The organism is Bacillus shivajii (assembly GCF_020519665.1).
In the GTDB taxonomy this organism is placed as follows: Bacteria; Bacillota; Bacilli; order Bacillales; family Salisediminibacteriaceae; genus Bacillus_CA; species Bacillus_CA shivajii.
In genome coordinates this window covers 1,845,491-2,306,863 of record NZ_CP084703.1, presented here as the reverse complement: position 1 = coordinate 2,306,863, position 461,373 = coordinate 1,845,491, and the positions used below count along the sequence as shown (strand labels likewise).

Sequence of the window (461,373 nt, the reverse complement as noted above, 5' to 3'; positions counted from 1 at the left end):
AGTTGACGCTTCATACAAACGTGGTTTACTCATCATTCACCTCCATCGTCTTTTGTCAAAAGAAGTTCATAATGAGATATTTATTCAAGATTTAGATAGTGAGTAAAACCAAAATAAATACTACTTACCGAACGATTTCTATGTCACTATTAAAAACTCCTACTTGAACTAGATGATCGAGGTATTTCATTATAAATATCCATTTCTGCTACCTATGAGAAATGGATATTAAATATAAAAAATATATTTGTGTGCGCTTTTGACCTATTTAAATGATAGGAAAATTATTTCTCTTGAGCGGTTTGAATATTTCGTTCCTCTCCTAATAGTTGCCTTATATGTTTTACTCTTGATTCCGCATCGATCAACCGGTTTGAACCAATTTGACAGACTGAAGATGCAGCTACACTTGTAATGTGAATAGAACGAACTTTTATAAATGGCGTTTCATTCTTTCTTTGAATGTTAATTGATTCTACTACAGAAGGTTGAGGGATCTCCATTTTAAATATAGGGAAAAGGTCAAAGTTTCCCTCAGCACCATAAAAAGTCTCTATTTCACGTTGAACAGCAATAGCTCTGGAAAAAGGTGTAATAAACTTAGCATCACCAATTTGTAAAATAGAGCTCGAAGTTACATCGATGACATTTAAGTTATGAACAATAGACATCCTTTTTTCCATGTCATTCACTCCTTATGACTCTGGAGCTAATGGTACAATTGGACCGATGATTAAAGACTCAGGGGGAGTATCAAATACAGATGATAAATGAATGGTATCAGTATCCCCAACTAAAAATATCGACGAGCTTGCAACTCCAGTAATTTTTATATTATCAACAGAAATATCTCGGTTAATGACCGTGTAATTCATTTTTGGTTAACCTCCTTGCCCTTTTGGTAAACTACGTATAAATGAATCTAATGTATTATTTATATCTTCTTTTACTTTAATCGTAATCTCTTTTACAATTTCCGTTTGTTCTTCGTTCGTTTCTGTATTTAAATTTACCTTGTTTAAATAGTATTCTATTCGCCTATCAATCTGTTTTTTCACATCATTAATGATAAAATCACGATACATCTGATCTAGTTCATATTTATGCTTTATTTCGAACTCATTTAAAATTTGATAACAGTCATTTTCTAAATAGTGGTAGATTGTTCTTTTTATGTTTTCGTATATATTTGAGTAATTTTCATCTGACCGCACGTGTAAGTCATTTTGGTTGACTGTAAAATCCTCGATTGATTGAGCTCCGTTTTGCGGGCTTAAGCCAATATTTAGCGTGCCTTCTAGTTTTTCAACCTTCAGTTGATCAAATTTATATTCAATATTAGCTGGTTGTTGATTTTCTTTTAGTTCAGAAACCTCTTTTTGGAGTTGGGAAATCGTCATTTCCATTTGTGAGATCGTGTGTTGAAGTTTATTTACATGATCATGTAATTTTTGATAATAAGCATACATATCCCAATTTTGATACATTTACTCCCCCCTCCTATCCAAGTCAGCTTATTAACAATGTGTCCGTTCATTTATCTAGGAGCAGCAAGCGGGACTAATGAAGTTCTAGGTCTAGCTTCGGGAGCCGGTTCAACAAACCCACCAGTATTATAGAGGTTAGATAATGCTCTAATCATACCTGCACTTCCTATTTGTAATACAGAAGAATTCGTGATGCCTTCAACTCTTAAATTATGAATCACGATACTTTGGTTAACAAAAAGGTTCATGGGTCACCCCTCCTTCACCTATATATTAGCAATTGAGTTTTGGTCAAAAACATCAGAGTCATTTACATTTGTAACACTGTAATCATTTCTTACATTTAAATAATCTCCAGTGTTAAAGGAGCCAGCTCCTGCAAACGTTTTTGCTGAACTAGATGGTGAAATCTTATAAACATCTCCTACGTTAAAAACACCGCTTCCTGATACAGTATTTACTTTTATTGCACCAACAATTGAAGGCATATACGCAACACCCTTTAAACTCATTCTAACTTATTATATGTTTTTTTACTGTTAGGTGTTCGCCTTGTCACTTCCATTTTTAAAAAAGAAAACACTTGAAGAAGGTCGGTTAAGAACATCTATATTCGACTGAAAGAAAACCTATGTATAATTCATAAATGATCTTATGCTTTAGGAGGGAAGGTCAGGCTCTGAAGTTATTTCTGTTCAATCTTATTTAAGGTTCGTTTAAATGGTTTGAGTTGTATGATAGTATGTTCCTTTTATGGGAAGGAACATATTTGAGAAAGGGGAACAATGTGAGGGCAATGCTTTAAAGGAAGGCAAGACTAAGAAAAGACCATAGATTCCTTAGTAAAATGCCGTACGCTTAAATGATAATAATTACAACATTTTTAAAGTTTTATACATTGCCCCCTTGATTTTGGTCGAAGCCATCCGGATCCAGCGTATTGTTAATATTAATACCGTTATTCGTTATTTGGAAGTCACCTGTATGACCTGCTCCAGAACCTGAAACAGATTTAGAAGCTTCTTTAGGCGATATATTAAGAGTGTCGCCGAAGTTAATGACACCACTATTTGAATTTATTTTTATTGGACCACCAACAATAGAAGGCATATTAACACCCTTTTCTAATCGTCATTCATACTAAGTATATTATGAATAATGTTAAGAAAAGTTCCTTTGTTCCCTACATTCGATTCAGTTAAAAAATTGAAAAATCGAGCAGGGACAAATGGGGTTAAGGTCCTACTCGATTTTAAAGAAGTATGAAAAATGATCAAATTTCCCCTTCGTTTTTTATCTGATCGATCGCTAATTCGAGAAGTTGTTCCTCTTTCATTATAGGATTTCCTCCACCCTGCGCGATCGATTCATTACCTCCACCTTTTCCATCTAGGCTTGTTAAGAGAGGTTTGATAAGTTCGTTCATTTTTACCTTAACTTTTTCGCCACTTGCACAAACAAATTGCAGTTTATCTTCATTATTACTGATAAACAACGTAATTGTCATTGGGTCTTCGTTTGTAACGACTTTTGCTAATGTTTGTAATTCCTTCATTGTTTTGTTCTGATAAAGTTTTGAAACAACATAATTTTCATTGATCATAACCTTTTGATCAAGTAAACTTTTTGCCTCATATACGAGTAATTGTTCACGGGTTTCTACAAGTACCTTTTCAGTTGCTTTTTCTTTTTCTTTAAGTTGTCTTACAGCATCAGGTAAATCAATCTCAGGTGAGTTAAGCTCTTTCATGAGTACTTTTGTAATGAGATGTTTTGTATGCAACTGTTTTAACACTCTGTTACCACACACGAATGAAAGGCGGATCTTTTTCTTTTGTCTCTCCCAATCTAATATCTTCATTGCACTTACTTCCCCTGTTGAATTTGGGTGAGTTCCACCACAACCGTTATAATCAAAATTAGGAATGATGACGAGTCGAATATCATCTTCAACTGTAGTTGTTTTTCTTAACGGATAGTTTGAAAGATCATCTTTTGTTATCCATTTCGTATCGATTGAACGGTTTTCTAATATGATATTGTTTGCCAATGTTTCGGCTTGCTCTATCATACCTTCATCAATGTTTTGGATATTTAAATCAATGGTACAAAGTTCTTCACCTAAATGAAATCCTACTGTTTCCGCTTCGAATAATTCTTGAAAAGCTGCAGACAAAATATGTTGGCCGCTATGTTGTTGCATGTGATCAAAACGTCTCGCCCAATTAAGTACTCCTGAGACTACTTCTCCTTCAGAAAAGCATGGCTCATTTATGTAATGGCGAACTTCTCCTTCAGTTTCTTCGATGTTAATAACATTTACATCATTTAATGTACCAGTATCGTGTGGTTGTCCGCCTCCTGTCGGATAAAATGCTGTCTTATCTAGGGTAACAAACCACTTTCCTTCATGATTACAATCTTGCTTAATTACTTTTGCTGAAAACTTTTGCGTGTATGCATCTAAATAATAAAGCTTTTTATTCAATCTTTTTTCGCTCCTTTTAAGCAGAATGGTCATTCATCGTTTTGTTGTTCATCTCTTCTTTTTTATTTGTACGTTGTTTTAATCTTTCCTCTATATAACCGGTCCCAAATAACACGCCAAGTACGATAAAAATAAATCCAATTATTTGTGTGAAAAAGATCGATTCCCCTAAAAAGAAAAACGCACCAATTAGAGCGAAAAATGGGACAAAGTTATTAAATATGGCTGTTTGACCGGCACCAATATTGTGAATGGCTGCATTATATAAAATATGACCTAATCCTGTTGCAAAGATAGCAGACAGGAAAAAGACACTCCATACGACTGATGAACGTGAATTCATTTGATTCATTCCATTAGGTTCGATGATGAAACTCACTCCTAATAAGAGTAACGATCCGATAAGTAACATGACAGCTGTCATTTGCCTTGAAGATAACGTCTTTGTTACCTTTTTAATCAGTATAAAACTGAATGCTTGTGCCAGCATCGAAGTGAAAACAAATAGGTCGCCTCGAGAAATCGTATCTACATGACCATTATTTAATACGACAACAGTAACGCCAATCATACCAAAACCAATACCAATCGCCCTTATCCACGTAAACGGGTCGTGAAAAAAGATCATTGCGAGAATCGCAGTTGTAAGTGGTATTAAACCTAGTATTAATGAAGCATTCGATGCGGATGTTTCTACTAGCCCAATTGCTAATAAAGAGTGATGGGCTAGTTGGCCTAACATTGCTGCGAGGATGGTGTAAAACCATTCTGTTTTTGATAGTTTTCGTAAGTCTTTAAGAAAATATAAAACGATGATTGCTACAATCCCTGCTATAAAAATACGAGAACCTTGCATAGCTACGGGTGGAAAATGCTCCACCAAAAACTTTACAGCAACGACATTCAGTCCCCATATCACCATAACAATCATCAGTAAGCTATAAGTGATTGAACGTGACAGAAATATCTCCTTCTTTCTAAACCTTTGGCTATCATAATATGGGTATCAGCCATTCTTTTCATTCATGTAGAATACAACAATTACTTTTAATGCGTTGAATAAAATATATAAGTAAGTACATTTTTTTTATAATTATACTCTGTATATTATACATCGAAAATAGTAACTTGGTAATATGAACGAACCAATAATAATTATGACTATTTATAACTTTTGTCACACATTCCTTCATTTCCACATCGCCCCCTTAACATATTCTCACTCATTAATTTAATCTATTATTTATTGATACGATAGTTTTATTGTTATCCACTAAGAATCGACAAATCCCAATCCTGTTATATGGAATTTATGCCAATTATCATCAAAGAGGACCATTATTTACTATCTATATTCAGAACTTGTTATCTACTTGTAACTATATTGTAATATACTTCGTGCTAGAATTGGATATTCACTAAAACTAAAAGGTTAGTAGAGACATCTTAGAAAGGATAGGATTTATGTATGGCTAAAAGGAACATTACAATCATTAGTTTTTCATTTATATTGTTATTCACATCACTATTCTTATCATCACAGCAGGCAGAAGCTAATAGTCTTAGACAAGATATTGTAAATATTTCAAAAAATTATATAGGAGTTCCTTACCTTTGGGGAGGTACATCAACTGCTGGATTTGATTGTTCCGGGTTTGTTAAATACGTATACCGTGAAGCGGGAATTACATTATCTCGAACGACTAGTACACAAATTAATGAAGGTAGAGCGGTTAATAGAAATGAGCTAAAACCAGGAGATATCGTTTTCTTTAACACAACTGGTGTGAGTCCATCACACAACGGTATTTACATTGGCAATAACCAATTTATTCATTCAGGATCATCAAGAGGCGTAGAGATTACATCACTTGGGAATTTGTATTGGAGTCCACGTTACATAGGAGCAAGAAGAATTATTGAAGATGCACCTTTACCACCTGAACCATTACCTGCAGGGCAGTTTCATGATGTAAGTAACTCATATTGGGCAAAACATGAAATTACGAATATTAGCAAGAACGGTTATATTGTAGGTTTTAAAAACAGTTTTTACCGACCAGAAGAACATATAAATCGTGCAAGTGTAGCAGCTGTAATTTCTAGAGTAAAAAGTTTAAATGATTCAAATAACAACAACTTCAGTGATGTTCCTTCAGACCATTGGGCAGTTAATGTGATTTCCGCAGTAAATGATGCGGGGTATTTTGGTGGATTTAATGATGGAACGTTTAGACCTGAACAACCAATGACCCGAGCAGAAGTATCAGCTGTATTTGAGCGTGTCTTTGAATGGTCATCTGAATATCAAGAACAAGATTTCACTGATATAACTTCTAACCACTGGGCATATGATCAAGTTCAGCAAATGGCATCAAATGGTATAACGGTTGGATACGTTGATGGAACATTCAGACCTGATGATCCTATTACACGAGCAGAATTTACGGTGTTTTTATATCGGGCATTAAATTAATGTTATTTAGTAAAGAAGCTGACTCATAAGTGGATGCACTTTTTTGAGTCAGCTTCTTTTAGTTTTTAATTAAAGTGTGTTAATTCACTCCAGCTGCGACCCTTACTTGAGTTTGCATGGAAGCTTGTACAAGTCCGTCATTGTGGCGTGTACTATTTAAGAAGTGAATGCAGAAATGACCTGGATAATTATTGTTTCTAATAATATGATCTCCATGTGGGAAAGAATGCATCGCAGCAGCCAGCCTTCTTCCATCAACTGTTATAATAACTGCTCTTGGTGTCCAACTGTATGTGCCCCCCCATAACTGTCTCATTGTTTCAGCATCTGTTGACGATAATGGCTCACAATCAGCATGATTTCCTCCCATCGTATGTCTGATTCTAAATGTACGACCAGATTGAAAGTCTGTTACAGTTGCTTCTTTTCCAATAGGGAATACATATCTTGCTTCTGTCCACCAGTCTAAAAATTCACCATGACGTGAACTTACAACTGGCTTAACAGGGATGTCATATACTGGAATCGTTAGTCTTTGCCCAATGAAAAGGGTACTGTTTAAGGATAAATTATTTACTTGTAATAACTCAAGCATTGGTATGCCATATTGAATACTTATATTCCAAGCATTATCTCCAGACTGAACAGTATGTGTGGTGTATGTCTTTGTGACACCTTGTTCAACTGTTCCAGGATCTTGGCCTACTGTAGTTGTAATTCGTAATACTTGATTAACAAGAATCTTATCAGAAGTTAAATTATTTTCAGTCATAATCGTTTCAACGGTTGTATTAAACCTGCTCGCAATTCGGCTTAATGTATCTCCAGAAACGACGGTATAATGCAATGTTTCCTCTTGGGGGGGTGTAGTATCTGGTTCGGCTATTTCTTGAGTAGAAACAATTAAAGTTTGCCCAACTTGTAAGACATCATTTTGTAAGTTATTAATGTTTCGTAAGTCATGAACTGAAATACCAAACTTGTTTGAAATACTCCATAAATTATCACCAGATACAACTGTATAAGTGTTTGGTGTGGATTCAATGAAAACTGACCATGTCTTTCCGTTCCATTCAACGTCGTAGCCAAATGTTTCAGAGATGAAACGAACTGGTACAAATGTAAATTTATTCACAATTCTAGATGGTGGTACATTAACTTGTCTTTCATTTACTTTTGCAGTAGTCTGCCCTACAACAAATGAGATATTTGTTTCCCCTTTGTTGATACTAACGGATCTATCTTCCCCATTCCATGATACACCTGCACCAAAATGAGTAGAGATTGCACGAATGGGAATAAAGGTTACTCCATTTTCGATGAATGGGCTCGGGTTTAAATTTAAGTTAACTCTATTAACAACGATATTCACCTCATTAGCCGTAAGGCCTGTTAGACTTTGTGTACCATGATCATTTTCGGAGTAAAGAGTGCCATGTTCTTTTCTAAGATCACGGATATAATCTTCACCAAAATCTATTGTGTAATCCTCTTCACTTTCAACTAAATGTTGTTTATTAATTTCATCATTTAAAGGGTGATTTTGACTATATTGTTCATCGTGTTGATGTATTGATTGCTGTTCATACTGATTGGATTTCTCATCCTGAATTTGTTGATTTGTACATCCTGAAATTAATAGACTGATGATGATTAAAAAAGTTATATAACGCGTAAATACTCCCCCTTTATATATTATGTGTTAAAGTTCGTTTATTCTTATGGATGTGTAATTCACGCGGCTCATATAACTGTTAAATGTATCTATTTATTAAAAATATACTCCTAAATTACTTTAATTAGGTTATTTGATCTGAAATCCTATTCATTAGTGCAGCCATTTGTGCACGAGTAACGACGGCTTCCCCACCAAAGGTATTATGTGTTAATCCGCGGAAGATTTTGTAGTAAGTAGCAGTAATCACATCATCAGCAGCCCAATGTCCCTCATTTACGTCTATAAATGGATTCTCCATTTCATCTGTTCTATTTAAATTTAATATCCTAACAAGAATCGCTGCCATTTGCTCTCTCGTAACTGTAGTATCAGGTGAAAAAGTGTTTTCTGCAATACCGCGAATATATCGATGCTGACTGATAATTTCCATCTCTTCCTGAGCCCAGTGTCCTTCTATATCATGAAAGGTCGGTAAATCTCCTTCAAGATAGTCCAAATCTAATGCCCTTACTAAAATAGCTGCCGCTTGCGCTCTCGTTAAATTAAGCTCAGGAGAAAAAGTTCCTTCTCTAGTACCTCTCATCCAACCAAAATGAAACACTTCTACTATATCTTTATATGCCCAATGATTAGATATATCTGTAAGAAAAACAGGTGATTGAACGAGGCCAAATCCATACCACGCATTTCTTCCTGTCTGTCCAAGGTCAATAGAAGTTTTATTTAAAATATTTCGCAGTTCATTAGCACTTAACCTTGGATTCGCTTGTTTTATTAAAGCAAGAACTCCAGCTGCAAAAGGCGTTGCCATACTTGTACCATTCATATTTGTATAAGTATTATTTAAATATGTACTGTATATCGCAACACCAGGAGCACTTTGTTCAATTAGACTTCCTGTGGCAGAAAAGTTAGCTCTCCTATTATGTGTATCCGTTGCAGCTATAGCAATCGTAGAGTTGTACCTGGCTGGGTAAGCAACATTATCACCAGTTCCATTCGGGTTTCCATCATTCCCCCCAGCTGCAACAAGGAGAATATTCGAATTATATGCGTTATCAACTGCTCGATTTAATGCAGTGGAATGATTATACAACCCTAAACTCAAGTTAATAATATCCATGTTATTTTTAACTGACCAATCAATGGCCGCAATAATGTCAGAAAGGTAGCCTAAGCCATTTTGATTTAGAACCTTAAGTGCATAGATTTCAGCTTCTGGTGCCACTCCTATAATCCCTCTATTGTTATCTAGGGCAGCAATAATGCCTGCAATATGTGTTCCATGACCGTTATCATCAGAATAAGAATTTGTATAGTCAACAAAAGATTGTCCGCCTGCAATTGACAAATCATAATGTGGAGCAATCCCAGTATCGATGATTGAGATTTTTATACCTTTCCCTCTTAATCCGGAGTTGTATGAACGCGGAGTTAAGATTTGTTCATATCCCCAAGTTGTATCTTGGTTTAGTGCTTGTACAACTTGATCTTTTTCTATTGAAATAATATTTGGGTGATTTTTAAGTTTATTAACTTCATCCTTTGGGAGATAGGCACTTGCCATTTTAATTATATCTGCTTCCTTTAAGACAACTCCATCAACCCCTTCAATTACATCTTCTTCAATATCATCACGAAATAAAATAATCGTTCGATCATAATCTTTACCTCTCTCTTGTTCTAACAATAATTCCATCTCGTCCTGGGCAAAGGGGGTTATCCCCTCTTCGTTTTGGAATTGACAAGATGTGAGCAGTAATAGAGATACAAGTAGGATTGAAATAAACCTGCTCATAGTAATCTCCCCTTATCCCTTGTTAGTTGTTGATTGCATCAAATTCACCTGACATTCTGTCCATTAATGCAGCCATTTGTGCTCTGTTTGATTTAGTTCTTGGTCTAAAAGTTCCGTCTTGAAAACCTGACAAATACCCATTCTGATAAATAGCTAATACAGACTCGTATGACCAATCTCCTTTTCTGATATCAGGAAACGGATTTCTGTCAACCGTTTCATAAGGGAATTCAAAGATGTTTTGTAAAATAGCTGCTAGTTGTTCCCTTGTTAATGGGTCATCAGGGCCATAACGATTATCTCCAATACCATTAACCATCCCAAGTTCGTGGGCAATCTCAATATCCTTTTTAGCCCAATGATTGTGTGTATCTCTAAACACATAATTAGTAGGAGTGGCATTAGCGTATCCTAATGCACGGACTAATATCACAGCGCCTTGGGCTCGAGTTAAATCAGATTCCGGAGAAAATTGGGCAGGTGCAGTTCCTGCCATCCAGCCTCTGCGAGCAACATTAAAAATGCTTTTCTCACCCCAGTACCCAGATGGAACATCATTAAAAGTGAGATCTGCGGTATCTTCTGTTCCTTCGTCAGGATCATCAACATCATCTTCAGGTTCGTCGTTTTCTTCAAAAGGATTATCTCGTAAAAAATGACCATTTAACCAAGATGTATAATATTCCCAAGTCTTTTCTTTTTCTAATGAAAGTGCCCAAGAACCAGTACCTTTTATATCATATTGTTGTGGTAATCTTAATTTTTCTTTCTTAGCTTCTTCATTATCAAACCAGATTACATATTCCCCTGCTGTTAACCGTCTCCCACCTTGAAATTCTTCTTCCCCTGATGGGATTGTAAAATATACAGAAGCCGACTTTCTATCAACATCATAGTTAATGTTCCCGTTATATTTCGACACAAAATCAGGAACTCTCCTGTGAGCTAATCCCATCCCCAAAATCTCATCACCATCAATAGTAGGACCATCTGTTTTCCACATCCGCCCATAAAATGGGAGACCTAAAACAATTTGGTCACTAGATACTCCTTCATTTAACACATACTGTATAGAGCGCTCTTGAAAGTTAAGACTAGCCACGGGGCCAATTGGACTATCTGGTCCTCCCCAGCTTTCATCATAAGCCATGATCATTAAATAATCACAGTATTCGGCTAATTCCTTCTCATCATAAATCCCATGCCAGCCTGTATTCCATCCATTTGGATTAGCTGCTATAGCGACTGATAATTCTTTTTCGTTCGGAATGTATTCTCTTAATAAGCGAATAAAGTCGTTATGCTCATCACGGTACTGGTGTCCCACACCTTCAATATCTACATTAACTCCGTCTAAATTGTACTGTTCAATGGCTGAGGCTATATCCCTTGCTAATTTCTCCCTATTTTTTAGTCCATTAATACCTGCTTGAATGTCCCAGTGGTTCGCAAGGAAAGGAACAACTTTAATCCCTCTTTTATGCATTTCAGATATAAAAGAAGTGCGAAGCATCCATGTTACATCTAAATTTCCTTCAGGAGAAACATCAAAATAGTTTGGTGAAACAACATGCAAACTTTCTTGAGTTGCATCCACTTGCTGTATATATGTATTTGGACCTCCAAAATAAACATATGTCATATTAAATAATTCATCTTCTTGTGCATTTGAATGCTTAAAAATTGGTATCGTGAACAAAATTAATGTAATGAGGCTGATCATAACAAATGAAAGTGTTCTCATAAATTCCCCTTCTTTGTAATTAAATTTACGGATAAATGACTTCAAATAAATAATTATTTCCATCATGTGATAATCGGTACTGTAATCCACTGTATTCAATTAACTGCTCTCCATCTGGAATAAATCCGTTTGGATCAATACCTAATTTGTCGAAGATTTGGTTTACATCGTAGTATTCAAAGTCAGTATTAATCATTAATATGACTTGACTCCAACCTGTTAACAAAGAATAGCGTTCATTTTCTGATACAGCGTTTCCTTGAAAACTAACCTTCTCTATATAACGATCGCTTGTAGTTGTAACGGATAACATATATGCATTCGAAAAAGTAGAAATATATATCAATTGATCCTTATTATCGTTTCTCTCAAAAGTGCTGATATATAATTCACTCATCTGTTCATCCGATATAGCATTCCATCTTCCGATAAAATCATCTATTTTAAATGGTGATTTTTCTATCTCCGCTTTACCTTCTGTTTTATGAATTTCTTCATTTGAAGGTAAATCGTTTTCAAATCCTTGGAATTGATCCTGATCTTCTATTCCATTGTTTACATTACACGCCATTAATTGATTAACGCTAACAACTAAGAAACAAGCTAAAACAATATACTTCATTATGTAACGCATGAACGATTCTCTCCCTTATGAGGATTTTTTAATTCTTCATATTTTTACTTTATGCTAATGACAATTTTTTAAATAAAAATTGTAAATAATAGAAAGGTTATGTAGTAAGACTTCATTATTCTGAAGATAGAGTTAAAGGAGGAGATAAAAATGATCCCGCTTCGAAACAATATACTTCTTTACGTAATAATACTTTTTATCATTAGTCAATTATTTATACCCTCTAGTTTGTATAAGGGGCATGTATTGGCGGAAGACGGATCAGCAAATAAGATTTCTGTTCAAAGTCTTAGCGAAGATTATCAAAACAATCACTTATATGAAAATGGGCCGACAGTCATGTTAGTTCCTTTAGATAATCGTCCTGTAAACCTGTTTGTACCTCAACATCTATCCACTATAGGGGGGATAAATCTCATTACCCCTCCTCTTTCAATCTTAGGTAACGAAAAAACATGTGGATTATCAGAGCAAATCATAGAGTGGATGATCGAGTATGGCGATCAAGCAGATGCCTTTATTATTTCATTAGACATGGTGGCCTATGGAGGATTAGTTGCTTCTAGGAATGATCATTCATTAAGTACCAATGATGCTATTAATCGGTTATTAATAATTAATGATCTAAAGAGAACATACCCTGAGAAACCAATATATGTGTTTGATACAATTCAACGTTTAACGAACACTGTGTTATCAAAGGAAGAGCTAGAGACCTACCATAAACTTAGGGAGTGGTCAAAGGAAGGTTATAAGTCAGAGCAGCAAACTGCACTTCCTAATGCGCTGGATAGTTACAAGAAAGCACGGGAACGAAATCATATAGTGACACTAGCTCTTCTTAATCTTGTACATAATGAAATTGTTGATTTTGCACTGATTGGACAAGACGATGCAAGCCAAATTGGTATACACACTCATGAGCAAGAGAGACTTATGAATGTTATCCAAAGCCTAGATATATCTGATAAAGCTGTCATTATTCCTGGTGCAGATCAATTAGATGTATTATTAATAAGCAGGTTTATGAATGTTCTAAATAACTTTGAACCTTCGTTTAATGTTCATTACACAACAAAAGACGGTTCTGACTGGATTCCTGATTATGAAGATATTCCTTTAAGCGAGAATGTAAAAAAGCACGTTGATGTTATAAATGGAACTATAACAACTGATGAAAATCATACAGATATTCATCTCGTTATACATACGTACCGCTTTGTTAATCCAGCGTTAAATTTTGATCGGAACGAAGTCATTAAGCTTATTCGCTCGAAATTAAACGGAAATCATTCTGTTATTTTTGCAGATGTTGCAAATTACAAAGCAGATTCCGATCTTTATAAATTGTTGCTTAACAATAATCTTTTACTATCAATGGAATCTTTCGCTTCATGGAATACTCCAGGAAATACCCTTGGTTTAACGATAAGTCACGGAAGCATTCGTCAGTCTTTTTATCAGCATGGGCCAAATATATTAAGTGAAAATGAACAAATCCTAGCCTATAAATATCATTATCAATATTTATTACATCGTTACTTAAAAGACAATATATATAAAAATAATATATTAACTGTGCTCCGTTCTTCCCATATGATTGATCAATTTGATGAATGGGATTTAGGTGAAAAGAAAAACGATATACTCTTATTTGTACAGGAAAAGCTTAATGTGGAAAGTAAGGACATTTTATCAGTTTTTGAGGGAAGTTCTCTAACTCTTCCATGCTGTGAAGAAGAACAATTTTTCATTTCTGAGATTCCTATAATAAATATAACTTTCCCATGGAACCGTTTATTTGAAATGGAAATAAGGCCTGAAATTGTTATAGAAGCAGATAAAAAAGAATAAAAAGAAACAAACTTGGGATTAATCACTCAAGTTTGTTTCTTTTAGTAGTGGTCGTATAAAGTTACCAAAATAAACCAATACTACTCAAGAAAATAAATTAGATAAATGAGTGGATTTTTGTGCAGAGGAAAAGTTTTATCCATAGTGCTCTTTTATTAACTGTAGCAACATTTATTTCTAAAATACTAGGAAGTTTTTTTCGGGTTCCTCTACAAAATATTGCAGGAAATGAAGTGTTAGGGATTTACACACTTGTTTATCCAGTTTATATGGCGGTACTTGCATTATCCGTTGCTGGAATTCCGTTAGCTCTATCTAAATTGATTTCAGATGCAAGACATAATGGACAAGAACATCAAATTCAAGAAATATTTAAAACTGCAAGCATACTTGCAATAGTTTTTGGCTTTTCCAGTTTCTTTTTTGTTGTGATAAACGCTAACTTCATTTCCGATTATATTGGTGGACAGCACACTCAGCTCCCCTTGGTTATCGTCTCTGCCTCACTTTTAATTGCACCATATATGGCAATTTATAGAGGTTTTTTTCAAGGGTTTGAAAATATGCAACCGACTGCGATATCACAAATTATAGAACAATTTGTTCGTGTTGGTGTAATTTTAATAGCTGCAATTTTTCTAGCGGGACAAGGTGCTAATTCAAATATTATAGCAAGTGGTGTCATGGCAGGATCATTCATCAGTGTTATTGCAGCGGTTATTTACTTACGTGTTTTATTTGCACGAACCAATTTCTTACCTAAAACGAATAGATACTCTTTTTCGCTTTTTGTTATTTGGTCAAAAAGAATAATTAAAATAGCAATCCCTTTTTGCGTTGGCACGCTTACATTAACATTAATATTTTTTATAGACTCAGTAACTGTTCCAAATCAATTATTAAGTTACGGATATAAAAGGGAACATATTACAGAGTTATATGGAATATACGGCAGAGGACTTATCCTTGTTCAAATTCCCGTCGTTTTTGCCCAGGCTTTAGTGCTGCCTTTAATACCTGCTATTTCAAGCGGAAAATCAAAAACAAACAATTTGATCGATAAGTCCATGAATTATATCCATTTAATCTCATGGCCCTTGAGTATAGGGTTATTTGCTCTTACAGTACCTTTAAATTATGCATTTTTTGGAGACTTTCAAGAGAGTCATGTTTTAGCGTTAACTCATATAAGTGCTTTATTAATGACATTTTCAGTTTTAACTACAGGAATTATGCAGGGTATTGATCGCTCGTATCATGCTGCACTCACTTTAATCGGGCTGACTCTACTTAAAGTATTTACAAATAGTTACTTCATTGAGCAATTTGGTTTGTTAGGATTGCCTGCTTCGACCATGGTTATATTTTCAGCGCTGACAGTTATAAATTTTTATTTCATCTACCGAACAACTAAGATCCAGATATGGAAGCGTAAGTATACTATTTTTGCTGCTTCATCTATTTTGATGGGATTATCTATTTCTGCCCCTCTACTCTTCTTTAAAATAAATGAATGGTCACGAATTGATGCTTTAGTTTATGTGTTTTGTACTTTTGTGATTGGAGTTATGATATACGGTTTGTTTCTTTTCTTATGGAAAGCTGTTTCAACCAAGGACTTAACAAAAATTCCTTTAATAAAAAAACACATCCCATTTTCTTAAAAATCAAGAATCACTTTGGTAGTAAAGAGAGGAAGATTTGTAATGCAGAAGGTTTTATGGGGAATCATTCTATTCACAATGATTCTAAATAGCCCTTTCATAATCGAAAGAATCCACGTAGAAAAATCAAATGATAACTATGAAATTGTTGTCCCATTTCAAGATATTGCAAAAATGAGTGAAGCTGGTATACCATTAGAAACAATTTTGCATGACTATAAAGGTGCGAATGTAACAACATTTAGTTTTACACCAGTATCATTAGAAGAATTACATGAAAAACAATTAATCCAATTTATTTCAAAAGGTGAGCTAATAAATATACAGGCAAATAAAACAAACCAAATACCACAAGAAAATGGGATACATATCGAATTGGTAGATATAAATAACCCTATTGTGCAAGCAATTCCCTCGAGTATTAATAGTAACTTTCAAGACATTGTACATACTAAAGAGTTTTTTATTGGTGAGAGGCATTTCCTTTTTGTACCTTTTGACCAAACGGTAGTAGAAATTATGCCAATTTCATTTGACATAGCTGCTATTGAATATGTAATTGAGAACGGTTTTTCAGTTGTAGCTCGTTTAAATAATAATTTTAACTTTGAAGACGACAAGCATCCTCTTATACAACAATTATATCAAAATAGCGATTATATAAATCATATCGTATTTATTGATAAAGATGTTCCAGGGTATGCTGAAACATCGAAAAATACAATAAATCGCATGGCTCACTACATGAAGCAAATGAGCTTGAATGCTACCTTAATTGAAGGAAATGCTCAAAGAGGATTAGCTGATCTCGTGCAGCAAATAGACAATAAGCTTATCCGATTACATAGTATGACTCTTGGAAAAGATGACACTAGTGATTTGTCACATGTTAATCGTGGATTACGGGCTATAAATGAACGTAACATTCAATTATTGTATGTAAACATTTTAAAAAAGGACCCAATGGAACATTTTCTCAACCCAGTCGAAGCAATAGAAACATTAAACGAATCACTATCCTTTTTTGATGAATTAAATAGCAATCTGTATAAAGAGTCAGGTACAGTTACCCCATTAAACGATATAACAAAGCCGAAATGGATAGAAATCACAAACTATCTAGTGGCGTCTTTGTTTATAGCTTTATGTTTTTCAGTATTGCATAAGCGGTTAATGGTTGCTGTTTTTCTTACTACATTCCTGATGTCAGCTTTAGCTTTACACTTGTCAATTGTAGAAAAAAGTATCGTTTTATTCGCTGCAGTTTTATCACCTATATATGCCGTTTTATCAATAGGTAATCCACAGACGATTAAGCAAGCTATTATAGCTTTCTTTAAAGTTATTGGCGTTACATTGACAGGGGCAAGTTTCGTCATAATTTTATTATATGAATGGGAGTACCTTGTTCATTTAGATGGCTTTAGAGGAGTAAAATTGTTAGCCGTCCTTCCTGCGCTTATTGTAACTCTAAAATTGAACGGATTTACTTGGTTAAAACGAAACATGAAATTATGGCATGTCTTTGTTGTTACTTTACTCATAGGAGTAACTCTCTTTTATATTGGCAGAACCGGAAATCACGGAATAACGATACCGTATGAATTATTATTTCGTCAGGAATTAGAAAACATCTTTGGAGTCAGACCACGAACAAAGGAGTTAATCGGATTTCCGTTACTAATTTTAGGCATCTATTTAATAAAGGAAGGCTATAAACACGGGAAACAGTTACTAATCTTGGGTGTCATTGCATGCGGTTCAGTAATTAGTACATTCACACATCTACATACGCCACTTTTAATCTCAATACAAAGAACCGGGCTAAGTTTATTATTAGGGGCAGGATTAGGTCTTATTTTAATCGTTATTTGGCACACCGCCGTGAAACGATTCAGTCCGTTATATAAAGGGAGGTTTTCAGCATGAACATCGTGATATCTGGTTATTATGGGTTTGATAATGTAGGTGATGAGGCGATACTTTACTCTATTATTCAAGAATTAAAACAAGACTTTCCATCCATCACAATTACTGTTTTATCAAATCAGCCAGAAAAAACAACCCAAATATATGGAGTAAATGCAGTGAACAGATGGAATTTCAAAGCTGTTTTTACTGCGATAAAAAAGTCTGATGGAATTATTAGCGGTGGTGGAGGTTTATTACAAGATAGTACTGGTATTAAAGGAATTAGTTATTATTGCGGTATTATGTGGATTGCTCACTTATGTAACAAACCATTTTTTGTATATGCACAAGGGATTGGCCCGATTAAATTCTATTTCAATAAAAAGATTGTATCACATACCCTAAGTAAGGCGTCTTTAATAACAGTCAGGGATGATCATTCAAAAAAAGTAATACAAGAACTTGGGGTAAAAAAAGACATAGATGTTGTAGCAGATCCCGTTCTTGGTATGAAGCTTGAAGAAAGATATTCTAAGTGGCTGCAATCGATGTTAAAAGATGACACCTTTATATCTATAGCAGTCCGATATTGGAGAAATAGTGAGACATTTTTAGGTCAAATAGCAAGCGGTTTATCTCCAATTGCCGAGAGTGGGATAAAATTAGTTTTTGTTCCTATGCATGGTAGTGAAGATTACTCATGTTCAAATGAAGTTGTTTCAAGACTATCAAAAACAGCACAAAAGAACTCTTTTATAGCGCCGCATGATTTATCTATACAGGAAAAGGCAAGTATTATAGGTTCTTCTCAAATGTTACTTGGAATGAGGCTACATTCTCTTATTTTTGCAGCGATTAATTCAGTTCCTTTTGCATCTATTTCGTATGACCCAAAAGTTGAGGTGTTTACAAAAGTATGTGGTCAAAAATTAATTGGTCAAGTAGACGACGATAAATGGGATTCTTCAGACATTACGAACGAAATAGAGAAATATCAAGAGTTATATCCTACTCTACAGGAAAACCTTCTTGCTTATACGAAAGAGGCTAAAAGTAGTACCGAAATGACAGCTATATCAGTACTCAAACAAATACTGATGAACAAGTCAATGTATCACTTCAGGTGATATGTAGACAAGCTGTTCTTCACTACATAATTCAACAGAAATAGTTCAAAGATATACAAGAGAGTATTTCGTATATATATAGGAGCTGAGGTTATTGATTTATGTAACGTTTGCTGTTTGTTTTTTGGTAAGTATATTAACAACACCATTCTTTAAGAGAATGGCTATAATGGTGGGAGCTATCGACCAACCTAACCAAAGGAAAGTCCATAAAAAAATCACTCCATTATTAGGCGGGATGGCGATCTTTGTCGGTTTTATGATTGGAATCATATTATTAATGCCGGTTAGCCCAGTAATTTTACCTATAATTTTAGGTGCATCTATTATTGCATTGACAGGGATGATTGATGATATTTTAGGTTTACCTGCTAAGTGGAAGTTTTTTGGACAAAGTATCGCTGCAGCCATTGTAATATACGGAGGAGTATATATTGAATTTATTACATTCCCTTTTGAATATATGCTTGATCTCGGAGGATTTGGTATCCCCTTAACCTTCTTATGGATTGTAGCTATTACGAATGCCATTAATTTTATTGATGGATTGGATGGGTTAGCAGCAGGGGTATCGTCTATTGTCTTAACGACAATAACGGGTATTGCAATTATGGAAGGAAATGCAGTTATTCTGGCCCTCACAATTATACTGTTAGCGAGTACTTTAGGTTTTTTACTACATAATTTTCATCCTGCTACAATCTTTATGGGAGACACAGGTTCACTGTTTTTAGGGTACATGATTGCTGTCATTTCAATCTTAGGATTTAAAAGCATCACATTTTTCACATTGATTGTTCCTGTTATCATTCTTGGAGTGCCCATTTTTGATTCACTATCTGCCATTATCAGGCGGCTAGTAAACAAGAAGCCTTTTTACTTACCAGATAAATCACATTTGCATCACTGCATTTTAAATTTGGGCTTTTCTCATCGAATGACAGTATTAATCATTTACGGCCTAAGTACCTTTTTTGCGATATGTGCAATGCTACTTACAAAATCAACATTATTTGGTGGTATTATCATAATTGCAGTTTTTATCTTTACTATAGAAATGGTTGTAGAAATCGTAGGGTTAATCAATAATCGGTACCGACCCATGTTAAATTTATTTAATAAAGTTATGATGATGAAGCCATCGTTTTTTAATACTTCCGATGCACATAAACAAGAAAAAGACTGGTAATCACCAGTCTTTTTCTTGTTTTTCATAATTTCTAGTATATAAGCTGCTATATAATACCCTTCTTTTCTCAAGACAATTCTATTTTCCTGAATTCTGTTATAAATATTTTCATTTATTAACCCTGATTCTTTTACTTCTTTCCAAGGATGTGGTGAAATTTTTTTATCAGAAAACGTTCTAAGTAAGTACAAAGCTAATTCATCTCGATAAAAAGCATCTTCAGTGTCAAGTTCTTCGTGCGTCAATGCAGATTGTAAATTATTTATCAAGGTTTCATTATTATAATTTATTCTTTGTAATCCGTTACTTAATAGGTTTGCAAAGTGTTTCTGGTTAAGTGGATGGTCAACATCTAAATCATTATCGTACCCAGCAATAATAAGGCCTAGATTTATCAATGTTTGTATAGAGTCATCATACCAAGTATCTTTATATGGATAGGATACATTGAAATGTTCAATTTTCGCACCTTGTTCTAGTAACCGGTTCCTCAATTGCTTGATGAGTGTTTTATCACGACTCATTTCTCTAAAAGATACACCGTTTTCGATAGATATTTGCGCAGCAAGACCTCCTGCTTCACCAACCGCCATTCCAGTAGGAATAATGCGAGCGCTTCCTGCACTTAAAGAAGAATAACCAGCAGCACGGCTTACGACAAGGATATTCTCAAGTTTTAAGGGTATAGTGGATCGAAATGGAATCGAGTATTGAACTGGTGAAGAAACGACATAACCATAGTCATTTTTAGAAGTAGCCTGAATATCGACAGGATAGCCGCCAAAAGCGATTCCATCCCAGTGATCCTTATTCATCCAAACATCAGACATTGGAAGCATATATTCAGATTTTACGTGGCGCGTTTCTCTTACATATAACTCCTCCGGGAAACTTGCAATAACTGCATGTTCAAATCCAGGGAATTCCTTTTTTAAAAATTGTAGAACATTCTCTGTTTCACGCTTTCCTTTCTTTATTGCTTTTTCAACTGAAGCATTATTTAATCCATTCACATTAAATAATTGCAGAGCATTAATAAAGAACTCTTCATTTCCATTTTCATCTTGAACCTTGACAAGATTTAATCCTCTTAAACGTGTATTATCTTCATTTGGTTTGTATTCATAGTGGAGCTCATTAAACCCCCAAGCTACTGTATCTGTGATCCACGCATCACCAAATGTTTTACTTTCAACAGCCCGTCTTATCCCCCTCCAATCTACCCCTTTTAAATGAATCATTAATGTAACTGCCATTTTACGATTTTCTTCGTTCAAATCTTCAGCGCCAATAAAATAAGAGGCACCAGCCATTTCTGCAAAATCAGCGTCTTGTGTTGCATCTATAAACCGTTTACCATAAACGTGATTCATACCTTCTTTATTCTCAAGCTCAACTCCTTTAATCGTAACTCCATCTTCATCAATTATAGGTCCCTTTATATCTGTTTCTAATAAAAGCGTTATATTTTTTTCATTCTTTATTAGAGAAGAAAAAGCATCCTTTCCTATGCTTATAGCAAAGGCGTCATCTCCTCCTACAAGTTCATGCCACTCCTGAAATATCCCGCCAATGGCATTCTCATTATTTACCCCATAGACCATATCAATAAAGTTCAACATTCCGAATATCATTAATCCGCCTAATCCATCCCTCTTCTCTACAAGAAGAGTCTTAGAGCCATTTCTTGCAGCAGATACTGCTGCGGTGATTCCTTCAGGTTCCCCTCCTATAACTATTACGTCATATTCTTCTGTCGATGAATTTGTGTGTGGGGATTGACTAGAATTAAATATAAAGAATGTACTAGGTATAAACATTATTAAAAATAAAGAAATTATTATATATTTATTTACCATAAGCTCCTCCTAAGTTTTTAATGTAACACTTTTCCTCCACACACAATATTATTACCAATTTTAGGAGCTATATAAAATGTTCTCTTTTCTTTCCATAATTTTGAACATTTCACTTACAGCAAAAAGCACCAATACGATGGTATTGATGCTGAAATTTCATTAAATTTATGTTTAATACAAGAGAAGGAATTTAAACACTTCTGCTTATAATTTCTTACCTCGTATTAAGACAATGCCTTATTTTTATCATATTTAATATCGGTTGTATTTTCAGCTTTTGCGATTTTAAAGCCCGTAAGGATATAGATAAGACCGAATACGAGTGCCAAATAAGTCATTGGAGCATAGATAATATATTCTAACGTTGGTACGCCTAATGTCCCTGCTATAAATGCACCTGTCACGCTCCAAGGGATAACGGGAGCAAACGATGTACCCGTATCCTCTAATGTACGAGACAAATTCTTTTTGTGTAATCCGTATTTGTCATACACGGATGTCATCATCGGTCCAATGACACTGTACGTGACATAATAGCTTCCTGTAATAGAAAACAGCACGCCGTGAATTGTAAACGTTGATACCATAACGCTTCTACCTTTTTGAGCAAGCTTTAAGATCATATTTAGCATTACTTGAATAACTCCAGCACTCTTAAGTGGTGCACCAAAGATCGCTGCGGCTATTAATAAAGCGGTTGTCCCAAGCATACTCGTTAACCCACCACGTAAAAGCATCTCGTCGACAATTTCTACACCTGTTGATTGAGAAAAGCCATCGTTTAATGCAATTGCGATTTCGAGTAAACCTCTTCCTTGAAAACCAATTGCTAGTATAACACCTAAAATGATACCGACTGCAAATACAGGTAACGTAGGTTTCTTCTTAAAAATCAAAAACAAAACGATAAAAGGCGGTAACAATAGTAGTGGATTTAAGTTAAAGTTCCCTTCAAGTGTAGTTAAGATCAACTGAAGCTCTTCTCCAGCAACAGATTGTCCTCTAAATTGTAATCCGATAATGAAAAATAAAACTAAAGAAATCAAAAATCCAGGTATCGTTGTCCAAAGCATATACTTAATATGATCAACAATGTTAACGTCTGACACTGCGGACGCCAGAACTGTCGTATCGGAAAGTGGTGACATTTTATCACCAAAGATTGCACCGACAACTACTGCACCTGCTGTGTAATGAAGTGGAATATCTAAGCCAATAGAAACGCCCATTAACGCAACACCGACTGTTCCAATCGTTCCCCATGAAGTACCTGCCATGATGGACATAATTGCACAAGCAAGAGCGGCAACCACTAAGAAAACAGAAGGACTTAATAGTTGGAGACCATAATAAACCATTAATGGAACGGTCCCAGAAGCAATCCATACCCCTATTAACATCCCTACAGATAATAAAATTAAGATAGCTGGAAACATTGTTTTAAGTGTATCCATCAAGTCATTCTCAATTTTTTCCCACTTAATGCCCCATAATAATGATAAGGCTATCACTACAATCCCTGCAGAAATAAGAACGATTGTCGTAGGAGCTTGTATAAATATTACTCCACCGAAAATGATGATCGCTGATAAAATTAGTAGCGACATCGCTTTTAATGACGAAACTGAACCTTGCAAATCAATACACCCTCTTTACATATATTTTAATTAACTTCTATAAATATAAAGTTCTAAATATTACGATTAAATTCCTTCTTAATTGAATCAATTTCATAACTCAAAATAAGGTGCGAAATTCCGAATGATGAGCGTGAACTCCACTTCAGACGGACGCTTTCCCGAGGGCTTGTCTTCAGCTAACTTAGGCTCGACAATTCTTCGCCTAAGTGGATCTTCAGCTCGTTGTTCCTGCGATTACTCGTCACAGATAAACAGTGCTCCTGCGGTTACTCGTCGCAGCTCGAAGCAGTTCGAAGAAGTATTGCTCGTCGCTGATCCTCTGGGAGTCGCCGCCTTTTGTTACGTTCACTTCCAAACGTACATTTAATGAAAAAAATTATCATATCATTCGTTTCATTGTGTAAAAAACGGAATTATGAAATTGATTCGATTAAATATATAAAAAAGAACAGAGGTGATCGTTTCTCTGTTCATTAATATAGGCTCTTTTCGTAACATTGTTGTTTTTCTTTGGTTCGGTAACGGCGGACGCTTACCAGGGGTGTCGCCGCCTATCTCTCACACATTCAATTTTTTTCTATTTATAAAAAAGCACCACTCTTTACCTACGACGAGCAAGCATAGTGGCGCAGGATCAACCTTTAAAAAAGTGCCATTAAAAAATCTATTTACTATGAAACTAGTTTGATGATGCTAAGCTGATGAGACTGCGAATGTAACGAAACGCAGTAATGTAGTCATCTGATTGAAAGCGGTGTGTATCACCGTTGATTCTTTCAACAATTGGCAGAACTTCCGCCGTATCAGCAAATCCAGAATGAAGATACGATAATTCAACATTGTAGGGACCCTCAATGTTAAAGGGTTTAATTTCACTTCGCTTTTCAAGTGCGGATATCACCTTTTGTTTAATTCGTGCTTGAGATTTTTCTGGTGTTAAATTGCGTGCAGTTACTCTGTTCACTGTTTCCTTTACAATTGCTGTTTCAATTGATGGAATCAACTCACTAGCTTCATTTGCTGCATGTTGACAACCTGTAACAAGTACTGTCGGTACATGAAAGTTTCCTGCGATTAAAGCATTCATTCCTATTTCACCATAGTCTGTTCCATTAATACGAATGTTTCGTACGACTCTACCACTATAAGAATGATTTAAAATACCTGGTTGCCCCATCCTTGCATGATGCCCCAATAATATAACTGCATCAAAGCTTTCATCGATTCCTTCCATCATCGCTAGCATTTTAGGAGATCCGATAATGTATTCTGCTTCTGAATGAAGCAGTTCAGGAATAATATTTCTCATCGTTCCATGCGAATCATTAACGAGTATTTCTGAAGCCCCCGCTTCGAGAGCTCCTTCTACTGCTGCATTTACTTCCTTAGTCATCAATTCTCTAGCTCGGTCATGCTCTCTACCGTCTCTTGCTGTATGCTCTTGATGAACAACACCAGCGACTCCTTCCATATCTGCAGAAATAAATACTTTCATCATACTTCCTCCCTCTGTTTTCAATGAAAATTAATCGTGTTCTCTTCTTAATATTCTAGATCCATTAAATAATGCCCAAGGCTTTTGTTGACCATCGAAATAAAATGTTAATGGTTTTTCATTTTTGAGTAAGACGAGCGTATCGGTCCCGCTCGGACGTACTTTAAACCTTTCATCGTCCATTACAGCAAATAAGTTGTCATCAATATATTGAATACTTATTTTTGTGCCTTCTTTAGATGTATACAAACCTTCGAAGCTTCTTAAACCATCAATAGACATATGATAATCCGGTTCTTCACTTACTTTGTAATCAAGTGGTAAACCAAGTGCTGCATTCAAAGCTGTAAACCAAATTTCTCCTGCGCTTACTCCTCCTACATTCGTTAATACCGTTACAACTACGTTTTCTTCTGGAACGAAACCGAAATTAGATGAAACACCAGGTTGTCCTCCACCATGCTGTACGACGGTATATTTTTCGTTGTAATTTGGTGTTACAAAAAATCCGTATCCGTAGTAAGTATCCCTTCCCGTTTTATAAACAGGTGTGTACATTTTTGACGAGTAAGCATGCTCACCATTCATATAAATTTGACCATATTTTAAAAGGTCGTTAACGTTTGAACGGATCCCGCCACCCGTTTCATACGTTCCTAATGTTGGCCAATCAGTAACGTCTAATGACTTTGTTGTGCGATTAAACTCATATGGAACAGAAACATTTGTCATTTTATATAACTCTTCAATACTAAATGTTGAACGGTTCATTCCTATAGAATCTAAAAATCTATTTGTCATATATCTACGAAAAAGGATACCGGTCTTCCGTTCGATAATGGCACCTAATAAAAGATATAGATCATTACAATAACTAAAATACTCCCCCGGTTTACCTAGTAGTTCGTATTCAGCTTCAGCTATGTATGTGAGATGTTCTTCGTATGTTTCTAAATCCTCTCTTCTTTCCATTGGTGGCATGCCACTTGTATGAGAAAGTAAGTGATGAATTCTAACCGACTCCATATCTTCTACACCTGAAATTTTAAATTCAGGTAAATGTTTAACAACTGGATCATCGACAGAGATGTACCCTTTTTCCTCCAAGTCAAGGATCGCTAATGCAGTAAACGATTTTGTAACAGAAGCGATTCCGAAAACCGTTTCGGGAGTAACACGTTGCTTTTCTTCTAAATTGCAGTATCCATAACCTTTTTGAAATACCGTCTCTCCATCCTTCGTTATTCCAATTGCTAAACCAGGGATATTCTCCTCGGTCATTTTCTTTTTTATATAATCTTCTAATTCATGTAATTTTTCTCCGTTCATAATAACCACTCCTCTTTCCTACACAATTCAACGAGTTCGTTAAAATTCCTTTAAAACCTTTGTTATAATAGAAAGAAATTTAGTGTTTCTAAATAATGGGTTTTTAGCAAAGGAGTGGAAGAGAATGAATTGGTATAAAGAAGTATTAAAAAGAAAAAATGATTTACTTGAAGATTTAACACAGTTATTAAAACTTGAAAGTACAAAAGATTCGACCTCGGAACTTAATAATCAACAACCTATGGGAGAAAACATCGCCAAAGCATTAGATTATATGCTTAATCTCTCATCTCAAACAGGCCTTAGTACAAAAAACGGTGATGGTTATTATGGATATGCAGAATTAATTGGATCTAATCAGGATGAGCATATTGCAGTTTTATGCCATGTAGATGTTGTACCAGCTACTGGTCAATGGACTTCTCCCCCATATGAGCCTACGATTCGTGATAGGAAACTTTATGCTCGCGGTGCGATTGATGATAAAGGCCCAACAATGGCTGCGTTTTATGCTATGAAAATGATAAAAGAGCTTCAATTACCGATGAAACGAAATGTACGAATCATCTTTGGAACAGACGAAGAAAGTGGTATGAGCTGTATAAAAAAATATCGAGATATTGAAAAGCCACCTGTTGCAGGCTTTGCCCCAGATGCGACCTTCCCTATCATTCATGCCGAAAAAGGACAAATACATGCGAAGTTTGCAATGAAAAAGGTGAGTACAAATACCGAAGCTAAATTAAAGGACGACATATTACTCTCATTTCACGCTGGTACAAGAGGGAATATGGTTCCTGAAAATGCAACCGCTACTTTGTCAGGAAATCTAAAACAAATTGAAAGCACGTTTCTAGATTATTTAAAAAAGCATCATCTTTATGGAGAAATTACTAAGGATAATGACAATAAAACAATAACCCTTACATTGAAAGGAATTTCCGCTCACAGTATGGAACCATTCAAAGGTTTAAATGCGGGTGTTTCCTTAGCGAAATTTCTAAGTTTCCTCCCTCTTGATATTAATGGAGAGAATTATATTTCATTTATCAAGCAAAAGTTTGCTGACGACCACTATGGGGAAAAATTAAACATTTATCATGAAGATGAGATTACAGGCTCTTTAACTGTAAATCCTGCAATATTCCGTTATGGCTTAGAAAATGAAGCATTTGTCCAAGCGAATATTAGGTACCCTGTCACTGCCAAATTTGAAACGATTGAAAGAAACATCATGGATACGATAAAGAGTTATAACTTTTATATAGATGAAATTCGTTATAAACAACCACATCATGTCGACAAAAATACATCGATGATTAAGGCTCTTCAATTAGCATATGAAAATGAAACTGGTGATGAACCGACCTTGCTTTCAAGCGGTGGAAATACATATGCTAGTCTATTACCTAATTGTGTAGCCTATGGCGCCGTGTTCCCTGGTAAAGAAATGACAGCTCATCAAAAGGATGAATATATAGAAATTGACGATCTTTTAAAAGCTACTTCCATCTATGCTCAAGCGATTTACAATTTAGCAAACATGGAAGATGAAATGTAAATACATGACGCTAACTCATCGTGCCTTTGCGCATCATTTGAGTTAGCGTTTTTTATTGCCCCTATCGTTGGAAAAATCATTTCTAGAAAATCGACACTAAATTGAAACAAAGCCAAATATTTTATCAATTCTTTTTGCTCTTGGTGATTCACCTCACCTCATCGATAAAGATTATCAATTAAGCTATAACTAAGAAATCTAAAGGAGGTTTGATGATCAATGGCAGTAGAAAGGAAAAAACAAGTTGAACAACAAGTCGATCAGCATAAAGCTTCAATAGGTACATGGTTTTCATTAGGCATTGTTGGAGCTGTCATTCTTGGCACTTATTTATTAATGTTTGGGATTTTTATGGCTAGAGTATAGGAGGGGATATTAATGAAGATGCATTTAGATGAAAAAATTTGGCTTACCTTAAGTTTCGGGTTAATTATGGGCTTTATGCTTATTACTGGTTATCAAACGTTTGTCCAAGGAATGGGTCCACCAAGTGGGATGGAAACGATTGATCCGCAAAAGGTTGATGAAACAGCTCCATTTGATGAACCAGGCGTCTATCAAATCGGTGAAGATGAATATGAAGTGATCATGACACTGGAAGTTTTCGCTTTTAATCCGAGTGATTTTGAAATTCCTGTTGGATCCACTGTTCATTTTACAATGACATCTAAAGACGTGATTCACGGTGTACAAATTGCAGGAACAAACATGAATGCGATGGTTACACCAGGACATATTCAAACTATTACACAAACGTTTAATGAGCCTGGTGAATACCTCATGTTATGTAATGAATATTGCGGAAGTGGTCACCAATTTATGGCGACAACAATCACCGTAAAATAAAGGAGGGAGAACATTGGAAACAGTTAGACAAACATCGTTTAAAGATAAAGCAAATCAAATACTTGGAATTAGCCAAGAGGATGCACTACTTTCAAAATCATATTTACTTGTCGCGTTTGCCTCATTATTTATCGGCGGAGTTTTAGGACTATTACAAGGGTTAAACAGAGCAGGACTATTAGAATTACCATCGTGGTTTACTTACTATCAAGTATTAACAGCACACGGGATCATTTTAGTACTTGTGCTAACAGCATTTTTTACAATCGGGTATTTTTACGCAACCCTATCTCATAATTTAGGCGGCTTACTCCCAAAAGTTAGAAAACTTGCGTGGGTTGGTTTCTGGGTAAAAATTGTTGGTTTTGTATTAGCGGTCATTCCAATCCTACAAAATGAAGCAACAGTCATGTTTACCTTTTATCCACCAATGGCAGCATCGCCTATCTTTTATTTTGGATTAGCTTTAATCGTTGTCGGAGTATGGTTATGCGCATTCGGGTGCTTCATACAAGTTGCGAATTGGCGTAAAAACAATAAAGGAAAACATCTTCCGATCTTGTCATACTTTGCAACAGGTGTATTCGTCTTATTATTCTTCGGTAGTGTCCCTGTTGCAATCGAAGTAATTGTCATGATTATCCCATGGTCTCTAGGATGGGTTGAAACGATTAATGTCATGGTTGCTCGAACGTTGTTCTGGGCTTTCGGTCATACATTAGTTAATATTTGGTATTTAACAGCTGTATCAGCTTGGTATGTTGTTGTACCGAAAGTTATTGGCGGTAGACGATTTAGTGATACGTTAACACGTGTAGTAATTATTCTATTAGTAATCATGAATATTCCGGGTGGATTCCACCATCAAATTATCGACCCTGGTATTACTGAATCAGTGAAATATGTTCACGTATTTATGAGTTTAGCAATTGGCTTTCCATCATTAATGACAGCTTATGCAATGTTTTCAGTGTTTGAGAAAACAGCGAAAAAGAAAGGCGGAAAAGGTGTCATTAGTTGGTTTAGTAAACTACCATGGGGAGATGTCCGTTTCCTAGCACCAATGATGGCAATGATCGCGTTTATCCCTGGTGGAGCTGGAGGTATTGTGCAAAGCACGAACCAGTTAAACCAAGTCGTGCATAATACGTTATGGGTTGTCGGTCACTTCCACATAACTGTTGGTATGTCAGTTGTTCTTACCTTCTTCGGGATTAGTTACTGGTTAGTTCCATTTTTATCAAAACGAGTGTTAACACCTGCAATAAACAAATTAGGTGTCATTACAACCATTGTTTGGACTGTAGGTATGGGACTAATGGCAATTGCCATGCACTGGGTTGGTCTTCTTGGATCTCCTCGAAGAACTTCTTATACAACGTATTTCGATAATGCAACGGCATTAAGCTGGGATCCGTACTTGTTTTTCCTTGCGATTGGAGGAACATTACTCATGGTCGGGGTTATCCTACAAGTTTATGCTGTTGTACATCTAATGTTCTTTGCTCCAAAAGGAGAAACAGAATTCCCAATTGCGGAAGAAGAAGACAATGCTTCTAAGACGCCTTATTGGACAGAACGTTGGGGTATGATCGTTGTTCTTCTCCTACTCTTAGTAGCGATGGCTTACGTGATTCCACTTGTTGAATTCATCTTCAACGCACCACCGGGATCACCACCATTTAAAACGTGGTAGTAAGAAAAGCGCAAGCGCCCTCTCTAACGAGCGACACTCTTTACCTGCGACGAGTAATCGCAGGAGCAAGCGCGCTGGAAGGCCGGCATGCGGAAGTCCGAACTTAGACTTCAAATGACGGCCTGAAGCGACCTCGAGCGAAGCTACGGCATTGAGTTTGCTTCCTTGCAGCTTTGCGACGAGTAAAACGAAGTGACGCAGGAGCACCAGCATGGCTTCGTCGAAAAAACAGCGAGCTGTGACGAGTAATCGCAGGAACAAGTAGGTTGTAGCTGTCTCTTCCTCTCTTGATCCGTCCACCGCGCAATACGCCACGTCCTGTGGCATGCGCGGCATTAGGACGTCCTGTCCGTCGAGACAACTCGAAGTACCTCTGAGAAGTAACGCTCGTCGCTGGAGCTAGACAACTATCAAAAGGTTGATATTTTATGAATTCTTATCTTTTAAGAAAAGCGAAACGCAATCTAAAAAAAGGGATAACTCGTTATTACGGTTATCTCTTTTTTTGAAAAGTACCTTGAAAATAATTCTCAATTAAGGTGTGTTCATTATGACAAATAAACGGTATACAACATTGTCATCAGTTCTCATTCTTTTATTTGGATTGGGTTTGTTCTACTTTGGCACAGATGGGTTTACTGCTTATACAGCAGAAACAGCACGAGTAAACGCATTAATAGATGAACAACCAGCATTCCCTTCTGTTACATTTGAAGACAGTAATGCACAAGAATTTTCGATTTCAGAATTAGATGGGAAAAATGTTTTTATCACTTTCTTTTATACCGCTTGTGATACCGTCTGCCCAATCTTAGAAATGAATATGGGGCAAGTTTACAATTTAATGCCAACTGAATATATCGGCGATGACATCATCTTTTTAAGTATTAGTTTCGATCCTGAACGTGATGATCCTGATACATTAGATATTTATAGGAATAACTTGAGTGCTGACGGTGAAACTTGGCGAATGGCGAGAATTAATGACCAAGAAGAATTAGATGCATTATTAGAAGCATTTGGTGTGATTGTCATACCAGTTAATAGTGGGCATTTTGCACATAATTCTGCGTTTTATTTCGTAAATCGAGAAGGCAATCTGATTGATGTGATGGATTTTACCGAAGTAGATGAAGCAGCAGAGAAAGTGATTAACCATCTTGAAAATGAAAAGGGGGAATAAATAATGAATCAGTTCATGTACGGCTTTTTACTTTTTATCATCATGGCCCTCCCCCCTGTTTCTAATTTATTGGAATCCATCATGATCCTTCATATGCATATGCAGATGCCGTTACTCGTGATTGCTGGAATTTTTATGGCACGATTCTTTCAAGTGAAATTTCCTAACTTCTTTAAAAAATGGAATGAAAATGGGATCCCTGGGATTTTGCTATTTATCATCATTATGTCGTACTGGATGCTTCCACGTGCAATGGATGAAGCACTAACAGTCCAAATGATCCAAGTATTTAAGTTTATTAGTTTACCATTTTTAGCAGGAGTCCCTTTACGAGATAGCTGGCCAAAGTTGAGTTCAGTGTGGAAAAATGGCGTCATTATCTTTTTTACAATCATGTTTTTTGTGATGGGTTGGCTGTATGTTAAATCACCTGATCCATTATGCAACAACTATTTATTAATTGAACAGATCACTCTTGGTTGGGGTTTTATCACAATGGCTATTTGTATGGTTATCTATTTAACGTATATTGCATTTATTAACCCATCTGATTATGAATGAAACTTCAATATTTGAAATTTAACTAAAAACCCGCACTCATTCGAGTACGGGTTTAAATTATGTTAAAACGACCTTTTTATATTCATGCATAACATTATTTACAATTTGCTTAACAGAGAGTATGTTATTGATTTCACTAACTCTTGAACCTGCAAAAACAATCCCATTATCTATGTCCCCATCAACTGTTTTTTCTAAAGAGTCTAGTGTACAAAATTGATAAGAACAGTTTTTTAGGCATGAATCACAGTGATCTATTTTTATTTTCTCATTTTTAATGATTTTATCTGTAAAAGGATTACGTATCGCCCTACCTTGCAAACCGACTGTTGTTTTTATTAGTAAAGTATCTCCTTCTCTACTTTCTATATACTTCTGTTTAAACGCATCAGAAGCATCACACTCGATACTCGCGACAAAGCGCGAACCCATTTGTACACCGGATGCACCTAAATCCTGAGCTTTTCTTATATCCTCACCCGATAAAATGCCACCAGCAGCAATTACAGGGATATTTACGACTTTACAAACTTCTGGCAATATGTCAAATAAAGGTCTGTCCGTCCCTAAATGTCCCCCCGCTTCACAACCTTCGACGACGACAGCCGATGCTCCTAACCTTTCAGAAAGCTTTGCAAGCTTAGCTGAAGATACAATAGAAATGACAGGAACATTATATTTCTTTCCCCACGTATACATATCTCTCGAAATACCAGCGCCAGAAATAATAAAATCTACTTTTTGTTCCATCGCAGCTTTTATTTTTTCAGCGAAATCGTTCATTGCATATAATACGTTAACGCCGATGTATCCTTTTCCCTTCGTTAACTCTCTTGCTTTTTTAATCTCGTTTTTCATTTGATCAATTGAAATACCAGTGCCTGAAATTGTCCCAATCCCTCCAGCATTTGCGACTGCCGAAGCTAAACCACTAAGTGAAACCCTAACACCCATTCCCCCTTGGATGATCGGAACTCTCGGTGTCATATTCGCAATTTGTAATTGTGGAAAATTCAATGATACTCCCCCTCATTTATTTCTCGAAAATTGCTTTCGTATGATGAACTTGCATAACATTATACACCTAACGTATAAAAATAAATGTGATTAGTGTCACATAATTAAGATTTAAATTTAAATTCTAATAAATTCCTTGTATATGAATCAATATCATAACTGAAAATATGGTGCCAAATTCCGAATGATGAGAGTGAACTTCACTACAGACGGACGCTTTCCGTTACTACCACTTCAAAATAAAACGTACATTTAATGATAAATTTATAATATCATTCGTTTCATTGCACAAAAAACGGAATGATGAAATTGATTCATTATAAGATATTCATTTTCAACTTTATATTTATCCAAAATAACCTTCGTCCCCTTACTAATGTGATTTAGTTAGCTTAGTTTAAAACATGATCAAACAAAATAATTTACCCTCTATTAATGAATTTCAATCACTTTTTCTATTTTTTTTTAAAATTTAATAAAAAAGTACTGTTTTCTTGAAAAGTACAGTTTATGCCGTGAGAACAACGTTGATTCACATCGAACAGTGTCGAATATTTTCAATTTGTTCGAATTCGTTTAAATTTCAGAGATATTTAAAAGCTCAACCGTCTCTTCTACTCGCATCTCTATTAAGCGATATATATACGAGTTAATACTACTTAAAGGCGTTTGATAATATATCAGTCTCTTTATATCCTTATAGATGTTCTGCGACAAAACTTTAAAGGAGAGGGTTTTTATTAATAGTGACAAAGCAGTTTCTGACAAATCCGGTAACGTTCAGAACAATGGATCTATTGCAACTTTAGAGAAAAACGACGAAATAGTACTTGAAAAACCTGCTGTAGACGACGGAGCAAAAATGTGGGAGTTAGTTAAAGACTCCACACTTGATTTAAATTCTCCGTATAAATACTTAATGATGTGCGAGTTTTTCTCAGAAACATGTATTGTTGCAAAACATAATGATGAATTGGCAGGATTTATTACTGCATTTATTCCTCCTGAGAGAAAAGATGTTATTTTTGTTTGGCAAGTAGGAGTAGATGCTTCTCAGCGCGGTAAAGGAATTGCATCAAGGATGCTTAATGATCTTTTAAAAAGAGAAGCATGCAACAATGTACGATACGTAGAAGCGACAGTAACCCCATCAAACAAAGCTTCACAATCTTTATTTAAGCGTTTGGCACGTGACCATAACGCAAGTTGTATCGTTACCCCTTGCTTCCCTGCGGATGTATTCCCTGGCAACGAGCATGAAAGTGAACTAACTTATCGAATTGGTCCACTTTAAAAGCCAAAACATTTAACATAAAAAAATCTTTGGAGGTACTATTAACATGACAAATAATAATTTAGATATTTTTAATGAATTAGAATCGAGTGTACGTAGTTATGTAAGAAGTTTCCCTGCGGTTTTTACAAAAGCTAAAGGCAGTAAAATGTGGGATGAAACTGGAAAAGAATATTTAGATTTCTTCTCTGGTGCTGGTGCTTTAAATTATGGTCACAATGATCCAAAAATGAAAGAAAAGCTTGTAGAGTATATTTTAAATGATGGGATTACTCATTCATTAGATAAAGCTACTACAGCAAAACGAGACTTTCTGAAAAAATTTAATGACGTGATTTTAAAGCCAAGAGATATGGATTATAAAGTAATGTTTCCTGGCCCAACTGGTACAAATACAGTTGAAAGCGCATTAAAAATTGCACGTAAAGTGACTGGAAGAACGGAAGTTATTAGTTTTACAAATGGCTTCCACGGTATGACGATTGGTTCCCTATCTGTAACAGGAAATGCGATGAAACGTAAAGGAGCGGGAATTCCGCTTTCAAACGCTGTTACAATGCCTTTTGATCGTTTTAATGAAGATGGTGAAGACTTTGCAAGTCTTGATTACCTTGAGAGCTTTTTAGAAAATAGCGGTAGTGGTGTTGATATCCCGGCTGCAATGATTCTAGAAACAGTTCAAGGTGAAGGTGGTATTAATGCTGCCAGGTTTGAATGGATAAAACGAGTCGATGAAATTTGTAAGAAATGGGATATTAAATTAATCATCGATGATGTTCAAGCAGGTGTTGGACGTACAGGTACATTCTTCTCATTTGAACCTGCCGGCATTAAGCCAGATATTATTTGTCTATCAAAATCTATTGGTGGATTTGGTTCACCATTAGCATTAACTTTAATTGATCCTGAAATGGATATTTGGAGTCCAGGTGAACATAACGGTACGTTTAGAGGAAACAATCATGCATTTATTACAGCAACAGAGTCCCTATCATATTGGGAAGATGATTCTTTTGAAGAAAGCATTCAACAGAAATCGAAGAAAATTTCCGATTTCTTAGAAGAGTTAGTCAATAAATACCCAGAAATGAAAGGTCATGTACGTGGCCGTGGTTTCATGGTAGGGATTGGTTCTGCAGTAGATGGATTATCATCAAAAGTTGCTGAAGAAGCATTTAATAGAGGGTTAATCATGGAGACTTCAGGAAGTAATGACGAAGTATTTAAACTGTTCCCTGCTTTAAATATTAAAGAAACAGAGCTTGAAAAAGGCTTAGATATTATTGAAGATAGCGTAAAAGCAGTATTAGCAGCAGAAAAAGAACTCGTAACAAACTAATAGTCTAAAACAATTTAGGAGGAAAACAACATGAAAGTAGTTAAACTAGAAGATGTCATTAATACAGACCAAGAAGTAAAAGGTGAAAACTGGACCAGCCGACGCTTAATTTTAAAAGATGTTGGAATGGGGTATTCTGTACATGATACCGTTATTAAAGCAGGAACAGAAACACATATTTGGTATCAAAACCATTTAGAAGCTGTTTATTGTATCGAAGGTAAAGGTGAAGTTGTTACACTTAAAGATGAAAAAGTTCATCCTATTGAAGCGAACACACTTTATGCCTTAGATGAGCACGATGAGCACCTGCTACGTGCTGAGACTGATATGCGTATGGTATGTGTATTCAACCCACCAATTACAGGACGTGAAACACACGATGAAAATGGTGTGTATCCGTTAGTAGATTAATATAATGAATATATATAAGGAAGAGGCTATGACGTCTCTTCCTTTTTTGTGATCTTACTCATACCATAAGTGTCTCTGATAGCGAAGTCACAAAATCAACAAATAGACTTTTACAATGCCTTTTAAAAAACATACTTCCTTACCTTCTATTATAGAAATGAGACTTAAAAAAACAAAGATGTGGATATATTCACAATTTTTTCACGAGATTGCAACGCTTTGTTCACAGCTTCACTGATGCCAAAACTTGTTTTCTTTATATACTATTAGTGAAGATCATACATTTTACTCACCACCAAGCTCCAAACCTCTAACACTCTGTACGATCTTCTAATAATATTAAAGGAGGCAAATATAATGTTTTTGGACTTCTTACGAAATAATACGATTGCCGCAGGGATTTTGACGATTTTACGCATCTATTTAGGTTGGAACTGGATGACAGCAGGTTGGGGAAAATTGACTGGTGATGGTGGGTTTAGTGCTCAAGGGTTTTTAACAGGTGCAGTGAATAACGAAGCGGTCATGGAAAATTATCCGACATATCATGCATTCATTGATAATATCGTTCTGCCTAATGTTGATTTATTTAGTTTCATGGTTTCCTGGGGACAATTCCTCGTTGGTCTAGGGCTATTATTGGGTGTCCTTACAACAGCAGCTGCCTTTTTCGGTATGACGATGAACTTCGCATTCATGTTTGCAGGGACTGTTTCATCAAACCCTTGGATGGTTCTATTAACATTCTTTGTGGTAGTAGCAGGATATAATGCTGGTAAGTTTGGTGGAGACCGTTGGGTGATTCCATACCTTCGTGAAACCCTCTTTAAAAAGATATTTAAAAAGCAAAAAAATACTGCTTAATTTAGTAAAAACCAAAGGGAGCAACTTTACATCGTTGCCCCCTTTTTTGGTTTCAATTAGACTGTTATTTTCACTGCACATGCTTTAAATTCAGCTGTTCCAGAGATCGGATCGAATTCATTTATTGTTAAGACATTTGTCGGTACTTCACTCCAATGGAAGCTCATAAAGACGAGTCCTGGTACAACTTGGTCTGTAACCTTAGCCTTAACTTTTACTTTCCCTCTTCGCGAACTTACTTCAACGAATTGGCCATTTTCAACTCCTAATGAATGAGCATCCTCTGGGTGAATATCTACTGTTTCTTCTGTTTGTTTTAACTTCACACCATCAGCATAATATTTTGTTTGGCTGTGAGTATTATAAACTTCATACCGCCTGCCTGTCGTTAACGTAAAAGGATACTCTTCGTCTGGCATCTCGATTGGTGAGGTGTAGTCAACTGGTAAAAATCGAGATTTATCGTCTTCTTCAATCATATTGTTATGAAATCTTTCATGAAGAACAAAAGTTCCAGGGTGTTCGATGTTTGGACAAGGGTAATGAAGCCCTCCGTGATCATCTAACCTTACATAAGACATTCCACCATACATCTCATGGGCAAGCTCTCTTACTTCATTCCAAATCGCTTCACTGTTGTCATATTGCATTGTAACCCCTAGTTTCTCCGATAATTCACATAATATCTCCCAGTCTTCCTTTACGTTCGGATGAGCATCAATCGCTTTTCTCACTCTTTGTACGCGGCGATCTGTGTTCGTATACGTCCCTTCAACTTCCCCCCAAGACTTTGCAGGAAGAACGACATCAGCAAGTTCCGCTGTCTCTGTTAAGAAGAGATCTTGAACAACTAATAGATCGAGTTTTTCAAGCAATTTTTTCGTATGGTTCATATGCACATCAGCCATTAATGGGTTTTCACCAATGACATACATTGCTTTTACTTCATCTTTTTCGATACGCTCAAATGTTCGTGTTTGTGTATCACCGACAGTTGGGTTAATCGGCGTATTCCATGCACCTTCGAATCGACTTCGATAATTAGCATTTTGAAGCATTTGTGCTCCAGGTAACTGATTCGGTAAACATCCCATGTCCCCTGCCCCTTGGACATTGTTCTGCCCTCTTAGCGGCATGATACCGGTTCCATTTTTTCCGATTTGTCCAGTCATTAGAGCAAGGTTTGCAATATCGAATACATTGTTTACACCAAAATGGTGTTCAGTTATCCCTAATGTATAAGCAATCATACTATTTGTATCTTTTGCATACTCTCTCGCTGTTTCGATAATGTCACTCTCGTTTAAACCTGTAATTGTTGCAGCGTATTGAGGAGTGTATTTTTCTACTTTTTTAGCTAAATCTTCAAAGTTCCCTGACACACTTTCAATAAACTTCTCATCATAAAGTTTTTCTTTAATAATGACATGAATCATTCCATTCATTAAAGCAATGTCTGATCCAACTTTTAACTGTAAATGACGATGAGAAAATTTAACCATATCAGTTTTTCTCGGATCGATGACGATTAATTTCAAACCATTCTTTACAGCCTTTTTAATTCGGTTCGCAATGATTGGATGAGCATCAGATGTATTAGAACCCATTAAGAGAAGTACGTTTGCTTGGTCAATATCTTCAATCGTATTCGTTGGGAAACCGCTTCCAAGAACAGTCGCCAGACCGGCGACACTCGCTGCGTGTCAAGTGCGGTTACACCCATCAATATTGTTATTGCCGATAACGGCTCTCATAAACTTTTGTGTAACATAATTTGATTCGTTTGTTGTTCTTGCACAAGCAAACATCGAGATGGCTTCAGGCCCAAATTCACCTTTTATAGCTTGAAGTTTCGTTGCTATAAATTGTAATGCTTCATTCCATGTTGTCTCAACTAGTTTACCTGCTTTCCGAATAAGTGGTGCTGTAATACGTTCAGGTGCGTGCACATATTTATATGCAAAAGCTCCTTTAATACATGTTTGGCCATTGTTGACGGTAGAGCTTTTATCCCCTCTTACTTTAACGATTTCATTATCTTTCACGTCAACAACTAAACCACAACCAGTTCCACAATAACCACAGACTGTGCGTACTTGTGTTACTTCAGTCATATTTCCCCCTCCAATATTTATAAAATAACTCCCCCCTTTATTTTATCAAAGATCAAGATTCATGATTGTCAATTTTGTGAATGATTTTAGAACTTATAATTATCAAATATTAAAAAAGCTACATCGTATTGAGATGTAGCCGTTTGTACATATGAATGTTTATCCAATAGACTGTTCGCGTAATATTGGCAGAGTACAGCAACGGAATGAGCCACCTGATTTAATAATTTCAGTAATGTCAACTTCAATCACTTCAAACCCTCGTTCCCGTAATTGTTGATTGACGTCTTTATTTACTGGAAGGCTAAGGATTTTGTTATTTCCTATTCCTAACACATTTGTACCAAGTGTGAATTGTTCTTCTTTGGATACCTCGATAAGCTCATACTTAGACGAAAATAATTCAATATCTTTTTGTGTTAATGCTTCAGGATAGATGAGTGCCAATTTTGGTGAAACAACATTAAATACACAATCTAAATGTAAGTAACGTTCTTTAAAAGGAATTGGGATGACGTCGAATTTACTTAACAATGATTGTAAGTGTTCGACAGCCTGTTGATTCGTACGGTTACTTAATCCTACGTAGATCGTGTCTCGATCTATAATAACGTCTCCGCCTTCAACTTCATCACCAATTAAATTATAATAAGAAATTTCCTCATCTTCTAACCATTGTTTTAGAACATCTTCTTCCCCTTTTCGTACCTCACTCATCATCTCTGCAACAAATATGGTTTGTCCGAGAGTGAATCCAATATCACGTGTGAAAACTTGCTCAGGATATTTCTTATGATATGGAAGTAATATGACTTCTACGTCGTGATTACGTAAAGTTTTCACTAATTCATTATGCTGTTCAACAGCTCGTTCTATATGAATGCCTTCATCTTTAAAATGTTCTTGCGTTTCATTAATCACTTCACGCATTGTCATATATTGAGGTTGGCATAATATAACTCTTTTAAGTAAATCAAATTCACTGTAGCAAAATGTTTGCTTTGTTTGTTGAGGATTGGTTGTCATTTTGGTCCTCCTATTACGTGTACAATTTATGAACGACAATTTCTTAAATGAATGCCCATCGTTTAACTTTTTGATTACCTAATGCAGTTCATTAGAAATTGGCGGGTAAACCTAAACAAAACAATTACAGACTTTATACTTTTTTAATTTATACTAACACGGCTCAATTATGTATTTTTAGACGAAGTGAAAAAAATATCGTAATTAATCGAACAAGTAATTGATTTTTTCATGCTTTTTCTTTGTACAATGTTTTTCACATAAACTCTACAGGAAACGTTAAAAATAAGGTTGTAATGTTACATTACCATTTAAGGAGTGGCTTAAACATATGAGTAAACGTTCAAAATCGAAGCGTAATCCTATCAGGTCAAAAGATGCTGTACAGCCTAGTAACGGAAAAGAAAGAACGACGATCTCAAAAGTAAACAGGGAATTAGAAGATAGAAAAGAGCATTAAAACTTGGGGTTTTTAAAGAAGTAAACAAATATAGCACAATTGAGAGCAATTCATGTAACACAAAAAGGCCACGGGTATCCTCCGTGGCTTTTTTTACCATCATTTTTAAGTAAGATTATACTTTACGTTACAAACATAAACATTGCATTAAGAGAAGTTTTGTATAAACAAACGAACAACGTCTGACCCACCAATAATTGTGCCGAGAGTACTTCCGATGTTTGCCAATACGACGACAAGTAAGATACGAGTGACTTTATTCCTCCAAAAACCTTTAACCGTTGTTACATCGTCTCCTAAGTTTTCGAAGTCATTAACATTTGGACGTTTGATCACAGCTTGAACAATTCCTGCAAACCAACCTGCTGCCATTAATGGATTTAAAGAGCTTAATGGTGCAGCTATAAACGTTGTTATAACAGTTAATGGATGACCTAGTGCAACTGCTGCCCCAATAGCTGCTAAAGATCCATTCCAGAGTATCCAACTTGTCGTTTGCTGAAGTCCTAAAGTTGGATTTGCATAAAAGGTGTAAGCGATCATACTTAATATGATTAAAGGAATCATCCATGCAATGACCTTTGGTGCTTTTGATTTTGGCGGGGTCTTTTTTAATGCATTTAAATCATGATCTCGGTGGATTTCTTCTTTTACACCAGGAACGTGAGCAGCACCTAATACCGCAACAACTTTATTACCTGGTGCTTCTTTAATTTTTTGTGATAAATATTGGTCCCGCTCATCGATTAATGGTTTCTTCAATTTCGGAAAGGCTTGAGTAAATTCCTTCAACATCGTATCAAGAGCATCTTGTGATTTCATTTTCTCTAAATCTTCTTCAGAGATATTATCATTGCTAAAAATCCCGTACATCATTTCCATTAGTAACTTAGCTTTACCGCGTAATCCAATTCCGTTCCAAATGCGAGAAAAAGTGATCTGGATATTCCGATCTGCTAATATAAGCGTCGCCCCGGTTTCATCTGCTGATTCAATCCCTTGGATCATTTCCTGCCCCGGTTTAATGCCAAATTTCTTGGCCAAACGCTTTTGGAATGAAGAGATAACGAGATTCATTAAAAGAAACGTTGCTTTTTTTTCTTTTATGACTTTAAAGATATCCATTTTCGCCCATTGGTCTTCATCAACGATTGTTTTGTACCTTTGTTCATCCAATTCAACACAAACGGAATCAGGCATTTCTGTTTCAATTACTTCTTTAACTTGTTCCGCGCTCCTTTTCGAAACATGAGCTGTACCGATCAAGATTAATTCTTTGTCGTCTATGTAAATTCTCGTAATATTTTCTTCCAATATAAACTACCATCCTTTTAAAGGTTTCTGTAATTTTCACTCTATCAATAAGTACATAAACGATTATACATAAAATCTTGAGAAAAGACCAAGCAAATATATAGATCTTCCTTTTAAAAATGTCCTCCCTCCAAGAATACCTTATTAAAACTCATCACTTATCTTCATATGTTTGTCCACTCGTCTTACAACTTACAACATATATTGTTTAGTAAAAGATAAGGAGGTGAAAATGTTGACAAAGAAAAAGTACTATCACAAAAGCAAGTCAGAAAAACCGTCTTCCCCATACTTTAATTACAAGCCACTGAAAGATAAAAATACAGTGGCTCCTAAAGCAAAAAGCAAACCAAAAAAACCAGATGTTTCTGTTGGCCAAAAAACGGTGAAAGTCCCAGTTGTATTAGCTGAAGAAGTCGTTCAAATTGATTTAAACCCAACAATTAAGTTTCCAGAGCCAGTTTTAGAAATAAAAGATATTAAAAAGAACTTAAAGATAACGCAATGTCGTCTGTTATTACCAACGAATAAGTTGTTTGTTAGTGGGTTTGTACGCAAAAATATTCAATATGCTACGCCAAAGTATGGAACGAAAGACTCTGTAATCTCTAATATTCGTTCTTTAACAATTGATGTACCATTTAAAACAGTAACTGAAGTTGAATATATTAACAAACCTAATTTCTCTATCGCACCACAATCTGAGGAATTTACTTTCTATACAGAGTCTCCATTACCAGATGGTTATTCTTCTAAAGAAAAACTACTCTCAGCAGACCTTTCACAGTTTGATCAAATTAGTGGAGAAGAATTTAATGAACTACCGTACTGTGAGATCCTCTCAAGCCACTTTATTGAATATGACGAAGCACTCGACCGAAACATGGGAGAAGTATTTAATAAACATGATAAACGTCTACCTGCACCGTTTGAAGAAGGAACGTTTACTTCAGTTGAAGAAAAAATGGTTGTTGAAGTGAAACTAAAAGTATTACAAAACCAGCAAGTAAACGTCGATTCAAAACACCACGATAAATATTATTAAACCATTCCGCCCCCTTTTTTAGGGGGCTTTTATATAATTTTAGGGATTCTACTAGATTAAAAATTCCATAGATGTCTAGATCAAAAAAGTACTAAATAGACATATAGATATACAGAGATCACAAAAGGAGGATCGTAAATGACATTTGTACTTTCAGGATTTATGCTCTATACATTTTGGGTAGTAATGGCCTTGATTGCGATTGACTATTTAGCAGGCATTTATAGAGCGTTAAGAAGAAATAACTTTTCTTTATCAAACTTAGCAGACATCTTAACAAGTGTCTTATATCATGTCTTTCCATTATTAATTTTAGCTAGTTTAGTATCCATTGACCCAACAGGATTGGTTGTTTTAATTGTTTATTATTTAGCGGCAATTGGTGTTATCTTTAAATATTTAATAGAAATTCAAAAGAAATTATAAGTTCCTAACCTTTCAGGTAAGTACCTTGCTCATTTATACCCATGAGAAGGTACTTTTTTTTACTCTCCGTTTATCACTATAATTGGGAATTACTGTTTAATACTGAGGTCAATGGAGACAATAACGAACAAATAACTTTATTGAGGGAGGAAAAAATGAAGCCTACTGATCAATATCGTACGGAAAAAGATACATTGGGTGAAATAATGGTCCCAAAAGAAGCTTATTATGGGTCGCAAACTCAGCGGGCTTTAGACAATTTTCAAATTAGCAAAAAAACATTCCCTAGATGCTTTATTAAAGCGCAAGGTACGATAAAAGCTGCTGCAGCTAGGACTAATATGAATTTAGGAAAGCTCCCACATGATATTGGTAAAGCAATTGTCGAAGCATCGGAAGAAGTAATTCAAGGCAAATGGGATCATCAATTTGTTATCGATGTTTATCAAGCTGGTGCTGGTACATCGCAAAACATGAATGCAAATGAGGTTATTGCAAATCGTGCAACTGAACTAATCAAGAAAACATCCAAGCAATTTCGAGTCCACCCGCATGATCATGTAAATATGTCACAATCAACAAATGACACCTTCCCATCAGCACTAAATATTGCTGCTGTAGAGGAAATGACTAAGAGGCTTCTACCGAGCATATTACAATTACACCAAACCCTTGAAAAGAAAGCAAATGAACTTATGCCTATACGAAAGTCCGGTAGAACACATTTACATGATGCAGTTCCAATGAGACTAGGTCAAGAGTTTCTAGGGTATGCCGGTACGATAAAAATGTTATATTCTCAAATTGAAGCAACGCTGACCCCACTATACGAGATTGGATTAGGTGGTAATGCAATTGGAACCGTAATCAACACACATCCAGAATACCCAAAAAAGGTAATCGAAGAAGTTTCTAAGCGCACGAAACTTCCATTCTGTCAACCAGAGAACTTATTCAGTTTTATGCAAAACCGTAACGCACCCATACATACAATGATGGCACTTAAAGAATTAGCATTTCATTTAATTAAAATCACGAGTGATCTTCGTTTACTGAGCTCAGGACCTAGAACTGGATTAGCCGAAATAACCTTACCTCCTGTTCAGCCTGGTTCAACGATTATGCCTGGAAAAGTAAATCCTGCTATTCTTGAAATGGTCCATATGGTTTGCTGTTCAGTGATTGGATATGAAAGTGCCATCGCAACAGCTGCCATGGCTGGTCAGTTAGAAATTAATGTGATGATGCCTATTATCGCTTATTCATTACTTGAAGCAATTGAGATTTTATCAAATGCAATACCCACCCTTGTTACAAAGTGTATAAATGGTATAGAAGCAAATGAACAAATATGTAATAATTTTATGAATGCTTCTCTTTCATTAGTTACTGGACTCAGTCCTCAATTGGGGTATGATTTAGCAGCTCAAATAGGTATGCAGGCAGATGAGCAAAATAAAACGATTAAAAAGGTGCTTCAAGAATTAGGTCTTCTAACTGATGAAACCAAACGTGCAATTGACCCTAATAACTTTTCGTAGAAATAGTCAGAGGCCAATATCTTTTACTGAAAAATTAACTTTATATAAAACTGTCATAAGTAGCTTTTTTACATTACATCTACTTATGACAGTCGATATTGGACGACGTATTATGCCGTTTCCCACAGGACGTGGGTTATTTTGAGTTGTAATTTGGCGCCTTGCGCTTTTGGTAATTAATACGTTTTTCCTAGCCACATCTGCAGTTTCTCCAAAAATTGTACTGGATCATCGAGCAATCCCATATGTGACGTTTCTGTTGTATATTTAATGACTTGAGGTGAAGAAGTATGAAACGGTTTTTCTAATAAATCTTTCGTGCCTTCTATAAATAAAAGCGGGATCGTTGCTTTGTTAATCATAGTAACTTGGTCGGGCCGTCCCTTCATCGCATAAGTTGCTGCAATTGCACCTTCTATCGTCGTTTGTTTAGCATGATTATAAGCTTCAACGATATCTTGCTCATTTCCGTTAAAAGCAAAATAAGCTGGAATTCGTTGTTTAATAAATGCTTCTAACCCTTCCGTTTTTATTGTTTCTACATGTTGATTTCGTTGCTCTTTTTCTTTTGTGCTATCAGCTGTAGGAGAAGAATAAACAAAGGCAGCTCTTTTAACATATTGAGGATACTTCTCAACAGCTGCCATCGTAATGTACCCTCCCATTGAGTGACCAATCCAAGTAGCATCATTTATATTTAAATAAGCCAACACTTGAATAACCTTTTCAGTATAGTCATACATCGTCTTTTCACCTTCATATGGTGATTGCCCATGACCTGGAAGATCTAGTAAGATACAATCGTATTTATTTAATAAGTTAGGTAAAATTTTATCAAATACTCGGTTTGTACTTAAAAATCCATGAATGAAAACGATCGTAGCACCATTACCTTTACGATAGTAATGTAACAAATATTTTCCTCCTCCTGATTTGTCTTTTATGATATAAAACGACCCCCGCACATACTAAAAATACGAGGGCCTAGATACGAATGCGTTTATCATTTAATTATTGAGTGTAATTGTATATGTAGCTTTTTCTGTGTTGATTGTAAGACCACCTGGATTTTCAGAAATTGTTATACTGTCATCTAAAGGTATTTCAAATACATTTTGAGGTAATTCTACTTCACCTTGATCACTATTGACGTCACCAATCCCTTGTAAAATCAACTCTTGATTTGATAAGTATCCATCTGCATCTGGACGGTTCAGTGAACGAACAGTAAGGTCTTGTAATTGCAAGTGGATATGGTCCTCATCTATACTCTCTTGTTTTCCTGTCCCTTTTTCTTGTTTATTTATAAGTAATGTTTCGTTCCTATGTTGTTCAAACCATTGTGTCAAATCATCAATCGATTGAATGGTACTCTACCTCCTTTTAAACTTTTACTCGTTTATACTATTTCCAGAATGGGATGATTCATTCAATATTTTGTTACGGACTTGGTAAGATATCATTGAATACATAAACATGGTTTATTATAAAAAAGCAACGATCTCAACAGAATAAATCTAATGAGAAAGTTGCTTCATTCTAATTAATCGTTTATACAGTTTGTGAATGCAGAACAGTACTTGCATCACGATAAGGTAGGTTATGTGCCGTAGCTACCCCATAATGAGTAATTTCACCACCAAAGACGTTTAACCCTTTTAATAAGGCTTGATTATCTGTACAGGCTTTCTTATAACCGTTATTTGCAATTTGAATGGCATATGGAACCGTTACATTCGTTAATGCAATTGTAGATGTACGTGGAACGGCACCTGGCATGTTTCCGACTGCATAATGGACAACCCCATGCTTTTTATACGTAGGATCTTGGTGTGTTGTGACATGATCGATCGTTTCAAATATACCACCTTGGTCAATTGCAACATCAACGATGACAGAGCCTTCTTCCATCCTTTTAACCGTTTCTTCATGAACTAATTTTGGTGCTTTTGCACCTGGAATTAGTACTGCTCCAATCACAAGATCTGATTCTTCACATGCCTGACTCACTGTATAAGGGTTGGACATTAACGTTTGTATTGATGTTCCAAAAATATCATCTAATTCTCTTAATCTTCTCGCATTGACATCAATGATTTGAACATCTGCACCTAACCCCATTGCGATCTTGGCAGCATTCGTTCCTACGATACCGCCGCCAATGACTGTAACTTTCCCTCTTTTTACACCTGGGACGCCACCTAATAAAACACCTTTTCCGCCTTTTGTTTTTTCTAACTGTTGAGCACCGACTTGAGTAGCTATTCTACCAGCAACTTCACTCATAGGAGTTAATAAAGGTAATGAGCCATCTTCTAATTGAACCGTTTCATAAGAGATAGCGATAACATTTTCGTTTATTAATGCTTTCGTAAGTTCAGCTTCTGCAGCAAGATGTAAATAAGTGAATAAAATTAATCCATTATAAAAGTATTGAAACTCTTCAGGCTGAGGTTCCTTTACTTTCATGACCATATCAGATGACCAAGCGTCAGCAGCCGAATGAACAATAATAGCACCTACATTTTTATACTGTTCATCTGTAAAACCAGAGTCAACTCCAGCATTTGTTTCTACAACAACTTGATGCCCTTCATTGATCAAGTTCATCGCTCCTGCCGGAGTTAAAGCAACTCGACTCTCACTATTTTTAATTTCCTTTGGCACACCAATTCTCATCATTATACCCCTTCCTTTAAAAAAGGACTGTCTATAAGTGTTAGCACACCACAATTCAGACAGTCCTTAGCTCAATTATTTAATTTCGTTTAATGCATTTGTTAACGTTTTAATAATAAAGGTTAAATCTTCTTCTTCTATATTTAATGGTGGAGCTAATGTTAAAACATTTGTAAACCCTGCAACTGTTGCTCCATTCTTACCAATAATTAACCCTTTTTTCTTACAAGCTGCTATTACTTTATTTACTTCACTTTCGTTGATTGGTTCTTTCGACTTTTTATCGGCAACCAATTCAATTCCAACTAATAGGCCTTTTCCTCGTACGTCACCTACGTATGGATGATCTGAAAGGGTAGCGCTTAGTTCATTTTTAACTTGCTCACCTAAAGTTCTCGAACGATCATACAAGTCTTCTTCTTCCATAATCTCCAAGTTCTTTAATGCGAGGCTACATGCAGCGGGGTTTCCTCCAAATGTGTTTATATGGCGTAAATAGTCATATTCTTCAGTGCCTTTAAAAGCTTCATAAACTTCTCGTCTTACTGCTGTTGCTGACAGTGGCAAATATGCACTTGTAATCCCTTTAGCCATCGTAATAATATCAGGTTTTACATCGTAATTCATAAACCCAAATGGTTTACCAGTTCGCCCAAAACCACAAATAACTTCATCGACAATTAAAAGTGCCCCATGTTTTTCACAAACTTTTTTCGCTTCTTTCATATAATTTTCAGGTGGCATCAATACGCCTCCACCCGTAATGATTGGCTCCATAATGAGTCCAGCAATAGTTTCACTTAATTCCCAAGTCATAACACGATCAACATCTTTAACGGATTCTAAATCTTCACCTTTTGTATCTACTTTGTCATTTGAACGATACAAATCAGGTGGTGCTACATGAATAAATCCAGGGGCTAATGGTTCATATTTATATTTTCGTTGTGCTTGCCCTGTTGCAGCTAGTGAACCCATTGAATTCCCATGATAGGCACGGTACCTAGAAATAAATTTATAACGGTTATGATCACCCTTTTGCTGGTGATATTGTCTTGCTATTTTGAAAGCGGTCTCATTTGCTTCCGAACCACTGTTAGAAAAGAAGATAACATACTCATCACCTAACATTTCATTCAGTTTTTCGCCGAGTTTTATCGCAGGTAAATGACTTTGAGTTAAAGGGAAATATGCTAAATCTTTTAATTGTTCATATGCTGCTTCAGCCAATTCAGTACGGCCATAGCCAACATTGACACACCATAAACCAGACATTGCATCCAAATATTTTTCACCATTAATATCTGTAACCCATGAACCTTTCGCCTCTTTTACAACCATTGTTGCTTCTGGGTTATAAGGTTTCATGTTATGCCAGATATATTTTTCATCCATATTTTTAGGCGAATCTTTAGGTGTGGTTCTATTCATTTAATCCCCTCCCTTACCATTTAAAAATCAAAACGTGACGTGATCATCTTCTTTTTCGTAAAGAAATTGACACCATCTTTACCGTTAACATGTAGGTCCCCATAGAAAGAATCTTTCCAACCTGAAAATGGGAAGAATGCCATCGTAGCTGGTACCCCGACATTAATTCCTAACATTCCTGCATCTGCTTCCTCTCTAAATTTACGTACTGCACCAGCATCTTTTGTGTAAATCGTTGCACCGTTACCAAACCGAGATTTACGTATATACTCTAGCCCCTCATCTAAATCTTTTGCACGAAGTAAACTTAGTACTGGTGCAAAAATTTCATCTTTAGCAATTGTCATATCAGGAGTTACGTTATCAAAAATGGTTGGACCTAGGAAGTTTCCTTCAGTCAAGTCTTCCATTTCTTTTCTACCATCGCGTAGTAGTGTAGCTCCTTCTTCAACACCTTTTTTAATGTAATCTAACGTTTTTTCACGATGAGATTTTCGAATGACCGGCGTTAATAAAACTTCATCATCAAGCCCATTACCAATCGTTAATTCATCTGCTTTTTCTTTAAGTGCTTTAATAAATTTCTCTCCATCACCAATGACTACAACTGCACTACACGCCATACAACGTTGACCGGCACTTCCATAAGTTGAACTAATGATATGCTGAACAGCTTTTTCCATATCACCATCAGGCATAACAACATGGTGATTTTTAGCACCAGCAAGTGCTTGCACTCGTTTTCCTTGTGCAGCAGCTCGTTCATACACGTATTTTGCAACGGGTTGTGAACCAACAAAAGAAATTGCTTTCACATCTTCATGATCTAATAATCCGTTTACAACATCATGTGCACCATGAACGATATTAAGAATACCTTGTGGTGCTCCAGCTTCAGTAAATAGTTCTACAAGCCTATTAGCGAGTAGTGGTGTTCTCTCTGACGGCTTTAAGACGAATGTATTTCCACAAGCAATCGCAAGCGGGAACATCCATAGTGGAACCATCATTGGAAAGTTAAACGGTGTAATCCCACCAACAACCCCTAATGGATAGCGGAACATTTCAGAGTCAATACCTTCAGCTATACCTGATAATGATTCTCCCATCATTAATGTTGGCGCTCCTGCAGCAAACTCAACGCATTCAATACCTCGTTGTACTTCACCATAAGCTTCTTTATATGCTTTACCGTTTTCTTGAACAATTAACTTAGCTAATTCTTCATGGTTTTCTGTTAATAAATAGTGATATTTATATAAAATTCTCGCTCGCTTCGGCACCGGAACGTTTTTCCACTTTGAAAAAGCCTTATCTGCAGCTTTTACAGCTTGATCGACATCTTCTTTCGATGAAATGGGTACTTGTGCTAAAATTTCTCCAGTTGCAGGATTCGGTACTTCAAACGATTCTTTCGTATTCGCTTCTATCCATTTACCGTTGATATAGTTCTTTAACAAATTAGTTTGACTTTTTGTAATTGCCATTGTAAACCTCCTGATTTTTGAATTTTCATAATTTTTATGATGTTACTATTAGTATGTATGATTTATGATCCCTTTTCATTAGACATAATGTAAAACACCGACAACCATCTGTTCCACATTTTGATTAAAACACTTACACTATTGGTGATGTAATATTTTTTACTAGGCTCTTTTCGCATCCGTGAACTTCACTTCAGACGGACGCTTTCCCGAGGGCTTGTCTTCAGCTAACTTAGGCTCGACAACTCTTCGCCTAAGTGGATCTTCAGACTGCGCTGACCCTCCGGGAGTCGCCGTCTTTAGTTACGTTCACTTCTAAACAAAACTTGGCTTTTCGGCAAGTCTTAATGGCGAAAGCCTTAGTTGCCACAAGCTCAACTCCTATGATTAAACGGCGAGTTGCGACGAGTAATCGTAGGAGCAACGAGTATCGGCTTCCTCGAAATCCCTTCGAGCTGCGACGAGCAAGCTTAGCGGCGCAGGAGCAATTATCTATCGACCATAAATTAATAAATTCTGATAGTACAAATCAAACGTACATTTAATAAAAAAATTCTAATATCATTCGTTTAATTGTGCAAAAAACGTAATTATGAAATTGATTCAAATGAAAAAGCTATCTCGGATAACTATGAGACAGCTTTTGTAACAAAACATATGAATAAAAATCATTTCTTACTAATGGTTGGGTTCAGTTTCTAAGGACTTTAAATAATCATAAGCAACTGTCATAAATTCTATCGTTAATCTTCTTTCGGGGCTCATGAAATTCTGACCTAATATTTTTTCTAATTTATCTATTCGATGGTATAACGTTTGGCGAACAACAAATAGCTTTTTAGCCGTTTCTTGTTTTGAACCGTTACAAGCTAAATATGTTTTTAACGTTTCCATTAATGATGCATGATGTTTTTTGTCATAGTCGATGACTGGCTTTAAATACTCCATGACAGTTTCTTGGAGGTCACCATGTTTATTAATCAAAGAGATGATTCGGTATAAATGTAAATCATCATAAAAATAACGTCTACTCTCATTAGACAACCTCTTTTGTAGTTGAAGAGTTTCTTTTGCTGCTTGATAACTTTTGTCTATGTCCCTTAATCTCGGTACAAACTTCCCTACTCCAAACGAAATATTGTAAGTATCTAATTTACCAGAATCATCATTCTCAATTCTAGTAAACCCTTTGGTCATCCTCTCTTTCCATGTTGGTTTTTCACGTTGGTTTACTAGTATAAATATCATTTTATGTCTTACTTCCGCTGTGTAAATATAAAAGCCATGTTGTTCAAAAATTGTCCGAAAGAAAAGTTTAAAATATGTGCGATCCATATTTTGTGTTTTTTCTTCTGAATGAAATTCACAAACACATACGATGCCGCCTTGATACTGAAGCTTTGGTTTATGATAAGATATGTATTCACGTATATCATGTTCACTATGATGACCTTCTAACCAATCGATCATCCATTCTGATTCTTCCATTCTTTTCTTTTCTTCTACGAATAAATTTCTAAGTAAATGTTGAGCTAACGCAGTAGCTGTTCGGTCAAGCAGTAAATAATCAAAATCATTTAACTCTCGTTGGTAAGAGAGGATCATTAATTCTGCATATTGATTCCCTAAAATTTGAACGGGTTGACGAGCAACTTGAGAACTATTTTCAAAGTCAATATTCTCTATTTCTATAAACTTATTCATATCATCCTCGTGCATGTGAGGAACAGCTTTTAACTCATTTTCATTAAAATGAGCAATCACTTGTACTTCTAACGTTTCTTGAAGTAATTTTAATATATCTTCAGCATCTTCAATATCTAATAGTTTTTTATTTAGTTGCTGTGAGTAATCTTCTAAGTTTGATATCATTTGATATTGTTTATTAATAAGTAAAGAGTGAATATCTTGAGTAATCTCTACAAATGGCACTTCTTTTTTAAATAATATAATAGGGAAATGATGTTCATTGGCTACGTCGATAATCTCTTGAGGAACTGTTGTTGTGTGAGTTCCCATCTCCAAACATAATCCGGCGGCATGACTTTCGATTAGTTGTTCAATTAATGATCGAAATAAGTGTCGATCAGTTTTCCATCCAAGACCTGTAGTAAGAATTAATTCATTCCCGTTTAATAGTTTTTTTATCTGGATCACTTCTACTACATGTACCCACTTCACTTGTCTTTCCAGTCCGTGAATACCTGCTACAATATCTATACTTTCAAAATGCTTTCTTTCTAATATTTCTCTAATGGTCAAATAAGAATTCATTTTAAAAGCACCTCTTTTACATGTGATTCATATTAAAAAATCTACTTCTTTTATTATAATATGAATCTAACTTAATGGTAAGAAAATTATGAAAATTCGACATCGTTTAACAAACAAAAACAAAAAAACAGGGAGATTCCCTGTTATAAATAATGTTTCCCTTATATATATAGTAGTTTATATTTAAAAAAATAAACGCTTATCTCATTTATGAATACTGTTTTTGTTTAATTAAAAGCGTAGAGAAATACTTTCTAGTCTCTGCATTCAAAATGTGCAACGTTTTTGTCTCTCTTCTCTCATTATCTTTTAACTCAAATTCAACAAATGCTCCACTCAAATTTTCAATTACAGATTTAATTTGATAGCCTTTATCAATTAAAAAATCAATTTTATCTCTTTCTTCAACAAATTCCTGATATGCTGACATGATATCAGCCTCCCTTATTTAATTTGTTTTTCTATAAAAACTTTTACGACCCTTTTTCCATAATTGTTTTCTCAGATTGTTGATTGCCGTCAACATCCCAGTCTCTTCCTACAGTAATTCCTAAATATTTTTCATCATCAGGATCTTCAATTTCTGCTTGTTGATACTTTCTAAACCACCAATATTTCGCTAATACGTAGTATGTTCCACCACCTACAACAAAACCAACGATAAACGAATAGTTTGTTAAAAAGTAAGCAGCTACCCCACCAACTATCCAAGCAATGAATCCAGCAACATTAAATCCGTTTAAATATTTATATTGGCCATTGTTTTTATAAAGGTCATAAACATTTACACGTCGTTTCCTAAGCAAGTAATAATCAGTAAATAAAATACCAACGATCGCTGATAAAATTCCACCTACAATCAGTAACACAGGTATTAAAATATCAAACAAATTCCATGGTTGAACGACCGAACCTGCTATACCAGCCATAAATACTCCTACCCAAAACGGAACTTTAGGTCCACCTACATTGGAGAAAATTGTTGCCGCTGGAACTAAGTTTGCAGCTATATTCGTCGACCATTGGGCGAATACAATCATGACAAGTAAAACGACTAATACTAAGCCACTCGCTGCTTCTTGTAGTGCAATAATTGGATCATAATTGGATACAGCTATGAATGAAACCGCCCCGATTACGACAATGAACGTTTGTGCTAAAGGCATTGCAACGACACTACCTAATAATGAAGCTTTATTACGCTTAAACCAATTTCGCTCATATTTAGGTGCTTTAATAAATCTTGAAATAGTTGGGATGTCAGCTGCTAACGTTGCCCAAAAGCCCATTATACTAAAGATGACAATGAAGAAAGCTGTAACTGCCGCCCCGCCAGATGCTGGATTTTCTACCCAAACCCAAACATTCCGTCCTTGTTCAGCTGCACTACCAGATAACGTACTAAAAATCCATATAGATATGAGGATAATAATTGGAGCTGCAAGATCTGCAAAACGTTCAATTGCTTTAATTCCTAATGCTGTATTTAGTAGTTGAACAAAAGCAAAGATCATAAAACAGAGAAACCAGTTGTCGAAGGAAAAGAGAACAAATAGGATCCCATTTATTGCGGTTGCTCCAAAAAATGTATTAATCCCAAACCAAAAGGAAGCAGCTAATCCTCGAACAACTGACGGAATATGCGTTCCTACTGTTCCAAAAGGAGCACGCATATAGACAGGAAAAGACAATCCATGTTCAATGCCGATATCTCCAATAATTGTAATGAAAAATCCGATTGCTATACATCCGATTAATGCCGCTAAAATGACCATTCCTAATGGTAAACTTTCTACCCCTGCTCCACCAATCGCAAATGCCGCGAGCACAACTGCCATTCCAACCCACATAATCATAAAACCTAATGATCCAATTTTCTTCCCAGCATAACTGACAGGTAATAAATCTGGTGACTTTAAATGATTATTCTCTTTGCTCATTGCTACACCCCTTATTTTTTCATAAACGAAACACTCATTCCTTATGACATGGACTTAGGGGAAAACAATGGGACTGCTTTTTTATACTATCAGAATTTATAAAATTTCGGTTGATAGTATAACCGCAACTAAGGCTTTCGCCATGAGGACTTGGCGATAAGCCAAGTTTTGTTTATAAACTCTCAATTAAAAACAGCCCCATTGTTATGATCAACGTTCACTTTTTCTATTTCTTACTAGCGTTAATTCATTTGTTTACTTTTTTCTTCTTGGTAAGAACCATACTTGTTTCGTTTAATATACTTTCCTTTACCTGGAGAACCGACAAATTGCTTGTCACGAATGACAAATTCACCACGAGAAAGTACAGTTACAGTTTCTCCTGTGACATTCATCCCTTCAAAAGCGTTATAATCAACCGCCATATGGTGTGTATCAGCAGAAATTGTTCTCTCTACAGTAGGGTCGAAGATGACAATATCAGCGTCAGCCCCGACAGAAATAGTTCCTTTATTTGGATACAATCCAAATAGTTTTGCTATTCGCGTTGAAGTAATATCAACAAATTGATTTAAAGTAATTCTTCCTTTTTTAACCCCTTCAGAAAATAAAATACTTACGCGATCTTCAATAATTGGTCCACCATTAGGAATTTTAGAAAAATCACCTCTTCCTAAATCTTTTTGACCATTAAAGTCGAAGGAGCATTGATCCGAACCTAACGTTTGTAGTTGGCCGTTCTTTAATGCATTCCATAAGACTTCTTGATTTTCTTTTTCTCGAAGTGGTGGTGACCATACATATTTCGCACCTTCAAAATTCGGTTTCTCTAAATAAGATTGATCTAATACTAAATACTGTGGACACGTTTCTCCCCAAACGTCATATCCCTTATTTCTTGCTTCTGCAATTCTTTGAACGGCTTCTTCACATGAAACGTGAACGACATATAGTTGTGAGTCAGCTAAACCAGTAAGCTGAGCAGCTCTTCCGGTAGCTTCACCTTCTGCTTCAGGTGGTCTCGTTAATGCATGGTAAATCGGGTCTGTCTTCCCTTCATCTAACGCCTTCTTCACTAAGTATTCAATGACATCGCCATTTTCAGCGTGGACCATGACAAGACCACCAAGCTCTTTTGCTGTAACTAATGTACGAAATAGTGTTTCATCATCGGCTTGGAATACGTTCTTATAAGCCATAAAAACTTTAAATGAAGTGATTCCTTCGTCTTCAATGACAGATGGAAGCTCTGCTAATACATCTTCATTTGTTTCACCAATCATAAGATGGAAGCTGTAATCAATTACTGCTTTATCTTTTGATTTATCATGCCATGTTTGAATCGCATTTTTTAAAGGTTCGCCTTTATTTGTCAAGCAGAAGTCGATGACAGTTGTCGTTCCTCCAAATGCTGCAGCAATCGTTCCTGTTTCAAAATCGTCTCTTGATACTGTCCCTCCAAAAGGCATTTCAAGGTGTGTATGTGGGTCTATCCCACCTGGAAAAACATAACAACCTTTTGCATCAACGACTTCTGCGCCATCTTCAGAAAAGTTACTTCCAATCGTAGAAATTTTCTCGTTTTCTATTAAAATGTCAGCCTGATATGTGTCTGCAGCTGTTACGATCGTTCCGTTTTTAATAATTTTCTTCATTGGGAATCCCCTTTCTATTTCACCGTATTTTGTGTTGTCTCACATGTAGGACTACTTATAGCTGCTTGGCGTTCATTCCAAGTCATTGGTTGTTCACTAGGAATATCAACCATATCGATTGCGCCATCGACAGGGCAGACGATTGAACATAAATTACAGCCTACACAATCATCTTCACGAACTCTTAAAATATCGTTTCCTTTAGAATCTTTTAACATATCAATACATTGATGTGATGCATCTTCACAAGCAATATGACACTTGTTACAGTTAATACAAACATCATTATTAATTCGAGCAACGACACGATGGTTTAAATCTAGGTTCCCCCAGTCAGAATATTTCGGAACAGACTTTCCGACTAACTCATTAACGGAGGAAAGACCTTTATCTTCTAAATAGTTATCTAATCCTTCAATCATATCTTCGACAATACTAAAGCCGTGGTGCATAACAGCAGTACATACTTGGACGCCAGTTGCCCCCATTAACATAAATTCAACAGCATTTTGCCAATTCGAGATTCCACCAATCCCCGAAATTGGAACATTAATATGAGGGCTTCTTGCGCATTCTGCAACCATATTTAAAGCAATTGGTTTTACAGCTGGACCACAATAGCCACCGTGAGCTCCTTTTCCAGCAACATTTGGAACCGTATTCCAAGAATCTAAATCCACAGCAGCTAGACTATTAATCGTATTAATCATACTTACAGCATCAGCGCCTCCTTGAACTGCTGATTCAGCAGTGGCAGTAATGTCAGTAATATTCGGTGTAAGCTTTACAATTACCGGAGTTTGTGCCACTTCTTTTGCCCAATATGTTTGTTTTTCAACTAGTTCAGGTACTTGGCCTGAAGCTGCCCCCATTCCTCGTTCAGCCATACCGTGTGGACAGCCGAAGTTTAATTCCAGTCCATCGACACCAACATCTTCGACTCGTTTTACTATTTCATGCCATTTGTCTTGTTGTGGTTCTACCATTAATGAAGCAATAATTGCGTGGTCAGGATACATTTTCTTGGTTTCGTATATTTCTTTTAAATTCACTTCAAGTGGACGGTCTGTAATAAGTTCAATATTGTTAAATCCAGCAACTCTTTGTCCGTTATAATCAACTGCTGCAAATCGTGAACTTACATTCAGAATAGGATCACCTAGTGTTTTCCATACAGCTCCACCCCAACCAGCTTCAAAAGCTCGTTGTACTTGATATCCTGAGTTTGTTGGAGGAGCAGATGCGAGCCAAAATGGGTTTGGGGATTTGATGCCTGCAAGATCGATTCGTAAATCAGCCATTAAATGACCTCCCTTATAATTGATAGTTATTTATGCTGTTTCTGTTGCTTGTTTCGTTAATTGCTTATGGATTGCATATGCTACTTCTTTTCCTTGTTGTGCTGCAGTAACAACCATTGCTTCACCTTGCCCTTTGCCAAAAATGACATCGCCACACGAGAAGACTCTAGAATTTGACGTTTGATACGTTGATTGATCTACTTTGACGACACCACCATCATGCTTCAACCCAAAGCTTTCAATTAATGATGTATATCGAGATTGGCCGATCGCTTTGATGACTGCATCTACTTGAAGAGTGAACTCTGAGCCTTCAACAGGAACAGGTCTACGTCTTCCATCTTCGCTAGGTTCACCTAATTTCATCTTTTGGCATTCAATAGCCTTTACATTACCATTTTCATCACCAATGATTCGTTTAGGTGCTGTCAACCAGCGAAATTCTACGCCGTCTTGCTTAGCGAATTCATATTCAAAGTCATAAGCCGTCATTTCCCTTTCTGTTCGACGGTATAAAATTTTTACATTTTCTGCTCCTAAGCGCATTGAACATGTTGCTCCATCAATGGCTGTATTACCAGCTCCAATTACAGCAACTTTACTTCCTACAAATTGATCAGAAAGAGATTCAGATTTAGTCGCTTTTACAAAATCTATTGCGTCATATACACCATCTAAGTCTTCCCCTTGAATACCAAGCATTGGGACATTAGCCATACCTACTGCTAAAACAACAGAATCATAGTTTTCTAACAATTCATCTGGCATAATGTCTATCCCTACTCTTGTATTCGTACGAATCTCAACATCTAAACTCTTTACTTGATTAACTTCCCAAAATGAAATAGATTGAGGCAATCTAAATGAAACAATTCCATACGTATTTAAGCCACCAGCTTCCTTCTCAGCTTCAAAAACAGTTACTTTATAACCTAGTAATGCTAGTTCTCTAGCTGCTGATAAACCAGCTGGTCCTCCGCCTACAACGGCAACTTTTTTTCCGTTTTTCTTACCTGACTTAAATAATACTTGTTCATTTTTGATGGCCCAGTCTGTAGCATAACGTTGTAAGTCTCCGATCATAATTGGCTTTGTAGAATGGTTTAAAACACATGCCCCTTCACACAATTCCTCAGTTGGGCAAACTCTTGCACAACTAGCTCCGACTGGATTTGAGCTCATAATCGTTTTAGCAGAGCCTTTTAAGTTTCCTGAAGCAATCTTTTTAATAAATTTTGGAATGTCAATATCTGTGGGACAAGCTTTAATACAGGGTGCATCGTAGCAATAAAGGCATCGGTTTGCCTCTTCAATGGCTTCTTGGTTCGTTAAACCATTATGCACTTCCTCAAAATTCTTCTCTAAATCTTGCAATAAAATATTCGTCAATAGTGTTACCTCCTTTATAAAGCTTTTTTGATTCTGTTTTTGATAACGTTTTCATTTGTTATGGTAAGAGAACTTTCATGCTTTAGATACTTTGTATAAATACCAGGTACTAAATTTACTTCGTATTAGGCCAAAGGTTCAGCTAGTTTTACTTTTATAGATTCATAAAAGTAAATTTACACCATATACAATTTTTAAGTACTTTAAGTAGCTTAGATAAAATAAATGTATTAGACTCTTAATCTATGGGATCATAACCTTCTAACTTTCCCCCTTTCATATTCAATCAAATCCTTATGAATTTACAGAATATTCGGAAGTCAACTTAATTGTACGTTTGTGCCTTGTTCAATACACTATACATAATGTCAAATCGTTTACGGCTTTAAATGTTCAATCTGTAAAATTAATAGTTTTTAGTTTGTGAAACTGCCTCGGTAAATAAGTAATAATCCAGCTGCCATTAAGGAAACACCAAGCACTCTTTCTATATTCATAGGGATTCGTTTCATACCAAATAATCCGAAATGGTCAATAATTAAACTTATAAGGATTTGTCCAAGTATAGCTGCAAAAATAGCAAGAGCTGCACCTGTGACTGGAACGGAGAAAATAATAGAAGCAACGAATAAAGCGCCTAATATTCCTCCAACTAGTTGCCATTTCGGTAGTGAAAAAACTTGTAAGACTTGTCCTCTGCCGAAAAAAATCATACACAATGTTAAAAAAACAGTTCCTATAAAGAAAGAAACAAACGCAGCTTCAAATCCTCCAATTCTTTTTCCTAGTTCCCCGTTTATTGAAGCTTGGCTTCCTGCTAGTATCCCACCAATAAGTGCAATGAATAAAAAAGATAGTTTTGTCACACTGTTTATCACCACCATTGAATGAAGTAGTTTTATTTATATCATAATTATTTTGCGAATTTTGTAATAATTTAGTTTGTTAATAAGAAAGTTTGTAAAAATTTTTATCATTTCTTACTCTACTGGCTACCTTGAAGAACATTTTGGTGAAAATTTCTATAAAAAAACTGCCCCAAGGTTTATGATTTGGGACAGTTCATTTCTTTGATTATCGTTCATTTACACCAGCTGAAATATTAACTTGTCGTTGCATAGAATCTTGTACTAACCCGTCAGAATGGCGGGTACTATTTAAAAAGTGAATACAAAAGTGACCGTTATAATTATTATTTCTAATAGCTTGGTCAGCGTGAGGGAAAGAGTGCATAGCTGCAGCTAACCTTCTGCCATCTACTGAGACTATAATTGCTCTTGGTGTCCAAGAGTAACTTCCCCCCCATATTTCTCTCATGATTTGAGCGTCATTAGAAGTCAATGGCTCGGCGTCGGCATGATTTCCACCCATAGTATGACGAACACGAAATGTTCTCCCTGTTTGGAAATCGGTAAATGTTGCGTCTTTCCCTATCGGAAATACGTAACGTGCTTCCGTCCACCAATCTAAATGCTCGCCATGGCGGTTACTTACAACCGATCTTACTGGTACATTGTATACTGGTATCTGAAGTTGTTGACCAATCGACAATGTACTATTTATTGATAAATTATTCTCCTTTAATAACTCAAGCATTGGAATCCCATATTGAACACTTAAATTCCATGCGTTATCACCTGACCGTACGGTATGGGTTGTGTAGGTCTTTGTCACTTCTTGACGAGATGGTGATTTTATTGGTTGATCATCTTCACCAGAGATTGTTAACGTTTGTCCAATTCTTAATAAATCTGTCGTTAAGTTATTGGCCGAACGTATCGCATCAACAGTCGTACCAAAACGTCTTGCGATTGTACTTAAGTTATCTCCGGATACGACCGTATACGTTGTCGGTTGTTGGGGTTCAACTTTTTTTTCTACGGTACCACCAGGAATTGTTAATGTTTGTCCAATTCTTAATAAATCCGTCGTTAAGTTATTGGCCGAACGGATCGCATCAACAGTCGTACCAAAACGTCTTGCGATGGTACTTAAATTATCTCCGGATACGACCGTATACGTAGTTGGTTGTAGAGGTTCAGTTCTTTCCTCTACGGTACCGCCAGGGATTGTTAATGTTTGTCCAATTCTTAACAAATCCGTTGTTAAGTTATTGGCCGAACGGATCGCATCAACAGTCGTACCAAAACGTCTTGCGATGGTACTTAAATTATCTCCGGATACGACCGTATACGTAGTTGGTTGTAGAGGTTCAGTTCTTTCCTCTACGGTACCACCAGGAATTGTTAATGTTTGTCCAATTCTTAATAAATCCGTTGTTAAGTTATTGGCCGAACGGATCGCATCAACAGTCGTACCAAATCGTCTTGCGATTGTACTTAAGTTATCTCCGGATACGACGGTATACGTTGTCGGTTGTTGGGGTTCAACTTTTTCTTCTACGGTACCACCAGGAATTGTTAATGTTTGTCCAATTCTTAATAAATCCGTTGTTAAGTTATTGGCCGAACGGATCGCATCAACAGTCGTACCAAAACGTCTTGCGATGGTACTTAAATTATCTCCGGATACGACCGTATACGTAGTTGGTTGTGGAAGTTGTGTTCTTTCTTCTTCTGCTCCTCCTGGAATTGTTAACGTTTGTCCAATTCTTAATAAATCCGTCGTTAAGTTATTGGCCGAACGGATCGCATCAACAGTCGTACCAAAACGTCTTGCGATTGTACTTAAGTTGTCTCCGGAGACAACGGTATACGTTGTTTGTGCTTGAGCTCTAAATTCTCCATCCTCACTACCTTCACTAAAATTTATAATACCTTCCTCTTTTGTTCCAGCAGAAGTATCAATCGTTGTATCTACTTTTAAGGTTTGACTTTTTTCATCAAAATTCGTTCGATAACCTAAACTGTCTGATATATAAGCTAGAGGTAAATAGACAGTATCATTTATATATTTACCACCGTAACTGTTGTTCTCATTTTGTCTCTTTTCATCACGTTCAACCTCTAAATAAACTTCGTTATCGCCGCGTGTTATTTTGACTTCATCCTTCTCTTCTATATAATCGACTGCTGCAAATATGTGATGCGATAAATCATGAATAGGAACATAAACTGTATCGTCTTCATAAATAGGGGGATGTTTAAAAAGGATTTCTACTCCATCAATTACAACCGGAATTTTCTCATCAGCATGTGTTGCTTCTTCATGATTTTTTTTCCCATTTTCATGTGCAAAATTTACATCTCCAATAAAGTCTTCATCTAATTCATCATCTTCATTACCATCAATATTTTGTACTTTTTTCTCATTAGTGTTAGATCCTTTACTATTTAATTGCTTTTGTAATTTGTTGTTCTTTTCTTTTTCACTTTCTACACCTCGGAATTCCCCCTCGTTATTGTCCATTTCATGTAATGCCCCTGATTCATTTTGTGGATTCTGGTCTAAACACGCTATTAGTGGTGATAGTAGCACGATAGTTATCATGGTTAAGCACAGTTTTTTCACATACTCACCTCACTTTAAAGGGGCTTCTATTGTTGTAGTGCTTCTTATTTTGAGTATGTGATGAAATGGAAAATGTATGTCTTCATTTAATTTCCACTTTTCATTAGTTCTTCAAAATACAAATAAGCCCATACAATCATGCATGGGCGATACAGCCTTGCATGATTGTATGGACACAAGCAGATGATAATAGTTAAATGATCAAATTATCTCATTTTGAAGGTTAAAACAAACAACTTTTGGATCTGTCATCGATTCAATGGCTGAGCGAACACCCTCTCTACCAAGTCCTGAACCTTTTACTCCACCAAATGGCATGGCATCGATTCGATAATCGCTACTATCATTTATCATGACGCCACCTACATCAAGGTTCTTAATCGTATAAAATGCATTTTCAATATTTGAAGTGAATATTCCAGCGTGTAGTCCATAATTAACAGCATTTGACTGCTCAACAGCTTCGTAAAGATCATCAACAGAATAAATTAAAACAACTGGGCCAAAAATTTCCTCTTTAGCAATCGTTACATGGCTTGGGACATCGGTTAAAACAGTGGGTTCATAATATGCGCCATATCGATTACCACCAATCTTCACATTCGCACCTGCTTCTTTCGCTTCATTGACCCATTTTTCAACTCGTTTTGCTTCTTTTTCGTTAATTAGTGGACCGACATCCGTCAGTTCTGACATCTTATCACCTACATGTAATTCAGATGTGCGTTCGACAAATGCTTTTACAAAATCGGAATATGTGTTTTTTTGTACGAATATTCTCTGAACGCCAATACAATTTTGCCCCGCTGCAGAAAAAGCACCTGAAACACATGATGGTACAGCATCTTCTAGTTTCGCATCATTTAATACAATCACTGGTGAGTTAGATCCTAGTTCCATACTTACTTTCTTTAACCCAGCTTCATGAGCAACTTCTTCACCTGAATGTAATCCACCTGTAAAGGAAATCATTTTTACAGACGGGTGGGTTACTAACGTATTTCCGATTTCTTTTCCTGATCCAGGAATGACAGATAAGAAACCTTCTGGTAAACCTGCATTTACGAACGCTTCTGCTAATAGGAGTGCGCTCAATGGAGTAGCCGATGCTGGTTTGACGACAATTGCATTGCCAGAAGCAATTGCTGGACCAATTTTATGAGCTACAAGGTTTAGTGGATCGTTAAATGGTGTAATTGCTCCTACAACCCCAATTGGAAACCGGTAATGATATCCAATTCGATTTTCACTACCTTCATTTTGATCAAAATTGATTGTCTCTCCATTTATCCTTCGGGATTCTTCTGCACTTATTTTTATAGTCTGAATCGTCCGCTTCACTTCACCTTTTGCCTCGGTGATCGTTTTACTTCCTTCTAGCGCGATTGTTTTAGCATATTTATCTTTATTGTCTTCAATATATTGGGCGGCTTTATTTAGGACACGAATTCTTTCATGAACTGGCCAAGATATATTGCTCTTAAATACTTCTTCTCCTTTTTCAATGGCTTCTATTATATTTTCCTTCGAAGCTTTTGGCACCTTTGCTATCAATTTATTATCTTGAGGATCAAAGACATCGAACGTCTTTTCGGCTGTTAACCATTTACCTGCAAGAAGCATTTTCTCATCTATCACTTTCGTTTTCATTCGCTTGCACCACCTTCCTTAATTGTTTTTTCACTTTGCAGATGGATTAGATCAATCAGAAGAGAATACCCGGTTTCAACTAATCCTGCTCCAGCTCCCGTAAGCATAATAGGGCCCGATAAGTCACAGTCATAAATGATTGCATTTGTTGCGCCAGTAACATTTGCTAATGGATGGATGACATCAAGTTTCTCTGGTCGTACACTGGCATAGACATTATTGCCATCCTTTTTCACTCTAGTTATGAGTCGCCAACGTTTATTTTCTGCCAAAGCCTCCGCTACCATATCCTTCGTTATGCTTCTCATTCCCTCACATTGGACATCTGAAGCTTTTATTTCCTTTTTCATCACGTAATTTGCCAGGATAACAGCTTTATATCTAGCGTCGTAACCTTCTACATCACTAGTAGGGTCTGCTTCTGCATAACCAAGCCGTTGTGCAGTTTCTAGAGCCTCATCATACGTTTTGCCGTTTTCCATTTCTGTGAACATGAAATTTGTCGTACCATTTAATATCCCCGTTATTTCACTTATCTCGTTTCCAGCTAAGCTTGTAATCGGCAAACGTAGAGCCGGTGTACCACTCATTACCGTTCCTTCAAATCCCCAAAATACGTTGTTCTCTTTTGCAAGTGCCGCTAAGTCTTTATATGCTAAAGCAACTGGGCCTTTATTTGTGGTAATAACACTCTTTTTACATTCAAAAGCAGTCCGACAATGATCAATCGCGGGTTGACCTGTATTGACATCGGTAAAAGTTACTTCAACAATTACGTCAGCATTTGTTTCTTTAATGGTTTCTAGGCTAGTTAGACCTATTTTCAACCCCTCTTTGTCTGAATAATTCTCGACACTTCCCGTTTCTTCTATAGAGGTTAATAATTTGTTTATATTTAAACCATCTGGATTATATACTGAACCTTTCATGACATCGGAAACAGCTACGACACAGGGTTCAATATCATATTGATCTATTAACTGATCCTTTTTCTCCTCTAGAAGTTTTGCTAAAGCCTGCCCAACTCCACCAAATCCAATAAAAGCGATTTTTAATGCCATTTCAAGCTCACCCCCCCTAATGGTTATTTATCCTCAAGTTTATTTAATGCCTGAGATAGGTCAGCAATGAGATCTTCAGCATCTTCTATACCTGCAGAATAACGTACAAGACCTTCAGGGATTCCCATTGCTTTTCGTTCTTCTGGTGTGTTTTCAACATGACTAGTTGTTCTAGGCGGTCCAACAGTGGTTTCAACTGCCCCTAAGTTTGCAGCTTTATGTGCAAATTTTAAAGCCGGCATAAATTTCTTTACTGCGTCGATGCCGCCGTCTACTGAAAAACTAAGCATTCCACCGTATCCAGTCATTTGTTTTTTCGCAATTTCATGTCCTTCATTACTTTCGAGACCAGGATAAAAAACATCTGTTACTTTTGGGTGGCTTTCTAAAAAATTTGCGACGGCCATAGCGTTTTCGTTTTGTTTTTTAATTCTAAGGTCGAGTGTCTTCATTCCTCTTATAAAAAGGTAAGCACTCATCGGATCAAGACATGCACCATTGATTTCACGGTAATGGAATACTTTTTCAACAAGGCTTTTATCTCCACAAACAATCCCACCTAATGCATCAGCGTGACCTCCAAGGAACTTTGTCGCACTGTGAATAACAAGGTCAGCACCGAGGGCGAGTGGATTTTGATTAATTGGTGTGGCAAACGTATTATCAACGACAACGAGAGCGCCAACCTCTTTCGCTTTTTTAATCATGCGATTTAAGTCAACCACTTTTAAAGTTGGGTTTGTCGGAGTTTCTAAATATAAGACATTACAACCTTTACCAACCTCTTTTTCAAGCATTTCGTGGTCTGTTGTATCGCACAAAGCCACATCGATGTTTAATTGAGGTAAAAATTCTAAGAATATTTTATTCGTACCGCCATAAGTGTCTTTGATTGTTACAACGCGATCACCAGGGCGAAGGAATGTATTCAGTGTATTACTGATCGCAGCCATCCCAGTCGAAAAACTTATGCAATCCTCAGCATTCTCTAATTCTTTTACTTTACCTTCAAAAGCTTGAACCGTAGGATTCGTCATTCTTCCATAAATATGACCATTCTCTTTCCCTAAAGCAACGTCCAGCCAATGATCGAGATCGTTATACGAATAGCCTACACTGAACACGGTCGGAACTTGTGTTGCACCAAATGCTAGATAATCTCTTTCTCCTGCCCATACAGAGTTAGTAGACATTTTTGAGTTTTTCACATTCATCATCCTCCTCAAAAAATTGTATACTGAGTCGCCTTCCTTAACTGATTTTTCCATCGTGAGAATTTATATTAAATGGTGATTGAACAATTAGCTCCCGCGGGTATGTTGTGAATGTTTCACACCCATCATCAGTCACTCTGAACGTTTCACTAATTTCAATCCCATAATTATCAAACCATAGGCCAGGAATAAGATGAAAAGCCATATTTGGTTGTAAAACTGTTTGATCCCCTTTTCGGATACTCGCTGTGTGCTCTCCCCAGTCAGGTGGATAATTTAACCCAACGGAATAACCTAATCGAGATTCTTTTTCAATACCATGTTTTTGAATTGTCTTTCTCCATACATGCTCTATATCATTGCACGTGATGCCAGGCTTTACCACCGCTAATACTTCATTGATTCCTTCGGTGACAATAGGAGCTAATTGTTGCAATTCATTAGATGGTGTACCAATTGATACGGTTCTTGCTAACGGGACGTGGTAACGTTTATAACAACCTGCTAATTCAACGATAACCGATTCTCCATCTTTAAACGTTTTCTCAGACCATGTAAGATGAGGAATTCCAGTATTTTCACCAGATGGTAGTAAAGGAACAATCGAAGGATAATCCCCACCATATTGATCTGTACCTGATACGATATTGTAATAAATATTAGCTGCTGTATCACATTCTCTATTCCCTGCTCGGATTGTTTCTACACCTTTATACATTGCTTGATCTGCAATTGCTGCAGCTCTTCTCATATACTCAATTTCTTGGTCAGACTTAATCATACGCACACGGTTGACAATTAAATCTCCATCTTTAAATGTTGCATTCGGAAGACCTTTCTGTAATCGGTCATACGCTTTAGCAGTAAAATAATAGCAATCTTTTTCAACACCGATGTGCCGGTTTCCTAGACCAATTTGCGTAATAATTTCTGCAATGAAATCCATAGGGTGATAAATATCTGAATGTACATAATAATCAGGGTAAGCAATGACATTTTCGTCATAAATCCATGTCGTAGATTTAGCACCTTTTGCATCTTGAAGTCGCCCAATCCAAAGTGGTTGCGATTCATCAATGATAATGACAAGCATTTGATGAACGTAAAATGACCATGCATCATACCCTGAAAGGTAATTCATATTCGCAGGGTCTGTTACTAATAAAACCTCAATCCCCTCTTTTTCCATCCACTTTTTCGTTTCCCGTAACCGATGTTGATATTCAACAATATCAAACGGAAGCATAATGTTTGACCTCCCCTCTAATATTCGGAATATTTGTACTTCTATTCTTACCCCTATCTTACGAAAGTAGACGGTTTTATGTAATGTTCAAAGTGTATGAACTTTATTCTCGCCTATCTATACAAGTTGCAAAAGAGGTGCCTCACACGCTTTCCATGCGCATAAGACACCTCTAAAAATTAGTCTATTTTTTTCAACATCCATAAACGGACACTTAATTCTAATAAAAACAAGTCATCTGAATCCACTAAAGATAATCCTGTTAAACTTTCAATATTTCTAAGCCTGTGTAGCAACGATTGTCTGTGTAAATTTAATGCTCGAGCAGTTTGGCTTACGTTCCCTTTATATTTATTATAGATCATAATCGTGTAAATGAGATCGGTTTGTCGCTTTTTATCATATTCAAGTAAAGGCTCTAATGTATCTTTTACAATCCGCGCAATCTCTTCTTCATGTGATAATGCCATGAGAAGCCTATTCATTTTCGTATCAGTAAAAAATGTACGTTCGCCTTTCCCTTTATGCTTTAAACCAATGTCTAATGCAGTTCTTGCTTCTTCGTAACTTTCGTAAAAAGAATAGTGACCATCTTTATGAGTAGCAATTCCCCAAGACATTTTTAATTTTGGTAATAATTCATTGATGCGTCGCTCAATCAAATCTAAAAATTGATTCGCAGTTTCCATATATGGATGTTGGTCTGCTTCAACATAAATAATTACTTCTCCATCATCAAATGTTGTCATCGTTCTTCTATGAAGAACTTTTCCCGCATTCGTAATTTCTTTTTGCAAATAGTAATTCATACTTTGCAATGATGACTCTGGTGGGTTATCTTTTACCTGTTGCTTAGATGATTTAAAACTTTGCTCACTAACGCGTATTTCACCCACCATGCATAAGTAGGGTCGTGTTAAATCGTAGCCAAGAAGCTGAGCTTTTGAAAGTAGCTGATTATTCACTTCTGTATGATGCTTTGCTAAATTTAAAATAAAGTTGTCCTTCAATCGAATCTCGGTCATTTCAATTGCATTCTCTTTTAAAAAGTACAGAGCACATGCAGTAAGTCCGTGCTCTAATACGTTCATTACATACCAAGTTAATTGCTGGCGATCTTTAGGGTTAATAAATAAATACCCTTGTTTATGGTGATTGTTTGTAATTGTAAGCTGGAAACACATGTTATTTTCAACCATAAACTCATCCATATGATGATATAAAGGGTGTTCCGTATTTAAAACTTCTGACTGTGGGATTAACTGTCTTTTACCTGGTTCATCTAAATTTAATATTTTTAATATGCGCTGATCGAATTTATAGTTAGCTCGAATCGAATTATTATGATCTGTAATTGCTACAGGAACTTTTATATGTTTATACAATGTATTAGCAATATCCTGTATCCCTTTATCTTGCAATACACAGTTAATTAATTGTTGGCGAACACCTTCAGCTTGTTGGCGTTCCTCCTGTCGATCTGCATGAATTTCGTGGAGAACATCTTCTAATATATCACCAAAACGTACTTCCCAAGGGATATCCATAATGATGAAGTTATGAAGGCTTGCAACTTGTATAACACGTTCAGGAATATCATAAATATAGCGCCCCGTTGCAAACGCTAATACAGAAGCTCCAGAGTCAATGACATCTTTCACAAACTGCTCTAGGAGGATCGGATCATCTTCACAACCAATTCCAGTACTTAATACAAACTCATTTTTTCGCACAAAGTTTTCTACGGGGACTTCAATAACAGAAATCCACTCAACCCGCTTTTCATCTAACATTTCATGACCAGATTTAATTTTTGCCGTTTCCATGACAGGTAAATGTAATATGTCCTTGACAGTTATCCCACTTAAACCACCAGCCTTTCTCAAGAATGAACGAGAACAAGCATATATGAAAAATCATATGGAGAATCTACAATTAATTAAGTATATGTTATATTTATAAATTTCTGTTAATTAAAATTATGTCATGAGACATTTATTTTTACAATGGAATCAATTTCATAATACGTTTTTTGCGCAATGAAACGAATGATATGATAAATTTATTCATTAAATGTACGTTTTATTTCGAAGTGAACGTAACAAAAGACGGCGACTCCCAGAGGATCAGTGCAGTCTGAAGATCCACTTAGGCGAAAAATTCTCGAGCCTAAGTTAGCTGAAGACAAGCCCTCGGGAAAGCGTCCGTCTTAAGTGGAGTTCACGCTCATCATTCGGAATTTCGCACCTTATTTTGAGTTATGAAATTGATTCAATGAACGAATTTTTAAACAATCGTTTAACTTTTAATAAAGAAAAGGATAAAAGCAGCAACTTTTATCCTTGGTTAATAACTGTGTGTTCTGTTTCTTCAATTTTAGTTAATCTATCTTGCACTTGTTCTTCAGATAATTCATGTTCTTTTACGTAACGGTTTCTTGAATGTATGCGACATTCATGAGAACATCCACGTAAATAGGAATGCTCACTTTCTTCGGAACAAATGATTTGTTTATTACATTCTGGATTTGCGCAATTTACGTAACGTTCACACGGTTCATTAGTAAAATAATCTCTTCCAACAACAACATGCTCAACACGGTTAACTGGCACACTAATTCTTTCATCAAAGACATAACATTTTCCGTCCCACAGTTGACCTTTTACTTCAGGGTCTTTTCCGTAGGTTACAATTCCGCCATGTAGTTGACTGACGTCTTCAAGTCCTTCTTCCTTTAACCATCCTGAGAATTTTTCACAACGAACTCCGCCAGTACAGTACGTTAACACTTTTTTATCTTGAAATTTTTCTTTATTTTCACGAATCCAATTTGGGAGTTCGCGGAAGGATTTAATATCAGGACGTATCGCACCTTTGAAATGACCAAGGTCATACTCGTAATCATTTCGAGCATCAATAATCACGGTTTCTGGTGACTGCATTTCATTATAAAACTCTTTGGGACTTAAATATTTGCCTGTTTGCTCATTCGGGTTTATATCATCTTCTAGTCTTAAAGTAACTAGTTCCTTTCGATAACGAACGTGCATTTTTTTGAATGCGTGTTGATCTGCTACATCAATTTTGAAAACCATATCAGAAAAACGAGGGTCTTCTTTCATTGCTTCCATGTAGCGATCTGTTTGTTCAATTGTACCTGATACCGTTCCATTAATTCCTTCATCGGCAATGAGGATACGGCCTTTTAATCCTAACTCTTTACAAAAATCCAAGTGTTCATTTGTATATTGTTCAGCATCAGCAACTTCAACATATTTATAGTAAAGTAAAACTCTATATGATTGACTCATAATATAAACCACCTTATAAAAAATTATGTTACCACTATAATCGCAGTAGAAAACATCAGTTTATTATAACAAAATAATTCATTGAATGACAAAAAACTTTCATAAACCTTTTCCACTTTTTAAAAGATAAAACGCTCTACATTTATATGTAGAACGTTTAATGAAAAAGGATAATATGGTTGTTAATGTGCAAAAACATGATTTCCTATGGTAGTTGATACAGTTCTTGATCTTACCCACTGATCATTCGTTTTATCTGGGTTATAAAAAAATAATGAACCATTCGTAGGGTCTTCACCTCTTAAGGCTCGATTGGCAGCTTCATAACTCGTATCATTGGGACTCGCTGCTTCTAATGCTCCATTTCCAGCTGGGCTGAACTGATAGTGACCATGACTATTTTCAAAAATGACTTCTTCTATACTGTTTGGAAATAGCTCACTATTTACCCTATTTAAAATGACTGCCCCAACGGCAACTTGTCCTTCTAATGACTCTCCTCTAGCTTCAGCGTATATCATTTTTGCAAGCCATTCTAAATCTTCTTGACTGTACGTTGCTTCCTCAACTTCTTTTATTGAGCGATCATTCGTTACTTGATTGGAAGTTGGGATCTGTAACGATTGACCAATTCGTAAAAAATCATTCGTTAGGTTATTAGCATTTTGAATCGCTTGAACTGTTGTGCCATACTTTGCAGCAATCCCTGATAATGTATCGCCTGAAACAACGATATATGTAGTTGTATTATTTTCATCTACTTTCGGTGCAGACGTTGTGCCACTTGGAATTGTTAACGATTGGCCAATTCTTAAAAAATCACTTGTTAAGTTATTAGCTGATTTTATTGCATGAACTGTCGTTCCATACTTTGCTGCAATGCCAGACAACGTATCACCTGAGACAACCGTATACGTCGTTGTCTCTCCTTCAGAGGGACTTTCTGTTGGAGTAGGCGCTGTAGTTGTTCCACTAGGGATCGATAACGTTTGACCAATACTTAAAAAGTCATTGGTTAAGTTATTTTCTGATTTAATTGCATGAACAGTTGTTCCATACTTTGCTGCAATCTGAGACAACGTATCACCTGAGACAACCGTATACGTCGTTGTCTCTACTTCAGAGGTACTTTCTGTTGGAGTAGGCACTGTAGTTGTTCCACTAGGGATTGATAATGTTTGACCAATACTTAAAAAGTCATTGGTTAAGTTATTTGCTGCTTTAATTGCATGAACTGTCGTACCATTCTTTGCTGCAATCTGAGATAACGTATCACCTGAGACGACTGTATACGTCGTTGTCTCCGTATCAGTAGCACTTCGAGTAGATGACGGTCCATTCGGCATCAATAACGGTTGTCCGATTTGAAGAGTATCTGATGTTAATTGATTGTGTTGTTTAATCGCATTGACTGTTGTATGAAATCGGTTTGCAATACTCCAAAGGGTGTCACCTTGCTTTACTGTATATACCTCCTGCTGTTCTTCTCCATTATCTGGAGTAGCTGCTTCAACTGATTTGGACTCTATTGGAGCAAAGGCAAGTGTCGTAACTAAAAGTGAACCACCCATTATTTTTACCATCTTAACTTTAAAGTTAGGGAATTTATCTCTAATGAAATGTTCTGCTTCTGTTTCTAGTGATTTTCGTTTTTTATCATCAGGTCTGTCACCTAATTCACTTGAAAATTCTTCTGTTTGATCCTCTAGATATAAAATCACTTCGTAACCGTCATCGAGCTTTTTAATTGTGTAATGTTTGAATTGCATTCGTTTCCTCCTTCATTTCACTATGTCCTACTCTTTTATTTTTTAGAAATAAGAGAAAGTTATGTATGTAATGTAGTAAATAAAAAAAGACTGCTCTGAATCCTTGAGCAGTCTAAAACGTGATATGTTAATCAATGATCCGTTTTGAAAATAGATAGTTGTCTCTCCAATAACTAATATCCATGAAATTCTCAGCAATATGAACCCCTCTAGATGAGGAAGCATGGATCATATCTCCATTCCCCATGTAAATCCCATTATGTCCGACTCGACCATCAGAATACATACTTGGAGTAGTAAAGAATAAAAGGTCTCCAGGCTGCAAGTTGTTAATATCAACTGCTTCACCTACACCAGCTTGTTCTCGTGATGTTCTCGGTAAGGCAATATCATGTTTACCAAATACATATTGAATATACAGAGAACAATCAAATACACTTGGAGCTTGTGCATATGTTGCTCCAAATTCATAACCAGCTCCTATATATTTTTTTGCTTCTTCAATAATTGCTGAGCGAACATCGCCTGGTGGAGCAGTGTTTCGATCATCAACAGGCTTTTTCTCTTTGATCGGTTCTATTTCTTTCGTTTCTTCTCTAGGTGGGATGTTTAACAACTGCCCTTTGTAAATGACATTCGACCCTAAATCATTTGCAGCTTTTAATGCATTCACAGTAGTATGGTGAGCTTGAGCAATTCTCCATAATGTGTCACCACTTTGTACTTCATATTTTGAAGCAGGTTTTTCTATTTGTATTGACCCATTCTCTGGCTTGAAGTAAATGTACGTATTAAACAATGCACTTGCTGCATCTAATGTGACGTAACCTGTTTCATCAATCCACCTTGGTGGATCAATGTTAATGAAGTCATCGCCTCTTCTCGCTCTACTACCTCCCATTGTTAACCTAACAGATGTTGAACCGTCCGTTAATTCGTACGTTTTTGTTGGGCTTTCAAATCGAATATCATTGTAGCTTAAAATCTTTGATAAGTAGATAATTGGTAAATACATTTCGCCCTCTAACTTGATTGGGTTAATACCATCAACCATTTCACCATTAATTGCAACCCCCGCTGTCGGCACTCGTTCAAAAGCACTTGCTTCGTGTAAAGGCGTAAATAGGAAAGTAAAAACAAAAGTTATGATCAGCGAAAATTTGATCAAATGTGTGAGTTGTTTTTTCATGATGTCCTCCTGAAATAAAATTCATTGTTTGTTTTCAATTTATAGGTTCTGTACGATAACAGATTTTATTCTCTTTATGAATAAATACCTTAGTGAATCAATTTCATAATTACGTTTTTTGCATAATGAAACGAATGAAATGATAAAAATCTTTGCATTAAATGTACGTTTAATTTGGAAGTGAACGTAACAAAAGGCGGCGACTCCCGGAGGATCAGCGCAGTCTGAAGATCCACTTAGGCGAAAGTTGTCGAGCCTAAGTTAGCTGAAGACAAGCCCTCGGGAAAGCGTCCGTCTGAAGTGAAGTTCACGCTCATCATTCGGAATTTCCCATCTTATTTTGAGTTATGAAATTGATTCTAGTAAATACGAATTCAAGGAGTTCATACTCAACAACAAAATTATTTATAATCATATCAGTAAAGGAATTTATGTATTTAAAAGGCGAAAGCTTTCTTTCTCTTTCTTTTTCTTTTGAAATGTTCCATACTTAAATAAATAAAAACAAAAAGGAGAGTAGACATTATGGGAAAATGTAATATTGATCATAGTTTAGAGGACGTAAAAAAGAAGTTAGCCGAACAATCATCTTTTCTGAGTGAGTCAATGAACAAAGAGTGGGATGAATTCTTAAAACGGGACTTATCACAAGAAACGTTAAATGAGGCTTTCCATTTACTTAAGAAATATGATCTAGCTACTTCTGAGGAACAAGAAGAAAGAAAAAATCAAATGAAACAATTATTTGCTTCTCTTTAATTAAAAGAACTCACCAAATTGGGAGAAGTCATGTTTAAAGGGGAAAAATCACAAATAACAATACCATTGGGGAGATATTTCACAGAAGAAATACCTTCCCTTTATTTTTGTTAATATAAAATGGGTTTTCCGATATTTTTAAAAGATTCTATTTAGTCCCTAGGAAGAAGCCTTAAGAATAAAATGATAACACCCCTTGATGAAACGTGGACATTTTCCTAATAAAAAGTGCAATAAAAAAGCAACACGTAAAACATAGGTTATACGTGTTGCCAGGTCTATTATGTTAATGAATTTTTCCTCGAAAGTGGAACTATCTACCAAAATGGCGCTTCTTTATTTTTGTTTATTGAACGACAAGATAAGCAATCATTGGTCCCTCATCTTCTATTGAAGCATGTGCAGTACAGATGAGACGATATACACCCGCATCTTTAAACTGAAGGTTTAATGTTGTCTCTTCCCCTTTTCGCACTGTACCTGAAACATCCGTTCCTTCAATGATAAACGGGTGTTCTTTTCCATTTACACCTAAGATACTTAATGTTACTTTTTCTCCTTTAGGAATAAAAACAGTACCAGGATCCCATCGATAAGATTCGAGAACTTCTCCATCTTCCGTTTCCGTCTTATATTCTCCTGTCACCAAATTAATTGTGTAGATGTCAGCCTCTGAAGATGCTTCTTGCACTGCTGTGTCTGTGAAAAAAGTAGCGAATACAAATATTCCGAATGCAAACATAAGAGCAGTCCCTATAAACATTAATGACTTTTTCTTTACTACAAGAAAATTCAAAACGATACCTCCTTCCTTCTTGTCCAATTCTTCATATTAAATGTATACGTACACGCCTTGAAAACTTGTCAAAAAATTTTCTTTTCCCAAAACTTGAATATAGAAAAAGACGTACCTATCAATATCGGCACGTCTTTTCAATGCGAAAGTTAAGACTGTTCTTCACTATCAATGTTTTCAACGATCCATTTGCCTTCATCAACTGTGAGTATATAAATCATTTCCACTTTTCCGATCATTTCGTTCTCTCTTATTTGATATACATGATAGGTTTCATCATTTTCCTTTACTTCATCATAAGGTTTACTATCATCAAACCATAGTGGTGTATCAGTTGGGATAACGAACACGTCTCCTTCTTCTTCTCTAAAATACGTTTCAACATGCCATTCAGCTAATTGAGGAGACATTATCTGAGTAAAGTGTTCTGAAAGGTCTTCTTTTGATTCATGATTTGTAACTTTACCATTCTCATCACTATTTTCAATGACATTCATAAACACTTCTTCAAATTCAGTGAGTACTCGTTCGACTTCTGGTTCTGGAGTTTCTTCCTCCGACGTATGATTATTTCCATCATCAATACTTCCTTCATCAATATCAGTTCCAATGTTTATCTCATCTCGTTCTCCATGTTGGCCGTTCGTTTCACCTGGTGAAGCATGATCGTCACCTGTAAAATCGATCTCACTAAAAAGAAAGAAAGTCAAGCCTGCAAAGAGTGCGACACTCACTAAAGCAACCACTGTTTTCTTCATAAAAATATGCCCTCCTTCACGATGATCTTCTAATGGTTCACTTTTTATCACATTGATCATTTTTTGTTTTGTCTTTTCATTTAATCTATTATTTTTAGGAAAGGAATTTAACTCTTCCTCTAACTTATTTCTTGTCATGCATCAGACCTCCTTAACTTTTTTTCTACAGCTTTTAATGCGCGATGATACGTAACTTTGACTTTATTTTCAGTCCAATTTAATATTTCCGCTGTCTCTTGAACTGTAAATTCTTTTATTCCACGGAGGATCAATACATCTCGGTAGTTTGATTTAAGCGTACGAATGATCTGGTATAATTCTTTTTTTGACTCGTTTAATTGATAAACTTCCTCTGGCGTTTTTAAACTGCTTTCCTTCTTTTGTTTCATTGATTTTTGTTGTTTCTTCGTTTCTTTCTTTCGCTTCCTCATTTCATCAACCGCAACGTTTCTCGCAATACTAAATAACCATGTTTTTGGATTCGAGTCACCTTTAAAAGAATGGTAATTTCTTAATGCTTTTATAAAAACCTCTTGCACGTAATCCTCAACGTCGGTAGAACCAGTGTAATAAATTAAAAAGTTATAAATGTCATCACTATACTTTTCAAACCAGTTCGTTATCGTTTCTGTTCGTGACAATTTATCCTCCTCCTGTTCTGGCTCTTACTTATTAGACGAAAGTTTTTCATGTAAATTACAGTAAATATTAATGAAACCTTACGTTAATTTATAAAGAAGCTACCCTTAAAATAATTTAATAATGAGTCATTCGCTTTTGTCCACTCGCTTTCACCTCACGGTACAAGTGCGACATCCGTTCATGATTCTTTTCGTTTGCATTCACGGTGACTTCTTTTCCACGGACATGGCGGGGGAAGGTAGCACAACAGAATTTAAGAATCATTAAAAAATCGCCTAAAAGAGTGGTACTCTCTTTAGACGATTTCTACTGTTTCAATTACCCGATTTAGTTATTCTTCAAAAAGTTTTTCTCCTTTAAATAATCTCATCGCGATCGTCGCTGTATGAGGGATTTCACGAGATGTAGGAGCGTGAGCGGCTAAATATCTTGTTACTGCGATAATCATCGATTGTTTTGCACGTTCAGCTAGTTCGCCACCTTCTTTTGACCAGTTCTCGTGCTCCACAATTGCTGCTTCATACATTTGGAAAGAATGAAATTCCGCATCTTCACGTAATAAAGCATGACCTAACGTATTAAATAATTCCTTTTTATCTCCTCCGCTAGCTAAATAATTGACAACCCACTTTGCTGCTTGATCAGTCTGTTGTTGCTGATTTAGTAACGTAAGGAGTTCATCCGATGAGATATTTTTGTTCAACTCATTATTAGGTTGCGGACGTCTTGCAGAAGGAGTATTTAAAAAACGATCAAGATAAACACTCATTGCCGCGTGATAAACAGCACGTGTAAGTTCTGGTGTTATTGAACGTTTTAGCGCTTCATGAACAGCATGTGCATGTGTAAAGGTGTGTAGAACTGTTATCCAATCTCTAAATTCATTTTGAACGTGGAACTTTGCAACGCGTTCAGCTGCTGCTAACGTCACTAATTGTGCGAGTTTAATTGGAGATACGTTTTGTTTAAGTGCATTCGTTAAGGAATCGATTGTTTCCAAAGGTCTATCACTCAATACTTGGTCAACTATCTTACTTTCGTCAAAACCACTACAATGATGATCCTCTTGTTCGTTAATTAGTTGAGTGAGCTCATCAAACGTATTTAACAACGGGTCAACAAGATTGATTGGTGCCTGCCAGCTATGTGATTCCTCGCTTCTAGATGCACTCGACAATTCAGGTAACAATGATGTTAACACTTGGTCACGACACTCATCATCAACGTGCTTTAGCACTTCAAACGCTTTATTGTGAAAATCTAACGTATGACCAATATTCATATAGAAATGATCTGTAATCGCTGTCATCATCATATCAGCAAGCTCTTCTTTCGTAGCACCTAACTCAATCGCCGTTAATAAAACGCGTTCTGCACCTTGTACATCTCTTACTTCCATATTATGACGATACCATTTTGCTAGTTTTTCCATTGAAGGTTGCTCTTCGTTTACTAACGGCAACGGTCCAAGTAGAAAACGCGTTCCCATTCGTTGACTTTCTCTAGCAACATGGACTAAACCTTGATAGAGTGCTAATATTTTTCCTTTATGATCTAAGTAAGGAAGAATATTAGTCATCGCAGTTAAGATTGTTAATCCAGACCGCCATCCTCTTTGTCGATGTTTCGTACCAAACTCTACACCAATTTGTACGATCCGTTGTTCTGATTCGCCACCTTCAATTAACCCAACGACAGCTTTAGCAATAACGAGACTTAAGTTTTGTTCTAATCCCTCTCGTAATCTTTCTTGTAAGCGCGTAATGGTTTGACGTGTATGTGGATTAGGATCAATATATACCTTTTCATCATTGATTTTCACTGGATAAGTTGGTACGTCATCGGCCCAAGGGTCTAATGTCCCACCACTTTTAATATCAAAACGTGCATGATGCCAATGACATGTTAACATACCATCACAAGTACTTCCCATATGTAATGGAAAACCTAAGTGTGGACAACGATTATCGATGGCATAAACTCTTCCTTCATCGTAAATGACAGCGATACCATGCTTACCTCCTTTAATCACTTTCGTTTTTGCTGACTTCACTTCTTCAAATGTACCAGCAAATATAAGTTGACTCACTTTATCATCTCCCCCATTAAATTTTATGAACAATTACGAATTTGAATATTTCAATTATATTGCCTTCTAAAAGTAGCCTTATTCTTCGTAATGTTCATCATTTTCATTTAAAGCATGAACATCATGTAAAGTGGATACGGTCTTACTTTTTTTTATCGATTTTTTTCGATGCCTTTTTGTTCTGGACCTTTTGCAATAGGTGTATCCTCATAAGTAATCCAATCACTCCAGCTCCCTGCATATAATTTTGATTTTTTCCCGATCTCCTCTAATGCAAGGACATTCACACAAGCAGTTACTCCTGATCCACAATAAACAATGACTTCTTTATTTGCTTGATTTAATGTGGCCAACTCTTGTATAAGTTCTTCATCCTGTTTCCATACACCTGTACTGGACAATCTATTTTGCCAATCTTCATTAACTGCACCTGGAATGTGTCCTGCAATTGGGTCAACTTCTTCCTTTTCACCTAAATAGCGCTCTTTTGAACGTGAATCGACCATGATGACATTCCTATCATAAATTTTTGCTTTTACGTCATCTTTTGTCACAAGCATATCTCTTTGCACGTCCGCATCAAAATTTACCAGATTTACTTTAGGTATATCTTTCGTTGTTTCATATCCTTTCTTTTTCCAACTTGAAAACCCTTCGTTTATTATCGCTACATTTTGATGCCCTAAAAATTTCAACATCCACCATAACCTTGATGCCATCGCTCCACCTTGATCATCATAAGCAATGACATGTTTAGTTGGATGAATACCCGATTGACTAAATGTTTCTATCATATTTTCAATGTCGGGTAATGGGTGTCTCCCACCGTGAGTACTTATTGGTGCTGATAAATCCTTTTCAAGATCAAGATATATAGCGCCAGGAATGTGCTCAATTTTATATTCTTCATATCCTCTGCTAGGATTTCCAAGGTGAAAACGGCAGTCAACAATAACTAAATCGTGATTGTTTAAGTTTTCATTCAACCAATCCGTAGATACAATGTTCGTTGACACAAATATCACTCCTATAATGTTTTAAACGATCTTTTTTCAAATCAATTCATCTATTTGAATGAATTTTATAACTCAAAATATGATGCCAAATTCCGAATAATTTGCGTGAACTTCACTTCAGACGGATGCTTTCCCAAGGGTTTGCTTTCAGCTAACTTAGGCTACTGAGCTATGAAATTGATTCATTTAATAATAATATGAGCACTTTTTAAAGTTTATTTTATTTTGATGTGTGAAAACGAATCTAACCTTTTTTAAAATTAGCTTTATCTACTACGTTTACTGTATTCGCCTAGATCATAGATCACTTGGCAAGTATTCTTTATACCTTTATAAAAAAGTTCAACTTCCATATTTTCATTCGGAGAATGGTTATTTTCATCAGCATTCGCATAAGGAACAACAATTGATGGCAGCCCTAAAATTTTTGTCCAAACATAGTCAGGAAGACTTCCACCTAAACTTGGCAACACAATTGGTTCTTGTTTATATGTACTTCGCACACTCTTTGTAATAACATCAACGAAGTCATGATCAACCGAAGTTCTTGATGGATACATAAAACCTAAATCCTTTACTTCAACTTCTGGGGCATGTTTTTTCACATGGTTTTTGAACTTCGTAAAGATATCTTTAGGATCTTGATTAACAACGAGGCGCATGTCCATTTTTAATGTTGCTTTTGATGGGATAATGGTCTTTGACCCTTCACCTCCATACCCACTCACAAAACCACATATATTAAATGTCGGTTCAAAAGCGAGTTTTCGATAATACGATTCAGCGTCATCGTCGTCTCCTTCATAACCATTTGTTTCATTGGTTTCTTCCTGATTAAATGGAAGTGACTTTATTAATTTTCGTTCTTTTTCTGTAGGTGAAACTATGTCATCATAAAAGCCTTCAATAAGTACTTTACCGTCTCCATCCCTCATTGTTTGTAATAAATCTACTAACTTCCATGCAGGGTTAGGTACGACACCACCTTTGTTTCCTGAATGGTTGTCCCATTTCGCTCCACAAGCATTGAGTTCAACATACTGGATGCCACGTACACCCAAAATAACAAAAGGAGCACCACTTGCGTGCATCGGTCCATCTGAAGTGTAAACAAGGTCTGCTTTTAATTTTTCTTGATGATCGTGAACAAATTGTTCTAAATGCACACTTGTCGATTCTTCTTCACCTTCAAAGACAAACTTCACGTTAATTGGAAGTTCCCCGTAACATTGTAAATACGATTTTACTGCAAGTACTTGAGCCATTAACTGGCCTTTATTATCTCCCACACCTCTAGCAAAAATTTTCCCATCGCGAATCGTTGGTTCGAACGGTTCTGAGTGCCATTCGCTGAGCGGTTCAGGCGGTTGAACGTCGTAATGACCGTAAATTAAGACAGTTAATGCATCAGGAGAAACGATTCGTTCTGCATAGACAATTGGCTGTCCCGGCGTATGAATGATTTCAGCATCCATCCCGATATCTTCGATCATATTTGCTAACATTGTTGCGCATTCTGTTACTCCTATATTTTGTGAACTAATGCTAGGCTGACGGAGCAACTTAAACAAGTCTTCTAAATACTCTTTTTGGTTACGATCGATATATGTAAAAACTTTTTCCATGGTGATCCCCTCCCTATCAATAAAACTAATTAAAATAAGTTTAAAGAAAATTTATCGAAAATTCAAACTTCATTACTTATTATTGTTATAATAGAAATATTCGCTTTAATTCTATTTTGGTATGAAGTGTTTAATTATTTAAACAAGAGAGGGTTAACGTTGTATCGTCAATCTATAAAATTCATCTCAGTTATACTGTCTATTATTTTTCTAATGGTAGTAACGATGTTTGGACTTTTTTACTTTTTTCAAGAAAGGATGTTATTTTACCCCCAGCCTCTTACAGAAGAAGAGGTAAATGTGATTAATGAACAATATGTACATATTGAAGAAACTGAAATTCAAGTGACAAATGATAAAACCATACACGGCTGGTTTATCAATCATGAACCTAAAAGCGCAACACCTTCCCCGGTCCTGATCTATTTTGGAGGGAATGCAGAGGAAGTCTCACACTTAATTACTGATACGAAAAAAATAGATGGATGGTCGATTATATTAATGAATTATCGTGGATATGGGTTAAGTGAAGGCTCACCGAGTGAAGAGGCAATGTTTCATGATGCACTAGCAATTTATGATCATGTAAAAAATAAAGGAAATGTTGATGAAACTCAAATTGCTGTGATGGGCAGAAGTATGGGGACTGGTCCAGCCGTTTATTTATCAAGTGAGCGAGATGTTACTGGAACAATTTTAGTTTCACCATACGATAGTTTGACAAATGTAGCAAAAGATCGTTATCCATTCATTCCAGTAAGTATCTTGTTAAAGCATCATTTTGATAACATCTCTAGAGCTCCGTTTATCGAAACACCATTACTTACATTAATTGCTTCAGACGACCAAATTATTCAGCCAAATCATTCTAAATCGCTAGTAGAAAAATGGTCAGGAGAATCAGAAAAGGTAGTTTTTGATGAAAAAAATCATAATAATATTCAATCAAGTGATAACTATTGGGCAGAAATTACAAACTTTTTAAAAACAGTTGAAAAATGAAGGTTTAAACGAGTCCTATCTTTTATTCCACTTCACCTTAAAGGCTTGCCATTCGGCGAGCCTTTAAATTCTTATCATAAAATGTAACTTTTTGCGCTTCCTTTGGGAATATAATGTTTACTTTATTTAAATTTGCTCGTAATAACTTTACTTATCCATGTCCATGGTAAAACTGCTTTTAAAAAAATTACAAAGCGAACACCTTTACCAACTTGGTACCGAAATTTCGGCGTTTTCGCTTTACATATTTTTAAAATCACATCAACCACATCTAAAGGGTTCCCTGCACTATCACTCGTTTTCTTTGCTTCTACAAACAGTGTTTCCATTAGTTGTTCATAGTCCTTTTCTTTTGTGGCTTTAACGTTTTGTATCCCTTTGTCCCATATGTTCGTTTTAAAAGAACCAGCTTCAATGAGACTAACGTGAACATGAAAAGGGGCCATTTCTAACGATAACGACTCGCTAAAACCTTCAAGCGCAAATTTTGAAGCGGCATATGGGCCCATACCTGGAAGTCCAATTCTTCCACTTATACTACCTACATTGATGATCTTCCCTTTTCTCCTTTTTCTCATATGTGGGAGAACGGCCTTGGTTAAGCGAACGACGCCAAGTAGGTTCGTATCAAATTGATGTACCCAATCATCGACACTTGTAACTTCAATAAGTCCTCCTTGACTAAACCCTGCATTATGTATTAACACGTCGATGTTTTCGTATTTACTTATTACTTGTTGAACAACACTTATTACTTGAGCTTCATTTGTAACATCTAAAATGAAAATATCGATGTTATGATCGATGCTTTCAGACCTCGCTTCTTCTAATAACGCATCTTTTTTACTTTCATCTCTAACTGTTCCGATTACGAAATAACCTTTTTTGGCAAGTTCAAACAATGCTAACTTACCAAAACCGCTATTTGTCCCTGTAATAAAAATAACTTTTTGTTCCACTTCTACTTCCCCTTTGCTTGTCGATATACTCATTTTATTATATTCGTTTATAAACGTAAAAAAGAGTTTGAAATGTCATTCAAACTCCCTTAGCTAAATTATTCACTGATAAACATTTGCGTCCAGTAATTACCATTTTCTTCATAACCTACACCAATATGAGTGAAGTCTCCATTTAAGATATTTTGACGGTGGCCTTCACTATTCATCCATGATTCAACAACTTGTTCTGGTGACTGCTGACCTTGAGCAATATTTTCAGCAGCTGCACTGTAATCCACATCAAAGTCTCGAATCATATCGAACGGAGAGCCGTATGTTGGACTTGTATGAGAGAAATAGTTGTCTTCTTGCATATCTTCGGATTTAACCCTTGCAACGTTACTAAGTTGGTTATGAGTTTCTAATTCAGGTAAGTTGTGATTTCTTCGTTCAGCATTTGTAAGTTCAATCACTCTACGTTCAGATTCGTTAAGTCCGTGTCCAGGGTCAGCTTCTTGTTCCTCTTCTTGTTGCGGCTCCTCATCTTGTTCTTGTTCAGGTGCAACAGGTTCAGCCTCCTCCGGTTCTGGCTGAGCTGGTTGTTGGTCAGGCTGTTGTTGGTCAGGCTGTTGTTGGTCAGGCTGTTGTTGGTCAGGTGCAGGTGCTGTACCTGGCTGCCTCTGCTCAGGTTGCTGTCGTTGACCTGGTTGTCCCTCTTGCCAACGATCTAATTGTGTGTTCAATTCATCTTCCACTAAATCATACAAATCATCTGGATGAAGTTGATCTGGGTCTACATCAAATTCATATTTCGCTTGTTGTACTTGAACTGCCTTTGTATGAGGGAATTCAGAACTTGGGATATTGGTACTTTCACTTGATATGTTATCCATCGGTCCATATTCACCCTGCATGTGTCCACCTTCTGGATATGGCTCTGAATAGTTTCTAAAATCAAGTGCATTATCTTCCTGACCATTACACCCTCCAATCGCAATAAGAATGAGACTTATACAAAGTAGACGATATAACATTTTCATCGATAATATCCTCCTATATTTTATTCATTGTTTAGTCTTCTTAAAATGGAATAAAATATAGTTGGTAAATTTAGTTATGAAGTAATAGCTCTGTTGTTTGTATTTTATATGCTACTTTTTAAAAGGAAACGATCGCACAATACGACCGTGTTTACCTGTTGTTGTTTCTGCTTGCGATAACGAATTTAGTATAGCCTCTTCTGTTGCTTCTGCAACTGCTGCAAACAGGTCATTCATAATAGACTTATCTTCTCTTAATTGAATGGTCTCTTCATAAGTACCCTCACTATTATGTAACGTTTTATTTAATGTAGAAAAGGCAATGACAATGTCTCCACTTCCATGACTATAGTGACTCCCTGTTCTTGCTAAGCCAACAGAGCAACGTTTTGAGATTCTTAATAATTGACGATCACTAAGTGGTGCGTCTGTTGCTACGACGATCATAATTGATCCATCAGACGTTTCATTAATTTCACCTTCATCCTCTTTAAGGAAATGATAGGAAAAATCTTCTTTTTTTCCGAAATTCGATAAAACAAGTGTGCCAATTGTATACTCTACATCACCATTTTCTACTTTTCTTGAAGATGTACCTATTCCCCCTTTATATCCAAAACAGACCATTCCTTTTCCAGCACCAATCGCACCTTCTAAAGCAGGATCATTTGATGCTTTTTCAATCGCTTCAAGTGCATGTGCAGGTTTCAGTTGCATTTGACGGATCGAATTTAAGTAGCTATCATTACATTCTCCTACGACGATATTTATGGTCCCAGTCGATTCACCGATATCTTTATTATCTTCCAACATATATTTTAATGTACCTTCCGTTACAGCTGGAACACTAAATGTATTTGTTAACATAATCGGGGACTCTAAATGACCAAGTTCATTTACCTGTACAAGTCCAGTTGTTTTTCCAAATCCGTTAATAACATAACTTGCTGCAGGAACTTTTTCTTTAAAAAAATTGCCTGAGTGGGGTAATATAGCCGTTACACCTGTGCAAGCATATTCTTTCTCTTCGTCTCCGATAGGATAATCAAGTGTAACATGCCCGACTGATACGTCTTGAACATCTGTTATACAGTTATTTTCTCCAGTTTGAAATTTTCCGATCGTTATGTTCCTATCTCTAATTTTCATAAAAAAACTCACCTCTTTATTTCTTGTGAATCAATTTCATAACTACTTTTTTTGCACAATGAAACGAATGATATCATATTTTTTTCATTAGATGTACGTTTTATTTGTACTATCAGAATTTATAAATTTATGGTCGATAATATAAGTGCTCCTGCGATTACTCGTCGCAGGTGAAGAGTACTAAGAATCTCTTTAACGAAAAGCCAAGTTTTGTTTAGAAGTGAACGTAACTAAAGACGGCGACTCCCGGAGGCTCAGCGCAGTCTGAAGATCCACTTAGGCGAAGAGTTGTCGAGCCTAAGTTAGCTGAAGACAAGCCCTCGGGAAAGCGTCCGTCTGAAGTGAAGTTCACGCTCATTATTCGGAATTTCCCATCTTATTTTGAATGATGAAATTGATTCCTTGTATTAACGGTTTAAAAAATTCCACTGAATTTCAGTACAAAAATAAAATAACCCTTTTCATCCGATGGAATCCGTTATAAGATTCATGTGAGAAAGGGGAAATTGAAAGTATGCAAAGGAAAGAAATAGAACAACAAATTATTGAAAATTATCAGCAAGACGAACATATGATGGTCCTAGTTTTTGCTCAGTGGTGTGTGAACAATGACCTCGATCCAAAAGAAGTCTATAAAAAGGCATATCCAAACCAAAAAAAGAACGACGCTTTAGAGCAAGCAATCAATTTAACTGTTTCAAAAGAAGAAGCTGGTGATATTCCTAACGAAACGCTCCTTGGTGTTTTATCTTTATTTGGCAACGATGATTTAGCTTTTGTTGTGACTGAAGAAATTTCTAGAAAGCCGAAATAACAAAAACAGGATGACTCAAAAGCAAAGTGTCAGGCGCCTCCATTACCAGATACCGGTTGAACTAGATAGTTATGACCAGTATCTTGCAAACGAAGGAAAGAGCCAGGAACTTATGAGTCATCCTCTCTTTTTTTATTAATCATTATCTCGAGGAAATGAAATCGTAAAGCATGTCTCTTTTCCTTGTACTGAACTTACCGAAATGTCTCCATTGTGTTGCTCTATAATATTAAAACAAACCATCAACCCAAGACCAGTGCCTGTTTCTTTCGTTGTATGAAAAGGTTGACCTAATTTTTCAACAAGTTCTTTCGGCATGCCTTTTCCTTCATCTGATATTTCAACAATTACTTCCTCTTCACTACATTTTGCTTTAGCAAGAATTGCTCCGCCATTATCCATTGCTTCTATCGCATTTTTTATAATATTGATAAATACTTGTTTCATTTGTCCTTCATTACAAAACACATAACAACCATCTTCGATATCATCGCAAATGATTTCGATTTTTTTCATAATTGCTTGTGATTGTAATAAAGTACATACATCTTTTAAAAACTTCCCAACATCTTGTTTTTTAACATCTTTAGATAAAGGTTTTCCTAAAGAGAGTAATTCGCTAGCTATCGTTTCAATTCGATTTAATTCCGAATCAATAATACTGTAATGATCAAAGTTAATAGCATCATGTTTTGCTAATTGGAGAAACCCTTTTATCGAGGTTAGTGGGTTTCTAATTTCATGGGCGATACTAGCTGCTAAATGCCCTGCCATACTTAACTTTTCTGCTCTTATCTTTAATTGTTGATTTTGTTTTCTGTCCGTTATATTTCTTACAATTGATATTGCTGTTTTATTAGTAAACCGTCCTAATACAAACGGAAAACTGACAATTTCAACATCAACAATGTCTCCGTTACTTGTAATAATCTCCATTTCAGTTAATGGAATTGATTTCCCAAGCTTTATCTTATTTAAATTATCTTTTAACAATTCATGATAATCACTATGAATTAAGTCTAATACGGATTTATGTACAACTTCATGAAAATCACTACTTACTAATTCAATCCCAGCTTTGTTTGCATAAAGGATCTCTGCTCCCGAAGAAATAAATACTGCATCCGGTAATTCTTCGATCAAATTTTTAAAGTGTGTATTGATATCTGTTATTTCTTTATTTAACAATGAGATCTTTTCTTCTAAGTCCTCTTCTTGATATACAGAAGGTACGTGAACCCCACTATATAAACTTGATGGATAAAGATGAGAATCTGTCATTAAATATTCATGACTCTTCATTAACTCTAATTGAATATTAGCAGATAGTTTGTTCCCATCATAGCAACAAACAGTCAGGGCTTTTTTCTCTTTAACAATTTCGTCGACCTTTTCTTCATATTGCTTTAAAACAGCTAAAAGCTCACCTTGACTCTCTTTCCATATTACGTTTCCCCATAGACGAGTGGGTTTTTTATCGTTAATAATAGGTTCAATAATTTCTTTATACTTTTTCATTATATTGTCAACGTCAAAAGTGTCATTAGTCCCATAATATTCTTCATTTAAATGGAAGAGAATCGATTCTAGTTCGGTCGGATGATGATTCTTTTCTGTTAACCGTTTTAATATGTATTGGTAAACGTCTTTGCTTTCTAATAAAATAACTCTTTGGCCTAACGATAACCCTTTGGAAATAAATGCAACGGCATTCTCAAGGTATAATTCTTTATCAGTATATGTATATAAAACATGCGCCCCATTGTATAGCTCAACATTGGTTGATAATGATACTTTAGATTGTGCTAGGTCGTTTGAAGACAACTATTTTCCCACCTTATACATATGTATATTTAATCATATAATCTATTATATAATATTTTTTCGTCTTATTGTGAGAAATCTTAATTGTCTTTATATCTTAACAATGAAACCTTTGAATGATACATAAAAACATCCGCAATCAATGAATAATTGCGGATGCTTTTTGCTTTTAATGAAAGTCATTTCGTTTGTTAGCGCTGCTGCTTGTTTTATGTTTTGGACTTGAATCTTTCTTGTTTTTATTTTTCACGTTATGGTTTTGTTTATTTTTGCTCATGTGAAATCACCAGCCCTTTCTAAAGTAGATCAGATATCTTTCAATTATAATTTGTCCAACATATAACTGTTCATTCGTTTTTGTGCCCCAACATTCTTGGATGTTGTTCCAAGTCATGGATTTTAGTATAAAAAAAGGAACACTTATGATTCAATAAGTGTTCCTTAAAGACTTACCAACCGAAGTCTTACCAACCATTTATTATATTCGATTCATACACTAATTTTATTGGGGGGGAGTAAAAAATTCGCCAATTTTTATTCCTCTAAGTAATCCGTTATGTTATTTCGTAAACTCTTTATAATTCAATATCGTTTTCTCAACTGTACCGTCATCTTGTTTTTTATTAAGTTCAACGGCTACAGAATTGGTATATACAGCAATAATTTTAACATTTTGTCCTTTATGTTCTCCTTTAGTCACCTTAACTACATCATCAACTTCTATACCATCTAATCTTCCTTCTTCTTTTTCTTCAGGCATGAAAATTCCTCCTTATAAATGCTTTAATAATCATCTTAATTATTTTGTACAAATTTATTTTAAGTGATTCTTACAAGTTTTGTTATGTTGACCATTAGATTATAAAGCTTGATCAAGAAAGCCTTTTTTTAAACTGAAATGCTCTCCTTTAATAACAATGACATATTTGCCATTTACTTTTCCATTTACTTTTGCAAATGTATACAATCACTAAAATTTGATAATAACTCTTTACTCGAATGTGGTCAAGATTTAATTTCAGTTCCATTTCTAGTTTATGTTTATAAGTGGAGCAATGCTTCAATGAACTTCTTTTCAGTCTTTTTTTTATGTACGTTCCTCTTTATATTCACACATTCGGCATATAGGGGAATGGAATCGACTTCAAGTGTTTCGTTGTAATAACAATTTCTATATGTCAAATGAATGAGTTGCTGTTAATTAAGACCCTTTACAAACTAACATTTTAATACAAATGCAAATGAATCATCAAGGCATTTATTTAACTTTGTACGTGAATGAATAAAGAAGTGCCTCTTCAACGATGCCATCTTTTTTAACCGTATGAAACTGGCAAGCAGCCGGTTAAATTGGCAATTGAACAAGGATGTAGTATCTTAAAAATGAAAAGTTCCGTAAATAAAAAACAAATGATGAAGCTGTCATTAACTTTAAAGAAGTGAATTTGAAATGTACTCACGTATAACTAGCAATGTTCCGCCCTTAATTGCGATAGCCTAATACAGACAGGTATCGACTTTTGTTGGTTGGGTCTTTAGCCGACTTTGTCTTTTATAACAAAAGAAGCTCAACCAAAAAGTTTGGTTGAGCAATTTTAACTATAGCTTATATATTTTATCGTGTCGATGATTTAATTACGTCTTTTGTTTCCGTATTTTTCCCATTCCTAATGATCGCCCTTCTTTATAAATTGCTTTCAAGAAGCTGATTGTCATTAGTCCCATAATGATTGAAAATGGTAGTGCAGCTATAATCATTGTATTTTCTAACGCTTGAAGACCACCAGTATATAATAATACAAGTGATGTTGCTGACAGCATGATTCCCCAAATCATTTTTATTCTCGTACTTGGAGCATGTGATCCATTCGTCGTCATCATACCTATTACATACGTCCCTGAATCGGCGGAAGTGATAAAGAAGGTACCAATCAAAATCATCGCTATTATTGAACCAATAATTCCTATCACTTGGTATTGACCGAACACAGCGAATAAAGCTTCTTCTGCTGCATATTGAGAAATATTTGCTACTCCTTCATGTTCGAGCATAATGGCTGATCCACCAAACGTTGAAAACCATAAAAACCCTACAATAGAAGGTATGAACAAGACTGCAAACACAAACTCACGAATGGAACGTCCTTTCGATACACGAGCAATAAATATTCCTACAAACGGTGACCAAGCAATCCACCATGCCCAATAAAAGATCGTCCAACCATCAATCCAGCCTCGTAAATCCGTATCTAAAGGGGCTATACGAAAGCTCATCGCTGGTAAATTTTGAATATATGTTCCAATTGAGTGTGTAAATATGTTTAATATAAAAAGTGTTGGTCCAATGATGAACATGATTAAAAACAATAAAACAGCTAACGTCATATTGACATTACTTAATATTTTAATCCCTCTTTTTAAGCCGGTATAGGCTGATAGTAAAAAGAGAACCGTTACGATCAGTACAATAATAAATTGGACAAAGATATTCGTTGGGACCCCAAATAAATAGCTGATCCCTCCATTGATTTGTACTGCACCAAACCCTAATGTTGTAGCAACACCTACGACGGTCGCTAATACTGCAAACGTATCGATAACTTTACCAAGTGTCCCTTCAACAGACTTTCCGAGCACAGGTTTTAATGTTGCACTAATTAAGCCTCTTTCACCATGACGGAACGTAAAATAGGCTAACACTAATGCAACAATTCCATAAATACCCCAAGCGTGAATTCCCCAATGGAAAAAAGTAAATCTCAACGCATCTAAAATTGCTTCATCTTCGCCAACAACGCCTGTTGGTGAACTCACTGCGTAGTGACTAATTGGTTCAGCAGTACCCCAGAATACAAGCCCAATACCCATACCAGCACTAAATAGCATCGCAATCCACGTCGGGCGTGAAAATTCTGGTTTATCATCTTCTTTTCCTAATTTTATCTTCCCTAATGGACTGATTAAGAAATAAAGACACACAATCGTTAATAGTGTGACGATAATTAAGTAGTACCAACCGAATGCACTAGAAATAAAACCTTGTATATTTGCTGTTAAATCCTCAAGAAAATTAGGGACTGCAACCCCTAAAATGACTAAGAACAGTAATATACCCATTGAAACATAAAAGACGATTGAAGCTTTTTTCATAATCTCTCTCCTCTTTTAAGTAATTGTTCAAATCTGTAATTATGAAAGCTGTATTAGTTTGAGCAGTGAGGAAAAGATTTATTAGTAAATGAACATAAAAGATAGGAAAATATAAGACTTCATTTTTCAGGTGGCAATTGTTGGCGCTTTTTCAACTTTTTCTCCGATATTATAAAATTTCGATTGATTATTACTACGGCTGAATTGTAACTTTTGTCCCTACCGGTACAATAGATGCTAGCTCTTCAACATCTCTGTTAAACATTCTTATACACCCACTCGAGACTGCCTTTCCAATAGAAGTCGGATCATCTGTTCCATGAATACCATAATGCTTTTTGGATAAAGACATCCACATCGTTCCAAATGGGCCGCCTGGGTTCGGAGCTTTATTTATAATGACAAACTCTCCAACTGGGGTCTCTTTTAATATCCTCCCTACTGCGATTGGATACGATTTAAAAAATTGACCATTTTCTATTACTGTTAACCTTTTTTGTGATAACGAAACATTGATCGTATAAGGTAAAGTGTTCGGATCTGGCAAACTTGGGATTAAAATTGGTTGGCCGACAAATATCAAATTCGGATTGGTAATTTGATTGACTTGAATGAGCGTCGAAATTGGCGTGCGGTAATCTTCAGAAATTGAAAATAATGTTTCACCCTGTTTTACAATATGAAAGTACATGTTTTCACTCCTTTTAATCCCTTTAATAAAAAGTATGAGAACATGGGTGAAAGGTCCATTAAAATTGAAAAAAGACCAACGATTATTCGTTGATCTTTAAGGGTAATGCGATTGGCTTTGTTATTTCTTGAACACCAGCTAATGCAATAAGCATTAAAAATATATGTTGAGGACCATTATATGATCCTTCAGGATTAAAATATTCTTCTAATGTATGCATTCCACCACAATCGCCACCGCCACCAAGTGTTACAGCTGGAACTCCTAGGCTGATTGGAACGTTCGAATCTGTACTAACTGGTGGTGCTAAGTTTGGCTCAATGTTGAGAGCATTGTTTGCATGTTCCGCACATTTTACAATACTTGCATTAGCAGACTGAGTACCTGCTGGTCGATTACCAACCATTTTAAACTCTACGGAAATCCCTTTATCTGCTGAAACACCCCATCGTTCATTTTCTAGGTTTGCAGCTTGCTGTGCAAATGCCAATCCTTTCTCTTCTAATGCTAATAACTCATTCTGATCCGTCGACCTTAAATCAATGACCATTTTAGCATTTGCGGCAATCGTATTCACTGTTGTTCCGCCTTCTACTGTTCCTACATTAAATGTCGTTTTAGGATTATCTGGAGTTTTCATATCTGAAAGCATAGCAACAGCACGGCCTAATGCATGTATAGCACTTGGTGTACCAAAATCTCCGAAGCTATGACCACCACTACCTTTATATTGAACGATATACCGTCTACTTCCTGTTCCTTCATAAATAATTCTTGAAGGGGAACCGGGCTCAATCGAAATAAAGGCGTCGATATGATCATGATTGTTAAAAAATGACTTGACCCCTCTTAAATCGCCTAACCCTTCTTCACCAACTGTCGCTAAAAATATAATGTCACCAACGGTCTTGATCTTCGTTTTGTTAAACGCTTTTAATAATGTTAATAGGACAGCTAGTCCTCTACCATCATCGGCAATTCCAGGGGCATAAACTTTCCCATCTTTAAACGTAGCGTCTACATTTGTTCCTGCAGGAAAAACAGTATCAAGGTGAGCAGATACGACAATCTTTGGTCCTTGTCCGCTCCCTTTTCTTATACCAAAGACATTACCTACGTCGCCTGTTTGAATATCTTCTAGGTGAAGCTCATTCAATTTTTGCTCGAAAAATGAACCACGCTCATTTTCGTCGAAAGTTGGTGCTGGAATTGCTGTTAATTCAATTTGATCTTTTAATGTCTTTTCATTTTCACTTTCAAAAAAATGTAATGCTTCTTGTACTTTGTCTTCTTGTAATAATTTAGTAAATAGATGTTCCATGCCTTCCCCTCCGATTTATCCCATTTTTTATAAAGTTGATTTTATCATAATGAGATGATGCCTGTTTTCTTCTACTTAGGAAAATGGAATTCAATTTTCTTTTTCTCATCGTTCCAAACTAATGCTGCCTGAAAGGTTTTATCATTTTTTTTAAAGTCTTTTATGACATCTGTCTTCCCTTTTGATAAAAGCTTGCGAATGTTCGTTTGTGATATAGACTTACCTAAAACTTTTTTTGATAACGTAAATGTACATTCGTTTGATTTGTAATTTGAACAACCATAGAAACTTCCTTTATCAACAATATCTCCATCACAGCTTTTGCATTTGCCTAATGGTTTTGTCTGTCTTGTAAACTTACCCTTTGTCTTTGTTTTCGACCATTTTGAAGGCTGTATTTGTGTTAAGTCATATTTGTCAAACGTCCATTCTGGTGATGCTTGTAAAGCGTCTTGTATGAGTTTGGCTGATAGCTTTTTTACTTGCTCGATAAACTGTTTATCAGAAGCTGCTCCTTTGCCGATATCGCTTAAACGATCCTCCCATTTCGCAGTCATTTCAGGAGATGCTAAAATACTATTACCGACTGCTTCGATCAAAACTTTCCCTTTCTCTGTTGGATAAACAGTATTTTTCTGTACCGTAATATAGTTGCGGTCTTTTAACACATTTATAATACCTGCTCTCGTTGCTTCTGTTCCTAACCCTTCAGTCTCTTTTAATACTTTAATGAGCTCTTCATCCTCGATATGTTTTCCAGCTGTTTTCATTAACGTAATTAATTCACCTTCTGTATATCTTTTTGGTGGTTGAGTTTTTCCTTCTTTCGTATAAGCATTTAACGCGATCCCTTCCTCTCCATTCTCAAGGTTAGGAAGTTGTTGTTCTTCTTTGTCTTGTTTGTTTTTATTTTCGTTCCCTAATATACGTCTCCATCCTAATTGGACTAATTCTTTCCCTTTAGAAATAAACGTCGCCCGCTCATCGACTAATGTATGGATTGTTGTATAATTAAATATTGATTTTTCATCATGTGCTGCAATTAACCGTTCCAATATAAGTCGATAAATCTTCTCTTCATCATTTGCTAGTTTTGAAGGATCCATCACTTGCTCAGTTGGAATAATGGCGTAGTGATCTGAAACCTTTTTTTCGTTCACGTACCGTTTATTATTGATTAAAGATGTTTCAGGTAAAGGGAAATAATTTTTGTAACTGTCTATCTCCTTGATTTTGTTTAAAATCGTAGGGAACATTTCCGCTTCATCTTTAGTGACAAAGTTCGAATCACTTCGCGGATAAGAGATGATTCCTTTTATGTATAGCTTTTGAGCAATGTCTAACGTTTTTTTAGGTGGAAACTTATATCGTTTGTTTGCCGTTGCTTGAAGAGATGATAAATTAAAGAAGTATGGCGGGAGGAAATCCTTTTTCGTGCGTTCAATATTTTGCACGATGGCATTTTTTCCTTCGCAAAACGTTGCTATACGAATTGCTAGGTCTTCTGAATCGATCCGGCTTTCATTTTCTTTATGCCATTTCCCTTCATAAGTCTTCCCATTCATATTAAATGTTGCGAACACTTGCCAAAAAGGCTCTGAAACAAACTTTTCAATTTCTAACTCTCTTTTTACGATGAGAGCTAAAGTTGGTGTTTGAACACGTCCCGTCGAAAAAACATCTGAAATTCCCTTTTGCTGGAGGAGAAGTGTATACGCTCTAGATGCATTCATTCCTACTAGCCAGTCTGCATACGCTCTACTTAATGCCTCAGCGTATAAATTTTCAGTATCTTTACCAGCTATTAAGTTTGCAAACCCTTTTTTCACGGCATTTGGCGTCAATGATGATATCCATAGTCGCTTTAAAGGCTTTCTATTTTTGCATTGGTTAAGAATAATCCGTACGATCGCTTCCCCTTCTCGCTCAGCATCACCTGCAATGATGATTTCTGAAATGGATGAATCCTGTACAAAATTTTTAATCACGTTAAATTGTTTCCACTTTGATTTAGAAACTTTGTATTGAAACGTAGAAGGAATGATTGGCAGAGTGTTTAGTGACCACTTTTTCCAACTAGCGTTATATTCTTCCGGCGGTATGAGCTCACATAAATGACCAACAGCCCAAGTTAAAATTGCACCGTTTGGAAACTGGTCATTTTTATCAATTTGAATATAACCTTGCTTTTTTTTATGGGGAAATGGGGCAGCAAGCTTTGCACCTTGATCTGGTTTTTCAGCAATAATTAAAAACATAAAATCACCTATCTTTTTTTGTTTTTCATGGTGATGTACATCCGTGTGAGAGATTATAGAGGAAATGAGGATGAGTTGAGATGGGGGGGGCGAATATCTGTTCTTATATTATCACAAGATATGTTAGTTGGACAATAAAAACGATTTTTTAAGTAGACAGCCATTATAACTTTTTCGCAACTACACTGATTAAGCTATGAGCTGCGCCGACGCATCGAGCTACGTAGCGTGGCTAGAAGAGGAAGAAGCAATTTAGCCGAAGAAATAGTGGACGAAAGAGAATGTATTTTTAAACTTATTTTCAGGGTAGACTGATTAAGTTTGAAATATCGGATGAGAAATAAAGAAAGGGGTTCTGACATGAATCAGGACCCCCTCAAACTTATTTCAAAATGGTTGTTCCATCTTTTTGCTCGATTTTACCTTCTTTCATTAACTTTCCAAGCGCTCGTTTAAACGCTGACTTACTTAAATGAAAGGTATCGCGAATTTCTTCTGGATCACTTTTATCGCCAAATGGCATTTGGCCTCCATGTTCCTCTAAGTATTGAATGATTCGGTCTGAGTCTTCATCCATTTCGGTTACTTTTTCTGAACGTAAAGAAACGTTGACCGTTCCATCATCTTTCACACCGATTATTCTCCCGCTCACAAGTTGACCTAAACGCGGCTCTTCTTTTCGTTCAGTATAATGGATAAATCCTCTGTAACCTTCTTCAGTGAATATAAAGGTCCCAACTTTCGTTGAACGATACACTCTTCCTGTTACATCTGTATGGATCAGTTTCTTCTCAGCAAATGTTGCTTCTTTTAAAATAACCTCTTCTGATGCAAGGACTGCTAAGAGTCTCCCTTTTTTATCTGTATCTAACTTAACGAATACTTGATCGCCTGGTTTTGGCCAAACACTTTGCTTCAATGGTAAATCATCTTTTGATACAAGCACTTCCTTAGCAGTTCCTATATCGGCAAAGACACCTAAGTGAGGAATACGATCAACAACCTCTACCCACCCGTATTTATCAAAATAAATAGATGGTACTTTCATTGTTGGAACTAAATTGCCTTCTTTATTTACATAGAAAAAGACTTCGACTTCGTCCCCTTTATTTACAGGGGTCGTTACTTCATAAAAAGGTAAAAGTGTGTCTTCTTGCCCGTTTGATAAATGGAATCCTGCTTTCGATTTATGTACGATTTTCAGTGTTTCAATTTTTCCTGCGTAAAATTGCTCTTTCATAATTACCTACCTTCTAAGCGATATTGTTTTTGAATATTCTCTTTCATTATATCTTATCTCTCTTATACGTGTAACATTCATTCTTCTCAGTATAATGGATTGTTTTAAATCACGAAATGTCACTTTATAAGTTTAAAGCGTAAACGCACAAACGCACACATACGTTTATGCATGTATTTGTAACGTTTGCTATATCATTCTATAATATATCACGTTGATCTAATATTACGTAATAGATTAATAGAAAAAAGTAAGTAGGTGTAGAAAATGTTACGAATTATATATATGGTTTTATCATGTGTGGTTGTTAGTTTTGGTGTTTTTATTCTTCAAAGTTCCCAAGTCATTACTGGAGGGACTGCTGGGTTAGCATTAAGTATTTCGTATTTATTAAGCAGTTCGTTTGCGATCGTTTTCTTTATGATTAATATTCCGTTTTACATATTGTCTGTGTTTAAAATGGGCTGGAAATTTACACTCTCGACCATTTTTGCAGTAACGACATTGTCATTAATGACTGAAGTGATTCAGTTTCTCCCAACAATAGAAATCAATGCAATCTTCGGTTCAATATTAGGGGGAATTATCTGTGGTTTTGGTTTATCCTTCTTATTTATGAATGGTTCCTCTCTTGGGGGAGCAAACATTTTGGCTCTTGTTTTACAAAGGAGGTTTCATATCGACCCTGGTAAGACAACCTTTGCATTTGATTTTGCCGTCATTTTAACTGGCTTAATGTCTGTAGGGCTTCTACGAGGAATTTACTCTGTACTTTCTATTATTATGATATCTATGATTATTAGTTATTTTAAAGGAAAAATCGCAAAGAAAAATGCTGATCCTGAACCAGTACAACAAGCTCAAAAAGCCTCATAATCGAGAGGGAGACCTACTTGCACAAATGGGTCTCCCTCTTTTTATTTTTGCTTTAATAGAAATTTGGGTGTTCTACTAAATATCTAAGTATTCTCTTCAACGTTTTTTCATATATTGAAGTACGAAATAGATAAAAAACTGAAAGGAGTACAAAGAAATGGCCTATTGTTCTTGTTGTAAAAATGATGATAAACGTTTAGCAAGATGTGGAGAATGTGGTGAAGATGTTTGTTCAAACTGCTTAATTTCTATTGCACAGTATAACTTTTTACGTTTAAAGGTTTGTAAGACGTGTGAAGAAAAGTCTAATGCATAAAAAAGACACACAAACAAATATATCTGCGTGTCTTTCATCATTTATTGGACCTTCTTTTTCCTTAATTCTTTTGGAACATATACACAGAATGGTTCACTTTCTAGATAGTCACCTGTCATTGCGTACGCTCTCGATCTAGATCCCCCACAAACATGACGGTATTCACAAACACCGCACTTTCCTTTATATAAATCAGGGTTTCTTAATGATTTAAAAATGTCAGATTCCCTATAAATCGTAGGTAAAGGTGTCTCACGGACATTACCTGCTTTTACAGGTAGTAGACCGCTAGGATATACATCCCCGGTATGTGAAATAAATACGAATCCATTTCCATCATTAACACCTTTAGGTGCTCTGCCTAATCCATCAATTTTTCCTGTCTCACCTTGAACAAGTGCATCTTTATATTGGATCTCTTTTTCATTTTCAGCTTTCTCACGCATTTTGTTTTGAATAACAACTCGGCGATAGTGCTGCGCTGCCGTTGTTTTGATATCAAATGAGACTCGTTTAGACAGGTCGTAAAGCCATTGGAATACTTTTTCATGTTCAACTGGAGAAATCATGTCATCTTCTTGCCCTCTTCCAGTTGGAACAAGGAAGAACACACTCCATAATACACAATCTAACTCTTCAACGAGCGCAGCCATTTCATCTAATTGATTGACATTATACGTTGAAATGACCGTATTAATTTGAATAGGCATATTTAACTCATGTAGGTATTTAATTGCATTCATTGTTAAATCAAACGAACCAGACGTTCCACGGAAGTGATCATGTATTTCAGCGTTTGGTCCATCTAGACTAAATGCCCACCTTGATAATCCGACCTCTTTCGCTTTTGACATTGCTTCTTTTGTTACATTAGGTGTTGCTGATGGTGTCATTGATACTCGTACACCTTTATCAATTGCATATTTTGCAATATCAAACACATCTTCTCTCATCAGCGGGTCTCCACCTGTAAAAACTAGCATAGGGTTGTTCATCGAATGTATATCATCAATTAACTTTTTCCCTTCTTCAAACGAAAGTTCCATAGGATGACGACGGTACTGAGCTTCTGCGCGACAATGCAGACACTTTAATTCACAAGCACGTGTTAACTCCCATATTACGATAAACGGATTTTCATTATAATCTTGAGGAAACATCTATAAGCCCTCCTTAACAAGCTACTTTTTCATACTTTTAGCTTATCGCGAATAAAAACCTCCTGATATGATGTAAATCACATATAAGACGATTAGATGGCAGAGTTCACAAATTGTTTACATAACAGATGACCGTTTTCACGAATTCGATGTCATATAAATGCTTTTATGCATAGAAAAAAGAGCTTGCTCTCAGGTAGAACAAGTTCATGTAAAAGTATTGATCTTTCATTATCTTCTATCTAGTAATTTTAGCCTGCCGTCTATATAAGTAATTAAAAGGGTATCAATTTGTTGGCTGAGCTCTTTGTTATAATAAAAAATTAACCCTTTAACCTTAAATAGTTGATCTCCATCTTTAAACTCATCCAGAGTTATTTTAAACTTTGATGCACCTCATGTACTCTTATCATCGAAGCTAATCCGATAGGTATGGCGGCCACTTCTATGAGATAATTCCTCCAAAAAATCTACCGCTTCTTTTGTCACTTCCATTGTTATTCCTGCCTCCCTCCCCTTTATTTAGGAGAACTTTATTCTAAACCAGCTCAGTTACGTAAAGGGGGTGATAACTTATGAGTCACGGATTCAAAAATTCCGTTAATGCTTTTTGTTCTTTCTCTATTGAAGCTTGAACGTTTTTATCCATTAGTGCTTCAGAACGAGATAATTCATTTTCAATGGCTGCAACCATTTCTTCTTTTAACTCTTTTTCTATGCGTTTTAATGAATCTTCTAATACATCCGTAAAAAGTTTAGACCATGTAGCTATAGAATCACTTGCTTTCTCAACACCAGTTTGCACTAATTGTTCTTTTAACACTTTAATTGTCCCTTGTTCAAAAAAGTCTTTCTTTGATTTGATATAAGATTTAAACGTTAATAGATCGACATTTAAATCCACCTCATGAAGATCTCCAGTTAATTCAATTCTTTGTAAATCAGGGTAATACGCATATGAAGTCAACTCTTTTTGAACCGCATGTGACTCTTCTTTTACCCAATCATATGCTCTTTCTTTTAATTTGGCTTCCATACGTACAATACTTGCTTCAAGCTCTTGTTTTAAGAAGTATTCTCCTAACCCTTTCCATTCCTTCATTGCTCCTAATAGTTGCTCTTGTAATTGTTTCTTTGAATTTCCATTTACTGTTGCAACATTAATCGCTGTCGGAAAGTAATCATTTAATACGAACTTCATTCTCTCGCGTAAATATAACGTCATTTGGTCATACTCTTGAATTAAGTCTCTTAATACATAAGAAAACGAGGAATTTTGAACAGCTAACATTTGTTCCTTCACGGTTTGTTGTAATATTTTATGTTGTCTCTTTTGTTCTGCTTCATCTTCTTTCATAAAACGAACACTGTCATCAAGCTTCTCGACAAATTGATTTAGTTGATGAACAATCATATCAAAACTTAATTTTTTCAGTTCTATAATCGTTTCATTATAAAAAGACGTTTCAAACCTTGAAAAGCTTGTGCTTGCGACATCTTTATTTTTTTTGGCAGCCAATCCTTGTTTACTTGATACATCATAGATGCGCGGTTTTTCTAAACCGTTACTTAATAGTTGATCATGGACATGTTTTTTTACACCATTTAATTCATTTTCATTATTAGCTAAGTCAGATGCATTAATAATAAAGTAAAGTTTATCATGTTCAAAGCTTTCATTTACCTTTCCAATTTGTTGAAGGAAGTATTGATCTGCTTTTGAAAACGCATGATTGTAATACGTCAAATAAAAAATGGCATCAGATTTTTTCATTTGCTGAAATGCAACATTTGTATGCCTCCCATGAATGGAATTCACTCCTGGCGTATCAACAAGAATAATCCCTTTTTTTGTTAGTTCACAATCATAATAAATATTTACTTCCTTAATTAAGCATGCATTCTCTTCTTGAGCGACATAAAATTCAAGATTTTTTAAATCTTTCACAATCCATGTCCCCAATTCGTTTAAGTTTTTCTTTATGCTTTCCTTTAAAGTAAGTAAATAGTCGGAATACGTTTTTTCCCAACTGGAATGGTAGTTCTTTGTATTCGGTGACCAACCTTTAAGTGTCTCAACAGATAATGATTCATCTAACTGATGACTAACCGCCTGAATCTCATCATTTAAATCTTCCACAGATTTTAACGAAATCTTAACTGTGCCGTGTTCATTATTGCCGTTTGATTGTTCAACGGTATTTACAGTAGCGGTTGTTGGATTCGGAGAAACAGGTAAAATACTTTCACCTAATAATGCATTGGCAAAACTTGATTTCCCTGCACTAAATGCACCAAATAAAGAAATAACAAAAGACTGATCTTGATATCTCTTTATCCTTTCAATGAGTTGATCACGCTCTGTCTTTAACACTTTTGATTGATGAAATGATTGTAACGAATCTTTAACATTTGTCACCCACTTAAGCGTGTCTTCTTCTGAAAAGTCAATGACACGTGAAGTATGATCGTTATCCCACGTCGTATCAATGACTCCTTCTTCAGGTAAAGTGATACCTGAAAGGGATTGCTCGTGATTAGAAGGAAATGATTTTTTCATAACTGAATGAAGTAAATTTACATATGCTCTTTCTGACGGGAAGGTAGATAATACTTTTTGAATACCTTCTGACTCCTTCGTATAAGTTTCCTTGACTTCTTCAAGCTTTTTTTCATACTCTTCAATTGCATGAAATTTTTCGAGTTGTTTATTCGTAGACTGGCGCTTTTCTTTTACATAGCCATCCATTTCTTCAATTTGAATGTCAACGATTCGTTTTGCTTTTTCTTTGATGTGTTGCACAATCAAGTTTGTCATTTCTTTTGTAAATGTGTATACGTAATCCCTACTCGTATAATCTGTTTTCACATGACTTTTCAAAAGTTCGTTAGAGACTTCATAATTCATTTCACTTACTGCTTCTTCAAACCGCTCAACATTAGATAATGTCGTACGGTCAACTTTTTGAAAGTACCCTTGCAAATGAAAGATTAATTGTGACTTCACTTTATCTTGAAGATTTTCAGTTAAACGTGTGAGTCTACGTGCTTGTTCATCAGCGGTTTTCTTTTTAGAAAACAAGATGCCAACTTTATAACCCGGTTTTAACGTTTCAATCCATTCACGAGCAAGGTCTGTCGTTTCATATGGAAAGAGTGTCACATTATTAAATAGTTTATCGTTTTCTTTCTTGAAGTTTTTCCAAATGTATTGATCATAATGATTTAAATATTCTAACTCATTAACGATTCGAGCTTTTTCTGAAAGTTGTTCAAGTGTGTATCCTTCGTTTTCCATTTCATCTTTAATATCTTCAATCGCTTCGTTCTTTTCAATTGACAAACGATGATTTACTGCATTGTATAATCCATACGTTAACATGTGCTGGGATGTCTCTATTAGCTCATCACTATTGTATAAAAGAGCTTTCATCTCTCGTTCAAAGACCGCAAATTCATTTAGTGGATGTTCCCAATTTTTCATCGATGTAAAATATATTGAAATATATTCTATTCCCCACTCTTGCAAAACATTTTTTAAAGAATTTCGGAAGATCGAAATTGGAATTTCGGTTTCATTATGTTTATCTATTTGGTTTACGACGAGATATATTGGTTTTTTTTCTAGTGATAGCTGTTTCAAGAAATATAAATTCGTTTCAGACTGGACGTGATTATAATCCATCACATAAACAACGGCATCTGTCGAATACAATTGTTCTACAGTAACAGATTCGTGTGAATCATCCGTTGAATCAACTCCAGGAGTATCTAAAATGGAACTAGCATTTCCTAAGAACGGTAAATTTGCTGTGATTGTAATATCTGATATTTTTAAGCCGTTCATGCCCCAGTTACGTACCTGATCCCATGGAATTTCGCCCGTCCAACACTTTTTGCCTTCATCTTTTGTATGTACAGATAAACCTAATTCACCATTTTTTATTTTAACGATATTTGCACTTGTCGGAATTGGACTAGTTGGTAAAACTTCTGCACCTAGTAATGAATTTAAGATCGTTGATTTTCCTGCTGAAAAATGCCCACAAAAAGCGACTTCAAACAGTCGTTCCTTTTGTTTATCTTTTAGCAATTGTAAGCGAGCTTTCTCTTCTTCCGTATAGGAAAGGTTCCCTCGCTCTAGTTTCTCTTTTACAATTGTCATCATAAATCCCCTTTCTTAACAACTATCACTATAACGAATTTTCAAAAAAAAGAGAAGGGAAAATCGTGAAAAGGTGTACCTCTATTTTTTAAGAGGTACACCTTTTCATAAGTAGCTCCATTTCCGATGTGAAAAACAATAGAACTGGTAATAAGTTTAACATTAAGTTTTACATGTTTCCTTTTTACTAAGTGCTCGAATCCGTTTACAGGTGGACGCTTTCACCTCTAGGCACAAGTGCGACATAAATCGTTGGAGCCTATGAATAAGTCATTATATCCGTTCAAAAATTCCTTCGCTTTCCGCGGGCAATGCCTCAGCTAAACAGGGCTAAAGCCCTGTTGGATCTTCGCCTATTGCTATTCCCGCTGGAGTCTTCGGATTTTTGACGGATATCCTATTTATCTAATGGGTTTCAGGGTTCTGCTCGCTTTAGGTGATTTTCAAAGTTAGCTGAAGACAAGCCCTCGGGAAAGCGTCCGTCTCAAGTGGAGTTCACGCTCATTATTCGCAATTTCGCACCTTATTTTGAGTTATGAAATTGATTCATTTTTAAAAATTAAACAAACAAATCATTATTTCAGGCGCGAATTACCTCCAAAGTGAGCTGTTATTTTCTATTTACCCAATGTAAATGGAACTACTAAACCTTATCGATTCTCATTTATTGATTTTGGTCTAATAAAGATTGCACCGTTAAAAAGCTATACCCTTCTTGTCGCAGACGGTCAATGATTTCTGGCAATGCTTCGACAGTACCATCTAATAAACCTGGATTTAAATCGATATTATGTTGTAATACAATCCCCCCAGGTGAAATGTCCCTCTCAACAATTTCTAAAATATGATCAGCAGATAATCCTGTATAATCGAGTGTATCCACAGACCATATAATAATGCGAAGTCCATACTCATGAAGTAATTGTTCATCCGCTCGTGTTAATAAACCAAATGGTGGTCGAAATAAATCCGGTCTTCGCCCAACTGACTCGGCAATTTTATCTTGCGTTAGTTGAATTTCTCTAGAAACTTCTGCAGTCGTTTCATTCGGAAGGCGTGGGTGAGAAAGAGTATGATTCCCTAATGAATGACCTTCATTAACGATTCTTTGCATCATTTCAGGATGTTTATCTATTTGCTTACCGACAACAAAAAACGTCGCTTTTACATTTTTCTCTTTCAATATATCAAGAATTTGTGGTGTGTATATTGGATCAGGGCCATCATCGAAAGTTAAAGATACATACTTTTGAGATGTATTTCCAGTACGAATTCTTTTCGCCTTTCTTTCAATATTCGTATTGATCACTGTCTTTTTTAAATCAGGGCGATAAGAAACATGAAAACCAAGTTCAAGAGCTATGTCTCGTAGCGGGACAAATGTTTGACCATTTACGCTAATTGGTTCAACAGATAGTTCTCCTCGTTCCCATTGTCTCGTGTTTGGATTAAAAATATCGGTGAACGTTTTTCCAACTGGCGCAGCTACCTTTTTATCACCAACTTGAAAAACAATCGATTGATACCTATCATTCCAATTCACTTTTGCTCCTGTATTTTTAAAAAATAATGCAGGTACCATTAGGTGACCTTCTCTTAATAAATATTCAGTATTCACATCAAGGTCATCAACGTTAATATCAGCTTCTGACACTTGTGATTCTCTTGCTAAAGCATTACCAGCAGAAGAGAAGAGGATGGCACATATAAAAATGAATAACATAAAATATTGACCTTTATTTTTCATCATTTACATACTCCTTTATCGATGGAAAGATTCAATCGTATCTTTCCCAAAAGGAGGGAGGATTACTAACGAACTTTTAATGAAGAAACGACTCACCAATCATAAAAAGAGCCATCCATAAGTTATTATACTTAAGTGACAGCTCTTAAAATAGGTCTAGAAGTGCTTTATGGTTTTACGATCATATTGATTTCACCGGCATCTGTTCCAGTTTTCATTACTGATAACACATGGCTTGCTACTGTTTCAGTAGTAAGGCCGTGTGTTTTTTTCTCAGCTGAAACACTTCCAAAATCAGTTTGGACCAATCCAGGAGAGACAGTTGAAACCCGGATACCATAGGGCTTACCTTCTTTTTGCATCGTTCCAGATAACCCGATTAACCCCCATTTACTAGCACAATAAGCACCACCACGTTCGATCGTTGAATAACCAAGGTCGGATGCAATGTTTATAATATGTCCACCAGTGTCTTTCATATTTTTGAAAACATATTGACTGCAATAAAATACGCCGGTTAAATTTGTTCCAATTTGAGTGTTCCACTCTTCTGGCGACATGTCATCAACATTTTTCCAAATACCTACTCCAGCGTTGTTGATTAAAATATCAATATGTTTAAACGTTTTATATATCTTATCAAACGTTTTCGTTACACATTCATGTGAAGAGACATCACATATGTATGTTGAAAGACCTTCATATGAGGAAAGCTCATTCATCACGTCCGTTCGTGATTCTTCTGTTTTTGAAAGGACGATCACCTTCATCCCTTCCTTTAAACACTCTCTTGAAATTTCTTTCCCGATTCCTCGTGACCCACCAGTAATAACAACCACTTTATCTTGAAGCATACAATCCCACCTCAATTCAAGAATTATAGAACTATTTCTTATCTTCTTTCATTTGAAACCGGAAATGACATACGCCTTCTTTTAAAATATATTCATCATGAATAACTTCAAAGTTTGGATTAAAACCCTTTGCTACAGCAGGGTCAATCATATGACAATATAAAATTCCATGTTCCTCCATACCATCTTCTTTCCATTGGTCAGCAAAAGCACATTTTGTAAAGGTTTGCTCAATTTCATTTTTGTGAAATAATGTTTCAAATTCAAACAATTCACTTCTACCCATATCATAGTTCGTTAAATAATGGTCTTTTTCATTTGGTTTGCCTGCTAGCTCTGCCCTTTTTGCAATATTTTTTCCACGTTCTTCTCCGAAAGTACGAACTCCTTCTATTATTGCATCTTGACCTGGCTCACCTAAATTATTTTTTGCATGTTTTGCAATGTGCGCAAACATTTTCGCCATCAATGAATACATATTAATTGGGTCTTGTTCGTTCTTTTTACAAATCTCCACATATTTTTTAAACGACTGTTTAACTTTCTCTGAATCTAATAAAGTGTCAGTTTGAAAATCTATTTTATTTTTATCTGTTTGAAGCAATGTTGACATCAAATCACTTTGAAAATCACATACCCCCTCCTCGATCACACTTTTCCCTTTTTGATGAAATGAAGACTCTAATGACAGACATAAATGGAAAAATAGCTTTGATGTAATTTCGTACATTGTTACATGTTTTAAAGCAGTTTTAGACTGTTCATCACTCATAATAATTTCACCTTCTTTTAGTCATTATCTTTCATTAATCTCTCAATATATGTTTTTAACACGTGAGTAGCTGTAACAATATCATTTAATTCTGTCCACTCTTTTGGGTTGTGACTAATTCCATTTTTACTACGTACGAAAAGCATTGATATAGGAACATGTTCGCCTAAAATCATCGCATCATGACCAGCACCACTTGGTAAAGTAAAAGACGTTTCTTGGTGCTCTTCTATTGAATCTACTAATATCTCTCTTAAATAATCATTCATCGGAACTGGTGTGATACGAAATTTTTCATTTAACTCAACTTTCAAGCCGTGCTCTTTTTCTACATCCATCCCTAGTTGTTTAATACGATTAACAACTTCATCTCTAGTGTCTTTATGAATATCTCTAATGTCTACAGTTAATGTGACATTCTTTGGAATAACGTTTACTCCATTAGGTTCAACATTAAGATGTCCTACTGTAGCGACTGCAGTTTCACTTATTTGTTTTGGTATACTTTCTATTGAATACACAAATTGACTAGCAGCGACAAGTGCATCTTTTCTATCAGTCATCGGTGTATTACCAGCATGTCCTGCTTCACCATGAAATACGACTTCAAGCCAGCATGGACCTGCAATTCCTGTAACTGCTCCAACAGAAAGGTTTTCCTTTTCTAGGATTTTTCCTTGCTCAATATGTACTTCGATAAATGAATGGATATTACTTAAGTCTCTCTTTGCGTTCAAGAATCCTTCGACTGATAGTCCAGCTTGATCCATCACTTCATCAAAGGATTGTCCATAAACATCAACAAGTTTCGTCATTTCTTTTAAACTTTCTTGACCGACAACTGCAGCACTGCCAGAAAAACCAGCTTTAAATCTTGAACCTTCTTCATCTGAAAAAATAACAACTTCGAATGGTTTTTCTGGTGTATAATTTGTTTCTTTCCATGCATGGGCTACTTCTAAAGCTGTAAGGACACCGACGGGTCCATCGAAATGACCGCCATTTGGTACACTATCTACATGAGAACCTGACAAAATAGCTGGAGCTTCTTCATTTCTTCCGCTTACACGTCCAAATACATTTCCAGCACCATCTTCGTAAACATTAAGTCCAGCTTCTTGAAACCAGCTTTTCACTAATGATTTCGCCTGTCTTTCTTCTTTTGAAAATCCCATTCGTTTTGAACCGTTATCAGCTGTTTGACCAATTTGAGATAATTGAGTTAAGCGCGAGGCTAACCTTTCCCCATTAACACCTGAATGTGTTAAGTTCTTATCATACGATTGAAGCAGGCGAGCATAAAACTGTTCAGTTAATATTTGTTTCTTTTCCATTTTGATAGTCTCCTTTTAGTTGAATCAATTTCATAACTCAAAATAAGGTGGGAAATTCCGAATGATGAGCGTGAACTTCACTTTAGACGGACGCATTCCCGAGGGCTTGTCTTCAGCTAACTTAGGCTCGATAACTCTTCGCCTAAGTGGATCTTCAGCTCGTCGCTCCTGCGGTTACTCGTCGCAGCTAGGAGCAGTTCGAAGAAGTATTGCTCGTCGCTGATCCTCCGGGAGTCGCCGTCTTTAGTTACGTTCACTTCTAAACAAAACTTGGCTTTTCGTTAAAGAGATTCTTCGTAAGCGAAGTGTGCTTACATAGAAGCTCTTATGCTTTAGTGCAAGTCATTAATTAGGAACTTCGACTACAATCGATCACGTCCTGTGATCAACGCCGAAGTCACCACCTCCTGTGGAAGTAAGCCTTAGTTGCCACAAGCTCAACTCCTATGATTAAACGTCGAGTTGCGACGAGCAAGCGTAGCGGCGCAGGAGCAGTTACTATCGACCATAAAATTATAAATTCTGATAGTACAAATAAAACGTACATTTAATGAAAAAGTTTATAATATCATTCGTTTCATTGCTAAAAAACGTCATTATGAAATTAATTCAGTTAGTAAACTAATTTTTATTCAAAACAAATGGATCATGATTGAATAAGTCACGTTAATTATTCAATTTCGATTGATTTCTAATTATAGCTCACTTGCGCAAACACATTTTATATTTCTGTACGCAGATCCCAAAGTTCAGGAAAGAAGCGATGATCTAAAACACTTTTTAAATAATTTACCCCTGAAGAACCACCTGTACCTTTTTTAAACCCTATAATTCGTTCTACTGTTTTCATATGTCTAAATCGCCATTGTTGGAGCCAATCTTCAATATCAACGAGCTTTTCTGCTAATTGATATAAGTCCCAATATTGATCTACATTTTTATATACTGTTAACCAAGCTTCTTTCACAGTATCATCACTTTCATATGTTTTCGTATAATCACGATTTACCAAGTCCGGATTCACAGGAAGACCGGCCTTTGCTAAAGCGTTGATGGCAACATCGTAAAGCCCTGGTTTTTCATAAGCTTCTTGTAAAACATTCAGCAATTCAGGATCTTTTTTATAAATCTTTAATACGTGATCGGTTTTGTAACCGAGTGAAAATTCAATCATCCGATATTGATATGATTGAAATCCAGATGCTTGACCGAGGTGGTCTCTAAATTCCATATACTCAGAAGGGGTTAATGTTGAAAGTACATCCCATGCATGAATAATTTGTGATTGAGTCTTTGATACACGAGCAAGTTGCTTAAATGATGTTTGGAAGTCTTCTTTCTTAATAGAATCTATAGCTGCATTTAATTCGTGTAAAATAAGCTTCATCCACAGTTCACTAACTTGGTGAATGATAATAAACAACATTTCATCATGATGGTCTGAGAGTCTCTTTTGACTTGATAAAATCTTATCAAGATTTAAATACTCTCCATACGTCATGTTATTTATAAAATCAGTATGTATATCTTTTTCATTGTTTTTATCCACTTTCGCCGCCTCCATTTCATATAGTGAATGATAAAAAAATCTCATACTAATAAACATAACAGAAAAATCTAAAAAATTAAACTTATTATAACAGGATAATAGTTTAATAGAAAACAGCGTATGAGACTTCACATACACTGTTTTCAGGGCATCTTTTAAATATAAATATTGAAGGGCATTTACTGAGCGAACGAGTCCATAACCAAAGTAATGATTATTTCCTAAATATTGAGCACTATTTCTTAACGTTTGTTAAGCTGTCGGATATTACATAAATATTCCTAACCCCCTTCCATTATCGTTTACTTTTTTCTCTAAACAGTAGCCAAAGTATAAGAAATAAAGTAATTGCAACAAATTGGAGAGATAGGATATACCATGGGTGTGGACCTAACCAGTCTAGCAAACTAACCCCTCTTGGTTTTTCTGTTAAAAACCAGTAGTTTCCCTCAACATACTTATTAATGAATAAAATGAGTGGTAACAAAATATTTAAAAACAACATCGCTTTTATGACAGAAAAAATTGTTGGCCGATACCCTTTCACCCATACAAAATATAAGCAAACCCATATGATGAAAATGTGTGTATAGAAAAAATGGACAAAGCGGAAGTGTGGGAACCCAAAGTTTAAAACAGGAGTAAATATAGCTTGTAATGCACCTGCAATGCCAATAAAAAAGACGATTTCAAAGGTTGTTCGATGTTTTGTTAATAGCAACAAAATAATGAGAAACAAACTAATATTACATAACTCCAATGGTAGTGCATGGCTCGACTGCCACATACCAATTTGAAATAACCAAACTTGATAACCAACCTCAAAGATTATTAATGTGAGTGCGATGATAAACTCATGACGGTCAGTCGTAACATCTTTTAGGAAGTTTCTAAAAAAATAGAGTATGAAAGCGCCTGTAATTAAGATCCCAATCACAAATATATGGTGAGTTGACAACATTTCAAACGGAAATTGTGTAGAGCTCCTATGAAACCAATTCATAAATATCCTCCAATGATTATTATGACCTCAATAACTTCGATAAACTTATAGAAAATCCTCCTCCGTTAAAATCCAAGATCATCGCAAATCTCTAAAGAATCCATGAAAATATGTAATTAGTTGTAAATGTACTCGGAGTAATTGAAATATCATTCATTGATTCATAAGATAGATTAAGTATCACCTTTTAACCTTTGGCATCTAAACAAATATAGATAAAGAATGTAAAAATAATTCATTGGTGGGGGAAAAATGATAAAAGAAGTATTTTTATTGAGGAGTATCGCTTGCCTATGTATTGTGTTTTTGCACGCAATTGGTACAGGGTTAAGTTCGATTCCAGATACTGCAATCAGTACATTTACTTACAACTTGTTTGATTCAGTAAATGTCTTGTTATACTTTGGAACTCCTCTGTTCATATTCATCTCAGAATTGATCATTGCTTATTCTTACCGAAATAAACAAATACCAAGTCACTTTTTAAATAAACGATTTAAATATATTTTTATTCCGTTTTTATTTATGGCGATGTTTTATGCTGTACCACATGTGCGTTCCATCCCTGACGTTGGGTATGAGTTCTTTTTAAATGCTTTAATCGGAGATTTTCACGGTTATTTCGTTTTAATTATCTTCCAATTTTATTTCGTGCACTTACTTTTTTACCGTTTCTTAAAGAAACAAAACCCTTTAAAAGTAATTCTCGCATCACTTGCAGTGAATATCGCTTACTTGTCACTGTTTAATTTCACAGCACCACCTAATTTACCGTATGCTGAATATATATGGACGAGATTTTACTGGGTACCGTTTTTAGGTTGGATTTTCTACTTTACATTAGGCTTCTATTGTGGTTACTATTACGAGGCATTTGTATCATTATTAAAAAGATATCGTAAACTTATCTTAACGGCACCTATTATTTCAAGTGCCCTACTACTGTCGTTATATCACACGGATTTGTTAGTTGTTCATAGTTCAAAACGAGTTGATATGATTTTTCATACAACAGCTGTTATTTTTTCTATGATGTATTTAACAATGAAACTACGCCATATCCCAGACTTTTTAATTAGAATTAGTCAGTATTCCTTTGGTATTTATTTACTGCATATGTTTTATATCTCAGTCATTGATTTTGTATATCAATATTACCCTGTTACGTTAGGGTTCAATTATATCTTGATTCTATTTGCATTTAGTACATTCTTCTCAATAACAACAATTTACTATTTGAATAAATGGAAGTACGGATATTTGATCGTCGGAAAATTAGGAGTAGCATATAAAAATAATAACTATGTAAAAGAATGGCAAGTTTCTGAAGAAAAAGGAGTTAATTATAGTTCTTAAGTTTTTTAAAAATGGGCTGCGTTTAGCAGCCCATCAGGCTGTTGAGAAAGTCCTCTCAACAGCCTGTTTTTTTATATTCATTAATCCGATTATTCAGATAGTTATAGTATAATAAAGATAGCTCTTCGAGCAGATAAAAAGTGAGTACAATCTGCATTCGCTATAGACGGACGCTTTCCGCGGGCAACGCTTCAGCTTCCTCGGGTAATGCGCCCTGCGGGATCTTCAGCTGTTGCTTTTCCCGCAGGAGTCGCCGTCTTTCGCTTCTTCGATTGTTAGTAAAAAGAGAAATTCGCTTAAAATTTTATCTATCTGAGGTGATCGAAATGTTACGTCCCATAAAAGAAAAACAAGTTGAACTTGAGATGGTTTCTATCGATCAATTAGTGCCTGAAGATCATTTACTACGAAAAATTGATGCGGCGATTAACTTTTCATTTATTTATGAAAAGGTGAAACCTTACTATAGTGAGGATAACGGACGACCTCCTATTGATCCTGTCATGTTATTTAAAATGATGTTTGTGGGATACCTTTACGGTATCCGGTCAGAAAGACAGCTTGAAAAGGATATCCAAACCAACGTTGCTTACCGTTGGTTCTTAGGATTAGGTTTAACAGAACCTGTTCCTCATCATTCAACGATCAGCTTTAATCGGCATAAACGCTTTAAAGACACAGATATTTTTCAAGAGGTTTTTGATGAGATTGTTCTTTTAGCTATGGAACATCGTATGGTTGGAGGACGTGCTTTATTTTCCGACTCTACCCATTTAAAGGCGAATGCCAATAAACGAAAGTTTGTTAAAAGGGACGTTCAAATAGAAACTCGTGAATATATTGAAGAGTTAAATGAAGCGATTGAGGAGGATCGAAAAGCTCATGGAAAAAAGCCGTTACCCAAAAGAAATGAAGTAATTGAAGAAAAGGAAATAAAGGTTAGCACAACTGACGAAGAAAGTGGCTATATGTATAGAGAAGGAAAACCCGAGGGATTTTTCTACTTAGATCACCGAACAACAGACCTAAAATATAATATTATTACTGATGTACATCTTACACCAGGCAATGTCCATGATTCACGCCCGTATTTAAACCGTCTTGACCGTCAGGTAGAACGTTTCGGATTCGAGGTTGAAGCTGTAGGATTAGACGCTGGATATTTAACCATCCCACTCTGTAAAGGGTTGGAGGATCGAAACATTATGGGAGTTATTGCGCACAGGCGTTTTAAGCCAAAGAAAGGCTATCTTCCGAAATGGAAATTCCACTATGACAAGGTATCGAATACATATGTTTGTCCAAATGGAAAGAGTTTGACCTATTCGACGACAAACCGCGAAGGTTACCGTCAATACCACTCGAACCCAGCTGATTGTGTTAACTGTCCACTACTTAGTCAATGTACCAATTCAAAAAATCATAAAAAGGTGATTACACGTCACGTCTGGGAAGACAGTAAGGAGAAGGTGAGAGAACACCGCCTTTCTCCCGAAGGGAAACTAATTTATAAGAAAAGGAAAGAAACGATTGAGCGAAGCTTCGCGGATGCCAAAGAGCTCCATGGGCTTCGCTACTGCCGGTTACGGAGTTTGAAGGGCGCAACAGAACAAGCGCTCATGACAGCCACCGTTCAGAATATCAAGAAGATAGCAAACCACCTCTCAGCTAGTTGAGAGGTGGTTCATCTTCTATTTTTAATTAAAATACAAAGGTTCAATATCATATTAAAAAAGAGAGAAACCCCAAGCATTGAAAAATGCATGGGGTTTCTCGACAATCTGATGGGCTGCGTTTAGCAGCCCATTTTCATATGTTGCCCTTATTTTTTTGCATCGATAACCTTCTCAAGAAGCGTTAACCTTTTTTCTTGGTCCACCCCTCTTCGAAATAAACCGAACGTCATAGCATTAGAATCAACACGATGCACAAATACTAAATCCATGTCAGGGATGATATCGATTGACTGCCCATACCTCCCTATTGCAGAGTACATATTTAAATCTGCAAAAGGTCCTTCTGTAGCAACCCACCACATATATCCATAATCATACACATCGTTATGGTCGACTTCTGCATGAGGCTGTGTACTAATTTTGATCCACTCTTCTGGAATAATTTGTTCTCCGTTCCATTTTCCATTTTGTAAATAGAGTTGACCAACTCGAGCCATGTCTCTTGCAGAAACTTGAAAAAGATAGGAAGGGTGAATGGATTTTCTCATTTCACTTTTATAATGAGTGAAATTTAATGCGAAATCCTCCATCTCTATAGGGGTCGCAATTTTATGATAAAACTCTTCAAATAAATCAGACTCTGTTTGGTTATTGAATATTGTTCCTAATACGTTAAAGTCCCAATTATTATAATAAAAATTTGTTCCAGGCTGATGGCTTCCACGGTGCGGCCTAGCGCGCTGCATTGTCCATGATTCTTCACCTGCAGGATGATAGACCCCTGAGCTAGAACGTAATAAATCAGATACTGTTGCCATCTTTTCAAAAGCCGTTAACGAATTCCGATCATCAATACCTAATTCAGTTAAATTTGCCTCAAGTGAAATATCGCCTTTTTCTTCATATATGCCATATAAACTGCTTAAAAAACTTTTTCGTACAGAATGTGCATTCGTATTTTTGGCAACATTCCCCCATGAAAAAAGTACTTTTCCGTCATATATAGCTATTGCAGCAGTGGAATTCAACGAGCGAAAATATTCTTGTGCTTCATTAAGTTTTTCTGTTGACCAACCTATATCTTCTGGTGAATCATGAAATTCCCAATTCGACAAAATGATACTTTGTGGAGATTTCATCATAAATGCAAACACTCCTGCAAATAGAAACCAACCTGTAAAAATTGAAAATACGATGCCTTTCTTACTCACGGAAAAACCCTTTCTTATCCTCTTTCCTTATATCTTTGTATGAAAGCAAATGTTTGATTTCAAGTCCATCAATGTTTCATGTTAACTTATCATATGTATGTATTATAGACAAGAGAATCGATCGTGTTTGAAAAAGAATCTATTTTAAATATTAAGCAAATCTTGGCTTATCGCTAAAGAGATACTTTGTACTCTTCACCTTCGACGAGCAAGCATAGCGGTGCAGGATCAGTTATAACGTTAATCCTTTAGCAAAGTTAAAAAATTCTTAAGATATAAAAAAAGACCCTTTCTAATTTAGAAAGGGTCTTTCTTGTTCAATTATTTTTGAACGTTTGCAGCTTGTGGTCCACGTTGACCTTGCTCAATGTCAAAACTAACTGCTTGGCCTTCTTCTAATGTTTTGAATCCTTCACCTTGAATAGCTGAGAAGTGTACGAATACATCGTCTTGACCTTCAACTTCGATAAATCCAAAACCTTTTTCTGCGTTAAACCATTTTACTGTACCTTGAGTCATAATCTTTTTTCCTCCTGTGTGGGTTTTTCCCACTTTGTATTACTTTTTTTGCTCTCATACTCATTCAAGATGAAACTCACTCGCAAAAGTTATTTCTTCCCTCACTCATACCCGAACATCAATAAGTTAAACTTAGTATAGCATAATCAAAAATAAAAAGCTACATTATTTTCTTTAAAATTTTTTTCATATGAAGGTTGCTTCAATTCATCATTACATTTACATACGACTCCTCTTCATCCTGCCTTTTATAGGCAATGGTTATGAACTTTTAGACGAATTAAAAAGCCTTTAGAAAACACCTCTTCCAAAGTGATGATGAATGAAGCAAACTATTTTATTAACGATCGTTAAATGGTTGTGCTTTATATTTTTGTTATGCTGACAATTATTATGTACTATTTATCATAAGTTATACATGATTTCTTAAAATATTTATTGATGAAGTTTAGAAATTATTTGTTTGAAACAAATTCAAAATTGATTTTATTGAATGAATTTCATAACTCAAAGTATGATGCGATATACCGAATGATGAGTGTGAACGTCAACTTCAGACGGACGCTTTCCCTAGGGCTTGTCTTCAGCTAACTTAGGCTCGACAACTCTTCGCCTAAGTGGATCTTCATTCTGCTCTGATCCTCCGGGAGTCGCCGTCTTTTGCCTTTTTCTCTGCCAGTAATAATAAGAATGAGTGAAACTTGCTCATAATATGAATATGATGATGCTTTTTAAAGACATTTATATAGTAAGAACCTGCTTTTTTTGCCTGATACTTAAAGAAGATAAAACAAATTGTGTCCATTTTCTTACTTTATGCTATAATTGACAAGTTGATGAAAAATTGGACGATTTAGATAGGAGAGATTAATACCGAATGAATAAAAGATCAGACTTAAGAAATATTGCAATCATTGCTCACGTTGACCACGGAAAAACTACGTTAGTTGACCAGCTTTTACAACAATCAGGTACTTTTCGTGAGAATGAACAAGTTGACGAACGTGCAATGGATAACAATGATATAGAAAAAGAACGCGGTATTACGATTTTAGCGAAAAATACTGCTGTAAATTACGGTGACAAGAGAATCAATATTATGGACACACCTGGACATGCTGATTTCGGCGGAGAAGTAGAACGTATTTTAAAAATGGTGGATGGTGTGTTACTTGTTGTGGATGCATATGAAGGTTGTATGCCGCAAACTCGTTTTGTATTAAAGAAAGCGTTAGAACAAAAGTTAACACCTGTCGTTGTTTTAAATAAAATTGACCGTGAAATGGCAAGACCAGAAGAAGTTGTTGATGAAGTATTAGATTTATTTATTGAGTTAGGTGCTGACGAAGATCAACTTGACTTCCCTGTTGTATATGCTTCTGCAATTAAAGGTACAGCAAGTAACGATGCAGAAAAGCAAGATGAAGATATGACAGTATTGTTCGATACGATTATTGAAAGTGTACCTGCACCCGTCGATAATAGTGAAGAACCGTACCAGTTCCAAGTAACAATGTTGGATTATAACGATTACCTTGGCCGAATTGGTGTAGGTCGTGTTTTCCGTGGTACGATTCGCACTGGTGACCAAGCTACACTTATTAAAAGTGATGGGACAGTGAAAAACTTCCGTGTAAATAAACTTTTTGGCTTCTTAGGTCTAAAGAAATTAGAAATTGAAGAAGCAAAAGCTGGTGACTTAATTGCAATCACTGGCGTTGAGGACATTATGGTTGGAGATACCATTTGCCCTGTCGACCATCAAGATCCGATGGAACCAGTTCGAATTGATGAACCGACATTACAAATGACATTCTTAGTGAATAACAGTCCTTTTGCAGGTCGTGAAGGAGATTATGTAACAAGCCGAAAAATTGAAGAACGCCTTAAAACACAGCTTGAAACTGACGTTAGTCTCCGTGTTGAAAATACAAGCTCTCCAGATGTATGGAAAGTATCTGGTCGTGGTGAGCTTCACTTATCGATTTTAATTGAAAACTTACGTCGTGAAGGTTATGAATTACAAGTGTCAAAACCTGAAGTTATTATTAAAGACGTTGATGGTGTTCTTTGTGAACCAGTTGAACGTGCACAAGTTGATGTTCCTGATGACTATACAGGTGCTGTCATGGAATCTTTAGGTGAGCGTAAAGGTGAAATGATGGATATGGTTAATAAAGGGGACGGTCAAGTACGTATGGAGTTTATCGTTCCTTCTCGAGGGCTAATTGGTTACTCCACTGAATTCATGGCTCAAACAAAAGGTTACGGTATTCTAAATCATTCGTTCGATGGATACCGTCCTGTTGCTGAAGGACATGTTGGTGGCAGACGCCAAGGTGTACTTGTCTCCATGGAAACAGGTAAAGCAACTCCATATGGGATGTTACAAGTTGAAGATCGTGGAACATTATTTCTTGAGCCTGGTACAGAAATTTACGAAGGTATGATCGTTGGCGAACATAACCGCGATAATGACTTAACGGTAAACATTACAAAAATGAAGCAACAAACAAATATTCGATCTGCTACAAAAGAAAGCACTGTAACGATGAAACGTCCAAGAATCTTAACATTAGAAGAAGCATTAGAATTCTTAAATGACGATGAATATTGTGAAGTAACACCTCAATCAATTCGTTTACGTAAAAAGATTCTTGAGAAGAGCTTCAGAGAGCGTGAAGAAAAGCGTAAAAAATTAGCAAAACAAAACCAATAGATCAAAAATGCTTCGCAGTTTATCGCTGCGAAGCATTTTTATTGGTTCTATACTGAATGTTGTGGTCACCCTTATCGGATCAATGTTTCTCTTTGATCTAAAAAAAGACAAAAAAATAGCACCCAATTCTCTCTTTTTGTTAACCTTGAGTTACCACACAAAAAGAAACAAGGAGAGAATTAAGGTGCAACTAGATTTTATCACAAAGTTATTAGGGATTAAAGACAAGCATGTATTCGTATTTGATTCAGGAGAAGAAGAACAGTGCTTTTGGTTTGAACTTCATAGCGAAGTCCGAAAACAAAAGTGCCCAAAATGTAAAGAGAAGACAAAGCGAATCCATGGATATAGAATGCAATCGATTCAAGGAGCTCAGATAGCAGAGAAAAAGGTTTACTTACAATTAAGGAAACGCAGATATCGTTGTATGAACTGTGGCCATGCATTTTTTGAGAAGTTATCTTTTCTAGATAAATACCAACGACATACATCAATGCTTGCTCAAGAAGCGTTATCCTTATGTTCTGAAATGAGTTTTACACACGCAGCTAGAATCTCAGGAATGAGTACGAATCGTTACCTCCGCCTATTTGACAAACGGAAGATAACTGTAAACAAAGTCCTTCCAAGAGCGATTGCGATTGATGAGTTTAAGGGAGATGCAGGTAAAGAAAAGTACCAAACTGTGATCGTTGATGTAGAAAATCGACATATCATTGATATATTACCGGATCGAAAAGTGAAAACGATTGAAAATTACTTTAAAGAATGCGACACCGGTAAGGTAGAGATCGTTGTTATAGACTTATCCAAAGCATTTAAAGAAGCAGTACGTAGACAATTAGGGAGTCCACTAATCATAGCTGATCGGTTTCATTTCATGCGTCACGGGTACTGGGCATTTGATGAAGTGCGACGTGAACTACAGAATGAGTTACAAAAAGACCCTCGTATTAAGCTTAAACGATGTAAAGAACTCTTATGGAAGTCACCTGAAAAGCTTGATGAGAAAGGCAAAGCGAAGGTAGAAAAGCTATTACAAGCACACCCACAGTTAAGACAGGCATATGAAGTGAAAAATGCGCTAGACCAATGGTTTAAACAGAGTACACCAGAGAATGCGAAAGTTGGTTTAGAAGCATGGTATACCTTTGTGGAAGAGTCCGGCATTCCTTCATTTCAAAGGGTAGTAAAAATGTTTAAGAGATGGCAAACAGAGATCCTCCAATCGTTTATGTATCCTTATAACAATGGCTACATTGAAGGTGTGAATAATACAACGAAAGTAACGAAGAGGATGTCATATGGAATTAAAAGCTTTGAGAGATTACGAATGAAGATTTTGTGGAGACAAATGGTTAGATCCCATGCGGTTTAAACCGCATGGGTAGAGAGAATTGGGAATTTCTGCACCACAACAATTGACAGAGAGCCATTTTTATTTACAATCTTAAGTATGCGATCCCATCTGGATGGATTCCAACATCAAAGCGCTCTTCTTCCTTTAATGTTGTCATATTAATAACAGATACGTCATTTGTTTTATTATTCGCCACATAAGCATACTTTCCTTCAGGATCTAATACAATTCCTCCTGCCCAAACACCTACTCTTAAACGTTTTACTTCCCATGGTCTTACCATTCCTTTTAATTCATGCTCTGTTTCAATAATCGATACGTCACCTGATTCGCGGTTTGCAACTAAGGCATACTTTCCGTCAGGAGTAAACAAAAGTCTTACTGGTGTTCCACCTACTCTTCGTTTATGTAATACCTCTAATGTTTCTGTATCGATCACATAAAGTGTGTCATCCCCTTGGTTTGCCACATATAATTCTTTCCCCTTTGGATGAACAGCAATTCCTTCCGGTCCTGGCCCTACAGGGAAGTGATTGATGACCTCCTCTGTTTTCGTGTCAATAACAGAAATATTATTACTACCGATATTCGGTACATAAACCTTCTCTCCATTTGGAGAAAAAGAGACCATATGTGATTTATCTTGGTATGTCGGTAATACTTTTTCAATTTCATCTGTGTCTGTATTAATAATAAACACCTTTTCACTATATGTAGATGCTAAATATAATTTCTTGCCGTCATTAGTAAGTCCAACACCATGCGGAAAGTTAAAGTCAGGATGTTCTATACGTTTAACAATTTCAAAGCTTTCATTATCCATTATATCGACTTTGTTCCCTAAAGAGCATGCAATATACGTTTTCTTTCCGTCCAAGGTGACAACAACCTCATGTGGGTTATAGCTTGTTTCAACCGTTTTAATGACTTCCTTCGTTTCCGTATCAACAATTGACACCGTATCCTCATCTTTGTTTAATACAATTAAGTAATCTTTCATAATTATTTACCTCCTCTGATTTTTCAGACTAATCATAACACAATTCACTTTATTTCGTATACCGAAACAAAAAAGACTCTCTCTTGTAAAATGATTACAAGCAAAGAGTCATTTTTGTTTCCACTATTAAGTGTCTTCAGTGTCGATGTTAGAAGATAGTTGGCTTTCTTCTAAATAATCTTCATATTTATTATGATCGACTGATACACCCGAATAATGACCGTAAATATCAGATGTAAGGATATTTTCCACTTCTTCGACATAGCCAATGTTTTCATTTGATTCATCAAACATTTGATTATAATCCTTTTCTGTATCAGCTAGGTCAGAAGGTGTATCTGACGATCCGTATTGGCTGACTTCTTGTATAGCATCCTCAGAATCATAAAATGTTTCTTCATCTTTACTATCGTCATACTTAAACTTCCCGGAAGGTGGTTTCAAAACTTCTTCTTCTACGGGGCGATCGTGTGAAACACGGTGTTCTGCGTGCTCAATACATCGCTTTGTCGCTGGAATGACCTCAAGTCTTTCGTAAGGGATGTCAGAACCACACACTTCACAAAGACCATATTCACCTTTTTCCATGGCTGTTAATGCATCATTTATTTGTTTTAAATATTGTTCAGCGTGTTCTTCTAACGATATATCTTTTTCTCGCTCGTATAACTCAGTACCTCCATCACCAGGATGGTTATCATAATTCGATAATTCTCCGACAGTCTCTTGACTGTGTGCTCGTTCTAAATCAAAATGATCGTCATTTATCCTTTGTTTTAACGCATCTCGTTCTTGTATTAATTCTTCTTTCATTTCGTTTAACTGTTCTTGGTTTAACAAAACAACACCTCCAGTTCAGTCTTAGTATATGGAGGTGCTTAATAAATTCCCTCAATACATGTTGCCAGCTTTACAAGTTAAACCCATTTAGAATGTTTAAGTATAAAACTTGAGTTATTAACGATTTCAATATCTTCTCTTTGTTTCAAGTTTTTCATGAGCTGAAAAAGAGCATGATCTTTTTGTTTTGCTTCAATCATACAATCGATTTGTGGAACACTTCCAGCGATTTCTTTTAAAAACGTCAAAAACATGTCCGTATCTATATGATCCGCATGGCTTCGAAAGCTCGATTCCGATTTAGGACTAGATATGTGCATTTTTACCGGAAGTGGTGATTCAGCCCACGTCTGAACTACCCGCTCCCACTCTTTCTCCCAATTTTCATCTTCATGATTTGCTAAATGATGGTGATAATCAAAGACGCATGGGATACCAAGTTTCTCACATAAATACAATGTGTCATTTAAATGAAACGTTTTATCATCATTTTCCAGCATGATGGTTTGTTGGATCATTTGCGGAACGTAAGACCAATTTTCAATAAACCGCTCTAATGCTGATTCTTTATCTTTGTAGCTACCACCAATGTGCATAACACAACGGTGAGTATGGTTAATAGACATTCCTCTTAATAATTGCAAATGCAATTTTAATGTTTTTAATGAGTCTGTTAAGACATTTTTTTTTGGTGAGTTTAAAAGCACAAAATGATCTGGGTGAAAGTCAACGCGCATGTCATGCTTATGAATAAACTCACCGATCTCAGCTAATTTTCCTTTTAATGGCTCTAAGTAATTCCATCCCTTTAATTCTTCATGTGTCGCAAGTGGAACTAGCTTTGAACTGAGTCGGAAAAATGTCACATCATGTGCAACACTATGTTTTAGTAATCGCAAACAATTATCAAGGTTTGATAATGCAATCCGTTCTAATTTCCGAACAGCCGCTTCATGATTATTATAATTTTCAAATTGTGTATATGTCATCGTTTGTGATGGCGAACTATTCTTCAGTTCGACACTCATTGCTACATACCCAAGTCTCACTAATGTCATATTAATTTCCTTCTCCCTTTGTCCATAGAGTTACACCGTTATTTTTTCTTCATACGTGTTTTCTATGTACAAAAAAAGAAATACAATAGAACTGTTAACACGTCTAACATTTAGTTTTACATGTTGCCTTTTTATTGTGATTTTAATGAAGATAATCACTCGAATTCGTTTACAGGCGGACGCTTTCTCCTCATGATACAAGTGCGCCATAAAACAAACCATGTTCTTTGACGGCATTGAATAAGGTATTATATCCGTTCAAAAATCCCTTCGCTTTCCGCGGGCAATGCCTCAGCTAAACAGGCCCAAAGCCCTGTTGGATCTTCGCCTATTGCTTTTCCCGCTGGAGTCTTCGGATTTTTGACGGATACAATTTATCAATCCCCGCCTATCACTTCTTCGAGTTATAAAGTCAATGTCAATAGAGCTTTGTATCATATATAAATCTCAGCGCTTGAGTTAGGGTTTTAAAGGAAAAGAGGAGTACCTCCCAAAATTTGGTTTTATATTTTGATTTGTGTCGCAGTAGAAATACACTTCGCTTTCCGCGGGCACGGCTTCAGCTAACTTTGGAAAGAAAAATTCATTTCTTTCCAAAGTGGATCTTCATCTCGCGCTGTTCCCGCCGGAGTCTACGTGTATTTCTACTGCTTCTAGATCTAATAACTTGTTCACTTGTATCCTAAGAAAACCTCTTTTATCATAGTTTTATTTTTAAGATAAGCTGTCATCAATTTTTAAGAGGTTAAGGATTTAAACGGAACTACTTTAATGGATCGTAACCTTCCTCATACTTTGGATAAATATGAGGGTGAAGGAGATGAGCGATCTTCATTAACCCGATTAACAACCGTGGTGAAGGCCGACAAAAAAATGGCTCTTCTAATACATAAATTTCATTATGAGAAATTGCCTTTACATCCCCTGATTGTTGGCGTTTTCGTACTATGTCAGTCTTAACTTTATCTTGTTGAACACCTACCCACACTAAACAAACAACATCCGGATTTTTTTCAATCACTTCTTCCCAATCTGTCTGGACACTTGCTTCTTTATAAGTAGCAAATACGTTTTGTCCACCTGCAAGATCAGACATTTCGGTTAGCCAATTTGCACGACCTGGAGTAAAAATCGGCTTCGGCCACCATTCCCAGTACAGCTGTTTTGGATGTTGTACGTTCTTACTTAATTCTTTGTATTGCTCGATGATGTTAAAATATTTTTCTTTGACTTTTATTGCTTGTTCACGAACATTCGTCCATTCCCCAACAAGCGTCAGAGAATACCCAATATCTGCAAACGTCTTTGGGTTAGGAACAATTTTATATGGAATTCCTCGCTTCTCAAGTTGATCAATGTTTTTTTCCATACCAGGAACCGTAAGTGACGCTAACACAAGATCTGGCTTTAAAGATTCTACGTGATCCATGTCGATATTTAAATCTGGCCCAACTCGCGGCAGTTGTTTTACTTCATTCGGCCAATCAGAATAATCATCGACGGCAATTAGCTGATCTGTTAAGCCTAAATAGTGAACGAGCTCAGTATTACTTGGACAAATTGATATTAATTTCATTTTATATCTCCTCAACATTCAATTTTATGTTTACAGTTTGAAAGTCGACTTCTATAATGGCAATAAGAAAGGAGTTCATGATGAAAAAATTCCATTGCTGTGCAACATGTATTCATTTTAGAGCCCAAAAAACAAAAGAACGTATGACTTACTATTGCAGCCGTCTAGGTTACGAGACAAAACCTACGTACGAATTCAACTGCTGGGAACCGAAAGAACAAGTGAAAAAACTCATGGAGAAAGAAGATTAAATGTCTATGCGTAATCGGTCAGACTTGGCACGTGACACACATGTCAACATTACATCATTCCGCCCTTTCTCCTCTTCAGTATAAAAGGCATCAAGGTGTTCAACTTCACCTTCTGTTACTTTCACTTCACACGTTCCACACCTACCAATTTTACATGAGCTTTGTACGTTATTCCCATTTTCTTGCAAAGTCTCTAATAATGACTTCGTTTTCGGAACATAAATTTGTTTATCTTTCACACAAACAGTAAACGCCTTCGCATCTGAAATGGTGTTCATTACAAACCGTTCATAATGAAGACTGCCTTTTGGATAGCCAAGCTTTACTGCAAAGGAAGCGAACGCATCAACCATTTGAGAAGGGCCGCAAAAGTATACGTGCGTTCCAATACGATGCTCTAGCAAATGTTCTACATGTAATCGTTCCTGTTTTTCTTTTGTAAAATAAAAGGTCGTCTCTCGTATGTATTTCTCATGAATTTCATCATAAAAAGGACAATCATCCTTTGACTTTGATGTGTAGTGTAATTCAAATGGGATGTTCTTCTCTTTCAAATACTCCATCATTGATAAAAAAGGAGTAATCCCTATTCCACCAGCATAAAAAATATGTTTTTTCGCTCGAAAGCTTAACGGAAAGTATTTTTTCGGATAACTAATCTTCAGTGTTTTCCCAACCTTTACTTGATCATGCCAATAGATAGACCCACCTGTACTTGAGGTGTTTTTCTGGATGACAATTTCGTAAACATTCCCTTGATGAGAATAGGTTGTAAGGGAATACCTCCGTTCAAATGTTTCGTTATGATCACCAACATAGGTAATGATATGCGAACCCGGACTAAAAGCTGGCAGCTCTTCTGAGACCCCTTCTAATAAAAATCTTTTTACACGGCTTGTCTCATCAATGATTCCTATCACTCTAACATCAATCGTAGGTTCTTGATGCACTCTCTTACCCCCTTACGCTAATTTCCACGAATGACTTCACCTAAATACGCATCATGAAACCGTGAAAATTGTTGGCTTATTTTTAACAGGTGCTGACAGTTCGTACACTGCAGGAGCTGACTATTTTTCATCTCGTTTATATCATGACAATGAGCACAAAAAATACGGTACTTATCCGTTTTATCACAAATATAATATTGAGACTCTTCATAAGAGTATCCAATGCTTGAGGCCAATTTCTTAAGCTCTTTAACAAACCTCTCACTACCTGCACCATATAGATACGTTCCAATTTTTTGATCGGCTAAATGCTCTTTTAAATCAGCATCCAAGCTCTCATTGGTGATCCTCTCATATGAATGATTGTCATTAATTAAATGCAAAGTTACATCTTTAAACACTTCTACACCTTGATCCGAACATAAAAGATAATGTCTTTTTCCACTTATATAAGTAAATGCTTCATGCACAATGGCCATCTCCCTAATACGTCATACACTCCTGTAAATAATGTAATACTTCCTTTTTATAAGATGAGATTCCCTTATAGTCCGTAATATCCTTAGGTAATGTTTGCACAATTTCAAAAAACTGTTTTGCTTTTTCTTTTGACTGCGAAAATGCTTTGAGTGGCATTAAGTACGTGTGAATCGTAAATAAAATCGTATTTGTTTTAGGAAGCCTTACGAGCACTTGATCTTCCACTCGCATATGAACGAACGAGGCGACATTTTCTGTTGTCACATTCGATCTCTCTTTCCCCCATTCATGAAACGTCTCTAAAGGGGTATCTAATTTGTCACCGGCCATTAACGACCAATTTTTACGTGTCCATCGCATACCTGGCTCCAAATGAAGGAGAAATCTTTTGATTTTTTGTTCTAAATGGTCCTTTTTAAACTGCGGAATAGGCTTATGAATGTCTTCAAAATTCATTCCTAAATTGAATGCCAATGACCAATTTGACGGAAAACATAAAAGCGCGGCATCTAAGAAAATATCACCATCTCTTTCTGACATAATGATCACATCTTCTTGGACATGTTTTCCGATTGTAAGTAGCGGGTTTTCTGTTGTGATAATCTTAAATTGTTCTTTTTCATTTAGAAGCTGATTGTTAAAAGTCCATTCACTCTCACTTTGACTAATAACAAAGTTGTTTGGATCATTTTCAACTAAATCATTCATGATGAATTGCGCTACTTCTAATTGAGCATCCGTTGTATGTGGAAGAGCTTGAAAACATCGCGCTTTATGATCATTAATTAACGTTCTTTTTAATTGTATTTCATTTTTATATTGACCCGTCACCGCAACGACTCGTTTATTATTTTTAGGTACTGTATTATTTGAATAGTTGTATCCGTTTGTTCGTTCGTCAAACGGATACGGAAAATTATGAATGTGATGAATCGTTGTCATCGTCTTCCCCCTTCATTCTTCCCATCCAATTTTAACATATCTTATTATTTTATCTTTTTATTTGGAATTTTCCCATAATAAAAACCCGCCGGTAAGCGAGTATTATAGCTACATGAATCAATTTCATCATTCAAAATAAGATGGGAAATTCCGAATGATGAGCATGACCTCCACTTCAGACGGACGCTTTTTAAAAACTCTACGAATGATGAATGCGCAACACTAAATAAGACCCCCATTTATTTTTTTAGCCCGAGCAAAATAAAACCAACACCAATCATAATAAGTAACATTTTCGTAAATGAAAGTTTATCCGTTAAATGTAAAACACCTAATGTCATGCTAGTAATGAAAATGATTGGTCCTGCAATAGCTAAAAAAGCGTTGACCATCATCGCTTTTTCTACACTATTAAACTTTAATATTAAAAATCCAGCGGTTAACTCTAACATCCCAGAAAATATACGCATCCCTGCTAAAATTAAGATGACTTTCTCTATGAGGTGAAACATTGATATTACCTCCCTTCCCGCTGATGCAACAATTAGCTTGTACATTGTATGCACGAGGAAGGAAAGCAATTCTAAAATTATTATAGAATGGTTAGTCATTTAGTAATCTCTTTGTTTAGGGAGACTAGTTTTGTCATGGTATGTGGGATTTTACCTGGTATTAATCTACCTGGTATTAATCCACCTGGTACAATTCTACCTGGTACATCATACTTGGCACATCTAACGTAGATTGCGCAATAAACAATAAAGGCTTAGCAAATGCTAAGCCTTTAGGAACATATTAATTATTTAACGACTTTACAGAGTCAAATTGGTCAGTCACATCTTTTGGTGGCTCTTTATCTAATAAGCTAACGACGATAATGGCTAAGACACCAAAGACAAAGCCAGGAACAATTTCGTATAGACTCCAGATTCCGCCTTCTAATCCAAGTAATGTGTCTAAATTCACCCATAAAATAACCGTTAAACCACCTAATAAAATCCCTGCAACTGCACCATTTCTTGTCATTCTACGCCAGAATAAAGACATAATGATTACTGGCCCAAATGTTGCACCAAAACCAGCCCAAGCATATGCTACTAATTCAAGGACTGTACTTTCAGGATTATATGCAAGAAAGATTGCTATGAGTGCGATCAGTAAAACACCAAATCTTCCGACCCAAACTAACTCCGTCTGAGTTGCACTTCTTCTGAAAATTGCTTTATAAAAATCCTCTGTTAATGCACTGGATGAAACAAGTAATTGGGAGTCAATCGTACTCATGATCGCAGATAAAATCGCCGCTAATAGAATCCCCGCTACAATTGGATGGAATAAAACTTGGGTAAACATAATAAAGACGACTTCTCCATCAGGTAAAGGAGATCCGGTAAAGTTTTCAAAATAGGCGATACCGACTAAGCCAACAAACATTGCTCCCGTTAAAGCAATAACTAGCCATATCATACCAATTAAACGTGCTTTTGGGATCTCTTTTGATGATTTTACGGCCATAAAACGCGTTAAAATATGAGGCTGACCAAAATAACCTAATCCCCAAGCCATTAACGAGATAATCCCAATCGTTGTGGCGCCAGCAAACGCATCCAAATGTGTAGGATCAATTTCCGCTATTAATCCTGCTGTTTCCGACCATCCCCCCATATTTTGAATGGCAACAATCGGCACAACGATAATCGCTAAAAACATCAGTGAACCTTGAATAAAGTCCGTCCAGCTGACGGCTAGAAATCCGCCTAAAAATGTATAAGAAATAATAACAATTGCACCAATCCATAATGCTTGTGTATAAGTTAATCCAAATGAGTTTTCAAATAATATAGCTCCGCCAACAAGTCCAGCTGAAGTATAGAAAGCAAAAAATAGAAGGATGAAAACCGCTGAAATTACTCTTAACATTTTTGAACGATCATGAAATCGATTCTCAAAAAAGTCTGGAAGTGTAATAGAGTCACCTGCAACTTCTGTATAAATTCGCAAACGTTTCGCAACGAATTGCCAATTTATGTATGCCCCTATCGCAAGACCGACACCGATCCACATTTCACTCATACCAGAAACATACAACGCACCTGGTAGGCCTAAAAGGACCCATCCACTTAAATCAGAGGCACCAGCACTTAACGCTGCCACTCCTCCTCCTAAACGCCTTCCTCCAAGTACATAATCTGATAAATTATTTGTCGTTCGATAAGCAATAAAACCAATCACTAATAACCCAACTAAATAAACTATAAACGTAACTAATGTAGCTGTATCCAAATTATTCTCTCCTTTCAGTAAAGAATGTTATGATTGATAAAATAACGAGTGTGATCATCGGACCAAAAAGCCAAAATGCTGTAGCTCCTGTTAAACCCGCTCCCATTCATACACCCCCTTCGAAAAAGTGATCTAATAAATCCAGCATCAAATATAGGCCTATTTACTTTGTTTCCTACCGTAACACACTTATCTTTATTTTTAAAATATATAGAATATTCTACATATAAAAGTGAGTGTCTGCTAAACTTTTGTTTTGAGACACTCACTTTTATCACTTATCTATTCCGTTATAAATAAATCAACTAAACAAATACCTTCCACACTTACAACCGAATCTTTAATTCAATTTCATTTAAGCCTTGTCGTACCTTATCTTCATTAAAGTGAAACGCTAACTCATCAAATAACAACTGTTCTATTTCATCGATTTCACAAATAATTTGTGCTAATTGTTTACTAATAAATGATGTTTCCTTACCATTAATGAGCTTTTTCTTATAACGGTTAAATTTTTGATCGAGTTCTTCAATTTGTTCATATAAATCTTCGACAGAGCCATATTGTTGGATTAATGGCAGTGCTGATTTTTCTCCGACACCAGGACACCCTGGAATGTTGTCACTTTTATCACCTAACAGTGCTTTAACGTCTACCCATTGATGTGCAGCAATGCCAAATTCATCTTCAAAATGATTAATTGTATAAACGGTCTCTTGTTTTTTTATCGAAAGGATTTGTGATACATGTTCATTTAATAGTTGATACAAATCTTTATCATTACTGTAAATATAACAAGGAGCTTCGTATTCATTACTCCACCTCGTTGCAAGAGCACCTATAACATCATCTGCTTCGTATGATGGGACAGTGATTTGGCTAATCCCCATTTGCTCAAGTACTTCCGTACACGTATGATATTGCTCGATCAACGGTTCTGGTAAATCATTACGTTGTGCTTTATAAAATTCATGCATTTGACTTCGCTTTGTTTCATCCCTTTTCACATCCCAAGCAACTGCTACATGCGAAATATCGTGCTCGGAAATTAAGTTGAAAAGCTTCTGAAAAAAGACTCTTAATCCATTCACATACTGCCCTTTGCTATTTTTTTGAAGTTCATCGTCACTTTTTCCAAATGAAGTTGCAAAATAGCCTCGACTTAATAAGTTAAAACCATCGATTAGTAATAGTGATTTTTGTTCCATCATTTAATCTCCTTTTATGTTCGTTCACATCAAATATTGTTATTTTACCACAAACGAGTCATTTTTCGTGTAGTATAAAGGTATTCCTTCAAAAGGAGTGTTTTACGTAATGAAAAACATCAAAGAACTAGATCTATTAAAATTGATTTCAGAAAAATTAAATAAAGAAACTGATCAAACGTCTCTACTTCAATCTGTCCTTGAACACTTGCTTTCATTAACAAATTTACAAACGGGTTGGATCTTTACTTTTAATGATGAAAGACAATTACAATTAGGAGCTTCGTCATCCTTACCGGAAGCCTTGAACGTTAATCAGAAACGCTTTATGTGTGAGGGTAATTGTTGGTGTGTTGAAAGGTACCAAGATGGTAGATTAAAAGAAGCGACAAACATAATAGAATGTAAAAGAATTGAAGATGCAATAACGTTTAAGCGTGGAGACAATGAAGGAATTACACACCACGCATCGATCCCATTACGAGCAGGAGATAACATGTATGGGATATTAAATGTAGCCTCACCTAACAAAAAGGAATTTACGAATGAGGAATTATCTATATTGGAATCAGTAGCATTTCAAATCGGAAGTGCACTTCACAGAATCGAACTGTTCGAAAATGAAAAAAAGCTAACTGTAATTGAAGAAAGAAACAGGTTAGCACGTGATTTACATGACCAAGTGAATCAGTTGCTATTTACAATCATGTATGTCGCAAACGGGACAAAATCTCTTACAAATGATAAAGAAATTTTGAATAGTTTAGAAAGTATTCAACATATGTCTGAAGACGCCTTAAGTGAAATGAAATCATTAATTTGGCAACTGAAAACCGATGTTTTATACGATCATTTACCAGCTTCTATTAAAAAATATGGGGTGAAAATTGGGCTTGATATTGATATCAATATTGAAAATATGCTTGAAATCCCGGAACATATGCAATGTGCGTTTTATACCATTGCCCAAGAAGCTTTAAATAACATAAAAAAACATACAAATTGTTTGAACCCCATCGTAACCATAAAAAAAACAAAGGAACAATGGATCATGAAAATACAAGATAATGGCAATGGTTTTACTGGTTCTAACAATCATGGCGTAGGGCTAATGAGTATGAGGGAAAGATCAAAGTTAATTGGTGGTACATGTCAAATATCGAGTAAAGAAGGGTTCGGAACAACTGTGGTCGTTACAATCCCACTTTAAAAAATATCATGTAAAGCAGGTGAAACGATTGAGCATTCATATTATTGTTGTCGATGATCATCACGTCGTAAGAAAAGGCCTTCTATTTTTCTTAGAAAAAAAGAAACAATTCTCCATCATTGGAGAAGCCGCAAATGGGAAAGAATTGCTAGAGCTTTTGAAAACAAACCAAAAAATGCCAGACATTATTTTGCTAGATTTGTCTATGCCTATTATGGATGGCGTATCAACAACAAAAGAACTGAAGAAGTTAGCACCTGAAGTGAAAATTCTTATTTTAACAAGTTTTGAAGACGAAGACCATGTCATTTCTGCGATAGAAGCAGGTGCTGATGGTTATTGTCTTAAAGATACTGCTCCCGATGACTTAGTAGCAGCAATTGAAAATGTTTATGAAGGCAAGAAAGATATCGATCCGAAAGTTGCTACTCATTTATTAAAGCGAGTACAAAAACCAACAGATGAAGAAACTTCTGCAATTGATAGCTTAACTAAACGCGAGCGTGAAGTATTAATCCAAATTGCTAACGGCAAAAATAACAAAGAAATTTCTGAAACACTCTTCATTACGGAAAAGACAGTTAAAACACACATTACAAATGTTTTCGCCAAACTCCCTGTTCAAGACCGTACGCAAGCCGCCCTCTTTGCAGTTAAACATGGCTTGAATAAATCTAACGAAATGTCCTAAATTTCTCGTCAATATAAACTGCCACCCTTGTTATAAAGCAAGGGTATTTTTATTTCTACGACTTTAGTTGTAATAAAAGTTCAGGTGCTTGGCTGAGTGAAAATACATTTCTAATCTGACGCCGTCATTTCTTGATTTGCTTATACTATAAACAAAGAGAACAAGAAAGGCGGAAGATCAATGAAAAACATGTTAATAATTAGTGGATCACCGAGAAAGAGCTCGATATCTAGTAAAGTTGGCCAATGGCTTTCAAACAAATACCATTTAAATCATTTTGACCTTAGTGAATATTTGCTACCACTTTTTGATGACTCAGTTCATACTGCTGATAATCCTATAGTTAACCAGTTTAAAGAGAAAGTATCAAAAGCAGATGCTTATATTGTTATAACACCAGAATATCATGGTGGTATGAGTGGATCTCTGAAAAATTCCTTAGATTTTTTAAACAAAAGTTTCTTTAAAGATAAACCTACTTTCTTGATATCCGTTGCTGGTGGAGGAAAAGGTGGTATTAATGCTTTGAACCAGCTTCGAATGATTATGAGAGCATTACAAGCTGATATTGAATCACGACAGTTGGTGATCGATGCACCAATATGGAATGAAGAAGCATGTATAAACGAATTATCATCGTTGATTGACACGTTTGTTAAGAAAAACTCATTGGACAAATCAGGTTATTCTGAAGATGTGATGGGATTATGATAAAGGGTATCTTTAAAACACACTTTCATACAAAATCGGTATCGAAAAAGTTTCTTAACGTTAATCAGAGAGTGTTATTATTTACTCGGGTGTATCCAAGCGAGGAACACGCTCACCTCTTTATTCGTAATTTATATAGACTTTAAGCACGCCCTCCTAAGATAAAAAACAACTATAAAGTGATGAGATAAAAGCAAAAAGACTAGTCTGTAATAGTTACAAACTAGTCTTTTCACTTATTTCGATGTTACTTCTTTTCCGTCTTCTGCGAGTGCAAAATGAATGGCATGTTTTAGCGTTGAAAAACAGTCAATTCCGGATAAATCGTAATCCGATTTTGTCATTTTAATGCCTAGTTCTGGTGAAATACCTACAATAATACTTTTTGTTCCTAGTAGTGAAGCTGCTTTTGTTAAGCTTTGGATTAATGAAACCGTAAAATCATCAACTTTGTTATCCATACCAGTCATATCTAATATTAAATAATAAGCTTGAAAACGAGGTAATTCATGGAGAGTCGTTTTCATCATGTCTTCAGCACGGCTCTGATCAAACTTCCCTAATAAAGGAATTACGACAATATTATCAAGAACTGGAATAATCGGAGATGAAATTTCCTTCACTAAATTTGTTAATTCTTTCGTTCTTTGTTCAACCATTGATTCTAATTTTTGAATTTCTTCCTGCTCTTGTTGCCTAGCATAATCATGAATGTTTTGGACAGGAGAAATTGATGAAGGTGCAAAATGAAACTCATCATATTCTGCCCCTTCTACTTCACTATGTATAATTTCATATCCGATGTTTTCTTCAAAAAGTCCTGTTAGTACACCGGCAAAGTGTCCTGGAATAAATGCACCGCAACCATCTTTCCCTTGGAGACGATTGACTTTAAATTCCCAGCTATTTTGCATACGTACTGATGCTGTCTTTTTTTCAACATCGATCGTTACAACTTCTAGTTTTCCCCATCCTGCAGTTGCATAAGTATCTGGGAGTGATAATAAAACTTTATCTGGATCTTCACCTTTAAAGAAATCACTTACAATTCTTCCTAACCGAAACCCTGCGGTATCCATAACAACTTTAGCAGCTGCATTCCCTGATACTTCTTCGATCGTGTCGATAAATGATTTCATAGCATTGTCAATCCAAAAGAGAATAGCATCCTCTCCATGGAACTTTAAAGTTCCTTCATCCTTTTCCCATCTCAATGGTGGGGAACATTGATTATCTACCTTCTCGCTCATGTGATTCTCCCCTCTCTATGTATATCGAAACCGTACTTCTCATGATGAATTCATAAGAAATTTATTGACTTCATTTAGTGTAACATCATACTGTTCAAAAATTCAAAAAATGGCAATCGGTAAATGTATGAGATATGTGTTCTACTTTTGCATATACATAGCGAATGAGAGAAAGGAGGGTTAAAGCGTTGAAATTACCTGGTACTCATATCCTGCACACTGTAGAACATGGTGACACCTTATATTCGTTAGCCAATCGTTATAATAGCAGTGTCGATGATATTGTTCGATCAAACGGCATATATCCTCCGTTTACAGACCCAGGACTCATCTATCCAGGTCAATTATTAGTCATATCGGATGCTTATTTAGGGAAAGATGAGGTCCTTTATGTTGTAAACCGAGGGGATACAATGTATCAAATCGCGACAAGATTTTTGTCGCACCCAGACATGATTGCTGGAATAACATCAGGTGTACAAAATCCTAATTTTATTTTTCCTTATCAGCCATTGAGATTGCCTGTGATGATTTACCTTGTTCAGACTGGGGATTCGATCGCATCTATTTCTGAGAGAACAGGTGTTCCAATCGATGGAATTTTAACAGCTAATCAAAATAGGCCTAGCATTTCACCTGATGTTCTTTATGAAGGACTGAAACTAATTATTCCGCTTCCAACATCACAAAATATAGCCGTGTTTGCTCCTTCACCCGGAGATATCATTGAAAGCGACGTTTTCATCTCGGGTTATGCTAGAGCTTTTGAAGCAAATGTCCTAATGCAAGTTATTGATGCACAAGGGAATAGTTTAACAGGCGAACAATTTACGACTGCACAATACGCTGCTCCAGTTTATGCTCCATTTGAAACGACACTTACTTTAGAGGAGCAACCTGCAACAGATGAAGGTTATTTACAAGTCTATACTCGAAGTGCGAAGGACGGTAGTATTCAAGACTTAACTCAAATAAAGGTGTATTTTAATGAATAAACAATCGTAAAAATTCATCGTAAAAGCCACCGAACGTTTATAACGACTACGGTGGCCTTTTTGATTTATTTCGTTTTTAAAGGGGTTAATTTCGCCTCAATTGTTTCTCTCTGATCTTCTAAATATGGTGGTAATGCTAAACTCTCGCCAAGTTTATCGATTGGCTCATCGACAGCAAAACCAGGTCCATCTGTTGCAAGTTCAAACAGGATTCCGTTTGATTCTCTAAAGTATAATGATTTAAAGTAGTAACGCTCTACAAACCCTGAGCTTTGAATGCCGCTCTCATCAAAATATTGAACCCATTTTTTTAATTCTTCTTCTGACTCAACGCGAAACGCAACGTGATGTACACTCCCTCTACCGGGCCTTTCTCTTTGCGCATCTTTCAACGTTTCAACATGGACTTCCGCTCCAGTTCCACCTTCTCCAGTTTCAAAAACGAGAACATCATTCCCTTCCTCATTTACAAAGGAAGCTACTTCTTTAAATGTTAAAATTTCTGTTAAAACTTTAGCCGTCCGCTCTGGACGAGACACAGTTAATGTAACTGGTCCAAGGCCGGTAATACCATTTTCGCCTGGTACTGGACTTTTCGCCCACGGTTGGCCAGCTGCTACTCCCCGGGTTTGTTCGTCAGAAACGAGTGTCATTCGTTGACCTTCAAAATCTTCAAAACGAAGGATTGCTCTTCCGTTTTCCGTAGTAATCTCTTTATGATTTACGCCTGATTTTTCGAATCGGTCTTTCCAATAGGTTAATGTTTGGTCATTTTTGACTCGTAATGACGTATTCGAAATACAGTTTGTCCCCTGATACGTTCGACCAGCTTGAGGAATTTCAAAAAACGTAAAATCTGTTCCAGGGTTTCCTCTTTCATCTGCATAAAACAAGTGGTACATCGATGTATCATCTTGATTGACCGTTTTCTTCACGAGTCTCATTCCTAGTGTTTCTGTATAGAATTCGTAATTTTTCACCGCATCTCCAGTGATCGCAGAAACGTGATGAATACCTTTTAACGGCTTCAATGTCATATGAATACTCTCCTTTTGATAATGAGCTGATTTCTAAATGATTGTTGTTTTTGATAAGAAAAAGGTATCTGGCACTTTGGTGCCTGGCACCGGGAAAACGTTACAGTCACCGATTTTCACTTACTCGGGTTACAAGTGATTAATAAAAAATGCTTTATATAATATGACAAAGACGAAGATCGTTTTTATACCATTTAAAATTCATTTACTTTATTTTCACATTTAGTCGTTTGTGCATATACTATCTTGATCTTACAAATAAGGTGATGCCTATATGTACAATAAGAAAGAACTACATGTGACTAACCCAGAATTATTCCATCAGCCTTTTCGAGCAACAAGGGATGATCCCGCCCCACTTTTTTCAGCACCTGCATTAATAAACAACGATATTTCATCTGTTGATTTATCAGAACAACGTGGGAAATGGGTCGTTTTATTTTTTTATGCAAGTGACTTTACGTTCGTTTGACCGACAGAACTAGCAGCAGTTGCTGCTATTTACCCACAATTAAGAGAGCGAAACACTGAAGTATTTGGGATTAGTACTGACAGTGTGTATGCTCACAAAGTTTTTAAAGAAACATCTCCCTCTGCTAGAACAGTTCAATACCCTTTAGTCAGTGATCGCAACCAACTTATTAGTCGTGCTTACCGTGTATTAGATGAGAAAACAGGTGCCACTTTTCGAGCAACCATTATTGTGAATCCAGAAGGGACAATTGTTTCTAAAATGATTTATCCAGCTGAAGTGGGCCGCAATGCATATGAAATATTACGAGTCATAGAAGGGGCGAATTTTGAAAGGGAAACTGGTCTCGGTGTCCCTGCAAATTGGACCCCTGGTATGCCAGGTATTTCAAGGGATCCCAACAAAATCGGAAGAATATAGGGCTGTCGATCTTTTGACAGCCCTCATTTCTTTTTACACCTTATTTAAAACAAATCGGACAAACCATTGAAAAGGTTTAATGCTTTCTTTTCTTTCAAAATCACTCGTAAATACAGTGACTAATTGCTTTTCTGGAACAATGAATATATACTGACCACCGTTTCCAGCTGCATAATAAAATGCTGGTTGATCATTTGATCCTGATGGACTGTACCACCAATGATAACAATATTGTTGATTCCCAACATTAGTATCTGTATAAGGTTTAGTGGATTCATCCACCCAATCTTTAGACACAATTTCTAATCCATTCCAAGTTCCTTTATTTAAATATAGTTGGCCAATTTTGAGTAAGTCTTCTGTTTTCAAATATAATCCAAAACCACCTGTAATAACCCCTTGTGGATCTTCGTCCCATTCATATTCTGTAATATTTAAAGGAGAAAATAAATGTTCTTCTGCGTAAATTGATGTTTTCATTCCTGTTTGTTTTTGTAAGATTGCACTTAGTAAATGTGAGTTTCCACAGGCGTATTTCATTACTTCACCAGGTGATTGTCTCATCGGACGATGTAAAATATACTCGATCCAATTATTACTACTTCTCATCCCTTCGTTTCCTGGCCAATCGATTCCAGAGCGCATTGTTAATAAATCATGAAGAGTAATCTTCTCTTTTTTCGGATCGATTTTTGAGACTTCTGGGAAATATGACACGATTGATGTTTGTAATGAATTGATATCCCCTCTTTTCAATGCAATGCCATATAAAATTGATAAAACACTTTTCGTAATTGAATTCACTCTTTGAACTTGCTTTCTCATTGAGTCGCTTTGTGAATATTCATATAGTCGTTCATTTTCATGTTCGACAATGCAAGTTTTTACTGGACTTTCCTTCAAGCGCGTTTCAAATTGTTGAAATCCCATCTTCACTACCTACTTTCTAAAAAGCTACTTCGACTTTAATTTATAAGTTTGTTTCTTAAATTGGTAATATAAAAAACATCCGACACAAAATCCCATCAGTGCGACTGATGCAGCAACTGTTACCATCGCTACTAATAGCCAAGTCACCCAATGACCTGTTAACAAATAAATAATTATTGCTACTGTGATTATGCTTGCAGCAATTGTTTGGTTAAACCTCGTAAGGACAGCTGATTCGGTATGGTCTGTAGATAAATCTTTCTTTGTGATGGACTTGGCAATGATAAAAGCGACGTTTGCCTTAGGACCAAAAATTAAAGAGGAGTATATGAAAATAGCGGTTAATATGAGTATCCATATGTTTTGAGTAACAATGGATGCTAAAGTGAGAATTACCATCATAATTTGATTCGCTCGCACTAAAGTTATAGGAATCTCCTTCATATAATGACCTCCTTCTAGATGCTTATTCTGTTATTTATTTATATCAAACTTCATTAAAAAGTTCTAATAATACGATGATATTCCGATCCATCTAGTTTGCTTTTCAATTGTACTTTAAAAGGCAACCCAAAGTGGATTGCCTCGATCTTTTACAGCTCTAAAACGTATGGAGAGTTTTCGTCCTCATTCATTAATCGTATGAAGGAGGGGGTAATTTGAAGGACAATATAATTCGGATCATCTGGACCGTTAAACCAATTTTCCATTCGTTTATGCCACAGCTTTTCTTTAGTTTTTTCATCATCGCGAATTTCAGCCTTGCCTTCAACTTCTAAAAACCGATCACCATAACCCTCGCCTTCGTAACCTAACAGTAGATGTACGTAAGGGTTTTCTTCAATATCTTCGACTTTGTGTGTATCTTTTCCAGTTGGCGTATACAACATTAACCCATCATGATAAAACGTCATGTATCTAGAGTGTGGTCGGTCATTTCTAACTGTTGCAAGTGTACCTACTTGATGGTTATCCAATACATTTAAAATCTTCTCTTTCACATCATGTTCGTTCAATTGATTCATCTCCTTTGCATTTTTTAGTATGACTGTTCTAGGAAGGTTCAATGTACGATTCATCACGTTTGAAGTTGTTTTTAACCTTAATTCCTCGCACCCTTGATCATAAAACATGATTTGTCAGTTATAAGCAAAAAGTCACTAGTATTGATTCACCGTCCAAGAATTAGGTGAATAAACTACTTTAAACGAAAAAGGAGCTGTATTAGATGACAACCTTTCAATTACCTGTGCAAATTGAAACGAGAAAATATTCATCTCAAGGAATTGATATTTTATATCCGCAAAAAAAGTATTCACATTACCCAATGATCCAAGAAAAAATAAACCGTAAGATTTATCAAGAAGTCGTCAATTTATACCATACTCAACAACCTTATCAAATAGGGACACAACTAGAGATGATTGGTCGCTATGAAATTAAAACAAATGAACGAGGTATTTTAAGTTTAATTCTTAGCAATTATGCGTACTCACGCCCAATGGCACACGGTATGACATTTGCAACACCCTTAACATTTAATTTAAAAACGGGTGAAAACGTGAAACTATCTGCGTTATTTAAAGATGATACTAATTATACGGAAGTCATATCTAAACTGATAAAAAGACAAATTAAAGAAAGAGATATACCATTAATTGAGGAGTTTGATCGTATTAATCCAGATCAAACGTTTTACTTAGCAGATAAATCGATTGTTATTTTCTTTTCTTTATACGAATATACACCATATTACGTAGGATTTCCGATGTTCCCAATCTCTTTATATCAATTAGAAACGTTAGCTCCAGAAGACGGCATCATCTCTAGATTGACGATTCCTCTCGTGTAATTTCATAAAGGTAATAGAATTGGTTCTGCTGTTCACGATATCGTTTAAGTTTTTATAAGTATATACATTTAAGATTTGTGACCTTACTAGGTTACTTTTTATTAGTTGTTGATTTGTGTCACTGCAGGTGGATGTTTGCACGCCGAGGTACAAGTGCGACATCCATTCAACCTTCATTTCGCTTGTATTCACGGTGTCTCCTTTGCACCTCTAGGCACGACATAAATTTCTCTAACCTCAATTATTTTTTCCGAAAATACCGTCTTTACGTATGCACATTTAACTCAACATCGATATTGCCTCTTGTCGCTTTTGAATAAGGACAAAATTCGTGAGCTTCTTTCACAAGGTGTTCGGCTACATCTTGACTCACACCGCTTATGTGCACATTTAAAATAACGCCAAGTTTAAACCCGCAGTCATCATTATCGTTTAAAAGGCCAACTTCTGCTTCAACCGAAGATTCAATCTCCTTTTTGGCTTCAGATGCCTTTAAGTTCAAGGCACCATCAAAACAAGCCGCGTATCCTCCTGCAAACAATTGCTCGGGATTCGTCTTATCTTCAGGAATGTCATCTCCCTTTGGCATAGCTAGTTCTAAATCAATCACTCCATTATCAGACTTGACCGAACCTTCACGACCACCTTTGGCGATTACCTTTGTTGAAAATACTTTATTATTCATTGCTTCTCACTCCTCGATGATTGTTCATAGTTATAGTATTTATTGACTTAACGTTATTCATGTAACGAAAATCAAAAACGATATTTTTCACTCAATGTGAAGAATTACGTGTCCCAAATGTAAAAAGGAAGCAGAATTGATCTGCTTCCTCCATGACCTTCATTCATTAAATCGCTAACCCATGTGGTGCATCTTTTACAACGACAATCACTTTTCCTTCGTCCAACTTCTCTTCAAGTTCTTGTGCCTTATCTTCTGTAAAGCCAATTTCATCAAACTTCGCTCTTAATTCATCACCTTTTTTACGGAAAACATTTTTCGTCGCTGTTCCAAAGCTTTGCTCGTCCATTCCAATCGTATTTGCATTGGCATTTTGCGCGACACGATTGGTGCGCTCATCATCATGTGACACCACATGAATGTTATTTTCTTCTACACCTTTTGTTTTTAGTGTATCAACGGTTTGAACTACCTCTTCATCATTATAAAATTCTTTGTAAAATGGTTGCATGTTGCAATCCTCCTTCACAAATTTTTAAGGTGATGTATTTGTCATATACCTTGATGAAAAGGATATTAAACGATAAATCTACAAATTGTGACGATCATCCTAGTTCATGCCATCGATGTTATCTTTACAAATCATCAAAGCCATTATCCTCTGATACTTTCGTATATTGTCTTGACTTTTGTTCAAAAAAATCGGTCTTTCCGCTGTTCATATCTTCATACACTTTTATCCACTTTAACGGATTTGATCGATACCCATCAAAAGGTCTTTCCACCCCTAGTTCATTTACTCGTTTATTTGCCATGAATTTAATATAATTCTCTAGTTCATTTATCGGTATTTCAGGAAACCTTTCCCCAATGATATAATTTGCCCACTTCATTTCAAGTTGAGCAGCTTTCTTAAATGTTTCTTGCACAAAACGGTCGACGTCATCACCTTGTAATTCAGGATATTCCCGTCTTAGTTCTTTGAAAATATTTGCAAATAAATAAACGTGTAGTTGTTCGTCACGATTAATATAATTAATCATAGTCGACGTAGAAACCATTTTCTGTTGTCTTGCTAATTGGTAGAAAAAACTAAAGCCAGAGTAAAAATTTAGCCCTTCTAAGATCACATCGTATACGATCGATTCTAAAAATGTTTTTGGTGTTGGATTTTGGATAAATGCTTCATAGCCCTCTACGATAAACTCATTTCTTTCTCTTAACACGTCATCGTGTTTCCAATACTCAAAAATTTCATCTTGCTCGCTTTTTTTCACTAAGCTAGATAATACATAGGAGTAACTTTGGTTATGGACGACCTCTTGAAACGACAATGTCGTCATTAGTGCAGAGAGGCTTGAATCCGTTAAGTACCTGGCAGCATGCATCGAATAATCCGTTTGAATGCTATCTAAAAAAGCGAGTAGTCCAATAATTTTCTTAAACGAATCTTGTTCGTCTGTTGTTAATGTCGCAAACTGCTTCGCATCAGCTGACATATTAATTTCAAATGGTGTCCAGAAATTAGCCAACATATTTTTATATAACGGATATGCCCAAGAAAAGCGGACATCATCCCAATTAAGGACATTCGAACTTCTGCCGTTAATAATTTTTGTTGATGCGTTCGGGGCATTGATATCATATAATTTTCTTTCAGTTAATGTCTCCATTTCCATCCTCCCTTTTTTTTTAGCTAGAGCAACTTTCGCAATCTTCGAGATCACTAGAAGTAGAGCGAACATAGTAAGTCGTTTTTAGACCTTCTTGCCATGCTGTTAAGTGTAAGTTCAATAAATCTTTTGCTTTGATTGTATGTTCAACGTAGAGGTTAAACGATACAGCCTGGTCGATATGCTTTTGTCTAGCTGCATTTTGTTTTATACTCCATAATTGATCGATCAAGTGTGCAGGCTTATAATACCAAGTTGTTTCAGAAGACAAATCTGGTGCAGTTACAGGGATCTTATAATTCTTCTTTTCTTCGGCATACTCTTTATTAAAAATCGGATCGATCGATGCTGTTGACCCTGCAATAATCGATGTGCTCGCATTGGGAGCAACCGCCATTAAATACCCGTTTCTAAGACCTGCCTGTTTAACGTATTCTTTTAACTCCTGCCACCTTGATGTGTCATACCGTTCACCTTGAAAATACGTTCCTTTATGCCAATCAGATCCTTCAAATACAGAGTACGCTCCTTTTTCTTTTGCTAATTTGGCACTCGCTTTAACCGTGTAATATGCAATATCTTCATAAAGCTTGTCTGCATAGCTAATCGCTTCATTTGACTCCCACTTTATTTGTTTCAATGCTAATAAATGGTGCCAACCAAATGTCCCTAAACCAATTCCTCGATATTTTTTGTTTGTTGCTTCGGCTTGATGAACCTCTATTTCATTCACATCAATGACATTATCTAACATTCTTACTTGAATTGTTATAAGCCTCTCTAGTACATCATCCGTCACGGCCCTTGCTAGAGAAATTGAACTCAAATTACAAACGACATAATCTCCAGCTTTTTTACGTGTTGTAATTTCTCCTCCAGTAAACGTTTCTTCAATCACCGTAGTCGGACTCATGTTTTGCATAATTTCCGTACATAAATTTGAAGCATAAATCATCCCTTCGTGTTTGTTAGGATTTTCTCGATTCACAGTATCGCGATAAAACATGTATGGCGTTCCTGTTTCTAGTTGTGAAATCATCATTCGCTTCATGATTTCAATTGCTGGAACACTTTCCTTTGTTAAGTGCTGACAGTTAACGCAAGCCTCATACTTTTCTCTGAAACTACCATATCCCTGTTCTTCATCGTAAAAATCCTCTAAAGAAAACCCCATGACTTCTCTAACCTCGTGAGGATCAAATAAGAACCAATCTTCTCTGTTTTTTACTTTTTCCATAAAAAGATCAGGAAGACAGACACCAGTAAATAAATCATGCGTTCTTTGACGTTCGTCACCGTTATTTAACTTTGCATCCAAAAACGAAAAGATATCTTTATGCCAAACATCAAGATAAACTGCAATCGCTCCTTGTCGTTGCCCTAATTGATCAACACTTACTGCAGTATTGTTAAGTTGCTTCATCCACGGAATTACACCGGAAGAATTACCTTTAAAGCCTTTAATTGTACTGCCTTTCGCTCTTATTTTTCCTAAATATACGCCTAATCCTCCACCATTTTTACTTACAGTAGCTGCATCCGTATTACTATCAAAGATCCCTCTTAAACTGTCATCTACGGTATCTATAAAACAGCTAGATAGTTGTCCGTGTGTTTTTCCTGCGTTCGCCAAAGTCGGTGTCGCAACCGTCATATATAAATTTGAAAGAGCCCAATAAGCTTCTTTGACTAGTTGCAAACGATGTTGTTTATCTTCATTCATCATTAATGTCATCGCAATGATTAAAAATCGTTCTTGCGGAAGTTCAACAATCTTTCCTTCAATACTTTTACACAAATAACGATCAGTTAACGTTTTAACGCCAATATATGTAAATAAGCTATCGCGTTCTTTCTTAATAAACGTTCCGATTGAGCGAACTTCCTCGTCACTGTATGCGTTCAATAGTTTTTCGTCATACAAATGATCTTCAGTTAAAGCTCTTAATAAAGTTGGAAAGTCTTCATATGCATTGATTCCTCGGTTGTTTGACACTTCGTTATATAACTGATTTAGGAAATACCTTGCTCCGATATACGTCCAGTCCGCTTCATCCGCACATTGCATATCTATGGCCGCAAGTATTACCTGGTCTGTTGCCTCTTGCATCATTGTTAAGTCTATCTTTTTTAATCGAAGATACTCGTGAAAATTCCCCCATGATAAGTTTGGATACTGGTTAGTCAAATTCTTTGTAAGCTCTGATATAACAGTTGTTGTTTGAGTCACTGAAAAACACCCTCCCTTAAATGTAAAGCTAAAAACAAATAACATAAAACAATCCTAGAAAAATAAAAAAACTCCTCCATCTTTGGAAGAGTTGTGTAAACGGTAAATACCGCTACCTTAAACATAAACGTAGCGTAAATCTATATTTTACCGTCTCTTGATCTCACCCCCCGAAGATTAGAAACTTCGGAAGACAGGTAGGTCTCCTGACTTATGCTTCTTCCTACTTTGAGCCTTCCCGTATAAATTGCTAACACATTTTTATACAGTGGGTATCTCATTTCGTCCACATTTACAGTTGCGGGGACAGTTCCGGACTTTCACCGGATTCCCTTTTAAGCCGTTTAAGGCACCTGAACTTCCTGATTATTCAATTTCATCATGCAAACAATATATAGCTATTTCAATTATGTAGGCGCTATATATTGTATACACCACATCATACATGTTCTGTTATGTATTTACAACAGGTATTCTATCGATTTTTTTATTATACATTTTACCCGTTTGCATCACAGTTTCTTTTCTAGTAAAATACGATACTTGTGAGTGTTTTTAACGTAAAGAAACAAAATGCTGAAAGGAGAATTCCATTGTTTTTAGCACCTTCCGCATTTGAAAGAAAAGAAGATAAGAAGAAAGAAACATTGATTGCAGAATTTGAAGATCTTGAATTTCAGGTTTTTCGAATGCAAGAAAACATGAAGAAAATCGCAAAGAATTGGAACATTCTTGGTATAGATCAAACGAAAGAAGAAAAATGGGTCATCGTATATGCATCAGATGACGGAAACGTATGTAAAATTATGCTTCACGATTGTGAAACACCGTTTGATGGTTCATGGGACTTTTCCATCCATGCACAATACGATGAGCACCATCAAATTCATATAGACGACATTCGTGGTGATGAAAATCGCGGCTTTGGCTCTATTTGCATGAATTTTTTAAAAGAACATGCCCTTGAGCAAAATATTTCCTGTATTAAGGGCGATATTGTGAAAAGGGATTGGGGTCACATTGATCGGTTAATTCACTTTTATGAAAAACATCATTTTCACGTTTCAATCGAGCAAGAAAAGCAACACGGCATGATTTATTGGCAACCATCTGCTTAAACCACTTTTATGTGCCATAGTCTTGATTTGCTTTTTCATTGTTTTTATTTTTATTAAAGACAACTTCATAAATGATTTTACTGGCAAACACAACGATTGCTGAAACTGAAAATACAGCTCCGCTAATAAGCGTCACTAAACTGAACCAACGTTCTGTAAAAAGGCTAATGATTATGTACCCAATTCCGATGAAAAAAAAGATCCCCGGTATCCAATTCGTAGAAAAATGTTTACCTAGTGATCGCTTTACGTATAATGTAAGTAAAATTTGGACCGATGTAATGATAAACATAAGATTGAATATAAACATTTGCACGCCCACCTTTCTTCAACAGTATGAACGTACAATTTAATCGTTAAACCTAAAAAGAGTGCCAATAAATTTTGACACTCTTTTTTCATTTACAAAATGTATGAACTTTTATCTCTATTCCTTAGTGTAGTTAAATTTATATTGTTTTAAAGGGGGTGTCTTTTCCTTACAGGTTCGCCAATCGGCTAGTTTTCTTTATTATTCCGCTGGTACTTTTTCAACTTCCCAAGGGAATGGATCCTTCATTAAGCCCCAATCAGATTCATATTCATCGTCTGTTAATAGACATTTGTCTAGCTGTTCGATAATCTTTTCCTTATTTAAACCTTCACCTATAAATACTAGCTCTGTTTTACGATCGCCATGGGTTTCATCCCATTCTTTAACCATATCCGGATTTTCATTTAAAAACTCTTCCTGTTTTTCAGCGGACATTGAGCCAACCCAATAAGAAACGGGTTCTAGAGAAATTGATGGTCCAGCTTGTGATAATAATAGAGCTAAATCATTACGTGTTGCACACCATACGATCCCTTTTGCTCGGATTACCTCTTCTGGAAAGTCATCTCCCCATTCTCGAAATCGCTCGGAATGAAAAGGTCGCTCCCTACGATAAACAAATGAGGTGATGCCGTACTCTTCCGTTTCCGGTGTATGTTCTTCTGCCTCAAGTTCTTTTAACCAACCAGCAGACATACTCGCTTTTTCAAAATCAAACAAATTCGTATTTAAAATGTCTGATGGGTTGACTTCACCACCCGATGTTTTGATTAGCTTAGCATCTGGTTGTAACTTTCTTAATACACGCTCCAGCTTTTCGATCTCTTTTTCTTCAAGCATGTCGCATTTATTTAAAATCAAAACATCACAAAACTCCACTTGATCAATTAATAAATCAGAGATTTCTCGAATGTCATCATCACCAGCAGCTTGCTTTCTGTCTAATAATGTTTCTCCAGAAGAAAAATCGTGCCAAAAGCGATTACCATCAACGACTGTAACCATCGTGTCAAGTCGGCAAAATTCAGTTAAATCAATCCCTAACTCTTCATCAATATAGGAGAATGTCTGAGCAACAGGAACTGGTTCTGATATACCTGTCGATTCAATAACGATATAATCAATGTCTCCTTTTTTTGCTAAACGTTCTACTTCAACGAGTAAATCTTCTCGCAATGTACAGCATATACAGCCATTTGACATTTCAACGAGCTTTTCTTCTGTTCGTTTAAATCCACCTTGATCGATTAAATCAGCATCAATGTTTATTTCACTCATGTCGTTTACAATAACAGCTACTTTTAGTCCTTCACGGTTTTGAAGGATATGATTAAGTAATGTTGTTTTTCCTGCCCCTAAGTATCCACTTAGCACAGTAACTGGGATCTTTTTATTCATGTTATGTAAGCCTCCTATTTATCCGGTGCAAATCGTAATAATTACTATTTACAGCTTTAATCATACATAACCGCTTCTTTTTTGTAAAGAGAGTAAAACATATTTAATCGTAATAATTTCGTTTTGAGACGATAAAAGAGCTGTTCGCTCTTGAACAGCTCCCTTACATACAACTTATATTTGCTTTAATAATTGATCAACGTCTACACCGAGATCTGACATTTGTTTTTTCATTTTTTCAAAGTATTCATCGGAAACTCGGCCTTGTGCTCCTCTTAAAATTTCTAGTGCATAGTGATCTGGCGGCCTCGTATCTTCTTGTTTATCTACAACCGTAAACGATAATACATCTTTTAATTGCTTTTCACCGACTTGGAGATCGACGAAGATAGGTCGGTACAGTCCTGCATAAACTCCTTCTCTACGATACAAATACTCCAAAGCTTCGAATGGAAGGTGGTAGACAATGCCTTCTACATAATCTTCCTCCTCATTTATATCAGCACGACTTCCATCCGGACGTTCAATACTGTAAGAAAGTTCATACCCATCAAGCTTCCCTACACCAGTGACCTCTTCAAATAAATGCGCCACCCCACCAGTTTCAAAACGTTCCGTATCCATACAAGAACCGAAAGCAAAATATTCAAAGTATGCTGGTTCATTTTTTTCAAACAAATAACGTTTCCAGTCGCCGCATTCAATCTCAGTAAACGAATGATGGTTCTTTTCATTCATATAATAAACAATGGCCTCGTATTCTCCCATATCAGTAAAAACGGTTTGTTTACACCGTTCATATAAATTTCCATCTCGCAATTCATCATAACCTTCAAGAACATCTAACGTCTGAAGAATCGAATGATCGATCTCGTAAAGCTCACCATATACCATCCCGTCTGTATCTAATAGTAAAGCAGGATATCCTGCCCCTGTGTCTACTAACTGCCCTTGGACCCTTGTTTGTTCTGAAACAAGCTTTGCACCTTGCAAGCAATTATGATTCCTGCAATGTTTTCGAAGTGTCCCATAAACGAAAACGTATTGCCTCTCCCCCATTGTTGATCCTCCCCTTTACGAGCTTATAGCGCCCACTTTCGATTTGTTGTAAAACTAACTACTAACATCGGGTCTCTATGAATTCTTCTCAAATCATTCATCAGATCTTCTCGAATTACATCTTGACTTTTGACATGGCATGCTTTTGACTGCTCGTTTACGATAAAATCAATATCAATATACATACCACTTCCAGCTTTCGTTACTTTAATGATAGAATCTTTGATTTTGTATTTTCTTTCACTATTTTTTACAATCATCTGTACTTCTCGTAAAACCTCTGTAGGTGGCGCCATACCGATCATTTCTCTGATACTTTGAATGATATGAAAGAGTGGCACCTTTAGAAACAGAATAGATGCGATAAGCACCATAAATGGATCAATATACGGCACGATAAATGAATACTGAGTATCAGTAAGAAATACGGCTGTCAAAAAACCAATAAACACACCTAGACTTAAATATCCATCCATTAACCATTGATTCATCTCTGCCTTTACAAAACCGTTCATTTGTTTTTTATTCTTTATTTTAATATAGAAAACAAATAGAAAACAACTTAATGTTGAGAATATTGAATAAATAATCGCGGAATTTAATGCAACTATTCGACCGCCATTTACGATATCCATTACCGCAAGAGCCCCTGCTACCATAACAATTAACGCAATCATGACATATTTAATTAAGATGACAAAAGGCTCAATCATCACCTTACCATACGGAAATTTCTTTTGGTCTTTTTTCCGTATATATTTCGCGGCTGAAAATGTCATAAAAGAAAGTATGACACTAAAGACTGAATAAATCCCATCAAATAAGATCATTTGTGAATTAGCGATTATTCCCCATATTAAGCCAATGATTGAAAAGATCACCGCTCCTATTACAGATAGAAGAAGGAATTTATCATCGTTTGTATGGTTTTTTTTCATATTTATCCCCCTTAGTGACTGACTATCAGTCATTTTTATTAGAATAGAAAAACCTAGATTTTACTCTTCTCGAGTTAAAATGTAGGTCTGTCATTCTCAGTCTTACCTTGTAATTGTTCTCGTTAAAAATTGATATACATTCTCTTTTAATTGTTTGATCGAACGTTCGTCATGTTCGGAGTTCGAGAAAAAATAAGTTTCCGCCGTATTTTCAATGGTATTTATCATCATTTTTACTTGAGAAGTGATCGGAATAGTACTCGAAACTGCATGATTTTCAATCGATTGCTTAAAGCGTTCTTCTACCCAATCATAATACGGTTTATAAATTTCTTCCCAACGTTTAAAGGAATGATAAAACGCAATGCCTGAATAACAGAAAATAATAACCTCTTTATACTTTGCTGTAATGTCAAATGTTACGTCAATGACTATTTTTAACGTATCATAAAAGTCAGAGCTTGACTCGTCCAGTTGTTGTATTTCATCCATTTGCTCATTAAAAATTCGTTCAGCAATGGCGGGGATGATTTCACTTTTTGACGAAAAATAGAGATAAAATGTCCCTTGCGCAACACCAGCTCTTTTAACAATTTGAGATACCGCAGCTTTTTCAAAGCCTTGTTCGGTCATTACTTCGATCGCTGCATCAAGTATTAAGTCATATTTACCTTCCTTTTTCATGGTAAGATCACCTTTTCTGATTACTTTATTTGAGTAGATAATTAATTGATTGAGTGACTGACTATCAGTCATTTTGGCATAGTAAATTTAAAATGTCAACTTTTACTGTTTACTTGGATGTTACCTGATAAACTTTTTGCCGTTATTCTTCTTTTCTATGTTTTTGACCTTAGTTTTACTCGTTTACTTGTGAGTCTCTTATTTGTTCACCACTTCCATGATTTGTTCATCACTTTCCTTAATTTCTTCAGACATTTCTTATGCGCGTTCCCTTTTATCTTTGAAAAACAGAAAAGCTAGGGGCTTCCCCCCTAGCTTCCAACCATTCTTATTCAGTTTCAGCGATAACCTTGTCGAGAATAGACGTATCGACAAAGCCGTCTAGATCGGGCTCATTATCCATAAATTGTAGTTCATAAGAAGCGGTTGCCCATGCTTGTAGTGCATCTGGGTGTGTTTCTGTTGTAACAGCCATACGTTGCCATGCTTTTTCTAATACGTGTTCTGGAAGTCGAGTTTGTGTTAAACCGTAAATAAGGTCATTTACAGTCTCTAACGTATCTGCTTCATTGTTTTGTGCAAACTCAACAGAACGTTGGTGTGCTCTTAGTGCTTGCTCAACAATATCAGGATTATCTTCTAAATACTCTCCTGTTGTAACGAACACAACACTTGCTAACTCTTTGCCAAGGAATACGTCATTCCACTCTGTAACGACATGTGCGTTATGCTCTTCAACAAGCAGTGTTCCCCAAGGTTCTGGAGCAGGTGCTGCATCAATTTGTCCTTGCTCGAACATCGCAACCATACTTGCAGGGTTTATTCGAGATTGGTGTTCAACAGTACCACCAAGACGGTTTGATTCTAGACCAAGCTCTTTTAACATAATTTCAAGTTGAACGTTATGAGTACATCCGTTCCCTGGTGTGCAAAATGACTTTCCATCAAAGTCTTCTAAACTATGAATCCCTGAATCTTCACGGGCAACGATTAATGTTGCTCCGTTTGCCGCAGCACCAAGAACGACGACATCTCCTCCTGATAAGAAATAGTTAATCGCTGGCCCTGGACCGACATAACCCATATCAATAACACCTGTATCTAATGCATCGATAAAGTCATTACCATTTGGAAAGTTTAAAAAATCAATATCGTGATTTTCAATTTCTTCTGCAAAATAACCTTTTTCTTTACCAATAATTCCTGCAGCATGGTCTAGGTTAGGGAAATATCCGACGTTCACTTCACCTTGTGAAGCGCCAGCGCCTGTATCTCCGCCTCCATTCGTATCTCCTTCACCACATGCTGCAGCAATTATCATTGTTCCTGCTAGCATAAGAGTACCTAAAAGTTTTTTCATCTGCTCTCCTCCTCGTATTTAAGCTGATTTGGCTAATCCCCAGCGTGATAACACGCGCTTTTCAATTTTGCTGAAAATAAAGTATTCGACGATTAAGCCAATCACTGAAATGATAATCATAATCGCAACGACGAGATCCATATTAAAGAAGTCTCGTGCATCCATGAGTGTACGTCCTAGTCCACCGCGGCCAATAAGTTCAGCGGCCATTAATGCACGCCAACCAAATGCCCAAGCAAGTCGTGCACCAGTTAATGCTGACGGTATGGATGCTGGAATCATCACTTTCCAAATTAATTCGGTTCTTTTGTAACCCATTGTTCTGGCTGCGCGTATTAAGATCGGCTGGACATTCTTAATCCCCATTCTCATATTTAACGTCATTGCCCACGTACCACCTAAAATGACAACGAAATAAATCGCTGCTGGGCCACCCTGGAACATAACGAGTGCAAGTGGTAACCAAACGATACTAGGTACAGATTGTAAGGCAATAACGAGTGAGCCTAACGTTTCATCAGCAATTTTTGAAACACCTAATAAAACTCCGAGAAACCCACCAATAAGGACTGCTAATGTAAAACCAATTGCGATTCGCTGTAAACTTTCTGTTAACGCAACTGCTAAAATTCCTGTATCGAATAACCCGATATATAATTGCTCTACTGCACCAAATGGTGATGGAAATAAAGTCGTTTCTTGCGAATAAAACCTATATACGACCTCCCATATCCCCACTAGTCCTATAAAGAAGATGACCCTTCTAAGAATTGATGCCATCACCGATTTCCTCCCTCATCACTTTCTCGATTTCGCCGCCAAGTATGGACATGATTTCTTCTTCAAGAGCGATAAATTCTGGTGAAGAAGGAACACGCGGTCTTGGTAGGTCAACAGGGAAGATTTTTCGAATGCCACCGGGACGAGTCCCCATTAAAACAATTCGGTCTGATAGCATAATTGACTCGCGAATGTTATGTGTAACAAAAACAATTGTTTTTTTCGTTTCTTCCCAAATAAACTGTACTTCTTTGTGTAGCATCGTTCTTGTTTGTTCATCAAGCGCCCCGAACGGTTCATCCATTAATAATACTTCTGGGTCCATCGCTAACGCTCGTGCGATTGCAACCCTTTGTTTCATTCCACCAGATAATTCGTGAGGATATGAATGCATGAACTTACTTAAATGAACGAGTTTCAAATATTTTTTTGCATGCTCAATAGCTTCTTGCTTTTTCATTTTTTTACGTAATGCAAACGTCACGTTTTCCAATACGTTTAACCATGGCATTAATGCTGCTTCTTGGAAAACGACACCTCTATCTGCTCCAGGACCTATTACCTTTTTTCCTCCTACAGTTACTTCACCATTCGTTGCGTCATCTAATCCTGCAACAATATTTAACAATGTAGATTTTCCACATCCTGAAGGGCCTAATAGTGAGACAAACTCTCCAGATGAAACGGATAGTGATATATCTTCAAAAACTGTAAAAGTATGTTTTTTCTCTTTATTAGGGAACGTTTTTTCTACTTGTTGAATTTTTACGTTTTCCACGATATTCCCTCCCTATCCCCTTATATTCACGATAATTCATATCACTCTTATCGGAATTGATATAAATAGTATATGATGGTTTATTTAGGAGTGTCAATATATCTTTCATGTTTTTACGATGTAGCAAGTTTTTTATCATGTTTTTAACAAGTTTTGTAAATTAGACTTTTAAAATTTGCTAACTGTCACAAACTATATAAAAATATATGTAAAAATACGTTTACCTTCTCTTTTAATTCAGTTAATATATATCTTTGTGAACAAATATACAGCATAAGGAGTTTGAACATTTAAATGACTGACCAACTTGCTAATTTACAATTTTTAAATCAGTTTTGGATCATTTTGTTATTCCTCATTCCGATGGTTCTCATTTCAAGAACTGTCGTTGCAGGAACCCGTTATTCACCCATATTAATTATCGTAATTTTTGGGTTATCAATGGGTTATGTTTTAGAAGTAAGTGGTGTGGCTTCTCCAGGTTTACCTGAGTTTCCATTCGTAGACCTTATCGCAGCTACTACGATTATTGCATTAACGGTCTCCTTCTTCGTAGGTGGACAAGAACTACGAAAAATTTTAGGAAACAAAAAACTCGAAGTAGATGACGTTGTCGTACCATCAGATGAAGAAACCATTCTCGGTACTTCAAGAACACAGCTTGTCTTTATTATTCGCGCATTCTTTCTATTATTTGGTATTGAAGGGGTTGCCCGTATTTTATTACCAGGCGGCGATGGATCCATCTTTAGCAACTATTATCCATTAATTGCGTACATAGGAATTATTGGTGCCGTCATCTTCATTGATAATAAAGCACAGATTAAGAACAAGCATTCCTATATTCGTAAAGGGATTATTGAAATCTTGTTTATTATCTTTGTTTTATATGCATCATTCCAAGTTGCAAGTATCGTGCAACCGTTAATTGCTCTTCCGCAAATTTTCTTTGCAATGATGATTGCAGCAGGGTTAGGGGCTATTTTCTATCAATGGTCATTTGGACCAACGATCCGTTCACTATTATTTGCCGGTATTCCCGTCGTCTTAGCGGCAAACTTTATGATTGGTGGTTCACGAATTGGTGAAGCCTTCACAATTGATGGAATGAATGCCGTGTTAGTGTACGGCTTTTTCGGCCAGCTGTTCTGGATGTTCGGAGGAATCGCCCTCATTATGTTCTTTTCAAGAACAGCAAATGTTCGAAATTTAGCACCAGGTATGGCAGGAGCTCTTTCACACTCTGGTTTAACAGGGGCTTGTACTGCTGGTGACTTTGGAAAAACAGCTGCGCAACGTGCACCTATAATGATTAACATTCCGTTCTTCGGACATATCTTTGTATTCTCTGTGCTAGCAATTAGTGCTGAACAAGGTTCTTTATGGCTTATCCCATCATTAATCTTAATTACAATCGGTGTACTATTAACGGTATACGCACTACGTAACTTAAGAAAAGCAAATTCCGATGACCGAAAAGAAGTGAACGCATTAATGCAGTTCTCATTCGGTTGGCAAATTTGTGCCGTTTTCGGTGGATTAGGATTACTGAGCATTAGTGCAATGAGCATGGAATATGCAGCAATGGCACAAACGAGTGCAATTTCTCACTTTGGGTTGTTCGCAGCGATTCAAGGTGAAATGTTTGGTAGTGATGCTGCAGCATTAATTCCATTTATCTTCTCTATGCCATTTTTAGTTCATCCACTTGTCTTCTTTATGTTTGGTAAAGCGATGGAAAACAATGGTGAAATGCCAATTAAGACCGTTTATATTTTATCTGCCCTTGGTGTCGTTGGAGTATTCGGTGCGATCCTATTCCTATAAACAGTTAATAAGTCATTTTCTCAAATAACACGTAAAAAACACCTGAGTACATATCTCAGGTGTTTTGCTTTTATTAAGGTTCTTTTCTAAAAGATTATTGCTTTTTTATGAATTGAGAGCCTTTGAGTCTGTCCGTCGTTAGCGAACACAAGTGAAACAACAACCATGTTTACAAAGACAGCCTTTATTAAAAACGTTTAACCATTTCTATCACGATTGATGATGACTGTTTTCCTGCAGTTTTTTCAAAGTTCTCATATGAATTCGTTGCATCATCATCTGCATGATCTGAAATACATCTAATAATAAGAAAAGGTATCTTATTAATAAAAGATACGTGTGCAATTGAAGCCCCTTCCATTTCTACACACGCTGGCTTAAAAGTATTTATTAAAAGTTCTTTTTGATGACGATCCTCTACAAAACATTCACCACTTATCACCCTTCCACAATGATAATTCGAATGTAAACGAACGGATTCACATGCTTTTATTGCTAGCTCGATGAGTTCTTTACTAGCAATAAACCTTTCTTGAAATGGAAATAGATTTTTCATTTGAGCTTGTCGAACATCATGATGTGTTACATCTGTTGAAATGACGATATCACAAACATGAATATCCTTTCTTAAACTCCCGGCAATGCCAGTATTTATCATATAGTTCAAATCAAATCTGTCTATCATAATTTGCGTACAAGAAGCAGCATTGACTTTGCCCACACCACAACGCGCTAAGACGATCTCTTTTCCATAAAGCACTCCAGAGTAAAAAGAAAAGCCCGCATAACTATACTCTTTTTGAACATCCATCTTGTCTAATATTAAATCAATCTCTACTTGCATCGCACCAATAACCCCTATTTTTCCCATATGTAGCTCTCCTATCTATGTGTAGTGCTATAAAATTCGCTTCAAAGCCTTTGTTTTCCTCCAAAATTAACAGCAATTCAAAAAACATGGTAAAACTCAAGAAAAAATTAGATCCCAGTGACTTATTTTTACAATATAAGTGAATCAATTTCATCATTCCGTTTTTTGTGCAATGAAACGAATGGTATTATAAATGTTTCATTAAATGTACGTTTTATTTGTAAGTGAACGTAACAAAAGACGGCGACTCCCGAAGGATCAGCGACGAGCAATACTCCTTCGAACTGCTCCGAGCTGCGACGAGTAATCGCAGGAGCAACGAGCATTCGCTTCTCCGAATATTCTTCGAGCTGCCTCGACGCATCATCTTCCAAGAAGTGTTTGAAGAGGAAGAGGCACGTAGTCTGCGACGAGTAACCGCAGGAGCAACGAGCATTCGCTTCTCCGAATATACTTCGAGCTGCCTCGACGCATCATCTTCAAAGAAGCACTTGAAGAGGAAGAGGCACGTAGTCTGCGACGAGTAACCGCAGGAGCAACGAGCATTCGCTTCTCCGAATATTCTTCGAGCTGCCTCGACGCATCATCTTCAAAGAAGCACTTGAAGAGGAAGAGGTACGTAGTCTGCGACGAGTAATCGCAGGAGCACTGTTTATCTGCGACGAGTAACCGCAGGAGCAACGAGCTGAACATCCACTTAGGCGAAGAGCTGTCGAGCCTAAGTTAGCTGAAGACAAGCCCTCGAGAAACCGTCCGTCTGAAGTGAAGTTCACACTCACCATTCGGAAACTCGCATATTATTTTGAGTGATGAAATTGATTCAGGTACATATAATTTCTGAAAAATCATATTTTTCTTTTTAATTTTATTGTACAATACTATTAATTCGTCCAACGAAATAAAAAGGAGATGAAAAAATGGGGAAAGAATTAACGAAAAGACATGAAGTACATACGGAAGAAACGTGGAAAATTGAAGACTTATTTGCAACGGAACAAGCGTGGCTCGATGAACTTGGTTCAATTGAAAGTTTTTTACCAACAGTGACAGCTTTTAAAGGAAAACTAGGTGAAGATGCTTCTACATTACTTTCTTGTTTACAAACAAAAGAACAGCTCCATGAAAAACTAATATTAGCTGCTTCCTATGCAAATTTAAAGCTAGCTGAAGACGGTACAAACCCAACATCACAAACGAACTTCGCAAAAATGAGTGCACTGAATACGAAAATACAGGCAGAAACTTCATTTATAGAGTCAGAAATTTTGCAATTGCCTGATGATGAAATCGAAGCATTTTTTAAAGATGAAGAGGAACTGGAAAACTTTCGACTGCAAATTGAAAATATTTTAGAAAAGAAACCGTACGCCCTTTCACCTGAGACAGAAGAAATTTTGGCATCTCTAGGTGAAGTTCATTCTGCACCTTATAAAATTTATTCGACGAGTAAATCATCAGATATGACATTCTCCTCATTTAAAGATGCAAATGGCGAAGAACAACCGTTATCGTTTGCTTTATTCGAAGACCAGTACGAGCTATCACCAAATACAGAAGAACGACGAAATGCATATGACTCTTTTGTGAAAACATTAAACCAATATAAAAACACATACGGAGCAACATATGCAACGGAAGTAAACAAACAAGTATCATTAGCTAAAGCAAGAAATTACGATTCTGTCACAGAAATGCTCTTGCACCCACAAAAAGTGACGAAAGAAATGTACAACAATCAGCTAGACATTATTTATAATGAGCTTGCGCCTCACATGCAACGCTTGGCGAAATTGAAAAAACGTGTATTAGGTCTAGATACGATGAAGTTTTGTGATTTAAAAGCACCGTTAGATCCTGACTTCCAACCTGAAACATCTTATGAGAAAGTATCAGACTTAATTTTACAATCATTAGAAGTCATGGGACCTGAATATCAGGAAATTATGAAAAAAGGACTGAATGAGCGCTGGGTCGACCGAGCAGATAACGTCGGAAAAATGACAGGAGCGTTTTGTGCAAGCCCGTATGGTTCGCACCCATATATTCTCATGACGTGGAAAGGCACTATGCGTGGCGCATTTATTTTAGCGCATGAATTAGGCCATGCCGGACACTTCTACTTAGCGAATAAACATCAACGTATCGGTGATACGAGACCTTCAACATACTTTGTTGAAGCCCCATCAACGATGAATGAAATGTTACTAAGTAATCACCTTCTAAAAGAAACAAACGATCCACGTATGGAACGTTGGGTGATTTTACAGCTGCTAGGTACGTATTATCATAATTTCGTCACGCACCTATTAGAAGGTGAATTCCAGCGTAGAGTATATGAACACGCTGAGCAAGGTAAGCCACATACAGCAAACACACTTACTTCAATTAAACAAGATGTGTTATCTGGATTCTGGCAAGACGCCGTAGAATTAGATGAAGATGCTGGGCTAACTTGGATGCGCCAGCCTCACTACTACATGGGTCTGTATCCATATACGTATTCTGCTGGACTTACAGCATCTACCGTCGTATCGAAGAAAATTTTTGAAGAAGGTCAACCTGTCGTTGATCGCTGGTTAGAAGTATTAAAGGCTGGTGGAACGAAGAGTCCTCAAGACTTACTGAATCATGCTGGAGTTGACATGGAAAATAAAGAAACGATCCGTGAAGCAGTCGCTTACGTAGGCTCATTAATCGATAAACTTGAAGCTAGTTATGAATAATAAAGATAAACAGGTGCCGATACGTTGTCGGCACCTGTTTTCATTCTGATTGTGATGAATGAGAAACACCATATTTAATTAGAATCATTTTAAGTTACGGAGAAATGAAATTTCTCACGGATAAAATAAAAATTTCACGGATAAACATGATTTTTCGCGGATAACATAGCAATCTCGCGGATAACATGATATTTTCACGGATAAATTAAATTTTCACGATGAAACTCAATTTTTTCACAGAGTTTCACTCCTTTAATGTCCCCATGAACACTTCATGAGGACATTTCTTTTCTGTAACTAATTCCCATTCAATACTTCGGACCTTATTTTGCCTCATAAGATCCATATTCCAGTTGCCTTTTTGGTGACTTCTTTTTCTTTTTAATCAGTTTACGATTGAATTTACCTAGTGCTGCTTGTTTTAATAAAGCGATACTTACGATCACTTTCATAAACGTTTGTAACTGTTCTGGACTTAAATCTTCAACCTTTAAAGGGAAGTAGTCTGGAATGCCCCAACGTTCTAAAATAATCATTATTTTTTCTTTCTCTCGATCTGAAAGTGACAGGATATTTAATAACTCTCTTGTTACAAGTTGATCAGAACATCGTTGAATAAATGTGTTTAATGGTAAGGTTAGAGCGATCGAGTCCTCTAATGATTGGTTATCTGCCATATTTATTGTACTCCAAATGTATACGATCATCATACATGACCTGTGCAGTCCTTCCTCTTCTCTACCAATTACAATTTTCCCTTCATAAACGAGTTGGTCATTATGGTATAACTGAAATTCTCGTTCCTTGCCACTTAGTTGTGTTGTGCGTTTGGCTTTCGTTGAAACTAGTAGCGAATATGGACCCCATGAAGCGTTTAAATCTGCACTTAATAACCATTGTGAAAATGCTTCACTTTCATTTTCAATGGCTTGACGTTTTTCAACGACACTAGCTTTACTTTTATTAACATCTTCTTGTTGCAACCTTTGTTGTAAATGTTCATAACGATCATAAAGACTTAAATCGTGAACGTGAAGATATTGAAGCACCTGGGCATACGATAGTTCACAAGTTTTAACTCCAAACAATTGAAGTCCGCGTAAATAGTCTGAATGAAAATCAGTCGCGCAAACAATGATGTTACTTAACTGATCCGAATGAAAAGAACGACCGATAAAGCTAATGAATGCCCCTATTGATCCGTCGTTTACTTCTGGTTCATAAAATATATAAACATTTTCACTCGAATGGTTGGAAAAGCAAATCATATCAAAGTGAGAGTTACACTGCTCTTTTTGTAAATACTTAAATGTTAAACCAGACCTTATCAGACTAGGATGCTTCTTGATGATGTTAACCATTTCAATTCTGTTAATCATGTTTGTACATGGCCTCTCTTGTTATAAAATTATCCCCTACATATATAACCAATATTTGAATGTCCAAAACTCCCCCACCCTTCATTGTTCACAAAATTGTGCGGGACCTGGTCCAGTACAATTTGCCAAACGATATATTGTATTTTGCAACACTCGTCTTTTTTCTTGGAAAATGTTATAATTTCGTAGACTTTAATTATGAAGAGGATGAATGAAATGATAACAGTATCGAATGTCAGCTTACGATTTGGAGATCAAAAGCTGTTTGAGGATGTAAATCTTAAATTTACACCGGGGAATTGCTACGGGTTAATTGGAGCAAACGGAGCAGGAAAATCGACGTTTTTGAAAATTTTATCTGGAGAAATTGAGTCTCAAACTGGTGACGTCGCTTTAGGCCCTGACCAACGTATGACTGTCTTAAAGCAGAACCACTTCGAATATGAACAAGATCAGGTGCTTGATGTTGTGATGATGGGTTATGAGCGTTTATACGATGTCATGAAAGAAAAAGACGCGATTTATATGAAACCTGATTTCAGCGATGAAGACGGTATGAAAGCTGCAGAGCTTGAAGGAGAATTCGCTGAAATGAACGGTTATGAAGCAGAATCTGATGCAGCAGTTCTTTTAAAAGGCCTTGGAATTGGCGATGAACACCACTATAAGAAAATGGAAGAGCTTACTGGTGGGGAAAAAGTGAAAGTTCTTTTAGCACAAGCTCTTTTCGGTAATCCTGATGTTCTTCTACTAGATGAGCCGACAAACCACTTAGATATCGAAGCGATTCAATGGCTAGAAGAGTTCTTAATAAACTTTGAAAACACGGTCATCGTTGTTTCCCACGACCGTTATTTCTTAAATAAAGTGTGTACACACATCGCTGACTTAGACTTTGGAAAAATCCAAATCTACGTTGGTAACTATGATTTTTGGTATGAATCAAGCCAATTAGCGTTAAAAATGGCGCAAGATCAAAACAAGAAAAAAGAAGAAAAAATTAAAGAATTACAAAACTTCGTCGCAAGGTTTAGTGCCAATGCATCGAAATCAAAACAGGCAACGTCTCGTAAGAAAATGCTTGATAAAATTGAATTAGATGACATCAAGCCTTCTTCACGTCGTTATCCGTTCGTACAATTTAAGCCGAACCGTGAAATCGGTAATGATTTATTAACGGTTGATGGTTTAACGAAGACAGTTGACGGTGTAAAAGTATTAAACAACGTGAGCTTTACGTTAAATAAAGATGATAAAGTCGCTCTTGTAGGTGTCAATGAGATTGCAAAAACGACATTACTGAAGATCTTAATGGGCGAAATGGAGCCAGACAGCGGCACATATAAATGGGGCGTCACAACTTCACAATCGTATTTTCCAAAGGACAACTCAAAGTACTTTGAAAATGGCAATTTAGACTTAGTTGATTGGTTACGCCAATACTCCCCTGAAGACCAAACGGAAACATTCATCCGAGGATTCCTTGGTCGTATGTTGTTCTCTGGAGAAGAAGCAAAGAAAAAGGCGAACGTATTATCCGGTGGAGAAAAAGTTCGTTGCATGCTTTCTAAGATGATGTTAAGTGGGGCTAATGTATTATTATTAGATGAGCCAACAAACCACTTAGACTTAGAATCAATTACTTCGTTAAACAACGGATTAATTAACTTCAAAGGGTCGATCATCTTCAGTTCACATGACCACCAGTTTAACCAGTCGATCGCAAACCGTATTATTGAAATTCAAGAAGAAGGCGTCTTCGATAAAGAAATCACGTACGATGAGTATGTTGAATTAAAGAAAACTGCGAAATAAACGTTTATTGTAAAATGGGCAAGGAAAATATTCTCCTTGCCCTTTTTCTTATATTATCTTATTGAACAATTTCCAATTTTCATCTGTAACTCAAATTTGATATATATGCTCAGTTTAAATTGTCTCTACGCCAAATTACCGTTCTTTTCTAGGACCTACAAATAATTTAATAGCTGTTTTATTTTCATTATTGATCATCACATTTTCAAATGCAGGAACCAGAACTAGATCCACACCACTAGGAGCTACATACCCTCTTGCAATCGCAATGGCTTTAATTGCTTGATTTATAGCACCAGCTCCAATCGCTTGAATTTCAGTACTACCTCTTTCTCTTAATGTACCAGCAATTGCACCTGCAACTGAATTCGGATTAGATTTTGATGATACCTTTAATACATGATCTATTTGAATCCCCCCCTAAAATTTACTCACTACATATGATCAATGGCAAGAATATAATTAAACGTATCTTTAATAATATTCAACTTCCAGTTAAGCAGAACTATTAACATTATTTCTTTAATACTTTTCTGTTAATAAAGTGAAATAAAAAGGCATGAGATTTCAGTTGAAACCCATGCGCTTTTTGTTACCAATACTGATTTCTTCTGACATAAATCCGGTAAGGATATTTGCTGACTTATTTTGTGACATCTATTTATTCAATGCATACTTAATCCCTTTAATTAATCTAATATGCATACAATCATGTGCGACTAAAAATTGAAGAAGCTCCTCACCTGTTTTCATCCCACGAAATTCTTTCGTTAACTGTTGTCTTGAAAAAATCTCGTAATTTTCTGTAACCATTTTTTCTTGTTCTTTCAACTTTTGTAGCACTTCTTTAAAAGAAGGGACTTCTTCATTTTCCCATTGTTTCGGAGAGGTGCCATTTAAAAATAGATCATAGTAACGTTGATCAAGACCTTTATTTTCCCATGCATATAAATGTAGTTTCTCATCTAAATTTGCTAAAATATGACCTGCATTCCAGTGAATATTATTTTTAAAGCCTTTAGGAATCATTGACGCTTGATCAACACTTGTGGATTCGATACTTTTAAGTGCTGCATTTCTCCAAAATTGAAATAATTTTATTCCCGTTGTCATGTCATTCCCCCTATGATACATTTTCAGTTCAACCATCTATGTTCCATTTCAATCATACTCGTTAAAGCTATGAGTTATTTAAGAATTCAATAAATGTCTGAGTTTTTTCTAACGCCTCTTCATCAGCATAATGTGATGGTAAAAACCGCAATAAATAATGCCCATCTGCAACATCGATCCTCACATGGTAATACCTTGCAGCTTCATTAAAATACGTTAATACCGGTGCCCCTTCAAGTTCAATTTCTTCCCAATTACGAAGGTCATCATCTGTTGGAAAATTCCCTTTCCTGAAGCTGAGCATAAACAATTCCTCGTCTCCATATGGACCATATAGAAGGTTCGTGTGCATCGTTTCTTCCCAGTCTTTTATTTCATCTTTATTTTCAAAATAAACGTTCCGATCATCTTTTTCTAAGCCGTAGTAAACGTCTACCATGCTAGGCTTACCAGTGGAATAAGAAATAAAAGAGGTATGTATTTCCAAGTCATGAAAAGTAGTTGGGACATAAACCTCAGTCCCTAATTCTTCGTTAATGGTCGTGCTCAAACCTTGCTCACCGTTATTTTCTCCGTCTGATGAGCACCCTATCACAACTGCAAGTAACGAAAAACACGCCAAAAATAAAAGTCATTTCATTACTAATCCTACCTTTCTATTTAAACAAACTTTTTCCTTCACTGTCGTTTTCATACGTATGTTATTAAATTAGACGTAATCATAAACAAAAAAATTTCACTTTCATAGTAAATTTTCATAGAAAAAGAGTTGCATAGCAACTCTAGATCAAATCATTCCACTAATCACACTCGTTTGATGATCTTTTCAATAACAATCTCCAATTAGCGATTAGGGATGTAACAAATGAGATGATCGTTGATAAAATGATGGCAAACACTACGTTTAGAAAAGAAAAGTATAAATATGGTAAAAGAAAGATTAGCGTAATACCAAACCACTTGGATTTAAATACTCCTTGCCAACCTATTTCCTCAGTACTGTTCTTATTTTTCTTTGAAAATAAGAGTGGAGAGAAAATAATTAAAAATAATAGTAAGGTTGAAAACAGACTAAACCAATCAAATTCCATTTTGAACTCCTTTCAGTTATCTTCCGTATACTTTTCTTCCCTAATACTCTAACACCTTTTACCATTCCATACATATAAAATAACCCTTGATGTTTCCTTATTTTTCACAAGCAAGCTCGACATCCAAATGATATATACGATAAGTTTAAACATGTCGTATCATCCATTAACCACCTTTTCTCTCCCCTCTTCAGTAGCTTCCTTTCCTTCTTTAATGATAAATGATAAACAGACACCAATGAACGAAAGAACGGCCATAACGATAAAGGCGTACCTTGTGCCCCAAAACGCTGCCACTTCATAGGGAGCATTCATTTGATCTGTCGTCACACTAATAATTGTCGTAAGTATAATCACACCAATAGCCATGCCAAATTGTCGTACTGTATTTACGATCGCCGTACCATGGGGAATTTCTGATGTAGTTAAACTGTTGACGCCTACTGAAACTAACGGCATGATCGTAAAGCCAGTCCCTACCATAAATAAACTAAAGCAACCCATAATCATGTACGGAGAGCTTTCCATCCCGACCGTGCCAAACAAAATCGAAGATACAAGGATGAACGAGAAACCGATAATCGATAACCGCCTCCCTCCATAACGATCAAATAGATTACCCGAAACTAGTGAGACGATTGAAAGCAAGATCGTTCCTGGAACTAATAAAAAGCCCGAAAGAAACGCAGTCGTACCTAGTACATCTTGTGAGAACATCGGCAATATCGTTTCATATGACAATAAAAGCAAAATGTTAATAAATATAAGGATGGTTGATAAAAGAAACACAACCTTTTTGAAGATCCGTAAGTTAAGCACGGGTAATTCTAAATGTAATTGCCTTTTAACAAATAACGTTAACATCACAATTCCGAAAAGAACAGTTGAGATGACGCTCCAATGAGTAAAACCTAGAACACTAATATTGCTGATTCCATATATGAAACTAGCAAAACCAATTCCTGATAAAAATAACGACGTCATATCTAGCTGAGACGGGTACTGTTTCGTTACATTTTTCATAAACAAATATGCAAATAAAAGCGCACTAAGTGAAAGCGGAAGCATAATCCAAAACAGTGCCTTCCAATGATAAACATCAATGACAATTCCTGATATTGAAGGTGCTGAAGCAGGCGCAACATTAATGACGCAACCTAAAAGCCCCATAGCGAACCCCCTTTTTTCATAAGGAAATACAGCGAGTAAAATCGTTTGTACAAGCGGAAGCATAATTCCTGCCCCAATTGCTTGAATCACTCTAGAAATAATTAATAAAGAAAAGTTCGTTGCTAGAATCCCTACAACGGTACCTAGAAATAAGAAACTAAGCGAAAAAATCACTAATGTTCTTGATGAATAAGTATTCGTTAAATATCCAGTCATAGGTATGAACACGATCGTAGTTAACAAAAATGATGTCGTTAACCATTGCACTTGTGTCGCATTAAGTGAAAACTCTTGCATGATCGTAGGATAAGCTGTAATTAATAAAAACTGATTGAATGTAAAAAGAAAAGCAGAAATTAAAATAATCGATACAATTACCTTATGTGAAATTTTAGGTTGTTTATTTTCCATATTTTTCATACCCCTTCAACAATGAAGTGGGATAATGAACGTTACGTCGTATATCCCTAGAAAAAATCCCTGTCGCTTAAATAACCCTTAAAAATGGGACCTAATACTGCGGTGACTAAATGATTTTTGAACACCAACTACCATACTAACAAAGATTGTTGTTAATCTACCAAGAAAAATGAACCAATTCTTGATTTAGCCACAAATTTTTACCACCCTTACCATCTTTTTTACCAATGTCCGCCAAGAGATTTTCCACAAATCTCTAATATATTAACTAATTGAATCAATTTCATAACTCAAAATAAGATGGGAAATTCCAAATGATGAGCGTGAACTTCACTTCCAAATCAAACGTAAATTTAATGAAAAAAATTATAATATCATTCGTTTCATTGCGCAAAAAACGTAATGATGAAATTGATTCAATTAAAAAAGCTCTACAAAATAAAAAACCAACGTATGCATTCAACTCACTACATAACGTTTGTACGGGGCCACCGATTGAGCGCTTGATCACAACTGTATCCATTTCAGTAAATTCAATTATCTTCCTTTTATACTTTTCATGAGCGTGCAATCATCCTATTGTGGAATGCCTGCTAAAAAACTACCAAGTATATAACTACCTGGTAGTTTCAATGTTAGAATGAGAGACAATGTTGAAGAGCTTGCCGAAGAAGGTTGGCAAAGAGTAAGAGATATTGAAGAGCCCAAGAATGAACTTGCAGAAGTAGTTAACCACTATTTTCATCATTATGGACTAGAAAGCCGAGAAAGCCTAACCCTTCTTTATATCGATATAGTATCTTGAGTTTTAATTACATCGTTCAATAACTGTAGTTAACATAATATAATTATAGCAAACCCTATTTGTAATCACTTTAATAAGTACCTCAATCAATAGATCTTACCAAGTACATTAACTACGTGCAAAAAAAAATACATAACTACTTGGTACATATCCACCTTCTACCACCAAACATACCTAATTATCTCCCCCTATAACCACCGATCGTCAACTTGCTTTTTTTACCGTAACATTTTTGCGAAAAATGTGAGGATTCGATGTGACCATGACCCCTGATATAATAAAACCACCACCGATGAATTGAGTCCATGTGACCTTTTCCCCTCCAAAAATGACAGCTAAAATCGCTGTGAAAAACACGATCAAATACAAATAATTGGATGCTTTTCCCGCCCCCACTTGCATGACGCCTTCATTCCAACATATAAACGAAATAATGCTAGGGAAAATCCCTAAATAAATAATCGCAAGGATTGTATCAACAGGTAACGCGGTAATTGTCACAGCATGATACGTCCTTTCAAATAAAGCAAATGGGATTAAAGAAAGAATACCGATGTACATCGTTATAATAAATGTCGACTTCTTCGGTAAGTTCACACCAAATTTTTTCATTAAAACAGAATAGATCGCCCAAACGATGACGGCTGCAAAAACGACTACATCACCTGGGTTAAATGTTAACGTCCAAAGGGTTTCGAGACGTCCTCCTGTAATAATGATAAACACACCGATAAAGGAAACGATGACTCCTATGTATTGAATTGTAAATAACTTTTCTTTTAAAAAGACCACCGAAAGCAACACGATTAACAGTGGCGCTGTTGCATTAACGATTGAAGCATTAATTGACGTCGTATATTGGATCGCAATATATAATAATGTGTTGAACCCAGCAATACCTGTTAACGCTAACAACAATAACGCTTTCCAGTTCTTTTTGATCATGAGTTTATTTTGCTTTAGTTCGTTATACACGAACGGTAAAAAGACGAGACTTGCAATGACCCATCTCATGAGTGATAGCTGAACCGGTGGAACTTCCTCAACAACGATGCGACTAATGACAAAGTTTGTTCCCCAGAAAAACGTCGCAAAAATCAATAATAAATATGGAAGACTTTGAAACTTTAAAATAATCGTCTTCACTTTCTCGCCTTCTTCCTTTATATTCGTTTAGTCAAATTGAATATTCATAAGATTAGCATAACATAACCGAAAGGAAATCCTTACAGAAATATTCTCCACATAAGAATAAATTGCAGTCTAAAATATGCAAAAAGAACGCACCAGTCACATAAAAAAACCGGTGCGTTACAATGAATCTCATTACACGATCTCTACAACCTTACTACATCTCTTCTAGGTGAATACAGCTGCCCTTCCCTCCTGGTTCAGAAGGTGTGACGATGAGTTTTCTCGGCAGCCGCTCACGAAGCTCTGGAACGTGACTAATAACACCAACAGATAACTGCTCTGAATGCAGTTTTTCTAGCGCAGAAATGACCGTTTCTAACAATTCCTGGTCGAGTGTTCCGAACCCTTCGTCTAAGAAGAAAAATTCAAGTGGATGCTCTCCTTTAAGCTGAATCGATGTTGATAAAGATAACGCAAGCGCAAGTGAAGTTAAGAATGTTTCCCCACCTGACAGTGTTGAAACAGGTCGTTTCACCCCACCATTTGCATCATCACGAATGATAAAACCACCATTTGCATCAACTTCGATCGCATAGCGCCCTCTCGTTAAATGATGAAGACGTTCAGATGCTAAGCGACTGACTTGAACCAATTGTTCTTCAGCGATAAATTCAACGAATGCTTTTCCGCGAAAAACTCCGTCTAATTTCACTAGCTTTGAGTGATCTTCACTTAGTTTGGCGCGCTGTTCCTCTAACTCCGCATACCTTTCTGCACGCTTTTTCATCTCAGTGACATTCGATTCATATCCACCTTTTTTCGAATGTAAGTCATCAAGCTCTTTTTTAAAACTCGTTAACTCATTTTCTGTTTGACGGAATGCTTCTTCAGAGACGTCATCCCCATTCAACCATTCCGTTTTTCGCTTGATTTCATATTCTAGCTCTTGTTTTTTCTGTTCAAATGCTTTAATTTCTCGTTCCATTGCTGCGATTTGTTCGTCTGTTTTTACAAACATTTTCGCTTCGTCGACCGATGATAACGATGCTTTCTTAACTTGAGCTTCCCATTGTTCCTTCGCTCGTTCAAGTCTTTGTTTTGCTTCGATCATCGATTGCTTCGTAACGGTTTCTTCATGTTCAGCTTCTTTTAATTGTTGTTCTGCTGACGTCGCTTCTTTTTCTGCCTTTTCAAATGCTTCGTTTAATTGCTTTAGTCTCTCTTTGACTTTTTGGATACTGTTATGAACATCCTCACCTTTTAATGATTCATGAACTTGTTCTTTTTTCTCCGTGCACCATTTACGCTTTTCTTCAATTTGTGCAGATAAAGAGGAATGTTTCAATGCGTATTGTTGAGCAGATTCTTGATAATCTTCAATTTCTTTTTTCTTATCGTTAATATGAGGGGTACTCTTTTCAATCCGTTCACGTAACGTTTCCGCTTGTTGCTCTTTTCGTTTCACCTCTTGTAACGTTGCGTCAACTTCAGCAACCGCTAAATCAGAATACGTCTCTTTCCACTTTTGAAGGAGTGCCTCATACTCGTTACTCCGTTCTTCATAATGAGTGGACTCTTCTTTCAGGCGTTTTTCTTGTGACGATAGATCACGTTCTACCCCTGCAAGCTGTTCACGCTGCTTTTCCATCTCATGTTTCTCCGTTTGTACATTGCCGTAAAGCTTTTGAACCGTTTCAATCTCTTTCGATAACTTCATACTAAACGCTTCCCATTCGGATAACCAATTTTCACCCTTGAGCGAAAAAGAAGGTGTTGACTCTTCTTCATTTGGTTTTTCCTCTACAAAAGTTCCGATGAAATCACTTAACGATGATGCTTGTTGTTCTAACGTCCATTTTTCTTTATCGAGCATACGCTCTTTTTCATCAATATCACGTAAGACTTGTTCCATTTGCTGCTCGATACCACTTTTTTCACTCTCTTCATGGAGATGTTCAATATTATTTAAATCATGCTCTGTTGAGCCACAAACGAGACAAGGTGCATTTTCTTGAAGCTCTTCTCGTAAAACGATCGCTAATTCATGAAACTTCTTTTTCTCTTCCTCAACTTTTACACCTTGTAAAAACTTTTTAAACGCTTCAAGATCGCGAAGCTTATTTGAAAACTCGTCGTACCAATAATAAATTTGTGAAAAACGTTTATGAAGTGCTTCTTTATTTTTCTCGATCGCCTCGTTCCCAGCCTCTTTTTGCCGAATAAACGCTTCAACTTGTTTTCGAATCGACTCAACCGTTTCCTTCTTTTCATTCATCACTTGTGACGCATAATCAATCTTTTGTTTCGCTTCATAAGCTTCATAGACGTAGTTTTTCCATTTCGAAGAGATTTGCACATTAGCAAGGTCCGTTTCAAGACGTTGTTTTCCGTCTTCATACTTTTTCAAGTCTTGCTTTGCTTTTTCTTGTTTATCGTTTACTTCCTTCAACGTTTTGTCTAGCTCTTCTAACTCTTTGTTTAGAGCTTCAATTCGTTTTTCTTCTTCTTCGATCTCACGAAGCTCTTCTTTGATTCGGTTTAAATCATTTAGTTTAATTTGTAACGGAGATTCTTCTTCATTTTTTTCTCTTTTCGCACGCTCTAAATTTTCCACTGCCTTTGTTGCAATTTCTTTCAACTCAAACACTCGCTTAGTGACCTTTTCAATCGCAAGTGTCCATTCTTTGTAGGAGCGTTCACTTTCTTCAAGTTCTTTAATATAAGGAGCTAATAATGCCGCCTCTTTTGCAAAAACCATGTCTTTTTCAAGTTTCTCGACGTCTGACTGTTTCTGCAGATGGTTCTTTAATTCTGTTTCGAGCTCCGCTTTCTCAACCATCCATTTTCGAATGTTTTTCTCTCTTTCGTACTTTTGTTGTGTCTTTTCAATTCGCCCAGAAACATTTTCGATTTGCGAAATCGTCTCTTGAAGTTGTTTTTCCGCTTCTTCTACCGCTTCTTTTGAACAATCACCAAGCCCTAATTGCTCTTTTTCAATGAGTTCGATTTCATGCTTCGTTTTACCGATCCGATCTTTCAATTTCTTGTTGAGTTCGTCACCGTATTTTTCAAGGTGAAACAGTCGTTGCAGCATTTGTCTTCGTTCAGTCCCTTTGAGTGACAAAAACTCCGAAAACTTCCCTTGTGGTAAAACAACCGCTCGTGTGAAATCATCGATTGAGAGACCTAATAAATTTTCAACACCATGGTTGACTTCCCCAGTTTTATCAGCAAGCACGACAGGCTCACTTGTCAAATCGATTAACCTTGACGTTGCTGAACGAATGTTAACATCGCCCGTTCGTTTAAATGTACGCTCGATTTTGTACGTTTTGCCGCTCTTCTCTCCGCCTAAGCGAAACTGAAAGGAGACGCTCAACGAATCTTCGGCATGATTAATAATCCCTTGCGTGTTGTTCGTCGCTCGTTCCACTTTTCCGTACAACGCTAACGTCATCGCATCTAACAGGGACGACTTCCCGCTACCGGTCGGGCCGAAAATCCCGAACACACCACCTTGACATAACGAATCAAAGTCTACGGTTTGTTTTTCGCGAAAACTATGTAACCCTTGTACCGTTAATGAAATTGGCTTCAAGACTGATCACCCCCATTTTCATTGACGAGTTCTAAAAACAATTGCACGAGCTCTTCATCTGGCGTTGCGCCGCCAGTCTGACGCTGGTAAAAACGATTGAACATTTCATCGATCGGGACGTGTTTTTTCTCTTCTTCATGGTCCATTTCTTGTGTATCAGGAAAAATCGGACGAATCGTCACAATCCCGGGATAATTCTTTTTTATATGATGAATGTCTTCCATCGTCGGCGTGTCTTCCATATACACTTCAAGCTCAATCCATGCGTTGTGATCACGCTTTTCTTCCATCCATTTAAACACTTCAGACACACCATTTTTCGCTTTCCACCTGACGAGCGGCCTCCCGGATGATAAATAAATATCTTCTGTAACAGGCTCTTTTCCCGGTTCCACATCAACGAGCGTCACCGACTTTGCGTAACCTGCTTCAGAAAAACTAAACGCAAGTGGCGAACCAGAATATCGCGCTAAGGTTGGTGCCCGCTTAATGTTCTGCGGTCGGTGTAAATGTCCAAGTGCCGTGTATTGCACGTCGGCTGGGAGATTTGTTGCCCTCACCGTATAAGCGCCCCCAACTTCAATTGGTCGCTCCGATTCAGAAGCACTTCCACCAGCAACAAAAATATGACTCATCGCAACATTCACATCGTTTGGTGAAAAATCTTTGGTAAGCTCGGAAAAAATAAATTGAATCCGCTCATCATACGCTTCACGAATTTCAAGCTCATCTGCATTTTCAGTAAAACGATCTTTTAATCTTGATTCCGATGGATAAGGAAGTGCAGCGATATTTAGAAGCTGGTCACTGCCATTAGGTCTAATTTGAACAGCTTGTTCAGTCGGATAGCCGAGAATATGGACACCTTGATTTTTCACGAGTGACCTCGCTGCTTGTAAGCGATCCGGGTGATCGTGATTACCCGCAATAACCATGATCGGACGTTTCCCGTGATCAGTGAGCCTTGCAACACTTTCGTAAAATAGTTCTTCAGCTTTTGCGGGCGGGTTCACCGAGTCAAATACGTCTCCTGCCATAAGAATCGCATCAACTTTTTCTTTTTCCACAATCTCTTGTAGCTCATCAAAAAATTGTTCATGTTCGAAAAGGCGATCCCTCCCTTCGAGGGTTCGCCCAATATGCCAATCAGCTGTATGCAGTAGTCTCATTTTTACACACCTTCTTCCAAATTCAAGACATGGCCACCATCAAAGAAATAAAGAATCGATTCATCGATATCACGCTTCCAAATTTCTTCAAGCGCCCCGGAATAAATCGATAGTTGGAGTTCATATCTGCCGAGAAGTGCTTCCTTCGCATCTTCAAAACTTTTATACTTCCCAGTAATCTTGTCTGTTTTGTAATCAACTAAGATGATCTTGCCATTTTCATCTTCAAAAATACAGTCAATGACCCCTTGGATGAGAACTTTCTCCCCATCAGTATGCTCGTCTTCTTCCCACGTTTGGTAAGCTTCAACAGCCGGAAGTCCGTAACTAAATGGAATTTCACGCTCCACCCATTTCGCATTTAACATTCTCTCGCCGATATCTGTATTGAAAAACTCAATGACATGGTTCACATCAACAGCTTCGACTTGATCTCTCGTTAACAATTCTTTTTCATACATCCCAACTAATAAGCGATCGATTTTTTCCGTGGTCGGTGGCTCAGTTAATGGGACATGCTGCATAACAGTATGCATGACGGTTCCAATTTCTGTTGAACTTAAACCTTTTTCTTGTAAAAACTGAGGTCTGTCCGCATACGCAGATTGAAACGATTTCGAAACGCCGAACATGACATCACTATACTCATCTTCTAACTCACGCTTCATTTCACTAACCGTTTGTTTTGAACGGTGAATCGACGCTTGAATACGGTCATATTGCCAATTTAGCTTTTCATCAACCCAGCTTTCATTTGCTGCACCTTCAACAGGTTCTAGATAATATAACTTATGAAGCTTATCTTCTTGTATTTCTACTTCTGTTTTTTCTTCGACTTGTAACGTGTCTCGTTCAATAATATCCATCGACCATTTTGACGCGTCTTCAGCCACCTCATTTTCACAGATGACACCACCTGGGCCGTGATAACAGCTTGATGAGCCGTGCCTTAAAACAGCAGGTCCAACCCAGTCCATAAATGTTTTACCACGCTGCCTGTCCATTGCAGGTAAAAGCCAGTCATCTTCCCCGAGTAAGTCTTGCCAGTTCTCTAATGACTTTTCAGCATTTTGAACCGTTCCGACTAAATAGAGCTTCTCTTTCGCACGAGTGAGCGCTACATATAAGACACGCATTTCTTCTGCTAAGCTTTCTAAATGCATACGCTTTTTAATCGCAAGTTGCGGAATGCTTGGGTAAGCGACACGTAACTTTGGATCGATGAACTTTGTGCCGAAACCTAACTCTTTATGAAGTAAATAAGACGCACTCATGTCTTGTAAATTAAACTTTTTGTTCATTCCCGCAACAAACACGACGGGGAATTCCAGACCTTTACTTTTATGAATCGTCATAATGCGCACGACATCTTCTTGTTCCCCTAATGCTCGTGCCGTACCTAAATCATCACCACGCTCTTGCATTCGCTCAATAAAACGAAGGAAACGGAACAAACCGCGGAACGACGTCGATTCATAGGATCGAGCACGGTCATATAACGCACGGAGGTTCGCTTGACGCTGCTTACCTCCAGGCATCCCACCGACATAGTCAAAGTAACCTGTTTCACGGTAAATTTGCCAAATGAGTTCAAACAGTGCACCTGATCTAGCATTCGTTCGCCAGTTCGTTAATTTTTCTAAGAAGTCCGCTGCCTTTTCTTTGATCTCGTCTTCTGGCGATTCTTCCGCTGTCGTTTTTAACGCATCATAATAGGATACTTCTTTCTTCATCATACGAATGTGCGCAAGCTCTTGCTCATTAAAGCCGACAATTGGTGAGCGTAATACAGATGCGAGCGGAATATCTTGATACGGATTATCAATGATTTTTAAAAGCGACATGACAATTTGCACTTCAATCGCACTAAAGTAACCTGTTGATAGATCCGCGTATACAGGAATGCCTTCTTTTTTACACTCTTCCATCATGGTCGAGGCCCATGGCATTGAACGCATTAAAATAACGATGTCACGGTACGTGATTGGGCGCTGCCCTTTTATACTTTTGTCATAAACAAGATGTTGTTCTTTCACGAGCTTTTTCACTTGTTGAATGATGTATCTCGTTTCAAGCTGGGATGTTTCTAAATCTTCTTCTAATGATTGTGACTCATCTTGTGGGTCTTTTACTTCTAACGGATCCCCTTTATTAATGACGGCAAGCTCTGCTTCAAGCCCTTCTTGCTCTGGATAATCTAAGTTCCCTAAATGAAGCTCAGCATCGGTATCATATGGGATTTCTCCTACAGATTCATCCATGATTTGGCGAAAAATAAAGTTTGTTGCATCTAATATTTCGCTACGGCTTCGAAAGTTTTTCGATAAGTCAATACGCCAGCCATCTCCATCACCAGACTTTACGTACGTTTTGTACTTATCTAGGAATAACGATGGTTCTGCTAAACGGAAACGATAAATACTTTGCTTTACGTCCCCAACCATAAAGCGGTTATTTTCTTTTGCTAATAAATAAAGAATCGTTTCTTGGACGAGGTTCGTATCTTGATACTCGTCAATCAACACTTCAACAAAGTGATCTTTAAATTCTAACGCGGCTTTTGACGGTTTTAATTCATTACCATCAGCGTCGAGCAACACTTGTAAACAAAGGTGCTCAAGGTCGTTAAAATCGAGGACAGCTTTCTCTTTTTTCGCGTCCATATACCTTTTAGCGAACTCTTTCACTAACCGAACAGTCGTTTCAACGGTTGGTGCCATTTCTTTTAATTCATGCATGAACGCTTCAGGTTCTTTTGAAAAGTAATCTTTTTGAATCGCTTCAACGACCTTTTTCGTCGTATCGCGATATTTTTTCGCACGTTCCTTTAGGTTCTCATCAACATGGTCTTTTTTCGGAATCGATTTTAAGCGGCCAAACTTCGCTTGTTGGAACGCTTCATACATTTCGCTCCACGTTTTACATTGGCGGAGCGTATAAAGAACTTTTAAATCTTCTTCAAAGTTTTCCGCGTACTTATACGGTCCAGCTGGCTCTTTCGTCAGTTCCATCCCTTTTTGAATCCATGCTTCCGCACCTTCTAATTGCTGATGGATGTCAAAAAATAGCTCTTTTGTCCAAATTAACTCTTCCATGCTTCCTACATCATCTAAGTTGTATGCATGAACGAGCTCATCTAACCATTGATTTGGATTCGGGTTGGAGCGAGAGAAGTTATATAGCTTTCGAATTAAATTTCGAAGCGCATCATCACTTCGGTCTCCACTATACCGATCAACAACAGCATAAAACTCGTGATTATTTTCCTTTCCGTACTCCTCTTCAAAAAGGTCGTCGATCACTTCTTCACGGATGAGTTCCCCTTCTGTTTCATCTAGGAGACGAAAGTTCGGATCAATTTCAACTTCAAAGTAATACTTCTTCAACACTTTCATACAAAACGAATGAAGGGTTGAGATGTTCGCACGGTTTAATAACGTTAATTGTCTACGCAGGTGTAGGGAACCGGGATCTTTTTTTAATTCTTTTTCAATCGCTTCACCAATTCTTGTCCTCATTTCAGCCGCTGCTGCGTTTGTGAACGTCACGATTAGTAAGCGGTCGACATCAGCTTGATGATCCACGATCGTACGGATAATTCTTTCTACTAAAACGGCTGTCTTCCCGCTTCCCGCTGCGGCTGCAACTAAAATGTTGTTTCCTCTTGCATCGATTGCTTTCCATTGATCATCGGTCCATGTCACATCAAGAGGTTTAGGATTAACGTTCATCCGAATCTCCCCCTTCTTCTCTCATCTTTTGTAATATATCGTCTGGCTCTAGTTTATTTAACGTATTGTACTCATTCGTTTCAATCGTCGGATCAAATTGACAGAACGATCCGTACGGACAGAAGGTACAAGCGACTTGCTGTTTATTTTTCACAGGGGTAATGTCAATTTTCCCTTCTGTGAGAGCCGTTCCGACTTGTTCGACTTGTTTTCGTAAATAATTGCGAACGACTTCGTAATCCGCTTCAGAGATCACAGACGATCTTGAATGGAGACTTCCGTCTTTTTTCAGTCCTGCTGGAATTATATTTGAAACGCCTTGCTCGAGTGTCGTATCCATTTCTCGTATGATTTCAGGGTCTGCTGGCAGTAACCCTTTCATTTTAAACTGTTTAAAAATTTCTTCTTCAAGTTGTTCAATCGATAACGGCTTATTCGACTGAATAAGCGGATTATGCACATGGAAGTAGAGAACACCGGCTGGAGACGCTTTTTGCCCTAGCCATTCATCGGAATGGGATAAAACAACGTCTAAATAAATCAACATTTGAATCGCCAGTCCGTAATACACGTCCATAAGCTTAATGTCTTTTTTACTTGATTTATAATCAATAATGCGCAGCATAAGGCCATGATCCGTTTGAGACTTATCGACACGGTCAATTCGGCCGATTAATTCCATTTTCACACCGTTATCTAACGTAAACGTCAGTGGTGGAAGGTCTTCTTTCGGTCCGAAACCGACTTCAAGACCAACGGGTGAAAAACCGGATGCTTTTGATTGCTCCGCTAAAATCGATGACGCACGAGCGACGACTTCTTCGAGTTTTTGTTTAATGTACGAATATCTGTTCGAACTCAGTAAGATTTCACGCTGAATTTTTGGTGCGAGTTGATCGACAATTTGTTTTGAAAGTGTCGTACACTCGTTTTTCGTTAATTGCGCAAAGTCTCTTCCCTCATTTTTCAAGTGCTCAGCCATTTCTTTCAATGCTGCATGGAAGAGTGTCCCGATATCAGGTGCTTCTAATTTATACGATTCACGCTCTTGAAGCTTTAAGCCGTGGCTTGCAAATTGCGAAAACGGACAACCTTGGAACTTCTCAATACGAGAGACACTCGTTTTAATTTCATCCCCGTAAATCGCACGGCTCGTCTCTTTCGGTAGTGGTTTTGCTTTGTTTTCATAAAACAAGCTTTTTAACACGTACTCTGTTTCTTTTCGCCACGTTGGATGCTCGACAAACCAGTTATAAACGCCCCACCAAAAGTCGGGGATCTCGTAGCCTTTTTTCCACGACTGAAGCTGATACGTTAAATACGATAACGTCACTGCAGGGTTTTGTACAAAGTTTGATTGCTCTTCAAACGGAACTTCGACAGGCTCATTAAACCAAAGTTTTTCCTCTAAGTTCGGGAAAAGATCTTTGATTCGTTTTAATAAGATCGACGGCTGCATACTACGCCCTTCTTCATCCGCTAACGGATACGTAAAGTATAAGAGGTCTGACGGCGTAGATTGCGCTAAATAAATGATAAATGATTCATTAAGTAGTTGGCGCGTACTGCCTGGCGCTAGTTGGAGACCTTCGCTTCCTAATAGCTCTCGTTCTTCTTCAGAAACAATTCCACCTTCTTCAGGTTTCGCTGGGAGAACCCCTTCATTGACGCCTAAAATAAACGCTACTTTTACATCACTTAAACGTGAATGCTCCATGTCTGCGACGATCACTTGGTCTAAGGCTGGCGGAATAATTGAAAACTTCATGCTTTCAACACCTGTTTCTACAAGCTTTCTAAAAAGTGAGAACGATACTTGCTCTTCACCCGTCAGCTCAACCATTTGATCGAGTAGTTCAATGACCGCGTTCCACACTTGATCGTGCTCTCTAGCGCGTTCTAAGTCATGCGTTTTAATCGCTTGATCACGAAGCCACTCAAGCTTTTTCGGTACGTCACAATCTTCTAGAAATTGATAAATAACTGTACAGCGATCACGTGACGTTTTCGCCGTTTTCATTCGTTTTGCTAATTGTATGAGCGGAGCAGTTAACATCGTTTTTAGGTCATTAATCTCTCTTTCAAATGCTTCCTCATATTTGCTTCGTTTTCGTTCCCCTTCAGCTGTTGTGCGAACCCGCTGGTACGTCCACGGTTCTTTTTGGTACCATCTCGCACCTTGAATGCCATATGAAAGCACGTAGTTTTCAAGTTGGTCGACGCGCTCTCTCATTTCATAAATTTCTTCATTTAACGGGAAGAGCAAGTCCGTTTTAAAACAACGGAACACATCTTCATAACGCCAGTTTCGGTCGATAATATCGAGCGCTGAACGGATGAGCTCGATCACCGGATGATTTAACATTGATCGTTTTTTATCCATAAAAATTGGGATCGAATAGTCACGACAAACCGTTTCAATTAAATCTCCGTAGCTTTCCATGTTCCGAAGTAAGACTGCCACGTCTTTAAATTGATACCCTTCATTTCGAACGAGGTTTAAAATTTCACGTGCGACGCCTTCAACTTCTGCTCGCTTATGAACGGCAGCGATCATTTCAATGCCGTCGTTTTCTTCACAAGGAACTGGTGGACGGACTTCCCCGTATTTTTCTAAATGTTTTAGGCCTTCAGTTTTGAATCGTTTTGTTTCTGAGAAGCTGACAGGCTCGTTCATTTGAACGCCTTGTTCTTTTGCGATAAACGAAAGTTGCTGATATGTGTTGCCCGTTTCGTGAAAAAGGTCAAGCTCGTGAACGAGTTCATCTGTATCATAATGTTTATCGAGCGTTAAAACGACGTTTACTTCTGCCGTATGAGCAAGGAGCTCTTGAAGCACGTTTAATTCGAGCGGTGTAAAGCTGTAAAAGCCATCGATATATACTTCGGCATTTTGTAAGTACGTTGATTTTGGAATTTGTTCAGCAAGTAGCGCTAAATAATCCTCCGTGCCGACGTATTGATCGGCCAACTCATATTCAAGATTTTCGAACACGATTTTTACGTCGTGAAGTTTATCAAGAAGAACCGCTTCTTGAGGGGAGCGTTCTTCTTTTTCACGAAGGGTCTTCTCGTAGTGATCGAGCGTCTCAGTTTTTACATCGTAACGTTTAAATTCAGTCACGATTTGCTCTAACTCATCGATAAAACCATTTGTTTCTGTTGATCGTTTGAAAACAGAGAACTTGTCCTTTTCTTTTTCCACGATTTTTCGAATGAGCATATGTAAGCCGGTGCGTTGCAAGTGGTGTCTCGAGATCCCGCCAGTTTCTTGAAGAACTCTGAGAGCAAGCCTTGAAAAACTAAACACTTGAGCACGTGTCATCCCTTGTATGTCTGATTGAATAAAGTTCATTTCCGTTTGGAACGTCATTTGGTCTGGGACTAAATAAATAATTGGGTTTCCAGTCGGTTGCGATTTTAATTTATTGATCATGTCTTGTTGTATATGCGTTGATTTACCGGTACCGGACCGGCCAATATAAAATGTGATTGCCATACGTTTCACCTCAATTTATATGATCATTGCAATCATATGTTCGTACTTTCTATTTTAAAGGAAAATGACTATTTTAGGAAGTGGAAGCTTTGGGACGATTCTTTTACTGGTGAGATTTTCGGTTTACTTGCGAGTTTTGTTCAAATACAGGCAAGTTTTTTTGGAATACAGGCAAGTTGCTTTGAATACAGGCAACCTAGCACCAAATACGAGCAACTTTCTTTGTGATACTGGCAACTTACCTTCTAATACTGGCAACCCATCTTCAAATACAAGCAAATCTTCTTCTAATACGAGCAACTCTTAAAAATACAGGTAACTTTCTTTTAAATACTGGCAACTTCTCTTTAAATACAAGCAACTCCTCTTCTAATACGAGCAACTCCCTAAAATACAAGTAGCTTTCTTTTAAATACTGGCAACTTCCCTTCTAATACGAGCAACTTCTCTTTTAATACGAGCAACTCCCTAAAATACAAGTAGCTTTCTTTTAAATACTGGCAACTTATCTTTTAATACTGGCAGCCCCTCTTCAAATACAAGCAACTTCTCTCCAAATACGAGCAACTTCTCTTCTAATACGAGCAACTTCCCTGATCTACTTGTGATTTTCTCCATTTACAAGGAACTGTAAATACATTCGTAATTTTATTTACTTTCGTTCTTTATCGGTCTAAAATGTGAGAAGAGATATTTTGAATGGAAAGGGGAAGCCCCATGAACGAAAATCAAGAGTCAGCTATGAAATGGGGAATAATATCAGGGGTCTCTGCTTATTTGTTATGGGGACTACTTCCGTTATATTGGAAGCTTATTGATCATATTCCATCAGAAGAAGTACTTGCACACCGCATTATTTGGTCGTTTATTTTTATGAGTTCGATCATTTTGATACTTAGAAAACATGGATCATTTGTCGCTGAAGTTCGTGCGATGTTTAAAAACAAAAAACTATTTGCTGCAATTATCTTTGCTTCATTATTTATTGCAACAAATTGGTATGTGTACATATGGGCCGTTGCCAACGATCAAGTCGTGCAAGCAAGTTTAGGGTATTATATTAATCCGCTCGTTAGTGTTTTATTAGGCGTCGTCTTTTTAAAGGAAAAGTTATCGAAGATGCAAACGATCGCTGTCATTCTAGCATTTGCAGCTGTCCTATTACTAACATTTTCTGCTGGAGTTTTTCCGGTCGTCGCTTTAGGATTAGCACTTAGTTTTGGACTATATGGGTTAATGAAAAAAATTGCCGTGATTGGAACGATGACTGGGGTTGCGTTAGAGTCACTCCTTGTTTTACCATTTGCAGCGATCTTTTTATTTTCACAACATGGAGCAAGTGCATCGGCCCTTTATGTACACGATCCATTATCCGTCATTTTATTATTAGGTGCTGGTGCAGTGACTGCCGTCCCATTATTACTCTTTACAGCAGGAGCTAGAAGAATACCACTCTCTCTCATTGGGTTTTTACAATATATCGCACCGACAATCATGCTTTTCCTTGGTGTGTTCTTATTTCAAGAGCCATTTACTGTTACTCATATTGTTGCCTTTTCAATGATTTGGGTCGGACTTATGATGTTTACGTACAGCCGTTATCGTCAATTAAAGAAACCGAAAGTCGTTGAGCAAGAAATCACGCTTACAGAGAGGAAGGCAAATTAAAGATGAAGGATTACCTCGTTATTTTCGCACTATTTCTATTAGCGATCAGCATCTTGTTTGTTTTTACAGACCATATATACGAGTATCCATATTTCATCGCATCGACGCTTCTTTTCATGATTAATCTAGGCGTATTTTTTACGTTTCTCTCTTCACTTACGTGGGCATGGTTCGTTCCAATGACGATCGTAAACTTTGTTGCAGTCACCCTCATTCCGGTTATTGAAGGGATGGAGTGGGCATGGATAACGGTTTTGTATTACATCATGATCGCGTTTATGTTTATCGGTTTTCATACGTATCAGCAAAAATAAGCTATTTTCTCGAATCACGTAAGGCTGTCTCATTACGAGACAGCCTTCTTTCATTACAGTTCTTCGTCTGGTAGTAAATCAACGCGAATGTTTTTCTTTTCAAGTCGCTTGCGGATAATGATAGGTACAGAAAATGCAATCACAAATAGGAGACTAGTGATAAATACCATCGTAAAATTCATTTCAACAAATGTCGCACCTAAAAAGTTGAAAGCAAGCGTCCCTGGAATAATCCCAAGCATCGTTGCACCGATATATTTCCGAAATTCAATCCTTGATAAACCTGATAAGTAACTAACAAAGTCAAAGTTAATGACCGGAATGATACGTAATGCTAACACGTAAAAGAAACCATTTTCTTCGATCCGCTTTTGAAGGTGCTTCCCCTTCCCTTGCCACTCTTTTTGTGTAAAAGAATGTCCAAGTTTACGGACGAACATAAACGACAAAGCCGCTCCAGACAATGACCCAATGTATGTTACGATTGGTCCGATCAACGGGCCAAATGATAAACCGCCAGCGATCGCGAGTATTGATGCTGGGAACAATACAAACGGACGAATCGCAAACATGAGGATAAAAATGAGCGGTGCCCATATCCCAAATGAAAGTACCGTTTTTTGGATTTGTTCAGGATGTAAATTTAAAAATGAATGATTCAACCAAAAAAGAAAAAGGATGATAAGTGAAAATAGTCCGATTTTTATTAACAGCTTCGTTGGCATAGATGAACGTGACTCCTTTTGAACTGACGATTAAAAATATGTATTAATTATATAACCTAACATTTAAACGTTTAAGCTTCAAATTATTTAACTCACTTCTTTATTCTCGTATATGATGAGCTCGGCTCACGTGCGGTAATTCTGTCTCACGTGCGATTATCTCGCCTCGTGTGCGATTATCTCGGCTCACGTGCGATCATCTCGCCTCGCGTGCGATTAACCCGGCTCACGTGCGGTAAGTCTGTCTCACGTGCGATTATCTCGCCTCGCGTGCGGTAATTCTGTCTCATGTGCGATTACCTCGCCTCACGTGCGATCAGACTCGACTCACGTGCGATTATCTCGTCTCACGTGGGGTAATTCTGTCTCACGTGCGATCGACTTTCCCACCTGCAATAATTTTCATTTCCTAAAATCTCACTAAAAAAAACAAAGCCTCGTATTAAGGCTTTGTACCGTATGATTCTTTATACTGTTTAATCATTTTACGATAATGAGAGACTCCATAAATCACCACGACAACGGGTATGAACATCATGATAATAATCTGGACATTATAAGAAAAACTATTTACAAACACATCAATCGGTGAAACTAATACTCCGATGAATTCCCCAAACGACATTGCACAATCCCCCCTTTGTAATATATACACCCACAAAGAGTGAGAATATTACAACATTATAAAGGTCTTTGTTTATGATGTTTGGATAGGGATAGTAGACTATTCAAGAAAAACAGCTATATCTTTTAAATTTTTTCTTAAAACAGACCTGATGTTTTTTACCCAAATATAATGACTGAAAAAAAGTTCCCGGCAATCAAGAAGCCGAGAACTTGGACGTGATTTATTGTTCAGTAATTTTTCTTGTGATGGTTTTTTCGATTTCAACGACAATAAACACGGTTATACCTAACAAGATTGGGTATAACCAATCGTTGATTAATAAAGGACTCGTATCAAAAATATTGTTCATAAATGGTAAATACGTTATCGCTAACTGCAGCAAAATGAGAATACCTGAAACTTTAAATACAGCTTTGTTAGAGAAAAATTCATCCTTTCGTAAAGCAAAACCCGTCTCTTTTCGACAGTTAAACAAATAAAAAAGTTGGGCAATTACGATCGTGTTTAATGTAATTGTAAACAAATATTCTTGGTTATAAGTACCTGTACCAGCCATATTCATATTAACCAAAAGCGTTCCTCCACCTATGAGTAATGATACGAACAGAATTCGGAAAATGTAATAATTACTCAACAGTCGAGCATTTGGATTTCTTGGAGGCTTATCCATCGTTTCTTTTTCTAACCTCTCAAAGGCAATCGCTAATGACAGTGTTACGGCAACGACCATATTTACCCATAAAATTTGTACTGGCGTTAAAGGCATCGCTAATCCCAACAAAATACTTGCAATAAACACGAATGCTTGTGCCCCGTTTGTTGGTAATATAAAAAGGATCGTTTTCTTCAGGTTATCATATACTTTTCTTCCTTCTTTAACAGCATTAAATATCGTATTAAAGTTGTCATCAACTAGCACCATTTCCGATGATTCTTTCGCTACTTCAGTCCCTTTTATCCCCATTGCAACCCCGATATCTGCTTGCTTTAACGCTGGAGCATCGTTTACTCCATCACCGGTCATCGAGCAAATAAAGTCATTTTTTTGGAGAGCTTGAACGAGCTTCAATTTATTCTCTGGACTTGTTCTCGCAAATATATCGTACTTCTGTACAGCTTCGGCTAATTCTTCGTCAGATAATTGATCGATTTCTCTACCTTCAAGAGCCGAATCTCTATCAGTGATCCCCATATCTTTTCCGATCGCTAGTGCAGTGTCTTTATGGTCACCGGTGATCATTTTTACGCCAATTCCCGCTCTTTTGCACTCTTTAATCGCGGTGATTGCTTCTTCTCGAGGTGGATCAATGATTCCAACCACTCCTAAAAATACAACATCTTCTTTTACATCCTCATGATCAATTGATTCCGTATTTGCTGACACCTTTTTATATCCTGCCGCAATCACTCTTTTACCTTCATTAGCTAGTCCTTTAACTTTTTCTTGCCAAAAATCCGGTTGATCGATTGTACTCATACTTAATAACCTGTCTGGAGCCCCTTTAATATAAATCATTTTTTCCCCGTTTTCTTCAACTAAAGTCGCCATATATTTATAAGAGGAATCAAATGGTATTTTTGAAAGGACTTCTTTTCGCTCAATATCGACCTTTGCTTTTTCAGCAAGTGTTAATAGACAGCCTTCTGTCGGTTCGCCGTTAATGATCCAATGTCCATCATCATCTTTGTCTAACGCAGCATCATTACATGTTTTTACAACTGTTAAAAGTTCTGCCACCCCTTCTTGCTCCGTAACATCAACGGCTTTATCGTCTGAGAGGATCTCACCTTCTGGCGCATACCCTCTCCCTGAAACTTCATACGTCCCTTTTTCTACAATGACATCTGTGGACGTCATTTCATTTTTTGTTAATGTCCCTGTTTTATCAGAACAAATAACTGAGACAGCTCCGAGTGTTTCAACGGATGGTAAATTTCGAACTATGGCATTTTGATCTGCCATCGCTCGGACACCAATCGCTAATATGATCGTTACAATCGCTGGCAGCCCTTCTGGGATCGCGGCAACAGCTAACCCAATAACAGAAAGAAGAAGGTCTCCAGCAGCATACTCTCTTAAGAAGTATCCAAAAATATACATTAATACAGCTAAGATTAAAATGACAATGGTTACCGTCTTACCAAATTTCGATGTTTGCCTAATTAGTGGCGTTTCGAGTTCTTCCACTTCAGAGATCGACTTATTAATTTTCCCAATCTCCGTATCTTCTCCCGTTGCAACCGTTACACCAATCCCTGTACCTGAAGTAACCGCTGTACCTGAAAATGCCATGTTGATTTGATCTCCAAGTACTGTCCCTTCATCAAGGACTTCATTCTTCTTTTCAACCGACGTAGATTCTCCAGTTAAGGCTGCCTCTTCGATTGTTAAATTTTCAGCCTTAATGATTCTTAAGTCTGCCGGAATTTTATCTCCAGGATTTAAATAAACGATATCACCTACAACAAGTTCAGCAGAATCTACATCAACTTTTTTACCACCTCTTAAAACTGTCGCTTCAAGAGACAACATATTTTTTATCCCTTCTAATGCTTTTTCTGCTCGGTTTTCTTGAATAAAGCCGACAATCGCAATAATTAAAACAACTAATACAATCACGATCGTATCAATGTAATGACCGAGGAGCCCAGTAATAATCGCAGCAACGATCAGAACATAGATAAGGACTTCATTAAATTGCTTTAAAAATTTAATGAAAGCTGGTTCTTTTTCACCTTCGGGCAATTCGTTTCTGCCATTTTCCTCTAACCTTTTATGTGCTTCTTCCTTACTTAAACCTTTAGTGGGTTCAACCTTTAACTCCTCTAATACACCTTCTATTTTTAATGCGTACCAATTTTTTGCCATTGTTAATACCCCTTCATTTTCTTAAGTCTTGACTATTTTCACCTTGAATTTAAAAAATATTTCTTCCTAATAACAATAGCAAGATTTTACTAAGAGATAACAGTTATTTACACTGACCTTTAAAATTTACGTTATTCGGCCGAGGAAATATTTTTCTTTAAAAAAAGGCTCTGTTAAAGTTAGTTGTTGAGTTTCGTCATTATAGGTGGATGCTTGCACATCTGGGCACAAGTGTGACATCCGTTCAAGCTGCACTTTGCTTGCATTCACGGTGTCCTCTTTGCACCTCTAGGCACAAGCGCGACATCCGTTCAAGCTGCACTTTGCTTGCATTCACGGTGTCCTCTTTGCACCTCTAGGCACAAGCGCGACATCCGTTCAAGCTGCACTTTGCTTGCATTCACGGTGTCCTCTTTGCACCTCTAGGCACAAGCGCGACATCCGTTCAAGCTGCACTTCGTTTGCTTTCACGGTGTCTTCTTTGCCGTGGGCACGACCTCAACTTCTCTGAACTCGTAAATACTCGTTCAGAGTGCGGTTCGTGGCTCCTGCGTTTACTCGTCGCAGCTCGAAGTCGTTCGAAGAAGTGATGCTCGTTGCTGTTCCCGCATGCGTCACCACCTGCCATTCCTCAAATCCCAAGATATCAACATTGAGGTTTAACACATCCAAAATAAAAAAGCAGGGATTAACCCTGCTTTTCTAATAATTACTCATCTGGCTTATCGATATGGAGCGGTGGTGCTATTATGTATTAATGGGGCTTATTTTAAGTCCGAAAGAACGCAAAAGTCTCCTGAACATACAAAAAGATAGCCATCCTAAGGATGACGATCTTTTTGTCTCTGCGCGAGCACTTTATATAGTGCATTTCTCTTCTCGATTTATAAGTTGTTTCTGAATACAACTTCATAACATTTAAGAAAGTATGACAGAGGTCATCATTATGTTCTATTTCATTTAATAGCCACTTTTTATTAACGACATTACCGAGCATCACATGTAGAATAGACATTATCTTCCTGGTGGGCAATCATTTAAAATTTTCTTTTTTAAAAACGTAGGAAGACTTTTAAAGTTTTACTATAATATCAACTGTCCTTCTGTATTTGCTTAAGGTTGCCATTCGGCGAATTCTCTCTATTTTTAAAGTCCTGTCCAAAGAAATAATACGATCCTCCATCCATCAGGATCCTCAAACGTCACTCCACCTTCTTGCCAATAAGGGTTTTCTGCTTGGACTTCCATGTAACCCATTTTAACAAGTCGACTCTTAATTTCGTTTACCTTTTGTTGATTTGGCATATAAAAGACAAGGAGATTGTCTTTTGTGGGAGCTGGACAAGGTGTCCCATCAACATGACATGTAAATTCTAGGTGGTAATTTAGACTAGGAAGTCCGTAAATCACACCCTTATATCCTCGGTGACCTTGAAATTCACCAACTCTTCTTAAGCCTAATCCTATTTCATAAAATCTTTTTATCTCTTCCATTTTGTCAGTCGGTCGTGCAATCCTCATTTGTACAGCAGGGAAGTCAGTACTCCAAGTATTCTTTACTTTGATTGTGTATGGTAGGTGACAGTGCTGTAAGATTTGATAATGATCTCCTTCCACTTCAATAGTGACAGGGTGAATCTCTGCTGGTTGCTCTGTTGGATACCAATGACGTCCTTTTTTAACTAAAACAAAGTTCCCCCTAATATCTCCAAAGAAACGAAATGTATCTGATGTCGATTTGTTTTCATTTGGAACCATCTTTAAGAATTCACTGAGTTCCTGAACATTTTCAGATGGAAGCCCCATTTCACACACGTCATACCAACTTGTTGCAACATCTGAATAAGGGTTTCTTCTTTCTAATACCTCTAGTATATTTCCATCTGGATCCTTAAAATAAAGCTGTTTACCTTCCCAATACATCCTTGTCTTACCTTCTTCATTTGGAAGAAGTAAGCCTTTTTCACTTAGTTTGTCATACATATAGTCATAAAAATTAAAACCTGCCCGAAAGGCAAAATGATAAAATGGTTTATCATTCGCTTGTAAAAATGCAATTTGTGTTTTGCCAGCTTGTATTGTAAAAAAATGATCTTTTTCTCTAATAATCTCCATTTCTAATGTTTCTGAATAGAATTTCCTCATTTCTTCAATATGAAGTACATTTAATTTTAAATGAAGAATTTTCATTATCATCACCTCTATTGAGAGTTTACAGAGGTTTTCAATATAGGTATATGTACTATAGTTTGAAATCATCTAAGACTGTAGCTGTAGATACACCAATTGAGCATGTTAATAAAAATAATAATAATTACTTTATATCTTTTAGTTATTACTTCTCATAGAGTGTTAATGGCACTATCCATAAATACTTGCTGCCTTATTGAAGTACACTCATGGTCTGGATAATCCTCTATTATAGTGCCATCTCTGTCAAAAAATGCAACCTTCATAATATCCATTCCCCATTTATTCTTAACTTTGCTACTTGCCAATTAGACCAACTTAGAATACACTTTTTCACAAATCATATTGCCCTTACACAATGTTTAACATGAATTTACCATTATCCTTCAAAAAAATTAACGAACTCGATAGCGAGTTTTTTATACTTATATATCTTGGTAATTTACTACAAATGAATGACATACATTTTTGAGAAACTAGATTAACGGTTTTATCGTATTTAAGCAAAGCTATTCTTAGGTCTTTTTTTCTTTGTCTTACTATCCCAATTTTCAAAAAACACATTGTGTAAGGAAAAGCAATCCTAGAATCAATAGAACAATTGTTAATATGTTATTTAGGCAACCTCCTCTAGCTAATTCTCCGATATTCCCCATTTGAGATTGGTTTACCCCGTCAGCAAATTTTCCCATAGGATTCCTTTTAATTTCCTCTCTATTAAATTTATCTTGCTTATCATCACTCACATAACCCCTCCAATTATTTTTTGTGTAGAGACAAACAAAGTATTTTCAGCATCTTTCTTGAAATTGACAATCTCTCGAATACTGTGGATAAGAGGGTATAAGTCCTCTTTATCACTTGTATGTAATAATTATATGTAGCTATCGTTATCAATTTGGCATGTCAACAATTTGCTGTCACGTTTTATGAATGATATCACTGTTATTTACTAGAGTCGCAGCTCCAATGTTCACAACTTGTTTTTTTGTTGCCGTTGAAACTCCATCAGACGGAAGTTGTAACAATAATTCAAAAATTCGGATGAATAAAAAGAGGCAGTTTAATTTTTAGAAGTAATGAAATGTATGATTCAGCAGCCAAAACATAAATTACGGCTGCTGAATTCATTGATTGATGAAAATAGCGGTTCATATTTCATGCAATTGCAACTCTATATTTTATTCAGCAGGTCTGTTTGGTCCTTCTCTCTTCTGATCACCATAGCCTGCTTTTGCTGTTTTTCTTCCATAATGATCATTCATTTGTTTTTGTTGGCTACGTGAACGTTCATTTTTCTTAACCAAAGGAAACACCTCCAATCATAATTATCGTTTCCTAATGTAAGAAAAGGATACACGGGTATGAATCAAAGCTGATAAGCACTTTCTAAAACTATGTTTGTCAATAGTTAAGGAGTCAAAGAAGGAATGAAAAATTTATAACCAAACACAATGAAAGCGGAGCGGCTGAGGCCACACTTGAAGTAATTTCTTTCTCAGCAGAAGTTATTGTTGCGCAGTAATAATTTTGATGCCCTGCAACAAAATAAAAATATGATGTTCTTTTACATGAATAAAAGTCCAGACTTAACGACTGAACGATTATATCGCCCTTAAGGGAGGGGAAAGCGTTTTGCCTAATTTCAGAAGTAAACTCACGATTTCCCCCTATTAAAACCCTCCCAACTAATAAAACAGCGGGCCGTATGCGTAAACAGCTGGTGTCCCTCCTGAATGAACGAACAAAATGTTATCGTCCTGCTTAAAGAATCCTTTTTTAATGAGGTCCACCACACCAGCCATCGTTTTTCCTGTATAAACTGGGTCTAACAAAATGGCCTCCGTTCCTGCTAGTAGCTTTACCGCTTCCACCATTTCGTCTGTAGGGAGCGCGTATCCTGGGCCCACATATTCATCAAAGCAAGTGACGGTGTCTCGCGCTGGCGCCACATCTAACCCAATATGCTTTGCCGTCTCCTTTACAAGACGATACACATTTTCCTCCTGCTCGTGTTTCTCGCGGCTCACATTGATACCAATCACCTTCGTGCTACTCTCAAGTCCGAGAAATCCAGTCACTAAGCCAGCGTGCATGCCGCCGCTTCCGCTCGTACATACCACGTAGTCGAAGTGCAACCCTTCTTCCTCTGCTTGCCTTTCAATCTCTTCTGCACAAGCGGCATAACCCGTTATTCCTGTGACGTTGGATCCGCCCACGGGAATCACATATGGCGTTCCCCCGTCCTTCTTCACATTCTTTGCGATCATTTCCATTTCCTCATAAACATCCGTGCCGTTCGAGACAATCTTTATAGATTCGGTGCCTAATAGCTGATAAAGCAGGAAATTTCCATTTGTCTTTGTGAGAAATTGATTCACCTCGTTTTCCTCTAAAACGAGAATACATTTCAATCCTTCCTTTATACATGCAGCCAAGGTTAACCGGCAATGGTTCGATTGAATTCCCCCTGCGGTAATGATCGTGTCCGCCCCTTTTTGCAGTGCATCACCCATGAGAAATTCCAGTTTTCTCGTCTTGTTACCACCCTCCGTTAAACCAAGCATATCATCTCGTTTTATGTATATGTTCGGCCCTTTTAATGTTTCAGAAAAACGTACTGCCTTCTCTATTGGTGTAGGTGTCATACTATAATGGCGCCTAGGAAACGATGTAATGTTCATGAACCTCTCTCCTTTTTTGAAAAATATAGCCTGAAGCCCGGTACCCTTTTTTCTATCATACATGAATAAACACGGTTTTCATAATAAACTGAAAATAAGGAACGTTACAAGGGAGTTTCGGTTGTTAATAAAATGGTTATTAAGATAAAATAGCTCAGCCCTCTCCTGCTGAATACATTTTAACGCTTAAGTTTTGCACAGGAATAGTAATAGTAGCTACTACAAATGGTACACGTAATAAAGGGATAGATCTGTGATTGGTGACGACATGTATGATCGTCAAACGGTTTTGACAAACTATGATAAATGATGTTTGTTTATACTATGTTTATCATTTTTGGTGATCTTTTTGAAAGGGGTTTTATGAAGAATGGTGATTGATTGGTTAGAATGGTTAGGTTATTTAGCTTCGTTTATTGTCCTCATTTCTTTATTAATGAGTTCAATCATTAAGTTAAGATGGATCAATTTATTAGGGTCTAGCTTATTTTCACTATATGGATTTTTACTAGGTGCTTTACCAGTTGGGCTTATGAACTTAGGGATCGCGATCATTAACATATATTATCTTGTGAAAATATATAGTGCTAGTGCTAAAAAAGAATACTTTAACATTCTCTCTATTGAAAAGGATTCGGAGTACTTCGACCATTTCCTAAACTTCTATAAAGAAGGAATCAAAAAGTATGCAGACCCTTCTGAATTAAAAGCAAACACATACGAAATTAGCTTTTATATTTTACGAAATATGGTTCCAGCAGGTGTGTTTTTAGGATCTAAGCACGATGAAAGCACATTGAAGATAGAGCTCGATTTTGTTACTCCAGAATATAGAGATTTTAAAACCGGAACCTTTGTTTATGAAGATCGTAAAGATCACTTTTTAGAAAAAGGCTATAACAGGTTAATTAGTTATTCATCAAATGATGATCATATCGATTATTTAAGAAAAATGGGCTTTAAGGAAAAAGAAGAAAACGGAAGTAAATATTTCGAAAAACTTTTAACGAAATAGTCCACTAAAACAACAAGAAGCTGTTATTCAAGGCTTTTTGTTGTTTTTTGTTTGCGGTGAGTGACCTTACTTCCACGGTCTCGTTATTAAAAGTACAACCCAACGTGACGTGTTAAGACTTGACTCACTTCCATTTAGGAAGTTAGCCATTAAACATATGTTTTATTGTTAAGAAAAGGCATATTCATCCATTAGGACGCTGGTATCTTTACTTTGGCCACTATGATGCAAAATGAGTGGTTAGAATGACAAATATTTGGTACAAGAAAAAGAAAGCACAAGCTAGGTAAACGAGCCAGCGTATCCTTTTTTGTTTATAATTGTTAATCATGCTGGCTAAAAACCACATTCCAAGATATAAGAATATGGCAGAACTAATAACCTCGATACCATCTAATCCAATTTGATACATGGAAATGATAAAGATGACGAAGATTATACCACCGATCCCGAGCACTTTTAATGTCTTTGTATTCATTTTATCGATTGTTTCTGACCTTTTTTGTACACCTGTTCTCAAGTCAACTCACTCCTAGCAGTTACAGTCCATACCTCGCTAAATACTATTTACGGTTAAAAGCTACGAACGTTTCAAAATACAGAATCTCAACGAAATATCAATCTACTTAATATACTACCGTTAAAACGTATGAACAGAAAACTACAAAGATACAAGATACTAATGATTCCGTAAATGGACGGAATATCTGGCATAGTAATCATGAAAAAACTCATAGGTAAAGACCATAAAAAAGCAACAAACATCCATTTCTGATTTCTTTTTAAAGATGAAAGGATAGCTAAACACGCTGGTAAAAACAATAGTAAAAACGGATATGGAAGTGTGCCTGCTATTGTAGAATTATTATAAGGGTTTAAATAGGTAAGATTAATCCAAATAATAATGGCTACTATTCCTCCCATCAAGCCTAATATAGATATTCTGTTGATGATGATAGTAAAACTCCTTTCTCCTCTTGTTCTCTCCAACTTTCCTTATTACTTTTCAATTGTTTGGCTTTCGTATTCGCCTTCAAGGTCAGAGCAAGAACAATCGTCAAAATAAGAACAACCCGATAGCGTAAATAGAAATAATGTTAATAAAATAATGAAACTGATTATTTTCACCTTTTGTCCCACCCTTATCTTACTTATTAAAACGCTATTTCTTCAAAAACTTTAAGTATACCTCTTGCTAGACTACTTCCATATTTCGTCTAATTTATCCGAATAGAAATGGATTGCTTTTTTATAACTAAAAATTTCAGCATCGTTTGTCGTATCTATTAAACATTTTAGTAACAATTCCATCGCTTTACTATGATCGTTTAGATTATATAAGGTCATTGAATAAAATACTTGAATTGCTTTATTGTTCGGAAACAATTCGATTCCTTTTAGAAATGTATTTCTTGACTTATCATATTCTCCTAACGTCCTATATGTACTGCCTAACCCCAATAAGGCACCTTCCAAATCTTTTGGAGGTAAGCCTAACTTAATCGCACTTTCGTAATAAGGTACTGCTTTCGCTTCTTCTCCTAATATGTCGAAGCTCCATGCACATTGATAGTTAATCGAAGCATCATTTGGAAACTCACTTACCAATTTCATAAGTAATTCGTTAGATCCTTTGTGGTTTCCGCTTTTCCGTAAATCAATCGCTCTATCTAATTCATTGATCATTACTTCCCTCTCCAATACAATTTCTATTTATTCCTCTAAAACCGCCACGATCCTTGATCATGAATAAGTCACGAATGACATTTTCATATTAACATAAATTTCCTTTAACGTTCAGGTGCCAGTCACTTGTCGAATTCGACAAGTGACTGGCACCTAATCCTTCTCAACTAATTTATCTCGATTTGCTGCTAACGGCGGCTGTTCCATCCAACCTTTTTTTATCATCAATTTAGCTCCTTCAGTTGCATACTCAGTAGCTTCAGCCAAAATGCGAGCATACATAAGGCCGATGTCTTTTCTTTGAGTTTTAGCAATTGCCATCCCATAGTTCCCTATACCAGCTTTAGCTAATAAACTTACATGAAACATCAGCAGTCGATCAGAAAATGGTGAAACAGTGATTTCTGTTACCTCACTATCATACGTTTTAACGGTTGGGATATCTTCATTTAACAATACATCATTAAACAACTGAATATACCTGTGAGCGATGTCTTTTCCTTTTAATATATACTCTTGAATTTGTTTATCTTGTGATACTTGTGAAAATGCCATGCTCGTTGCTTTTCCGAGTGCATTCCCCTCTGCGATCGTAAAAAGTTGCGATATTTCATGAACGGTTAACGGACGATTCGATTCGAAAAAGCTTCCCAAAAATTTCTTACTTTCGACAACGTCAATACTTTCAGGAATGGGAACCAAAGGAGGTCGAGTGTATAATCCTTTAGAAAGCATTAGATCTGTGGCTTTGATCTCGATATCTTTTAAGTTATCGATGAAACCACTGAACAATGTTGTCACATCATCCCTTGTCACTTCCGTAAAAGCATTAACATGCATTAACAAAGCAAACTTAGCCATGTTTTTAATGTAATTAATATAGTAAATATCCGAAAATAACCTTGGGGCATTTACATTAATGTCTTCGATTTGAATTCCGTTAGGTATAGGGAAATTATCTTTATGAAAGATAGAACGATATTGATCCATTTGTTTTTTTGATAAAGTGTGACAAGTTTCTACTAGTTCTTTAATATCAGGATCATCAATGTTTTGTAAAAAGTATTTAAACATGTGGTGAACGAGCGATTCGACTAAATAACCATTCCAAAGACTTGACACCTCTACTGAGGTTAATGGTTGACTATTATGGGTTGTGGCTGCATTACGTGTCATACCTATCTCCTTTTACAATAATTCATTTTATTTATAGTTTAGGGTTTGATTATTCGTTACACTTCATACAAAAAAATTAAGTGCCAGGCACTTGTCGAATTAAAAGAGGTAAATGAATTTAGGTGTGCCCTCAAACTTTACAAGTAGAGCGCCGAAGGCCTTATTCAGGATCCCCCTCATAAAGGGAAGCTTTAAGCTCTTTTTTATCTACAGTTATAAAAAGACAATTTCAAAAACATGAATAAAAACTAGGAAACATATTCATGGAGTAAAGGGGGAATTCGTTATTAAACAACTAAAATACTTAACAAAAGAAGAAAAGTACCTTTACGAGACATTACAAAGAGAGCGGAAGCATTGCAAAAACAACGCTGATTTAAACGAATTAGAAAGAAAATTAGATGCCTTATTACAACGAGCCAATGAGAGATATTACAAAGAACATGGTTCAAAATAGTACAGGTGCCAGTCACTTGTCGAATTCGACAAGTGACTGGCACCTAAATCTTCAAATGTTTTATAAAAAATTCTTTCGTATCTTGGTGGGTAAGTATATCTACGACCTTATTTTTTTCAATAAGCGTTACGTCACTTATTTCATGATCATTAGGAATAAGTGCGTGAACATCCCCAAAAAACTCTACGAGAAACATTGTCGTTTCCTGTTTGTCGTAACCTATTTTCACTTTAACATCCTTTGGAAAATCAAAGGAAATTTTCTCATCAAACACTTTTACAATTTCATACTTTGTTGAACCTGTCTCTTCATGTAATTCACGTACAATCGCATCGGACAGATCTTTATCACTTTTTTCCACGCCACCTTTTACGAAGTCCCACTCACCTTTAACAGTTCGTTTCCCTTCCAGTGTATTGACCTTCGTTTTATGTACTAGTAAGAATTTATTTTTTTGAAAAACAATTGCACCGACTGCTTTTCGAATCATCGTTAACACTCTCTTTTCGGCTCTTCATTTAATTAAAAACGTCAAATGGTACGTTCCAAAGAACATAATCACTCGTATATAACCTAGAAGTTACAACGACGTCCTCTTCATCTTTTTCAAAAATATAACCAGAACCTAACTGATCTTTAAACACCCATTCTTTTTGTTCCATAAAATCGATCATCACCTTTTTTTGAGAATTGGCGATGTTCTTTGAAACAAACCTTTTCTCTTGTTCGGTCTTACCAACGTAAATATAATCATCTTCCGAAAACTCAAGTTTCGTAATAGCTATTAAAATATCAAACGTGTTTTCTTCTTGAGTTAGTGCACTTCCAAACTTCATACCTAGTAAACTAACAACGATTAGTAATATAAATACAATAGCTATTAGTACTTTTTTCATTTCCTTCACTCCACAATTTTGTATCTTTCTAACGTAAGAAAGCATATGGGATATTTGTTTAAAACCTAGGTACCTTGGTGCTTACAAAAGAATGTATCACAATTCAACACCTATCTTGTTACTCCCACCTCTTTAGTTTAACATCATTTTCCATTTAGTGAAAAATAAAAAGCCGTAGTTGTGCTTATACACGCATTAAAATGTTCACTATGTTGCGCACACTTCTTAGCTAAAATTGATATGATAAAAAGTCGAGTATGAAACCATTACGGTTTCATACTCGACTTTCAATGCCAACTATTGGTTATCAGAAAGACTTTATACATTATTGATCATTTAATTGTTGTTGATTTTTAGGATTTAATGGTTCTGCTTTTCGTTCTTTTTTTGCTTTTTCTTTATGTGCGCGATTTGCTGCTGCACTGCCTAATTCTTTTGAGAACTCAGTGTCTGATTTACTTGGGTCAAATCCCTTTTTATTTTTTTGAGCAGCGTTCGTTTTACCACTTCTTTTTGCCATACGTATCACTCCTTCTCTTTTATTATGAAGTTAAAGGAATGGAATATACATGGAAAGGTGCCAGTCACTTGTCGAATTCGACAAGTGACTGGCACCTTGCATTAAAAGCTTTCTTCCAATTCATCGACAATACGGCCGACGTTGGCGATCGCTTCACTTATGACTTTCGTTGAAGACATATCAAGTCCCGCCATTTTAAATAAATCGAGGCCGTCTTTCGTGCCGCCTTGTTTGAGTACGTCTGTCCATTGTTCACCAACCGCTACACCTTCTTTTTTAATGCGTTCTGCAATAACGGTAGATGCAGAGATCCCAACAGAGTACGTATATGGATAAAGGCCCATATAGTAGTGAGGCTGCCTCATCCACGTTAGCTTTGCACCTTCATCAATCTCAACGGTATCTCCCCAGAATTCAGAGAGGATCTCCCCTTTAGTCTCACTAATTGTTGCCGTAGTTAAAGGTTGCTTTTCCTCTGCCATCTTGTACAACCTTCTTAATAATTCTGCTTCCAAAACGTGCGTAACACAGTTATGGTGATAGCTCATCATTAAGTACATATTTAACCAACGGTGTAGCCGTGTGTCGTCCCTTGTTTTTCGTAAATAATCAACGATTAAATGTTCAATTAACGTTGAAGGTGACTCGACGAAAAAGAGAGCCATCGAATTATTTATTAAGCGTTGGTTTTTATGAGCAAGTGTAAAATGAATGGCATGGCCAAGCTCATGACCTAATAGTAAAACGTCAAATAAGTTTCCACCCCATGGATAGAACGAATACCCATGCACACCGTGAACACCGCCACCAAAAGCAATCATTCTTCGTCCAACATTATCTGCACGGTACACCCAACGTTCTGAAAAAACACGGCTCATAAGCTCTTTATATTCTGTACCGAGGACACCAACTGCTTCTGTAATGATTTCCCCCGCTTCTTCGTAACTAATTTCCGGATCAAAATCAGGATCTAACGGTGCCTTAACATCAGCAAAACTTAAGTGATCAAGTCCTAATTGGCGTTTTCTTAATCTCGCATATCGCTGCATGTGTGGAGATAGTTCCTTCTTAAACGTATCGAGAATTTCCTCAAAAAACTTAGAAGAAATGTTATCACTGTCAAAAGATGCATTCGCTGGAGAGGCGTATTGCAAGTGCATATCAATTGCAGAAGAAAACCCTCTCAACTTCGCTAATGACACATTCTTTTGAATTTCTGCTGATAAGGTACTCGCTAGACTATGCTGATATTTCTCTAACCCTTTTGACAATGATTCATAAGCATTCCGACGCAAAACGGTATCTGGCGACGTTTCAACTTGAGTCATGTACATAAACAAAGAAATCGGCACTTCTTTTCCATCTTTATTTCTCACCGGATCAAATGTCATATCTGATGCAGTTACTGTTTGATAAAGATTGCTTGGCGTTTGTAACGTATGCCCAAGTGACGTTAATACGTCTTCCATATCAGAAGGTAACGAATGTTGACGTGTTTTTTCGATCCGCTCGAGAAATCTATCAAACGTATGTAATTCTTTCTCTTCATTTTTAAATTGTTCCATTTTTTCTTGAGGTACCTGGATGAACGCATTCACATAATTTGTTTTTACTTGGTTTGCCTTCTCATGTAAAAGTTGCGCTCTTCCCATCATCATTTGGTTCTGTGAATTTGTACTATCCTCGGTGTATTTATACATTGCATAGCTATTCACTTTTCCTAAGTTAACGAGTAACTGATCAAACGTCTCAAGCGCCTCTAGTACATCACTAGCGCTTGATAAAACAACGTTTTTTTGTAAAAGAACATCCACTTCTTTTTCTAGTTCATCATACGATCTTTCCCACATGGCATCATCTTTAAAAATCGGCGTAAGATCCCACGTCTCCTCGATTGGTACTTGGTCACGCGTGATTTGATTCATCATCAAACATCCTCTCTAACGAAAATATAAATATTTCGAAATATGAAATAACTTCTAATCTAACTATTCGATTTTTTAACTGAAATTCCTCCATCATTTAGAGAGCGATTAATAGACGTAATGACAACATCAATCTTCCAATAGGGCGATACCATTTCGTTTCTTAAAAAGTTTATAAAACAAATAAAACATGACTGCAATAAGTCAATACAGCTGAACCGAGCATGATTAATAATGAAAAAAGCCAATACACTGCCTTGTAATGTGAGAGCATAATGTAATTGAACACAATAAATATGAGAAGCACGAAACCTGGATACCATGGAACTAAATGAGGATTAGTCCAAAAAACTCCGAACAAAATATATAGAAAAAATACGATCGCTCCCACACCAATAAACATATTACCAACGATCCAAATTTTATTCCTCACCTAAACACCCCAATCGTTATGGTTACTATCATATTAACAAAGTTCTAACGATTTTTTTATTAAAAAGCGCCCTCTCCGGCATTTGACTGCGGTTTCATATTATTCAACATCAACTTCCTTTAATAAATCAATTTCATAATTACGTTTTTGGCGCAGTGAAACGAATGAAAATGTACGTTTTATTTGCACTATCAGAATTTATAAATTTATGGTCGATAGATAAGTGCCTCTTCCTCTTCAAGCACTTCTTGGAAGATGATGCGTCGAGGCAGCTCGATGAATATTCGGAGAAGCAAATGCTCGTTGCTCCTGCGCCGCTACGCTTGCTCGTCGCAGCTCGAAGGGATTTCGAAGAAGCCGTTGCTCGGTGCTCCTGCGGTTACTCGTCGCAGGTGAAGAGTACTAAGAATCTCTTTAACGAAAAGCCAAGTTTTGTTTAGAAGTGAACGTAACAAAAGACGGCGACTCCCGGAGGATCAGCGCAGTCTGAAGATCCACTTAGCGAAGAGTTGTTGAGCCTAAGTTAGCTGAAGACAAGCCCTCGGGAAAGCGTCCGTCAGAAGTGAAGTTCACACTCATCATTCGGAATTTCGCATCATATTTTGAGTTATGAAATTGATTCAATATGTAAAAAAATGACTATCACATTAGATAGTCATTTTAGGCAACATGTTTAAAATAATTGTTTTTTAAAAGGCTGTACAAAGGCGTTCACAGAAGTAAGCCTATGTTTATCTTACACCCCACCTAAAAACACGTAAATGATGATATTTGTCTAAGGTCTATACCGAAATACACCCACGAAAATCCAGTCCACCTGTAGCCTGCTACAGATCTTCGTCCAACAAAGACTGGATAGAACCAAAATTGTTGTCTATTCGTTAACCATACATACGTATAGCGGAACATACATCTACGAATAGCTCCTGGATCAACTGCAAACAAGCCAACGTCTGCTGTCGGAGCCGGTGTAAATGCTGGCGGTGGAGTAGTTGGTGGCCCAAATGGTGGTCTTCCTGGCGGAGGTCCTGGTGGGCCAAAGTCCGGTTGCCCTGGTGGTCCGAATGGCGGTCTTCCTGGTGGCGGTCCTGGTGGGCCAAATGGAAAGCCAAACTGGCCTCCTATCCCGCCGATAAACGGTATACCAATTTGAAACAGCCTTTGTAGATCATCACCTTCACTCAGATGCTGTTCCTCCATTGGTTGGAAGTCATTTCGTGAAAAATCACCACAACAACTTCCATCAAATGATTGTTGGTTAAAATTATATGGGTACAAGTGAATTCCTCCCTATATAGGTGATTAACATGTAGGTCAATATCATCCTATGACAGAGCTAGAACAAAACATCTTGTACCTACATAAATAGGCAATAGTTTATAGAAGTGTGTAATGAAGTTCTGTTGAATGAAGAGAGTCATTTTTTTGTTTTACCGTATGATATTCAAACGGTACTAATAATAATATACGTCTAATTACTAAAACCCTTATGTTATCTGACTTCGATCTCTGAATACTGATGTCACTTAGGTTGAAATTAGTTAGATAAAGTAAAATAAAATTTCTATATTGAAGCATTCTAAACTCATGGAGGGTGAATGTTTTATAAAAGGGAAATTATTCGGGCAGGGATTTTTGAGTTTATAATTAGCCGTTGTATTAGTGCTTTTGCCCATCATACTTAGGAGACAATCGATAGAAGATTGGTTAATTGTTTATTTATTCAATGCTTTTACAAACGGAGTCGTTGATAATATTCTCACATCCCTTTAAGTTAGCTGAAGACAAGCCCTCGGGCAAAGTAGACACCATGAGTGCAAGCTTCGTGCAGCAGGAATGGATGTCGCACTTGTACTCGGAGTGGTGAAAGCGTCCGTCTGAAGTGGAGTTCACGCACATCATTCGGAATTTCCCATCTTATTTTGAGTTATGAAATTGATTCAATTGATAATTAGAGAAAAGACTCGTAAAAAACTGAAAGGAATTTTATGGATAACTTTAAACCAACAAATCGCCAACGTCGTTTTAAAGCTCATGTTAGTGCCATTGGTACAACACAGCTACATTTACGAAATCCATATATCATCGCTTGGTGGTCTGCAGCCTTTCCTGGTTTCGGTCATCTTCTTTTATCGAAGTACATTAGAGGTTATGCTTTGTTTATTTGGGAAATTCTAGTTAATAATATGGCTAATATCAACCTGGCTATTGTATATTCTTTTACAGGTAAATTGGAATTAGCGAAAGAAGTGTTAGAACCTAGGTGGATGCTGCTATATCTTCCTGTTTACTTTTTTGGAATATGGGATGCCTATCGGACCTCCGTTGATATGAATAAAGTATTTATATTATCAGAACGTGAAAATGCAGATTTTAATTCCTATACAATTGGTGCTTTAGAAATTAACTACTTAGATAAAAGAAGACCGCTCATGGCAATATTATGGTCCCTATTTACTCCAGGATTAGGACAATTATATATCCATCGCGTACTTACTGCCATTTTCACGATGGCATTTATGATCATTTTTGTCTATTTTTCGAATGTTCTTGTTGCAATACACTTGCTTTTTTTGGGGGATACTCATAAAGCAACACAAGTGATAGATCCTCAATGGTTCTTGTTCATACCATCACACTTTGGATTTTCAGTATACGATTCTTATGTGAACACAGTTGAGAATAATAAGTTATTTGAAAGCGAACAAAGGAAGTACCTAAAAGATCATTACCAGAAACATCGTGTGAAAATCCCTTAAAAGTTGCTGAGGTGAAATGAAGTGCAAATCTTTTCAACCTTTGAACACTCATCATATCTCGAATTAGCCATTACATCTTTAGAAAAAGTCGGAATAAAAAAAGAACACATTCTAGCGGTTCCTCTCAATAACCGCGTAGAAGAAAGGAGATTGTTTGATACACTTCATAGAGCAGATGGCATTAGTTTATTTGATAAGGGTGCAGCTATAGGGACAGCTTTTTCTGTCATTGGTGCAAGCATTGGTTTTGCGTTAGAATGGGGACCTATTTATTGGGGGTTAATTGGAGCAGCTGTAGGTTTCACTTTAGGCTTTATCATCGATTACATCATTTTTAAAATCGTACATAAAAGAAAAAGAAAAATAAAAGGGAAAAAGTCAGAAGTTGTTTTAGTTGTAGAGTGTCCAAATGAGTTAGTAGAAAAAGTAGAAGAGGTATTATGGGAACACCTTGCATTGGGAGTTGCTAAGGTAGAGAGTTAGTTTAGAGCGAGCATTCCAACAAACAGGTTACGTATTTCCTACATCGTAAATTGTCAAATACAATTGCTGTTACTTGATTAACATTAGACCGTTAACAAAAGTCATGGAATTGAATAATCATATAAAGACATGGAAACGATATGGACAAGAAGGAGGAACAAAAGTGAGTCATTCAGCACAATTAGCAGATAAAGTGGTCTCAGATATGAAGGATCGCAACGATAAAGCAAGAGAACAAGCGAAAGAATCGTTGAAAAAATAAAGGCAAGTGTATGGAAAGGTTTCTTTTAACCGAAGTGTGGAGTTTTCTTCATGCTTTTTTGAGTACATATAATATTTTTAACGGAAAAGCTTGTCCTACTTTACCATCCTCCTCCCTCTTTTCGTATTTTTCATTTTTTTAACGAAAATTTATTTAAGAGTTCACAGCAAATCCAAAGAACTTCTTGTGTGATGGTGACATTTAATTTGCCCATATCCGTATCTACACTTAACTTGTCTCGGTTCGAGGCATCTAAATGCAAAGACATAATCCATTCTGAGCCATCTTGCAACATTCGTTTCCAAGATATAAAGTCCTTTAAAACATAGGGATCATCTTGTGAGCTAGTCATGGACTGAATATATTTATTTTGCCCTACTTGAAAAGGAATAAACTCATCAACCTCCGCTTTATTGATCCCATACCCTCCAATAAAACGCAAACCTTTTGTCGCAACTCTGTACAGTGTGTAGTTCACCCCAAAATTGATGTTTTCCAAATGAAACTGTTCGTTAACAAGTAGGTTTAATTTCGTTTTTAATTGATATAAAACATCAATCAGCAGATCAGACTTTTCTTTAAAAAACAAAGCGATTTCTTCTGATTCGTCTAATCGTTCTAGTAATGTATATATTGCTTCATTTTTCTCTTCAATGGCATGACTTTTTTCATCTACCAGCTTTTTATACGTCGCAAGTTCACTCTCTAGCTTTTCTTTATCACCGCTTAAATCCCGTTCCAATTGTTCCTTTAAGGTAAAAAGAAAGTCCTTTTCTTTCGCCATGGAAACAAGCGATTGAAATTCTGTCTTTTTCCTTTTTTCATACACACCAAGATGAAATAGGTCACTGCCGACCGTACTCATTTCAGTTAATACTAATTGTCGAATGTAAGATCCGGCTAAAAACGTCATGATGCTGGACAGGACAACGAACGAACTCATTGGCAAATCCATCAGATGTTGAAAAACTTCAGTGATATATCCCGTGATTCCGGCAACAGAGATCCCGAAAGCGGTCATCATTCCTCTTATTGAACGGAGTTTTCTCCATAGAAAAATACATGTATTACGTAAAATAAGTCTAGGTGTTGCTTTTTCAGTCGTTTTCGACGATTCATAAAGGGCGTTAAGCAGCTCATTTAACTCTTTCGAGAGCACATTCAGCTGATGTTTTGTTTCAGGTTTCATAACCCTCCTCCTGTAGGTTCATCGTGATGTATGATTCGAAACATTCGCTTCAACAGCTATAAAACGACAACAACTTACATATAGGGATGGGTTATCAAATTTATTCAAAAAAACGACAAGTATACCTATACTGCACAAATGGGTACGTTTCTCCTAGAAGGGACGAGGATCGGACGTGAACCCACTTCACCGCACGTGAGAACATATCACCGCACACAAGATCAATTCACCGCACGCAAGATCAATTCATCGCACACAAGATCAATTCATCGCACGTGATACGAAAACACCGCACGCGAGACAACATCATAGCACCCGAGACTTTATCTCCGCACGAATAACGCATGCAACACACGTAAGATCCATAATTAGTATGGGAACAGAATTTGATCTAAATACTAGCAATAAAATCAAGAAAGTTTATTAATAAAAGCAGGATTTTGTAGTTTTCTATCGAATTAAAACACTTTGAAAATAATCTAAAAGGACGTGATTAACCTTGATTTTAAAGAATCGCTCTTTTCCCTCTATTATTTTAAAGTTGGAATCTTTAATTCGGAGGGCTAAGCTCTCTAAAGTTGAGTATGACGAAATAAATGAAGAACTTGGTCGATGGCGATCCGGTTACATAGGTGAAGAATCACTAAACTATTACTTCAACCAACTCCCTCATAATGAGTATTTCATTCTGAATGACCTTCGACTACCAATAAATAACTATCATACACAATTCGATAACTTAATTCTGACCCCCTCATTTTTCGTTAATTTAGAAGTAAAAAATCTTAAGGGAAAACTAAAGTTTGAACACGAATTCAACCAGTTAATTCGTATTAATGATGAAGGAAAAAATAATGTGTTTGAGTGTCCAATCAGCCAATCTAAAGCCCAAAAAGCTAAATTCATTCAATGGCTAAAGAAAAACAATGTACCTTCGATCCCTATAAAGTCACAAGTTGTTCTTACCAATAAAAATGTAAGTATAATTAATGAGCTTGATGACAAAGTAGTAAGAGAAAATGTAATCCGAGCATCACAACTCCTTTATTATCTCCAAGAACTTAATTTTAAGTACAAAGAAACAAAGCTCTCGCTGAATGAGACCAAAAGAATTGCAGTACAACTAATGAGAGCGCATGAACCACTATTATTAAAATCGGCTGAGCATAACATCCCCATCAAAGACATTACTACTGGTGTCCATTGCCCCAATTGTTCACACATCTCGATGATTAAACATTATAAAAGTGGCTGGTCTTGTCCAAAGTGCCTCTATTTTTCTAAAGATGCTTACATCCCTACGTTAATTGATTATTATTTTCTTATATCCCCGACAATTACAAACTCTGAATTTAGAAACTTTCTTCATATAGAATCTAGGTTTGTAGCACATAGATATTTATCTTCTTTGAACTTACCATTATTGAGTGGTGGAAAGTATACAAAATACGACTTACGACCACTAGTACATCAATTTATAAAAATTTATAAGGATCACGAAAAACGAATGCGGGAGTGGGCTAAGTTACAACTTAATAATCATTAAGTTAGAACACACGCGAGGCAACATCAGCGCACGTGAGAACATTTCACCGCACGCGAGATCAATTCATCGCACGTGAGGCATCATCACCGCACGCGAGATCAATTCACCGCACGTGAGGCAACATCACCGCACGCGAGATCAATTCACCGCACGCGAGATCAATTCACCGCACATGAGAACATTTCACCGCACGTGAGAACGATTCACCGCACGTGAGGCATAATCACCGCACGCGAGATCAATTCACCGCACATGAGAACATTTCACCGCACGCGAGATCAATTCACCGCACGCGAGACGAAACCATCGCACATGACAAAAATTCCCCTTTGAAAAACATGATTACAGCAAAATGCGAATACGATTAGTATGACACTAGATGAAATTGGAGGATTGTATGATACAAATATCAGGAGTCCCTTTTCAACCTAATGAAAAAATGGAGCTTGATAGCATTGAACAGTCAATCATTCAATCTATGCAGCATGCTCCCACAAATTATTCTTATCAATCCGAGAATGAACTTTTGTTTGAACTCAACGTACGAAAGAACATGATTAAAAGTTCGAACGTGATGAGCGACGGTGAATCAGAATTTACAACGTTTGAATATGCCTACTGTAATCCAGAGTACTGGCAATTAACAATGCAAGGTGGGTTTCTGTTAAGGCCAGGTGTGCAACCTGCTGATGCGATTAATGACATTTTCAGAAACAGTTCACTCTATGGATTTGAATGTGCAACAGCTGCTGTTATTATTTTTTACCATGCCGCTTTAAAAAGTATTGGCAGAAATTTGTTCAATTCTTTGTTTCAAAATCTTTACCTTTATAGTTGGCATACCGATTCAGACCTTGGGATCGTCACTTTTTATACGGATTATTTTATACCCGGTGATGTCGTTTATATTAATAATCCTGATTTTCATGCTAGTACACCTTGGTTTCGAGGCTTAAATGCAGTCCTTTTAGAAGATGGTCGTTTTTTTGGACACGGATTTTATATACGGTCAAAAGAAGACATTATTGAGTTTCTTAATGATTATAGGAGTCCTGGTAGCCAACAATCCGCTTACTTGTCTAGGTTAGTGACAAGACCTTCATTTAACCATTTATTCAACTTGACGAATCAACAAACACACTTTAGATCATACAAATCTCAGCAACCGATTGTACATCATAACCAATGTTCCATATCATGTGTACGATATCTATATTATCTTTCTAATGGTAGTTAATAAAAAAATTAGAAACAGACTTTCCATATAACGTTATAGGTGAGTACCTAGTAAAAAAACTGAATGTAATCTCGCAAAACCCATTACACTCACCCATTTTTCATATAGACGGGCTCACATTTCATCTTTCCGAGTAGTATGTAGGTATAAGCATAATATGCATACTAACACAACGAAGGGAAGTGTGAGAATGTATTCAAACGTAAATGCAGCGCCGACTCTCGGAGCAAATGTTCCACCTAATGTATCTCCTATGCCAACTGAAGTAGCACCTGCTTTTGGTTATGGTTATGACCATGGCTATGTTGCCCCAACTTATAAGCCGAATTTCACGTTAATTGTCGTGTTGTTTATCTTATTAGTGATTATCGGTGCATGTTGTTATTACTATAAAGATTATAAAGATTGCTAATCGTTATGAATTAGTCCCTGAACGGGTTCTTCACCCGTGCAGGGACTAATGACATTTATCAGAGTTTTATTACTTGCGAATTTCATCATTTACTTGCGACTTTTCACATTTACTTGTTTTTTTAAAATAATGGCTCTGTTAAAGTTCAGTGTTGATATGCAGTATTATTTTACAATTGTTTCATTTGTGAGAAGCGAAGGTGGCGACTCCAGCGGGAAAAGCACGAGCTGAAGATCCACTTAGGAAAGAAAAAATCATTTTCTTTTCTAAGTTAGCTGAAGCCGTGCCCGCGGAAAGCGTCCACCGAGAGCGGATCACAAAATCAACAACCAACTTTAACAAAGCCAAAATAATAATAAAAAAAGAGAACTTCCCCATTTGGAAAGTCCTCATCATTAACAATTATTCTTTTATTAATAACGCGACGCATTCTACGTGAATTGTATTAGGGAAAAGGTCAACGGGTTGAACCATTTTTAACGTATAACCGAATGGCTCAAGTTCTTTAATATCTGTCGCAAATGATTCTGGATTACAAGATACATAAACAATGCGATCTGGACCGGAACGACCAATTTTTCTCATCACTTTCCCACCCGCACCAGAGCGTGGCGGATCCAGTAACAATAGCTCTGGATTACCAAAGCTCTCTAACACTTGATCAATTCCATTCTTTGCATCTTTTGCTAGAAAATACGTGTTTGAGACCCCGTTATCTTCTGCATTCCGTTTCGCAGATTCGATCGAACTCTCTACGATTTCAATACCAGCAAGCTTTTCAACACGGCTCGCAAATGGTAGAGAAAAAGTTCCTACTCCACAGAAGAGGTCTATCATTTTTTCTGTTTCCTTTGGTGCCCCTATTTCGAGTGCGAGCTCCACTAACTTTTCTGCTTGCGTTGGGTTTGTTTGGAAAAATGTATCAAACCATAGCCGGAAACGATAGCCTGCCATTTCATCATAAATATAATCACGACCTGCAAGGACATGAGTTTCTTCTGTTTGCACACGGTCTGCCCAATCTGTATTTACCATCCACATCAAGCTTTTCACTTGTGGGAACTTTTCACCGATTCGTTCTACTAAATCATCAATCGCTTTTTGCAAGTTTCCTGAAGGAGGTTCTGTCGCAAAAAATGCTAGCATCATTTCTCCAGTCGCAAATGATTGTCTCACCATTAAGTGACGAAGTAATCCTTCATGAAGGTCTTTGTTATAGCCTTTTAATTCATGCTGTTTCACCCATGCAGCAACTTCCATCGTTGCTTCAACCATTTCTTTGCCGGCAATTAAACATGTCTCAAGTGAAATCACTTTACGCCAATTCCCTTGCTCGTGTAAACCAAGTTCACCATCTGGCGAGAACGTAAACTCCATTTTATTACGATAATGCCACGGATCATCCATGCCAATTGTATCTTGAACAAGACTTGGGTCAAAATCTTCAGAAGAAACTGCCTCTTTCACATGTTCTGTCTTCTGCTTCAGTTGTCCTTCGTAACTCCAATGCTGCCATACACAGCCACCACATTTTTCAAAGTGCGGGCATTCAGGAACGACTCTTTCTGGGTGTGCTTCTAGAATACTATCAGGCATCGCTTTTCTTTTTCTACGTTCAGGTTGATCGACAGTCACACGCACCGTTTCTCCAGGTAGCGTTTGTGGAATGATTAGCTTTAACTTCTTTGGATTATATCCATTATTTTCACGCCAGACCGCAGCTAAGCCTGATCCTTTTCGGTCTAATTTATCTATTTTTGCATCAAACGTTGGTCCGATTTGTTCAGTCATGATGGTCCCTCCTTTAAATCCTTAATCTATGAAAGAAGCGTGGGGACGGTTCTCCTGCTTCATTAATCATGTAATAACGTTTAAAGATACGTAATAACAGTTCGTAAATGGAAATTCCAGGTTACGATTTAACTTATAAGCATCGTTATATAATATCGTGAAATAAAAATAAAACGTAACTGAAAAATAATAACATAATTTTTGTCGTTGGAAAATCTTTTTCTCTAGATATAGGTTTTGTTCATCAATTTTTTGGTTTTGTTCATCACTTTTGAGATTTGTTCACCACTTTTGTGGTTTGTTCATCAATTATTTGGTTTTGTTCATCACTTTTCGGGTTTATCCCTTAAAAAAAGAAGCGTGAACGATATGCTCCCGCTTCCTATAGATATGTAACATTAACTAATATAACCTTGTATGATATAATGCTAGACCTACTTCTTTATGTAAAAAACTAAATTGAAACAGGAATGAGTCAAATATCTAAGGAAAATAGATTTCAGTCGTCTTCTCATTAATAGATAACAAAAAGAAATTTGGAAAAGTTGCATCAACAACGAGATGTTCGTTTTGATCGATCGAAAGAGAATAAATGATTTCGTTATTTTTTGAAAAATGAATGCCGTCATCGTCAGCATCGATTTTATGAAAAACAAAGGATTCGCATCGACTAATTCCCCGTCGTTGTAAAAATTTAAAACCACTTGTTTGTTTTTATACATTAACAATTCTGATACATCTATATTACTTTGCACAACAAACACCCTTTATCTAGGAATCTTCTAAAACGACTTGCGGGGACCCGTTCACTTGTCACATACAAAGCGAATAAATGTATATTAACTTAAATATCTTTCCCTCTTACTTATTGAGAGAATCGAGAATAGGTAACAACTCTTCAAGGTGTTTAATTTCAAAATTAGGCACGATGTCCGTTCTGTCTTTGTTCTCACGATTAATCCATACCGACTTCATCCCCACTCGGGAGGCACCAAGAATATCCGTCATCAAATTATCCCCAACCATAATAGCCTCGTCTTTATCGATGCCCATTCTTTCTAATGCGTGCTCAAAAATCGATGGATCCGGCTTACCTATCCCAAATGCTCCAGAAATAATAATATGATCAAAATATGGAACAAGCTTAGGAGTGATATCTAGCTTTGTATTTTGTAAATCCGGAGAGCCGTTTGTTAAAAGCAAAAGCTTATAGTTCTCCTTAAGCATATCAAGAATCTTAAAGGACTCTTCATAAACAAAAGGATTCTTTTTTCGTTCGATTGGAAATCGTTCTGCAAGTTCATAACCTAAATCTTCATCTTCAATACCTAATTGTATTAACCCTTGTGTCCACGCCGCTTTTCTGTATGTAGGCACAATTTGTTTCATTTTACGAAAATCATTATGGTCATCTAAGAAGTTCCCCCATAGCCCTTCAAATGGGTTAATCCCGATTTTTTTTGTGAAATCATAGGTTTCATATGATGCATATAAATCAGAAGCTGCTTTTCGTACTGCAACTTCTAATTGATCAGGGTCAATTCTGTACCTTTTTTGAGCAATTAGACATGTAGCTTTAAAAGCTTCTTTTACACTTTTTTGATCCCACAATAATGTATCATCCAGATCGAAAAATACGGCTTTGATCATCTATTTCCTCTCCTTTTTTCAACAGTGACGAAAACGGTGTATCATGAGAACTTATTTTTGAATGAGCTACCTTGAAAATAAGTTTATAAAATTATGGTTTGGAAGCACATGTTACTTCGCTTTCCACGGGCACGGCTTCAGCTAACTTCGGCTCGTTGTTCCTGCGATTACTCGTCACAGATAAACAGTGCTCCTGCGGTTACTCGTCGCAGCTCGAAGCAGTTCGAAGAAGTAATGCTCGTCGCTGTTCCCGTAGGAGTCTCGCCACGTGCTTCCAAACTAAACATTAAATATAAATTGAACTAATTTTCATGCTTCATGGTGCGAAAATCACTTCGCATGAATGTCTACCAATAAAATAACACTTACAATAACTGAATCCCAGACCTTTTACACTCATCGATTATTTCTTTAGACCAGACAGATGCTTGAACTTCTCCTATATGAGCTTTTCTTAAGAGGAACATACACACTCTTGATTGACCAATCCCTCCACCAATCGTATAAGGGAGTTCGTCTTCTAAAATCATCTTGTGATACTCCAACTCCAAGCGTTCTTCACAATGAGCTGCTTTTATCTGTCTCAGTAATGAATCTCGATCGACTCGTATTCCCATAGAAGAAACTTCAAACGCTTTATCTAAAACAGGGTACCAAAAAATAATATCACCATTTAGCTGCCAATCATCATAATCAGGTGATCTTCCATCATGTTTAATACCTGATTGCAATTGATCACCGATCTTAGAGATAAATACAGCTTTTCTCTCTTTCGCAATCGCGTTTTCACGTTCTTTTGGTGTTAAGTGAGGATATTTATTTTCTAATTCTTGTGTCGTGATAAAGCTAATCTCGTCAGGCAAAATAGGTTCGATATAAGAATACTTTTCAGATAAATAGCACTCAATTTCCTTAAAAACTTTATAAATCTGTCTAACTACATCATGAAGCTTTTTTTCCGTTCTTTCTTCTTTAGCGATAATTTTTTCCCAATCCCATTGATCGACATAGATCGAGTGAAGGTTACTTAGCTCTTCCTCTGCTCTAATCGCATTCATGTTTGTATAGATTCCTTCTCCTTGGTTGAATCCATAATTGTTTAACGCCATTCTTTTCCACTTCGCTAATGAATGGACAATTTCTACTTTTGAATTTTCAGCACCCTTTACATTAAAGGAAACAGCCTGCTCAATACCATTCAGGTTATCATTTAAACCTGTTTCAGGCTTTAGAAATAACGGTGAAGATACGCGAGATAAATTTAACTCTTCCGAAAATGCCTTCTTAAAATAATCCCTTGTAAGTTTAATCGCTTCCTCTGTTTCTTTTACATTTAATGTTGCATGATACCCTTTAGGTTTAATTACAGTTGTCATCATTTTTCCTCCCTTTAGCTTTGCTTGAAATTGTAAATACGCTATGTTTATTTGATGAATCGCTTCAGGCGCTCGATTGCACCTCTTGGCACAAGTGCGATATCCGCTTATGCTTCACTTCGTTTGCATTCACGGTGTCTTCTTTGCCGCGGTCAACGTTTCAGCTTCCTCTGGAAACCAACCCTGCCGGATAAATCTTGTTGATATTCCCGCAGGAGTCGACGTCTTCCGCTACAATTTAAAATAATATTCGTCTTTTTCATCTAAAATACGATTTATGAAATTAGCTCCAATAAAAAAACCTTCCCTCCCCATAGATTATTAGGGGCGAAAGGTTTTCGCGGTACCACCCTGATTTTGCTAAATTATTAGCCTTCATTCGTTAGTGAATGCGTAACGTGCATTTACGTTCAGACCTACTTAGTTTCAGCCTGACTACTCCAAAGTGTTTTTCATCATGCGGAAATACTAGTTCTCAGCAACCACTAGCTCTCTGTAAATTCTCGTACACAATGAACATGTCTTCTTCATCGTATTTGAATATGATGTGCAATAAATTCATTTATCTGAAAACATTTTTTAACACTTTACACGATTAAACTATAAAAGTCAAGTGCTTATATATTGTAAAAATTCATTTGTTTTAGAGAAATATTATTGAACTAAATCATCACAGCGAAAACCCCACACACAGAAAGTATATATGAAAAAACTTCATTTTATGTCTTCTGCAATTTGATTTGTCACATCCCTTGTAATTCAATGCTTTTGTTTAAGGTCAGTGTTGGTTTGATGAATCAAAGTAATGCAATTCCTATTCTATCAGTTTCCTATACTTTTTGTTTTTCTCCTCAAAGTAGTATTAATCAACTAAATTTTCAGTTATTATAACAATATTATGAAATTTAAAGGTGGAAAATCTAACCATGAATAAACAACGAATAATCAGCTTATTTCTCGTTATAATCGGAGCTACTTTTTGGGGGATTGGCGGAACTGTTTCACAAAAACTCTTCCAGGACTTCGCGATCGAAGTGAATTGGCTAGTGACGACACGATTACTCATCGCCGGGTTATTACTCTTAACTGTTCAATATGTTTTCAAAGATCGTTCTCAAATACTAGGCGTCTGGAAAAACCGTAAGACCGCCGTCTCATTAATCATCTTCGGCTTACTCGGTATGCTAGGGGTTCAATATACATATATGGCCTCAATTCATCACGGTAACGCTGCAGTTGCCACGTTACTACAATATTTAGCTCCTGCAATGATCATTATTTATTTACTTTTACGTAAACTAACGGTGTTAACAAAACGGGATGGAATCACCGTTTGTCTTGCTCTAATCGGTTGTTTTTTCTTACTCACAAATGGCTCACTTTCACAATTATCTGTCCCCCCGCTTGCAATCGTGTGGGGAGTTTTATCTGGGGTAGCATTAGCTTTTTATACGTTATATGCCGTTCCCCTATTAAAACAGTATGATTCCCTTGTCATTGTCGGCTGGGCAATGACAATCGGAAGTGTTGCATTAAGCTTTATCCACCCTCCTTGGAAAATGGACTTTACAAGCATATCGATTGAAGCCTATTTTTACCTCATATTCGTGATTATATTTGGAACGATGATCGCTTTTTGGTTTTATATCGAAAGTTTACAAAGTCTTTCAGCACAAGAAACAAGCCTTTTAGGCAGTTTAGAGCCACTCGCAGCTGTTTTAACAACAGTCTTTTGGTTAAGGGAACCATTCGGCCATTTCCAATGGCTGGGGACTGCTTGTATCATTGGAATGATTATCATGCTAGCTTTATATAAAAACTCGTCTTCAAAGACTAGCCAACGCCTTAATCATAAAAAGTCTTTAAGAGTCAGTTAATCGTGACTGACTCTTAACTCTTCTCTGATAGTATCACAACGGGAGCGACAGATTTTTAAACTATCACTACAGTTTTCCAATTATTAAGCCCTGCTTAACTGCAGGAAATATCAGTAACTCTGATGAGGTAAAACAACGAATCGTTGAGTTGCAAAAACAAGACAATGCGTATGAAGCCATCATTAATACGCACACTTTACTAGTGAGTTACGTCTTCAATCGTATGAGATTATAGTTAAAGCAAGCATATTCATTGATGGGGATAAAGATATTCAAATATAATATTGATGGTTCACCATATTATATTAGTCGTCACACCACACATAAAAAGGAGATATCATATCAATGGCAAACGAAACGAACACAAGCAAAAATGAAGAAATTTTAAAGGCATTTCATTTTAGACACGCTACGAAAAAATTTGATGCGAATAAAAAAATTTCAGATGAAAATTTTCATCTCATTTTAGAAGCAGGTAGATTATCTCCGAGTTCGATCGGATTGGAGCCATGGAAATTTGTCGTTGTACAAAATGAAGATTTAAGAAAGAAGTTAAAAGAAGTTGCATGGGGTGCAAGTGGGCAATTACCTACTGCAAGTCATTTCGTTGTCATTTTGTCACGCAACGACGTCCGATACGACTCTGAATACGTAAAGGATCACTTACGCAACGTAAAACAAATGCCGGAAGATATGATTGAACAAGTGCATGATCGATACAAGTCCTTTCAAGAGAAATTTCACTTGCTCGAAAGCGATCAATCTTTAACTGCTTGGGCCTCTAAGCAAACATATATCGCTTTAGGCAATATGATGACAACGGCTGCTCTCATTGGCATCGATTCTTGTCCAATTGAAGGGTTTCATATTGATGCCGTCAATCAAGTACTAGATGAGGAAGGTTTACTTGAGGATGGAAAATTAAGCGTCTCTGTCATGGCTGCTTTCGGTTATCGTGCGGAGGAGCCACGTCCTAAAACGAGAAAAGAGATGGATCAAGTCGTAGAGTGGAAATAAAGTAAGTGTCTAGTTCTATATTCTATAAAAACACAGTTTACGCCATTGGGTGCAGGTCCTCGTTTTCCAACGCGGGGGCAGTCACCCTAACCAGTCTCATCTCCCCCCTTTTAACTTATTCATATCTCAGTTTCATAGGTTTACATAATATTATTATAGTAAATACAATAAACCAGATGCTCGTATAAAAAGAAAGAGAAAACTCTCCTTATCGTGAAAAGTATACTACTTAAGTTAGCTGCTTGAATTCGTCCAAATCTACTTTTTCATTATTAAGCTTTCCCTAGTACTAAAGTGAACAATACGTGACCTTCTTTTGTCGCTCATTCATAAAATCCAGATTATTTATCATGATTATAGACTTGTTCTTTATAACGTATTAGAACTGAACAGCAGACTGCCCAATACCGTCATGAAGGACAATTTTCTTATATATTGGATGGCTTTCTAATTTCCATTCCAAATTACATGTGCCAATCACGAATCCACTGTTTAGGTAACTCTAACCTTGACTGTTTAAGTGCCACGTAGTATTGACCTTGATGAATACCTTCATGTTGTATTACTGTCCCTAATAATTCGATGATTGTGAGTGACTCTTCCCCCATTTTTATGGATTCAATTTTTGTTTGTTTGAATTCTACTATGAGCTCTTCCATACTCCGCTCTAATTCATAAATCAACGTGTTTTCTTCGGCTGGCATTTTACCAGGAAAATAAATTATTCCTGTTTTCAGCCCGTCACGATAAACATCTCTAACTCGAACCATATGTCTAAAGAGTTTTCTCAATGTCCCCAACTCTGATACTAATTGAAGGTCCCAATAACTTTCTGGAATTTCCTTAGCTAACGCGTTAGTCATTTTTGCAGCATATAATAATCCATTTGTATCCATATTATCTACTCCGTGACTTAATAAGATTAAATGTCTGTCTAGAAAAACTAATATGTACTCTTCCTAGTAATCATCTCAGTTACATAAGTAATCCATGGATGCCCCTTTGGGAACTGCTCAGCTAATGAATCCTTTAACCATGTTAAATCTGCATTTGTTAGTTTTGGTAGCACGTTTTTTAAATCAATATGATCTTTTTCTCTTAAAACGGAACTCCCACCTTTATAGAGGAGTTGAATTTCTGGTCTTAAATAAGGAACTCCACCAGAAGATTTATGTCCAATATTTTTTAAGGCTTTTCTCACCGTATTTTTTCGTTTATAGATCCACTCTTCCCCAACTGTATCTAAAATCATTACTTGAAATGCCCAAGTTGAACTACCTCTTTGCTTAACCCAAATATTATCGTATTGAATGTCCAATTCATCATTTTTTTCCCACTCGATGAACTGTCCTTTCGTTGCTTTATACATTATCCAGTCATCATATAAATACTTTTTTAAAGGTAAGTGATCACGCCTTAAAATAACAATATCAATATCTTCATGTCCTCTTGTTTCTTCTCCTAAATAAATGTCTAACGCCCAGCCTCCAGCAATCCACCAATGAATAGGTATCTTATTAAATGTTTCTGTCACTTCACTCACAGAAAGTGGTTTCCAAATATCCGACATCTCCCCCATAAATTCACCTCTCGCTACTTATTTTTATAAATTTTGAGATAAACGAATCAATCCCGATACTGTATGCCATTTTCAAAAATATCTTCATCGTAATGTTTAATGAAAAAGTTTATATCAATACTAGTTATCCTAAAACTACATTTTTGATAAAGCGGATGTTGTCCAATGCTTGAATTATTTTTTGAGAAGGGTCTGCTAATAACAACAAATCAATAGGCAAGCAATCTCCGATGGTTACAGAAGCGAATTCTATTAGCTATTAACTTATTTATACTTTTCTTTATTTATTTCCTCTTTTAAATGGAAGCACTTCTCTAAATCAATATCATAAACATTTGCTAAGCTGATAACATAATACAGAACATCATATAGTTCTTCTTCAATGGTTCCTTTAATTGTCCCTTGTTGTTCCAATCGTTTATCCTTACGCAATACCTCGGAAAGTTCCCCAACTTCTTCAATTAACTTCTGAAAATAAGCGTTCTTTAATTCTGGTTTGTAATCCTTATCCTTAATGTAATGTTGCAATTCTTTCATCGTAATATTCTTTTCCATTTTATCTCCCTCTTTTAGCGTACGAACAAAACCATTTTCTGGTGAACGAGACTTAGTTAAAGATCTTTTAGCGGCATAAAGTCAGACGGATTTAATTCTTCTGATTCAATGACGATTGCCGTAAGTCCAGAATTGGTGGATGTTTCGTGCCCTTCACCTTGTTTCCAATAAATCGCATCACCTGTTTTTACTCTTATTTTGGGAGAATCATCACTTTGTACCCAACCTTCTCCAGCAACAACAAGAAGTAATTGAGGAACAACGGCATGATGATACCCAATGATTCCGTTAGCTTCTAAATGCATACAACCAATTTGAACATCTTTTTCCGTTTTTACAATACGTGACATGACAAAATTAGATTGAAAATGAGTCACTTTTTTTCCAACTTCTTTATCAAATCTAAAAAGTTCCATATCGTTCTCCTTGTATTAGCATTGTTTTTATGGGATTAATTTGCTCCATGATCATCGATCAAGCTGTTAAGATATTTTAATATTAACATTTTTTCCTTTATTTTGATAAAAAAGACTTTAGTAACTTCTAATTCAATCTTTCTAGTAGTCTACTTGTAAACAATCGTACAAAAGCTTGGATAGCAATATAAACGAATGCTGAAAGTACTATAACCATTACTGGCGTCAATGGTGAAAACCAATAAGCATGTTCCTCTGAAATGAACATTACTGATAAAAAGCCGTGGGTTACGACAACACAAGCATTAACAATGATGAACCAATGGAGTGGGATTTTACTAGCTAATACTCCTATAATGACAGCAAAAGCAACATAAAAAATAAAAAAATGATTCCCGTATGTAACGAAAGGTATATCACCGTAAAACCTTTCAGAATATTCCAAATAAGTGATAACAAAAGGAATATGTAATAGTGAAAAAATAACAAATAATATTCGCATAAACCCTCCATTTTTTGAGTCTTCAGTAAGTTACTCGTATAATTGTTTTACCTAACAAATATCTCTTCTATAATGGAAGCTTTCCTTTCTAGTTATGGATAGCATAAATTGTTTCATTCACCATATCTCGTAAGTCATCAAATGATTAACCATAACCATTTGAATATACTATTAGCCTTTATCATATAATTCTTTCTTAATATCAAAATTCATTCTCCCATCGCGATATTTAGAGAATGGATCGTCTACTTCAATCACCCATACTTTTCCCTGCCAGAGGTCGACTATTTCAGACCGTTCAACCCTCTCCCCATCTTGCTCAACGTTAAGTAAAATTTCGAGAACAAATGAATGTCCATCTTCATACCTAATATTTTCAATTTCATAATCTAAAACTTTATAATTACGTTCGTTTAAATACTCAACTTTCTCCATAAAAAACGCTTTCGCTTTTTCGTCGCTCAAGGATGTGCCTTCAGTTGGATGTTTTTCTTCTATATAATCATACAAATACAGTTGTTCAAATGCCTGATCATAATCTTCTTGTATAAGAGCATAATAGTAATCTCGAGCAGCACTCTTTGCTTTATATTCTTCAATGAAATTACATCCGATGAGAATAAGAACTAATGTGAAAAATGCCATAATTAAAATAATTTTCTTCATACTACTCCCCCCACATCCTTTATAATATTTCTTTATGATATGTATTTCAAAGAATTGTTCCTAAAAAATGTACGAGAGCTTTTTTTCTGTGTCACTCGCTCCCGTAATATTAAGAAATTCAGCCTATATGTTAAGACTGAATTCACTTCTCAAGCCTATTTATTTTTGAATCAGGTTAAGTTGTATAATCGACAAATTAAAGCGGTCTATCCATTGTTTGAACGAGAATGGAGACCCTTGTAACGCTTTGCTCACCTTGCCTCCTGAAAAACGACCGTTCGTTCCCTTGCTAAATTGAACAAGAATTGAGAGAAAGGGCAAATACCTTTAACAGAGCCTACTTTTAACCCCTCCTAGCCCTCTTGCTTTTCCTTAACCAAAATAACGCCAATCAAGCCAATCGTGGCGAAGATCACAGGAGTGATGAAACCATAATAATATCCATCACTTATACTTCCAGAAACGATTTGGAAAAGATCCAACACTTTTCCAAAAATACTTGGCAGCAATACGGCACTTAGAAACCCTCCCGTATTCGCAAAGCCTGAAACTAAGCCTGATTCCTTTATAGGAAACGATTGACGAACGGCAGCAAACGTTAAAGCATTTGCTCCATATGCGAGGCCTATAATAAAGAAAAGAATTGTTAACAATGAACTTGGCGGATTCCCATGAAAAATAAGAAAGATCGACCAACTGAGTAGAAGAATAATATGAACGACAATATACGGTCGTTTAATCATTCCTAGCCGACTAGAAATCCAGCTTGCTAGCGGCGCACCGATCAGAGCACCAACTAGACCGATCATGACAAGTTGACTTGCCTCTGTTCTTGTCATGCCGTAAATAGTCATTCCATAAGGTACGCCCCATGAACTAATAAATCCTATATACGTTCCGACAATCCCAAAGTGACATAAAAATAACGCCCATGCTTGCCGGTTCGAAAATATTCTTCGTAATATCACCCATGTTTTTTCACGCTGCCTGTCATTTTTTATAAAAAACGATTGTTTTGGCTTTTTTAAAAGGACAACATAAAGGAGTATGCTACACAAACATAAAAGTAGCCCTATCGAAAAAAAGGCTGGTCTCCAACCGAGAAAGTCAATCAATAAAGCAAATGGAACGGTTGCGACAAGAAAACCAAGGCTTCCTGTCATGGCGACGATCCCAATTAATCGCGTAAACTCCTTTGCATGGAACCATTGACTTAAAATGATCACCATATTGACCCAGATCGTCGCATCGCCAACACCAATCAACATTCTCGCCAAAAATAAGACATATTCATGTGTACCAATACTATAAAAAATGGTCCCTACTCCTGTAAGAAGTGCGCCACTTATTAGAAAGAAGTTTGGCCCAAAACGATCAGCCATTAATCCCATCGGAATTTGCAAACCTGTGTATACAAAAAATTGAATACTAACGAGTAATCCAATTGTTGTTGCCGTGACCTGAAAATCCAACATAAGTTGGTCAGTAATCAAACCCGGAGCCGTTCGTTGGCTCGACATAATTAAATACGTAAACAATACAGAAGCAAATACAACCCACCTAAACCGGCTATTTTGTTTATCCATTAATACCTACTCCTGAAGCGCGGGGACGGTTCTTCCGCTTCCTTTCCTGCTTAAACGTTGATATGGCTATGAGATTGACATGAATAAATAAGTAAACAATATAGAAACAAATTCAAACCATCTATACCCGCTATTTTTTTGAAATGATCTTTCCTCTGTTAGGCTTTTAGTCTATATGTATGTTTTTTCAGTTACGGTAGGAACCGTTTTTTTATAAGTACTTGTATGGATTGAATATGGATTGAATTTGTATCTTTTATTGTCTCGCGTGCGATCATTTCTTCTCACGTGCGATGATTTCTTCTCGCGTTCGATCATTCCTTCTCACGTGCGATAATCTCTTCTCGCGTGCGATGATTTCTTCTCGCGTGCGATCATTCCTTCTCGCGTGCGATCATTCCTTCTCACGTGCGATAATCTCTTCTCGCGTGCGATGATTTTCTTCTCGCGTGCGTTCATTTGTTCTCGCGTGCGTTCATTTGTTCTCGCGTGCGATCATTTGTTCTCGCGTGCGATCATTAATCTGGGTGCAATCTTTAAAAAAAGAAAAAACAGCCTTAGAAAAGGCTGCTTCAGTTTAGCCGGCGTATTTGATTCCAGCAGTTTTAATATTATTTATATCCCCTGAACTGCAAGGTGTTACCGCATAGGTCATTTCACAGTTTGGACAATTCATAATTACTTTCGTAAAAGAAAACGTCTCTCCACACTCACAATTAATCTTATGTTCTACTTTTGGAGCGAACTGATCCTTCCCTTTACTCTTTACGTGATCAACGACTTCTTGTCCACTTTTTAAACTACTGCAACCACCACTCATATGATCTCTCCTTTATATTTTGGACTTGGATAAAGGATAGCATAGAGAATTGAAGATTTATGTGTCCAAGATCACAATTTTCCAAATCTATACCAGACGCTTTTTTCATTTTTATGCTCCAGGTAAGGTAATCTCACGTGCGATAAAATCCTTCTCACGTGCGAAAAATCCTTCTCACGTGCCATCATTCCTTCTCGCGTGTGATAAATTCGTCTTGCGTGCAATTCCGCCACCCGTCTTGCATGCCAACACATTCCACGCCTTCTCCTCATATTTTATGCTCAGATTCACATGTATTTTATAGCCTTGGTAAAGATAAAAAGGAAATAATCGAATCAAAGAAGGAGGTTTCGTTTTGGGAAAATGGAATGAAGAAGGGGTTCCAAATTTAAATTTATCATCAGCAGATCTTAAAAAATCAAAATTAGTTTCAAAATCGGAGAAGAATGTGAACAAGGGTAAGACAAAAGATGAATTAATGGATAATTTACAAGGTGGGGTCCTAAGAGGAGACAATGAATTTCATGTAAGTAAAGACATATCCCCTCGTTCCTAAAATGAAACGGGGGGTCTTTTATGTACCTTTACAGACTACAAGCATGTGAATCTTATTAACATTCACATGCTTAGTCAGGAACCGACTTCATAGCTAAAACCTAAATAACAACATGTATAACACAAGCAGCCCTACTGTTGCTACCGAAGAAAGTGTGATCATCTGGCGATTTTGTTTTTTAAAGCCAACGACAACCATAATGATCGCCATAACGATAAGAAGTGTGATGAAGATCTTCATTAACATCCCTCCACTTGATTATTACCAATAGTCTAACATGATCTGTATTAGCTTAGACAAGATATATGCCTACTCAAATGCTTCTCGTTAAACCGTATGACCCTTTTTAAAAAATACTTAAGTCCCATTCATCTGCTAATGTTTTCAATAGCTTTACTCCTGCTACACTGTTGCCATAATCATCAATTGCCGGCCCATAAATACCGATCCCACAACCGTTTTGGAATGGTTGTCCCATTGATCTTGGCCGAGGAATGACAGAGGTCATAATACCTCCAGACACACCGCTTTTGGCTGGTACTCCAACAAAAGCCGCAAATTTTCCAGAAGCATTATACATGCCACAAGTAAGCATTAGAGCCTTTGCCAACTTAGCAATTTTTTTCGGTATCACTTGCTCTTTTAAAAAAGGGTGATATCCATCTAGCGAGATCACGAGTCCAATCAGAGCTAAATCCTCTGAATCGACTTCAATTGAACACTGTTTCAAATAAACTTCTAACGCTTCATCTACTTCTAATTCTAAATAGCCTGTTTCTTTTAAATAATAAGCTAAAGCACGATTTCGATTTGCTGTATTCCATTCTGATTGAAACACTTCAAGGTTCATACTCGGAGTTTTCCCCGTTATTTGTTGTATAAATGAAAATAAATAATCAATTTTATTTTGTGGTGTATCACCAGGAAGAATGGATGATACCGTGATAGCCCCTGCATTGATCATCGGATTAAAAGGTCTGCCGGAATTATGCATCTCAAGGCGAACGATCGAGTTGAAAGCATCACCAGTTGGTTCTACATCGACCCGGTCCAATACATAGTTCGTTCCTCTCCCTATGCATGTCGCCATAAAACTAATCACTTTCGATACACTTTGTAACGAAAAAGGAACGTCACAATTTCCAGCCTTGATCGTTGTTTGATCAGGTTCAATAATACATATTCCTAAATCTGAGGGATTTGCTTTACCTAGAGCTGGAATATAAGTCGCACATTGTCCTTCGATAGGTTGACTTTTATATTCCTCCACTAGTTCATTTACGTAACTAGCTAAATGATGGTTATTACCAAGTTTAATTACTGGTTCAAACTGACTGCGAGTTTTTAATGCTTCCACTCCACTCACCTACTCTCCCTGTTGATCATTGTTGATGAAATCAAAGTCAAAAAATAAAGGGACACCCTATTGAAATCGTAGACCGCCCTTTACTATGTACTTTTTTGTTATATTCTAATTTTTTCGATAAGCTAAAAACAGTAAATAGAGCCACTGTTTTATCATTGGCAAGCATCTATGACCCTTAGAAAATGGCCCCTAATGGAGGAAATATTAACAAAGTACATAAATACCAGCTTTATTTTCCCCCCATCGCTTGAAAAGGTCCTAAATAGACCTATATGACACCTGAAAGCGGTTACAGAAGTTAATATAACAGCTATTCGCCTTTTTAACAAGTGTTTTTCAAGGAAAAATCACTAAAAAAATGAGCCGGTTTGTTTTTCGTAAAACCACAACGAACTTGAATAAATTCACTTCAAAAGCCAAGCATATAAAAAACGGGTAAGGAGTGTTTGGTAATGGAACATCATGTTATTGATGAATTAAATTCTTTTCTAGAAGGAAACTTTATGGCCATTCATGCTTATGAAAATTACATTGAACACATCGATGACGCTAACTTAAAAGCCCATCTGCAAGAACTACAAGAAGACCATAAACAACATGCAGAAATGATTGCTAAAAGAATACAAACTCTAGGTGGTGTTCCTGTTGACGATGTAGGTCTTAAAGGGACGATCGCAGAATTTGTCGTTCATTTAAAAGGGGTTACGAAAGAAAATTCCTCGATTTTAAAGGATGCACTTGTTGGGGAAAAGCGAGGCATTAAAAAATCAAAACAAATCCTTTCAGGAGATTTAGATCATGAAAGCTTAGAGCTAGTTAAAGACATTTTAAACGAAGACGAAAAACATATTGATTTACTATCTGAAATGATTGATAACCGAGAATAGGATTTCTACTTTGCCTCCCTTGAATGATGATTTTTGCATAAATGAATAGTAGTTTTTCGGTTTTGTGGGTTCCGTTTCTTTGTGTCACTGCTCACAACATGAAACAAACGTTTCCCCTCCGAGAAGCGCTATGAATGATCAACTCTATTTCCTTTTTTCTTTTTATACCCTATGAAAATAATAGTTGCAAGCAAAGTAGCGCCCAATAAAAGTAAGAATGAAGGATGCAATACGAAGAAGGTACTGTCTTGATATTGATAACTTGAAGATGCTGCTCCCCTCTTTTTGACACGAGAATGCAACCTAAATTATGAAAAAATCTTTATTTGTTCTAATTTCACATGCTATTGACTCTGTTTTTCATATCCTTTAATGATTGACAAACCGTCTTTGTGACTTAACAAATACTCCCAATGAAGTCGATAATAAATATGATATAGCACTGATTTTGGGAGTTCTTTTTTCTCCCTATTCCCATCCAAAAAATAGATGTTGTTTTTCTTTGCCACAAGTTCTGTGGAAGAAATCGTACGTAACTCAGCATTGCTTCTCTCGATAATCACAGAGAAACCATTTTCCAATTTTTCTGATATGTAAGATCCTAGATAAACCGGAACTTTTAAAGCATATTCCTCATTATTTTCATCCAAGGTGTAAGCAATATTTAATGGAAAATGGTGATGCTGGATTTCTTCTATTGCTATCACTTTCGTTGCTGCGATGTGATGATTTACCTCTTTCCTTTGATGGCTTAAAATCGTCTCGATAAGTTCTAAGTGGTTTTTACAGTTCTCCCTGATGTCTTCCCAATAATGCTTATACTTCTTTTTCCTATTGTAATGTTGAACGCTAGTGATGATATACTTGCAAATCATATAAAGAAAGTATGCTACAAATATTAATATAGGAAAGACAAACCAATGAAGAGTGTCTACGATCGGTTCTACGTATATGAGGAAAAATAAAGTTGGTAGAGCAACGACCATTGAAATCATTAAATAGAATTGTAACCGGTTCATAAAAAATTCATATTTTTGACTATCTTTCTCCTTTGGGAGAACCTTATCTAATATCTCTTCCTCATATGCATCATAATAAATGAGCTTATCATCGAAGTTTTCCCGAAACCTGCATATTAATGAGTTGATTGTACTTAGTGCACTTTCTACTCGTTCATCGAAATGGTTCATCGAACAACTCCTCTTTACACTTTAGTTAACATAATATAATTACAGTTAATTGACCATTGGTTTTACTCCCCCCACTTAAAGCGGGCATCATCCCAACATTCATTTTAACATAAACTACCAAATTCTAGTTGTTTATGAAAACTTTTAATAATACTTCACTTCAACAAACAAACAAGACAGACCCATGCAAGTGGTCTGCCTTGTTTGTTTATTCACTATTTGCTCCAATACCTCATCCTAAATTTTTACTGACGCAGCTTGTTAGTAAAATAAAAGTCCGAAGACGATTTATTTTTTAAATGACAGCCCTTCTTCTTCTAATGAAGTTCTCATAGTAGGTAAGGAAGCGGGTCCAATACCATGAATTTTTAATATTTCTTTTTCCGTATACTTCGATAGTTCATCCAACGTCTCAATTCCTTCGTGAATCAATGCATTTCTTGCAGGCGAACTTAATTTCGCCAGGAAGCCGCTATTTGGTTCACTCTCTTTATCACAGATAGGGCAAGTTGGACACTCACTACTTTTGTAATACTTATGTCCCTTTTCACAAACCCTTACACTTTTTTCTACTGTCAATATCATCCCTCCGAAAAAAATCTGTATAAACCTTAGCATACTATATTTTACGTATTAAGATGAATCGTTTAAATTCTATTGGTTCTCCAATAATCGTATCAAAATCCAAGTCATGAAATAATGTTGCAAACATATTCGCTGAACTATATGTAGCATTCCCTATTAAAATATAAACATCACCATTAAACTTTGGCGTGTTAACTCGCTTTTCTGAAAGTGCAAGTAAGCAAAGGGGTTATGAACGATTTGTATCTTCACTGCTAATCCTGGTATTTCAATTTCCTTAACATAATACTATTTGCAATGACTCCAATTAATCCTGTAAACGCAAGAAGGTATGCAACAAACAAAGGTGTTGAAGAAAGTGAATCAGTAAGTATTCTAAACATACCAACAGTAAAAATAAGTAAACTAGCAACAAGTGTAATCAATGTTCGCGTTTTATTCATCAGTTTGCAATCCCCCCATTATCACTCCGCTTCGTACGGTAAATAAATATCATTTAACACCCATTTCCATTCGTTATTTTCATATATTAAGAATTCTGTCCGATCACTATCTACCTTTTTTATTGAATAAACATTAAAAGTTTTACCACTAAATTTGTTTTGTACCTTAAACAACATTTTATTTTGTTCAATAAGTCCCTTTTGTCTTGCGTTAATAGAAATACTGACAAAAACTAATATAATAACACCAATCATTGTTATAAATTCCATAAATGTTCCTCCATTATTGTCTTAAAATCCATCCTCTTATATTAACATCATTTTCCATTATAGAGGTTAGAAAAACAAGTTGTATAAATTACAGCCAGTGATTTTACTAACACTCCCAACTGTTGAAGCAGGAATTTTTTAACCCGTTTAATATCCAAGAGTCAATTGTAAATGGTCATCATATTCAGTTACTTTTTTTCGGCTATTACTACTTCATAAGCATTTTCTTCACTACAAGCAACTAGTAGCCCGCTAATTATAAGAATAAATAAACATAATAGATATTTTCCTATTTTCAATATAATTCTCTCACAAAAGTGTTAGACCCTGCTTTCGGTTGGAACTTCTGATTTTTCCTACTGTATCTTAGCATCCCGTTCGTTTAGTATCTAATAACATTCGAAACTCTATAGAATCACTGACAGTTTTAATTTTTCTTATTTTTTTAGGGAAAATGGTATATGACAAGCTATAAATGGTGTCAATAATAAAAATTAGACTCCATAATGTACTGACCTGTGCTACAAATTCATTATTAAGTAAAGTTATATTCGAAAAATCAAATAAAGCCGTTAAAAATTCAATATAATCCATGGAATTAATACCATAAACAAACCAAAATAGTGATTGAACACCAATATATATCATTAAATGTATATACCACCAACGTCTATTAGTTATAGCGACGTATTTAGGGTCATTACTTTTCTCAATTGCGATCAAATCTTTCTCCGTTAATAGCTGAACTCCCCTCCAGTTCCCTACTAACTTTTTAACTTTACGGTCTAACCTCTTAAAATCATGAATGCCAAACGTAAATGCATATATGATAAAAATAATAATGACGATTTGAATGGTCGATATCTCGCCAGTCTCTTGATACACCAACCAAACCAAGAATGCTTCAAATATCGTAGCTAATATAATGAAAGATAAGAACAAAAAACTAAGTGTTTGTTTCTTTGTTGCATATCGTAAAAACAAAAATAAGAGTATAGAGATAACTGTGACTATTTCTGCTATAACAAAAGCTTCCAATTGGAATTTGATTAACAAATCAAACATAAAATATCCTCCAAAATAAGATTCAAGCCTTTCTAACTCAATTTTTTTTACAAGTGTTCAGTATTATTACGTTTGGAAGTTAAAAAAGTTTCATCGACTCGCCATCACTATTCTATGCAATTTGTCTTCTCCAATCTAAACTCCAAACTCCCGCGATTCGTATACGTAACTTATATCAATTATTATGGTCGAGTACGATGTTGTAACCGTCAAGTAAAATTGAACACTTTTTGCTAATTAATTTTGAACACTTTCATTTCCAAATATGGTTTTTCGATATTTCATTCGATGGCTATCCTCGTTCATATGAATAACCTCTGCACGATGAATTAAGCGATCAAGAATAGCTGCGGTTATACTTGGGTCCCCCATTAATTCACCCCAATCACTTGGGGCTTTATTTGAAGTGATAATAATTGATGCACTGTTATATAGATCATTTATTAAATGGAAGAACAAGTTTGCTTCTCTTTGATCCATCGCCATAAACATCATGTCGTCAATAATGACTAAATCTGAATTTCTTATACGTTTCATTCTTGTTTGTGATTTCTTCGTTACTTCTTCTGTTTTTAACGTGTGTATCATTTCTCCCATTGAAATAAAACTCACTTTATACCCCTGATGAATGGCTTCAATACCTAACCCTACCGCAAGGTGAGTTTTACCCGCACCTTGCGGTCCTAATAAGATTAAATTAAATAATTGCTCTATCCAAGTTAGTTCTTTCAATTGATGATATTGCTTTTTACTTAACGATGCTTGTTCATCTAAGTTAAATTCATTTAATGTCTTGTGGAAGGGGAATGTCGCCCATTTCATATGTTTTTCTATCAACTTTTCCTCTCGACACTTTTTTTCATAAGATAGAACGTCTAATAAAAAGGTTGTATAAGATGCATCGTTTACTTCTGCTTCTTTGATTAAGTCAGTAATGTTCTTTGACGTTTCAGAGAACCGCAGAGATTTTAATAATTCTTCTGCTTGCTTTATTGGTTTCATAGGTCATCACCTGCCAAAACCGAAACATACTCCTTAATATCTCTTGTAGCTGGCTTTACACTCATGAGTGATTCACTTTCTTCATAAAGTGGTTTAATCCTGTTTGTCTGCTGAGGGAGTGTAATGTTCAACGGTCGTTGTCGGTCAAGGTACTGAACCATATCGCTAAAATCTGTTGCACAAAAGAGCTTCTGCTTTACACATTCCATCAGTGCACAATTGACGATCTTTCGATCATTTTTCTTTAATACCTTTGAAATGATTTGAAGCTGGTCTCTAATGTAACGAGGATATGCTGTCCGTACACCTTGAAGAAAGGAAAAGGCAAGTTCATTGTCGTCAAATTGTTCCACAATGGACTCAATAAAACTATCGATTCCTTTCGTACGATCCCGTGTATGTTGGCGATCTTGAATGAGCTTGCCTTTTTCAGAGGAGAGTGGATGTTTAGCTAACACTTCTCCTGTGGCAATATCACAGATGACGATTTGATTATTCTCAAGTATCGAAACCGTTACGGTTGGATTTTTCTCAAATGTCCCTAGTGGCACAGAATAACGGTTTGACTGATAATAAATCGTATTGTCCTTTCGTACTTTCCTTGATATACTTGAACTACATTGGTTATCAATAGGAAAACTATTGATAGGTGAAGAGATCGGTCGTAAGTGTTGCTTTTCCAGGAGAAACACTTCGATTGGTCTCTTTTTTGTTGTGTTATGAACCTTATAATTTCCTGTTCGTTCCAGCCAAGCTAAGCCATCCTCATTCCATTTATCTATACCGTGAAACACCCGATGTTTAGCGAAATTTGATTTAATATAACCTACTACATTTTCGATTTTACCTTTGCTCTCTGGATCGGCCTTTCGACAAACCCACATGTTTAGCTTCCTTTCTTCCTTATACGCTTGAAATTCCTTTGTTAAAATCACATCTCCACCATTTTCACTGACAACCAACAAAGCATCTTGGTCATAAACAATCTCTCTCGTAATACCTTCAAAGTATTGAAAGGCATTTTCGTGAGCGCGAATGACATCTCTTGTTGTAAAAGGACGATCCAGCCATTCTTTATACTTGTATCTAGAATTGGACATCACGAAGGCAATAAAACGAAGTTTTACACTGTTTCCATTACTAGACTGTTGATTGGTCTGTCCAAAGTCCACTTGCATTTGATCACCCAATGGTGGGTCAGGAATGGCTTCATATGTTCGAGGGACTGATTCCTTAGGAATGTTGTATTCATTTCGTAATTCCCTAACATAACTTCTAACTGTACTCTCGGCAACGTCTTCAACCCCATGTTGTTCTTGCAGCCAATCTAATACTTGAGAGGCAGACATATCTCGATGTTTCTCCAACCAAGAAAGGATAACATCTTTATAAGGATCTAACTTCTTCGCTCTTCCTTTTTGTTGAAGCATCCACTCATGCATATCACTAGGTGACTTTTTCAAATAACTATATACCGTAGTTCTTGAAACTCCTAGTTTTTGCGCAACCTTTACTTTACTGAAACCTTGCTTTAATAACTGCTGAATTTCCATGTACATTTCCCACTTATCCACCTTTTTTACCTCCATCACAATATATCTCAAAGGATAATCATACTGCGATATGAGGCTTTATTTTCAATCCTTCTTTTGGTAAATAAATGTTCAATTTTATCAAGCGGAAACTGTCCACTTTAGTTTATCAGTCACAGATGTTCTCTCTTTTCAACAAATATAAAACATTTCGATTATCTTTTAAAATTTTTATGTACATATTCACTCATCTCACCTGAATCGTACGATCAATGTAAGGTGACTACTTTAATCATATTGTTGATTTTCTTCACAAGATTTTACTAGACTTTCACTCGCTATAAAGGTTCATAAAGTGTATTGTTAAGACCTTAACTTAATTCGATTCATTCCAAAAAAGTTGATGAACCGTTAAATCATATAGAAGAAGTTGAAACATAGAAAAGGTAATAATGGGTAAAATGAAATAAATAACCGTAACATACATACCTTCCAATGTACCAGAGGCTTCTAAACCATGTGCTGTTGCCTCCATAACTAGTGACAACATGATTGCTGAAGCGATACTAAAAGATAGTTTTAAACCGTTTCTCTCTGTTCTTGCGTCCCCCGAGCAACCAACACTTACAATGATTAAAATTACCATTAAAATAAATACCATCTTATCCCCCCTTAATGGAACCTCAACTATTTTCTTTTGATATTATATTAATCTTGATTAAATACACCATTTAAAGTTTACAAACTTTAAAGTTTGCCCATTCATTTTAAATTCTTCTTCACTTGTTTTTATATGCTTAAAACCGTTTTTCAATAATACTTTTTGGCTCGCGATGTTATTCGTTGTCGTTTGAGCGAAAATCTTTTTTATCCCTAGATTACTCGCTTTTTCTAATAACAGCTGCAATGCTTTGTACGCAATTCCTTTACCAGTATAAGCTTCTCCTACTCTATAACCGATATGACCTGAATTCTCTGATTTATCAATATCTATTACGTTCATTCTCCCAATTATTAACCCATCTTTATCTTTAATTAAATAAAAATAGGATAACCCTTGTTCTTGTTCCTCTAATAAGGCTTGATGACGTTCTTTAAAACTTTCAAAAAGATAATAATCATTACCACGGCTAGGTACCATTTTTTCGAAATAATCTCTGTTTTCTCTTTCAAATTCAAATAATTGTTCAGCGTCTGCCCATTTTAATTTTTCAATTGTAATCTCCATGAGACACCCCTTCTATGTAAAACCTTTCTCAACATTTTTTAAATATCTCGCCAACTTTTCTTGAACAACTCAGACTAGAAAAAATATTCGGGTTATTCATCACCGTTTTTCCACCAAATATCTTTATCAGACCGAATCAATTTCATAAATGAAAATAATATGTAAAATTCCGAATGATGAGCGTGAACTCCACTTCATACGGGCGCTTTCCCGAGGGCTTGTCTTCAGCTGTGAAACAAAAGTAGCGAATGCTTTTGACGCGATCGCATGTTAGTAAACTGCGTCATCCTTGAGAAACTATAATTCACGTTTATTCACAAACTCCCAATACGATTAATTAAAGTGCTTTGAAGTGATGTTAAGAAGATTAGTTGTTTTTCTTCATTTTTAGAATGTTTTTTGAGTTCTTTAGCATACCAAGTAACCCAAGCCCTTTTTTCGCATCTCTATTTAATTTCTTATCTGCAACCTTCAAAACTTCCTTATCAGCGGAAGAATAATTACCGGAATTAAACATAGGTTGAGGATCATATTCTATGGTAAGTTGGATAGCCTTGGCTTCTAAATCACCCACAATTTTATTTGATAAATATAAAGCCATATCAATACCTGCTGAAACTCCAGCAGCAGTTATATATTTCCCTTGCTCAACAACTCTCTCTCTTGTAGGTATGGCACCAAAATCGCTTAATAAATTTATGGGTTTCCAATGCGATGTTGCTTTTAATCCTGACAACAATCCAGTTGATGCTAATATAATAGAACCTGTGCATACAGATGTTGTCCATTTTGTTCGTTTGTCTAATTCTGTAATCCAATTTAACACGTTTTCTTTTTTCATTTCCTTCATAAACCCTACAGGAGAACCTGGTATGACTAAAATATCCGCATAATTAATATCATTAATACTATATTTGGCATTAATATCTATAAACCCTGAATCTGCCTTAATTTCACCTTTTTCTTCTGCCACAAATAAGATTTCAGTATCGCTGATATTCCTTAAAACTTCATACGGTCCAATAGCATCAAGCATAGTCATACCGTCATATACATAAATAATTACCTTCATCGCTTCCCCCTTTTTAATAAATGTTCTTATTTATTCTAATTTTCACCTTCAAAATTATCCCAGTAAGCACGACAACTTGTTCTACTACTTCTTTCGCTAAGTACTCCGCTAGTTCAATAATAATGTTTCTTCCTCTTTCTCCCCATTTCCAATCCATATAACAGTCAACTCACATGTGCTGTCATTATCTGAATATGGTATTCCACCTTCAAATAGAAATGTAAGCTTTGAATCGTCTTAATATAAAACTTCTTTCCCTTCTGAATTAAACCTACTTAAAAAATATTCAACTTCTATATCTTCGTCATATTTAAAGTTGGGAGTTAAATTAATTTCGCCATTTGAGTCTAATGGTTTCATAATTATAGAACCACATTCGGAAGATACAGACACTTTAGTCGTAATTAAAGCTTCCGCTTCCCAATTTTCACTCGTCCCAATAAGGTTTAGTTCAGCTTCTTCTATCTTTTGGTTAGATGATCTATTTTCACTACAAGCAGTCATAAAAAGGAATATAAGCATAGCGGATGTTATGACAATTCCTTTAGTCATTCGGTTAATCACCCATTTATGATTTCAATATACAGGAATGCTTCCTGTTAGTTGAAGATAAATTATTAATAACCAGTCATCATATTTCGAGTTTTGTCATATGTGAAGATTTCAGTTTGAATCCTCGTACTCTTGTTATTTATCCTCAATATTAGTTGTTCTTCATTTTCACCTCGAGTTATTGTAACGAGATAACTACTTCGTCCTAAATAATCTACATCCGTAATTTCATTTGTTCTTGCATAATACAAATCATCAAGACTACCCTCTTCTGGTTGAAACAATCCAGACTCTTTTACTATTTTTTCAGCATTTATATAATGGTATAAATTAAAAGGTCCTGTGGTTAGAAAAACAATGCTGGTCACGACTAATAATGAAGCTAAAATAATGAATAGTTTCTTCATTACATTCTTTAACCTCCCCCGTACGCATTATTAACTTATATCAATTATTATGATCGAGTACGATGTTCTCTTTTTTCAACAAATAACAAAATAAGTGTTGCTAATGGACCTAAAACTAGAGAAAGCAAAAACCAGTTTAACCCGGTCCTATTCTTCCCTTGTGCAAGTGCAGCATTTATCAACGCCAGTGTACCCCAACCAACAAAATATTGCTCACCCATTCATGATCCTCCCATCTTTTCTTTCGATAGATTCATAGCTCCCACTTCCCGCTTGTTAAATGACTATCTCCTAATCTATACAATCTCACTAATCCAACAAACAGGATCTCTGTGGGAAAGCCATTTTCCTCTTATTGTACAAAACTCAATAACCATCGATCATTTTAGCGTCTACCTCATAAACATATGCTAGTATCCAGTCATAATTTAGAGAACTAGTTTCATCTTATCAGTCTTTCAATTTCACCAATTGCCTTATGACGTTTATTAACATAAATCTAACACCTTTTCTTTCATAGGAAAAATCATTAAAAGTACCAATTACATAAGTATCCATCTTAGGATGGTAAAACAAATAAGCTCCTGTTGCACCTGCATGTCCCCAGACATTAAATGCTTTTGGCATAAGTAGTGGCACTGTTTTAAACTGCATAATGCCATAGCCATACTCAATTCCTAAACCATATTTCGCTTTATCATTCATCATCTTCACAAGTGTTTTCTTTTCGATTAACTGACAAGTGACTAATGCTTGCATAAATTTCAACATATCTTCTCTAGTTGATACGATTCCGCCACCTGCATAATCGAGACCGGCATACCCTTTGTAATTTAAGATGTTCTTTTTACCGAAATAAAAATCTGCTAAAGGTTGCGTATTTTTATCTAACGGTTCAGAGTAGTTCAGAATAGATGAATTCATCATACCGATGGGGTGAAAAATGTATTGTTCTATCGCTTCATGAAAAGGCATGGCTGTTATTTTTTCTATAATTAATCCCAATAGATGATAGTTTGTATCAGTATATTTGAAGCCGTTACCTGGTGGAAAATGAGGTTTTTGATATGTTTTTGCCCAAGTGATTGCCTCTTCTGGGCTTATCGTAAAGCTTGGATTATCCAAAAGCTGTTTTAATAATGGTCGGAAATGATCATACAAACCTGATGTTTGATTAAGAAGATGTTTGATTTGGATGTCATTTGAATAATCTTTTCCTTTATAAACGTGAAGTTTATTGACTAATTCTTGATCTAAATAATTTGTAATTCTGTCTTCAAACGTTAATTGATTGTTTTCGTATAAGATACTAATCAAAACGGACGTAAATATTTTCCCCACACTTGCCATATATGCTGGCTGGTTTAGTTCCATTGCGCCTTCTGCGATATTTAAATGGATGCCTTTCTTTTCTGAATGAACAAGTAAACATGCACTTTTTAAGTTTTTGTCTTTTTGTACTTGTTTTCTGAATGAATGTTCAATTGAACGAATGATTTTTTCATTTTGTTGCACGAACATCCCCTCCTTTATTCTATTCGATTAACCTGTCGCCTTAACGATAGATTAAATTTTCTTTACTACACTTCTTTAAATTTTTACTGCCTTATGACTGTCTAAAGTTCACTTGAGGGGTAATAATAGTATTAGAAAAAAGTTACATTTTTTCCCACAACGCCGGTTCGCTTTTGTCAGGAGGAGACCACATGAGTTCACAAAGAGAAAAGTTCGCTACAAGTTATTTAATATTTGGATTAATTAGAGGGCTGAATTTCGAAATTGAAAATGATATCCGACAAGTTTTAAAAAATAATGAATTAACTTTTCCAGGTTTTCGTGTTTTATGGATTCTCTATTTTGATCCAAATATAAGCATGAAAGAACTTACATTCCTTGCGCAAACAAATATTTCAAATGTGTTTCGACAACTAATGAAATTAAAAGAAGACGAATTGGTTATTATTGAGAATGACGATGATGCTCGAATCAAGAAACTATCTTTAACAGAAGAAGGAAAAAATATCGTCCAACATTTTATTACCATAAATACTACTGACTCTATTTTACAAATTATGCATGTCATCGATAAAATTCCTAAACAAGACCTGCAAACATTTGTTGAAGTTTCTTCTTTCTTAAGTGATGAATTAATTGGAAAAAAGTTCGGTGAATTCATAACTAAGTCTTCATCCGACATCATCAGTGAACCAACATCAAAAACTTAATGGTTATAGTGATAAAAGCCGATTTTTACAAGGGTTAATAAGAAAGCCCCTTGTGATGTCGGCTTAATTTAGTTCTTATAAATATCGTTTTTTCTCATCTTTTGCGTTCGCAAATAATTTTGTTTTTTTGGATCATACTATTCTTATTACATTAAGGGTGAAGTAATAAAAAAGGGTGATAACTATCCAAAGAAATATATTGAGAATATCATTAGTAATAGGAGTCCTTTTATTACCCTTTGCTTTTAAAAGGGAAAATTTAAAAGAATGGCTGTTAGTGTTTTTTATGAAAGGATACATCTCAAGCTTTATTGCATCGTTTGTCGTGAAAAACAAAAACATTACGTTTCCAATCCGATTTTTACCGAAGTATTTTGATATAAGTATATTATTCGATTACTTAATTTTTCCATTGTTATGTGTGTTTTTTAACCGTACAACTTTAAAAATGAACCCTACAAAGTCCATTTTCCTTTCGTTATGTTTTAGCTTCCCAATGACACTTCTAGAGATCATATTAGAAAGACATACTGACCTCATCAAGTACAAGCGTAACTGGAATTGGATTATTACTTACTCATCTTTAGCCATGACATTTTTATTTATTCGACTGTTAATGTCGATCATAAGAAAACTAAATATAGAAAAAGAAGGTCAGAGTGATCATGCCGCAAATTTATCGAAGGCATAATAATCGTTACATGTTCGGAGTTAGAATTTCCATATTGAAATCACGGAACGAAAGATTTATCATGGATAACTGCAACGATTAACCTTTATTAAACGATGACCAATATGTATAAGTGATCCCCGCAAGTAACGCTGGATCAATGAGTGAGTCTATCGGTTCTGTATCTATCAAAACTTTTGAATTTTTGACAAAACCACTCGTTGTCGTATCACCTATTTCCTTGTTATTCATTGAGATGATCCCATTCCCCTTAAATCCCCAAGTAGTAACAATGTTAAAATGGGGATAAGACTCACTTACGAGTTCAATCTGATGTCTCTTAAATAACCCTTTTGCACCAACTACTTCCCCTACTTTATTGGTATTTTCCTCTAATATCCAAGAATGACCTTCGCGTAAAGTAAAGGATTGTTGTGTAATTTTGTATGTCGCTTGTCTAGATTCAACGATTATATTTACATCATAGATTGGACTATTTGCAGGTCTTTCGTTTTGTGGGCGAAACCATCGTCTCATTTCTCCAATGTTGACTCCATCTTGTTCAATTACTAATGCTTTTGTTCCATCAATCACTGGACGATTAAATGTGATTTTCATTTTAATCCTCCTTAAGGACTCTTTAAAAACATATATGATCATTTTTTACGTTTACATAAAAAATAAGTTTCGTTTTTTAACATTCCTTTAATTTTTTTAAAGACAATGCCAATTCCATTGTGCTTTAGTGAGCTTGCTCCCCATTCTTCTTTATTCGTATGTTAAAATAATTCAAGTGTGGAGAGCAGAAGAAACGGATTGTCGAGTAGATGGTGCAATTAGAAGCATGCGAACCGTCCCTATGCTTCGGAAGCACAAGAACCGTCCCCAAGGAGTGGAATTTGGAATGAACAAAAAAGATATCGCCCATATTCGTAAGCAATTTAAAGCAAATAATGACTTACTAAAACTTCATGATATATTTACGGTTTATGTGATGAAAGAATCAAGTGAGATTTATCATCATCAAAGTCAGCCGTTTGAAATGCTTGACCAAGATCAACAAGAGTTATTCTTCCAGAATTTCAAAAAAACACTGACTGGCCAATTAGATGAAAAATTATTTGAGCTGAAGTTTCAGCGCAATGCAGCAGACAGTAGTCAGCTCACTTTACATCAAGGTTTATTAAGTGATGATGTCGAAGATTGGAAGGCACATATGCTTCGTATCGTCCAGAAAATGCTGACAGCGCGGCAGTACGAAATGGATACGGTCATCACCTTTATACGTGGTGAATATTTTAAACCGACGAAAAAAAGAAATGATGAGACAGAAGAAAGTGGTCGTGATTCTGTTTATACTCACCCGTTTATTTTATGTTCGATTAATACGACCCAAGATCCAAAGAAAGAATTACTTTTTGACTATGTCGGAAAAGAATTTAAATACAATATTGTCGTTGATCCAATTATTAACTTAAAAGCTCCGATTGGCGGGTTTCTCTTCCCTTGTTTTAATGATCACGCGGCTGATGTAAACCACATTTTGTATTCATCTGGGAAAGCAAATGAGCCGGACTATTTGTTCATTGAAGACGTGTTAAATGCGGAAGAAATGATGACCGCAGCGGAAGACAAAATTGTGTTTGAAGAAATCGTCAAAAACGTGACAGGAGATCAGCTGAATACGGGTACTTTGTCAAATGTATATGAAGAAATTCACCGAGTCATTGAAGAAAACGAAGAGGAAGATGCTCCGAAATTAGATTACAAAGACGTCGGAAATGTTTTAAAGCAAAGTGGTGTAAAAGATGTTGAGCCGGAACAAGTAGAAACGGCTTTCAAAAAAGTGATCAATGACGATAAATATGAAATCAAGGCAAGCAACATCATGCCAAAGTATACGTCGAAATCAATTAAAATCGAAACAAAGGTCGCAAACGTGTCAATCAGTCCTCAAGATTTAAGCTACGTCAGACAGATCAATTTTGAAGGCAAGCGCTATCTCATGATCGAAGTTGAGGAAGATACTGTCATTGACGGGTTTACGATGATAACAGAGGCTTTTGGGGAGAAAAAAGAATAATAATGTAACTTAAACGCGCCTACCCCCAGGACGATAAAGGTTTATCGTACCGGGTGTCAGGTACCGTATAGTGAGTTTGCTGTATGGGTCAAAGGTGTGAACAACAGACCTAACCGTACAAATCTCACATTATTAACATTAAGTAAGGTCATGGAGACCAATCTACTCCATGCCCTTTTTTCATATTTGCTTGTTGAACGAATGCACATTCACTCTTCGACCTTTTCAAACTTAGCAGTTAAAACCCTGTCTTTACGCACTATAAATGGATAATTCCAGCTAGTAGTTAATTGTTCGCCCTCTTCTTCCCATCTAACAAACTGATAACCTTCATGAGGTTCAGCTTTTACAGCTATATCAGTCCCTTTTACATACACACCTTCACCACTTACTTCACCCGCATTTTCAGGTTCAACATTTAATTTAACCTCATACTTTTGTGTACAGGCAGTGGTTAAAACAGCTATGATCATAATACTCATACATAAAAGGAATAAGCTTAACCTACTATTAATCATTAAAACAGCTCCCCATTCATTGCACCAAATATATCGCTTACTTTATTAATAGATACCTCTAGTATCCAACAAAAATGACCTTCTCGTAAAGTAAACAAATCCTCTTTAGATCCTCCCATTACTTCAACAAAGAAAGCTCTACTCCCATCTTGAAGTAAAGCTTCCCTAATTTCCTATCTGTGAAAGAACTAAATTTTGCATACTACTATTGGTGTATCATTTTTATCATACAATTATTGTTATTTATTCTTTTTTTCCTCCCACAACTGTAAACGCTCTTCATGGCTAACCTCTTTATGTACTTCATGCAGCATCCATACATAACCAAAAGGGTCCATGAAAATGGCGTTTGATACTCCGTAGTCAGTAAGTTCAGTGACTGGTTGCACCTCTGTACAATCTAAATCCATCGCCTTTGCATAGGTCTCCTTAATATTTGGGACCGTAACATTCACCCAACTCGTTTTTGGGTCGTCAGGAGTTGGTGCGATCAAATGGAATTCTGGGTTTTCATCTAAAAAGTGAAAGCGAACGCCGTAGAGGGTGAAAACGACCTCATTTTCACCACGAGGAAAGTTAGATACCTCTACTCGTTCGATATCAAAGATCTTTTCATAAAGTTCCAATGCTTTTAAGCTATCTTTCACAACCATATCTAGTTCTACTCCAACCATCTCGAACACACTCCTTTTAGAAGTTCAAAAATATCTTCACCTTACCATTTTCCAGTTTATCTATTTCAGTATAGCAAATTCAATATCGCTAACACGGTCTAACGCCCCCCCTGTTTTCTACAAAGATTTATTTCATTTCATTCTCTGGCCTCAAAAATAAAGATTTATCTATAACTGAGGATAAATCGATTTGAGGATGTTCTCTTTGAATGAGTTCATAAATGTCTTGAATCATTACTTCTAATTCTCTTATGGAATTTGAAGGGTCTGCTAGAAAAATAGATTCTAAGCGATTTACAATATTTTTTGGCGTAATCACCATTGATTGTAGCGTTTGTTTTTGCCATTTAAAAGCAGGGTGATGAACGTATTGTCGGTTTAAACCAAACAGCATGCCCATGATATTTGTTTGAACATCGACCATTACTTTATAAAGCATGAACCAATCTTTACGATTGAGTAAAGCCTCACGATTATTCCATCTGTTACCTAAATGAATATTCTCTTTTATCATTGCTATACTTAACTCATTCGGATAATTATTTACTTTTTCTTTTAAACGATTAATAAGCAAATCACCACTAAGTGCCACTCCATCATGAACCGAAGCTACTAGACATTGTTTATTTAAATCTGTTTCAAAAGAAAGTATCACGTCATTTATGATGTTTTTAATTGTATCGGTTAGAAAATTGCTTATTTCTATTTTTACACCTTCAGTAATATATGTTTCTGACCATTCTTCATCTTCATAAGGGTAGAAATCGATGATATCCGCTTTCAAGTTTTCGATTGGAGTTGTCCTATCCTCATCTGTTGGGGACTCCTTCCAAAATACAAAGATCTCAATATCTGAATATTGATCATACCAGTCCCTTGCTACAGAACCACCTAATAAGACCGCTTCAACTTTTGGATTTCGTTCATAAATTTTTGCTATATTTGATGCTACAATTTTTAAATCCACTCAACTTCTCCCTTACCTATAATGATTTTTAATTAATACACGATGCTCCCCCTTTAGCACGATAACACCTTAAGCTTTTCGTTGATTTTGGGCCATATGTATAATTTGCTCAATCACTGAGTCAACTTTCGTGTTGTCTTTAATTACATATAAGTAATCAGCTTCACCTTCAACTGGATCTGTTACATTTTCAGCCTGTTGTCTAACAAGCACTTCCTCAAAAGTAGCAGCACTCCGAAATATATTCGTACTACGTTGACTTTGAGAAACTCGAGCTTGAAGAACATCATTTGGAATATCAAAATGAACTAGGATGCGGATAAACTCTTCTTTATTAAATAACTCCTCAAGAAGGTACAATCGTCCTTTTCGGCTTCGATTTGAGTTGCAAATAATAAGGTGACAGTCAGTTTGTTCTTTAGCATAATCGACAATTAGCTTTGAGATGGCGTGCTTAAGAGTGTTAGGCCCTTTTTTCGGTTGTAAGTTCTGATAATACGTGTTGATAAATTCAGCATGGTTGTCTTGATCCATGACTAATGAGTTGTTTAACTCTCGTTCTAGAGCTCTAGCGAATGTTGTCTTTCCGCTATGTGTCTTACCAACTGTAATGATCGCTAACCTTTTCATAACTGTAATTCCTTTCTTTAATTAGAAAAAATGATAGGAAATCGACACTTTCAAAGCCCCAAATTTCGTGTTATTGTCCGACTCAAACAACCATACTTATAGAAGCTTGCTTAAATATCGCTCCCGTTGTTATTATAATAAACATGACGAATTAATTATTGCTGCCTTAATGAAATCACTTTCATAGTGATTCTGTCTGCAAAGACAATGAACTGTTTATCAGAAGTTTTACAAGGATATTTAATTTCCAGCACGGTATTACCTAGATAACCTTCATTACTTACGTTTGTATCTTCAGTGACTTTTAAGTAATGGACCCTGCCATTCTTCCAGGAGACAGTTTCACTTTTCTCCGAAGGGTCTAGTTGGTTCCAAATCTTTGAAAGTATTCTTTTTTCTGCAAGGATGTAAGCAATAACAGTTATTGTTACTGCGATTATCGCAGCACTAAAAACCACCCAATTTAAAAAATCCCCTCTAAAGATTTGAATAATAAGATAGATGAAAATCCCTAATGAACACCCAATAACCATTCGACCTCTAAATGATGTAAAAATAGCTCTTCCCCCCTATAATATTGTTTATTTCCACTTCACTGAGGGAACAACAGCACATTTTTCCCCACAAGATGAACCTCAAGTGAAATTATGTCATGCTCAAGTTTTATGCATTATTCAGTTCTTTATCTTGTGAAAAACTTAATATAAATTTACTAACGAATCTAAGAATCAAATAAATGATGAAATAATTAAATAAAAAACCGATGATATTTAAATTTACATACCCAGACGGCGTGTAATAATGAAATCATTGTGAAGGAAAGCCATAAGAACGAGTACCACCTTCAATATAAACGCCTATAACTGGCACAAACGCAAATCCTACCGTCATTACGTAACTGATGAAATGTAAGTTGTTATATAGCTTCATATCACTTCCGAATAAATAAACTCCAATTACCCCAATTCCTAAAGCCATGATCAAAACAGGTACGATAAAACTTAATCCATCGATGTTGTTGTATGATCTTGTAGAAAAAAGCACAAGGAATAGAACAACACAAATCACATAAAAAACTTTAAGTTTCGTTTTATTCAAACGTTTCCCTCCCCCGATGATGAACGGCTCTTTTTGCCGATTTCACCACGTATAACCATTTATTTTTTTTTTAAGAAAGGTGCTTTGCCTTTTGAAGGAACGTTAAATAATTACTTTTTTAAATTTGATCTCATTAAAGAAGAGATCTGTTGCTCATTTCTATTTGAAATTTGTTCTAGATGATTAATCACTAGCTCCTGTCTCTCTATGGAATGGTTTTGACTTAACTTGGCTGTTCCTTCTATTTTATTGATTTTTATTTTAAAACCTTGAACTCCTTTAGTTAGACCAGCGAGATACTCAGCATCTACATTCTGTAAATTGTAAGAACTGTCTGGAGTTTCATATTTCATGACCATTTCATGTAAGGATTCCATTAACTCATTTTCGCCCTCTAAAAGTTCGACTTTTCCGTAAACATGAACGCTCACGTAATTCCATGTCGGTACAGCTTTATTTGTCTCATACCAAGATGGTGAGATATAACAATGAGGACCATGGAAAACAGCTAGCACAGTTTGATTTTCTACATCTTGCCACTGAGGATTAGGTCGAGCAAAGTGTCCATATAAGTATGTATTCTCCTTGTTTAAAATTAACGGTAAATGGGTCGCAAATGGCCTTCCATTATGCTCGGAAAAAAGAGTCGCAAAACTATGTTCGTTTATCACGCTATACATCATTGTTTCATCTGTGATGTTAAAGTGAGAAGGAATATACATCATCATCCGCCTTTCATGTTTATAATCATATGAATATGTACCAAGTCTTTTTCTATCTTTTTATTACTCTTTGCAGCATATGAAAATCGTTTCTACTACTTCTTCGGAACAAACTTCTAATGCGCCATAATTTGGAACTAGAGCAAAGTCAGCTTATTGTGCTAAAGCAACTCCTTCTATATAAATGTCTGTTTGATTTCATCGTATTCCCTAGACAAAATACTCATAAGAACATCGGTTTCATATTTTCCTTCAATAAGTGCTCCTTCTCTTTCTACACCTTCTTGAATAAAACCACATTTTTCATAGCATTTAATAGCACGCTTGTTGTACTGAAGGACACGTAAATCAACACGATGAAGGTTAAGTTCCTCAAAACCATAACGAAGAACCAACTGTGTTATTTCTGTACCTAAGCCTCTCCCCCAAACAGAAGGGGCAAACAAACCAACAGCATAACGAGCTCGATTATCAACTTTATTTACAGTCAGTCTTGCTTGGCCAACCATTTTACCTTCATACTCTACGCACCATTCGAGCTCATGATCTTGAATCGATTGAATAAATTGCTGAGCCTTTTCTATTGTTTTTGGTCCTATTTTATTCCTATCTCCTCCATACATTCTAACGAGTTCCTCACTAGCTTCGACATTCATATAATCCCAAACATCACTTTCTTTAGGCCTCCTTAATATGACGTGTTTTCCTTTCATTGTTGGTGATACATTATTCATATAGAGCACCCCCATTTCTTAGCCAACCGGTATTTTAATAAATGAAGGATATCCATTTTCCAAATTCCGTCTTCCTTTTTTACCTTGTATTAAAGAAGCCGTGAAATACCCATAACTAACTCTCATATCAACCCTAAGTTCATCACTATTTTCACTATCGCCCTTATAAATATCAATTGAGTCATAATACCTGAATTCTAAAGCCTTCTCAGAGTTAAATTTCATAACGTTTTCGTAATATTTCGATTTGAACGTCGAGAAGTCGTCAGGTAATAGTCCCCCGTCATACGTTAAAGCATAGGTTGCTTCGATATCATCGATCACTGCAGAATGAAAATAGACGAGTGTGATTTTTTCTGGTGAAAAATCTTTCAAATGTTCAATGTCCTTATCATTGGCAAAAGATTCATATTTTCTTAACTCTTCTTCTGATAGTTCACCAATATAAGAGAACTTTTTACCATTTTCATTATTGTTTGTTTGATCAGCTTCACCTGTGTTATAAAACAACGCGCCTGACCCCCAGCACGTTAAAGCTTTATCGCACTGGGGGTCAGGAACCATTTCTTACATCGTTACTTATTTTAATCAAAACACCAATTTCTTTTTATTTGGGTAATAACCATTAAACTAGAAGTTCTCCTCTTTAGTGACCCAAACGTCAACGACATCCTTTTCAACTAGCTCTCTTTATTTTTTATTGGTAAATTGGAATAACATCAAGCGAATCAAAGGGTTCTTCGTACATAGTATAGAAAAGCCGTGAATTTTTAGAAATATTAAGTTCTTTTTCAATTCCACCTTCTAACACTATTATTTTTTGTATATCTTCATCATTAGCCTTGCCCGCAAGTATAGGTATTTTTACTCCTGATTTTGTTTCAAATTCAAATCCAATTATATAATGAGCATTCTCTTCTCCAAACCTAACATAAGAAGTATTTTTGAAGAAATTAAAACCTTCTTCGCTTTTAGTAATACTTGAAACACCTAATGAATCGTCTAATTCATAAAAAACAAGAGTTTCCCCTTTATACTCTTCAACGGATAACAAAGCGTTTTTGTCACTTCCTTCTTTTTCTAAACCAAAAGTAACTGCTTCTTCCATTGTTTCGAACAACTCCAAATTTTGTGAATTACACCCTACTAACCAAAGTGTAAAAATTAATAACGATACAAACCATAAACTTTTTTTCATAACTCTTCTCCTCAAAAACTCTTAAACGAAACTCCGCGTTTATTCAATAAGATCAACGTAACTTCTTTCGCTATCGCTATACGTTAGTTAAATAAGAGAAATATTAATCCTCATTAACAGTAGCTTCAAAAGTAATTATTTGACTTGAATCAGTTGGATATTGTCCGTACTTGTAATCTGCTGAAATTATTATGTCTTTAAAACCAATCTCTTCAAGAATCAATTTAAACTCTTCAACTCCATACCAACGAAGTGGAAATCGTTCTAATTCTGTTTGTATTAGTTCTCCGTTATCCCATTTTTCGTAGCGATTATGAGATATTGTGTATTGGTTGATATAATCAACTTCAACTACTTTACTTTCTAATGTTAAAATTTTACCATTTTTAGATTCCCATGCTTTTGTTGATGTATTGTCATTTGATAAATCTGTTTGTAAAAAAGTATCTAGAATTAGCTTGCCACCATTAGAGAGATGATTATAGAAATTTTTTAATGCTTTAATAGAATCTTCTCTTCTATGTAATAGCAAGAATGTTCCAGTTGGCACGATAATAGCTTCATACTCTGTATCTAATGAAAATGACTCCATATGTCCTTTAAATAACTTCGAATTTAGTCCTCTTTTTTCACAATTGTTACGACAAATTTTTAACATTTCTGGTGAAACATCGAAGCCATCCACTTTCAAGCCACTTTCTAAAAGTGGGATTAGGATGCGACCAGTTCCGACCCCCGGTTCAAGAATGTCACCCGTACAAGAAGCTAATCTATCACTATAAAATTCTACATCTCCAAATGAAAGACCAATATATTTGTCCAACTCATATACTTCTGATGAAAGTTTACTGTAATAACCTAACAATTTAATTCCTCCTCTTTACTTTATTAAGCCGTGTTAGCTTTTGTTTCAGCTGAATTTAAACGTTTCAATGAAGGTAACCTTGAAAAAATAATGATTATACCTACAATTATTAATCCTACTAATATGTACAATGTACCAAGCGGATTAACTAAAACACCCCCTAAATATAGTGCTAGTTGATCTGCAAATACTCCTGCTAAAACTTGAGCAAGGGGCAGGGAAATCCAAGCCATCATTCTAGCAATAGAAAAAACTCTTCCTAGCATATTAGGCTTTGATTGCTGTTGAAAAATAGTGACTACAACCGTATTTACGATTGGAATAAATAAACCAATACAAAACCATGCAGTACCTATAAACCATAGATATGATGATAGACCTACAAAAGAAAAAGCTAAACCAATGATAACCATTGACACGAATATAATATTCAATTTCCTATCACCAATTTTTTTAATAATTGTACTTAATCCCCAATAACCATTCCTAAACCAAACAAAGAACTTAGCATCCCATAATCCTGGACAGTTCCAATACTTAAAATATAAGGCTGCCCTAAAACACTATGAAATCCCATCGCCATATTAAGACATGTAAACAACAAAACAAGGTGGAACAATGGTTTATTATTAGTAAGATAAGAAAAACCGTCTTTAAAATCTCTGCTCCATGTATTGTTTATTACGTTATCTTGATCTCTTGATTGTTCATTCAATGACACAGATAATTTCGTCCATAACATTAAAATAGTTATTAAAACGATTATATACGTTAATAAATCAATAAATATAATTAGAGTTAATCCACTAAATGCGATCAAGATACCTCCTGTTACTGGACCAAGTACATCACTTGCAGATGTTACTGTCGATAGTATGCCATTAGCCCTTGACATCGAACCTTCAGGAATTAGCATTGGTACAAGGGTATGTAAAGCAGGGCTTTGTAAAGCTGAAACACAAGATAATGCAGACGTAATAATCATTATTTGCCACATATTTAGATTGGTTGTAATGATTAACATACTAGCACTGAATATCGCTACTGTACCTATCATATTACCTACTAACAATAGTAATCGTGGTCCCTTCCGATCAATCCATACACCCGCTAAAGGACTTAATATAATACCTGGCAAAAAACCAAACACTAATACTAGAGCAAAATTAAAAACTTGCCCTGTTTCTTGGAAAGCAAATACTCCAAGTCCAAATCGAGTCATCGCTGAACCTAATAGTGAAATAAAGTGCGAAATTGATAAAAATATAAATACTTTAAACTTTGATGTCATCTAGTTCTCCTCCCTGAAACAACTTTAAACTTTAAAAATATGAATAAAAAGTGTAAAGTGATTGAAAAGCATTTCATATTTTTCAGGGGTTTCCCAGGAGGAAGTAAATCATGAACGCATTGGAGCATTATTTAAAATTAAAAAAACACTACCTTCATGTAAAAGAAGGAAAAGAAACTCAATCCTCTATTTCAGAAGTATCACAAATACTTTGTTGTACAATGAGAAATGCCAATATTATTTTAAATAAACTAAAAGAAAATGATTTGATTACCTGGATTTCACAACGAGGTAGAGGGAAAAAATCTAGACTTACCTTCAAAAAATCGTTAACTAATGCCGCAAACGAACATTTGCTTACACTAATTAACGAAAAAGGGTTAGAAAGCGGTTATGAATTTATCTCTTCAGCAGATTTTCCGAATGAAACAATGATATCTTTGTACAATCTCTTTGAAAGTCAGTTTGGTTTCCGCTCTATAACAAAAGAAAAAGGTCAAAAAGATATTTTAACAATCTCACACCCTTCTGAGATAAATACGTTAGATCCTGCTAAAGTCTCTATAGTAAATGAAGCGCATTTAGTAACCCAAATTTTTGATCGCCTCGTTTTATATGATGAAAAAGCAAAAAGTGTAGTGCCCCACCTCGTCCATTACTGGGAAAACAAAGACGGATTGAAATGGACTTTTTATTTACGTAAAGGAGTAATGTTTCATCATCAAAAGGAATTAACTTCTGAAGATGTTGTTTATACGTTCAATCGATTAATAAAAGAAGATAGCCCTGTTTTGAAATCATTATTTGAGGATATACAGTATGTGGAAGCAAAAGGTCTTTATACAGTAAACTTTTATTTGTATAAACATAATTATGTTTTTCCATACCTATTAAGTTCTATTTATGCATCAATTCTACCAGGAGACGTTCCCTTTGAGGCCACTATGCCAATTGGTTCTGGTCCATTTCAAGTTACAAAGCATACTAATGAAAAATTAACTTTAAATGTTTTTCAAAAATACTTTAAGGAACGAGCATTTTTAGATCAGGTTGACATTTTATTTACACCTCGTATAAAAGAAAAAATGACATTTATTGAGGAAAACAAAAAATCAGAAAAAACTTTTAATCAAAATCGTATAGAAAACGGGAGCTATTGTTTTTTCTTTAATTTTAGAAAAAAGGGTATACATAATGAGTATTACTTCAGGAAGGCACTAAATACGCTTTTAGACAAGAAACAATTGATCACTGATTTGAAAGGGGAAAGAGCGTTCCCCTCATCTAGTTTTACTCCTTTTAACAGTGCAAGTGTAAATAAAATAGAACATTCATCAATAGAAGAAGCGAAAAAATACCTAAATATGAGTAATTACCAAGGAGAGGGTCTTTTTCTAACTGTATTTGATTACAAACCATTCTTAGAGGATGTTCAATGGTTTAAGGTGCAATGTGAGAAGGTCGGTGTTAACATTAATATTCGAAAATCATCTATTTCTCAATTACAAAACAAGGAAACACTAATAAACACCGACATATTATATGGAGGTGTCATTATGGATGAAAATTATGACATCGCAATGTTTAATTTATATCATCGCAACCCTATTGTAAGACAATTTTTTAATGATGAATATTTAAACAGAGTTGATTTATCACTTGAGTTAGCAAAAAAAGAAAAAAACTTTAAAGCCAGAAAGCAGATTTATGACCGGATAGAGCATTTTATAACAAACCAGCTTTTAATTTTATATAGTTACCATACGTTTGATGAACCTCAGTTTTCCGAATTAATGAAGGGGTTAGAGGTTAACAACTATGGGTGGATTGACTTTCGTAAAACTTGGATTAAAGTTGATTCAAGTGGAAATCTTCAACCTCATATGATTATTTTTTAGCCAAATACGAAAGAAGAATCTGGAGATCCATAATTGCGATTAAAAATGCAGAGTGATTTCTAACTGTATTTGCAACTCGATTAATTTGTGGAATCAATATGATAATAGCTCGGTTTACACATCTAGTGAACCGAGCCATTTTTATGTTGATCTAATTTTTACTCTTCCACTAAGGGAAGTGTTTGTTTAATAAGAACAACCTACTATTTTACAATTAAACTTCTGATTTATTACTAAAAAGGTACTTCTCTAATGCATGGTAAACACCGTCCTCGTCATTTGAGGAAGTCACTGCATCTGCTTTTTCTTTAAAGTCATCTGGGGCATTTCCCATTGCAATACCTAAACCTGCATATTCTATCATTTCTAAATCGTTGTAATAATCACCAATAGCTATCATTTCTAATTTACCCACCCCAAGTTTCCTAAGTACTTGCTCTAGAGCACTCGCTTTATGAGCTTGTGGGTGAACGATATCTTGGAAGAATCCATCACTTGACTTACGTAAATTTTCAATATTAATCTCTCTCCATCCATCTACTCTTTGCTGGTCATCTACTGTAAACTTTGCCACTTTTTCATTAATACTTAATACGTTATCATGCATTGTATGGACCAAGTTATATTTTTTAAATAACTTTGTTTGATAATCGTCCATTCTTTCTACATATAAATTATGGGCAGTGCATACATAAAAATGAATATCCTTTCTTCTGCAATACTCAATGATTTCAGTCAATTCTTTAATGTCATAGGAAAATTCATGAATAATTTCTTTTGTATCAGTTTTCAATGTAGTTGCACCATTGTGGGATACAATTATCCCCTCTATTCCCAATTCATCTAATATAGGACGTGTCTGGTCTAAACTTCTTCCAGTGGAAATAACAACATGTATTCCAGAATCATATGCCTTCTTAACAGCTTCAATCGTTTTCGTTGTTAATTTACCACTTTGATTTAATAGCGTCCCGTCTACATCTAAAGCTAATAATTTGTAACTCAAATACCCACCTCGTTTAAAATGTCATAAAAAATGGATGATTTTCTTTATCCAATACTTTTATTATCTCTTCTTTAAATTCTACTTTTGAAATGGTTTTTTAATGATTCTTCCTTACTAAATCTTCTTTAACTATCACAGCTTACATATCTTCTTGTCTTTTACTTGTTCAACTAATGCTCCTTTTAGTTTGAGTGTATTTATTCACAATTTACTGCATTCAACGATAAATTTCCCGCCATTTTTCCGATAAGTTAGGGTTTAAACAGAAAACGCATACCTCCCAAAAAGAATCCTACTAACACTAATCCTAAACCAATAAAATGTCCAAACATTCCATGCTGGTCAATGTAATAAAAAACAAAGCCAGTAAAGACCATGAGAATTGAAAAAGCAATGATTTCTGTTCCCGATTTCTCTTCATTATAAATATAAAGTAAGACAAAACTAATAAACAGGGATAATATTAATAAAATCACTATAAAAATACCCATTTGCTAACCTAAACCTCCCTTATAATTTCAAATCTGTCTTTGAAACCTCTTTACTTTTTGTTCAAAAGTCACGTATTTCGGAACAAGAACCAGCGACAGATTCTTGTGTTATGCTCTCCGTTAGTAGAATAACACCTTAGCTTTTAAACTCCATAAAGTGGCTTGAATTTGGATAATGATTTTCCTTTGAAAATCCTAAAGAAGTATAAAATTTATCAGCCTGTTCCGTATCTGTATTTAGCACCAAAATTTTATAATAACCTTTTGCTTCGTCAATGATCTTTTTTACCAAAAGACTCCCTACACCGTTTCTCCTATGCTCCTTACTAACATAAAACCTTCTCAACCTACCAATAGATTGATCATTTGAAAATGGGTCTATATTTAATCCACCAATAGCAACAAGGATACCTTCTTCACTAAACACGCCAAATAAGCCTTCTCCAGAATTATTAAAAGTATTACTGCCATTTTTATAATCATTTACTAATCTTTCTACAAAACGAAAACCATCTTCTTTGCTTTCCTTTACTAAATGACCCAGATCAAAATTCAACAGATTATATATTTGCTTTACATCATATTTTCCCATATGTATCCCCCCTCCAAATTTGTTGATATATGCTTAAACCCACTATTTTACAAGACATTTTGTGAAGCTATATTGTTAGTCGTTGTCTTCGCATTTTAGTATCAGCTGCCTGTAATTTTTCCAATCTAATTTCCATAATTATTACCTCCCCATGTTATTTCTTAGATGACCGTATAACCTATTATCCTTATCACGTTAAAGCCCCTTTTATTTTAATATCATTTTCCATTTTGCGAAGTGCAAAAAACGGGCTGCATCAATTACATCCCGTCATTAGAACTTTCTTTATATTTAACCATATATGGCAAAAACAAAGAAAAGAATATAGAAATTGAAATCGCAATAATTATAGTTACAAAGATGTTTAAATGGAAATAATTTGCTAAAATCAAACTTGAAGATATTATCGGAAAAACGGTTAAAAAAGCTACTAAAGACCTGGAAGAGAAAGTTATTTCGTGTTTTGTATTACATTTCTCGCAATTAATAGGTTTGTATCCTAACCACAATGATTTAATGATTTTTTTCCATTTCATTTGCACACCACATTTGTTACATATTGGTAAACTCATAATCTCCCCCCTAATAGAAACTTAAAATAAATTTATTTGCTATCTTATCTTTTTTCAGAAACATGCTCGTTAACACAATAAGCGATAACCTTTATTAAGTTATCGCTCTCCGTCCGTTGAAGATGAATTTATAAGAATGTTTTCCAAAAAATAACTCTTGATCTGAGTAGTTTATCGGCAATTATTACAAATAGTAAGGGTTTTTTCTCCACGATATGTTTCATTCATTTTTTTTCCGCACGATGAGCACATTTTTGTGTTCCCCTTCGTTCCTGAATATGAACCGTAATTTTCATAATGAATATCTGATGCTTTACGTAAAAAATAAAAAAACACGAAAGTGATTATTGCAATAATAAAAATTTCAATTAGAATTTGTAAAACCCCCCCATTACTTTAACAAGGAAAGCTACACTTCCTTCTCTGAAATAAGCTTACCCGTTCTGGTTGAATAACTAATAAAAGATAATTGTTATCATTCACTTCTGCTTCGGTTATTTAAAATGAATTCCAAACTACACTCCATCACAAAAAAATAACCATTAATATTATCTACGAATTTATTTGCAATAGGTTTCGCCCTCTTAAACAAACCTTTACATTAAAGCTCATTATTTTCCTTTTATTTGGACGAAAAAAAGAGCGTCTCTTATTAAAGAAACTCTCTCCGTTAATGGAATAAGAAATTCTATTTATTAAGTGTTTTTACCATAGTATATTAACTGCTACCAGGAGGGTAATCTTTAATTTCACCTACAACTTGATATCCTTTGATTTCATAAAAAGAACGAGCTTGAAATTCAAAAGTGGTTAAAAGTGCTTTTTTTTGCAGCCTTCTCTTTGGCGTTTTTTTCTGCTGTATCAAGAAGTTGGCGACCTATACCTTTACCTCTGTATTCTTCAACGCGCCTGACCCCCAGCACGTTAAAGCTTTATCGCACTGGGGGTCAGGAACCATTTTTTATCCTTCATGATCACTTCTATTCCTCTTCCATTTACTTTTATTTCTTAAACTCATGACTCTCTTTCTTGGTTTTGTTTTCTTCGTTTTTTCCGAATCGATAAATTCTTGTCTCATTTCACTAAAAATCTCTTGTTTATCCCGCTCCTTTTCCTGCGTTCTTATGACATTCATATCCCAATTCAACGATTTAAATAAGGCGACCATCATAAAACAGATAATGAACGTAAATGGTAGAGCCGCAATGATCGATGCATTTTGCAACCCTTCTAATCCCCCGCTTACTAAAAGGACGCTTGCAATACTTGCAATCAAAATCCCCCATATGAGTCTTGCAAATATATTCGGTTCTAAGCTTCCTTTCGATGTCAAAACACCTAGTACATAGGAAGCAGAGTCAGCTGACGTAATAAAGAAAATGATAATTAGGAGAACAGCGAGAAAACTCGTGATTGCTCCGATTGGAAATTCAGCTAATGTTGTAAATAAAACGAGTTCCACTTCGTTCATCACAACATTACCTATACTAATTCCTTGAAAAATTTCTAAATAAAAGCCAGAGCCACCAAACGTACTAAACCATATGATTGCAATCAATGACGGTACGATCAGCACACCTAAAATAAATTCCCTTACAGTTCTTCCCCTTGAAATGCGTGCAATGAAAATCCCCATAAATGGTGCCCACGATATGTGCCAAGCCCAGTAAAAAATTGTCGCTCCCCCGAGCCAATTGCTTTCAGCATATGGGTACATTGATAAGCTCATAGGGATGATATGTTGTAAATAGCCACCGAGCGTGGACATAAATTTTTCTAAAATAAACAGCGTCGGTCCAGCAAATAACATAAAAATAAGTAGTAAGCCCGCTAATGATAAATTAATTATACTTAAAATACGGATCCCTTTATTTAAACCAGACGCTGCTGAAATCATAAATAACCCAGAGACTATCAAAATAATCAATAATTGTGAGTAAATATTATTAGGAACGTCTAATATGTGTGACAATCCACCGCTAATTTGTAAGGCGCTTAGACCGAATGTGGTTGCAACACCCATTGCGGTAGCAATCACAGCTAAAATATCAATTACTTTCCCTAGCTTACCTTTAATACGTTCACCTATTAATGGGTAAAATGCAGAGCTAATAAGCGCAGGTTGATTTTGCCGATATTGGACGTCTGCTAACACTAATCCAACAAAACCAAAAATTGCCCATGCATGCAGCGCCCAATGATAAACAGAGTATTGCATGCCTATTTGTGCAGCTTCTGCTGTTTCTGGTGTGGTACCTGGTGGTGGATCCATATAATAGAGAAGAGGTTCTGCTACTCCCCAAAAGACAAAGCCAACACCGACCCCTGCGGAAAATAACATCCCTAACCATGTATAAAACGTGTATTCCGGTTCGTCGTCTTCCTTTCCTAATTTTATTTTTCCATAATTACTAAACGCCAAGAATATACAAATAAAAACTAGAAAAGTAACTGTTATCATATAGAACCAACCGAACGTATCCAATGTAAATGCAAGTACATTTGTAGCTATGTAATCGAGATGATCAGCATTAAATCCTCCCCACGCGACAAATAACAAAATGAGGACTGTGGCGACAGCAAAAACAATGCCCGGTTTTTTCGTGTCATAATGATATCTCATATATACCACTCACTTTTCTAATCTATTTACACGGTTTTTGGTCTGTATCCTCAACAATGGAGAAGAATTGTCACAGCGTTTTACGGCTAGTAAAGTTTATGCCGTCATTAAGCCACACATGTGTATAATTTCACATGTGTGGCCTCACTTATATAAGATATTAAGGGAATCCTACAATAGAAATTCATTTAACAAACGAACGACTTTTCCAAAGTGGCACTATTCTTCAGAATCATTTTTGACAACTAAAACATCACAATCTGCTTTTTGAACGACTTGAAAACTGACACTTCCGAGAAAGAATCTTTGTATTCCACCTAACCCTCGATTTCCGATAATGATCAAATCTATTTTATTTTCTTTAGCAAATCTTAAAATTGAATTTGCAGCATGGCCTCTTAATACTTGAACGTCCACTTTATTACTTAAGTCTTCAAGTAACTGTTCAACTTCTTTTTTTCTTTCAAAGCCACTCTCTTTATATTTTTCTAGTAAGTCATGGTAAGTAAAGCTATCATAAGGCGTATTAGGAAGGTCCCAAGCAGTGACAACGATAACTTCAATACTTTCATCGTTTCTTGCAATGATTTTCGCTCGTTCAACCGCTTTTTTACTCGTTTGAGATCCGTCAAAAGCTACTAATATTTTCGTACAATTCATATTAACCCCCTCCTTAACTGAAAGATACCACACGGCAATGTTCTAAAATATGGTAAAAGGGCGATTTCACTAAAAGGTCATTACTTTTTGAATTTTTCGTGAAATCAAACAAAAGGAAAGATTAAGAGTTACACTACATAGGCTATGAGGTGTAAAAAATTTGAAAGGCCTTAAGCATCGATGACGTGTCAACAAGTACAGTACTTTGTCCTTCAATTAGGATTTCTACCGATTCACCAAGTTGTCATAAAGTTATGACGCTTTAATGAAAGCTCTTTGTTTCATTACTTTCTAAAGTCCATTTAAGGTTATAGTAAAAATATTGAAAAGGTGATTTTCGAAGAGTGAGGAGTTAAAAATGTCTTTTGAAATAATCATGATCGGCTTATTTTATGCAATCATTTATTTGTTTGCTTATCGATTCATACCATCGGATAAATTGAAACGGAAAATGTGGATTTCATTTGTCGGCGGGATGGCCGCTGCCTATGTTTTCGTGTATGTTTTGCCTAATTTTCATGACCATCAACACGCTATTAAAGAAGAGTATGGTAGATTGGCGACACAAACTGAACTTTATTTTGTTGGTTTAATAGGTTTACTTCTTTTCTACGGTGTTCAAAAGTATGCAGAAGAAGGGATACAAAGTAAAAAAGCGAGTCGTGAACCTCGTTTTTGGGTACAAGTGATTTTCTTTGCCATCTATAACATGCTTATTTCTTACAGCATTGTTTCCACAGATATTAGTGGCGTTCAGGCAATTTTTTATGCAACCGCAATCGGTCTTCATTTCTTAGTCGTTGCCCACGACTTATGGCGTTACAACCCTTATCTTTATATTAAAATCGGACGTTTCATCATGGCTTCAGGTGTGCTAATTGGATGGATGGTCGGGATGTGGCTTGCAATGTCTTATTTAATTGAAGCCATCATTTTTGCTTTTATCTCTGGAGCAATGATCCTCAACGTTCTTAGCAACGAATTACCTAGACACCGCGAAGCTCATTTCCCTACCTTCGCTTTTGGAGTTATTTTGTATACAAGTGCGACGATGGTGTTAAAATTCTTTTTTGAATGGTAAATGGAAACCTTTTAAGCAAGCTAAAAAATAGAAATAATAAAAAGCTAGTCTTTATTTCTAATAGAGACCAGCTTTTTTGATATAGGGAGATTATTTATGACAAGTAACTTTCTCTCATTCCTTAGTCATCTCCAGGAAGTTCTGGCTTTGAGAACATCGGTGGCTCGCCACCCAATACTTCTAAAAATGCCAATAAATCTTCTTTTTCTTGATCGGTTAGATTCAACTCAAAGATGAGCGAATCCGTATTTGGATGTCCATCCCCACCACGATTGTAAAACTCTATCACTTCTTCTAATGTTCGAATACTGCCATCACTCATGTACGGGCCAGTATGAGTAATACCGTATAAGCCAGGAGTTCGGATTGCTCCCTTATCGGCTTCATCTCCTGTTACAGCATATCGACCTTCATCATCTGTGTCTAAACCAACATTGTAAAATTGATTATCCGATAAATTTTCCCCATTGTGGCAATTTATACAACCGGCTTCTCCTGCAAAAAGGTCTAAGCCACGAATTTCTTGATTTGTAAGGGCATCTGTTTCACCTTTTAGGAAACGGTCATACGATGTATCTTTTACAACAATCTGTCGTTGAAACGCAGCAAGTGCTTTCCCAATCGCTTCAGGTGTAATTTCATCAAATCCTGCTTCTATAAATAACTCTTCGTACCCTTCAATACCTTGTAATTTTGGAATAAGATCATCTAGCAACATGTTCATTTCATTTGGATCTTCAATCGGTCCTAATGCCTGCTCTTCAAGAGAACTAGCACGACCATCCCAAAAATTAGAGGTATAATAGCCTGAATTAATAATCGTTGGTGAGTTTCTCGGCCCATCCCCGCCATCAAATGTTTCAAATGTTGCTCTGCCATCTCCATACCCCAATTCTGGAATGTGGCAGCTCATACAACTCACTTGATCATTTCCGGAAAGACGCTTATCAAAATATAACACTTCACCTAAATGCAGCACCTCTGAAATCATTGGGTTATCCTCTGGTATTGGAATGTCTCCAAGTGGTACTAATTGGTCGTTACTTAATAGTTCTTCTACAAGATCTGTAAGATCTTCATCCATGTCACCTGACGATAATTCATCAGAGCAAGCGACAAAAATCCCACTCAAAGTAATTGCTAACATGGATAAAATAAACTTTTTCATCATAATTAAGTTCCCCCTCCATTAAAATATTTATTTTTATATTGTTTCTCCTCCTTTCTTATCATAATTATAATTTAGTTATTATTAAAATTAAGTAGATATATTTGAATAATTTATGACAGTTGGTAAATTATGTTATTTTACAGATTATAAACTGTATAAATAGTGTAAAGGTGAGGTATTTTTCACATAAAAAAAGTGTGAAGAGCCCTCATAGACTTCACACACAAGTGTTAAATGGATATTACATTCACAATTTTTCATTAAAAAATGATCTTAGAATTATCAGTTACAATGTAATGAATTCACTTTTTTTCTATAATAATTGAAAGATATGACTCACATTAAACCATCTTAACTATGCAACACATTTTTCTTATATACGACATACGTTTTCGCCAGTTTATCATGGAGCCCTGTTTTCCTTTCAGTAAAAGCCACCATTAAATAACCAATAAAAAATATGAGTGAAAGAAATTCACTTAAATATCTTCCAGCGGACTTAGCTATAGTTAATTTATCCCCTTCTTGGTCGACCAATTTCAAACCGAAAAGCGCTTTACCAACTGTACCTTGAAGCTTTGTTACGGGCAAAACGATTCTATACAAAGACCAGATGACGAAAATGGGAATGTTAAACCAGATCGTCTCCTGCCTCTCCCCCAAGCCGAATACAAGGTGGTTAAATAAATTAAGTGGATACAGAATGAGCACCATATCGATAAAAAAGGCAAAGAACCTTCTCAAGAACCCTGCATAAACTTCATTTGCCATACAATCACTCCACTTCCAAATGAACGTTTAAATGTTGCCTATTCACATCAATCATTAACATACTTTCTAATTATCATACCCTGATTGACCTAAGAATACGCCTGACCCCCACCACGTTAACACTCTATCGTACTGGGGGTCAGGAATTCACAATTAGAATAAAAATAACATCATAGCCATTTTCTCAAGCCATGATGTTTATTGGTTTATATCTTTAAAATTCCTAGCATTGTAAATGATTCGAACAACTTCTATTGAATCCTTGTTAATTCGATAAATGATTCTATAGTTCGTTAAGACTTTCTCTCTAATCATTTCATTTTTCATCTCGGGAACTATTCCACCAGAGTATGGGAAGTCAGCCGTAGTTTCAATGGAATCAATTATACTCCTTGCGAACATTCTTGCATATTCTTCCGAGTCTTCAGCTATATAATTACATTATGTTTTAGCCATTTCCCTAATTTCTCCTTAACTTCATCATGAGAAACAACTTTTCCCGCGTTTAATTCTTGAATTCCTTTATCAATCTTTGATCTCACATAAAGCTATCTCATAATATCTTCAAGGGTTGCATTCTCCGGTAAATCCTTTATTAACTTTATTACTTCTTCTTTTGTACTTAATTAATCATACCTCTCTTTCAAGTTATCATTATTATAGTACAATTACCATTTTGTTACATATATTTCATCACTATAAACATAGAATGATAAATACACGGGTTCACATTTACAAAGCTGCCCCTCTTGTTCTAATTATGATCTCATTTATTCTTAATGTTATTTTCAAACCAAGTTTTAATCTCTGGAAATTTGTCTATACCATCTTTGTAGTATGAAATAAACGTACCAGCCTTAACTAATACATACTCATCATTAATTTTCACAAGACAATATTCGTGTTTTGGAGTGGGTATGATTTCTTGGATTTTTTCTCCCTTTTTTTCAAAGAATTTATGTAACTGTTCTCGATCATCATCATGAAGTACCCAATTTTCCCCACCAAAATTAGTAACTTTATTATCTTCAGTTTCTTCAGTATTAATGGAATCTACCTGGATGTTTTGAGCCTTGAGATATGTTTTAAATAAGGTGTTATTTTCTGTCTGCTTCTCGATTAATTCTCCAAAACCTATAAACAGCATACCGATAATAAATCCACCTATACTATAATAAAAAACAACACTCCACGAACCTATAGCTATCCCAAAAAACAAACCGAATATGGCACCTGCAAAGATTATAATCAAACCTATTAAAAATAAAACATTTGCCACTCTGTTTTGGTAATTCACAAAATCCCTCCTATACTTTCGATTATAACAATACCATTTTACCATTTTATCCCTTTGTATAACTAGTACTCTTACTTAATAACGCACCTGACCCCCAACACGTTAAAGCTTTATCGTACTAGGGGTCAGGAACTGTTCTTACGTTAACGATTGAGCATATAGCCCTATTTACTGGAATCATTTATCCAATTTAAAATAAAATCCTATTTATAATTGCAATAAGATCAATGGCTTGTTCGTTTACAATCTCTAATTAAAAAGTTAAGACATTAAACCAAAAACACAAAACAATAAATGTGTTTAATACTAACTCCTCTCATTAACATATCACCATAAAAACACAGATCTCTTATGAAAGATTATGCTCCTTAACAAATTAAGGAGTTGCCTTATCGACCCACTCCTTTAAGGCTTTCAGTAATATTAAACTTCACTTTTTTACTTCTATGCCCTAACAGTAAGGCTTCATATATTTTTTTAGACGATACCGTCCTTTCATATTACTTACTAGCTAATTTAGGTTTAGGTATGAGAAATTAAAGGAATTTCAGTTTATACCTTTTTTAAAATACATATGTTTGATTAGGAACGTAATGAGGAGTGTTTTGTCCTTGCATTTACGTTATTAAGGTCACGTTAGGTTTCTAATACCGTGATCAAAAAATCGTACGATTACTTATTTTTAGGAGGCACGCGATGAGACTTTCAGGTGTAGGTTTAGTTATGCTAGCTGCAATATGCTGGGGCATTAGTGGGGGAATTGCTGCTATTTTAATGAACAAGGGCTGGGATCCTATTGTGATTTCCTTTTACCGCGGGGCTGTTGGATTTATATGTTTTTTCGCGTGGTTCCTCTTTCGCTTTAAAAAAAATTTTATCTTCTCTACTCGTTTATACATTTGGTCCCTTTTGGCGGGTGTTGGTGTAGCTGGAAATTTCACATTTTATGCTGTCAGTATCCAAGCCTCAAGCATTGCTGTTGCCGTTACTTTAATGTACACCGCACCTCTATTCGTCCTATTAATCTCCTTTTTATTACGTATAGAACGTTCGACTTGGTTTAAATGGGGCTGCATTTTTGGTGTACTTATGGGAATTATTCTGCTTACAGGTGCCTACAATACCGAATCGATTTCAGTGAGTTTTCTAGGAATTGCAGCAGGGCTTGCTGCCGGCCTTTCCTACGCATTGTTTATATTCGGGTTTAAAAATGCCTCTTCTATCGGAAAGCCGCAGACGATCTTAACCATCGCCTTTTTGTCATTTTGTCTCATCCTTCTTCTTTTTGCTGACAATGGCGAAACAGCTAGTGTGGTGACGTCAAGCGACATAGGATGGTTTCTTCTATTAGGACTCGTAGGGGCTGGAGTATCATTTATATTTTATGTGATTGGCCTTCGGTTGACTGTCCCTTCAACTGCTTCGATGGTCGCTATGATAGAGCCTGTGACAGCTTCATTATTTGGGGTTCTGCTTCTCGGAGATCATTTGACCACCATACAACTTCTTGGAATGGTGCTCATTCTGGTTACGGTCACCGTACTTCGTGTGAAGCAGTCCGAGAAAAAGACTATGCCCAGTAACTAATAGCATTTTCTCAGTGATAAACAATTAGTCACCAAAGGAAAAAGAAAGGCTGTGTAACAGACAATTCCTTCCACTCCTTCATTGGAGTCTCGGTGTCTACGTTGACGATCTTCTTGTACTAGACTTATTCAAAAAAACTGCTTCGCGTGAACTATAATAATAATCTTCCTTCAATAATTCGGTAAAAACACAATGTTGTGCTTACAATTCCACCTTGTGTGTGATTAACTATTGTCGCTCGACATGAGCATATCCCTCTCGTTTTCTGAAGTTGGTTTGGCGGCCACTTCTATTATATAAACGAGAGGGGATTTTTTCCTATTACACCCCTTAATGGTTTATTTTCACACAGGCAGAGCCTGTGGTTTAAAAAGACTGTAATTACCTGTCCCCAGTACGTTTAAGTTTTATCGTCTGGCGGGGCAGGAACCGTTATAAAGGAAGCAAGAGAACCGTCCCTCCGCTTCTCTTAATTTAAATCATCAGGATTAGGGAAAGCATGTTTTTTCTTTTTGACTTCATAAAAGAGGCTTCCATCAATATCTGGTGTTTGATTTTGTTGCAATATCATTCCACCCATCAATTTTTTAAACTCTCCTACCGTTAGCGGTCTTGCATCTGGCACAAGTTCATATCCTAACTGACCATTAGGCTCAATCGTAGCATTCTTAATATCGGTTAAATTAGAAATACCATTTTGGCGGACCTGCATTTCTAATTTATCGACGGTTAAACGCATTTTTTTTAAGTTCTGAATATTTACTTGACCATTTTCGATTACAGGGATTGCCTTACCTGTAAATATTTTCTCAAGAGAGTTAAATTTGACTTGTAGATACTCAATGAATATAAGTATTCCAATAAACATGGCAATCGTCAGAATTGTTCGTATAATACTATCTTCTATAATTGGTTTAACAATGATTGCACCAATTGAAATCATCACAACTGTAGTTGTAATAGTCATTTGTGCAATTGATTTTCTACCTGATATCCTAAGGAGTAGAAATCCCGTAAAGACTAAGATAATGGATTCCCAAATGAAATCGAAAAACATGCAAACACTCCTCTGAAAAAATTGGTTTGAAAAGAAGCCCTCACTTGAGAGCTTCTTTACCATAATGGGGTGAGATTACGAAAAGGAAGTCTTCATAAATTATTTCCAACTTTCTCGAAGTTATTTACCTCTAAAAATCGAATGGAGTACCAAAAAGTAACAATCTGCAAATACCTACTAAAGAGAATTAAAACCTCCCCTCCCTGACAAAATAACCTTGTGTTAAGGAGGTGAAAAGGTCATGGCTAACAACAACAACCGTAACAACCGTAATAACCGTCGTAACGACCAAAACAACAATGATTTAAATAACAACAATGATTTAAATAACAACAATGATTTAAATAACAACAATGTAGAGTTTGCTAATGAAAATGATGCTCAAGATTTAAACAATCGTAATAACAGAAACAATCGTAACAACCGTAATAACTAATAATAAGTAAATGAAGAGCCTAAGTATTCCACTCTAAATAAGGAGTCCTCCAACATGGATGAGTAATTTGCTTATCCTATGGAGTGATTCCTTATGATCTGAGTCCAAAGTATGTATGAGAATAGAAATACATAACATCCTTTAATTGTTTATCCCCATTACAGCCAAGAAGAAACTTAGTTTGATAGTATTATTGGTTACTAAAGATTTGATATTAGCTCTGTGTTAGAAGCAATGAACACGATAATTTCCCCAAAATACTATAAAACATATACATCACCTAAAGAATTAGATTCACCTCTTTTATTATGCCAACTCCTAAAGAAAATTCTCTTGAAAGTTTTACTACCAGTCAGAAAATGTTGGAGGATCTAATATCCCTAGATATGTTGGGAATAACATAATATGACATCGTTTTAGAATCGCTTCATAAGGAGGTGCGTAAAGTAATGCCGTATGCGAAACAAAAGCGCCAACCAGCTATTTACTATGAAACCATAGGAAAGGGAACACCCGTTATCCTTATTCCACCTCCTGGAGTTGGGCATCTGGCCTTTCGTTATCAAATTCCTTTAATGGATGTATGCATGCTCATCATGTTTGATATAAGAGGTGATTGTCGCAGTGATCGAAGCTCTGAACCAATTACGATGTCACAACTTACTTACGACGTGAAACGAGTCTTAGATGCCAATAATGTGGACAATGCTATTGTTTGTGGTTATTCAAACGGGGCACTGATCGCCCAAGAATTTGCGCTCACGTATCCTGAAAAAACATTAGGGCTTATCCTCATTGGCGGTTACCCTGAAGTAAAAACCTTTTTACTAGAGAAGGAATATCAAATAGGTATATGGGCTGCCAAAAATGAGTTAATGACACTACTTGCAACAGCACTTGCCAAAAATCATTTTACTGATAAACAACATGCTGATGAGTTGTATCAAGAAATTAAACGAACAGATCCACAAATGTTAGCAAGCCAATACCATCTTGGTTTACATCACAGCTGCTTAAACCGGTTACATCAATTGAATGTCCCATTATTAAAAATTTACGGTGCTGACGATCATTACATTCAAGTTTATCAATATTTGTTTCGGCATTTAGTCCGGGATGTTGAGGTTGTATATGTAGACAAAACAAAACATCAAGTTCCTACAAAATCTCCCCATGCATGTAATGCTTTAATAAAAGAATGGATGACAAGGAAAAACTTGATTCACTTAAATTAAAGAAAACATTTAAAAGGTAGCAAAAATAGTCAACATCAAGTTGGTATGCACTCAATAACTTTAAGAGTACCTTTTAATACCTTCCTGTTGAGTTTTCTCCATTCGATCAAGTCTATTTAACACTTCTTTAAACTGTAGGTCAACGTCACAAAATCGTTCTAAGATGATTTTAAGTAACTGTCCATTATCCATTTAATCACCTGTTATTTAAATTTTATTAGGTTTTTTGTCGAAAACATGGTATGCTCTATCTAACCATTTTAATACCTGTATCATGTTGTCTCTTTGGCTGGCTAAAATGTCTAATCCATTCATTACGAAAATATAGACTTTCTTTAACATTTGTCTATATCTAAGTTTTAATTAGGATACGGCGTTAATTAGTCAGCTTTTTTTATACATATTCTTTAATTAAGGATTCAGCTTACAGTGAACAGTACAAAAAATAAGAAAGACTTTCAATCAAACCTTTAAGGGTTTGATTGAAAGTCTTTTGTTAAGGCTGTTTTCTAAAAGATTGCTCCTGCGATTACTCGTCGCAGGTAAAGAGTGTTGCTTTTAGTAAAAAATTAATTTTTTTGAATCCGTTACAGGCGGACGCTTTCACTCCAGAGCACAAGTGCGACATCTGTTCACTCTTCACTTCGTTCCAGTTCACAGTGTCTTCTTTGCCGAGGGCACGGCTTCAGCTAACTTTGGAAAGAAATGCATTTTCTTTCCGAAGTGGATCTTCAGCTCGTTGCTCCTGCGGTTACTCGTCGCAGCTCCAAGCAGTTCAAAGAAGTAATGCTCGTTGCTCCTGCGGTTACTCGTCGCAGCTCCAAGCAGTTCGAAGAAGTAATGCTCGTTGCTGTTCCCGCTGGAGTCGCCACCTTTCACTTCTTTAAGTTATTAAAAAGCAACAATTTATACGAAAAGAGCCGTTAAATACAGCGTTAGCTTCCCCACAGTCTTTTTAATGTCTCAAGGGCGTTTTTCCTTTGAGACGTGCGGCATGAAGGTAGATGTCATTTTATAAATTCCTACCTATTAAAAAAAGGACTCTATAAAAGAGTCCTTAAATAATTATGCTTTGTTTACGTTAGTAGCTTGAGGTCCACGTTGACCTTGCTCAACGTCAAAAGTAACTGTTTGACCTTCTTCTAAAGTTTTAAACCCTTCGCCTTGAATAGCTGAGAAATGTACGAATACGTCGTCTCCACCTTCTACCTCGATGAATCCGAATCCTTTTTCTGCGTTAAACCATTTTACTGTACCTTGTTGCATGTTTGTTTCCTCCTGTGTGGATCTGTTCCACGATTTAATACTATTATTGCTCAATTATCAAAGGGGAAAAGTTTAAATACTTAATCTTTCCTTAAAGACACGAACAAAAATAATTCTTCCTTATAGTAACAAAGAAAATTCATAAAGTCAAATCAGATCTACTAATTAAGTACGCTGTACTTTCTGATCCTCCCCCCGTCTGTAACTTCAGCATGGTACAATGCTTTAACGGCATAAATCTCTCCAAGTTGTGCTCATTCATTAGTGCCTTTAACCTTTGTTGCCATTCTTTATTATTTTGAATCAGTTCGTGCATTAATACCTCATAGGTTTGCCGCTCCTTTTTTTCAATAACGCACCTGACCCCCAGCACATTAATGCTTTATCGTTCTGGGGGGCAGGAAACTTTATTACAAGGCTATTTGTTTTTGTGTCATGTTTTCTCACTTAAATAATCAACGTCATAAAATAACTCCATCAACCTTCTTAGATAATAAATGAAGAGGACCTTTTAATACCTTCCTGTTGACCTTTCTCAATTCGATCAAATTGTCTATTTAACACTTCTTTAAACTGCAGGTCAACTTTATCTAATCGTTCTAAGATGATTTTAAGTAACTGTCCATTATCCATTTAATCCCCTCTTATTTAAATTTTATTAGGTTTTTTGTCGAAAACATGGTATGCTCTATCTAACCATTTTAATACCTGTATCATGTTGTCTCTTTGGCTGGCTAAAATGTCTAATCCATTCATTACGAAAATATAGACTTTCTTTAACATTTGTCTATATCTAAGTTTTAATTAGGATACGGCGTTAATTAGTCAGCTTTTTTTATACATATTCTTTAATTAAAGTTTCAGCTTGCAGCGAACAGTACAAAAAATAAGAAAGACTTTCAATCAAACCTTTATGGGTTTGATTGAAAGTCTTTTGTTAAATACAGCGTTAGCTTCCGCCACACTCTTTTTTAATGTCTCAAGGGCGTTTTCCCTTTGAGACGTGCGGCATGAAGGTATTAAAGAAAAGCGCAAGCGCCCTCGCTTATCGACGATGAAAACTGGACTGAGCCGAGCGAGATAAAGGAGAGTTGAAAGACGCGAGTCTTTCATTCTCGACTTATCGTAGACGAGGTGAGGGAAGTTTCTCAAGTCGATAGGGCGCTGAGCTAGACAGCTACCCAGGGCCAAAAAATATATACTTTCCTACCTATTAAAAAAAGGACTCTATAAAAGAGTCCTTAAATAATTATGCTTTGTTTACGTTAGTAGCTTGAGGTCCACGTTGACCTTGCTCAACGTCAAAATTAACTGTTTGACCTTCATCTAAAGTTTTAAACCCTTCGCCTTGAATAGCTGAGAAATGTACGAATACATCGTCTCCACCTTCTACCTCGATGAATCCGAATCCTTTTTCTGCGTTAAACCATTTTACTGTACCTTGTTGCATGTTTGTTTCCTCCTGTGTGGATCTGTTCCACGATTTAATACTATTATTGCTCAATTATCAAAGGGGAAAAGTTTAAATACTTATTCTTTCCTTAAAGACACGAACAAAAATAATTCTTTCTTAGAATAACAAAGAAAATTCATAAAGTCAAATCAGACCCAATAATTAAATACGCGGTACTTTTTAATCCTCCCCCATCTGTAACTTCAGCATGGTACAATGCTTTAACGGCATAAATCTCTCCAAGTTGTGCTCATTCATTAGTGCCTTTAACCTTTGTTGCCATTCTTTATTATTTTGAATCAGTTCGTGCATTAATATCTCATAGGTTTGCCGCTCCTTTTTTGAGCGCCTTATACTAGTTCAACTATTTAATGGCTAAGCTAACCTTCAGTTTTTTTCCTTTAATCGTTGTATGTTCCATTGCTTCTAACACTAACGATCCTTTTCCATTATGAATATCAACGTAGGTTAACGTATCTTGGATAGTAATTATCCCAATATCCTCTGCCGTCACCCCAGGAATATTAGCAATCGTTCCAACAAAATCTACTGGTCGAAGCTTCTTCTTTTTCCCACCATTAAAATGGAGCTTCATAATATCTTTATTTATCCGTTGCGTTTTATTATTTCTAACAACTCGACGGCCACTAATTTTTTCATCAAAAGCAGCTTTCCCTCTAGAAACTTCCTCCTCGCTAGGTGCCTCCATGACCGGTATGGGAAAACCAATGTACTTCTCGATCCCTTTAAGGTACTTCCCATCGTTTGGTGTGGCAAACGTAATAGCTTTTCCTTTGTTACCGGAACGGCCAGTTCTTCCTGTTCGGTGAACATAACCTTCTTTTTCCATGGGGACGTCATAGTTAATGACTAACGTTACATTGTCAACATCAATTCCCCTAGCAGCAACATCCGTCGCCACCAGATAACGGAAATTCCCCCTCTTAAATCCATCCATGACGGAGAATCGGTTTTCTTGCTCTAATCCACCATGAAGTTTTTCACAGGAATAATTTGCACGTTCTAATTCGGAAAACACCGTATCCACATGCTCTTTCGTATTGCAGAAAATAATACAACTGTCTGGATTCTCCACTACGGTTATATCTTTAAGGAGCGTTAACTTCCCTTTTGGGTTAACCTTAATTAAATGGTGTTCAATCGAAGCAGTAGTAATCCCTGAAGACGCTACCTCAATATGCTGGGGATTTTCCATATATTTATGACAAAGATTTTCCACATCTTTAGGCAACGTTGCAGAAAACACCATCGTCACTCTGTTGGCAGGAAGTGCCTTAATAATCGCTTCCACATCGTTGATGAAACCCATATTTAGCATCTCATCTGCTTCATCAATAACGAGATACTCAATTTCATCCAATGCTAAGGTTTCTCTTTCCATATGGTCCAATACCCGTCCAGGTGTCCCAACAACAACATGATTCCTTTGTTTCAATTCCTCTTTTTGTTTCGAGAAGGGCTCTTTTCCATAAACAGCCATGGCTTTGATCCGCTTAAATCTACCAATATTTGCAATATCCTCTCGAACTTGAACAGCAAGCTCCCTTGTTGGTGTGAGAATTAATGCTTGGGGATTTCTTTCCTCCCAATTCATCATTTCACAAATAGGGATTCCAAAGGCCGCAGTTTTTCCGCTACCCGTTTGAGATTTAACTACTAGATCTTCCATTTTCATGGCTAGTGGAATGACTTCCCTTTGAACCTCTGTTGGCATTTCATATTTCATTAATGAAAGTGCCCGATTTATTTCCTCACTTAATTGATACTCAGCAAAATTTCGTTCACTCATACCCTGACCCCATTTTTTTATAATTTCTATTCATGCTTTGTTCATTGGTAATGTTGATTTTCGCTTCAGAAACTCGCTTTCCAGGTGGAGTCCATGCAGTTTGGACTTCACTAAAGCAGAGCTTATTGAACTGACTTTTACATTATCTCGTCCGTAATTCAGACCACAACTGCTCAAGCCACTTATCAAAATCCGCACCCTTCTCTCCTTCATATGTATCATACACATCAATTCTCATCTTTTTCAGTTTTTCTTTAAAATCTTCATAGGAGTGATCCTTAGGCAGGCTCTTTTTTATGCGAACAAGAATTTTTTTCGTACCTTTAATGGCGTCGCCTTCTTTCCTTTCAGGCATCGTCACCTTTTCCCCTAAGTCTAGAAGTTGCCGGTAAGCAGCTTCTCGAACTTTATAGACCGAATCACCTGCCATACTATGCTTTAATAATTCAATCGTCTCTCTCGATTTCCACTTCGCTAACTCTTCTACCGCATCCAACCGTTCCCGCCAATTCGCTTTTCTATTGATGGACTTTTTTAATTCATCAAAATTCGCAGGTAAATCTGTTCTTTCTTCATAATTACTCAAATCATTTTCCCTCTCTTCTCTTTATATATTCGACCAAACCATTAACAGATAGTTTACCTTTAATTGCATTTCAACATACACGTTTCATCCGTATAGGGAGCACGTGATGGTTCCTGGCCAATGATAAGGAATTTTAGAACGCACACCTCTTTTCATCGAATTATTTATCTGAATCAATTTCATAACTGAATGAATGTCATAACTCAAAATAAGGTGTGAAATTTCGAATGGTGAGCGTGAACTTCACTTCAGACGGACGCTTTCCCGAGGGCTTGTCTTCAGCTAACTTAGGTTCGATTACTCTTCGCCTAAGTGGATCTTCAGCTCGTTGCTCCTGCGATTACTCGTCACAGATAAACAGTGCTCCTGCGGTTACTCGTCGCAGCTCGAAGCAGTTCGAAGAAGTATTGCTCGTCGCTGATCCTCTGGGAGTCGCCGCCATTGTTTTAACAAATATGTTGTTTTTTAGGTAGACAGGGTCTCATTTCTCCCTAAAATACGTTTGTTTTACAGCATAAAACTGCCAGTCACCTGTAAGTTATGACTGGTAACTTATTATTATCCAAGTTGAGCTTCAGCGTATCAGGAATATTACCTAATGGCAACGTAAGTTTTTCAGCATATAACAATCGTTGTTTTGTAGGATTGTCCATACTACACTGTTTCTAAGTTGTAGAAAACTCAGCCGTTTATCTCAAAACGTAAAAAATTTTAAAATAACCCTCCCCTTTTTTGAAGTTTGGATGTATCTATTCTTATGAAGGGGGAGATCAATATGATGGAAAATGGACAAGTAACGATTTTTGCGGAGTATTCAACGTTTGAGGATGTATCATCTTTTAATGAAGCGATCAATCAATGGATGAATCAATATGACCGCTATTTTACGAAAGGAGAAAAGTTGGCGCTTACTTTTTTAACTCGTTATAGTGTGAAAGTTGTCGGTGTGTCCAATGTGAAGATTGCAACAATCCTTAAAGTCATTCATGAAGAATATGGTGGCAATGGTATTTCACGCTCTACATTTAAGAGAATGGTATCGAAAGCGAAGAAGATCGGTATGATCAAGACATACACGCTGAAACGAACTAGCGGCGGCCAGTCAAGTAACTTATATGTGTTCCAGCCATATCCGAATGATGGTGGTTCATCTTCTCGAAAAAAACAATCTGGACTAGCTCAGTCCTATGTCCCTAAACGTCGCTTACATTCAAATGAACCACCGTACCAGCAAAAATTGAACCACCTAATAAAAACTAAAGAGTATAAAACTAATAAATTATTAAATAAACGTAAAGAGTCGTTGGACCACTCGTATACAAGTGACTATGTCCCTTACTCTTTTCAAAACCTCGCAAAAAATTTCTTTGACTGTGCTGACACGATTGAAAGTTATTGGCGAATGGTACGTATTTGTGCGTATAAAAATAACTACGAAACTGAACAGAACCTCATGATCGACACCGCTATCAAAGCCTTTAAACAAACTGTTCGTACCATGAAAAAGAAGACCATTCATCGTCCGATCGCCTATTTTTACGGGGTACTAAATAACAAGTTTGAAGACATTTATATGTTTGAAGTGAATGAGCTGATAGAACAGCAATAACGCACCTGCCCCCAACACGATAAAGCTCTCACGCACTTGCGGTCAGGACCGTTATTCAATAACCAATAACTACTATTCCACATCACTTGTATATTTTTCTGGTAACAACTCCATTGCATTACATTTAACTAAATCTCCATTGTACATAATGATTACATCCGCACCTTTACCATAGTCACTAATTAACTCACGACACATACCACAAGGGGCTACAACCCAACATTTCTCTATATCTTCGTGAGGATGAGGGTGAGCTACGGCTACAATTGTCTCAAATTCATGTTCCCCTTCAGATATAGACTTACCAATAGCCATTGCCTCACCACAAACTGTAATTCTTCCAACGTTTGCTTCTACATGAACCGATGAAAAGATATTACCTGACGTGGTTCGTACGGCTGCACCAATATGATGTCGCCCATAACTATAATTATTTTCAATTACTTTTTCTGCTTCCCTAATTAATTCAAAGTCTTTATTTTCTAGTGGTCTTACGTTAAGCATTATTTTCTCCTCCCGAAAAATCTATCTACATTTATACTTTTCTCCCTAATAAAATAATAGTGAAAAAAATTGCGACAGATTCTATCGCTATTCTTTCAGTAAGTTTTTTTAAAACTCCTATACTATTTGCTATATGTGAGTACACACCACCATAAATATAACCAATAACATATGCCAAACAAGCTATTAATAAAACGAAATAAAATAAAAACTCTTTATAACCAATTTTAAAACGAGGACCTATTTCCAATTTGCCATACAGTTTATTAAACACCACTTGGACCTCCAATTTTAAACAAATAAAAATTATGTCTTGTTATTTGTTAATGATTAGGTATAACCATTCACCAGTTCTTTTCCCAAATGAATAAAATTCGTTATAAAGAACAACGATTACCAACAAAATTAACGTAAAAACCATTAAAGACATTACAGGGTTTTGTAGGATCAATGTAAACTGACTTCGGAATTTCTTCACATTACCTCCTCCAAGTTCAAAATTTACGAAATCATTAAAACCTCACCGATTCTTACCAACCTTCTTTAACTTCCATGCATTATGAATAGCCAATATCATTCCCAATATTCCGAATTTTTTTAATGGGTGTATATAAAATTTAACCAACTTCCCAAAGTTGCTTACAACTGTATAAACAGTACACTTGCTACCTTTTTTGTAGAACCTCTCTTTAGGGTATAAAAAAATGAGCTGAAACATTGCAACTCACAAATTTTTACCAACACAACCCGTTCGTGATACAACAAAACTTTCGAAAATTGTTCACGTCGGAAGCTTCTACTTCTCTAGTAAATTGATTAACTAAACTAGAAAAACATAGGGAGCATATAAAGTAATAATGTTGCAACCAAAACTGAAACAAATATCAAAATACAATTAATGACAATATTCATAGGTGGTACATATTTAGGATTATCTAACTTATCAAGTTTCTCATTTATTTTTTTTAACTCTTTTACTATCTCTTTATTTATCTCGTCTGACATAACTATCCCCCTAATTTATGTAATTATCTAATCCTAAGTAGCAACACTAACGGTTAGACTTACTTATTCCATTTATGATTCCGTTCGCTGAATACGAACAGCGATAGCTTATTCAACAAGCTTGTTAGTACAATAACAGTAGCGAGAACTTCTTCAACTCTCACTCTTAGTTTGTTACAGTTGCAAAATGTGTAATTTAAGATTAATTAATAGCCCTTAAATATCCCCGCGTAACTGCCTTTCTAACGCTTCTATGATTTCATTAATTGTCTTTTTTTCTATTTCTGATAATTCGTTTGTTTCATATAATGCTTGGGTTGTACTAATTACTTCTTCAAGGTCGTGGTACCATGCATAATGGGCTAGTAAATTACTAGTACTTTTTACAACCTTTTTGTCTAATGCACTTAATTTTTGTATATACCATGTAGGTTCCTCTTCAAAGAGGTCATACATGACAGCACCATATGCCGCACTTGCTGCCCCATCAAGTTTATTATGTAATGAAAAAATATCGTCTATATATTCCATTTTTATGGACGTTTCTAGCTGACGGATCCAACCAATGACTTCATCGAAATATGCACCTTCTATACTATTGTAAGAAGCAGGATCAAGTTTTTCTAAGGAAGTTAAAACTTTATTTATATCTTCTTTACTGTTTTTGTCAGCCTTTATTAACGAATGAACATCCAACTCAATATCCTTTGCCGTATTATTTTTATCTTCTATTTCTATTGATTTATTTTTATCGGGTCCGTCTTGTTCATTTATACTTTCTTGTTCGGTAAAGTCTGTGGATGTTTCCTCATTAGTGTTGAAACATGCAACTAATAAAGTTAATGACAAAATAAGCCCGATTATAAACATGAAGTTCTTCACCTTATCATCTCCTATAATAATTGTACATTTTGTTTATTCAACAAACCCCTAAATTCTATGATTAAAATGCCCTTGATTAAAATAAAGATTGATATTCCTTATAGAAGGATTGCTATTCATATATTACTAAATCAACTTCATCACCATAATAAGATAATGCAACGAAATCTCCTCGTTCAAACGGAGTTTCTGTAAATGCAACCCAAAAAGAAATGGCACCATTTACCCTTATATATTTATCTTCCTGCCCCATGAACTAACACATCTTTTACATCTTGATTATTACTTGTAAAGTAAGCAATAGAAAAGGGAATATCAGAACTATTCGATCCTGAAAAACCTCCCTTTTTTATATCTGTATATCCGCCACCACCTACAACTTGCTGGGAATAATTATCTCACTCTGCTTGTAAGAATCGCTTTGTTAAAAGTTCAATTAAATCATCTGTTAAGTCTAAATAAGTCATATTATGTTTTAATACATACTTATCCCCTTGCCATTGTTGTCTTACTCTTAATAAAACTGCGCCATCTCCACGTCTAACGATTACCTCTCTTACATCTGACGTATATTCAAATTCAGAGCTGTAAGTCACTGGACTCATTTTCAACTCATTAAAGAAAAATCGAACTTCTCTAGCATCATCAACATATTTAACCTTCCAAACGTCATCTTTTAAAACAAGATATTCTAGAGTTAAAGGTTTTTTATACCAGCTCCAATCTAAATAAGTAACCTCATCTTTTTTGAAAGTGATTGGGTTAAAAAAGTATGTTGTATTTATGAAAACTAGTGTACCTATTAAAAAGATACTAATAAAAATTAGGGTGAATAACTTCTTCAATTTAAACTGCCCTCCTTAAGGCTATTTCACTAAAATGCTTGTTATTTAAAAAGGATTGATGTGTACTTATTAAATGTAACTCCCCCATTACTTGAATAAGCTTTATCATTTTAAGCTTAACATTATTTTCCTTTTATTCAGGCAAAAAATAGCGTCTCTTATTAAAGAAACGCACTTCGTTAACGAAATAAGGATTAATAACGAAATTAAAACACTCTAATCCAAATCTTATAATTACTATCATTCAATTCAATTATTTTCATTTCTTTGTTCAATACTGACTTTTCATCTATGTACCCTGCTTCGAATTTTCCAGTACCTGAGCCTTGGTTAAGTTTTTCAGCAGAAGGCATACCAATATTTATAGCATCAGTCACTAACCATTTACCATCGATTTTTTCAATATTTGCTACGAATTTTTCGTCAAGATTATTCATAGTTCCTTTATAGACACTAATCACTCTACCTTCGTCAATTTCAATTGTTTCATAAATTTCCTTTACTTCAGCGTAATTTTCATCTAAATGGATTCTTTCTAATGTTTCTACTGGAGTGTTTGATGAATGATCATTATTTGCCTGACAACCTACTGTTAAAATTAGTGTAAAAATAAATAATATTCGATACATATAACCCTCTCCTTTATATAGGATACGTTTAATTTGTCTTTAAAGTTTCATTTTTCGTTACGATTCAGCTTAAGTAAAACCCTTCACAAATTAGGCAAAGTATAACCTTGTTTTAATTTAATGGATTGTTTTCTGCGCATCAAGTCAAATACGAAAAGACGATCACATAGGATGCAATCGTCTCTTAGAAGGTTAATCCATTACCAGTATGGTTGTACAGTGTAGCAAAAGATGAGCGATCTTATTCAACCGGCCCAGTGAGCACTATTATAAGTTATTTTTATTAAATAAAATCTTTTTTCAAATTGACATCTTTTTACCATTGGGAAGGATTTCTAATAAACCTTTTTTCATATGATTTAGTGCGGTTTCTCCCATCTTGTTTCGCTTGATATAAAGCCGTATCAGCATTATTAATTAAGGTATTCATATTACAATGATCAGACGGTACTAACGTTGCTGTACCTAAACTTATCGTAATGTGATCGCTGACTTTAGAACCTGAATGTGGAATATTTAACCTTCCAATGGCTACTCTAATTTTTTCTGCAACAACATATGCTCCTTCTTCATCAGACTCAGGGAGGACCACACTAAATTCTTCGCCTCCATACCGGAAAACTAAGTCCCCTAATCTCCTAAGGGTGCCTTCTATTGCATTAGCAACTACCTTCAGACATTCATCTCCTGCTTGATGTCCATATATATCGTTATAAGCTTTGAAGTGGTCAAGGTCTATCATAATCAAGGATAAAGGTTTGGAGTTTCTTCTAGCTCGATTCCATTCTGCTTCTATACATGCATCGAAACTTCTACGATTCTTCACTCCGGTTAGTCCGTCTATCGTCGAGAGCTGCTTTAAAATTTCATTCGCTTCTTTAAGCTTTTGCTCAGTCAACTTCCGCTCTGTAATATTACGAGATACCGCAATCAGCTTATGATCTTTAGAGTTTACTCCCTGTAACAACCTTATAGATGATTCAAACCATATATATTCACCATCACTCCTAAGCATTCGATATGAAGAAGTGCAGTAACCAGTTTCTAATAATGTTTGATGTTTCTTTCTGGTGATTTCATGGTCATGAGGATGAATAAACAAATAAGCCTCTTTACCAATCATTTCTTCTTCATCATATTGCAAAATTCGTTTACAAGCTGGTGATGTATATAAGTATTTCCCATCAACATCATGTAAAGTGATCATATCACTTGAATATTCTGCCAATAAACGAAAACGTTCTTCACTTTTTCTTACGGTTTCTTCTAATTTATTTCTTTCTGTAACATTAGAAATGATGACTTGAAGCGCCTTTTTCCCTTTGTAATCGATTGGTACAGAGGAAAATCTACCATCAATTACGTTCCCATGAACATCAATAATTTTACTATCATAGGGTTCAAGATGCTTATTTAAAGCAATCGTTTTTTTGATCCGCTTGAAAACATCTTCTCGATGATCAGGATGAATAAAGTCGCTAATGTTTCTGCCTAAAATGCTTTTATAGCTATTTGCGCCAATCGTTTTTACCCCTGCTTCATTTATATAATCAATTTTCCCTTCAGAATGAATAACCATTGACTCTGGTGAATACTCGATGAGTTTCCTATATTGTGCTTCATTTTTCTCTACCTGTTCTATTAATCTTTTTTGTTCCGTAATATCTTGCATGTGTGAAATAAAATATAATGGGCGGTCTTGTTCGTCTTTCACCAATGAAACACTTAATAACACCCATATTAAATTCCCTTTTCTATGAATGTAACGCTTTTCCATTTCATAATATTTGATGTCATCATCATTTAACATTTTTTTGACATTGTTTAAGTCTACATCTAAATCATCAGGAAAACTTACATCTTGAAATGTGATGTGTTCAAGTTCCTTTTCAGAGTATCCGAGAATTCTACATAAAGATTGATTGACTTTTAGAAACTTCCCCTCTAGGGATACGACCGCCATTCCAATAGAAGCAAAATGAAACGCATTCAAAAAAAGGTTATCATTCTGGATTTGTCTCATAAATAACCACTCCTAATTACCCATTACTTATTACTTGGGTTAATTAAAGTATAAATTATTTGAAATATTAAAACTATAAAATTTCAAATAGTTACTTATTTTGACATAAACAACCTCTTCCTTACGTTCATTCTTTCACATAGTCACCCGAAACCGGGGGCATTTTGTTGATCGGTATTGGTCAGTTAGACATTATAAAACATGAGTAACTTTGTTATACAAATGCTTTCCTCGCATTTTAAAGCAATAATGCTTTTATAAGAAAAATAATGATATTTTTTGCCCTCAACCGCATCTTTTTGTCTATAATTACGTCTGCAATAATGAGCAAATTGAGTAAAATTTGAGTGAAGAAGTTCCAACGCTCTCGAATCGCATTACAACCATACCATACGAATTGAAAGAAAAAAGGGGAATTTATTGTAGTATATCGAGCAACTCCAAGGTCTTTTGGATTAGAGTCGTTTGTCTTGGAGATGAAATTCTTGTGGTTGAGTGAAAAAGTAACCTCAGATATTCTTGAGCGCATATTTTTCATATTTTCAAATATGAAAGTAAATGATTACTAATTAGATGAGGAGTTGGTAACATGCCGGAGCTACACGAAACTAGAAGAGGTAGAGATTCTTATGACCAAGATTTCCCACAAATACTTAAGAATGTAGGAACGATTGCAAAAGCATTGGAAAGCATTAACAACCTTAACGATCAAAACTACGATGATTTAGTAAGTCAAATTATTGAAATCGCTAAGGAAAAATATCATCAAGAGCAACTTAAGAAAATTGCGGATGAAATGGCTGAATATGATTACAAAGTTGCTCAAATATTGGATATGTATAAAAAATGATAAGCAATAATCACAATTTCGTAATTTCATCTGCGCTTGTATTAGTATTTTTAATTGGCTCTCTCTTGTTTTTATATTCGCAACTTTCTCAATTCGAATTTAACCAACAAGCGCAAAATAATTATCTTTATTCAGAAGTTGATAAACCTCCTTCAGTTGAAGTTTTTCATTATGGATCTGATGAACAAGAAAGCATGTTTGATGAAAATTGGAACCCCGAAACTTCTGAAACTGGCTTTAAGTTATACGACCATTTTCATGATGATATTAGAAAATCTCAAGACATAGATGATAAAACTTTAGAAGAAGCGTTCCCTATGGCAATGAGTGAAAGGCGCATGAAAGAAACGTTGATCTTTATGCTCAATTCAAAAGTGGTTGCCGAATGGAAATTTAATGTATTTGAAATAACGGAAGAACGAACAGAACGATTATTGAAAGTCGTCCGAGAGCGAGGGGAACTTGAAGCAGATTTTGAACATGGGGAAATATATTTGAATATTTTGTTAGAATGGCAAAATAACAATTTTTCCAATTCTGTTGATCATCATGAAATATTGTGGGGATTACGTAATGGAAAAACAGATGGAGAAGCGATAAGATTATTTACTCCAGAAGAAGAACAAGAATTTAAAGAAAAAGGTTATCCGTTGCCTCAAGCGGAGCATTTCAAATTACGAGATGGGAACTGACCGTTTAACTAAATACGACTTAATCGAACATGAGTATGCACGTGTAAGGAATTCCCATGAGTTGATAGAACATACAGTTATTCGTTCATAGGCATAATAAATATACAATCTTAAAATTCATAAAGAAGGAGGAGCGAAAATGCCCCTCCTTCTTTATTTTATTTAGCTGAATTACTTAAAAACTTCATATTCTTTACGAATTTAGCATCATGAATATTGATTTTTAGGCTTACTATCACCAAAAATGATTTCCCATAATAGTACTCCGTGGCTATTTAACGGGCAAGCATGACGCAAGAAAGGCATGGAATCTCCATGCCTTTTTTGTGTTTACGATTTACTTAGTGGATTTTAAGAGAGTCGATGAACATTTGTAACCTTTGAATGTACACGCCACCATTATAATCTTCTCGATCTGCGTGCTTATGTTTGTAGAACCATTCACCAGAAATTTCGAAGAGCTGGATATATCCATCGATAAACTCTCCTTCCATTCCACTGTAATAAGAATAGTGATGAGGAATTCCACCACCTAAATCTTCATGATAAGCAACATCAATGTTAAAGGCATTAAACATGATTTCCTTTCCTTCATCTAGAGGAAATCCATCCATTAGTTTACCGAACGAGTAAAAACTTTTTTCCGAAACAAATGGCTCAGTAAAGCGCCATTCCGTAAAATACTCATGCTCAATCCGTTCAACTTCTGTGTCACTTGGCAAATAGCTTGTGATGCCTAACTCCTCAATCTCATATAGCTCAACATCAACTTCCTCAAATCTAGATGCCCCTACTGGAAGGATGACGTTTTTTTCCTTTGGTCGATCGTACTCAGGGTGCTGTTCTCCCTCAGAACCGTGAATCGTGTAAGGGGTATCCACTACCCTCATATATGAAAAAAAGATCCAAGGTAAAGTCCAGCTTTCCAAGTGATCAAGGGGAAGATCTGCAATGAAAACCATTGGTTGCCCAAATAATTCGGAAACATATAACTCCTTAAAACGACCATTTTCTTCATCAATAATGGCGGACACTTCGGTGTTTTCTATATTAAAAGGAAACACATTGTCAAAAGGAAATAATATTGCAATCTTCATTCTTACTTCGTCAATGATGGTTTCGACAGGAATCGTCACACTCTCTTTTTCGCTAAACTCCGTTGTGATTTCACGTATTTTTTCTTCTAGTTGTGCTTCACTGATCCCTTCGTTTAATAGTATGAATTCCATACGCTCTGTTTCAGGTCCATTCATGTATACCGAATGAGCAACCTCACCCTCTTCTTCCTCTACAGACCATGTTGTCGGAAGACGGACAGATAATTTATCATTATAAATGTTATATGATCCCATTGCATTAAAGTCATCATGGTCAAAAGATGGTCGATCAAGCACTCTTTCTATTAAAACCTCATTTTCTTCAGCATAGGGTAATTCGCCGTTCTCTCCTCCACCAACACCAGTGTTTGCATCATTTACTAATGAGTCACCTTGTAAGAAAGTACTATTTAAGATTAAAAGTCCTGCGATTCCTGCAGCTGCAACTGTAGCGACACTACCGATTAAGCGTTGGCGAAGTTTTTTCCTCTTCTGTTCTTTTTGTTGTGATTCTATGACGTCTTTAAGTCCTTCTTCGAATGCATGAAGGCTTTTATCACGTGCTTCTTTGGAGCTTTTCATTGTCTGTTGTTTCAATATGTTACGAAGTTCATCGTTAGGCTGTTTACCGTCTTTCATTAGCTACTCACCTCCAGCTTAACTTGTTCTGACAAAGCTTGTCTTGCTCTTCGCTGCATTGATTTTACAGAAAGAGTAGTTTTACCCATGATTTCTGCTGTTTCTTTAATTGAAAAGTCCTCGATAAACCTCAAATGGAGTACCGTTTGATAATGGACTGGAAGTTTATCTATCGTTTTAAGGACTTCATCAACTTGTATATGACGAAGGACCGTGTTCTCTGCTGATTCATCCTTTCCTCCCATGTTTTCAATTACATCTTGGTCCATTGAAATTGAGAGGCGCTCCTTATTCTGCTTCCGGTAATAATCGATAACGACATTTCGAGCAATTTTAAAAATCCACGTTTTAAAGGATGACTTCCCTTCAAATCGACTAAGTTGTCTTGCAGCTTTAAAGAATACATCTTGCAGCAACTCTTCTGTATCGTGATAACTATTCGTCTGTATGTATATGTAATGAAAAATTCGATCCACATAGCGCTCATGTAATTGCTGGATCGCTTGTTGATCACCTGTAAGTATCTCACGTATAAGTTCGTGATCGTTCATTTCCTCATCCTCCTATTCTTCTTTCGTCATTATAGACGATGCAATGGTATAAAAGGTGCTCGGAAAATAGTTTTTTTAGTATTTTTTTCAAATTACTAGGTGGATTATAGTAGTAAACAGTCTGTCATCCTTTCGTACACTTTTTGTCACTTGGTGGTGAGACTATGTCAGAGGTGGTACATGTTAGGACTGTAATCAGAGTCGTTCATAATTTCTAGGGTTATTTTTTATAGCCTACTTTGTATTATTTAACTACATCCTTTTGAATCTATATCCGTAATATTAGCAATAACTCGTAATGTTTCGTTGTTTACAGTACGGGTGTATGAATAAAAAAATATAGAGGATGACTCATCCGTGCCTGGCACTGATAAGTCATCCTCTATATACGTATAAGAAACTGAAGATTTTATTGATTGCCATTGGCCAATGGAAGCACAAGAACCGTCCCCATGCATCCTTTGGAAGCACGAGAACCGTCCCCACGCTTCTACAATTCTTTAACCAATCCTTCTACTGCAACGACTTGGCCCTTTTCATTAAAAACGGGTAATTCCGCTATTTCTGCCTTACATTTTGACCCATCTTTTCGGATAAGTTCTACTGGATATTTAGGCTGTTGAATTCCTTTCAATGACAAATCTGTATATTCAACTGCAGCTTCATTGATCGGACTGTCGGTTAAAATTCGCTCGAAATTTTCCATCACTTCATTAGGATGATAGCCTAAAATGGTTGTAACAGATTCTGAGACTTGTTCAAAAACACCATTTTCATCATGTCTGTATGAGAAGAATCCAACATCACCATTTTTTCCTGAATCTAACAAAAGTTTTCTTCCTTTACTATTAACCTTTGAATACAATTCATCCATATTTTTCAGCACTTGAGTATTATTATCAAATACTTTATTCGTCATTTCCTTTACATGTTCTGAAGTGGCAAAGATCTCTTCCGATGTTGCTAATTGTTCCTGAGTTACGCTAGCAATTTCTTGTGAAAAAGAACTTGCATTTTCCATATCTACAACAATACTATCCATTTCTTCTCTCACATCATTAGATACTGTATGTATCTTTCCGAATATTTCATCTGTGCTTTGAACGGATTCATAAACACCAAAAATACTTTCTTTATTTTTATATGTTTGCTGAACAGCTTCATTCACGATATTTTCAACATTAGTAATTAATCCTTCAATTGTATTCGTTGCTTCAGCAACACTTTCTGATAGCTTTCTAATTTCTTGAGCCACAACGGAAAAACCTTTACCATGTTCGCCAGCCCGTGCTGCTTCAATTGAAGCATTAAGTGCTAATAAATTCGTTTGAGAAGCAATATCATCAATTACTTGAATAATACTCTTAATTTCAGAAGTAGAATCACCAGCTTTAGAAACTGTACTAGATAATTGGTTAATAGATTCTGTCACACCCGTTACATCATCTAAAGTTGCTTTCATTGCGTCTTTCCCTTGTGAAGAAACTTCTCCCATTTCAACTGTTTTTCTTTGGACATGCTTACTTTTCGTTGAAGACTCAGAAACAACATCAGACAATTGATTAATATGATTCGCTACTTCTTCCGTGTGTTGTGCAGATAATTTTGTACTATGTGTAAGTTCATCAATGGATTCTAATTGTTCCTTAGAACTTTGTTCAGTTTTTGATAAAACCTGTCTAACCGAATAATTCATTTGGTTTGTTTCGATCACTTTATTTGCAATATCATCTATTAATTCCTGAATCAACTGATTCTTTTTTTCTAATGATTCTACATTTTTCCCTGGACCATTTTTCTGTTTAAACTTAAACAAAACATTCACACCTTTTCCTATCACTTTATTGTGAGATACCATTTTTTAGAGGATCTTGGTACCTGTTGTACTTATTAGATACCCATTCTAACCGTTCTATGACTTTTGTAATTTGATCTGTAGTTGTGAAAGGAGATATACAGACAAACTTCGCGGAATAAATAGGCATTTCTTCTGAATCATTGATTACGGATACAGTACATATTTTCTTTGTATCACCTAAAAATATGTCATCGTTGTTCTTACCTAACTCTTCGTAAATTAAACTGTTAAAGAGATTAATTTCCTGAATCTCTTCCTTTGTTGCTTCTCCATTACGTTCTTTTTCCCAGATTACTTCTTCGGGATAAAATCTAAACGTAGTAATTAAACCATGATTCTCCGAATTTGTTATTGCGATATTTGGTATCTTCGATAACTCTTTTCGAAATTGTTCGTTTACTCTTATATAGTTAGCAAGGACTTTCTGATAGCCTTCTACTCCGAGAGTTAACAAGGAAGCATAAATAGGAATAGAGCTAGCCATTCTTGAACATTCGAATGTATAACCTGTATGATAACTACCATAGCCGCGATTTCCAACATATGGTGTTTCTGAACTTTCAATATCAAGTAAATAGAGGTCTTTTTCTTTTTTCGTTAAAAAAAGACTTGTTGTATACGGAGTCTGACCTAATTTATGAAAATCAAAACAAACGCTGTCTGCTAGTTTCATATATTGCATTTTTTCTTGAATGTTCATCAGCGCATTTAAAACTTCAGGCTCAAATGCCAATTGATTATGTTCAAAATCATAGTCGTTAAAAAAAGCATAAAATCCTCCTAAAGCTGAATCAGCGTGAATATATGGAGGTGACAGTTCAAAGTTATTACAAACTTCCGCACTTACTTCTTTTATTTCTCTAATATGATCAATTCCAAATGTATCAGTCGTGCCAACTGTTCCAACGATAAAAAGCGGAACGCCTCCTTGCTTAATAACGTCTGTTATTTTCAACTTCAAATCATCCATGCACATTGAAAAATCATCTTTAACCTTAACTTTAATTAACTGATCTGTTCCTATCCCAGTAGCTTCAACTGACTTCCATGTACTATAATGAGCTACTTCAGAACAGAAGCAATATAAATTTTGTTTTATACCCGTTTTCTTCATGTTGGGGTCATATTTAGCAAGGGCTAAACGCAATGCTGTAAAAACAGCCCCTTGTCCACCCCATGTAGTATACCCTCCTGCATCTGAGTATTCACTACCTAGTAACTTCCTCATCATTGTTATAATTCTTACTTCGGCTTCTGCTCCAGCTGGTCCATTTACATCCCAAATATTGTTTCCATTAACTAAAGTCATAAGGAAATTCCCTAATAAACTAGCTGTATTTGGGTTAGGTACAAAATTATTGTGATAGTTACGATTACTATACGGATGACCTTCAATTAAATCTATTAACTTAGAAACAGTTTTCGTTTCATCCCCCATATGTAATGGCAATGTTTCTTTACGCTTAATATCACTATAAAATGTATCACTTTTTTGTTTTGGTGTCCCTAAAGTTACACGATTTATATCTTTTCGTTTATCAACATTCTCTACAATTTCTTTAATTAGATTTAAAAAATATTCTCTATCGACTTTATTTCCATCTTCACTAGGATAAAGTCTTTGAAAGTCCAACATTCCTCGTCCTCCTTGGTTTTTTCTAACAGTCGTCTACAATGTTATACCTTAATATTATATTGGGATAATAGATTGTCAAACGAATGTTAAAAGTATGAGTAAAAGCCCTACTTTACGTCTTTTTTTATATGATTGGCATTTCCCTCTGCGCGAATGTAGAAGGCCAACTTCATATTATCGATGTCGTCCGTTGCCGTTATTTTAGTAAACATCCTACCAGCGGCTCTTTGACGGAGCCATTTGTTTGTTGTTCCCAAGACCATTGCTGTTTCCGGTGTTCTCTGTTGTGTTTGTCACCTCTTCTTTTCTTTCTTAATAGGCTCTTGAATTCATTGAATCATCCTCTATAAACATACAAGAGACTGAAGATTTTATTGATACACATTGGCCATTAGAAGCAGGAGAACCGTCCCCTAGCTTCCCCTAGCTTTTATATACCCACTTTCTATAAGAAGTAGAACATAGAATCGTCACTACATAAATAATTGGCAGTATGAACATATTTTTTATGCTTAACAGTCGTTTTTTTATGAGAACCTGGTCCATCACTGACATAAGTAGAAATGAATGAATTTTAGAAATGAAAGTTCCGCCTTTCATAAACGACGCTAATAAAGCAGATACGAGCAGACCAAAGGCTGGACCGACTTTGAAATGCTCTTTCCAAGAATAAAACGAACCAAACCCATAGCGGATCTTTCTAAGGAGTACAAACAAAAACACTGTGTTCATCCACGTTACTTGTATCGTATTAAAATAAGAGAGAAACAAAATGACTCGATTTCTTTTTGTTAATTGTTCATACCATTTGTCATTAAAAATGAACGAAAAAAATATGCACGCAAATGTATACTTCGTTTTCCACCAATGATTCTTATAAATACCTAAACGTATAAAAGTTTTTTCAATGAGTACAAAGAATATAGCAAATAATAACTTTGCCCTCCACTTCAACTGAAAAACAGTAATGAAAAGTGCAATGACTGGCACATAGGAGAATTGAGACCAAAGTGCACCAACAAAACTATCGATGTTTTTTTGTTTTATAAACTTCGGTTTATAAACATATCCATCAAAAAGTGCGACAACAACATATTCAAAAAGGTAAGCAAATCCTGCGTAATTCATTAATAAGACAAAGTGCCTTTTACGATCTTTACTTTTATAAAATGTATAAATCAGGATGATGAAATGAATGATCCCTAAGAGAATGTACGGATATTTATTCACTTTACGTTTTGATTTCATAAAACCACTTCCGGTTCATTTTCGGTTAGTATTTGCCACTTTTATATTCATTAGTCAGAGATACATTTTAGAATTTTATACAAATGATCTGTTTAAAACAAAAAAATGTTTCTTCAAAAAGAAACATTTCTCTAAAAAACTTTTTATATTCTTTTTATTTTACCTTTTGTCTTCTCATCCATCGTGTTGCAGCCCACTTATCTCCGGTAATTACTGGTGCTCCACCATGGAGTGTTAATTCATTTAATTCCTGGTCATTATAAAAGTATTCGAAATAAACGGCCATCCCTTTTTGTGGTGATACTGAAAAATTTAATTTAGGAAAATACGTTTCCCCACCTTGCTCTACGTCGTTTAAGTACATTACGAGTGTACTGATTCTCGGATTAGTTGCTGATTTAAAATAATCCAAGTGTGCTTTATACTCTTGACCAATGTTATAATTTAGAATTTGCAGCCCTTCTCCGTGTTCATAAGGAACATTCATGATTTGTGAAACTCTTTTTTCTACTTTTGTCACGATATCACTTTCTGACTCTTGTAGAAACGTACTGCTGCTTGTTCTAAGCACATCGATTTCACGCGTATTCCCCACTTTCGAACGATGCACTTTGTCTTTTGATAACTTGATCAGCTCGTCACACTCTTCATCACTTAATACGTTTCCTAAAATGGCGATAAAAGGTTCTTCTACTCTAGCAATAATATTAATTTCTCTATCGTCTGTTATTATTTTATTCCCAACGTGATCAAAAATGGTTTGTTCTTTCATTGTTAACTCTTTTGTACTTGTCATCCCCCTTCATCCACCTTTCAATACTTTTTCTGAATAGTAAGAATTTTAAATGTAAAAAAATCTTCCCCCTTAAATCCCTTTCTGTAAATCTATTGAACAACGGTTTTGGTTCCTGCATTTCAATTTTGCATGTACGTTGATTAATATCATATTACACCTTACATTATAGGATTGGCTACTATTTTTTTAGAAGAGTTGAAGCTGGAGTTGATTAGCACCTAATCATTGAACGTAAAGAAGGAAGGAAGAACGAACTTTCGACCTTCCTTAATCATGCCTGCCCCCCAGCACGTTAAAGCTTTATCTTGCTGGGGGGCAGGAACCGTTATTGGAGGATGTTGGAAGCACGAGAACCGTCCCCATGCTTTAGGTTGGCTTAATTGACTTCCTTAAATATCATCCAATCAATTGATAAACCAGGCTTAGTAAATTCTAATTTCAACTCATAAAAGCCTTCTTCCAAGTTTACTTTATTCAGCTTCTGTTTTATCCACTTTCCATCTGTACCGCTTGTTTGTACTGTTGTTATAACCTGATCGTTTAAGGTAATGTTACAAGCACTTTGAGATACATTTGTATCCGGTGACATCAATTTTACAAACAATCGATAAGTACCCGTTTTTGTTAGTTTAATATTTACGGTCTCTGTTTCAGAAGGAGTGACTTGTGATTGATCTATTACCGTTTGGTAGTCTTTCGGGCTAAGTGAAGAATTAGCTTGAAAGGAAGCTACATTTTCTTCTTTCACTTGTTTTCTGAAAAATACAGGGGCTTGCATTAAAAAGGCACATATATTCATTGCAGACCGTTGTAATTCCCCTCTCGTTAACATACCATTTTCTAATGAATCCAACGTATTATCTTTATAGGAGTTAATTTCAGCACCATAATTATTAACTACCATAAATAGATCATTTTGAGCCCGCACCATCCAATTCGTATTAGTGATAGCTGCAGGTCCCCCTTCAACGACATCATTCATTTTTGCCCACCAATCGGTCATGACAATCCCGTTAAATCCCCATTCTTTACGGAGAACCGTTGTATTCAAATCATAATTGGAAGCTGCCCAGTGGCCATTTATCGGGTTATAAGAAGTCATGACTGAATTTGCACTACCCTCTTTTACGGTCATTTCGAATCCTTTTAAATAAATTTCACGTAGCGCTCGCTGAGAGACAACTGCATCCACCTGCGTTCGATATTTCTCCTGACTATTACAAGCAAAGTGCTTTAATGTCGCATTTGCTCCACCTTTTACCACGCCTCGAGTATTTGCTATTGCAAACATGCCTGTAATAAAAGGATCCTCTGAGAAGTACTCGAAGTTTCGTCCATTTAAAGGACTTCTTCTAATATTCATTCCTGGTCCAAGCAGAACATCAATGTTATTACTTAACAACTCCTGCCCTTCCATAACGTATAATTCTTCTACCAAGTTCGTATCCCACGTTGATGCAAGTAACGTTCCAATTGGGATTTGCGTTGCCTGATGACCACTATCCATTCTGATACCTGATGGTCCATCTGCGGCACAACCCACTGGAATCCCGTAGTGGAATAGTTTATCACCTACTCCACCGAAAGCAGATGCTGTCCCTGGAGTTACTAGAGGACTACTCATACCTTCTCCCCTAATAATCGTAGCCAAGTCATGATCATCTAGTTGTGCAATGAATTCCTCCATACTTACTTTTCCTTCATGGACATCTTTTAATTTAAAGCCTTTATCACCAGTTTGCTCTAACGTTTGCGGTAGATTTTTTTCAATTCGATCTGCTAATGAAACTGTGCGTTTCGGAACGTCAACATATGTAAGTTCATATGATCCATCCTCTTTTCTCTTACCTGGCATCATTCGCTTAAACGCTTGTGTCGGAGCTAACGCTTCCTCTAGCTGTTCAATAACGATTAATTCTTCTATATCAAAACTCGAATGTCCATCTATATTAATTTTGTTTAAGCTTCTAACACTATTTCCAACAAACAATTTGTAGCTTCCATCCTCTACTACATAAGAAGAAGGATATCCTGTTGCCCCCGTATCATCAAAGGACGCTATCGCTTTTAGTGGAAAACGAAGTGTTAATTGTTCTGATTCCCCGATTCCGAGGTCTTTTGTTTTACCAAATGCAACAAGTACTTTTGCTGGCTTCCCTAACTTCCCTTGGGGTGCCTCCACATATAATTGAACAACTTCTTTTCCCGAAAATTGACTCCCTGTATTCTCTACGGTTACACATGTCTCAAAAATTGTTTCCCCATTTTTTTCAATCACTTTAGTCTCTTCAGCCTCGATTGAAAATGTCGTATACGATAGGCCAAACCCAAAGGGATATTGCACTTTCTCTGGATGAAAAGTTTCGAAATAACGATAGCCTACATAAATATCTTCTTCATGAAAGTTTTGAAATTCATGACCATAATTAGCTGTTGATGGGTAATCATCGATCGAAAATGCAATCGTATCTGTAACCTTTCCACTCGGTGTCACTTCTCCAACTAAGACATCAGCAATCGCATTTCCACCTTCCATTCCTCCATGCCAAGCATAAATGACACTTTGGATAGGATATTCATTCATCCAACTCATATCAATAATATTGGACACATTTAAGACAACGATTGTTTTGTCAAAATAGCTAGTCACTTTCTGTAACATCGTTTTTTCTTCTGCAGTTAGCTGATAGCTTCCTGGTTCGTTTGCATTGTCTTGATCCTCTCCTGCTGTTCTTCCAATAACAACTATCGCCTTACTGGAAGCTTTCCTTGCGAGAGATACGACTTCGTCTGTTAAAGGCATTTCCTTTTGATGCCAATGCTCTGCAGCCCAGCCCCCACCTCCGTTATCAAAGGGGTTCTCCTTAATCCATTCTTCATAAACCTTCGCTAAATCTTCATTAATCATAATCTCAGCTTTGCTACGAAGACCATCTATTAAATTCGTTGTATAGGGAACGTGTACACTACCACCTGAACCTGTTCCACTTCGATAATAATTTACTTGTGTTCTACCAAATACAGAAACCTTATCTCCCTCTTTTAACGGAAGAGCATGTCCTTCGTTCTTTAATAGCACCGCACCATCAGCGGCTACTTTCCTACTAAATTCCGCAAAGCCTTTTAATGGTATGCCTATCTGTTGTTCCATCCGATCATCTCTCCTTTTTTTAGTGAAGCCTATAGAGTTTGCTTCTTCTTTTCTATCCGATTACAAGTGAAATAAAGTAAAGTATACCACATGAAGAATGTAGCGATTACGCTTCCAAAAAGAACAATGCAAACCCTAGTATAAAGTCAAATACACAGAAAGCTCCTACCTTCTCCTGTTACTAAATCTATAACGAACTTACCTGCAATCTTGGATCTTCTTTCATATTAGCCCCATTTATATTATTCTATCTTGTTGTCTTACTTCAGAAGTTACTCCGCATAGCTCTGAATGTTAACGTTGTTAGCAAAACATATCAATAATGTTATCCTTATTTTCCAGCGAAGCAGCAGGGATAGGCCGCCTTACGCTTTCCTTTCGGCAGCGTAATGTCCGTCCCTCAGCTTCCTCTTCGGGTTTTGACGGACATCCTTTTATCAACAGTTTTTCAGTAATCTTGAACCGTCCGCATGCTTTGAATATCTCTTTCACTTATTGAAATAGCGCACCTGCCCCCCAGCACGTTAAAGCTTTATCGTACTGGGGGGCAGGAACCATTATTGGAGGATATTAGAAGCACAAGAACCGTCCCAGTGCTTCATTGGAGGGTTTTGGAAGCACGAGAACCGTCCCCATGCTTTACCTCTACGTGCGTTACATTCGATATTTCTTCGGTATCAACAGATAAAATAAACGTTCTAGGTGTGAAATCACTTGTACAAGCACCATTTGATTGCTCTAGATGTATGATCATTTTTGTTTTATCATCGTTAATTTCTACAAATTGAAATTCCAATGGACATGTTCCAGATTCTCCTGTGCCTAGAAAAATAGCGACGTTATTTTTCCAATCAAGTTCTAATGGTTGGTCGCTTAGTCCGAACTCTCCCCACTCACTTTTAAAATCATCTTGATCTGTCACTTTACGAACCATAACCCCTTGTTCTGATATGTCATAGAAGTTGTTTGGGAAGGTTTTTTCCGTCATTAGTAATTCACTTTGTACGAGGAGAGCCTTATCGTCATTTGATTGTCCACACCCAACTAAAACGAGACCGGAGAGAAAAAAGAATACTACTGTCATATATACTTTCCAATTCATTTATTAATCCACCTCAATTGTCGTTGCCATTTATTAATTAGACGTCAAACAGCTTCAGATGTCGCATCTATAAGTGAAAATAAAAGAAAGTATTAATGATATGTAAGGATTTTTTTATATTTCTATCCAAATTAGTGAAATATACTTTATGAGGTGATTTCATGGATAAAGTCGATTTAAAGCTCACGTCTGCTGAAATAGGAACGTTGTGGGGAGAATATGTTAATGGTACAGCCGTTGATATGATAAACAAGTATATGCTATCCATTATAGAAGATGAACAAATCAGAGCACTATTTGAGGATGCAATAAGTGCATTTGCAAAACAGAAGCAACAGATCACTACATTTATGGAAAACGAAGGATTTCCTGTCCCCATTGGGTTTAATGATGCAGACCTAAATAAAGGAACAAAGAGATTGTTTTCGGACATGTTTTGTTTGCATTATTTACATGTTATGACGTTACATGGTTTATTGGGACACATGACATCACTTAGTGCCTCTGTAAAAAAGGATTTAAGATCTTTTTATGATTCGTGCGATAATGACGGAAAAAAATTGTATCACCAAACAATAGAATTACTGTTAGAAAAGGGACACTTTCAAAGAGACCCTTACTTTTATCCTGAAGCAACTCCTGAATTTATTTCAGGTCAGCAATTTTTAGATGGCTACTTTGGGGACAAACGACCTTTAGCTGCAACTGAAATTATTAGTCTTTCGTTTAACTTAAAGAAAAAGATACTGGAAAAAACGCTTTCGATTGCATTTAGTCAAGTTACCCAATCGAAAGAAGTGAGGAAATTTTTAGAGGCATCAGAAAAAAACTCAGATAACCAAATACAAGCACTTAGTAGCATATTAAAAAAAGATAATTTACCTGTACCAATGTCTTGGGAGTCAGAAGTCACGACCTCTCAGGAATCTCCTTTTTCAGATAAGTTAATGTTGTATCATATTGGTTTTCTTCTACAGACCGCACAAGCATATCATGGGACCGGACTTGCGTTCGCAATGCGAACCGACCTTGTCGTTACTTATGAGAAGATTATCATGAAAAACTTGGTGGTAACAAAAGAATGGTTTAATATTATGACAAAAAATAAGTGGTTAGAAGAGCCCCCACTTGCTCCAAATCGAAAAAATCTTGCAAAAGACAAATAATTTAACTAATTCGCACCTCTCATTAATGGGAGGTGTTTTTAAATTGCTGAAGTTTTATTAGATTCCACATCGCAGGGTCTTCTTGATACAAAGCCCAACTTCCTGTACTTTTGAAGCACGAGAACCGTCCCCATGCATCCCATTGGCCAAGGGGATTGGAAGCACGAGAACCGTCCCCTAGCTTCCTTCTAGATTTCTCACCTCAACTGGGACATGAACAGGGACATCAAACCACCATAATATTGCTATTACGACCAATGCCGATAACAAATAGGAAGATAACGGACGTGTTTGGTGTAACCTTAAAAGTGGAAACATGACACAAAGAAAAGCGATTGACCACCATAATGACCAACCGTAATGGTATTCAATCCTCCCTGTTAGGACAAAAAAGTATTCCCAAATGCCATAAATAGCAATCCATTTTATATTACGAAATACCTTTTCGAACCAATGAGTGGGAAAGTCCTTTAAAAAAATTAAAATGGTTGCTGGAAAAACAATAAAGGTGTATAACATCTCTGTTAAAGTATGATTTGGGATGAAATCAGCATCTAAACGCCATAAAAAATAATTTGCTGTTAAAAAGTTATAAACTAAATTACCGAGTGCAATAAAAAGTAAAGTAGTGTGGTACTCCTCCCAGTTCCTCCAATCTCCCCGAGTCAAAACAGCTATGATAGCAACAATAGCAGTAGCAACATGCATATCACTTTTTCCCTTCCAATTATGGTTAAATTTATTATTTCCAAATTTTAGATGGTTATGTATATGTGGCACGTTTCTTTCTCTTGTTCTTTCATTTACTTAATCATTAGTTGAAGAACGTGAATAACGCACCGACCCCCAGCACGTTAAAGCTTTAGCGCACTGGGGGGCAGGAAGCGTTATTTAAAATCATACCTTAGATAAAATATTGACCACTTTAAACATGAGCATGAAAGATTTTCTATTATAGCGAAACTGATTTAACCCGCCGATCAAATAAGTGTCTAATCCAGGATGATAAAACATAAACGTTCCGGTAATTCCGGCGTTTCCCCACATGTTCTCCATCTTCTTCGGCATCATTAATGGAACAGATTTAAATTTCATCATTCCATACCCATAATCGATTCCTAACCTAAATTTTTCCCAAGTTTTCATTTGCTGCAACGTCGTTTCATTTATTAGCTCGTATTTCACTAAAGCTTTCATAAACTTTAACAAATCTTCCCCAGGAGCGACGATTCCTCCACCTGCATAATCGATACTATAGCTCCGATAGTCTTTCATGTTTTTATTTCTTATAAAAAAGTCGGCCATTGGGAACTCACATTTTTCGATTGGTTCTGAAAATTGCAGTAAATAAGAGTGATTCATCCCAAGTGGTGCAAAAATAAATTCCTTAAGTACATCTTGAAATGGTTTTCCTGTTATTTTTTCTATCGTTAAACCTAGAAGAGCATAATTTGAATCTGAATAATGAAACCCTTTGCCTGGTGGAAAATGAGGAGTCAAATGTGCATTTGCCCATTGAATAACTTCTTCAGGCTTCCAAAAACGTGACGGTTCCTCAAAAACAAAGTCCATTAGTGCTTTCCCTTGCTTTGGTTTATCATCGTAAAAGTCATGTAAACCAGACTTATGGTTAAGTAAATGCTTAATTCTAATTTTATTTGTATAATCAGTACCTTTATAAACATGTAAATTATCTAGTAGATCAGCATCTAAATAAGCACAAATTTTATCTTCAAAACTCAGTTCCCCTCTTTCAACTAGCATTGCAATCAAAACGGAAGTAAACAATTTACCGACACTCGCAATATAGTACGGCTGTGCTGGATGAGCTGATATATTACCTGTTTTTCCTTCTGCTAAATTTAAATGGATGTCTAGCTTTTCTGAATGAACTAATAAATGAGCGTTTTTAACTTTAATATCTTTTTGTACCATTTGCTTAAACTGCTCTTCAATACGTTTTATTCGTTCTTCCATCTGCATTGCTCATCACCCCATTATTTTTTCAGCTTGTATATTTTTCTGTCCACCTATCGCAAAAATCCCACACTTTCTCTTTGGTGATTTTATCATCTGCGTAAGCTGGATATACACTTGTGCCAACTACTTGTTTTATTTCCCCTATAAATCCCAGTGTTTCACCTGTAGCTGTTTCCATCATTTCTAATTTATCGTTAAATAGCTTTCCAGTTGTTTCTTTAAATTTATCTGATGTACAAATGTCGTAGTAATTATTTGCCATATACTCTGTAGGACGTAAAAAGATGCTTTGTATCCTTCCAATGATTCGCCAGCGAAGTGTAAACTTGTTTAGTGTTTCCTTTGAAAGTTTCGCACCGTTAATCTGTAATGCATTTACTTTAATCCCTTCGTTTTTAAACTCATCTGCCATTTTAAATGTAAGCATCATAAAAGCAATTTTTGATTGACGGTACATGTTATAAACACTAAACTTCGGATCTTTATTTTCCCCTTGCAAAGTCTCAAACTCAATTTTTTTCTTTGGGTCAAAAAAATGTTTAATAATGTTACTTCCAGCATGAAAGATTCTAGCATCGTCTGATTTTTTTAGATGATTCAATAACAAATGCGTCATTAAATAAGGACCTACGACGTTTGTCGCAAATGTTAATTCAATTCCATCAATACTCAAGCGGTGTTTTGCACCATGTTCAACGTAAGCTGCGTTATGAATTAAAATATCTAATTTTTCATAACGCTTTTTGAATTTGTCGCAAAAATGATCGATTGATTTGAATGAGGATACATCAAGCTCCATAAGATCCACGTTTTCATTTTTTGAGGTAGCAATAATTTCATCTTGAACCTTCTTACTAACTTCCATGTTTCTACAGGCCATAACAACCGTATATCCTTCAGTCGCAAACCGCAAAGCTGCTGCCTTTCCAATTCCTGACCTTGCCCCTGTAATGATAACTACTCTATCATGCATTTACCTTCACCCCTTTTATTTTCCGCTCATTTCCTTTCTTACAGGGCCTTTTAGTAACAATGACAACTTTGGCCACACTGTCTAAAATCTCCACCATCCTTTTCTGATTAATACCTTCTGTGATCAATTTATTGGCTACCATTTACAAAGAGACCAGTTTGAACTTCCTTTTCACCAAAATGTCATTTCATTCTCCATCACTGAATCCTTTGTTATAAATAAAAATTCACAATAAAACCGGCTTTTACATTCTACTTATAGCTATAGGAAAGGCATCTCTACATGTTCGTAGAGATGCCACCATTTTCCAAAGACTTAATCTGTAATCGCTCCTTTTGAAGCTGAGGAAACTAAACGTGCGTATTTCGCTAACGTTCCGCGTAATTGTTGTTTAGGAGCTGTCCAATTCTTCGTTCTTTCTGCAAACTGTTCTTCCGATACGTCAACTGCCAGCTCTTGTGCGATGCTGTCGATCGTAATCATGTCACCTTCATTAATTAACGCAATCGGTCCACCGACTTGTGCCTCAGGAGAAACGTGTCCTACGACTAATCCGTGAGTACCACCTGAAAAGCGTCCATCTGTAATGAGTCCAACTTTTTCTCCAAGTCCTTTTCCGACAACGATCGCTGTGATCGATAACATTTCCGCCATACCTGGTCCGCCTTTTGGACCTACATACCGGATAACTATAACATCACCTGGGTTTATCTCGTTATTTAATACAGCATCTGTCGCTTCTTTTTCCGTATCAAATACGCGAGCAGGGCCCGTAATTTTTTTCACTTTTAAGCCTGACATTTTTGCTACTGCACCTTCTGGGGCTAAATTTCCTCTTAGCGTAACTAAAGGTCCTGTTTCACGTTTCGGATTTTCAAACGAAATGATTTCTTGACCTTCGCTTAAGTGATCGACTTCTGACAAGTTCTCTGCTATCGTCTTACCCGTTACCGTTATACAATCTCCATGAAGCAATCCTTTTTCAAGAAGCAGCTTCATAACTGCAGGAACCCCGCCTACTTTCGACAAGTCTTCCATTACATAGCGGCCGCTCGGTTTTAAATCTGCAATATGAGGGACTTGTTCGCGAATTCGCTCAAAATCGTCTAAATCAAGGTCAACGTCCACTGTTTTTGCAATGGCAAGTAAATGTAGAACAGCATTTGTAGATCCGCCTAGTGCCATGACAACTGTGATCGCATTTTCAAATGCCTCTTTCGTCATAATATCTCTTGGCGTAATGCCTTGATTTGTTAGATTCATTACCGCTTCTCCTGCAGCTGTACAATCTTCCAACTTTTCAGACGATTCAGCAGGGTTCGAGGAACTACCTGGTAAACTCATACCCATCGCTTCGATTGCAGAAGACATGGTATTCGCTGTATACATACCGCCACAAGATCCTGCACCTGGACAAGCATGACATTCAATTTGATTTAGTTGATCACTATCAATATCTTCATTGTTATATTTCCCTACTGCTTCAAAGGCAGACACGATGTCGATATCCTTCCCGTCGTGTTTACCTGGACGAATTGTTCCACCGTAAACGAAAACAGATGGTAAATTTAAGCGCCCTAAGGCAATCATACATCCTGGCATATTTTTATCACAGCCACCGATTGCAACGACACCGTCGTAGTTTTGTGCACCAACAACCGTTTCAATAGAATCGGCAATCACTTCTCGGCTCGGTAATGAATACCGCATGCCATCTGTTCCCATTGAAATGCCGTCAGAAACGGTAATCGTATTAAAAATGAACGGTGTCCCTCCACCTTCAAGCGCACCTTGTTTTGCACTTCTTGCAAGTTCATCAATGTGCATATTACACGGAGTCACCTCACTCCATGTACTAGCAACTCCGATAAAAGGTTTATTAAAATCTTCGTCTTCAACTCCTGTAGCCCGTATCATTGCACGGTTTGGAGCACGATTAATGTCATTAAATACTTTACTGCGTGTTTTTGACTGATTTCCCATCATTGCATTCTCCTATTTTATGTATTGTTATTTTGTTAGTTTCATAGTATAACATCAAATTATCAAAATTCATATTCTATTCGAAAAAATTGAAGCGCAGGGACGGTTCTCGTGCTTCCAGACCTGGCATTTTACTTTTTATTCTAGCTCAAACCTATTTTCTTTCAGGCAGCTGATACCCACTTTTAAGATCGTCTTCTATTTAAGATTTCACTACGCCGAGTATCTTCATTTTTATTGATTCTTTCCAATAACGCACCTGACCCCCAGCACGTTAAAGCTTTAGCGCACTGGGGGTCAGGAACACTGGCCATTAATGATCTGTCTTCTGTACTTTGGGGCAAATACTATGTGGTACTTACAGTTCCATGTTGTGTGTGCTAAACTATTCATGTCCTTCACAGGGCATACCTCCTTCTATGGTGAGATGAAGTGGTCGGGAAACCAACTTTATCCTACCATGAAGTGAGGTTTTTTTTACCACGCTATAAGCTCTTTTGAACCCCCGGCATAGCCAGGGGTTTTCAATACCATTAAGTAAACCCACCACAAAATAAATGTGATGGGTTAGTTACTAACTCGGAGAATAACTAATATCAATTTATACAGCCTGAACTCTATATTTCATATACTTTTTTATTTCTTTATATTTTCGTGCTACCTCTTTACTACGATCATATATTACATCAATTTCTCCATTTATATTACCAATCAATGTAAGTAATCGCTTTTCTCTATCAAATTGATATTTATACTCAGCCTCTTCATCATTATCCAAAATACATATTGTTGTAACTATTAGACCAGTTTGATTAGATTTGAAATTTACTGAAGTGTAATTCGGCAATGAAGCATTGTTAATCAATTCTTCAGGATTCACTTTAGGAGAATATAGTTCATCATAGAGCCGTTCAATCAATTCATTCATTTGTTTTCCTCCTTATTACTATCGATTATTTCACGTATATATTTATCAAGAGACTTTGCTAATTCAATCGCTTCTTCATATTGATCTAGTGTCCATTGATCTCGTGGAACTTTCAATTCATTCTTTAAGTATGCATTAAAATAAGTTCCTAATAAAGCCCCATTTGTCTTAACATTGCCGTAAATCCAGCCAAAATCTTTTCTCGGTAAAATATACCTACCTTTTACCAACTCATCACCATCTAAATCAAGATTATAGTCAGCCACCAACTCAGGTATCAGCTCTTCTCGAATTAGCGTATCAAAATCTTTTCTTCTTTGTATATAGAATTTATCTGGACGAAGCAATCTTTCTGTCTCAGTGCTCTTTTTAGATTGCCTAATAAAATCTTTGGCTTTGTTTTCATCAATTCCTAATAGCTCTTGAAGTTCCCGAATTTTTTTATTTTCTTCTTCTAATTTCCCTTTTCGCTTCCTTATTAATTCGGTTTCCACAAAGGTGTCCTTTTCAACCCTAAAATCATCTGATTCATTTGCTTCACCCTTTGTTAAATCTTTTGAACCGGATCCACCTAAATCTAAATTTTTATCTTCCTTAATCTTTTTTATGGCATCTTGCTTAACTTTTTCTTTTTTATAATACTCCCATAATGTTTCTAAGCCTAACTCTTTGTGATGTATAAGTACAGCTGTATTATCCTCTTCTGTGAATGTTCCATCCTCGGATTCAATGGCCCTTAAAGTACGACCAATAAATTGAGCATAAGGAAGTAAAGTTTTAAATGGGCGGAAAATAGCTGCTATTGATAAAAATTTGTGGTCATATCCTTCGCCTAGCATGGCAACGTTAATAACTACATCAACTTTATCATCATTGATCTTTTTAAGCTCCTTTTCCTGCTCTAACTTTTCTAGCTTACTATGGACGATTGATGACTCATAACCTTTTTCCCTATAAATTTTTTGAATTTCCTCAGCATGATCGATACTACATGCAACGGCTATAATTTTATGTGGATTGTTTGTTAATTCTTTCTTTTCTTTCAAATGTTTTATGGAAAGGTCAACAACCTTTTCATTACTCTCTCTTGATAAAGCTACAGATCGTTGAATCCAGTTTTCTTCCCTTATATTACCTTCCCTAAGTTCATCAAGTGTATATGTCTTACTTGGGTCGTTATCAAGCGTAAAAAACATTTGATCAGGGATATGATCAATTTTTTCTAAACTCTTTACATATCCTTTTGCCATTGCTTGAGCTAAACTATATTTGTAAATTTCCTTTCCTCCAAGGGCTCTACCGTCACTTCTAAATGGTGTCCCGGTAACCTTAAGTACTTTACTTCCGTCAAAATATTCAATTGCTCTTTTCCAGGTTTTGGCTTCAGCATGATGTGCCTCATCAATTATTATCATGTCGAAAAAGTCAGTATTAACTCTTTTTATCAATGATGAATCCAAGCGTTCTTGTAATTTGTGAACATTCAACACTACTATATCGGCTTGATAAATTATTTCATCTGTCAATGTTTTCTCGTATTCTACTAAAGTAGGTAAGTGATGAACTTCATCAAATACCCTTGAGAACATCCAGAAATTCTTCGGATGAGTAGGGTCTAAAGATCCTAACACAGAATCTCTTATTACCGTTTGTGGAGTAATAATTAGTACTCTCCCTCCAGAAACTTTAAAAGGAGCTATCCCCATCAAACCAGTCTTTCCGGTTCCAGTTGGAAGTGTAACTAATGCATGTTCTTCACTTTTTTTATTTATAAAATGGTCATATATTGCTCTGTATGCATCCTCTTGAGGTTCCCTCAAGAAACTATTACCTACAATGTTAGCTGGTGCATCTAGAAAGTAGCTCATTTTGCATACCGCCTCTCATTTATATATTAATTCTATTATCCAACAAACTTGAATATTTTTCCACGAATTCGACGAATTTCACCTAAAATTTTCCACACAATATCTAATGACACATTATTACTAGAGTTGTTGTAATCTTGACTATAATTTAACCCACCAAGTAGCTGTATAAATTCTTATATCTTATACTCTAACTTGATGGGTTATTTTATTTAATAGCTTATTGAGTTTTCCTTCCTGTTCATCAAACGACCTATTTCTAAAATGGCTGCAAACCTCTAGTGAACAGGGAACTCTCTCAAATAGCAGTTACCGGTCGTATTACTTCTTCTTTCTTTAAATTTCTCGAGTAATTTAACTTTACAATATCGCACCTTACCCCCAAAAGTTAAATTTTTAGCTTACTAGGAGGAAGGAACCTTTATTAGATAACAAAACCCTCTACACGAATGTAGAGGGCCGATTTTACATTATCGATTTCGTCCGTTACCGCTGCCATTTCCTCTTGGAGAAGACTCTTCTTCCTCAGACTCTTCGGTGGAGTCAGTTGATTGTTTGTTGTTTCCGCGACCATTGGCGTTTCCGTTGTTCCCTGTTGTGTTTGTAACTTCTTCCTTGGAATAACGCACCTGACCCCCAACACGTTAAAGCTTTAGCGCACTGGGGGTCAGGAACCGTTATTCACGGAGAAGAAATAAACATCGAAGCGATACCAGCTGACGATTTTGCTTTTGAAAACTGGCACGATGGAGAAAAAATAAGGTTTGAATGGTTCCATCCTCATGTTGAATTAAATGTGACAAGTGATAAAAACATCGTTGCAAACTTTAGTAAAAAAGTCGATATTAGCGACGGTGCGTTAAAATCTATCCTTTTAGATCAATTAGGTATTGAAAGAGATGACCTTACCTATTCTGATTTAGAGAGGTTGGTTTCCTTAACCATAATGGATGATAATGTAAAGGAATTAGATGGATTAAAGAATGCAACGAATTTACGAGAATTACATTTAAATACCCCAATAAACGATGTAACAGCATTGAAGGAGTTAACCGCATTAGAAGCCCTTTCCTTACGCAATATTGAATTAGATGATCCGACCGTGTTAAATCGTTTAACAAGTCTTAAAGAGTTGTCTATTCAAAACAGTAATATAACGTCATTAGAAGGATTAGAAAATCTCGAAAAGTTATCTATCCAAAGCAGCTCTGTAACGTCATTAAAAGGAGTAGAAAACCTTGAAGAGCTTACGGTTCATGGGAATAGCATCAATGAGGTAAATTCACTAAATGAATTATCTAACCTAAAAAAACTTACCTTATTTCAGACAAATATAATCTCATTAGAAGAGTTAACGAATTTAGAGGCTCTTACCGTCTACGAAAATGATTCATTTGATTTTCACTCATTAGAAAATATGAAACATTTAAAAGATCTTGAAATCCTTTCTAGTTCAGTAAATGACATCTCTTCCCTTTCAAAACTAACGAATTTGAAAAAAGTGAATCTTAGTTTTAATAATATACGTGATCTTAGTCCACTAAAAAGTCATCAGAGCATTGAATTTCTTTCTTTAAGAGATAACAAAATCGATGATTTAAGCGCATTAGAAAACTTAAATAACATTGAAGAGCTTAATTTGTCTCAGAATAAAATTAATGATGTTCGTTCACTAGCAGCATTCAGTAACTCAAATTTACAACGCCTTTATTTAAGCAGTAATGAAATACACGATATTGCTCCATTAGTAGGGTTAACAAATGTCCAAATGATTGACTTATGGTTTAACCCAATCGATTATTCTGAAGGATCAAAAAACAAGGAAACGATCGATACGCTGACTTCAGAAGGAGTTGAAGTGAGTGTTGACATTGACTGATCATGAAACATACTTGAAATCAATGAGTTCACCGTCGTTGATCACTTTTACTATTGGAGTTGCTTGTATTTCAATGCAAGTTGCTCGTATTTCAATGCAAGTTGCTCGTATTTCAATGCAAGTTGCTTGTATTTCAATGTAGGTTGCTCGTATTCCTTCGGGAGTTGCTTGTATCATCATGAAACTTGCTCGTATTCCAACTTAAAATGAACTGGATTCAAAGCTGATTTAATTCAAAAAGTCCCTTTTGAGGGACTTTTTTGTCTTAATAGCCCGCCTGCCCCTAGCACGTTATAGCTTTATCGTCCTAGGGACAGGAACCAACAATAGTCCATTCATAACAAAACCCTCTACACGATTGTAGAGGGCCTTTACAAATCATCTATTTCGTCCGTTTCCGTTGCCATTTCCGTTATTTCCTCTTGTGGATGACTCTTCTTCCACAGGCTCTTCGACGGTGTCAACTCATTGTTTGTTGTTTCAACTACCATTACCGTTTCCGTTGTTTCCGAATAACGCACCTGCCCCCCCTGCACATTAAAGCTTTATCGCAGTGGGGGTCAGGAACCGTTATTATCAGATAACTTCAGTAGTTCGTGTGGTAATAGATTAAGCTTTAATGTACGAAGTGCAGCTTTTCCTTCCCAGTCTTTAAAAGCAGTAAAGAATTCAGGAAAATAGCGATCAAGCCAGTTGTGAATTTTACCTTGGACGGAGCGAAGGTCTGTAGATAGTAGCTCGCGTACTCTCATCGCCCCTCGAAGTTCGGCATAAACTCCTTCAGGGATAATTGGTTCAGCGTAACGACCATCTTTAACTAACTGCGCAATGACTTTGGCATCTTTCACATCATTTTTGGTAGGTGAATTATCGTCTAATTCTTTACTTTTCTTGGTATGCAATGGATTGACCACAACACACTTGATATTTAACTCTTTTAAATAATGTGCAAGGTTAAGCCAGTAATGTCCTGTTGGCTCCATACCAACGATGATCTTGTTCATTTGGTTATCAGCTTGAAGTTGTTTGATCCAACCCATTAAGCCATCAAACCCTGATTGCGTATTTTCAAAAGTAATAGATTTCCCTAAATCCATTCCTCTGAAATCCTGTGCTCTTGCGACGTGGTTAAACTTCGCAATATCAACACCTACGATCAGTGTTTCAGCTGTGATTTGAGCTATTTTGTGATTTTGGTTATAATTCATTAGTGAGTCCTCCTTGGTTGTCAATTAAGGGTCCTTTTGCGCGCAAAGCTTTGGACACCTCGTATCATACCAAGAGGGCTCTTTTTCTATCAAACTTCAAATTCTTTAATTATAGGAATGCTCCCCATTAGTTTAACATCATTTTCCAGTTTACAGGTACAAAAAAAGAGCTGCAACATTGCAACTCGTGATTTTACTATCGCTCCCCGTTACTTGAATAGTATTATTTTTTAATTATCTACTAACTTTAGCTCCCATTTCTCTTCGATAAGTTCTTTATTGGAAAGTATTTGAGTTTGAGTTTCCTTTAATTCAAACCCTGCTCTTTCGTAGATTTGCCTTGCTGATTTTAGTTCGCTATTAGTCCAGAGAATAATGGTCTTAAATCCACTATCTTTGCTAAAGGTAATAGCTTGTTCTACTAACTTCTGTCCATACCCAGTGCCTCGAACATTAGGTTCAACAAGAAATAAACCCAATTGTGCAGTAGTGTCACTAACTTTTTTAATACTTACGGAACCACTTTGTTTTTCACCAATCTCTAAAATGAAAATGTTTTCTTTTGAGTCTGCTCGCTCAATAAACCCACTAACACTTTCTTCAATAAAATCTCTAAAAGATAAATCGTATCTAAATTCTTTATTGTATAAATCATAGTGAGAATTTACTATGTAATCTTTATCTTCCAATCTATATGTCCGTATCATTTAATCACCTTTTTCATGTTTTTCTTCTTCAATTATTCTCTCCTTTAGTTTAAGTGAATAGTTTCACAAACTGTTGCATTTACTATTACCACATTAGCATAAATTTTCCAATTAACACTTAATCCGTATTAACTTTCTAATTGACGGGGCCTGTCCCCCGGCATACTAACGCTTTAATACACTGTGGGTCAGACGCTTTCACGTTTAACAAAAGAAATTATTTTTAATCAAAAAACCACTGTCATTAGCAACAACAGTGGTCTTCTAAAATGATGCATTACGTTGTCTGTCCAATTATCATTAATAATACCAGGAAGCTGACATCGTATCTCATTCACTTAATTTCACCATAAAAAAATGCTAAGAAATATCTCTCAGCTACTTACATTATCTATATTGTTTATGGCATTTAAAACGCCTGGCAAGCTATACGCTTGCCGTGTTGCCTGATTTCATGACCATAGAGGCTCCGTGTCAAGCTAACAACGTATGGATGAAAATGCAGGTGTTTGTATTTCCTTGATTGCCATTTCATACAAAAATTAATTGCCAAATACATCTATATAACCTTAACAAAAACTTTCTATTTGGTCTTCCGTAATCCCTTTTATTAATCTCAGTTCACTAATCAAAAATTGTTGTGCGTCATCAAACAATTTTTTCTCACTTGAATTAAGTGCTTTCTCATTCTGCATACGCTTTAGGTCACGTACCACTTCCGCACCTTCTTGTATTTTACCCGTTTTAATTTTGTCCGAGTTCACCTTATACCTTTGTTTCCACGGAAGTAATTTATCTGTCTCGCCATGATGGAAAATGTGTATGATGTTTTTTAATGCAACAATGTCAGTAACTGGGCGTATATTTGAACTCAATATCTTACCTTTAGGAATCATAACTTGCATATTACTGTTCAGCATTTTAATTACAAAATACTGTTGCTTTTTCCCTGAAATTTCCTTTTCTTCTATGTCTATAATAGTACCTGCCCCGTGCATTGGATAAACAATGTTATCGCCAATTTGAAACAAAGAACCCACCTCCATATGTGGTAACCTTATTAAGCATAACACAGGTACAGTTTTTTATCAAATTTTTAATAATATCACAAAGATACATGAGTAGTCAACTACTTTTTTTTTACACAGAATTCTTAATACTAAAACTAATAAAAACCTCCCTGCATTCGGGGCTTGAGGACGGTTACTTTTTTCTTATTTCATTGATGTAACCAAACTTAACATAACTAAGTATGAGAGTTCCGTATTTTTGTATTTTTTCTTAAGAAAAATAAATATAAGTTTAAGAGCTTTCTTTCACAAAGGCACCTGGAATGAGGACTCATGTTGCACAGTATCAGTCTACAACGTAATACAAGAGTTAATCTGTAAATAGACGCCTGAACACTAGCACGTATAGCTTTATCGTACAGGGGGCAGGAAGTTCTCTCCATAACAAAACCCTCTACACAAATGTAGAGGGTAATTTCAATTTATCTATTTCGTCCGTTGCCATTGCCCGTTATTTCCTCTTGGAGATGACTCTTCTTCCTCAGCTCTTCGGTGGAGTCAGTTGATTGTTTGTTGTTTCCACGGCCATTGCCGTTTCCATTGTTCCCTGTTGTGTTTGTAACTTCTTCCGTTGTTTCATCCACAACAGGCTCTTGGGTTGGTTCTTCAATGGTCTTTTCTTCACCTTCTGAGATGAGTAATATTTGACCAACAAAAATCGTGTCGGATTCCAAGTTGTTTAATGTTTTGATTTCATCGACAGTTACACCGTATTGTTGAGAGATGAGCCAAAGGGTTTCACCTGACTGAACCGTATGGTAAACCGCATCTGTTTCTTCTTTTGGCTCTTCAACGATCGGTCCTTCAATGACTGCGCTGCCATTGAGGTAATCATTGTAGTAATTCCACATCGCAGGGTCTTCTTGGTACAATGCCCAACTTCCTGTACCTTTGATGTCATATTTGCCAACTAACCCTAATTTACGCTTAATCGATTCTTTATTATCAAACCAAATCACATATTCACCCGGTGTTAACCTTGCCCCACCTACTGTCATGATCGGGTCATCATTTTTTACCGTAAATACAGCTTTTGGTGTTTGTGTGTTTTCATCAAAGATCACTTCTCCGTTGTACCGATCAATAACAGGTTGTATATCTTTGTGAGAAATACCGCGGCCGTTGATTACATGTCCGTCAGCATTTGTTTCCCCGTCTGTCTTCCACATACGTCCGTAAAATGACATGCCAACGACGATTTTTTCTTTCGGAACGCCTTGATTTAGGGCGTATTGAATGGAACGCTCAACAAAAGAGTAACTTGCGACCGGCCCAGGAGTGCTTCCTTGTTCAATCATTTCCGCTATTTCTGTTGCTAGAGCTTCACGTTTTTAAACGCATTTTGTCCCGCTTCAATGTCCCAATGATTTGCTAAAAACGGAACGACTTTCATTCCTCTACTGTGCATTTCATCAACAAAAGCCTTGCGATACGTGCCTGTCCAAACAAGATTTCCGTTACGATCAACGTCAAAGTAGTTCGGTGAAACCATTTTTAAAGAATCATTCGTACGATTGACTAAGTTAATATAGTTATCTGGACTTCCAAAATAAAGGTAAGACATGTTAAATCTATCATCATTTGCTGAAGCACTTGCCGTTTTATATGAAAAATCAGTAACAACCAATGAAACTACCAAAATCAACATTGTAAGTTTAGCCCAAAGACTCTTTTTCATGGATGTCATTTCTCCTCTCAATGTGAAGGGCGTGTGTTACAAATTGATTATATTCTGTAATACTCTCGTAATCTAGTAGATAATTACTGGAAAATCTATGTGTATTTTGGTAATTTGGTTGGTTGTCGACGTTCCGATAGGCAAATCTGAAAAAAACAACAAGAAAAAAGCATAGAAGGACGGTCCTTCTATGCTTGAAACTTTATGGATAAATTAAAATATTAATATAAAAACTTTTAACAACTTCGCATTTTCTCATACTGAAATATTTACTCTTACATTCCTAACAAAATTAAGGTCTTACTGTTTCAGTTAATGTTACTATCCACAGCCAATAATTCTGATAGTTTCTCTCTAAGCTTCTTTTCCTCCCCACTCCCTGTTGTTTTCATTCTAATAATCGGAATGTCATATTTCTTTAAGATCGTATCTTTCATTTCATCTCTTTTACGCTGGACAGGATTGTTTGCATGGTAGGCATGTCCGTCGACTTCAACCACTAAGACTGGCATTTTATCTATTTTGTTATAAATAACAAAGTCTGTATGAGTTAATATATTCATCGCGTATTTTCGTTCTTCGTCAGTAAGCTTAACTGGGTCCTTGATGAGCATCCTTAAAGGTTGATGTAGTACATGGTCAAGACTTTGAAATTTTGGTAAACTTAACACCTTTTCTATAACATTATTCATCAGGTTTTCTGAGTCAAACTTAGACACTTTTTTACTACGTTTCCTCACTTCCATCAATTTATCAGAATAACTACTGTAAAGCAGGTCAAATACTGAGTAGATTTGGCTCTCAATAACTTCAAAATTATTGTATTTTATATACCTTACCAAATCACCAATGTTTGTTCCTTTCCAATTCTCACTACCATCCGCAACAACAACAATTAATTGATCTACAGCTCTGGAAACAGCTACATTTATAAGGTTAGGGTCATCGACAAAATAATTAGCATTAACTTCATTGGCAACAGTCGTAAGAATAATGATATCCCTTTCCCGGCCTTGGTACTTATGAACTGTGTCTGCCTCTATATTGCGGGTTCCAATAACCTTCTGTAGTTCATTAGCCTGTAACCGGTACGGTGTAATAGCCCCTAATGATTGTTTTTCGAGATCAAATTTTTGCTTCGGAATGATCTCTTCAAAAACAATATCAATCTGTCGTTGATTGAACTTTCCTCGTGCATGATTACCTTTTACCGTCTTATAAAGAACAAGTGGTTTATCACTCTCATTATCGTCAGTTAAGACAATGAGTTCGTTATTGTAAAACTTCTGGTTACAATATCCGATTATTTGAGGGTGACAACGATAATGCTCCTTTAACAGCGTTTTAGGAATATCTTTATATAAATTTTGAAATGAGGATAATAAACTGTTATTTGCATAATTGTAGGCCTCGTTTAAGTCGTAAGATTCAAATATTCCTGTAGTTACTTTTCTTGTATCAGGAGGAACAACATTTGGGAGTTGCTTTTGATCACCTACAATGACGGCATTCTTGGCACATGACAAAGCTAGAGCACCTGTAACAATATCAACCTGTGATGCTTCATCAATTAAGACATAATCAAATAAATAGTTCTTTGCTGCACAGTTACGAAGCGAATGAGTGGTACTCAAGATAACTGGGTATTCATTTATAAAACCATTAAAATTTCTCCAAAGGACATCAGAAGTAAAGACATTCCTGCTTCGCTTCTTACCATATGTTCCAGCTAATTGAGCTTTAAACAGCTTCATCGAATCACTGCTGTATTGTTTCATTGCATTCTCAAAATCGTAATCTGCTAACTTTGTTTCTAACTGGTTAATTTGGTTTTGTATCTCATTTATTTTCGCTTCGTAGTAAGTTTTTTGCAGGTATGAAATAACAACTTCTTTCGGGATCTTATAAAACTTAAAATTATATATTCGATAGGCTACCATGTTATATAATTTATTCTTTACAGTAAACGTGCCTTCGTCAGCCATTTGCTTATATTCGACCAATAACTTTAATAGCTTATTTGATCTAAAACGAGAAAAGGATTTTATATGGAGAGCTTTAAAGTTAGACTCCGTATAATATTTATTAAAATATTCATATTCTGTGTTTAGTGATGCAAGCTCTTGTTTTAAAACAGCTTGTTTATTTTTATAAGCAAGCATTTCATTTAACTTTTTCTGTTCGACTTTTAAACTTTTCTTTATCGATCGAAAATCCTCTTTAGACAACTGCCAATTACTCATATTTGGGTATGTATTCTTTTGATTTCCAAAAAACTTCTCCTTGTTTTCCTTACTTCCTAGGTAAGCAGCGATAAAATCGAGGCCATATTTTTCTAGCTTCTCAACAACATTTGCGGTTGCTGAGTTATTATTAGAGACAACCGCTACTGTTTTTCCGTTCACAACAGCATTGGCAATGATATTTAAAATCGTTTGCGTTTTCCCAGTTCCAGGTGGCCCTTCAATAATACTAGCCTGTTCTGTTATCGCATTTTCTGTTGCTGCTTTTTGACTTAAGTTAAAACCGAATGGAAAAATAAGTTGTGGTATCTCATCTTCACTACTTAAGGGTTTTGCTTCTAAATATGAAGATAGGACACTTCGAGGACTGACAGTGGTAAGTTCGCTATACTGTTTGCTTAATAAGCTCATTCTCCCATCAACTTTTACACTGACATGATCAGCCAGTGTTTTCAAATACACGAAACAGTTATTTGCATTTTGGTTATTTAAGCACGTTTCTTCAATATAAAGTTGAAAGCTTCGATATACTTTTTTATAACCTGTTTTAAAAACAAGACGAATATATGATCCAAAATCTAGTATTTTAACAATCCCTGAAATCGGTTGATTGTTTTCATACACAATATTCGTTGACGGCTCAATATATTTTGGGTTGCGATACCACTCTATATTGTTAGCGTTGTATTTAAAAACCTTATGATTATTTAGGAACTTAATGCTGTATTTGCCACTTTCATATTTACAAAAGTCAATTTTTTCTGTCTTATCCTCGCCCTTTACAAGAATTAAATGTCTCTGTATATCCAACGTTTTGGCACCTCTAACTTTTATATTTACTAGTATGGATAGATTATCAAATAACGTGCCTGACCCCAATCACCTTAAAGCTTAATCGTACCGTAGGTCAGGAATCGTTATTAAATTTATTTTTGCTCTTGCTTTTTAAATACGTAACCACTTCTTGGACATGGTTTATAAATTCTTGCGGTGACAATTTGCTATGACGCCCATCATATGTGCTAGTGTTTTATTATATAATGACGCTTTCGAGAAAGTCGCAAGAGAACCTTGTAAATACCTTCCAACTAGACGCGCTTAGTCTGGCAAACTTTCACCGTTGTATTCCCCTGCATCCCAATAACCTCTTTCAATATATTCTCCCTTAGAAGTTTCGACTAACTCTTCTTCGTTAAAAGCTAAACTTTCATAAACTCCCGACGGCCCTAATGTTTCTGTTTCAAGAAGGAAATATGCCCATTCGTATTCAGCATTTGGAAACCACTGAAAAGTTAGTTTTTTAGGTTTCAGTATATGAGCAATCGAACCTAAATTTAATTCTATACAACCTGCTTCGCTTGAGACTGTACAACCGTGCAAGCCTAGTCCACCGCCATTTGGTAAGAATGTATGATTTGCGGCAGTACTTCTACCGACATAATCCATTACTTTAACAATGTCATAAAGGTTATTCCACTCTTTTTCTAATGGAACTTCACCATTGAATAACGCTTTAATCATTTCCTCCCACTTTGGCAGGTGTTTAATTCCAAATTCGTCTCTCAATCATCACCCTCCTAAAATATCCCATTCGACAAAAAGGTATTTATTCCTGCTTATTTCTATTTATTTACAAAAATAGACGACCCGTCATGAGTCGTCCTTGTAAATTCTTTTGATTTAAATTTGCCCTGATCATTTAATTTTGGTAAATAACTTTACAGCTATTGATTAGATCCTTTGTTATTGAAATATTCCAAGCTCTCATTCTTTTATGCCACCTCTTAAGTTTTATAAATCCACCCCACTCTAATTCATAAATTGAATTTAAGGTGAAGTCCTTATTAAAAATAACTATTATCACATATTCAAATTTCTGTTTATCTTCAACTTCACTTTCAGGGTCATTAAGGCCATAAAAAACTCCAGTAACACTCCCAGTAGTTGCTTTTATACTGTATCTATCACCATTTATACTTATAGCATCTATATTCTGAGTACCTGTTGGAGCAGCTTGAAGTTTGGGTAAACCAGATGTGTCTTGATAATATTTGATAGCTAGGTATTCTCCTAACTCTCCAACAACATTATTAGTTCTGATCATTCCTCTTATTTTTAATTCACTTAACCATTCCCCATAAACTTCTACTAAATCATAATCATTCATTTGTTTAAATATCTCTTTAACTTCCATACTCATACCTTCCTGCCGCCTCCTAAAAAATATGTCCAAAATTTGTTATTTAAACACAAATATGTTTAGGTATAAATTTAATATATCAATTTACACACTATTAACATAGTTTTATAATATAAGTTTACCAATATTACTCAAGACAACAATTTATTTTTGAGTTATATAACATATTTATTGACTTATTTTGTACAAGCCTTCATAATAACCCTATAAAAGTTAAATATTTTTTTAACTCCAATGGAGGGTTATGAAATGTACAATATTAGTAAAGACAAAGTAAGATTACATATGAAAAGAAAAGGAATCTCTACTCAAAAAGAATTAGCTGAATACTTAGGGCTTAGTAAAAACCAACTCTCTATGTTGCTTTCCCCCAACTTTAACCCTATTAAATCTAATGCATTAAAGCTATGTGAAGTTTTAGATGTGAACTTTGAAGAAATACTAGATTCAGAGCAACTAACACTTGGTTTTGAAGAGCCTGAATTAGATAACCCCCAGGAAGAAGGTTTCAATGTAAAGGACTTTATAAAGGACTTTGAAGGGTATAATTTTGTAGATGTAAGAGGTATGAAAGCTAAAAGTAACTTTTCTGTTGTTGAACTTTTTGCAGGTGCAGGTGGGTTAGCTTTAGGATTAGAACAATCTGGATTCAATTCTAAAGGGCTAGTAGAAATTGATAAGCATGCATGCCAAACTCTCAGAAAAAACAGACCAAATTGGAATGTCATTCAAGAAGATATTATTGAAGTAGTTGAACAGGGTATTAGAAATTATGTGGATATGCCAATAGGTGAGCTTGATCTTTTATCAGGAGGTTATCCTTGTCAGGCTTTTAGCTATGCAGGAAAAAAGATGGGACTTTCTGATGCAAGGGGTACAATGTTTTATTACTATGCACAAGTTTTAAAGCAACTACTTCCTAAAATGTTTTTAGCTGAAAATGTAAAGGGATTAGTAAACCATGATAATGGTAGAACCTTAGCATTAATGTTAAAAGTATTCTCTGAAATTGGATATACTGTTAAATGGAAAATATTAAGAGCATTAGATTATGATGTAGCTCAAAAAAGAGAAAGAATAGTGCTAGTTGGAATTAGAAATGACTTAGTTAAAGAATATGATATTGAATACTTTTTCCCAGAACCTTATGGATATGAACTTACTCTTAAAGATATTTTAAAAGATGTGCCACAATCTGATGGTGCAAAATATCCTGAATCTAAAAGCAAAGTCCTAGACCTAGTACCTCCGGGGGGATATTGGAGAGATCTTCCTGATGAAATAGCAAAGGATTATATGGGTAAAAGTTATTACTCAGGTGGGGGGAGAACAGGAATGGCAAGAAGATTATCATGGGATGAACCTTCCCTTACCTTGACCTGTTCTCCAGCTCAAAAACAAACAGAAAGATGCCATCCAGATGAAACAAGACCATTTACTGTTAGAGAGTATTCAAGAATACAGAGCTTCCCTGATGACTGGAAATTTGATTGTTCTACAAACAATGCATATAAACAAATAGGAAATGCTGTACCTGTCAATATGGCTAAAGCTATTGGTTTATCAATTGTAAATATATTAAACCAAATAAAACACCCTTATAATAGTGTTAATGGAAAAGGTGATCAAGAAGTTAGAAGAAATGAAAAACACTATGTCACAAGTTAGTGAAGAATAGGAAACTTTCTGAGGAAGAACAAAACCAATTAGCAACCAATTATTCCTTTAAAAAGTTTTAATGAGGTTGATATTGATCTTGATGAATAAATATAAATAGAGAGGGGAACTCCCCCTCTTTTTTATTTATTTTTATAAGGAGTGGATGGTTCTGCTACTTTTAGTGCCTCCTCCTCTTTGAATAATGTTAATTCAATGTCCTCTGCTAATTCCTTAATTACTCTTTCTACAAGTTCAGAGGAATCATACTCTTCTGCTACTTCTCCCATAGCATCACTAATTATTTGATAAAAATTAGAATGCCCAGTTAACCTATGCCAAAATTCTTCACCTACAATAACAGGATAGTCTTTATTTACCCTTTTGTAGTGTTGACTTAATTGCTTTGGCTGCCCATAGAAAACCCCAACTATTAAATCATTTAATCCAATATTTAAGTTATTTGTTCTTGCTAAATTCTTTACTCCAGCAAAATGGTTTTTTATTGTTTCAACATCGTCACTATTGATTGTATTTGGGCCAGCTTTTACTTGACAATATTTTCTTTTACCATCTATCTTATCGATGAATTCAATATCAATTCCAGAGGTAGTTGATGCAAACCCTTCCAAAATTTCACTACAATACTTTTGTAATTGAGTACCAAAGCTGGTATTAATAGAAGTACCTAGAATTCTTGGATAAACTAATGCTTTAGCAATACTTATTGAATCAACCTTCCCTGTCAAAAACCTCGCCTTATACATGTCTAGGAATGGGTTCAGATTAAAATTTTTTAACTTTACTAATTTTGAGGTATTCTTCACATGGTTTTTAGCAATTTCATTCCTGAAAAAGGTTTTAAATTTTAAAATGATATTATCCAGGGTTTGTTGATCTAACTTTTGTTGTGACACTTTATCCCTCCCTTAAAGTTTACACATAAATCCATGCCAATTTTACCATTACTTTCCTAATGTTTAAAGTTTAATTATTTTATCATAATGAAAATCAGGTTAGGTTAAAAGAAGGTTGTGTTCGCCTTCATCTAGCCATGGTGTTACAATGAAACACTTGCTCTACTACTTTCTCTCCTGTCTGGCGTGCGAGAATGCCGTCTCGGTATTTATGTATCTCGCCTAATGCATTCGACATGTTTGCAGCTCCCCGATACTTTGGGTCAAAGATATACATAAAACCGTTACCTTCAAATGATGATTTTTGGGATCCTACGGTGCGCATATGTATGAAATATAGGTGAATTCACTTGATATACTAGCTGGAAAAAGTTTCCCCGTTTTTTAAGTGAACCTTACTTTCTTGGTAGACTGATAAACTGTCGAAATACCCATCCTTTATCATTTTAAACAGCCTGGACATATCATTAATGGAGTCAATCCTCCTAAATACTTCAAATTACTTACGTAACACTTTACTTCTCTTATATCATTTAAAGACGCATGGGGAGGGTACTCGTGCTTCCTTAATAGCATTTTTAGCTATATATTCTTAGACTCCATTCTTAAAGTAACAAAATACATTGCCCCTATACAAAATGATGTTCACTTTTTTTTAGCTTTTTTCTCAAAATATCTCTCCAATCTATACTCACAGATCTCCTGTGTCCATTTGTAAACGCACTCATTAGTTTCATCACTGAAAAATAAGTTTAAAGTGAAACTTTTCCCATCAAAAGAAGAAATGTCACTAAATCGAGACATTGGCATTCTGGCAATAAGTTTTGCTACCTCATCGATATCATTCGCAGTCAAATTTTGCTTGTCCTTATCATTGAAGTCAATTTTTCTCCGGTATTCATTTTCAGTATAATAGTCAAAAAAATACGGTGCTACTTCCTTTGGAGTCACTGGTTCTAACCATTCGTTTTGGCCTCGATTTAACATATATTGTAGTACGACCATCTTGTAGCTTTTACTTACCTTACTAAAAAACACTCTTTCAACTTCCTTAATCCAAGCTTCTCCTTCTAAATAGGCCTTTTGTTCATTATCTGTTAATTCTTCCGCCCAATTAAGAAAGCCCACATAAGATTTAAATTCTTTATATATAGCATCCGAATTTTCATATCCATGTCGGTGGAACTCTAAGTATGTAGGGCGATAGCCAATCTCTTCTTTTAATCGATCATATGCATTTAATATCTTTTGCTTTCTAGGATTAAACTTTTTCTTAAACTCTTCTAGTAAATCAACAGCCTTAAGATCCATATCTATCAAACAAGATTCAGGAACAGTAGGGACAACTTTGCTACGGGGCTTCTCCCGCTCTTCTTCTGAACGAGTATCCAAAAGACCGAGTTTTAAGTCCGCATTACGGTAGTTACCGATGAGGTCAATCACAACACAATGCTCTTTGCCTTGATGGAGACGCAGTCCACGTCCTATTTGTTGTGTGAAAATCGTCAATGATTCAGTCGGTCTAACAAATAACAAGGTGTCGAGCGCTGGAATATCTGTTCCTTCATTAAATAAATCAACGGTAAAGATGATGTCTATCTTCCCTGCCGTGATTTGTTCAATCGCTTCTTTTCGTGTAATTCCTTCTGCCGCAGAATGCAAGCCGACAGCGGTTACTCCTTGTTTTTTAAAGTAACCTACTAAAAAGTTTACTTGCTTGATCGATGAACAAAAGGCAAGAGTCCGGGTCTGCTTATGTTTTTCCCACGCATTGAACACTTTTTCTGCATAGTCTTCCCGCAATTGTTTTTTCAGAAGTTCGTCTTGATCATACCTTGTGCCAAGCCACTTCACTTCGGAGTAATCGGTATCATCATAAATGCCGTAATAATGAAACGGAGAAAGCCAGCCAATTTGAATCGCTTCAAGAAAGTGCATTTGAAAAGCAACGTTCCCTTCGCAAAGAGAGAAAACATCCTTTCCATCCATCCGATCTGGTGTTGCTGTTAACCCTAATAAAAACCGAGGCTCAAAGTAGTCCAATGCTCTCATATAAGAATTTGCCGCGGCATGATGAAATTCATCAATAATGATTAAATCAAATTCGTCCGGATCCAATGCTTTCAGTTGCTTGTCACTCGATAGTGTAAAAATCGATGCAAAAACATGATCAGCATTTGTTTCTTTCACATTCGCTTTTAAAATACCAGTCGTATTTTCTGGCATTACATGTTGAAACGATTTTTGTGCCTGGTATAAAATTTCTTCTCGGTGAGCAATGAATAAGACTTTGGAATATTGTCTCGCGAAAAAGGCGGCTAAATATGTTTTTCCAAGGCCCGTCGCCATGACCACCATTGCTTTGTTATATCCTTCTTCTACGGTGTCCTTTAAAGATTGTAACGCATCCACTTGAGGTCCGCGCGGTTCAATCTTTGTCACATATTCCTCTTTTGTTTCTGCAATCGCACTCTCTTCTCGTCTATCGCTTGCGAGCATTAAGCTCTTTTCGTCTTCCTCAGTCCACCAGCGTGCAAACTCTGGAAGTTCACGCCTTTTCTCATTATAAAGTTGTCCGTAATTTTTTAGCGTCTCTTCATTTAAAGGGACCGTTTGCTCATGATAAAAAAGCCTTAAAAATTCTTCACGGGCTTCATTAATTGCTTCTTCTGCCAGTTCGTTGGATACAGCGAGGTTCCATTCCACACCATTTGTTAAGGCTGAAGAAGATAGATTCGACGAACCAACATATAACGTGCCATCATGACTGTTTTCTATTAGGTAAGCTTTTGGATGAAACGACTTCCCTTCACTGCGCCACATTCGAATTTCGACGTTTGGATCGATATGTAATAGTTTTTCAAGTGCCTCTGGCTGAGTGACAAACATATAATCACCCGTACAAATTTTTATATCAGCACCTCGCTCGGCCGCTCGTTTTAACGCAGGAGTCAGCAATTCAACTCCAGTTTTCATAGAAAAAGAAACGAGGATATAAACGGTTGAAGCTTGATCGATTTTTGCTGTGATTTCTTTGATTAATTGATTTGTTATGAGTTTTACTTCGCTCATTTTTATCCTCCTTCCGTCCTTAATACTTCTGTTTTTCTGGAATCACTCCACGTACACCGCCACGCGGGTCCTCCATATCTCCTTCGTATCTTGGAATCACGTGCATATGCACATGGAAGACGGTCTGCCCCGCTACTTGTCCGCAATTGATTCCGACATTGAAGCCGTCTGGAGACAGCTCTTCTATTTGAATATCCCGAATTTGTTCCGCAAGCTCTTGCATCGCGTCTTTCTCTTCTTTTGTCGTATCAAAATAATCCGCCACATGCCGCTTCGGAATCACAAGAGCATGTCCTTTCGCAACAGGGTATTTATCATAAATTACGAATGCATAGTCGTTTTCTAGTATGTAATCGTTCAGTTCGCAGAATAGGCAAGTCAAAATGTACACCTCACTTTTTGGAAGCGTGGGGACGGTTCGGGACCAGTGAAAAAGTGAGAACTAAAAGTCCCGATCGCTATATATAGGGTGGTAAACATAGTTTTGGTTCTGTATATCGTATGGTTTGATCACTACTTTAACTTTTCAGCGACTTTTTCACCAGTCTTGGACGGTTCGCATGCTTCCAAATTTGTAATATATAAGGAATATTTTACTATGTATATTTATTAATTGGAAGTATAAGGAGGCGTGGTTCTGTTTCATTGTTCTCTTAAAAAAGTGCCAGTTTCATTAATGCAACTGGCACTTTTTTAAAACAGAAAAGGCTTTTATACAATCTATTTTTTACTACAATTCCATTTTCTCTTCTATTTGTAACTCATTCATAGTCGTAACCATTGGTAGAAATAAAGGAGCAATGATTTTTGTGATTTCGTAAATCTTTTCAGTTACATCAATTTCTTCATTTTCATCTTCGTTTTGTTTTGTTTCCTTATGCGTGTAATGTTGTAATATCGCTAATGCAATTAGAGACATACCATATTTATACTGAGATTTTATTACATTCATTTTTTCATTGTCTTTATGCTTTAATAACTCTGACTGAAGGTAGACATTATCCATATTTACAAAAAAATCATATACTCCGTCATCTTCCTTTGCTCTAAGAACTGCTTCTTCGTTCATTTGATGTTTTGACCACTCTTGTTTTTTTACTTCGATAAGCTCAGGAGGAGCAAGGTTTGGTTTATTTTTTTTCATCCCTTTACTCGGAGTTGCTTTCATAACATAAATGATAAACTTTTCAATAAAGGGCTCTTTTCTTGAACCATCTGTAACTTCTATCTTATATTCTAATTGATCCCCTACTCTACATTTCGTTGGAAGAGTAATATTTAATGAAGCTCGACCTGAAACAAGGTTCATAGAATATGTCGGTACATTTACACCATTAACAGTCAATTTAATCTGTCCCGGTTTATCTTTTCTACCAAAATACCCGTTTTCAGCATCGGTCTCAAAAATCACTCTCGCCTTTCTATTTTTTGGGACCGATTTTAATAAACGCGATACTTTTCCTTTAAGGTGAAAGTATGTTGGAAAGAATTCACCTTTAAAGTCACTATTAGGATGTTGGTTTTCGCCACCGTTATCACCTTTATCTTCTCCATCTTCATCACCTATATCAAATGGGTTTATTACTTTACTTCCATAGCTCAAAAAATCTTTCAAGGATGGTGACTGCTTCATTATTTTGTTCAATACTTCTGATAAAGGCTTTGAATCACCTATTTTATCTTCTATAGCTTTTTTCCTTCTCTCCTTTTGGAGTTCTTTAAGTAATACATTGTTTTTAAAGGTATCTTCTAAACAATCTTCAATTGTTTTTTTCAAATCACCGTCCCTTAACTTATCCCTACTATTCATAAATAAATCTTCTCTTGAGCGTAAATCTAAATCCGAGCAGTCTAGAACGGCTAACAGAGAATCTTTGATGTACCCTAAACCGACTTTCTTTCTTCCAAACAAACTTTTTGGAAGAAAACCATGCGCTTGACCATTAATTACAAAAATAACCCCTTCTTGTTTTCTATAATTGTCATCATTTCCCTCTTTAAACGCATAAAGAGAGTATTTTATCTTCTGATTGTTAACGGTTATTTCACTTCGGTAAGGAAAATTCTCTTCTAAATTTTTATTACGATCTTCTTCCAACCTAACCCTCAACCCATTAATCGTTGTTTCTAAAGTGTTACCTTTATAATCACGTGTTTCTATAATTCTAATAGGTAGCGCAACGTTTGGCATTAAAAGCGATAGCCTATAGTATAAATCAAACGTTGAAACCGAGGTACAACCCGGAATTTTATATTCATACAATTTAATAAAAGTCCCCCATTTGAACTTACTTTCAGGTAAAACGTTAAATTCATCAGCTTTAAATTTCAATATATTACCACCCGGGGCCAAATACTCGTAAGAAGAACTTTTAGCTCCCTTTTTTGGTGGGCTTCTCCGGACAATTGACACACCCCAATAATCTTTTGTATGATCTATTTTTTTATCAAATTCATTAAATCGATCGGGTATTCTCGGACATCTTTTTGAAATAATCAGTTGAAAGTTATTCTCCCCGCAAAATTGAAGGACTCCAGTACCTCCCATATTAAACTTCCCTTGAACAAAAGGAATTCTTAGTTTATTAGATTTACTTAAAGATAGAATTGTTTCCGGTAACCGACTTGGAGATTGACCTTCACCAAGGTCGACTACACAATAATTTGGTTTACTTTTGCTGCCTGTTGTATATAGTCTTATATTTTGAGCCAACATATTTCTCTCATTTTTATTTAAATGAATTAAATTTCCTTCTGAAACTTGATAGAACTTTTCTAGAGCATCTCTAATTGATGGTGGAGCTTCAACACCGGTCGGGTCTATCGCTTCTTCCATACACTTTCGAATTAACACAGCATCAACACTATTGATTAACTTTTCAACTAAAGCAGCATCTGCTGAACTTTGTTGGGCTCCAATGACCGAAAAATTATTTTCATTATTACCAAATGGCTTCCAACATAATTCATCATTAAAATAACCATATTCTTTTAATACTTTTATAACTTCTCCTTCGCTTTCAGTATTAGCTAAGTTTATGGCGAATTCTTTCACATCATTATTTGTTAGCATTCTACTCCCCCGATCAAAAAGTTGTATATTTCTAGATAACTAATTCAAAATAATTTTCTTGATCGCATCGTAAGCCGCTTCTTTTTTTAAAATACCTTGTTCTTGGAAAGCAATAATTGTATTAATTTCATTTTTATTTAATTCTACCTGAGTGTTTACCTCACGATCAGTAATATCTAATGTTTTTGTTAAGTCTACACAAAAGTCCGTTTCTTGATAGCTTTTTGCATAAGCAACAATTTCCGACTTTTTCACTTGATACATATTTGTCTTGTATTCTTTACCACTAAACTTCCCTTGTTTCGCCCCCTCTAGAAAGAACTCATAATACTCTCTATATTCGTTTTCTGTTTTTCCTACAATGTCTAAAAATAATCTAGCAGCATCCGGACACGTCATATAACCTGGGTCAACTTTATAACTTTTCCTTTTTCTCATGACGTCCTCCTTTGTTCATGTACTAATTCTTATGTATTGTGAAAATTGTCCTATTCCAAAATGTTCCAAAACATTACAAATCAAATCCAAAGGAAAGGAAACAAAACGAGACAAATGAAAAACCCCACACCGAACAAACAGTATGGGAAAATATGTTTAACTTAATTTTGTTTTGATTTTAGGTACTGTAATATTTAACTTAACATCCTTACTAAACAAAGAATGAACTTTAACGTGTTCACTCGTTGATTCTTTCACGTCTATGCCTTCGACAAATAACCTACCTTCAACCATACTCTCATTTTTTTCCCTCAAATAAACACCATGTTTATCTTTGATCAATTCCATATAATCAATGAGCTCACGTAATCCTGTAATAGCATATTCCGTTCGTTTTGTATCTTTCACTTCACCAATCACGACTTTTACTAATTCATCGGTTTCTTTCGTATACATCTCAATAATAATATCTGGTCTGCCACGCCAATAAGTCGTCTGATCAAAACCGCCTTGAAAACTCGCTTCAGCTACTTGATGAGCAAAATCCATAGCAGATATTTTTTTCTTAATAAAAGGGTGCTCCACTTCAGCGACTTCTTCGGTAGAAACATGAAATAAAATGTTTGGCGACCCTTTTGAGTCGTGATATATATGGTAAGAGTGTTCCTCATCTTCCCAGCTTGCAACGAGATTATTTTTTCCGTTGATCAACTGTAACTGTGCATTCTCTGTACTGCATTTGATTAATTGGATCGTCCAGTACAACTCAAACAACACTTCTTCTTTATCAGGAAAGATAAACGTTTCGACTAATAAAGCTTGCAAAACATCTTCATCATACTTCCCTTTCATCAGTTCGCGGTAATCAAGCAATAGTTTAGCGGCTTTTCGATACAATGGATTACGGTGTGTGAGTGTTTTTTGAATCATTCGGTTCGTGACTTTACTTTCTTCTGATTGAACCTTTGATAGATAAACATTTTTTCGGATCATATCCTCAACTATGCCCTTTAATTCCTTCCACTCCTTAAAGTAATCATATTTTTCAAGACGGCTCGTATCAATTTTTAAAAATAGGATCTGATATAACGTACTAAGACATTCTTTAAGGACAAGATTTTCAGCAATGTCATAATTACGGATGGATTCATTACAAGAAAAGATCGTACGATCATTATGATTTCTTTTTATCCGCTCTTTTAATGTATTTGACCAATTGATTTGACCGCGAACTTCGCCAGAGTAAACTTTATTGGTGGACCTTGTCGACGTTTTAAACCGTCGTATCTCAACAGGTAATTCTCGTACAAATTGTTTCACGTCATCACGTATCAAAAAATGAATCATTAATAAATGATCAAGTTGAGATATATTTAAATTCGCCTTTTTTATAAAAGAGTTCATCCCTACCTTTCCCGCTTTCAAGTAAACAATGAGAAAGTCACTTACCTCTTTCATGATTTCAGTTCGTTTCATGAGTTACTCCTTTATTTGGAAAAAATCAACGGCAAAGTTGTGTAAACGTTCTTTGTCAATTTCAGTTAGTTCACCCATTTTGTTTACAAATTCGATGATTTCATGATCCATCAGCCCTTCAAACTGAGGCATAACATATAAAATAATTGCTGAAGTAAAGTCTCCATCTTCTACCGTATACTTAGCAATGTCTTCAACAATTGCAGGACCGATTTGTCTTTTTTCGTTAATCAATTTCCACGTTTGAGTGAGCGGCCGAATATAACTATGTTGCTCTATTCCCCATTGAGTAAGGTACGATTCTACAAGTTCATCTGATATAACCTTTGGAACACCAACAGGAATAAAGGCAAAACGTCTCATAAACGCATAGCTCATTTCATATAAAGATGCTTTATCAAAAGTGTTCATCGTTCCAATTAAGCGCCAATCATTCGGGATGATATATTCGTAATCATTTTTTGGAAAAGTCATATTATCCTTTTGCGGTCGAACGATGACCTGTTTTCCACTTTCTGCTGTAAAAGGTAATGAAATTGAATCACCCGTTAACGCTGAAAATAAAGATCCAAAGGCTTTATCAATGTCGGCACGATTCATTTCATCAATGATCAACCATTCATTTTGCTGTTTATACGTATTTGAGTTTTTAAAGCATGACAAAAATAAACCTGGTTTAAATGACAGTGTTCCATCTGCCTCTGGACGATAGCCACCAATCGTTTCATACGTTGACCAATCTGAGGTGGCTGTTGTCATTTGATAATCGACTTCAAAACTTCGGCAAATTTCTTTCGCTAATTTTGACTTCCCAGTTCCTGGAGGTCCTGTTAAAATGATATTCTTCCCGTTTTTAAGAGCAGTTTGGGCTTGGTTCATGATTAATTGTTTATCTTCAAAGTGTAGACCTCTTATCTCAATTGGGGTATTAAAATCAATTTTCTTTAGTCCTTCATCCCTTGTACTAATTTCTTGTTCTTCTGGCTCCTCTAGTGCAAGAATCGTCTCGTATTCTTCTTTTGTCAGTTCAAATAAACTGCCTTGTGCACCGTTTTTTATTGGGTTCGCGTTCTTTAATTCGTCGACTTCAATAACTTGTGACCAAGAGATTGGTTTAACATCACGAATGTATCGAAAAGAAACTCCGTCAACTAGCTCTGGAAAACCTTCATGTTCTTCTTTATGAAGGCCTTCAACGACTTCACCTATTGCTACGATTTCTCTTCGAGGAGTAGACTCATAAAAAATGATTTTATCTTTCGGTTGAGCAGATTCAAACGCATGAAAGATCCTTCTTTTATTTCCTTTTTCATTATAAGCTGTATAAAAAACTGCTTCCCCATTCTTTATTTTGCTTACATCCCAAATCGAAGGATTAGCCGTTAACCAAAAATACTGCACGTCTTCATCCTCTTCAACTGCATCCCCTATCTCAAACCCGTTCATAAAGATTTCCTTCCTCATTTCATTATTAAATATTGCTTCCTCTAATTGATCATGATTATGATGTCGGTACGGCGAACGCTTTTGATTTTCAAATAGTTCTACGATATATTGAAGCGTTTCTTTATAATTTTCTTCAAGTGTTTTTGATAGGGATTGTACATCTGATAATGGGAGTACATAGCAATTTACTTTTTTGGTCATCCCCATCTTTTTAAAGTTATAATCGATCTCATAACCGTCCAGTTCACTGGTTTCAGTAAAAGGAAGGCGGACTTCGGTTCCTTGTTTATTATGGGAAAACCCTAAAACTAACCAGCTACAAAAATTGATATGTATAGATTTTCGACCCTTACGATAAGTGACCGAAAGCCGTTCATCACCAGGCCCTTCAATACCAAGTTCAGTAACCAAATTATATGTAAAATCAAAGGCCCAATCAGCTTCATTTCTTGAATGAAAAATGTTCCCTCGGCCAATCATTAGTTCGCGATTGACGCTTTTATTCTTCGTATAATTCTTTCCAATGATTTGGTCGGTGTCTTTTAAAACGATGGTAAATTCTCTATCAATTAAAAAATTATTGGATTCGTCTCCACCACTGAAGTTATTTAATTCATTTCCATTAGCTATTTCATTTGCAAACCTTAATACTTCCTTTGGTGGATATCGCTTATCATTATGCAGTACCTCAAATTTAGTCGCTGGCCTTACATTTTCAATACCGATTTCATCAATCTTCTCTAACGCTTGTTCGATATGTTCTTTTGTTATGTTGCTTGGTATTGTCATTGTACTTCCCCCCTATTTTTGATAGGTTATTTTAAAGCGAATCACTTTATCTCTTGTCCTTCGCTTATCTTTGCAGATAAAATGCCCCGTTATAAGTCTCTTCACCGTTTTTCCCATTCAGATAAAAATGTATAACAGCACAATAAGGATTAATCTATTCGTTTACCTTCGTACTTATTAGATCCATTTTATAAAATTCCGTATTACATTTCCCCTCATTCTTTTAGCGCATAATACTCCATGATGAAAATTTATCTAGTTACCTTCAAAGGAATCAACATATTTTCCATACGAACAAAAAATGTTTCGAAATCCATTGTTCCATCATTTTTTAATCGAAGGACTTCATTCTGCATCCACTTCCATTCCTCTTTTAACTTAGGAGATAACCGTTCTTCTTTTTCCCGTATTTGTTTTAATATATCAAGGTTCTCATTAATGAAGGACTCGTATGTATATTGAAAGGTTTCTTTTTTACGATCAATTTCTTTAACATATTCTATTTGCGAATATTGTTTTTCATTTATTTTACCCAGCTTGTTATTCGTTTCAAGCCATTCTTGACGCTCTATTTCTTTTAGTGAATCTTCTAGATCCTTTATTTGATCGTCCAATAAAGGGATACCCATCTCAAGTTGCTGCGTAATCGATTCTGGTAATTCAATACCTTTATTTAGATATCGCTCTACATTCGTATACTGTTTCTCATGAATTTTAAGTAATATCTCATCCCGTTTCGAATTGATCTGTAAAATCCCTTTTTCGATGTCTTTCACAACATCTACTGACAAACCCGTATAATGTTCAATACAAGTTGAACCTAGTTTATACGTTTTGTTTTTAGAAGCATGAAAAACAATATATTGAAAACGTAAAGCTTTTCCGCATTCACATTTGTATGGTTTGTTCCCTTTACCACCATCTAATATTTCTACAAGTTCCCAATCATCAATTACATTTCTTTTTTCTTCCTCGGTTATTTGATCATCTATTACAATCCCCTTTTTTTGGGCTAGTGCTTCAAACCATTTGTCTCTTCTTCTTTGATTTGTGTACTCATTTGTCCAGTCTTGTTGCTCTAAAGTGAGTGTATTCCAAATACTATCAATTTGTTTTTGACTTAACGGTGAATGCATAACTAAGCCCTCCCTTTTAAAAGATAAGTATTTATTTAGTAAAACTCTTTACCCTTGTATTTTTAATAGTTCTTTCAATTCTTCTATAGATAACACATGATCTTTTTTACGATGTATCATACGATGACAATTAGCACAAACGGGAACTATATCCTTTTTAGGATCGACCTCTATTGCTTCGTCTAATGTACTTAGTGGTTTCATATGATGTACTTCGATAAAATCTTTACCATGTTCCCCGTATACTTTCTCGAAATCAAATCCACATGCAATACAAGTTGTGCCGTGAACTTCTATTGCCCGCAATCTGTTTTTACCTTTCCTTTCATAGCGATTTCTAAAATACGGTTTAACTTCTCCATCCTTATAAAAAGACGAGTATTGTGATTTTTCTGCTAGAATGTCTTGTTTTACAACTTCTATTAATCTCTTTTTATCTAATTTATTAAAGAGCTTCTGTAAACTTTGTTTCGGTTCCTTTTCCCAAGGATCATTCTTTGCACGATCTTCTTTATAATGCACCATCGTTACATCTTGGATATTCACCATAGGGTTATAAGAAAACAACAGTTCAAATCCCTTTTGTTTTGCATATGTTAATAACTGTTTAGAATAACGATCTTCACTTTTCGTTCTACTAACGATTTCGTGCTGGTTTAATAATAACGTCTCATATATAAATGGCCTTCATTATTCTTATCTAAGAACCGTTTTATAGTTATAATGTAATACATTGTGTCTTTACCCTTTATATATGTTTTACTTGTTAGTTTTTGGTTGAATTTTTCATTATCAAAACGTAAACCCTTACTCACCTTAAAACCTCGCTTATTAATCTTCTGTTATGACGATCATTTATTTATACTCCTCTAAGCTTGAAAACCTTTCTGTCAATCTAATTCATAAAATTTCACCATTTTAATTTCGACAAGATATAATATTTCCCTTTAATCTATAATACGACTAACAGAAAATTGCCACTTCCAATACTAGTAGACAACAAATATACACTTTGAATTTCAAAACCATAAAACTTATCATTACATAGAAGACACCCCCGACCTGTTACAGATCGGAGGATCAAATGTCATTCTGTAATTATTACTTTTGGTTATATACATTAGTTATTAATACTAACTATCTCTAATAACCAATAACTCCTTTAATTTATCCAATATCATCTTTTCTCTCTTTTCCATAAATATATGAAAGTTTCCGATACAAAGGTCAACTTCAGGAATGTAATGCTTCGTTTTATAACTTTCTTTCTCCATATCGGTTTTATAATTTTCATTGAACCATTCTTCAAATTGCTTATCTGACTTTTCTTGGTTTGGTACACCCTCAAGTAATTGTAGGTTCCCTAGAGAATTATGGTTTTCAACACAATAAGCTATTGCTTCATCTGATAACCCAAATTTACGTAACTTTGCACGAGATTTCATGAGACTCTTTGGGAAAATATGATCTTGATGAAATAAATTATTATAATCGAGAGTAGGATAAAGTAGTGACAAAACTGAAAATGTGTACTTTTTTCCATATTGATAATTGAGTAAATCCTCTACCTCTTCGTCTGTAAACTTCATCGATTTATTTGTTATTTTTAGGTTATTTCTAATTTCATGATATGGAAATGAGTCATTGTTATTTTTAATAATTTCTCTTAATGGCTTAATTACGTTATCCGGTTGGCCTCCGAAAACTCTTTTTAGTAGAGCCACTGTAATAAAGTTTTTGATCCTTTTTCTATCTTCTTTGTAATCCTTTGATTCAACAAAATTCTTTGGGTTTCCTTTTTTATATAAGTAATAAGCAATTGGTATAATCACGTAGTTTGCAGTTAGCGTTTTGTAATTAAACCCTAAGCTTGAAATAAGCTCGACCGTCAATCGAATAGATTGAGATATATCCTCCCATTCTGATTCAATCTTTTTCATATTCGTAGTGTTAAAATTATCAACTTTAAATGCAATATCATTTAAATCAATTAGTACGAGACAAGTTTTCAAAACGATATCTTTGTTAAAATCAAATGTATCTCCAATGTTATTAATTTCATCAACAAATAAAGTGATCGTTTCTCTGGCATCTTCTTCTGTCCATTGCGCTGTCGCGATTGATAACAATAAATCTGAATAACTTAGCTGTGTTCCGCCACTGTTCACTCGGATAAAAATATTTAAAACCTTATCAAGTTCCTGCCCTTCCTCCAAGTAATAGTTCACTGTTCCTTTTCTCATAATCTGCTCATAAAGTAAACTTAGGCACTCCGAAGCATAATTACTATCTATGTTGTTTTCTCTTACATATTTGAAAATGTCATTCATACCTTTAAACTTAAGTATATCGGAAACTTTAAACCACTTGTTGCTGTCCTCTTGCTGGGATAAGTCTTTCTTACTTAAGAACTTAAAATCATATGTATAATCTATATTCTTTGATTCTTCTAATAGATTTAAATATAGCTCTTTTTTTACAAATGATTTTTCGTATTTCCACTTCTTATAAGGTAATTTTTCAGCGTATGTTCCTTTTAAACCAATATATAAAGAAGTTAATCTTTGCTGTCCATCTAATATTGCAGTAATAGGTTTTCCGTCAATGAGGTTTGCTTTCACATTATGGCGATTATTCTTCTCATGAAAATCTCGAATAAATTCATAAAACTGATATTTTTCAATATTATTTTCTTCTACATGCCAAAACAAAAAAGAACCAATAGGATAATCTTTCATAATAGAATCAAATAACCTTTCAATCTGTTCAGGTTTCCACACAAATTCACGCTGTATAGAAGGTAAGTAATATTTTCGCTGGTCAATATTTTCGATTGCTTTTTGTATCGTAATCGCAGTTTGAAATGCCATAAACGTTCCTCCCTCATACTCTTTTTAGTAAATTATACCATATAAATGTTTGTTCGGAAGTCTTCACGAAATAGGACCTAGGAACAATACAAGCTTTCCACACTATTTCGAAATTCCTCAAACAAAAAAACATCCACCCTCGTGGAGTGCATGTAAAATGAATGAGATTTATCTGTCTAAACCAAACTCTCTTCCGTTTCGTATCCATAATATTTCGCTAAATAGCTATCTATCATTTCCTCTACTTCATCGGTAGAAAGCATATCTAACACCATTGCCCCACCAACGACGTTCAAATATTTCGTTGATTGGACGAAATGGTCACGTTTAATGGTAATGCCCTTTTCTTTTAACTTAATCAGCGACTTTAAGATCCCTTTTGTAATATTTCGGTTCGATGTAAAGTTAGAAGAAAAGAAGACGACACATCTTGCGGAAAAGTCTTTTTCGGTGAAGAAGTCTGTTAACCAATAAGGATTTTCTTTGTTACTTTCATCATAAGTCATATAGCCAACCCTTAACAATAATTAGAGGTTTAAAACGATTAAGTCCTCGTTGTATCCCCTTCCATTCAAAAGCAATGATTGCTATAACTACATGTATGTCTTCCGCTATGTCCTTTGTCTTTAACATGCTCCTTTATCAGTCATTGATTCACCACAAGGCAATGCGGTTTCTGGAATTTCTGATATGCCAAATGAACATGCTCCAGGTTTCTTTGATCTTAATAATTAAATTATAAATTGAGTCAATTACATAATTACGTTTTTTTGTGCAATAAAACGAATGATATGATATTTTTTCACTAGATGTACGTTTATTAGAAAGTGAACGTAACAAAAGGCGGCGACTCCCGGAGGATAAGCGCAGTCTGAAGATCCACTTAGGCGAGGAGCCTTCGAGCCTAAGTTAGCTGAAGACAAGCCCTCGGGAAAGCGTCCGTCTGAAGTGAAGTTTACGCTCATTATTCGGAATTTCTCATCTTATTTTGAGTTATGAAATTGATTCAATTACTAAAAAATTTACAAAAAAAGACTGAAATCAACTCTCAGTCTTTAGGTTAACTTTAATATCTAATTTAGATAAAGCATCCAACATTGCTTTCTTCGCCTCTTCCTCATCAACACCATGTATTTCTAATTCGGATTCTTTTAATTCCAATAATGAAACAGTTAGCCCTAAAAAACTTTTCACATCAACAGTACGATTATTCGTGTGCATGACAATACTAGATTTATATTTATTAGCTTCTTGAACGACTTCAACCATTTTTTGAGTTGGAACCGAACCATGCATACCAGCTTGAGAAACTTTTAGTACTTCAGTTACTTTTTTAAAATCCATATACAAAATCTCCTTTTAATATTAAATCTATCCATTGATTATAACATATCAACTCTGGCGACAGGTGCTTGTTATTACTAACGTACAACCAATTTATTTGTATTAGTTAAATGATAAGCCAAACTGGTTCGAACTTAGTATGGATCACCATAACAGTACATGCAAAGTCCTTGATCAGAGGTTACTGGAAAACCGAGTCTTGTGTCATAAAGAACTCCATGCGTCCAGTACTGTCAGCTAGACACGTTGCCTCACTTAATAAAGCACCATTCCGCTCATCCTTACGTAATGTTCCATATACAATAACGTTGAACGTTTCATTCATACAACCAACTACTTCTTTTTTCATATTTTTAAAGTGACACAACGTGGTAACTGAACCCTTCATTTTCTAAATCAAGTAAAAAGGTGCCAGACCCTCAGCTAAGTAATACTTTACTGCATAGGGCACCTCAACTACGTAATCACCATGGAAAGTCTCAAATGCTGGACCGATAAAATAATGAGTTCCCGCCTCTCTTTACAATTTATCTTGTTCCTTCTTATCTGCATTTCGGTTACGATTAAAGAGGAAAATCAAATTATTTTTCAAGGTGGGAATATAAAATGGATCCAATACAGAAGTGGAACGAAAAACATAAAACGAAACTGGAAGAAAAAAAGCCCCAGGAACCAAATTCGTTACTGACCCAGCTCATCCCCGCCGTAATGGACGGTACAGCTGTCGACCTTGCATGCGGACTGGGAGCCAACAGTCTTCATCTAGCTGAAAAAGGCTATGATGTTAAAGCTTTTGATATTTCAGACGTAGCCGTCGATCGTGTGAATAAGCAGGCAGCAGAAAGTAAGCTGTCTGTGGAAGCGAAAGTTGCCGATTTAGCAACTGACGACGGCATAAAGCTAGTGGCAGATACGGTGGACCGAATTAAAAGCGCTGAACCAGGCGAGACCTCCTCGGCAGATGCTGTTATCATGACCTACTACTTAGAGAGGAAACTGTTTCCATTTATAAAGGACCTTGTAAAAACGGAAGGCTATATCTTTATCGAAACATATGTCTCAGTACCGGGAATGACAGACAAACCTGTCTCCGAAAAATACAAACTCCGGCCTGACGAGCTCGTAAATGAATTCGGTGACTGGGGTATTGTTTATTTCGATTTCAACGAAGAAGCAGGCATTCAGACAATAATGGCAAGAAAAAAATAAGAAGCTTAGGGACGGTTCTTGTGCTTCCTTAACCATATATCGAGTATAAATTAGTGGTGGTGACACAGCTGTCACATGAGTTGAGCGAAAAAAAAGCTTCTGGATTCATCCAGAAGCAAGTTTTAGTTTGTATCACTTATTTGTGTTTTCTCGCCGGTTACCCAACCAAAATAGATATTAACACCCTTTAGAAGAACAGGCCCTACAATATTATTTTTCTTTGGCGACAAGTGAAACAGTTCAACGAACGCGGCATAATCTTCAAACCCCTCGCCTTTCTCACTAAAAGAATGCACGAGCATTACCGCATTTTTAGCTATTACGTTATGTGCTTCGATAAGCGCCGAAGCCGTACGGAGTAGTAATTGATACCTTTTGTTTAAAACAGTTTCTTCTTGTAGGTTTAATAAATTTAACAAGTAATCTAATCTCTTTCTTTTTCCATTACTAGGATTAACTCCCTTCCAAGTTTCTACCGTTTCTCCAAAAGGTTCTGAAACTTTACCTTCAACCATCATCGTTACTAGCTCATCACCTGATTTCGCTAAAACATATAGATCATTTTGTGAGCTTGCGGAGCCCCCTGGTAAAGAAACTTTGTATTCAGGGAATCCGAATAAGATATCAACTTCCTGAAAAAGTGGAGTTACTCTTCTTAAATACTCGCTCAACACAAGATGGTAGTTTCTTAGCATTCTCCCAAGAATGAGCTAACTCATAAGCTGAATAGTCTTCCTTCCATTGTTTCTTCGGATCTGCCAAGAGATCTTTCCATGCATTTACACCATTTGTCGGAACATAATACCTTCCCATTTTTATCACTCCCTTTGAAGCGCTGGGGACGGTTCTCCCGCTTCCAAATATTCTTAACATAAGGGTTCAACAAATTAACGGAGTATCCTCCCAAAATACTCCTGAAGTGTTGGAGTGAGGAAACGTAGAGGCGTTTTTTCTTAACCACCTCTGACATCGTATTTATTGAAAATACCAACTATATTAGTAAACCCACATTTTTTTTGCTATTTTTTCGCGCAAGTCCTCTTTTAAATGTTTCGAGTTGATTTAGTGATGCATTTCTTAATTGTTGAAAACATTAACTAGGCGATTTGCATAGGATATTGTGAAAATTATAAAGGAAGTGAAAATATGTATTATGGACCATATAGGTTTCAAAATCCTTACTATGTAGCGCCAATGCCTGATTATCGAAACCAGTTGTTATATCAGAATTATCAACAAGGGGGAGGGAATTTAAATCCTTATTATTCATCACAAATTCCTAATACGCAAGGAGTTGTGCCTTTATCTAATCATAGAAAACAACCTATTAATATTGAAGATGCTTCTATTCGGGAAAACAGTCCTTTAAGCTCGTACAGAGAGAATTATGCATACAGTTTAGGCATACAGGCTTATATATATGGATATCCCCTTGTCACCACGGAAAGAACTAGGCAGCTGTCATCGTTAGTACAAGAGTCCTTTGGCCCAGCATTTACTGTGTCAAATGAGTTTATTTATTATGATGAACTTCTTACGCCTGATTACAAAGATGTCGTATCACCCAATGTTGATACCCTTTATTTCGTTGGCTGGCTGGATCTCACCCGGAACCCTGTCGTTCTAAATGTTCCGGATACAAATGACAGGTACTATGTCATCCAATTATTAGATGCCTGGACAAATACCTTTTCCAATATAGGGCGCCGCACAACAGGTACGGATGCTGGAAAATTTGCCATCGTGGGTCCCGATTGGAAAGGCATTCTGCCTGTAGATGTTAAAGAGGTCAAATCCCCTACAAGCACTGTATGGATCATAGGCCGTATCCTCGTAAAAGGTGAAGATGATTTAGAGAATGCTCAAGCTATACAAAAGCAATTTACAATGACAACACTGGATGGAAAAAAGGCCCCATCCGTCATAAAACCTGCAAATACATTACTTTTAGAGAATAAAGTGGAAGATCTTAGTGCCCTGGATTTCTTTAAAACGATGACAGACTTAATGATTCTAAATCCTACTATTAATAATGAGGCCCTTGAAAAACAATTTGAGCATATCGGTATTGATCTAACGTACGGCTTTGATGCTAATAAATTAGATCCAGAATCCATTGCGGGGCTAAATCGCGCTGCCAAAGACGCATTTCAAATAATTGCAAATAGTGAAGAAGAATTAAACGCCCGGATTGTTAATGGGTGGTTGGTAGTTGACGGTTTGGGCACATATGGGGATGAGTTCCTTCAGAGGGCATATATTGCTTTTAGCGGACTTGGTGCAAATGTGAATGAAGAGGCTAGTGCTCCTAGAGCTTTTACTGATGATCAAGGGAATCAGCTCAATGGGAAAAATAAATACATTTTACATTTTAATGAAGACCAGCTGCCCCCGGTAGAAGCTTTCTGGTCAGTAACAATGTATGGCTCGGATTTCTACCTGGTGCCCAATGAAATTAACCGTTATGCCATTGGAGACCACACCCAGGGCCTTGAGTACAATGATGATGGCTCACTTGATATCTATATCCAAAAAGACCGCCCAATAAATAATGAATCAAATTGGCTACCTGCACCGGAAGGAGATTTTAATTTGTTGTTAAGGCTGTATCAACCCGAAGCAAAAATATTAACTGGCAGTTACGAAATACCAGGGGTAAAACGTGTTCGGTAGAAGCGTGGGGACGGTTCTTGTGCTTCCAAGTATTCTTAACATAAGGGTTCAACAATGAAACGGGTATCCTTCAAAAATATATTCAAACCTGAAACGCTTCTATTACCTTTATCCGAGCTTCAAATATGTAAAAAACCAGTCACTCATTTACCTCTAAGTGAATGACTGGTTTATTATGTCAATGCTTTTGTTATAACACACGATCCATACTTTCCTCTGTCTCTAATCTATCCATTTGCATATCGATATAACTCAACATATGTTTCATATTTTTTTCTTGGTCTTTTTCTAGCCTTTTTAATCTACTTTTTATCTCATTTACTTCATTGAACAAAAAATGGAATTGTTCTTCTTCTTTCGTTTTACTTCTAACCTTCTTGTTCTGTACTTTCTTGACTGGTTTTTGCTGTTGTTTTCCGTTAATTTTGATCTTACGTTTAATCATTTCAGCTTCAAGTTTACTACTAAAAACTAATGCATAAATATCTGATTCAGCTACTTCCTTATATTCGTATCCATTTTTAGTTAGACCCTCTTTTATTCCATCTTGAAAGGACAAACCAACTAACATGAATCGAGCTTCTGGATTATGGACTAATCCGGCGTAACGAATTAATTGGCCAACAGCACTGTCTGTTACTTTCAATTTCACTTCAACATATACATCCCTGCCGTCCTTATCTTCAAAAAGAAGGTCACATCTCTTTCCTTCCAAATAAACTTCCCGCTCCTTAAACACAAGACCCTCTTCGATTAAATGTGGATATAGTATAAGTGCATATTGTAAATCCTGTTCTTTCATCTTGTTCTTACTCCTTCCCCATTTTTTCTCTTCTACTTAATAGATACGCCGAACTTTGAAAAAAGGGGGTAGTGAATTTAAAAAAAGTACCTATTTCTAAATGATTAGAGACAGGTACTTCTACGTTTATATTGATATGTATTTGATGGTCTACGCAATACACTGCGACTTACTTTATTTCTTCACCATTTTTTATGGAGCGATTTAACTTCTGCAGCATAAAACCGATGCCTTTACAACCATTTAACGGGTACGTTAATTTTTCATTTGGAAACAACTTTTCAACGACTCTTCTATATTTTTTCCCGCCAAGGACAATCACTTCATCATAATCATTTAATCCTTTATCCCCCATCTGTTCTTTCAACTGATCAATTGAGATGATCTCAGAACTTTTCGAAGTAAACGAAACATCATAATTGTGTTCAACGGTATCAGTTGGGTGTAGAAAACCATGCTTTGCTGATAGTATGACCCAGTCACCAATAAATTCGATTGCGTACCGTTGACACGCTCTACTAAAGGTACCTATATAAACGTCTTTCGCCTTCGTTGGCGCAGCATCTGGCTCTTTGTCCCACACTTTTTTTGCCCCACAAGGGATAATACATAATCGACTCATTCTTAACCCTCACTTATTGATCTTCTTTTATGTTTTTCTTGTTTTCTCATCTGTAAAGTAATAAACCCAGCCTTCTTCCTTCACTCTTTCCTTTAAATGCTTTGGAGGATGAGCGAGATTTGGCAGCAAGGCACCGTTTGTTCCGAAGGCGATCGCATAGAGTGCGCAAATGCAGGCGTCATAAGCATCTGTCCCCACTTCGGTTCCGGCTGGCATGAACTCTCTATACGGCTCGAAAACCTCTTCAAAACGTTTCGCTTTCAGTAAAGCTGGATATACTTCGATCATGATTCGATTGTCGTCAACATTTTGATCACTTATCGGATAAACTTTAAATCCATGATCTTTTTCCCACAATCTTGCATGAAGCATCGCTACTGTAGCGTTATTACCGATCCGGTCAAACGTCGCTGATAATGGTTTCTTTCCAAAAACCCTGTGAATCTCTTGATCAGTGGCGCGATACGCTAACGTGTTGTCGATTTCCCTTTTCGGCTTTGTAACTGACGGCATTTCGCCTTGAAGAAGTTGCGTAAACTCCCTCGGATATCCTAAAGGAGCATCTATTCCAATAGCAATGAGCGTATCCTCATGATCCTTGTTAACATTCATTTCATGGTCGCACACTTGGACCATTTTTTCTAAAGACGTTAAACTGTTCTCAGCAAGAGAAGTTGCAGCAGGTTTTCCCCGCCATTGAATGGTATTCGTCCGACAATTCCACTCACAAACAGCAACGCCGTGGTTCTTCCCCATCCAGCCGCCCACGTCCCAGCCAATGCCAATGACTTTGTTGTATGACAATTTGATTTACTCCCTTTTTTAATTCTTTCGAGGAAAGTGACATTCCTCGTTTCCATTCTACCATGAAGCGTGGGGACGGTTCTTGTGCTTCCAAATTTAAAATATTGCTGTAATGAAATAGGTGAAAGGAGATTTTTTCGTATAAATGAATTTGTGCTTTATCTGCCATCCATTTAGCTGGCCATAACAAAGTTAGAAGGAAAATTTACGGAAAAGAACGTGATGAACATATGTCTATGTTTTGATCTAAACGCTGAGGAGGAAAATGCTAGAAAGGGTATTAGGGGTGAAAATTTTATACATAAAAACAGAAAGATTAACACTTTGTTACGGATAATCAATACAACTCTCTGTATTATCAGGTCTACATCTAAGCAATCGGTCGATTGTTTTTCTGGTACCTTTAATTGCACCATACTTTTTTATCGATTCAATAGCATAATTCGAACATGTTGGGTGGAAACGACACTTGATTCTTTTCGGTTTTATTGGTGAAACAAACGTTTGATAACATTTCACGAGTAGGATTAATATGATCTTAAACATCATGTACCACCGTTTCTTTTTTCACAGCTTTCGAACCACAGTTTGGGCATTGATCTAAATCCTTGACGTTTTCTTTTATTTTTTTATTTGGTATAAATAATGCCGGCAAACAACCTGTACAACACATCATATCCTTACCAGTATTGCTCATTTCACTTCCAAAGTTTTGGATTTTATCCCCTGTATTTTGAATCACATCTTGCTTTCCATAGTACCAAACATGTTGACAAGCTTTACACGTGCATTTTGTTTCCTTTATTTTTTTACCCATAAACATCCCTTCTCTTCAATGATGATATTACTTTCTGCATGTCTGTATCTTTTCATTCATAGATGAAGCGTGGGGACGGTTCGCATGCTTCCAGCGAACATTCAACAAAGAATGTACCTCCTAAAATTGTTACCAATATAAAGTTTTATCAGTGTATGATAACTTCTAAATAATCACACCTTAATATTCGAGGTGAGATTATGTTTAATAAAGCTGAAAATAAAATAATAAAACTTGCGATCGTTCTCATTATCATTATTTTCCCTTTTTCTTTCATCGGCAAGCATTATAGAAAATGGATCATTGCGTTTTTATTAAATTCTTACTCAAATACTTTTATTGCGCCAGTTTTAGCTGCAAAAGACATTTTAAAATATCCGGTTAGACTTTTGCCATCCATCTACCAAAGCAGCATTATTTATGATTACTTTCTTTGTTCCTTATTTACTGTTTGGTACTGCAGGGCCTCGCTTAAAGATCATTGGAAAGTTGCATTAGTGAAAGTTATTTTCTTTGCATTACCTCAGGTTCTCTTGGAAGTTGGCTTAGAAAAAAACACCAAGCTCATTAAATATAGTAAAGGGTGGACAGGTTACCACTCTTTCGTCACAATCGCTTTAGCCAAATACACGATAAGAATGATTTTGCTAATTATGGATCGTGTTGATAAAAGATTGGGAAACGAAGCGTAGGGACGGTTCTCTTGCTTCCGAACATTCTTAATATAATGAATGATGGCACGTGAAGCGAAATAATCGCACGTGAGTCAAGATCATCGCACGTGAGCAGAGATTATCGCACGCGAGGCGTAATGATCGCACGTGAGTCGGAATAATCGCACGTGAGAAGGTATGATCGCACGTGAGCAGGGATAATCGCACACGAGATATTGCGGTTCCACCAAATGCGTGGTGCTGTCCTTATGGAGTAATCATTTAAATGACGAAAAAAAACAGCAACTCATTATTTCTAATGAATCACTGGTTAAATTAATTAATGGAATTACGTGATCTCTTCTCCGTTTTTTATAGAACGATTTAACTTTTGCAGCATAAAACCGATTCCTTTACAATCACTTCCATCATTTGTTCTTTCAACTGATCAATTGAAATGATCTCAGAACTTTTTGAAGTAAACGAAACGTCATAATTTCGATCAACGATATCCGTTGGATGGAGAAAACCGTGCTTCGCAGATAGTATGACCCAGTCACCAATAAACATGGCAGCATACCTTTGACACGCTTTACTAAAGGTTCCTATATAAACCTCTTTCGACTTCGTTGGCCCAGCATTTTGGGTTTTATCCCACACTTTTTTTACAAGGGATAATACATAATCGACGCATTTTCAAACCTCGCTTAGTTTATTTTCTGTATGCTTGAACGGCCATCATGTCTTTGTTGCTAAAAAGTTCAACTTAACATTTGGAAGCACAAGAACCGTCCCTTTGCTTTCTGTTCCCCCCCAGTACGTTAAAATTTTAAGGTCCTGAGGTCAGGGACTTTATTTTCAACTAACAAAATTCATTTATAACATTTCTTCAACTTCATTTATTAATTCTTTTAAACTTCTATCGGACATTGAACCGAGTTTAATATCATGGTTTTCAAAAGGCAATTTAGCTGTCACTTTATTTGGAACAACGACGCAAGATGCTCCTGATGCTTTTGCTGCCTTCAGACCGTTTAAGGAGTCTTCAAAAATAATAGCCTCGTTTGCATTGATACCTAGAGAACTTAATGTTTTATTATAAAGCTCAGGATCTGGCTTCACTTTCTCTACATCGTCTCTTGTGTGAATAATATCAAAGTACTTAATAATATCAAATTTTTCAAGATGTCCTAATACCCACTCTCTACTTGAACTAGACGCTAAGCCTATTTTTAACCCTTTTTGCTTTGCAGACTCTAAGTATTCTCGAACGCCACTTCGTAAATCTTCATTTTCCATTACTTCCGTTATCTTTACTGCTAATGCTTCTTGCATGTCTTCAAGATCAACGTGTTTACTAGATTTTTCTTTCAGGTGGTTGAAAGGATCAAAATCAGCAAACGAACTGCCAACACACTGAACGTATAATTCTAACGGTAAATCAAGCCCATGTGTTTCATAAATTTCACAGAATGCATGATATTGTACGGTCTCTGTGTCTATTAATAGGCCATCACAATCAAAAATAAGTGCCTTAATCATTTTATAACTCTCCCATCACATCACCTTAAACATTAGATGATTTCCTTTTATCATTTTATACCGTCCTATTTTATGAACGTCTTTTCCCCAAACGCCATTTGCCAATCCGAGCTGAATTGATCCACACTCCATTCAGTTAGTAAATGTTCCTGCATTGCGTCAATCATATCTGGACTTGCTGTTATTGCATGACTTCCCTTTAATGCCACTTGTTTTATTTGGTCTACATTTTTAAAGCTGGCACCTAATACTTTCGTGGAGAGCTTATAAGTGTTAAATAAGTTGACAATTTCCTCCACCACTTGTGTTCCATCTACAGAGAGGTTACTCACTCTATTGACATAAGGTGCTACGTAATGAGCTCCTGCCTTTGCAGCCATTAATGCTTGTAATGGGGTTATGACAGCCGTTGCAGTCAACTTCACTTCCTCTTGATGAAGCATTCTCATTGCTTTAATCCCCTCAGGTATTACAGGAATTTTCACGTAGACATTTCCATCTAATTGATTCGTTAAATGTAGTGCTTCATTAACAATATCATTTGCTGTAGTAGACAGCGTTTGAACATGGAGCATTTTTTCATTTCCAATATGACGCTGAATATCTTGAACGAGAGGCAAAAAAGGTTCTTTTTCTTTCGAAATAATGGTTGGGTTCGTCGTGACACCATCGATCGGATAGAGATCAGACAGTCTGATTATCTCTTTAATATTCGCACTGTCTATGAGTATTTCCATTGTAAGCTCCCTTCTTTTTTCGTAAGTGGATGAAAATAAACATGTAAGAATAAGCAGTGAAGGAAACCTCCACTGCTTCATTTGTCATACCAATAATACGGCAAACATATTATTTTCTAATAACTGAAATCGTTGTTCCTTCAGTAATAGTATCGATTGGTTCATCTTCTAAAACTAATGTTCCGGGTAAGTCAGCACTATTTTCACCATTAAACTTTAATGTGATATGTCCTAAATCGTTAAGGTTTTTATTAACTGCATCACCGACAGCTGTCACCTTATACTCTTTATTGTTAAGATATAAGCTGTCTCCAACCTTAATGTCTTCATCCAACTGGTTTGTTTCATGGAGAACACAATATTCCTGTAACTCCTCAGGAGCGCCCTCTTTAAACAAAATTACCATTTTTTCACCATAAAATTGTTCAACTAAAGGACCAACTTTCGATACATTTGTTTTGTAAATCGTATTCATAGAAATAACTCCTTACTTTATTAATCTGTTTTATTTAGAAATAAGATATAACCAGCATTTATACAGGTTATATCTATATCTTTTAATAATCTGTAAATAACATGAAGCTTGCAAGCCAAGCGACAAAGACAGTAGGTGCACCTGTGAGGAACCTCGAGTACAGAACGGATGGCACCCCGACCTCTACTGTTTCAGATTCTGCTTCCGCTAAACCTAGACCAACAGGGATAAAGTCCGCCGCAGCTTGTGAGTTAATTGCAAATAATGCAGGTAATGCTAATTGTGGTGGGATATTACCTTGTCCAATTTGAACACCAATTAATGTTCCAACAACTTGTGCGATAACTGCACCAGGTCCTAAGAACGGGGATAATAATGGGAATGAACATACTAACGATATGAGTAATAACCCTGGTAAAGAACCAGCTAACGGTGATAAGTAAGCTGCAAATAGGTCACCGATTCCTGAATATAGGATAACCCCAATTAACATCGCAACAAAGGCCATAAATGGTAGGATCGTCTTTATAACCGTATCAATTGTTTCTCGTCCTGCTTGGAAAAGGGTATTAATAAAGTTCCCCATGAACATACCGACTTTCACCATTAACCCTTTTGGTTCTTGTTGTTCACTTATTTTTTTGTTTGTGCTATACTTTTGCGTAGATTCAGTTTCAGATTCTGTTAAAGATTCTGATTCAGTTTTATTTTCTTCGTTATGTTGCACAGGTGTTGCCGCACCGTCGTGCAACATAATATTTTCTTCTTTAACCCCAGAAGCATAAATATCTTCCGTGATAAACTTCGCTAAAGGTCCACTTTGCCCTGTTTGCATGATATTGATCGTCTTAATACGCTTTTGTGGGTAAATCCCGCAACGTAATGTTCCTCCACAATCAATGATCACACAAGCGGTCTCTTCTTCTGGTACCTTTGTTTTAAACCCGTCTACTAACTCTGCGCCTGTTAACTCTGCAAGCTTTGTTGCAATACTAGGCTTATTTCCTCCAGTTATATAAACGATTTTATTTTGTTTTTCATTTGGACTGATGACGAGTGGTCCGCCAAATCCGCCAGCACCTGCGTGAACAACTGCTGATTGAAACGTTTGTACTGCTGTTGTCATTTTGTTCCCCTCCTTAAAGTTCAACTTTATCCTTCAATATAACTCCTTGTTGTTTTGCAACATAGGCAGTTGTGAAATCAGTAACCCATCCTCGGAAAAAGTTCGTTACAATACCTACCAAGAAATAAAATAATGCAAGTTCAGCTACTGGTAGTCCTAATGTTGTAATCCCTGCTGCAACTCCTAGAAATACGAATAATTCTCCTGGATTTACGTGCGGGAAAAGTCCATTATGCGTGTGACAAGAAAAAGATGCTGATGCATAATAGCTTGGCTTATATTTTTCCGGTAAAAATCTACCTAATGATAATGTCATTGGATTTGCAAAGAAAAACGTACCAACGACTGGTAAAACAAAATATCTTGTAAAAGGGTTTTTCCCAGATTTTTTTGCTAGTTTCTCTACTCTGTTTGTACCTACTAATTTAACAACTGCGTTCATTGCTACTAATAAACAGATTAATAATGGCACTATCCCTGTTACTAAATCAACGAATACTTCTCCACCCTGCTCAAACATTCCCATAAAGCCGGATGCTAAATCTGTTAAAAAGTTCACTTTTGTTCCTCCTCTTTACCTTAATTTTTAAACTTTGATATAACTTTTTCGAACAATGTTTTCTTAGGCTTTAATTCACCTCCTTTTGAAATTATGTCATAACTCGCTACCGCATCTTGAATGGCAGCAGCGGTTAATCGGTGAAACTGATTTAAGTCTTGTTGTTTCAATTTAAGTAAATGCTTATTTTCTAAGCCTTTCATCGGTTTTACGCGAGCTAAAACTGTAAGGCCTTCCATTTTTCTAGCATCAATTATTTCATTTTTCTTATTGATCGCTAGCATAACTACCGTACCAGCAGTTAACATCCCTTTCCTTCTCCCAATCGCTACTCTTCCTTTTGATCTCATTTCAATATAATTGAGGTTGAAGTTTTTTATTTGAAAGAATCCAAACACACTTTGCACCAGCCATGCAAATGCCATTAATCCACCTAGAAGCAAAATGACTTCCATATTTAACACCCTTTTCTCATTCCAAGTCATTCAAAAGAACATATAGAACTGTGTGATTAGTCATTATTTTTTTCATAATGTTCGATAAAGTCCTCATAACCAGTGCTCTTTGTTAACTTACTCAATAATGACTGGTCGTTTGCAATTCGAATGATCTCATCATAAATCTTTACTAATAAATGTTCAGTATTTACTGACTCCTGTTCTGGCACCCCTAATAGAAAAACGAGTCTTACTTTTTTGTTTTCTGCAGTGACTGCTGTAGGAAAGACTCCGATCGCTAGCTCTATTTTATCTGACAACGTGTTGTAAGTATGTGGGAATGCGATATAATTTTCGAAAACCATCGAACCCTTTTTCGCACGTTCATTTAATCTTTTATGGAAACCGCTATCAAAATACCCTTTGTCAATTAAAGCATGAACCATATCATGAACATTCTCGTTATAACTTTTCTCACTGTTTAAAAGAAAAAACTTATCCTGATCAACTAATTGTTTCATAAATGATGCATGAATACCATTATCCAACGGAAGGTGGTGTACGTACATCACTTCTTCTATTTTCTTTGCTACACTTCGTTCATCGAAAATCTCATTGATCATAACTGTTGGAGTTTCTGTTTTAACTTCTAATTTGACAGTTGAAAAGATAATGTCATAGTCATTTAGTAGCTCCTTTGATACATCCACATCTGAATATATATCTATATCGGTGTTTTGCTTTAGTACTCTTTCAAGTTGAATAGATACTAATTTGGCTGTTCCCCTTCCAGTGCCACAAATGACCGCTGCCTTATTTATCTTTTTCACTTCGCCCTCACTTTTCGCGATGAAAACCCCAAAATAAAACGCGATATAACCGAGTTCATGTTCAGAAACTTTAACATCATACTCTCTTTCAATAACGTCACCAGCTAGTTCCGCCAATTTAAAAGCAAGTGGATATTTCTCTTTAACATCGTCTAATAATGGATTTTTCAAACGCAATCCATATATGAGTCGATTAATCATAAAAGTTAGATGATATTGAAAATCTTTAAAAATTGTTTCGTTCTCTTGAATTACTTGTTTATTAAAACCTAATTGCTCTACAATGTTATTTAACAACTGTGTTACATCTTCCGGGATGATAATGTCAGCCATCGTACGATTATTTGTAGGTGTTCGTCGACCAGCAATAGGTATAGTTATAAACAAGATTTCATACTCTGGTATTTTTATTGGCAATTTCGCCTCAATCATTTCAGCAATATTTTTAGCGATTTTATAATCATTCGAATTTATTAATTCTTCATGCTTGTTATTTACCTCAATAAGTGGATGATTCTTAAGTAAACGATCCAACATCACAATAATAAATTGTAATAATGCTTTCTGCGTTGTTGATTCGATATCATGCTCATTAGAAATCGTCACAATTTCGTTTTTTACATCTTCGTCTAATGGAAAATCATCGTATAAAAAATCGTAAATATTATCTAAAATAAAGAAGCGTAAATTGATTTCTTTACCATCTAGAAAAATACCATGACTTTGTTTTCCTACGATCGATAAGTTATATGCTTCCAAAGATACCTTAGCTTTTTTCAATTCGTTAACTAGTGTACTCCTGCCAATATTCATTTCGTAGGCGAGATCATCCATTGGTAACGTCTCTTCTTGATTCAATAAGCGGTCAAAGATATATGCGATTCTGCCTGTCGGTGAATCATAAGATTTGCTCTCTGCTTCGATGTTCTCCATCAAGCTTGCAAACTCTTTCTCATCTTCTACTTTTAAATAAAACCCTTTACCTTTTTCATTAACAAACACTGCTATACCGTTTAATTCACTATTTAACTGCTTTATATCATTTCGAATAGATCTCGTGCTGACACCTAATGTCGAGGCAAGGTAATCAATTGAACTATGTTGTTTTTTTCGTGAAATATTGATTATTTGAACGATTCGATCGTCCAACGAATAATTAAACACATTACCACCCTCTAACAAACCTTGGCTTAGCGCCAAGTCCTCATGACGAATACTTTCGTTGCCGTTATACAATTCAAAAGAAGTTTCTTTTAGTATAAAAGTAAATCACGTGCCTCATCATACATATAAAGCAAACGAATGTAAAGGTTTAATACTATTGAATAAATTGCTAGTTTATCGTATCAAAAAGTTTTACCGAGGTTTGTAAATTTCTTTTTATATTTTAGCCTCTTGATTTACCACCAGATATATTTAAAGTCGTTCCTGTAATATAGTTTGAGCGGTCTGAAGATAGGTAGGCTACTAAATCACCAACTTCATTTAATCTTCCTTCTCTTCCAAGCGGAATTGACTTACTATAGTCTGTTGTTAACCCTTCAACAGTAACACCTCTTGTATACGCTAATGCTTCATTGTAACTATCAGTTCTTAATCCAGTCTCTTCTAAAATTCCAGGAGCAATACCAACGACACGAATATTGTGCTTACCTAACTCTTTTGCCCATGCACGAGTAAATGATATTACAGCTCCTTTTGTTGCTGAATAACAACTTTGTCCTGCAGAACCTTCTTGTCCAGCCTCAGAAGAAACATTTATAATTACACCTTTATCTTGTTTTAACATTTGTTTTGCTGCAGCTTGTGCAAACAAATAAGGACCTTTTTGATTGACCGCCACCATAAAGTCAAAGTCTTTTTCATTTAGTTCATATTCTGGACGTTCGCCTTTGTCATCAACTAATAATCTAGGCAAATTCACACCTGCATTATTAACGAGAATATCTACTGTCCCAAACAATTCAACGGCTTTAGCAACTGTTTCATCAACACTTTCCTTGCTTGTTACATTACATTTTATCGTGTATGTACCGTCCTCTTGTTCACCATTTTCTACATTTAAATCTGCTACAACAACCGTGGCACCATTATTATGTAGTTCTTTAACGATACTTAAACCAATTCCTGATGCTCCGCCAGTTACGATTGCTACTTTTCCTTCTAAACCAAGCCATGTAGTACTATTCATTTCTCTTTCCTCACCTTCTATGTAATCACTTTCATTTGGTACTTTTAGTATAAAAGTTGTAAGCGCAAACATTAATACACCCTTTTGCAATCGAAATTGCAAAAGGGTGTATTAATAGAAAAATATTTGATTGTAATACTTGCCTCAAGTCGAGTGGTTTATACCATTATATTAATCCCACAAGAGATGTTCCTCTACTTTTAATGAAGCTTCCTTACATTTCGGACAAGGCATCCTTTCGATTTTTTCTAAATTCTCGACTTCTTCCCCTTTCCCTTTGCACGAACAATTGATATTTGTTTCCGCCACTTCGTTTTCGCCATACATCACTTTCATGTAAGGCCGACTGTAAACCTTTTTGCATTTTAAACAGTTGAAAAGCTTGTACTCGAACTCGTAGTCATTGATCTTCGAGTTTCCTATCTGCTTTTGTAACTTTGTTTTCGTCTTCGGATGTAAGCTGTCAATACAATGCTCAAAACATGAGTGGTGCATCCCGATACCTAATAGAAAATCTTTCATATATAAACAGTTCTCACAGAAAATTTTTATGCCAACGCCCATCGAATCCCTCCATCTCAAGTATCAATGCTTCTCTAATTATAACCTGTGTGATTTTTTGATGTTCATTTATAGATGTAGATAATAGCATTTTTGCAAAAAGGAGAATGAACATGGTGAAAAATATTGAACGCGTGAATATTAGTGAAGCTACGTTAAATGAAGACTTTGTTGTTATTTCGAAGTTTGTGATGACAGACGATTGCACGTTTTTGCCTTATGAAGAAGGGATGGAGGTTTCAGACGGCTCACACGTTTGGGAAACGGTTTATCCAACAAAACTCGTGCAGTTCGTTTATGACGTTGGCAACAATATTGATATGAGCTTAGCCGTCACGTTAGGCTTGGGAGTCATTCAATCATTATCTGATGGAACGCTGTACTTATACCATGCAGATATGATCGATGACGAAGACAGAATGAAGCATGAAATGTTAAGGCTAGGGATGTATTATCAATTGATGAACCCAAAATACGATGACCGACGCCTCGATTATTTATTCAACTCAAGTGGTGGCACCTTCTATCTCAGTACATTATTATTTACAGACTGTATAGAACCGATCGAAAAGTTAAAAGCGATTTTTTCGAGTAAAAAAGGGAAAGGAAATAATGTGGTAGCATTTAAAGCGTAGGGTTAGAAAGATAAAGGGAAGCGTGAGAACTATATAATATTGTCCTCATGCTCCCATCAATCCATTGGGATTTACAGCGCCCACCTATGAATGGCCTTAGCCACTCCGTCTTCCTCATTTGTTGTTGTCACCCAATCTGCTGATTCTTTCACAAATTCTTGTGCATTTCCCATAGCAACACCTACGCCGGCCTCTTTAATCATCGCCAAGTCATTTAAGCTGTCACCCATGGCAAGAACATGATCAAGGGTAATGCCAATTCGTTCACAAACTTTTTCTAACGCTCTTGCTTTGTTGACACCAGCTGCATTAATTTCAAGGTTTTTCGGATGAGAGTTACTAATCTCTAATGCTTTATTTTGAGAGAGCTCATCCAAGATCGTTTCCCTTACCACATCATCTTTAATATCAAAACCAAACTTCATCCACTCATGTGAGGAAAAATCTTCAGGAAACTCCTCCCGCCATACGCTGTCTACAGTTGCTGCCCAACAAGTCGTATTATATTTTTGCTTTAATTCCCACATACGCTTTATGTATTTTGTATCAAGTAGTTGTCTCTCTAGTAAGGATCCATCTTTATCCCAGATTTCACTCCCATTAACCGTAATAAGATAAGAACTAAGAGAAAGAGAATTGACTAATTCACCACACGTCATTCGAGTTCGACCTGTACTTATCACAACATAAATGCCTTTTTCTTGTGCTTTCTTAATCGCTTGACGATTTACATCTGAAATCTCATGTTCATTATTTAAAAGTGTCCCATCCATATCGATCGCAATCAATTTAATTGGTTTTCGGTCTTGTTTTACCTGTTCCATATGATCCTCTCCTTATAATGGAAGCGTGGGGACGGTTCTTGTGCTTCCAAATTTGAAATATTGGGCTCTCTGTCAATTGTTGTGGTGCAGAAATTCCCAATTCTCTCTACCCATGCGGTTTAAACCGCATGGGATCTAACCATTTGTCTCCACAAAATCTTCATTCGTAATCTCTCAAAGCTTTTAATTCCATATGACATCCTCTTCGTTACTTTCGTTGTATTATTCACACCTTCAATGTAGCCATTGTTATAAGGATACATAAACGATTGGAGGATCTCTGTTTGCCATCTCTTAAACATTTTTACTACCCTTTGAAATGAAGGAATGCCGGACTCTTCCACAAAGGTATACCATGCTTCTAAACCAACTTTCGCATTCTCTGGTGTACTCTGTTTAAACCATTGGTCTAGCGCATTTTTCACTTCATATGCCTGTCTTAACTGTGGGTGTGCTTGTAATAGCTTTTCTACCTTCGCTTTGCCTTTCTCATCAAGCTTTTCAGGTGACTTCCATAAGAGTTCTTTACATCGTTTAAGCTTAATACGAGGGTCTTTTTGTAACTCATTCTGTAGTTCACGTCGCACTTCATCAAATGCCCAGTACCCGTGACGCATGAAATGAAACCGATCAGCTATGATTAGTGGACTCCCTAATTGTCTACGTACTGCTTCTTTAAATGCTTTGGATAAGTCTATAACAACGATCTCTACCTTACCGGTGTCGCATTCTTTAAAGTAATTTTCAATCGTTTTCACTTTTCGATCCGGTAATATATCAATGATATGTCGATTTTCTACATCAACGATCACAGTTTGGTACTTTTCTTTACCTGCATCTCCCTTAAACTCATCAATCGCAATCGCTCTTGGAAGGACTTTGTTTACAGTTATCTTCCGTTTGTCAAATAGGCGGAGGTAACGATTCGTACTCATTCCTGAGATTCTAGCTGCGTGTGTAAAACTCATTTCAGAACATAAGGATAACGCTTCTTGAGCAAGCATTGATGTATGTCGTTGGTATTTATCTAGAAAAGATAACTTCTCAAAAAATGCATGGCCACAGTTCATACAACGATATCTGCGTTTCCTTAATTGTAAGTAAACCTTTTTCTCTGCTATCTGAGCTCCTTGAATCGATTGCATTCTATATCCATGGATTCGCTTTGTCTTCTCTTTACATTTTGGGCACTTTTGTTTTCGGACTTCGCTATGAAGTTCAAACCAAAAGCACTGTTCTTCTTCTCCTGAATCAAATACGAATACATGCTTGTCTTTAATCCCTAATAACTTTGTGATAAAATCTAGTTGCACCTTAATTCTCTCCTTGTTTCTTTTTGTGTGGTAACTCAAGGTTAACAAAAAGAGAGAATTGGGTGCTATTTTTTTGTCTTTTTTTAGATCAAAGAGAAACATTGATCCGATAAGGGTGACCACAACATTCAGTATAGAACCAAATATTGTTGTCCATTAATCATAAGGGCGACCACAACATTCAGTATAGAGCCCAACATTATTAATTATAAATCCCTTTTTAGCTGTGCGAAAGACAATAAAAAAAGTTCCTTGCTATTTGCAAGAAACTTGATGGTATCAATATGTAATGGTGCGGGTGGAGGGAGTCGAACCCCCACGCCCGAAGGCACTAGATCCTAAGTCTAGCGCGTCTGCCAATTCCGCCACACCCGCATAAAAATGGTGAGCCATGAAGGACTCGAACCTTCGACCCTCTGATTAAAAGTCAGATGCTCTACCAACTGAGCTAATGGCTCGCAGTATTTGCGATGATGATATCTCATGAAGCTTACGGACGATGTAACGCTTCGTCTTCGTACCTGTTTCTTCCTCTGCTAGCTTATCCTCGATGCCTAATGCGTCGAAACAACTCGCAGCGGTTTCGTGATGAAAATGCTCGTAACTGAGCTAATGGCTCGCAGTATTTGCGATGATGATGTTTCATGAAGCTTACGGACGATGTAACGCTTCGTGTCAAAATAAATGGTGCTGGCCAGAGGACTTGAACCCCCAACCTACTGATTACAAGTCAGTTGCTCTACCAATTGAGCTAGGCCAGCAAAAAAATGGTGGCTCGGGACGGAATCGAACCGCCGACACACGGATTTTCAGTCCGTTGCTCTACCGACTGAGCTACCGAGCCAAATGGCGGTCCCGACGGGAATCGAACCCGCGATCTCCTGCGTGACAGGCAGGCATGTTAACCGCTACACCACGGGACCACTACATCTTTTCATACTTTATTTAGATTGATAATAATATTGGTTGCGGGGGGCGGATTTGAACCACCGACCTTCGGGTTATGAGCCCGACGAGCTACCAGACTGCTCCACCCCGCGACGTTATGAAAACTTACGGATGATGTTGTGCTCCGTAGCGTTTTTGACTGTCTCTTCCTCTTCTACCACCACTCTGTAGTTTATGCGTCGAGACAACTTGCTGTATTACAGCGAAATAATTGATCATTGTTCCATCGACTAAGCGACCGAGCCAAATGGCGGTCCTGCCGGAAACCAGAATCCACGATCTCCTGCATGATATGCATGGATGTTAAATACTACACAACGAAATCAAATCATCTTTTCATAGTCTTTATTTAGGTTGATAATAATATTGGTTGCGGGGGGCGGATTTGAACCACCGACCTTCGGATTATGAGCCCGACGAGCTACCAGACTGCTCCACCCCGCGGCGTTATGAAAGCTTACGGATGATGTTTTGCTCCGTAGCATTTTAGACTGTCTCTTCCTCTTCTACCACCGCTTTGTAGTTTATGCGTCGAGACAACTCGTAGATCATTCGACGATGTTGCGCTCGTTGCTCCACCCCGCGGCGTTATGAAAGCTTACGGATGATGTTTTGCTCCGTATCATATTAGACTGTCTCTTCCTCTTCTAGCACCGCTTTGTAGTTTGTGCGTCGAGACAACTCGCTGTATTACAGCGAAATAATTGATCATTGTTCCATCGACTAAGCGACCGAGCCAAATGGCGGTCCTGCCGGAAACCAGAATCCACGATCTCCTGCATGATATGCATGGATGTTAAATACTACACAACGAAATCAAATCATCTTTTCATAGTCTTTATTTAGGTTGATAATAATATTGGTTGCGGGGGGCGGATTTGAACCACCGACCTTCGGATTATGAGCCCGACGAGCTACCAGACTGCTCCACCCCGCGGCGTTATGAAAGCTTACGGATGATGTTTTGCTCCGTAGCATTTTAGACTGTCTCTTCCTCTTCTACCACCGCTTTGTAGTTTATGCGTCGAGACAACTCGTAGATCATTCGACGATGTTGCGCTCGTTGCTCCACCCCGCGGCGTTATGAAAGCTTACGGATGATGTTTTGCTCCGTATCATATTAGACTGTCTCTTCCTCTTCTAGCACCGCTTTGTAGTTTGTGCGTCGAGACAACTCGCTGTATTACAGCGAAATAATTGATCATTGTTCCATCGACTGAGCTACCGAGCCAAATGGCGGTCCTGCCGGAAACTAGAATCCACGATCTCCTGCATGATATGCATGGATGTTAAATACTACACAACGAAATCAAATCATCTTTTCATAGTCTTTATTTAGGTTGATAATAATATTGGTTGCGGGGGGCGGATTTGAACCACCGACCTTCGGATTATGAGCCCGACGAGCTACCAGACTGCTCCACCCCGCGGCGTTATGAATGCTTACGGATGATGTTTTGCTCCGTAGCGTTTTTGACTGTCTCTTCCTCTTCTAGCAACGCTTTGTAGTTTTTGCGTCGAGACAACTCGTAGATCATTCGACGATGTCGCGCTCGTTGCTCCACCCCGCGGCGTTAATAATAATTTTTTTATGAACACGATTATGAGTCGTGTGTAATTGTAAATGGTGGAGGATGGCGGGCTCGAACCACCGACCCCTTGCTTGTAAGGCAAGTGCTCTCCCAACTGAGCTAATCCTCCAGATGGTGACCCATAGGGGATTCGAACCCCTGTTACCGCCGTGAAAGGGCGGTGTCTTAACCACTTGACCAATGGGCCTATCTATAATTCCACAAGAATCAGTTTAACCTTCAACAAAGTTATTGTAGTATGGTGGGCCTGAGTGGACTCGAACCACCGACCTCACGCTTATCAGGCGTGCGCTCTAACCAGCTGAGCTACAGGCCCATTTTTTTAAAAATGGAGCGGGTGATGAGAATCGAACTCACGACATCAGCTTGGAAGGCTGAGGTTTTACCACTAAACTACACCCGCATATTAATTTATTAAGGTGAATACTTTTATCCTAGTACATATCTTGCATGGTCGGGAAGACAGGATTTGAACCTGCGACCCCTTGGTCCCAAACCAAGTGCTCTGCCAAGCTGAGCTACTTCCCGTTCTATGGCGCGCCCGAGAGGAGTCGAACCCCTAACCTTTTGATCCGTAGTCAAACGCTCTATCCAATTGAGCTATGGGCGCAAATAACTTTTATTGAAAAATATAACTTACAAATATATATGGTGCACTTCCACAACTGCTGATTTTACTTCGCTATGAAGTATTTCAACGTAGTATCGTAACAAATTGCTGGTACCGAGGGCCGGACTTGAACCGGCACGGTAGTCACCTACCGCAGGATTTTAAGTCCTGTGTGTCTGCCAATTCCACCACCCCGGCAGGACTTGTGAATCATTATTTATTTAAAAAATAATGGAGCGGAAGACGAGATTCGAACTCGCGACCCCCACCTTGGCAAGGTGGTGTTCTACCACTGAACTACTCCCGCATATATGGCAGGGCTAGCAGGATTCGAACCTGCGAATCACGGAATCAAAATCCGATGCCTTACCGCTTGGCTATAGCCCTTTAATTTAAAATATAGGGGCGTTGATGGAAATAAAATGCGCGGTCTCTTGCGTGACTAGGATTTTAACCGCTATATCACGGGAACAGATTAATATGGCGGAGGAGGAGGGATTCGAACCCCCGCGGGCCATGAAGCCCCTGTCGGTTTTCAAGACCGATCCCTTCAGCCGGACTTGGGTACTCCTCCGTATTCATATGGCCTAGGCGGTGTCAATCCAGCCCACGACCTCATTCGTATCAAACATGCGCTATAGTCAACTGAACTATATAGCTACAATATTTGTCCTTAAAAATATAATGGTGGAGCCTAGCGGGATCGAACCGCTGACCTCCTGCGTGCAAAGCAGGCGCTCTCCCATCTGAGCTAAGGCCCCACAAAAAAGCCCAGCAACGTCCTACTCTCACAGGGGGAGAGCCCCCAACTACCATCGGCGCTGGAGAGCTTAACTTCCGTGTTCGGCATGGGAACGGGTGTGACCTCTCCGCTATCGTCACTGGACTTATGAAATTGAGAAGTATTGTACTCTCAAAACTAGATAACATTTGACTGATGACCTTCGGTCTGAAGGTTAATGTAATACTTTGGTTAAGCCCTCGATCGATTAGTATCTCTCAGCTCCACGTGTTGCCACGCTTCCACATGAGACCTATCAACCTCATCTTCTCTGAGGGATCTTACTCACTTGACGTGATGGGAAATCTCATCTTGAGGGGGGCTTCATGCTTAGATGCTTTCAGCACTTATCCCGTCCACACGTAGCTACCCAGCTATGCTCTTGGCAGAACAACTGGTACACCAGCGGTGTGTCCATCCCGGTCCTCTCGTACTAAGGACAGCTCCTCTCAAATTTCCTACGCCCGCGACGGATAGGGACCGAACTGTCTCACGACGTTCTGAACCCAGCTCGCGTACCGCTTTAATGGGCGAACAGCCCAACCCTTGGGACCTACTTCAGCCCCAGGATGCGATGAGCCGACATCGAGGTGCCAAACCTCCCCGTCGATGTGGACTCTTGGGAGAGATTAGCCTGTTATCCCCAGGGTAGCTTTTATCCGTTGAGCGACGGCCCTTCCATACGGTGCCGCCGGATCACTAAGCCCGACTTTCGTCCCTGCTCGACCTGTATGTCTCGCAGTCAAGCTCCCTTATGCCTTTGCACTCTGCGAATGATTTCCAACCATTCTGAGGGAACCTTTGGGCGCCTCCGTTACTTTTTAGGAGGCGACCGCCCCAGTCAAACTGCCCACCTGACACTGTCCCTGAACCGGATCACGGTCCGAGGTTAGAATTCCAGTACAGCCAGGGTAGTATCCCACCGACGCCTCCACCGAAGCTAGCGCTCCGGCTTCCAAGGCTCCTACCTATCCTGTACAAGCTGTACCAAAATCCAATATCAAGCTACAGTAAAGCTCCATGGGGTCTTTCCGTCCTGTCGCGGGTAACCTGCATCTTCACAGGTAATATAATTTCACCGGGTCTCTCGTTGAGACAGTGCCCAAATCGTTGCACCTTTCGTGCGGGTCGGAACTTACCCGACAAGGAATTTCGCTACCTTAGGACCGTTATAGTTACGGCCGCCGTTTACTGGGGCTTCAATTCAGAGCTTCTCCCTAATGGGATAACCCCTCCTCTTAACCTTCCAGCACCGGGCAGGTGTCAGCCCCTATACTTCGCCTTGCGGCTTGGCAGAGACCTGTGTTTTTGATAAACAGTCGTTTGGGCCTATTCACTGCGGCTCTCTCGGGCGTAAACCCTAATAGAGCACCCCTTCTCCCGAAGTTACGGGGTCATTTTGCCGAGTTCCTTAACGAGAGTTCTCCCGCGCGTCTTAGAATTCTCTTCCCGCCTACCTGTGTCGGTTTGCGGTACGGGCACCAGTCACCTCGCTAGAGGCTTTTCTAGGCAGTGTAGGATCAGGAACTTCGCTACTAAAATTTCGCTCGCCATCACAGCTCAGCCTTACGGTAAGCGGATTTACCTACTTACCAGCCTAACTGCTTGGACACGGACATCCAATGCCGTGCTTACCCTACCTTCCTGCGTCCCCCCATTGCTCAAATGGTGACGTGGTGGTACAGGAATTTCAACCTGTTTTCCATCGCCTACGCCTTTCGGCCTCGGCTTAGGTCCCGACTAACCCTGAGCGGACGAGCCTTCCTCAGGAAACCTTAGGCTTTCGACGGAGGGGATTCTCACCCCTCTTTTCGCTACTCATACCGGCATTCTCACTTCCAAGCGCTCCACCCATCCTCTCGGTTGAGCTTCAACGCCCTTGGAACGCTCCCCTACCACTGTCCGTAAGGACAATCCATAGCTTCGGTGATACGTTTAGCCCCGGTACATTTTCGGCGCAGAGTCACTCGACCAGTGAGCTATTACGCACTCTTTCAATGGTGGCTGCTTCTAAGCCAACATCCTGGTTGTCTAAGCAACTCCACATCCTTTTCCACTTAACGTATACTTGGGGACCTTAGCTGATGGTCTGGGCTGTTTCCCTCTTGACTACGGATCTTAGCACTCGCAGTCTGACTCCCGAGGATAAGTATTTGGCATTCGGAGTTTGACTGAATTCGGTAATCCTGTGGGGACCCCTAGTCCAATCAGTGCTCTACCTCCAATACTCTTCCCTCGAGGCTAGCCCTAAAGCTATTTCGGGGAGAACCAGCTATTTCCGAGTTCGATTGGCATTTCACCCCTACCCACACCTCATCCCCTCACTTTTCAACGTGAGTGGGTTCGGGCCTCCATCCAGTGTTACCTGGACTTCACCCTGGACATGGGTAGATCACACGGTTTCGGGTCTACAACCACGTACTCATTCGCCCTATTCAGACTCGCTTTCGCTGCGGCTCCGTCTCTTCAACTTAACCTTGCACGTAATCGTAACTCGCCGGTTCATTCTACAAAAGGCACGCCGTCACCCATTAACGGGCTCCGACTACTTGTAGGCACACGGTTTCAAGATCTCTTTCACTCCCCTCCCGGGGTGCTTTTCACCTTTCCCTCACGGTACTGGTTCACTATCGGTCACTAGGGAGTATTTAGCCTTGGGAGATGGTCCTCCCAGATTCCGACGGGGTTTCACGTGTCCCGCCGTACTCAGGATCCACTCCGGAGGAAACGAAGTTTCGACTACAGGGCTTTTACCTTGTCCCGCGGACCTTTCCAGGTCGCTTCATCTACTCCGTTTCTTTGTAACTCCGTATGGAGTGTCCTACAACCCCAAGAGGCAAGCCTCTTGGTTTGGGCTAGTTCCGTTTCGCTCGCCGCTACTCAGGAAATCGCATTTGCTTTCTCTTCCTCTGGGTACTAAGATGTTTCAGTTCCCCAGGTCTGCCTTCTCATACCCTATGTATTCAGGTATGGATACCACCTCATTACAGGTGGTGGGTTCCCCCATTCGGAAATCTCCGGATCAAAGCTTACTTACAGCTCCCCGGAGCATATCGGTGTTCGTCCCGTCCTTCTTCGGCTCCTAGTGCCAAGGCATTCGCCGTGCGCCCTTTCTAGCTTAACCACTTTGCTGCAGATGGCCTTCGTTCTTCTTCGTCAGCGTCGTCTGTCGCTCCTGTCACGTATCCTTTAAACATACGCTCAGTCGCTCCATTCCTTGCTTCCTCGAATAACTTGACCCTCTTTGCAAACTCAATTTCAAATCGAGTTTTACAAAAGCTTGTGGCGTCATATTAACCTTCTAAGACACTCGGTTGTACTCTGTCGAATCCATTACTGAATTCGTTTCAAACAACCGGTGAAGATCAATCAGTCTATATCTGTTATCTAGTTTTCAAAGAACAACGACGCACAGGATGTGCTAGCTTCGGCGTTATCACAGGACGTGATGTCTTTAGCCGAAGTTCGTTAAAATCCTTACGTCTTGAGAGATAAAAAATAAACCTCTCAAAACTAAACAAAAAGCGCAAACGATCGATAAAGTAATGAGCTAATAGCTCCTTAGAAAGGAGGTGATCCATCCCCACCTTCCGGTAGGGATACCTTGTTACGACTTCACCCCAATCACCTGTCCCACCTTCGGCGGCTGGCTCCAAAAGGTTACCGCACCGACTTCGGGTGTTACAAGCTCTCGTGGTGTGACGGGCGGTGTGTACAAGGCCCGGGAACGTATTCACCGCGGCATGCTGATCCGCGATTACTAGCAATTCCGGCTTCATGCAGGCGAGTTGCAGCCTGCAATCCGAACTGAGAATGGCTTTATGGGATTCGCTCAACCTCGCGGTCTCGCTGCCCTTTGTACCATCCATTGTAGCACGTGTGTAGCCCAGGTCATAAGGGGCATGATGATTTGACGTCATCCCCACCTTCCTCCGGTTTGTCACCGGCAGTCACCTTAGAGTGCCCAACTAAATGCTGGCAACTAAGGTCAAGGGTTGCGCTCGTTGCGGGACTTAACCCAACATCTCACGACACGAGCTGACGACAACCATGCACCACCTGTCACTCTGTCCCCCGAAGGGGAAAGCCCTATCTCTAGGGTTGTCAGAGGATGTCAAGACCTGGTAAGGTTCTTCGCGTTGCTTCGAATTAAACCACATGCTCCACTGCTTGTGCGGGCCCCCGTCAATTCCTTTGAGTTTCAGCCTTGCGGCCGTACTCCCCAGGCGGAGTGCTTAATGTGTTAACTTCGGCACTAAGGGCATCGAAACCCCTAACACCTAGCACTCAACGTTTACGGCGTGGACTACCAGGGTATCTAATCCTGTTTGCTCCCCACGCTTTCGCGCCTCAGCGTCAGTTGTAGGCCAGAAAGTCGCCTTCGCCACTGGTGTTCCTCCACATATCTACGCATTTCACCGCTACACGTGGAATTCCACTTTCCTCTCCTACACTCAAGTCCCCCAGTTTCCAATGACCCTCCACGGTTGAGCCGTGGGCTTTCACATCAGACTTAAGAGACCGCCTGCGCGCGCTTTACGCCCAATAATTCCGGACAACGCTTGCCCCCTACGTATTACCGCGGCTGCTGGCACGTAGTTAGCCGGGGCTTTCTGGTTAGGTACCGTCAAGGTGCCGCCCTATTCGAACGGCACTTGTTCTTCCCTAACAACAGAGCTTTACAATCCGAAGACCGTCATCACTCACGCGGCGTTGCACCGTCAGGCTTTCGCCCATTGCGGATGATTCCCTACTGCTGCCTCCCGTAGGAGTCTGGACCGTGTCTCAGTTCCAGTGTGGCCGATCACCCTCTCAGGTCGGCTACGCATCGTCGCCTTGGTAAGCTCTTACCTCACCAACTAGCTAATGCGCCGCGGGCCCATCTTACAGTGTTAGGATAAATCCCAACTTTTACAATAGAGTCATGCGACTCTATTGGTCATCTGGTATTAGCCCCGGTTTCCCGGAGTTATCCCAGTCTGTAAGGCAGGTTGCCCACGTGTTACTCACCCGTCCGCCGCTGACCTCATAAAAGTAAACTTTTAATTGGTCCGCTCGACTTGCATGTATTAGGCACGCCGCCAGCGTTCGTCCTGAGCCAGGATCAAACTCTCCAATAAAGTGAGTTTGATGTCTCTGACATCATTAAAAAATTTCATTGACGGGATATTTTTAAAGTAAACTTGGCTTTTCGCAAAATAGCGAAAGCCTTAGTTGCACTTATAGTTTCGTCTATAAAAATATAGTTGAAACTGCATATCCCGTTTCGCTTGGCTTTTTGTTTAGTTTTCAAAGGTCAATACGTCGTTTCTGCGACAAAATCTATTGTACCACAACACGAAATTCTGCGCAACACCTTTTTTTAAAAAGAAGAGAAGATGTTTTTTGGCAAGTTATGTGTTTTTTGACGACAAGATTTATCTTAACACGTTTATTGATTCCGCGCAACAGTTTTCCCAAAAGAAATTCTGTCGTTCTATCGTGAAACGGTATTGTTTCAGCGACAAATATCATCTTAACACATTATAAAGTTCTGCGTAACGTTTGTTTCTTTCCTTTGTTTTCGCGCAGATATATGAATTTATCATAAAAAAAGTAAAACAGCAAGGAGCTGTCACAAACTTTTTTTATGATTAAGAAGTAAATCGGATTAGATTTAAATAAACATAATATTCATTTCGTGTTCTTTCTATTATATACTTACCTCTTTACACGACCTTCATACACAACATAAAAAAACTAATTGCACGCGTAAGTATGTTTAAGCTTTAACCATTTGAGAATTGATCGATATCATTTATCACACTTTTCAACACATCAATAGATTCCACTGCTTTTTCATCATATTCTAAACTATGATTAACACCTGGAATTAATTTTGTGGTGATGTTTCGGTTTTCCAAGACGTTAGCGAATCGTTCTTCTGTGTAACAGTGGTCTTCACTTCCAATAATACATAATCCTTTATTTTTACTATTTATGATTGCCTGTAAAACTTCCTCTCTCTGAATTAACGGAGTCATCCAAATGGCTTTTGCGCCCTTTAAGTTTTCTCTATTTAATTCAGAACTCATTGCAATTGTACCGAGTGATTTCCCAATTAGAATAAGATTCTCGTATGATTTATTCATTAAAACATCATCAATGACAGTTTTTACATCTAATTTAATTGCCTGACTTATTTCTTCGATAGTATAGTCTTCATAGACTTTGCTATTGTATTGATAATTAACTTGTAAAACATCATACGATTTATTTACGAATACTCCTGTTGAGTAATGAAGAAGAGGTGCCTGTGCCGTATATCCTGCCCCTGGAAGAATAATTGCTAATTTGGTAGAACCCCCTCCCTTGCTCAATAACGTATAAGGAACATCTATTTCTTTGTACCCTTTAACAATTTTTGTTTCAACATTATACATGTCAATCCCCTCCGCCTAAATTATGTGTTTAGAAGGTAATAGGAGCGTGAGAACCGCCTTTAATATACTCACGCTATCAAATGACCGTTAAGATGAGTGCCCTTACTCCCATTTTAAAATTTCCTCTCGAACTCGTGGGGCAACTTCTGTTCCTAATAATTCTATGGAGCGCATGACATCTTCATGTGGCATCGTTCCTAGTGGACAGTGCAACATAAACCGTGTGATACCTACGTTTTTACGTAAATGAATTATTTTTTCAGCGACTGTATCTGGATCACCGACATACAGCGCACCTTCAAAACTTCTTGCTGCGTCAAAGCTTGACCTGTCGTAATGGCTCCAGCCCCTCTCGCGTCCAATTACATTCATAACATGTTGTGTAGAAGGGAAAAATTTGTCCGCCGCCTTTTCTGTACTTTCTGCGATAAAACCGTGCGAATGCGAAGCAATAGGTAAATTTAAAGGGTCATGGCCAGCTTGAGCGGCTGCTTTTTTATAAAGTTCAACGAGTGGGGCAAACTGTGTTGGACGTCCACCGATAATTGCTAACACAAGTGGGAGTCCGAGTTGTCCAGCACGAACAACAGATTCTGGATTTCCGCCACTGCCGATCCAAACTGGTAATGGATTTTGTACTGGACGCGGGTATACACCACGATGTTGAATAGCAGGTCTATGCTTTCCTTTCCAGGATACGATCTCGTTTTCTCGTAATTTCAACAATAACTCGAGTTTTTCATTAAATAGCTCATCATAATCGTGTAAATCATACCCAAACAGCGGAAACGATTCGATAAACGATCCGCGTCCTGCCATGATTTCAGCTCGTCCATTTGATATTCCATCAACCGTTGCGAAATCTTGAAAAACACGTACCGGATCATCAGATGAAAGGACTGTTACAGCACTTGTCAGTCGAATTCGCTCTGTCTGTGACGCGGCAGCAGCGAGTATCACTGCAGGAGACGATGCGGCAAAATCTTCACGATGGTGCTCACCTACTCCAAAAACATCTAATCCGACTTGATCGGCCAGTTTAATTTCCTCAACAACTTCGCGAATTCGTTGTGCGTGACTAATGACCTCGCCAGTTTGAGCATCTGGTGTTGCTTCAACAAATGTACTAATCCCTAGTTCCAAAAAGCATCCTCCTTCATATCTTCAGCTAACATGTAAGCAGATTTCTTTATATGTAATAATCTTATTTTGCTCCTTAGGGTGAGTGATTTCAAGTGAGAAGCATCGGGGCGGTTCTTGTGCTTCTTCTCGTGTGTGTTGATTCCATCTCACGTGCGATATTTCTGTCTTGCGTGCGATGATTCCTTCTCAAGTGCGATGAATTGATCTTACGTGCGGTGAAATGTTATCACGTGCGGTGATTCGCTCTCAAAAAGGTGCCTGCTCCCAGTGAGTTAAAGTTTTAACGCATTGGGGGCCGGCACCCTTCAAAGGTACTTTTTTTATTTTTTTTCCTTTATCGCCTTAAAAACGCTACTTGTTTCATTCTTGTTGTTTAGTTTTTCGGCCAGTCCATGGATTTCTGCCGTCTTATTCTTTTTCTTATTCGGTCTTATCATTAATAGTGCAGCTAGTGCTGCTAAGACACCTAAACATGCTAATACGATATAAATAACGTTTGGGATGTTTTTCATCATTAGCGCAATAAGTGGGGGGCCTGCTGCTACTCCTATATATCTCATACTTGTATAAACAGAAGTAATCGTTCCCCTTTCTTCCTTTTCAATACCTGCAGTAATTAAAGAATCTAAACAAGGAAGTGACATCCCAATCCCAATACTTGCGATTGTCATCATCGTTAAAATAAAGAATAATTTTTGTTCAGGTTGAATAAAGACCAGTGAACCAAAAACGAACATATACCCTGCAAAAATTAGCCATTTCATTAAGGTTTTACTACTACCAATTTTCTTTCCAGTGAAAAATGCGGCGGTACATAAAAACAGAAGAGGCACAGCTAATATGAGGCCTCTATTTAATCCATTAATTTGATACTGATTTTCTAAAAGGTTGGATAAATGAAATTGAAACCCAAACAGGACAAACATACTAATAAAACCGATGAGGAAAACACCAACTAACCACCCGGCATTAACTTTAAAAATATAGGTTAATTTCTTAAAGAACAGCCCAAATTGTTTTTTCTCCTCTGGCTCTTTTGGAGGCTTTACAAGAAACCCAACTAATAAAATGGAAATAAGCGTAATTGCAGGAATGACAACAAACGGAAAAAACCAGACAATCAACGCAAATAAGGATCCTAAAATAGGACTTAGCACTTTCCCCAATGTATTAGATGTTTCAATGATTCCTAAACCTTTGCTTACTTCTTTTTCGTCATCAAACATATCACCAACGGTTGGGATGACAACAGGAAATGCTCCTGAAGCACCTATCCCTTGAATAAATCTGCCAATTAAAATATAGATATAAGGATTGGTTAGTTGCCATGCTGCAAACGCAGCAATTGCTCCGCCAATTGCCGTTAAGATTAAACTGGGAATGATTATTCTTTTACGTCCGTATTTATCTGATAAATATCCTGAAAAAGGGATAAGAACAATAGCAACAACGGAATACACCGTAATAATGAGGCTCGATTGAAATGGTGTAATATCAAGTTCTCTTTCCATTGTAGGTAATACCGGTATAAACATTGCATTCCCTAACGTGACGATCAATGGTATTGATGCGAGTGCGATGAGATCTATTTTCTTCTTCACTTTTCAAATCTCCTTTACGTACTACCTACACCATAAACAACGTTCCCATATATTTTGATAATCGTTATTCAAAATTATTCAATGTAAAGGGTTTACCTAGAAATTGGTGAATTTTCGATGATTTCATCTTTCAGAGGTGAACGAGAACCCGAGTTAGGCGAAAAAAATACAGCCCAATTTTTATACATTGGGCTTCTAAAAAGACGATTATTTCATGTTTTGTCATTGCTAAAGGACACCTCATATTTACGTTTATCCACTATCTTGTCATACCATGTTCCATTTAACCCGAATGGTGTCAGTCGCGGTTCATTTTTTTACCGTTCTGAAGGCAAGTGACCGTTTATGGGTGAATGAATAGCTATCCTTACAAATGAAAAAAGCCCGCCATATTTGCGCTTTCACCCAAATTGGGGCTGGCATCTTAACTGAGGCTTTTCTTACTGGTAAGGTTGTTTATTTTTCTCCTTTTTTTGCATCCATAAAAATAAGTTCGTAATCAGTTTAGATACAATGAAGAACAACATATAAAATAGAAAAAGATGAAAATAATTGATCCCTTTGTACATATGGAAAAAATGGAAATTCACCATAATCGGTTTCATGATAAAAGCAAAAAAGGCAGACAATAACAAAGAGTATAGATAAATATTTTTATTTGTTTTCAACGTCCATTGATATAGAAACATAAAACTTATTGGAACGAGCGAAGCGTCTAAGACAAAGCTAGGTAAAAACGGGACAAGCTGATAAGGGTATTCCCATAAGCCTAGTTTAATCCCAACGGAATTTACGTATTGAAACCAGACGTGATAATTAAATCCGAAGAAGCCAAGTAATAATATATTTTTTCGATCAATTGACGTGAAAAATACAATGAGTGGAACAATCAACATTAAAACGACTCCCCAGAACTGCCAAGTACTTAAGTTAGAAAATGACTGCCAATATTCGATTTGTGTATTGCTTAATTCTTCAACCATCGTTTTAATTTGCTTCAAAGCTTCAAATTGTTTTTTCATCATTTACCCACCCTGATGATTCATATTATTATCAGGTAATTTAACCTTATTTTTCATATGCTATTCCCCCTCTCGCTACGAAGTGTGAACACGATTGTGGTCAACCTCTTGCCTTTTAAACGAACAATTGAAAGTGAAACTGCCTGACCCCTAGTACGTTAAAACTTTAACGCATTGGGATCAGGCACTATAAAAAAACGCGAGAAATATCATGTATATAATCGGCGACATCGCATTGGAAAAACCGTGAGCAAACCATGCCGCTAAAAAGCCATATTTTAGAAAAAGGTAACTGTATAGTAGCCCACCTACAAAATAAATCGGAAATGCTACCATATCAGGGCCGTGCAAATACGAAAAGAAGCAGGAAACCGCAATAACCCATGTCATGATGATGAGTCGGTTTTCTTCTAGGAATATTTTATTATATAAATGGCTTGCATTTGAATGGATGGTCAGCGCAACGCCTGATAATTGACTACCGTCTTCATTGGTCATAGCGTGTAAAAAAACATACGGGATAAAAAACAGAAGAAAGAACCGAAAAAGAAATTCTTCATTAAATGGGGCCAGGACACTTGATAATGTAAGCATTCCAATAATACTCAACTCATCACCTGCAACATATTGGTTACTTCCGATGCCAACTTTTTCACCTTGAAAAAACAACGGCAAAAACATGTATGCGTATGTAACAAATAATTTAGTAAGAACGAATAATATCGGCAGTCCGATTATTAGGTGCAATTCCTTCGTTTTTACAAAGACTTCAAAAAAATGTTTTCGAAGTGTCGGGAATACAATGAGGAAAAAGATGATTGTAATAAACGGTAACGTAAACATATCGATATCACTTGCTGTCATACCGAGCTTTAAATGTCCATTTAATAAATACATGGTTGTTATAACGACAATGGCCACAACTGTACCTGCAATGACTCGTAAAACAAACAGCGCGTCCCCCTCCTTTTGACTTTTTACCATCATACTTGTACAAACATACAATTATGACAAAACTAAAGTGCCAGTCACTTGTCGAATTCGACGTAAGTCGACAAGTGACTGGCACCTTTTTTATTTTGCTGTATACTTTTTGATCGCTGGTAAGATTTCTGTTCCAATGATCTCTAGATTTTTTTCAAGTCTCTCAAATGGGACGCCACCGAAATCGATTTGTGCGATATAACGTTGGTGACCATAAACTTCATGTTGATAAAGGATTTTCTCAATGATTTGTTGCGGACTGCCGATATTCATGACATTATGCGGATCGACACCTTGTGCATACGCTTCTTTTGGGAAACCACGGCCATTTGTTTTTTTCATTCCTTCATTAATATGTGGGTATGTATCTTCAATTGCTTGCTGAGATGTTTCAGCAGCATAGAAGAATCCTGCCGTTGCAACGGGTAACTCCGCTGGGTCGAAGCCACCTTGTTTTGCCGCTTCACGATACGCATCAATCGAGCGTTTGAAGCTCATCACATGTCCTCCTAAATGAGCAAGGAACATCGGTACTCCCGCGTAACCAGCTTTGATCGCACTTCCAGGAGAACCACCTACTGCACGCCAAATCGGCATGGATCCATTTTGTGGACGTGGTAAAACTTTCGCGTTTTTTAACGGAGCCCGGAATTCTCCTTGCCAATTGACCACTTCATTTTCATTTATTTGACGTAACAGATCAAACTTCTCTTCAAACAATTCTTCATAATGGTTAATGTCATAACCTAGTAGCTCAAAAAGACCGACACGGGAAGCGCGACCACAAACGATTTCTGCCCGGCCTTTTGAGATTAAATCGATCGTTGCGAAATCTTCGTAAACGCGCACAGGATCTGACGTACTAATAATCGTTGAGGAACTTGCAATTTTTATTTTACTCGTCGCTTGCGCAATCGCTGATAAAACAGCCGTATGAGCTTGGGTTGCAAAATATTCTTGATGACTCTCACCGACACTGAAAAAATCAACACCAGCTTGATCAGCGAGCTTTGCATAGTTAATAATTTCGTGAATACGATCCTCCGCTGAGATTCTTTCTCCTGTTGAAGGATTTGGTAAATGGTCACCTAACGTGTATATGCCAAATTCGAGTCCTTTACTTTGATCTATCCGATACTTTTCCAAAACAGTCACCTTTCCTTTTTGGAAGCGGGGGGACGGTTCTTCTGCTTCCTTTTTGTAAGATATATTCTTTTTATAAGCACATTATAAATTGTAAGTAGAATGATTGATATTATTTTGCTTGAAAACCCAAGACATTTTTTTATGGCCTAATTCTCCTTAAACCGGGACATATAACTATACCTTGCCTTTAGAAAGTCATAGTATGTAGTATCACGAATAAAGGAGGTATTATTGTGAGTCACGGTTACCACGGTTTTCCACTTGTGTTAGTTCTGTTTATCTTGTTAGTGATTGTTGGGTGCTTCTGCACATTTTAAGAATCACTAATGAATAAGGTTGTAAGTGACAAGACTTTAATCCCTTTTCCCAAAAATATTATCATTAGAAAATAACATGGCAGGTGCCTCCACCTGCCATGTTTTCATTTAAACAATTAAACCGAAAATTTTTCCATCAGAGTTTGTAATGAAACAAGTAAAGCTTGGGATGATAATAAGGTACATATTAAATGGAGGTGTCAATAAATGACAAAGCGTAACAATCAAGGCAGCGAAAATCAAAGCTCACCAAAAAGAGGTGGACAGTTAGATACTGAATTTGGACAAGAAGTAGCGACTGGTGATAACAGTAAAGGAAACCATAGAAACGCCAAACGTAATAGCAAAGCTGACTTAAAGAACCCAAATAAGAAAAAATAACCGTTAAAGGAACCGCCCTCCGGTTCCTTTTCTTCATTCATTTACTTCAACAATCATTCCTTTTTCCTTCATTATTTTTAAACATCCCTAAACAAGCTTTCACTAGTAAATCAGTACCCCAGTTTTTATTTCTATATTGAAAACAATATTAGCAAGTCTCGTCAATTTTCATTTTATAGTCTTATAGACGGAAATGACGATCAGTTCCGCTTATTCTTCTGTTGTTATAGTATAATAGACTCTTAAATTGTTACATAAATATAATATATCTATTACGAAGTTGTCACACTTGGCTGTTATTATTGGAAATAACTATTTTTCTAAAATATCTGTTACATAGATAGAGAAACGATTTTCACTAGGGGGAAAGCTGTGTGTTAAAAAAACTCACCATTATATTTTTGTTCAGTGGATTGGTACATTTATTTATCACTGGCGGAGTTTTTGCTACAGGAACATTTGAAAATGAGGAGATACAGATTCAAAATGAACGTCAAGCGATTCAATCGGAGCTTGATGATGCTGAAAGTTTACTTACTGAACGAATATTAGAGCGTGAACAACTAAATAGTGAGGTTTCTTATCTCGACGAAACGATTAAAGCGAAAGAAGAAAAAATTGATGGGATCGAAAGCAAAATTGAGGACAATGAAAATGAAATCAACCATTTAGAGTCTGAAATTAACATACTTAAAGAAGATATTTATCAACGTGTCGAATTATTAAAAGACCGAGCGAGATCTTATCAAAGAAATGGAACGAGTACCGCTTCGTATATAGAGGTTATTTTAGGAGCACAGAGTTTTGGTGACTTTGTTAGTCGAGTATTTAGTATCGTGCAAATCGCCGAGGCGGATAATCATTTCATCGAACAACTTGAACAAAGACAGCAAGAGCTTGCAGATGTACAAAGTGATTATGAAGAAACATTACATAAGCTAGTCAACCAAGCCATTGAACTAGAAGATATGTATGAAGAAATTGAAAAACAGCGAGAACAAACGATTCAGTTAAGAGATAAAATGAAAGAAAATGAGGAAGAACAAGAAAGACTTGTTCAAAAATTAATAAAAGAGGATAAAGATTTAGCTTCTCAAGAAGAGAGCGTCCGTAATCAAATCGAGGAATTACGTCTTAAGGAAGAAGCACGTTTAGAAGCTGAAAGGCAAGCTAAGTTAGAAGCTGAAAGAGAAAAAGAAGAACGCAGTAACCGTTCTGATTCAGTTAGTAGATCAAACGATGGGCAAAATTCTGATTCCAATGGTGGTAACTGGAGATCGTTCACAGCTACAGCATACACTGCATATTGTGAAGGCTGTTCCGGTGTAACGAGAACCGGAATTGACTTACGAGCAAACCCTAATGCAAAAGTCATTGCCACCGATCCAAGCGTTATTCCACTAGGATCACGTGTCGAAATTAAAGGGCTTGGAACATTTTTAGCTGCAGACACTGGTGGTGCAATTGTCGGAAATAAAATCGATATCTTTATGAATGACCGCTCTGACGCATTATCATTCGGAAGGCAGACCGTGCAAATACGCGTGTTAGACTAATTGAAATGAATGGAACGCTTCAACTAAAATTAGTTAGTTGAAGCGTTTTTTATTTGGGTAAATAACCCGACTCACGTGCGGTTATCGCATCTCGTGTGCGATCATCCTGTCTCACGTGCGGTAAGCTCGGCTCACGTGCGATTATTCCGTCTCACGTGCGATTATTCCGGCTCACGTGCGATTATCCTGTCTCACGTGCGGTAATTCTGTCTCACGTGCGGTAATTCTGTCTCACGTGGAATTATCACCATTAATTCTAAAAACTATTAATGAATACCTATTTTTTTATCATTTTGCTCATATTGTACCAAACAACTCCACCATGAGTAGAATCGGAAACTCCTTCATTTACATACCCGTGTTTTTCATAAAAAGAAATTAAGTTGCCTTTGCAAGTTAACGTGATCGTTTCGCGAGATTTTGCACTTGCTTCTTTATCGAGATGTTGCAGTAACGCCCTTGCCACCCCTTCTCGTTGGAACTTTGGGGAAACAGCCAAACCAAGAATGCTTTGATGATGTCCGTGTGTGGGGTTTTTGATGATGTTGGTGAACAGATCATCTGTGATGTATCGTGTTTGAATGACAGGGCCATTTATATACCCTGCCACTTCGCTATTTTTTTCAGCGACAAAAAAACTGTCCGGGATCTGTTGAATCCGTTGTTTAAATGCCTCTTCCGTTGCGGCTTCTTCTTCAGTAAAACATTGGTTTTCGATATGTATTAAAACAGGTAGATCTTCGTCATTGACGTTTCTTATTGTTAACATCGTCCTTCCCCCCTTAAGTATGAGACGGTTTTCGTGCTTAATCCGCACTTTTTTAAATTCATCTCCGCATAAATTTTAACATATGAAATCCCCCTGACCATTATCGTCCAGGGGGAGTTATGTGCCTTCTTGAGATGTAAAGCGTGCATTCATTATCATTTAATTCCTTCCTTCAACCGTTTGACTTGATGCTCTGTTAGTCTTGTAACTTCTACGATTTCTTCGACTGGCATTCCTTTTGACAACAACTTTTTTGCTACTTTTACCTTCGCAAGTTCTTTCCCTATACGAAAACCTTTTTCCATGCCTTTTCCCTCGTATGAAGTCATGATCTCCATCATTTTGTCTCCTTAATCCTCTATTATATTTCTTTTTTCAATTGCTCAACTTGTTCCTTTGATAGGCCTGTTACTTCAACGACTTCTTCCACTGGCATTTCTTTTGACAACAATTTTTTTGCTACTTCTACCTTCGCAAGTTTTTTCCCTTTACGATATCCTTTTTCCATACCTTTTTCCATACCTTTTCGCTCATATGAAGTCATGATCTCCATCATTTTATCTCCTTAATCCTCGATTTATATTTCTTCTTTCAATTGCTCGACTTGTTCCTTTGATAGGCCTGTCACTTCTACGATTTCTTCCACTGGCATTCCTTTTGACAACAACTTTTTTGCTACTGCTGATATGCCTTTTTCCATGCCTTTTCGCTCGTATGAAGTCATGATCTCCATCATTTTATCTCCTTAATCCTCGATTTATATTTCTTCTTTCAATTGCTCGACTTGTTCCTTTGATAGGCCTGTCACTTCTATGATTTCTTCCACTGGCATTCCTTTTGACAAAAGCTTTTTTGCTACTGCTGATATGCCTTTTTCCATGCCTTTCTCCATACCTTTTCGCTCATATGAAGTCATTATCTCCATAATTTTATCTCCTTCCTTAGGACTCATTGCTTTCACCTCTTCTTGAAATTGACGTTCTTCTTGTTCGTTCAACTTTAAGTATGTCTCAAAAAAACCAGCGATCATAGTTTCTCGTGCTTTATCTAATTGTAACCGTAAAAGCATCCGAAAAAACTCTTTCTTCACTTCTACTTTCTCACTATTATTATATCCCATTTTACTTAGTAATGCTGCAGCGACAGGATTATCAGAAATAATATACCTTCTCCAAGGTTGCTTTTTCAGTTCAACGGTCAAGTAGTGGAAATCTAATGGTTGGAAAAATGGAAAGTTTATTTGGAAGGTGTTTGGTTCATCTCGTTGATGGTTATAACTAAAGATTGCTATAGGTAGAATTTTGCGCCGATATTTTTGATAGAGACGGCTAAAATAAATAAACATACGTTCGTTGAAAGCTTCTTGCTCATAAGATTGCGGTTCAACGTGGACAATGATAAGTCCCGGCTCCCCTTTTAACTTCACTTCAACGACTAAATCAAGACGGAATTTGTCCCCTTCTGTGACATCAGTAAATAATTCTTCGGAGAGGAATCGGACTTCACTAAAATCTAAATGTTCATAAACATCCTGGAAAAACAAGAGTATGAATTCTTCAAAAAACGTTTCGATCAACTCTTTGAATAGCCTGTCGTGATCTAAGCGGTCTTTCGTCATATCACCATCTCCTATAAGAACGTTCGTTTGTATATAAAATACAACGAACGTACGTTCTTGTCAATAAAAAATGTAAGAGTTAAGGAAATTTTATTTTCTTACATTAAAATGTTCACCCAAGTACGTTGGCGGAACGTAAAAAACGCATGAGGTTTGTTCATTGAACCCCCCATGCGTTAGTTGATCTACTATTTTTTTGACTTTACTAGCTCAATATTTTTCACTCTACTACCCGTAAAAGTAAATCCAGTTACCACACCGTTTTTTTTCTTAAATTCAACCTTATAAGGAAAGAAAATATTTGTAACAAATGTATCTTCCTCAATTTCGTATAACGGTTGGTCGCCATTTCGTGAGTGTGACAAGTGCAAAACTCCATCTTTTTCAACAACTTCATAAGTTGTATCAAGCTCACTACTTTCATACCTACCTTGATATATGGAGCTTTCTGGTGATTGAAAGGCATTCAGTTTTTTCAAAGGAACCAGCTTGTCTTTTGTCTTAAGGACACTATTTTCACCTAAATATAAGTCGAAATTTAGGTGCTCAATGTTAAAATGGTTGCCTGAAATGTGCTTTAATGGTGCCTCCCCATAAGGGTTTCTCAAATGAAGTTGACCATCTTTTAGCGTGATATCAAAAGTCATGAACATTGCATCAGATTGAGGGAAGTAGAAACCCGCGAGATCTTCTAAATTCACTTCTTCCGTATACTCTTTCGGGCATTCGTCACTTTGTTTTTCCTTGTCGTGTTCAAAGACGACGTCAGCGACAGCTAACGAGGCATCTTTCATTAACATGTTTTGCGTATTGGAAAAAATAACAATATCAACATCATCTTCTGTAAAGTGCATGACAGCACTTCTGTACGCTGCATCTGCTCCTCCGTGCTCGATGTATTTGTGACCATTATATTTACCAACAAATAGACCGCCTGCGTAACTACACTCTTTCCCATCCGTTAACGTAGGGTTTTCAGCCATCAACGTAAGCGTCTCATCACTGCAAATTTTCGGCGAATGATAATTTTCTAGCCACTTTAAAAAATCAGACGCCGTTGTGTTCAAGCTCGTCGCGCCGTATGTGCCATAGTTTAAGACGCTGTAGACAAAGTTGCTAGTTCCGTCATCATGATATGACTTCGCCTTATGCGGGATAACTTTCCAATAGTTATCTTTAAAAAATGTGCTCTCCATCCCTAACGGTTGAAAAATCCTCTCTGTTGCGAATTCATTCAACGTTTTCCCTGATAGACGTTCCACAATTTCTGCGAGCAGCGTAAAGTTTGAGTTACTGTAAAGAAATTGTGACTGTGGCTCGAAATTAAGATGTGTTTGCTTGCCGATCAAAGATAGTGCATCTCGTTGCGTGATCGTATCAACGATTCTTACACCACTTAACCCTAACAACTCCCATTGGTCTCGAATACCACTCACGTTATTCATCATCTGGCGGATCGTGACCGGCTCTTCGAAGTTTATGTACTCACCGACATACTTTCTTACGTCATCATCAATGTTCAACTTCTCGTCCTCTTGTAGTAAGAGTACACACATGACTGTCACTTGCTTCGAAACGGATGCGACATGGAAAACCGTTTCATCTTTCACTGGAATTTCATGCTCAATGTTTGCATAACCAAAGTTTTTCTTATAAATGAGCTCTCCTTTTTGTCTCACAGCGACTTGGCCACCAGGACATACTCCCTCTTGCCACTTCGAAAAAATAGCATCAATTCTCTCTTCAATTTTGTTCATCATCAGCACCTCCGCGGAAGCATAGGGACGGTTCTCCCGCTTCCATGAAATATTCTTATTAATGATATATTTCGCGATTCGAAGGAAATGTCCTCTTTTTTTATAGACAGGTACCAGGGACTTGTCGAAATCCGACAAGTCCCTGGTACTTTTTCATTCGTAGCAAAAAACAATTAGCGTATGTATGGTGCTGTTAAGACATTTTTCAAGGAGTGATTGGACGATGAATTGCAGTTATTGCGATGGCAAAACCAATGAAATGTACAAAGTGAATCAATTAGGTAAAGCCTTTTGTGGCAACGATTGTTATGACGAGTATATGAGTGAATGCGATGAGGCACCAGATGACATGAATCACCCTTATATTGACGACTATGAATTAATGCGGTTGAACTATATTGATTGGCTGGAGAACTGGGAAGCTGACTTACTAGCCGTACGTGGAATACAGGTCATCCTAAAAGCTGACGAAATGCTTGATACAATCGATGAAGTGTTTGAGGAGTATTCGGACTACTACCGTGCTGAAGGTGACGACGGGATTTTCGCACATGAGATTTATTTATATATGTTGAAGTTTAAAGAACTGCAGAAAAAAATCATTGAGTGGCGTCCGAAACGGCAACCACCTAATCAAAACGTATGTGCTGTTTGTCAGTCGATATTTTCAGTTAAAGTCCACAGTAAAAGTATGAAGAACGATGATGCTTTGTTTTGCGAAAAATGTAAACAAGCCTACTATCCTGGCATCTTTTCTGAAGGAGAACTAAAAAGGGAGATGGAACAATACAATAATTTAAAGGGGCTTCAAGCCCACTCTAGAAAAAAAGATTGGCCATATTTTTTACGGAAAATTAAAAGGTCATGCCGTTATCATGACATTCCTTTCCCTGACTGGATTGACTTAAACTATGAATTTTAACCATTTTTTATGAGAGGAGCTGGTTTCTTGATCTATGAAAAGCTGAAATGTGATTATAAGCCGTCTTATGCTGCGAATCTCGAAAGTCGCTTACATGACACTGGATTTTTACAACAGTACGGAAATATTATACAAATGATTCTTGACTCAAATGAATATTGGAATAAGCTTAGACAGCGTGTCGATTTTCTTGTCTATTCTTATGTATTACATTATAATGAAGCAGCTTTTTGTCCAAAAGAAGGCTACTCTCTCTATGCCGATTGGCTGTTCGAATCAATTGAAGAGGAAATTAAAGGGCTTCGTTTAAATATCGAAGAAATCTTGATCGATGAGTTGTTTCGAGAGTTTACGAGAAGAATTAAAGGAAAGTTTATTTATAGTGATGATAGCTATGAGTATTTCACGGCTCCTTACTTTAATGACCAAATTTATTACGAAGGGATCGACCAAGGAACCCTCTACTTAGACCAGCTAACCGAAGATTTGTTTGATGAAGCACTTGAGGAGTTAATTTGTAAGATCCAAGTGAGAATGTCGGGTTAGGTAAGAGTACCAGGGACTTGTCGAATTCGACAAGTCCCTGGTACTTAGCAAAAGTTTTCTAAGTCCTTATACATTTCCTTGTACGGGTAAATATAATCCCCTTTGCCGTCCCCACGTAACAATTGGCTCGTAAAGACACTTAAAGGAGTTTGAATGATTGTATTTAAATCAAGTCGATCTATAAAAAACTCGATTTCTTTACAAATCTGATTTACCCTCGCAACAGTTGTTCGATTTTTTGTTTTCCCATAAAAAAACTGCTTTGAATGCTGGACATATTTGTCGATCATTTCAGCTTTTATGCCTTCTTCTTTAAACGCTTGTTTAACACCTTCAATAAATAGCTCTTCTAGATTTTTATAATCTTTTGCTTTTAGACCATATAACACAATGGTATAACGATTTTTGTCATTGACCAATACAATCGTTTTTTTCCTATTAAGCTTGATGAGATTCGCGTGCCATGAAAATAATGGGTCTCTCCGCCTCAAAAATCTGTTTTATTTTCATCTCATCAAGAAGTTTCTTCGTACATTGTATATACATTTAATCAGTCTCCCTATCGTTTTATAACCCCTCTATTCCTATCATCACAGCTGAAGTTAGTTTACCATCTATAAAAAAACGAAACATGAATCAACGTAATATATTTTTATGGTGAATTCATTTACTCCCCTATATGTAACTACCCCCACATTTAAGAATAACCAATTAACGAAATGCGTATTTTAAGAAGTGACATGTTTTACGATGCAGATAAAAGGAAAGAGCATTTGTGTGGAAGCAGAAGAACCGTCCCTTCGCTTCAAAATCCATGGAAGCAGTGGAACCGTCCCCTCGCTTCTGAAAAGGTGATACGATGACTGATATGCAACTTGTTTTTCTCATTTTAATAGCGACGACGATTTGTTTTTTGATCCCTCGTTTTCGAGCGGATTTAGTCGCCATCAATGCTTTGCTCGCTTTATTGTTAACAGGGCTTATTACCGTTCCTGAAGCGTTTGCTGGTTTTTCCAATAGCGTTGTCATTATGATCGCTGCGTTATTTATTGTGGGCGCAGGCGTTTTTCAAAGTGGCTTAGCACAAAAGGCTGGAGACTTGCTCGTTAACAAGACCGGCAACAGTGAGTGGAAATTAACGATGTTTATGTTCGTTCTAGTGGCTGTGTTAAGTGGTTTTATTAGCAATACAGGGACCGTGGCGATCCTGCTACCAATTGTCGTTAGTTTGAGTCGCCAAATGAATCTTCACCCTGGCAAACTTTTAATCCCATTAGCCTTTGCTAGCAGTATGGGTGGCGCATTAACGTTAATCGGTACAGCACCAAACTTAGTCGCAAGCCAAAGTCTACAAGATGCGGGATATGGCTCTCTTTCATTTTTCGCATTTACACCCGTCGGTATCATTATGTTATTAGCTGGAATTGCGTATTTATGGTTTGTTGGTCGTAAAATGCTTGATAAGCCAGTCGATAAGAAAAAAGGTTCAAAAGAAACGTTTGATGCTGATCAATTAGTTGAGCAATACGGGGTAGCCGATCATATTTTTGCGGTAAAAACACCGAACGACAGTGCGCTCATCGGAAAAACAATTAAAGAGCTTCAGTTACCGAGTACATACCATATTACGGTTTTGGAAGTGATTAAAGCAGAATCGTCATCATTGAAGCGCTTTACTTCGTGGAACCAACCGCAGAGGATTACAGTCGATAAAGGTTATGAAGTGGAAGCTGGCGATGTTTTTATTATTTATGGTGAAAAAGAAGCACTCGATAAGTTTATCGGAAAAACTGGCGTCGTGCTACAAAACGATGAAGCTTATCAACCTGAAGAATCTCACTTAGCCGAAGTCATTCTAACACCACAATCAAGGTTACTCAACCAAACGATTAGACAAGTAAACTTTCGTGAAAAATACGGTTTAACCGTTTTGGCATTAAAGCACCAGTACAGTGAGCCGAAAAATTTTAAAGAAGATGAAACGCTCCTTTATGGTGACTCGATCCTTGTTCATGGTAAATGGAAAGATATTAACCTTTTGTCTGCTGAAAAAAATGATACGGTCGTTTTAAAGTCAGCTGCTGAAGATACAGATTTAGTGAATGAGACAAAACAAAGCTGGATAGCTGGAATCATTCTACTCGGTATGCTGTTAGCCATGGTGTTTGAATGGGCACCTGCAGTGGTTGCGATTGTTGTTGCTGCAGTACTGATGATTTTAACAGGATGTATTAGACAAACTGACCAAGCATACCAAGCGATTGATTGGCAAACAGTTGTCTTAATCGCCTGTATGCTTCCGATGGCAACCGCTTTAGAAAATACCGGTGGCGTCACATTTTTATCTGAAGGCCTTATTCAAAGTTTAGGTGGAGTTGGTCCCCTAGCCGTACTTGCAGGTCTTTATGTGATTACCTCTTTATTCAGTCAATTTATTAGTAATACCGCAACAGCTGTATTGTTGTTCCCGGTTGCGATATTAACCGCTGAACAGATGGGTGTAAGTCCAGTGCCAATGGTCATGGCGGTTGCATTTTCATCAAGCATGGCATTTGCTACACCTGTCGCAACACCGCCGAACGCGATGGTAATGGCCGCTGGAAAATACACGTTTTTAGATTTTATTCGAGTCGGTGTGCCGTTACAAGTGCTAATTGCGATTATAGCGGTACTATTATTACCATTGTTTTTCCCTTTTTAATGGAAGCGTGGGGACGGTTCTCGCGCTTCTTTTTCCGTTTTAAGCACTTCATGTGCATGCGGTTGTTTGCTTGAGCGTTATTTTGTTTATATTTGGATGGACGTTTACTTGTGGCTTTCTTGATTTACTTGCGTCTTCACTCGTTTACTTGCGACTTTCCTCCTTTACTTGCGACTTCCAATCTTTACTTGCGACTTTACTCGTTTACTTGCGACTTTACTCATTTACTTGTGACTTTATCGAATTACTTGCGACTTTCTTGATTTACTTGCGACTTCACTCGTTTACTTGCGACTTCACTCGTTTACTTGCGACTTTACTCATTTACTTGCGACTTTCTTGATTTGTTCATCACTTTCTTGATTTGTTCATCACTTTCTTGATTTCTTCATCACTTTCTTGATTTGTTCATCACTTTCTCAATTTCTTCACCACACCACTAATTTTTGTACGCCTCACTTTCTTTCACGACTCCCCTTTTTTCTTCACATCTAAGAAAATTTTCTATAAAAATACGGGTTAACGTGTGTTTAATCACATCTTCATATTAGTTATGGTGTTATCTTAAAGATAGAAGTATATTCTGATAATGGTCTTTGACACCATCCACTCAACATGGAGGATTTTGAATATGAAGCAGACAAAATTACAATTACCTTTACAAACTCTGAGTTTAGTAGCTGGGTTTATGGTGTGGGTGATGTTATCTCCACTTATGCCTTATATTACAGAGGATATCCCACTTACGAATAATGAAATTGCACTCATTACAGCTTTCCCGATCATACTTGGTTCACTATTACGGATTCCGCTCGGGTATTGGGCTAACCGTTTCGGTGCGAGAAAACTCTTCTTCCTTTGCTTCGTCGCATTATTGTTACCGGTTTACTATCTGAGTCAGGCAACAACTTTTATTGATTTACTCATTGGAGGATTGTTTTTAGGGGTAGCTGGAGCCACATTTTCTATCGGAGTGACGTCATTACCTAAGTATTATCCGAAAGAAAAACACGGAACGGTTAACGCGATTTATGCGTTAGGAAACCTTGGTACGGCGATTACTTCTTTTTCAGCACCCGTTTTAGCCGGGTATATCGGGTGGAGTTCGACAGTACAACTTAGTTTACTATTAATCGCTTCGTTTGCATTGTTAAACTTTATTTTTGGCGATAAAAAAGAAGTGAAAGTCTCGACACCTTTAGTCGCTCAAGTAAAAAGTGTATACAAAAGCAGCAAACTATGGCTTTTATGTCTCTTTTACTTTATTACATTTGGAGCCTTTGTTGCTTTTACCGTTTACTTACCGAACTTTTTAGTTGACCATTTTGGACTTACTGCCATTGATGCTGGGGTGAGAACCGCTGGATTTATTCTGTTAGCGACATTAATTCGGCCGCTTGGTGGTTATTTATCCGATAAATATAATGCACTCGGTATCTTAATTGTTGTTTTTGCGGGACTCACTTTCGCAGGAGGACTGTTAGCTTTTATGCCAAACATTGTTCTCTATACAATTGGCTGCTTGGCTGTTGCATTTTTTGCCGGGATTGGAAATGGTGCGATCTTTAAGCTCGTTCCACTTTATTTTTCAAAGCAAGCCGGTGTTGTTAATGGACTAGTTGGTGCGATGGGTGGACTTGGAGGGTTCTTCCCACCAATTATGTTAACTTTCCTTTACAGCTTGACAGGCCACTATGCGATTGGTTTTATGGCGTTGTCACAAGTTGCACTAGCAAGTTTAATTCTAGTCATTTGGATGTTATACCAAGAAAAGCTCAGCCTGTCTCACCAAGCGATTGAATCTACGGTAGAGTCAGTGATGGTAACTGATACAAAAGGCTATATCAAAATGGTAAACCCCGCTTTTAGTAAAACCACAGGATTTGAGGTAGATGAAGTTGTTGGAAAAACACCGAGCATCATGAAATCTGGTGAACATGATGAAGAGTTTTACAAAAAAATGTGGGATCAAATTGATCACATTGGTTACTGGCAAGGTGAAATTTGTAATCGTAGAAAAAGCGGTGAAAAATTCAATGTGTGGCTAACGATTACACCGATTACAGATGAACAAGAGAATACGATTGGTTATGTTGGGATGTTTACCGATACCCAAAAGAAATTACCGGAATACAACCGAGAAGCAGTTGCTTTTTCACCATAATCAACTGAGAGTGGAAGTGCCGCCAATGGCCCTCCACTCTTTACTTTGTCTCAGGGTAATCATCGTATTTAATAATTGTACCTTCCGTATCGGCATGATTAAGGTAAATGAAACGTCTAGCGTCTTTATTAATTCTAAATGTTAGTGGTGGGAACCCTAACCCATTTTTAGAATCAAGACCCAAGACATTACATTGGTTGCCCATACGCGATCCGTGGTCTTGTTGCACGATACCATTGATGACAAAGGATGAAAATCAAGATCATATCAATTGCATCACCGCCGTAATACATGAGCATACCGCCAGCTTCCGCCTGTGCAGCAGGAACTCCTGCTGGTGGATAGGCGTAAATAAACTTCGATAAGATCCCGTGTCCTGCCAAGGCAAAAACAAAAGTAACCGCTCTATACATATAATTTGGTCGGCTTGATTTAGGATCGATATCAACCATCGCTACGGTAAAAGCATATCCTGCTAAAAATACATGTAAATGCACAAAAATATGGAGCAACATGTAATCGTGCATCGCCTCATATAGCCCCGTCGTATATAGTAACCACAACCCTCCGATATTTAGAACCGAAGCTACAACAGGATCGGTTACAAAACGAATGTATGAACTCTTTAACACTTTTGCGAGTCTTCTCGCATTTGTAACAGAAAGCGTTCGTAAAGCTAGAGTCATTGGTGCTGCGAGTACCATAAGAAGAGGAGCAAGCATTCCAAGCAGCAAATGACCAAGCATATGGACAGAAAAATCGTGATGAGCCTCTACTGCTAATGGACCTGTAACGGCAGCTATCGCACAAAGTGAACCAACGCCCCAAAAAAGTGTTCGGTAAAACGGCCATCTTGTTTTATCACGATTTGACGAAACAACGGCAATGATATAAAGAATGATGCCGATCAGAAAAGGTAAGCCAAGTACGATTTGCGGGATCGGTCCAGCGACATCATGGAGGAAGCCACTTTCAATATGATGTTCATGACTCATGACTGATTCCCTCATTTGCTAACTTTTCGCGTCTCGTTTTTAAAAGGAAATAAATACCGATAACGAGAATCGCAATCGCGCTAAGATTCCAAATGAAATCATAAATAATCACATTGTCAACATAACGGATTTGGTGAATTCTCATGACTTTGTGCTGGACAATACCATCATATAATTGAAAAGCACCTGCACCAAAGAATACTCCGCCCCACCACCTCGTTGGCCAAAGAGCTTGTCTTCTTCTTAAGTCTGCAAACATAAATAAACCGCCGATCGTTGCAAACCAGCTAAATGCATGAAATAAACCGTCTGAAATAAGTCCGAGGCTTCTTGTTGACCTATCGTAAAAATGGTGCCAATGGAGCAGTTGATGAAAGACAACTTCATCAAAAAAAGCAATTAATCCGAGGCCAAATAATATCCCCGACCATAAATTACGAGATGAATAAAGGTAACGTTGTTTATTGTTGTTGTGATCCATGAAGGTCCCTCTCTTTTGTAGATGATCATAACTTCATGGTTTCCTTTTTATGACAAATTATTCGGAGGGCCTGATCTCCCTATGCATTGAACAAGCCCTTTATACTTCACACATCAAAACTTTCACTACGTCTACCAGCTACTTCGCTAAATTTTTTTCACGTAAAAAAGTGGAGTTGCCCGTCATAGGCCCTCCACTCTTAATTTGTATTCGGATAATCACAGTATTCAATAATTGTTCCTTCCGTATCGGCAGGATTAAGGTAAATAAGACGTCGACCGTGTTTATTGATTCTTAACGTATCTTCTAACGTACGGATGCCTTGCTTCTCGAGTTCAACGAGGGCTTCATCGAGATTTGCCACACGATAAGCAATGTGGTGCACCCCTTTACCTTTTTGCTTTATAAACCTAGCAATTGGTGATGTCGAATTGTTCGTCGGCATTAATAGTTCAGTTCGATCACCATTCACTTCGATAATCGCGATTTCACTTTCAACGCCTGGCGCCTCACTACGATATCGATCAATGAGTGTACCACCGAGAACATTGGTATAAAAATTGATACTTTCCTCGATATTTCTTACTGCAACACCTATATGGTCTAGTTTTTTCTCCATCGAAACTCTCCTTATGTCATACATGCCTTCATTTTATCATAAACATATCATTTCCAGCTTTTTCAACCTACTTCAGCTTCGATTTTATTATAAAATGGTTGTTTACTAAGAAAATCGTGATTCGAAGAAGGAGTAGCCATGAACAACGTACGAGAAATGAACGATCAACAAATAAAGAACCATTATTATGCACTCATTCATACATCACGCAAAACTTTTAATGAACAACAAAAGATTGAAAGGGTTTTAGAAAGTCCAATACTCATGTCCTGTTACATGGTGCTTTGGTTATCAATGGGTTTTATCTTTTTCTTTTTTATTTGGATTGCTCCAAAGGAAGGCTTCCAGCTCTTTTTATTTTTTGGCCTTCCATTAATCATTCTCCTTATTACTACACGTTATTTAAAAAGACAGTGGCGACTCAAAGAACAAAACGTCAAACAAATTCATTATCAGCTTGATGTTTTTCGAGCAAAATTAAAAAAATCAGGTAAAGAAATCCCAGCATATACTTTTACGCATTCTATTTATTCGCTAAATGACGACGTACTAAATTCTCCGTTTGATGAATACCCTTACGATAGGTTTGAAGATTAATAGGTGAATGATTTCGTATCGCTCAGCTCACTTCCTGTTAATCAAATTGTAAAAAGTTTGCCTATATTTCAGGCTCTCCCTATTCTTTTCACATGTTAAACTTATCGTATTCAGGAAATATTTTGTAAAGGGGTTGGGGGAGTATGGATAAAACAGAAGTGATTGCTCGTAGAGTTTTAGGTTGGAAATTGAATCGAACGAACAAATGGTACAATCCAGAAGAAGGAAACATCATTGAAAATTTTCAACCTGATAAAAAATTAGATCATGCGATGTTAATCGTCGACCGATTTGAAAAGTTCGGGTTTACATATTCTAAAAAAAGCGACAACGAGGTTTGCTTTAACAAGTATTGCGCAACCGGTGATACGCTACAAGAAGCGATTACAAATGCTGCATATTCGATTGCCGAAAACAATCCGATTCATAATGATTGGTTTTAGAAACAAAGGGACGGTTCTTTTGCTTCAAGAAGCAGAAGAACCGTCCCTCTCTTTTAGCCATAGGTTGAGGAAGTCTGGTAATTCACCTTTTATTGCAAGCGATACATGGCCTCCTTTTATGTGCTGATGCGTTTTATTTTCACTAGAAACCTGAGACATAATCGGTTTGACGAGTTCTTTTGGAACGATTTCGTCATCTGTTGTTGAAACGACTAATAAATCACTCGTAATCGCATCTAAATGAATCGGCGTGCCATTAATCTTTAACTCATTTTTTATTAACTTATTGTCCATTGCGATATCGTTAATTAATTGTTTTAGCGTGGCACCTGCAAAAGGAATATGCCCTTTTAACCAGTGATTGAAAAGATGCCATTTTTGTACATATTCTTTATCATGAGACTTTTGTAAAAGACCAAGATAAGATCTATACGTAATTGGAGAAACAGCTAATCGTAAGATCCATTCCATATATTTTGCTGGGATCACTCCGTATATATCAATTAATTCATCAAGATGAACTCGGCCGTTTTTAATTGCGTCTTCCCATTCTTCAGGAATAGGAGAATGTTCAAAATCTAGTGGTGGTGCAAATAGCACAAGGTTTTTTATCGTTTCATTTCTAAACGCTGCATAGATGGTAGCTAATGTCCCGCCTAAACAATAACCGATCATTGTCACCTCTTTAGCGCCGGAATGGAATAAACTGCGCTTCACAGCTTTATGAATATATGTTGTTATATAGTCATCCAAAGTTATTTCTTTATCTTCATATCCTGGTACGCCAAAGTCTAGTAAATAAACGTCGTAACCCTCATTAACGAATGCTTCAATCATACTCATTCCAGGGGATAAATCGAGAATAAAAGGTCGGTTAATTAATGAATAGATGAGAAACAATGGTGTCTCATACCGTTTATTTTTTGCAGGATAATACCAAAGAGTCGTTTTGTTTATTTTCCAAACTTCTGTTTTTGACGTCTGACCAACACGGCTTTCTATATCTTTTGGAGGAAAAATGTGACTGATTTTTTTGCGCCCATTAGTATGTTTTCTCACCTTATCTCCTCCTATGAGTGTGATTCTCTAATGTTTCCTGTAAAGCTTGAGGATCAAATGCATTCTTTATGAGCTGTTCACGAATCAACTTTTTCATCGATTCTTTTTCTACAGAACGATCTTTTCGTTTTTCAACATCCTCTTTCTCTTTTACATCGTCTTTTTGTTCTTCATAATATTTCCGGCTTTCTTCCCCTTTTGTTAAACATAGCAACCTTTCTTCTAGTTCATCTACTTTCTCTTCGATTTGTATAACTATTTTCGCGACATTGGCGACATCTTCTTTCGTTGGGAGATTTAATTGTTGTGCTAAAACTTCGGTATAATTACGTACTCTCTTTAATAGTTCAGCATGATTTTCTAGTCCAACTCCTGTTTTCTCAACATTCTCAATGTTACTTAATAAGCTTTTAATGGTTTTATTCAAATAGTCCTCTAAGTTGAGACTAATCGATGTCATAAGTTCTGTTAATTCTTGTTTACTCCTTTTGGTCATCGTTATCTTCCTTTCATTCGTCGTTTTCGTACGAATAACGTATATTCTATTTATATACAAATGAAAAGGACATGTTCCAAAACTGTATTCTTTCATTAATAGTAGATCCCCATTATTCGTGTCTTTCCACGCATGTACAAGCAAGTATATGACTCCCTCATAAACTAAGTTGAGTTAAGAGCTTTCGTTAGGAGGGAACTATTAATGGGAAAACATCTTCCCCCAGGCCCAGAAGGAAAGTTTTTTACGGGGTCATTGAATGAATTTCAGAGAAATCCATTACGATTTTTACAAAATCTAGCCGAGGAGTACGGTGAGGTCGCTCGCTTCAAGTTTGGACCAATGCAGAACGTATACCTTATTTCAGATCCAAATTTAATTAAACAAGTACTAGTGACAAAGCAACGTCAATTCGTTAAATCTAGAGACTTGACGATGTTAAAGCCAATTATCGGGGAAGGTCTTTTAACTAGTGAAAAGGACCATCATTTAAAGCAGCGCAGGCTCATTCAACCTAGTTTTAGAAGAGATCATATTAATCAATACGCACAAGATATGATACAGACGACGAACCGCTATATAGATCGTTGGGAACACGGGGAAGAAAGAGTCATTACAGAGGATATGATGACGATCACTTTAGGGATTATCTCGAAAACGATGTTTAGTATGGCGTTTACTGAAGGACATAGGATGATCGGAAGTCCAATGGAAAACGTGATGACATTAGCTGTTAAACGGATGAGGTCAATTCTTCCACTGCCCCTCTGGGTCCCGACAAAAACAAACCGCAAATATAAACGTGCAATAAAAGAGCTTGATCAAGTGCTTTACAATTTGATCGAAAGCCGCCGAGGCGTAAATGAGGCTTCAGACGATCTACTTGGTGTGTTAATGGAAGCGAAAGATGAGGAAAATGGGGGTGGGATGCCCGACAAACAACTTCGTGATGAATTGATGACGATTTTTTTAGCTGGGCATGAAACGACCGCGAATGCGTTATCTTGGACGCTCTATCTCCTTTCCCAAAATCGTAATGTTGAAGAGAAATTACACGAAGAAATCGATCAAGTCGTTGGGCTTGAGGAAGTAAAACCTGAACATTTTCCGCAATTACAATACACACAACAAATCATCCATGAATCCCTTCGCCTTTATCCACCGGCATATGTGATCGGTCGTCAAGTTGACGAAGATGTGAAAATTGGACGCTATTTATTTAAAAAAGGAGATATGATTTTAATTAGCCAATATGTCATGCAACGAAAAGAGCAATATTTTTGCCAGCCAGATCAGTTTGTGCCTGAAAGGTTTCAAGATCACTTCATAGAGTCGCTTCCTTCTTTTGTATACTTTCCTTTTGGTGGCGGACCAAGAGTATGTGTTGGTAATCATTTTGCGCTCATGGAAGCCGCTCTTGTTTTAGCATGTATTGCAAAAAAATACCGTATGAAGCTCACTAAAGACCACCCGATCGTTCGTCCTCAACCACTCATCACATTAAGGCCAAAAGGTGGAATCCAAATGGAGCTTGAAAGAAGGTAACAGGAAGTAATCCTGAAGGGATGTGGACGGTTTACTCTTTGTGGATTCGATTAGAAGCACAAGAACCGTCCCCCCTTCCATCTTTTAGAAAAGATAATCCGTGAAATCATATTTGTAAACTGATACCCTTATAATATAATGAAATCTGTTTTATGAAAGGAGAAATTATGAGGATTAGGCAAGCAACAACAGATGATTGGAAAGGCATTGCCCGTGTTCACGTTGATTGTATGCGCACGGCATATCAAGACATATTACCTTCAAAGGTTATCGAAAAATTTACATATACAGATCGTGAAGAGCGTTGGCAAAAGGATCTTCCAAAGTCGACAAGTGGTGGTACGATGACGTTTGTCGTCGTAGATACACAAGACAACGTCGTAGGATTTGCTTTAGGCGGAACGATGCGAGATCCTCGCCTTCGAATCAAATACACAGGTGAGCTCTATGGAATTTATATTCACCCTGATGTACAAGGCCAAGGTTTAGGGAAAAAATTATTTGAAAGCATTGCAGAGTTTTTATCGTCCCTACACCATTCAAGAATGGCATTATGGACGTTCGAGGATCATCCGTCATGTGATTTTTTCAAGAGTCTTCATGGTAATGAAGTGTACAATAAAAAAACGACAATCGCTGGCAATGAACTAAATGAACATGCATATGGTTGGGATGACATAGAGACGTTTTCATTTAATAAAAAAGAGATGAATTAAAAAAAGTACCAGTGACTTGTCGAATTCGACAAGTCACTGGTACTTTTCTTCTATTTTTTCCTGCAATAATTTACTTAGCAGCGGTTCATGCCTCATCGTCATACTCACACCCGTTAGTCCTGATAGACTAAAGATTACAATGGAGAAAAATACGTAATCAATATAAACATGTAAACTGACAAAATTTAACGTACTTACAACAGCTATTATTCCGCTTGTAACGATCCCTATTAAACTAGGCACATATTTTAAATAGGATTTTGATGGAAATCTCCAAAGAAGTAATTCACTTAAAACATACAGACCAACAACGATCAATAATCCAGAAAGAAACGGACTGCTCATGGAGATCCTCCTCTATGATTTTGACTATGTTACATGCCTATGCTTGAATCTACTATTTTATGAAGAGAGAAGCATGACAAATCTACTTTAACGTTTGCCATAAGAGGATCATCGTCCCCCTGGAGTACGAAACGAGCTCTCTCTGTTGATCTCATTCCTACTCCTATTAAAAAGGACACTTCACGTTTATTAGGAAGTGCCTATCTTTCAAAAAGATTATTTACATTCATATATGTTACTTTAGCACGAAAAATGTCACGCGTTCAGGACGGCTTTTATTTTGTTATTTCACGCATTTGGTATGTGGCGGGCAGTCCTTCATCATATTACGCATGGGTTAAAAACCGCCAGAACCTCCACCACCACCACCTGCTCCAGAACCGCCGCCACCGATAGAACCTTCTGAATGACTATCAGCTATGGATGCCTCTTTTTGGGCTGACTTGAAAGATGATGTGGCTACTCCAGCAATGACCATCCATGATGGATCGAAACTGTAAGCTGTCCCCAATTGATGACCATTTGTACTGGCTGTATTTTTAAATGCGCTTTTTAATGATTCATTTTTCTTTTTCAGACTTTTATCATTTGTCCCTAAACCGAAAATAAACGCTCGCATTTGATCGTCTTCAGATAACTTCTGCCAATCCTCATCTGTCATTTTAGGAAATTGTGCTTTAAACCTTTGCCATACATACGCCATCTTTGCACCTTCCCACTTTTTCGGACGATAACTAATCGCAAAAATAGCCATTCCTAAGAAGAGGATCACTGAAGAAAAAAACAAACCGATCAAACCATTCATCACAAATAAAATGGAAAACGGAACGAAACCAAGACTAAATAAGCCTACTATTAAGCGCATTTTATTTTTATTTTCATACAAGCCTGCTTCTTTGACTTCGTTTCGAACAGCTTTCTGCCATTTTGAATGGTGCAGCTGATAGTTTTCATGGTTCTTTTTATTTTTTGTATAGGTCGTTAAATCTTCAAAGCTAAATTCAGTCCCATTTCCTATTTCTTCAAATAACCAATTAAATAATTCTTCTTCGTGACGAAGTAAACTTTGGCGATTTATCAAGAGAAAGCGATCATCTTCTAATTTTTTAACATGACCTTTACGAACCAAGTCTAATAGAGATGCTGCGATCGTTTCTGGTAAAAGTTGATGGTAATTTGTCAAATAAATTGTAGCTGGTAACGATAAGACCTGTTCTGGTAATCCACGCTGATTCCCTAATTCCTTCATGATCGCCTTTTTCCTGCGGTTAGCTTCTAGCCATGAACGAAACACAAGAAGAAGCAAGAGTAAACCAAATAGAGGAACGATTATATAGCCGATGGATGATAGTGCTTCCTTCTTTTCAGCGCTAGTAACCTCTTCATTAATTAATTCTTGTTTTGCCGCTTCTATTTCATCCCCCATACGTTTATCCGAACTAATCGTGGCGTCTCCAAATAAGTTGGCGTCATAAGCAACCCGAATATCGCCATTTCGTTTACTAGGAACCTCACCAAACTCAAATTGAACCTTGCCATCTTGCAAAACCTTCTCTTTCTCAAAGGCCTCATCATAACCAAAAGCAATAACATTGGTTGTGGCTTCTGGTGGAAAAATGTTTATGATTAAGTTTTCATACGTCGATTCGTTACTTCGATCAAAAAATGGCCAGTAAAATTCAGCCACATCTGCATACACATCTACCCCGCTTTTTATTTCATAAAAGAGGTCAACCGTAATCGTCTCATCAATACCTGCTCGATGAATACGATGTTCATATTGATTTGACTCCACTTCCAAAGGACGGTCTCCTTCAAAGGCCTCTAGATGAACAATATCAGTTCCTTCTTTTGGGATTAGTTCACGAATCATACCCCCAAATTCACCTTTAAATTGATATGTATGCCGCTCTTGGATGGACACATTGCCATCTGGTTGTAGATAAGCATCTATCTCAACATCGGTAATGTTGAAATCGACCGCTAAAACTTGTGTAGGTATAATAAGAAATATGAATAATATAACGGAAATGATGATTTTTTTATACATTGTTCAGCCCCTTCCTCTTCGCTTATTATTTACGATAAACGATCGAAAAGGTTTCACCATGCATTCATCGACATGTACCACAGGTTCCAGGAAGTTGATCGTATTCTCTACATAGTTGGTCGTATTTCTAAGTAAGTTGACCGTATCTCCCCAAAAGTTATTCGTATACTCTTGCTGTTACAAAAAAAGACACTCCCCTTTGATAAAGAAGTGCCTACCTTACTAACATTTTTATTTTCACAAATATGACTGAAGTAAAAAACTGTCCATCACATCACGTACCACAATACGTTCGATATGGGCCACATGATGGATCCGGCGGTGTTGTGTAATCGTCTTGATCGGATGTGTAAGCATACGGTTTTGAAAGCACATCAATGAGTTGTTTCATTACATTGTAGTCTTCTCTTTCCACTGCAGCTTCTAATGCTTCTTCTACCCGATGGTTACGTGGGATGATAGCTGGATTACTATTACGCATCAACTCATGTGAGGACTCCTTCGACTTCTCTTGCCTATTTAATCTTTCTTGCCACAAATCATTCCATTTTTTGAAATCGTCACTATTAAACATAGCTGAGTCTTTACGTTCTCCTAATGTTAGAGCGCGAAACGTATTCGTATAGTCGGCACTGTGTTTTTCCATCAAATGAAGCAAGTTTCCGATTAAAGATTCATCGTCTTTCTCCTCATTGAAAAGTCCTAATTTCGCTCTCATTCCGTCAAGCCAATGATGATGATACAAATCTTTAAAGGTAGATAGCTCTCCCTCAGCAATCTTTATCGCTTCATCTTGATCTTCATGAAGAAGTGGTAATAAACATTCCGCAAGTCTTGCAAGATTCCATACAGCGATCGGTGGTTGATTTCGATAAGCATAGCGTCCTTGTCGATCAATCGAACTAAATACGGTTGCTGGATTATACGTATCCATAAACGCACACGGTCCGTAATCAATCGTTTCACCGCTAATTGTCATGTTGTCCGTATTCATTACACCATGAATAAATCCGACAAGTTGCCATTTACTAATTAACTCCGCTTGTCGCTTAATAACTTCCTGAAGAAGGGACAAGTAGCGGTTTTCATCCGCTTTCACGTTTGGATAGTGTCGTTCGATTGTATAGTCAGCGAGCGTACGGACGTCATCCTCTTCCCCTAATCTTCTCGCGTATTCAAATGTGCCAACACGAAGGTGACTGGAAGCAACTCGTGTCAAAATCGCACCTGGAAGTTCTGTCTCACGAAAGACTGGCTCACCTGTTTTAACTACTGCTAAACTTCGGTTTGTTGGAATTCCTAGCGCATGCATCGCTTCACTAATAATGTACTCACGTAACATCGGTCCAAGTGACGCTCGACCATCACCCCCACGAGAGAATGGCGTTCTTCCTGAACCTTTAAGTTGAATATCTAGACGCTCTCCATTAGGAACGATCTGCTCACCTAATAATAACGCACGCCCATCTCCGAGCATCGTAAAGTTACCAAATTGGTGACCTGCATAAGCTTGAGCAAGTGGAAAGGCTCCATTCGGCACTTTGTTTCCTGCAAGTATATTGACACCATCTTCACTTTGTAATTCTCCAGCATCCAATCCTAAAGAGGTTGCTAGTTCTTCATTAAAAATAATCAATTCTGGTGAACTCACTGCTGTTGGTTGAAGGTGTGAAAAAAATGAATCCGGCAGCTTAGCATAACTATTGTCAAAATTCCATCCTATTTCTTTTGTCATTATATCCCCTTTTCCTTTATACTTTGACGTTTATCCTATTTGAATCAATTTCATAACTCAAAATATGATGCGAAATTCCGAATGATGAGTGTGAACTTCACTTCAGACGGACGCTTTCCCGAGGGCTTGTCTTCAGCTAACTTAGGCTCAACAACTCTTCGCCTAAGTGGATCTTCAGCTCGTTGCTCCTGCGGTTACTCGTCGCAGCTCGAAGCAGTTCGAAGAAGTATTGCTCGTCGCTGTTCTCCGGGAGTCGCCGTCTTTTGTTACGTTCACTTCCAGATAAAACGTACATTTAATGAAATATTTATAATATCCCGTTTCATTACGCAAAAAACGTAATTATGAAATTGATTCATTTACATATTATCACTAGTGTTGCATTAATTTAGGCTAACTATTAAAAATACTCAAAATGTTCAATAAAGTTATTTTGTGCAAAGAAAAAGTCCTTTATAATGGATAAGTCAGGTGGTAATCCCGTCCAAATCCAATAATAAAGGACCAACTCATGGATAAGATTACACGAAAAACTTCATTTGGACAATGGTTTTCACCAATAAATCTTCGATTATTTAATGAACAGGTGAAAACATTGAAATTAGATTTTTATACAAAGAAACTTACGACAGAATCATTCTTGAAATTATTACTATACGCACAGCTAGAAGAGGTAGAAAGTCTCCATGCACTGAGTGATTGTCTCTTTGATGATCAACTACAAAAAGGGATTGATCTTGATTCCATCAGTATTTCTCAGCTTTCACGACGATTGAACGGCATGAATCCAGATTTATTTCAACAGCTATTTTTGGATTTAGTTGGGCAAATACATGCCAAAACACATTACACGAAACTCATTATGCCATTAAAGATCGTTGATTCAAGCACCATGCCGTTGAATTTAACGAATCATAGATGGGCAAAATTCCGCAAAACAAAAGCTGGTGTGAAGTTACATTTGCGACTAGTTTTTATGGAAAAAGGAGTTTCATACCCTGAAAAAGCCTTGATTACAACAGCGAAGGAACACGATCGTAATCAGCTGGAAGTCATGGTTGATGACAAAGAGTGCATGTACGTGTTTGACCGTGGTTATCTCGACTATGAACGCTTCGATCGTATGACTGACGATGGCTACTTTTTCCTGTCAAGGCTAAGGAAGAACGCTGTGATACGGGTAGTTGACGACTTTATACTACCTAAAGAATCATCTGTTTTATCCGATCAAATGGTCTTGATTGGAACAACGCAAAATCGTGCTGAAAATTACTTTCGTCTTTTAAAAGTGATTGATTCTAAAGGGAATGAACTGCAACTGATCACCAATCGATTTGATTTAAGCGCCGAAGAAATTTCAGAGATGTATAAATCACGCTGGGCAATCGAATTGTTTTTCAAGTGGATAAAGCAACATCTCAGAGTCAAGAAGTTCTATGGGCAAAGCGAATGGGCAATCCAAAACCAAATATTTATTGCACTGATTGTTTATTGTCTGCATGTACTCGCTCAAATTGAGACAAATAGTAGGATAAAAACCTTGCAAATTAGCCGTTATTTAAGGGCTGCATTGTGGAAATCAGCGCATATTTGGCTTCGAAAGATTGAAGGGAAAGCCATCCCTTAACAGAGTTTTGTCATTGTCGCACTAGTCTAATTGTAAATTAATTTCCAAATGGATGGAGCCACCTTTAATTGGGTATTTACCTTTTTGGCTCTGAGAAGGTTATACAATTAAACTGAAAATTACGACACTATTTATGCAACACTAGTGACATATTATTTATTATTTTAAGTGATGAAGGACTTAATATAAACTGAAACGATTCTTTACTTAGTTTTTGCGTGAAAACTTCAATTATCCTTTCATAATAAAATAAAAGTTGACCGTTTCACACCTTCTCCTTTCGGAACTTTTATGTAAAGTACAATTTCTCTTCTCACCCTAAATTTTTAATTTTTAGACAATGAATATCTTGTATGTTAGTATTTAGGGGAATTATGGCATAATTGGAGAAAAATAACTGTAACCTTGATATCTATGAGAGGGTGCAAAACAAAAGAAGTGAGGGGATTTTTATGAAAAGCGAGGAATTGCGTGAAATTCAAGCTCCTTTAAAGGAGACATATCGTAATAACCCTGAAGAAGCAATTGTTACATTACAATCCGAAGGAACAATTGGTGAAGAAGGAGTTACTTGTCGTGTTGATACTGGAAAAGCACTTGTTGAAGCAGGACTACACCCAGCAACAGGCGGGAATGGCTTTGCTGCTTGTTCTGGTGATATGCTTCTTGAAGCATTAGTAGCATGTGCTGGAGTAACGCTAAAAGCTGTCGCTACGTCACTAGGCATCAAGCTACGAGGCGGGACCATTCGTGCAGAAGGAGATTTAGACTTCCGTGGAACGTTAGGGGTTTCTAAAGAAGCTCCCGTTGGCTTTTCAAACATCCGCCTACATTTTGACTTAGATACAGATGCTACTGACGATCAAATTGCTACATTGCTGCGTCTCACTGACAGATACTGTGTCATAAAGCAAACGATTACAAATGCAACGGATATCGATATTTTACATACTGTCAAAAACTAAAACAAATATTTGATGCGTTATACCTTTTTTTTAAGTGATGGCTGTTATATATTCACTAATACGCATCTCTAAATAGTTTTTGCTTGAAAAGATTAATTATCCTAATACGATTAAAATGGCTCAGTTCATACAGAACCGAGCCACTCGTCATATATTATTCACTAATTAACGGAAGTTAGAAAAGGGCTGAACCCTTTTCGTGTTCAACTACAGCGTCAAATATCCTTTAAGGAATAATTCTATCTTGTTGAGGGGGCTGTTCTAACCAATGATGATCAATCATTAACCTCTCAGCTTTTTTGGCTATTTTCGAAGTATCGTTTATTAAATCCATGTATTGCCTTTTTAAATCATTTCTCATGCTCGTTGCTAATGATGTAGCATAATCAGAAAGCCCAGCCGCTGATAAGACAGTGATTTCATACATCATAAGCCGATCTGAAAATGGGGCGTGAGAAGAACTAAAGACTTGTGTTTCAGATGCCATTGGCGCAGGTAATTGACTTCCTATTAAGAACTGAGTTAAGGAATTGACTATTTCTTCAGATAACTGACCTGCATTTTCCATGAATGCTCTAACTTCTTTTATATCTGCCGTTTGAGCAAACCCTTTCGTTAGTGTATGACCAATGACATTCGCTTCAATATTAGCGAATATATGTGATATTTCAATTGTATTTAGAAAACGTTGGTCACTAAATAAATCAATACCATTTAAATATTCCTTGTCCTCTATGAAGTCAGACCTTTTTTTAGGGTCAATGAATGGTGGCCTTGTATAAAGACCTTTTTCTAACAACAAGTCACTAACTTCGTCAAATAAATTCGTTGCATTAGACAAAAATTCTTTAAAGTGTTCTCTTACATCTTTACGAGTAGACATCGTAAACATTAACCCGCTAGAAGCTACCATCGCTCTTGATAAGTTTTTTACATACATTAATGAAAAAGTATCGGAAAAAAGTCGAGGTGCATTTACATCTACGTCTTGGCTACTAAAAGCTATTGGGATCGGCACTTGTTCCGCCTGCAATAACTGTTTACAAGCTCCTTTCATACGTTCTATCATCTGGTATGCACTTTTTAGAACTTGTAATACTTCAACATCTTCTGCTTTTGCTATAAAATAATCCAAGATACAAATACTATGTGTGTGATTCATATAATCATTCCACAATGATGCCATTTCAGACGAGGTAAGTTTTATATTTTCGTGAGAACACATTTAAAAAAACCTCCAACTTATTCTTTATATATAACTTTCCATCACAGAATAAAGCTATACACTTTTTATTCGCCCAAAAATTTTCCTATTTGTTAGTTGAACTAGAGTTGCAACACTTTTTAAGATTTGCTTTCGTTAGTGACGTAAAAGCTTATATTTTTCATGAAATTTCCTATTATGGGTAAAGTAAAATTGATGAAAACCATTAAAGGGGATTTTTCCTATGTTAGATATCATTGCTTGGTACACACCTGTAGTCTTAACATTAACACTTTTATTATTGACATGGCGGCTTGGCAATTATAAAAATTGGAAGACACACTATTCAACCATACTGTTCATTATCGCAGTTAGCTTTTTTGCCTGCGTTTTAACTCATGATTATCCTTTATGGGTATACCATGAAACATTTTTGGTTTCTACTCGTACAATGCACGAACTACGTTTAGCATTGGTTTTACTTCCTACTATAACCTTACTGTATTTAACTAATTATCCATATAAATCCAAATTATTAAGACAGTTAACTTATACTGGTATATGGGCAGCTGTCTGGTCAATGGTCGAAGTTGGCTATGTGCTTTTAGGTATCATTACATTCCATAATGGATGGAATATTTGGTGGTCAGTGTTAGTATGGCTCATCATGTTTCTTGTGATGACGATCCATCATCGAAAACCACCGTGGGCATGGTTCATTTGTGTGATATTTAGTGTAATTGTTATTATTTATTTCAATATTCCTTTCGGATAAGCTTGAAGATAATTTGCTTCGTTTGTTAAAGATTACTTTTAACAATCTAAATTAGAAAACGAAAAAGTACCAGCCAAAAACAAGCTATTGACTGATACCTATCTAGAGATATAACCTATCCTATCTAATACTAGTATTGTTCAACAATTATACTTTTTGTTTGTTCTAACACTTCATCTACCCATTCGTCGATCGTGACAATCTCTACCTCTAATTGTCCGTAATCATGATTAGGAATGGATGCAGACAACAGTTCTGGGCTGATAAATTGTGTATCGACCTCATCCCCATTAATAAACACTTTGCTTGCAGGAACAAAATGATCACCTTTTACGATCAATTGTGAATCGATAATACTTCCCTCTTTCAAAGTCATTTTCCCTCGACCAAGGTGGTAATCTTCTTGCTCAACCGTAAACTCATCGCCGTAAGCAAACTGTTCTCCAGATAACGTATCCGTTTGAAGCAATTCATATGGCTTTAACCGATCCGATGTGAGCCCTTCATTTTCCTGAAACTGTGGCGGGGGAATAACGGTTAACCCTTTTTTCATCAGATCTTGAAGGTAGTTTGTTAAAGCATTTCCTTCCTTTTGGATCATGTCTAAAACATACGGTGTTAAAAAGTTTGAACTCATCCGTAACTCTTCTTTTTCCACCCCAAAATTATTCCAAATTATAAATGGTGTCGTGTGTATTCTCATATAATCTTCGTAGTTTTCTAACGTCTCATTTTCAATAAATCCTAACTGTTTATAAGCATCGAATTGACCTAAATAAGGCAAATGATCTCCAAAGAATACAACAACTGTTGGTTCATTTATCCGTTTTAATTCACTGATTAAATATTCAAGAGCCGCGTCAGCGCCGATCAATCCTTGTACATAGTCTTGCGTATATTTTTTGTTTTCAGCGGAGATGGGGCCATCAACAGAGATTGTATGCTCTTTAAATTTCTTTCCATCATAAGGACCGTGGTTTTCCATTGTTACAGCATGAACAAATACTGGCTTATCGGCGTTTTCAACTTTATCTACGACTTGTTCGATGAACACCTCATCACTAACATACTTCCCTCTTCGTTCTCGATTGTACATATATTCAGGTGGAATAAAATTTTGAAACCCTAACTCATTATACGTTTCGATTCGATTGTAATAGCCCATATTAAAAGGATGCATCGCTGTAGCGACATACCCTTGTCTTGTTAACATACTTGCGATTGAGTCGACCGGTTGTTCAATTCCTTCGTTAAAAGGGATGACGTGTGAACCACCTAAAAAGGATATACTCATTCCTGTTAAAGCTTCAAATTCCGTATTTCCAGTGTTTCCACCAAAAACAGGAACGACTAATTCACCATGGGTGGACTCTTCTTTTAATTGTCGAAAAAATGGAATTGGATCTTTTTCTAATTGTAAAGTGTCTATAATCGTAGGATCCCAAAATGATTCACTCATGATATATAAAACATTAGGACTGAAACCGGAAGACGGCTTATCCGTATGAAAGAGATTTCTTACTTCTAACACATTTTCTTCAGAATATACGAGTGATGTATTTTCATCGTCTTTATACGTCGATAGCAATAAAAACCCGAGCGAAAATCCATTTATATCATAATGTTTAGATTGTGCGTATGAAAAAGTCGAAAGGCTCCCCCATTTTTCCAGTGGAATTGGTTTATCACTAAAAAATGAAAAAAGAATAATGAAGCATATACCTACCATTACAAAACTCATTTTTCGTGTAATCATACGATCTGCCTTCATCTTTTTCACAAATAACGTCACCAAAACAACAACGAGAAATAACAATCCAATGAGCCATAAATTAAGGGAAGCATAAAAATAATCGATGACAGTGAAGGCTTCTTTTATTAACTTGAAATCACTAGGATGAAGTGGCACACTCCTATACATCACTTTGACGTAACTTATAAAAGCCAAAATCGAAATTGCTAAAATAAAACCATAACTAAACCAAACATAATGCTTTTGTTTACCCAAGTAAAATACATTAAACAATGAGAAATATAAAAGATAATTGATGAAAGCTACTCTCGGTTCATTTAGTAACCAACCACCTAGTTCAAGAATGCTTGAACGATGGATTGTTTCAATTACTAGTAAGGATAGTAAAGGGATAAGGAAAATCAACCAATGTTTAATGAGAAATTTCATAACAACCTCTCCAATTGCCTATCATTTATGGATCCATTTTTTGGACTTTGTAACATTTCTATGCTTGTTTACTATCATTTAGTATCAGTCTCGTTTAAGCAGTATAATCGTAAAAAAGTGAACTTATCCTCTATAAAGCTCTAACGAAAATTACTTAAATACAAAACACGTAAACCCATATAGGCTCACGTGTTTTTATCAATGAATTCATGACAATTACTTCGTATTATTTTTCTTCGCTGCTTGTGCTCCTGAACTTAACACTTCTCCTGCATGCTTATCATCGGGCGAATTCCCCAATGGATTAGCACTGCGAGCTCCTGGTACTTTCGGATTTTGACTTCGTGATGCTTTTTGTTTTCCCAAGTTAATCACCTCCTAAGCTAACTCTAATATTTGCAAGTTAAGTGATTTTATGAGCATTTATGATGTGAACCAATTTCATAACTCTAAATAAGATGGGGAATTCAAAATGTGAGCGTGAACTTCACTTCAGACGGTTGCTTTCACCACTCCGAGTACAAGTGCGACATCCATTCCTGCTGCACGAAGCTTGCACTCATGGTGTCTACTTTGCCCGAGGGCTTGTCTTCAGCTAACTTAGGCTCGACAACTCTTCGCCTAAGTGGATCCTCAGCTCGTTGTTCCTGCGATTACTCGTCACAGATAAACAGTGCTCCTGCGATTACTCGTCGCAGATAAACAGTGTTCCTGCGGTTACTCGTCGCAGCTCGAAGCAGTTCGAAGAAGTATTGCTCGTCGCTGATCCTCCGGGAGTCGCCGTCTTTTGTTACGTTCACTTCCAATAAAATGTACATTTAATGAAAATTTATAGTGTATGTTCAAAAAGGAGGATAAAAAGGACCGAGTCGGTTAAGTTCGCCACGTCCCTGTGGAGCATTGCTACGTGGGGTTAATCCGTCGAGACAACTCGAAGGAAAACACTCGTAGGTGACTTCGACATTCGACACAGGACGTGTCGGTACTTAGTCGAAGATCTCCTTATCGATGTGTCATTTTTATCGGACTTTTGGAACATCCTCTTATAATATCATTCCTTTCATTGCGCAAAAAACGTAATTATGAAATTGATTCTAGTGTAAATGGTTTATAATTTATATAGAATTCAATGAGGTAAAAACAGCAGAGCCCATTCATACATAAGATGAATGTATTGTTGTATGAAGGAGGAACATATATTGTTATGGCAAATCTTGATCTTAGTTGTTGCATCTAACCTTGATGACTTAGGTGTTGGTTTTTCATTAGGAATGAAGTATCGGCTTTCTTGGCAAGTTATTTGGATTATTTCTATCCTATCAGGTCTCACAATGGCTTTTGGATTGTTTATAGGTAATCAATTCTCCTTATTTTTTTCGGGTGATTTCCCTATGTATTTAGCTGCATTTGTTTTCGCTGCTATTGGTTTTTGGTTTATTTGGCAAGGACAAAAAGGTAGTGAACATGAAGAGACCATCGCTAATAAAAAGTATTTAAATCTAGGATGGAAAGGAGCAATTTTACTCGGTATCGTATTAGGAATCGATTCCGTTGCTGCTGGAGTATCCGGTGGTTTAACAAATTTACCGATTCTTTTAACGAGCGTATTAGCATGGTTCACAAGCTTTCTTTTCATTTGGTTTGGATCTAGGTTCGGTCGTTTCCTCGCTGCGAAAGTGATAAGAGATTATGCCGATTACTTCGCCGGTGTCTTGTTCATCTTACTAGCAGCGTATATTATTATTTTTTGAAGCAAGAGCATGAGGAGAACTAGGCCCGTTCTCTTGTTTCATTCTCCCCCTGTAACTTTCTCCTTCAGCTTGCGAGTTTTCCTTGGTTTATTTGCTACTTCGCTTTTGCGTTCCATAACGACTTATGACCACACTAAAACTGTCCCTTCCACCACTATTTCTAAATATTCACTCAATTTATGCAGGATTTATTAATTATTTATCGAAATGTACAAAAAATGAGTCGTAAGTCGTATCGTTGAGGGGGAGGTTGTATGAGGCGAGTGAAAGGGATTGGGGGAATCTTCTTTAAATCGAAAAATCCGAAGGCTTTATCAGACTGGTATAGAAACCATTTTTACATTCACCAAATGCATGATGGTACTGCAATTTTTGAATGGCGAAATTATGATGAACCTGAGAAAACAGGTCATACAATGTGGGCGACTTTTCCTGAGTCTTCGAAGTACTTTATTAATAGTGATGCTCCTTTTATGATTAATTATAGAGTTGAAGATTTATACCAGCTCCTACAAGACCTTAAATCTGAAGGAATTGAAGTCCTATCCGGACCTGTTAACACGGAACATGGGTCGTTTGCTTGGCTACTTGATCCTGAAGGTAACCCAGTCGAATTATGGGAGCCACCTGAAAATGAGCATGAAGACGAAGCAAATAAAATGAACTAAGAATCTTTCCCATTCTAATTAATAGATTATTATAAAGTGAGAATGTTACAATCGTACTAATATGGAGGTTCTTATGGGGAATGTATATTTTTACACCGGTTTTCCAGGCTTTCTCGCACGGTCTTTAATACGCAAGATGATTGATCGCATTGAAAATGTCGAACACATCTACCTTTTAATTTTACCTGAAATGAAAAAAACCGCAGAGCTTGAAATCAACCAGATTTGTACGAATAAAAACATTTCAGCAAATAAATTCACGCTAGTTTCTGGTGATATTACGGCTACAGATTTAAAAATCGAGTCGAATTTAAACGATCGTTTAAAAAATTCCGTGACTCATGTCTTTCACCTTGCTGCCGTTTATGATTTAGCAGTTAAAGAAGAAGTTGCCGAAGCCGTGAATGTTACTGGTACGTATAACGTGAATGAGTGGGTTAAAACGTTAAAACAATTAAAACGTTACAATTACTTTAGTACGGCATATGTTTCAGGTAAACGAGAAGGAAAGATTTATGAGAATGAATTATCGATGGGACAGTCTTTTAAAAACCATTATGAACGGACAAAATATAAAGCAGAAATTCTTGTCGATGAGTTAAAAAGTGAGGTTCCACTAACCATTTTCCGACCTGGAATCGTACGTGGCCACTCTGTTACTGGAGAAACGATCAAATTCGACGGACCTTATTTTATGTTGCACATTTTACACAAGTTCCGCCACTCCCCTTTCGTGCCTCAACTAAGTGGTGGTCATGTCGAAGGGAACTTTGTTCCTGTTGACTATGTCATTGATGCCACGACATATTTAAGTCATCAAGATAAGGGTGAAGGAAAAACGTATCATTTAACGGATCCAAATCCATATAAAATGAGCGAAGTGTATACGATGCTCATGCAAGAGTATTTAGGTAAAACACCAAAAGGGAAATTCCCGCTTCAGCTAGCTCACACCGCACTCTCATCGAGCGTCATTAGGAAATGGATCAATGTCGAAAAAGAAGCTCTTGACTATTTTCGATGTAATGCCTCCTATGATACAGCCGAGACAGAGCGAGACCTTAAAGGAAGTGGAATCAACTGCCCAACTTTTGACGAAACCTTACAATCAATGGTCCAATATTACAGAGAAAACCAGCAAAACAAACAATTATATATCGCTATTTCTTAACAAAGGAGATCACAATGAACCTAGAAAACATCCACCATGCTGTTGTTTTTGCCACGAAAGCTCACGAAGGACAAGTGAGAAAAACGGAAAAAATTCCATACATCACTCACCCATACACGGCTGCGTTGTATGCGATTCCTTATTTAGAAGCAGAATCATTCACTGAAAAGGAAAAAACTGATATTGTCTCTGCCATCTTGCTTCATGACGTATGGGAAGATACAGATATAAGTATAGAAACGATCGAAAAAGAGTTTGGTAATGATGTTACTCAGTTAGTCAAAATCGCATCTGAATCAGACAAAACAATGCCTTGGCTAGAGCGCAAAAAAGAAACAATCAAAAAATTAGAAACGGCAACTTTAGGTGAAAAATATGTCATTTGTGCTGACAAAGTGCATAACTTAACCTCATTGAAAGAGTCTGTTGATCGGTCGGATGAAGATATTTGGATCCACTTCAAGTCTGATAAAGACAGTCAACAATGGTATTATACAAGTATTTATGAGGGATTAATTCATGGGGGAAAATCCGATCACCCGTTTTTTGCTAAATTGAAAAAGCTTATTGATGAGGTTTTTGCTTAAGATAAAAGAGCTAGAGACAAGTAGATATTCTTGTTACTAGCTTTTTTTGTTACCTTACTTCACACTTCTTCATGAGTAACATCACCATTACGGGGTAACTTATGAGGTGCAAAACGATCAGAAAAACATTCATAACCAAAATTCCAATATCATTGACATTGAAAAAAGGACGAATAGTTTTTTCGACCCCTTTATTATCATATTCGCTTGTCAAACTAACGCGTCCCCGTTAGTTATACTTTTTGAACTTTTATTTCTTTTCATTTTCCTCTAGTTTTAATTTAATTTGTTCTAATAACTCGTTCTGTTTATCCTGTTTTTCTATGATTTTATCAGTCATCTTTTCAATCGTCTTTGTGATAGACCATAACGATAGAAAAATAACAATTACTACTCCAAACATTCATTCACCACTTTCTCTTTTAATCTCTCGATAATTTAACCAAAGGTTTTTTTATCTCCTCTTTTTCAATAACTCTTATTTCTAACAATTCAACTTCCCTCTTCTTTAATAAAATATCAACCTTGTTGAGCTTTACTCTCCCTAAACCTTCTCATTAGCTTAACACCATTTCCCAATTTATGGACGTAAAAATGAGCTGCCAATCGCAACTCCTTTTTTTCAAACGCTTCGGTTACTTTAGGTACACTATTTCACAATTAATTTGTTAACCCTAGACCTTTTAATATTGAATAAAGAATAAAATGTGTTCCAATAAATATAATGGCAAATCGAATTACCCAAGGTAAATTTGGTGGATTTGATATAAATGCTGTGTAATACCTACCAATAAAAACATTATTCCTATAACTAAGCTAAATATAGCTTGCAAATCTCTCACCGCCTTAATCTAGCATGTGAGCGAGCTCTTGAATGAAAAGCTTTCCATTACTTCAATCACTCTTATTAAGAGCTCTTTCTAAGTTAACACTTAAAGAAATAAAATCTTCTTTTGAAACTTTAATGTCAGGTTCTATCCAAGAAAATCCATCATTTTTAAAACGAGGAATAATATGCATATGGTAATGTTCAACATCCTTAAACATTCCATTGTTCTGCATAATGGTAATCCCATCTGTGTTTAATAACTTTTCAAGAGCAGTTGCTACTTGTTGAGATGCGAGGATCACTTTACTCAAGCTTTCTTGGTCAACATCTTTAAATTCTCGGTAATGTTTCTTAGGAACAACGAGAATGTGCCCATTATTAATAGGATATTTGTCTAAAAAACAACAAACATATTCATTCTCATGTATGATGTAAGCATCTTCAGTTTTAGAGATTATTTTACAAAAGATACAATTATCCACTTAGATCATTCCCCTAAATTTAGTTGAAATTATATTTTTTCTTATTGAAGTGATCTTTCCGTTTGTTGTAGAACCCCTTACCCAATAGTATAGATATTATTTTTTTACTAATCATAATTATCCGACAATTTATTTTATAATGAGCGTGAACTTCACTTCAGACGGACGCTTTCCCGAGGGCTTGTCTTCAGCTAACTTAGGCTCTACAAGTCTTCGCCTAAGTGGATCTTCAGACTTCACTGATCCTCCGGGAGTCGCCGTCTTTAGTTGCGTTCACTCCCAAATAAAACGTACATTTAATAAAAAAATTATAATATCATTCGTTTCATTATGCAAAAAAAGGTAATTATGAAATTGATCAGCTAATAAATAATTGTAAAAAACTCCTTTCGGCAGGAATTGTGATTATTTGAGTTATTAAATAGATTGCTAAATTCATATTCCACCTTCATTTCTTTCACTTGGAATTCTGGGGAGGCCTGCTCCTCAATTCTCTTTGGAGTTCTATGAGCTTCATGAGCAATCGCTAGGCGTTAGCTAAAGTGAAATTATTCACAATTGTGTTGTTGTAATATTAGTGATTAAAGATATCGATTATTTTATCTGATAAAATTTGGAGAGGTACATCACTAGTATTACATAATATAACAAGTCCAAATTGTTTCGCTGGTATCATAGATGCAAAACTACTGACTCCTGGGTACCCTCCTGCATGTTCAATTACCTTTGACTCACGGACTTTTTTAACTTTCCAACCAAGACCATAGCTTAACCCTGGCTCTCTTTGTGCAATCCGAGAAAACATTTTACTTCTACTCGATTGACTAATGACTTTCTGTTCAGTTCCCATTATTGCAATTAAATATTTTGCCATATCATTTGCAGTAGAATAGATAAATCCAACAGGTGCCCCTAACGAATTATTGGGAGTCGGTAATTTTATATAGTCGCTTTGACGATATAAATAATAATTATTCATAGTTTGAAGAGAAGTTGAGGGGTTAATGTATGTGTTATCCATATTCAAAGGTTTTATAATATTTTCTGTTACATATTCTTCCCATGTTAAACCACTTATTTTTTCTAATATATCTGCTAAAATTACATATGAATCTGTACAATACAGCCAACCTTGGCCAGGCTCATATGTTAAGTCACTATTTGAAAAATACTTTGTGATGTCTTCTCTACTTTTTAAATTAGTCAAAGTTTCTTCAAGGTTCGGGAATTGTTTATAAATGAATTGGTATTCTGGAAGTTTTTTTGCAAATTCATATAAACCATAGTCCAGTAACGTCACAAGCCATATGTTATCTGGGAAACCCGCAGTATGACTAAGTATGTGCTTAGAAGTAATCTTGTTATACCTTCCGCTCATTGTTTTAAAATAAGGTAAATATTCAATAATAGGTGTATCTAAGTTAAAATCAGAATTTTCCTCTAAATGTAACATTGCCAGCGCAGTAATACTTTTTGATATGCTCATTATTGAACTGACTGTATCTTGTTGCATAGGTTTCTTTAATTCGATGTTTGAATAACCATAATCGAAGGTGAAAATGCTGTCTCCATCAGAAACTATATGTAAACTAAGGCCAGGAAACTTCTGATCATTTACAAAGTTTCCAATAATCTCGTCAACTTTATGTAATCTATCATGCATGCTCTAACCTCCTTCATTTGTTTCTCTTCATAAACAATACTGCCTTGTTCGTTAAAGACATTGTACGTCTTTTCAAACAAACCTTCTCTTTAATGCATCACCTTCCGTAATTTCTTTCACATTTAGTCTTTCAGTCTCTAGAACTAGAAACACGCTTTCAGTTAATTCTCAATAACTAAATTAGCTTGTTGCTTTGGCTTTACTTTCTTTAGATAATACTCTTCTGCTTTCCAGTACCTATTCTGAAATTTTTCAATGTTTCTTTGAGTGTCCGCACTTTCACGATTAAACCTTTTATCTCTGGAGCAATCTAAAAAAATCATATAATCGAAGAAGTCTCTCCATTCACTTCGTTGAATAAATACTCCTTCAATTATAATTAAACAGCTTTTAGGTACATTAACTACCTTTAATTCCTGTACATCGGTGCTACAATCATATTTTTGCAAAGTTAACTCACTGAATGTTTTTAGTTTCCTAAAAAAATTTTCTTTTAAATATTCCACATCCCATTGTAAATGATAATACTCATACCACTGTTCATAATCAGTGTTGTAACGCCTTTTCTTCTCCACAATATAATCATCGATATGAAAAATGCAGATTGGAATATCGAATTCTTTAAGATGTTTTTTAATTTTTTTAACAAATGTACTCTTTCCTGAACGGCTTAATCCGTCAATACCAAGAACGAACCTCTGCCCTTTTTCTATGGTCGATATCTTTTCATAGAAATCTTCCAAACATGGCCCCTCCCATTTTCTAAGACTTACCTTACTAAACTTTCCAATAGTACAATCGAATACAGTTTTTTTGCTATCGGCACCCTTTTGTTGGATAATTTATTTAGTTGTTAACCTTATAATGGAGTTCTACAAACTGATTAAATGTTCTCGTCCCTTTTAAGATTAGATCTAATTGAAAATTGCCTTCTTTAAATAATGGTATTCCATTTCCAATTACAGTTGGAGCAATTGTTAAAATCATTTCATCAACTAATTTTTCTTTTATAAAAAATTGTAGTAACTCTCCGCCACCAATAATCCAAATACTTTTTCCCTCTTGGTTTTTAAGTTTGTTTGTAAAACTGGTTATATGTTCATTTATAAAACTTACATTTTCGGTATCTTCAATAGGAGACCTTGTAAAAACATAGCACTCTTTGTTTAGATATGGGAATTCTCCTGTTTCATGTTTCATAATCCAATCATAAGTTTTTTTGCCCATTAAAACAGTATCAACAGTTTCATAAAATTCTGAATAACCATTATCACCTTCTCCTTCAACCTTAAATAACCAATCTAAAGACTCATCTTTTGTTGCTATGTACCCGTCTAAACTCGTTGCAATAAACAATACTAACTTTCTCATAATATCTCCCCACTAAGAAAAATAATTGTTCGTTTGTAAGAAAAATCTGTTATTCTACTATTCTCACCGTTCATTCAAAAACTATTTAGGAGCTATGTTTTGCTTCCTTTAACTGCATCAAGTTGTGCTTTTTTATCAAAAGAATTTCCTGAACTTCCGTATTCTAAAAAATCATCTGCAAGAAGCTCGTCAAGAACTTTATAATCATAGTTCATTAATCGCTTTTCAAGTTTAAGAATATGTTCTACCAATAATGATTGTTCCAACTAATCCTCTCCTCGCTTAATGTATTGACCTTGGTTATTCTTTATGAGGAAGCCGTTTTTTTCCAACCTACATTAGTTTAACATCATTTTCCATATTATTGGCACAAAAAATGAGCTGCAACATTGCAACTCGTAATTCACTAACGCTCGCCATTCGCTCAAGATACTTTATTGAACACTTATGATTTTTTTAAGCTTATTTGTATGCTCTGCAGTAGTAGAAAAGCCGTATTGTTCATGTCCAATATACATAACCAGACTTTCTTCCCCTTGATTTCCAAGTATAAGATGTAATCCATTAGTTTCACCATTTTTAGAACGTACTAATATATCGTAGTCTGGTTTCTCATTAGTCACATCAACATTACTATTTATTCCTTTTGCATTTTTTAGAATTTCCTCAAAGTCCGATATGACTTCTGCTTGATTAATTGAAACAAAAAAACTTTCATTATTAAACCACTCCTTTAAGTATTTTCCCATAAGTAACCAATACCTTCATACACTCTTCTCACCATTACTGGAACAAAACAGCGACAGTTTGCTACCGTTAACACAATAGCGATTGCTCTTATCGAACAACAGTCCGCTCACCTTTTACTTGCTCTCCCATATGTAACACAGCATCTACTATATATTGGGGCTGATCATACATTACAGCATGGCTGCTATTCGGCACAAAAATTAATTTACTGTTCGTTGAGAGTCCCATTAGTTTTTCCTGAGATTCTATCCACTCTGAAGATAATACCAATCATATGACCAATTTCCAGTTCCTGTTTCAATGACCACAGGAGGAATATCAGATTTTTCCCCTTTAATATTGACATGAATATCTCTATCTCCAACGTTAACCATTATCCCTTCTGGCGGATAATTATCTTTAACATTTTTGTAGCTTACGGTTTCATAAATGCCCCCATATAAAGCTAACAAAATGAAAACTAATATTAAAATTAAGCTAATCAATTTTAACTTTTTCTTCATATAGCTCGCCCCCTCTACTAATTTATATATGTTATCAATCAACTGCTTTAATTACTCGATAACAACAGACAAAATCCAATAATAGCATAAATTACCAATAAATGTTATTTAAAACCGGATTTTTAAACTTAAATCCAAAGGGAAAATCGGTAGCAATGTCGATCACTTATCATATATTTTCTTCTTTAACATAAGCTCGCCGTTACTTTAAGAACATTTCTCCACAATAAACCTTAGAGTTTAATACAAAAAACAAGAAATGATTATTACATTACTCTATCCTATTGTAAAATAAATACAGATAAATGGGGATATGAATATGATTGCATCTACCGCTTTATTAGTTATTGAGGTGATAAAACTTATATAAAAAGGAGAACTTAAATGGAGTTACAAACACAAAGACTAAAAATTGTCGCTTGCACAGAAACGTTATTATCAACTATTCCAGTAGAAGAATATGAAATTGGTCCTCATATAAATATGTATTTAGAGAACCTAAAAAAAGACTCTACTTTGTTAGGCTGGGGTGTATGGCTGGTCATTAATAAAAAGACAATAATATTATTGGAGATATTGGATTTAAAGGTAAACCCAATTCTTCAAATACCATTGAAGTAGGATATGGAATTATACCTTCAGTCCAAAACAAAGGTTATGCAACAGAAGCAGTAAAAGAAATTATAAATTGGGCATTCTCATTTAGCAATGTAAAAAAAGTAGTCGCTGAATGTGAGTATGATAATATTGCATCAATTAAAGTGTTAGAAAAATTGCATATGACCAGGACAGAATCAGTAAATAATATGTTGAAATGGGAATTGAAAAGGTAATATTAATTTTGTAAATTCAAAAAAGACGTGCTCATTGCACGTCTTTTTAGTTGTAGTTATGTTTCGACTTAGTTATTACTCAATCCCGATCGTTAGTTCTATAACAATAAATACCTCTTATTAAAGGTAAGTAGTTCCGATATTGTGGAGAAAATATTAAATAACAGTTAAAATATCAAGTTAAATCGCACTCACTTTAGCACCATAAATAACAGTACAAAAAGCATACAAAAGACGCTTGGGATTATATGCCCAAGCGTTCTGTTTTTTATATCGTCTTCTTCAACTAAAGCTCTCCTATAGTTGAAGAATATTTACTAATATTTTTATTACATTCTTCCTTCTCCCATTAAATTTGTCCCATCTGGATTAGGAGAAATCTGATTTATTTTATAAATAAATTCACCATCACTATCTTGTTTATACGAAGCAATATCCATGAAATATTCTTCTCCCTCTTCGATGAGGTTGAAAATCCTTGAATCTTTTATCATAACTTTATATCTTTCAGTATTTTCATTAGAATCATAAGCATTATAGACAACTATCCACATTTCTGTGTATCCCCCTGGTTCCACATGGTATTCTTTTTCTTCGATGATTACTCCGCCAAATCCATGAGTCTGATAAGCGATATCATCTTTAATAAAATTAAAATAAATAAAGAAAAGTAAAATAATAGTAGAGATTGAAACTACTATGATCCACTTTTTATTATTACGTAACATTTAAATTCCCCCATTGCATTGTTTAACAAGTCTCCCTGTTAGTTTAAGTACGTTTCTTCACAAACAATACATTTATTTTAACATAAAATTACAATCACCTACTTAGTTAATGAAAATCAACATAGAAAATGGCATACCAAATAACATAGTAATTAGTACGTTGACAATAGCTATTGTCACTATGTTATTTATTGTGCGATTTAGTATGCGAATTAAAGTGTTAATATCCAATAAACACTGATATATAAGGAAAAACACCAGACCAAATCATATGCGATTTGGTCTGGTAATTAGTGTGCTATTTTAAATGTTTCTCCACCGAAACGGAACTACTTATATTAAAGGGTCCTCCTCCTTTTCTTTTAGTACATTACTTCACAACGTGTGTATATTACAGTTAACCTTTTGAGATAAATATCCAAATACTAATTCACATAGGAATTAACACAGTTATTCACACTAGAATCTCAAAAAGAAAATATTTATTTCTATCTATGCAAATGACTTTGTGATTCGTTAATTTGCACTTCTGAAGTGATCCATCATATATTGCAAAATCGATATTTTATATTAATGAGGATTCGGATCCGATACAATTAAGTTTATTTGTATTATGTGAGTTATCATTCGACCATCGTTTCTTTCGGTTTGTTCATCACTTTGAAGATTTCCTCATTTACTTGCGACTTGACTCCTTTTACTTGCGACTTTTTATTTCCTCTATAGAAAAAAGCACTGCGGCATTTCCCGCAGTGCTTACCTTTTAACCTTCTAATAACAAAGACTCTGGGTCTTCGATTAGTTCTTTCACTTTTACTAAGAAGCCTACCGCATCTTTTCCGTCGATAATACGGTGGTCATAAGATAGTGCGATGTACATCATTGGGCGGTTTTCAAAGTTGTCTTTGTCGAGAGCAACAGGACGCCATTGAATGGAGTGCATTCCTAAAATACCAACTTGTGGTGAATTTAAAATTGGTGTAGACCAAAGTGATCCGAAGACACCACCGTTTGTAATTGTGAATGTACCGCCTTGTAAATCATTAAGGCCTAATTTTTTCGCGTGTGCTTTTTCAGCTAAGTTTCCAATTTCTTTTTCGATTCCTGCAAAGTCTAAACGGTCTGCATCACGAACTACTGGAACAACAAGTCCGTCTTCAGTAGAAACGGCGACACCGACATCGTAGAACTTCTTCAAGACGATTTCGTCACCTTGAATTTCTGCGTTGACGTACGGGTACTTTTTCAGCGCACCGATTACTGCTTTTGTAAAGAAAGACATAAAACCTAGCTTTACACCGTTATCATCTAAGAACTTATCTTTTCGACGTTTACGAAGGTCCATTAAGTTTGTCATGTCGACTTCGTTAAATGTTGTCAGCATTGCTGCTGTTTGTTGTGCTTCAACAAGACGCTTAGCAATTGTTTGACGACGGCGAGACATGCGAATTCGTTCAACTGGTTTTGCTGGATCATCCTTTGGTGCTTCTTTCTTCTCTTCTTTAGGTTGTGCTTTTGGTGCATTTTGTTTTTGTTCGTGTTCAAGGATATCTTCTTGACGAATACGCCCTAGCGGGTCTCTTGCAGAAATCTCGTTTAAATCAATTCCTTTTTCACGAGCTAATTTTCTAGCTGCTGGAGATGCGATTGGTCGAGATGGTTGTCCACCATTTGTTTCCTCTTCTGCCGGTTCAGCTTGTTTTGTTTCTTGCTTTGGCTCTTCTTTCGTTTCTTCAGCAGCTGGTGCTTCAGTCGTTTCTGCAGTTTCGCCAGCTTCACCGTTTGCATCAATTTTGGCTATCGTGTCGCCAACTTTTACTGTATCACCTGGTTCTGCTAACGTTTCTTTTAAAACCCCTGACTCTTCTGCAGAAATTTCAACATTCACTTTGTCAGTTTCGAGTTCAACGATATCATCGCCTTTTTCTACGTAATCACCAGGTTGTTTTAACCATTCTGCTACTGTTCCTTCTGTAACTGATTCTGCTAATTCAGGCACTTTTACTTCGATCATTCGTTTGTCTCTCCCTTCAAGTTACGCGTTAAAGCCTCTGTTACGATGCGTTGTTGTTCTTTTTTATGTGCTTGCGGATCACCTTCGGCAGTACTTGACCTACGGCGTCTACCAATGTATTTCACTTCTGCATCACTAGCTAATTGTTCGAAATGAGGGAGGATATAATGCCAAGCTCCCATGTTTTGTGGCTCTTCTTGCACCCACACAATTTCTTTTACGTTTGAATATTTTTCAAGTAAGCTTACAACATGCTTTTTCGGGAATGGGTATAACTCTTCCACTCTAGCAATATGAAGCCAGTCTGTGTCTTCTATGTCTTGTAAAGATTGTTCAAGGTCAACAGCAATTTTTCCAGAACAGAAAATTAATCGTTCAACCTTTTTCTTTTTGTTTCCAAGCCCAGACTGTTCGACGACTGGATGGAACTTTCCTTCTGAAAGTTCTTCTGGAAGTGATGCGACATTCTCATTTCGAAGCAAGCTCTTTGGCGTCATAATGACGAGTGGACGTACTTCGTCTTTTTCTAATAATTTCGCTTGTCTTCTTAAAATATGGAAATATTGGCTTGCTTTCGTTAAGTTCGCTACATGCCAATTATTTTCAGCTGCGAGTTGTAAAAACCTTTCTACTCGTCCGCTTGAATGCTCCGGTCCTTGTCCTTCGTAACCATGTGGTAAAAGTAAGACGAGACCTGATTTTTGTCCCCATTTCGCGTTACCTGCTGAAATAAACTGGTCAAACATAACTTGTGCTCCGTTTGAGAAATCACCGAATTGCGCTTCCCAAATTGTCAATGTTTCAGGTGCGTGCACATTGTACCCGTATTCAAATCCAACACATGCCATTTCAGATAAAGGACTATTGTAAATGGCAAATGATGCTTTTGCTGATTTCATTTCATGAATTGGTGAATATGTTTTATCGTTTTCGTAATCATGTAAGACGATGTGACGATGTGCGAATGTTCCTCGTTCCGTATCTTGACCTGTTAGACGGATTGGTGTTCCTTCACTAATCGTACTTGCTAATGCAAGTGTTTCAGCTAACGCCCAATCTACTTTTCCGTCTTTATCTAGGGATTGGTTACGACGTTTTAAAATCTTTTCTAGTTTCGGAAATACATTAAAGTTTTTCGGAAAGTCTAGTAATTCTTCGTTAAGCTTTTTCAATAAGTCGATATCGACTTTTGTATCCACATTTTCTAATGTATCTGCCACGTATGTTGGCGGTTCCATCACTTCATCAATTGTCTCTCTTTTGTTACCTTTAATACGTTCAAATTGATTTGCTAACTTTTCGTTGAACGTTTCCTTCATCGTTGGTAAATCATTCTCTTGAACAATTCCTTCTTTTACTAGCTTTTGACCATAAAGCTCGAATGCTGTTTTATGATCTCTAATTTTTTTATAACGACTTGGTTGTGTCGCCAATGGCTCGTCCATTTCGTTATGACCGAAGCGACGGTAACCGATTAAGTCAATTAAAATATCTTTATTAAAGTTTCGACGGTATAGGTATGCGAGGTGCATCGCTGAAATACATGCTTCTGGGTCATCCGCATTTACGTGAATGATAGGAATTTCAAAGCCTTTTGCAAGATCACTTGCATATTCTGTAGAACGTGAGTCTCCACTTACCGTTGTAAAACCAATCATGTTATTTGCAATAAGATGAACGGTTCCACCGGTAGAATATCCTTTAATTTTTCCTAAGTTTAACGTTTCAGCAACTACCCCTTGTCCAGGAAAAGCTGCATCGCCATGGATTAAAATTGGCATCGCTTTTTTCTTCTCTTGCGTTGGATATCCTGGACTAGAACGGTCATCTTGTGCAGCTCTTGCAAATCCTTCTACGACTGGATTAACAAATTCTAAGTGACTTGGGTTATTTGCTAAAGTTACTGTAGCTTCAACTGTACTTTCTTTAATTTCGCGGTCAGCACCTAAGTGATATTTCACATCTCCAGTCCAACCATAGTTGATTCCTGTTGACCCTTCTGATGGGACGAGATCTTTGTTAGGTGCATCGTGGAATTCTGAGAAAATAATTTCATATGGCTTACCTAACACATGAGCCAACACATTTAATCGACCTCTATGTGCCATTCCGATCATAATGTTTCTTGTTCCATCTTCTACTGATTCTCGTACGATTTCGTCAAGCATAGGGACCATAGAGTCTAAACCTTCAATTGAGAAACGCTTTTGACCTTTAAATGTTTTATGAATAAAGCCTTCGAATCCTTCAACCTTGTTCAAGCGCTCTAACAATTGTTTTTTCTTATCCGTTGAAAAAGATGGGCGATACTTTCCGGACTCTACCATTTCGTATAGCCATTTGCGCTCTTCGATATCATGTACTTGATTAAATTCAAATGCAAGTGTACTTGTATACACTTCCTTTAGATGGTTAATTGCATCTAATCCATTTTTCACATGGCTTGGAGCCTGTGGGCATAGTAGCTCAGCCGGAACAGCTTTTAGCAAATCTTCTGTTAATTGAAAGCTTTCTAGATGAAAGAGCTCTTTTTCTTGTCGAGGTTCGATTGGAGAAATGTTTGCTAATAAATGTCCATTCCGTCTAATTGATTCTGAAAGTTTAATTGCATTTGCGATGGAATGTACTTGTTCTGCTGAAGGAACAAATTGTCCTTTGTCTTGTACCGTGGTTTGCTGAGGCAAATCCTTTTCTTCAGGAGCACCCCATTTGTTGAAAAATTGCTGAAGATCCTCATCTACAGAATTAGGATCATTTAAAAAGTCTTCATACACTTCAAGCATGTACCCAAAGTTTGGACCGTAAAATTGGCTCCAACCTTCGTCTAAGCGAACACCATTATTTGCCATGACCTGAAACCTCCATTGTTCTCGTTGAAAACTTGTCTATTTATTTTGCACTATGTAAATAGTAAAAACGCTTACAGAGTTATTTTATCACTATAAGAATTATTACTCAAAAGAAATTCTATATTTTTTAAATTTTCTACTAAACTTTTTTTAAAAACAGGGTCATCATCCATTAATTACCACTTACTTAGGTCTAAAATGGATAAACAGTCGATAAAAACCCTCGACTGCCGTCAGTAAAAATCTACTTTTGTCTAAAAGGTGTGAAATTATAAGATTCGTTCTGTGCATTCTTTTTCGTTGTGTGATGGTTTATTTACTTTCGTTGATACCGGAAAATAAGATAATGATATATCATCCTTATAAAATTTTTTCATAAATTCATCGAACGAATATTCAGACGGAGTAAGCCATGTTTTCCAATTGTCATCATTTAACATGACAGGCATACGATGGTGAAGTGGTTCCATCGTTTCATTGGCTCCTTTAGTTAAGATCGTACAAGTAACGATGGAATTCCCGTCTTTTTCATATCGATCCCACAACCCTGCAAATTTAAGAAGCTTATTGTTGTTTGTTTGAATATAGTATGGCTGTTTTGTTCCGTTTTCTTTTTTCCACTCATAAAACCCGCTTGCAAGAACGATGCAGTGACGTTTGTTAACTAGATGTTTGTACGATGGCTTTTCTTCGATCGTCTCTGACCTTGCGTTGATCATTTTATAGCCAATGGATGCCTCTTTTGCCCAAAATGGAACAAGCCCCCATTTCATGAACCCTGCACGATATTTTTGCTTTCCTTGAACGACGGTTAAAACCTTTTGAGTGGGAGCAACATTATAGCTTGATTCATATTCAGATATCCACTCGTCATTTTCAATTTGAAATTCATCTTGAATGAAATCGGGTTGTGCATAAAGTGTAAATCTTCCACACATGAATTCCGCACTCCTTTTACGGTCTATTGACTTGGATTATGGCTGCGTTCCTTTGCCCTCAAGAGCATGACGTTAATCACTCGTGGAGTCTCACTTGTGTTTTTCCCTCAAACTCCTCACCTTTTTGATATTAACTTTTATTCCGTATTACTATGGTTAATTTTTTACCCTTGAATCAATTTCATAAATCAAAATAAGATGCGAAAATTCGAATGATGAGCGTGAACTTCACTTCCTAATAGAACGTACATTTTATGAAAAAATTATCATATCATTCGTTTCATTGCGCCAAAAACGTAATTATGAAATTGGTTCCCTGATCAAAACAAATAATACCTTCATCAAATATCGACCAGTTACACCTATGTTGCGACAATCTACAGTGAGCAAATTTTGCATGTAACAACACACGTTTTACTCATTCATTATAAGACACCGCCACCGGATATTTTAATTTGCTCTCCAACAATATTCTCTGCGGCATCTGAGCATAGGAAGACACATGTATTTGCAACTTCTTCTGGCTTCGTAATCCTTCCTGATGGCAGTGCCAAATTCGCTTCGTCATAAGCTTCTTGAAAAGATTTCTGTTCGAAGTCTGCTTTCTTTTGTATCGCTTTTTCTCCCATTTTAGTCTCTACATAACCTGGACAAATTGAATTGACACGAATGTTTTGCTTAATCGCTTCTAATGCGAAACATTGCATAAATCCATTTAGTGCAAATTTCGATGCTGCATAGGCACCATTGCCATATGTCCCTCGTAGGCCTGATAAAGATGAAATATTGACGATAACGCCTCGCTTTTTATCGTTAACTAGGCGGTTATAAAATTGTTGGGTTAAGAGCACTGTAGCTGTGTAATTCACTTCCATTACAGAGCGAATGTCCTCTTCTGTTAATTGATCAATTGTTGTACCTCCAAGAACACCCGCATTATTAATGAGACCATCATAAAATGTATTCTCGGTTGTACATAACTGCTCGCGATCTTCTTTTTTCGTTAAGTCCGCACATACAAACTTGTAAGATTCATGTATACGAAGTACCTTTAATCTCGACAATAACGCTTCATTTTTCTCATAACTTCTTCCTACACCCGTTACTTTCGCTCCCGCTTGACATAAAGCAATAACTATTGCCTGCCCGATCCCTCCAGTTGCTCCAGTAACGAGATAATGTTTTTCTGCTAAAGCAGCCGGTGAATACAACACATGATCAACACCTTTTTTGAAAAATTTATGTCGTCATCTTCTTCCAAAACTTCTCGAAACGATTCATGGCTTCTTCTAATTGTTCCATTGAGTACGCATAAGATAAGCGGACATAGCCTTCACCGTATTGAGAAAAAGCATCACCTGGTACAACGGCAAGCTGTTCTTCTTCTAATAAACGAAGGGCAAAGTCAAAAGATGATAAGTTTGCTTTCTCGATGTTCGGAAAAACATAAAATGCGCCTGTTGGATTTACTGTCTCCACACCGATTTCGAGAAGTCGATTTACAAGAAAATCACGTCTTTTTGCATACACTTCTTTCATTTCATCGGCGTCATCTTTACCAACTGTAAGTGCCTGTACGGCTGCGGCTTGTGAAATGGAAGAAGCACAACTTACATTGTATTGATGAACTTTTATCATCTCTTTCATGATCGGTTCAGGACCAAAAGCAAACCCTATACGCCACCCCGTCATACTGTGTGATTTTGACACACCATTAATCACGATCGTTTTTTCTCTCATTCCATCAAATTGCGCTATGGATACGTGCTCTTGACCATAGTTCAACTCTGAATAAATTTCATCAGAGACGATCAATAATTCTTCTTTTTTTAAGTAGTTGGCGAGTTTTTGCCCGATTTCTTTCGTTAATACTGCACCTGTTGGATTTGATGGATAGGGTAAAAATACTGCTCTCGTATTTTCTGTTTTATGCTCTTCTATTTTTTCAGGTGTAATAATAAAGTCTGTATCTCTCGTATCTACAAATACGGGTGTCGCTCCACATAACTTGACAATTGGTGCATATGCCGGATACACAGGGGCAGGAATGATCACTTCACTACCTGGTTCTAAAATGGTTCTCATCGTAATATCAATGGCTTGTGACGCTCCGATTGTCGTAATAACTTCACTTTGTGGATGATACGATAAGTTGTATTTTTCCTTTAAAAATTGAGCAGCTGCCTCTCTTACTTCATCTGATCCTGCATTTTTTGTATACGTTGTTGCGTTTGCATCAATGGCCGTTTTAGCCGCATCTTTTATATGTTTAGGCGTCTTAAAGTCAGGTTGGCCTAATGTTAATTGCAGGGCGTTTGGGTATTCAGAGACGCGATTGAAAAATTGTCTAATCCCTGATATTTCAATACTTTTCACTTGTTGGTTGATTAAATGATTCATTATAAATTCCATCCTTTACTTCAAATAAGTCGTGTATTTTAGTTACAAAATGATATGATTATTTATCTCATCTACCATCCACAACCCCTTTATAAGAGCCATGAAATCATAAGGAGCATAACGATAAAATAAATAAAGTATAAAATAATCGCTCCTAAGCCGCTAAAAAAGATGATTCGTGAAGCACTCGTTTGTATGTCGAATGTATTTCGAAACATAGGTAACGATAGGAACGTAATAATTGCTATAAAGAGGATAAGTATCAGAAAGTCACCAATAAATAATTCAAATCGCAATGGCTCAGCAACCATGCCTGTCATAATATTGACAATTTCTGCGATCATAGAAAGAAACTTAGCAATAAATAGTTTAATAAAAACAATCATACTCATCCACCATGACCACTTCTTTTTTAATAAAAAGCCGATGGCAGTAATAATGAATAAAATATAAGCACTATCTGAAATGAATACGAGCGTAATTCTTTCACCAAAGCCCCAAGCAATCCCGACATATAGTAAAAAACTAAAGTAGCCGATCACAAAAATGATTTTTAATAACGCAAACACTTTGATGATCGTTGGTACGCGTTTGTTATCGTCCATGATTTTCGCTCCTTTATGTCGAATAAGTTTTTTAAAACAAAGGTTGCATATCGTAAGAACAATGGAGCTATCGTGTCCATTTATAAATCTCGGAAGTCATTACGTCTTATAAAAAGAGAATCTTTATTTCCTTTTAATACTCGTCATTTAAACGAGCAAAAAGCGGCCATGCCGCCTTTTGCTTATTGATTTAGAAGATCTAGCCCTGTTCTTCCGAGTAAGTATGCAGCAATTGCAAATGCTTCTGTTTGGTCTCGAACCCGATCAAACCCTTGTGGGGGCTGCCTTATTTGAAGTTGATATGGCGATGCGATTTGCAAATTATCTTCATTGGCCTGTCTTAAAAAACTTGACATCTCTTGCAAACCATAACTCCCACTCTGCATAATTTCATAAAAAGAAATAAAACCATGCATGACGCCACGATATCTTGTACCCCTTACAGGTACGTCAAATTCAGCAAGCCTTTCTGCATACATTTCTCCTTCATCTCTTAACGGGTCAAACTCAGCCGTAATAACTAAGGCCGGTGGTAAATCACTTAAATCTGCATTAAGTGGCGATGTGTAAGGGTGTGACCACATCAATTCATCCGGAGCATAGACATCCCTCGCTAAATACATGACTTGGCGAGATAATAAGTAATAGCCACTATCATATATATCCCTAGATTCTAAGGGAATATCTTCAAACGTTGTTAACGGATATAATAAAACTTGTGAGGTTAACGGTGGACCACCGCGATCTCGGGCCATCAGTGTCATGACCGTAGCTATATTTCCACCTGCACTATCTCCAGCAACACTGATTCGTTCAATATCCCCATTAAAAGTATCTGCATTGTTTACAGCCCATAATATGGCTGTATAGCTATCTTCAACAGCTGCCGGAAAAATATTCTCTGGAGCGAGTCGGTATCCAACGGCGATGACTACACTATTCGTTCGCGCTGATAAGGAACGAATAATATTGTCATGAGTATTAATACTTCCATACCCTTCCATAAACGCACCACCATGATAATACATTGTGATTGGGAAGGGGCCTTCTCCTTGTGGGCGATAAATTCGAACCGGGATTTGCACATCTCCTTGTACAGGGATATATAAATCTTCACGTAAAAGCGGATTTCCCCCTCCACCTCTTCCTCCGGTTACAATTTGGGGTGGTCGAATATTAATATCTAGTGCAACAAGATTATTGTTAATCGCATGCAAAATAACCGCAGTCTTAGCAGGTAAACGTCCTTCATCTGTTGTTTGCCAAACATAGACTGAAACAGCAATTAAAATGAGAAGAGATGCGATTAAGATTGAGCCGAGTGCAAAAAGATTTTTAAATATCATTTTGGCCCACTTCATACAAGCTCTCCTCCCTTACTATTAATATGAAACGACAGATTCCCGTAGATTTTCGTTACGGGTTATGTAAGAATCATTTTGTTTATTTTTATGTGAGTCAATTTCATAATTACCTTTTTTGCGAAATGAAACGATAATATATAATTTTTCATTAAATGTACGTTTCATTTGTCACCTAAGGCTTACTTCCACATGGCCTGGCTCTTCCTCTCATAGCATTGCTTCGTGGTATGATCCGTCGAGACAACTCGAAGAATACTCGTGGGGGAAACGCTCGTTGGTGACTTCGGCGTTGATCACATGACGTGATCGAAATTAGCCGAAGTTCATTATAAGGGCTTGCACTAAAGCATAAGAGCTTCTATGTAAGCACACTTCGCTTGCTCGTCGCAGCTCGTAGTTGATTCAAGATGTATTAGCTTGTGCAACTACGCCTTTGTCTTCGCCTTAAAGGCTCGCCAATCGGCGAGTTTTCTTTAGGAGTGGACGTAACTAAAGACGGCGACTCCCGGAGGATCTGCGCAGTCTGAAGATCCACTTAGGCGAAGAGTTGTTTAGCCTAAGTTAGCTGAAGACAAGCCCTCGGGAAAGCGTCCGTCTGAAGTGAAGTTCACGCTCATCATTCGGAATTTCCCATTTTATTTTGAGTATGAAATTGATTCAAGTCAACTATACGTATTTGTAGTGATTTTATCATTTAATTTCCCCTAATCAAATGTATTAAATCCATTTATTTAAAAAATATGATTTAAACTCTAGAATCCCTCGAGTCTTGGAAAGGGCTTCGTACCTATTTTCAACAACAAAAAACTGCCCTCTTTTATAGGACAGTTAATCATTAACGTTATTTAGCAAATAAAATCCAGTAATTAATAACCACTCTAACCAATGTGGATCTTTATAATGGTGGTGATGCTCAAATGTTGAAACCTTTGCTTGTAAATCTATATTCGTACGAAAACGCGGCAACTCGATCGGCTCTCGTTCGTCGAGCACGAGTTTAGAAATAAGACGATCGTCTTTACCGAAGAACTGAATCATTCCATCTGTTGAAATTTCAGCATTCACTTTCTCACCGATTTTCGTCGTCACTGGTACTTTTTCTGGTAAGACATAGTCAATTAATGGGTCTTCTTCTTCAAAAGATACCCATTGCGTTTCATAATGTTCAAACCCATATTCTAATAACTCTAATGTATCTTGTTGCGCCATATTCCTTGAAGGAGCATTAAGTGTTACCGCTATTAATTCTGTGTCGTCAACATACGCAGCGGTAGAAAGTGTGTAACCTGACTTTCGGACAAAACCATTTTTAATCCCAATAATTTCTTCATTTTGTCGTAAAAGTGGGTGGTGATTATATAACCTTGTTTCCCAGCCTTCTCCTACCCAATCAACATATTCAGTCCCAACTAACTCTCTAAACGTCTCATTTTTCATTGCATATGAACTAATTAACGCCATATCTTTTGCTGTTGTATAATGATCGGCCTCAAATAATCCATGTGGATTCTCAAAGTTCGATTGTTCGACCCCAATTCGATATTTTGCAAATCGGGTCATTCTTTCCGCAAACTTTTCCACTGACCCATCGATATGCTCAGCGATTGCAATCGCAGCGTCGTTCCCGGAACTAACCATTAAACCATGCAGTAATTGTTCGACTGTAACTTCTTCATCCTCTAATAAGTATACTCGAGTACCAATCGCACGGACTGCTTTATCGCTTACTGTTACTTTTTCTTGTAAATCAAGCGTTTCAATCGCGATAACCGCTGTTAAAATCTTTGTGATACTTGCTGGATACATTCGCTTTTTCGCATTTCTCTCATAAAGGATTTCATTTGTTTCTGCATCAATCAATATAAATGCTTCACTATTTAAATCTAAATTTCCGCTTGCTTCACTATTTAATGGTGATACGGACATAACAATTGCTAGAATAAAGAGAGAGATTATATGCTTTTTATGAAAACGTAATAATTTATCGCTCATTTTATCACCTAAAAAGAGATTTACTTTTATCATAAACGTTTTTTCGTTTTCAAAACAAGCAATATCAGATAACAATTTGATTACAATTATGTGTAGTTACATTTCACAATTCACTATAAACCCTCTTTTACATCATGGCTATGATTGATATGAAGAATCATTCCTTTCTTTCGATATCTTTCGTCAAAATGATATCTAGAGCAGGCTCTCCATTTAAAATACCGACAACAAAGCCACTATAATTGCTTCCTTCATCTAATGAAACATTTGGAATTTCAAAAACAGAAGATTTTTCACCAGACGGCATAATAGAGAAGTGATAGGTCCCTGCATCCTCTTCTACGTATTGACTATCTTCATCAGGGGCTACCTCAGATATAAATACTTCTTCATTCGCCCATATATCTAGTGTTGGAGCACCATCTGATAAATGAACGACACGAAATTTTGACTTGTCAGTCAATGTAAGATCGTCTTTATAAACTCGAAGTTGTAAATCTTCTACTTTTTTACTTATTGCTAACGTGTATGCCTCTTTTGATGTGAACTTAACCTGTTCCTCTAAAATTGGGTCTTCTTCATCAATATTTGCTTCTTCATGATACACTTGTAGGTCAAATTCCCCTGCACGCATCGATTGATAATCGCTTATTTCTTTAAAATTGAGCCCATTTAAGATACGATCATTATTAACATAAATATCAAATGCTGGTGCATCTGTAGAAGCATGGATCATACGAACCTTTACACCACTATCATTGGCTAGAACTCCGTTTGAAGCAACCAAAAATATGGCAAAAATAGAAACAAACAGGATCAACGTTTTTTTCATCATTGCAACACTCCTTGATAGACATATTTCACGGATAGCCTTACCAATCTTTTCGGAACTATGCGAAAACAGATAGAAACCAGTATATAATTGTAAGCTTGCAAAGACGTTTAGGAGGTTTTAACCATGAAAAAACTAGAACAAACATTAAAGCAGCTAGATGGCAAAGGATATAAAGCATTAAAATCCATTCAAGGAACGTATCAAGGAGCTTTTTACGACATGCACATTGATTACGTCCAAGGGGACCCGTTTGCAAGCCCTTCAAGACTTCGTATATTCGTGCCTATTGAAAAAACAGACTTTCAGCAGGAATCTTTCAATACGAAACAACGAAATATCGCTTTTTCTCATTTTTTTGCAAAAGAAGTGAACAAACATATTTATAAGACAAACAACCGCGTACATGGTACCGGAAAAAGTGGCCTCATTTATATCGATGCTCCAGGCCAAGAAATGCTAGAGCGTTCTGCAGTAAAGCTAACAAACAAAGGTATTGAATTTCGCTTGTCTACTGGTTTACCAGCACAAGGTAGAAAAATATTAGGGCAAAAATGTGTTCAACTCCTCTGTTCGATGATTCCAAAAATTATTGAAAACACGTTAGCTTCCTATCATAAAAACGAGTTACAAAAATACCTTCAGTTAGCAGATGACCAAGAAGCAGTGCGACAATATATAAAAGAAAATGATTATGTTACGTTTATTGCAAATGGCTCCATTTTACCTAGACAAAGTGGCATTAATAATAAACCGTTACAAGGTGAAGGCGTCATTCCTTTCAAATCCCCTAAAAAATATGAAGTAGCTATCACGCTACCATCGAAACGTACCATTACTGGGATGGCTATAAAAAAAGGGATTACGATGATTGTCGGTGGTGGATATCACGGAAAAAGTACTTTGTTACAAGCCATTGAGCGCGGAGTCTACAATCATGAATTACATGATGGACGTGAATTCGTCGTAACTGATGATTCTGCGGTGAAAATCCGTTCAGAGGATGGACGAGCAATCAACAAGGTTGATATTTCACCGTTTATTAATAACTTGCCGTTCGGAAAAACAACATCAAAGTTTACTTCAGAAAATGCGAGTGGTAGTACATCTCAAGCTGCCAATATTATGGAGTCAATCGAAATCGGGGCTAACCTTCTTTTAATAGATGAAGATACGAGTGCAACGAACTTTATGATTCGAGATGCAAGAATGCAGCAACTTGTCTCTAAAGAAAAAGAGCCGATTACACCATTTATCGACCGAGTTGAACAACTATATGAAGAAAAAGACATCTCAACAATTTTAGTCATAGGTGGTTCTGGGGACTATTTCGATGTGGCACATCACGTCATTATGATGGACGAGTATCAGCCATTTGATCGTACAGAAGAAGCGAAAAATATCGAACAATCATACGAAAATCAAAGACAGAAGGAACAAGCAAGCTCTTTTCATGACTTACAGCTACGCCGATTTGAAAAAGAAAACATCGAAAAGCTCTTCGATCGAAAAGAAAAAGTAACGAGTAAAAGCTTACACTCGATCTCGATTGGAAAAACAACCTTAAACCTTCAATATGTCGAACAATTAACAGATCCAAGTCAGACAAGAGCGCTTGCTAATATGATCAAAAAGATGGTGAAAGACAAGCCATTTCAAGGTTCAATGAAAGAAGTAATTCATACCCTTTACAACGAGTTAGAAAAAGACGGAGTCGATTATTTATCACCATATAAAGACCAGCATCCAGGTGATCTTGCCATGCCGCGAAAACAAGAGCTTGCTGCGGCTTTAAATCGAATTCGTACGAAATAATCAAACATTTTGAAGCACAGAAAAAAGTTGACTTAATGCTTGCAACCGAAAAGCAATAAGTCAACTTCTTTTGATTCAGGAAAAAATACGGTTCGTACTTCTAACCGTCTTATGTTTTTAATTTTCTTCAAAAAGCTTTTTGTATTGTCCGTACCCTTCTTTTTCTAAGTCGGCTTTTGGAATAAATCGAAGAGATGCAGAATTAATACAATAACGAAGTCCCGTTGGCGCTGGTCCATCGTTAAAAACGTGCCCTAGGTGAGAGTCTCCTTCTTTACTTCTTACTTCTGTTCGAACCATAAAGTGTGTAAAATCGGATTTTTCCACAATACTTTCTTCGTGAATGGGCTTTGAAAAGCTCGGCCAACCACAACTAGAATCAAATTTGTCAATCGAACTAAACAGCGGTTCACCTGAGACGATATCAACATAAATCCCTTCTTCAAAATGCTTCCAAAATGCATTATCAAACGGTTTCTCCGTTCCATCTTCTTGTGTTACTTCATACTGAATCGGTGTTAGTTTCTTTTTTAACTCTTTTTTATCCATTCATGTCACCCCAATGTCTATTGATGAAATCTTCTCTCCCGCTTCCTTTTCGGTACATCTTATAATGAAAAGCGTTTTTCTTATAATAATCTTGATGATACTCTTCTGCAGGATAAAATCGCTTCGCTTCTCTTATTTCTGTAGCGATCGGTTTTGAAAACTTCCCGCTCTTCTCAATCTCCAGTTTCGATTGCATCGCTTTTTCTTGCTGCTCTTCATCATGATAAAAAATAACCGTTTGATAGGATTCTCCTCGGTCATGAAACTGCCCACCTGGATCTGTCGGATCAATTTGTGACCAAAATATTTGTAACAGTTTTTCATATGGAAACACATCGGGATCATACGTAATCTCAACAGCTTCAACATGACCGGTTGCATTCGTACATACTTGTTCGTACGTTGGATTTTCAATTTCCCCGCCGGTATAGCCAGAAATGACTTTATGGATCCCTGGTTGTTCATCAAAGGGTGAAACCATACACCAAAAACACCCTCCTGCAAAGGTAGCCTTTTTCAAGTTTTCTCCCATTTCTATCACCCTTTCATTCATTTAATGAAACGATTTTATTCATGTTCACTTAACCGTGTGTCCAGCCACTCGAGGATTTCTTTAGCACTTCCTTCGAGATGGTAATCAAACGCTGAATGCCAATCGTCAATTTCTTTATTGATCATGACCGTTTTTCCAGACGTAATCGCTGGAAGTTGATTTACAGGTGAAACACGTAAACTAGACCCAATAACAAGAATTAGTGAAGCTTGCTCAATCGCTTGAACGGTTTTCTCCCACTCGTGAACCGGCAACTGTTCGTTAAAAAGGATCACATTTGGCCTTAATTTCCCACCACAATTTTGACATTGTTCTTTTAACATAAACGAATGTTCATCGACTTGCCACGCACAATTGTGACATGAGAATGTCCGAATGCTTCCGTGCAGTTCAGTGATTTGTTCCGATCCAGCCAGTTGGTGGAGACCATCAACATTTTGTGTTGCAACGAGTTGAATGTGGTTTTCTTTTTCCCATTTAGCTAATATTTGATGTCCTTTATGAGGTTCTGTTTGTTTTAACAAGTCGACTCTCGTTTTATAAAACTCCCAGAAAAAATCATAATTATTGTCAATGGCTTCAGGAGTGGCAATTGTCGTCGGGTCTACGTTTTTCCACCAGCCGGTTTTTGAACGAAAGTCTGGTAGCCCGCTCTCGGTTGACATCCCAGCCCCTGTTAAAACCACAGTGAAGGTTGATTTCTCAATTTCTTTTAAAACGGCTTGTAAGTATTCTTCCACCTTTGAGAGCCTCCTTCTTGCGCTAGTCACTGATCGACAATACGTCATCAACGTGTGAGCCGTACATCTCTCCAAACGTATTTAAATGGACGAGCAAATAAAACATTTGATAGATCGGTTTACGATTTTCGTAATCTGTATCAATTGGCTTTACCGTTTTATAGGCTTCATAAAATCGATGACTAAACCCGCCGAACAATTCCGTAAAAGCTAAATCTACTTCATGATGCCCATAATAGACGGACGGGTCAATAAAATAAGGATTCCCATTCGTATCGCATAAAACATTACCAGACCATAAGTCACCGTGGAGTAATGATGCTTGAGGATTAGAAGGTAACGCCTCTTCGGCTAAATCGATAAATTGTTCCATTTTTCTGTGTCTCTCGTTGTTCATGTAACCACGTTTTATTGCGAGATTCATTTGTTGTTTTAACCGACATTCGATAAAATAATCACGCCAGTTTTCCCAAAGACCATTCGGTTGATGAAGCTCCCCTATGTATGTATGATCTTTGAATCCGTATTTTTCACACGTGAATTGATGAAGTTGAGCTGTTGCCTCTCCTAGTCGTTCGTTGAAATGAGGCGATTGCCCTCTTTCAATCCATTCTAACATTAAGCCTGACACAGTAGTTTCTTCACAAGCATACACTCCATAAACTTCAGGTGTGTGAATGGCTTCAACCTTTTTCATCTCTTGTAACCCTGCAAACTCCGCTTCAAAAAAATCACGCGGTACGCCCCTATTTATTTTGATAAAATATGGTTTTCTTGTCGTTTCTACAAAAAATGCTTCATTAATCTCTCCGCCAGAGACGTTTTTTATCTTTTTTATATTAGAGTGATCATTGATTTCTCGTAAGGCATTTTTTATATGATCAATCATTTCATCACCTCACGTTTATGATTATAATAAGGACAAAAAGGAGGTTTTATTACTATGAATAAAACATGCCCTAACTGTGGCGCCCTCTTAATTAAAGATGCATGGGAAACAGTTGAAACGAATGATAACGGTTCGTATGTATTCAAGTCATATTTAGCATTAAAATGTCTCCAGAGATGCGGATATTATGAGCGTGCTGACCAAAATGATCAAGAGTAATCGGTCGTGCCAGGTCCTCTTTTCATGCATGAAAACTTGAGAGCCCTGGCACTTACCACTTTCTTTTAACGTGGAATAAAACGAAGGAAATTGTTATAGGCAAAGCCTTTCACTTCATCTTCTTTATATCGCTTCAGTAAGGCGTCTACAAAGTTCCCATACTTGCCGGCATGTTCTAAGTCTCTCACGAAATAACTAATTCCATCAAAATCGGAGCCAAACGCGATATGATCTTTCCCACCTAGTTCACAGAAATGTTCAACATGTTTTAACAGATCGTCGATTGTCGACGTTTCTTCCCCTGTAATAAAGGGTGGATTAAATACAACGCCTATTAGCCCGTTTTTCTTAAACAAGGCTTGGGCTTGTTCATCTGTTAAATTACGAGGGTGCTCACAAAGCGTCATCGAATTCGAATGGGTTGCAAGTGGGTATTCCGCTGCATTGATCACATCCCAAAAAGCATTTTGAGACAAGTGCGACACGTCCGTTAAAACTTTTCGTTCATTGTTTAATTTCACCACTTCAAATCCTAACTCCGTTAAGCCACCACCTCTTGGCTCACCCGCACCATCTGCACATAAGTTCGCATTATTCCATGTAAGTCCGATTGATTTAATACCTAGTTCGTAAAACGTACGAAGTTTTGCTAAATCATTTCCAAAAGCGTCCGCCCCTTCAAGCGTGAGCATCGCACCAATTTCTCCATCTTTTAAGTTTCGGACATCATCCCAGTCGACGATCTTTTTAACGTTAGGGTTCTTTGCAATAACTTCTGTATGAAACAAATCAATTTGTTCGAGTGCAGCTTGGAACTTTTGATCCGATGGAATGTCTGGTTCAATAAAAACAGCAAATAGCTGTAGCTTTACATTCCCTGATTGTAACCGTGCAAGACTTGCATTGAGTTCTTGTGAATTCTTAAAGTTTCTCTCTCGGTTTTCCGATAATCTTAATAAAACATCGCAATGTAAATCGAAAACATTCATGACGTAACCCCCGATTTTGGTTTTTCTTTAGGCTCTTTTCGCATATTGTTGCTTCACAAAACCGTTAAAGGCTGACGCTTTCCGCGGGCACGGCTTCAGCTAAGTTTGAAAAGTAAGTATACTTCCTTTCCAAACAGGATCTTCATCTCGTGCTGTTCCCGCTGGAAGCGCAGCCTTTCACTTCTTGGAGTTTATATATTAACCCAACATTTCAAAAGCATCATTCTTTACCTGCGACGAGTAATCGCAAGAGCAATCATTTAGAAAACAGCCTTTCTTTATCATTAATCATTTATTATAAAGCATTTTTTGATATAATTCTAAATTTTCTGGTTCATTACTTTAATTAGGGTCATTGTCCGCGAAAATTTTGATTTGTCCGCGAAAAATTCGTTTTGTCCGCAAGAACGGCGGTTTGTCCGTAAGAATGGTTATTTATCCGCGAAAATCTTGATTTATCCGCGAAAATCCCAATTTATCCGTATCTTAAAATGATTTTAATTTAGCACTACACTATTTAAAAATCAACAAAAAAATCCCGACATCGCTGCCGAGATTTCATTTATTATAAAGCAATTTTTCGATATAATTCTAAATTTTCTGGTTCATTACTTTAATTAGGGTCATTGTCCGCGAAAATTTTAATTTGTCCGCGAAAAATTCGGTTTGTCCGTAAGAATGTTGATTTATCCGTAAAAATCTTAATTTATCCGCAAAAATACCGATTTATCCGTATCTTAAAATGATTTTAATTTAGCACTACACTATTTAAAAATCCATAAAAAAACCCCGACAACACCTGCTGCCGAGGTTACCGTTTATTCTGTTGGTTTTACCATATTTTCGGGTTTGACGTATTGTTCAAACTCTTCTTCTGTTAAATATCCTAAGTCGACCGCAGCTTCTTTCAAGGTTGTATCTTCGTTAAATGCTATCTTTGCAATTTCTGCTGCTTTTTCGTAACCGATATGTGGATTTAATGCAGTAACGAGCATTAATGAGTTTTTCACATGGTCTTCAATAATGCCTTCATTTGCTTCGATGCCTTTCATACACTTGTCATTGAATGAATCCATGCCATCACTTAATAAGCGGACAGATTGCAGGAAGTTGTAGATGATAACTGGTTTAAATACGTTGAGCTCAAAGTTTCCTTGGCTTGCGGCAAAACCGATCGTTGCGTCATTGCCGAATACTTGTGAGACAGCCATTGTCAACGCTTCACTTTGTGTCGGATTGACTTTCCCTGGCATGATCGAGCTACCTGGTTCATTAGCAGGAAGGGTTAATTCCCCGATACCAGAACGTGGTCCGCTTCCGAGCCAGCGAACGTCATTTGCTATCTTCATTAAATCAGCAGCTAATGCTTTTATTGCTCCATGAGCATAAGTGATCTCGTCGTGACTAGTTAGTGCATGGAACTTGTTTTCAGAAGATGAAAATGATATTCCAGTAATCCGGCTAATTTCTTCTGCTGTGTAATCGCCAAATTTCACGTGGGCATTAATGCCTGTTCCAACGGCCGTTCCGCCGATCGCTAAATATTTGAGATGTTCAGCAGACTCTTTAATCATCTTTTCACTACGCTCTAACATGTATTCCCAACCGCTTAACTCTTGACCTAGTGTGAGTGGTGTTGCGTCTTGCAAGTGGGTCCGACCGATTTTTATGATATGATCAAATTCTTTTCGTTTCATCGCAACCGTTTCTTTTAAACGCTCAAGAGACGGTAGCAAGCGTTCATGAACGTCCTTTAATGCTGCAATATGCATCGCTGTTGGAAACGTATCGTTTGAGCTTTGCGACCTGTTCACATCGTCATTTGGGTGAATCCTTGTTTCCTTGCCTTGTTCTTGAAACAATTCATTTGCTCGATATGCGACAACTTCGTTCATGTTCATGTTTGACTGAGTGCCGCTCCCTGTTTGCCAGACGACTAATGGGAAATGTTCAAACGTACCGTCTTTTCTAAGTTCCTGACAGACGTGTTCAATCATCTTCCCTTTTTCTTCTTCGATGTTTTCTAGACGTCTGTTTGCCGCAGCACATGCTTCTTTTAAAACCGTAAAGGCCTCAACAACTTCTACTGGCATTTTTTCTTTGCCGATTTTAAAATTTTGTAAACTTCGTTGTGTTTGTGCGCCCCACCATTTATCGGCAGGTACTTTCACTTCCCCTAATGTATCTTTTTCAGTACGATAATCCATGATTATTCCTCCTTGTAAACAAAACTTGGCTTATCGCAAGTCCTTATGGCGAAAGCCTTAGTTGCAAAAAGCATAACTCCATTGATTAAACTACAAGTTGCGACGAGCAAGCATAGCGGCACAGGAGCCCCAAACAACAGCCTCCTCGATATTACCGATCTGCGACGAGTAACCGCAGGAGCAACGAGCATTCGCTTCTCCGAATATTCTTCGAGCTGCCTCGACGCATCTTCTTCCATGAAGTGCTTGAAGAGGAAGAGGCACGGAGCCTGCGACGAGTAAACTCAGGAGCCACGAATCGAAAATCACTCTGAACGAGTATTTACGATTTCAGAGAAGTTGAGGTCGTGCCCGCGGCAAAGAAGACACCGTGAAAGCAAACGAAGTGCAGCTTGAACGGATGTCGCGCTTGTGCCTAGAGGTGCAAAGAAGACACCGTGAAAGCAAACGATGTGCAGCTTGAACGGATGTCGCACTTGTGCCCAGAGGTTCAAGTATCCACCTATAATGACGAAAATCAACAACTAACTTTAACAGAGCCAAAATGTAAAAAAGGTCTATCATTAACGTACCCTTGTTATGACATTCATAAAACGATGTTTAAATAAGACGTGGCATCCGTAAAGAAAGACGACACAACATACAAAATGAAAAGAAGTAGTCCGATGCCAATAAAAAACTTCAAAAGTTTGCCGACGATTTTTATTAAAATCAATCCTACGATAATTACAACAATCCAAGTTAAAATATCCATATTCATTACCCCTTTTATGTTCACTACTTTTATTTTAACGGTTCCGTTTTAAACTGTCATGAATGAAGTTTTGCTCAAAAAATCATCCTCTTTTAATTTGAAATTTCTGAATATTACATATATGATAAACGTAATCTAGTTATGAATGTATCTTATTTCGGAGGTGTCAACATGGACGTTTTAAAACCGAAACAAGGAAATTATAACTTATCAGATTATGAAAACACGCGTAAACAGTTTCGTTGGGATGAAGTAAAAAAGAATTTCTCATGGTTTAAAACAGGAAAAGTAAATATGGCATACGAAGCTATTGATCGACATGTCGACGAAGGAAAAGGTCAAAAACCTGCCCTGCTCTACTCCGATGCTACCCGCGAAGAAGCTCTTACTTTTCATGATTTAAAAGAACAATCAAATCGAGCAGCTCACCTATTTAAAAGCTTACATGTGCAAAAAGGAGACCGAGTTTTTGTTTTCATGCCAAGAAGCCCTGAGCTATACATCACTATATTAGGGGCGATAAAAAGCGGTGCGGTCGTCGGTCCATTATTTGAAGCATTTATGAAAGATGCTGTAAAGGCCCGACTAGAGGACAGTGAAGCAAAGGTTTTAGTGACAACTCCTGAACTACTCTCGCGTGTCCCTTATGATGAACTACCTGCGTTAAAATCCATTGTTCTCATTGGTGACGATGTCCCTAATGATGACAGGTTCGTGTCATATCATGATGAAATGAAAAAAGCACCAGCTGATGATTCGGCAACTGAATGGGTAGACCTGGAAGATGGAATGATTCTCCATTATACGTCAGGTTCGACTGGAAAACCAAAAGGCGTTTACCACGTTCACAATGCGATGCTTCAGCATTATCAGTCTGCAAAATGGGTGTTAGATTTAAAAGAAGATGATGTTTATTGGTGCACGGCTGATCCTGGCTGGGTTACAGGTACGTCTTATGGTATATTTGGGCCTTGGTTAAACGGAGTTACCAATGTTGTACGTGGTGGCCGCTTCTCTCCAGATGACTGGTATTCGACGATTGAAAAAAATAAAGTAACCGTTTGGTATAGTGCGCCAACAGCTTTTCGCATGTTAATGGCCGCGCCAAAGGAATCGATTGAAAAACATGATCTTAGCTCTCTACGTCACATTTTAAGTGTCGGGGAGCCGTTAAATCCTGAAGTTGTAAGATGGGGAGTAGATGTATTCAACCACCGGATTCATGATACGTGGTGGATGACCGAAACGGGTGCCCTTCTTATTTGTAACTATTTATGTGAATCGATAAAACCAGGATCAATGGGAAAACCGTTACCTGGTATTGAAGCTGCGATTATTAATGATAACGGGGAAGAACTTCCTCCTTATGAGATGGGTCATTTAGCAATTAAAAAAGGCTGGCCTTCGATGATGAGAAAAATCTGGAATAACGAAAAGAAATACAATGAGTACTTCTCTATTCCAGGTTGGTACGTATCAGGCGATACCGCCTACCGTGATGAAGATGGCTATTTTTGGTTCCAAGGACGAAATGATGATGTCATTATGACGAGCGGAGAGCGTGTCGGTCCATTTGAAATTGAAAGTAAACTCGTTGAACACCCTGCTGTGGCAGAGGCTGGCGTTATCGGAAAACCAGATGAGATTCGCGGTCAAATTATCAAAGCCTTCATTTCATTGCGCGCAGGTTATAAATATAGTGATGAATTAAAAGAAGAAATAAAAACGTTTATTAAAAAAGAACTGTCTGCGCATGCTGTACCACGTGAAATCGAGTATAAAGAGAAACTACCGAAAACGCGTAGTGGAAAAATCATGCGTCGTGTCTTAAAAGCTTGGGAATTAAACGAACCAGCTGGTGATCTATCAACGATGGAAGATTAACATCACCATATGTATTCTTTAAACCGATCACGATGAGTCCTCTCATGTGGTCGGTTTTCTTCTTCACGAACTGGTTACGTATCATCATGGTGATCCTTCTTTACTTCTTCTCACAATTCATTCGCCCCCCAAACACAAGCTATAAAAAAAGAGAGGGACATCACCCTCTCTCTAATTATGCTTTTTCAATTAATGTGCAAATGCGTGGTTACCGATTGTCATCGTAATTGTTCTTGTATGAATCCAGCTTGATGTCGCTGTTTCTGGGTTGAAAAAGTAAATCGCTCCATTTGTCGGATCATAACCGTTAATTGCTTCTTCTACAGCGCGAACCGCATCTGCGTCTGCTGCTCGGTTAATGTGACCGTTCTGTACAGGTTCAAATGCAAAGATTGTCCCATTTTCATACGTCTCATAAATAACACCATTTACAGATGAAGGAAAGTCCGCGTGATCCATACGGTTTAGTACAACAGCCGCTACTGCAACTTTCCCTTTATAAGGCTCACCTTCTGCTTCAGCATGTACAAGACGAGCTAATAATTCTCTCTCTTCGGCTGAAAACTGAGAAGTCGTTTCAACCGCTTGGCTAGATGTTGATGATGAAATTTGTAATGTTTGACCAGGGTAAATAACATTCGACTGTAAGCCATTTTGTGATTTAATCTGATCTACAGAAACACCATACCATCCAGCAATTCTCCATAGTGTTTCGCCAGAACTTACGACATGTTGTTGTCCATTTTGTGAAATTGTTAACCTTTGGTTCGGGTAAATGACATCACCTGAAAGTCCGTTCGCATCTTTTAATTGTTGAACGGTTGTTCCGTATTGTTGACTAATGAGCCATAAACTTTCGCCTGATTGCACGACATGTGCATTGTTATTTGCATAAACGGTTACGCCAGAAAGTAATAATGCCACTGACAAGAAACCAGCAATGAATAACCTTTTCATGAAATATCCCTCCTATTCATACACACCATGGTAACGGCATACAAATTTTATGTCTTTAGTAGATCACTAGAAACATAACTATAATTATCCAATTTTTTTGCCAGTTTTCATAAAATTTTGTATGATAATAATAGAATTGCCGAATTTTCAGCACCTTTGATGATTTTTCGGCACTTCAAATGTTAGGGGGTTAACATGTTTGCTTCTGATAAAGATACAAAAGAAATGTTAAAAGCCATTCTTGATTCAATTGATGAAGGAATTCACGCTGTAGACCAAGGTGGAACAACGATTTACTACAACGAAATTGCGGCTGATCACGACGGACTGAAACGAAATGACGTTATCGGTAGACCGTTATTAGACATTTTTCCATCACTTTCACGTGATACGAGTACATTATTAAAAGTTGTCCGTACCGGTGTCCCAATTTATAACCAGCCACAAACATACCGTAATATTAAAGGAAAACTCATTGATACGGTGAATACAACGATTCCAATTGTTGTTGACGATAAAATTTTAGGTGCGGTAGAAATTGCGAAAGATTATTCTAGAATTAAAGATTTATCGAAGAAATTAATTGATTTACAAGCGGAAATAAAGGTACGAAAAAAAAAGCCGCTAATTGTTGAGCCGAATGAATCGCATTATCAGTTTTCACATTTTCTTACAGTGAACAAAAAAATGAATGCCCTTAAAGAAAAAGGAAAAAAGGTCGCGAAAACGACTTCTCCGATCCTTGTTTATGGAGAAACTGGGACGGGAAAAGAGCTATTTGTACAAAGTATTCATAATGCTTCAATGAGAGGAAATGGGCCATTTATCTCGCAAAACTGTGCCGCTATTCCAGCTAGTCTTTTAGAAAGTATGTTATTTGGTACGACAAAAGGAAGTTTTACTGGTGCAGAAAATAAAGAAGGGTTATTTGAGCTAGCTCATGGAGGTACATTGTTTTTAGATGAAATACATACTCTCCCTTACGATTTACAAGCAAAATTGCTCCGCGTCCTAGAAGATGGGATGATTCGTCGAGTTGGATCAAACCAAGTCATTCAAACAGATGTTAGAGTCATTACAGCGACAAACGAACCGCCAGAAACATTAATCGAAAAGGAAACATTGCGAAAAGATTTGTTTTATCGTTTAAATGTTGTCTCATTCTCCCTTCCCCCTCTTCGTGAACGACTTGATGATTTACCTGAGCTTATCTCTTTTTTTATTAATAAATACAATTTACAATTTCAAAAAAACGTTCAAAGTGTATCGGACGAAGCAATGCAATTATTAATGAATTATAAATGGCCTGGGAATGTACGAGAATTACAACATTGTATAGAATCGGCGATGAACTTAACAGACGATCCAGTTATTACTCCCGACATATTACCGGATTATTTCGTTCAAAAAAACCGCTCCTTATCTTCCATTGAAATTGAACATGAAAAAGGATTAAAGGAAACATTGTCGGAAATTGAGAAGACATTAATAGAATCGGTGCTTACAGAAATGAACAACAACGTAAATCAAGCGGCCAAACGATTAAAACTACCAAGACAGACACTTCAATACAAAATCACGAAATATAAACTAGATTCATAAACGCCGAATTTTCGGCGTTTTTTCTTGCTTCTTTTTTTTATTTTTTCAAAAAATCCCACAATGAAAGCATTTTCCCGTCATATCTCACTTGGCATTGTTCTTGCATAAATTAACATACCGAGAAAATTTCCACAGGGAGGACTTAAAATGAAAATGGACTTATACAAACCAGAGCGTCATTGGAAAGAGTTTGAATTATGGAAAGATGTTACGGATGAACAATGGAATGACTGGATTTGGCAGCTAACGAACACGATCCGTACGTTAGATGATTTAAAGAAAATCGTAAACCTTACTCCAGAAGAAGAAGAAGGAGTTAAAATATCGACGAAAACAATTCCCTTAAATATTACACCTTACTATGCTTCTTTAATGAATCCGGACGATCCGAGGTGTCCGATTCGAATGCAGTCTGTACCGGTCTCTCAAGAGATCCAAAAGACAAAATATGATCTTGAAGACCCATTAGCAGAAGATGAGGATTCACCGGTTCCAGGACTAACGCACCGTTATCCAGATCGTGTTCTTTTCCTCGTTACGAATCAATGCTCGATGTATTGCCGTTATTGTACGCGTCGTCGCTTTTCAGGGCAAATTGGGATGGGCGTTCCGAAGAAACAATTGGACGGTGCCATTCAATATATTGCAGAGCATCCAGAAATTCGTGATGTTCTCATTTCTGGCGGAGACGGCTTACTCATTAATGACCAAATTTTAGAGTATGTATTGAAAAACTTACGAGCGATTGATCACGTTGAAATTATTCGAATCGGAACGAGAGCACCTGTCGTTTTCCCACAACGAATTACAGAAAACTTGTGTAACATTTTAAAGAAATACCATCCGGTATGGTTAAATACTCACTTCAATACATCTCTTGAAATAACAGAAGAATCGAAAAAAGCGTGTGAAATGCTTGCTGACGCAGGTGTTCCTTTAGGAAACCAGGCCGTTATTTTAGCAGGGATCAATGATAGCGTAGAAATTATGAAAAAACTCATGCACGACCTTGTAAAAATAAGAGTTCGCCCTTATTACATTTACCAGTGTGACCTATCAGAAGGAATCGGTCACTTTAGAACACCAGTATCAAAAGGCCTAGAAATTATCGAAGGATTACGTGGTCATACGTCCGGTTACGCTGTGCCAGCCTTTGTTGTTGATGCACCTGGTGGCGGCGGAAAAATCACGTTACAGCCAAATTATTTGATCTCACAAAGTCACGACAAAGTGATTTTACGAAACTTTGAAGGGGTTATAACATCTTATCCTGAGCCAAAAGAGTACACACCAGGAACCGCTGAAGATTACTTCTATAATTATTATGAGAAAAAAGAAGAAAAACGTGCAGGTGTCGCTGCGTTAATGAATGATGATAAACCAAACCTTGTCCCTGAAGGGTTAAACCGAATTGATCGAAGAAAAACATATGAGACCGATGAATCACACCAATCGCTAAAGGACCAACGTGGAAAACGAGATAAAATGAAAGAACGTAAGTGGAAAAAAGAAATGGAGCAATATTCGGCGAAAGACGGAGATGAAAAAGAGCAAGCATAATTTTAAAAAGGAGGAATGCACCAATGAAATGTAAGTGGTGTGAATCTGATACAGCCATTCACTCCTTAGAATCTGCGTATTGGGAGCTACCTGATGGCACGAGAGCGGTAGAAATAACTGAGGTTCCTTCAGTGAAATGTGATGATTGTAATATGGTTTATATTGAAGAATCATTGATCGATGAAATTGAAGATCAGTTTATGCTTATCGAAACGAAAAAATTAGGAAAAACCTTTTCTTACAAAGAACTAATGGAGCAACCAACACTGTTAAAGAAAAACTACTTCAAGTTTTAGACGAAAAGAATGCTGACTCATTAATCATGAGTCAGCATTTTTACTATCTTTGAGTTTCTTCTATCTTCTGGCTTCTTTTATTATAAGTTTCCTTATTTATTCCGTATAAAAACCATGGTGAAGGGAGTTCAAATGGATGGTCCTCAGGTAGCAATTGTGCTTCTTCCTTCGTAAAATCCTTCCATATATACGTCTCTTCATCCGTTTTTTCTACTAGTTTACGATATTCATTTGTAACTGTTTCCCACAATCCGCTTTGAGATAAGAAATCATCCCACGGATAAACTGTGTGTAAATAATGATGCTTCTTTTGGTCGTACTTTGTAATGAGCACTCTCGTTTGTTCTTTGTTTTCAAAGAACGACCATTTCTCTAAATTTTCTTCGTTAAATAACGCTTCAGAAGCTGGGAATGGATAATAACATTCATAAGGAAAAATTCTCGAGCGTTTAATAAAAGCTTCTTCGGCCCAAGACTTTTTCTCTTCTATTGATTGTACTTCTCTCCAAGGCTCCGTTCCAGTTTCAAATTGAGACACATCACTCGTTATCGCCCCATGTAGTTGCACATAGTTCGTTAAATCTAATTTTTCAAGGACACGACGTGCTGGTTTATTATGTTTTTGCGTATTTGCACCAACCCATTGAATGTTGCTAAGCTTGAACGCTTCCTTCATTATATATGCAGAAAGTTCTGTGGCAAGATCCTTTCCTCTAAAATTGATGTCACTTCTAATTCTACCTAACATTGCATAACGATTGGCAAAAATCGTGTAACCTGCCATACACGCTAGTTGATCGTCCATAAAGACACCGAACAATCGGTGATTCCCCGTTGTCAACCTGTCAAATATTCGCTTTACGTAATCATCTTCTATCCCTGTATCCATGGCATCGACATAAGGAAAGTCTTCACTATGTAGTACTCTAATCGTTTTGTTCATTTAACAGCCCTCCCCCATTTTTTCATAACATATATATTCTTAACTTTCATTATAAACACGAATGGCAACAATTTGCATTTAATTTGCTAAGAATGTTTTCTTTTTTCTGAATTTACACCTTTATAGGATTCTCTCCATAATAACGTACGATTTACCTCCCCTTTCAAATTTATCGTTCGTTACTTCTAAACCAAATTTATGATAGAATGCAGCTTTTTCCTCTCGAGCATTACACCAAATTTTCTTCACACCTTGTTTATATGCTTCTCTTATAACGTAGTCCAACAACATACTCCCATATCCTTTTCCCTGTTCGTGCTGTAGCGTTGCAAATTTACGAAACTGTGCTTCATTGTTATGAATAAATAGTGAGATGACGGATATGAGCGTCTCATTTTTGTAAAGTCCGAAATGACTCCCTTTGTCGTCCTCTTTTAGCTTAATATAGTCTATATCTCTATCTGGCCACATAACAATATGACGTACTTGCCATGCTTTTTCTTTACCTATTTCTTTAATTCGTATTGTCATCATCAAAACACCTCTAGTCGCAATCTACCTCCCATTTTACATTTTGGTGATGATCAGTCAATTTTAAAATTGTAACGTGTGGATTCCGATTCACTCGGGTTGTTCATCATTTTTTTGAATTATTCACGAGTTTTACGAGTTGTTCATCAATTTTTTAATTTCTTCGCTACTGTCTTTCCCTACTTACTTGCGCATTTTACTCGCTTACTTGCGAGTTTCTCTTTTTACTTGCGACTTTCTCCTTTTATGAGTTGCAAAAGAGTAAATCACAAAAAACTTAAGTTAATTCGTAGTACAATTCGCAAGGAATTCACAATACTTTTACGAACTCAAAGGAGCTTGGATATCCAAGCTCCTCAAATTCGATCATATTCCAACTCATAATGACATGAACTAGTGATTCCTCATCTAATAAATGTGCAAGAAAAATAAATTTCATTTTCGGACGGGAATCCCACCCGTTTTATGAAAACCTAAGCTCGGTTGCATACGCTTCCAGTTAGTTCGATAACAATCAAGATCAAGTGGTCAATAATTATGTTGTCTCTTCTTTATTAATTCATAGTAAAGGCCTGTAACTGTTTGAACCACTAGGAAAACAATCACAGAGTAATACTGATTATAACCATTTTGATAAGTGATTACATCCATCCATATTGATATCCTCTCCATGACTAGTCCAATGATCGTCCATCCTAGTACATAAAATAAAAATTTCTTTTTATCGATGTTCAGTCTTTCATAAAAATAAATAAAAAAATAACTGAACGTAGCAAATAAAAAATAAGTTAAAAGGTCAAATAACTCGTACTTGTTTGAATCATTTACTTTATAGAAATTAAGTAAACCTCCACCAATCGTGAAGTCAAAGAAAGTTGAATAGGCAAATCCCCACACTAAAAACATAGATGTAACATCACGAGGTAGTTTTTTAGGAAAAAGAAAAAAGGCTCCGTATGCAATAATTAACATTGATAAGATATATATCTCATTTTTATCGAAATTCTCATATAACATCATGTGTTCTTCACCTCACTATAGGCTATTTTCCTAAACGCTTTGAGTACATAATATCCAATGAGGTGAAGTGTTAAAAAGTATATAACTTCGTACCCAAAGTTCCATTTTTCATGTGTTGTTATATTGAGTTGTGTAGAAAGAAAACTTAGCCCCAACATGATTGCCACAGTAGAAATGACGATGACAACCGACTTAGCAACACTATTGCTTTTTTGAATTAAATTCAACTGCATGATTATTAACATGGGAAGTATTACACTGCGGTTGAGAATATGCGCAGTATAATCAAGACCATCTTCCGTAAGCGTTATGAATTTAAATTCTTCAATAATTATCCATGAAAAATTAATACTTACGATTAATATGATTAAGTAAACAAATGTATTTTCTACAAGCGAAAGTTTTTTTGGCATAACAGCAAAAGCCACACAGACTAGCCAAGAAGCGAAGAAAAAAATCGTAATCCCCATAAAACCCTCCTATAAGACTTATATTCTGAATCTTATTATTGGTCCTAAGTACATAATTATTCCTATTCTTTCCTAAAAACGTTAAACAGAGATTACTAAGTTATCCTGCTCGTAGGTGCACTCTTATTCCATTAACCTGCACGCCTAGTCCTAATGGCGAAAGCCTTAGTTGCCACAAGCATAACTCCATTGATAAAACTAAGAGTTGCGACGAGTAATCAAAAAAACACATGTGACTCCTTTTGCGGAATCGCATGTGTTTTTCTTGTGAATGCTTGCCTGTACCTCTAAACGTAATCCGTTAGTTCTTATTCTCAAAGTGCCTCTTATAGTTTTTTCGTCCAGACGTTCATGTCTTCAAAGCCAGTTGAAATAATGCAATTGTTCGTTAGTGTTCCTTCGTATTTGTATCCAAGTCGCTTTACTGTCATGTTCATGCCGACTGACTTTGCCCTTGTAATCGAAAAAACATGATGGATCCCTTTCTTAGGAAGTTCTTTTTCCAACGCTTGGACAATAATATGTAAAATATGTTTTCCTCGATAATGAGGATTTACAGCGCAGTCAGTAATTTCTGCACTATGATAGCCGGTGTCCATTGCAGAAGCGGCACCGACAATTTTCCCTTTATCTTTAGCGACGATAAATAAGTATTCGTTTTCTTTTGCTTTTTTTAAATACTCCACGTCAAAAATATTGGTTGGATACTTTTCAAAGACTGTCGAAAACAACTTCGCTAATTCAGGTAGTTCATTGTCGGTTACTACACTTACTTCAAAGGAAGGAGGAGTGCTCTTTAACCCTTCATCACGGTTGACAATTGACAAGACGTCTCGATTTTCTTTTGCGGTACTTGAGATTTTTCGGTCTTCCTTTAAATATTTTGTAAATATTAAAGCCTTTTGTCCGCTAAAAAAACCAGACATTTCTGCTTCTAGTTCAAAGCCATGATGATTTAGTTTATTGATTTGTCCTACTGTTGTATAAACAATGAACTTTCCTGGATTTCGTTCGCGAATCGTTGCATCTATTTTTTCTATTTCCTTTTCACTTAATTGAGGTAAATACGCAACAACCCGATCATTTTTTGAATCCATATCCCAATGTTGAATGTTCATTTATGTAGTCCCCTTTCTTCGCCACCTATCATTCGTGATGAAAAAGGAGGGATTAGCTCCCTCCTCATTATTTTTTAAAAGATACGAGCTTTAATTCTGTCATTTCTTCAATTGCATATTTAATTCCTTCACGACCGGTGCCGCTCTTTTTCACGCCACCGTAAGGCATATGGTCGACGCGAAAGGTCGGAATATCGTTTATCATAACGCCACCGACTTCTAATTCTTCAGATGCATAGAATGCTTTTTTCAGGTCATTTGTATAAACACCTGCTTGGAGACCAAAGTCTGAATCATTCACTAATTCGATCGCTTCTTCCCACGTTTGAAAGCTGTTTATAGTTACAATTGGCCCGAATACTTCTTCACATGATACTTTTACATGCGTCGGAACATTCGCAAGGATTGTTGGTTCGACAATATTTTGATGAACGTTTCCTCCTGTTATTAATTGTGCTCCGTCCTTCTCTGCTTCGTCAACCCACGAAAGCACTCGATCTTTATCGCTTGGGGTAATTAAGGCAGAAACATCAGTGGCTTCATCTAACGGATCGCCTTTTACAAGATCGTTCGTAGCCGTTTTCATTTTTTCAATGAGTTCAGCTTTCTTCTTTTCATGCACAAAAATGCGTTGTAAAGAAATACATACTTGACCTTGGTAAGCAAATGCACCTGTAACGAGGCGCTCAACAAGCTCATCGACATCAACACCGTCATCTATAATAACTGCTGAATTTGAGCCTAATTCTAACGTGACTTTCTTTAACCCAGCCTTATTTTTTAGGTGTATTCCGACTTCAGGACTACCTGTAAAAGTAATGACATTTGTTCTGTCGTCACTGACTAATGCTTCTCCAATGACACTGCCTTTACCCGTGATGACACTTAACGCCCCTTTTGGAAGGCCTGCCTTTTCAAAAAAATCGGCGATTAAAAAGGCTGACAGTGGCGTTTGGGATGCGGGCTTTAAAACGACTGGATTTCCTGCAGCAATTGCTGGCCCAAGTTTATGAGCGACTAGATTCATTGGAAAATTAAACGGTGTAATTGCCGCTACGACGCCTGCTGGTTCTCGGACAGCATAAGCGACTCGATTTTCTCCACCTGGGGCTGCATCCATATTAATGTATTCATTTGATAGTCTTCTAGCTTCTTCACTTGCGAATTTATATGTCATGATTGTCCTAGCGATTTCACCTCGAGCAGCTTGAATTGGTTTCGCTGCCTCCTGTACAATCGTCCTTGCACACAGTTCTCGGTTCTCTTCTATGAGCTTAACGACATTTTCTAAAATTTCCGCTCGTTTATATGCGGGCATTTTTTTTAGTTCTTTCTTTACTTTGACAGCAGCACCAAGCGCTGTATCAACATCTGCCTTTGATGCTAATGGTATTTGGGCAATTTCTTCTTCACTATAAGGAGAATATAAGTTTTGGTACTGTTCTGTTTCTACCCACTCTCCTGCTAGAAACAACTTCTTTCTCATGATAAAGCCCCCTCTACATTGCAAACTGTAACCTTTTGTTCTATATAATATAATTCCATACCGTTTAGCATTATCCTTCACGTAATTTACGGTTCATTATGGTCCGACAAGGATGTTTGGTTTTGTGCCTGTCACTTCAGTGTCTGGCATTCAAGTGACAGGCACCAACCACAACAATTTTTCACAGCTTCTTTTCTTTGTTACACCAGTCGATAATCGTATTGGCTAGTATTTCGGAAAAATGTAAAGCCTTGTCGACCTCGATATACTCATTTGGATAGTGGGCCATACTCGTTACTCCTGGGCCGAAGACGACCGAAGGCGTATTTCCGACATAAGTTAATAATCCACCATCAGTTCCCCATGGAGAAGCTTCGACGGTTGGAGGGGCTCCTGAAATTTTTTCATAAGAGTTTGTTAATATATTCATAAGTGGGTGCTTGGTATCAATGGAACCTGGCAACCACCTTGCCCCAAACCATTCAACTTCAATCGGATGCTTCTCAAACCAAATATCTTTTTCAGCTAACTTTTTCATCCATTGTTTAAATTCAGCCTTTGCTTCTTCGATGGTTTCTGAAGGGGAGACACCGTATCGTCCTTCAACCTTTACTAAATCAGCGACAGAAGATGGCCAATCTCCACCTTGAATAATCCCAATATTGATCGGGATTGGGATAGGAATTTCTGAAAACAACGGATCATCAATGCGATCATTTCGAACTTGTTCTAACTCTTTTATATGATCAAGGACAATTTGTGTTTTTTCGATGGCACTGACACCTTCGTATCTCGTACCTCCATGAGCTGAAACACCTTTAACATATAAACGGAACCATAGTGATCCTTGTTGTTTCGGAAAGATTTTCATTTGTGTTGGTTCTGGGATGATCGCAGCATCAGCTGTATAGCCTTTTAAAATGGCTTCAAGTGTGCCCGCTCCTCCACTTTCTTCTTCTATTACACTATGAAAAACGATATCGCCTTTTAAGGGGACTCCACACTCTTTGATCGCTTTTAAGGCAAAAAGCATGGCTGCATTTGCCCCTTTCATGTCTGTTGAACCACGGCCATAAACTTTCCCGTCTTTGTATACTCCTGAGTATGGATCATCAACCCAATTTTTTCGATCTCCTTCAGGAACGACATCGACGTGACCATTTAAAACTAACGAGTGACCGTTACCTACTCCTTTTTTTACCCCTACGACGTTGGGACTTCCTTGAAACGAGTCTCTTGTAGAAATGAAAGCCTGATGTTTTTTTAAGGACGCAACTTCAGGTTCCCACATATCTACTTGAAATTGAAGCTCATTTAGTATTTCTGAAACTTGTCTTTGAATGCCTAATTCATTTCTTTGTGTTGATGGTTGCTGGATCATTCGCTGAATCATGTCAATTAGTTCCTCTTTATTGTTTCTAATCCATTCACGTATGTCTGATCTCATTTGGATCAACTCCTTCCTTCTGAAATCGTTGTTGGAGGCTGTTTTATGAGTAATGGTGCTCCTGTTTTTTCTTGTACTTCTTCTAACGTATATGGTTCAAATACTTCATCCAATTGTAGACCATCATTTGTAATACTCATGACTGCCATCTCGGTGATAATCATGTCGACGCATTTTCGTGCAGTTAATGGTAATGAACACGCTTTAACGATTTTTGGATTTCCATATTTATCTGTGTGATTCATCACTGTAATGACTTTTTTGGCTTTTTGAGCTAATTCAATCGCTCCACCCATGCCTGGCACTCTCTTTCCTGGAACGATCCAATTAGCAAGATCTCCTTCATCACTAACTTCAAGTGCCCCGAGAATCGTCATATCTAGTAACCCTTTTCTAATTAATGCAAACGCCATCGCACTGTCAAAATATGATGCACCTTTTGCAGCAGTGATCGGTATTCCTCCGGCGTTACATAAATTCGGATTTTCTTCTCCTGGTACAGGACTTGGGCCAGTTCCTAAAACACCATTTTCGGCATGGAACATCACAGAAGAATCATTGACATAATTGGCAACTAACGTTGGAATGCCGATTCCTAGATTGACAATCATTCCTGATTTAATTTCTTTAGCAGCTCTTTTTGCAATCGCCTCTCTTACTTCTTTTCCCAAGCCCATGCCCAGTTCACCCCTTCACTTTGTACGACATAGTCTACAAATGCCCCTGGTGTAATTACTTCTTCTGGATCAAGCTCCCCTGTTTCAACGATTTCATCCGCTTCTGCAATGGTTATGTCTCCAGCCATTGCAACGAGTGGGTTCGTGTTACGGGAACTCGTATCAAACACAAGGTTACCGAAGTGATCTGCTTTTTTCGCGTAAACAATCGATACTTTTGCAGTTAGAGCAGGCTCCACTAAATACTTTTTTCCGTTAAGCTCATATCGTTCGCTCCCTTTTTCTACAATCGGATTATCAATACCGATATCAACAAGAACCCCGCCTAAGCCTACACCACCTGCACGAATTTTTTCTGCTAACGTACCTTGGGGGAAAAACTGAACGTCTAATGTACCATCGGTCATTTGCTGTCCTGCCTTTGGATTTGAACCAATGTGACTAGCAATTAATTTTTTTATCCGACAGTTTGTGACGAGTTGGCCAACACCGATATGGGGAAAGCCGGCATCGTTACAAATTAACGTTAAGTCTTGAATGTTGTTCTTTAGCATTTCATTAATCATCGTTGGTGGATTTCCAACCCCACCGAAACCACCGATCATCACTGTCATCCCATTTTTTATATATGAACTTGCTTCTTCAATGGAAATGACTTTCGAATCTTTTTCTATTTTACTTTCCATTTTGCTCCCCCTCTCACCCTGCAGAATGAATGAACCCTTCAATTTGAAGCTCCTCTTGAACGTCGCGAACGACCTCTTCAAAAATATGAAGGAGTTTGTCAATTTCTTCTCGATTAATCGTTAATGGTGGTGCTAATAAAACGGCATCCCCAGAACTTCCTTCCACTCCAGCTGAAGATGGGTAAATAAGAAGTCCTTTTTCCATCGCTTTGTGAATCATTCGTTTTGTTACATTCACTTCCGTTCGAAACGGTAGTTTATTAAAAATATTTGAAACAAATTCAACACCTAATAGTAAACCTTTCCCACGTATATCTCCGATAATCGAATACTTTTGTTGGAGTTTCTTTAGTTCATCTAAGAAATAATTGCCTTGTTTCTCTGAGTTTTTGATGAGGTGGTGTTTTTCGATATATTCGAGTACCGCTAAGCCAATGGCAGTCGATTGCGGATTAGCACTGTACGTATGGCCACTCATAATCTGTTTCGATCCTTGTAAAATCGGCTCCATTACTTTATCCGTAACCATCGTTGCTGCAAGGGGTGTATATCCTGCACTCAATCCCTTACCTAGTGCCATAATATCTGGTACTGTATTCCAATGGTCGATTGCAAAGTTTTTTCCGCACCTTCCTACACCTGTCATTACTTCATCTGCAATAAACAAAATATCATGGTGATCGCAAATCTTTCTTATTTCTTCGTAATAACCATCTGGAGGTACAATTGCTCCTCCAGAAGCTCCAATAATTGGCTCTGCAATAAAGGCTGCAATATGTTCGGCGCCTACTCTTCTTATTGCACGATCTAATTCCTTTGCACACATGAGCTGACAGTTTGGATACGTTTCGTTGAACGGACAGCGATAACAATACGGCGGATCAACTGTTGGAAAGTCCTCTAATAAAGGAGCGAACCTAGCTCTTCTCCCCACATGACCTGACATTGATAATGCCCCTAATGTGATACCGTGATAACTCATCCACCTTGATAACACTTTATTTTTTGTTGGACGCCCCTTTTCTTGCCAATATTGCAATGCCACCTTTAACGCTGTTTCCGTTGCCTCTGACCCACTATTAACAAAAAATGACCAATTCAAGTCTCCTGGCGCTAACTCTTTTAATTTGTATGCTAACTTTTCTGCTGGTGTACTAGTAAATTGTGACCGATAAACAAATGAAACCCGCTCCGCTTGCTCCTTCATGACATTAGCAATCTCGTTCACCCCATGACCAATGCTTGCTGTTACTGCTCCTGATGACCCGTCTATATATTCTTTTCCCTCTGTATCATATAAATAAATCCCTTTCCCATATTTTGTGCAGGGATATGTTTCATCTAATTGGGGCTTTATTAAATAACTATCTTTCACACTACAACCCTCCTTTATTATTTTTTGCTTTCCTGAAAATATCGTTTAATAATGAACCATTCGTTTTGGTCCTCTCGCTTTCACCTTAGGGCACAAGTGCAACATCCTTATCGGATATATCACCCTGCTGTTTCTTCCCCGGTGCTTTTTTCGCTGGAGTCACCGCCATCTGCTTGTCAAAGCTCCCCAAACAATGCAACAAAATTTGTGAAAACAGTTATTTATTAAGAGCATGAATTGAAGTATGAATCGAATGAAGAGCATATATTTAGTACTAAAGTTTTTTTCCAACATCTTAAACAATGTAGTAAAAGGATGTCCTTTTAGTTGAAAAGAGAAATAGTCTTGCTTACTATTATCTTATTCCACACTGAATTTTCTGACTATTCTCCTTGTTAACAAAAGTTTTTTCATTATTTTTATACACGATGGATAAATGAATATAGGGAGGTGGCTTACATGTTGACAATACGAGAGGCTTTAAAATTACCTGTATTAAAAGGGACGAAGCTAATTGCTGGCAATGATGGGGTAAACAGGTCGATCAAGTGGGTAACAACGATTGAAATCATTGAAGATATTAGCCGATTTCAAGCTGGAGAATTCATTGTTACAACAGGATTTGGGTTAGAAAAAGATGATCATCTAAAAAACTGTTTTTTACAATTAATTAGAGAAAATTCATTAGCTGGAATAGCCATTTATAAAGGATTTTACCTTGATAACGTTCCCGCTTCCTTTATTTCTGAAGCAAACAAACAACAGTTACCACTTATTGAGATCCCACCTTCGATTAATTTTTCAACGATTACAAAAGGGATTGTTGAGCAAATTGGTAATCAGCAAATGCGACTACTTGAAGAGTCACTCTCCGTTCATAAAGAGATGACCAAGCTTGCATTAAACAATGATGGTTTAGATGAAATATTAAATAAACTAAGTCCATTAACAGATTCAAGTTTGTTTGTGTTTGATGACTTAGGACAATTGATTTCTAGCAAGAATTTGCACTCGGCCTCTTTACTTGTAAATGATAAAGAAATTGTGGTTGATAATGATTCACGAAAAATTAATGATCTCTTCCATGACTCAGAAAACCGAAAGAATGTTTATACGTTTAAATGGAACTCATTTTATTGTTTTCGCTCTCCCATTCATGCTGAGTCATTTACGTATGGATATCTTGTTGCCTTCCACCATCAACACAAATGGTCAGAAATGGATGAAATCATTATGGATCACGTGTCTACCTTGATTGGTATAGAACTAGTCAAACAATATGCTATTGAAGAAACAAAGGTAAGACTCCGCGGAGAATTAGTAGAAGAAATATTAATGAAGGATAACCTAAATACAAGTGCGGCGATTAAGCGTGGAAAAAAGTTAGGTTATAATTTAACGATCCCACATCAAGCGATCTTTATTAAAGTTAGTCATGATCAACAAGCATACACCGATAAAAAAGATTGGAGTAATCACCTCCATTATATTGTTTTGCAATCATTTGCTAATGCGAATAGACAGCACATCTTACTTCCGAAGCTAGACTCACTTTTTGCCTTAATTGAAGCAGAAGACAGTTCAGATAAAACAAATGACATGTACGATTGTTTATTAAACATTCAAGAAAGGTGGCACAACCACTTTGATGAACCATTAAAGATCGGGGTTGGCAGACTTTATCACTCCGTTCAACAACTATCGTTAAGTGCAAAAGAAGCAGAATATGCAGTTCAATACTCTCCCCTTCTTTTAAAAGAATCACTAATTACACATTATGATGAGTTAGGTTTTTACCAAATGTTAATTCAAATGCAAGAGTCTGGTATTTCCTTACAACAGTTTTATGAAACACATCTTAAAGGCTTGATTGACCAAAAAAACGACCGACCTGATTTAATACAAACACTCGAAACATATTTAATGTACAATTGTCACATTCAAAAAACCGCCTCTCATTTATACATCCATCGTCATACTTTAAAATATCGTTTAGCACAAATTGAAAAAAAAGCTGGTGTAAATCTTCAATCACCTCGTGACCGTATGAATTTACATTTAGCGATCTTTGCATATAAATTTGTTCAGCTTCATCAGCGTATCAGTTAGGCTTCGCATCTTAAATATATAAATCATGGCTTTTTTATAAAAAGAAATCATTTATAATTCTCCATGCACTGGTCAAAATATAAATGAATCAACGATTTATAAAATCTGTTGTGCTTTCCTCTAACAACTTATTCTAAAAATGACTTTCCATTGGGAGCTCAACGCCACGTCCTGTGGCATGCTCGGCACTCCGCTGGGGATGTTCGCTTAATATCAGCTTACTTTGGATAAAAGTTCTGAATAAAGAAGGGAGAATACTGTCATGAAGTATAGGTTAGCGAAAATAAAGTCGAACAAACAATCGAAAAAACAACAAGCAAGAAAAATACATTACCAAGTTTATATTCCAGAGGAAAGAGAAGCTCAACCGAAAGATTACGAAGATATCGATTATTGAAAAATATTGTTGTCGATTTTTGTATTATTATAAAATCTTTTGACTAGTTTTAAGGAAGCTATTCCACTAATCGAAAGTTTGTCTGATAATATAGGAAAGGATGTTCCTATCATCATGCAAACACTGCAACCGATTGCATCATTTACTACATGTTCATGGAATGATTCTTTAGCATCTCTTATAATGTGGGACAATTCCCCACATACACCAACTCACGCAATGGAGTGTTAAATATGGAACTTAAAGTAGAAATTGAGAAAAAAAGAGACGAGCTCTTAACCTTAGCCAAAAATAACGGGTTAAATTGCAGTGAAACCATTAAATGTTCAAAAGAATTAGATAAGCTAATTATAAATTACAAAAACGCTACCCTTGATAAAAAAAAGAGCTGCCCAATGTGAGTCACTGGGCTAGCTCTTTTTTTCCTCTTTAATGGATTTCGCGTAAAGCTCTTTCCACATTTATTTTCCCATGACCAAAATATGGGTCTACTCCTTCTTCTCCTAAATCATCACACGTTCTTCGAATTAAATCATATACTTCTTCATTTGATAAATCAGGATCTACCGAGCGAATAAGCCCAGCTAAACCAGCTACATGTGGTGCAGCCATCGATGTACCGCTCATCATGACAAATTCGTTCCCTAGATACGTACTTGGGATATGTTCACCAGGTGCACTTACATCGATATGGTGACCATAGTTTGAAAAAAACGCTCTCTCTTCATGTGGATCGGTCGCTGCTACTGTCAAGACCTCTTCATATGCAGCAGGATACATAGGTGTTTCTACATTATCATTCCCTGAAGCTGCAATCATGACGACATCGTTGTTATAAGCGTAACGCACTGCTTCATGCATCATTTCTGAATCATGACTATCACCTAAACTTAAATTGAGCACTTTCGCGCCATTGTCAACAGCCCAGCGGATTCCTTTCGCGATTGACATCGAGTTCCCTTCCGCACGATCATCTAATACTTTTACAGCTAGGATTGGATTATTCCAAGAAACACCGGCAACGCCATCTTCATTATTAGTAACAGCTGCTGCAACACCAGCGACATGTGTACCATGGCCATGCTCATCATAATAAGCACCATTGCCTTCAAATGCATTAAATCCATCTTGAATTTTCTCACTTAAATCAATATGTTCTGGGTCCACACCACTGTCTATAATTGCTATTGGAACTTGCTCTTCGCCAACAGAAATAGCCCATCCTTCTTCAGCAAAAATTTGCGAGAAATTCCATTGATAAGGTTCATAAAATTCATCATTTGGTGACTCATTTTCATCGAACACATGAACTTGTCTTGTTCTCCTTTGTCGAGGTCTTGTTTGATGAGCCATCGTTTGCTTAGAATACTTATAGTTTGGCTCCATATATACAACAGCTGGGTCATCTGCCCACTCTTCCATTAATAATTCAGTGGAATCTCGTTTATCTCGAACAACTAATGAATCGTTAAATGCGTCTACGATCTTCACTTGATGATCTGCTGCCCATTCTTTTTTGTCGATGCCTTCTCTTAATTTAACGATGATCTCGCCTTCTTTATAATGTTCCTCTTCCACTTCTTTGTCATCTTCACTTTGCACATATAAACTCCAGCCTAAGTCTTCTACGTCTTTTTTTACGTAATCTTCATCAACTTCACTTTCGGTTGTCCCAACATTCATTCCGTCATCGCCGATGAAAAATTGACCATTTGCATCCGTTAATGCTGCTAAGTCTTTTACGAAATGCTCAATAAAAGATAGGTCTAGTTCAGTAAAGTAAAGGTGATCATTTTTTTCTTTACCCATGTACATTTTTTTCGTCCCTTTTTCAATAAACGGGTCAGAAAGTTTCACCCCGTTTCCTTTGTTTCGAGTGAGTTTTTCTTTTGGATTCGTTGGTACATCTTTTAAGTGAACATCGTATTTTAACTCATTATTCTCATATAGCGCGAACCCTTCAATGTGTGGGTGCTCATCAACAAATTGATCAAGTTCTTCTATTGTTTTTTGATCGTTTATATCCATATCCGTCCAGTCATCTAGTTCATCCTCAATTTTGTAAATAAACATTTCAATCGAACCTGTTAAATCTTCAGCCATCACTTCTGACATCGCAAGCTCAAAGCTTCGGTCTTCTGATTCATCACCATCTAACGTAAGATCCCGATTTTGGTGATCTGATAAGTACCATATTCCTAAGACAGAAAATAAGACAACACTAAAAGCGATCGTTAAACGTATAATACTTCTCATTTTTTAAACTCCCCTCTATATATCACCTTGTCCGTTAGGTTACCCAACGTTTATACGACATATGAAAGAAAAATCGATACGCGGAGTTTTGAAGTATACAAAATGCCTAGTATCTCTATGCGAAACGAAGAGAAACCTTAACAATCGGTTTATTTAATCTTCGCTAGCGCTGATACTAGGCTGTTTAAATTACGATACACTTACTAATACGTGTAATATGGAGAGATTAGGATATAAACGAGTACTCCCGTTAAACTAACATAAAGCCAAAGGGGCATCGTCCAACGTACCCATTTTTTGTGTGTTTGTCTTAGATCTTTATATCCTGTAAAAAAGCTCATTAAAGCTAAAGGTACAATAATTGCTGCTAAAATAATATGAGTAATTAAAATAAAGTAATAAACACCTGCGATTAGTCCAGTGCCGCCAAATGTTGTTGATTCGGCTAAAAAGTGGTACGTAACATAAGAAAAAAGGAAAATACCGGTCGTTACAAACGCACTGTAGATAAAACGCTGATGTAATGTAACATTTCCTTTTAGAATTGCAACTAATGCACAAACTAGAAATATAAAGGTGAAACTATTTAATGTTGCATTCAGTAACGGCAATTGCGTCACCCAATACGGAAGCTGGCCATCATATCCTGGAAGATAAGATAGTAAAACAATAAGTGCATTGACAATGACAGTAATAACGATCACTGTTCTTATATGATGCTTAACAAGTTTGTTCCAAAGATTCATGTTTCATACTCCTATCACGTTATCATTCTGTAAAATTTTGACGAATCAATCAAAGTATACTACGTTCTATTTGTGAAATAAAGACTTTCTGTGTCCTCTAACTATTTCAGCGTCGTAACAAAAATTCTTACCGTCAAAAAATTAAGTAGTTCCGTTTTCGAGGTGAAAAACAATAAAAACAAAAGAACTGGCAACATGTTTTACATAAAGTTTTATATGTGTCCTTTTAATTGTGTATTTTTTATTTAGATAAGCACTCGAATCCGTTTAGTTGGAGCACATAAATATCCGTTCAAAAATTCCTTCGCTTTCCGCGGGCAATGCCTCAGCTAAACAGGGCTATAGCCCTGTTGGATCTTCGCCTATTGCTTGTCCCGCTGGAGTCTTCGGATTTTTGACGGATATCCTTAATTCACCGCCTGTCACTTTTTCGAGTTATAAAATCAATGCGAATATAGCCTAGTTCATTAATAATTATCTCTTGATAAAATGTTAAAGTTAGATCTAAAAATATCACTTCAAATAATAACTTACTAATTCATATTAATTACTCTTTAAAAAGGGTGCTAATTAATACGTTATTTTGTTGAAAACAACCGAGAACACATTTATATGAAGAATTTGTTCAAAGCAGTTCGAAGATGTAATGCTCGTTGCTGTTCCAGCTAGAGTCTACGTTTATTTCAACTGCTTCTTGCATCTAATATCTTGTTCATTTGTAACTAAAAAAAACATCTTTTATAACATATGCTACTGCCCGCGGCAAAGAAGACACCGTGAAAGCAAACGAAGTGCAGCTTGAACGGATGTCACACTTGTGCCCAGAGGTGCAAGCATCCGTTCAAAAATTCCTTCGCTTTCACCCCAGGGCGCAAGCGAAGTGTATTTCAACTGCGAGGAAAATCAAAATTTTAAAATCAAATGCTGAACCTGTCAATCAATTTTAAAGAAGTGTTTAATGAAGTTGGTTCAATAACAACAAAGTAAAGGAGATAATTCAGGCGCGAATTACCTCCAAAAATGAGCTGTTATTTTCTATTTCTCCCTTTAAATCGAACTCCTTAGATAACTTAGGACAACGTAATAAAAAACATTATAATTTTGACGGATTCACTTCATTGACTTTTGTATTTCGCTTATTTTGTTCGAGCTTTTCTAAGAGTTGCTGAACATCTTTTTTATTTTCTTTTATGCCAAAAGCTTTTCTCTTTTCTTTTTTTAATAGCCGAATCAATAACAACTTTTCTTTATCGGTTAATACCATAGGCAACATACACCCCCAATTAAGTCATGCGGTCCTACTATTCTATCATGACAGTTGCTTGGCAGTGTATAAAAACGATGTCTTCGTTCGTGTTTGTTTCGATTTGTTCAGCTTACTTGCGAGTTTCAAAGATTACTTGGATTGTATTTCTTCGCAACTTCCATAATACCCCGTCGTTCACTTATTGTGCTTTTGAAAAGACGCTAACCCTTTCTTCTTTCTGCTTTTGATTTTTCACATAAACAGCAAGCAGTAATAGCGCTGCAATGATAAATAACGATGATGAAAAGTAAAATACAGCAGCAATGGAGAAATACCCTGAGATCAAACCACCCGTGACAGGCCCTAAGACATTACCAAGGAATCGAAAGCTTTGGTTATAACCTAACACCTCTCCTTGGATAGAAAGGGGCGCTTTACGACGAATATACGCCGTAGCACATGGAATAATTCCACCAATTTGTATACCAAATAAGAACCGCAAAATAACGAGTTGCCAAATATTCGTGACAAACGCTTGGGGTAAAAACAGTACTCCTCCCATCAACACGCAAAGGATGAGCACTTTTTCATGGCCTATTTTATCACCTAAAATCCCCCATGCCCTCGTTGCTACTAAGTTTCCTAAACCAGTCACTGAAAATGCAAGTCCAGCTAAAAAGGCAATATTTTCCGCAGTCATTAATTGTCCGACGTATAACGCTAGCTGAGGCTGAATACTAAAATTCGCCATCTGCACAATTAACGATAAAAGCATGACCATGACAAGCATCGGACTTTTAAATATAAAGCTGATCACTTCTTTCATACTTTTCTTCTCTTTATCTGCACCTTCATTTTTGACTAGCTTTTCTTTAATCCCAAATAACACAAGTGTTGTCGCCATGACAATGACTATTGCAGTAAGGATGAATGTGTATGTGAAACCAAATGCATCAGCTAATGCCCCTCCTATTAGCGGTCCAAAAAGTGCTCCAGATACTGTTCCCATTTGTAATGTTCCAAGAACCCTACCCGCTATCTCTTTACTCGTTTGTGTTGAGATCAATGCCATTGACATCGGAATAAACCCAGTAACAATTCCCATGAAGAAACGTAAAAAGAATAATTCCCAAACCGTATCAACATAACCCATAAGAAAAATCGATAAGGCAATTCCATAGCCTGTAATAATTAAAATCTTTTTTCTACCAAACCGATCGCCAAATCTCCCCCAAAGTGGTGAGACAATGAACGCAACTAAAAAGGTAATTCCGAAAACGAAACCCGACCATCTTTGCACGTATGCATCAGTAAAGTTACCGAATGTTTCAATATACAAGGACAAAAACGGCATTACCATGGTTGCACTTGCTGCAACAAAAAAATTTGCTATCCACATGATCAGCAAATTGCGTCTTTCAACAGAAATGATAAACACCTTCTCTTTTTTATTTCGTTACTCTAATTATTAGTATACCGAATTATTTAAAAATTGAAAAGAGATTGATGAATATCAATCCCTTAAATATTCATCAGCTCAGCCACTTCTTTATCATAACTGTCATTCCTGTCATCATTAAAAAGAAACCAACTGCACTGAAAAAAATCAAGATGAACCATTCATCTACCATCACACCAAATTGATCGTAGATTGTTTCAATGTTTAAATATCCTGTCACTCCATAGCTAAACATGATGAAGCCAAGGAAAAAAAGTGAGCTAAATAATATGGTTGAATTTGGTGTTGAAACCTTGTTACTTTCTGAGTTCTGTGGATGATCCTGTACTCGTTTTCTTGCTTGTTTGTCTTTTTTAAGAAGAAAGAAAATAATGACGGCAATAACGAGGGCAATAAAAAAATATAGAAATGATCGTGCAATGAAGCTAATAAACATGAGAAATAATAAAATCGCTAACATTCGATAACTTTTCCGACGGTCCATACTACACCTGCTTTATATTCTAAATTCCATTTATTATTTTACCATTAATCCTTTTTTAAAACATAATAAAAGAGCCTGAATAAATGAGATCACTCCTCATTTTGTTCAGACCCTCCAAACCCCAATTACTACTTACGGTACTTCTCTAGAAACTGTAAAATTGTCTTATATACTTCAATTTCATTTTCTTTTTTAGAGAAACCATGTCCTTCATCGTCTAACACTAAATAATCTATTTCTGTTCCTTGCTTTTTCAATGCATCAACTATTTGATCCGATTCTTCTTTTACGACTCGCGGATCATTTGCACCTTGAATCACAAGCATTGGCTTGGTCATTGTTTCAAGGTAGGTAATCGGTGAATCTTTCGTTAACCTTTCTTTGTCCCGCTCAGGATCTCCTAGCCAACGTTCCATAATTGGCTTCCAATGGTCAGGAACTGAATGAATAAAAGTAAATAGGTTCGACACACCGAAAATATCAATAACTGCACGGAAATATTCTGAGTGTCTACCTGCTAGTAACAACGTCATATATCCACCATAACTTCCACCTAGGACAAATAGTTTATCGCGATCACATTTGCCAGTTTCAAAAAGCCATTCAATTCCTGCTACACAATCAAGTCGTGGCCCTTCTCCCCAATCTTGTTCAACAAGCTTTTTAAACGTTGCTCCATACCCCGTACTCCCTCTAAAGTTTGGTGCAAAGATCGAGTATCCTCTATTTAAAAAACATTGGAACATCGCTCGAAAACTTTTACGCTCAGCTGCTTGCGGACCTCCGTGCGGCCAGAAGATTACATGACCGTTATCATTTTCAGGTTTCGCCTCAAACCAAAGCGCTTCAATTTCTTTATCGTCAAAGGAAGGATATGTGATAACTTCTGGCTCTACCATCTGAGCTTCGTCAATGCCCAATACTTTGTTCTCTGTGAGTTTTTCCCACTTTTGGCCATCACTTAAACGATATAAATTAAATGGCTCTGTTGCACTTCTCCCTAGTACATATACGTTGCCACTTTTTGCAACTTTTACTTGATCGAACGTCGTTAAAGGACAATCGATTCGTTTCGGGGACTGATCATCTTCACTTACTGTATAAAGGGAATCAACCACCCCTTTTTCCGTGTTTAGATACAATGTTTTTGATTCTTTATTCCACTCGATGCCTTCAATACTTTGGTCGTCAAATGAAGCGTATTTTGTTCGATCCCCCGATGAAATCTCATATTTCATCACATATGTAAACTCTGCTTCGTCATTCGTCAAATAAAGAATTTCATCATCTGATATAAATAAGCCTTGGTTGAATTCATGAACGCTCTCAGGGTTTTCACTAATCGGTTTCACTTCACCCGTTTCTAGATCATGTAAATATCCAACTTTATAGGTGTTCGCCATCATCTTAATCGTCACAAGGTACCTTTCGTTCGGTGAAACAGCACTAATAAATGTAGGGGCACCTTCACCGGTGTATAATTGTTTGTGTTCATCTTTTTCAAGGTCATAAACATATCCTTTTAGAAATTGTGGATTGCCTTGACTTGTAACATAAAACATTCGTTTTCCATCTTCACTTAAATGCGAGAAATAAAACTTATCCTCTTTTGTCCCTTCTACGATCTTCTTTTTATTCCCACCGCCGTAAGGAAATGCATACATGTGATAGTTTTCATCACCATCTTGATCAAAACCACCTAATACATATTGCTTGTTCGGATCTTCTTTTAAAAAGTTACAAGATTGTTCTGTATGAGCAAATAAATATGGAAATCCATTTGGTAGATCCATCGCCCACACGTTCATTTTGCCATTTAAGTTCGTGGAAAATAGTATTCTTGATTCGTCACTTGAAACCGTAAAATTTGTAATTGCATACGTTCTGAAAAATTGTTCTACCGTTGGTTTATTAAAATTAATCATATTAACATCCCTTTCTTCGAACTTTTCTGAATTTTGATGCCATGATTATTGTACAAAAAAAAGAGGGAGAGAAAAACCCCCGTTAGTTGGTTTTTCTCTCCTTCTCAAGGCTGACTGCTGATTCTTCTAAAAATGATATTAGTTCGTCAAACCGTTTTTTTGCTTGCTCGTAACCGTGATCATAGAGCGCTTGAAGACGTTCTTTTCTACGTTCAATTCTCGTTACCTCACGCAAATCATCCGGTCTAAAAACGAACGCTTTCCCTTCTTTCTCTAACTGTCGTACTTTTTCAAGGGAATCATTGTACGTTTTTGAGCGGTTTTCTACGACGTCAATTAAACCTGGATAATCTCTATACTTTCGTTTAAACCACCATTTACCACGTTTTACTGGCTTTTTTACATAGCCATCACATTGCGTTAAAATAACGACATGCTTATCATTGCCATCTATAATCGATCGATTTATAGGGATCGGATCACTCGTTCCACCATCCAATAATGGCCTTTTATCATGTTCAATAATTGGTGCTGCCATTGGTAGAGAACATGATGCTCGTAATATTTTATTTAAATCTTCGCCAAGCTCATGTTTTTCATAATAAATTGTTTCACCCGTCAAACAATCCGTTGCACCAATATAAAACTTTTGTTTGGAATTAAAAAATTTATCGTAATCAAATAGATTTTCTTTATTTGGAATTTGATCAAATATTAAATCCATATTAAAAAGTTCACCATTTTTAATCAGTCTTTTAATCGATAAGTAATCAGGGTGACCCGCATAACCGACTGTTACCGCTTTATTACGCCCCTTCTGTTTTGAAATATACGAAGAAGCATTACATGCACCCGCGGAAACTCCAACGATGTACGGGAAGTGAAGGTTATTTTCTAAAAAGTATTCAAGAATTCCTCCTGTATAAACACCGCGCATACCTCCACCTTCTAAAACAAGTCCAGCTTTCACCAATTCTTCACCCTCCTAGTTGACTGTCCATTTTTTATTGTACCGAATTGGCGAATATTCATCAATTGGTTAAATCATCGTTTCTACTTTTATCGAGTTACTTTCATCATTGTCTTTCATTTTGGTTATACACTCAAAATAAATTTCTATTTTTGACAGCTTATGTGCTCGCATTCCGCGGGCACGGCACGGGCTTCCCAAAACTCAGCACATTCGTTTTGGGTGATTTTCGTCTCGTGCTATTCCCGCTGGAGTCTCGCACAAGCTGTCAAATATATTTCAAAATAAAAAATCGATGAGAGAATTTCTGAAGTTAAGATGTTTGTTAAACGTTGAATGAATGACATGAATTTTATTAAACTGGACTCTAGATTCCCATGTTATTGATGTTTAAAGGTATTCTTTAAATTAAACAATTGAGACACAACCGGGACTGTAAAATATAATTACTTGAATCAATTTCATAATTACGTTTTTTGCACAATGAAACGAATGATATCATAATTTTTTTCATTACATGTACGTTTTATTTGGAAGTGAACGTAACAAAAGACGGCGACTCCCGGAGGATCAGCGACGAGCAATACTTCTTCGAACTGCTTCGAGCTGCGACGAGTAACCGCAGGAGCACTGTTTATCTGTGACGAGTAATCGCAGGAACAACGAGCTGAAGATCCACTTAGGCGAAGAGTTGTCGAGCCTAAGTTAGCTGAAGACAAGCCCTCGGGAAAGCGTCCGTCTCAAGTGAAGTTCACGCTCATCATTCGGAATTTCCCATCTTATTTTGAATTATGAAATTAATTCACTCTTGATGAAAATTAAAAATCAATTTATACAAATTCTGAGAGTGTATTGCTTTAAATAAGATAAATGAAGAAATTGGTTCGCATAGATGTGAGTGAATGATCATTGTTTATTTTCTTATGAATGTAAATCTTTTCAAGTTAATATGATAAAGGAGGACTATTTTAAGAAGGGTGGCTTTTATCGTGCAAGAAAAAATGGTTTTGCTTCTCACTGACTCATTAGGTGACGGAAATCGTGCATTAGGTGAATCTTTATTAAATACGTATTTTTCGTTATTAAAGCAAGAAGAAGCCTTACCTTCTGTGATCTTCTGTATGAACCGCGGTGTTATATCATTAACTGAACAATCTTTAGCAGCGTTACATTTAAAAGAGTTAGAAGAGCGTGGTGTATTAATTTTAGCATGTAAAACGTGTACAGAAGAATATGGTGTGACAGATCACTTACATGTTGGCCGCCTTTCAAGTATGCATGAGTGGATCAAACTCTCTAAAGAGTTCGAAGTCATGACGATAACTTAATGATGAAATCATCTGTTTTATAATGCCGACCCTTATAACAATGAATAATAAAAAGAGGCGAATCCATTGTGCTCTGAGCACTTATAAGTCGCCTCTTTTTATGCGTTATTTTTCATCTGTGTAATACATTAATGCCATTGCCCCAGGTCCAGTATGTGTACTAATGACCGGTGTTGTTTCAATAATGGAGATTTCATTATCTGTTAATTCATTCAATTGATCTCTTAATTCAGATGCTAATTCTTTTGCTCCAACTTGAGCAATCCCAATTCCTCGTACAAGCTTTCCTGCTGTTTCCTCTTCAAACTTCTTCTTATATAGTTTAATCATTTGCATATGAGACCGAACTTTTGAAACTGGTGTAAATACACCTTCTTGCAGTGAAGCAATTGGTTTAATTTTTAACAAAGATCCAACAAGTGCCTTTGCTCGACCAATTCGCCCACCTTTAACTAAATAATCTAACGTATCAACCATGATATAAATCGATGTGTTTTTACGTACTTCCTCTAATCGGCTGACAATCTCTTCTACAGTGGCACCGTTAGATGCTAATGAAACCGCTTCTTTTACTTGAAAGCTCAATGCTACTGAAATAAAAGAAGAATCCACCACAGTTACATCACTATCTGTCATCTCAGAAGCTGTTTTTGCTGACTGATAAGTCCCACTCATTCCAGAAGTCATATGTATGGATATGATCTGGCTCCCATCTTCACCTAAATTATTGTATGCCTCCAAAAATGAGCCTACGGATGGCTGTGAAGTTTGTGGGAGATCTTTTGATTGAGTAAGTTTACTCGTATACTCCTCTGGTGTAATATCAACACCATCAATGTATGATTCACCATCGATCGTGACGGAAAGAGGGACAATCGTCACACCTAACCTCTCTACTTCTTCTTTTGGTAAATCTAATGTCGAATCTGTTACAATTTTTACCTGTTTACTCACATGAGCACCCCTTTATAAAAAGACCTTACTTTATGTCAATCATACTATATTCCGTTTTCCTTGTTAAGAAAAATCCTTTAGCTCCCTCCGAAATTTGTCAGTTTATTTTATCTTCTGCCGAAAAATGAAGGATTATTTGTTGAAATGTGTTAAAATATAATTTGTTTTTTATCATACATGTGAAAGGAGGATGAAAATATATGAGCAACCAATTTCATGCTCCATTTATTGCCGTCGAAGGTCCAATCGGAGTAGGAAAAACATCTTTAGCAACAAAACTGTCTGCACATTATAACTTTCATTTATTAAAAGAAATCGTCGATGAAAATCCATTTTTAAGCAAATTTTATGAAGACAATGATGAATGGAGTTTCCAAACGGAAATGTTCTTTTTATGTAATAGGTATAAACAATTAGAAGATACATATGATTCTTATTTGTCAAAAGGTCAAGCAGTTGTCAGTGATTATCATATCTTTAAAAATTTCTTATTTGCTAAACAAACTCTAAAAGAAGATCACCTTCATAAATATGAGCGTATTTATCAAATCTTGACTTCCGACTTACCTAGACCAAATTTAATTATTCATTTACATGCTAGTTTACCGACATTGATGAAACGAATTGAAAAACGCGGCAGAGCGATGGAACAAGCAATGGACCCAGATTATTTGGAACGTCTTTCAACAGACTATCATCAATATATAAAGGATCATCGTCTAGTAAATCCTCATGTTCCTGTCCTTTCCTTTAACGGTGATGAAATAGACTTCGTAAATAATGAAGCTGATTTTCAAATGATTTTAGATCATGTCGATTTATTCTTAAAACAAAAAAGAGCACTTTTTTAGAAAATGACTGCACCTAGCATTTAAATGATGCTAACTTTTGTCTTAAAGTGTGATAAAGGTGGATTGAAAAAATTATGTTAAAACAACCGCATCAGTTAAACGACCATTCGCTAATCACTTTAGCTGGTACAGTTGGTGTTGGTAAGTCTACGTTAACAAACACGCTAGCCGAAGCATTAGACTATAAAGCTTCTTTTGAAAAAGTAGACGGCAACCCATATTTAGAAGATTATTATGCTGATTTTAAAACTTGGTCGTTTCATTTACAAATCTATTTTTTAGCCGAACGTTTTAAACAACAAAAAATGATGCACGAAGAAAAAGTCGGCTACATTCAAGACCGAAGCATTTATGAAGACGTAGGGATTTTTGCAAGGATGCAATATGAAAATGGAAATATGACAAGCCGTGATTACGAAACGTATAAATCACTTTTTGAAGCCATGGTCCTCTCCCCGTACTTCCCTAAACCTGATGTGCTTATTTATATTGACGGTAAGTTAGAACGAATCTTAGACCGAATTAACAGTCGAGGTCGCGATATGGAAATTCAAACGCCTCATGAGTTTTGGGAAGGGCTATACAACCGTTATCAAAATTGGATTGCTAATTTTGACGTTTGTCCCATTTTACATTTAGACATCGACTCCTACGACTGTAATGACCCTGAGTCTGTTCAAGAGATCATTCGCGGTTTGGAACGCCTGCAGCATGAAGATATCAATTATTTAAAACTGTAAAACTCGATTGCTATACAATTGCTCTCATATTATTTATTTTAAGCTGATGATATCAATGGTTACTAAGGTTCTTTTCTTAGTGACCATTTTTTATAGATTAGCTCTGTAAACCTTATTACCTCTTCCTCTACAAACTATTACATTGATGTTTATCGGTTTATACCTTTAACATTCCTAGAATTGTGACTGGTCGAACCACTCTCTCTCTAATCATTTTCATAAATCTCTATTTTTAAAAGCTTCTAAGAAGAATAGTTGTGAAATAAATTAATTATTCTTTAGTAATTCTATATACAGTTCAGTACCCTCTTTAAGAATATTATTAAACTCATCTATCGTTAAATTAGGGTCTTCTTGTCCTATTTTTTCTGAATATAACCCATTTTCAACTACTGTTAAAACTTTATTCATCCCTTCAATGAAATCTTCTTCTATCGTTGTTAATGTATCATTTTCAGCAAAATTTGAAACTGTATTAGAGTATTGAAGAAATGTATCCTGCTTTCTTATTCCTCGATTAACGGTTGCATTTCCCAAATCTAATATCGCGTATAATTCATTTAATTTGCTTTCTACAACAATCAAACTTCTTTTAAGGTGCTCACCTTCTATGTCGTCTGTTAAAATGACATCTAATTCTGCTTTGGCATCACTTAAATTAAAGTAAAAACGATTTAAAAAGCTTTCATATTGAGATTCATACTCTTTTTTATTTTCTAACTTCTCATGATATAACATAAATACGCTAATAATTAGTGCAATCGATAAACCGATTATAAAAATGTTTTTAGCCTTGTTAACGTTTGTTTTCAATTTAATCTTCCTTGTCTTATATAAGTAGAATGACGTTTCAAGAAACTTGGTTCTTTCAATCCTCCGTTGTAAAGTTGGAGTTACTAACCTAGTAAACTTCCTGTTTTTCACTCTTTGAAGTGCTTATAACAGAACTTGTTACACCATTTGTTAAACAAAATAGAATACTACCTAATTGTTTTATTATCAACCTTTCTATTTCTCATTAGTCGAAAAATAACCAGACCCATTAGAAAAATAAATGAAAGTGTAAATAATATACCATACCCAGTTTCATTAACGTGCAATTTGGCACAATCTAATCTTAAATCTTATTTATCAAAGTTTTTATTGCACTAGTTACCACTTTTGGTTCATCATTCTGTATATAATGGCCACTATTTTCAGCAATGATGAATTCGCTTTTTTGTGATATTTTAGAAATCTCTTTTTGCATTTCATTCCATAACGTTTGTGATTCCTCTGAATAATGAGCTTTTTCTCCTGCTGACAAAACAATTAATGGTACATCTACATTTCTTTTTGATTGTTTTAGTTGTTTTAAACTTTCCATAAATTCATCGTAATTACACTCGGAAACAAATTGTTTGTTATAAGCTTGTTGAAATTCTTTTGGCATCGTTGGGAGAAATCTTTCTCTATAATCTTCAGGCGTAGAATCAAGTAAGATAAGTCCACATACTTCATTAGGATATTCAGTTGTATATAATCGTAAATTAACTCCTCCAAATGAATGACCGACTAATATGTACGGCGGTTCTACCTTCGCTTCAGTAAGAAGTTCTTTTAACTCTTTTATGATCGCACGGCTTGTTCTTGAGTTAGAACTAGATTCACTCTTCCCAAGACCTGCTCTATCATAAATTAGAACATTCGATAGCATTGAAACATCTGATATAACTGAATCCCACCCCTTCGAATCATCCCCATATCCAGCATCCATGACAATCGTTGGTTTCCCTTTATTTTCACCAACTAATTTGGCATATAGTTTACAATTGCTTATTTGTATCAACATCTCTTTTGTCATATAATTCGTCCCTTTGTTTTCTTTAATCATTAATGAGAAAAATATATAATTCAGCTCCTACAAAACTAGTTCGTTAGCACAACAAGGAGCGTCTCAACGACAGATTGATTAACGTTTCCGTTAGCTTATATTTTTATCATTAACCCACCTCAACATTATTTTTTTCAAAATAAACAATGCTGCCCTCCACTTTAACATCATTTTCCATTCCACAGATACAAAAAAGATTTGCAACATTTCATTTCACTAACGCTCTCCGTTCCTTGAATTAGTAAGGGTTATTTTTTTTAATGATTTATTCTTTCTATATTTGCTTATAAGAATTGTTATGTAGAAAACAAAAATCATTAAAACAAATGTAATGGTAAAGATATATTTATAATCGAGTTCTCGATTTAATAACATATCATTTAATACTACAAAAAATGCATAAGAAAGAAAAAGTGTATTGGACGAATTACGATATGCTTTTAGCTTTATGTTATTTGAATGGTTGCTATTAGTTTCCAAACTTACTACCTCCACAAGTAAACGATCTACTTTTTTTATGGCATATATTTTTTCATCTTTTTCTCATCATCACATCCCGAAATAATAAAAAGATGACGATTGAAAATAATAATAGTAATTGCCTTTCTAACGCTTCAATGATTTCATCAATTGTATTTTTTTCTATATCTGAAATTTGTTTGTTTCATATAATGTTTGGGTTGTATGAATTACTTCTTCAAGGTCGTCCTTGCGTCAACTTATACTGTTTGTATTTTTGAAATATTGTGTTGCACTAATTACTGCAATTAATCCTACAAATAGAGGTGTAAAATATGCAAATGAATAAAGAACAAAAACGTTCAATTGTGTATTGCTACCAATATGATTTCCCATCAACAAACTTGACACAGAAATCGCTAAAACCAAAATCGGAAAAAGGTAGCGATTTACTTGTTTAATTTTTATAAACACAGATGAAAATCCAATGACTAGGAATAAAACTGAACCAAGAAGAGTAACGTTCCACATAATAATCCAAAAACGTTCTGAAACCCATCCAGCAATTAAACTATACCAGATAGCTTTGAAAACCCGACCATAATGAACTCCTCCATTTCTTGCTATTCCTTCTTAACGCAATATCCCTATTACTTGAATAAGCTTACTATTTCAAGTTTAACATTATTTCCCTTTTATTCGGACAAAAAAAGCGTCTCTTATTAAGTAAACTTATCCCGTTGGTTTTATAAAAAATTTTAGGATACCTTTATACTACAAGAAAGAAATCCAAGTAGGGTACTTTTATAAATCATTTCTCTATCCTATCCCTTGCTGTATCTGTGGTAGAGGATACTGGCATATGAGTGAAAACATTGGCAAGCCCGAATTTTGGCATATTATTATATATAGCTTCTGATGCATTTTTTTGGACTTTATAAGTCTCGTGATATATTCCAACACTACCATCATTCTTTATTTTATTATTGAAATTTCTCCAAGCAGTAGAATGTGTTTCTCCACGAGCATATGCCTCCAAATCTTCAAAGCTCCTCCAATACTGAATAAGGGTTATGCCTCGCCAACTTAATAGATATTCAGTGTGATAGAAACCTAATTCTGGACTTTGATATAATTCTTTTATCATCGGTCCCATTGCTTTAAATATTGGTATCCATTTTGTGAACGAAAAGAGATTGTTTATACGCATCCCAATTATAAATAAGACGAAGCTCTCTTCAGAATTGGCAATAAACCTACCATTATAAATTTTCTTGCTCATATAACTTCCTCCCTATAATCAAAGACCTCATTATTCAACTTTTCTCCCCATGACTTTAATAAGTTTTATCATTTTAATTCTAACATTATTTTCCTTTTTTGAGCGAAAAAATAGCATCCCTTATTAAAGAGACGCTTTTAATCAGATATCTCCCTCACATCAATGAATCAGTTGCTTACATGATTAGATCTTTCTTATGATGAGTTTTTGTTTATACATTATGATTATTCGAACCAGACAATTGATTCATTTTTTAGTCGTGTTAATCAAGCGTATATGGAACAGGACATAGTAAAGTTGGAACAATTGATGGAAGTTGAAGAAAATAAAAATCACCTGATTTTACTTGAACTTTACACTAATATTCTGAAAAACCGAAAACAGTGATGATCTATAGCTTAATCCGGAATCATTATTTGATTACCTCTTCTCAGTCGAAGTTTGGGATTACTATGAATGAAAGCTTTATAGCTGAACAATGTTACTAATGAATCCTGAAATGGTATTGAATTTATCTCACACCGCTTTTAAAAAAGTAAGCGATAACAATTAATAAAAGGCATACATATTGAATAAATTAGAAGCCCAAATGTGCATCTATCTCTACCCGTTGTTAAAGTAGGTTTTATATTTAT

423 protein-coding genes, 20 tRNA genes, 3 rRNA genes, 11 pseudogenes, 1 riboswitch and 1 other annotated feature (2 of these 459 only partly in view) are annotated in these 461,373 nt (G+C 36.6%); of the genes and pseudogenes, 106 read left to right on the top strand and 351 right to left on the bottom strand.

What is annotated here, in order from left to right; all coding sequences use genetic code 11:
- A protein-coding gene (locus tag LGQ02_RS11265; protein WP_226514475.1) for an Hsp20/alpha crystallin family protein crosses the window boundary here: on the top strand, positions 1 to 106 show its end. Its footprint begins 353 nt before the window's first position; the window shows 106 of its 459 coding nt (coding positions 354-459); the start codon falls outside the window, past its left edge; the stop codon is at positions 104 to 106.
- Between the two features lie 178 nt (positions 107 to 284).
- Here LGQ02_RS11265 and LGQ02_RS11260 read toward each other — a convergent pair whose 3' ends face one another.
- The 8 genes from LGQ02_RS11260 to LGQ02_RS11225 form a co-directional block, all read right to left on the bottom strand.
- Positions 285 to 683, bottom strand: a complete 399-nt coding sequence (locus tag LGQ02_RS11260) for a spore germination protein GerPE (RefSeq protein ID WP_226514474.1) — start codon at positions 681 to 683, stop codon at positions 285 to 287.
- Between the two features lie 12 nt (positions 684 to 695).
- Positions 696 to 875, bottom strand: coding sequence for a spore gernimation protein GerPD (locus tag LGQ02_RS11255; RefSeq protein WP_226514473.1), 180 nt, complete (start codon positions 873 to 875; stop codon positions 696 to 698).
- Between the two features lie 6 nt (positions 876 to 881).
- Positions 882 to 1,487, bottom strand: a complete 606-nt coding sequence (gene gerPC, locus LGQ02_RS11250; RefSeq protein WP_226514472.1) for a spore germination protein GerPC — start codon at positions 1,485 to 1,487, stop codon at positions 882 to 884.
- 50 nt (positions 1,488 to 1,537) lie between these two features.
- Positions 1,538 to 1,735, bottom strand: a complete 198-nt coding sequence (locus LGQ02_RS11245) for a spore germination protein GerPB (RefSeq protein WP_226514471.1) — start codon at positions 1,733 to 1,735, stop codon at positions 1,538 to 1,540.
- A gap of 18 nt (positions 1,736 to 1,753) precedes the next feature.
- Positions 1,754 to 1,975: a spore germination protein gene (locus LGQ02_RS11240; protein ID WP_226514470.1), complete on the bottom strand. Its 222-nt coding sequence runs from the start codon at positions 1,973 to 1,975 to the stop codon at positions 1,754 to 1,756.
- 403 nt (positions 1,976 to 2,378) lie between these two features.
- Positions 2,379 to 2,597 carry a spore germination protein gene (locus LGQ02_RS11235; protein WP_226514469.1) on the bottom strand — a complete coding sequence of 73 codons (219 nt, stop codon included), beginning with the start codon at positions 2,595 to 2,597 and terminating at the stop codon, positions 2,379 to 2,381.
- Between the two features lie 163 nt (positions 2,598 to 2,760).
- Positions 2,761 to 3,975 (bottom strand): alanyl-tRNA editing protein, encoded by a 1,215-nt coding sequence (locus tag LGQ02_RS11230; protein WP_226514468.1) that lies wholly within the window; start codon positions 3,973 to 3,975, stop codon positions 2,761 to 2,763.
- A 16-nt stretch (positions 3,976 to 3,991) separates the two neighbouring features.
- On the bottom strand, positions 3,992 to 4,897 hold the full coding sequence (locus LGQ02_RS11225; RefSeq protein WP_264183976.1) for a DMT family transporter: 906 nt from the start codon (positions 4,895 to 4,897) through the stop codon (positions 3,992 to 3,994).
- 546 nt (positions 4,898 to 5,443) lie between these two features.
- Between LGQ02_RS11225 and LGQ02_RS11220 the strand changes: the two genes are divergently transcribed.
- The gene (locus LGQ02_RS11220; RefSeq protein ID WP_226514466.1) at positions 5,444 to 6,451 is read left to right on the top strand and encodes a C40 family peptidase; all 1,008 of its coding nucleotides are present in this window, start codon (positions 5,444 to 5,446) and stop codon (positions 6,449 to 6,451) included.
- Between the two features lie 79 nt (positions 6,452 to 6,530).
- Here the strand turns inward: LGQ02_RS11220 and LGQ02_RS11215 are convergent, their stop codons facing one another.
- The 4 genes from LGQ02_RS11215 to LGQ02_RS11200 form a co-directional block, all read right to left on the bottom strand.
- Positions 6,531 to 7,823 (bottom strand): LysM peptidoglycan-binding domain-containing protein, encoded by a 1,293-nt coding sequence (locus LGQ02_RS11215; RefSeq protein ID WP_226514465.1) that lies wholly within the window; start codon positions 7,821 to 7,823, stop codon positions 6,531 to 6,533.
- A gap of 427 nt (positions 7,824 to 8,250) precedes the next feature.
- Positions 8,251 to 9,927 (bottom strand): S8 family peptidase, encoded by a 1,677-nt coding sequence (locus tag LGQ02_RS11210; protein WP_226514464.1) that lies wholly within the window; start codon positions 9,925 to 9,927, stop codon positions 8,251 to 8,253.
- 22 nt (positions 9,928 to 9,949) lie between these two features.
- Positions 9,950 to 11,761, bottom strand: coding sequence for a glycosyl hydrolase family 18 protein (locus tag LGQ02_RS11205; RefSeq protein WP_226518295.1), 1,812 nt, complete (start codon positions 11,759 to 11,761; stop codon positions 9,950 to 9,952).
- Complete coding sequence (locus LGQ02_RS11200; RefSeq protein WP_226514463.1) at positions 11,697 to 12,305, bottom strand: hypothetical protein; 609 nt, start codon at positions 12,303 to 12,305, stop codon at positions 11,697 to 11,699. Before LGQ02_RS11200 ends, LGQ02_RS11205 begins: the two co-directional genes overlap by 65 nt.
- Before the next feature lie 150 nt (positions 12,306 to 12,455).
- Here LGQ02_RS11200 and LGQ02_RS11195 point away from each other — a divergent pair, with 150 nt between their 5' ends.
- From LGQ02_RS11195 to LGQ02_RS11175, 5 genes are all read left to right on the top strand, one after another.
- A complete protein-coding gene (locus LGQ02_RS11195) occupies positions 12,456 to 14,159 on the top strand; it encodes a DUF4127 family protein (RefSeq protein ID WP_226514462.1) in 1,704 nt (567 codons plus the stop codon).
- Between the two features lie 119 nt (positions 14,160 to 14,278).
- Positions 14,279 to 15,823 (top strand): putative polysaccharide biosynthesis protein, encoded by a 1,545-nt coding sequence (locus tag LGQ02_RS11190; RefSeq protein WP_226514461.1) that lies wholly within the window; start codon positions 14,279 to 14,281, stop codon positions 15,821 to 15,823.
- A 42-nt stretch (positions 15,824 to 15,865) separates the two neighbouring features.
- Positions 15,866 to 17,752 carry a DUF5693 family protein gene (locus LGQ02_RS11185; protein ID WP_226514460.1) on the top strand — a complete coding sequence of 629 codons (1,887 nt, stop codon included), beginning with the start codon at positions 15,866 to 15,868 and terminating at the stop codon, positions 17,750 to 17,752.
- Complete coding sequence (gene csaB / locus LGQ02_RS11180) at positions 17,749 to 18,861, top strand: polysaccharide pyruvyl transferase CsaB (protein ID WP_226514459.1); 1,113 nt, start codon at positions 17,749 to 17,751, stop codon at positions 18,859 to 18,861. Before LGQ02_RS11185 ends, csaB begins: the two co-directional genes overlap by 4 nt.
- A gap of 94 nt (positions 18,862 to 18,955) precedes the next feature.
- Positions 18,956 to 20,050, top strand: coding sequence for a glycosyltransferase family 4 protein (locus LGQ02_RS11175; protein WP_226514458.1), 1,095 nt, complete (start codon positions 18,956 to 18,958; stop codon positions 20,048 to 20,050).
- Positions 20,051 to 20,589: 539 nt separating this feature from the next.
- Here the strand turns inward: LGQ02_RS11175 and LGQ02_RS11170 are convergent.
- The 4 genes and pseudogenes from LGQ02_RS11170 to LGQ02_RS11155 form a co-directional block, all read right to left on the bottom strand.
- A pseudogene (locus LGQ02_RS11170) lies at positions 20,590 to 21,870 on the bottom strand (FAD-dependent oxidoreductase); the annotation flags it as partial.
- Between the two features lie 263 nt (positions 21,871 to 22,133).
- Positions 22,134 to 23,546, bottom strand: a complete 1,413-nt coding sequence (nhaC, locus tag LGQ02_RS11165; protein ID WP_226514457.1) for a Na+/H+ antiporter NhaC — start codon at positions 23,544 to 23,546, stop codon at positions 22,134 to 22,136.
- A gap of 682 nt (positions 23,547 to 24,228) precedes the next feature.
- Positions 24,229 to 25,047, bottom strand: coding sequence for a M55 family metallopeptidase (locus LGQ02_RS11160; RefSeq protein WP_226514456.1), 819 nt, complete (start codon positions 25,045 to 25,047; stop codon positions 24,229 to 24,231).
- 27 nt (positions 25,048 to 25,074) lie between these two features.
- Positions 25,075 to 26,373, bottom strand: coding sequence for a serine hydrolase domain-containing protein (locus LGQ02_RS11155; protein ID WP_226514455.1), 1,299 nt, complete (start codon positions 26,371 to 26,373; stop codon positions 25,075 to 25,077).
- A 124-nt stretch (positions 26,374 to 26,497) separates the two neighbouring features.
- Between LGQ02_RS11155 and pepV the strand changes: the two genes are divergently transcribed.
- The 6 genes from pepV (at position 26,498) to LGQ02_RS11125 (ending at position 32,220) form a co-directional block, all read left to right on the top strand.
- The gene (pepV, locus tag LGQ02_RS11150) at positions 26,498 to 27,934 is read left to right on the top strand and encodes a dipeptidase PepV (RefSeq protein WP_226514454.1); all 1,437 of its coding nucleotides are present in this window, start codon (positions 26,498 to 26,500) and stop codon (positions 27,932 to 27,934) included.
- Positions 27,935 to 28,153: 219 nt separating this feature from the next.
- Positions 28,154 to 28,300 (top strand): hypothetical protein, encoded by a 147-nt coding sequence (locus LGQ02_RS11145; RefSeq protein WP_226514453.1) that lies wholly within the window; start codon positions 28,154 to 28,156, stop codon positions 28,298 to 28,300.
- Between the two features lie 12 nt (positions 28,301 to 28,312).
- On the top strand, positions 28,313 to 28,780 hold the full coding sequence (locus LGQ02_RS11140; protein ID WP_226514452.1) for a cytochrome c oxidase subunit II: 468 nt from the start codon (positions 28,313 to 28,315) through the stop codon (positions 28,778 to 28,780).
- A gap of 13 nt (positions 28,781 to 28,793) precedes the next feature.
- Positions 28,794 to 30,476 carry a cbb3-type cytochrome c oxidase subunit I gene (locus tag LGQ02_RS11135; protein ID WP_226514451.1) on the top strand — a complete coding sequence of 561 codons (1,683 nt, stop codon included), beginning with the start codon at positions 28,794 to 28,796 and terminating at the stop codon, positions 30,474 to 30,476.
- A gap of 550 nt (positions 30,477 to 31,026) precedes the next feature.
- Positions 31,027 to 31,659, top strand: coding sequence for an SCO family protein (locus LGQ02_RS11130; RefSeq protein WP_226514450.1), 633 nt, complete (start codon positions 31,027 to 31,029; stop codon positions 31,657 to 31,659).
- A gap of 3 nt (positions 31,660 to 31,662) precedes the next feature.
- Positions 31,663 to 32,220 carry a hypothetical protein gene (locus tag LGQ02_RS11125; protein ID WP_226514449.1) on the top strand — a complete coding sequence of 186 codons (558 nt, stop codon included), beginning with the start codon at positions 31,663 to 31,665 and terminating at the stop codon, positions 32,218 to 32,220.
- Between the two features lie 57 nt (positions 32,221 to 32,277).
- On the opposite strand, the gene LGQ02_RS11120 is transcribed toward LGQ02_RS11125, so the two are convergent.
- Positions 32,278 to 33,207: an NAD(P)H-dependent flavin oxidoreductase gene (locus LGQ02_RS11120; protein ID WP_226518294.1), complete on the bottom strand. Its 930-nt coding sequence runs from the start codon at positions 33,205 to 33,207 to the stop codon at positions 32,278 to 32,280.
- A gap of 892 nt (positions 33,208 to 34,099) precedes the next feature.
- Here LGQ02_RS11120 and ectA point away from each other — a divergent pair.
- From ectA to LGQ02_RS11100, 4 genes are all read left to right on the top strand, one after another.
- Entirely contained in the window at positions 34,100 to 34,531 is a 432-nt protein-coding gene (gene ectA / locus LGQ02_RS11115) for a diaminobutyrate acetyltransferase (RefSeq protein ID WP_264183975.1), read from the top strand.
- Positions 34,532 to 34,577: 46 nt separating this feature from the next.
- The gene (ectB, locus tag LGQ02_RS11110) at positions 34,578 to 35,870 is read left to right on the top strand and encodes a diaminobutyrate--2-oxoglutarate transaminase (RefSeq protein ID WP_226514448.1); all 1,293 of its coding nucleotides are present in this window, start codon (positions 34,578 to 34,580) and stop codon (positions 35,868 to 35,870) included.
- A gap of 30 nt (positions 35,871 to 35,900) precedes the next feature.
- Positions 35,901 to 36,284 carry an ectoine synthase gene (locus LGQ02_RS11105; protein ID WP_226514447.1) on the top strand — a complete coding sequence of 128 codons (384 nt, stop codon included), beginning with the start codon at positions 35,901 to 35,903 and terminating at the stop codon, positions 36,282 to 36,284.
- A 357-nt stretch (positions 36,285 to 36,641) separates the two neighbouring features.
- The gene (locus LGQ02_RS11100) at positions 36,642 to 37,148 is read left to right on the top strand and encodes a DoxX family membrane protein (protein ID WP_226514446.1); all 507 of its coding nucleotides are present in this window, start codon (positions 36,642 to 36,644) and stop codon (positions 37,146 to 37,148) included.
- 56 nt (positions 37,149 to 37,204) lie between these two features.
- Here LGQ02_RS11100 and fdhF read toward each other — a convergent pair whose 3' ends face one another.
- The 3 genes and pseudogenes from fdhF to LGQ02_RS11085 all read right to left on the bottom strand — a co-directional run bounded on the left by fdhF (position 37,205) and on the right by LGQ02_RS11085 (position 40,288).
- Positions 37,205 to 39,097, bottom strand: a complete 1,893-nt coding sequence (gene fdhF, locus LGQ02_RS21505; RefSeq protein ID WP_404802424.1) for a formate dehydrogenase subunit alpha — start codon at positions 39,095 to 39,097, stop codon at positions 37,205 to 37,207.
- Between the two features lie 54 nt (positions 39,098 to 39,151).
- Positions 39,152 to 39,262: pseudogene (locus LGQ02_RS21500) on the bottom strand (hypothetical protein); the annotation flags it as partial.
- 159 nt (positions 39,263 to 39,421) lie between these two features.
- Positions 39,422 to 40,288, bottom strand: a complete 867-nt coding sequence (locus LGQ02_RS11085; protein ID WP_226514445.1) for a dimethylarginine dimethylaminohydrolase family protein — start codon at positions 40,286 to 40,288, stop codon at positions 39,422 to 39,424.
- Between the two features lie 331 nt (positions 40,289 to 40,619).
- Here LGQ02_RS11085 and LGQ02_RS21295 point away from each other — a divergent pair, with 331 nt between their 5' ends.
- Positions 40,620 to 40,748, top strand: a complete 129-nt coding sequence (locus LGQ02_RS21295; RefSeq protein ID WP_264183974.1) for a hypothetical protein — start codon at positions 40,620 to 40,622, stop codon at positions 40,746 to 40,748.
- Positions 40,749 to 40,895: 147 nt separating this feature from the next.
- Here LGQ02_RS21295 and LGQ02_RS11080 read toward each other — a convergent pair whose 3' ends face one another.
- A complete protein-coding gene (locus LGQ02_RS11080) occupies positions 40,896 to 42,065 on the bottom strand; it encodes a TraB/GumN family protein (protein ID WP_226518291.1) in 1,170 nt (389 codons plus the stop codon).
- 229 nt (positions 42,066 to 42,294) lie between these two features.
- Between LGQ02_RS11080 and LGQ02_RS11075 the strand changes: the two genes are divergently transcribed.
- From LGQ02_RS11075 to LGQ02_RS11065, 3 genes are all read left to right on the top strand, one after another.
- Positions 42,295 to 43,107, top strand: coding sequence for a CsxC family protein (locus LGQ02_RS11075; protein WP_226514444.1), 813 nt, complete (start codon positions 42,295 to 42,297; stop codon positions 43,105 to 43,107).
- A gap of 138 nt (positions 43,108 to 43,245) precedes the next feature.
- Positions 43,246 to 43,533 carry a hypothetical protein gene (locus LGQ02_RS11070; RefSeq protein WP_226514443.1) on the top strand — a complete coding sequence of 96 codons (288 nt, stop codon included), beginning with the start codon at positions 43,246 to 43,248 and terminating at the stop codon, positions 43,531 to 43,533.
- 155 nt (positions 43,534 to 43,688) lie between these two features.
- A complete protein-coding gene (locus tag LGQ02_RS11065; protein ID WP_226514442.1) occupies positions 43,689 to 45,074 on the top strand; it encodes a class II fumarate hydratase in 1,386 nt (461 codons plus the stop codon).
- A gap of 176 nt (positions 45,075 to 45,250) precedes the next feature.
- Here the strand turns inward: LGQ02_RS11065 and LGQ02_RS11060 are convergent, their stop codons facing one another.
- The 21 genes from LGQ02_RS11060 to LGQ02_RS10960 form a co-directional block, all read right to left on the bottom strand.
- Complete coding sequence (locus LGQ02_RS11060; RefSeq protein WP_226514441.1) at positions 45,251 to 45,988, bottom strand: alpha/beta fold hydrolase; 738 nt, start codon at positions 45,986 to 45,988, stop codon at positions 45,251 to 45,253.
- 93 nt (positions 45,989 to 46,081) lie between these two features.
- Positions 46,082 to 46,423 (bottom strand): protein YmzB, encoded by a 342-nt coding sequence (locus LGQ02_RS11055; RefSeq protein WP_226514440.1) that lies wholly within the window; start codon positions 46,421 to 46,423, stop codon positions 46,082 to 46,084.
- Positions 46,424 to 46,625: 202 nt separating this feature from the next.
- Positions 46,626 to 47,753 carry an alanine dehydrogenase gene (gene ald / locus LGQ02_RS11050; protein ID WP_226518290.1) on the bottom strand — a complete coding sequence of 376 codons (1,128 nt, stop codon included), beginning with the start codon at positions 47,751 to 47,753 and terminating at the stop codon, positions 46,626 to 46,628.
- A gap of 75 nt (positions 47,754 to 47,828) precedes the next feature.
- On the bottom strand, positions 47,829 to 49,184 hold the full coding sequence (locus LGQ02_RS11045; RefSeq protein ID WP_226514439.1) for an aspartate aminotransferase family protein: 1,356 nt from the start codon (positions 49,182 to 49,184) through the stop codon (positions 47,829 to 47,831).
- A 20-nt stretch (positions 49,185 to 49,204) separates the two neighbouring features.
- Positions 49,205 to 50,671: a CoA-acylating methylmalonate-semialdehyde dehydrogenase gene (locus LGQ02_RS11040; RefSeq protein ID WP_226514438.1), complete on the bottom strand. Its 1,467-nt coding sequence runs from the start codon at positions 50,669 to 50,671 to the stop codon at positions 49,205 to 49,207.
- A gap of 678 nt (positions 50,672 to 51,349) precedes the next feature.
- Complete coding sequence (locus tag LGQ02_RS11035) at positions 51,350 to 52,945, bottom strand: PucR family transcriptional regulator (protein ID WP_226514437.1); 1,596 nt, start codon at positions 52,943 to 52,945, stop codon at positions 51,350 to 51,352.
- A gap of 208 nt (positions 52,946 to 53,153) precedes the next feature.
- Positions 53,154 to 53,375: a hypothetical protein gene (locus tag LGQ02_RS11030; RefSeq protein WP_226514436.1), complete on the bottom strand. Its 222-nt coding sequence runs from the start codon at positions 53,373 to 53,375 to the stop codon at positions 53,154 to 53,156.
- A gap of 43 nt (positions 53,376 to 53,418) precedes the next feature.
- Positions 53,419 to 54,885: an NCS1 family transporter gene (locus tag LGQ02_RS11025; protein ID WP_226514435.1), complete on the bottom strand. Its 1,467-nt coding sequence runs from the start codon at positions 54,883 to 54,885 to the stop codon at positions 53,419 to 53,421.
- Positions 54,886 to 55,127: 242 nt separating this feature from the next.
- Positions 55,128 to 56,540, bottom strand: coding sequence for a dihydropyrimidinase (hydA, locus tag LGQ02_RS11020; protein ID WP_226514434.1), 1,413 nt, complete (start codon positions 56,538 to 56,540; stop codon positions 55,128 to 55,130).
- A gap of 14 nt (positions 56,541 to 56,554) precedes the next feature.
- Positions 56,555 to 57,841 carry an NAD-dependent dihydropyrimidine dehydrogenase subunit PreA gene (preA, locus tag LGQ02_RS11015; protein ID WP_226514433.1) on the bottom strand — a complete coding sequence of 429 codons (1,287 nt, stop codon included), beginning with the start codon at positions 57,839 to 57,841 and terminating at the stop codon, positions 56,555 to 56,557.
- A gap of 30 nt (positions 57,842 to 57,871) precedes the next feature.
- A complete protein-coding gene (locus LGQ02_RS11010) occupies positions 57,872 to 59,230 on the bottom strand; it encodes an NAD(P)-dependent oxidoreductase (RefSeq protein ID WP_226514432.1) in 1,359 nt (452 codons plus the stop codon).
- 416 nt (positions 59,231 to 59,646) lie between these two features.
- Positions 59,647 to 60,096 carry a DMT family transporter gene (locus LGQ02_RS11005; protein WP_226514431.1) on the bottom strand — a complete coding sequence of 150 codons (450 nt, stop codon included), beginning with the start codon at positions 60,094 to 60,096 and terminating at the stop codon, positions 59,647 to 59,649.
- 208 nt (positions 60,097 to 60,304) lie between these two features.
- A complete protein-coding gene (locus LGQ02_RS11000) occupies positions 60,305 to 62,599 on the bottom strand; it encodes a LysM peptidoglycan-binding domain-containing protein (protein WP_226514430.1) in 2,295 nt (764 codons plus the stop codon).
- 303 nt (positions 62,600 to 62,902) lie between these two features.
- The gene (locus LGQ02_RS10995; protein ID WP_226514429.1) at positions 62,903 to 64,351 is read right to left on the bottom strand and encodes an aldehyde dehydrogenase family protein; all 1,449 of its coding nucleotides are present in this window, start codon (positions 64,349 to 64,351) and stop codon (positions 62,903 to 62,905) included.
- Positions 64,348 to 65,412 (bottom strand): homoserine dehydrogenase, encoded by a 1,065-nt coding sequence (locus tag LGQ02_RS10990; protein WP_226514428.1) that lies wholly within the window; start codon positions 65,410 to 65,412, stop codon positions 64,348 to 64,350. The genes LGQ02_RS10995 and LGQ02_RS10990 overlap by 4 nt, the downstream gene beginning before the upstream one ends.
- A gap of 23 nt (positions 65,413 to 65,435) precedes the next feature.
- Positions 65,436 to 66,626: a cystathionine gamma-synthase family protein gene (locus tag LGQ02_RS10985; RefSeq protein ID WP_404802423.1), complete on the bottom strand. Its 1,191-nt coding sequence runs from the start codon at positions 66,624 to 66,626 to the stop codon at positions 65,436 to 65,438.
- Positions 66,627 to 66,663: 37 nt separating this feature from the next.
- A complete protein-coding gene (locus tag LGQ02_RS10980) occupies positions 66,664 to 67,872 on the bottom strand; it encodes a M24 family metallopeptidase (protein WP_226514426.1) in 1,209 nt (402 codons plus the stop codon).
- A 179-nt stretch (positions 67,873 to 68,051) separates the two neighbouring features.
- The gene (locus tag LGQ02_RS10975) at positions 68,052 to 69,698 is read right to left on the bottom strand and encodes a PucR family transcriptional regulator (protein ID WP_264183973.1); all 1,647 of its coding nucleotides are present in this window, start codon (positions 69,696 to 69,698) and stop codon (positions 68,052 to 68,054) included.
- 510 nt (positions 69,699 to 70,208) lie between these two features.
- Complete coding sequence (gene trhO / locus LGQ02_RS10970; protein WP_226514424.1) at positions 70,209 to 71,183, bottom strand: oxygen-dependent tRNA uridine(34) hydroxylase TrhO; 975 nt, start codon at positions 71,181 to 71,183, stop codon at positions 70,209 to 70,211.
- A 182-nt stretch (positions 71,184 to 71,365) separates the two neighbouring features.
- Entirely contained in the window at positions 71,366 to 72,952 is a 1,587-nt protein-coding gene (locus tag LGQ02_RS10965) for a LysM peptidoglycan-binding domain-containing protein (protein WP_226514423.1), read from the bottom strand.
- A gap of 127 nt (positions 72,953 to 73,079) precedes the next feature.
- On the bottom strand, positions 73,080 to 74,141 hold the full coding sequence (locus LGQ02_RS10960; protein ID WP_226514422.1) for a C40 family peptidase: 1,062 nt from the start codon (positions 74,139 to 74,141) through the stop codon (positions 73,080 to 73,082).
- Positions 74,142 to 74,666: 525 nt separating this feature from the next.
- On the opposite strand from LGQ02_RS10960, the gene LGQ02_RS10955 reads away from it, so the two are divergent.
- Positions 74,667 to 74,900, top strand: a complete 234-nt coding sequence (locus LGQ02_RS10955) for a group-specific protein (protein WP_226514421.1) — start codon at positions 74,667 to 74,669, stop codon at positions 74,898 to 74,900.
- A gap of 346 nt (positions 74,901 to 75,246) precedes the next feature.
- Here LGQ02_RS10955 and LGQ02_RS10950 read toward each other — a convergent pair whose 3' ends face one another.
- The 6 genes from LGQ02_RS10950 to LGQ02_RS10925 all read right to left on the bottom strand — a co-directional run bounded on the left by LGQ02_RS10950 (position 75,247) and on the right by LGQ02_RS10925 (position 81,826).
- A complete protein-coding gene (locus LGQ02_RS10950) occupies positions 75,247 to 75,696 on the bottom strand; it encodes a cupredoxin domain-containing protein (protein WP_226514420.1) in 450 nt (149 codons plus the stop codon).
- Between the two features lie 149 nt (positions 75,697 to 75,845).
- Positions 75,846 to 76,592, bottom strand: a complete 747-nt coding sequence (locus LGQ02_RS10945) for a hypothetical protein (RefSeq protein ID WP_226514419.1) — start codon at positions 76,590 to 76,592, stop codon at positions 75,846 to 75,848.
- Positions 76,589 to 77,095: an RNA polymerase sigma factor gene (locus LGQ02_RS10940; RefSeq protein WP_226514418.1), complete on the bottom strand. Its 507-nt coding sequence runs from the start codon at positions 77,093 to 77,095 to the stop codon at positions 76,589 to 76,591. Before LGQ02_RS10940 ends, LGQ02_RS10945 begins: the two co-directional genes overlap by 4 nt.
- A 332-nt stretch (positions 77,096 to 77,427) precedes the next feature.
- Positions 77,428 to 79,185: a Rieske (2Fe-2S) protein gene (locus tag LGQ02_RS10935; RefSeq protein ID WP_226514417.1), complete on the bottom strand. Its 1,758-nt coding sequence runs from the start codon at positions 79,183 to 79,185 to the stop codon at positions 77,428 to 77,430.
- A gap of 152 nt (positions 79,186 to 79,337) precedes the next feature.
- On the bottom strand, positions 79,338 to 80,201 hold the full coding sequence (locus tag LGQ02_RS10930) for a sulfurtransferase (protein ID WP_226514416.1): 864 nt from the start codon (positions 80,199 to 80,201) through the stop codon (positions 79,338 to 79,340).
- A 266-nt stretch (positions 80,202 to 80,467) separates the two neighbouring features.
- Entirely contained in the window at positions 80,468 to 81,826 is a 1,359-nt protein-coding gene (locus LGQ02_RS10925; RefSeq protein WP_226514415.1) for a M20/M25/M40 family metallo-hydrolase, read from the bottom strand.
- Between the two features lie 159 nt (positions 81,827 to 81,985).
- Between LGQ02_RS10925 and LGQ02_RS10920 the strand changes: the two genes are divergently transcribed.
- Positions 81,986 to 82,828, top strand: coding sequence for an alpha/beta hydrolase (locus LGQ02_RS10920; RefSeq protein ID WP_226514414.1), 843 nt, complete (start codon positions 81,986 to 81,988; stop codon positions 82,826 to 82,828).
- Positions 82,829 to 82,950: 122 nt separating this feature from the next.
- Here LGQ02_RS10920 and LGQ02_RS10915 read toward each other — a convergent pair whose 3' ends face one another.
- The 3 genes from LGQ02_RS10915 to LGQ02_RS10905 all read right to left on the bottom strand — a co-directional run bounded on the left by LGQ02_RS10915 (position 82,951) and on the right by LGQ02_RS10905 (position 85,958).
- The gene (locus LGQ02_RS10915; RefSeq protein WP_226514413.1) at positions 82,951 to 83,787 is read right to left on the bottom strand and encodes an SDR family oxidoreductase; all 837 of its coding nucleotides are present in this window, start codon (positions 83,785 to 83,787) and stop codon (positions 82,951 to 82,953) included.
- A 98-nt stretch (positions 83,788 to 83,885) separates the two neighbouring features.
- Positions 83,886 to 84,809 carry a CAP domain-containing protein gene (locus tag LGQ02_RS10910; RefSeq protein WP_226514412.1) on the bottom strand — a complete coding sequence of 308 codons (924 nt, stop codon included), beginning with the start codon at positions 84,807 to 84,809 and terminating at the stop codon, positions 83,886 to 83,888.
- A gap of 111 nt (positions 84,810 to 84,920) precedes the next feature.
- On the bottom strand, positions 84,921 to 85,958 hold the full coding sequence (locus LGQ02_RS10905) for a P1 family peptidase (RefSeq protein ID WP_226514411.1): 1,038 nt from the start codon (positions 85,956 to 85,958) through the stop codon (positions 84,921 to 84,923).
- 514 nt (positions 85,959 to 86,472) lie between these two features.
- Here LGQ02_RS10905 and LGQ02_RS10900 point away from each other — a divergent pair.
- A complete protein-coding gene (locus LGQ02_RS10900; RefSeq protein ID WP_226514410.1) occupies positions 86,473 to 86,772 on the top strand; it encodes a hypothetical protein in 300 nt (99 codons plus the stop codon).
- 135 nt (positions 86,773 to 86,907) lie between these two features.
- On the opposite strand, the gene LGQ02_RS10895 is transcribed toward LGQ02_RS10900, so the two are convergent.
- From LGQ02_RS10895 to LGQ02_RS10865, 7 genes are all read right to left on the bottom strand, one after another.
- Positions 86,908 to 88,596: an MEDS domain-containing protein gene (locus tag LGQ02_RS10895; protein ID WP_226518167.1), complete on the bottom strand. Its 1,689-nt coding sequence runs from the start codon at positions 88,594 to 88,596 to the stop codon at positions 86,908 to 86,910.
- A gap of 559 nt (positions 88,597 to 89,155) precedes the next feature.
- Positions 89,156 to 89,356 (bottom strand): KOW motif-containing protein, encoded by a 201-nt coding sequence (locus tag LGQ02_RS10890; protein WP_226518166.1) that lies wholly within the window; start codon positions 89,354 to 89,356, stop codon positions 89,156 to 89,158.
- A gap of 875 nt (positions 89,357 to 90,231) precedes the next feature.
- Entirely contained in the window at positions 90,232 to 91,746 is a 1,515-nt protein-coding gene (locus LGQ02_RS10885; protein ID WP_226518165.1) for a BCCT family transporter, read from the bottom strand.
- A 193-nt stretch (positions 91,747 to 91,939) separates the two neighbouring features.
- A complete protein-coding gene (locus LGQ02_RS10880) occupies positions 91,940 to 92,437 on the bottom strand; it encodes a L,D-transpeptidase family protein (RefSeq protein WP_226518164.1) in 498 nt (165 codons plus the stop codon).
- An 82-nt stretch (positions 92,438 to 92,519) separates the two neighbouring features.
- Complete coding sequence (locus LGQ02_RS10875; RefSeq protein WP_226518163.1) at positions 92,520 to 93,758, bottom strand: M20/M25/M40 family metallo-hydrolase; 1,239 nt, start codon at positions 93,756 to 93,758, stop codon at positions 92,520 to 92,522.
- 71 nt (positions 93,759 to 93,829) lie between these two features.
- Complete coding sequence (locus tag LGQ02_RS10870) at positions 93,830 to 96,016, bottom strand: DNA topoisomerase III (protein ID WP_226518162.1); 2,187 nt, start codon at positions 96,014 to 96,016, stop codon at positions 93,830 to 93,832.
- 382 nt (positions 96,017 to 96,398) lie between these two features.
- Entirely contained in the window at positions 96,399 to 97,256 is an 858-nt protein-coding gene (locus tag LGQ02_RS10865) for a CvfB family protein (protein WP_226518161.1), read from the bottom strand.
- 267 nt (positions 97,257 to 97,523) lie between these two features.
- On the opposite strand from LGQ02_RS10865, the gene LGQ02_RS10860 reads away from it, so the two are divergent.
- The gene (locus tag LGQ02_RS10860) at positions 97,524 to 98,132 is read left to right on the top strand and encodes a YitT family protein (RefSeq protein WP_226518160.1); all 609 of its coding nucleotides are present in this window, start codon (positions 97,524 to 97,526) and stop codon (positions 98,130 to 98,132) included.
- Positions 98,133 to 98,294: 162 nt separating this feature from the next.
- On the opposite strand, the gene LGQ02_RS10855 is transcribed toward LGQ02_RS10860, so the two are convergent.
- The 9 genes from LGQ02_RS10855 to LGQ02_RS10815 all read right to left on the bottom strand — a co-directional run bounded on the left by LGQ02_RS10855 (position 98,295) and on the right by LGQ02_RS10815 (position 111,032).
- Positions 98,295 to 98,489 carry a hypothetical protein gene (locus LGQ02_RS10855; protein WP_226518159.1) on the bottom strand — a complete coding sequence of 65 codons (195 nt, stop codon included), beginning with the start codon at positions 98,487 to 98,489 and terminating at the stop codon, positions 98,295 to 98,297.
- Entirely contained in the window at positions 98,490 to 99,608 is a 1,119-nt protein-coding gene (locus LGQ02_RS10850; protein WP_226518158.1) for a TIGR04053 family radical SAM/SPASM domain-containing protein, read from the bottom strand.
- 580 nt (positions 99,609 to 100,188) lie between these two features.
- Entirely contained in the window at positions 100,189 to 103,776 is a 3,588-nt protein-coding gene (locus tag LGQ02_RS10845) for a dynamin family protein (protein WP_226518157.1), read from the bottom strand.
- A gap of 661 nt (positions 103,777 to 104,437) precedes the next feature.
- Complete coding sequence (locus LGQ02_RS10840; protein ID WP_226518156.1) at positions 104,438 to 105,523, bottom strand: polysaccharide deacetylase family protein; 1,086 nt, start codon at positions 105,521 to 105,523, stop codon at positions 104,438 to 104,440.
- A gap of 164 nt (positions 105,524 to 105,687) precedes the next feature.
- Positions 105,688 to 106,374: an SDR family oxidoreductase gene (locus tag LGQ02_RS10835; RefSeq protein ID WP_226518155.1), complete on the bottom strand. Its 687-nt coding sequence runs from the start codon at positions 106,372 to 106,374 to the stop codon at positions 105,688 to 105,690.
- A 31-nt stretch (positions 106,375 to 106,405) separates the two neighbouring features.
- Positions 106,406 to 107,146: an L-2-amino-thiazoline-4-carboxylic acid hydrolase gene (locus LGQ02_RS10830; protein WP_226518154.1), complete on the bottom strand. Its 741-nt coding sequence runs from the start codon at positions 107,144 to 107,146 to the stop codon at positions 106,406 to 106,408.
- 17 nt (positions 107,147 to 107,163) lie between these two features.
- Positions 107,164 to 108,480, bottom strand: a complete 1,317-nt coding sequence (locus LGQ02_RS10825; protein WP_226518153.1) for a Zn-dependent hydrolase — start codon at positions 108,478 to 108,480, stop codon at positions 107,164 to 107,166.
- 721 nt (positions 108,481 to 109,201) lie between these two features.
- Positions 109,202 to 110,044: a tryptophan 2,3-dioxygenase gene (gene kynA / locus LGQ02_RS10820; RefSeq protein WP_404802422.1), complete on the bottom strand. Its 843-nt coding sequence runs from the start codon at positions 110,042 to 110,044 to the stop codon at positions 109,202 to 109,204.
- A gap of 280 nt (positions 110,045 to 110,324) precedes the next feature.
- Positions 110,325 to 111,032, bottom strand: a complete 708-nt coding sequence (locus LGQ02_RS10815; protein WP_226518151.1) for a YwaF family protein — start codon at positions 111,030 to 111,032, stop codon at positions 110,325 to 110,327.
- Positions 111,033 to 111,284: 252 nt separating this feature from the next.
- Between LGQ02_RS10815 and LGQ02_RS10810 the strand changes: the two genes are divergently transcribed.
- On the top strand, positions 111,285 to 112,388 hold the full coding sequence (locus LGQ02_RS10810) for an acyltransferase family protein (protein WP_226518150.1): 1,104 nt from the start codon (positions 111,285 to 111,287) through the stop codon (positions 112,386 to 112,388).
- A 326-nt stretch (positions 112,389 to 112,714) separates the two neighbouring features.
- A complete protein-coding gene (locus LGQ02_RS10805) occupies positions 112,715 to 114,064 on the top strand; it encodes an IS1182 family transposase (RefSeq protein ID WP_226518149.1) in 1,350 nt (449 codons plus the stop codon).
- A 146-nt stretch (positions 114,065 to 114,210) separates the two neighbouring features.
- On the opposite strand, the gene LGQ02_RS10800 is transcribed toward LGQ02_RS10805, so the two are convergent.
- The gene (locus tag LGQ02_RS10800) at positions 114,211 to 115,275 is read right to left on the bottom strand and encodes a serine hydrolase domain-containing protein (RefSeq protein ID WP_226518148.1); all 1,065 of its coding nucleotides are present in this window, start codon (positions 115,273 to 115,275) and stop codon (positions 114,211 to 114,213) included.
- Positions 115,276 to 115,596: 321 nt separating this feature from the next.
- Positions 115,597 to 115,794, bottom strand: coding sequence for a cold-shock protein (locus tag LGQ02_RS10795; protein ID WP_226518147.1), 198 nt, complete (start codon positions 115,792 to 115,794; stop codon positions 115,597 to 115,599).
- An 877-nt stretch (positions 115,795 to 116,671) separates the two neighbouring features.
- Here LGQ02_RS10795 and typA point away from each other — a divergent pair.
- The gene (typA, locus tag LGQ02_RS10790; protein ID WP_226518146.1) at positions 116,672 to 118,513 is read left to right on the top strand and encodes a translational GTPase TypA; all 1,842 of its coding nucleotides are present in this window, start codon (positions 116,672 to 116,674) and stop codon (positions 118,511 to 118,513) included.
- Between the two features lie 184 nt (positions 118,514 to 118,697).
- Entirely contained in the window at positions 118,698 to 119,891 is a 1,194-nt protein-coding gene (locus tag LGQ02_RS10785) for an ISL3 family transposase (RefSeq protein WP_226514668.1), read from the top strand.
- 64 nt (positions 119,892 to 119,955) lie between these two features.
- Here LGQ02_RS10785 and LGQ02_RS10780 read toward each other — a convergent pair whose 3' ends face one another.
- The 4 genes from LGQ02_RS10780 to LGQ02_RS10765 all read right to left on the bottom strand — a co-directional run bounded on the left by LGQ02_RS10780 (position 119,956) and on the right by LGQ02_RS10765 (position 124,347).
- Positions 119,956 to 120,873 carry a YncE family protein gene (locus tag LGQ02_RS10780; protein WP_226518145.1) on the bottom strand — a complete coding sequence of 306 codons (918 nt, stop codon included), beginning with the start codon at positions 120,871 to 120,873 and terminating at the stop codon, positions 119,956 to 119,958.
- A gap of 126 nt (positions 120,874 to 120,999) precedes the next feature.
- Entirely contained in the window at positions 121,000 to 121,713 is a 714-nt protein-coding gene (locus LGQ02_RS10775) for a TraR/DksA C4-type zinc finger protein (protein WP_226518144.1), read from the bottom strand.
- 77 nt (positions 121,714 to 121,790) lie between these two features.
- The gene (uvsE, locus tag LGQ02_RS10770; RefSeq protein ID WP_226518143.1) at positions 121,791 to 122,771 is read right to left on the bottom strand and encodes a UV DNA damage repair endonuclease UvsE; all 981 of its coding nucleotides are present in this window, start codon (positions 122,769 to 122,771) and stop codon (positions 121,791 to 121,793) included.
- 763 nt (positions 122,772 to 123,534) lie between these two features.
- Entirely contained in the window at positions 123,535 to 124,347 is an 813-nt protein-coding gene (locus LGQ02_RS10765; RefSeq protein WP_226518142.1) for a cobalamin-binding protein, read from the bottom strand.
- A 77-nt stretch (positions 124,348 to 124,424) separates the two neighbouring features.
- Between LGQ02_RS10765 and LGQ02_RS10760 the strand changes: the two genes are divergently transcribed.
- A complete protein-coding gene (locus LGQ02_RS10760; RefSeq protein ID WP_226518405.1) occupies positions 124,425 to 124,598 on the top strand; it encodes a hypothetical protein in 174 nt (57 codons plus the stop codon).
- Here LGQ02_RS10760 and LGQ02_RS10755 read toward each other — a convergent pair.
- The 6 genes from LGQ02_RS10755 to LGQ02_RS10730 all read right to left on the bottom strand — a co-directional run bounded on the left by LGQ02_RS10755 (position 124,595) and on the right by LGQ02_RS10730 (position 130,461).
- The gene (locus LGQ02_RS10755) at positions 124,595 to 125,548 is read right to left on the bottom strand and encodes a PDR/VanB family oxidoreductase (RefSeq protein WP_226518141.1); all 954 of its coding nucleotides are present in this window, start codon (positions 125,546 to 125,548) and stop codon (positions 124,595 to 124,597) included. The genes LGQ02_RS10760 and LGQ02_RS10755 overlap by 4 nt on opposite strands.
- Before the next feature lie 17 nt (positions 125,549 to 125,565).
- Positions 125,566 to 126,018, bottom strand: coding sequence for a dimethylamine monooxygenase subunit DmmA family protein (locus LGQ02_RS10750; RefSeq protein ID WP_226518140.1), 453 nt, complete (start codon positions 126,016 to 126,018; stop codon positions 125,566 to 125,568).
- 13 nt (positions 126,019 to 126,031) lie between these two features.
- Positions 126,032 to 126,970 (bottom strand): heme-dependent oxidative N-demethylase family protein, encoded by a 939-nt coding sequence (locus LGQ02_RS10745; RefSeq protein ID WP_226518139.1) that lies wholly within the window; start codon positions 126,968 to 126,970, stop codon positions 126,032 to 126,034.
- Between the two features lie 239 nt (positions 126,971 to 127,209).
- Entirely contained in the window at positions 127,210 to 127,482 is a 273-nt protein-coding gene (locus tag LGQ02_RS10740) for a YqhV family protein (RefSeq protein WP_226518138.1), read from the bottom strand.
- 283 nt (positions 127,483 to 127,765) lie between these two features.
- Positions 127,766 to 129,253: a sodium/proline symporter PutP gene (putP, locus tag LGQ02_RS10735; protein ID WP_226518137.1), complete on the bottom strand. Its 1,488-nt coding sequence runs from the start codon at positions 129,251 to 129,253 to the stop codon at positions 127,766 to 127,768.
- A 326-nt stretch (positions 129,254 to 129,579) separates the two neighbouring features.
- Positions 129,580 to 130,461, bottom strand: coding sequence for a 5'-3' exonuclease (locus LGQ02_RS10730; protein ID WP_226518289.1), 882 nt, complete (start codon positions 130,459 to 130,461; stop codon positions 129,580 to 129,582).
- Positions 130,462 to 130,570: 109 nt separating this feature from the next.
- Here LGQ02_RS10730 and LGQ02_RS10725 point away from each other — a divergent pair, with 109 nt between their 5' ends.
- From LGQ02_RS10725 to LGQ02_RS10715, 3 genes are all read left to right on the top strand, one after another.
- Positions 130,571 to 131,671, top strand: a complete 1,101-nt coding sequence (locus LGQ02_RS10725; protein WP_226518136.1) for a GAF domain-containing sensor histidine kinase — start codon at positions 130,571 to 130,573, stop codon at positions 131,669 to 131,671.
- 28 nt (positions 131,672 to 131,699) lie between these two features.
- Entirely contained in the window at positions 131,700 to 132,362 is a 663-nt protein-coding gene (locus tag LGQ02_RS10720) for a response regulator (protein ID WP_226518135.1), read from the top strand.
- Between the two features lie 180 nt (positions 132,363 to 132,542).
- Positions 132,543 to 133,073 carry an NADPH-dependent FMN reductase gene (locus tag LGQ02_RS10715; protein ID WP_226518134.1) on the top strand — a complete coding sequence of 177 codons (531 nt, stop codon included), beginning with the start codon at positions 132,543 to 132,545 and terminating at the stop codon, positions 133,071 to 133,073.
- 236 nt (positions 133,074 to 133,309) lie between these two features.
- On the opposite strand, the gene LGQ02_RS10710 is transcribed toward LGQ02_RS10715, so the two are convergent.
- The gene (locus LGQ02_RS10710) at positions 133,310 to 134,323 is read right to left on the bottom strand and encodes an STAS domain-containing protein (RefSeq protein WP_226518133.1); all 1,014 of its coding nucleotides are present in this window, start codon (positions 134,321 to 134,323) and stop codon (positions 133,310 to 133,312) included.
- A 188-nt stretch (positions 134,324 to 134,511) separates the two neighbouring features.
- Here LGQ02_RS10710 and LGQ02_RS10705 point away from each other — a divergent pair, with 188 nt between their 5' ends.
- Positions 134,512 to 135,318 (top strand): LysM peptidoglycan-binding domain-containing protein, encoded by an 807-nt coding sequence (locus LGQ02_RS10705; protein ID WP_226518132.1) that lies wholly within the window; start codon positions 134,512 to 134,514, stop codon positions 135,316 to 135,318.
- Positions 135,319 to 135,383: 65 nt separating this feature from the next.
- Here LGQ02_RS10705 and LGQ02_RS10700 read toward each other — a convergent pair whose 3' ends face one another.
- Positions 135,384 to 136,355, bottom strand: a complete 972-nt coding sequence (locus LGQ02_RS10700; RefSeq protein WP_226518131.1) for a ring-cleaving dioxygenase — start codon at positions 136,353 to 136,355, stop codon at positions 135,384 to 135,386.
- 274 nt (positions 136,356 to 136,629) lie between these two features.
- On the opposite strand from LGQ02_RS10700, the gene LGQ02_RS10695 reads away from it, so the two are divergent.
- Positions 136,630 to 137,247, top strand: a complete 618-nt coding sequence (locus LGQ02_RS10695; RefSeq protein WP_226518288.1) for a peroxiredoxin — start codon at positions 136,630 to 136,632, stop codon at positions 137,245 to 137,247.
- 33 nt (positions 137,248 to 137,280) lie between these two features.
- Here the strand turns inward: LGQ02_RS10695 and LGQ02_RS10690 are convergent, their stop codons facing one another.
- The 3 genes from LGQ02_RS10690 to LGQ02_RS10680 all read right to left on the bottom strand — a co-directional run bounded on the left by LGQ02_RS10690 (position 137,281) and on the right by LGQ02_RS10680 (position 139,193).
- The gene (locus LGQ02_RS10690) at positions 137,281 to 138,177 is read right to left on the bottom strand and encodes a serine hydrolase domain-containing protein (protein ID WP_226518130.1); all 897 of its coding nucleotides are present in this window, start codon (positions 138,175 to 138,177) and stop codon (positions 137,281 to 137,283) included.
- Between the two features lie 24 nt (positions 138,178 to 138,201).
- Entirely contained in the window at positions 138,202 to 138,621 is a 420-nt protein-coding gene (locus LGQ02_RS10685; protein WP_226518129.1) for a DUF4395 domain-containing protein, read from the bottom strand.
- 149 nt (positions 138,622 to 138,770) lie between these two features.
- On the bottom strand, positions 138,771 to 139,193 hold the full coding sequence (locus tag LGQ02_RS10680; RefSeq protein ID WP_226518128.1) for a pyridoxamine 5'-phosphate oxidase family protein: 423 nt from the start codon (positions 139,191 to 139,193) through the stop codon (positions 138,771 to 138,773).
- A 212-nt stretch (positions 139,194 to 139,405) separates the two neighbouring features.
- Here LGQ02_RS10680 and LGQ02_RS10675 point away from each other — a divergent pair, with 212 nt between their 5' ends.
- On the top strand, positions 139,406 to 140,029 hold the full coding sequence (locus LGQ02_RS10675; RefSeq protein ID WP_226518127.1) for a DUF3298 and DUF4163 domain-containing protein: 624 nt from the start codon (positions 139,406 to 139,408) through the stop codon (positions 140,027 to 140,029).
- A gap of 265 nt (positions 140,030 to 140,294) precedes the next feature.
- On the opposite strand, the gene LGQ02_RS10670 is transcribed toward LGQ02_RS10675, so the two are convergent.
- The 4 genes from LGQ02_RS10670 to LGQ02_RS10655 all read right to left on the bottom strand — a co-directional run bounded on the left by LGQ02_RS10670 (position 140,295) and on the right by LGQ02_RS10655 (position 144,662).
- Positions 140,295 to 140,714, bottom strand: coding sequence for an organic hydroperoxide resistance protein (locus LGQ02_RS10670; protein WP_226518126.1), 420 nt, complete (start codon positions 140,712 to 140,714; stop codon positions 140,295 to 140,297).
- 166 nt (positions 140,715 to 140,880) lie between these two features.
- Positions 140,881 to 141,225: a YflT domain-containing protein gene (locus LGQ02_RS10665; RefSeq protein WP_226518125.1), complete on the bottom strand. Its 345-nt coding sequence runs from the start codon at positions 141,223 to 141,225 to the stop codon at positions 140,881 to 140,883.
- 124 nt (positions 141,226 to 141,349) lie between these two features.
- Complete coding sequence (locus LGQ02_RS10660) at positions 141,350 to 142,387, bottom strand: ribonucleotide-diphosphate reductase subunit beta (RefSeq protein WP_226518124.1); 1,038 nt, start codon at positions 142,385 to 142,387, stop codon at positions 141,350 to 141,352.
- Between the two features lie 19 nt (positions 142,388 to 142,406).
- A complete protein-coding gene (locus tag LGQ02_RS10655) occupies positions 142,407 to 144,662 on the bottom strand; it encodes a ribonucleoside-diphosphate reductase subunit alpha (RefSeq protein ID WP_404802394.1) in 2,256 nt (751 codons plus the stop codon).
- 135 nt (positions 144,663 to 144,797) lie between these two features.
- Positions 144,798 to 144,989: riboswitch (cobalamin riboswitch) on the bottom strand.
- A 221-nt stretch (positions 144,990 to 145,210) separates the two neighbouring features.
- On the opposite strand from LGQ02_RS10655, the gene LGQ02_RS10650 reads away from it, so the two are divergent.
- Positions 145,211 to 145,735 (top strand): GNAT family protein, encoded by a 525-nt coding sequence (locus LGQ02_RS10650; RefSeq protein WP_404802393.1) that lies wholly within the window; start codon positions 145,211 to 145,213, stop codon positions 145,733 to 145,735.
- Between the two features lie 7 nt (positions 145,736 to 145,742).
- Here LGQ02_RS10650 and LGQ02_RS10645 read toward each other — a convergent pair whose 3' ends face one another.
- The 8 genes from LGQ02_RS10645 to LGQ02_RS10610 all read right to left on the bottom strand — a co-directional run bounded on the left by LGQ02_RS10645 (position 145,743) and on the right by LGQ02_RS10610 (position 153,045).
- Entirely contained in the window at positions 145,743 to 146,045 is a 303-nt protein-coding gene (locus tag LGQ02_RS10645; protein WP_226518122.1) for a hypothetical protein, read from the bottom strand.
- Positions 146,046 to 146,246: 201 nt separating this feature from the next.
- The gene (locus LGQ02_RS10640) at positions 146,247 to 147,446 is read right to left on the bottom strand and encodes a GTP-binding protein (protein WP_226518121.1); all 1,200 of its coding nucleotides are present in this window, start codon (positions 147,444 to 147,446) and stop codon (positions 146,247 to 146,249) included.
- Between the two features lie 174 nt (positions 147,447 to 147,620).
- Positions 147,621 to 148,505 carry a gamma-glutamylcyclotransferase family protein gene (locus LGQ02_RS10635; protein WP_226518120.1) on the bottom strand — a complete coding sequence of 295 codons (885 nt, stop codon included), beginning with the start codon at positions 148,503 to 148,505 and terminating at the stop codon, positions 147,621 to 147,623.
- Positions 148,506 to 148,528: 23 nt separating this feature from the next.
- Positions 148,529 to 149,443 carry a cation diffusion facilitator family transporter gene (locus LGQ02_RS10630; protein ID WP_226518119.1) on the bottom strand — a complete coding sequence of 305 codons (915 nt, stop codon included), beginning with the start codon at positions 149,441 to 149,443 and terminating at the stop codon, positions 148,529 to 148,531.
- Between the two features lie 102 nt (positions 149,444 to 149,545).
- Positions 149,546 to 150,127, bottom strand: coding sequence for a TetR/AcrR family transcriptional regulator (locus LGQ02_RS10625; RefSeq protein ID WP_226518118.1), 582 nt, complete (start codon positions 150,125 to 150,127; stop codon positions 149,546 to 149,548).
- A 328-nt stretch (positions 150,128 to 150,455) separates the two neighbouring features.
- Entirely contained in the window at positions 150,456 to 151,487 is a 1,032-nt protein-coding gene (locus tag LGQ02_RS10620; RefSeq protein WP_226518117.1) for an aliphatic sulfonate ABC transporter substrate-binding protein, read from the bottom strand.
- 18 nt (positions 151,488 to 151,505) lie between these two features.
- Complete coding sequence (locus tag LGQ02_RS10615; protein ID WP_226518286.1) at positions 151,506 to 152,267, bottom strand: ABC transporter permease; 762 nt, start codon at positions 152,265 to 152,267, stop codon at positions 151,506 to 151,508.
- Positions 152,251 to 153,045: an ABC transporter ATP-binding protein gene (locus LGQ02_RS10610; protein WP_226518116.1), complete on the bottom strand. Its 795-nt coding sequence runs from the start codon at positions 153,043 to 153,045 to the stop codon at positions 152,251 to 152,253. The genes LGQ02_RS10615 and LGQ02_RS10610 overlap by 17 nt, the downstream gene beginning before the upstream one ends.
- Positions 153,046 to 153,339: 294 nt before the next feature.
- Here LGQ02_RS10610 and LGQ02_RS10605 point away from each other — a divergent pair, with 294 nt between their 5' ends.
- On the top strand, positions 153,340 to 154,872 hold the full coding sequence (locus tag LGQ02_RS10605; RefSeq protein WP_226518115.1) for a hypothetical protein: 1,533 nt from the start codon (positions 153,340 to 153,342) through the stop codon (positions 154,870 to 154,872).
- 187 nt (positions 154,873 to 155,059) lie between these two features.
- Here the strand turns inward: LGQ02_RS10605 and LGQ02_RS10600 are convergent, their stop codons facing one another.
- Positions 155,060 to 155,743 carry a 5'-methylthioadenosine/adenosylhomocysteine nucleosidase gene (locus tag LGQ02_RS10600; protein WP_226518114.1) on the bottom strand — a complete coding sequence of 228 codons (684 nt, stop codon included), beginning with the start codon at positions 155,741 to 155,743 and terminating at the stop codon, positions 155,060 to 155,062.
- A gap of 917 nt (positions 155,744 to 156,660) precedes the next feature.
- Here LGQ02_RS10600 and pepF point away from each other — a divergent pair.
- Positions 156,661 to 158,466 (top strand): oligoendopeptidase F, encoded by a 1,806-nt coding sequence (pepF, locus tag LGQ02_RS10595; RefSeq protein WP_226518113.1) that lies wholly within the window; start codon positions 156,661 to 156,663, stop codon positions 158,464 to 158,466.
- A 323-nt stretch (positions 158,467 to 158,789) separates the two neighbouring features.
- On the opposite strand, the gene LGQ02_RS10590 is transcribed toward pepF, so the two are convergent.
- A complete protein-coding gene (locus LGQ02_RS10590) occupies positions 158,790 to 159,845 on the bottom strand; it encodes a hypothetical protein (protein ID WP_226518112.1) in 1,056 nt (351 codons plus the stop codon).
- Positions 159,846 to 160,061: 216 nt separating this feature from the next.
- Between LGQ02_RS10590 and LGQ02_RS10585 the strand changes: the two genes are divergently transcribed.
- Entirely contained in the window at positions 160,062 to 161,660 is a 1,599-nt protein-coding gene (locus LGQ02_RS10585; RefSeq protein WP_226518111.1) for an ABC-F family ATP-binding cassette domain-containing protein, read from the top strand.
- A gap of 135 nt (positions 161,661 to 161,795) precedes the next feature.
- Here LGQ02_RS10585 and LGQ02_RS10580 read toward each other — a convergent pair whose 3' ends face one another.
- The 5 genes from LGQ02_RS10580 to LGQ02_RS10560 all read right to left on the bottom strand — a co-directional run bounded on the left by LGQ02_RS10580 (position 161,796) and on the right by LGQ02_RS10560 (position 165,445).
- Positions 161,796 to 162,068, bottom strand: a complete 273-nt coding sequence (locus LGQ02_RS10580; protein WP_226518285.1) for a stage V sporulation protein S — start codon at positions 162,066 to 162,068, stop codon at positions 161,796 to 161,798.
- A gap of 249 nt (positions 162,069 to 162,317) precedes the next feature.
- Positions 162,318 to 162,773: a DinB family protein gene (locus LGQ02_RS10575; protein ID WP_226518110.1), complete on the bottom strand. Its 456-nt coding sequence runs from the start codon at positions 162,771 to 162,773 to the stop codon at positions 162,318 to 162,320.
- Between the two features lie 67 nt (positions 162,774 to 162,840).
- Positions 162,841 to 163,323: a hypothetical protein gene (locus LGQ02_RS10570; protein ID WP_226518109.1), complete on the bottom strand. Its 483-nt coding sequence runs from the start codon at positions 163,321 to 163,323 to the stop codon at positions 162,841 to 162,843.
- 250 nt (positions 163,324 to 163,573) lie between these two features.
- Positions 163,574 to 163,864: a hypothetical protein gene (locus tag LGQ02_RS10565; RefSeq protein ID WP_226518108.1), complete on the bottom strand. Its 291-nt coding sequence runs from the start codon at positions 163,862 to 163,864 to the stop codon at positions 163,574 to 163,576.
- A gap of 159 nt (positions 163,865 to 164,023) precedes the next feature.
- Positions 164,024 to 165,445, bottom strand: coding sequence for a DHA2 family efflux MFS transporter permease subunit (locus LGQ02_RS10560; RefSeq protein ID WP_226518107.1), 1,422 nt, complete (start codon positions 165,443 to 165,445; stop codon positions 164,024 to 164,026).
- Between the two features lie 649 nt (positions 165,446 to 166,094).
- On the opposite strand from LGQ02_RS10560, the gene LGQ02_RS10555 reads away from it, so the two are divergent.
- Entirely contained in the window at positions 166,095 to 166,259 is a 165-nt protein-coding gene (locus tag LGQ02_RS10555; RefSeq protein ID WP_226518106.1) for a hypothetical protein, read from the top strand.
- A gap of 204 nt (positions 166,260 to 166,463) precedes the next feature.
- On the opposite strand, the gene LGQ02_RS10550 is transcribed toward LGQ02_RS10555, so the two are convergent.
- The 6 genes from LGQ02_RS10550 to LGQ02_RS10525 form a co-directional block, all read right to left on the bottom strand.
- A complete protein-coding gene (locus LGQ02_RS10550) occupies positions 166,464 to 167,405 on the bottom strand; it encodes a DMT family transporter (protein WP_226518105.1) in 942 nt (313 codons plus the stop codon).
- 202 nt (positions 167,406 to 167,607) lie between these two features.
- The gene (locus tag LGQ02_RS10545) at positions 167,608 to 170,991 is read right to left on the bottom strand and encodes an AAA family ATPase (protein ID WP_226518104.1); all 3,384 of its coding nucleotides are present in this window, start codon (positions 170,989 to 170,991) and stop codon (positions 167,608 to 167,610) included.
- Positions 170,988 to 172,160: an exonuclease SbcCD subunit D gene (locus LGQ02_RS10540; RefSeq protein ID WP_226518103.1), complete on the bottom strand. Its 1,173-nt coding sequence runs from the start codon at positions 172,158 to 172,160 to the stop codon at positions 170,988 to 170,990. Before LGQ02_RS10540 ends, LGQ02_RS10545 begins: the two co-directional genes overlap by 4 nt.
- A gap of 2 nt (positions 172,161 to 172,162) precedes the next feature.
- Positions 172,163 to 175,891 (bottom strand): helicase-exonuclease AddAB subunit AddA, encoded by a 3,729-nt coding sequence (gene addA / locus LGQ02_RS10535; protein ID WP_226518102.1) that lies wholly within the window; start codon positions 175,889 to 175,891, stop codon positions 172,163 to 172,165.
- Positions 175,881 to 179,390 (bottom strand): helicase-exonuclease AddAB subunit AddB, encoded by a 3,510-nt coding sequence (gene addB, locus LGQ02_RS10530; RefSeq protein ID WP_226518101.1) that lies wholly within the window; start codon positions 179,388 to 179,390, stop codon positions 175,881 to 175,883. Before addB ends, addA begins: the two co-directional genes overlap by 11 nt.
- Before the next feature lie 468 nt (positions 179,391 to 179,858).
- Positions 179,859 to 180,008, bottom strand: coding sequence for a hypothetical protein (locus LGQ02_RS10525; RefSeq protein WP_226518100.1), 150 nt, complete (start codon positions 180,006 to 180,008; stop codon positions 179,859 to 179,861).
- 99 nt (positions 180,009 to 180,107) lie between these two features.
- On the opposite strand from LGQ02_RS10525, the gene rarD reads away from it, so the two are divergent.
- On the top strand, positions 180,108 to 181,058 hold the full coding sequence (gene rarD, locus LGQ02_RS10520) for an EamA family transporter RarD (protein ID WP_226518099.1): 951 nt from the start codon (positions 180,108 to 180,110) through the stop codon (positions 181,056 to 181,058).
- Positions 181,059 to 181,060: 2 nt separating this feature from the next.
- A complete protein-coding gene (locus LGQ02_RS10515) occupies positions 181,061 to 181,372 on the top strand; it encodes a hypothetical protein (protein WP_226518098.1) in 312 nt (103 codons plus the stop codon).
- Between the two features lie 53 nt (positions 181,373 to 181,425).
- Here the strand turns inward: LGQ02_RS10515 and LGQ02_RS10510 are convergent, their stop codons facing one another.
- The 8 genes and pseudogenes from LGQ02_RS10510 to LGQ02_RS10480 all read right to left on the bottom strand — a co-directional run bounded on the left by LGQ02_RS10510 (position 181,426) and on the right by LGQ02_RS10480 (position 190,468).
- Positions 181,426 to 182,097, bottom strand: a complete 672-nt coding sequence (locus tag LGQ02_RS10510; RefSeq protein ID WP_226518097.1) for a TVP38/TMEM64 family protein — start codon at positions 182,095 to 182,097, stop codon at positions 181,426 to 181,428.
- A gap of 442 nt (positions 182,098 to 182,539) precedes the next feature.
- On the bottom strand, positions 182,540 to 182,722 hold the full coding sequence (locus LGQ02_RS10505; protein WP_226518096.1) for a hypothetical protein: 183 nt from the start codon (positions 182,720 to 182,722) through the stop codon (positions 182,540 to 182,542).
- A 223-nt stretch (positions 182,723 to 182,945) separates the two neighbouring features.
- Positions 182,946 to 185,594, bottom strand: a complete 2,649-nt coding sequence (locus tag LGQ02_RS10500; RefSeq protein ID WP_226518095.1) for a cation-transporting P-type ATPase — start codon at positions 185,592 to 185,594, stop codon at positions 182,946 to 182,948.
- Positions 185,595 to 186,740: 1,146 nt separating this feature from the next.
- Positions 186,741 to 187,115, bottom strand: coding sequence for a VOC family protein (locus LGQ02_RS10495; protein WP_226518284.1), 375 nt, complete (start codon positions 187,113 to 187,115; stop codon positions 186,741 to 186,743).
- Positions 187,116 to 187,517: 402 nt separating this feature from the next.
- Positions 187,518 to 187,739 (bottom strand): annotated as a pseudogene (locus LGQ02_RS10490) (VOC family protein); the annotation flags it as partial.
- Between the two features lie 596 nt (positions 187,740 to 188,335).
- A complete protein-coding gene (locus tag LGQ02_RS10485) occupies positions 188,336 to 188,530 on the bottom strand; it encodes a DUF6366 family protein (protein WP_226518094.1) in 195 nt (64 codons plus the stop codon).
- 435 nt (positions 188,531 to 188,965) lie between these two features.
- Positions 188,966 to 189,091, bottom strand: coding sequence for a hypothetical protein (locus LGQ02_RS21290; protein WP_264184016.1), 126 nt, complete (start codon positions 189,089 to 189,091; stop codon positions 188,966 to 188,968).
- Positions 189,092 to 189,472: 381 nt separating this feature from the next.
- Positions 189,473 to 190,468, bottom strand: a complete 996-nt coding sequence (locus tag LGQ02_RS10480) for a D-cysteate sulfo-lyase (protein ID WP_226518093.1) — start codon at positions 190,466 to 190,468, stop codon at positions 189,473 to 189,475.
- 370 nt (positions 190,469 to 190,838) lie between these two features.
- Between LGQ02_RS10480 and LGQ02_RS10475 the strand changes: the two genes are divergently transcribed.
- Positions 190,839 to 191,483, top strand: coding sequence for a YgjV family protein (locus tag LGQ02_RS10475; protein ID WP_226518092.1), 645 nt, complete (start codon positions 190,839 to 190,841; stop codon positions 191,481 to 191,483).
- Positions 191,484 to 191,703: 220 nt separating this feature from the next.
- Here LGQ02_RS10475 and LGQ02_RS10470 read toward each other — a convergent pair whose 3' ends face one another.
- The 8 genes from LGQ02_RS10470 to LGQ02_RS10435 form a co-directional block, all read right to left on the bottom strand.
- On the bottom strand, positions 191,704 to 192,003 hold the full coding sequence (locus tag LGQ02_RS10470; RefSeq protein ID WP_226518091.1) for a hypothetical protein: 300 nt from the start codon (positions 192,001 to 192,003) through the stop codon (positions 191,704 to 191,706).
- A 680-nt stretch (positions 192,004 to 192,683) separates the two neighbouring features.
- A complete protein-coding gene (locus LGQ02_RS10465) occupies positions 192,684 to 193,169 on the bottom strand; it encodes a tetratricopeptide repeat protein (protein ID WP_226518090.1) in 486 nt (161 codons plus the stop codon).
- A 153-nt stretch (positions 193,170 to 193,322) separates the two neighbouring features.
- On the bottom strand, positions 193,323 to 194,345 hold the full coding sequence (locus LGQ02_RS10460) for a DUF3231 family protein (RefSeq protein WP_226518089.1): 1,023 nt from the start codon (positions 194,343 to 194,345) through the stop codon (positions 193,323 to 193,325).
- Positions 194,346 to 194,845: 500 nt separating this feature from the next.
- Complete coding sequence (locus LGQ02_RS10455) at positions 194,846 to 195,292, bottom strand: NUDIX domain-containing protein (protein ID WP_226518088.1); 447 nt, start codon at positions 195,290 to 195,292, stop codon at positions 194,846 to 194,848.
- Between the two features lie 28 nt (positions 195,293 to 195,320).
- Complete coding sequence (locus LGQ02_RS10450; RefSeq protein ID WP_226518087.1) at positions 195,321 to 195,698, bottom strand: hypothetical protein; 378 nt, start codon at positions 195,696 to 195,698, stop codon at positions 195,321 to 195,323.
- 325 nt (positions 195,699 to 196,023) lie between these two features.
- Positions 196,024 to 196,218 (bottom strand): hypothetical protein, encoded by a 195-nt coding sequence (locus LGQ02_RS10445; RefSeq protein WP_226518086.1) that lies wholly within the window; start codon positions 196,216 to 196,218, stop codon positions 196,024 to 196,026.
- A gap of 101 nt (positions 196,219 to 196,319) precedes the next feature.
- Entirely contained in the window at positions 196,320 to 198,146 is a 1,827-nt protein-coding gene (locus LGQ02_RS10440; RefSeq protein ID WP_226518085.1) for a M3 family metallopeptidase, read from the bottom strand.
- 1,177 nt (positions 198,147 to 199,323) lie between these two features.
- Complete coding sequence (locus tag LGQ02_RS10435; protein WP_319003531.1) at positions 199,324 to 199,854, bottom strand: hypothetical protein; 531 nt, start codon at positions 199,852 to 199,854, stop codon at positions 199,324 to 199,326.
- A gap of 710 nt (positions 199,855 to 200,564) precedes the next feature.
- Here LGQ02_RS10435 and LGQ02_RS10430 point away from each other — a divergent pair.
- Both LGQ02_RS10430 and LGQ02_RS10425 read left to right on the top strand, forming a co-directional pair.
- Positions 200,565 to 201,335, top strand: a complete 771-nt coding sequence (locus LGQ02_RS10430; RefSeq protein WP_226518084.1) for a hypothetical protein — start codon at positions 200,565 to 200,567, stop codon at positions 201,333 to 201,335.
- 21 nt (positions 201,336 to 201,356) lie between these two features.
- The gene (locus LGQ02_RS10425; RefSeq protein WP_226518083.1) at positions 201,357 to 201,818 is read left to right on the top strand and encodes a hypothetical protein; all 462 of its coding nucleotides are present in this window, start codon (positions 201,357 to 201,359) and stop codon (positions 201,816 to 201,818) included.
- Between the two features lie 392 nt (positions 201,819 to 202,210).
- On the opposite strand, the gene LGQ02_RS10420 is transcribed toward LGQ02_RS10425, so the two are convergent.
- Positions 202,211 to 203,269, bottom strand: a complete 1,059-nt coding sequence (locus LGQ02_RS10420) for a hypothetical protein (protein WP_226518082.1) — start codon at positions 203,267 to 203,269, stop codon at positions 202,211 to 202,213.
- Between the two features lie 499 nt (positions 203,270 to 203,768).
- Between LGQ02_RS10420 and LGQ02_RS10415 the strand changes: the two genes are divergently transcribed.
- The 3 genes from LGQ02_RS10415 (at position 203,769) to LGQ02_RS10405 (ending at position 206,464) form a co-directional block, all read left to right on the top strand.
- The gene (locus tag LGQ02_RS10415) at positions 203,769 to 204,815 is read left to right on the top strand and encodes a nuclease-related domain-containing protein (protein WP_226518081.1); all 1,047 of its coding nucleotides are present in this window, start codon (positions 203,769 to 203,771) and stop codon (positions 204,813 to 204,815) included.
- Positions 204,816 to 205,212: 397 nt separating this feature from the next.
- Entirely contained in the window at positions 205,213 to 206,052 is an 840-nt protein-coding gene (locus LGQ02_RS10410; RefSeq protein WP_226518080.1) for a protein-glutamine gamma-glutamyltransferase, read from the top strand.
- Positions 206,053 to 206,242: 190 nt separating this feature from the next.
- Positions 206,243 to 206,464: a YjcZ family sporulation protein gene (locus LGQ02_RS10405; protein WP_319003530.1), complete on the top strand. Its 222-nt coding sequence runs from the start codon at positions 206,243 to 206,245 to the stop codon at positions 206,462 to 206,464.
- Positions 206,465 to 206,866: 402 nt separating this feature from the next.
- On the opposite strand, the gene rlmD is transcribed toward LGQ02_RS10405, so the two are convergent.
- The 3 genes from rlmD to asnA all read right to left on the bottom strand — a co-directional run bounded on the left by rlmD (position 206,867) and on the right by asnA (position 211,281).
- Positions 206,867 to 208,255 (bottom strand): 23S rRNA (uracil(1939)-C(5))-methyltransferase RlmD, encoded by a 1,389-nt coding sequence (rlmD, locus tag LGQ02_RS10400; protein ID WP_226518079.1) that lies wholly within the window; start codon positions 208,253 to 208,255, stop codon positions 206,867 to 206,869.
- Between the two features lie 861 nt (positions 208,256 to 209,116).
- Entirely contained in the window at positions 209,117 to 209,905 is a 789-nt protein-coding gene (locus LGQ02_RS10395; RefSeq protein ID WP_226518078.1) for an HAD family hydrolase, read from the bottom strand.
- Between the two features lie 365 nt (positions 209,906 to 210,270).
- A complete protein-coding gene (asnA, locus tag LGQ02_RS10390; protein WP_226518281.1) occupies positions 210,271 to 211,281 on the bottom strand; it encodes an aspartate--ammonia ligase in 1,011 nt (336 codons plus the stop codon).
- 320 nt (positions 211,282 to 211,601) lie between these two features.
- Positions 211,602 to 211,821: a binding site (T-box leader), on the bottom strand.
- A 386-nt stretch (positions 211,822 to 212,207) separates the two neighbouring features.
- On the opposite strand from asnA, the gene LGQ02_RS10385 reads away from it, so the two are divergent.
- Positions 212,208 to 213,158 (top strand): EamA family transporter, encoded by a 951-nt coding sequence (locus tag LGQ02_RS10385; RefSeq protein ID WP_226518077.1) that lies wholly within the window; start codon positions 212,208 to 212,210, stop codon positions 213,156 to 213,158.
- Positions 213,159 to 213,503: 345 nt separating this feature from the next.
- Positions 213,504 to 214,175, top strand: a complete 672-nt coding sequence (locus LGQ02_RS10380) for an NAD(P)H-dependent oxidoreductase (RefSeq protein ID WP_226518076.1) — start codon at positions 213,504 to 213,506, stop codon at positions 214,173 to 214,175.
- 464 nt (positions 214,176 to 214,639) lie between these two features.
- Here LGQ02_RS10380 and LGQ02_RS10375 read toward each other — a convergent pair whose 3' ends face one another.
- From LGQ02_RS10375 to LGQ02_RS10335, 9 genes and pseudogenes are all read right to left on the bottom strand, one after another.
- Positions 214,640 to 215,071 carry a DinB family protein gene (locus LGQ02_RS10375; RefSeq protein ID WP_226518075.1) on the bottom strand — a complete coding sequence of 144 codons (432 nt, stop codon included), beginning with the start codon at positions 215,069 to 215,071 and terminating at the stop codon, positions 214,640 to 214,642.
- 47 nt (positions 215,072 to 215,118) lie between these two features.
- Entirely contained in the window at positions 215,119 to 215,754 is a 636-nt protein-coding gene (locus LGQ02_RS10370) for a nucleotidyltransferase domain-containing protein (protein WP_226518074.1), read from the bottom strand.
- Between the two features lie 47 nt (positions 215,755 to 215,801).
- A pseudogene (locus LGQ02_RS10365) lies at positions 215,802 to 215,930 on the bottom strand (GNAT family N-acetyltransferase); the annotation flags it as partial.
- A gap of 88 nt (positions 215,931 to 216,018) precedes the next feature.
- A complete protein-coding gene (locus LGQ02_RS10360) occupies positions 216,019 to 216,309 on the bottom strand; it encodes a MazG nucleotide pyrophosphohydrolase domain-containing protein (RefSeq protein WP_226518073.1) in 291 nt (96 codons plus the stop codon).
- A 56-nt stretch (positions 216,310 to 216,365) separates the two neighbouring features.
- Positions 216,366 to 216,725, bottom strand: a complete 360-nt coding sequence (locus LGQ02_RS10355; protein ID WP_226518072.1) for a cupin domain-containing protein — start codon at positions 216,723 to 216,725, stop codon at positions 216,366 to 216,368.
- A gap of 127 nt (positions 216,726 to 216,852) precedes the next feature.
- On the bottom strand, positions 216,853 to 217,227 hold the full coding sequence (locus tag LGQ02_RS10350; protein WP_226518071.1) for a hypothetical protein: 375 nt from the start codon (positions 217,225 to 217,227) through the stop codon (positions 216,853 to 216,855).
- Between the two features lie 171 nt (positions 217,228 to 217,398).
- Positions 217,399 to 217,893, bottom strand: a complete 495-nt coding sequence (locus LGQ02_RS10345) for a hypothetical protein (RefSeq protein ID WP_226518070.1) — start codon at positions 217,891 to 217,893, stop codon at positions 217,399 to 217,401.
- 353 nt (positions 217,894 to 218,246) lie between these two features.
- Complete coding sequence (locus LGQ02_RS10340) at positions 218,247 to 219,479, bottom strand: MFS transporter (RefSeq protein WP_226518069.1); 1,233 nt, start codon at positions 219,477 to 219,479, stop codon at positions 218,247 to 218,249.
- Between the two features lie 577 nt (positions 219,480 to 220,056).
- Positions 220,057 to 220,299, bottom strand: coding sequence for a hypothetical protein (locus tag LGQ02_RS10335; RefSeq protein WP_226518068.1), 243 nt, complete (start codon positions 220,297 to 220,299; stop codon positions 220,057 to 220,059).
- A gap of 355 nt (positions 220,300 to 220,654) precedes the next feature.
- Here LGQ02_RS10335 and LGQ02_RS10330 point away from each other — a divergent pair, with 355 nt between their 5' ends.
- A complete protein-coding gene (locus tag LGQ02_RS10330; protein ID WP_226518067.1) occupies positions 220,655 to 220,855 on the top strand; it encodes a hypothetical protein in 201 nt (66 codons plus the stop codon).
- Between the two features lie 93 nt (positions 220,856 to 220,948).
- On the opposite strand, the gene LGQ02_RS10325 is transcribed toward LGQ02_RS10330, so the two are convergent.
- Both LGQ02_RS10325 and LGQ02_RS10320 read right to left on the bottom strand, forming a co-directional pair.
- Positions 220,949 to 221,095 (bottom strand): hypothetical protein, encoded by a 147-nt coding sequence (locus tag LGQ02_RS10325; RefSeq protein ID WP_226518066.1) that lies wholly within the window; start codon positions 221,093 to 221,095, stop codon positions 220,949 to 220,951.
- Between the two features lie 106 nt (positions 221,096 to 221,201).
- Positions 221,202 to 222,173: a glutaminase gene (locus LGQ02_RS10320; protein ID WP_226518280.1), complete on the bottom strand. Its 972-nt coding sequence runs from the start codon at positions 222,171 to 222,173 to the stop codon at positions 221,202 to 221,204.
- A gap of 500 nt (positions 222,174 to 222,673) precedes the next feature.
- On the opposite strand from LGQ02_RS10320, the gene LGQ02_RS10315 reads away from it, so the two are divergent.
- Positions 222,674 to 223,108 carry a DUF2383 domain-containing protein gene (locus LGQ02_RS10315; protein WP_226518065.1) on the top strand — a complete coding sequence of 145 codons (435 nt, stop codon included), beginning with the start codon at positions 222,674 to 222,676 and terminating at the stop codon, positions 223,106 to 223,108.
- Between the two features lie 344 nt (positions 223,109 to 223,452).
- Here the strand turns inward: LGQ02_RS10315 and LGQ02_RS10310 are convergent, their stop codons facing one another.
- The 16 genes from LGQ02_RS10310 to LGQ02_RS10235 form a co-directional block, all read right to left on the bottom strand.
- Positions 223,453 to 224,298 (bottom strand): hypothetical protein, encoded by an 846-nt coding sequence (locus LGQ02_RS10310; RefSeq protein ID WP_226518064.1) that lies wholly within the window; start codon positions 224,296 to 224,298, stop codon positions 223,453 to 223,455.
- A 288-nt stretch (positions 224,299 to 224,586) separates the two neighbouring features.
- Positions 224,587 to 224,883: an RNA polymerase alpha subunit C-terminal domain-containing protein gene (locus LGQ02_RS10305; RefSeq protein ID WP_404802392.1), complete on the bottom strand. Its 297-nt coding sequence runs from the start codon at positions 224,881 to 224,883 to the stop codon at positions 224,587 to 224,589.
- A gap of 34 nt (positions 224,884 to 224,917) precedes the next feature.
- Positions 224,918 to 225,040, bottom strand: a complete 123-nt coding sequence (locus LGQ02_RS21495) for a hypothetical protein (RefSeq protein WP_404802421.1) — start codon at positions 225,038 to 225,040, stop codon at positions 224,918 to 224,920.
- A gap of 97 nt (positions 225,041 to 225,137) precedes the next feature.
- On the bottom strand, positions 225,138 to 225,326 hold the full coding sequence (locus LGQ02_RS10295) for a hypothetical protein (protein WP_226518062.1): 189 nt from the start codon (positions 225,324 to 225,326) through the stop codon (positions 225,138 to 225,140).
- A 21-nt stretch (positions 225,327 to 225,347) separates the two neighbouring features.
- Positions 225,348 to 225,596, bottom strand: coding sequence for a hypothetical protein (locus LGQ02_RS10290; protein ID WP_226518061.1), 249 nt, complete (start codon positions 225,594 to 225,596; stop codon positions 225,348 to 225,350).
- Between the two features lie 366 nt (positions 225,597 to 225,962).
- The gene (locus LGQ02_RS10285; protein WP_226518060.1) at positions 225,963 to 226,661 is read right to left on the bottom strand and encodes a hypothetical protein; all 699 of its coding nucleotides are present in this window, start codon (positions 226,659 to 226,661) and stop codon (positions 225,963 to 225,965) included.
- Positions 226,662 to 226,898: 237 nt separating this feature from the next.
- On the bottom strand, positions 226,899 to 227,663 hold the full coding sequence (gene istB, locus LGQ02_RS10280; protein WP_226517847.1) for an IS21-like element helper ATPase IstB: 765 nt from the start codon (positions 227,661 to 227,663) through the stop codon (positions 226,899 to 226,901).
- Positions 227,660 to 229,237, bottom strand: a complete 1,578-nt coding sequence (istA, locus tag LGQ02_RS10275) for an IS21 family transposase (RefSeq protein ID WP_226517846.1) — start codon at positions 229,235 to 229,237, stop codon at positions 227,660 to 227,662. Before istA ends, istB begins: the two co-directional genes overlap by 4 nt.
- A 334-nt stretch (positions 229,238 to 229,571) precedes the next feature.
- Positions 229,572 to 229,856, bottom strand: a complete 285-nt coding sequence (locus LGQ02_RS10270) for a hypothetical protein (protein WP_226518059.1) — start codon at positions 229,854 to 229,856, stop codon at positions 229,572 to 229,574.
- 57 nt (positions 229,857 to 229,913) lie between these two features.
- Positions 229,914 to 230,423 carry a GNAT family N-acetyltransferase gene (locus LGQ02_RS10265; protein ID WP_226518058.1) on the bottom strand — a complete coding sequence of 170 codons (510 nt, stop codon included), beginning with the start codon at positions 230,421 to 230,423 and terminating at the stop codon, positions 229,914 to 229,916.
- Between the two features lie 367 nt (positions 230,424 to 230,790).
- Complete coding sequence (locus LGQ02_RS10260) at positions 230,791 to 231,495, bottom strand: DJ-1/PfpI family protein (protein WP_226518057.1); 705 nt, start codon at positions 231,493 to 231,495, stop codon at positions 230,791 to 230,793.
- 13 nt (positions 231,496 to 231,508) lie between these two features.
- Complete coding sequence (locus LGQ02_RS10255) at positions 231,509 to 231,652, bottom strand: hypothetical protein (protein WP_226518056.1); 144 nt, start codon at positions 231,650 to 231,652, stop codon at positions 231,509 to 231,511.
- Positions 231,653 to 231,732: 80 nt separating this feature from the next.
- Complete coding sequence (locus LGQ02_RS10250) at positions 231,733 to 232,047, bottom strand: hypothetical protein (protein ID WP_226518055.1); 315 nt, start codon at positions 232,045 to 232,047, stop codon at positions 231,733 to 231,735.
- A 65-nt stretch (positions 232,048 to 232,112) separates the two neighbouring features.
- Positions 232,113 to 232,454, bottom strand: a complete 342-nt coding sequence (locus LGQ02_RS10245; protein WP_226518054.1) for a hypothetical protein — start codon at positions 232,452 to 232,454, stop codon at positions 232,113 to 232,115.
- A 47-nt stretch (positions 232,455 to 232,501) separates the two neighbouring features.
- Positions 232,502 to 232,675: a hypothetical protein gene (locus tag LGQ02_RS10240; protein WP_226518053.1), complete on the bottom strand. Its 174-nt coding sequence runs from the start codon at positions 232,673 to 232,675 to the stop codon at positions 232,502 to 232,504.
- A 229-nt stretch (positions 232,676 to 232,904) separates the two neighbouring features.
- Positions 232,905 to 233,975 (bottom strand): serine hydrolase domain-containing protein, encoded by a 1,071-nt coding sequence (locus LGQ02_RS10235; RefSeq protein WP_226518052.1) that lies wholly within the window; start codon positions 233,973 to 233,975, stop codon positions 232,905 to 232,907.
- Between the two features lie 185 nt (positions 233,976 to 234,160).
- Here LGQ02_RS10235 and LGQ02_RS10230 point away from each other — a divergent pair, with 185 nt between their 5' ends.
- Positions 234,161 to 234,679, top strand: a complete 519-nt coding sequence (locus tag LGQ02_RS10230; protein WP_226518051.1) for a MarR family winged helix-turn-helix transcriptional regulator — start codon at positions 234,161 to 234,163, stop codon at positions 234,677 to 234,679.
- 286 nt (positions 234,680 to 234,965) lie between these two features.
- Complete coding sequence (locus LGQ02_RS10225) at positions 234,966 to 235,370, top strand: CBO0543 family protein (RefSeq protein ID WP_319003536.1); 405 nt, start codon at positions 234,966 to 234,968, stop codon at positions 235,368 to 235,370.
- Positions 235,371 to 235,448: 78 nt separating this feature from the next.
- Here the strand turns inward: LGQ02_RS10225 and LGQ02_RS10220 are convergent, their stop codons facing one another.
- A complete protein-coding gene (locus LGQ02_RS10220) occupies positions 235,449 to 235,967 on the bottom strand; it encodes a hypothetical protein (RefSeq protein WP_226518049.1) in 519 nt (172 codons plus the stop codon).
- A gap of 286 nt (positions 235,968 to 236,253) precedes the next feature.
- Between LGQ02_RS10220 and LGQ02_RS10215 the strand changes: the two genes are divergently transcribed.
- The gene (locus tag LGQ02_RS10215; protein ID WP_226518048.1) at positions 236,254 to 237,432 is read left to right on the top strand and encodes a DUF4317 domain-containing protein; all 1,179 of its coding nucleotides are present in this window, start codon (positions 236,254 to 236,256) and stop codon (positions 237,430 to 237,432) included.
- A gap of 209 nt (positions 237,433 to 237,641) precedes the next feature.
- On the opposite strand, the gene LGQ02_RS10210 is transcribed toward LGQ02_RS10215, so the two are convergent.
- The 13 genes from LGQ02_RS10210 to LGQ02_RS10150 all read right to left on the bottom strand — a co-directional run bounded on the left by LGQ02_RS10210 (position 237,642) and on the right by LGQ02_RS10150 (position 246,129).
- Positions 237,642 to 237,950, bottom strand: coding sequence for an InlB B-repeat-containing protein (locus LGQ02_RS10210; RefSeq protein ID WP_226518047.1), 309 nt, complete (start codon positions 237,948 to 237,950; stop codon positions 237,642 to 237,644).
- A gap of 239 nt (positions 237,951 to 238,189) precedes the next feature.
- The gene (locus tag LGQ02_RS10205; RefSeq protein WP_226518046.1) at positions 238,190 to 238,624 is read right to left on the bottom strand and encodes a VOC family protein; all 435 of its coding nucleotides are present in this window, start codon (positions 238,622 to 238,624) and stop codon (positions 238,190 to 238,192) included.
- A 127-nt stretch (positions 238,625 to 238,751) separates the two neighbouring features.
- Positions 238,752 to 239,591, bottom strand: coding sequence for a DUF4037 domain-containing protein (locus LGQ02_RS10200; protein WP_226518045.1), 840 nt, complete (start codon positions 239,589 to 239,591; stop codon positions 238,752 to 238,754).
- Between the two features lie 69 nt (positions 239,592 to 239,660).
- Positions 239,661 to 240,221 (bottom strand): AAA family ATPase, encoded by a 561-nt coding sequence (locus tag LGQ02_RS10195; RefSeq protein WP_226518044.1) that lies wholly within the window; start codon positions 240,219 to 240,221, stop codon positions 239,661 to 239,663.
- Between the two features lie 155 nt (positions 240,222 to 240,376).
- Positions 240,377 to 240,754, bottom strand: coding sequence for a hypothetical protein (locus LGQ02_RS10190; protein WP_226518043.1), 378 nt, complete (start codon positions 240,752 to 240,754; stop codon positions 240,377 to 240,379).
- Between the two features lie 274 nt (positions 240,755 to 241,028).
- The gene (locus LGQ02_RS10185; protein ID WP_226518042.1) at positions 241,029 to 241,319 is read right to left on the bottom strand and encodes a hypothetical protein; all 291 of its coding nucleotides are present in this window, start codon (positions 241,317 to 241,319) and stop codon (positions 241,029 to 241,031) included.
- Between the two features lie 110 nt (positions 241,320 to 241,429).
- Complete coding sequence (locus LGQ02_RS10180; RefSeq protein ID WP_226518278.1) at positions 241,430 to 242,041, bottom strand: FMN-binding negative transcriptional regulator; 612 nt, start codon at positions 242,039 to 242,041, stop codon at positions 241,430 to 241,432.
- 176 nt (positions 242,042 to 242,217) lie between these two features.
- A complete protein-coding gene (locus tag LGQ02_RS10175; protein WP_226518041.1) occupies positions 242,218 to 242,775 on the bottom strand; it encodes a GNAT family N-acetyltransferase in 558 nt (185 codons plus the stop codon).
- Positions 242,776 to 242,793: 18 nt separating this feature from the next.
- Positions 242,794 to 243,285, bottom strand: coding sequence for a hypothetical protein (locus LGQ02_RS10170; RefSeq protein ID WP_226518040.1), 492 nt, complete (start codon positions 243,283 to 243,285; stop codon positions 242,794 to 242,796).
- Positions 243,286 to 243,472: 187 nt separating this feature from the next.
- Complete coding sequence (locus LGQ02_RS10165; RefSeq protein WP_226518039.1) at positions 243,473 to 243,973, bottom strand: hypothetical protein; 501 nt, start codon at positions 243,971 to 243,973, stop codon at positions 243,473 to 243,475.
- Positions 243,974 to 244,076: 103 nt separating this feature from the next.
- The gene (locus LGQ02_RS10160; RefSeq protein ID WP_226518038.1) at positions 244,077 to 244,838 is read right to left on the bottom strand and encodes a class I SAM-dependent methyltransferase; all 762 of its coding nucleotides are present in this window, start codon (positions 244,836 to 244,838) and stop codon (positions 244,077 to 244,079) included.
- 23 nt (positions 244,839 to 244,861) lie between these two features.
- Entirely contained in the window at positions 244,862 to 245,272 is a 411-nt protein-coding gene (locus tag LGQ02_RS10155) for an MFS transporter (protein ID WP_226518037.1), read from the bottom strand.
- A 32-nt stretch (positions 245,273 to 245,304) separates the two neighbouring features.
- Positions 245,305 to 246,129 (bottom strand): MFS transporter, encoded by an 825-nt coding sequence (locus tag LGQ02_RS10150; RefSeq protein ID WP_226518036.1) that lies wholly within the window; start codon positions 246,127 to 246,129, stop codon positions 245,305 to 245,307.
- A 119-nt stretch (positions 246,130 to 246,248) separates the two neighbouring features.
- On the opposite strand from LGQ02_RS10150, the gene LGQ02_RS10145 reads away from it, so the two are divergent.
- Positions 246,249 to 248,027, top strand: a complete 1,779-nt coding sequence (locus LGQ02_RS10145) for an ABC transporter substrate-binding protein (protein ID WP_226518035.1) — start codon at positions 246,249 to 246,251, stop codon at positions 248,025 to 248,027.
- 214 nt (positions 248,028 to 248,241) lie between these two features.
- Here the strand turns inward: LGQ02_RS10145 and LGQ02_RS10140 are convergent, their stop codons facing one another.
- The 7 genes from LGQ02_RS10140 to LGQ02_RS10110 all read right to left on the bottom strand — a co-directional run bounded on the left by LGQ02_RS10140 (position 248,242) and on the right by LGQ02_RS10110 (position 253,971).
- A complete protein-coding gene (locus LGQ02_RS10140) occupies positions 248,242 to 249,033 on the bottom strand; it encodes a Cof-type HAD-IIB family hydrolase (protein WP_226518034.1) in 792 nt (263 codons plus the stop codon).
- Positions 249,034 to 249,284: 251 nt separating this feature from the next.
- Positions 249,285 to 249,524, bottom strand: coding sequence for a hypothetical protein (locus tag LGQ02_RS10135; protein WP_226518033.1), 240 nt, complete (start codon positions 249,522 to 249,524; stop codon positions 249,285 to 249,287).
- Positions 249,525 to 249,660: 136 nt separating this feature from the next.
- On the bottom strand, positions 249,661 to 250,116 hold the full coding sequence (locus tag LGQ02_RS10130; RefSeq protein ID WP_226518032.1) for a GNAT family N-acetyltransferase: 456 nt from the start codon (positions 250,114 to 250,116) through the stop codon (positions 249,661 to 249,663).
- 260 nt (positions 250,117 to 250,376) lie between these two features.
- Positions 250,377 to 250,688, bottom strand: coding sequence for a TIGR04104 family putative zinc finger protein (locus LGQ02_RS10125; protein ID WP_226518031.1), 312 nt, complete (start codon positions 250,686 to 250,688; stop codon positions 250,377 to 250,379).
- An 800-nt stretch (positions 250,689 to 251,488) separates the two neighbouring features.
- Positions 251,489 to 251,611 carry a GNAT family N-acetyltransferase gene (locus tag LGQ02_RS10120; RefSeq protein ID WP_226518030.1) on the bottom strand — a complete coding sequence of 41 codons (123 nt, stop codon included), beginning with the start codon at positions 251,609 to 251,611 and terminating at the stop codon, positions 251,489 to 251,491.
- Positions 251,612 to 251,649: 38 nt separating this feature from the next.
- Entirely contained in the window at positions 251,650 to 253,311 is a 1,662-nt protein-coding gene (locus LGQ02_RS10115) for a BCCT family transporter (RefSeq protein ID WP_226518029.1), read from the bottom strand.
- Between the two features lie 219 nt (positions 253,312 to 253,530).
- Entirely contained in the window at positions 253,531 to 253,971 is a 441-nt protein-coding gene (locus tag LGQ02_RS10110) for a universal stress protein (RefSeq protein ID WP_226518028.1), read from the bottom strand.
- 358 nt (positions 253,972 to 254,329) lie between these two features.
- Between LGQ02_RS10110 and LGQ02_RS10105 the strand changes: the two genes are divergently transcribed.
- Positions 254,330 to 255,052 (top strand): DUF3270 family protein, encoded by a 723-nt coding sequence (locus LGQ02_RS10105; protein ID WP_226518027.1) that lies wholly within the window; start codon positions 254,330 to 254,332, stop codon positions 255,050 to 255,052.
- Positions 255,053 to 255,173: 121 nt separating this feature from the next.
- Here the strand turns inward: LGQ02_RS10105 and LGQ02_RS10100 are convergent, their stop codons facing one another.
- The 4 genes from LGQ02_RS10100 to LGQ02_RS10085 form a co-directional block, all read right to left on the bottom strand.
- Positions 255,174 to 256,223: a cytochrome-c peroxidase gene (locus tag LGQ02_RS10100; protein ID WP_226518026.1), complete on the bottom strand. Its 1,050-nt coding sequence runs from the start codon at positions 256,221 to 256,223 to the stop codon at positions 255,174 to 255,176.
- A gap of 351 nt (positions 256,224 to 256,574) precedes the next feature.
- The gene (locus tag LGQ02_RS10095; protein ID WP_226518025.1) at positions 256,575 to 256,994 is read right to left on the bottom strand and encodes an RDD family protein; all 420 of its coding nucleotides are present in this window, start codon (positions 256,992 to 256,994) and stop codon (positions 256,575 to 256,577) included.
- 198 nt (positions 256,995 to 257,192) lie between these two features.
- The gene (locus LGQ02_RS10090) at positions 257,193 to 257,396 is read right to left on the bottom strand and encodes a type II toxin-antitoxin system RelE/ParE family toxin (protein WP_264184015.1); all 204 of its coding nucleotides are present in this window, start codon (positions 257,394 to 257,396) and stop codon (positions 257,193 to 257,195) included.
- Positions 257,397 to 257,760: 364 nt separating this feature from the next.
- Complete coding sequence (locus LGQ02_RS10085; RefSeq protein WP_226518024.1) at positions 257,761 to 258,291, bottom strand: hypothetical protein; 531 nt, start codon at positions 258,289 to 258,291, stop codon at positions 257,761 to 257,763.
- Positions 258,292 to 258,987: 696 nt separating this feature from the next.
- Between LGQ02_RS10085 and LGQ02_RS10080 the strand changes: the two genes are divergently transcribed.
- The gene (locus LGQ02_RS10080) at positions 258,988 to 259,878 is read left to right on the top strand and encodes a DMT family transporter (RefSeq protein ID WP_226518023.1); all 891 of its coding nucleotides are present in this window, start codon (positions 258,988 to 258,990) and stop codon (positions 259,876 to 259,878) included.
- A gap of 469 nt (positions 259,879 to 260,347) precedes the next feature.
- Here the strand turns inward: LGQ02_RS10080 and LGQ02_RS10075 are convergent, their stop codons facing one another.
- Positions 260,348 to 260,935 carry a DUF421 domain-containing protein gene (locus tag LGQ02_RS10075; RefSeq protein WP_226518022.1) on the bottom strand — a complete coding sequence of 196 codons (588 nt, stop codon included), beginning with the start codon at positions 260,933 to 260,935 and terminating at the stop codon, positions 260,348 to 260,350.
- Positions 260,936 to 261,176: 241 nt separating this feature from the next.
- Between LGQ02_RS10075 and LGQ02_RS10070 the strand changes: the two genes are divergently transcribed.
- Complete coding sequence (locus LGQ02_RS10070; protein WP_226518021.1) at positions 261,177 to 261,371, top strand: hypothetical protein; 195 nt, start codon at positions 261,177 to 261,179, stop codon at positions 261,369 to 261,371.
- Positions 261,372 to 261,820: 449 nt separating this feature from the next.
- Positions 261,821 to 262,606 (top strand): alpha/beta fold hydrolase, encoded by a 786-nt coding sequence (locus LGQ02_RS10065; protein WP_226518020.1) that lies wholly within the window; start codon positions 261,821 to 261,823, stop codon positions 262,604 to 262,606.
- Between the two features lie 60 nt (positions 262,607 to 262,666).
- Here LGQ02_RS10065 and LGQ02_RS21285 read toward each other — a convergent pair whose 3' ends face one another.
- Positions 262,667 to 262,798, bottom strand: coding sequence for a hypothetical protein (locus tag LGQ02_RS21285; protein ID WP_264184014.1), 132 nt, complete (start codon positions 262,796 to 262,798; stop codon positions 262,667 to 262,669).
- Between the two features lie 513 nt (positions 262,799 to 263,311).
- Between LGQ02_RS21285 and LGQ02_RS10060 the strand changes: the two genes are divergently transcribed.
- Positions 263,312 to 263,533, top strand: coding sequence for a hypothetical protein (locus tag LGQ02_RS10060; RefSeq protein ID WP_226518019.1), 222 nt, complete (start codon positions 263,312 to 263,314; stop codon positions 263,531 to 263,533).
- 138 nt (positions 263,534 to 263,671) lie between these two features.
- Here the strand turns inward: LGQ02_RS10060 and LGQ02_RS10055 are convergent, their stop codons facing one another.
- From LGQ02_RS10055 to LGQ02_RS10030, 6 genes are all read right to left on the bottom strand, one after another.
- A complete protein-coding gene (locus LGQ02_RS10055; RefSeq protein ID WP_226518018.1) occupies positions 263,672 to 263,872 on the bottom strand; it encodes a cold-shock protein in 201 nt (66 codons plus the stop codon).
- A gap of 139 nt (positions 263,873 to 264,011) precedes the next feature.
- Positions 264,012 to 264,188, bottom strand: coding sequence for a hypothetical protein (locus LGQ02_RS10050; RefSeq protein WP_226518017.1), 177 nt, complete (start codon positions 264,186 to 264,188; stop codon positions 264,012 to 264,014).
- 170 nt (positions 264,189 to 264,358) lie between these two features.
- A complete protein-coding gene (locus LGQ02_RS10045) occupies positions 264,359 to 264,505 on the bottom strand; it encodes a hypothetical protein (RefSeq protein WP_226518016.1) in 147 nt (48 codons plus the stop codon).
- 616 nt (positions 264,506 to 265,121) lie between these two features.
- On the bottom strand, positions 265,122 to 265,322 hold the full coding sequence (locus tag LGQ02_RS10040) for a cold-shock protein (protein WP_226518015.1): 201 nt from the start codon (positions 265,320 to 265,322) through the stop codon (positions 265,122 to 265,124).
- A 367-nt stretch (positions 265,323 to 265,689) separates the two neighbouring features.
- On the bottom strand, positions 265,690 to 267,135 hold the full coding sequence (locus tag LGQ02_RS10035; protein ID WP_226518014.1) for a DEAD/DEAH box helicase: 1,446 nt from the start codon (positions 267,133 to 267,135) through the stop codon (positions 265,690 to 265,692).
- 142 nt (positions 267,136 to 267,277) lie between these two features.
- Positions 267,278 to 267,721 (bottom strand): HEAT repeat domain-containing protein, encoded by a 444-nt coding sequence (locus tag LGQ02_RS10030; protein WP_226518013.1) that lies wholly within the window; start codon positions 267,719 to 267,721, stop codon positions 267,278 to 267,280.
- Between the two features lie 775 nt (positions 267,722 to 268,496).
- Here LGQ02_RS10030 and LGQ02_RS10025 point away from each other — a divergent pair.
- Positions 268,497 to 269,330 carry a hypothetical protein gene (locus LGQ02_RS10025; protein ID WP_226518012.1) on the top strand — a complete coding sequence of 278 codons (834 nt, stop codon included), beginning with the start codon at positions 268,497 to 268,499 and terminating at the stop codon, positions 269,328 to 269,330.
- A gap of 72 nt (positions 269,331 to 269,402) precedes the next feature.
- Here LGQ02_RS10025 and LGQ02_RS10020 read toward each other — a convergent pair whose 3' ends face one another.
- The 9 genes from LGQ02_RS10020 to LGQ02_RS09980 form a co-directional block, all read right to left on the bottom strand.
- Positions 269,403 to 269,834, bottom strand: coding sequence for a cytidine deaminase (locus LGQ02_RS10020; protein WP_226518011.1), 432 nt, complete (start codon positions 269,832 to 269,834; stop codon positions 269,403 to 269,405).
- A gap of 31 nt (positions 269,835 to 269,865) precedes the next feature.
- Positions 269,866 to 270,108, bottom strand: coding sequence for a hypothetical protein (locus tag LGQ02_RS10015; protein WP_226518010.1), 243 nt, complete (start codon positions 270,106 to 270,108; stop codon positions 269,866 to 269,868).
- A gap of 42 nt (positions 270,109 to 270,150) precedes the next feature.
- Positions 270,151 to 270,312: a hypothetical protein gene (locus LGQ02_RS10010; RefSeq protein ID WP_226518009.1), complete on the bottom strand. Its 162-nt coding sequence runs from the start codon at positions 270,310 to 270,312 to the stop codon at positions 270,151 to 270,153.
- 347 nt (positions 270,313 to 270,659) lie between these two features.
- Positions 270,660 to 270,839 (bottom strand): hypothetical protein, encoded by a 180-nt coding sequence (locus tag LGQ02_RS10005; protein WP_226518008.1) that lies wholly within the window; start codon positions 270,837 to 270,839, stop codon positions 270,660 to 270,662.
- Between the two features lie 216 nt (positions 270,840 to 271,055).
- Entirely contained in the window at positions 271,056 to 271,721 is a 666-nt protein-coding gene (locus LGQ02_RS10000; RefSeq protein ID WP_226518007.1) for an RNA-dependent RNA polymerase family protein, read from the bottom strand.
- A gap of 112 nt (positions 271,722 to 271,833) precedes the next feature.
- Positions 271,834 to 271,974, bottom strand: a complete 141-nt coding sequence (locus LGQ02_RS09995; protein ID WP_226518006.1) for a hypothetical protein — start codon at positions 271,972 to 271,974, stop codon at positions 271,834 to 271,836.
- Positions 271,975 to 272,119: 145 nt separating this feature from the next.
- Positions 272,120 to 272,566 carry a hypothetical protein gene (locus LGQ02_RS09990; RefSeq protein ID WP_226518005.1) on the bottom strand — a complete coding sequence of 149 codons (447 nt, stop codon included), beginning with the start codon at positions 272,564 to 272,566 and terminating at the stop codon, positions 272,120 to 272,122.
- Positions 272,567 to 272,772: 206 nt separating this feature from the next.
- The gene (locus LGQ02_RS09985) at positions 272,773 to 273,195 is read right to left on the bottom strand and encodes a hypothetical protein (protein WP_226518004.1); all 423 of its coding nucleotides are present in this window, start codon (positions 273,193 to 273,195) and stop codon (positions 272,773 to 272,775) included.
- A 316-nt stretch (positions 273,196 to 273,511) separates the two neighbouring features.
- On the bottom strand, positions 273,512 to 275,218 hold the full coding sequence (locus LGQ02_RS09980; protein ID WP_226518003.1) for a PAS domain S-box protein: 1,707 nt from the start codon (positions 275,216 to 275,218) through the stop codon (positions 273,512 to 273,514).
- Between the two features lie 589 nt (positions 275,219 to 275,807).
- Here LGQ02_RS09980 and LGQ02_RS09975 point away from each other — a divergent pair.
- Both LGQ02_RS09975 and LGQ02_RS09970 read left to right on the top strand, forming a co-directional pair.
- Positions 275,808 to 276,068, top strand: a complete 261-nt coding sequence (locus LGQ02_RS09975; RefSeq protein ID WP_226518002.1) for a hypothetical protein — start codon at positions 275,808 to 275,810, stop codon at positions 276,066 to 276,068.
- Complete coding sequence (locus LGQ02_RS09970) at positions 276,065 to 276,760, top strand: DUF6241 domain-containing protein (RefSeq protein WP_226518001.1); 696 nt, start codon at positions 276,065 to 276,067, stop codon at positions 276,758 to 276,760. The genes LGQ02_RS09975 and LGQ02_RS09970 overlap by 4 nt, the downstream gene beginning before the upstream one ends.
- Positions 276,761 to 277,101: 341 nt before the next feature.
- On the opposite strand, the gene LGQ02_RS09965 is transcribed toward LGQ02_RS09970, so the two are convergent.
- From LGQ02_RS09965 to LGQ02_RS09930, 9 genes and pseudogenes are all read right to left on the bottom strand, one after another.
- Positions 277,102 to 278,496, bottom strand: coding sequence for a hypothetical protein (locus tag LGQ02_RS09965; protein WP_226518000.1), 1,395 nt, complete (start codon positions 278,494 to 278,496; stop codon positions 277,102 to 277,104).
- A complete protein-coding gene (locus LGQ02_RS09960) occupies positions 278,496 to 279,047 on the bottom strand; it encodes an RNA polymerase sigma factor (protein ID WP_226517999.1) in 552 nt (183 codons plus the stop codon). The genes LGQ02_RS09965 and LGQ02_RS09960 overlap by 1 nt, the downstream gene beginning before the upstream one ends.
- A gap of 490 nt (positions 279,048 to 279,537) precedes the next feature.
- The gene (locus tag LGQ02_RS21490) at positions 279,538 to 279,921 is read right to left on the bottom strand and encodes a PAS domain S-box protein (protein WP_404802420.1); all 384 of its coding nucleotides are present in this window, start codon (positions 279,919 to 279,921) and stop codon (positions 279,538 to 279,540) included.
- A gap of 162 nt (positions 279,922 to 280,083) precedes the next feature.
- Positions 280,084 to 280,509: pseudogene (locus LGQ02_RS21485) on the bottom strand (methyl-accepting chemotaxis protein); the annotation flags it as partial.
- 379 nt (positions 280,510 to 280,888) lie between these two features.
- Positions 280,889 to 282,541 (bottom strand): pyridoxal phosphate-dependent decarboxylase family protein, encoded by a 1,653-nt coding sequence (locus LGQ02_RS09950; protein ID WP_226517997.1) that lies wholly within the window; start codon positions 282,539 to 282,541, stop codon positions 280,889 to 280,891.
- Between the two features lie 423 nt (positions 282,542 to 282,964).
- Positions 282,965 to 283,789 carry a hypothetical protein gene (locus LGQ02_RS09945; RefSeq protein WP_226517996.1) on the bottom strand — a complete coding sequence of 275 codons (825 nt, stop codon included), beginning with the start codon at positions 283,787 to 283,789 and terminating at the stop codon, positions 282,965 to 282,967.
- 154 nt (positions 283,790 to 283,943) lie between these two features.
- On the bottom strand, positions 283,944 to 284,585 hold the full coding sequence (locus tag LGQ02_RS09940) for a 2OG-Fe(II) oxygenase (RefSeq protein ID WP_226517995.1): 642 nt from the start codon (positions 284,583 to 284,585) through the stop codon (positions 283,944 to 283,946).
- A 376-nt stretch (positions 284,586 to 284,961) separates the two neighbouring features.
- On the bottom strand, positions 284,962 to 287,736 hold the full coding sequence (locus tag LGQ02_RS09935) for a glycoside hydrolase family 3 C-terminal domain-containing protein (protein ID WP_226517994.1): 2,775 nt from the start codon (positions 287,734 to 287,736) through the stop codon (positions 284,962 to 284,964).
- A gap of 598 nt (positions 287,737 to 288,334) precedes the next feature.
- Positions 288,335 to 288,838 carry a hypothetical protein gene (locus LGQ02_RS09930; RefSeq protein ID WP_226517993.1) on the bottom strand — a complete coding sequence of 168 codons (504 nt, stop codon included), beginning with the start codon at positions 288,836 to 288,838 and terminating at the stop codon, positions 288,335 to 288,337.
- A gap of 161 nt (positions 288,839 to 288,999) precedes the next feature.
- Between LGQ02_RS09930 and LGQ02_RS09925 the strand changes: the two genes are divergently transcribed.
- Complete coding sequence (locus LGQ02_RS09925; protein WP_226517992.1) at positions 289,000 to 290,004, top strand: DUF3231 family protein; 1,005 nt, start codon at positions 289,000 to 289,002, stop codon at positions 290,002 to 290,004.
- Between the two features lie 177 nt (positions 290,005 to 290,181).
- Here LGQ02_RS09925 and LGQ02_RS09920 read toward each other — a convergent pair whose 3' ends face one another.
- From LGQ02_RS09920 to LGQ02_RS09885, 8 genes and pseudogenes are all read right to left on the bottom strand, one after another.
- Positions 290,182 to 290,784, bottom strand: coding sequence for a CBO0543 family protein (locus tag LGQ02_RS09920; protein ID WP_226517991.1), 603 nt, complete (start codon positions 290,782 to 290,784; stop codon positions 290,182 to 290,184).
- Positions 290,785 to 290,901: 117 nt separating this feature from the next.
- On the bottom strand, positions 290,902 to 291,987 hold the full coding sequence (locus LGQ02_RS09915; RefSeq protein ID WP_226517990.1) for a serine hydrolase domain-containing protein: 1,086 nt from the start codon (positions 291,985 to 291,987) through the stop codon (positions 290,902 to 290,904).
- Between the two features lie 22 nt (positions 291,988 to 292,009).
- Positions 292,010 to 292,957, bottom strand: a complete 948-nt coding sequence (locus LGQ02_RS09910; RefSeq protein ID WP_226517989.1) for an SDR family NAD(P)-dependent oxidoreductase — start codon at positions 292,955 to 292,957, stop codon at positions 292,010 to 292,012.
- 315 nt (positions 292,958 to 293,272) lie between these two features.
- The gene (ilvD, locus tag LGQ02_RS09905; protein WP_226518276.1) at positions 293,273 to 294,940 is read right to left on the bottom strand and encodes a dihydroxy-acid dehydratase; all 1,668 of its coding nucleotides are present in this window, start codon (positions 294,938 to 294,940) and stop codon (positions 293,273 to 293,275) included.
- Positions 294,941 to 295,246: 306 nt separating this feature from the next.
- Positions 295,247 to 295,333: pseudogene (locus LGQ02_RS09900) on the bottom strand (transposase); the annotation flags it as partial.
- Positions 295,334 to 295,541: 208 nt separating this feature from the next.
- Positions 295,542 to 295,868 carry a hypothetical protein gene (locus LGQ02_RS09895; protein ID WP_226517988.1) on the bottom strand — a complete coding sequence of 109 codons (327 nt, stop codon included), beginning with the start codon at positions 295,866 to 295,868 and terminating at the stop codon, positions 295,542 to 295,544.
- Positions 295,865 to 297,736 (bottom strand): DEAD/DEAH box helicase, encoded by a 1,872-nt coding sequence (locus LGQ02_RS09890; protein ID WP_226517987.1) that lies wholly within the window; start codon positions 297,734 to 297,736, stop codon positions 295,865 to 295,867. The genes LGQ02_RS09895 and LGQ02_RS09890 overlap by 4 nt, the downstream gene beginning before the upstream one ends.
- A 470-nt stretch (positions 297,737 to 298,206) precedes the next feature.
- Complete coding sequence (locus LGQ02_RS09885) at positions 298,207 to 298,365, bottom strand: hypothetical protein (protein ID WP_226517986.1); 159 nt, start codon at positions 298,363 to 298,365, stop codon at positions 298,207 to 298,209.
- A 50-nt stretch (positions 298,366 to 298,415) separates the two neighbouring features.
- Here LGQ02_RS09885 and LGQ02_RS21480 point away from each other — a divergent pair.
- The 3 genes and pseudogenes from LGQ02_RS21480 to LGQ02_RS09875 form a co-directional block, all read left to right on the top strand.
- Positions 298,416 to 298,514 (top strand): annotated as a pseudogene (locus tag LGQ02_RS21480) (hypothetical protein); the annotation flags it as partial.
- An 18-nt stretch (positions 298,515 to 298,532) separates the two neighbouring features.
- Complete coding sequence (locus LGQ02_RS09880; RefSeq protein WP_226517985.1) at positions 298,533 to 299,615, top strand: leucine-rich repeat domain-containing protein; 1,083 nt, start codon at positions 298,533 to 298,535, stop codon at positions 299,613 to 299,615.
- On the top strand, positions 299,599 to 299,757 hold the full coding sequence (locus LGQ02_RS09875) for a hypothetical protein (protein ID WP_226517984.1): 159 nt from the start codon (positions 299,599 to 299,601) through the stop codon (positions 299,755 to 299,757). The genes LGQ02_RS09880 and LGQ02_RS09875 overlap by 17 nt, the downstream gene beginning before the upstream one ends.
- Positions 299,758 to 299,986: 229 nt before the next feature.
- Here the strand turns inward: LGQ02_RS09875 and LGQ02_RS09870 are convergent, their stop codons facing one another.
- The 9 genes and pseudogenes from LGQ02_RS09870 to LGQ02_RS09830 form a co-directional block, all read right to left on the bottom strand.
- Positions 299,987 to 300,136 (bottom strand): hypothetical protein, encoded by a 150-nt coding sequence (locus LGQ02_RS09870; RefSeq protein WP_226517983.1) that lies wholly within the window; start codon positions 300,134 to 300,136, stop codon positions 299,987 to 299,989.
- A gap of 54 nt (positions 300,137 to 300,190) precedes the next feature.
- Positions 300,191 to 300,823 (bottom strand): annotated as a pseudogene (locus tag LGQ02_RS09865) (IS110 family transposase); the annotation flags it as partial.
- Positions 300,824 to 301,053: 230 nt separating this feature from the next.
- Positions 301,054 to 301,512 carry a GNAT family N-acetyltransferase gene (locus LGQ02_RS09860; protein ID WP_226517982.1) on the bottom strand — a complete coding sequence of 153 codons (459 nt, stop codon included), beginning with the start codon at positions 301,510 to 301,512 and terminating at the stop codon, positions 301,054 to 301,056.
- Positions 301,513 to 302,099: 587 nt separating this feature from the next.
- Positions 302,100 to 302,561: a CarD family transcriptional regulator gene (locus tag LGQ02_RS09855; protein ID WP_226517981.1), complete on the bottom strand. Its 462-nt coding sequence runs from the start codon at positions 302,559 to 302,561 to the stop codon at positions 302,100 to 302,102.
- A gap of 461 nt (positions 302,562 to 303,022) precedes the next feature.
- Positions 303,023 to 303,898, bottom strand: a complete 876-nt coding sequence (locus LGQ02_RS09850; RefSeq protein ID WP_226517980.1) for a LysM peptidoglycan-binding domain-containing protein — start codon at positions 303,896 to 303,898, stop codon at positions 303,023 to 303,025.
- 17 nt (positions 303,899 to 303,915) lie between these two features.
- Entirely contained in the window at positions 303,916 to 304,278 is a 363-nt protein-coding gene (locus LGQ02_RS09845; RefSeq protein ID WP_226517979.1) for a hypothetical protein, read from the bottom strand.
- Positions 304,279 to 304,586: 308 nt separating this feature from the next.
- Complete coding sequence (locus tag LGQ02_RS09840; protein WP_226517978.1) at positions 304,587 to 307,331, bottom strand: AAA domain-containing protein; 2,745 nt, start codon at positions 307,329 to 307,331, stop codon at positions 304,587 to 304,589.
- A 288-nt stretch (positions 307,332 to 307,619) separates the two neighbouring features.
- The gene (locus tag LGQ02_RS09835) at positions 307,620 to 308,087 is read right to left on the bottom strand and encodes a hypothetical protein (RefSeq protein ID WP_226517977.1); all 468 of its coding nucleotides are present in this window, start codon (positions 308,085 to 308,087) and stop codon (positions 307,620 to 307,622) included.
- 133 nt (positions 308,088 to 308,220) lie between these two features.
- Positions 308,221 to 308,721 carry a hypothetical protein gene (locus tag LGQ02_RS09830; protein WP_226517976.1) on the bottom strand — a complete coding sequence of 167 codons (501 nt, stop codon included), beginning with the start codon at positions 308,719 to 308,721 and terminating at the stop codon, positions 308,221 to 308,223.
- A 249-nt stretch (positions 308,722 to 308,970) separates the two neighbouring features.
- Here LGQ02_RS09830 and dcm point away from each other — a divergent pair, with 249 nt between their 5' ends.
- Positions 308,971 to 310,389 carry a DNA cytosine methyltransferase gene (gene dcm, locus LGQ02_RS09825; protein ID WP_226517975.1) on the top strand — a complete coding sequence of 473 codons (1,419 nt, stop codon included), beginning with the start codon at positions 308,971 to 308,973 and terminating at the stop codon, positions 310,387 to 310,389.
- Between the two features lie 131 nt (positions 310,390 to 310,520).
- Here the strand turns inward: dcm and LGQ02_RS09820 are convergent, their stop codons facing one another.
- The 13 genes from LGQ02_RS09820 to LGQ02_RS09760 form a co-directional block, all read right to left on the bottom strand.
- On the bottom strand, positions 310,521 to 311,294 hold the full coding sequence (locus tag LGQ02_RS09820) for a PmeII family type II restriction endonuclease (RefSeq protein ID WP_226517974.1): 774 nt from the start codon (positions 311,292 to 311,294) through the stop codon (positions 310,521 to 310,523).
- Between the two features lie 645 nt (positions 311,295 to 311,939).
- Positions 311,940 to 314,366 carry a DEAD/DEAH box helicase family protein gene (locus LGQ02_RS09815; protein WP_226517973.1) on the bottom strand — a complete coding sequence of 809 codons (2,427 nt, stop codon included), beginning with the start codon at positions 314,364 to 314,366 and terminating at the stop codon, positions 311,940 to 311,942.
- A 19-nt stretch (positions 314,367 to 314,385) separates the two neighbouring features.
- Positions 314,386 to 314,757, bottom strand: coding sequence for an HIT family protein (locus LGQ02_RS09810; RefSeq protein WP_226517972.1), 372 nt, complete (start codon positions 314,755 to 314,757; stop codon positions 314,386 to 314,388).
- A 339-nt stretch (positions 314,758 to 315,096) separates the two neighbouring features.
- Entirely contained in the window at positions 315,097 to 317,439 is a 2,343-nt protein-coding gene (locus LGQ02_RS09805) for a hypothetical protein (RefSeq protein ID WP_226517971.1), read from the bottom strand.
- Between the two features lie 39 nt (positions 317,440 to 317,478).
- Positions 317,479 to 317,877 carry a hypothetical protein gene (locus LGQ02_RS09800; RefSeq protein WP_226517970.1) on the bottom strand — a complete coding sequence of 133 codons (399 nt, stop codon included), beginning with the start codon at positions 317,875 to 317,877 and terminating at the stop codon, positions 317,479 to 317,481.
- Between the two features lie 156 nt (positions 317,878 to 318,033).
- Positions 318,034 to 319,353, bottom strand: a complete 1,320-nt coding sequence (locus tag LGQ02_RS09795; protein WP_226517969.1) for a hypothetical protein — start codon at positions 319,351 to 319,353, stop codon at positions 318,034 to 318,036.
- A gap of 3 nt (positions 319,354 to 319,356) precedes the next feature.
- Complete coding sequence (locus LGQ02_RS09790) at positions 319,357 to 321,588, bottom strand: AAA family ATPase (RefSeq protein ID WP_226517968.1); 2,232 nt, start codon at positions 321,586 to 321,588, stop codon at positions 319,357 to 319,359.
- 251 nt (positions 321,589 to 321,839) lie between these two features.
- Positions 321,840 to 322,724, bottom strand: coding sequence for a hypothetical protein (locus LGQ02_RS09785; RefSeq protein ID WP_226517967.1), 885 nt, complete (start codon positions 322,722 to 322,724; stop codon positions 321,840 to 321,842).
- 48 nt (positions 322,725 to 322,772) lie between these two features.
- Positions 322,773 to 323,291: an HNH endonuclease gene (locus LGQ02_RS09780; protein WP_226517966.1), complete on the bottom strand. Its 519-nt coding sequence runs from the start codon at positions 323,289 to 323,291 to the stop codon at positions 322,773 to 322,775.
- A 566-nt stretch (positions 323,292 to 323,857) separates the two neighbouring features.
- On the bottom strand, positions 323,858 to 325,594 hold the full coding sequence (locus tag LGQ02_RS09775) for a DUF262 domain-containing protein (RefSeq protein ID WP_226517965.1): 1,737 nt from the start codon (positions 325,592 to 325,594) through the stop codon (positions 323,858 to 323,860).
- 176 nt (positions 325,595 to 325,770) lie between these two features.
- Positions 325,771 to 326,100, bottom strand: coding sequence for a DUF6339 family protein (locus tag LGQ02_RS09770; protein WP_226517964.1), 330 nt, complete (start codon positions 326,098 to 326,100; stop codon positions 325,771 to 325,773).
- Positions 326,101 to 326,635: 535 nt separating this feature from the next.
- Entirely contained in the window at positions 326,636 to 326,938 is a 303-nt protein-coding gene (locus LGQ02_RS09765) for an HPr family phosphocarrier protein (RefSeq protein WP_226517963.1), read from the bottom strand.
- 181 nt (positions 326,939 to 327,119) lie between these two features.
- The gene (locus LGQ02_RS09760; RefSeq protein WP_226517962.1) at positions 327,120 to 327,263 is read right to left on the bottom strand and encodes a hypothetical protein; all 144 of its coding nucleotides are present in this window, start codon (positions 327,261 to 327,263) and stop codon (positions 327,120 to 327,122) included.
- Positions 327,264 to 327,544: 281 nt separating this feature from the next.
- On the opposite strand from LGQ02_RS09760, the gene LGQ02_RS09755 reads away from it, so the two are divergent.
- Complete coding sequence (locus tag LGQ02_RS09755; protein WP_226517961.1) at positions 327,545 to 328,147, top strand: class I SAM-dependent methyltransferase; 603 nt, start codon at positions 327,545 to 327,547, stop codon at positions 328,145 to 328,147.
- 122 nt (positions 328,148 to 328,269) lie between these two features.
- Here LGQ02_RS09755 and LGQ02_RS21475 read toward each other — a convergent pair.
- Positions 328,270 to 328,960 (bottom strand): annotated as a pseudogene (locus tag LGQ02_RS21475) (DUF6946 family protein).
- Between the two features lie 333 nt (positions 328,961 to 329,293).
- Between LGQ02_RS21475 and LGQ02_RS09740 the strand changes: the two are divergent.
- Positions 329,294 to 330,820: a DUF1254 domain-containing protein gene (locus LGQ02_RS09740; protein ID WP_226517958.1), complete on the top strand. Its 1,527-nt coding sequence runs from the start codon at positions 329,294 to 329,296 to the stop codon at positions 330,818 to 330,820.
- 190 nt (positions 330,821 to 331,010) lie between these two features.
- On the opposite strand, the gene LGQ02_RS09735 is transcribed toward LGQ02_RS09740, so the two are convergent.
- The 5 genes from LGQ02_RS09735 to LGQ02_RS09715 all read right to left on the bottom strand — a co-directional run bounded on the left by LGQ02_RS09735 (position 331,011) and on the right by LGQ02_RS09715 (position 333,865).
- Positions 331,011 to 331,622 carry an endonuclease NucS domain-containing protein gene (locus LGQ02_RS09735; protein ID WP_226517957.1) on the bottom strand — a complete coding sequence of 204 codons (612 nt, stop codon included), beginning with the start codon at positions 331,620 to 331,622 and terminating at the stop codon, positions 331,011 to 331,013.
- Between the two features lie 169 nt (positions 331,623 to 331,791).
- Positions 331,792 to 332,244 (bottom strand): DUF6884 domain-containing protein, encoded by a 453-nt coding sequence (locus LGQ02_RS09730; RefSeq protein WP_226517956.1) that lies wholly within the window; start codon positions 332,242 to 332,244, stop codon positions 331,792 to 331,794.
- Between the two features lie 27 nt (positions 332,245 to 332,271).
- On the bottom strand, positions 332,272 to 333,048 hold the full coding sequence (locus LGQ02_RS09725) for a DUF429 domain-containing protein (protein WP_226517955.1): 777 nt from the start codon (positions 333,046 to 333,048) through the stop codon (positions 332,272 to 332,274).
- Between the two features lie 327 nt (positions 333,049 to 333,375).
- The gene (gene yidD, locus LGQ02_RS09720) at positions 333,376 to 333,594 is read right to left on the bottom strand and encodes a membrane protein insertion efficiency factor YidD (RefSeq protein WP_226517954.1); all 219 of its coding nucleotides are present in this window, start codon (positions 333,592 to 333,594) and stop codon (positions 333,376 to 333,378) included.
- The gene (locus LGQ02_RS09715) at positions 333,587 to 333,865 is read right to left on the bottom strand and encodes a hypothetical protein (RefSeq protein ID WP_226517953.1); all 279 of its coding nucleotides are present in this window, start codon (positions 333,863 to 333,865) and stop codon (positions 333,587 to 333,589) included. The genes yidD and LGQ02_RS09715 overlap by 8 nt, the downstream gene beginning before the upstream one ends.
- Before the next feature lie 200 nt (positions 333,866 to 334,065).
- On the opposite strand from LGQ02_RS09715, the gene LGQ02_RS09710 reads away from it, so the two are divergent.
- The gene (locus LGQ02_RS09710) at positions 334,066 to 334,557 is read left to right on the top strand and encodes a CBO0543 family protein (RefSeq protein ID WP_226517952.1); all 492 of its coding nucleotides are present in this window, start codon (positions 334,066 to 334,068) and stop codon (positions 334,555 to 334,557) included.
- 310 nt (positions 334,558 to 334,867) lie between these two features.
- On the opposite strand, the pseudogene LGQ02_RS09705 reads toward LGQ02_RS09710, so the two are convergent.
- The 9 genes and pseudogenes from LGQ02_RS09705 to LGQ02_RS09665 form a co-directional block, all read right to left on the bottom strand.
- Positions 334,868 to 335,212 (bottom strand): annotated as a pseudogene (locus LGQ02_RS09705) (DUF6884 domain-containing protein).
- A gap of 182 nt (positions 335,213 to 335,394) precedes the next feature.
- Positions 335,395 to 336,060, bottom strand: coding sequence for an HAD family hydrolase (locus tag LGQ02_RS09700; RefSeq protein ID WP_404802391.1), 666 nt, complete (start codon positions 336,058 to 336,060; stop codon positions 335,395 to 335,397).
- A 65-nt stretch (positions 336,061 to 336,125) separates the two neighbouring features.
- A complete protein-coding gene (locus LGQ02_RS09695; RefSeq protein ID WP_226517951.1) occupies positions 336,126 to 336,797 on the bottom strand; it encodes a transaldolase family protein in 672 nt (223 codons plus the stop codon).
- Between the two features lie 109 nt (positions 336,798 to 336,906).
- The gene (locus LGQ02_RS09690) at positions 336,907 to 337,272 is read right to left on the bottom strand and encodes a PTS glucitol/sorbitol transporter subunit IIA (protein WP_226517950.1); all 366 of its coding nucleotides are present in this window, start codon (positions 337,270 to 337,272) and stop codon (positions 336,907 to 336,909) included.
- Positions 337,273 to 337,354: 82 nt separating this feature from the next.
- A complete protein-coding gene (gene srlE / locus LGQ02_RS09685; RefSeq protein ID WP_226517949.1) occupies positions 337,355 to 338,398 on the bottom strand; it encodes a PTS glucitol/sorbitol transporter subunit IIB in 1,044 nt (347 codons plus the stop codon).
- A gap of 13 nt (positions 338,399 to 338,411) precedes the next feature.
- Complete coding sequence (gene srlA, locus LGQ02_RS09680) at positions 338,412 to 338,924, bottom strand: PTS glucitol/sorbitol transporter subunit IIC (protein WP_264184029.1); 513 nt, start codon at positions 338,922 to 338,924, stop codon at positions 338,412 to 338,414.
- Positions 338,925 to 338,977: 53 nt separating this feature from the next.
- Positions 338,978 to 339,412: a transcriptional regulator GutM gene (locus LGQ02_RS09675; RefSeq protein ID WP_226517947.1), complete on the bottom strand. Its 435-nt coding sequence runs from the start codon at positions 339,410 to 339,412 to the stop codon at positions 338,978 to 338,980.
- Positions 339,413 to 339,468: 56 nt separating this feature from the next.
- A complete protein-coding gene (locus LGQ02_RS09670) occupies positions 339,469 to 341,388 on the bottom strand; it encodes a BglG family transcription antiterminator (RefSeq protein ID WP_226517946.1) in 1,920 nt (639 codons plus the stop codon).
- Between the two features lie 223 nt (positions 341,389 to 341,611).
- Positions 341,612 to 342,415 carry an SDR family oxidoreductase gene (locus tag LGQ02_RS09665; RefSeq protein ID WP_226518274.1) on the bottom strand — a complete coding sequence of 268 codons (804 nt, stop codon included), beginning with the start codon at positions 342,413 to 342,415 and terminating at the stop codon, positions 341,612 to 341,614.
- A 674-nt stretch (positions 342,416 to 343,089) separates the two neighbouring features.
- Between LGQ02_RS09665 and LGQ02_RS09660 the strand changes: the two genes are divergently transcribed.
- Positions 343,090 to 343,611: a hypothetical protein gene (locus LGQ02_RS09660; protein WP_226517945.1), complete on the top strand. Its 522-nt coding sequence runs from the start codon at positions 343,090 to 343,092 to the stop codon at positions 343,609 to 343,611.
- Between the two features lie 71 nt (positions 343,612 to 343,682).
- Here LGQ02_RS09660 and LGQ02_RS09655 read toward each other — a convergent pair whose 3' ends face one another.
- The 31 genes from LGQ02_RS09655 to LGQ02_RS09505 form a co-directional block, all read right to left on the bottom strand.
- The gene (locus tag LGQ02_RS09655) at positions 343,683 to 344,435 is read right to left on the bottom strand and encodes a Cof-type HAD-IIB family hydrolase (protein WP_319003528.1); all 753 of its coding nucleotides are present in this window, start codon (positions 344,433 to 344,435) and stop codon (positions 343,683 to 343,685) included.
- A 119-nt stretch (positions 344,436 to 344,554) separates the two neighbouring features.
- Entirely contained in the window at positions 344,555 to 345,748 is a 1,194-nt protein-coding gene (locus tag LGQ02_RS09650) for an ISL3 family transposase (protein WP_226514668.1), read from the bottom strand.
- Between the two features lie 290 nt (positions 345,749 to 346,038).
- Positions 346,039 to 346,123 (bottom strand) — tRNA-Leu (locus LGQ02_RS09645).
- Between the two features lie 7 nt (positions 346,124 to 346,130).
- Positions 346,131 to 346,206, bottom strand: a tRNA-Lys gene (locus LGQ02_RS09640).
- 227 nt (positions 346,207 to 346,433) lie between these two features.
- Positions 346,434 to 346,509 (bottom strand) — tRNA-Thr (locus LGQ02_RS09635).
- 7 nt (positions 346,510 to 346,516) lie between these two features.
- Positions 346,517 to 346,592, bottom strand: a tRNA-Phe gene (locus tag LGQ02_RS09630).
- 3 nt (positions 346,593 to 346,595) lie between these two features.
- Positions 346,596 to 346,671: transfer RNA gene (locus LGQ02_RS09625), tRNA-Asp, on the bottom strand.
- A gap of 40 nt (positions 346,672 to 346,711) precedes the next feature.
- Positions 346,712 to 346,788 (bottom strand) — tRNA-Met (locus LGQ02_RS09620).
- A 275-nt stretch (positions 346,789 to 347,063) separates the two neighbouring features.
- Positions 347,064 to 347,140: transfer RNA gene (locus LGQ02_RS09615), tRNA-Met, on the bottom strand.
- Between the two features lie 416 nt (positions 347,141 to 347,556).
- Positions 347,557 to 347,633, bottom strand: a tRNA-Met gene (locus LGQ02_RS09610).
- A 416-nt stretch (positions 347,634 to 348,049) separates the two neighbouring features.
- Positions 348,050 to 348,126, bottom strand: a tRNA-Met gene (locus LGQ02_RS09605).
- 195 nt (positions 348,127 to 348,321) lie between these two features.
- Positions 348,322 to 348,397 (bottom strand) — tRNA-Val (locus tag LGQ02_RS09600).
- Between the two features lie 3 nt (positions 348,398 to 348,400).
- Positions 348,401 to 348,475: transfer RNA gene (locus LGQ02_RS09595), tRNA-Glu, on the bottom strand.
- A 52-nt stretch (positions 348,476 to 348,527) separates the two neighbouring features.
- Positions 348,528 to 348,604, bottom strand: a tRNA-Ile gene (locus LGQ02_RS09590).
- 13 nt (positions 348,605 to 348,617) lie between these two features.
- Positions 348,618 to 348,691: transfer RNA gene (locus tag LGQ02_RS09585), tRNA-Gly, on the bottom strand.
- 48 nt (positions 348,692 to 348,739) lie between these two features.
- Positions 348,740 to 348,816: transfer RNA gene (locus LGQ02_RS09580), tRNA-Pro, on the bottom strand.
- A 5-nt stretch (positions 348,817 to 348,821) separates the two neighbouring features.
- Positions 348,822 to 348,898 (bottom strand) — tRNA-Arg (locus tag LGQ02_RS09575).
- 109 nt (positions 348,899 to 349,007) lie between these two features.
- Positions 349,008 to 349,096 (bottom strand) — tRNA-Leu (locus LGQ02_RS09570).
- A 34-nt stretch (positions 349,097 to 349,130) separates the two neighbouring features.
- Positions 349,131 to 349,205: transfer RNA gene (locus LGQ02_RS09565), tRNA-Gly, on the bottom strand.
- 5 nt (positions 349,206 to 349,210) lie between these two features.
- Positions 349,211 to 349,285, bottom strand: a tRNA-Gln gene (locus tag LGQ02_RS09560).
- A 94-nt stretch (positions 349,286 to 349,379) separates the two neighbouring features.
- A tRNA-Ser gene (locus LGQ02_RS09555) sits at positions 349,380 to 349,472 on the bottom strand.
- A gap of 111 nt (positions 349,473 to 349,583) precedes the next feature.
- Positions 349,584 to 349,659, bottom strand: a tRNA-Ala gene (locus tag LGQ02_RS09550).
- Positions 349,660 to 349,667: 8 nt separating this feature from the next.
- Positions 349,668 to 349,784, bottom strand: a 5S ribosomal RNA gene (gene rrf / locus LGQ02_RS09545).
- Between the two features lie 83 nt (positions 349,785 to 349,867).
- Positions 349,868 to 352,803, bottom strand: a 23S ribosomal RNA gene (locus LGQ02_RS09540).
- A 441-nt stretch (positions 352,804 to 353,244) separates the two neighbouring features.
- Positions 353,245 to 354,799 (bottom strand): 16S ribosomal RNA (locus LGQ02_RS09535).
- Together the 16S, 23S and 5S rRNA genes with 20 tRNA genes alongside form the textbook arrangement of a ribosomal RNA operon.
- A 648-nt stretch (positions 354,800 to 355,447) precedes the next feature.
- Positions 355,448 to 356,101 carry an alpha/beta family hydrolase gene (locus LGQ02_RS09530; RefSeq protein ID WP_226517944.1) on the bottom strand — a complete coding sequence of 218 codons (654 nt, stop codon included), beginning with the start codon at positions 356,099 to 356,101 and terminating at the stop codon, positions 355,448 to 355,450.
- 102 nt (positions 356,102 to 356,203) lie between these two features.
- Entirely contained in the window at positions 356,204 to 357,244 is a 1,041-nt protein-coding gene (locus tag LGQ02_RS09525; protein WP_226517943.1) for an LLM class flavin-dependent oxidoreductase, read from the bottom strand.
- Between the two features lie 320 nt (positions 357,245 to 357,564).
- Complete coding sequence (locus tag LGQ02_RS09520) at positions 357,565 to 358,845, bottom strand: MFS transporter (protein ID WP_226517942.1); 1,281 nt, start codon at positions 358,843 to 358,845, stop codon at positions 357,565 to 357,567.
- A 440-nt stretch (positions 358,846 to 359,285) separates the two neighbouring features.
- Positions 359,286 to 359,870 (bottom strand): CBO0543 family protein, encoded by a 585-nt coding sequence (locus LGQ02_RS09515; RefSeq protein WP_226517941.1) that lies wholly within the window; start codon positions 359,868 to 359,870, stop codon positions 359,286 to 359,288.
- Positions 359,871 to 360,047: 177 nt separating this feature from the next.
- The gene (locus LGQ02_RS09510) at positions 360,048 to 360,854 is read right to left on the bottom strand and encodes a CPBP family glutamic-type intramembrane protease (RefSeq protein WP_226517940.1); all 807 of its coding nucleotides are present in this window, start codon (positions 360,852 to 360,854) and stop codon (positions 360,048 to 360,050) included.
- An 87-nt stretch (positions 360,855 to 360,941) separates the two neighbouring features.
- Positions 360,942 to 361,997 carry an LLM class flavin-dependent oxidoreductase gene (locus LGQ02_RS09505; RefSeq protein WP_226517939.1) on the bottom strand — a complete coding sequence of 352 codons (1,056 nt, stop codon included), beginning with the start codon at positions 361,995 to 361,997 and terminating at the stop codon, positions 360,942 to 360,944.
- A 233-nt stretch (positions 361,998 to 362,230) separates the two neighbouring features.
- On the opposite strand from LGQ02_RS09505, the gene LGQ02_RS21385 reads away from it, so the two are divergent.
- The 3 genes from LGQ02_RS21385 (at position 362,231) to LGQ02_RS09490 (ending at position 364,251) form a co-directional block, all read left to right on the top strand.
- Entirely contained in the window at positions 362,231 to 362,314 is an 84-nt protein-coding gene (locus tag LGQ02_RS21385) for a YjcZ family sporulation protein (protein WP_226518272.1), read from the top strand.
- 207 nt (positions 362,315 to 362,521) lie between these two features.
- Entirely contained in the window at positions 362,522 to 362,695 is a 174-nt protein-coding gene (locus LGQ02_RS09495) for a hypothetical protein (protein WP_226517938.1), read from the top strand.
- Between the two features lie 374 nt (positions 362,696 to 363,069).
- Positions 363,070 to 364,251 (top strand): PcsB-like coiled-coil domain-containing protein, encoded by a 1,182-nt coding sequence (locus LGQ02_RS09490; protein WP_226517937.1) that lies wholly within the window; start codon positions 363,070 to 363,072, stop codon positions 364,249 to 364,251.
- A gap of 277 nt (positions 364,252 to 364,528) precedes the next feature.
- Here the strand turns inward: LGQ02_RS09490 and LGQ02_RS09485 are convergent, their stop codons facing one another.
- The 6 genes from LGQ02_RS09485 to LGQ02_RS09460 all read right to left on the bottom strand — a co-directional run bounded on the left by LGQ02_RS09485 (position 364,529) and on the right by LGQ02_RS09460 (position 368,398).
- Positions 364,529 to 365,020 (bottom strand): GNAT family N-acetyltransferase, encoded by a 492-nt coding sequence (locus LGQ02_RS09485; RefSeq protein ID WP_226517936.1) that lies wholly within the window; start codon positions 365,018 to 365,020, stop codon positions 364,529 to 364,531.
- A gap of 155 nt (positions 365,021 to 365,175) precedes the next feature.
- A complete protein-coding gene (locus LGQ02_RS09480) occupies positions 365,176 to 365,361 on the bottom strand; it encodes a hypothetical protein (protein WP_226517935.1) in 186 nt (61 codons plus the stop codon).
- Between the two features lie 20 nt (positions 365,362 to 365,381).
- Positions 365,382 to 365,576: an RpnC/YadD family protein gene (locus tag LGQ02_RS09475; RefSeq protein WP_226517934.1), complete on the bottom strand. Its 195-nt coding sequence runs from the start codon at positions 365,574 to 365,576 to the stop codon at positions 365,382 to 365,384.
- A 21-nt stretch (positions 365,577 to 365,597) separates the two neighbouring features.
- Positions 365,598 to 365,756, bottom strand: coding sequence for a hypothetical protein (locus LGQ02_RS09470; RefSeq protein ID WP_226517933.1), 159 nt, complete (start codon positions 365,754 to 365,756; stop codon positions 365,598 to 365,600).
- 21 nt (positions 365,757 to 365,777) lie between these two features.
- Positions 365,778 to 366,638, bottom strand: a complete 861-nt coding sequence (locus LGQ02_RS09465) for an RpnC/YadD family protein (RefSeq protein WP_226517932.1) — start codon at positions 366,636 to 366,638, stop codon at positions 365,778 to 365,780.
- Positions 366,639 to 366,826: 188 nt separating this feature from the next.
- Positions 366,827 to 368,398 carry a serine hydrolase domain-containing protein gene (locus LGQ02_RS09460; protein WP_226517931.1) on the bottom strand — a complete coding sequence of 524 codons (1,572 nt, stop codon included), beginning with the start codon at positions 368,396 to 368,398 and terminating at the stop codon, positions 366,827 to 366,829.
- Between the two features lie 220 nt (positions 368,399 to 368,618).
- Here LGQ02_RS09460 and LGQ02_RS09455 point away from each other — a divergent pair, with 220 nt between their 5' ends.
- Together LGQ02_RS09455 and LGQ02_RS09450 are read left to right on the top strand one after the other, a co-directional pair.
- The gene (locus tag LGQ02_RS09455; RefSeq protein WP_226517930.1) at positions 368,619 to 369,317 is read left to right on the top strand and encodes a hypothetical protein; all 699 of its coding nucleotides are present in this window, start codon (positions 368,619 to 368,621) and stop codon (positions 369,315 to 369,317) included.
- Positions 369,318 to 369,344: 27 nt separating this feature from the next.
- Positions 369,345 to 369,863, top strand: a complete 519-nt coding sequence (locus LGQ02_RS09450; protein WP_226517929.1) for a hypothetical protein — start codon at positions 369,345 to 369,347, stop codon at positions 369,861 to 369,863.
- A 44-nt stretch (positions 369,864 to 369,907) separates the two neighbouring features.
- On the opposite strand, the gene LGQ02_RS09445 is transcribed toward LGQ02_RS09450, so the two are convergent.
- Positions 369,908 to 370,282, bottom strand: a complete 375-nt coding sequence (locus tag LGQ02_RS09445) for a DUF6933 domain-containing protein (RefSeq protein ID WP_226517928.1) — start codon at positions 370,280 to 370,282, stop codon at positions 369,908 to 369,910.
- Positions 370,283 to 370,722: 440 nt separating this feature from the next.
- Between LGQ02_RS09445 and LGQ02_RS09440 the strand changes: the two genes are divergently transcribed.
- Both LGQ02_RS09440 and LGQ02_RS09435 read left to right on the top strand, forming a co-directional pair.
- Entirely contained in the window at positions 370,723 to 372,564 is a 1,842-nt protein-coding gene (locus tag LGQ02_RS09440; RefSeq protein ID WP_226517927.1) for an SLC13 family permease, read from the top strand.
- Between the two features lie 631 nt (positions 372,565 to 373,195).
- Positions 373,196 to 374,728, top strand: coding sequence for a nitrate/nitrite transporter (locus LGQ02_RS09435; protein WP_226517926.1), 1,533 nt, complete (start codon positions 373,196 to 373,198; stop codon positions 374,726 to 374,728).
- Between the two features lie 40 nt (positions 374,729 to 374,768).
- On the opposite strand, the pseudogene LGQ02_RS09430 reads toward LGQ02_RS09435, so the two are convergent.
- The 4 genes and pseudogenes from LGQ02_RS09430 to LGQ02_RS09415 all read right to left on the bottom strand — a co-directional run.
- Positions 374,769 to 374,870: pseudogene (locus tag LGQ02_RS09430) on the bottom strand (glyoxalase); the annotation flags it as partial.
- A 46-nt stretch (positions 374,871 to 374,916) separates the two neighbouring features.
- Positions 374,917 to 375,723 (bottom strand): cytochrome c oxidase assembly protein, encoded by an 807-nt coding sequence (locus tag LGQ02_RS09425; RefSeq protein WP_226517925.1) that lies wholly within the window; start codon positions 375,721 to 375,723, stop codon positions 374,917 to 374,919.
- Positions 375,713 to 376,204 carry a DUF2243 domain-containing protein gene (locus tag LGQ02_RS09420; RefSeq protein WP_226517924.1) on the bottom strand — a complete coding sequence of 164 codons (492 nt, stop codon included), beginning with the start codon at positions 376,202 to 376,204 and terminating at the stop codon, positions 375,713 to 375,715. The genes LGQ02_RS09425 and LGQ02_RS09420 overlap by 11 nt, the downstream gene beginning before the upstream one ends.
- Positions 376,205 to 376,403: 199 nt before the next feature.
- Positions 376,404 to 376,823, bottom strand: coding sequence for a VOC family protein (locus LGQ02_RS09415; protein WP_226517923.1), 420 nt, complete (start codon positions 376,821 to 376,823; stop codon positions 376,404 to 376,406).
- 138 nt (positions 376,824 to 376,961) lie between these two features.
- On the opposite strand from LGQ02_RS09415, the gene LGQ02_RS09410 reads away from it, so the two are divergent.
- Both LGQ02_RS09410 and LGQ02_RS09405 read left to right on the top strand, forming a co-directional pair.
- The gene (locus LGQ02_RS09410) at positions 376,962 to 377,420 is read left to right on the top strand and encodes a hypothetical protein (RefSeq protein ID WP_226517922.1); all 459 of its coding nucleotides are present in this window, start codon (positions 376,962 to 376,964) and stop codon (positions 377,418 to 377,420) included.
- Between the two features lie 143 nt (positions 377,421 to 377,563).
- Complete coding sequence (locus LGQ02_RS09405) at positions 377,564 to 377,863, top strand: BC1872 family protein (RefSeq protein ID WP_226517921.1); 300 nt, start codon at positions 377,564 to 377,566, stop codon at positions 377,861 to 377,863.
- Positions 377,864 to 377,887: 24 nt separating this feature from the next.
- Here LGQ02_RS09405 and LGQ02_RS09400 read toward each other — a convergent pair whose 3' ends face one another.
- Positions 377,888 to 378,922 (bottom strand): alpha/beta fold hydrolase, encoded by a 1,035-nt coding sequence (locus LGQ02_RS09400; RefSeq protein WP_226517920.1) that lies wholly within the window; start codon positions 378,920 to 378,922, stop codon positions 377,888 to 377,890.
- A gap of 1 nt (position 378,923) precedes the next feature.
- Positions 378,924 to 379,562: a DUF1664 domain-containing protein gene (locus tag LGQ02_RS09395; RefSeq protein WP_226517919.1), complete on the bottom strand. Its 639-nt coding sequence runs from the start codon at positions 379,560 to 379,562 to the stop codon at positions 378,924 to 378,926.
- 60 nt (positions 379,563 to 379,622) lie between these two features.
- Between LGQ02_RS09395 and LGQ02_RS09390 the strand changes: the two genes are divergently transcribed.
- Positions 379,623 to 380,963: a cytochrome P450 gene (locus LGQ02_RS09390; RefSeq protein ID WP_226517918.1), complete on the top strand. Its 1,341-nt coding sequence runs from the start codon at positions 379,623 to 379,625 to the stop codon at positions 380,961 to 380,963.
- Positions 380,964 to 381,130: 167 nt separating this feature from the next.
- Positions 381,131 to 381,679: a GNAT family N-acetyltransferase gene (locus tag LGQ02_RS09385; protein ID WP_226517917.1), complete on the top strand. Its 549-nt coding sequence runs from the start codon at positions 381,131 to 381,133 to the stop codon at positions 381,677 to 381,679.
- Between the two features lie 33 nt (positions 381,680 to 381,712).
- Here LGQ02_RS09385 and LGQ02_RS09380 read toward each other — a convergent pair whose 3' ends face one another.
- The 3 genes from LGQ02_RS09380 to LGQ02_RS09370 all read right to left on the bottom strand — a co-directional run bounded on the left by LGQ02_RS09380 (position 381,713) and on the right by LGQ02_RS09370 (position 385,809).
- Positions 381,713 to 382,024 (bottom strand): hypothetical protein, encoded by a 312-nt coding sequence (locus LGQ02_RS09380; RefSeq protein WP_226517916.1) that lies wholly within the window; start codon positions 382,022 to 382,024, stop codon positions 381,713 to 381,715.
- Between the two features lie 337 nt (positions 382,025 to 382,361).
- Complete coding sequence (locus LGQ02_RS09375) at positions 382,362 to 384,074, bottom strand: DUF2207 domain-containing protein (RefSeq protein ID WP_226517915.1); 1,713 nt, start codon at positions 384,072 to 384,074, stop codon at positions 382,362 to 382,364.
- 274 nt (positions 384,075 to 384,348) lie between these two features.
- Positions 384,349 to 385,809, bottom strand: coding sequence for a protein adenylyltransferase SelO (locus LGQ02_RS09370; protein ID WP_226517914.1), 1,461 nt, complete (start codon positions 385,807 to 385,809; stop codon positions 384,349 to 384,351).
- A gap of 511 nt (positions 385,810 to 386,320) precedes the next feature.
- Here LGQ02_RS09370 and LGQ02_RS09365 point away from each other — a divergent pair.
- Together LGQ02_RS09365 and LGQ02_RS09360 are read left to right on the top strand one after the other, a co-directional pair.
- Positions 386,321 to 387,436, top strand: a complete 1,116-nt coding sequence (locus LGQ02_RS09365; protein WP_226514820.1) for an IS4 family transposase — start codon at positions 386,321 to 386,323, stop codon at positions 387,434 to 387,436.
- Between the two features lie 452 nt (positions 387,437 to 387,888).
- Complete coding sequence (locus LGQ02_RS09360) at positions 387,889 to 388,401, top strand: OsmC family protein (protein ID WP_226517913.1); 513 nt, start codon at positions 387,889 to 387,891, stop codon at positions 388,399 to 388,401.
- 226 nt (positions 388,402 to 388,627) lie between these two features.
- On the opposite strand, the gene LGQ02_RS09355 is transcribed toward LGQ02_RS09360, so the two are convergent.
- Entirely contained in the window at positions 388,628 to 389,626 is a 999-nt protein-coding gene (locus tag LGQ02_RS09355) for a DUF3231 family protein (RefSeq protein WP_226517912.1), read from the bottom strand.
- Positions 389,627 to 389,849: 223 nt separating this feature from the next.
- Here LGQ02_RS09355 and LGQ02_RS09350 point away from each other — a divergent pair, with 223 nt between their 5' ends.
- Complete coding sequence (locus LGQ02_RS09350; protein WP_226517911.1) at positions 389,850 to 390,380, top strand: CBO0543 family protein; 531 nt, start codon at positions 389,850 to 389,852, stop codon at positions 390,378 to 390,380.
- Positions 390,381 to 390,510: 130 nt separating this feature from the next.
- Here the strand turns inward: LGQ02_RS09350 and LGQ02_RS09345 are convergent, their stop codons facing one another.
- Both LGQ02_RS09345 and LGQ02_RS09340 read right to left on the bottom strand, forming a co-directional pair.
- Complete coding sequence (locus tag LGQ02_RS09345) at positions 390,511 to 392,562, bottom strand: LTA synthase family protein (RefSeq protein WP_226517910.1); 2,052 nt, start codon at positions 392,560 to 392,562, stop codon at positions 390,511 to 390,513.
- A gap of 216 nt (positions 392,563 to 392,778) precedes the next feature.
- On the bottom strand, positions 392,779 to 392,928 hold the full coding sequence (locus LGQ02_RS09340; protein ID WP_226517909.1) for a hypothetical protein: 150 nt from the start codon (positions 392,926 to 392,928) through the stop codon (positions 392,779 to 392,781).
- A gap of 833 nt (positions 392,929 to 393,761) precedes the next feature.
- Between LGQ02_RS09340 and LGQ02_RS09335 the strand changes: the two genes are divergently transcribed.
- The 4 genes from LGQ02_RS09335 (at position 393,762) to LGQ02_RS09320 (ending at position 396,739) form a co-directional block, all read left to right on the top strand.
- Complete coding sequence (locus LGQ02_RS09335) at positions 393,762 to 394,313, top strand: manganese efflux pump MntP (RefSeq protein WP_264184013.1); 552 nt, start codon at positions 393,762 to 393,764, stop codon at positions 394,311 to 394,313.
- A gap of 254 nt (positions 394,314 to 394,567) precedes the next feature.
- Positions 394,568 to 394,981, top strand: coding sequence for a VOC family protein (locus LGQ02_RS09330; RefSeq protein WP_226517907.1), 414 nt, complete (start codon positions 394,568 to 394,570; stop codon positions 394,979 to 394,981).
- A gap of 73 nt (positions 394,982 to 395,054) precedes the next feature.
- The gene (locus LGQ02_RS09325; RefSeq protein WP_226517906.1) at positions 395,055 to 396,152 is read left to right on the top strand and encodes an SDR family oxidoreductase; all 1,098 of its coding nucleotides are present in this window, start codon (positions 395,055 to 395,057) and stop codon (positions 396,150 to 396,152) included.
- A gap of 14 nt (positions 396,153 to 396,166) precedes the next feature.
- Positions 396,167 to 396,739 (top strand): HD domain-containing protein, encoded by a 573-nt coding sequence (locus tag LGQ02_RS09320; RefSeq protein WP_226517905.1) that lies wholly within the window; start codon positions 396,167 to 396,169, stop codon positions 396,737 to 396,739.
- Positions 396,740 to 396,989: 250 nt separating this feature from the next.
- On the opposite strand, the gene LGQ02_RS09315 is transcribed toward LGQ02_RS09320, so the two are convergent.
- The 9 genes from LGQ02_RS09315 to LGQ02_RS09275 form a co-directional block, all read right to left on the bottom strand.
- Entirely contained in the window at positions 396,990 to 397,142 is a 153-nt protein-coding gene (locus tag LGQ02_RS09315; RefSeq protein ID WP_226517904.1) for a hypothetical protein, read from the bottom strand.
- A 491-nt stretch (positions 397,143 to 397,633) separates the two neighbouring features.
- Positions 397,634 to 398,050 (bottom strand): HIT family protein, encoded by a 417-nt coding sequence (locus LGQ02_RS09310; RefSeq protein ID WP_226517903.1) that lies wholly within the window; start codon positions 398,048 to 398,050, stop codon positions 397,634 to 397,636.
- Between the two features lie 574 nt (positions 398,051 to 398,624).
- Positions 398,625 to 399,713: a serine hydrolase domain-containing protein gene (locus LGQ02_RS09305; RefSeq protein WP_226517902.1), complete on the bottom strand. Its 1,089-nt coding sequence runs from the start codon at positions 399,711 to 399,713 to the stop codon at positions 398,625 to 398,627.
- A gap of 161 nt (positions 399,714 to 399,874) precedes the next feature.
- Complete coding sequence (locus tag LGQ02_RS09300; RefSeq protein ID WP_226517901.1) at positions 399,875 to 400,456, bottom strand: kinase; 582 nt, start codon at positions 400,454 to 400,456, stop codon at positions 399,875 to 399,877.
- A gap of 103 nt (positions 400,457 to 400,559) precedes the next feature.
- Complete coding sequence (locus tag LGQ02_RS09295; RefSeq protein ID WP_226517900.1) at positions 400,560 to 401,084, bottom strand: dihydrofolate reductase family protein; 525 nt, start codon at positions 401,082 to 401,084, stop codon at positions 400,560 to 400,562.
- A gap of 92 nt (positions 401,085 to 401,176) precedes the next feature.
- On the bottom strand, positions 401,177 to 401,350 hold the full coding sequence (locus tag LGQ02_RS09290; protein WP_226517899.1) for a nuclear transport factor 2 family protein: 174 nt from the start codon (positions 401,348 to 401,350) through the stop codon (positions 401,177 to 401,179).
- A 168-nt stretch (positions 401,351 to 401,518) separates the two neighbouring features.
- Complete coding sequence (locus tag LGQ02_RS09285) at positions 401,519 to 401,833, bottom strand: YhfM domain-containing protein (protein WP_226517898.1); 315 nt, start codon at positions 401,831 to 401,833, stop codon at positions 401,519 to 401,521.
- Between the two features lie 88 nt (positions 401,834 to 401,921).
- A complete protein-coding gene (locus LGQ02_RS09280; protein WP_226517897.1) occupies positions 401,922 to 402,062 on the bottom strand; it encodes a hypothetical protein in 141 nt (46 codons plus the stop codon).
- Positions 402,063 to 402,079: 17 nt separating this feature from the next.
- Entirely contained in the window at positions 402,080 to 402,337 is a 258-nt protein-coding gene (locus LGQ02_RS09275) for a hypothetical protein (RefSeq protein WP_226517896.1), read from the bottom strand.
- Between the two features lie 384 nt (positions 402,338 to 402,721).
- Here LGQ02_RS09275 and LGQ02_RS21380 point away from each other — a divergent pair, with 384 nt between their 5' ends.
- Both LGQ02_RS21380 and LGQ02_RS21375 read left to right on the top strand, forming a co-directional pair.
- The gene (locus LGQ02_RS21380) at positions 402,722 to 402,958 is read left to right on the top strand and encodes a hypothetical protein (protein ID WP_319003527.1); all 237 of its coding nucleotides are present in this window, start codon (positions 402,722 to 402,724) and stop codon (positions 402,956 to 402,958) included.
- Complete coding sequence (locus tag LGQ02_RS21375; protein WP_319003535.1) at positions 402,901 to 403,170, top strand: GNAT family N-acetyltransferase; 270 nt, start codon at positions 402,901 to 402,903, stop codon at positions 403,168 to 403,170. Before LGQ02_RS21380 ends, LGQ02_RS21375 begins: the two co-directional genes overlap by 58 nt.
- 329 nt (positions 403,171 to 403,499) lie before the next feature.
- Here the strand turns inward: LGQ02_RS21375 and LGQ02_RS09265 are convergent, their stop codons facing one another.
- The 10 genes from LGQ02_RS09265 to LGQ02_RS09220 form a co-directional block, all read right to left on the bottom strand.
- Entirely contained in the window at positions 403,500 to 403,898 is a 399-nt protein-coding gene (locus tag LGQ02_RS09265) for a hypothetical protein (RefSeq protein ID WP_226517895.1), read from the bottom strand.
- Between the two features lie 763 nt (positions 403,899 to 404,661).
- Positions 404,662 to 405,912 carry a 2-oxoglutarate dehydrogenase complex dihydrolipoyllysine-residue succinyltransferase gene (odhB, locus tag LGQ02_RS09260; protein WP_226517894.1) on the bottom strand — a complete coding sequence of 417 codons (1,251 nt, stop codon included), beginning with the start codon at positions 405,910 to 405,912 and terminating at the stop codon, positions 404,662 to 404,664.
- Positions 405,909 to 408,761, bottom strand: coding sequence for a 2-oxoglutarate dehydrogenase E1 component (locus LGQ02_RS09255; protein WP_226517893.1), 2,853 nt, complete (start codon positions 408,759 to 408,761; stop codon positions 405,909 to 405,911). The genes odhB and LGQ02_RS09255 overlap by 4 nt, the downstream gene beginning before the upstream one ends.
- A 269-nt stretch (positions 408,762 to 409,030) precedes the next feature.
- Complete coding sequence (locus LGQ02_RS09250) at positions 409,031 to 409,699, bottom strand: SOS response-associated peptidase (RefSeq protein WP_226517892.1); 669 nt, start codon at positions 409,697 to 409,699, stop codon at positions 409,031 to 409,033.
- Positions 409,700 to 410,124: 425 nt separating this feature from the next.
- Positions 410,125 to 410,913 (bottom strand): SDR family NAD(P)-dependent oxidoreductase, encoded by a 789-nt coding sequence (locus LGQ02_RS09245; protein ID WP_226517891.1) that lies wholly within the window; start codon positions 410,911 to 410,913, stop codon positions 410,125 to 410,127.
- A 25-nt stretch (positions 410,914 to 410,938) separates the two neighbouring features.
- Complete coding sequence (locus tag LGQ02_RS09240) at positions 410,939 to 412,099, bottom strand: aminotransferase A (protein WP_226517890.1); 1,161 nt, start codon at positions 412,097 to 412,099, stop codon at positions 410,939 to 410,941.
- Positions 412,100 to 412,188: 89 nt separating this feature from the next.
- Positions 412,189 to 412,704 carry a hypothetical protein gene (locus tag LGQ02_RS09235; protein ID WP_226517889.1) on the bottom strand — a complete coding sequence of 172 codons (516 nt, stop codon included), beginning with the start codon at positions 412,702 to 412,704 and terminating at the stop codon, positions 412,189 to 412,191.
- A gap of 182 nt (positions 412,705 to 412,886) precedes the next feature.
- The gene (locus LGQ02_RS09230) at positions 412,887 to 414,065 is read right to left on the bottom strand and encodes an alpha/beta hydrolase (RefSeq protein ID WP_226517888.1); all 1,179 of its coding nucleotides are present in this window, start codon (positions 414,063 to 414,065) and stop codon (positions 412,887 to 412,889) included.
- An 831-nt stretch (positions 414,066 to 414,896) separates the two neighbouring features.
- Positions 414,897 to 416,060 (bottom strand): D-alanyl-D-alanine carboxypeptidase family protein, encoded by a 1,164-nt coding sequence (locus LGQ02_RS09225; RefSeq protein ID WP_226517887.1) that lies wholly within the window; start codon positions 416,058 to 416,060, stop codon positions 414,897 to 414,899.
- A gap of 157 nt (positions 416,061 to 416,217) precedes the next feature.
- Complete coding sequence (locus tag LGQ02_RS09220) at positions 416,218 to 416,895, bottom strand: DUF4397 domain-containing protein (protein WP_226517886.1); 678 nt, start codon at positions 416,893 to 416,895, stop codon at positions 416,218 to 416,220.
- Positions 416,896 to 417,018: 123 nt separating this feature from the next.
- Between LGQ02_RS09220 and LGQ02_RS09215 the strand changes: the two genes are divergently transcribed.
- Positions 417,019 to 418,707: an ABC-ATPase domain-containing protein gene (locus LGQ02_RS09215; protein ID WP_226517885.1), complete on the top strand. Its 1,689-nt coding sequence runs from the start codon at positions 417,019 to 417,021 to the stop codon at positions 418,705 to 418,707.
- Positions 418,708 to 418,824: 117 nt separating this feature from the next.
- Here the strand turns inward: LGQ02_RS09215 and msrB are convergent, their stop codons facing one another.
- The 4 genes from msrB to LGQ02_RS09195 all read right to left on the bottom strand — a co-directional run bounded on the left by msrB (position 418,825) and on the right by LGQ02_RS09195 (position 421,438).
- Positions 418,825 to 419,256 (bottom strand): peptide-methionine (R)-S-oxide reductase MsrB, encoded by a 432-nt coding sequence (gene msrB / locus LGQ02_RS09210; RefSeq protein WP_226517884.1) that lies wholly within the window; start codon positions 419,254 to 419,256, stop codon positions 418,825 to 418,827.
- Positions 419,249 to 419,737, bottom strand: coding sequence for a peptide-methionine (S)-S-oxide reductase MsrA (gene msrA / locus LGQ02_RS09205; RefSeq protein WP_264184012.1), 489 nt, complete (start codon positions 419,735 to 419,737; stop codon positions 419,249 to 419,251). Before msrA ends, msrB begins: the two co-directional genes overlap by 8 nt.
- An 86-nt stretch (positions 419,738 to 419,823) precedes the next feature.
- Positions 419,824 to 420,549, bottom strand: coding sequence for an SIR2 family NAD-dependent protein deacylase (locus LGQ02_RS09200; RefSeq protein ID WP_226517882.1), 726 nt, complete (start codon positions 420,547 to 420,549; stop codon positions 419,824 to 419,826).
- 22 nt (positions 420,550 to 420,571) lie between these two features.
- Entirely contained in the window at positions 420,572 to 421,438 is an 867-nt protein-coding gene (locus LGQ02_RS09195) for a fructosamine kinase family protein (protein WP_226517881.1), read from the bottom strand.
- Positions 421,439 to 421,492: 54 nt separating this feature from the next.
- On the opposite strand from LGQ02_RS09195, the gene LGQ02_RS09190 reads away from it, so the two are divergent.
- The gene (locus LGQ02_RS09190; protein WP_226517880.1) at positions 421,493 to 421,657 is read left to right on the top strand and encodes a hypothetical protein; all 165 of its coding nucleotides are present in this window, start codon (positions 421,493 to 421,495) and stop codon (positions 421,655 to 421,657) included.
- A 65-nt stretch (positions 421,658 to 421,722) separates the two neighbouring features.
- Here the strand turns inward: LGQ02_RS09190 and LGQ02_RS09185 are convergent, their stop codons facing one another.
- The 3 genes from LGQ02_RS09185 to LGQ02_RS09175 all read right to left on the bottom strand — a co-directional run bounded on the left by LGQ02_RS09185 (position 421,723) and on the right by LGQ02_RS09175 (position 425,607).
- Positions 421,723 to 422,646 (bottom strand): dipeptidase, encoded by a 924-nt coding sequence (locus LGQ02_RS09185; RefSeq protein ID WP_226517879.1) that lies wholly within the window; start codon positions 422,644 to 422,646, stop codon positions 421,723 to 421,725.
- An 818-nt stretch (positions 422,647 to 423,464) separates the two neighbouring features.
- Positions 423,465 to 424,853, bottom strand: a complete 1,389-nt coding sequence (gene fumC / locus LGQ02_RS09180) for a class II fumarate hydratase (RefSeq protein ID WP_226517878.1) — start codon at positions 424,851 to 424,853, stop codon at positions 423,465 to 423,467.
- 586 nt (positions 424,854 to 425,439) lie between these two features.
- On the bottom strand, positions 425,440 to 425,607 hold the full coding sequence (locus LGQ02_RS09175) for a hypothetical protein (RefSeq protein ID WP_226517877.1): 168 nt from the start codon (positions 425,605 to 425,607) through the stop codon (positions 425,440 to 425,442).
- 171 nt (positions 425,608 to 425,778) lie between these two features.
- Here LGQ02_RS09175 and acsA point away from each other — a divergent pair, with 171 nt between their 5' ends.
- A complete protein-coding gene (gene acsA, locus LGQ02_RS09170) occupies positions 425,779 to 427,491 on the top strand; it encodes an acetate--CoA ligase (protein WP_226517876.1) in 1,713 nt (570 codons plus the stop codon).
- Positions 427,492 to 427,680: 189 nt separating this feature from the next.
- Here acsA and LGQ02_RS09165 read toward each other — a convergent pair whose 3' ends face one another.
- Complete coding sequence (locus tag LGQ02_RS09165) at positions 427,681 to 428,448, bottom strand: cell wall hydrolase (RefSeq protein WP_226517875.1); 768 nt, start codon at positions 428,446 to 428,448, stop codon at positions 427,681 to 427,683.
- A gap of 195 nt (positions 428,449 to 428,643) precedes the next feature.
- On the opposite strand from LGQ02_RS09165, the gene LGQ02_RS09160 reads away from it, so the two are divergent.
- From LGQ02_RS09160 to LGQ02_RS09150, 3 genes are all read left to right on the top strand, one after another.
- Positions 428,644 to 430,050 carry a sigma-54 interaction domain-containing protein gene (locus LGQ02_RS09160; protein ID WP_226517874.1) on the top strand — a complete coding sequence of 469 codons (1,407 nt, stop codon included), beginning with the start codon at positions 428,644 to 428,646 and terminating at the stop codon, positions 430,048 to 430,050.
- A gap of 147 nt (positions 430,051 to 430,197) precedes the next feature.
- Positions 430,198 to 431,610 carry a lysine 2,3-aminomutase gene (gene kamA / locus LGQ02_RS09155; protein WP_226517873.1) on the top strand — a complete coding sequence of 471 codons (1,413 nt, stop codon included), beginning with the start codon at positions 430,198 to 430,200 and terminating at the stop codon, positions 431,608 to 431,610.
- 23 nt (positions 431,611 to 431,633) lie between these two features.
- Positions 431,634 to 431,906, top strand: coding sequence for a YokU family protein (locus LGQ02_RS09150; protein ID WP_226517872.1), 273 nt, complete (start codon positions 431,634 to 431,636; stop codon positions 431,904 to 431,906).
- 43 nt (positions 431,907 to 431,949) lie between these two features.
- Here LGQ02_RS09150 and LGQ02_RS09145 read toward each other — a convergent pair whose 3' ends face one another.
- The 10 genes from LGQ02_RS09145 to LGQ02_RS09100 all read right to left on the bottom strand — a co-directional run bounded on the left by LGQ02_RS09145 (position 431,950) and on the right by LGQ02_RS09100 (position 441,659).
- A complete protein-coding gene (locus LGQ02_RS09145; protein WP_226517871.1) occupies positions 431,950 to 432,849 on the bottom strand; it encodes a GNAT family N-acetyltransferase in 900 nt (299 codons plus the stop codon).
- Between the two features lie 120 nt (positions 432,850 to 432,969).
- Positions 432,970 to 433,374 carry a GNAT family N-acetyltransferase gene (locus LGQ02_RS09140; protein ID WP_226518271.1) on the bottom strand — a complete coding sequence of 135 codons (405 nt, stop codon included), beginning with the start codon at positions 433,372 to 433,374 and terminating at the stop codon, positions 432,970 to 432,972.
- Between the two features lie 534 nt (positions 433,375 to 433,908).
- Positions 433,909 to 434,400 carry a hypothetical protein gene (locus LGQ02_RS09135; RefSeq protein ID WP_226517870.1) on the bottom strand — a complete coding sequence of 164 codons (492 nt, stop codon included), beginning with the start codon at positions 434,398 to 434,400 and terminating at the stop codon, positions 433,909 to 433,911.
- Positions 434,397 to 434,870, bottom strand: coding sequence for a hypothetical protein (locus tag LGQ02_RS09130; protein WP_226517869.1), 474 nt, complete (start codon positions 434,868 to 434,870; stop codon positions 434,397 to 434,399). Before LGQ02_RS09130 ends, LGQ02_RS09135 begins: the two co-directional genes overlap by 4 nt.
- Before the next feature lie 326 nt (positions 434,871 to 435,196).
- Complete coding sequence (ablB, locus tag LGQ02_RS09125; RefSeq protein ID WP_226517868.1) at positions 435,197 to 435,988, bottom strand: putative beta-lysine N-acetyltransferase; 792 nt, start codon at positions 435,986 to 435,988, stop codon at positions 435,197 to 435,199.
- A gap of 67 nt (positions 435,989 to 436,055) precedes the next feature.
- Positions 436,056 to 437,474: an aldehyde dehydrogenase family protein gene (locus LGQ02_RS09120; protein WP_226517867.1), complete on the bottom strand. Its 1,419-nt coding sequence runs from the start codon at positions 437,472 to 437,474 to the stop codon at positions 436,056 to 436,058.
- Between the two features lie 181 nt (positions 437,475 to 437,655).
- A complete protein-coding gene (locus tag LGQ02_RS09115) occupies positions 437,656 to 438,921 on the bottom strand; it encodes a peptidase (RefSeq protein WP_226517866.1) in 1,266 nt (421 codons plus the stop codon).
- Positions 438,922 to 438,926: 5 nt separating this feature from the next.
- Complete coding sequence (locus LGQ02_RS09110; RefSeq protein WP_226517865.1) at positions 438,927 to 439,598, bottom strand: 3-oxoacid CoA-transferase subunit B; 672 nt, start codon at positions 439,596 to 439,598, stop codon at positions 438,927 to 438,929.
- Positions 439,577 to 440,284 (bottom strand): CoA transferase subunit A, encoded by a 708-nt coding sequence (locus LGQ02_RS09105; RefSeq protein WP_226517864.1) that lies wholly within the window; start codon positions 440,282 to 440,284, stop codon positions 439,577 to 439,579. The genes LGQ02_RS09110 and LGQ02_RS09105 overlap by 22 nt, the downstream gene beginning before the upstream one ends.
- A gap of 13 nt (positions 440,285 to 440,297) precedes the next feature.
- Positions 440,298 to 441,659 (bottom strand): aspartate aminotransferase family protein, encoded by a 1,362-nt coding sequence (locus LGQ02_RS09100; protein ID WP_226517863.1) that lies wholly within the window; start codon positions 441,657 to 441,659, stop codon positions 440,298 to 440,300.
- Positions 441,660 to 442,118: 459 nt separating this feature from the next.
- Between LGQ02_RS09100 and LGQ02_RS09095 the strand changes: the two genes are divergently transcribed.
- The 3 genes from LGQ02_RS09095 (at position 442,119) to LGQ02_RS09090 (ending at position 444,566) form a co-directional block, all read left to right on the top strand.
- Positions 442,119 to 443,768, top strand: coding sequence for a PucR family transcriptional regulator ligand-binding domain-containing protein (locus LGQ02_RS09095; RefSeq protein ID WP_226517862.1), 1,650 nt, complete (start codon positions 442,119 to 442,121; stop codon positions 443,766 to 443,768).
- 262 nt (positions 443,769 to 444,030) lie between these two features.
- Positions 444,031 to 444,165, top strand: a complete 135-nt coding sequence (locus LGQ02_RS21275; protein WP_264184011.1) for a hypothetical protein — start codon at positions 444,031 to 444,033, stop codon at positions 444,163 to 444,165.
- Positions 444,166 to 444,398: 233 nt separating this feature from the next.
- Entirely contained in the window at positions 444,399 to 444,566 is a 168-nt protein-coding gene (locus LGQ02_RS09090) for an aspartyl-phosphate phosphatase Spo0E family protein (protein WP_226517861.1), read from the top strand.
- A gap of 28 nt (positions 444,567 to 444,594) precedes the next feature.
- Here LGQ02_RS09090 and LGQ02_RS09085 read toward each other — a convergent pair whose 3' ends face one another.
- The 7 genes from LGQ02_RS09085 to LGQ02_RS09055 form a co-directional block, all read right to left on the bottom strand.
- On the bottom strand, positions 444,595 to 446,421 hold the full coding sequence (locus LGQ02_RS09085; protein ID WP_226517860.1) for a S8 family peptidase: 1,827 nt from the start codon (positions 446,419 to 446,421) through the stop codon (positions 444,595 to 444,597).
- Positions 446,422 to 446,624: 203 nt separating this feature from the next.
- On the bottom strand, positions 446,625 to 447,167 hold the full coding sequence (locus tag LGQ02_RS09080) for a DUF420 domain-containing protein (protein WP_226517859.1): 543 nt from the start codon (positions 447,165 to 447,167) through the stop codon (positions 446,625 to 446,627).
- Between the two features lie 1,093 nt (positions 447,168 to 448,260).
- Positions 448,261 to 448,431, bottom strand: coding sequence for a hypothetical protein (locus LGQ02_RS09075; RefSeq protein WP_226517858.1), 171 nt, complete (start codon positions 448,429 to 448,431; stop codon positions 448,261 to 448,263).
- 181 nt (positions 448,432 to 448,612) lie between these two features.
- Complete coding sequence (locus tag LGQ02_RS09070; protein WP_319003526.1) at positions 448,613 to 449,812, bottom strand: MFS transporter; 1,200 nt, start codon at positions 449,810 to 449,812, stop codon at positions 448,613 to 448,615.
- Between the two features lie 133 nt (positions 449,813 to 449,945).
- Positions 449,946 to 450,356, bottom strand: a complete 411-nt coding sequence (locus tag LGQ02_RS09065) for a hypothetical protein (RefSeq protein ID WP_226517857.1) — start codon at positions 450,354 to 450,356, stop codon at positions 449,946 to 449,948.
- A 128-nt stretch (positions 450,357 to 450,484) separates the two neighbouring features.
- Entirely contained in the window at positions 450,485 to 452,281 is a 1,797-nt protein-coding gene (locus LGQ02_RS09060; RefSeq protein ID WP_226517856.1) for a S9 family peptidase, read from the bottom strand.
- A gap of 82 nt (positions 452,282 to 452,363) precedes the next feature.
- Positions 452,364 to 453,218 (bottom strand): patatin-like phospholipase family protein, encoded by an 855-nt coding sequence (locus tag LGQ02_RS09055; RefSeq protein WP_264184026.1) that lies wholly within the window; start codon positions 453,216 to 453,218, stop codon positions 452,364 to 452,366.
- A 1,022-nt stretch (positions 453,219 to 454,240) separates the two neighbouring features.
- On the opposite strand from LGQ02_RS09055, the gene LGQ02_RS09050 reads away from it, so the two are divergent.
- Entirely contained in the window at positions 454,241 to 454,579 is a 339-nt protein-coding gene (locus LGQ02_RS09050) for a DsrE family protein (protein WP_226517854.1), read from the top strand.
- A gap of 105 nt (positions 454,580 to 454,684) precedes the next feature.
- Here the strand turns inward: LGQ02_RS09050 and LGQ02_RS09045 are convergent, their stop codons facing one another.
- Positions 454,685 to 455,533: a DegV family protein gene (locus LGQ02_RS09045; protein WP_226517853.1), complete on the bottom strand. Its 849-nt coding sequence runs from the start codon at positions 455,531 to 455,533 to the stop codon at positions 454,685 to 454,687.
- Positions 455,534 to 455,733: 200 nt separating this feature from the next.
- On the opposite strand from LGQ02_RS09045, the gene LGQ02_RS09040 reads away from it, so the two are divergent.
- On the top strand, positions 455,734 to 456,384 hold the full coding sequence (locus tag LGQ02_RS09040) for a deoxynucleoside kinase (protein ID WP_226517852.1): 651 nt from the start codon (positions 455,734 to 455,736) through the stop codon (positions 456,382 to 456,384).
- Between the two features lie 71 nt (positions 456,385 to 456,455).
- Positions 456,456 to 457,124 (top strand): deoxynucleoside kinase, encoded by a 669-nt coding sequence (locus LGQ02_RS09035; RefSeq protein ID WP_226518269.1) that lies wholly within the window; start codon positions 456,456 to 456,458, stop codon positions 457,122 to 457,124.
- 267 nt (positions 457,125 to 457,391) lie between these two features.
- Here LGQ02_RS09035 and LGQ02_RS09030 read toward each other — a convergent pair whose 3' ends face one another.
- From LGQ02_RS09030 to LGQ02_RS09015, 4 genes are all read right to left on the bottom strand, one after another.
- Complete coding sequence (locus tag LGQ02_RS09030) at positions 457,392 to 457,937, bottom strand: hypothetical protein (RefSeq protein ID WP_226517851.1); 546 nt, start codon at positions 457,935 to 457,937, stop codon at positions 457,392 to 457,394.
- Between the two features lie 304 nt (positions 457,938 to 458,241).
- A complete protein-coding gene (locus tag LGQ02_RS09025) occupies positions 458,242 to 458,967 on the bottom strand; it encodes an alpha/beta fold hydrolase (RefSeq protein ID WP_226517850.1) in 726 nt (241 codons plus the stop codon).
- Between the two features lie 1,300 nt (positions 458,968 to 460,267).
- On the bottom strand, positions 460,268 to 460,738 hold the full coding sequence (locus LGQ02_RS09020) for a DUF4188 domain-containing protein (RefSeq protein ID WP_226517849.1): 471 nt from the start codon (positions 460,736 to 460,738) through the stop codon (positions 460,268 to 460,270).
- Positions 460,739 to 461,369: 631 nt separating this feature from the next.
- A protein-coding gene (locus tag LGQ02_RS09015; protein WP_226517848.1) for an NIPSNAP family protein crosses the window boundary here: on the bottom strand, positions 461,370 to 461,373 show its 3' end. 335 nt of this gene lie beyond the right edge of the window; only the last 4 of its 339 coding nucleotides appear in the window; the start codon falls outside the window, past its right edge — the gene reads right to left on this strand; the stop codon is at positions 461,370 to 461,372.

Bases quoted from the DNA above. Each gene is read 5' to 3' on its own strand.
- LGQ02_RS09115 (WP_226517866.1), bottom strand. From the start codon at position 438,921: ATGAGATCAGACATACGTGAATGGATTAGAAACAATAAAGAGGAACTA.
- LGQ02_RS09735 (WP_226517957.1), bottom strand. From the start codon at position 331,622: ATGAAAGAACAGGATTTACAATATGCACTTATACTATATCCACATTTA.
- LGQ02_RS10100 (WP_226518026.1), bottom strand. From the start codon at position 256,223: ATGATGAAAAAGTTTATTTTATCCATGTTAGCAATTACTTTGAGTGGG.
- LGQ02_RS09845 (WP_226517979.1), bottom strand. From the start codon at position 304,278: ATGAAAAAGAGTCTTTGGGCTAAACTTACAATGTTGATTTTGGTAGTT.
- LGQ02_RS10240 (WP_226518053.1), bottom strand. From the start codon at position 232,675: ATGGGTGAGCAATATTTTGTTGGTTGGGGTACACTGGCGTTGATAAAT.
- LGQ02_RS09660 (WP_226517945.1), top strand. From the start codon at position 343,090: ATGGTGAAAAATATTGAACGCGTGAATATTAGTGAAGCTACGTTAAAT.
- addA (WP_226518102.1), bottom strand. From the start codon at position 175,891: ATGAACGTTAATCCTAAACCTCTTGATGTGACATGGACCGATGATCAA.
- LGQ02_RS09740 (WP_226517958.1), top strand. From the start codon at position 329,294: ATGTATTATGGACCATATAGGTTTCAAAATCCTTACTATGTAGCGCCA.
- LGQ02_RS09805 (WP_226517971.1), bottom strand. From the start codon at position 317,439: ATGCTAACAAATAATGATGTGAAAGAATTCGCCATAAACTTAGCTAAT.
- LGQ02_RS10180 (WP_226518278.1), bottom strand. From the start codon at position 242,041: ATGTATATTCCTTCTCACTTTAACATCACAGATGAAACAATGATGTAT.
- uvsE (WP_226518143.1), bottom strand. From the start codon at position 122,771: ATGACATTAGTGAGACTTGGGTATGTAGCAATGAGTGTCGAACTGAAG.
- LGQ02_RS09435 (WP_226517926.1), top strand. From the start codon at position 373,196: ATGAAGCAGACAAAATTACAATTACCTTTACAAACTCTGAGTTTAGTA.
- LGQ02_RS10310 (WP_226518064.1), bottom strand. From the start codon at position 224,298: ATGAACCATTTCGATGAACGAGTAGAAAGTGCACTAAGTACAATCAAC.
- LGQ02_RS10355 (WP_226518072.1), bottom strand. From the start codon at position 216,725: ATGGAACTTTTTAGATTTGATAAAGAAGTTGGAAAAAAAGTGACTCAT.
- srlE (WP_226517949.1), bottom strand. From the start codon at position 338,398: ATGACAACAGCAGTACAAACGTTTCAATCAGCAGTTGTTCACGCAGGT.
- LGQ02_RS10845 (WP_226518157.1), bottom strand. From the start codon at position 103,776: ATGATGACAATTGTAAAAGAGAAACTAGAGCGAGGGAACCTTTCCTAT.
- LGQ02_RS10250 (WP_226518055.1), bottom strand. From the start codon at position 232,047: ATGACTAAAGGAATTGTCATAACATCCGCTATGCTTATATTCCTTTTT.
- LGQ02_RS09185 (WP_226517879.1), bottom strand. From the start codon at position 422,646: ATGAATGTTTTCGATTTACATTGCGATGTTTTATTAAGATTATCGGAA.
- LGQ02_RS09375 (WP_226517915.1), bottom strand. From the start codon at position 384,074: ATGTATAAAAAAATCATCATTTCCGTTATATTATTCATATTTCTTATT.
- LGQ02_RS10765 (WP_226518142.1), bottom strand. From the start codon at position 124,347: ATGAAATTAATATCAATTTGTCCAAGTAATACTGAGCTCGTTCACTAT.
- LGQ02_RS09970 (WP_226518001.1), top strand. From the start codon at position 276,065: ATGATAAGCAATAATCACAATTTCGTAATTTCATCTGCGCTTGTATTA.
- LGQ02_RS09895 (WP_226517988.1), bottom strand. From the start codon at position 295,868: ATGAATGAATTGATTGAACGGCTCTATGATGAACTATATTCTCCTAAA.
- LGQ02_RS09025 (WP_226517850.1), bottom strand. From the start codon at position 458,967: ATGACAAAAGAGATGTTGATACAAATAAGCAATTGTAAACTATATGCC.
- LGQ02_RS21295 (WP_264183974.1), top strand. From the start codon at position 40,620: ATGAGTAAACGTTCAAAATCGAAGCGTAATCCTATCAGGTCAAAAGAT.
- LGQ02_RS09150 (WP_226517872.1), top strand. From the start codon at position 431,634: ATGAAATGTAAGTGGTGTGAATCTGATACAGCCATTCACTCCTTAGAA.
- LGQ02_RS11105 (WP_226514447.1), top strand. From the start codon at position 35,901: ATGAAAGTAGTTAAACTAGAAGATGTCATTAATACAGACCAAGAAGTA.
- LGQ02_RS11185 (WP_226514460.1), top strand. From the start codon at position 15,866: ATGCAGAAGGTTTTATGGGGAATCATTCTATTCACAATGATTCTAAAT.
- LGQ02_RS09420 (WP_226517924.1), bottom strand. From the start codon at position 376,204: ATGGATCACAACAACAATAAACAACGTTACCTTTATTCATCTCGTAAT.
- srlA (WP_264184029.1), bottom strand. From the start codon at position 338,924: ATGGGAATGTTTGAGCAGGGTGGAGAAGTATTCGTTGATTTAGTAACA.
- LGQ02_RS09295 (WP_226517900.1), bottom strand. From the start codon at position 401,084: ATGAGAAAGTTAGTATTGTTTATTGCAACGAGTTTAGACGGGTACATA.
- LGQ02_RS10375 (WP_226518075.1), bottom strand. From the start codon at position 215,071: ATGGATACAAATGGATTATTATATGCTGCAAAAATGACTAACGCGTTA.
- LGQ02_RS10760 (WP_226518405.1), top strand. From the start codon at position 124,425: ATGATGAAAAAATTCCATTGCTGTGCAACATGTATTCATTTTAGAGCC.
- pepF (WP_226518113.1), top strand. From the start codon at position 156,661: ATGGGGAAAGAATTAACGAAAAGACATGAAGTACATACGGAAGAAACG.
- LGQ02_RS10805 (WP_226518149.1), top strand. From the start codon at position 112,715: ATGTTACGTCCCATAAAAGAAAAACAAGTTGAACTTGAGATGGTTTCT.
- LGQ02_RS10075 (WP_226518022.1), bottom strand. From the start codon at position 260,935: ATGTTTTTCGATTTCATTTGGGAATCCATTATCTTAGTCTTTACGGGA.
- LGQ02_RS09075 (WP_226517858.1), bottom strand. From the start codon at position 448,431: ATGGTATTAACCGATAAAGAAAAGTTGTTATTGATTCGGCTATTAAAA.
- LGQ02_RS10020 (WP_226518011.1), bottom strand. From the start codon at position 269,834: ATGCTTAACGTAAGACCACTAGAAAATAAAGACTTTGAATTAATTAGG.
- LGQ02_RS09925 (WP_226517992.1), top strand. From the start codon at position 289,000: ATGGATAAAGTCGATTTAAAGCTCACGTCTGCTGAAATAGGAACGTTG.
- LGQ02_RS10420 (WP_226518082.1), bottom strand. From the start codon at position 203,269: ATGAAACCTGAAACAAAACATCAGCTGAATGTGCTCTCGAAAGAGTTA.
- LGQ02_RS10210 (WP_226518047.1), bottom strand. From the start codon at position 237,950: ATGATTAATAGTAGGTTAAGCTTATTCCTTTTATGTATGAGTATTATG.
- LGQ02_RS10285 (WP_226518060.1), bottom strand. From the start codon at position 226,661: ATGTTTGATTTGTTAATCAAATTCCAATTGGAAGCTTTTGTTATAGCA.
- LGQ02_RS21285 (WP_264184014.1), bottom strand. From the start codon at position 262,798: ATGGATAATGGACAGTTACTTAAAATCATCTTAGAACGATTTTGTGAC.
- LGQ02_RS10265 (WP_226518058.1), bottom strand. From the start codon at position 230,423: ATGGAGATTACAATTGAAAAATTAAAATGGGCAGACGCTGAACAATTA.
- pepV (WP_226514454.1), top strand. From the start codon at position 26,498: ATGAATTGGTATAAAGAAGTATTAAAAAGAAAAAATGATTTACTTGAA.
- LGQ02_RS10235 (WP_226518052.1), bottom strand. From the start codon at position 233,975: ATGTTCGTGCAACAAAATGAAAAAATCATTCGTTCAATTGAACATTCA.
- LGQ02_RS10060 (WP_226518019.1), top strand. From the start codon at position 263,312: ATGCATTTTCTTTCCGAAGTGGATCTTCAGCTCGTTGCTCCTGCGGTT.
- LGQ02_RS09285 (WP_226517898.1), bottom strand. From the start codon at position 401,833: ATGGGAAAATACTTAAAGGAGTGGTTTAATAATGAAAGTTTTTTTGTT.
- LGQ02_RS11160 (WP_226514456.1), bottom strand. From the start codon at position 25,047: ATGATGAAAGTATTTATTTCTGCAGATATGGAAGGAGTCGCTGGTGTT.
- LGQ02_RS11235 (WP_226514469.1), bottom strand. From the start codon at position 2,597: ATGCCTTCTATTGTTGGTGGTCCAATAAAAATAAATTCAAATAGTGGT.
- LGQ02_RS09250 (WP_226517892.1), bottom strand. From the start codon at position 409,699: ATGTGTGGAAGATTTACACTTTATGCACAACCCGATTTCATTCAAGAT.
- LGQ02_RS10255 (WP_226518056.1), bottom strand. From the start codon at position 231,652: ATGGATTGGAAATGGGGAGAAAGAGGAAGAAACATTATTATTGAACTA.
- LGQ02_RS09710 (WP_226517952.1), top strand. From the start codon at position 334,066: ATGTTTAATAAAGCTGAAAATAAAATAATAAAACTTGCGATCGTTCTC.
- LGQ02_RS09365 (WP_226514820.1), top strand. From the start codon at position 386,321: ATGGATAAGATTACACGAAAAACTTCATTTGGACAATGGTTTTCACCA.
- LGQ02_RS10510 (WP_226518097.1), bottom strand. From the start codon at position 182,097: ATGCCAACGAAGCTGTTAATAAAAATCGGACTATTTTCACTTATCATC.
- LGQ02_RS10600 (WP_226518114.1), bottom strand. From the start codon at position 155,743: ATGGGAAAAATAGGGGTTATTGGTGCGATGCAAGTAGAGATTGATTTA.
- LGQ02_RS10055 (WP_226518018.1), bottom strand. From the start codon at position 263,872: ATGCAACAAGGTACAGTAAAATGGTTTAACGCAGAAAAAGGATTCGGA.
- LGQ02_RS09755 (WP_226517961.1), top strand. From the start codon at position 327,545: ATGGATCCAATACAGAAGTGGAACGAAAAACATAAAACGAAACTGGAA.
- LGQ02_RS09330 (WP_226517907.1), top strand. From the start codon at position 394,568: ATGAGGCGAGTGAAAGGGATTGGGGGAATCTTCTTTAAATCGAAAAAT.
- LGQ02_RS10975 (WP_264183973.1), bottom strand. From the start codon at position 69,698: ATGGAAACGGCAAAAATTAAATCTGGTCATGAAATGTTAGATGAAAAG.
- LGQ02_RS09985 (WP_226518004.1), bottom strand. From the start codon at position 273,195: ATGTATCGAATATTATTTATTTTTACACTAATTTTAACAGTAGGTTGT.
- LGQ02_RS10495 (WP_226518284.1), bottom strand. From the start codon at position 187,115: ATGAGGATTGCACGACCGACTGACAAAATGGAAGAGATAAAAAGATTT.
- LGQ02_RS09195 (WP_226517881.1), bottom strand. From the start codon at position 421,438: ATGATTGATCATATAAAAAATGCCTTACGAGAAATCAATGATCACTCT.
- LGQ02_RS09255 (WP_226517893.1), bottom strand. From the start codon at position 408,761: ATGGCAAATAATGGTGTTCGCTTAGACGAAGGTTGGAGCCAATTTTAC.
- LGQ02_RS10305 (WP_404802392.1), bottom strand. From the start codon at position 224,883: ATGATATTGACAGTAGAAAAAAGTGTAAGGGTTTGTGAAAAGGGACAT.
- LGQ02_RS09480 (WP_226517935.1), bottom strand. From the start codon at position 365,361: ATGATGGAGATCATGACTTCATACGAGGGAAAAGGCATGGAAAAAGGT.
- LGQ02_RS10590 (WP_226518112.1), bottom strand. From the start codon at position 159,845: ATGATTAACAGAATTGAAATGGTTAACATCATCAAGAAGCATCCTAGT.
- LGQ02_RS10635 (WP_226518120.1), bottom strand. From the start codon at position 148,505: ATGGGGGAGAGGCAATACGTTTTCGTTTATGGGACACTTCGAAAACAT.
- LGQ02_RS09175 (WP_226517877.1), bottom strand. From the start codon at position 425,607: ATGGATATTTTAACTTGGATTGTTGTAATTATCGTAGGATTGATTTTA.
- LGQ02_RS11085 (WP_226514445.1), bottom strand. From the start codon at position 40,288: ATGACAACCAATCCTCAACAAACAAAGCAAACATTTTGCTACAGTGAA.
- LGQ02_RS09160 (WP_226517874.1), top strand. From the start codon at position 428,644: ATGTTTGCTTCTGATAAAGATACAAAAGAAATGTTAAAAGCCATTCTT.
- LGQ02_RS09730 (WP_226517956.1), bottom strand. From the start codon at position 332,244: ATGAGTCGATTATGTATTATCCCTTGTGGGGCAAAAAAAGTGTGGGAC.
- LGQ02_RS09315 (WP_226517904.1), bottom strand. From the start codon at position 397,142: ATGTTTGGAGTAGTAATTGTTATTTTTCTATCGTTATGGTCTATCACA.
- LGQ02_RS10025 (WP_226518012.1), top strand. From the start codon at position 268,497: ATGATGGAAAATGGACAAGTAACGATTTTTGCGGAGTATTCAACGTTT.
- LGQ02_RS09320 (WP_226517905.1), top strand. From the start codon at position 396,167: ATGAACCTAGAAAACATCCACCATGCTGTTGTTTTTGCCACGAAAGCT.
- LGQ02_RS09485 (WP_226517936.1), bottom strand. From the start codon at position 365,020: ATGTTAACAATAAGAAACGTCAATGACGAAGATCTACCTGTTTTAATA.
- trhO (WP_226514424.1), bottom strand. From the start codon at position 71,183: ATGAGTCAATCATATAGAGTTTTACTTTACTATAAATATGTTGAAGTT.
- LGQ02_RS10045 (WP_226518016.1), bottom strand. From the start codon at position 264,505: ATGGATAATGGACAGTTACTTAAAATCATCTTAGAACGATTAGATAAA.
- LGQ02_RS10335 (WP_226518068.1), bottom strand. From the start codon at position 220,299: ATGAGTGGTGGTTGCAGTAGTTTAAAAAGTGGACAAGAAGTCGTTGAT.
- LGQ02_RS10730 (WP_226518289.1), bottom strand. From the start codon at position 130,461: ATGGAACAAAAATCACTATTACTAATCGATGGTTTTAACTTATTAAGT.
- LGQ02_RS10440 (WP_226518085.1), bottom strand. From the start codon at position 198,146: ATGATGAATCAAATCACGCGTGACCAAGTACCAATCGAGGAGACGTGG.
- LGQ02_RS11260 (WP_226514474.1), bottom strand. From the start codon at position 683: ATGGAAAAAAGGATGTCTATTGTTCATAACTTAAATGTCATCGATGTA.
- LGQ02_RS10225 (WP_319003536.1), top strand. From the start codon at position 234,966: ATGAAAGGATACATCTCAAGCTTTATTGCATCGTTTGTCGTGAAAAAC.
- LGQ02_RS11100 (WP_226514446.1), top strand. From the start codon at position 36,642: ATGTTTTTGGACTTCTTACGAAATAATACGATTGCCGCAGGGATTTTG.
- LGQ02_RS10810 (WP_226518150.1), top strand. From the start codon at position 111,285: ATGATAAAAGAAGTATTTTTATTGAGGAGTATCGCTTGCCTATGTATT.
- LGQ02_RS10885 (WP_226518165.1), bottom strand. From the start codon at position 91,746: ATGAAAAAAGCTTCAATCGTCTTTTATGTTTCAATGGGTATATTACTG.
- LGQ02_RS10450 (WP_226518087.1), bottom strand. From the start codon at position 195,698: ATGAAAAAAGTACTAATAGCTATTGTATTTATATTACTAATCGTTGTT.
- LGQ02_RS09065 (WP_226517857.1), bottom strand. From the start codon at position 450,356: ATGGACCGTCGGAAAAGTTATCGAATGTTAGCGATTTTATTATTTCTC.
- rarD (WP_226518099.1), top strand. From the start codon at position 180,108: ATGAACGAAAATCAAGAGTCAGCTATGAAATGGGGAATAATATCAGGG.
- LGQ02_RS09790 (WP_226517968.1), bottom strand. From the start codon at position 321,588: ATGACAATACCAAGCAACATAACAAAAGAACATATCGAACAAGCGTTA.
- LGQ02_RS10005 (WP_226518008.1), bottom strand. From the start codon at position 270,839: ATGTCAGACGAGATAAATAAAGAGATAGTAAAAGAGTTAAAAAAAATA.
- LGQ02_RS10290 (WP_226518061.1), bottom strand. From the start codon at position 225,596: ATGGAATTTATAACAATGATTGGTGTTATTATATTAGTTTTTGTCAGT.
- LGQ02_RS10215 (WP_226518048.1), top strand. From the start codon at position 236,254: ATGAACAAAAAAGATATCGCCCATATTCGTAAGCAATTTAAAGCAAAT.
- LGQ02_RS10875 (WP_226518163.1), bottom strand. From the start codon at position 93,758: ATGGAACATCTATTTACTAAATTATTACAAGAAGACAAAGTACAAGAA.
- LGQ02_RS09060 (WP_226517856.1), bottom strand. From the start codon at position 452,281: ATGATTAATTTTAATAAACCAACGGTAGAACAATTTTTCAGAACGTAT.
- LGQ02_RS09495 (WP_226517938.1), top strand. From the start codon at position 362,522: ATGACAAAGCGTAACAATCAAGGCAGCGAAAATCAAAGCTCACCAAAA.
- LGQ02_RS11140 (WP_226514452.1), top strand. From the start codon at position 28,313: ATGAAGATGCATTTAGATGAAAAAATTTGGCTTACCTTAAGTTTCGGG.
- kynA (WP_404802422.1), bottom strand. From the start codon at position 110,044: ATGGAGGCGGCGAAAGTGGATAAAAACAATGAAAAAGATATACATACT.
- LGQ02_RS09510 (WP_226517940.1), bottom strand. From the start codon at position 360,854: ATGATGGTAAAAAGTCAAAAGGAGGGGGACGCGCTGTTTGTTTTACGA.
- addB (WP_226518101.1), bottom strand. From the start codon at position 179,390: ATGGCAATCACATTTTATATTGGCCGGTCCGGTACCGGTAAATCAACG.
- LGQ02_RS10070 (WP_226518021.1), top strand. From the start codon at position 261,177: ATGGCTAACAACAACAACCGTAACAACCGTAATAACCGTCGTAACGAC.
- LGQ02_RS09385 (WP_226517917.1), top strand. From the start codon at position 381,131: ATGAGGATTAGGCAAGCAACAACAGATGATTGGAAAGGCATTGCCCGT.
- LGQ02_RS10715 (WP_226518134.1), top strand. From the start codon at position 132,543: ATGAAAAACATGTTAATAATTAGTGGATCACCGAGAAAGAGCTCGATA.
- LGQ02_RS09830 (WP_226517976.1), bottom strand. From the start codon at position 308,721: ATGAGTATGGAAGTTAAAGAGATATTTAAACAAATGAATGATTATGAT.
- LGQ02_RS09280 (WP_226517897.1), bottom strand. From the start codon at position 402,062: ATGGGACTCTCAACGAACAGTAAATTAATTTTTGTGCCGAATAGCAGC.
- LGQ02_RS09915 (WP_226517990.1), bottom strand. From the start codon at position 291,987: ATGCAGATGGAAGAACGAATAAAACGTATTGAAGAGCAGTTTAAGCAA.
- LGQ02_RS10350 (WP_226518071.1), bottom strand. From the start codon at position 217,227: ATGCGAATATTATTTGTTATTTTTTCACTATTACATATTCCTTTTGTT.
- LGQ02_RS09405 (WP_226517921.1), top strand. From the start codon at position 377,564: ATGGATAAAACAGAAGTGATTGCTCGTAGAGTTTTAGGTTGGAAATTG.
- preA (WP_226514433.1), bottom strand. From the start codon at position 57,841: ATGGCTGATTTACGAATCGATCTTGCAGGCATCAAATCCCCAAACCCA.
- LGQ02_RS09455 (WP_226517930.1), top strand. From the start codon at position 368,619: ATGAATTGCAGTTATTGCGATGGCAAAACCAATGAAATGTACAAAGTG.
- LGQ02_RS10455 (WP_226518088.1), bottom strand. From the start codon at position 195,292: ATGATTCGAAAAGCAGTCGGTGCAATTGTTTTTCAAAAAAATAAATTC.
- LGQ02_RS09040 (WP_226517852.1), top strand. From the start codon at position 455,734: ATGAGCAACCAATTTCATGCTCCATTTATTGCCGTCGAAGGTCCAATC.
- LGQ02_RS10295 (WP_226518062.1), bottom strand. From the start codon at position 225,326: ATGAATAAAACGCGAACATTGATTACACTTGTTGCTAGTTTACTTATT.
- LGQ02_RS09995 (WP_226518006.1), bottom strand. From the start codon at position 271,974: ATGGGGCAGGAAGATAAATATATAAGGGTAAATGGTGCCATTTCTTTT.
- LGQ02_RS10965 (WP_226514423.1), bottom strand. From the start codon at position 72,952: ATGCAATTCAAACATTACACAATTAAAAAGCTCGATGACGGTTACGAA.
- fumC (WP_226517878.1), bottom strand. From the start codon at position 424,853: ATGGATTATCGTACTGAAAAAGATACATTAGGGGAAGTGAAAGTACCT.
- LGQ02_RS10995 (WP_226514429.1), bottom strand. From the start codon at position 64,351: ATGAAAACGAAAGTGATAGATGAGAAAATGCTTCTTGCAGGTAAATGG.
- LGQ02_RS10445 (WP_226518086.1), bottom strand. From the start codon at position 196,218: ATGGCAAAAAGAAGTGGTAAAACGAACGCTGCTCAAAAAAATAAAAAG.
- dcm (WP_226517975.1), top strand. From the start codon at position 308,971: ATGTACAATATTAGTAAAGACAAAGTAAGATTACATATGAAAAGAAAA.
- acsA (WP_226517876.1), top strand. From the start codon at position 425,779: ATGGACGTTTTAAAACCGAAACAAGGAAATTATAACTTATCAGATTAT.
- LGQ02_RS10245 (WP_226518054.1), bottom strand. From the start codon at position 232,454: ATGAAGAAACTATTCATTATTTTAGCTTCATTATTAGTCGTGACCAGC.
- LGQ02_RS10110 (WP_226518028.1), bottom strand. From the start codon at position 253,971: ATGAATTGTACGAAAATATTAGTAGCTTTTGACGGATCTCAAACGAGT.
- csaB (WP_226514459.1), top strand. From the start codon at position 17,749: ATGAACATCGTGATATCTGGTTATTATGGGTTTGATAATGTAGGTGAT.
- LGQ02_RS09700 (WP_404802391.1), bottom strand. From the start codon at position 336,060: ATGATTAAGGCACTTATTTTTGATTGTGATGGCCTATTAATAGACACA.
- LGQ02_RS09475 (WP_226517934.1), bottom strand. From the start codon at position 365,576: ATGATGGAGATCATGACTTCATATGAGCGAAAAGGTATGGAAAAAGGT.
- LGQ02_RS09770 (WP_226517964.1), bottom strand. From the start codon at position 326,100: ATGACTTATGATGAAAGTAACAAAGAAAATCCTTATTGGTTAACAGAC.
- LGQ02_RS10655 (WP_404802394.1), bottom strand. From the start codon at position 144,662: ATGTTATTTGTTTTTAGCTTTACATTTAAGGGAGGGTGTTTTTCAGTG.
- LGQ02_RS09165 (WP_226517875.1), bottom strand. From the start codon at position 428,448: ATGAAAAGGTTATTCATTGCTGGTTTCTTGTCAGTGGCATTATTACTT.
- LGQ02_RS10035 (WP_226518014.1), bottom strand. From the start codon at position 267,135: ATGAGTGAACGAAATTTTGCTGAGTATCAATTAAGTGAGGAAATAAAT.
- LGQ02_RS09690 (WP_226517950.1), bottom strand. From the start codon at position 337,272: ATGAATACGATTTACAAAACAAATGTATCGAAAGTTGGTCCTTTAGTT.
- LGQ02_RS10815 (WP_226518151.1), bottom strand. From the start codon at position 111,032: ATGAATTGGTTTCATAGGAGCTCTACACAATTTCCGTTTGAAATGTTG.
- LGQ02_RS10410 (WP_226518080.1), top strand. From the start codon at position 205,213: ATGATACAAATATCAGGAGTCCCTTTTCAACCTAATGAAAAAATGGAG.
- ablB (WP_226517868.1), bottom strand. From the start codon at position 435,988: ATGAACATTCAACATTGGGATATGGATTCAAAAAATGATCGGGTTGTT.
- hydA (WP_226514434.1), bottom strand. From the start codon at position 56,540: ATGAAGAAAATTATTAAAAACGGAACGATCGTAACAGCTGCAGACACA.
- msrB (WP_226517884.1), bottom strand. From the start codon at position 419,256: ATGGATAAAAAAGAGTTAAAAAAGAAACTAACACCGATTCAGTATGAA.
- LGQ02_RS09965 (WP_226518000.1), bottom strand. From the start codon at position 278,496: ATGAAAGACGGTAAACAGCCTAACGATGAACTTCGTAACATATTGAAA.
- LGQ02_RS10130 (WP_226518032.1), bottom strand. From the start codon at position 250,116: ATGGGAAAATATGATGTAAAGCAAATATATAATCTGTTGAATTTTGAT.
- LGQ02_RS10990 (WP_226514428.1), bottom strand. From the start codon at position 65,412: ATGGCATTAAAAATCGCTTTTATTGGATTTGGTGGAGTTGGGCAGGCT.
- LGQ02_RS10090 (WP_264184015.1), bottom strand. From the start codon at position 257,396: ATGTTCGCAAGGAGTATAATTGATTCCATTGAAACTACGGCTGACTTC.
- LGQ02_RS09145 (WP_226517871.1), bottom strand. From the start codon at position 432,849: ATGAACAAAACGATTAGAGTACTACATAGTGAAGACTTTCCTTATGTC.
- LGQ02_RS09950 (WP_226517997.1), bottom strand. From the start codon at position 282,541: ATGTTGGACTTTCAAAGACTTTATCCTAGTGAAGATGGAAATAAAGTC.
- LGQ02_RS09695 (WP_226517951.1), bottom strand. From the start codon at position 336,797: ATGGAAATACTCATAGACAGTGCGAATATTAAAGAGATAATCAGACTG.
- LGQ02_RS10960 (WP_226514422.1), bottom strand. From the start codon at position 74,141: ATGAAAAAACAACTCACACATTTGATCAAATTTTCGCTGATCATAACT.
- LGQ02_RS10385 (WP_226518077.1), top strand. From the start codon at position 212,208: ATGAATAAACAACGAATAATCAGCTTATTTCTCGTTATAATCGGAGCT.
- ectB (WP_226514448.1), top strand. From the start codon at position 34,578: ATGACAAATAATAATTTAGATATTTTTAATGAATTAGAATCGAGTGTA.
- LGQ02_RS10620 (WP_226518117.1), bottom strand. From the start codon at position 151,487: ATGAAAAAACTTTTAGGTACTCTTATGCTAGCAGGAACAATGATAATT.
- LGQ02_RS09815 (WP_226517973.1), bottom strand. From the start codon at position 314,366: ATGAGCGAAGTAAAACTCATAACAAATCAATTAATCAAAGAAATCACA.
- rlmD (WP_226518079.1), bottom strand. From the start codon at position 208,255: ATGACTGAACAAATCGGACCAACGTTTGATGCAAAAATAGATAAATTA.
- LGQ02_RS11225 (WP_264183976.1), bottom strand. From the start codon at position 4,897: ATGGTGATATGGGGACTGAATGTCGTTGCTGTAAAGTTTTTGGTGGAG.
- LGQ02_RS10685 (WP_226518129.1), bottom strand. From the start codon at position 138,621: ATGAAGGAGATTCCTATAACTTTAGTGCGAGCGAATCAAATTATGATG.
- LGQ02_RS10230 (WP_226518051.1), top strand. From the start codon at position 234,161: ATGAGTTCACAAAGAGAAAAGTTCGCTACAAGTTATTTAATATTTGGA.
- LGQ02_RS09265 (WP_226517895.1), bottom strand. From the start codon at position 403,898: ATGTTACGTAATAATAAAAAGTGGATCATAGTAGTTTCAATCTCTACT.
- LGQ02_RS10475 (WP_226518092.1), top strand. From the start codon at position 190,839: ATGGTGATTGATTGGTTAGAATGGTTAGGTTATTTAGCTTCGTTTATT.
- LGQ02_RS10095 (WP_226518025.1), bottom strand. From the start codon at position 256,994: ATGGCAAATGAAGTTTATGCAGGGTTCTTGAGAAGGTTCTTTGCCTTT.
- asnA (WP_226518281.1), bottom strand. From the start codon at position 211,281: ATGACAACTGTAATTAAACCTAAAGGGTATCATGCAACATTAAATGTA.
- LGQ02_RS09230 (WP_226517888.1), bottom strand. From the start codon at position 414,065: ATGAAGTGGGCCAAAATGATATTTAAAAATCTTTTTGCACTCGGCTCA.
- LGQ02_RS11000 (WP_226514430.1), bottom strand. From the start codon at position 62,599: ATGGACAATAACGAGGGGGAATTCCGAGGTGTAGAAAGTGAAAAAGAA.
- LGQ02_RS10675 (WP_226518127.1), top strand. From the start codon at position 139,406: ATGACAACCTTTCAATTACCTGTGCAAATTGAAACGAGAAAATATTCA.
- LGQ02_RS11195 (WP_226514462.1), top strand. From the start codon at position 12,456: ATGATCCCGCTTCGAAACAATATACTTCTTTACGTAATAATACTTTTT.
- LGQ02_RS10670 (WP_226518126.1), bottom strand. From the start codon at position 140,714: ATGAATAATAAAGTATTTTCAACAAAGGTAATCGCCAAAGGTGGTCGT.
- LGQ02_RS10665 (WP_226518125.1), bottom strand. From the start codon at position 141,225: ATGCAACCATTTTACAAAGAATTTTATAATGATGAAGAGGTAGTTCAA.
- LGQ02_RS10105 (WP_226518027.1), top strand. From the start codon at position 254,330: ATGTCTTTTGAAATAATCATGATCGGCTTATTTTATGCAATCATTTAT.
- LGQ02_RS10780 (WP_226518145.1), bottom strand. From the start codon at position 120,873: ATGAAAGATTACTTAATTGTATTAAACAAAGATGAGGATACGGTGTCA.
- LGQ02_RS21380 (WP_319003527.1), top strand. From the start codon at position 402,722: ATGGAGTTACAAACACAAAGACTAAAAATTGTCGCTTGCACAGAAACG.
- LGQ02_RS09960 (WP_226517999.1), bottom strand. From the start codon at position 279,047: ATGAACGATCACGAACTTATACGTGAGATACTTACAGGTGATCAACAA.
- LGQ02_RS10830 (WP_226518154.1), bottom strand. From the start codon at position 107,146: ATGAGTGATGAACAGTCTAAAACTGCTTTAAAACATGTAACAATGTAC.
- LGQ02_RS10710 (WP_226518133.1), bottom strand. From the start codon at position 134,323: ATGAGCGAGAAGGTAGATAATCAATGTTCCCCACCATTGAGATGGGAA.
- LGQ02_RS11220 (WP_226514466.1), top strand. From the start codon at position 5,444: ATGGCTAAAAGGAACATTACAATCATTAGTTTTTCATTTATATTGTTA.
- LGQ02_RS10980 (WP_226514426.1), bottom strand. From the start codon at position 67,872: ATGCTTCCGTTTGATATTGTTGAATATCAACATCGGTTACGGGAAACG.
- odhB (WP_226517894.1), bottom strand. From the start codon at position 405,912: ATGATCGAAGTAAAAGTGCCTGAATTAGCAGAATCAGTTACAGAAGGA.
- LGQ02_RS09930 (WP_226517993.1), bottom strand. From the start codon at position 288,838: ATGAATTGGAAAGTATATATGACAGTAGTATTCTTTTTTCTCTCCGGT.
- LGQ02_RS10565 (WP_226518108.1), bottom strand. From the start codon at position 163,864: ATGGAATTTGATTGGTTTAGTCTGTTTTCAACCTTACTATTATTTTTA.
- LGQ02_RS10175 (WP_226518041.1), bottom strand. From the start codon at position 242,775: ATGAATAATGTATCACCAACAATGAAAGGAAAACACGTCATATTAAGG.
- LGQ02_RS21275 (WP_264184011.1), top strand. From the start codon at position 444,031: ATGAAGTATAGGTTAGCGAAAATAAAGTCGAACAAACAATCGAAAAAA.
- LGQ02_RS09325 (WP_226517906.1), top strand. From the start codon at position 395,055: ATGGGGAATGTATATTTTTACACCGGTTTTCCAGGCTTTCTCGCACGG.
- LGQ02_RS09350 (WP_226517911.1), top strand. From the start codon at position 389,850: ATGTTAGATATCATTGCTTGGTACACACCTGTAGTCTTAACATTAACA.
- LGQ02_RS11210 (WP_226514464.1), bottom strand. From the start codon at position 9,927: ATGAGCAGGTTTATTTCAATCCTACTTGTATCTCTATTACTGCTCACA.
- LGQ02_RS10345 (WP_226518070.1), bottom strand. From the start codon at position 217,893: ATGAAGAAAATTATTTTAATTATGGCATTTTTCACATTAGTTCTTATT.
- LGQ02_RS09850 (WP_226517980.1), bottom strand. From the start codon at position 303,898: ATGATTGAACAAGGAAGCACTCCTGGGCCGGTCGCAAGTTACTCTTTT.
- LGQ02_RS11240 (WP_226514470.1), bottom strand. From the start codon at position 1,975: ATGCCTTCAATTGTTGGTGCAATAAAAGTAAATACTGTATCAGGAAGC.
- yidD (WP_226517954.1), bottom strand. From the start codon at position 333,594: ATGTTTAAGATCATATTAATCCTACTCGTGAAATGTTATCAAACGTTT.
- LGQ02_RS10880 (WP_226518164.1), bottom strand. From the start codon at position 92,437: ATGTACTTTCATATTGTAAAACAGGGTGAAACATTATTTTCAATTTCT.
- LGQ02_RS10465 (WP_226518090.1), bottom strand. From the start codon at position 193,169: ATGATCAATGAATTAGATAGAGCGATTGATTTACGGAAAAGCGGAAAC.
- LGQ02_RS10380 (WP_226518076.1), top strand. From the start codon at position 213,504: ATGGCAAACGAAACGAACACAAGCAAAAATGAAGAAATTTTAAAGGCA.
- LGQ02_RS10115 (WP_226518029.1), bottom strand. From the start codon at position 253,311: ATGAGATATCATTATGACACGAAAAAACCGGGCATTGTTTTTGCTGTC.
- LGQ02_RS10260 (WP_226518057.1), bottom strand. From the start codon at position 231,495: ATGAAGGTAATTATTTATGTATATGACGGTATGACTATGCTTGATGCT.
- LGQ02_RS11075 (WP_226514444.1), top strand. From the start codon at position 42,295: ATGTTGACAAAGAAAAAGTACTATCACAAAAGCAAGTCAGAAAAACCG.
- LGQ02_RS10575 (WP_226518110.1), bottom strand. From the start codon at position 162,773: ATGACAACGGGAATAAAATTATTTCAATTTTGGAGAAATGCAGCACTT.
- msrA (WP_264184012.1), bottom strand. From the start codon at position 419,737: ATGGTTTCACCCTTTGATGAACAACCAGGGATCCATAAAGTCATTTCT.
- LGQ02_RS10910 (WP_226514412.1), bottom strand. From the start codon at position 84,809: ATGAAAATGTTATATCGTCTACTTTGTATAAGTCTCATTCTTATTGCG.
- LGQ02_RS09220 (WP_226517886.1), bottom strand. From the start codon at position 416,895: ATGATGAAAAAAACGTTGATCCTGTTTGTTTCTATTTTTGCCATATTT.
- LGQ02_RS10150 (WP_226518036.1), bottom strand. From the start codon at position 246,129: ATGACATCAAAGTTTAAAGTATTTATATTTTTATCAATTTCGCACTTT.
- LGQ02_RS10585 (WP_226518111.1), top strand. From the start codon at position 160,062: ATGATAACAGTATCGAATGTCAGCTTACGATTTGGAGATCAAAAGCTG.
- LGQ02_RS10515 (WP_226518098.1), top strand. From the start codon at position 181,061: ATGAAGGATTACCTCGTTATTTTCGCACTATTTCTATTAGCGATCAGC.
- LGQ02_RS10195 (WP_226518044.1), bottom strand. From the start codon at position 240,221: ATGAAAAGGTTAGCGATCATTACAGTTGGTAAGACACATAGCGGAAAG.
- LGQ02_RS10540 (WP_226518103.1), bottom strand. From the start codon at position 172,160: ATGAGACTACTGCATACAGCTGATTGGCATATTGGGCGAACCCTCGAA.
- LGQ02_RS10480 (WP_226518093.1), bottom strand. From the start codon at position 190,468: ATGAACATTACATCGTTTCCTAGGCGCCATTATAGTATGACACCTACA.
- LGQ02_RS09360 (WP_226517913.1), top strand. From the start codon at position 387,889: ATGAAAAGCGAGGAATTGCGTGAAATTCAAGCTCCTTTAAAGGAGACA.
- LGQ02_RS10205 (WP_226518046.1), bottom strand. From the start codon at position 238,624: ATGGTTGGAGTAGAACTAGATATGGTTGTGAAAGATAGCTTAAAAGCA.
- LGQ02_RS10955 (WP_226514421.1), top strand. From the start codon at position 74,667: ATGGGAAAATGTAATATTGATCATAGTTTAGAGGACGTAAAAAAGAAG.
- LGQ02_RS10860 (WP_226518160.1), top strand. From the start codon at position 97,524: ATGTTACGAATTATATATATGGTTTTATCATGTGTGGTTGTTAGTTTT.
- LGQ02_RS10220 (WP_226518049.1), bottom strand. From the start codon at position 235,967: ATGAAAATCACATTTAATCGTCCAGTGATTGATGGAACAAAAGCATTA.
- ald (WP_226518290.1), bottom strand. From the start codon at position 47,753: ATGAGAATTGGTGTGCCAAAGGAAATTAAAAATAGTGAGAGTCGAGTT.
- LGQ02_RS11145 (WP_226514453.1), top strand. From the start codon at position 28,154: ATGGCAGTAGAAAGGAAAAAACAAGTTGAACAACAAGTCGATCAGCAT.
- LGQ02_RS10690 (WP_226518130.1), bottom strand. From the start codon at position 138,177: ATGGGATTTCAACAATTTGAAACGCGCTTGAAGGAAAGTCCAGTAAAA.
- LGQ02_RS10870 (WP_226518162.1), bottom strand. From the start codon at position 96,016: ATGTTTTTAATTATTGCTGAAAAACCAGATCAAGGTGCAAAGCTTGCT.
- LGQ02_RS09275 (WP_226517896.1), bottom strand. From the start codon at position 402,337: ATGAAGAAAAAGTTAAAATTGATTAGCTTAATTTTAATATTAGTTTTC.
- LGQ02_RS09785 (WP_226517967.1), bottom strand. From the start codon at position 322,724: ATGCATTCACCGTTAAGTCAAAAACAAATTGATAGTATTTGGAATACA.
- LGQ02_RS11035 (WP_226514437.1), bottom strand. From the start codon at position 52,945: ATGAATTCTTATTTGACCATTAGAGAAATATTAGAAAGAAAGCATTTT.
- LGQ02_RS11065 (WP_226514442.1), top strand. From the start codon at position 43,689: ATGAAGCCTACTGATCAATATCGTACGGAAAAAGATACATTGGGTGAA.
- LGQ02_RS10505 (WP_226518096.1), bottom strand. From the start codon at position 182,722: ATGTCGTTTGGGGAATTCATCGGAGTATTAGTTTCACCGATTGATGTG.
- LGQ02_RS10325 (WP_226518066.1), bottom strand. From the start codon at position 221,095: ATGAAGATCTTCATCACACTTCTTATCGTTATGGCGATCATTATGGTT.
- LGQ02_RS10945 (WP_226514419.1), bottom strand. From the start codon at position 76,592: ATGACAAGAAATAAGTTAGAGGAAGAGTTAAATTCCTTTCCTAAAAAT.
- LGQ02_RS10725 (WP_226518136.1), top strand. From the start codon at position 130,571: ATGAAAAACATCAAAGAACTAGATCTATTAAAATTGATTTCAGAAAAA.
- LGQ02_RS10370 (WP_226518074.1), bottom strand. From the start codon at position 215,754: ATGGGGGAGATGTCGGATATTTGGAAACCACTTTCTGTGAGTGAAGTG.
- kamA (WP_226517873.1), top strand. From the start codon at position 430,198: ATGAAAATGGACTTATACAAACCAGAGCGTCATTGGAAAGAGTTTGAA.
- LGQ02_RS10560 (WP_226518107.1), bottom strand. From the start codon at position 165,445: ATGGAAAATAAACAACCTAAAATTTCACATAAGGTAATTGTATCGATT.
- LGQ02_RS10745 (WP_226518139.1), bottom strand. From the start codon at position 126,970: ATGACAACGATTCATCACATTCATAATTTTCCGTATCCGTTTGACGAA.
- LGQ02_RS10825 (WP_226518153.1), bottom strand. From the start codon at position 108,480: ATGGAAAAGAAACAAATATTAACTGAACAGTTTTATGCTCGCCTGCTT.
- LGQ02_RS10525 (WP_226518100.1), bottom strand. From the start codon at position 180,008: ATGGAGAAAATCACAAGTAGATCAGGGAAGTTGCTCGTATTAGAAGAG.
- LGQ02_RS10165 (WP_226518039.1), bottom strand. From the start codon at position 243,973: ATGAAAAAAAGTTTATGGTTTGTATCGTTATTAATTTTTACACTTTGG.
- LGQ02_RS11120 (WP_226518294.1), bottom strand. From the start codon at position 33,207: ATGACACCGAGAGTTCCGATCATCCAAGGGGGAATGGGTGTTAGGGTT.
- LGQ02_RS09215 (WP_226517885.1), top strand. From the start codon at position 417,019: ATGAAAAAACTAGAACAAACATTAAAGCAGCTAGATGGCAAAGGATAT.
- LGQ02_RS10700 (WP_226518131.1), bottom strand. From the start codon at position 136,355: ATGACATTGAAGCCGTTAAAAGGTATTCATCACGTTTCTGCGATCACT.
- LGQ02_RS10080 (WP_226518023.1), top strand. From the start codon at position 258,988: ATGAGACTTTCAGGTGTAGGTTTAGTTATGCTAGCTGCAATATGCTGG.
- LGQ02_RS10430 (WP_226518084.1), top strand. From the start codon at position 200,565: ATGGATAACTTTAAACCAACAAATCGCCAACGTCGTTTTAAAGCTCAT.
- LGQ02_RS10905 (WP_226514411.1), bottom strand. From the start codon at position 85,958: ATGAAAATTAGAGATAGGAACATAACGATCGGAAAATTTCAAACTGGA.
- LGQ02_RS10985 (WP_404802423.1), bottom strand. From the start codon at position 66,626: ATGAATGTGAAAAACTCAAAAATGTCTACTAACTCTGTATGGGCAGGA.
- LGQ02_RS10850 (WP_226518158.1), bottom strand. From the start codon at position 99,608: ATGTTTCCTCAAGATTATAATGAAAATCCGTTTATCGTAATATGGGAG.
- LGQ02_RS09910 (WP_226517989.1), bottom strand. From the start codon at position 292,957: ATGCATGATAGAGTAGTTATCATTACAGGGGCAAGGTCAGGAATTGGA.
- LGQ02_RS10065 (WP_226518020.1), top strand. From the start codon at position 261,821: ATGCCGTATGCGAAACAAAAGCGCCAACCAGCTATTTACTATGAAACC.
- LGQ02_RS09080 (WP_226517859.1), bottom strand. From the start codon at position 447,167: ATGAATCTTTGGAACAAACTTGTTAAGCATCATATAAGAACAGTGATC.
- LGQ02_RS09130 (WP_226517869.1), bottom strand. From the start codon at position 434,870: ATGGGGATTACGATTTTTTTCTTCGCTTCTTGGCTAGTCTGTGTGGCT.
- LGQ02_RS09795 (WP_226517969.1), bottom strand. From the start codon at position 319,353: ATGAAACGAACTGAAATCATGAAAGAGGTAAGTGACTTTCTCATTGTT.
- LGQ02_RS10340 (WP_226518069.1), bottom strand. From the start codon at position 219,479: ATGGATAAACAAAATAGCCGGTTTAGGTGGGTTGTATTTGCTTCTGTA.
- LGQ02_RS09890 (WP_226517987.1), bottom strand. From the start codon at position 297,736: ATGAGCTACTTTCTAGATGCACCAGCTAACATTGTAGGTAATAGTTTC.
- LGQ02_RS09675 (WP_226517947.1), bottom strand. From the start codon at position 339,412: ATGGAAGTCATTTTGCTTCTAGGTGGATTAATGGCATTTGCATGGCTG.
- LGQ02_RS09120 (WP_226517867.1), bottom strand. From the start codon at position 437,474: ATGAGAAAGAAGTTGTTTCTAGCAGGAGAGTGGGTAGAAACAGAACAG.
- LGQ02_RS09470 (WP_226517933.1), bottom strand. From the start codon at position 365,756: ATGATGGAGATCATGACTTCATACGAGCGAAAAGGCATGGAAAAAGGC.
- LGQ02_RS11030 (WP_226514436.1), bottom strand. From the start codon at position 53,375: ATGTCAGCATATCAGGAATTTGTTGAAGAAAGAGATAAAATTGATTTT.
- LGQ02_RS09135 (WP_226517870.1), bottom strand. From the start codon at position 434,400: ATGATGTTATATGAGAATTTCGATAAAAATGAGATATATATCTTATCA.
- LGQ02_RS21490 (WP_404802420.1), bottom strand. From the start codon at position 279,921: ATGGATGAATTGTATTCAAAGGTTAATAGTAAAGGAAGAAAACTTTTG.
- LGQ02_RS09380 (WP_226517916.1), bottom strand. From the start codon at position 382,024: ATGAGCAGTCCGTTTCTTTCTGGATTATTGATCGTTGTTGGTCTGTAT.
- LGQ02_RS10625 (WP_226518118.1), bottom strand. From the start codon at position 150,127: ATGAAAAAGGAAGGTAAATATGACTTAATACTTGATGCAGCGATCGAA.
- LGQ02_RS09415 (WP_226517923.1), bottom strand. From the start codon at position 376,823: ATGGAGAAAAAACTAGACCATATAGGTGTTGCAGTAAGAAATATCGAG.
- LGQ02_RS10615 (WP_226518286.1), bottom strand. From the start codon at position 152,267: ATGGCATCAATTCTTAGAAGGGTCATCTTCTTTATAGGACTAGTGGGG.
- LGQ02_RS10840 (WP_226518156.1), bottom strand. From the start codon at position 105,523: ATGATGAAAAATAAAGGTCAATATTTTATGTTATTCATTTTTATATGT.
- LGQ02_RS09655 (WP_319003528.1), bottom strand. From the start codon at position 344,435: ATGGAACAGGTAAAACAAGACCGAAAACCAATTAAATTGATTGCGATC.
- LGQ02_RS10360 (WP_226518073.1), bottom strand. From the start codon at position 216,309: ATGGAAAAGAATATTACGATGAAAGAATTGCAACATTACATTAAGGAT.
- LGQ02_RS10135 (WP_226518033.1), bottom strand. From the start codon at position 249,524: ATGGGTATTTTTATAGTGATTTTATTAATATTATCCCTGTTTATTAGT.
- LGQ02_RS09440 (WP_226517927.1), top strand. From the start codon at position 370,723: ATGACTGATATGCAACTTGTTTTTCTCATTTTAATAGCGACGACGATT.
- LGQ02_RS10660 (WP_226518124.1), bottom strand. From the start codon at position 142,387: ATGGAGACATTAACTGAAAGAAAATTATATGATATCAATGCCCCGAAC.
- LGQ02_RS11245 (WP_226514471.1), bottom strand. From the start codon at position 1,735: ATGAACCTTTTTGTTAACCAAAGTATCGTGATTCATAATTTAAGAGTT.
- LGQ02_RS10835 (WP_226518155.1), bottom strand. From the start codon at position 106,374: ATGCTTCAAGATAAAGTGGTTGTTATTACTGGTGGGTCACGAGGAATC.
- LGQ02_RS09055 (WP_264184026.1), bottom strand. From the start codon at position 453,218: ATGCGCGGTGTTTATACAGGAGGAATTCTTGAATACTTTTTAGAAAAT.
- LGQ02_RS09105 (WP_226517864.1), bottom strand. From the start codon at position 440,284: ATGGAAAGTAAAATAGAAAAAGATTCGAAAGTCATTTCCATTGAAGAA.
- LGQ02_RS11200 (WP_226514463.1), bottom strand. From the start codon at position 12,305: ATGCGTTACATAATGAAGTATATTGTTTTAGCTTGTTTCTTAGTTGTT.
- LGQ02_RS09515 (WP_226517941.1), bottom strand. From the start codon at position 359,870: ATGATGAAAAAACAATTTGAAGCTTTGAAGCAAATTAAAACGATGGTT.
- LGQ02_RS09460 (WP_226517931.1), bottom strand. From the start codon at position 368,398: ATGATGAACAAAATTGAAGAGAGAATTGATGCTATTTTTTCGAAGTGG.
- LGQ02_RS10555 (WP_226518106.1), top strand. From the start codon at position 166,095: ATGAGAGACAATGTTGAAGAGCTTGCCGAAGAAGGTTGGCAAAGAGTA.
- LGQ02_RS09760 (WP_226517962.1), bottom strand. From the start codon at position 327,263: ATGAATGAAACGTTCAACGTTATTGTATATGGAACATTACGTAAGGAT.
- LGQ02_RS09425 (WP_226517925.1), bottom strand. From the start codon at position 375,723: ATGAGTCATGAACATCATATTGAAAGTGGCTTCCTCCATGATGTCGCT.
- LGQ02_RS11130 (WP_226514450.1), top strand. From the start codon at position 31,027: ATGACAAATAAACGGTATACAACATTGTCATCAGTTCTCATTCTTTTA.
- LGQ02_RS10865 (WP_226518161.1), bottom strand. From the start codon at position 97,256: ATGAAAGAGCAATTTTACGCAGGAAAAATTGAAACACTGAAAATCGTA.
- LGQ02_RS09095 (WP_226517862.1), top strand. From the start codon at position 442,119: ATGTTGACAATACGAGAGGCTTTAAAATTACCTGTATTAAAAGGGACG.
- LGQ02_RS10040 (WP_226518015.1), bottom strand. From the start codon at position 265,322: ATGCAACAAGGTACAGTAAAATGGTTTAACGCAGAAAAAGGATTCGGA.
- ilvD (WP_226518276.1), bottom strand. From the start codon at position 294,940: ATGGGAAATCAGTCAAAAACACGCAGTAAAGTATTTAATGACATTAAT.
- LGQ02_RS09070 (WP_319003526.1), bottom strand. From the start codon at position 449,812: ATGTGGATAGCAAATTTTTTTGTTGCAGCAAGTGCAACCATGGTAATG.
- LGQ02_RS09715 (WP_226517953.1), bottom strand. From the start codon at position 333,865: ATGGGTAAAAAAATAAAGGAAACAAAATGCACGTGTAAAGCTTGTCAA.
- LGQ02_RS11045 (WP_226514439.1), bottom strand. From the start codon at position 49,184: ATGAATAGAACCACACCTAAAGATTCGCCTAAAAATATGGATGAAAAA.
- LGQ02_RS10605 (WP_226518115.1), top strand. From the start codon at position 153,340: ATGACTGACCAACTTGCTAATTTACAATTTTTAAATCAGTTTTGGATC.
- LGQ02_RS09305 (WP_226517902.1), bottom strand. From the start codon at position 399,713: ATGCATGATAGATTACATAAAGTTGACGAGATTATTGGAAACTTTGTA.
- LGQ02_RS10630 (WP_226518119.1), bottom strand. From the start codon at position 149,443: ATGAAAAAAAACCATACAAACGATGATAAATTCCTTCTTCTATCTGTA.
- LGQ02_RS11125 (WP_226514449.1), top strand. From the start codon at position 31,663: ATGAATCAGTTCATGTACGGCTTTTTACTTTTTATCATCATGGCCCTC.
- typA (WP_226518146.1), top strand. From the start codon at position 116,672: ATGAATAAAAGATCAGACTTAAGAAATATTGCAATCATTGCTCACGTT.
- LGQ02_RS10855 (WP_226518159.1), bottom strand. From the start codon at position 98,489: ATGATGAAAGACACGCAGATATATTTGTTTGTGTGTCTTTTTTATGCA.
- LGQ02_RS10645 (WP_226518122.1), bottom strand. From the start codon at position 146,045: ATGTTTATATTCAATCTTATGTTTATCATTACATCGGTCCAAATTTTA.
- LGQ02_RS11255 (WP_226514473.1), bottom strand. From the start codon at position 875: ATGAATTACACGGTCATTAACCGAGATATTTCTGTTGATAATATAAAA.
- LGQ02_RS10270 (WP_226518059.1), bottom strand. From the start codon at position 229,856: ATGGTATTTATTTTAATGGTAATTTTAATCATTGTAAGTGTTGGTTGC.
- LGQ02_RS10125 (WP_226518031.1), bottom strand. From the start codon at position 250,688: ATGAGTTTACCAATATGTAACAAATGTGGTGTGCAAATGAAATGGAAA.
- gerPC (WP_226514472.1), bottom strand. From the start codon at position 1,487: ATGTATCAAAATTGGGATATGTATGCTTATTATCAAAAATTACATGAT.
- LGQ02_RS11070 (WP_226514443.1), top strand. From the start codon at position 43,246: ATGACATTTGTACTTTCAGGATTTATGCTCTATACATTTTGGGTAGTA.
- LGQ02_RS10900 (WP_226514410.1), top strand. From the start codon at position 86,473: ATGCAAAGGAAAGAAATAGAACAACAAATTATTGAAAATTATCAGCAA.
- LGQ02_RS10460 (WP_226518089.1), bottom strand. From the start codon at position 194,345: ATGACACGTAATGCAGCCACAACCCATAATAGTCAACCATTAACCTCA.
- LGQ02_RS11155 (WP_226514455.1), bottom strand. From the start codon at position 26,373: ATGAACGGAGAAAAATTACATGAATTAGAAGATTATATAAAAAAGAAA.
- LGQ02_RS10740 (WP_226518138.1), bottom strand. From the start codon at position 127,482: ATGTTTCACCTCATAGAGAAAGTCATCTTAATTTTAGCAGGGATGCGT.
- LGQ02_RS09765 (WP_226517963.1), bottom strand. From the start codon at position 326,938: ATGGATTTTAAAAAAGTAACTGAAGTACTAAAAGTTTCTCAAGCTGGT.
- LGQ02_RS09190 (WP_226517880.1), top strand. From the start codon at position 421,493: ATGAATAAAACATGCCCTAACTGTGGCGCCCTCTTAATTAAAGATGCA.
- ectA (WP_264183975.1), top strand. From the start codon at position 34,100: ATGTGGGAGTTAGTTAAAGACTCCACACTTGATTTAAATTCTCCGTAT.
- LGQ02_RS09980 (WP_226518003.1), bottom strand. From the start codon at position 275,218: ATGAGACAAATCCAGAATGATAACCTTTTTTTGAATGCGTTTCATTTT.
- LGQ02_RS09110 (WP_226517865.1), bottom strand. From the start codon at position 439,598: ATGGGCTTGGGAAAAGAAGTAAGAGAGGCGATTGCAAAAAGAGCTGCT.
- LGQ02_RS09935 (WP_226517994.1), bottom strand. From the start codon at position 287,736: ATGGAACAACAGATAGGCATACCATTAAAAGGCTTTGCGGAATTTAGT.
- LGQ02_RS10190 (WP_226518043.1), bottom strand. From the start codon at position 240,754: ATGGTTATTGGGTGTTCATTAGGGATTTTCATCTATCTTATTATTCAA.
- LGQ02_RS09240 (WP_226517890.1), bottom strand. From the start codon at position 412,099: ATGAATCATTTAATCAACCAACAAGTGAAAAGTATTGAAATATCAGGG.
- LGQ02_RS09975 (WP_226518002.1), top strand. From the start codon at position 275,808: ATGCCGGAGCTACACGAAACTAGAAGAGGTAGAGATTCTTATGACCAA.
- LGQ02_RS09225 (WP_226517887.1), bottom strand. From the start codon at position 416,060: ATGAGCGATAAATTATTACGTTTTCATAAAAAGCATATAATCTCTCTC.
- LGQ02_RS10640 (WP_226518121.1), bottom strand. From the start codon at position 147,446: ATGAATAAAAAGATCCCAGTTACTGTGCTAAGTGGATACTTAGGGGCA.
- LGQ02_RS10395 (WP_226518078.1), bottom strand. From the start codon at position 209,905: ATGATCAAAGCCGTATTTTTCGATCTGGATGATACATTATTGTGGGAT.
- LGQ02_RS09235 (WP_226517889.1), bottom strand. From the start codon at position 412,704: ATGGACGATAACAAACGCGTACCAACGATCATCAAAGTGTTTGCGTTA.
- LGQ02_RS09800 (WP_226517970.1), bottom strand. From the start codon at position 317,877: ATGAGAAAAAGGAAAAGTTATAAAGTTGACCCAGGTTATATGACGTGT.
- LGQ02_RS11040 (WP_226514438.1), bottom strand. From the start codon at position 50,671: ATGGCAATTACAAAAAGTCAAACTAATTTGTTAAAGAACTATATCAAC.
- LGQ02_RS09410 (WP_226517922.1), top strand. From the start codon at position 376,962: ATGAACAACGTACGAGAAATGAACGATCAACAAATAAAGAACCATTAT.
- istB (WP_226517847.1), bottom strand. From the start codon at position 227,663: ATGAAACCAATAAAGCAAGCAGAAGAATTATTAAAATCTCTGCGGTTC.
- LGQ02_RS09345 (WP_226517910.1), bottom strand. From the start codon at position 392,562: ATGAAATTTCTCATTAAACATTGGTTGATTTTCCTTATCCCTTTACTA.
- LGQ02_RS09775 (WP_226517965.1), bottom strand. From the start codon at position 325,594: ATGGCATTTCAAACTGCGATTACGATACAAAAAGCAATCGAAAATATT.
- LGQ02_RS09355 (WP_226517912.1), bottom strand. From the start codon at position 389,626: ATGTGTTCTCACGAAAATATAAAACTTACCTCGTCTGAAATGGCATCA.
- LGQ02_RS10050 (WP_226518017.1), bottom strand. From the start codon at position 264,188: ATGCACGAACTGATTCAAAATAATAAAGAATGGCAACAAAGGTTAAAG.
- LGQ02_RS09090 (WP_226517861.1), top strand. From the start codon at position 444,399: ATGGAACTTAAAGTAGAAATTGAGAAAAAAAGAGACGAGCTCTTAACC.
- LGQ02_RS10500 (WP_226518095.1), bottom strand. From the start codon at position 185,594: ATGGCAAAAAATTGGTACGCATTAAAAATAGAAGGTGTATTAGAGGAG.
- LGQ02_RS10405 (WP_319003530.1), top strand. From the start codon at position 206,243: ATGTATTCAAACGTAAATGCAGCGCCGACTCTCGGAGCAAATGTTCCA.
- LGQ02_RS09390 (WP_226517918.1), top strand. From the start codon at position 379,623: ATGGGAAAACATCTTCCCCCAGGCCCAGAAGGAAAGTTTTTTACGGGG.
- LGQ02_RS09085 (WP_226517860.1), bottom strand. From the start codon at position 446,421: ATGAGAAGTATTATACGTTTAACGATCGCTTTTAGTGTTGTCTTATTT.
- LGQ02_RS09465 (WP_226517932.1), bottom strand. From the start codon at position 366,638: ATGACGAAAGACCGCTTAGATCACGACAGGCTATTCAAAGAGTTGATC.
- LGQ02_RS09945 (WP_226517996.1), bottom strand. From the start codon at position 283,789: ATGAAATCAAAACGTAAAGTGAATAAATATCCGTACATTCTCTTAGGG.
- LGQ02_RS09940 (WP_226517995.1), bottom strand. From the start codon at position 284,585: ATGACAAGTACAAAAGAGTTAACAATGAAAGAACAAACCATTTTTGAT.
- LGQ02_RS10925 (WP_226514415.1), bottom strand. From the start codon at position 81,826: ATGGAAAAAGTTTTTACATATATCGATCGTAACCAAAAAGAGTATTTA.
- LGQ02_RS09665 (WP_226518274.1), bottom strand. From the start codon at position 342,415: ATGAATAGTACTACATGGCTTGGTTTAGAAGGAAAAGTAGCAATCGTA.
- LGQ02_RS11025 (WP_226514435.1), bottom strand. From the start codon at position 54,885: ATGAGCAAAGAGAATAATCATTTAAAGTCACCAGATTTATTACCTGTC.
- LGQ02_RS09020 (WP_226517849.1), bottom strand. From the start codon at position 460,738: ATGAGCAAGAAAATTTATAATGGTAGGTTTATTGCCAATTCTGAAGAG.
- LGQ02_RS09530 (WP_226517944.1), bottom strand. From the start codon at position 356,101: ATGTATAATGTTGAAACAAAAATTGTTAAAGGGTACAAAGAAATAGAT.
- LGQ02_RS10315 (WP_226518065.1), top strand. From the start codon at position 222,674: ATGGAACATCATGTTATTGATGAATTAAATTCTTTTCTAGAAGGAAAC.
- LGQ02_RS10890 (WP_226518166.1), bottom strand. From the start codon at position 89,356: ATGCCTGAAGAAAAAGAAGAAGGAAGATTAGATGGTATAGAAGTTGAT.
- LGQ02_RS10795 (WP_226518147.1), bottom strand. From the start codon at position 115,794: ATGACTCAAGGTACAGTAAAATGGTTTAACGCAGAAAAAGGTTTTGGA.
- LGQ02_RS09370 (WP_226517914.1), bottom strand. From the start codon at position 385,809: ATGACAAAAGAAATAGGATGGAATTTTGACAATAGTTATGCTAAGCTG.